At 49.1% G+C, this 461,373-nt stretch carries 425 protein-coding genes, 4 pseudogenes, 4 riboswitches and 1 other annotated feature (2 of these 434 cut by a window edge); of the genes and pseudogenes, 108 read left to right on the forward strand and 321 right to left on the reverse strand.

Annotated features, from left to right (window positions below):
* The 8 genes and pseudogenes from pdhA to rpoN form a co-directional block, all read right to left on the reverse strand.
* Positions 1–135: the beginning of a pyruvate dehydrogenase (acetyl-transferring) E1 component subunit alpha gene (gene pdhA / locus GIW82_RS06585; RefSeq protein WP_154749058.1), read on the reverse strand. The gene continues 927 nt to the left of window position 1, outside the view; 135 of the gene's 1,062 nt are visible here — the first part of the coding sequence; it begins with the start codon at positions 133–135; its stop codon lies off the left edge, out of view.
* A gap of 128 nt (positions 136–263) precedes the next feature.
* Positions 264–881, reverse strand: coding sequence for a TetR/AcrR family transcriptional regulator (locus tag GIW82_RS06590; RefSeq protein WP_154749059.1), 618 nt, complete (start codon positions 879–881; stop codon positions 264–266).
* Between the two features lie 318 nt (positions 882–1,199).
* Positions 1,200–2,549: pseudogene (locus GIW82_RS14850) on the reverse strand (NCS1 family transporter).
* Between the two features lie 18 nt (positions 2,550–2,567).
* Entirely contained in the window at positions 2,568–3,824 is a 1,257-nt protein-coding gene (locus GIW82_RS06605; protein ID WP_154749062.1) for a Zn-dependent hydrolase, read from the reverse strand.
* A 23-nt stretch (positions 3,825–3,847) separates the two neighbouring features.
* Entirely contained in the window at positions 3,848–5,623 is a 1,776-nt protein-coding gene (locus tag GIW82_RS06610) for a hydantoinase B/oxoprolinase family protein (RefSeq protein WP_230309207.1), read from the reverse strand.
* Positions 5,620–7,698: a hydantoinase/oxoprolinase family protein gene (locus tag GIW82_RS06615; protein WP_154749063.1), complete on the reverse strand. Its 2,079-nt coding sequence runs from the start codon at positions 7,696–7,698 to the stop codon at positions 5,620–5,622. Before GIW82_RS06615 ends, GIW82_RS06610 begins: the two co-directional genes overlap by 4 nt.
* 194 nt (positions 7,699–7,892) lie before the next feature.
* Positions 7,893–9,497, reverse strand: a complete 1,605-nt coding sequence (locus GIW82_RS06620) for a sigma-54 interaction domain-containing protein (protein WP_154749064.1) — start codon at positions 9,495–9,497, stop codon at positions 7,893–7,895.
* Positions 9,498–9,518: 21 nt separating this feature from the next.
* A complete protein-coding gene (gene rpoN / locus GIW82_RS06625) occupies positions 9,519–10,763 on the reverse strand; it encodes an RNA polymerase factor sigma-54 (protein WP_154749065.1) in 1,245 nt (414 codons plus the stop codon).
* A gap of 593 nt (positions 10,764–11,356) precedes the next feature.
* Here rpoN and GIW82_RS06630 point away from each other — a divergent pair.
* A pseudogene (locus tag GIW82_RS06630) lies at positions 11,357–11,862 on the forward strand (IS30 family transposase); the annotation flags it as partial.
* A gap of 42 nt (positions 11,863–11,904) precedes the next feature.
* Here GIW82_RS06630 and GIW82_RS06635 read toward each other — a convergent pair.
* The 12 genes and pseudogenes from GIW82_RS06635 to GIW82_RS06680 all read right to left on the reverse strand — a co-directional run bounded on the left by GIW82_RS06635 (position 11,905) and on the right by GIW82_RS06680 (position 26,458).
* Complete coding sequence (locus GIW82_RS06635) at positions 11,905–12,324, reverse strand: sporulation protein (protein WP_154749066.1); 420 nt, start codon at positions 12,322–12,324, stop codon at positions 11,905–11,907.
* Between the two features lie 199 nt (positions 12,325–12,523).
* Complete coding sequence (locus GIW82_RS06640; protein WP_230309209.1) at positions 12,524–14,515, reverse strand: putative bifunctional diguanylate cyclase/phosphodiesterase; 1,992 nt, start codon at positions 14,513–14,515, stop codon at positions 12,524–12,526.
* A gap of 855 nt (positions 14,516–15,370) precedes the next feature.
* Positions 15,371–15,832 carry a hypothetical protein gene (locus GIW82_RS06645; RefSeq protein WP_154749067.1) on the reverse strand — a complete coding sequence of 154 codons (462 nt, stop codon included), beginning with the start codon at positions 15,830–15,832 and terminating at the stop codon, positions 15,371–15,373.
* 242 nt (positions 15,833–16,074) lie between these two features.
* Positions 16,075–16,484 (reverse strand): annotated as a pseudogene (locus GIW82_RS15040) (thiamine biosynthesis protein MoeB); the annotation flags it as partial.
* A 112-nt stretch (positions 16,485–16,596) separates the two neighbouring features.
* Positions 16,597–16,863: an IS66 family insertion sequence element accessory protein TnpA gene (gene tnpA / locus GIW82_RS15070; RefSeq protein WP_483313239.1), complete on the reverse strand. Its 267-nt coding sequence runs from the start codon at positions 16,861–16,863 to the stop codon at positions 16,597–16,599.
* A gap of 219 nt (positions 16,864–17,082) precedes the next feature.
* Positions 17,083–19,134: a CocE/NonD family hydrolase gene (locus tag GIW82_RS06650; protein ID WP_154749068.1), complete on the reverse strand. Its 2,052-nt coding sequence runs from the start codon at positions 19,132–19,134 to the stop codon at positions 17,083–17,085.
* A gap of 44 nt (positions 19,135–19,178) precedes the next feature.
* Positions 19,179–20,675 carry a carboxypeptidase M32 gene (locus tag GIW82_RS06655; protein ID WP_154749069.1) on the reverse strand — a complete coding sequence of 499 codons (1,497 nt, stop codon included), beginning with the start codon at positions 20,673–20,675 and terminating at the stop codon, positions 19,179–19,181.
* A 27-nt stretch (positions 20,676–20,702) separates the two neighbouring features.
* Positions 20,703–21,599, reverse strand: coding sequence for an oligopeptide ABC transporter permease (opp4C, locus tag GIW82_RS06660; RefSeq protein ID WP_154749070.1), 897 nt, complete (start codon positions 21,597–21,599; stop codon positions 20,703–20,705).
* Positions 21,600–21,611: 12 nt separating this feature from the next.
* Positions 21,612–22,577, reverse strand: a complete 966-nt coding sequence (locus tag GIW82_RS06665; protein ID WP_154749071.1) for an ABC transporter permease — start codon at positions 22,575–22,577, stop codon at positions 21,612–21,614.
* 66 nt (positions 22,578–22,643) lie between these two features.
* Entirely contained in the window at positions 22,644–24,410 is a 1,767-nt protein-coding gene (locus GIW82_RS06670) for an ABC transporter substrate-binding protein (RefSeq protein ID WP_154749638.1), read from the reverse strand.
* Positions 24,411–24,474: 64 nt separating this feature from the next.
* Positions 24,475–25,467 (reverse strand): ABC transporter ATP-binding protein, encoded by a 993-nt coding sequence (locus tag GIW82_RS06675; protein ID WP_154749072.1) that lies wholly within the window; start codon positions 25,465–25,467, stop codon positions 24,475–24,477.
* Positions 25,439–26,458 (reverse strand): ABC transporter ATP-binding protein, encoded by a 1,020-nt coding sequence (locus GIW82_RS06680; protein WP_154749073.1) that lies wholly within the window; start codon positions 26,456–26,458, stop codon positions 25,439–25,441. The genes GIW82_RS06675 and GIW82_RS06680 overlap by 29 nt, the downstream gene beginning before the upstream one ends.
* A gap of 464 nt (positions 26,459–26,922) precedes the next feature.
* On the opposite strand from GIW82_RS06680, the gene GIW82_RS06685 reads away from it, so the two are divergent.
* A complete protein-coding gene (locus GIW82_RS06685; RefSeq protein WP_154749074.1) occupies positions 26,923–28,296 on the forward strand; it encodes a transposase in 1,374 nt (457 codons plus the stop codon).
* Positions 28,297–28,488: 192 nt separating this feature from the next.
* Here the strand turns inward: GIW82_RS06685 and nadA are convergent, their stop codons facing one another.
* From nadA to nadB, 3 genes are read right to left on the reverse strand one after another with little or no spacing between them, the layout of a single operon-like run.
* Positions 28,489–29,589, reverse strand: a complete 1,101-nt coding sequence (gene nadA, locus GIW82_RS06690) for a quinolinate synthase NadA (RefSeq protein ID WP_154749075.1) — start codon at positions 29,587–29,589, stop codon at positions 28,489–28,491.
* On the reverse strand, positions 29,586–30,437 hold the full coding sequence (gene nadC / locus GIW82_RS06695; protein ID WP_154749076.1) for a carboxylating nicotinate-nucleotide diphosphorylase: 852 nt from the start codon (positions 30,435–30,437) through the stop codon (positions 29,586–29,588). Before nadC ends, nadA begins: the two co-directional genes overlap by 4 nt.
* The gene (nadB, locus tag GIW82_RS06700) at positions 30,434–31,993 is read right to left on the reverse strand and encodes an L-aspartate oxidase (protein WP_154749077.1); all 1,560 of its coding nucleotides are present in this window, start codon (positions 31,991–31,993) and stop codon (positions 30,434–30,436) included. The genes nadC and nadB overlap by 4 nt, the downstream gene beginning before the upstream one ends.
* Positions 31,994–32,091: 98 nt before the next feature.
* Between nadB and GIW82_RS06705 the strand changes: the two genes are divergently transcribed.
* Positions 32,092–33,228, forward strand: coding sequence for an IscS subfamily cysteine desulfurase (locus tag GIW82_RS06705; protein WP_154749078.1), 1,137 nt, complete (start codon positions 32,092–32,094; stop codon positions 33,226–33,228).
* 63 nt (positions 33,229–33,291) lie between these two features.
* Here GIW82_RS06705 and GIW82_RS06710 read toward each other — a convergent pair whose 3' ends face one another.
* From GIW82_RS06710 to GIW82_RS06730, 5 genes are all read right to left on the reverse strand, one after another.
* The gene (locus GIW82_RS06710; protein ID WP_154749079.1) at positions 33,292–34,809 is read right to left on the reverse strand and encodes a sodium:solute symporter family protein; all 1,518 of its coding nucleotides are present in this window, start codon (positions 34,807–34,809) and stop codon (positions 33,292–33,294) included.
* Between the two features lie 113 nt (positions 34,810–34,922).
* A complete protein-coding gene (locus GIW82_RS06715) occupies positions 34,923–36,314 on the reverse strand; it encodes an LLM class flavin-dependent oxidoreductase (RefSeq protein ID WP_154749080.1) in 1,392 nt (463 codons plus the stop codon).
* A 120-nt stretch (positions 36,315–36,434) separates the two neighbouring features.
* Positions 36,435–36,541: riboswitch (SAM riboswitch) on the reverse strand.
* Between the two features lie 220 nt (positions 36,542–36,761).
* Positions 36,762–37,277 (reverse strand): spermidine/spermine N(1)-acetyltransferase, encoded by a 516-nt coding sequence (paiA, locus tag GIW82_RS06720; RefSeq protein ID WP_154749081.1) that lies wholly within the window; start codon positions 37,275–37,277, stop codon positions 36,762–36,764.
* A 310-nt stretch (positions 37,278–37,587) separates the two neighbouring features.
* Complete coding sequence (locus tag GIW82_RS06725) at positions 37,588–39,108, reverse strand: Na+/H+ antiporter NhaC family protein (protein ID WP_230309211.1); 1,521 nt, start codon at positions 39,106–39,108, stop codon at positions 37,588–37,590.
* Between the two features lie 243 nt (positions 39,109–39,351).
* Entirely contained in the window at positions 39,352–40,218 is an 867-nt protein-coding gene (locus tag GIW82_RS06730) for a PRA1 family protein (RefSeq protein ID WP_154749083.1), read from the reverse strand.
* Between the two features lie 278 nt (positions 40,219–40,496).
* Between GIW82_RS06730 and GIW82_RS06735 the strand changes: the two genes are divergently transcribed.
* The 3 genes from GIW82_RS06735 (at position 40,497) to GIW82_RS06745 (ending at position 44,835) form a co-directional block, all read left to right on the forward strand.
* On the forward strand, positions 40,497–41,552 hold the full coding sequence (locus GIW82_RS06735; protein ID WP_154749084.1) for an S-layer homology domain-containing protein: 1,056 nt from the start codon (positions 40,497–40,499) through the stop codon (positions 41,550–41,552).
* A gap of 378 nt (positions 41,553–41,930) precedes the next feature.
* Positions 41,931–43,178, forward strand: a complete 1,248-nt coding sequence (ystJ, locus tag GIW82_RS06740; RefSeq protein WP_154749085.1) for an NADP-dependent malic enzyme — start codon at positions 41,931–41,933, stop codon at positions 43,176–43,178.
* Positions 43,179–43,695: 517 nt separating this feature from the next.
* Entirely contained in the window at positions 43,696–44,835 is a 1,140-nt protein-coding gene (locus tag GIW82_RS06745; RefSeq protein WP_154749086.1) for a M20/M25/M40 family metallo-hydrolase, read from the forward strand.
* A gap of 339 nt (positions 44,836–45,174) precedes the next feature.
* On the opposite strand, the gene GIW82_RS06750 is transcribed toward GIW82_RS06745, so the two are convergent.
* The 4 genes from GIW82_RS06750 to GIW82_RS06765 form a co-directional block, all read right to left on the reverse strand.
* A complete protein-coding gene (locus GIW82_RS06750) occupies positions 45,175–45,792 on the reverse strand; it encodes an HAD family hydrolase (protein WP_154749087.1) in 618 nt (205 codons plus the stop codon).
* Positions 45,793–46,036: 244 nt separating this feature from the next.
* The gene (locus GIW82_RS06755; RefSeq protein ID WP_154749088.1) at positions 46,037–46,993 is read right to left on the reverse strand and encodes a hypothetical protein; all 957 of its coding nucleotides are present in this window, start codon (positions 46,991–46,993) and stop codon (positions 46,037–46,039) included.
* A gap of 15 nt (positions 46,994–47,008) precedes the next feature.
* Complete coding sequence (locus tag GIW82_RS06760; protein ID WP_154749089.1) at positions 47,009–47,998, reverse strand: GNAT family N-acetyltransferase; 990 nt, start codon at positions 47,996–47,998, stop codon at positions 47,009–47,011.
* A gap of 38 nt (positions 47,999–48,036) precedes the next feature.
* Positions 48,037–49,011, reverse strand: coding sequence for a GNAT family N-acetyltransferase (locus GIW82_RS06765; RefSeq protein ID WP_154749090.1), 975 nt, complete (start codon positions 49,009–49,011; stop codon positions 48,037–48,039).
* A 360-nt stretch (positions 49,012–49,371) separates the two neighbouring features.
* On the opposite strand from GIW82_RS06765, the gene GIW82_RS06770 reads away from it, so the two are divergent.
* Positions 49,372–50,064 (forward strand): alpha/beta family hydrolase, encoded by a 693-nt coding sequence (locus GIW82_RS06770; RefSeq protein WP_154749091.1) that lies wholly within the window; start codon positions 49,372–49,374, stop codon positions 50,062–50,064.
* Between the two features lie 402 nt (positions 50,065–50,466).
* On the opposite strand, the gene GIW82_RS06775 is transcribed toward GIW82_RS06770, so the two are convergent.
* The 5 genes from GIW82_RS06775 to GIW82_RS06795 form a co-directional block, all read right to left on the reverse strand.
* The gene (locus GIW82_RS06775; protein WP_154749639.1) at positions 50,467–51,492 is read right to left on the reverse strand and encodes an ornithine cyclodeaminase family protein; all 1,026 of its coding nucleotides are present in this window, start codon (positions 51,490–51,492) and stop codon (positions 50,467–50,469) included.
* Positions 51,493–51,520: 28 nt separating this feature from the next.
* Positions 51,521–52,858, reverse strand: a complete 1,338-nt coding sequence (locus GIW82_RS06780; RefSeq protein ID WP_230309213.1) for a TRAP transporter large permease — start codon at positions 52,856–52,858, stop codon at positions 51,521–51,523.
* Positions 52,858–53,388: a TRAP transporter small permease gene (locus tag GIW82_RS06785; RefSeq protein ID WP_154749093.1), complete on the reverse strand. Its 531-nt coding sequence runs from the start codon at positions 53,386–53,388 to the stop codon at positions 52,858–52,860. The genes GIW82_RS06780 and GIW82_RS06785 overlap by 1 nt, the downstream gene beginning before the upstream one ends.
* Before the next feature lie 35 nt (positions 53,389–53,423).
* Positions 53,424–54,455, reverse strand: coding sequence for a TRAP transporter substrate-binding protein DctP (gene dctP / locus GIW82_RS06790; protein ID WP_154749094.1), 1,032 nt, complete (start codon positions 54,453–54,455; stop codon positions 53,424–53,426).
* Between the two features lie 223 nt (positions 54,456–54,678).
* Positions 54,679–55,380 carry a FadR/GntR family transcriptional regulator gene (locus GIW82_RS06795; RefSeq protein WP_154749095.1) on the reverse strand — a complete coding sequence of 234 codons (702 nt, stop codon included), beginning with the start codon at positions 55,378–55,380 and terminating at the stop codon, positions 54,679–54,681.
* A 407-nt stretch (positions 55,381–55,787) separates the two neighbouring features.
* On the opposite strand from GIW82_RS06795, the gene GIW82_RS14855 reads away from it, so the two are divergent.
* Positions 55,788–56,306: a hypothetical protein gene (locus GIW82_RS14855; protein ID WP_230309215.1), complete on the forward strand. Its 519-nt coding sequence runs from the start codon at positions 55,788–55,790 to the stop codon at positions 56,304–56,306.
* A gap of 298 nt (positions 56,307–56,604) precedes the next feature.
* On the opposite strand, the gene galE is transcribed toward GIW82_RS14855, so the two are convergent.
* The 21 genes and pseudogenes from galE to GIW82_RS06905 all read right to left on the reverse strand — a co-directional run bounded on the left by galE (position 56,605) and on the right by GIW82_RS06905 (position 81,594).
* Entirely contained in the window at positions 56,605–57,603 is a 999-nt protein-coding gene (gene galE, locus GIW82_RS06805; protein ID WP_154749096.1) for a UDP-glucose 4-epimerase GalE, read from the reverse strand.
* A 210-nt stretch (positions 57,604–57,813) separates the two neighbouring features.
* A pseudogene (wecB, locus tag GIW82_RS06810) lies at positions 57,814–58,977 on the reverse strand (non-hydrolyzing UDP-N-acetylglucosamine 2-epimerase).
* A complete protein-coding gene (locus tag GIW82_RS06815; protein ID WP_154749097.1) occupies positions 58,967–60,193 on the reverse strand; it encodes a nucleotide sugar dehydrogenase in 1,227 nt (408 codons plus the stop codon). The pseudogene wecB (GIW82_RS06810) and the gene GIW82_RS06815 overlap by 11 nt, the downstream one beginning before the upstream one ends.
* Positions 60,194–60,385: 192 nt before the next feature.
* Positions 60,386–61,333, reverse strand: coding sequence for an ATP-grasp fold amidoligase family protein (locus GIW82_RS06820; protein ID WP_154749098.1), 948 nt, complete (start codon positions 61,331–61,333; stop codon positions 60,386–60,388).
* Positions 61,334–61,391: 58 nt separating this feature from the next.
* Positions 61,392–62,732, reverse strand: a complete 1,341-nt coding sequence (locus GIW82_RS06825) for a lipopolysaccharide biosynthesis protein (RefSeq protein ID WP_154749099.1) — start codon at positions 62,730–62,732, stop codon at positions 61,392–61,394.
* Between the two features lie 243 nt (positions 62,733–62,975).
* Entirely contained in the window at positions 62,976–64,274 is a 1,299-nt protein-coding gene (locus tag GIW82_RS06830) for a glycosyltransferase family protein (protein ID WP_154749100.1), read from the reverse strand.
* A 19-nt stretch (positions 64,275–64,293) separates the two neighbouring features.
* Positions 64,294–65,466, reverse strand: a complete 1,173-nt coding sequence (locus GIW82_RS06835; protein ID WP_154749101.1) for an O-antigen ligase family protein — start codon at positions 65,464–65,466, stop codon at positions 64,294–64,296.
* Between the two features lie 304 nt (positions 65,467–65,770).
* Entirely contained in the window at positions 65,771–67,054 is a 1,284-nt protein-coding gene (locus GIW82_RS06840) for a glycosyltransferase (RefSeq protein ID WP_154749102.1), read from the reverse strand.
* Positions 67,055–67,060: 6 nt separating this feature from the next.
* Entirely contained in the window at positions 67,061–68,260 is a 1,200-nt protein-coding gene (locus GIW82_RS06845) for a glycosyltransferase family 4 protein (protein WP_154749103.1), read from the reverse strand.
* On the reverse strand, positions 68,257–69,456 hold the full coding sequence (locus tag GIW82_RS06850) for a glycosyltransferase (RefSeq protein WP_154749104.1): 1,200 nt from the start codon (positions 69,454–69,456) through the stop codon (positions 68,257–68,259). Before GIW82_RS06850 ends, GIW82_RS06845 begins: the two co-directional genes overlap by 4 nt.
* Positions 69,453–70,580, reverse strand: a complete 1,128-nt coding sequence (wecB, locus tag GIW82_RS06855; protein ID WP_154749105.1) for a non-hydrolyzing UDP-N-acetylglucosamine 2-epimerase — start codon at positions 70,578–70,580, stop codon at positions 69,453–69,455. The genes GIW82_RS06850 and wecB (GIW82_RS06855) overlap by 4 nt, the downstream gene beginning before the upstream one ends.
* 1 nt (position 70,581) lies before the next feature.
* Positions 70,582–71,691 (reverse strand): polysaccharide biosynthesis C-terminal domain-containing protein, encoded by a 1,110-nt coding sequence (locus GIW82_RS06860; RefSeq protein WP_154749106.1) that lies wholly within the window; start codon positions 71,689–71,691, stop codon positions 70,582–70,584.
* On the reverse strand, positions 71,688–72,710 hold the full coding sequence (locus GIW82_RS06865) for a polysaccharide biosynthesis protein (RefSeq protein ID WP_154749107.1): 1,023 nt from the start codon (positions 72,708–72,710) through the stop codon (positions 71,688–71,690). Before GIW82_RS06865 ends, GIW82_RS06860 begins: the two co-directional genes overlap by 4 nt.
* Position 72,711: 1 nt before the next feature.
* Complete coding sequence (locus GIW82_RS06870; RefSeq protein ID WP_154749108.1) at positions 72,712–73,935, reverse strand: glycosyltransferase family 4 protein; 1,224 nt, start codon at positions 73,933–73,935, stop codon at positions 72,712–72,714.
* Positions 73,936–73,938: 3 nt separating this feature from the next.
* The gene (locus GIW82_RS06875) at positions 73,939–75,099 is read right to left on the reverse strand and encodes a DegT/DnrJ/EryC1/StrS family aminotransferase (RefSeq protein WP_154749109.1); all 1,161 of its coding nucleotides are present in this window, start codon (positions 75,097–75,099) and stop codon (positions 73,939–73,941) included.
* Entirely contained in the window at positions 75,092–75,823 is a 732-nt protein-coding gene (locus tag GIW82_RS06880; protein WP_195913971.1) for a GNAT family N-acetyltransferase, read from the reverse strand. The genes GIW82_RS06875 and GIW82_RS06880 overlap by 8 nt, the downstream gene beginning before the upstream one ends.
* A gap of 1 nt (position 75,824) precedes the next feature.
* The gene (locus tag GIW82_RS06885) at positions 75,825–76,424 is read right to left on the reverse strand and encodes a sugar transferase (RefSeq protein WP_370456116.1); all 600 of its coding nucleotides are present in this window, start codon (positions 76,422–76,424) and stop codon (positions 75,825–75,827) included.
* Positions 76,425–76,454: 30 nt separating this feature from the next.
* Positions 76,455–78,287, reverse strand: a complete 1,833-nt coding sequence (locus GIW82_RS06890; RefSeq protein ID WP_154749112.1) for a polysaccharide biosynthesis protein — start codon at positions 78,285–78,287, stop codon at positions 76,455–76,457.
* A gap of 407 nt (positions 78,288–78,694) precedes the next feature.
* On the reverse strand, positions 78,695–79,393 hold the full coding sequence (locus tag GIW82_RS06895) for a CpsD/CapB family tyrosine-protein kinase (protein ID WP_154749113.1): 699 nt from the start codon (positions 79,391–79,393) through the stop codon (positions 78,695–78,697).
* Between the two features lie 5 nt (positions 79,394–79,398).
* Positions 79,399–80,154 (reverse strand): YveK family protein, encoded by a 756-nt coding sequence (locus GIW82_RS06900; protein ID WP_154749114.1) that lies wholly within the window; start codon positions 80,152–80,154, stop codon positions 79,399–79,401.
* Between the two features lie 183 nt (positions 80,155–80,337).
* On the reverse strand, positions 80,338–81,594 hold the full coding sequence (locus GIW82_RS06905; RefSeq protein WP_154749115.1) for a glycosyltransferase family 39 protein: 1,257 nt from the start codon (positions 81,592–81,594) through the stop codon (positions 80,338–80,340).
* A 1,130-nt stretch (positions 81,595–82,724) separates the two neighbouring features.
* On the opposite strand from GIW82_RS06905, the gene GIW82_RS06910 reads away from it, so the two are divergent.
* Together GIW82_RS06910 and GIW82_RS06915 are read left to right on the forward strand one after the other, a co-directional pair.
* Complete coding sequence (locus tag GIW82_RS06910) at positions 82,725–84,170, forward strand: MBOAT family O-acyltransferase (RefSeq protein WP_370456176.1); 1,446 nt, start codon at positions 82,725–82,727, stop codon at positions 84,168–84,170.
* Positions 84,171–84,185: 15 nt separating this feature from the next.
* Complete coding sequence (locus GIW82_RS06915) at positions 84,186–85,235, forward strand: hypothetical protein (protein WP_154749117.1); 1,050 nt, start codon at positions 84,186–84,188, stop codon at positions 85,233–85,235.
* 709 nt (positions 85,236–85,944) lie between these two features.
* Here the strand turns inward: GIW82_RS06915 and GIW82_RS06920 are convergent.
* Both GIW82_RS06920 and GIW82_RS06925 read right to left on the reverse strand, forming a co-directional pair.
* Complete coding sequence (locus GIW82_RS06920) at positions 85,945–86,712, reverse strand: tyrosine-protein phosphatase (RefSeq protein ID WP_154749118.1); 768 nt, start codon at positions 86,710–86,712, stop codon at positions 85,945–85,947.
* Between the two features lie 392 nt (positions 86,713–87,104).
* The gene (locus GIW82_RS06925; RefSeq protein WP_154749119.1) at positions 87,105–88,904 is read right to left on the reverse strand and encodes an S-layer homology domain-containing protein; all 1,800 of its coding nucleotides are present in this window, start codon (positions 88,902–88,904) and stop codon (positions 87,105–87,107) included.
* Between the two features lie 166 nt (positions 88,905–89,070).
* Between GIW82_RS06925 and GIW82_RS06930 the strand changes: the two genes are divergently transcribed.
* Positions 89,071–90,066 (forward strand): hypothetical protein, encoded by a 996-nt coding sequence (locus GIW82_RS06930; protein ID WP_154749120.1) that lies wholly within the window; start codon positions 89,071–89,073, stop codon positions 90,064–90,066.
* A gap of 382 nt (positions 90,067–90,448) precedes the next feature.
* Here the strand turns inward: GIW82_RS06930 and GIW82_RS06935 are convergent, their stop codons facing one another.
* From GIW82_RS06935 to GIW82_RS06950, 3 genes are all read right to left on the reverse strand, one after another.
* Positions 90,449–90,634 (reverse strand): hypothetical protein, encoded by a 186-nt coding sequence (locus GIW82_RS06935; protein ID WP_154749121.1) that lies wholly within the window; start codon positions 90,632–90,634, stop codon positions 90,449–90,451.
* Between the two features lie 103 nt (positions 90,635–90,737).
* Entirely contained in the window at positions 90,738–92,390 is a 1,653-nt protein-coding gene (locus GIW82_RS06940) for a sensor domain-containing protein (protein WP_154749122.1), read from the reverse strand.
* Positions 92,391–93,748: 1,358 nt separating this feature from the next.
* Positions 93,749–96,106, reverse strand: a complete 2,358-nt coding sequence (locus GIW82_RS06950; RefSeq protein WP_154749124.1) for a bifunctional 2',3'-cyclic-nucleotide 2'-phosphodiesterase/3'-nucleotidase — start codon at positions 96,104–96,106, stop codon at positions 93,749–93,751.
* A 282-nt stretch (positions 96,107–96,388) separates the two neighbouring features.
* Between GIW82_RS06950 and GIW82_RS06955 the strand changes: the two genes are divergently transcribed.
* On the forward strand, positions 96,389–97,474 hold the full coding sequence (locus GIW82_RS06955; protein WP_154749125.1) for an S-layer homology domain-containing protein: 1,086 nt from the start codon (positions 96,389–96,391) through the stop codon (positions 97,472–97,474).
* Positions 97,475–98,003: 529 nt separating this feature from the next.
* Here the strand turns inward: GIW82_RS06955 and GIW82_RS06960 are convergent.
* The 4 genes from GIW82_RS06960 to GIW82_RS06975 all read right to left on the reverse strand — a co-directional run bounded on the left by GIW82_RS06960 (position 98,004) and on the right by GIW82_RS06975 (position 104,671).
* On the reverse strand, positions 98,004–101,612 hold the full coding sequence (locus GIW82_RS06960) for a S8 family serine peptidase (RefSeq protein WP_370456117.1): 3,609 nt from the start codon (positions 101,610–101,612) through the stop codon (positions 98,004–98,006).
* A gap of 346 nt (positions 101,613–101,958) precedes the next feature.
* Positions 101,959–102,957 (reverse strand): acyltransferase, encoded by a 999-nt coding sequence (locus GIW82_RS06965; protein WP_154749641.1) that lies wholly within the window; start codon positions 102,955–102,957, stop codon positions 101,959–101,961.
* Positions 102,958–103,242: 285 nt separating this feature from the next.
* Positions 103,243–104,220 carry a carbon-nitrogen hydrolase family protein gene (locus GIW82_RS06970; protein WP_154749126.1) on the reverse strand — a complete coding sequence of 326 codons (978 nt, stop codon included), beginning with the start codon at positions 104,218–104,220 and terminating at the stop codon, positions 103,243–103,245.
* A gap of 103 nt (positions 104,221–104,323) precedes the next feature.
* Positions 104,324–104,671 (reverse strand): hypothetical protein, encoded by a 348-nt coding sequence (locus GIW82_RS06975; protein ID WP_154749127.1) that lies wholly within the window; start codon positions 104,669–104,671, stop codon positions 104,324–104,326.
* Positions 104,672–104,973: 302 nt separating this feature from the next.
* Between GIW82_RS06975 and GIW82_RS06980 the strand changes: the two genes are divergently transcribed.
* Complete coding sequence (locus tag GIW82_RS06980; RefSeq protein ID WP_195913972.1) at positions 104,974–105,915, forward strand: nuclease-related domain-containing protein; 942 nt, start codon at positions 104,974–104,976, stop codon at positions 105,913–105,915.
* Positions 105,916–106,434: 519 nt separating this feature from the next.
* On the opposite strand, the gene GIW82_RS06985 is transcribed toward GIW82_RS06980, so the two are convergent.
* The 9 genes from GIW82_RS06985 to GIW82_RS07020 form a co-directional block, all read right to left on the reverse strand.
* Positions 106,435–110,973: an endonuclease gene (locus GIW82_RS06985; RefSeq protein ID WP_154749129.1), complete on the reverse strand. Its 4,539-nt coding sequence runs from the start codon at positions 110,971–110,973 to the stop codon at positions 106,435–106,437.
* A gap of 114 nt (positions 110,974–111,087) precedes the next feature.
* On the reverse strand, positions 111,088–111,255 hold the full coding sequence (locus tag GIW82_RS06990; protein WP_154749130.1) for a hypothetical protein: 168 nt from the start codon (positions 111,253–111,255) through the stop codon (positions 111,088–111,090).
* Positions 111,234–111,365: a hypothetical protein gene (locus tag GIW82_RS14975; protein WP_255475133.1), complete on the reverse strand. Its 132-nt coding sequence runs from the start codon at positions 111,363–111,365 to the stop codon at positions 111,234–111,236. The genes GIW82_RS06990 and GIW82_RS14975 overlap by 22 nt, the downstream gene beginning before the upstream one ends.
* A 1,025-nt stretch (positions 111,366–112,390) precedes the next feature.
* On the reverse strand, positions 112,391–115,381 hold the full coding sequence (locus GIW82_RS06995) for an S-layer homology domain-containing protein (RefSeq protein ID WP_195913973.1): 2,991 nt from the start codon (positions 115,379–115,381) through the stop codon (positions 112,391–112,393).
* A gap of 542 nt (positions 115,382–115,923) precedes the next feature.
* Complete coding sequence (locus GIW82_RS07000; protein ID WP_230309222.1) at positions 115,924–117,303, reverse strand: O-antigen ligase family protein; 1,380 nt, start codon at positions 117,301–117,303, stop codon at positions 115,924–115,926.
* A 2-nt stretch (positions 117,304–117,305) separates the two neighbouring features.
* A complete protein-coding gene (locus GIW82_RS07005) occupies positions 117,306–118,439 on the reverse strand; it encodes a glycosyltransferase (protein WP_154749133.1) in 1,134 nt (377 codons plus the stop codon).
* Between the two features lie 20 nt (positions 118,440–118,459).
* Complete coding sequence (galU, locus tag GIW82_RS07010; protein ID WP_154749134.1) at positions 118,460–119,335, reverse strand: UTP--glucose-1-phosphate uridylyltransferase GalU; 876 nt, start codon at positions 119,333–119,335, stop codon at positions 118,460–118,462.
* Between the two features lie 472 nt (positions 119,336–119,807).
* The gene (locus tag GIW82_RS07015) at positions 119,808–121,100 is read right to left on the reverse strand and encodes a nucleotide sugar dehydrogenase (RefSeq protein WP_154749135.1); all 1,293 of its coding nucleotides are present in this window, start codon (positions 121,098–121,100) and stop codon (positions 119,808–119,810) included.
* Between the two features lie 15 nt (positions 121,101–121,115).
* On the reverse strand, positions 121,116–121,832 hold the full coding sequence (locus GIW82_RS07020; RefSeq protein ID WP_154749136.1) for a WecB/TagA/CpsF family glycosyltransferase: 717 nt from the start codon (positions 121,830–121,832) through the stop codon (positions 121,116–121,118).
* A 250-nt stretch (positions 121,833–122,082) separates the two neighbouring features.
* Here GIW82_RS07020 and csaB point away from each other — a divergent pair, with 250 nt between their 5' ends.
* Genes csaB through murJ form a run of 3 tightly spaced genes read left to right on the forward strand, consistent with a single transcriptional unit; the run spans position 122,083 to position 125,944 of the window.
* Positions 122,083–123,192: a polysaccharide pyruvyl transferase CsaB gene (gene csaB / locus GIW82_RS07025; RefSeq protein WP_370456118.1), complete on the forward strand. Its 1,110-nt coding sequence runs from the start codon at positions 122,083–122,085 to the stop codon at positions 123,190–123,192.
* A 28-nt stretch (positions 123,193–123,220) separates the two neighbouring features.
* Positions 123,221–124,396: a glycosyltransferase family 4 protein gene (locus GIW82_RS07030; RefSeq protein WP_154749137.1), complete on the forward strand. Its 1,176-nt coding sequence runs from the start codon at positions 123,221–123,223 to the stop codon at positions 124,394–124,396.
* A gap of 27 nt (positions 124,397–124,423) precedes the next feature.
* The gene (murJ, locus tag GIW82_RS07035) at positions 124,424–125,944 is read left to right on the forward strand and encodes a murein biosynthesis integral membrane protein MurJ (RefSeq protein ID WP_154749138.1); all 1,521 of its coding nucleotides are present in this window, start codon (positions 124,424–124,426) and stop codon (positions 125,942–125,944) included.
* A 488-nt stretch (positions 125,945–126,432) separates the two neighbouring features.
* Here the strand turns inward: murJ and GIW82_RS07040 are convergent, their stop codons facing one another.
* The 7 genes from GIW82_RS07040 to GIW82_RS07070 form a co-directional block, all read right to left on the reverse strand.
* The gene (locus GIW82_RS07040; RefSeq protein WP_154749139.1) at positions 126,433–128,424 is read right to left on the reverse strand and encodes an S-layer homology domain-containing protein; all 1,992 of its coding nucleotides are present in this window, start codon (positions 128,422–128,424) and stop codon (positions 126,433–126,435) included.
* A gap of 215 nt (positions 128,425–128,639) precedes the next feature.
* Entirely contained in the window at positions 128,640–129,689 is a 1,050-nt protein-coding gene (locus tag GIW82_RS15005) for a C40 family peptidase (protein ID WP_304608892.1), read from the reverse strand.
* 421 nt (positions 129,690–130,110) lie between these two features.
* Positions 130,111–132,012 (reverse strand): S8 family peptidase, encoded by a 1,902-nt coding sequence (locus GIW82_RS07050; protein ID WP_195913974.1) that lies wholly within the window; start codon positions 132,010–132,012, stop codon positions 130,111–130,113.
* Between the two features lie 144 nt (positions 132,013–132,156).
* Complete coding sequence (locus tag GIW82_RS07055) at positions 132,157–133,620, reverse strand: N-acetylmuramoyl-L-alanine amidase (RefSeq protein WP_370456119.1); 1,464 nt, start codon at positions 133,618–133,620, stop codon at positions 132,157–132,159.
* 277 nt (positions 133,621–133,897) lie between these two features.
* Positions 133,898–136,129: a 5'-nucleotidase C-terminal domain-containing protein gene (locus GIW82_RS07060; RefSeq protein WP_195913975.1), complete on the reverse strand. Its 2,232-nt coding sequence runs from the start codon at positions 136,127–136,129 to the stop codon at positions 133,898–133,900.
* 178 nt (positions 136,130–136,307) lie between these two features.
* Positions 136,308–137,345 (reverse strand): CAP and S-layer homology domain-containing protein, encoded by a 1,038-nt coding sequence (locus GIW82_RS07065; RefSeq protein WP_154749141.1) that lies wholly within the window; start codon positions 137,343–137,345, stop codon positions 136,308–136,310.
* A gap of 98 nt (positions 137,346–137,443) precedes the next feature.
* The gene (locus GIW82_RS07070) at positions 137,444–138,535 is read right to left on the reverse strand and encodes an amidohydrolase (protein WP_154749142.1); all 1,092 of its coding nucleotides are present in this window, start codon (positions 138,533–138,535) and stop codon (positions 137,444–137,446) included.
* Between GIW82_RS07070 and GIW82_RS14685 the strand changes: the two genes are divergently transcribed.
* The 3 genes from GIW82_RS14685 (at position 138,509) to GIW82_RS14690 (ending at position 140,045) form a co-directional block, all read left to right on the forward strand.
* The gene (locus tag GIW82_RS14685; protein ID WP_195913976.1) at positions 138,509–138,739 is read left to right on the forward strand and encodes a hypothetical protein; all 231 of its coding nucleotides are present in this window, start codon (positions 138,509–138,511) and stop codon (positions 138,737–138,739) included. The genes GIW82_RS07070 and GIW82_RS14685 overlap by 27 nt on opposite strands.
* Positions 138,740–138,940: 201 nt before the next feature.
* Positions 138,941–139,798 (forward strand): nuclease-related domain-containing protein, encoded by an 858-nt coding sequence (locus GIW82_RS07075; RefSeq protein WP_154749143.1) that lies wholly within the window; start codon positions 138,941–138,943, stop codon positions 139,796–139,798.
* Between the two features lie 88 nt (positions 139,799–139,886).
* The gene (locus GIW82_RS14690) at positions 139,887–140,045 is read left to right on the forward strand and encodes a hypothetical protein (protein WP_195913977.1); all 159 of its coding nucleotides are present in this window, start codon (positions 139,887–139,889) and stop codon (positions 140,043–140,045) included.
* A 194-nt stretch (positions 140,046–140,239) separates the two neighbouring features.
* Here the strand turns inward: GIW82_RS14690 and GIW82_RS07080 are convergent, their stop codons facing one another.
* Together GIW82_RS07080 and GIW82_RS07085 are read right to left on the reverse strand one after the other, a co-directional pair.
* The gene (locus GIW82_RS07080; protein WP_370456120.1) at positions 140,240–141,877 is read right to left on the reverse strand and encodes a M20/M25/M40 family metallo-hydrolase; all 1,638 of its coding nucleotides are present in this window, start codon (positions 141,875–141,877) and stop codon (positions 140,240–140,242) included.
* Positions 141,878–141,930: 53 nt separating this feature from the next.
* Positions 141,931–142,839: a DMT family transporter gene (locus tag GIW82_RS07085; protein ID WP_370456121.1), complete on the reverse strand. Its 909-nt coding sequence runs from the start codon at positions 142,837–142,839 to the stop codon at positions 141,931–141,933.
* A 166-nt stretch (positions 142,840–143,005) separates the two neighbouring features.
* On the opposite strand from GIW82_RS07085, the gene GIW82_RS07090 reads away from it, so the two are divergent.
* Positions 143,006–143,923 carry a C40 family peptidase gene (locus tag GIW82_RS07090; protein WP_154749146.1) on the forward strand — a complete coding sequence of 306 codons (918 nt, stop codon included), beginning with the start codon at positions 143,006–143,008 and terminating at the stop codon, positions 143,921–143,923.
* A 62-nt stretch (positions 143,924–143,985) separates the two neighbouring features.
* On the opposite strand, the gene GIW82_RS07095 is transcribed toward GIW82_RS07090, so the two are convergent.
* From GIW82_RS07095 to GIW82_RS07115, 5 genes are all read right to left on the reverse strand, one after another.
* Positions 143,986–145,284 (reverse strand): efflux RND transporter periplasmic adaptor subunit, encoded by a 1,299-nt coding sequence (locus GIW82_RS07095; protein WP_154749147.1) that lies wholly within the window; start codon positions 145,282–145,284, stop codon positions 143,986–143,988.
* Complete coding sequence (locus GIW82_RS07100) at positions 145,277–145,996, reverse strand: hypothetical protein (RefSeq protein WP_230309235.1); 720 nt, start codon at positions 145,994–145,996, stop codon at positions 145,277–145,279. Before GIW82_RS07100 ends, GIW82_RS07095 begins: the two co-directional genes overlap by 8 nt.
* A gap of 162 nt (positions 145,997–146,158) precedes the next feature.
* Positions 146,159–146,383: a DUF2187 family protein gene (locus GIW82_RS07105; RefSeq protein WP_154749148.1), complete on the reverse strand. Its 225-nt coding sequence runs from the start codon at positions 146,381–146,383 to the stop codon at positions 146,159–146,161.
* Between the two features lie 76 nt (positions 146,384–146,459).
* Positions 146,460–147,383 carry a S66 peptidase family protein gene (locus GIW82_RS07110; RefSeq protein ID WP_370456122.1) on the reverse strand — a complete coding sequence of 308 codons (924 nt, stop codon included), beginning with the start codon at positions 147,381–147,383 and terminating at the stop codon, positions 146,460–146,462.
* Positions 147,384–147,943: 560 nt separating this feature from the next.
* Positions 147,944–148,399, reverse strand: coding sequence for a transcriptional regulator (locus tag GIW82_RS07115; RefSeq protein ID WP_154749149.1), 456 nt, complete (start codon positions 148,397–148,399; stop codon positions 147,944–147,946).
* Between the two features lie 184 nt (positions 148,400–148,583).
* On the opposite strand from GIW82_RS07115, the gene GIW82_RS07120 reads away from it, so the two are divergent.
* Together GIW82_RS07120 and GIW82_RS07125 are read left to right on the forward strand one after the other, a co-directional pair.
* Positions 148,584–150,113: a hypothetical protein gene (locus GIW82_RS07120; RefSeq protein WP_154749150.1), complete on the forward strand. Its 1,530-nt coding sequence runs from the start codon at positions 148,584–148,586 to the stop codon at positions 150,111–150,113.
* Positions 150,110–152,836 carry a DEAD/DEAH box helicase gene (locus GIW82_RS07125; RefSeq protein WP_154749151.1) on the forward strand — a complete coding sequence of 909 codons (2,727 nt, stop codon included), beginning with the start codon at positions 150,110–150,112 and terminating at the stop codon, positions 152,834–152,836. The genes GIW82_RS07120 and GIW82_RS07125 overlap by 4 nt, the downstream gene beginning before the upstream one ends.
* Positions 152,837–152,873: 37 nt before the next feature.
* Here GIW82_RS07125 and GIW82_RS14695 read toward each other — a convergent pair whose 3' ends face one another.
* Positions 152,874–153,038 (reverse strand): hypothetical protein, encoded by a 165-nt coding sequence (locus tag GIW82_RS14695; RefSeq protein WP_195913978.1) that lies wholly within the window; start codon positions 153,036–153,038, stop codon positions 152,874–152,876.
* Positions 153,039–153,062: 24 nt separating this feature from the next.
* Positions 153,063–153,479, reverse strand: a complete 417-nt coding sequence (locus tag GIW82_RS07130) for a single-stranded DNA-binding protein (protein WP_154749152.1) — start codon at positions 153,477–153,479, stop codon at positions 153,063–153,065.
* Positions 153,480–153,748: 269 nt separating this feature from the next.
* On the opposite strand from GIW82_RS07130, the gene GIW82_RS07135 reads away from it, so the two are divergent.
* Positions 153,749–154,180, forward strand: coding sequence for a YwpF family protein (locus tag GIW82_RS07135; protein ID WP_370456123.1), 432 nt, complete (start codon positions 153,749–153,751; stop codon positions 154,178–154,180).
* 71 nt (positions 154,181–154,251) lie between these two features.
* Here GIW82_RS07135 and GIW82_RS07140 read toward each other — a convergent pair whose 3' ends face one another.
* The 62 genes from GIW82_RS07140 to GIW82_RS07440 all read right to left on the reverse strand — a co-directional run bounded on the left by GIW82_RS07140 (position 154,252) and on the right by GIW82_RS07440 (position 214,737).
* A complete protein-coding gene (locus GIW82_RS07140; protein WP_154749154.1) occupies positions 154,252–154,632 on the reverse strand; it encodes a hypothetical protein in 381 nt (126 codons plus the stop codon).
* Positions 154,633–154,728: 96 nt separating this feature from the next.
* Positions 154,729–155,166, reverse strand: a complete 438-nt coding sequence (gene fabZ / locus GIW82_RS07145) for a 3-hydroxyacyl-ACP dehydratase FabZ (protein ID WP_154749155.1) — start codon at positions 155,164–155,166, stop codon at positions 154,729–154,731.
* 30 nt (positions 155,167–155,196) lie between these two features.
* On the reverse strand, positions 155,197–155,481 hold the full coding sequence (locus tag GIW82_RS07150; protein ID WP_154749156.1) for a DNA-directed RNA polymerase subunit beta: 285 nt from the start codon (positions 155,479–155,481) through the stop codon (positions 155,197–155,199).
* A 153-nt stretch (positions 155,482–155,634) separates the two neighbouring features.
* Positions 155,635–156,624 (reverse strand): rod shape-determining protein MreB, encoded by a 990-nt coding sequence (gene mreB, locus GIW82_RS07155; RefSeq protein WP_154749157.1) that lies wholly within the window; start codon positions 156,622–156,624, stop codon positions 155,635–155,637.
* A gap of 194 nt (positions 156,625–156,818) precedes the next feature.
* Positions 156,819–158,117, reverse strand: coding sequence for a UDP-N-acetylglucosamine 1-carboxyvinyltransferase (gene murA, locus GIW82_RS07160; protein WP_370456124.1), 1,299 nt, complete (start codon positions 158,115–158,117; stop codon positions 156,819–156,821).
* Positions 158,118–158,456: 339 nt separating this feature from the next.
* Positions 158,457–158,690 (reverse strand): DUF1146 family protein, encoded by a 234-nt coding sequence (locus tag GIW82_RS07165; RefSeq protein WP_154749159.1) that lies wholly within the window; start codon positions 158,688–158,690, stop codon positions 158,457–158,459.
* A 433-nt stretch (positions 158,691–159,123) separates the two neighbouring features.
* Positions 159,124–159,528 (reverse strand): F0F1 ATP synthase subunit epsilon, encoded by a 405-nt coding sequence (locus GIW82_RS07170; protein ID WP_154749160.1) that lies wholly within the window; start codon positions 159,526–159,528, stop codon positions 159,124–159,126.
* 24 nt (positions 159,529–159,552) lie between these two features.
* Positions 159,553–160,968, reverse strand: coding sequence for a F0F1 ATP synthase subunit beta (gene atpD, locus GIW82_RS07175; RefSeq protein WP_154749161.1), 1,416 nt, complete (start codon positions 160,966–160,968; stop codon positions 159,553–159,555).
* 234 nt (positions 160,969–161,202) lie between these two features.
* Positions 161,203–162,060 carry an ATP synthase F1 subunit gamma gene (gene atpG, locus GIW82_RS07180; protein ID WP_370456125.1) on the reverse strand — a complete coding sequence of 286 codons (858 nt, stop codon included), beginning with the start codon at positions 162,058–162,060 and terminating at the stop codon, positions 161,203–161,205.
* 43 nt (positions 162,061–162,103) lie between these two features.
* Positions 162,104–163,615 carry a F0F1 ATP synthase subunit alpha gene (atpA, locus tag GIW82_RS07185; RefSeq protein WP_154749162.1) on the reverse strand — a complete coding sequence of 504 codons (1,512 nt, stop codon included), beginning with the start codon at positions 163,613–163,615 and terminating at the stop codon, positions 162,104–162,106.
* A gap of 27 nt (positions 163,616–163,642) precedes the next feature.
* Positions 163,643–164,173, reverse strand: a complete 531-nt coding sequence (locus GIW82_RS07190) for a F0F1 ATP synthase subunit delta (protein WP_154749163.1) — start codon at positions 164,171–164,173, stop codon at positions 163,643–163,645.
* Positions 164,170–164,691 carry a F0F1 ATP synthase subunit B gene (atpF, locus tag GIW82_RS07195; protein ID WP_370456126.1) on the reverse strand — a complete coding sequence of 174 codons (522 nt, stop codon included), beginning with the start codon at positions 164,689–164,691 and terminating at the stop codon, positions 164,170–164,172. Before atpF ends, GIW82_RS07190 begins: the two co-directional genes overlap by 4 nt.
* A gap of 377 nt (positions 164,692–165,068) precedes the next feature.
* Positions 165,069–165,293: a F0F1 ATP synthase subunit C gene (gene atpE, locus GIW82_RS07200; protein WP_154749164.1), complete on the reverse strand. Its 225-nt coding sequence runs from the start codon at positions 165,291–165,293 to the stop codon at positions 165,069–165,071.
* Between the two features lie 59 nt (positions 165,294–165,352).
* Positions 165,353–166,063, reverse strand: a complete 711-nt coding sequence (atpB, locus tag GIW82_RS07205; protein ID WP_370456127.1) for a F0F1 ATP synthase subunit A — start codon at positions 166,061–166,063, stop codon at positions 165,353–165,355.
* A gap of 26 nt (positions 166,064–166,089) precedes the next feature.
* Positions 166,090–166,461 (reverse strand): ATP synthase subunit I, encoded by a 372-nt coding sequence (locus tag GIW82_RS07210; RefSeq protein WP_154749165.1) that lies wholly within the window; start codon positions 166,459–166,461, stop codon positions 166,090–166,092.
* Positions 166,462–166,465: 4 nt separating this feature from the next.
* Positions 166,466–166,687, reverse strand: coding sequence for an AtpZ/AtpI family protein (locus tag GIW82_RS07215; RefSeq protein WP_154749166.1), 222 nt, complete (start codon positions 166,685–166,687; stop codon positions 166,466–166,468).
* Between the two features lie 308 nt (positions 166,688–166,995).
* Positions 166,996–168,108 (reverse strand): non-hydrolyzing UDP-N-acetylglucosamine 2-epimerase, encoded by a 1,113-nt coding sequence (gene wecB / locus GIW82_RS07220; RefSeq protein ID WP_370456177.1) that lies wholly within the window; start codon positions 168,106–168,108, stop codon positions 166,996–166,998.
* Between the two features lie 292 nt (positions 168,109–168,400).
* Positions 168,401–169,030 carry a uracil phosphoribosyltransferase gene (gene upp, locus GIW82_RS07225; protein ID WP_154749168.1) on the reverse strand — a complete coding sequence of 210 codons (630 nt, stop codon included), beginning with the start codon at positions 169,028–169,030 and terminating at the stop codon, positions 168,401–168,403.
* A gap of 158 nt (positions 169,031–169,188) precedes the next feature.
* Complete coding sequence (locus GIW82_RS07230; protein WP_154749169.1) at positions 169,189–171,378, reverse strand: EAL domain-containing protein; 2,190 nt, start codon at positions 171,376–171,378, stop codon at positions 169,189–169,191.
* Positions 171,379–171,456: 78 nt separating this feature from the next.
* Entirely contained in the window at positions 171,457–172,692 is a 1,236-nt protein-coding gene (gene glyA, locus GIW82_RS07235; protein ID WP_154749170.1) for a serine hydroxymethyltransferase, read from the reverse strand.
* Complete coding sequence (locus GIW82_RS07240; RefSeq protein ID WP_154749171.1) at positions 172,679–173,263, reverse strand: TIGR01440 family protein; 585 nt, start codon at positions 173,261–173,263, stop codon at positions 172,679–172,681. The genes glyA and GIW82_RS07240 overlap by 14 nt, the downstream gene beginning before the upstream one ends.
* A gap of 12 nt (positions 173,264–173,275) precedes the next feature.
* Positions 173,276–173,713 (reverse strand): ribose 5-phosphate isomerase B, encoded by a 438-nt coding sequence (rpiB, locus tag GIW82_RS07245; protein ID WP_154749172.1) that lies wholly within the window; start codon positions 173,711–173,713, stop codon positions 173,276–173,278.
* A gap of 113 nt (positions 173,714–173,826) precedes the next feature.
* Positions 173,827–174,252 carry a low molecular weight protein arginine phosphatase gene (locus GIW82_RS07250; protein WP_154749173.1) on the reverse strand — a complete coding sequence of 142 codons (426 nt, stop codon included), beginning with the start codon at positions 174,250–174,252 and terminating at the stop codon, positions 173,827–173,829.
* A 12-nt stretch (positions 174,253–174,264) separates the two neighbouring features.
* Positions 174,265–175,248 (reverse strand): L-threonylcarbamoyladenylate synthase, encoded by a 984-nt coding sequence (locus GIW82_RS07255; RefSeq protein ID WP_154749174.1) that lies wholly within the window; start codon positions 175,246–175,248, stop codon positions 174,265–174,267.
* Positions 175,249–175,336: 88 nt separating this feature from the next.
* Positions 175,337–176,191 (reverse strand): peptide chain release factor N(5)-glutamine methyltransferase, encoded by an 855-nt coding sequence (gene prmC / locus GIW82_RS07260; protein ID WP_154749175.1) that lies wholly within the window; start codon positions 176,189–176,191, stop codon positions 175,337–175,339.
* Positions 176,184–177,257 (reverse strand): peptide chain release factor 1, encoded by a 1,074-nt coding sequence (gene prfA / locus GIW82_RS07265; RefSeq protein ID WP_154749176.1) that lies wholly within the window; start codon positions 177,255–177,257, stop codon positions 176,184–176,186. Before prfA ends, prmC begins: the two co-directional genes overlap by 8 nt.
* A gap of 251 nt (positions 177,258–177,508) precedes the next feature.
* Positions 177,509–178,108, reverse strand: coding sequence for a thymidine kinase (locus tag GIW82_RS07270; protein WP_154749177.1), 600 nt, complete (start codon positions 178,106–178,108; stop codon positions 177,509–177,511).
* Between the two features lie 203 nt (positions 178,109–178,311).
* Complete coding sequence (gene rpmE, locus GIW82_RS07275) at positions 178,312–178,527, reverse strand: 50S ribosomal protein L31 (protein WP_154749178.1); 216 nt, start codon at positions 178,525–178,527, stop codon at positions 178,312–178,314.
* A gap of 153 nt (positions 178,528–178,680) precedes the next feature.
* Entirely contained in the window at positions 178,681–179,964 is a 1,284-nt protein-coding gene (gene rho, locus GIW82_RS07280) for a transcription termination factor Rho (RefSeq protein ID WP_154749179.1), read from the reverse strand.
* Positions 179,965–180,506: 542 nt separating this feature from the next.
* Entirely contained in the window at positions 180,507–181,472 is a 966-nt protein-coding gene (gene glpX / locus GIW82_RS07285) for a class II fructose-bisphosphatase (RefSeq protein WP_154749180.1), read from the reverse strand.
* Positions 181,473–181,662: 190 nt separating this feature from the next.
* On the reverse strand, positions 181,663–182,961 hold the full coding sequence (locus GIW82_RS07290) for a UDP-N-acetylglucosamine 1-carboxyvinyltransferase (protein ID WP_154749181.1): 1,299 nt from the start codon (positions 182,959–182,961) through the stop codon (positions 181,663–181,665).
* A 16-nt stretch (positions 182,962–182,977) separates the two neighbouring features.
* Positions 182,978–183,631, reverse strand: coding sequence for a fructose-6-phosphate aldolase (gene fsa / locus GIW82_RS07295; RefSeq protein WP_154749182.1), 654 nt, complete (start codon positions 183,629–183,631; stop codon positions 182,978–182,980).
* A gap of 138 nt (positions 183,632–183,769) precedes the next feature.
* Positions 183,770–184,123, reverse strand: a complete 354-nt coding sequence (locus GIW82_RS07300) for a response regulator (RefSeq protein ID WP_154749183.1) — start codon at positions 184,121–184,123, stop codon at positions 183,770–183,772.
* Positions 184,124–185,338: 1,215 nt separating this feature from the next.
* Entirely contained in the window at positions 185,339–186,934 is a 1,596-nt protein-coding gene (locus tag GIW82_RS07305) for a CTP synthase (RefSeq protein ID WP_154749184.1), read from the reverse strand.
* Between the two features lie 157 nt (positions 186,935–187,091).
* Entirely contained in the window at positions 187,092–187,652 is a 561-nt protein-coding gene (gene rpoE / locus GIW82_RS07310) for a DNA-directed RNA polymerase subunit delta (protein WP_154749185.1), read from the reverse strand.
* A gap of 63 nt (positions 187,653–187,715) precedes the next feature.
* Complete coding sequence (locus GIW82_RS14700) at positions 187,716–187,877, reverse strand: hypothetical protein (protein ID WP_195913980.1); 162 nt, start codon at positions 187,875–187,877, stop codon at positions 187,716–187,718.
* Between the two features lie 183 nt (positions 187,878–188,060).
* A complete protein-coding gene (gene icmF, locus GIW82_RS07315; protein WP_154749186.1) occupies positions 188,061–191,312 on the reverse strand; it encodes a fused isobutyryl-CoA mutase/GTPase IcmF in 3,252 nt (1,083 codons plus the stop codon).
* 3 nt (positions 191,313–191,315) lie between these two features.
* A complete protein-coding gene (locus tag GIW82_RS07320) occupies positions 191,316–191,960 on the reverse strand; it encodes a TetR/AcrR family transcriptional regulator (RefSeq protein ID WP_154749187.1) in 645 nt (214 codons plus the stop codon).
* 15 nt (positions 191,961–191,975) lie between these two features.
* Positions 191,976–193,115 carry an acyl-CoA dehydrogenase gene (locus GIW82_RS07325; protein ID WP_154749188.1) on the reverse strand — a complete coding sequence of 380 codons (1,140 nt, stop codon included), beginning with the start codon at positions 193,113–193,115 and terminating at the stop codon, positions 191,976–191,978.
* Positions 193,116–193,130: 15 nt separating this feature from the next.
* A complete protein-coding gene (locus GIW82_RS07330; RefSeq protein ID WP_154749189.1) occupies positions 193,131–194,267 on the reverse strand; it encodes an acyl-CoA dehydrogenase in 1,137 nt (378 codons plus the stop codon).
* Positions 194,268–194,283: 16 nt separating this feature from the next.
* Positions 194,284–195,135 carry a 3-hydroxybutyryl-CoA dehydrogenase gene (locus tag GIW82_RS07335; RefSeq protein WP_154749190.1) on the reverse strand — a complete coding sequence of 284 codons (852 nt, stop codon included), beginning with the start codon at positions 195,133–195,135 and terminating at the stop codon, positions 194,284–194,286.
* Positions 195,136–195,137: 2 nt separating this feature from the next.
* Entirely contained in the window at positions 195,138–196,331 is a 1,194-nt protein-coding gene (locus GIW82_RS07340) for an acetyl-CoA C-acetyltransferase (protein ID WP_154749191.1), read from the reverse strand.
* A gap of 41 nt (positions 196,332–196,372) precedes the next feature.
* Positions 196,373–196,603 (reverse strand): hypothetical protein, encoded by a 231-nt coding sequence (locus tag GIW82_RS07345; RefSeq protein WP_154749192.1) that lies wholly within the window; start codon positions 196,601–196,603, stop codon positions 196,373–196,375.
* Between the two features lie 26 nt (positions 196,604–196,629).
* A complete protein-coding gene (locus tag GIW82_RS07350; protein ID WP_154749193.1) occupies positions 196,630–198,780 on the reverse strand; it encodes a (Fe-S)-binding protein in 2,151 nt (716 codons plus the stop codon).
* 275 nt (positions 198,781–199,055) lie between these two features.
* On the reverse strand, positions 199,056–199,736 hold the full coding sequence (locus GIW82_RS07355; protein ID WP_154749194.1) for an alpha-ribazole-5-phosphate synthase: 681 nt from the start codon (positions 199,734–199,736) through the stop codon (positions 199,056–199,058).
* Positions 199,733–200,206: an ECF transporter S component gene (locus GIW82_RS07360; protein ID WP_154749195.1), complete on the reverse strand. Its 474-nt coding sequence runs from the start codon at positions 200,204–200,206 to the stop codon at positions 199,733–199,735. The genes GIW82_RS07355 and GIW82_RS07360 overlap by 4 nt, the downstream gene beginning before the upstream one ends.
* Complete coding sequence (locus tag GIW82_RS07365) at positions 200,203–200,793, reverse strand: cob(I)yrinic acid a,c-diamide adenosyltransferase (protein ID WP_154749196.1); 591 nt, start codon at positions 200,791–200,793, stop codon at positions 200,203–200,205. Before GIW82_RS07365 ends, GIW82_RS07360 begins: the two co-directional genes overlap by 4 nt.
* Positions 200,790–201,191: a bifunctional adenosylcobinamide kinase/adenosylcobinamide-phosphate guanylyltransferase gene (locus GIW82_RS07370; RefSeq protein ID WP_154749197.1), complete on the reverse strand. Its 402-nt coding sequence runs from the start codon at positions 201,189–201,191 to the stop codon at positions 200,790–200,792. The genes GIW82_RS07365 and GIW82_RS07370 overlap by 4 nt, the downstream gene beginning before the upstream one ends.
* A complete protein-coding gene (locus GIW82_RS07375) occupies positions 201,131–201,727 on the reverse strand; it encodes a histidine phosphatase family protein (protein WP_154749198.1) in 597 nt (198 codons plus the stop codon). The genes GIW82_RS07370 and GIW82_RS07375 overlap by 61 nt, the downstream gene beginning before the upstream one ends.
* Positions 201,700–202,470: an adenosylcobinamide-GDP ribazoletransferase gene (gene cobS / locus GIW82_RS07380; protein ID WP_154749199.1), complete on the reverse strand. Its 771-nt coding sequence runs from the start codon at positions 202,468–202,470 to the stop codon at positions 201,700–201,702. The genes GIW82_RS07375 and cobS overlap by 28 nt, the downstream gene beginning before the upstream one ends.
* Before the next feature lie 21 nt (positions 202,471–202,491).
* The gene (locus GIW82_RS07385; protein WP_154749200.1) at positions 202,492–203,040 is read right to left on the reverse strand and encodes a bifunctional adenosylcobinamide kinase/adenosylcobinamide-phosphate guanylyltransferase; all 549 of its coding nucleotides are present in this window, start codon (positions 203,038–203,040) and stop codon (positions 202,492–202,494) included.
* Positions 203,022–204,101 (reverse strand): threonine-phosphate decarboxylase CobD, encoded by a 1,080-nt coding sequence (gene cobD, locus GIW82_RS07390; RefSeq protein ID WP_154749201.1) that lies wholly within the window; start codon positions 204,099–204,101, stop codon positions 203,022–203,024. Before cobD ends, GIW82_RS07385 begins: the two co-directional genes overlap by 19 nt.
* Positions 204,088–205,041, reverse strand: a complete 954-nt coding sequence (gene cbiB / locus GIW82_RS07395; RefSeq protein ID WP_154749202.1) for an adenosylcobinamide-phosphate synthase CbiB — start codon at positions 205,039–205,041, stop codon at positions 204,088–204,090. Before cbiB ends, cobD begins: the two co-directional genes overlap by 14 nt.
* A complete protein-coding gene (locus GIW82_RS07400) occupies positions 205,035–206,498 on the reverse strand; it encodes an adenosylcobinamide amidohydrolase (RefSeq protein ID WP_154749203.1) in 1,464 nt (487 codons plus the stop codon). The genes cbiB and GIW82_RS07400 overlap by 7 nt, the downstream gene beginning before the upstream one ends.
* Position 206,499: 1 nt before the next feature.
* Positions 206,500–207,492: a FecCD family ABC transporter permease gene (locus tag GIW82_RS07405; protein WP_370456128.1), complete on the reverse strand. Its 993-nt coding sequence runs from the start codon at positions 207,490–207,492 to the stop codon at positions 206,500–206,502.
* Positions 207,485–208,471 carry an ABC transporter substrate-binding protein gene (locus tag GIW82_RS07410; RefSeq protein ID WP_154749204.1) on the reverse strand — a complete coding sequence of 329 codons (987 nt, stop codon included), beginning with the start codon at positions 208,469–208,471 and terminating at the stop codon, positions 207,485–207,487. Before GIW82_RS07410 ends, GIW82_RS07405 begins: the two co-directional genes overlap by 8 nt.
* Positions 208,472–208,611: 140 nt before the next feature.
* Positions 208,612–208,793, reverse strand: a riboswitch (cobalamin riboswitch).
* Positions 208,794–208,874: 81 nt separating this feature from the next.
* Entirely contained in the window at positions 208,875–210,536 is a 1,662-nt protein-coding gene (gene argS, locus GIW82_RS07415; protein WP_154749205.1) for an arginine--tRNA ligase, read from the reverse strand.
* On the reverse strand, positions 210,533–210,940 hold the full coding sequence (locus GIW82_RS07420; RefSeq protein ID WP_154749206.1) for a YwiB family protein: 408 nt from the start codon (positions 210,938–210,940) through the stop codon (positions 210,533–210,535). The genes argS and GIW82_RS07420 overlap by 4 nt, the downstream gene beginning before the upstream one ends.
* 675 nt (positions 210,941–211,615) lie before the next feature.
* The gene (locus GIW82_RS07425; protein ID WP_154749207.1) at positions 211,616–212,116 is read right to left on the reverse strand and encodes an antibiotic biosynthesis monooxygenase family protein; all 501 of its coding nucleotides are present in this window, start codon (positions 212,114–212,116) and stop codon (positions 211,616–211,618) included.
* Positions 212,117–212,141: 25 nt separating this feature from the next.
* Complete coding sequence (gene speB / locus GIW82_RS07430; protein ID WP_154749208.1) at positions 212,142–213,014, reverse strand: agmatinase; 873 nt, start codon at positions 213,012–213,014, stop codon at positions 212,142–212,144.
* Between the two features lie 2 nt (positions 213,015–213,016).
* A complete protein-coding gene (gene speE / locus GIW82_RS07435) occupies positions 213,017–213,850 on the reverse strand; it encodes a spermidine synthase (protein WP_154749209.1) in 834 nt (277 codons plus the stop codon).
* A gap of 365 nt (positions 213,851–214,215) precedes the next feature.
* Entirely contained in the window at positions 214,216–214,737 is a 522-nt protein-coding gene (locus tag GIW82_RS07440; protein ID WP_154749210.1) for a YwhD family protein, read from the reverse strand.
* A gap of 62 nt (positions 214,738–214,799) precedes the next feature.
* On the opposite strand from GIW82_RS07440, the gene GIW82_RS07445 reads away from it, so the two are divergent.
* Entirely contained in the window at positions 214,800–214,985 is a 186-nt protein-coding gene (locus GIW82_RS07445; protein ID WP_154749211.1) for a 2-hydroxymuconate tautomerase, read from the forward strand.
* Between the two features lie 66 nt (positions 214,986–215,051).
* On the opposite strand, the gene GIW82_RS07450 is transcribed toward GIW82_RS07445, so the two are convergent.
* From GIW82_RS07450 to GIW82_RS07460, 3 genes are all read right to left on the reverse strand, one after another.
* Positions 215,052–215,555 (reverse strand): YwgA family protein, encoded by a 504-nt coding sequence (locus GIW82_RS07450; protein ID WP_154749212.1) that lies wholly within the window; start codon positions 215,553–215,555, stop codon positions 215,052–215,054.
* Positions 215,556–216,860 carry an HD domain-containing protein gene (locus GIW82_RS07455; RefSeq protein ID WP_154749213.1) on the reverse strand — a complete coding sequence of 435 codons (1,305 nt, stop codon included), beginning with the start codon at positions 216,858–216,860 and terminating at the stop codon, positions 215,556–215,558.
* Positions 216,861–216,931: 71 nt separating this feature from the next.
* The gene (locus GIW82_RS07460) at positions 216,932–217,750 is read right to left on the reverse strand and encodes a lipoate--protein ligase family protein (protein WP_154749214.1); all 819 of its coding nucleotides are present in this window, start codon (positions 217,748–217,750) and stop codon (positions 216,932–216,934) included.
* Between the two features lie 173 nt (positions 217,751–217,923).
* Between GIW82_RS07460 and hemQ the strand changes: the two genes are divergently transcribed.
* On the forward strand, positions 217,924–218,673 hold the full coding sequence (gene hemQ, locus GIW82_RS07465) for a hydrogen peroxide-dependent heme synthase (RefSeq protein WP_154749215.1): 750 nt from the start codon (positions 217,924–217,926) through the stop codon (positions 218,671–218,673).
* A gap of 337 nt (positions 218,674–219,010) precedes the next feature.
* On the opposite strand, the gene GIW82_RS07470 is transcribed toward hemQ, so the two are convergent.
* Genes GIW82_RS07470 through GIW82_RS07485 form a run of 4 tightly spaced genes read right to left on the reverse strand, consistent with a single transcriptional unit; the run spans position 219,011 to position 221,187 of the window.
* On the reverse strand, positions 219,011–219,388 hold the full coding sequence (locus tag GIW82_RS07470; RefSeq protein ID WP_154749216.1) for a DUF423 domain-containing protein: 378 nt from the start codon (positions 219,386–219,388) through the stop codon (positions 219,011–219,013).
* An 18-nt stretch (positions 219,389–219,406) separates the two neighbouring features.
* Positions 219,407–219,661 carry a YwdI family protein gene (locus GIW82_RS07475; RefSeq protein WP_154749217.1) on the reverse strand — a complete coding sequence of 85 codons (255 nt, stop codon included), beginning with the start codon at positions 219,659–219,661 and terminating at the stop codon, positions 219,407–219,409.
* A gap of 56 nt (positions 219,662–219,717) precedes the next feature.
* On the reverse strand, positions 219,718–220,392 hold the full coding sequence (locus tag GIW82_RS07480) for a uracil-DNA glycosylase (RefSeq protein WP_154749218.1): 675 nt from the start codon (positions 220,390–220,392) through the stop codon (positions 219,718–219,720).
* Positions 220,393–220,404: 12 nt separating this feature from the next.
* Positions 220,405–221,187, reverse strand: coding sequence for a DUF4230 domain-containing protein (locus GIW82_RS07485; protein ID WP_230309238.1), 783 nt, complete (start codon positions 221,185–221,187; stop codon positions 220,405–220,407).
* Positions 221,188–221,304: 117 nt separating this feature from the next.
* Here GIW82_RS07485 and thiD point away from each other — a divergent pair, with 117 nt between their 5' ends.
* The 4 genes from thiD (at position 221,305) to GIW82_RS07505 (ending at position 224,833) form a co-directional block, all read left to right on the forward strand.
* Positions 221,305–222,135, forward strand: a complete 831-nt coding sequence (gene thiD, locus GIW82_RS07490) for a bifunctional hydroxymethylpyrimidine kinase/phosphomethylpyrimidine kinase (RefSeq protein WP_154749220.1) — start codon at positions 221,305–221,307, stop codon at positions 222,133–222,135.
* Between the two features lie 127 nt (positions 222,136–222,262).
* Complete coding sequence (locus GIW82_RS07495) at positions 222,263–222,613, forward strand: YojF family protein (protein WP_154749221.1); 351 nt, start codon at positions 222,263–222,265, stop codon at positions 222,611–222,613.
* A gap of 17 nt (positions 222,614–222,630) precedes the next feature.
* Entirely contained in the window at positions 222,631–223,314 is a 684-nt protein-coding gene (gene bshB2 / locus GIW82_RS07500) for a bacillithiol biosynthesis deacetylase BshB2 (RefSeq protein WP_154749222.1), read from the forward strand.
* Between the two features lie 157 nt (positions 223,315–223,471).
* Positions 223,472–224,833, forward strand: a complete 1,362-nt coding sequence (locus GIW82_RS07505) for a YjiH family protein (protein WP_154749223.1) — start codon at positions 223,472–223,474, stop codon at positions 224,831–224,833.
* A 49-nt stretch (positions 224,834–224,882) separates the two neighbouring features.
* Here GIW82_RS07505 and GIW82_RS07510 read toward each other — a convergent pair whose 3' ends face one another.
* Positions 224,883–225,827 (reverse strand): L-threonine 3-dehydrogenase, encoded by a 945-nt coding sequence (locus tag GIW82_RS07510; RefSeq protein WP_154749224.1) that lies wholly within the window; start codon positions 225,825–225,827, stop codon positions 224,883–224,885.
* Positions 225,828–226,007: 180 nt separating this feature from the next.
* Here GIW82_RS07510 and GIW82_RS07515 point away from each other — a divergent pair, with 180 nt between their 5' ends.
* Positions 226,008–226,649 (forward strand): hypothetical protein, encoded by a 642-nt coding sequence (locus tag GIW82_RS07515; protein WP_154749225.1) that lies wholly within the window; start codon positions 226,008–226,010, stop codon positions 226,647–226,649.
* 82 nt (positions 226,650–226,731) lie between these two features.
* Here GIW82_RS07515 and GIW82_RS07520 read toward each other — a convergent pair whose 3' ends face one another.
* The 9 genes from GIW82_RS07520 to GIW82_RS07560 all read right to left on the reverse strand — a co-directional run bounded on the left by GIW82_RS07520 (position 226,732) and on the right by GIW82_RS07560 (position 235,974).
* On the reverse strand, positions 226,732–227,856 hold the full coding sequence (locus GIW82_RS07520; protein WP_154749226.1) for a mandelate racemase/muconate lactonizing enzyme family protein: 1,125 nt from the start codon (positions 227,854–227,856) through the stop codon (positions 226,732–226,734).
* A gap of 97 nt (positions 227,857–227,953) precedes the next feature.
* Entirely contained in the window at positions 227,954–229,144 is a 1,191-nt protein-coding gene (locus GIW82_RS07525; protein WP_154749227.1) for a glycine C-acetyltransferase, read from the reverse strand.
* 102 nt (positions 229,145–229,246) lie between these two features.
* On the reverse strand, positions 229,247–230,380 hold the full coding sequence (locus GIW82_RS07530; protein WP_370456129.1) for a bifunctional cystathionine gamma-lyase/homocysteine desulfhydrase: 1,134 nt from the start codon (positions 230,378–230,380) through the stop codon (positions 229,247–229,249).
* A complete protein-coding gene (locus tag GIW82_RS07535; RefSeq protein ID WP_154749228.1) occupies positions 230,377–231,312 on the reverse strand; it encodes a PLP-dependent cysteine synthase family protein in 936 nt (311 codons plus the stop codon). Before GIW82_RS07535 ends, GIW82_RS07530 begins: the two co-directional genes overlap by 4 nt.
* 12 nt (positions 231,313–231,324) lie before the next feature.
* Positions 231,325–231,798, reverse strand: a complete 474-nt coding sequence (locus GIW82_RS07540) for an S-ribosylhomocysteine lyase (RefSeq protein WP_154749229.1) — start codon at positions 231,796–231,798, stop codon at positions 231,325–231,327.
* 15 nt (positions 231,799–231,813) lie between these two features.
* Positions 231,814–232,449 carry a class I SAM-dependent methyltransferase gene (locus GIW82_RS07545; protein WP_154749230.1) on the reverse strand — a complete coding sequence of 212 codons (636 nt, stop codon included), beginning with the start codon at positions 232,447–232,449 and terminating at the stop codon, positions 231,814–231,816.
* Between the two features lie 109 nt (positions 232,450–232,558).
* Positions 232,559–233,200 (reverse strand): YczE/YyaS/YitT family protein, encoded by a 642-nt coding sequence (locus GIW82_RS07550; RefSeq protein WP_154749231.1) that lies wholly within the window; start codon positions 233,198–233,200, stop codon positions 232,559–232,561.
* 34 nt (positions 233,201–233,234) lie between these two features.
* Positions 233,235–233,723, reverse strand: a complete 489-nt coding sequence (gene ybaK / locus GIW82_RS07555) for a Cys-tRNA(Pro) deacylase (protein WP_370456130.1) — start codon at positions 233,721–233,723, stop codon at positions 233,235–233,237.
* A 94-nt stretch (positions 233,724–233,817) separates the two neighbouring features.
* A complete protein-coding gene (locus GIW82_RS07560) occupies positions 233,818–235,974 on the reverse strand; it encodes a DNA topoisomerase III (RefSeq protein ID WP_154749233.1) in 2,157 nt (718 codons plus the stop codon).
* Positions 235,975–236,222: 248 nt separating this feature from the next.
* On the opposite strand from GIW82_RS07560, the gene GIW82_RS07565 reads away from it, so the two are divergent.
* A complete protein-coding gene (locus GIW82_RS07565) occupies positions 236,223–237,251 on the forward strand; it encodes a nuclease-related domain-containing protein (RefSeq protein ID WP_154749234.1) in 1,029 nt (342 codons plus the stop codon).
* Positions 237,252–237,432: 181 nt separating this feature from the next.
* On the opposite strand, the gene GIW82_RS07570 is transcribed toward GIW82_RS07565, so the two are convergent.
* The gene (locus GIW82_RS07570) at positions 237,433–237,996 is read right to left on the reverse strand and encodes an NADPH-dependent FMN reductase (RefSeq protein ID WP_154749235.1); all 564 of its coding nucleotides are present in this window, start codon (positions 237,994–237,996) and stop codon (positions 237,433–237,435) included.
* Between the two features lie 222 nt (positions 237,997–238,218).
* Here GIW82_RS07570 and GIW82_RS07575 point away from each other — a divergent pair, with 222 nt between their 5' ends.
* Together GIW82_RS07575 and GIW82_RS07580 are read left to right on the forward strand one after the other, a co-directional pair.
* The gene (locus GIW82_RS07575; protein WP_154749236.1) at positions 238,219–238,401 is read left to right on the forward strand and encodes an SE1832 family protein; all 183 of its coding nucleotides are present in this window, start codon (positions 238,219–238,221) and stop codon (positions 238,399–238,401) included.
* A gap of 67 nt (positions 238,402–238,468) precedes the next feature.
* Complete coding sequence (locus GIW82_RS07580) at positions 238,469–240,034, forward strand: ABC-F family ATP-binding cassette domain-containing protein (RefSeq protein WP_154749237.1); 1,566 nt, start codon at positions 238,469–238,471, stop codon at positions 240,032–240,034.
* A 47-nt stretch (positions 240,035–240,081) separates the two neighbouring features.
* Here the strand turns inward: GIW82_RS07580 and GIW82_RS07585 are convergent, their stop codons facing one another.
* From GIW82_RS07585 to GIW82_RS07595, 3 genes are all read right to left on the reverse strand, one after another.
* Positions 240,082–241,533, reverse strand: a complete 1,452-nt coding sequence (locus GIW82_RS07585; protein WP_370456131.1) for a phospholipase D-like domain-containing protein — start codon at positions 241,531–241,533, stop codon at positions 240,082–240,084.
* Positions 241,534–241,652: 119 nt separating this feature from the next.
* The gene (locus GIW82_RS07590; protein ID WP_154749238.1) at positions 241,653–242,189 is read right to left on the reverse strand and encodes an RNA polymerase sigma factor; all 537 of its coding nucleotides are present in this window, start codon (positions 242,187–242,189) and stop codon (positions 241,653–241,655) included.
* 135 nt (positions 242,190–242,324) lie between these two features.
* The gene (locus GIW82_RS07595) at positions 242,325–243,578 is read right to left on the reverse strand and encodes a hemolysin family protein (protein ID WP_154749239.1); all 1,254 of its coding nucleotides are present in this window, start codon (positions 243,576–243,578) and stop codon (positions 242,325–242,327) included.
* Positions 243,579–243,721: 143 nt separating this feature from the next.
* Between GIW82_RS07595 and GIW82_RS07600 the strand changes: the two genes are divergently transcribed.
* The 3 genes from GIW82_RS07600 to GIW82_RS07610 all read left to right on the forward strand — a co-directional run bounded on the left by GIW82_RS07600 (position 243,722) and on the right by GIW82_RS07610 (position 246,964).
* Complete coding sequence (locus GIW82_RS07600; RefSeq protein ID WP_370456132.1) at positions 243,722–245,104, forward strand: dipeptidase; 1,383 nt, start codon at positions 243,722–243,724, stop codon at positions 245,102–245,104.
* Between the two features lie 155 nt (positions 245,105–245,259).
* Positions 245,260–245,832, forward strand: coding sequence for a glycerol-3-phosphate acyltransferase (locus tag GIW82_RS07605; RefSeq protein WP_154749241.1), 573 nt, complete (start codon positions 245,260–245,262; stop codon positions 245,830–245,832).
* Positions 245,833–245,938: 106 nt separating this feature from the next.
* Positions 245,939–246,964, forward strand: a complete 1,026-nt coding sequence (locus GIW82_RS07610) for a DUF2804 domain-containing protein (protein WP_154749242.1) — start codon at positions 245,939–245,941, stop codon at positions 246,962–246,964.
* A 63-nt stretch (positions 246,965–247,027) separates the two neighbouring features.
* Here the strand turns inward: GIW82_RS07610 and GIW82_RS07615 are convergent, their stop codons facing one another.
* Both GIW82_RS07615 and kynA read right to left on the reverse strand, forming a co-directional pair.
* Complete coding sequence (locus tag GIW82_RS07615) at positions 247,028–247,753, reverse strand: glycerophosphodiester phosphodiesterase (protein ID WP_154749243.1); 726 nt, start codon at positions 247,751–247,753, stop codon at positions 247,028–247,030.
* An 11-nt stretch (positions 247,754–247,764) separates the two neighbouring features.
* Positions 247,765–248,619 carry a tryptophan 2,3-dioxygenase gene (gene kynA, locus GIW82_RS07620; RefSeq protein ID WP_154749244.1) on the reverse strand — a complete coding sequence of 285 codons (855 nt, stop codon included), beginning with the start codon at positions 248,617–248,619 and terminating at the stop codon, positions 247,765–247,767.
* A gap of 139 nt (positions 248,620–248,758) precedes the next feature.
* Between kynA and GIW82_RS07625 the strand changes: the two genes are divergently transcribed.
* Positions 248,759–249,265: a YusW family protein gene (locus GIW82_RS07625; protein WP_195913981.1), complete on the forward strand. Its 507-nt coding sequence runs from the start codon at positions 248,759–248,761 to the stop codon at positions 249,263–249,265.
* A 40-nt stretch (positions 249,266–249,305) separates the two neighbouring features.
* On the opposite strand, the gene GIW82_RS07630 is transcribed toward GIW82_RS07625, so the two are convergent.
* The 3 genes from GIW82_RS07630 to GIW82_RS07640 all read right to left on the reverse strand — a co-directional run bounded on the left by GIW82_RS07630 (position 249,306) and on the right by GIW82_RS07640 (position 253,719).
* Positions 249,306–250,046, reverse strand: coding sequence for a GNAT family N-acetyltransferase (locus GIW82_RS07630; RefSeq protein ID WP_154749246.1), 741 nt, complete (start codon positions 250,044–250,046; stop codon positions 249,306–249,308).
* 129 nt (positions 250,047–250,175) lie between these two features.
* Complete coding sequence (locus GIW82_RS07635; RefSeq protein WP_154749653.1) at positions 250,176–251,999, reverse strand: ABC transporter ATP-binding protein; 1,824 nt, start codon at positions 251,997–251,999, stop codon at positions 250,176–250,178.
* On the reverse strand, positions 251,992–253,719 hold the full coding sequence (locus GIW82_RS07640; RefSeq protein ID WP_154749247.1) for an ABC transporter ATP-binding protein: 1,728 nt from the start codon (positions 253,717–253,719) through the stop codon (positions 251,992–251,994). Before GIW82_RS07640 ends, GIW82_RS07635 begins: the two co-directional genes overlap by 8 nt.
* A 208-nt stretch (positions 253,720–253,927) precedes the next feature.
* On the opposite strand from GIW82_RS07640, the gene GIW82_RS07645 reads away from it, so the two are divergent.
* On the forward strand, positions 253,928–255,934 hold the full coding sequence (locus GIW82_RS07645) for a bifunctional diguanylate cyclase/phosphodiesterase (RefSeq protein ID WP_154749248.1): 2,007 nt from the start codon (positions 253,928–253,930) through the stop codon (positions 255,932–255,934).
* A 22-nt stretch (positions 255,935–255,956) separates the two neighbouring features.
* Here the strand turns inward: GIW82_RS07645 and GIW82_RS07650 are convergent, their stop codons facing one another.
* The 6 genes from GIW82_RS07650 to GIW82_RS07675 all read right to left on the reverse strand — a co-directional run bounded on the left by GIW82_RS07650 (position 255,957) and on the right by GIW82_RS07675 (position 263,936).
* Positions 255,957–256,424, reverse strand: a complete 468-nt coding sequence (locus GIW82_RS07650; RefSeq protein ID WP_154749249.1) for a threonine/serine exporter family protein — start codon at positions 256,422–256,424, stop codon at positions 255,957–255,959.
* 12 nt (positions 256,425–256,436) lie between these two features.
* The gene (locus tag GIW82_RS07655; protein WP_154749250.1) at positions 256,437–257,192 is read right to left on the reverse strand and encodes a threonine/serine exporter family protein; all 756 of its coding nucleotides are present in this window, start codon (positions 257,190–257,192) and stop codon (positions 256,437–256,439) included.
* 352 nt (positions 257,193–257,544) lie between these two features.
* Positions 257,545–257,691 (reverse strand): hypothetical protein, encoded by a 147-nt coding sequence (locus GIW82_RS07660; protein WP_195913982.1) that lies wholly within the window; start codon positions 257,689–257,691, stop codon positions 257,545–257,547.
* A 414-nt stretch (positions 257,692–258,105) separates the two neighbouring features.
* Positions 258,106–259,245: a zinc-dependent alcohol dehydrogenase gene (locus GIW82_RS07665; protein ID WP_154749252.1), complete on the reverse strand. Its 1,140-nt coding sequence runs from the start codon at positions 259,243–259,245 to the stop codon at positions 258,106–258,108.
* 1,309 nt (positions 259,246–260,554) lie between these two features.
* Positions 260,555–262,690 (reverse strand): beta-propeller domain-containing protein, encoded by a 2,136-nt coding sequence (locus GIW82_RS07670; RefSeq protein WP_370456133.1) that lies wholly within the window; start codon positions 262,688–262,690, stop codon positions 260,555–260,557.
* A 61-nt stretch (positions 262,691–262,751) separates the two neighbouring features.
* Complete coding sequence (locus GIW82_RS07675; RefSeq protein ID WP_154749253.1) at positions 262,752–263,936, reverse strand: alanyl-tRNA editing protein; 1,185 nt, start codon at positions 263,934–263,936, stop codon at positions 262,752–262,754.
* A 169-nt stretch (positions 263,937–264,105) separates the two neighbouring features.
* Here GIW82_RS07675 and GIW82_RS07680 point away from each other — a divergent pair, with 169 nt between their 5' ends.
* Both GIW82_RS07680 and GIW82_RS14705 read left to right on the forward strand, forming a co-directional pair.
* On the forward strand, positions 264,106–264,903 hold the full coding sequence (locus GIW82_RS07680; protein ID WP_230309240.1) for a MerR family transcriptional regulator: 798 nt from the start codon (positions 264,106–264,108) through the stop codon (positions 264,901–264,903).
* Positions 264,896–265,042: a hypothetical protein gene (locus tag GIW82_RS14705; RefSeq protein ID WP_230309241.1), complete on the forward strand. Its 147-nt coding sequence runs from the start codon at positions 264,896–264,898 to the stop codon at positions 265,040–265,042. The genes GIW82_RS07680 and GIW82_RS14705 overlap by 8 nt, the downstream gene beginning before the upstream one ends.
* Before the next feature lie 343 nt (positions 265,043–265,385).
* On the opposite strand, the gene trhO is transcribed toward GIW82_RS14705, so the two are convergent.
* The 3 genes from trhO to GIW82_RS07695 all read right to left on the reverse strand — a co-directional run bounded on the left by trhO (position 265,386) and on the right by GIW82_RS07695 (position 268,034).
* On the reverse strand, positions 265,386–266,348 hold the full coding sequence (trhO, locus tag GIW82_RS07685) for an oxygen-dependent tRNA uridine(34) hydroxylase TrhO (RefSeq protein WP_154749254.1): 963 nt from the start codon (positions 266,346–266,348) through the stop codon (positions 265,386–265,388).
* A 97-nt stretch (positions 266,349–266,445) separates the two neighbouring features.
* Positions 266,446–267,396, reverse strand: a complete 951-nt coding sequence (locus GIW82_RS07690; protein WP_154749255.1) for a 2-hydroxyacid dehydrogenase — start codon at positions 267,394–267,396, stop codon at positions 266,446–266,448.
* A 23-nt stretch (positions 267,397–267,419) separates the two neighbouring features.
* Positions 267,420–268,034 (reverse strand): DedA family protein, encoded by a 615-nt coding sequence (locus GIW82_RS07695; RefSeq protein ID WP_154749256.1) that lies wholly within the window; start codon positions 268,032–268,034, stop codon positions 267,420–267,422.
* A 187-nt stretch (positions 268,035–268,221) separates the two neighbouring features.
* On the opposite strand from GIW82_RS07695, the gene GIW82_RS07700 reads away from it, so the two are divergent.
* The 5 genes from GIW82_RS07700 (at position 268,222) to GIW82_RS07720 (ending at position 271,642) form a co-directional block, all read left to right on the forward strand.
* Positions 268,222–268,575, forward strand: coding sequence for a lmo0954 family membrane protein (locus GIW82_RS07700; protein ID WP_154749257.1), 354 nt, complete (start codon positions 268,222–268,224; stop codon positions 268,573–268,575).
* Between the two features lie 12 nt (positions 268,576–268,587).
* Positions 268,588–269,226: a PspA/IM30 family protein gene (locus GIW82_RS07705; RefSeq protein WP_154749258.1), complete on the forward strand. Its 639-nt coding sequence runs from the start codon at positions 268,588–268,590 to the stop codon at positions 269,224–269,226.
* Positions 269,227–269,290: 64 nt separating this feature from the next.
* Positions 269,291–269,989: a cell wall-active antibiotics response protein LiaF gene (liaF, locus tag GIW82_RS07710; RefSeq protein WP_370456134.1), complete on the forward strand. Its 699-nt coding sequence runs from the start codon at positions 269,291–269,293 to the stop codon at positions 269,987–269,989.
* Positions 269,986–271,032, forward strand: coding sequence for a sensor histidine kinase (locus GIW82_RS07715; RefSeq protein WP_154749259.1), 1,047 nt, complete (start codon positions 269,986–269,988; stop codon positions 271,030–271,032). The genes liaF and GIW82_RS07715 overlap by 4 nt, the downstream gene beginning before the upstream one ends.
* Entirely contained in the window at positions 271,010–271,642 is a 633-nt protein-coding gene (locus tag GIW82_RS07720; RefSeq protein ID WP_154749260.1) for a response regulator transcription factor, read from the forward strand. Before GIW82_RS07715 ends, GIW82_RS07720 begins: the two co-directional genes overlap by 23 nt.
* A gap of 54 nt (positions 271,643–271,696) precedes the next feature.
* Here GIW82_RS07720 and GIW82_RS07725 read toward each other — a convergent pair whose 3' ends face one another.
* The 4 genes from GIW82_RS07725 to GIW82_RS07740 all read right to left on the reverse strand — a co-directional run bounded on the left by GIW82_RS07725 (position 271,697) and on the right by GIW82_RS07740 (position 276,501).
* Positions 271,697–273,340, reverse strand: a complete 1,644-nt coding sequence (locus tag GIW82_RS07725) for a mechanosensitive ion channel (RefSeq protein ID WP_154749261.1) — start codon at positions 273,338–273,340, stop codon at positions 271,697–271,699.
* Between the two features lie 189 nt (positions 273,341–273,529).
* Entirely contained in the window at positions 273,530–275,671 is a 2,142-nt protein-coding gene (locus GIW82_RS07730) for a sensor histidine kinase (RefSeq protein WP_154749262.1), read from the reverse strand.
* Positions 275,672–275,675: 4 nt separating this feature from the next.
* Positions 275,676–275,831 (reverse strand): hypothetical protein, encoded by a 156-nt coding sequence (locus GIW82_RS07735; RefSeq protein WP_154749263.1) that lies wholly within the window; start codon positions 275,829–275,831, stop codon positions 275,676–275,678.
* The gene (locus GIW82_RS07740; protein WP_154749264.1) at positions 275,809–276,501 is read right to left on the reverse strand and encodes a response regulator transcription factor; all 693 of its coding nucleotides are present in this window, start codon (positions 276,499–276,501) and stop codon (positions 275,809–275,811) included. The genes GIW82_RS07735 and GIW82_RS07740 overlap by 23 nt, the downstream gene beginning before the upstream one ends.
* 176 nt (positions 276,502–276,677) lie before the next feature.
* Between GIW82_RS07740 and GIW82_RS07745 the strand changes: the two genes are divergently transcribed.
* A complete protein-coding gene (locus GIW82_RS07745; RefSeq protein WP_154749265.1) occupies positions 276,678–276,908 on the forward strand; it encodes a helix-turn-helix domain-containing protein in 231 nt (76 codons plus the stop codon).
* A gap of 84 nt (positions 276,909–276,992) precedes the next feature.
* Here the strand turns inward: GIW82_RS07745 and GIW82_RS07750 are convergent, their stop codons facing one another.
* Together GIW82_RS07750 and GIW82_RS07755 are read right to left on the reverse strand one after the other, a co-directional pair.
* Positions 276,993–278,015 carry a homoserine O-acetyltransferase family protein gene (locus GIW82_RS07750; protein ID WP_154749266.1) on the reverse strand — a complete coding sequence of 341 codons (1,023 nt, stop codon included), beginning with the start codon at positions 278,013–278,015 and terminating at the stop codon, positions 276,993–276,995.
* A 12-nt stretch (positions 278,016–278,027) separates the two neighbouring features.
* On the reverse strand, positions 278,028–279,320 hold the full coding sequence (locus tag GIW82_RS07755; protein ID WP_154749267.1) for an O-acetylhomoserine aminocarboxypropyltransferase/cysteine synthase family protein: 1,293 nt from the start codon (positions 279,318–279,320) through the stop codon (positions 278,028–278,030).
* A 106-nt stretch (positions 279,321–279,426) separates the two neighbouring features.
* A riboswitch (SAM riboswitch) is annotated at positions 279,427–279,544 on the reverse strand.
* Between the two features lie 144 nt (positions 279,545–279,688).
* Here GIW82_RS07755 and GIW82_RS07760 point away from each other — a divergent pair.
* The 4 genes from GIW82_RS07760 (at position 279,689) to GIW82_RS07775 (ending at position 283,213) form a co-directional block, all read left to right on the forward strand.
* Positions 279,689–280,324, forward strand: coding sequence for a glycerol-3-phosphate acyltransferase (locus GIW82_RS07760; RefSeq protein ID WP_154749268.1), 636 nt, complete (start codon positions 279,689–279,691; stop codon positions 280,322–280,324).
* A gap of 125 nt (positions 280,325–280,449) precedes the next feature.
* The gene (pepT, locus tag GIW82_RS07765) at positions 280,450–281,673 is read left to right on the forward strand and encodes a peptidase T (RefSeq protein ID WP_154749269.1); all 1,224 of its coding nucleotides are present in this window, start codon (positions 280,450–280,452) and stop codon (positions 281,671–281,673) included.
* Between the two features lie 261 nt (positions 281,674–281,934).
* Entirely contained in the window at positions 281,935–282,165 is a 231-nt protein-coding gene (locus GIW82_RS07770; RefSeq protein ID WP_154749270.1) for a hypothetical protein, read from the forward strand.
* Positions 282,166–282,298: 133 nt separating this feature from the next.
* Positions 282,299–283,213: an EamA family transporter gene (locus GIW82_RS07775; protein ID WP_154749271.1), complete on the forward strand. Its 915-nt coding sequence runs from the start codon at positions 282,299–282,301 to the stop codon at positions 283,211–283,213.
* 53 nt (positions 283,214–283,266) lie between these two features.
* Here the strand turns inward: GIW82_RS07775 and GIW82_RS07780 are convergent, their stop codons facing one another.
* A complete protein-coding gene (locus GIW82_RS07780; RefSeq protein WP_154749272.1) occupies positions 283,267–283,749 on the reverse strand; it encodes an RrF2 family transcriptional regulator in 483 nt (160 codons plus the stop codon).
* Between the two features lie 216 nt (positions 283,750–283,965).
* Between GIW82_RS07780 and hmpA the strand changes: the two genes are divergently transcribed.
* Together hmpA and GIW82_RS07790 are read left to right on the forward strand one after the other, a co-directional pair.
* Positions 283,966–285,138 carry an NO-inducible flavohemoprotein gene (gene hmpA / locus GIW82_RS07785; protein WP_154749273.1) on the forward strand — a complete coding sequence of 391 codons (1,173 nt, stop codon included), beginning with the start codon at positions 283,966–283,968 and terminating at the stop codon, positions 285,136–285,138.
* Positions 285,139–285,266: 128 nt separating this feature from the next.
* Positions 285,267–285,956, forward strand: coding sequence for a hypothetical protein (locus GIW82_RS07790; protein WP_370456135.1), 690 nt, complete (start codon positions 285,267–285,269; stop codon positions 285,954–285,956).
* 57 nt (positions 285,957–286,013) lie between these two features.
* Here the strand turns inward: GIW82_RS07790 and GIW82_RS07795 are convergent, their stop codons facing one another.
* On the reverse strand, positions 286,014–286,808 hold the full coding sequence (locus GIW82_RS07795; RefSeq protein WP_154749275.1) for a VLRF1 family aeRF1-type release factor: 795 nt from the start codon (positions 286,806–286,808) through the stop codon (positions 286,014–286,016).
* Between the two features lie 157 nt (positions 286,809–286,965).
* Here GIW82_RS07795 and GIW82_RS07800 point away from each other — a divergent pair, with 157 nt between their 5' ends.
* Positions 286,966–287,277: a DUF3243 domain-containing protein gene (locus GIW82_RS07800; protein WP_154749276.1), complete on the forward strand. Its 312-nt coding sequence runs from the start codon at positions 286,966–286,968 to the stop codon at positions 287,275–287,277.
* Positions 287,278–287,325: 48 nt separating this feature from the next.
* Here the strand turns inward: GIW82_RS07800 and GIW82_RS07805 are convergent, their stop codons facing one another.
* From GIW82_RS07805 to GIW82_RS07825, 5 genes are all read right to left on the reverse strand, one after another.
* On the reverse strand, positions 287,326–289,476 hold the full coding sequence (locus GIW82_RS07805; RefSeq protein ID WP_154749277.1) for an ATP-dependent helicase: 2,151 nt from the start codon (positions 289,474–289,476) through the stop codon (positions 287,326–287,328).
* A gap of 132 nt (positions 289,477–289,608) precedes the next feature.
* Positions 289,609–290,145, reverse strand: coding sequence for a YflT domain-containing protein (locus GIW82_RS07810; RefSeq protein ID WP_154749278.1), 537 nt, complete (start codon positions 290,143–290,145; stop codon positions 289,609–289,611).
* 62 nt (positions 290,146–290,207) lie between these two features.
* On the reverse strand, positions 290,208–290,405 hold the full coding sequence (locus tag GIW82_RS07815) for a YwbE family protein (protein WP_154749279.1): 198 nt from the start codon (positions 290,403–290,405) through the stop codon (positions 290,208–290,210).
* 60 nt (positions 290,406–290,465) lie between these two features.
* Complete coding sequence (locus GIW82_RS07820; protein WP_154749280.1) at positions 290,466–291,608, reverse strand: YsnF/AvaK domain-containing protein; 1,143 nt, start codon at positions 291,606–291,608, stop codon at positions 290,466–290,468.
* A 136-nt stretch (positions 291,609–291,744) separates the two neighbouring features.
* On the reverse strand, positions 291,745–293,805 hold the full coding sequence (locus tag GIW82_RS07825; RefSeq protein WP_154749281.1) for a catalase: 2,061 nt from the start codon (positions 293,803–293,805) through the stop codon (positions 291,745–291,747).
* 172 nt (positions 293,806–293,977) lie between these two features.
* Between GIW82_RS07825 and GIW82_RS07830 the strand changes: the two genes are divergently transcribed.
* Positions 293,978–294,493, forward strand: a complete 516-nt coding sequence (locus GIW82_RS07830; RefSeq protein WP_154749282.1) for a hypothetical protein — start codon at positions 293,978–293,980, stop codon at positions 294,491–294,493.
* Between the two features lie 36 nt (positions 294,494–294,529).
* On the opposite strand, the gene GIW82_RS07835 is transcribed toward GIW82_RS07830, so the two are convergent.
* The 6 genes from GIW82_RS07835 to GIW82_RS07860 all read right to left on the reverse strand — a co-directional run bounded on the left by GIW82_RS07835 (position 294,530) and on the right by GIW82_RS07860 (position 298,697).
* Positions 294,530–295,495, reverse strand: a complete 966-nt coding sequence (locus tag GIW82_RS07835; protein ID WP_154749283.1) for a glutaminase — start codon at positions 295,493–295,495, stop codon at positions 294,530–294,532.
* Between the two features lie 55 nt (positions 295,496–295,550).
* Positions 295,551–296,153: an alpha/beta hydrolase gene (locus GIW82_RS07840; protein WP_154749284.1), complete on the reverse strand. Its 603-nt coding sequence runs from the start codon at positions 296,151–296,153 to the stop codon at positions 295,551–295,553.
* A gap of 289 nt (positions 296,154–296,442) precedes the next feature.
* On the reverse strand, positions 296,443–297,321 hold the full coding sequence (hslO, locus tag GIW82_RS07845; RefSeq protein ID WP_154749285.1) for an Hsp33 family molecular chaperone HslO: 879 nt from the start codon (positions 297,319–297,321) through the stop codon (positions 296,443–296,445).
* 17 nt (positions 297,322–297,338) lie between these two features.
* Entirely contained in the window at positions 297,339–297,560 is a 222-nt protein-coding gene (locus tag GIW82_RS07850) for a DUF896 domain-containing protein (protein ID WP_154749286.1), read from the reverse strand.
* 14 nt (positions 297,561–297,574) lie between these two features.
* The gene (locus tag GIW82_RS07855) at positions 297,575–298,057 is read right to left on the reverse strand and encodes an RrF2 family transcriptional regulator (RefSeq protein ID WP_154749657.1); all 483 of its coding nucleotides are present in this window, start codon (positions 298,055–298,057) and stop codon (positions 297,575–297,577) included.
* A gap of 166 nt (positions 298,058–298,223) precedes the next feature.
* Complete coding sequence (locus GIW82_RS07860) at positions 298,224–298,697, reverse strand: metal-dependent hydrolase (RefSeq protein WP_154749287.1); 474 nt, start codon at positions 298,695–298,697, stop codon at positions 298,224–298,226.
* Between the two features lie 86 nt (positions 298,698–298,783).
* On the opposite strand from GIW82_RS07860, the gene GIW82_RS07865 reads away from it, so the two are divergent.
* The 4 genes from GIW82_RS07865 (at position 298,784) to GIW82_RS07880 (ending at position 302,221) form a co-directional block, all read left to right on the forward strand.
* Positions 298,784–299,410, forward strand: coding sequence for a YfbR-like 5'-deoxynucleotidase (locus tag GIW82_RS07865; protein WP_154749288.1), 627 nt, complete (start codon positions 298,784–298,786; stop codon positions 299,408–299,410).
* A 107-nt stretch (positions 299,411–299,517) separates the two neighbouring features.
* Positions 299,518–300,801 (forward strand): hemolysin family protein, encoded by a 1,284-nt coding sequence (locus tag GIW82_RS07870; RefSeq protein WP_370456136.1) that lies wholly within the window; start codon positions 299,518–299,520, stop codon positions 300,799–300,801.
* A gap of 133 nt (positions 300,802–300,934) precedes the next feature.
* A complete protein-coding gene (locus GIW82_RS07875; RefSeq protein ID WP_195913983.1) occupies positions 300,935–301,297 on the forward strand; it encodes a YolD-like family protein in 363 nt (120 codons plus the stop codon).
* A 75-nt stretch (positions 301,298–301,372) separates the two neighbouring features.
* Positions 301,373–302,221, forward strand: a complete 849-nt coding sequence (locus GIW82_RS07880) for a YihY/virulence factor BrkB family protein (RefSeq protein WP_154749291.1) — start codon at positions 301,373–301,375, stop codon at positions 302,219–302,221.
* A 52-nt stretch (positions 302,222–302,273) separates the two neighbouring features.
* Here the strand turns inward: GIW82_RS07880 and GIW82_RS07885 are convergent, their stop codons facing one another.
* The 18 genes from GIW82_RS07885 to GIW82_RS07975 form a co-directional block, all read right to left on the reverse strand.
* Positions 302,274–302,534 carry a hypothetical protein gene (locus GIW82_RS07885; protein ID WP_154749658.1) on the reverse strand — a complete coding sequence of 87 codons (261 nt, stop codon included), beginning with the start codon at positions 302,532–302,534 and terminating at the stop codon, positions 302,274–302,276.
* A gap of 33 nt (positions 302,535–302,567) precedes the next feature.
* Positions 302,568–304,184, reverse strand: a complete 1,617-nt coding sequence (locus tag GIW82_RS14870; RefSeq protein ID WP_230309243.1) for an HAD family hydrolase — start codon at positions 304,182–304,184, stop codon at positions 302,568–302,570.
* 160 nt (positions 304,185–304,344) lie between these two features.
* Positions 304,345–304,761 (reverse strand): PaaI family thioesterase, encoded by a 417-nt coding sequence (locus tag GIW82_RS07900; protein WP_154749292.1) that lies wholly within the window; start codon positions 304,759–304,761, stop codon positions 304,345–304,347.
* Between the two features lie 152 nt (positions 304,762–304,913).
* Complete coding sequence (locus tag GIW82_RS07905) at positions 304,914–305,723, reverse strand: enoyl-CoA hydratase-related protein (protein ID WP_154749293.1); 810 nt, start codon at positions 305,721–305,723, stop codon at positions 304,914–304,916.
* A complete protein-coding gene (locus GIW82_RS07910; protein ID WP_154749294.1) occupies positions 305,707–306,609 on the reverse strand; it encodes an NAD(P)H-dependent flavin oxidoreductase in 903 nt (300 codons plus the stop codon). The genes GIW82_RS07905 and GIW82_RS07910 overlap by 17 nt, the downstream gene beginning before the upstream one ends.
* Positions 306,602–307,783, reverse strand: coding sequence for an acetyl-CoA C-acetyltransferase (locus GIW82_RS07915; RefSeq protein WP_154749295.1), 1,182 nt, complete (start codon positions 307,781–307,783; stop codon positions 306,602–306,604). The genes GIW82_RS07910 and GIW82_RS07915 overlap by 8 nt, the downstream gene beginning before the upstream one ends.
* Before the next feature lie 34 nt (positions 307,784–307,817).
* Positions 307,818–308,324: a TRAP transporter small permease gene (locus tag GIW82_RS07920; protein WP_154749296.1), complete on the reverse strand. Its 507-nt coding sequence runs from the start codon at positions 308,322–308,324 to the stop codon at positions 307,818–307,820.
* A gap of 12 nt (positions 308,325–308,336) precedes the next feature.
* A complete protein-coding gene (locus GIW82_RS07925; protein WP_154749297.1) occupies positions 308,337–309,644 on the reverse strand; it encodes a TRAP transporter large permease in 1,308 nt (435 codons plus the stop codon).
* A 57-nt stretch (positions 309,645–309,701) separates the two neighbouring features.
* The gene (locus GIW82_RS07930; RefSeq protein ID WP_154749298.1) at positions 309,702–310,829 is read right to left on the reverse strand and encodes a TRAP transporter substrate-binding protein; all 1,128 of its coding nucleotides are present in this window, start codon (positions 310,827–310,829) and stop codon (positions 309,702–309,704) included.
* A 32-nt stretch (positions 310,830–310,861) separates the two neighbouring features.
* On the reverse strand, positions 310,862–312,364 hold the full coding sequence (locus tag GIW82_RS07935; protein WP_154749299.1) for a class I adenylate-forming enzyme family protein: 1,503 nt from the start codon (positions 312,362–312,364) through the stop codon (positions 310,862–310,864).
* 13 nt (positions 312,365–312,377) lie between these two features.
* Positions 312,378–312,962 carry a TetR/AcrR family transcriptional regulator gene (locus GIW82_RS07940; RefSeq protein ID WP_154749300.1) on the reverse strand — a complete coding sequence of 195 codons (585 nt, stop codon included), beginning with the start codon at positions 312,960–312,962 and terminating at the stop codon, positions 312,378–312,380.
* Between the two features lie 10 nt (positions 312,963–312,972).
* Positions 312,973–314,121, reverse strand: coding sequence for an acyl-CoA dehydrogenase family protein (locus tag GIW82_RS07945; protein ID WP_154749301.1), 1,149 nt, complete (start codon positions 314,119–314,121; stop codon positions 312,973–312,975).
* A gap of 139 nt (positions 314,122–314,260) precedes the next feature.
* Positions 314,261–315,295: a phosphotransferase family protein gene (locus tag GIW82_RS07950; RefSeq protein WP_154749660.1), complete on the reverse strand. Its 1,035-nt coding sequence runs from the start codon at positions 315,293–315,295 to the stop codon at positions 314,261–314,263.
* 30 nt (positions 315,296–315,325) lie between these two features.
* Positions 315,326–316,177 carry a 3-hydroxyacyl-CoA dehydrogenase NAD-binding domain-containing protein gene (locus tag GIW82_RS07955; protein ID WP_230309251.1) on the reverse strand — a complete coding sequence of 284 codons (852 nt, stop codon included), beginning with the start codon at positions 316,175–316,177 and terminating at the stop codon, positions 315,326–315,328.
* 29 nt (positions 316,178–316,206) lie between these two features.
* Positions 316,207–317,199 carry an NADPH:quinone oxidoreductase family protein gene (locus GIW82_RS07960; protein ID WP_154749661.1) on the reverse strand — a complete coding sequence of 331 codons (993 nt, stop codon included), beginning with the start codon at positions 317,197–317,199 and terminating at the stop codon, positions 316,207–316,209.
* Positions 317,200–317,211: 12 nt separating this feature from the next.
* Positions 317,212–318,441, reverse strand: a complete 1,230-nt coding sequence (locus GIW82_RS07965) for an acyl-CoA dehydrogenase family protein (RefSeq protein ID WP_154749303.1) — start codon at positions 318,439–318,441, stop codon at positions 317,212–317,214.
* A gap of 179 nt (positions 318,442–318,620) precedes the next feature.
* Complete coding sequence (locus GIW82_RS07970) at positions 318,621–319,340, reverse strand: YebC/PmpR family DNA-binding transcriptional regulator (RefSeq protein WP_154749304.1); 720 nt, start codon at positions 319,338–319,340, stop codon at positions 318,621–318,623.
* A 115-nt stretch (positions 319,341–319,455) separates the two neighbouring features.
* The gene (locus GIW82_RS07975; RefSeq protein ID WP_154749305.1) at positions 319,456–320,553 is read right to left on the reverse strand and encodes a nitric oxide synthase oxygenase; all 1,098 of its coding nucleotides are present in this window, start codon (positions 320,551–320,553) and stop codon (positions 319,456–319,458) included.
* 116 nt (positions 320,554–320,669) lie between these two features.
* Here GIW82_RS07975 and GIW82_RS07980 point away from each other — a divergent pair, with 116 nt between their 5' ends.
* Complete coding sequence (locus GIW82_RS07980; protein WP_154749306.1) at positions 320,670–321,473, forward strand: HAD family hydrolase; 804 nt, start codon at positions 320,670–320,672, stop codon at positions 321,471–321,473.
* A gap of 43 nt (positions 321,474–321,516) precedes the next feature.
* On the opposite strand, the gene serA is transcribed toward GIW82_RS07980, so the two are convergent.
* The 11 genes from serA to GIW82_RS08035 all read right to left on the reverse strand — a co-directional run bounded on the left by serA (position 321,517) and on the right by GIW82_RS08035 (position 333,916).
* Positions 321,517–323,106 (reverse strand): phosphoglycerate dehydrogenase, encoded by a 1,590-nt coding sequence (gene serA / locus GIW82_RS07985; protein ID WP_154749307.1) that lies wholly within the window; start codon positions 323,104–323,106, stop codon positions 321,517–321,519.
* Between the two features lies 1 nt (position 323,107).
* Positions 323,108–324,265 (reverse strand): pyridoxal-phosphate-dependent aminotransferase family protein, encoded by a 1,158-nt coding sequence (locus GIW82_RS07990; protein WP_154749308.1) that lies wholly within the window; start codon positions 324,263–324,265, stop codon positions 323,108–323,110.
* 60 nt (positions 324,266–324,325) lie between these two features.
* Positions 324,326–324,547: a binding site (T-box leader), on the reverse strand.
* Positions 324,548–324,777: 230 nt separating this feature from the next.
* Entirely contained in the window at positions 324,778–325,356 is a 579-nt protein-coding gene (locus tag GIW82_RS07995) for a TerD family protein (protein WP_154749309.1), read from the reverse strand.
* A gap of 25 nt (positions 325,357–325,381) precedes the next feature.
* Positions 325,382–326,461, reverse strand: a complete 1,080-nt coding sequence (locus GIW82_RS08000; protein ID WP_154749310.1) for a toxic anion resistance protein — start codon at positions 326,459–326,461, stop codon at positions 325,382–325,384.
* 19 nt (positions 326,462–326,480) lie between these two features.
* On the reverse strand, positions 326,481–328,094 hold the full coding sequence (locus tag GIW82_RS08005; RefSeq protein WP_154749311.1) for a YceG family protein: 1,614 nt from the start codon (positions 328,092–328,094) through the stop codon (positions 326,481–326,483).
* Positions 328,095–328,114: 20 nt separating this feature from the next.
* Positions 328,115–328,930 carry an HAD family hydrolase gene (locus GIW82_RS08010; protein ID WP_154749312.1) on the reverse strand — a complete coding sequence of 272 codons (816 nt, stop codon included), beginning with the start codon at positions 328,928–328,930 and terminating at the stop codon, positions 328,115–328,117.
* Positions 328,927–330,036 carry a cysteine protease StiP family protein gene (locus GIW82_RS08015; RefSeq protein ID WP_154749313.1) on the reverse strand — a complete coding sequence of 370 codons (1,110 nt, stop codon included), beginning with the start codon at positions 330,034–330,036 and terminating at the stop codon, positions 328,927–328,929. The genes GIW82_RS08010 and GIW82_RS08015 overlap by 4 nt, the downstream gene beginning before the upstream one ends.
* A gap of 17 nt (positions 330,037–330,053) precedes the next feature.
* Entirely contained in the window at positions 330,054–331,403 is a 1,350-nt protein-coding gene (locus GIW82_RS08020) for a phosphoribosyltransferase family protein (RefSeq protein WP_154749314.1), read from the reverse strand.
* Positions 331,336–332,481, reverse strand: coding sequence for an HpcH/HpaI aldolase/citrate lyase family protein (locus GIW82_RS08025; protein ID WP_154749315.1), 1,146 nt, complete (start codon positions 332,479–332,481; stop codon positions 331,336–331,338). The genes GIW82_RS08020 and GIW82_RS08025 overlap by 68 nt, the downstream gene beginning before the upstream one ends.
* 222 nt (positions 332,482–332,703) lie before the next feature.
* Positions 332,704–333,282, reverse strand: a complete 579-nt coding sequence (locus GIW82_RS08030) for a TerD family protein (protein WP_154749316.1) — start codon at positions 333,280–333,282, stop codon at positions 332,704–332,706.
* Positions 333,283–333,295: 13 nt separating this feature from the next.
* Positions 333,296–333,916, reverse strand: a complete 621-nt coding sequence (locus tag GIW82_RS08035; RefSeq protein WP_154749317.1) for a TerD family protein — start codon at positions 333,914–333,916, stop codon at positions 333,296–333,298.
* Positions 333,917–334,214: 298 nt separating this feature from the next.
* Here GIW82_RS08035 and GIW82_RS08040 point away from each other — a divergent pair, with 298 nt between their 5' ends.
* From GIW82_RS08040 to GIW82_RS08055, 4 genes are all read left to right on the forward strand, one after another.
* Positions 334,215–335,150: a glycosyltransferase family 2 protein gene (locus GIW82_RS08040; RefSeq protein ID WP_154749318.1), complete on the forward strand. Its 936-nt coding sequence runs from the start codon at positions 334,215–334,217 to the stop codon at positions 335,148–335,150.
* Positions 335,143–335,538 (forward strand): GtrA family protein, encoded by a 396-nt coding sequence (locus GIW82_RS08045; RefSeq protein ID WP_154749319.1) that lies wholly within the window; start codon positions 335,143–335,145, stop codon positions 335,536–335,538. The genes GIW82_RS08040 and GIW82_RS08045 overlap by 8 nt, the downstream gene beginning before the upstream one ends.
* A 16-nt stretch (positions 335,539–335,554) precedes the next feature.
* The gene (locus GIW82_RS08050) at positions 335,555–338,128 is read left to right on the forward strand and encodes a YfhO family protein (RefSeq protein WP_370456138.1); all 2,574 of its coding nucleotides are present in this window, start codon (positions 335,555–335,557) and stop codon (positions 338,126–338,128) included.
* Between the two features lie 85 nt (positions 338,129–338,213).
* A complete protein-coding gene (locus GIW82_RS08055; RefSeq protein WP_154749320.1) occupies positions 338,214–339,089 on the forward strand; it encodes an SDR family oxidoreductase in 876 nt (291 codons plus the stop codon).
* 61 nt (positions 339,090–339,150) lie between these two features.
* On the opposite strand, the gene GIW82_RS08060 is transcribed toward GIW82_RS08055, so the two are convergent.
* The 3 genes from GIW82_RS08060 to GIW82_RS08070 form a co-directional block, all read right to left on the reverse strand.
* The gene (locus GIW82_RS08060) at positions 339,151–339,849 is read right to left on the reverse strand and encodes a YqjF family protein (RefSeq protein ID WP_154749321.1); all 699 of its coding nucleotides are present in this window, start codon (positions 339,847–339,849) and stop codon (positions 339,151–339,153) included.
* A 69-nt stretch (positions 339,850–339,918) separates the two neighbouring features.
* A complete protein-coding gene (locus GIW82_RS08065; protein WP_154749322.1) occupies positions 339,919–340,746 on the reverse strand; it encodes a manganese catalase in 828 nt (275 codons plus the stop codon).
* Between the two features lie 27 nt (positions 340,747–340,773).
* A complete protein-coding gene (locus tag GIW82_RS08070) occupies positions 340,774–341,082 on the reverse strand; it encodes a hypothetical protein (RefSeq protein WP_154749323.1) in 309 nt (102 codons plus the stop codon).
* Positions 341,083–341,243: 161 nt separating this feature from the next.
* Here GIW82_RS08070 and GIW82_RS08075 point away from each other — a divergent pair, with 161 nt between their 5' ends.
* On the forward strand, positions 341,244–341,948 hold the full coding sequence (locus GIW82_RS08075) for a type 1 glutamine amidotransferase domain-containing protein (RefSeq protein ID WP_154749324.1): 705 nt from the start codon (positions 341,244–341,246) through the stop codon (positions 341,946–341,948).
* 54 nt (positions 341,949–342,002) lie between these two features.
* Entirely contained in the window at positions 342,003–342,239 is a 237-nt protein-coding gene (locus GIW82_RS08080) for a hypothetical protein (protein WP_154749325.1), read from the forward strand.
* Between the two features lie 45 nt (positions 342,240–342,284).
* Here the strand turns inward: GIW82_RS08080 and GIW82_RS08085 are convergent, their stop codons facing one another.
* Positions 342,285–343,472: a S1C family serine protease gene (locus GIW82_RS08085; protein WP_154749326.1), complete on the reverse strand. Its 1,188-nt coding sequence runs from the start codon at positions 343,470–343,472 to the stop codon at positions 342,285–342,287.
* 172 nt (positions 343,473–343,644) lie between these two features.
* Positions 343,645–344,694 (reverse strand): NAD(P)/FAD-dependent oxidoreductase, encoded by a 1,050-nt coding sequence (locus GIW82_RS08090; RefSeq protein ID WP_154749327.1) that lies wholly within the window; start codon positions 344,692–344,694, stop codon positions 343,645–343,647.
* 131 nt (positions 344,695–344,825) lie between these two features.
* On the opposite strand from GIW82_RS08090, the gene GIW82_RS08095 reads away from it, so the two are divergent.
* The 5 genes from GIW82_RS08095 (at position 344,826) to GIW82_RS08115 (ending at position 349,097) form a co-directional block, all read left to right on the forward strand.
* The gene (locus GIW82_RS08095; protein ID WP_154749328.1) at positions 344,826–345,617 is read left to right on the forward strand and encodes an ABC transporter ATP-binding protein; all 792 of its coding nucleotides are present in this window, start codon (positions 344,826–344,828) and stop codon (positions 345,615–345,617) included.
* Positions 345,618–345,623: 6 nt separating this feature from the next.
* Positions 345,624–346,544, forward strand: a complete 921-nt coding sequence (locus GIW82_RS08100; RefSeq protein ID WP_154749329.1) for an iron-hydroxamate ABC transporter substrate-binding protein — start codon at positions 345,624–345,626, stop codon at positions 346,542–346,544.
* 70 nt (positions 346,545–346,614) lie between these two features.
* The gene (locus tag GIW82_RS08105) at positions 346,615–347,613 is read left to right on the forward strand and encodes a FecCD family ABC transporter permease (RefSeq protein ID WP_154749330.1); all 999 of its coding nucleotides are present in this window, start codon (positions 346,615–346,617) and stop codon (positions 347,611–347,613) included.
* On the forward strand, positions 347,610–348,617 hold the full coding sequence (locus tag GIW82_RS08110; protein ID WP_154749331.1) for a FecCD family ABC transporter permease: 1,008 nt from the start codon (positions 347,610–347,612) through the stop codon (positions 348,615–348,617). Before GIW82_RS08105 ends, GIW82_RS08110 begins: the two co-directional genes overlap by 4 nt.
* Before the next feature lie 105 nt (positions 348,618–348,722).
* Positions 348,723–349,097, forward strand: coding sequence for a hypothetical protein (locus GIW82_RS08115; protein ID WP_154749332.1), 375 nt, complete (start codon positions 348,723–348,725; stop codon positions 349,095–349,097).
* Positions 349,098–349,202: 105 nt separating this feature from the next.
* Here GIW82_RS08115 and GIW82_RS08120 read toward each other — a convergent pair whose 3' ends face one another.
* From GIW82_RS08120 to GIW82_RS08170, 11 genes are all read right to left on the reverse strand, one after another.
* The gene (locus tag GIW82_RS08120) at positions 349,203–350,990 is read right to left on the reverse strand and encodes a putative bifunctional diguanylate cyclase/phosphodiesterase (RefSeq protein WP_154749333.1); all 1,788 of its coding nucleotides are present in this window, start codon (positions 350,988–350,990) and stop codon (positions 349,203–349,205) included.
* Positions 350,972–351,250 carry a hypothetical protein gene (locus GIW82_RS08125; protein WP_195913984.1) on the reverse strand — a complete coding sequence of 93 codons (279 nt, stop codon included), beginning with the start codon at positions 351,248–351,250 and terminating at the stop codon, positions 350,972–350,974. Before GIW82_RS08125 ends, GIW82_RS08120 begins: the two co-directional genes overlap by 19 nt.
* A 264-nt stretch (positions 351,251–351,514) precedes the next feature.
* Positions 351,515–352,915: a sensor histidine kinase gene (locus tag GIW82_RS08130; protein ID WP_154749335.1), complete on the reverse strand. Its 1,401-nt coding sequence runs from the start codon at positions 352,913–352,915 to the stop codon at positions 351,515–351,517.
* Positions 352,896–353,576 carry a response regulator transcription factor gene (locus GIW82_RS08135; RefSeq protein ID WP_154749336.1) on the reverse strand — a complete coding sequence of 227 codons (681 nt, stop codon included), beginning with the start codon at positions 353,574–353,576 and terminating at the stop codon, positions 352,896–352,898. Before GIW82_RS08135 ends, GIW82_RS08130 begins: the two co-directional genes overlap by 20 nt.
* 52 nt (positions 353,577–353,628) lie before the next feature.
* Positions 353,629–354,651, reverse strand: coding sequence for a GTPase (locus GIW82_RS08140; protein ID WP_154749337.1), 1,023 nt, complete (start codon positions 354,649–354,651; stop codon positions 353,629–353,631).
* 77 nt (positions 354,652–354,728) lie between these two features.
* Positions 354,729–355,436: a DUF421 domain-containing protein gene (locus GIW82_RS08145; RefSeq protein ID WP_230309254.1), complete on the reverse strand. Its 708-nt coding sequence runs from the start codon at positions 355,434–355,436 to the stop codon at positions 354,729–354,731.
* Positions 355,437–355,567: 131 nt separating this feature from the next.
* Positions 355,568–356,044, reverse strand: a complete 477-nt coding sequence (locus tag GIW82_RS08150) for a GNAT family N-acetyltransferase (protein WP_154749338.1) — start codon at positions 356,042–356,044, stop codon at positions 355,568–355,570.
* A gap of 6 nt (positions 356,045–356,050) precedes the next feature.
* A complete protein-coding gene (locus tag GIW82_RS08155) occupies positions 356,051–356,875 on the reverse strand; it encodes a metallophosphoesterase (RefSeq protein ID WP_154749339.1) in 825 nt (274 codons plus the stop codon).
* A gap of 112 nt (positions 356,876–356,987) precedes the next feature.
* On the reverse strand, positions 356,988–357,773 hold the full coding sequence (locus tag GIW82_RS08160; protein ID WP_154749340.1) for an ABC transporter permease: 786 nt from the start codon (positions 357,771–357,773) through the stop codon (positions 356,988–356,990).
* Positions 357,770–358,651, reverse strand: a complete 882-nt coding sequence (locus GIW82_RS08165; protein ID WP_154749341.1) for an ABC transporter ATP-binding protein — start codon at positions 358,649–358,651, stop codon at positions 357,770–357,772. Before GIW82_RS08165 ends, GIW82_RS08160 begins: the two co-directional genes overlap by 4 nt.
* Positions 358,648–358,842, reverse strand: a complete 195-nt coding sequence (locus GIW82_RS08170) for a PLD nuclease N-terminal domain-containing protein (protein WP_154749342.1) — start codon at positions 358,840–358,842, stop codon at positions 358,648–358,650. The genes GIW82_RS08165 and GIW82_RS08170 overlap by 4 nt, the downstream gene beginning before the upstream one ends.
* 152 nt (positions 358,843–358,994) lie before the next feature.
* On the opposite strand from GIW82_RS08170, the gene GIW82_RS08175 reads away from it, so the two are divergent.
* Complete coding sequence (locus tag GIW82_RS08175; RefSeq protein ID WP_154749343.1) at positions 358,995–359,948, forward strand: ABC transporter permease subunit; 954 nt, start codon at positions 358,995–358,997, stop codon at positions 359,946–359,948.
* On the forward strand, positions 359,941–360,837 hold the full coding sequence (locus GIW82_RS08180) for an ABC transporter permease (protein ID WP_154749344.1): 897 nt from the start codon (positions 359,941–359,943) through the stop codon (positions 360,835–360,837). Before GIW82_RS08175 ends, GIW82_RS08180 begins: the two co-directional genes overlap by 8 nt.
* 219 nt (positions 360,838–361,056) lie before the next feature.
* On the opposite strand, the gene GIW82_RS08185 is transcribed toward GIW82_RS08180, so the two are convergent.
* From GIW82_RS08185 to GIW82_RS08195, 3 genes are read right to left on the reverse strand one after another with little or no spacing between them, the layout of a single operon-like run.
* The gene (locus GIW82_RS08185; RefSeq protein WP_154749345.1) at positions 361,057–361,731 is read right to left on the reverse strand and encodes a peptide-methionine (S)-S-oxide reductase MsrA; all 675 of its coding nucleotides are present in this window, start codon (positions 361,729–361,731) and stop codon (positions 361,057–361,059) included.
* Between the two features lie 15 nt (positions 361,732–361,746).
* Positions 361,747–362,556, reverse strand: coding sequence for a cytochrome c oxidase assembly protein (locus tag GIW82_RS08190; RefSeq protein ID WP_154749346.1), 810 nt, complete (start codon positions 362,554–362,556; stop codon positions 361,747–361,749).
* Positions 362,549–363,013: a DUF2243 domain-containing protein gene (locus GIW82_RS08195; protein WP_370456139.1), complete on the reverse strand. Its 465-nt coding sequence runs from the start codon at positions 363,011–363,013 to the stop codon at positions 362,549–362,551. The genes GIW82_RS08190 and GIW82_RS08195 overlap by 8 nt, the downstream gene beginning before the upstream one ends.
* An 88-nt stretch (positions 363,014–363,101) precedes the next feature.
* Here GIW82_RS08195 and GIW82_RS08200 point away from each other — a divergent pair, with 88 nt between their 5' ends.
* Positions 363,102–363,803 (forward strand): Na-translocating system protein MpsC family protein, encoded by a 702-nt coding sequence (locus GIW82_RS08200; RefSeq protein WP_154749347.1) that lies wholly within the window; start codon positions 363,102–363,104, stop codon positions 363,801–363,803.
* Between the two features lie 52 nt (positions 363,804–363,855).
* Here the strand turns inward: GIW82_RS08200 and GIW82_RS14710 are convergent, their stop codons facing one another.
* The 5 genes from GIW82_RS14710 to GIW82_RS08220 form a co-directional block, all read right to left on the reverse strand.
* Positions 363,856–364,032 (reverse strand): hypothetical protein, encoded by a 177-nt coding sequence (locus GIW82_RS14710; protein WP_195913986.1) that lies wholly within the window; start codon positions 364,030–364,032, stop codon positions 363,856–363,858.
* 196 nt (positions 364,033–364,228) lie between these two features.
* Complete coding sequence (locus tag GIW82_RS08205; protein ID WP_154749348.1) at positions 364,229–366,322, reverse strand: type IA DNA topoisomerase; 2,094 nt, start codon at positions 366,320–366,322, stop codon at positions 364,229–364,231.
* A 369-nt stretch (positions 366,323–366,691) separates the two neighbouring features.
* The gene (locus GIW82_RS08210; protein WP_154749665.1) at positions 366,692–367,138 is read right to left on the reverse strand and encodes a GNAT family N-acetyltransferase; all 447 of its coding nucleotides are present in this window, start codon (positions 367,136–367,138) and stop codon (positions 366,692–366,694) included.
* A gap of 1 nt (position 367,139) precedes the next feature.
* Positions 367,140–367,592 carry an OsmC family protein gene (locus GIW82_RS08215; RefSeq protein WP_154749349.1) on the reverse strand — a complete coding sequence of 151 codons (453 nt, stop codon included), beginning with the start codon at positions 367,590–367,592 and terminating at the stop codon, positions 367,140–367,142.
* Positions 367,593–367,613: 21 nt separating this feature from the next.
* Positions 367,614–368,423 (reverse strand): carbon-nitrogen family hydrolase, encoded by an 810-nt coding sequence (locus GIW82_RS08220; RefSeq protein ID WP_154749350.1) that lies wholly within the window; start codon positions 368,421–368,423, stop codon positions 367,614–367,616.
* A gap of 85 nt (positions 368,424–368,508) precedes the next feature.
* Between GIW82_RS08220 and GIW82_RS08225 the strand changes: the two genes are divergently transcribed.
* Entirely contained in the window at positions 368,509–369,672 is a 1,164-nt protein-coding gene (locus tag GIW82_RS08225) for a pyridoxal phosphate-dependent aminotransferase (protein WP_154749351.1), read from the forward strand.
* Positions 369,673–369,714: 42 nt separating this feature from the next.
* Here GIW82_RS08225 and hutH read toward each other — a convergent pair whose 3' ends face one another.
* On the reverse strand, positions 369,715–371,235 hold the full coding sequence (gene hutH, locus GIW82_RS08230; RefSeq protein WP_154749352.1) for a histidine ammonia-lyase: 1,521 nt from the start codon (positions 371,233–371,235) through the stop codon (positions 369,715–369,717).
* Between the two features lie 238 nt (positions 371,236–371,473).
* Between hutH and GIW82_RS14985 the strand changes: the two genes are divergently transcribed.
* Positions 371,474–371,806 carry a type II toxin-antitoxin system PemK/MazF family toxin gene (locus tag GIW82_RS14985; protein ID WP_154749353.1) on the forward strand — a complete coding sequence of 111 codons (333 nt, stop codon included), beginning with the start codon at positions 371,474–371,476 and terminating at the stop codon, positions 371,804–371,806.
* Positions 371,807–371,933: 127 nt separating this feature from the next.
* Here GIW82_RS14985 and GIW82_RS08240 read toward each other — a convergent pair whose 3' ends face one another.
* The 4 genes from GIW82_RS08240 to GIW82_RS08255 all read right to left on the reverse strand — a co-directional run bounded on the left by GIW82_RS08240 (position 371,934) and on the right by GIW82_RS08255 (position 376,487).
* The gene (locus GIW82_RS08240; protein WP_154749354.1) at positions 371,934–372,875 is read right to left on the reverse strand and encodes an agmatinase family protein; all 942 of its coding nucleotides are present in this window, start codon (positions 372,873–372,875) and stop codon (positions 371,934–371,936) included.
* The gene (hutI, locus tag GIW82_RS08245) at positions 372,872–374,119 is read right to left on the reverse strand and encodes an imidazolonepropionase (RefSeq protein ID WP_154749355.1); all 1,248 of its coding nucleotides are present in this window, start codon (positions 374,117–374,119) and stop codon (positions 372,872–372,874) included. The genes GIW82_RS08240 and hutI overlap by 4 nt, the downstream gene beginning before the upstream one ends.
* The gene (gene hutU, locus GIW82_RS08250; RefSeq protein WP_154749356.1) at positions 374,112–375,794 is read right to left on the reverse strand and encodes a urocanate hydratase; all 1,683 of its coding nucleotides are present in this window, start codon (positions 375,792–375,794) and stop codon (positions 374,112–374,114) included. Before hutU ends, hutI begins: the two co-directional genes overlap by 8 nt.
* 174 nt (positions 375,795–375,968) lie before the next feature.
* Entirely contained in the window at positions 375,969–376,487 is a 519-nt protein-coding gene (locus GIW82_RS08255) for a helix-turn-helix domain-containing protein (protein ID WP_154749357.1), read from the reverse strand.
* 212 nt (positions 376,488–376,699) lie between these two features.
* Here GIW82_RS08255 and GIW82_RS08260 point away from each other — a divergent pair, with 212 nt between their 5' ends.
* From GIW82_RS08260 to GIW82_RS08280, 5 genes are read left to right on the forward strand one after another with little or no spacing between them, the layout of a single operon-like run.
* Positions 376,700–376,951: a PLDc N-terminal domain-containing protein gene (locus GIW82_RS08260; RefSeq protein ID WP_154749358.1), complete on the forward strand. Its 252-nt coding sequence runs from the start codon at positions 376,700–376,702 to the stop codon at positions 376,949–376,951.
* Positions 376,926–377,816: an ABC transporter ATP-binding protein gene (locus GIW82_RS08265; RefSeq protein WP_154749359.1), complete on the forward strand. Its 891-nt coding sequence runs from the start codon at positions 376,926–376,928 to the stop codon at positions 377,814–377,816. Before GIW82_RS08260 ends, GIW82_RS08265 begins: the two co-directional genes overlap by 26 nt.
* Positions 377,813–378,580 (forward strand): ABC transporter permease, encoded by a 768-nt coding sequence (locus tag GIW82_RS08270; protein ID WP_154749360.1) that lies wholly within the window; start codon positions 377,813–377,815, stop codon positions 378,578–378,580. The genes GIW82_RS08265 and GIW82_RS08270 overlap by 4 nt, the downstream gene beginning before the upstream one ends.
* Positions 378,581–378,599: 19 nt before the next feature.
* Positions 378,600–379,313: an ABC transporter ATP-binding protein gene (locus tag GIW82_RS08275; protein WP_154749361.1), complete on the forward strand. Its 714-nt coding sequence runs from the start codon at positions 378,600–378,602 to the stop codon at positions 379,311–379,313.
* Positions 379,306–380,859, forward strand: a complete 1,554-nt coding sequence (locus GIW82_RS08280) for a hypothetical protein (RefSeq protein ID WP_154749362.1) — start codon at positions 379,306–379,308, stop codon at positions 380,857–380,859. The genes GIW82_RS08275 and GIW82_RS08280 overlap by 8 nt, the downstream gene beginning before the upstream one ends.
* Positions 380,860–381,141: 282 nt before the next feature.
* Here GIW82_RS08280 and GIW82_RS08285 read toward each other — a convergent pair whose 3' ends face one another.
* On the reverse strand, positions 381,142–381,591 hold the full coding sequence (locus GIW82_RS08285) for a hypothetical protein (RefSeq protein ID WP_154749363.1): 450 nt from the start codon (positions 381,589–381,591) through the stop codon (positions 381,142–381,144).
* A 350-nt stretch (positions 381,592–381,941) separates the two neighbouring features.
* Positions 381,942–382,475 carry a signal peptidase I gene (lepB, locus tag GIW82_RS08290; protein ID WP_154749364.1) on the reverse strand — a complete coding sequence of 178 codons (534 nt, stop codon included), beginning with the start codon at positions 382,473–382,475 and terminating at the stop codon, positions 381,942–381,944.
* 128 nt (positions 382,476–382,603) lie between these two features.
* Here lepB and GIW82_RS08295 point away from each other — a divergent pair, with 128 nt between their 5' ends.
* Together GIW82_RS08295 and GIW82_RS08300 are read left to right on the forward strand one after the other, a co-directional pair.
* Positions 382,604–383,506: an acetamidase/formamidase family protein gene (locus tag GIW82_RS08295; protein ID WP_370456140.1), complete on the forward strand. Its 903-nt coding sequence runs from the start codon at positions 382,604–382,606 to the stop codon at positions 383,504–383,506.
* A 103-nt stretch (positions 383,507–383,609) separates the two neighbouring features.
* Positions 383,610–384,626, forward strand: a complete 1,017-nt coding sequence (locus GIW82_RS08300) for an SEC-C metal-binding domain-containing protein (RefSeq protein WP_154749366.1) — start codon at positions 383,610–383,612, stop codon at positions 384,624–384,626.
* A 107-nt stretch (positions 384,627–384,733) separates the two neighbouring features.
* Here the strand turns inward: GIW82_RS08300 and GIW82_RS08305 are convergent, their stop codons facing one another.
* Positions 384,734–384,919, reverse strand: a complete 186-nt coding sequence (locus GIW82_RS08305) for a hypothetical protein (protein WP_154749367.1) — start codon at positions 384,917–384,919, stop codon at positions 384,734–384,736.
* A 288-nt stretch (positions 384,920–385,207) separates the two neighbouring features.
* On the reverse strand, positions 385,208–385,690 hold the full coding sequence (locus tag GIW82_RS08310; protein WP_154749368.1) for an acyl-CoA thioesterase: 483 nt from the start codon (positions 385,688–385,690) through the stop codon (positions 385,208–385,210).
* A 92-nt stretch (positions 385,691–385,782) separates the two neighbouring features.
* On the opposite strand from GIW82_RS08310, the gene GIW82_RS08315 reads away from it, so the two are divergent.
* Positions 385,783–386,589 (forward strand): AAC(3) family N-acetyltransferase, encoded by an 807-nt coding sequence (locus tag GIW82_RS08315; protein ID WP_154749369.1) that lies wholly within the window; start codon positions 385,783–385,785, stop codon positions 386,587–386,589.
* A 36-nt stretch (positions 386,590–386,625) separates the two neighbouring features.
* Here GIW82_RS08315 and GIW82_RS08320 read toward each other — a convergent pair whose 3' ends face one another.
* The 4 genes from GIW82_RS08320 to adh all read right to left on the reverse strand — a co-directional run bounded on the left by GIW82_RS08320 (position 386,626) and on the right by adh (position 389,445).
* Positions 386,626–387,231, reverse strand: coding sequence for a Fic/DOC family protein (locus GIW82_RS08320; RefSeq protein ID WP_154749370.1), 606 nt, complete (start codon positions 387,229–387,231; stop codon positions 386,626–386,628).
* Positions 387,224–387,412 (reverse strand): hypothetical protein, encoded by a 189-nt coding sequence (locus tag GIW82_RS08325; protein WP_154749371.1) that lies wholly within the window; start codon positions 387,410–387,412, stop codon positions 387,224–387,226. Before GIW82_RS08325 ends, GIW82_RS08320 begins: the two co-directional genes overlap by 8 nt.
* A 130-nt stretch (positions 387,413–387,542) precedes the next feature.
* A complete protein-coding gene (locus tag GIW82_RS08330) occupies positions 387,543–387,905 on the reverse strand; it encodes a DUF779 domain-containing protein (RefSeq protein ID WP_154749372.1) in 363 nt (120 codons plus the stop codon).
* Between the two features lie 19 nt (positions 387,906–387,924).
* Positions 387,925–389,445, reverse strand: coding sequence for an aldehyde dehydrogenase (gene adh, locus GIW82_RS08335; RefSeq protein WP_154749373.1), 1,521 nt, complete (start codon positions 389,443–389,445; stop codon positions 387,925–387,927).
* A 204-nt stretch (positions 389,446–389,649) separates the two neighbouring features.
* On the opposite strand from adh, the gene rluF reads away from it, so the two are divergent.
* The gene (gene rluF, locus GIW82_RS08340) at positions 389,650–390,357 is read left to right on the forward strand and encodes a 23S rRNA pseudouridine(2604) synthase RluF (protein WP_154749374.1); all 708 of its coding nucleotides are present in this window, start codon (positions 389,650–389,652) and stop codon (positions 390,355–390,357) included.
* A gap of 12 nt (positions 390,358–390,369) precedes the next feature.
* Positions 390,370–391,086, forward strand: coding sequence for a DUF6904 family protein (locus tag GIW82_RS08345; protein WP_154749375.1), 717 nt, complete (start codon positions 390,370–390,372; stop codon positions 391,084–391,086).
* Positions 391,087–391,132: 46 nt separating this feature from the next.
* On the opposite strand, the gene GIW82_RS08350 is transcribed toward GIW82_RS08345, so the two are convergent.
* From GIW82_RS08350 to GIW82_RS08370, 5 genes are all read right to left on the reverse strand, one after another.
* Positions 391,133–391,432, reverse strand: a complete 300-nt coding sequence (locus GIW82_RS08350) for a cupin domain-containing protein (RefSeq protein ID WP_154749376.1) — start codon at positions 391,430–391,432, stop codon at positions 391,133–391,135.
* A 109-nt stretch (positions 391,433–391,541) separates the two neighbouring features.
* Positions 391,542–392,264, reverse strand: a complete 723-nt coding sequence (locus GIW82_RS08355) for an amino acid ABC transporter ATP-binding protein (protein WP_154749377.1) — start codon at positions 392,262–392,264, stop codon at positions 391,542–391,544.
* Between the two features lie 12 nt (positions 392,265–392,276).
* Positions 392,277–392,942: an amino acid ABC transporter permease gene (locus GIW82_RS08360; protein WP_154749378.1), complete on the reverse strand. Its 666-nt coding sequence runs from the start codon at positions 392,940–392,942 to the stop codon at positions 392,277–392,279.
* 18 nt (positions 392,943–392,960) lie between these two features.
* Complete coding sequence (locus GIW82_RS08365) at positions 392,961–393,794, reverse strand: transporter substrate-binding domain-containing protein (protein WP_154749379.1); 834 nt, start codon at positions 393,792–393,794, stop codon at positions 392,961–392,963.
* Between the two features lie 77 nt (positions 393,795–393,871).
* Positions 393,872–394,711, reverse strand: a complete 840-nt coding sequence (locus GIW82_RS08370) for a MurR/RpiR family transcriptional regulator (protein WP_154749380.1) — start codon at positions 394,709–394,711, stop codon at positions 393,872–393,874.
* A 218-nt stretch (positions 394,712–394,929) separates the two neighbouring features.
* Here GIW82_RS08370 and GIW82_RS08375 point away from each other — a divergent pair, with 218 nt between their 5' ends.
* From GIW82_RS08375 to GIW82_RS08390, 4 genes are all read left to right on the forward strand, one after another.
* Complete coding sequence (locus GIW82_RS08375) at positions 394,930–395,682, forward strand: carotenoid biosynthesis protein (RefSeq protein WP_154749381.1); 753 nt, start codon at positions 394,930–394,932, stop codon at positions 395,680–395,682.
* Positions 395,679–396,356, forward strand: coding sequence for a lysophospholipid acyltransferase family protein (locus tag GIW82_RS08380; RefSeq protein WP_154749382.1), 678 nt, complete (start codon positions 395,679–395,681; stop codon positions 396,354–396,356). The genes GIW82_RS08375 and GIW82_RS08380 overlap by 4 nt, the downstream gene beginning before the upstream one ends.
* Entirely contained in the window at positions 396,344–397,456 is a 1,113-nt protein-coding gene (locus tag GIW82_RS08385; protein WP_230309256.1) for a glycosyltransferase family 2 protein, read from the forward strand. Before GIW82_RS08380 ends, GIW82_RS08385 begins: the two co-directional genes overlap by 13 nt.
* Positions 397,457–397,523: 67 nt before the next feature.
* A complete protein-coding gene (locus GIW82_RS08390; RefSeq protein WP_154749383.1) occupies positions 397,524–398,999 on the forward strand; it encodes a phytoene desaturase family protein in 1,476 nt (491 codons plus the stop codon).
* A gap of 62 nt (positions 399,000–399,061) precedes the next feature.
* Here GIW82_RS08390 and GIW82_RS08395 read toward each other — a convergent pair whose 3' ends face one another.
* The 7 genes from GIW82_RS08395 to GIW82_RS08425 form a co-directional block, all read right to left on the reverse strand.
* Positions 399,062–399,895: a phytoene/squalene synthase family protein gene (locus GIW82_RS08395; protein WP_154749384.1), complete on the reverse strand. Its 834-nt coding sequence runs from the start codon at positions 399,893–399,895 to the stop codon at positions 399,062–399,064.
* Positions 399,873–401,351 carry a phytoene desaturase family protein gene (locus GIW82_RS08400; RefSeq protein WP_154749385.1) on the reverse strand — a complete coding sequence of 493 codons (1,479 nt, stop codon included), beginning with the start codon at positions 401,349–401,351 and terminating at the stop codon, positions 399,873–399,875. Before GIW82_RS08400 ends, GIW82_RS08395 begins: the two co-directional genes overlap by 23 nt.
* On the reverse strand, positions 401,348–402,874 hold the full coding sequence (locus GIW82_RS08405) for a phytoene desaturase family protein (protein ID WP_154749386.1): 1,527 nt from the start codon (positions 402,872–402,874) through the stop codon (positions 401,348–401,350). The genes GIW82_RS08400 and GIW82_RS08405 overlap by 4 nt, the downstream gene beginning before the upstream one ends.
* A 159-nt stretch (positions 402,875–403,033) precedes the next feature.
* Entirely contained in the window at positions 403,034–403,534 is a 501-nt protein-coding gene (locus GIW82_RS08410) for a hypothetical protein (RefSeq protein ID WP_154749387.1), read from the reverse strand.
* Between the two features lie 148 nt (positions 403,535–403,682).
* A complete protein-coding gene (recQ, locus tag GIW82_RS08415; protein ID WP_154749667.1) occupies positions 403,683–405,467 on the reverse strand; it encodes a DNA helicase RecQ in 1,785 nt (594 codons plus the stop codon).
* 186 nt (positions 405,468–405,653) lie between these two features.
* Positions 405,654–406,439, reverse strand: coding sequence for an SDR family oxidoreductase (locus GIW82_RS08420; protein WP_154749388.1), 786 nt, complete (start codon positions 406,437–406,439; stop codon positions 405,654–405,656).
* Between the two features lie 121 nt (positions 406,440–406,560).
* Positions 406,561–406,917, reverse strand: coding sequence for a helix-turn-helix domain-containing protein (locus tag GIW82_RS08425; protein WP_154749389.1), 357 nt, complete (start codon positions 406,915–406,917; stop codon positions 406,561–406,563).
* A 243-nt stretch (positions 406,918–407,160) separates the two neighbouring features.
* On the opposite strand from GIW82_RS08425, the gene pxpB reads away from it, so the two are divergent.
* From pxpB to GIW82_RS08440, 3 genes are read left to right on the forward strand one after another with little or no spacing between them, the layout of a single operon-like run.
* Entirely contained in the window at positions 407,161–407,868 is a 708-nt protein-coding gene (gene pxpB, locus GIW82_RS08430) for a 5-oxoprolinase subunit PxpB (protein WP_154749390.1), read from the forward strand.
* Positions 407,852–408,817 carry a 5-oxoprolinase subunit C family protein gene (locus tag GIW82_RS08435; RefSeq protein ID WP_154749391.1) on the forward strand — a complete coding sequence of 322 codons (966 nt, stop codon included), beginning with the start codon at positions 407,852–407,854 and terminating at the stop codon, positions 408,815–408,817. Before pxpB ends, GIW82_RS08435 begins: the two co-directional genes overlap by 17 nt.
* Positions 408,817–409,581 (forward strand): 5-oxoprolinase subunit PxpA, encoded by a 765-nt coding sequence (locus GIW82_RS08440; RefSeq protein ID WP_154749392.1) that lies wholly within the window; start codon positions 408,817–408,819, stop codon positions 409,579–409,581. The genes GIW82_RS08435 and GIW82_RS08440 overlap by 1 nt, the downstream gene beginning before the upstream one ends.
* Before the next feature lie 67 nt (positions 409,582–409,648).
* Here the strand turns inward: GIW82_RS08440 and GIW82_RS08445 are convergent, their stop codons facing one another.
* Positions 409,649–410,338 carry a universal stress protein gene (locus tag GIW82_RS08445; RefSeq protein WP_154749393.1) on the reverse strand — a complete coding sequence of 230 codons (690 nt, stop codon included), beginning with the start codon at positions 410,336–410,338 and terminating at the stop codon, positions 409,649–409,651.
* A gap of 301 nt (positions 410,339–410,639) precedes the next feature.
* On the opposite strand from GIW82_RS08445, the gene GIW82_RS08450 reads away from it, so the two are divergent.
* The 7 genes from GIW82_RS08450 to GIW82_RS08480 are packed head-to-tail and all read left to right on the forward strand — an operon-like array spanning position 410,640 to position 416,464.
* Complete coding sequence (locus GIW82_RS08450) at positions 410,640–413,039, forward strand: Na+/H+ antiporter subunit A (protein WP_370456141.1); 2,400 nt, start codon at positions 410,640–410,642, stop codon at positions 413,037–413,039.
* Positions 413,026–413,463: a Na(+)/H(+) antiporter subunit B gene (locus GIW82_RS08455; RefSeq protein WP_154749394.1), complete on the forward strand. Its 438-nt coding sequence runs from the start codon at positions 413,026–413,028 to the stop codon at positions 413,461–413,463. The genes GIW82_RS08450 and GIW82_RS08455 overlap by 14 nt, the downstream gene beginning before the upstream one ends.
* Positions 413,451–413,789, forward strand: coding sequence for a Na(+)/H(+) antiporter subunit C (locus GIW82_RS08460; RefSeq protein ID WP_154749395.1), 339 nt, complete (start codon positions 413,451–413,453; stop codon positions 413,787–413,789). Before GIW82_RS08455 ends, GIW82_RS08460 begins: the two co-directional genes overlap by 13 nt.
* Positions 413,782–415,266, forward strand: a complete 1,485-nt coding sequence (locus GIW82_RS08465) for a Na+/H+ antiporter subunit D (RefSeq protein ID WP_154749396.1) — start codon at positions 413,782–413,784, stop codon at positions 415,264–415,266. The genes GIW82_RS08460 and GIW82_RS08465 overlap by 8 nt, the downstream gene beginning before the upstream one ends.
* Before the next feature lie 52 nt (positions 415,267–415,318).
* Positions 415,319–415,804, forward strand: coding sequence for a Na+/H+ antiporter subunit E (locus GIW82_RS08470; RefSeq protein ID WP_154749397.1), 486 nt, complete (start codon positions 415,319–415,321; stop codon positions 415,802–415,804).
* On the forward strand, positions 415,801–416,085 hold the full coding sequence (locus tag GIW82_RS08475; RefSeq protein ID WP_154749398.1) for a Na(+)/H(+) antiporter subunit F1: 285 nt from the start codon (positions 415,801–415,803) through the stop codon (positions 416,083–416,085). Before GIW82_RS08470 ends, GIW82_RS08475 begins: the two co-directional genes overlap by 4 nt.
* The gene (locus GIW82_RS08480; RefSeq protein WP_154749399.1) at positions 416,069–416,464 is read left to right on the forward strand and encodes a Na+/H+ antiporter subunit G; all 396 of its coding nucleotides are present in this window, start codon (positions 416,069–416,071) and stop codon (positions 416,462–416,464) included. Before GIW82_RS08475 ends, GIW82_RS08480 begins: the two co-directional genes overlap by 17 nt.
* 101 nt (positions 416,465–416,565) lie before the next feature.
* On the opposite strand, the gene GIW82_RS08485 is transcribed toward GIW82_RS08480, so the two are convergent.
* Positions 416,566–418,185, reverse strand: coding sequence for a catalase (locus GIW82_RS08485; RefSeq protein WP_195913987.1), 1,620 nt, complete (start codon positions 418,183–418,185; stop codon positions 416,566–416,568).
* Positions 418,186–418,342: 157 nt separating this feature from the next.
* Between GIW82_RS08485 and GIW82_RS08490 the strand changes: the two genes are divergently transcribed.
* On the forward strand, positions 418,343–419,533 hold the full coding sequence (locus GIW82_RS08490) for a CDP-glycerol glycerophosphotransferase family protein (RefSeq protein WP_154749400.1): 1,191 nt from the start codon (positions 418,343–418,345) through the stop codon (positions 419,531–419,533).
* A 108-nt stretch (positions 419,534–419,641) separates the two neighbouring features.
* Complete coding sequence (locus tag GIW82_RS08495; protein WP_370456178.1) at positions 419,642–420,922, forward strand: MFS transporter; 1,281 nt, start codon at positions 419,642–419,644, stop codon at positions 420,920–420,922.
* Positions 420,923–421,001: 79 nt separating this feature from the next.
* On the opposite strand, the gene GIW82_RS08500 is transcribed toward GIW82_RS08495, so the two are convergent.
* The 5 genes from GIW82_RS08500 to GIW82_RS08520 all read right to left on the reverse strand — a co-directional run bounded on the left by GIW82_RS08500 (position 421,002) and on the right by GIW82_RS08520 (position 426,901).
* Positions 421,002–421,853, reverse strand: a complete 852-nt coding sequence (locus tag GIW82_RS08500; protein WP_154749401.1) for a YkuS family protein — start codon at positions 421,851–421,853, stop codon at positions 421,002–421,004.
* A gap of 125 nt (positions 421,854–421,978) precedes the next feature.
* Positions 421,979–423,106, reverse strand: coding sequence for an ABC transporter ATP-binding protein (locus tag GIW82_RS08505; protein WP_154749402.1), 1,128 nt, complete (start codon positions 423,104–423,106; stop codon positions 421,979–421,981).
* A 134-nt stretch (positions 423,107–423,240) separates the two neighbouring features.
* Complete coding sequence (gene rlmN, locus GIW82_RS08510) at positions 423,241–424,314, reverse strand: dual-specificity RNA methyltransferase RlmN (protein ID WP_154749403.1); 1,074 nt, start codon at positions 424,312–424,314, stop codon at positions 423,241–423,243.
* Between the two features lie 204 nt (positions 424,315–424,518).
* A complete protein-coding gene (locus GIW82_RS08515; RefSeq protein ID WP_154749404.1) occupies positions 424,519–426,033 on the reverse strand; it encodes a succinyl-CoA:acetate CoA-transferase ScpC in 1,515 nt (504 codons plus the stop codon).
* Between the two features lie 223 nt (positions 426,034–426,256).
* Complete coding sequence (locus tag GIW82_RS08520; RefSeq protein WP_154749405.1) at positions 426,257–426,901, reverse strand: LytTR family DNA-binding domain-containing protein; 645 nt, start codon at positions 426,899–426,901, stop codon at positions 426,257–426,259.
* Positions 426,902–427,120: 219 nt separating this feature from the next.
* Between GIW82_RS08520 and GIW82_RS08525 the strand changes: the two genes are divergently transcribed.
* Together GIW82_RS08525 and GIW82_RS08530 are read left to right on the forward strand one after the other, a co-directional pair.
* The gene (locus tag GIW82_RS08525) at positions 427,121–428,320 is read left to right on the forward strand and encodes an MFS transporter (protein WP_154749406.1); all 1,200 of its coding nucleotides are present in this window, start codon (positions 427,121–427,123) and stop codon (positions 428,318–428,320) included.
* Between the two features lie 167 nt (positions 428,321–428,487).
* Positions 428,488–429,375: a MerR family transcriptional regulator gene (locus GIW82_RS08530; protein WP_154749407.1), complete on the forward strand. Its 888-nt coding sequence runs from the start codon at positions 428,488–428,490 to the stop codon at positions 429,373–429,375.
* A 100-nt stretch (positions 429,376–429,475) separates the two neighbouring features.
* Here GIW82_RS08530 and GIW82_RS08535 read toward each other — a convergent pair whose 3' ends face one another.
* The 6 genes from GIW82_RS08535 to GIW82_RS08560 all read right to left on the reverse strand — a co-directional run bounded on the left by GIW82_RS08535 (position 429,476) and on the right by GIW82_RS08560 (position 437,949).
* On the reverse strand, positions 429,476–430,777 hold the full coding sequence (locus GIW82_RS08535; protein ID WP_154749408.1) for an NCS2 family permease: 1,302 nt from the start codon (positions 430,775–430,777) through the stop codon (positions 429,476–429,478).
* Between the two features lie 205 nt (positions 430,778–430,982).
* Positions 430,983–432,194, reverse strand: a complete 1,212-nt coding sequence (locus GIW82_RS08540; RefSeq protein ID WP_370456142.1) for a NupC/NupG family nucleoside CNT transporter — start codon at positions 432,192–432,194, stop codon at positions 430,983–430,985.
* A 291-nt stretch (positions 432,195–432,485) separates the two neighbouring features.
* On the reverse strand, positions 432,486–435,569 hold the full coding sequence (locus GIW82_RS08545) for an efflux RND transporter permease subunit (RefSeq protein ID WP_154749410.1): 3,084 nt from the start codon (positions 435,567–435,569) through the stop codon (positions 432,486–432,488).
* 134 nt (positions 435,570–435,703) lie between these two features.
* Entirely contained in the window at positions 435,704–435,943 is a 240-nt protein-coding gene (locus GIW82_RS08550) for a hypothetical protein (protein WP_195913988.1), read from the reverse strand.
* A 136-nt stretch (positions 435,944–436,079) separates the two neighbouring features.
* A complete protein-coding gene (locus tag GIW82_RS08555) occupies positions 436,080–437,246 on the reverse strand; it encodes a TraB/GumN family protein (RefSeq protein ID WP_154749412.1) in 1,167 nt (388 codons plus the stop codon).
* Between the two features lie 100 nt (positions 437,247–437,346).
* Positions 437,347–437,949: a class I SAM-dependent methyltransferase gene (locus GIW82_RS08560; RefSeq protein ID WP_154749413.1), complete on the reverse strand. Its 603-nt coding sequence runs from the start codon at positions 437,947–437,949 to the stop codon at positions 437,347–437,349.
* Between the two features lie 85 nt (positions 437,950–438,034).
* A riboswitch (Lysine riboswitch) is annotated at positions 438,035–438,215 on the forward strand.
* Between the two features lie 129 nt (positions 438,216–438,344).
* On the opposite strand from GIW82_RS08560, the gene dapA reads away from it, so the two are divergent.
* A complete protein-coding gene (gene dapA / locus GIW82_RS08570; protein WP_154749415.1) occupies positions 438,345–439,232 on the forward strand; it encodes a 4-hydroxy-tetrahydrodipicolinate synthase in 888 nt (295 codons plus the stop codon).
* A 113-nt stretch (positions 439,233–439,345) separates the two neighbouring features.
* Here the strand turns inward: dapA and GIW82_RS15045 are convergent, their stop codons facing one another.
* The 9 genes from GIW82_RS15045 to GIW82_RS08620 form a co-directional block, all read right to left on the reverse strand.
* Positions 439,346–440,194 carry an STAS domain-containing protein gene (locus GIW82_RS15045; protein WP_154749416.1) on the reverse strand — a complete coding sequence of 283 codons (849 nt, stop codon included), beginning with the start codon at positions 440,192–440,194 and terminating at the stop codon, positions 439,346–439,348.
* Between the two features lie 155 nt (positions 440,195–440,349).
* On the reverse strand, positions 440,350–440,748 hold the full coding sequence (locus GIW82_RS08580) for an RDD family protein (protein ID WP_154749417.1): 399 nt from the start codon (positions 440,746–440,748) through the stop codon (positions 440,350–440,352).
* A gap of 44 nt (positions 440,749–440,792) precedes the next feature.
* The gene (locus GIW82_RS08585) at positions 440,793–441,128 is read right to left on the reverse strand and encodes a zinc ribbon domain-containing protein YjdM (protein WP_154749418.1); all 336 of its coding nucleotides are present in this window, start codon (positions 441,126–441,128) and stop codon (positions 440,793–440,795) included.
* 124 nt (positions 441,129–441,252) lie between these two features.
* The gene (locus tag GIW82_RS08590; protein WP_154749419.1) at positions 441,253–441,759 is read right to left on the reverse strand and encodes a hypothetical protein; all 507 of its coding nucleotides are present in this window, start codon (positions 441,757–441,759) and stop codon (positions 441,253–441,255) included.
* A gap of 153 nt (positions 441,760–441,912) precedes the next feature.
* Entirely contained in the window at positions 441,913–442,845 is a 933-nt protein-coding gene (locus tag GIW82_RS08595; RefSeq protein ID WP_154749420.1) for an aldo/keto reductase, read from the reverse strand.
* Between the two features lie 466 nt (positions 442,846–443,311).
* Positions 443,312–443,842, reverse strand: coding sequence for a chromate transporter (locus GIW82_RS08605; RefSeq protein ID WP_154749422.1), 531 nt, complete (start codon positions 443,840–443,842; stop codon positions 443,312–443,314).
* Entirely contained in the window at positions 443,839–444,366 is a 528-nt protein-coding gene (locus tag GIW82_RS08610; RefSeq protein ID WP_370456143.1) for a chromate transporter, read from the reverse strand. The genes GIW82_RS08605 and GIW82_RS08610 overlap by 4 nt, the downstream gene beginning before the upstream one ends.
* A 32-nt stretch (positions 444,367–444,398) precedes the next feature.
* Positions 444,399–446,003 (reverse strand): gamma-glutamyltransferase family protein, encoded by a 1,605-nt coding sequence (locus GIW82_RS08615; protein WP_154749423.1) that lies wholly within the window; start codon positions 446,001–446,003, stop codon positions 444,399–444,401.
* Between the two features lie 43 nt (positions 446,004–446,046).
* Positions 446,047–447,465 carry a YfcC family protein gene (locus tag GIW82_RS08620; protein ID WP_230309266.1) on the reverse strand — a complete coding sequence of 473 codons (1,419 nt, stop codon included), beginning with the start codon at positions 447,463–447,465 and terminating at the stop codon, positions 446,047–446,049.
* A gap of 121 nt (positions 447,466–447,586) precedes the next feature.
* Between GIW82_RS08620 and GIW82_RS08625 the strand changes: the two genes are divergently transcribed.
* Entirely contained in the window at positions 447,587–448,525 is a 939-nt protein-coding gene (locus tag GIW82_RS08625; protein WP_154749425.1) for a LysR family transcriptional regulator, read from the forward strand.
* Between the two features lie 66 nt (positions 448,526–448,591).
* Here GIW82_RS08625 and pabB read toward each other — a convergent pair whose 3' ends face one another.
* The 4 genes from pabB to GIW82_RS08645 all read right to left on the reverse strand — a co-directional run bounded on the left by pabB (position 448,592) and on the right by GIW82_RS08645 (position 452,493).
* A complete protein-coding gene (pabB, locus tag GIW82_RS08630; RefSeq protein WP_154749426.1) occupies positions 448,592–450,328 on the reverse strand; it encodes an aminodeoxychorismate synthase component I in 1,737 nt (578 codons plus the stop codon).
* The gene (locus GIW82_RS08635) at positions 450,303–450,917 is read right to left on the reverse strand and encodes an anthranilate synthase component II (RefSeq protein ID WP_154749427.1); all 615 of its coding nucleotides are present in this window, start codon (positions 450,915–450,917) and stop codon (positions 450,303–450,305) included. The genes pabB and GIW82_RS08635 overlap by 26 nt, the downstream gene beginning before the upstream one ends.
* Positions 450,918–451,036: 119 nt before the next feature.
* A complete protein-coding gene (locus GIW82_RS08640) occupies positions 451,037–452,167 on the reverse strand; it encodes a DUF2812 domain-containing protein (protein WP_154749428.1) in 1,131 nt (376 codons plus the stop codon).
* Complete coding sequence (locus GIW82_RS08645; protein WP_154749429.1) at positions 452,164–452,493, reverse strand: PadR family transcriptional regulator; 330 nt, start codon at positions 452,491–452,493, stop codon at positions 452,164–452,166. Before GIW82_RS08645 ends, GIW82_RS08640 begins: the two co-directional genes overlap by 4 nt.
* A gap of 165 nt (positions 452,494–452,658) precedes the next feature.
* Here GIW82_RS08645 and GIW82_RS08650 point away from each other — a divergent pair, with 165 nt between their 5' ends.
* A complete protein-coding gene (locus tag GIW82_RS08650) occupies positions 452,659–453,111 on the forward strand; it encodes a universal stress protein (protein WP_154749430.1) in 453 nt (150 codons plus the stop codon).
* A 59-nt stretch (positions 453,112–453,170) separates the two neighbouring features.
* On the opposite strand, the gene panB is transcribed toward GIW82_RS08650, so the two are convergent.
* On the reverse strand, positions 453,171–454,004 hold the full coding sequence (gene panB / locus GIW82_RS08655) for a 3-methyl-2-oxobutanoate hydroxymethyltransferase (RefSeq protein WP_154749431.1): 834 nt from the start codon (positions 454,002–454,004) through the stop codon (positions 453,171–453,173).
* A gap of 352 nt (positions 454,005–454,356) precedes the next feature.
* On the opposite strand from panB, the gene GIW82_RS08660 reads away from it, so the two are divergent.
* A complete protein-coding gene (locus tag GIW82_RS08660) occupies positions 454,357–454,881 on the forward strand; it encodes a redoxin domain-containing protein (protein ID WP_154749432.1) in 525 nt (174 codons plus the stop codon).
* 47 nt (positions 454,882–454,928) lie between these two features.
* Here GIW82_RS08660 and GIW82_RS15050 read toward each other — a convergent pair whose 3' ends face one another.
* The 3 genes from GIW82_RS15050 to GIW82_RS08675 form a co-directional block, all read right to left on the reverse strand.
* Entirely contained in the window at positions 454,929–455,561 is a 633-nt protein-coding gene (locus GIW82_RS15050; protein ID WP_154749433.1) for a DUF3885 domain-containing protein, read from the reverse strand.
* Positions 455,562–455,743: 182 nt separating this feature from the next.
* Positions 455,744–456,676, reverse strand: a complete 933-nt coding sequence (locus tag GIW82_RS08670; RefSeq protein ID WP_154749434.1) for a hypothetical protein — start codon at positions 456,674–456,676, stop codon at positions 455,744–455,746.
* Positions 456,663–457,226: a GNAT family N-acetyltransferase gene (locus GIW82_RS08675; RefSeq protein WP_370456144.1), complete on the reverse strand. Its 564-nt coding sequence runs from the start codon at positions 457,224–457,226 to the stop codon at positions 456,663–456,665. The genes GIW82_RS08670 and GIW82_RS08675 overlap by 14 nt, the downstream gene beginning before the upstream one ends.
* Positions 457,227–457,451: 225 nt before the next feature.
* Here GIW82_RS08675 and GIW82_RS08680 point away from each other — a divergent pair, with 225 nt between their 5' ends.
* Complete coding sequence (locus GIW82_RS08680) at positions 457,452–457,793, forward strand: heme oxygenase (RefSeq protein WP_154749436.1); 342 nt, start codon at positions 457,452–457,454, stop codon at positions 457,791–457,793.
* A 57-nt stretch (positions 457,794–457,850) separates the two neighbouring features.
* Here the strand turns inward: GIW82_RS08680 and GIW82_RS08685 are convergent, their stop codons facing one another.
* The 5 genes from GIW82_RS08685 to proB all read right to left on the reverse strand — a co-directional run.
* On the reverse strand, positions 457,851–458,561 hold the full coding sequence (locus GIW82_RS08685; protein ID WP_370456179.1) for an EAL domain-containing protein: 711 nt from the start codon (positions 458,559–458,561) through the stop codon (positions 457,851–457,853).
* Positions 458,562–458,571: 10 nt separating this feature from the next.
* Complete coding sequence (locus GIW82_RS14715; RefSeq protein WP_195913989.1) at positions 458,572–458,820, reverse strand: hypothetical protein; 249 nt, start codon at positions 458,818–458,820, stop codon at positions 458,572–458,574.
* An 86-nt stretch (positions 458,821–458,906) separates the two neighbouring features.
* On the reverse strand, positions 458,907–459,167 hold the full coding sequence (locus GIW82_RS14720) for a hypothetical protein (RefSeq protein ID WP_195913990.1): 261 nt from the start codon (positions 459,165–459,167) through the stop codon (positions 458,907–458,909).
* A 394-nt stretch (positions 459,168–459,561) separates the two neighbouring features.
* The gene (locus tag GIW82_RS08690) at positions 459,562–460,818 is read right to left on the reverse strand and encodes a glutamate-5-semialdehyde dehydrogenase (RefSeq protein WP_195914012.1); all 1,257 of its coding nucleotides are present in this window, start codon (positions 460,816–460,818) and stop codon (positions 459,562–459,564) included.
* Positions 460,815–461,373, reverse strand: the 3' portion of a protein-coding gene (proB, locus tag GIW82_RS08695; protein ID WP_154749438.1) for a glutamate 5-kinase. The gene runs 569 nt beyond the window's last position; the window shows 559 of its 1,128 coding nt (coding positions 570–1,128); the start codon falls outside the window, past its right edge — the gene reads right to left on this strand; its stop codon occupies positions 460,815–460,817. Before proB ends, GIW82_RS08690 begins: the two co-directional genes overlap by 4 nt.

Below are 461,373 nucleotides of genomic sequence, written 5' to 3' on the forward strand. Positions count from 1 at the left end.
CCGCGCTCTCACCATCCATTCGTACATGCTAACCAATTCCGCTTCCTCGACAGGCATTTCCTCTTTCAGCGCCTTGCCTTGTTCATCAATGTAGGTGACTTTCTGAAAATCTAATTGGCTTTGATCCATCCACATTTCGAAACCTCCAATAATTTATCAAAACATATTTTATATTCTGTTAATTCATTTTATAAATAAGTTGACATGATGTCAACTTATAATTTTTTGAAAATCCCTTCTCTGCAGAAGAGATGCCGTTAATTTTATTGAAAAAGCCCGTACGTATAAACCTCAGCTATATCCGAAGCAATTTCTTTGTAATCCTTTGTGACTCTGCCAAGAGCGATTTCCCATAAATAATGCTGGCCCGGATAATAAAGCGCACCAGCTACCACACGGGAATCGTAGTCCGGATTGCGGATCAGCCCCATCTCCCTGACTATATCAACGTTTTTTGAGATACGGACGATGAACCGCTCCGTAATCTCCTCCCAGCGCGTACGAAGCAAATCCGACTGGCCGAATGCCTCATAAAATAGCGCCAGCCATTGCTGGTGCACCGTGGCCAAGTGTAAAAAGTTCACGACGTTCTGATACGTGAACGCAAACGCCTCTTCTTTGTTCTTCGGCGTATAAGTTACCGAAGCCACTCCGTAAAAATCTCCCATGATGTCTTCCATTATATTCAGCAGCACTTCTTCTTTTCCCGCAGGAAAATGCGAATAGACTGTTCCGTACCCCGTATTCGCGCGCTCTGCAATCAACGTCACCGTCGCTTCCTTGAACCCTTTTTCCAGGAACACTTCCTTTGCCCCGTCTAAAATCTTCTTGCGTGACCGCTCTCCACGCAGCACGTAACCATTTTTTTTCTCTGTTGCCACTGACCCAGCCTCCTTCGTAAAACGATAAAGTTTTTTACTAGCTTACCATATTGTGGCGGGCCAAGGAGGGGGATTTCTTATTGGAGCTACCTTATTTTGATATAAATAAGTGAAGAAGCTGGGTTTTTAGTTCGCTATATCTGCTCAATGACTTAATGCAGTCTCCACCTTTATGGGAATTTTTTCTTCCAATAAAAAAGCCATAACCAGGTATATTCACCCCAATTATGGCTGATAACTAAAATACTTAATAAGCTATCGAAGTTTTGTTTTCCAGCTACCCTTTTAATTTCCATAAATTATTAATACTCTCATTTTTCAATTCACAGGTGGCTGATTGATGTCTATAGGTTGCTGGCTTTTTTTATAAAATGGAAGTACTTGGTGACCTCCCCAATAGAGGAGAACACTAAGCGGTAAACTGACCATCCAAGACACCGGCAGGAAAACAATGCCGATCAGGCCGCTTCCCAACAATACGCCAAGGCCAAGCCAATTATAACTGACAGTCGTGCTATAAAGCTCTTCTAAATTAACTTTCTGTTTCCGTACCAGATAGTAATCTGCAAGTAAGATCCCCAACAATGGACCAAGGAAGGCTGAATAGAACGCAATAAATTGATTAAACGCGGAACTTGTGAGAAGCAGCCACGGGAAAGTAATGATACTTAAAAACCCGACTACAATGACTGCAACGCCCCATTTCATGTCAAACATTTCTACTAGGACAAGCGCTGGCGGTTTAATGTTGATTGTTAGGTTTGTTGTAAACTGAGCTACTACGATAAAGAACATCATGGCCACAGCTACAATAGGACTCGGGATAACAGATACCAGGGCTTGTATTGGATCCCAAATACCAGTGGCTGCAGCGGATAAGATTCCAATGATCAGCATGAGAATGAACATTGGAACAATACCAAAGAAATGACCAATCCAATTATTTTTCGGCTTATTTTCCAAATATCTGCCGAGATCCCCATTGTTAATTGATGCAGTGATTAGCACTCCTACAGATGCTGTGATTGCTACAAAAAATGGCATTCCCCAACTTCCTTCAGCCTACCAGTTCGCTGAGAGGTTCAATCCCCCAAGTTGAATAAGTTGATAAACAATATAAATTAAAAAACCAAGAACGACTACTGACAATATAGAATCGAACCATTTAATCGATTTGATTCCAAAATAAGCGATTGTTGTTTGAGCGATTTGAAAGAGAATAAAGAAGAGCCAAATGTTCCCCCATCCCCAGATTGTTTCAGTGATAAATACCATAGCACTTGCACCAATCCAAGAACCGATTCCATACCAAAAAACAGCAGGTATAACACGAATGAGCGAGGCAATACGAGCTCCTTTATAGCCAAATGCAGCTCGTGCCTGAACGATGAACGGGATGCCATGCCTGATGCCTGGTTTAGAATTCAGAACAAACATAACCCATAGGATCATCCCGGAAATAACCGCAACGCTTAATGCTTGGAATACATTTAATGAACCAACCGGCGGAAGAAACGATTGACCAACTATGAAAATTTGTATAACAACCATAGAGGAAATCCACATAGCAATGTAAGATGGTAAACCGAATATTCTTTCATTATCCGGAATTGGATTCATTGAATCTCTTTTTGAGTTTTGTGTAAGTTCCGAAGTTGGCGAGCCCATATTGTCCACACTCCTTCTTTATTTTTCATTTAGCAATTCCTTCACCGTGTCCAGTAACACTTTAGTTCCTTGTGCGATATCATCTTGGTCAGCCCATTCTTCCCGTTGGTGGCTAATACCTTTCCTGCATCGCACGAAAAGCATACCCATTTCAGCAATCTCAGCAACCAGCATTGCATCATGACCTGCGCCACTGATCATTGTATGGGGCTGCAGACCAAGCGCTTCCATACTGTTTTGGAGTTTCTTTGTGAGTCTCGGTGTGCAGGAGACTGGAGGCACACGCATTCCCTCATTTATTTCCCATTTTAATCCCCTCTCTTTACTTACCTCTTCAATTTTCAACTGTATCTCTTCGAAAAGCTTTTCTCTTCTGGACAAATCGATATCTCTTAAATCCAATGAAAAAGTAACCTTTTCCGGAATAATATTGCTTCCTCCCGGATACGTTTCGACAATACCAACGGTTCCAACTGTTTCAGCATGGAGAGGGTCAGTACATAGATTTTCAATGTAGAGAATAATCTCTGCAACCGCTGGTATTGGATCTTTTCTTAAATTCATTGGTACTGTACCAGCATGCCCTGCTTCTCCAGATACGGTAACCGTCATCCAATGGGGACCGGCAATGTGGGTAACTACCCCCACTGCCAGTTCCTCTTTTTCTAAAGAAGGCCCTTGTTCGATATGCATTTCCAAATAAGCATGAATATCGTTAACCCCGAGAACTGATTCATTGATTTTTTCCGGATCTATCTCATCTGAAAAATCACGGAGCGCTTCATAACGACTAATAGATTGTTCGTCTTGCCGATTTAAATCCAAAGCTGTGATCTTCCCGATGATTCCTCTACTTCCGAACAGACCATCGTTAAAGCGTGATCCTTCCTCTTCACAAAATGCGATGACTTCGAAAGGCCGGTCATGGTCAAATTCCTCTTCCTGCAAAACTTGTGCAATCTCCAATCCGCCCAAAACACCGATGACTCCATCGAAACGGCCTCCATCTCTCACTGAGTCAATGTGAGAACCTACCACTACTGGCGATAAATCGGCTTGCTTTCCTTCCTTCCTGCCGATTAAATTTCCAAAGTGGTCGTAACGGACTGCCATACCAATTTCCTTCATCCATCCAATGACAAGATCATGCCCTTTTTTATCTTCCGCGCTCAAGGCTCTGCGGGTCACTCCCCCTTCTTCACTCCTTCCGATTTCTCCTAACTCTAAAATTCGATTGAATAAGCGCGTTGAATTAATTGTTTCTGATATTTGCATAGCTTCCTCTCCTATCAATTCTCTTACGAATTTCTGAGATGTTCTGTTGCTTGCATATCTAGTTTCCCGTCTCTAGTTATAACCACTCCGTATTCTGTTTCAGCTTGCTCTTTTGAAATATAGTCATCCAAAAAGTCTTCAAACACCGCTTGAGGCGCCCGCTCAAAAGGATTACCGTATCCGCCACCGCAAGGACCTGTCATTTTTAACGAACTTCCTTTTACAACTACTGTATTGGGAATTTTTGACGGTAAGCTCATCTCTTCTTCTTCAGGCTTACGTATTGAAAGAGCTCCTACTTTTCCATCATTACCGCCCGCAAACCCCCATGGCTCGTATTTATGACCATCTCCTTCAACGGAGAAACTCCCGTCTTCAAGGAATGTCATTTCTCTAATTGACCCGATCCCGCCACGCCATTTACCAGGAGCACTGGAGTGGTTACGGAGTTCATAACGAGTTACTCTCAATGGATAATGAGACTCGATATCCTCAATTGGATTATTTCTAGTATTTGCATATAGCGTATCGACAGAATCCATACCATCCTTGCCATAACGCCCTCCATAGCTGCCCTCCATAATATCCATATATACCCAGTAATCTTTCCCACGTTTTCCGCTCATTGCGAGAACCTTTAAATTCCCCACGCCTGCGCTCACTTGTTTTGGCACAACTTCCGCTAGTGCTTTCATCAAAGTGTCTGCTACGACATTTCCTGGAGCAAAACGGGCAATTGTTGGGGCCGGGAAAATCGGATTACATAGAGTCCCACTTGGCGCAATGATTTTAATTGGACGTGTTAAACCCGTGTTCTGCGGGAAGTTCCCGTATTCAGTCGAATCTAGTAAAATCGAACGCAATGTCAAATAAATCGCAATATTAACTGTTCCTTCGAGCGGCATATTAATTGGCCGATCATCCACTTGTTTAGATGTACCTGTCAGGTCTACCTCTAGCTCATCGCCTTTCACTTTCAAAGTCACTGTGATTTTCAAATCTTTCTTAGCGGGATCATCGCTGTCCAAGTAGCCATCCATTAAACCTTCAGCCTGATATTCTCCATCCGGCAGTTTACTGATTGCATTCCGCATCATTTTTTCCGAGTAATCCGTTAATGCTTCTGCTGTTGCTTCAACAATATCAAGCCCATATTTTTCGACAATCTCTAGATAACGCTCGGCTCCAATTCGTGCTGCAGCAATTTGTGCTTCAATGTCTCCGACTACCATGTCTGAACTCCGAATATTATCTCTTAATACATTCCAGATAAATGTGTTTTTCTTTCCTTGCTCATATACTTTTATCGCTTTAAATTGCAGTCCTTCAGCATAAGCATCTACAGCATCTACAATCCCACAACTTCCTGGAGTCGACGCTCCTACATCTAAATGATGAGCAGTTGTAACAGAAAACCCGATCAGTTCTTCTTGGTAGAAAACCGGCACACAAATTCCAAAGTCTGGACCATGAGAAGCTCCATGATAAGTGGAGTTGTGTAAAATAATATCTCCCGGCTCATACTGCTCGTTTCTCTCCATCATAATGGTATTGATTCCTTTTACATATCCTGGAATCGGCCCTGATTGCAGTGGAGTGCTATGCGAAGATTCACACAGCTGGTGACCCGCAAGATTAACAAGAGCACACCCGAAATCCTCTGACTCGCGAATAATACTCGAATAGGACATCCTTGCAAGTTTGTGTCCCATCTCGATAGCAGCATTTTCCAAAGCACCTAAAACTACCTGCATAGTTATTGGATCAAGAACTGTTTTTGCTTTTGTTTCAAGCGTCATGATTGGTCACCAACCTTAATAATAAGATTTCCAAATTCCTCAAGGGAAAATGAATTGTCCGGTGGAATTACAGTTGTTGTGTCTTTTTGGAAAATAATCGCTGGCCCTTCAATTTGTATCCCAACCGGCAATAGTTCTCTCTGATAATGAATTGTTTCTATTTTTCTAAGTTCACCTTTATGTCGGAATGTCACATTTTCCGTTTTAACGATTGCTTCTTCCAAAGTGCTCCGTTCATTCATTTTCTCTTTGTTCAACTTCGGCATTTTACCCAAACCTGTAACACGGATATTCACAATTTCAATAGGTGATTCTTTGAAAGCATGTCCATATTCGTTACGATGCATTTCATGGAACAGATCAAAATACTTTTCAATATTTTGTCCAATCAACTCCTCATTTGGAAGTGGTACGCGAAGTTCGTAACCCTGTCCAACATAGCGGCATTCAGCAAAGCGCAGCATAGAAACATCTTCATCATTTACATGATCGTCAATTAGCTGCTGTCTCAGACCTTCTTCGAGTGCTTGGAAATCTTCATTCAATATGCCAAGCTCTAATTCGCTGCTCAGCATGAATTCCGTTTTAATCACATCATATTTTAAATCAGTTGTTAGGAGTCCTGTTGCTGAGTTGATTCCTGGATAAGGCGGGATAACGATTTCCGGAATTTTGAGTTCACGAGCGACATCGACCGCATGGAGCGGTCCAGCACCACCGAACGCTACCAGTGAAAATTCTCGAGGGTCCGCACCCTTTTGAATGGTTTTCTCTCGAATTGCATTGGCCATATTATTATTAAGGATTCTCAAAACCCCTTCAGCCGTCTCTTCCTTCGTCATCCCCAGCTTGTCGGCCAATTCGCCAATCACTTGATGTGCTGCTTCGGTATGCAGCTTCATTTCACCGCCAAGGAAATTCTCCTGATCCAACCTTCCTAATACAACGTTTGCATCACTGACAGTTGGGAACGTTCCGCCATGACCGTAACATGCTGGACCTGGTACTGAACCTGCGCTTTTTGGTCCTACTTTGAAGAGACCGCCTTCATCGATATAGGCTATGCTTCCTCCTCCTGCCCCTATTGTGTGAATATCAATCATTGGCACCATGACTGGATATCCAGCAATCCATGTATCTCTCGCAGAAGCTTCACCAAATCCGTCCTCTGTCACAATACCGATATCAGCACTTGTTCCACCAATGTCAAACGTTATAAGTTTTTTCCGATCAGACAATGCACCCGCATAGGCACCACCAAGAACTCCTGCTGCCGGTCCTGAGAGTAACGTATTGACAGGTTTTGCTGCAATATTTTCGGGAGTTGCAACTCCACCGTTTGAACACATAATATGGAGATCTGCAGAAATATTCGCTGACTTAAGGCCCTCTGATAAATTTCCTACATAGTTTTTCACTTTTGGTCCAATAAATCCATTCAAACCAGCCGTTGTGAACCTCTCAAATTCTCTGAATTGAGGAGACACATCAGATGACGAGGTAATGAAGGCTTCGGGATATTCTTCTTTGATAATCTCCACAACCCGTTGTTCATGCTCAGGGTTAATATACGAGAACAGAAACCCAACAATAATCGACTCAACCCCAAGTTCTTTCAATTCATTGACTGCTGCACGTACTTCGTCTTCATTTAATGATTTGATGACTTCCCCTTTTTTAGGACCCATCCTTTCGCTGACAGTCTTCCTATTTCGTCTTTGAATGAGTGGCTGGTTTTGCCATGGAATATCCTGCATAATAGAATAGTTCTCCGGCCGCTGATGCCGTCCAATGTGCATAATGTCTTTATAGCCCTCCGTAGTAATCATTCCAGTATGGGCACCATCAAATTCAAGGATTGCATTAGTACCAATTGTCGTCCCGTGAAAAATATGATTGATTTCCTCAATCACTACATTATGAAGCTTAGACAATTCTAAAATTCCATTAATTACACCCACAGACGGATCCTCTAACGTTGTGGGAAGTTTATGAATAAACGTCTTATGCTTCTCCGTGTCGTTAAAAAATACATCAGTAAATGTTCCGCCTACGTCTACTCCAAAAAGTTTCATAATTCTCCTCCTTTAGATGTTCTTATAAATATACTTAGCAAAAAGTATGCCAACTCTAAAACCTTGTTATATCAAGCTTTTAAAAACTGTACTAAAAAAACCCTTTGCTAATATGCAAAGGATTTAGAATTGAGCGACTATACAGACTATTCCTATACGATTGTTACTTCTTGCAATAATGCATTTAAATTGCGTTATTGCAAATTGACGTCGTATTTTTTCATTTTCCGGCTGACGGTAGAGACATCTACTTTCAATTGCTGAGATATTTCACTTAAATTGTCGCAATTTTTTGCTGCTTCAACTAGAATCTCCTTCTCAAAGCGCTCCATTTTTTCTTTCAATGTCCCTCCTATATCATTGGGGTGTCGCTGAGATTGGTGTTTTTCATTCATCTGTTCCGGTAAATCTTCGCGTTCTATTTTACTTTTTGCAGATGTAATCACTAATCTTTCAATTATATTTTCAAGTTCTCGAACATTTCCAGGCCATTCGTAATTCGTAAACCGATCAATTGTATCTGTTGAAAAATTACAAGAACGTTTGTATTTTTTATTGAATACGGTTAAAAAATGCTGTAATAGAAAAGGAATATCTTCCTCCCTCTCACGTAAAGGTGGAATTGAAACAGGCACAACATTTAGCCGGTAAAATAAATCACTTCGGAATGTTCCTTTCTCCACCATTGATTCTAAGTTCTGATTCGTTGCTGCGATAATACGGACATCTACCTTAACCGGAACCGTCCTGCCAATTGGCATAAAAGATTTTTCCTGTAATACTTGCAAAAGCTTAGCCTGTGTTTGTAGAGGCAACTCGCCGATTTCATCTAGAAATAAAGTACCTTTGTCAGCAGCTTCGATTAATCCTTTTTTGCCTTGCACATTTGCTCCTGTAAAAGAACCTTTAACATACCCGAAAAGCTCAGATTCAATCAAATGTTCGGGCAGCACACTGCAATTAATATGAATAAAAGGCTGCTTTTTCCGATCACTTATTTCATGTAAATGACGGGCAAATACACCTTTTCCGACACCGGTTTCCCCGAGAAAAAGTACTGTTGCATCAGTTTTAGCCACTCGGTTCAGTAAATAATATACCTTTTCAATCTTTAGCGATTTGATGATGAGTTTCTTGTCTTCATATCGTTTATTTACCTCATTTACTAAGAGTTCAACTTCTTTCTCAGCTTTCTTTAATTTCTCTCTAAGGATTGATTCTTCTGTTACGTCTTTAGAAATGTTGAGAATCTTCTCAAGTGATCCGTTTTGATTAAAAATCGGAATTCCCTGAACATATAACCGTTTATTTCCTTTTGTATATTGCGTCAAGTTCACTTCTTTTAAAGTCTCCAATACTTTTTTTGTAGAAGATAGGCTGACAATACCAGCCCCTTCCAACTCAAAAATCGATTTGCCTACAAAGTCCTTCATCTCGATGCCCATTATTTTCTTGCAGTTTGAGCTGACCCGCTCGACTACGCCTTGACTATTGACGATAGTAACAAGCTCTCCACTGGAATTCAAAATTGATTTCAACTCTTCTTCAATATCTTTATACCGCTTACTATTTAAAATCATCTCATCAAATTGCTCCGGATCAATGGGTAATACGAGCACCCTCTGCTTATCCAACTCTTTTATATGATAAGCCTCTTTTCCGCTGCCGCTCAAAATGATAGATTCACCTTTGTGTTTTTTAATGGAGAGTACTTTGCACAATTCCTTCTCCACCGGCTCCCCTTCTTCAATCACCGATTGGTAGCTTTGACCTTTTTGATCTATTATGAAAATACTCAAGTTTCCGCCCCCTTTACTGATTCACCATATCTTCCTATTGTATGAAGCAGGCAAATTCATTTGATCGCGATATTTCGCAATCACCCGCCGCGATACATCTATTCCTTTCTCATGAAGTCTTTCAACAATTTTCTGATCTGAAACAGGTTTCTTTTTGTCTTCGTTTTTAATGGCGATATAAATGAAATTTTTCAATTGATTCTTCGTCATCTTTGACTCATCAAGAAAATTATTGGAATTTGCAAAGAAATGTCTCATCGAAAAAAGCCCGTGCGGCGTCTCCACATATTTACTTTGTACAGCTCGGCTCACTGTTGAGACACTCAAATTCAATTCATTTGCCAAGTCCGTCATTGTCAAAGACTTTAATTGATTTGGTTCCTCCATAAAGAACCTTTCTTGCCTATCAACAATTTTTTCAATAATCCGATGTGCTGTTTCTCTTCGAAGTTGCAACTGCTCTGCCAACATCTTTGCCTCTAGCATTTGGCTTCTCAAAAAACGCGTTGCTTTCTTATCAGCATTCCAAGCATTTACGAAACCAAAATCGTAAGCCGTCTGTGGAAAAGCATGGGGATGAAGTGTGATTTCCAGTTCTCCATGACAAATTTCCACAGTAATATCTGCTGCTACATTTATTGGCCCGCTTCCTTCTCGAGAAAGTGGACGCGTTTTCATCTTTGAAATATATCCTGCGGTTTCCTTAATTTTTTCAAGCGAGTAGCCTGATTCCTTTGATAAATGCCCCCATTTCTGATGTAGAAATAGATTATAATAATTCGATAAAATATCTTTTACGAAAATAGGCATTTTATCTGCCTGCAGAACTAGAAATTCCTGAAGGTTTTTACACGCCATTCCTTTCGGTTCGCATGATTGAATTAGTGCAATCGCTTCATTAACTTCCTTAATTGTTGAACGGAAGCAAGCCGACATTTCTTCTCTTGACTGAGTCAAGAAACCTGTATCCGATAAATCTGCTAGTATGAGTTTCACTAGCTCCAAAGTCCGCTTTGAGATATTCGAACCCAGCAATTGCTCCATAACCTCTTGAATAAAATTATCTTCATTCCCTCTAATGTCTTTATCAAGAGTAATTACATCTCTTCTGTAATTCTCAAATTTTAGGCAAGGGTTTTTCTCTTCCTGCTCTTTAAGCCATGATTGTATCTCTTCAGCGGAATACGACAAAATATCTAATGACTGGACCATCGTCTGTGAAATAATCATTTTCTGTTTTAATGTCGTTTCTAATTTCAGAGACATTTTTGATGCACCCTTCTAATTTTATTTATTCTGACTATTATACATCTAACGTAAGCTAAATTAAAGAGGTGCTCTATTGAAACATTGCAGCAGCAGAACTTACGGATGTTTTCTTTCTTCTCCTTAGAGTATAAATTCTCTTGCAAAACGTGCTGTATTGGAAATAGATTATTCATGTGAATTTTACTTCCTACAAAAACGTTAAACCATCTTACTTAAAACTTTTTGTTCGAGGGAAATAGGGCTTCTTAAGTGAGGCATTAGCTTCTATGTGAATGGCTGCCTTCTATCGATATAATTAATTTTTTTCTAACATGTTGTCTGTACAGGCGAAGAGGTTTTGTCTTAGATACTATAAGGTACCTATATTCATTAAAGAAGTTTGTTAAAGAATACAATGACACATGAAAGCTAAAGTCTTAATAAAGCCACACGTTCTTAATAAGTAGCCTTTATAAAATTCACAATGCAGAGTTATTCAACTCTTTCATACCGCCGATTGTAAAATTAAGCTAGACAACTAAAAAAGCCATTCGTGGTGCACTCTAAATGTATTTTCCGACCATAGAAAAACAGAGGGGTGATGAGAAGCCGATTCCCCTTCTTTCAAGAACGAATTCGGACACATCGAAGGCGACACCATCGTGGGCGTGCGTCACAAAAGTGCGGTGATCACGCTGGTCGAACGGCTGACGAAAGTCATCATCGCCTTGAAACCCGCTGGACGCAAGGCTGGCGATATTGAAGCCACGCTGAATCAGTGGTTTCAGGGATGCCGAGAAATTTCTTCAAATCCATCACGTTTGATTGCGGAAAGGAATTTTCCAATTGGAAACCACTGTGTAACCAACACGACGTCTCGATTTATTTTGCGGGCCCGGGAACGCCTTCTCAGCGTGCCTTGAATGAGAATTCCAATGGGCTCCTTCGAAAAGATGGCCTGCCAAAGGACATGGACTTCAACGCGGTGGATCAATCGTTCATTTCTTCGGTGGCTGACAAGCGGAATAACATTCCGAGGAAGTCACTGAATTACCGCACACCCTTGGAGGCATTTTTGAGTCACCTGAATGGAGTCGATCTGTCTAGCTTAAATTGACAAACGTGATACTGTAATAAAACGTAAAAAAGAGCTGAAATATCAGCCCTCACTCTTCCCGTAAGTAATCTCGTCTTCATCTCTTGCATCCACTCCATTATCGATATGGACAATAGTCCGTAAAAGAAGTTTTCCTTTCGGATTTTCCACGATCCAATGCTCATCCGGCACAATATCAAACGGCTGCATGGTCTTTTCTTTCGATTTCACCGCACTCGCAAATTCCATCGTCTGTTTACCGACCACCGTTTCAATCACGGAGAAATCACTGTCTGACCGGTATTCATCAACTTGCTTAATGACCTGCAATTCTACAAATTCGATTTCCTGATCAGAGTCTCCCCCTTCGAAATAGACAGTGCCTCTCAAGGTTTCGCCTTCTTTCAAATTCGGCCTCTCTACAACTGTGTCAACTTTCATCGAACCAAATCCGATTGATGATAAAAAATCTCTGAATGCCATAATTGGGAAACCTCCAATTTTTGTAATAGACTTTACCACCAAAGCGCGTCTGTTAAACGTTATTGCAATTCCGGTTGCGTTCCCAAGGAGAGATACAATTCATGGCAATCCCACTGCTTGCATAAAAAAACAAGACGCCTTGCTCCTAAAGATAGAATCCTTAGGCTTGGCGTCTTCCCTCTATTTAACGTTCTTTTTTTCAGAATCCTGTAGAACCCTTTCCTTCCCACGGACGTGATTGAATGAACGCCTCAAATTCAGCTGGCGCGATCGGTTTCGAGAAAAAGTAGCCTTGACCGATGGTGCATCCCTGTTCGACCAGTAACTTCCTCTGATTTTCATATTCGACCCCTTCCGCGACAATCGTTAAATTCAAATTCAGCCCTAGGTCAATGATCGTTTTCACCATCGGATCCATTACATCAGCATCCAGCTCATCCACGAATACTTTGTCGATTTTCAATGTATCGATTGGTAACTTCTGCAGCATATGCAATGAAGAGTAGCCTGTGCCAAAATCGTCAATGGAAATTTTTATTCCCATTTCGCGCAGAGCGCCAAGAATCTCTTGGCTTTCCTTGATGTTCTGCAGGATGCTTTCGGTAATTTCCAGCTCCAGGTACTCGGTATCGAGCGTGGTTTCATCCACGATTTTCCGGACTGAATCTAGGAACTTGTGGTTTTTGAATTGCAGCACCGATACGTTCACCGACACGGTTAATGAAGGCAAGCCCATCTGCTGCCATTGCTTGTTCTGCCTGCAGGCTTCCCGCAGCGCCCATTCCCCGATGGAAACAATTTGTCCTGTCTCTTCGGCAACCGGTATGAATTCAGCCGGAGAAACCGAGCCAAGCTCAGGGTGGTTCCATCGTAACAAAGCTTCCATCCCGATCACTTCGTTATTGTAGAGATTGACTTTTGGCTGGTAATGGAGCTGGAGTTGATTCTTCTGGATCGCTTTTTTCAATTCTGTTTCAATGGTCATCTTCCGGGCTTTTATCCGGCTTAGTTCGGCATTGAAAAATTTATAGTCATTTTTGCCATTTTCTTTCGACAGATACATTGCGGCATCCGCATTTTTCATCAATTCTTCCAATGTCCGGCCATGCGCAGGGGATGTGCTTATACCGATGCTCGGCGTTACATTCACTTCATATTCACCAATACTCAAAGATTCCTGGAAAAGATCCAGTAACTTCTCAGCAACTTCAACACATTTTTCATTTGTTGCATTCGTAATCACTATGGTGAACTCATCTCCACTCAAACGAAAGAGGAGCATCTTCTTATCAATCACTGATTCCAGCCGTCTGGCAGTCCCGATAAGCACTTGATCCCCGGAATGATGACCAAGTGTATCGTTCACTACTTTGAATTGATCCAAATCAATCAATAGGAGTGCCGTCTTACTGGAAGGGTAGTCATTCAGGAGACGTCTAACTTCTTTAACGAAACTGCCCCGGTTACGTAACCCAGTCAGCGGGTCATGGTAAGCCAAGTGCCTGTATTGCCCCACCAATTGCTGGTTTTTGCGGAGAACCTGCAGCTGGTTGCCAAGCACCAGCAGAAACGCTGCTGACAATCCTGCAGTGAGCGCATTAAGCTCCCACTGATTGCTGTAAATAACCAATACAAAGAGCGTCAGAATACTTACGTAAGGGAAAAGCGCCACTTTATCCCTGACTGAATCTTTGACCAGCCATCCAGGAGAACCCATTCCCGGTTTTGCATAATACGCTGCAAAACCGATGAACAACGTGGCCAGCATCCAGATAAGATCAACAGAATGGCCGACGCGGTAGGTTTCCTCGAAAGAGAGATAGGCAAATATGAAATCGGCTGCTATCTGGAGGGAAAAACCGGTGAGGCACAACAAAAGGATTTCCTGCTGTTTATGTTTCTGGATCAAATAATACAAAATGGTAAGGACGAATAAAATCGTCAAATCCACCACCGGATAAATTAAAGTAGTCAAAGTCACCAGCCATGATTCCCCGGACAATTCCAGAACCGGCTGAATCAAATAATGGAAACTGATTGCTCCCACCGTAATCATAAATACAGTGATATTGAAAATAAAGGATTGGCCGGAAAACCCACTGCTCAACTCCCGGATTTTCGAAATCAAGGCTGCCAGGAAAAAGAAGTAGGCAACCAGCCAGATCACATATGATACATTTGTTGAATCCATCGCTCCTTGGCTGATTTGGAAGGAAAGCCACAGCCAACTGGAACTCAGGTGGACCGCCACCCCAACAAATAGTAACCGCCAGAAGTTCTTCTGCCTGCGCCCAGCATTTCGGTAAGCCAAGAAAAGCCACGTCAAGCTTACCGATCCGACAAGAATTTGAAGCACATTCATACCGATGTAAATCAGCCCAGGACTTTCCTGGAACGTAATCGTCCAAATGTAAAACAAAGAAATTAGCGATACCATAAGCGAAATGGGAAAACTGTTATTTTTAAACATGGCTGTTCCTCCTGTGCGTCAAAAACCGGCATGTCCAATCCACTTGCTGATAAACAATCTCTCAAAAAAATAGCCTTTCCATCATTTTACTAATACGAGATTAGAAATTCAAATTATTTCAATGAAGTTAAACTCGATTTGCAATCCCGTGCTCGGCACAATTCCGTAAGTCGCATAAACGTGAAAACACCAAACCCAGGAGGATTCCCTTCCTAAGCTTGGTGTGTTGCAAATTATACAATTGTCATGTGTTTTCTGAGGCTCCCTCCCCACTCCCTGTGTACGGTACAATTGATAACAATTCCGCTCGGCGGATAAAAATACAACCCAGGCGCGGGAAAGTTAATTCTACGGACTTCTCAAATTCTTCCTTAATAAAATGTATTGTATTTTCTGAATTCTGTAGAATTGTTTCTTACACTGAGACGAAAAAATTATTCATGACAATTCCACTTCTTCCATAAAAAAACAAGACGCCTTGCTCCAGAATATAGAATCCTTAAGCTCGGCGCCTTCTCTTCATTCAATTGTTATGTACTTTCAGAATTCTGTAGAATTTTTTATTTCCCTAGGTCGTCATTTTAACGCGTGCACACCCGTAATTTCTTCCATCAGTTGCTTCCAGTCGTCCCGGCTGAAATCATACATCTCCAGCTCGATCTTCCGCAACACCATGTGAATACTGTCGAACTTCTCATCTGAGCGGAACCGCCACCAACTTTTTACCGTCGGAGCCCGCTCACCTGGCGGGTAATAATACAGCGTCTCTTCCGGGTTCATGACCTCCTCGACCCGGTCCATATCCAGATATCCGTGCGGAAAATCAATGTACAGCCCAAGCGACGCTTTATGCGGCGTGATGTAGCCGATCTTATAAGTCGACTCGCCGTACCGCGCTTCCAGCGACTCGCTCCACGGGACCGGCTTGTTGCTAGCGATCAGCAAGCGATCACCCTTGTCCGGTTCGATCCGGCAGTTCGGCAGACTCTCGAAAACCTCGAGCATCTCGCTCATTTTTTTGCTGACTAATCTGTTCATAGTAGGCTCCTTTTTTAAAAGCATGCATGCGCTTGGAATGGCGCACTAACGTCCATTGCTTGTTTTCACCATTTTACCACCTCTCCGCTCTTCCCGCTCCCTTAAGCTTTCCTTTACAACTTCGCTGGACGCGAAAAAGACGCCTTGAGCTTGGCGTCTTCTCTCGATTTAATTGTCGTGTAGTTTCAGCACTCTGCAGAATCCCTTCCTTGCGATCCAGCCACCTGAACCTCCATTCAATATCACCCTAAATAACGGTGATACAAAGTTTTCGCTTCAGGAATGCTTTTTGTTCCATGAATCAAAACACGGCCGTCCTTAAAAATGACGAGGCGATGGTGTGTGGTCGAGAAAGACAGCAAATATAGATTGCGCGAAACCGTTCCTTGCTGCGCGGACAGCGCTTTTTCTAAGCTTTCCAAGTCCCTTTCTAGCGGTTCGGGAGGATGGATCTGCACCGTGTCCCTTCCGCACAAAACCGCAGTTTCGTTTGGTTGGAGAAAGAAAGGTAAGGATACGTGCGCCCCGCCCCGCAAGAAGGGCTATCTTCTTTTTTAACCTGATCGACATTCATAGAAGAATGATGGTTTTTGCAAAGGTCGAACGAGACCAGCTTATTTCTCAACTGAACTCTGTCTTCAACCAAAATTTTTCATCACTCTCCACTCCCTGTGTACGGTACAATTCATGACAATTCTGCTCAGTGGATAAAAATACAACCCAGATGCGGAAAAGGTAATTCCACTGGCTTCTCGAATTCTTCCTTATACAAATGTATTGTATTTTCTGAATTCTGTAGATTTTTTTCTAACACAGGGACGAAAAAATTCTCTCACAGGCTCCTCCACCCTACAGGCGACCCAAGCGGTCTCAGGTTTTTGTTTGGAGATGGGCGACTGTTTGCGCAACCAGTATTTCATCGTATGGATTTTGACGTCATTTTTCTCGCACCATTTGGCCAATGGTTCTCCACTTTTTCGATATTCGCTGATTTGACCTGACCAATACAGGACTTTCTCTTTTCTTATCAAAGAAACTCCTCCCAGAAATTCAATTCTGGAAAGAGTATCTCACGAAGAATCTTCTATTAAAACGTGTTCGCTATTTGACGCTTACTTATTAAGACAATTCCTTTTTCTGAATTACCTTGAAAAAAATGTCCCCAAAAACCAGTATGGTTTTCAGAGACATCATTATTGGCATTCAATTCGTTTATAAATACTGAATTGCGTTTGATACAAGCGGACTTTTTACTGAAAATCCCTAGGAACTTCTTTCTCCCACATCTTCCGGAAGACTTCCTCCCCATTCTCAAAAGCCACCAACGTATTGATCAAATAAAAATTTTTCTCGTCACTGGACATTTCGCTATGGCTTTCCACTTTCGTTTGCCAGTCATCACGCTTCACTTCGAGTTCCCACTCGCATTGCACGTGAGCAGATAAAGGATCTTTTTCCTTGATGGTGAAGGTGTTTTTGTTTTTGCTTCCGTATTGGATGCCGTTGGAAGGCAATTTTCGTTCGCCTTCATCCGAAAAGTCCTCGAGTCTCCAGACGCCTGTTGTGACGTCGTTGATAACGTTTCGTGTGCGGTTTTCTGTCCGGATGATTTCTCTTTCCATGACTTCCGCTGTTTCGGGACGTTCGAATTGGATGGAATCATCCTGTTCCTGCGGTGTCCGGACCGGCAGCTCAAGACTTGTCTTTTCGCCCGTATGAATTGTTAATATCACGGGTTTCGGTGACGGCCATGCCTGTGGCCACGACGTTGGCGATACAGCCAGCTCCAGCTGATGACCTTTCGGGATTTCCTGACCCAATGCATCCAGTTGGATGGACACTTGATATTTTTTACCTGGTTCCAGATGTTCAGGGAATTCATGTGAATCCCGGTGCGTCAGGTTGAGCATTCCCCAGCTGATTAACGTGGATTCTCCTGTTGGCGCTTTATCGCATAAACGCACAGCCATCGACGCCTGGGGCTGATCGCTGGAGACTTCCACGTGAAATACAGGGTGTCCGAGCATTTCAATGGTTTCTTCGAGCGGGCTTGAGGTGAACACCACAGATTTGCCGTTGTCCAGACGCTGGTCACCGGGTGCGTCGCCTGGTTGTCCAAATGGACAGTACAACCCTGTGTACATTCCTTGTTCCTGAACACTGGGGACAAAGACGTTTCCTGTTTCATCTGCTGTCTCGCCCAACTCATTTTCTTTCAAGTACAGCTTTTTCTTCGAAACGTTTGGAGATGGCCAGGCTTCATCCGCCACCCATTTACCCGGGCGCTGATCGTATGTAACAGCAGGCAATTCACTTTCCTGAATCCAGGAGATCAGTTTTGGATCTTCTTTCACTCCGGTATCCGTTCCTTTTAGCCATTGATCCCACCAGCGCAGGCATTCCTGCAGGAAGCCGATTGCCGGTTCCGGCGTGGCAACTTCCGGGTACTCATGTGCCCACGGGCCGATTAATCCTTTGCTGTTTTCGTTTGGAAGGTTCTCCATCATCCGGAAGATGGCATCTGTATAGCCATCCTGCCAGCCGCCGACGGCAAACACAGGAATCGTTATTTTCGAATAATCCTCGCACACGGAACCGTGCTTCCAGTAATCATCACGGCGCTGGTGCACCATCCATTCTTCGACGAATGGCGGCGTGTTTTCCAGTCGATCGAACCAATTCTTCCGCCAGCTTTCCCCAACTATTGCAGGGTCTTGAGGTCTTGCATTATAGACAAACATCGTCGAAGCCCACCACAGCATATCAGACGCTAAAACATTTCCGCCCCGGTAATGGACGTCGTCTGCATATCGGTCGTCAGTGGAGCAAAGGGTGATAATGGTCTTTAAATGTGGATTCTCGCGAGCTGCAATCTGCAGTCCATTGAATCCGCCCCATGATTTCCCGATCATTCCGACCGAATCTGTCGCCCACGGCTGGCTGACGATCCAATCGATTACTTCCAGCGCATCGTCCTGTTCCTGCTTCGTGTATTCATCGAGCAGGATGCCGTCTGAATCACCCGCTCCCCTGATATCAACACGAATGCTTGCATAGCCATTGCCTGCGAAATACGGGTGTCTGATGGAATCGCGAATCGCCGTAAAATCATTCTTTCGGTAAGGAAGGTATTCCAACACAGCAGGAACCGGGTTTTCCCATGCATCCTCCGGCAGCCATATGTCGGCTGCTAAACGCGATCCGTCCGACATCGGGATAAAAACATGTTCCAGTTTCTTAATCTGTTTCGGAAATTCTTTTACCGTTTTACGATTTCCTGAGTCTTTTACGTTAAAAACCATACTTTCTTATCCAACCTTTCTTGCTGCTTGCCCAGCAATTTTTATTAAACCTCATACAAATCACTGTATTTTCCAGTCAAGTACGTGATCAAATAATCTGGGTTAAGCGGCTCATTTGTGGCATTCATTAAGATATCGAGCGGCTTTTTGCTTTTTCCGTATTGGTACACATGATCCGTCAGCCATCCCTTAATCTGTTCCAATTCATTGTTCCGGACCCGCTGCTTCACATGCAGTTCTTTATCCATCGTGTGATGAAGCTGCGCAGCGTACATCATGCCTATTGTATATAAAGGAAAATAACCAAAATCTCCGCTGGACCAATGGATGTCCTGCAAGATCCCTTCCCGGTCAGAAGGTGGAGCGACGCCAAGATAGTCTTTCATTTTTTCATTCCAGATTCCCGGGAGGTCGCTCATTTTGACCTCTCCGTCCAATAACGCCTTCTCCAGTTCATAACGGATCATGATGTGGAGTGGATAGGTGACTTCGTCTGCTTCGACTCTGATCAGAGAAGGCTTCACGACATGGCTCGATTGGTACAAGTCGCTCGCCGTCAAATCATGAAATTCCTTCGGCGCATGAGTTTTGAATACATCCAGGTTCGCTTCCCAAAATTCTTTGCTGCCATGAATGAAACTCTCCCAATAAAGGGCCTGGGACTCGTGCATCCCCATCGAACTCACTTCTGCCAGAGGGGTGTTTCGCAATTTGTCTGCAAAATTCTGTTCGTATAAGGCATGTCCGCCTTCATGAAGGGCGCTCGATACAGATTCCCGGAAATCATTCGGGTTATACCGTGTCGTAATCCGGACGTCGTTCTTATGAAATGCGAATGTATAAGGATGGACGGAAGTATCCAACCGGCCAGCCTGACCGTCAAATCCAATCTTGCTCAGCAAAGCCAAACTCAATTCTTTTTGGTTTGCCTCCGGGAAATATTTCGTCAGTTTACTTTCGTTTATTTCCTTGTCGCTTCCATTGATTCTGCCCAGCAAATCAATAATCGCCGTTCTCAATTTCGGAAACACACCATCCAAAAGTTCCACTGTCATGCCCGGTTCATATTGATTTAATAATGCATCGTACCGGTGGGCATCATAGCCCCAATAATCGGTGAATTGCTGATTATACGCAACCATCTTCTCCAAATAAGGCTGAAAAAGCTGAAAATCCGATTGTTTTCTTGCCTCCTGCCAGACCGCTTCTGACTTGGCTTTGAGCATGACGAATTCTTTATGTAATTGCTGCGGAATCTTCCGGTTCTTATCGTAAAGCGCTTCGCATTCCAGGGCAATTTGCCGGAGGAGTTCATCATCCGGATCCTCTTTAAACAGGTCAATATAATATTTCATTTTGTCAGATGTATTAAGTTGGTGGAGTTTCTCCGAGATGTAACCGACTGACTCGAGCCGGTCATCCAACCCTTTTGGGGGGATATTTGCGTGCGTGTCCCATTGCATCATGAACGTGATGTTCTTTAATACACTTTGCTCTTTGAGCAGTGCCAAAAACGCGTCTTTCTCCTTCTGTATTACCAATTAAATGCCTCCTCACTTACTTTCCTGTTATCTGCGGTTGCTCTTCGGATCGAAGGCATCCCGCAATCCGTCTCCGATAAAGTTAATGGAGAGAACCGTCAATAAAATGCCTAAGCCTGGAGGAATCCAGGCTTCCGGATGGTCCCGCAAAACCCGGATATTCTGTGCTTCAGACAGCATATTCCCCCACGTTGGTGTTGGCTGTGGAATCCCCATGCCGATGAAACTCATTCCTGATTCCACAATGATCATGGTTGCCATCATCAAAGTAGCGTTTACAATGATTGGCCCAATCGCATTCGGGAGGAAATGCTTTGTAATGATGCGGAAATCGCTTGCTCCCAACGACTTGGCACTTAAAATGAATTCCTGCTCTCTCAAAGACAGGAACGATCCCCGGATGATCCGGGTCAGACTCGGCCAGGTCGTAATCGCAATGATGGTGACGAATACACTGATTGTCACTTCATCAAGAATGGCAATGATTGTCAGCGCAAGTACGAAAAACGGCAGAGCCAGGAATAAATCCGCCACTCTCATAATCAGACTGTCGATTCGGCCGCCATAGTAACCGGCTATCGAACCTGTCACAAGACCAATCGCCAAAGAGAACAGCGTGGCTGCGAAGCCTACAATCAACGAGATCCGGCCGCCATATAACAGACGTGCAAAATTATCTCTTCCAGAGCCGTCTGTCCCCAGAATATGCTCACTCGAAGGGCCTTGCTCAATCAGCATTAGGTCGCCCTTTGTCGGATCGTGCTCCGTCAGCAACGGAGCCAGTATCACCGCTAAAATGATAAGTGAAAGTGTAATGACGCCGGCCACAGCCAGTTTATTTTTCATGAACCGTTTCAAAGTTAATTGAAACGGCGTTTTATTTACTGTTTTCAGATCACTTTTTTCTGTATTGTTTACAACCATCTGCTGTCCACCTCAATCATATCGAATTCTTGGATCGGCCACGCTGTACAGAATATCTGCGAGCAGATTTCCGAACAATACAGTAACCCCCAAGAGCAGATTAATAGCCATAATGACAGGATAATCACGATTCGTGATGGAATCGATGAACAAAGTCCCGAGTCCCGGGTAATTGAAAACCTGCTCAGTAATGACGGCGCCTCCAAGCAGCACGCCAAATTCATAACCCGTCAATGTTATGATCGGGATAAGGGCATTTCGCAATGTGTGCTTAAAGACGATACTTCTCTCCGACATTCCTTTTGCTTTTGCAGTGCGGATATAATCGCTGCCTAAAACATCAAGGGCTTCAGATCTCATATAACGCATGTAAGTTGCTGTCCCGGCAAGCGCAAGTGTGAGACCAGGCAATACCATATGATGCAGCCGGTCCAGCAAAGCTGCCGCTCCCGTCAAGTTGGGGTCAGAGGTTGTCCCCTGTGCAGGAAACCAGCCGAAGGTGATTGAGAACACATAAATCGCAATCAATCCGAAGAAAAAGTTCGGAATAGCCAAGCCTATAAAACCAAATGCTGTTCCTCCGTAATCCAGTAAGGAATAAGGTTTTTTCGCAGAGTATATTCCTAAGGGAATAGCAACCAGCAAGGTGATCGCAAAAGCAAAGAGCCCTAAATAGACTGTATTCAGAAGCCGTGCTCCGATCAGTGATTCTACAGAGCGGCCATTATAAAACATCGATTCGCCAAAGTCTCCCTGGGCAAAAGAACTTATCCAATTGAAGTATTGGACAGGGAGTGGATCATTCAGTCCCAGTTCTTCCCGCTGCTGCTCGTATACTTCCGGAGAAATGCTCGGGTCAACTTTCTTACCGGTCAACGGATCACCCGGAGCCGCCGTGGCCAAAGCGAAAATGATGATAGTCAGGAGAAATATCATCGGGATAAAAACCAATAATCTTCTTATTATATATTTATACATATTGAAACCCCCGTTATGTAGAGAAGGGAGTGTGCTATGGCACACTCCCTCTCATTACTTCCACAATTACTGTGCGTTATTTACCCACCATAAATGCGAATTATCGAGCAAGGTATGCGGCAATACTTCGACTCCGTTTATGCGGCTGTTGTAAGTCCATAATGCCGGTTCGACATATAGAAGCAAAGCGGGCAGATCTTCGGAGTACACCCGTTGCCATTCTGCATATACTTCCTTACGGTATGCCTGATCCAATGCATCCGGTGCAGTTCTGGCTGCTGTGATCAGAGCTTCCGACTCTTCATTGTTCCAGCGGGAATAATTCCATGGGCTATGGATCGACCATAGCTCAGTCGGGTCAGGGTCTGCAGTTTCCAGGCCCCAGCCAATCAGGTACAGATCGGTATCATCATTATCCTGGTCCATTTCATTCAGGAAAGCTGTCATTTCTTTCGGCTGTTTCAGATCAACACCAATGCCGACTTCCTCAAGCTGCTGCGCAATCAGCGGTGCAGAGCGTTCCCGCAATTGGTTCCCAGTCGGGTATTTCAAGTTAAGCACCCACTCATCACCATTCGGGGTTTCACGAAGGCCGTCCCCGTCCTGATCGACATAGCCCGCTTCATCGAGCATTTCCATCGCTTTCCCTGGATCGTAGGAATAATCGGCAGTTGCAGACTCATCGGATGCCCAGTGCTGCTGTGCAATCGGCGAGTTGATCACATCTCCCTTGCCGTATAAAAGACCCTGTACGAACCCTTCACGGTTGATTGCATAGGCAATCGCCTGTCTGATATTCTGGTCGGCCAACTTCTCGTTCTCAATCCAGTTATCAGGGTTGATTACCTGATCATTTACATCATCAGCTGTACGGTGATTCATTTTAAAGCCCAATACTTGGTAACTGAAATCCGTCTGTTCAACTAATTCCATGTGATTATAGGTACTTACCGTGTCAAAATCAGCAGGCGGAATTCCGTTTGGACGCGCGGTGAAATCAATATCACCATTTTCCAGCAGCCCGATCATAACTGAGCTTTCAACGATTCTCCAGACAACCTGATCCAAGTAAGGTTTTCCTTGCCAATACGCTTCGTGCCGCTCAAGTGTGTATTGTTCGCGATCGGAAATATTGGCGAATTTAAATGGACCCGTTCCGATAATGGACCCCGCTTCCAGTGATTCCGGTGAACCGGGCATATCCGAAACTGCAATGTTTTCAAAGACATGCTGTGGAATTATCGGGTAACTCGCCATATAAAGCGGCGTTATTTCAGGCTCTGCAAAGTGGAATGTGACGGTGTATTCGTCATCTGCGACAACGCCCTGGAACTCATCGGTTTCACCGGAATTATACGCTTCATATCCAAGCAGAGGTTCCACGTAAAGCGTTCTGAAACCGCCGGCAGAAATATAATCCGGATCGGACATCGTCTGGTATGTAAATACAACGTCATCGGCTGTGAATTCCTCACCATCATGCCATGTCACACCTTCTTCCAAATGGAACGTGACCTGCGTCTGATCTTCGTTCATTTCCCATTCTTTCGCCAGGCTTGGAATAAATTCAAGGCTCTCATTTTGCTTCACAAGACTTTCATGAGTGAACTCCAGAATTGTCTCTTCGTAAAGGTCCACTGCGAAAATCGGGTTGAATTGGCCCCCGGGCGCTGTGTTTAATGCTCCTGTCACTGTGCCGCCTTCTTGCGGATCACCAACTGGCTCATTTTTTTCCTGGTTCGAATTTTCATCCCCTGCTGAATCACTGCATGCTGCCAAAATCAAGACAATCGCTAACAATAATACTGATAACGCTTTCTTCCTATTTTTCATGAACATAATTTTTCTCCTCTTTTTTAAGATTAGATTTTCAGTTCCTGACGAGCAAAACGTTTACTCATGCATCATATAAATGGCATGCCACATACTGCCCATCATTTCTTTCTTTCAATTGTGGCCGCTCTTCGCTGCAGCGCTCGTGGACAAAAGGACATCTCGTTCGGAACGGACAGCCTGATGGCGGATTGGCCGGGCTCGGCAAATCTCCCGTAAGCTTAATTTTCTCAACCTTGTCTTCCTCATCCATCACTGGTACGGAAGACAATAATGCCTTCGTATAAGGATGCAGCGCTTGCTCATACAAATCTTCTGTCCTGGCAATTTCCATGATTTGTCCCAGATACATGACCGCTACACGGTCACTCATGTGATTCACGACACTCAAGTCATGCGAGATAAACATATAAGTCAGACCCAGCTCTTCCTGAAGGTTTTTCATGATATTCAATACCTGTGCTTGAATGGAAACATCCAGCGCGGAGACCGCCTCATCACACACGACGAACTCCGGCTCCATCACCAATGCTCTCGCAATGCTGATCCGCTGACGCTGGCCACCCGAAAACTCATGCGGATACTTCTGCAGATCTTCGTAGCGCAGTCCGACCTTTTGAACAATATCGCGCACTTTTTCTTTCCTTTCAGCTTTCGAAAAATTCGTTTGAATGAGCAATGGCTCTTCCACCAGTTCAAGTACACTCATCTTCATATTTAAAGAACTGAACGGATCCTGAAAGATCATTTGCATATCTTTTCGATGCGCCTTGATCTGACGCTGCTTCAAATCGGTAATATGCTTGCCTTTAAAAATCAGCTGACCCGAAGTCGGCGCCAATAAGCGGAGCATGGCCCTGCCGAGCGTTGACTTTCCTGAGCCGGATTCGCCAACAATCCCAAGCGTCTCTCCTTTAAAAATCTCCAAGGAAATATCGTCCACCGCTTTTACATGTCCGACCGTTTTTTTCAAGACACCTTTTTTAATCGGGAAATAGACTTTGATGTTTTTTACGTTGAAGAGAGGTTCATTTTGCGGCTGGACTTGCTGTTTCATGAATATCAGCCCCTCCTTCCTCATATAAGAAGCAGCGCACATGATGATCGGATGCAGCCTCTATTAACTCTGGGTTGGATTGAGTGCAAATATCCATGACGAAAGGACACCGCGCGGAAAATCGGCAGCCATGGGGGAAATCATAAGCGGGCGGGATTGTGCCAGGGATGGCATCCAAGCGGGATTGCGTTTTCTTAAAACTTGGGAGGCTTTGAATCAGGCCCTTAGAGTAAGGATGCTTCATCTCTTTTATGAGTTGCTTCGCAGAGGTTTGCTCGACAATCTGTCCCCCGTACATCACTGCTACACGATCTGCGTATTCCGCGACCACTCCTAAATCGTGCGTGATGAGCAGGACAGCCATATTGAATTTTTCCTGCATTTCTTTTAATAAATCCAAGATTTGCGACTGAATCGTTACGTCCAGCGCCGTCGTAGGTTCATCTGCAATTAGCAATTTCGGTTCACATGAAATGGCCATGGCAATCATGACTCTTTGTCTCATTCCGCCGGATAATTGGTGCGGGTATTCATGAATGATTTCGTTTGCCCGCGGAATGCCCACAATGTCCAAGAGCTCGACTGCTCTGTTATGAGCTTCCTTCTTCTTTAAGCCTTTGTGCTTTCTTAATATTTCAGTGATCTGATCGCCGATCGTAAATACTGGGTTCAACGCAGTCATCGGCTCCTGAAAAATCATGGAAATATCATTTCCCCGGATTTTCGACATCTCTTTGTCTGTTTTTGAGATCAGTTCCATGCCATCCAGAGACACTGAACCATCAATGATTTTTCCAGGTTTATTAATGAGCTGCAGAATGGATAAAGCAGTCATACTCTTCCCGCTTCCCGACTCTCCAACCAAAGCAAAAGTCTCTCCGGGTTTGATTGAAAGAGAAACCCCATCGACTGCTTTTGCTACTCTATTTTCATCTAAATAGAAATAAGTTTTCAATTGTTCGATCATCAATAGGTTTCGTTCATCACCCATCCGTGTACCTCGTTTCTGCAGAAATTGCATAAGACTTTTTTATCTCGAAAGATAAAAAGTTATATTAATAACATTCTTATGAGTATAAATAAGTTAAGATTATTAGTCAAATCGAATTTGCGCGAAAAATTGTATTAATCCGTATATTATTGTTGATATAAGGATGAAAAAGGAATTTTATGGTTATTGAGAATTAGCTTATAAAATATGATTGGTGAGAAATGTACTATAAATATATACATAAACTCGACATCGTTCTTGAACTTATACCTCTCTTTCTGGAGTTGGCAGCAAAAATAATTAAAATTTCTTTTTTCCTTTTCGGCTTATTCTTATATGAGTTAATTTCATAATTCGGAGCCCTTGCGGCTCTAAGTGTAAAATCAGAAGAAAATAGAGCACCTCCCCAAATCCTGTATAATGGTAGTCACCACAACATACACAAACAGGAGGGAAAGCGCTCTATGCCTATTATAAGACAAGATAACCTATTTGACATGCATGAATTATTTGAGATGCATGAATTATTTGAGATGGAACCTATCCACCGATTCAATGCCATTTTCTCGACGTTGGAACTGGGTCCGCTGCTTCGCGTCTTCGACAAGAAGACGCACCGCGGCGCGCCGAGAGAACTCAATTACGGTGCCATGATTTACTCGTTGATCGCTCGTGTGGTGGAGCGAATCCCAACGATTAAGCACTTGGTGAAGCGCCTGAAACAAGATCCCTTTTTCCGGTTCGACTGTGGCTTTTTACTGTCGGATGATGTGCCGTCAGAATCTTCCTATTCCCGCATGATCACAGCGATCAGTGAAACCGATGCGCTGGCAAAAATACACGATGTACTCGTAGCTCAAGCCATTCAAGAAGGGTACATCACCGAAGAATCCCTGGCGATTGACGCCACTCATTTTGAAGCACGCGACAAACCGACAGCGTCTGAGAAAAAGGAAAAGCCAGCGCCGAAGAAACCTGGTCGGAAGCCGAAAGACGAGCAAGCCGCCTGGCAAGCAGCGAAACAAAAGCTGGAAGACGAAAAGACTCTCTATGAAAAAGAGATTGTCCACCAATTGGATGCCTCCGTCGAGGCACTGGTAAACGAGATGTCAATCGCCCCGAAATGGGGCATTAAGAAAAACAGTGACGGAAAAAACATGTACTGGTTCGGCCACAAAGCCCATTTGGCCGTGAGTACGAACAGCCAATACATCATCAGGGGGCTCATGAGTTCTGGCAGCTTGAATGATGGGAAAGCCGTGATTCCTCTCCTGAAGCAAATCCAGCAAACGATGCCGGGTCTTTTTCAAGCGGGCATCATGGACAAGGGCTACGATTACAAACCCATTTATCGCCAACTGCAGGAGATGAACCTTCACGCCGTTATTGGGTACAACCCGCGCAGAGAAGTCGAAGTCGTTGGGTTTGATAAGCATTTCACGCCGACTTGTGTGCTGGAACAATCGTATCGCTACGACAGTTATAATGACAAATATGAAACCTTGAAATATTCCCGTTCAAAAGAATGTGCGACGTGTCCGTTGAAGGATGATTCCTTGTGCCAAAAAATGTTTAAAATCAAGAGGTCAGTAGACCTCGGGAAATATACATCCCCCGCCAGAGACTCCGTGAAATGGTCCCTGTACTACAAACAACGCGGCGCAGTAGAACGCGTCAATGCCTATTTGAAGGAGTATTTTGATCTGAACAATGTCCGGCATCGGACAGGCAAGAAAGTAAAAATCCATTTTCAATTCGTTACCTTAGTTTATAACGCGACCCGATTGGCGAGTGATCGATTGAAAGCCGCTAAGAATGTCGCTTTAGCAGCCGCCTAAATTTAAAAACCGAAAAAATGGTCCGAAAAGCCGTCTGCATTTTTTTAAAAGGACGATTTATGAAATTGATTCGATTTTAGGCGCATAAGCGAAATTATTTCTCTTATTTCAGCGCACACCAGACTATTTCCATGAATAAGCGAAAATTCTTCGCTTATTTCAACCTCCACAGCTCACATAACAAATACGATTTCACTTGTCCAACATCTTTTGAAGCGCCATGACAGCTTCATCGGCTGTCTGCGGATCGACGGTGATTCGGTTGATGACTCTTCCTTCAACTAGTTCTTCGAGCGCCCAAGTCAAATGGGGCAGGTCGATCCGGTTCATGGTCAGGCACGGGCACATGTAGGGATTCAGCGAGACGATATCGCGGTCGGGGTAGTCCTGGATCAGCCGATTGACGAGGTTCATTTCTGTGCCGATCGCCCATTTCGATCCCGGTTCTGATGCTGCGATGGTGTCGATGATGTATTTCGTGGAACCGGCGTAATCGGATATGCTGACCACTTCGTGGGTACATTCCGGGTGGACCAGGATGTTGCGGTCCGGTTCGTTCGCACGCAAATTCTGCACGTGCTTCGGCAAGAAGTTCATATGGACCGAACAATGGCCTTTCCACAAAATGACGCGGACGTCTTCCACCGCGCATTCGGCTTCCAGCTTCTGCTTGATCGGATCCCAAACGGCCATCTGTTCGAGCGGAATGCCGAGTTTCACGGCAGTATTTCTGCCGAGGTGCTGATCGGGCAAGAACAGCATCCGCTCTTTCCGCCCAAGCGCCCACTCGACCATTTCGACGGCATTCGACGAAGTGACCGTCGCACCGCCGTTTCTGCCGACAAACGCTTTGATGGCGGCGGTCGAATTGACGTAGGTCAACGGCGTGATCGTATCGCCGAACAATTCCTGCAGCTCGCGCCAGGCGCGTTCTGTCTGGTCGATGTTCGCCATGTCCGCCATCGAACAGCCTGCGCGCATGTCCGGCAAAATCACCGCCTGTTCCGGCGTGGTCAACATATCCGCGGTCTCCGCCATGAAATGGACGCCGCAAAACAGGATGAAATCCGCTGTTTGCTGCGCAGCAATTTGCGATAGCTGCAGCGAATCACCGGTCGCATCGGCGTACCGGATCACTTCGTCTTTTTGGTAATGGTGCCCGAGTATGTACAGGCGGTCGCCCAACAGTTCACGCGCACGCTTGGCACGTGCATGCAGTTCGTCGGCCGGCGCAGTAAGGTAATGGGCCGGCATAGCATCCGCCAGCTGTAATTCTTCCAGTAATGAAGTCATCTTCCTTCCTCCTTCGGTGAAACGGTTAAATTCATGCTCATATCGAGGTTGGAGACGCTATGAGTCAGCGCTCCGATCGAGATCACATCGACGCCGGTGTCACGATATGCAGGCAGTTTCTCGAGATCGATGCCGCCTGAAGCTTCTGTCCGGATGCCTGCAGGAACCATTGCTGCCCAACGCGTCATCCCTTCCGGTGTTTGGTTGTCGAACATGATGACGTCCGGCGCCGCGGCGATGGCTTCTTTCAGTTGTTCTTCCGTTTCCACTTCCACTTCGACCGGCATGATGTGTCCGTGGGCTGCGCGCACTTTCCGGACGGCTTCCGCAATTGAACCTGCAGCGGCAATGTGGTTGTCTTTCAGCATGACCGCATCGTACAGGCCATTCCGGTGATTGAAGCCGCCGCCGACCCGCACTGCGTATTTCTCGAACATCCGGAGCCCCGGTGTCGTCTTTCGCGTATCGACAATGCGTGTATGCTTCGAATCGAGCGCTGCCACACACTGCTGCGTCAACGTCGCAATCGCGCTCATCCGCTGCACAAGGTTTAGGAAAACGCGCTCGCCCGCCAAAATCCCAGCCACGCTGCCGCTGATTTTCACGAGCGCATCCCCCGCGACGACATGCTCTCCGTCACTTTTCAGTTTCTCTACACGAAGTGCAGGATCGAGCAGTGCGTACCCCCATTCGAAAACGGAAAGGCCCGCTACGACACCGTCCGCTTTTGCCCGGACGATCGCTTCGCCTCCTTCATCATGTTCAAAAATGACCGAAGAAGCATCTCCGTCCCCAAGATCTTCCATCAAGAATCGTTTCAATGCTGCTTCTGCTTTTAATCTGTTCATTGGACTGTCTCCTTGCTGTGAATTTCACGTGTATTGAAGAGGACTCCTTCGTGCGAAAGGTCAATCGTTTTTCCGCGCCATGCTGGCGACGGGAACGGGACATCTCCTCTGAAATGGGCGCCGCGGCTTTCGTTACGCAACAGTGCTGCCGTGGCCATCAAGCTGCTCGCGGCCGTCCGGTGAAATGCGTGGATCTCCTCATCGCTCAAACAGAGTAAATCATCCACTTGGGGAACGGGAACATCCGCAACAAACGCTGCGAGTGCATCCTTGTCTCTAAGAATGCCGACAGACTGGATCATGCGGTGCTGCAGTTCCTCTTGCGCAGGCAAAGAAACCGGACTGCCCGTAGCCTTTAAAGTCTGCAGTGTAAAGCCACTGTCCGGATTCCCTACACATCCTTGCTCCGCCAAGAATTCCCCCAACCGCTCCGCGAACACGAGCGCTTCAAGAAGCGAATTGCTCGCCAGCCGGTTCGCCCCGTGAACCCCTGTGGACGCGACTTCTCCGATCGCATACAGATTGGCCACGTTCGTGGCACCCCGGTCGTCCGTCTTCACCCCGCCCATATGAAAATGAGCGCCGGGACGCACCGGCAACGGATCGACCGCAGGATCCAGTCCGTGCTCGCGGCAATTTTTCAGGATGGAAGGGAATTTCATACCGAAATTCGCAATCCCGCGCGCATCCAAAAAGACCGGACCGCGCTCTTGCCAGTACCGCTCGATGGCACGGGCGACAACGTCCCGCGGTGCTAGTTCCCCGTCCGGATGAATGCTTTCCATGATAAACGTGCCGTTCCCGTCGATCAGCCGCGCCCCTTCCCCGCGCACCGCTTCCGAGATCAACCCGCGTGACGCACCGTCCACCATCAAAATGGTCGGGTGGAACTGAACAAACTCCAAATCCTCCAGCACCGCTCCCGCGCGGTAAGCAAGAGACAGACCGGTTCCTTCCGCCACACTCGAATTGGACGTATGGCTGTATAACGCACCGATGCCACCAGTCGCAAGTACGGTATGACGTGCAGTGATTGTTTTCCGGTGGCCATTTTCATCACTGACGACCGCGCCATAACAGCGGCCTTCCCGCACGAGAAGCTCCAGCGCCTGGTGATGCGCGAAACGGATGACACGGCCCCTCGTCTTCTTCATTAAATATGCCATCAAGCCCCGGCCGGTCTGGTCACCGCCTGCATGCAGGATGCGGCGTGTGCTGTGCGCACCTTCCATCCCAAGCAGCGGACATCCTGCATGATCTGTGTCATGCGGCAACCCATCCGCCAACAAGCGGCGCATGATCGCTTCCCCATTACGCGTCAGCAAATCAACGCGGTCGAACGCGGCATGATCAGCCGCTACGTTCATGGTGTCATTCGTATGAGCTGCCGGCGTATCGGATGGATCGAGACTCGCGGCGATCCCGCCTTGTGCCATGCGCGAATTCCCCACATCAGGCGCATCTTTTGTCACTACGGCAATCGTATATTCAGGCGGCAAGGAATGGGCAAGCATCAAGCCCGCCACACCGCCACCTATAATGCAGACGTCGAACAAACTTTACACCTTCTTTACATGTGTCTTGACACTATTAATGCCACAAAGATACAGTGATTACAAGTGGAAATATAAAGAGGAAGGATTTTGATGAAGATATGAGCAGTTATTTGGATGCAGCGGCGACAGTACCGATGAGGGAAGAAGCGTTGGCAGCTTATGTGGAGGCCGCGCGCAGCGGCTTCGGCAATACACAAAGCTTGCACGACGCCGGCACAGAGGCGGTGAATTTCCTGGACTCGTGCCGGGGCATGCTGGGGCAACTTTTAAATGGAAGAAGTGACGGCTTTTATTTCACGGGGAATGCCTCGGAAGGAAATGCGCTGGCGATCCGTTCACTTGTGAAAGCACGTCCCGCGCGGTGCAAATCAATCGTCACGAGCGAACTCGAACATGCGTCGGTGCTGACCGTTTTAAACCAATTGGAAAACGAAGGATATCAAATCCAATACGTTCCCGTGGACACAACGGGAACGCTGGACATGGGCGCATACGAAGAGATGGTCACGGAAGACACGGCACTCGTCATCATGCAGGCCGTCAATTCCGAAATGGGCGCGGTCCAGGACGTCGCACGGTGTGCACGGTTCGCGCAGCAGTTCGGCGTGCCGCTCCATTCCGATATGGTCCAGGCGCTCGGTAAACTGCCCGTCGACCTGGCAGCGAGCGATGTCGCATCCGCCGTCTTTTCCGCGCACAAAATTGGCGGGCCGAAAAGCGTCGGCATCGTCTATCTGAATCCGGCTGTTCACTGGCAGCCGGTAATTGACGGAACGGTGCATCAAAACGGCTTCCGCGCCGGAACGGTTGATGTGCCGGGGATCGTTTCCGCAACAATCGCGGCAAAACTCGCCGTTGCGGAACAGGCAGAAAGTTGGCGAAATGCGGTGGCGCTTCAAACGTATTTGCTCCAATATCTGCCTGCCGGTGTCGTGGCTGCCGGCGACCCGACAGCGAAATCCCCGTTCATCCAAGGGCTTCTTTTACCGCACGTCGAAGGGCAGTGGATGATGCTTGAATGCAACCGGCGCCAAATCTCGATATCCACCGGCACTGCTTGTAAAATCGGCGCGGGCGAAGCAATGTCAGCGATGCTTGCGATGGGTGTGGAAAGCGATGCAGCGAGAAAATTCATCCGGATTTCCTTTTCCGGAAACACTACGGTGGAAGAGTTGAAGAGATTCATTGCGGTAGTAGAGACTTCGCTTCAGGAGGCCCATGCCAAAAAGGAATAATAAAACATCCCCACACTCGCTGCATGTTCTGCAACACTTGTGGGGACGTTTTATTTTATGAGACTATTGTGAAGTAATAGTCGCTTCCCGTGCCACTTTCGCTTTCTTAAACACCAACTCTCCCACCAGACTCCCTGTAATCATGAAGAAGAAGCCGACGATCGAGCTTAGGAACATCGCCTGGAATAGATTCTCGAATACTTCAAAACCAGTCAGGAAAATATATGTACCGGATCCGAAGATAACCGACAGAATTGCGCCGGTCTTGTTGGACTGCTTCCAAAAGTAGCCCAGGCTGATCGGTGCAACAATGCCGCTGATGATGGCCGAAGTACCGAAGTTGGTCAGGATCGCCAGCGAGTCCGGACGGTTGAACGACATATACAGTGACAGCAGTCCGATGAAAATCAACGAGATCTTAGAAGCTTTCAACACTTTCAAATCAAGCTGATTCACGGTCAACTGTTTGTTCTTATAAAGAATCGGGGCAATCAGCACTTTGAACAAGTCATTTCCGATACTGTTAGTGATGCCCAGATACAGCGAATCGGTCGTCGAGAGAATCGCTGAGATGATGCCAATCACCAAGATGGCGATGATGATCGTCGGAAATGCCTCCATGATGTAAACTGGGACAGCGCTGTCCGCTGACGCAAGGCCTGGTGTCATGACACGTGCAGCAAGCCCGGCAAAGACAGAGAACACCGACAGCGTGAACAGGGAAACACCAGCTGATAACGTAAACGTACGGAGATCCTTCTCCTTCTCGATGGTCAAAACTTTGTTCATCAAGTGCGGCAGCAGCACGAATGAAAACAGCAGCCACTGGATGCTCAAAATCGCGAAGCCGCTGGAAAATGGACCGCCGTTTGACGTGACGGACACAAGATTCGGGTCGATGGCAGCCAAATTCCCATGAAGCGTGCCAAGGACATTCCAGCCACCTCCGATGGTCCAAAGAAGCGACACAAACAACAGGATCGCCACAATGGACATCGAGATGCCTTGGATGCTGTCGCTGACAATCTGGGCGAACGCACCACCGAGGCTGACATAGGTGATGGTGATAACGACGCCGAGCACAATGCCCCACATATACGGGACACCGATGACCGTCTCGAACATCGTCGCGAGTCCGACATTCTGCCCGACGATGTAATAAATATTGAATAAAACCAACAGCGCCACGAAAACTTGCAGTACTTTACTGTTGTAGCGGTTGCCAAGCCATTGCGGCAATGTCAAGCTTTCGCCGTTCTTCTGTCCTTGCCGCCAAAACCGCTTCGTGAACAGCAGCAAGCCGATCCACGTAATCCCGAAGCAGCCGATCGTATACCACAAAGTCGAAATGCCATACGTATATGCCCATCCAGGCACGCCAAGAAATAAGTTCGCACTGGCGTAGGAAGTCCCGAAACTGACGCCGACGATCCACGGCTTCACTTTGCCTTTTGCAATCGCAAAGCCTTTCATCGTTCCGCTGTGCTCAGCGCCTTTCTTTCCGAGCCAAATGGTCAAGAGGAAATAACCGACGAGCATTACACCGATGATCCATGGAAGAGCGTTTGATCCGTCAGCCATCGTTCGTCTCCCCCTTTTGTTTCGGATAAATTTTATTCCAAAGCGTCAAGCCCGCAATCCAGAATAGTGCGATGCCGATCCAATAAACAGTAAACATAGCCATTCCTCCAAGTCTAGTTGCCGACAGGCTCCTGTAGTTTTTTATAAGCCGCGCCTGGATGATCCGTTTTCAAGTGGTTATGCCCTTTGCCGTAAATCTTCTCGCGGTACGTGCCTTCTGCATAATCTGTTTGCACAAGCCCGCGCCGCTGCAACACCGGAATGACCAGCTCCACAAAGTCAGCGAAACTTTCCAGCGACTGCGTGTACGCCAAGTTGAAGCCGTCCACGCCTGTCTCTTCCACCCATTCTGCGATTTCATCTGCAATCTGTTCAGGCGAACCGACTGCGACGGGTCCTCTTCCCCCGATTCCGACAAATTCAGCCAGTTCACGGACCGTCCATTTACGGTCGGGGTCAGCGCGTGTGAACACTTCGACCGCTGATTGCATCGAATTGCTGTCGATGTATTCGAGTGTCTGGTCCGGGTCATAAACGGAAAAATCGATTCCCGTCCAGCCGCTCAGCAATGTCAATGCCCCTTCATAACTGATGGAAGCTTTCAAGTTGCGGTATTTCTCCTGTGCCTCTTCTTCCGTTTTTCCAACAATGGCGGTGAATGTTGTATAAACGAGGACATCTTCAGGGTTGCGGCCGACAGCACTAATACTTTCCCGTAGATTCGCAACACCTTTTTTCACGACTTTCTTCGTCGGTCCCGCCATGAATACGGACTCCGCATGTTCAGCTGCAAACGCTGTGCCACGCGGCGAAGCTCCTGCCTGGAACAGGACCGGCGTGCGCTGCGGCGAAGGCTCGGACAAATGAGCACCCGGCACACTGAAATATTCACCTTTATGGTTGATGTCATGCACTTTCGACGGATCCGTATAAACTTTTGCACGCTTATCGCGGATAACCGCGCCGTCTTCCCAACTGCCTTCCCACAGCTTATAACACACTTCCAAGTACTCGGCAGCGTAATCATAGCGCTGGTCGTGACTCATCTGCTCCTCTTTCCCGATGTTGCGCGCTGCACTCTTCAAATACGAAGTCACGATATTCCAGCCGATTCGTCCCCCCGTCAAATGATCCAGCGTCGACATGCGGCGCGCGAATGTATAGGGATGTTCGTGACTGACAGAAGACGTCACTCCGAAACTTAAATGCTCGGTCACAGAACTCATCAACGGCACCAGCAACAGCGGATCATTGACCGGAGTCTGCACGGCATTGCGAAGCGCCGCATCACGTGAGCCTCCGTAAACATCGTACGTCCCCAACACATCGGCTAAAAACACCGCATCAAACTTCCCTTTCTCCAACAACTTCGCCAACTGGATCCAGTACTTGCTGTCCTTATAAGTCGGTGACCCTTCGTCTTCGCTCACCCACAACCCCGGTGATTGGTGCCCTCCTGCGCTCGCCATTTCAAATGCATTCAAGTAAATCCGTTTCTTCGCCATTTTCTTCTTCCTCCTTTGGAATCACTTATCCAGCACGCCAAGCAAATCCTCAAGGAAAACAAAAAGCCTTCTTTTCCCGGATAAGAGAAAAGAAGGCTCCAAAATTTTATGGATGCGGTTCTCTTATCTTCCAAGATAAAATCTTGCTGGAGTTAGCACCTTCCTGACAATTGTCAGAGGTTGCTGAAGCGTCAACGGGCCAGTCCCTCGGCTTCTCTGGATAAGATGTATGAAATTAATCCCTAGCATAATGGTAAGTTTAATGACTGTCAACACTGATTTTCGAAGATTCCGACTTTCATTCATGTTCAAAAATTGAAGAAATGTTGGTTTTAAAAGGATGAAAGCGCTTTATTTTCTGGAAAATATTATAAAATTAATTTTCTGAACTGCCATGCAAGGTGCCAGACACTTTGGTGTCTGGCACCAAAGTGTCTGGCACCTTCCTCAAAGCTCCTTCACCATAATCAAATCCGTCTGCTCGTCATCCCCCATATAAAACGAATGTGCGCCTGTTTGGACAAATCCCTTTTTCTTATAGAAAGAAAGGGCATTTTCGTTATGCTCCCACACGCCGAGCCACACCTTGCTTTTGCCCAGCTCCCCGGCCATTTCCAGCGCACGGTTCAGTAGGAGTCTCCCGAGCCCGTGCTTCTGGAACGCCGACTTCACATAAATCCGTTCAATCTCGAGCGCATCGCTCCCCATTTCCTCTGACTGCGCGCCGTCCGTGTTCAGTTTCAGATAGGCAGCCACTTCATCTTCTGCCAAAGCGAAAAAGAAATGCGAATCCGGATTCGCCAGCTCCCGCTCCAATTGTTCCACGTTGAACGCCTTTTCCAAATAAGCTTCCATGTGTTCGGGCGAGTTCTGCTCGCCGAAAGTTTCCTTGAATGTCGTTGTGCTGATTTCCTGGAGTTGCATTACTTCTTCAAGCGTGCATTTTTTGATGTTGAATCCCATAAACTGTTCCCCTTTCTTCGAAATCATTAAAGTGTCTCTCTGAACCTCCTTCTGAAAGCTACCCATAAAATGAATCTCTTGAAAATTATTTTATAATAAACCCTGTATGACAAGATTGAATTGGATGCAGGCAATACCGCATTTTTTTGCCATAAGAGGTCGACTGCCAAGCCAGCTATTGATTGGTGGAAACTAATCGAATGAAAAAAGCTGCTTCCAAGTCCTTTCGGTTTCCGGAGACAGCTTTTCCCATTCATCATTCAACGCATAAACTGACGTTTGTTGATTGCTGTGACGCGACTATTCGGTCTCACACCCTAGCTTCCCGAAGCGTTTTCACACCATATACTTTCGACAGGATGAAGACGGCAAGAACAAGCAGGACAATCGTCAATAACAGCGTCAAAGCACTGCCGGTCACACCCGCCACGAGGAAGCCGATCAAGGCAATTGTTCCATTCGTGACAGCATAAGGAAACTGAGTTTTCACGTGGTCGAGGTGATCGGCGCCAGCCCCCGTCGATGACAAAATGGTCGTATCGGAAATCGGCGAACAATGGTCACCGAAAATTCCGCCCGACAGCACCGCTCCGATGCAGACGAGCATATGCGCATCAAGTGCGAGCGCCATCGGAATCGCGATCGGCAGCATGATTGCATAAGTCCCCCACGATGAACCGGACGCCAGCGACATTGCAGCGCCGACTAAAAACAGGATTGCCGGAATGATGAACGCCGGCACATTCCCCTGGATGGCTTCAACGATATAAGCCGCCGTCCCCATATCCCCAATCACTTTGCCGAGCGACCAAGCCAGCACAAGCGTGACGGCGACATACACCATCTTCTGCATGCCTTTTGTATAAATATCGAATATCTCGCTGAATTTCTTCACTTTGTAGACGATCATCAGGATAACAATCGATACGGCAGCCAAGAGATATGCAGTCGTCAGGGAGACGCGGAAATCGTTGCCGGCCACCGGTTCGAACGGGAAGCCGAAAGACATCAGCAAGCCGAACAATGTGACGAATAAAACGAGAAGCGGCAGCCAGATCAGGATGGCGCGCCCTTTCTCAGCCGAAACTGCTTTTCCATCTGTTTCGGGTCTCCTCAGCGGCTTCGACTCCGGCCAGTACAATTCGCCTGTCTCGCGTACTCTTCTTTCCGCTTTGGCCATCGGTCCGAAATCCAGTTTCGTGACCGCTACAAGCGGGATCATCAGGACGGTCAGAATAGCGTAGAACTGAAAGGGGATGACCTGTACCAGCGTATCGAACTCGGACAGCGCGAGACCAGCTGCATCAAACTCATTTTTCATGAGCCCCATGATATAGACGCCCCATCCGATGAACGGAATGAGCACAGCGACGGGCGACGATGTGGAGTCGATGATCCATGCCAGCTTTTCTCTGGAGATTTTTGCTTTGTCAAAAATCTTATCAAATACAGGCCCCACGATTAACGGCGTTCCAAGATCAGAGAAGAAAATAATGATTCCACCGAACCACGCCGACAATTGCGCCTTCGCTTTCGTATTAATGTGTTTCACAGCACTGAGTGCGAGCGCCGCACCTCCGCCTGATTTCTCCATCAATGCCACAAAGCCCCCGATGAAAAACAGCAGAACGAGTATTGCCGCATTATAACTATCCGCCACTTGCGGAAACAGAAAATTGCCGATGGTCTCCGTTGTCGCTTCCAACGGTCGTCCGCCCACCAGGATGAGCACTCCAATATACACGCCCGAAAACAAAGACACAATCACGTTTTTCGTGATGACTGCCAAAATAACCGCCACTAACGGCGGCACCAGCGATATCCAACCCATATGTTCCATACAGAAAGCCCCTCTTCTCACTCAGAGTGAATAATTATTCTAGAATAAGTATATTTAATTAACAACCAGAATGCAATCTCTTTTTTGACGGTAGGATAAAGTTTACTTAAAATGCTTTCCATTATATTTAAACATCTCCATTTATATCCTCTCTTACTGAACATATAAAAGCCGCACCCGGCAACCATGGCGGTCGCGGATACGGCTTGCTTTGCATTCTATTTTCTTTTCGCTCTATTCCCGCACGAACACTGCACTCTCCGTCTTTTCCAAACTCACCGGCGCAATCGTAATCGTCCCGTCCTTTTTGATGATGCCGTCCTCATCAAATTCGGTCCCCGGATTCATAATGATCGTTAGGACCGGACTTCCTTCCGCATCTTCCACCACGAGCGAATAGATGCCAAATTGTTCCGTATCGAAAATATCGAAGACAGTCGTCTCGCCGTCCCGCCTGTAGACGAACTCTTTATTATCCGAAGAGAATGTATGTTGTGGGTCGTCTTGTTGGACCCAGTCACCGAGCAGGCCGACCGCGACATACTTGTAGCTGATATAATCACTGCTCCGGAAATGGACGAGCTGCTGTGCGAGGCTTTCGTCCCCGTCGGTCTGGTAAGTCAGCGCAGCCGTATCCGCTACCGGCCATTCCAGTTTGTATTGCCCTTCTTCCAGCGCCTTATAGGACGCACTTCCTTCAAGAACCGCAACCTCTCTCCCGAAGATTCCGCCTCGGCGCTTGAGCCTTACCGTCTCTCTGTCGATCCGCTTGAACTCCTTGAAAATCACTTCATGCTCGCCATTGTCGGAGCGCGCAACGAGCACATTCACATCGCCTTCCATATAGAAATACAGCGAATTGACAGCAAGCAGCCCGAGAACTGCCACGCCGGCAATCCACTTTACCAAAGCCCCCTGGAAAAGGAGCACAATACCGGTAAAAACACTAAAAATAATTGCGTAATTGATGGCGTAAAAAATCCATTCGTAAATCAGTGAATAGCCGCGTGGAGCGGCAAATCCGATGAACGCGGCCTGGAAAAGCAGCAGAAAGACACCAAGCAGTAACAGGGAAATGCCGAATCCTTTTCTGCCGGTCATGGAGCACCTCCTGTGGAATTGAATTTTGTCTGTGAGTCAATCAATGTGAAAGAATCGGAAAGTATGAATGCACTATCCAGTTTTTTTAAAGCGCTTAATTACTGGATTGATTTCGATAAGGACTATTTTACTTTACTGGCTGATTATAAAGTAGCTTTATGAAAATCCATTTCCTGTAATCCTTCTTGTATCTCCAGACGCCGAAAGAGTATAATTGGAAAGAACAGGATACACACAATTTCAACAACTCAACCAATACAATCATAGGAGGAAAAAGCGTGAAGAAAACAGCCCTGTCTGCAATGCTCATTTCATTCATCACAACCTTGCTATTCATCTCCACCGCGGCTGCAGCTGCCCCGTTCAAAGACGTTCCGTCGAATCACTGGGCATACAGCGACATTCAAATTCTCGCCGGCAAAGGTATACTGAACGGCTATTCCGATGGCTCGTTCAAGCCGGGACAAAACGTCACACGTGAGCAGGCTGCGAAAATCATTTCCCTCGCAGCGGACATCGAGCCGGTTTATCCGAAAACGGCCACACACCCCGATGTGCCGACATCCCACTGGGCGTTCGGTTATATTGAAGGATTGTCTGCAGCCGGTGTCATCGACGGGAAGGCAAACGGATCCTTTGCACCGAAAGAGCCGCTGACGCGTGCACAGATGGCAAAAATCCTGACAGAAAGTTTCAACTTAGAAGCAAATTCCGATAAGCATTTCCGTGACGTGCCTGAAACTGCATGGATGTTCGAGTATGTCATGGCACTTCGCGACAGCGGCATCACACTTGGCTATCCAGAAGACAATTCATTCCGTCCGTACGGCAACGTGACGCGCGCCCAGATGGCCGCATTTGCGAACCGGGCAATGACATGGGAGTTGGAAAGCGAAGTTGAGCCGATACCTGAAGAGATGAAGCAGGAAATCATGGAAGAGCTTCACAAATTGGTCAGCGAGGCGCGCCTTGCTGCTGGCCACTACGAATTGAACGGCTTATTCGGCACATCCGGTTACGCTCATGCCAAAGCGAAAGAGATGTTTTTCCACGGAGAACCGGATGACTTTTATCCTGAACAGCAATTGACTACCGAAAATATGAATCGTTATGGATATCCGGTCCGCATGGGCGGCGAGAGCATCGCGACCGGCACCATCGGCAGCCACACCTTAGAAGATGTCGTTGACGGCTGGATCAATCCCCCCGTCGGACATTCCAGCTACCTTTTTGGCAGCTGGGACGATGTTGAATACGGTATCTACGGAGACATGAAAACCGGAAGAATCGTTTATACTGCCGCTTTCATGGTATACAAGAACGAAGGGGAATAATCTTCAAAGCTGCATCCGACACATACGTTGGATGCAGCTTTTTCGTATCGGCGCTCCCCCGCAATAAATAAGCGTAAAAATTACCGTTATTTTTGAATTCAAGCCCGAAACAGTTCAAATAGGGGTAAAAATTACCGTTATTTCATGAAAAGAGACTCTTTTCAAGCCATTTACGATGCATAAGGGGAATTTCTACCGCTATTTCACGGCTTAACACCCCCACACGCACGTATAAGGGTAAATTCTACCTTTATTTGCGATAGCGCGAGCGCACCCTCCTGCCCGCCCTCAGCCTAAAGTCTGAACATTACGAAAATATCTTCCCTTTTCATAAAATCTCGCTATAATGAGTAATTATGAATCGAAGGAGATGAAGCAATGACAAACCTGAGGAATGATTCGTTGCAGTTGCATCAGGAACACAGAGGGAAATTGGAAGTCCGTTCGAAAGTGGCGCTCTCAAATGAACGGGATCTGAGTCTTGCTTATTCTCCCGGCGTAGCGGAACCGTGCAAAGAAATCGCGGAGAATCCGGAAAGAGTGTATGACTATACGATGAAAGCCAACACGGTTGCAATCGTCACGGACGGCACGGCAGTCCTCGGACTCGGCAATATCGGCCCGGAAGCGTCTCTGCCCGTGATGGAAGGAAAAGCCTTGCTGCTGAAGGAGTTTGCCGGGGTCGATGCGTTTCCGATCTGCCTCGCCACAACCGAAGCAGAAACGATCATCCAGACGGTGAAATTGCTGGAGCCTGGGTTTGGAGGCGTCAACCTGGAAGACATCGCGGCGCCGACTTGCTTTGTGGTAGAAGAGCGCCTCAAGGCAGAGATGAACATTCCAGTCTTCCACGACGACCAGCACGGCACGGCGATCGTAACACTGGCCGGTCTGCTGAATGCGCTGAAACTGGTCGGCAAAAACATTGCCGATGTGAAAGTCATCGTGAACGGCGCAGGAGCGGCAGGGATTGCCGTCGTGAAATTACTGAATAATTTCGGGGTTGCGGATTTGATCATGTGCGATACGAAAGGCGCCATTTTCAAAGGCCGGACGAACGGAATGAACCCATACAAAGAAGAAGTCGCCGAGCTGACGAATACCGACCGGCAGGAAGGTTCGCTTGCAGACGTCATCCAAGGCGCCGATGTCTTCATCGGAGTTTCGGCGGAAGGCGCGCTGACGCAGGACATGGTCCGTTCGATGAATAAGGACCCGATCATTTTCGCCATGGCGAACCCAAACCCGGAAATCCTGCCGCATCTCGCGAAAGCAGCGGGTGCGCGTGTCGTCGGAACCGGGCGCTCCGATTTTCCGAACCAGGCCAATAATGTACTCGCTTTCCCGGGAATCTTTAGAGGGGCACTCGATGTGCGGGCCACCCAGATCAATGATGAAATGAAGATTGCCGCTGTTGTCGCCATTTCCGAGCTGCTGGAAGAGCATGAGATTCACGAAGATTACGTCATTCCGCGTCCGTTCGATTCGCGGGTCGCGAAAGCGGTCGCAGCGGCGGTGGCGAAGGCGGCTATTGATACAGGCGTTGCGCGGTACTTTGGCCAGGCGGATAATGGGCAGGAAGATGCTGTCGATTTAGTGGGTGCGGGGAAGGACTCGGCTAGATAATATATTAATAGAAGAAAGCATTCCGAATTTTTGTCGGAATGCTTTCTTCTGCTTTTGTGCAAAATTAGTGTTTCGTCCCTTTGAGCAGAACAATTATGAGAACTTATCTTCCGCAATAAATATTCGAGAATGGAATCTCAAAACAACCGGTGCTGCTGGTCAAGGATATTTCCCCATGCAATCGTTGCGTATAAAATGAATTGTCTCTTTCACAGTGGGCGACACTCGAATTCAATAGATTATTTGGAAAAAAACACATCCATTTATCAAATTATTATCTGAACCATCAAAAAAGATAAGCCAAAACTAATATTGTCTAAAAATTCCCTCTATTATAAGATGTAATTAGGGAAATAAGGAAGAGATTGCCTACTGGCGGATCGCCGTATGCGATGAAAGTCGCCCGTGCGGTGAAGGCTCGGATCGAAAGCCATTCATGATGGTATAAGACGAGAACGGTGTAGATGAAGAAGCGTTACTGAGAGATTTTGTCGAGCAGTTCGAAGTGGACCGCGCGATGGCGGACCTGCAGACACTAGTGGATTTCGGTCCGCGGGTAGCGGGATCTGCTGCTGAACAAGCGACGATTGCGATGATTAAAGAGAGAATGGAAAGTTATGGATATGACGTCGTGGAACAAGAATTCGAATTACCGGCAGTGATGGAAGGCACGGTTACGATCGCCGGCGTAACATATGACAATACGCGTATTGCTGGAGGTCCAGGGGGAGCTATAACGGGCACACTCGTTGAAGCCGGCCTCGGCAAGCAAGGCGACTTTGCGAATGCGGAGGGGAACATCGCTCTGATTCAGCGCGGCGACATCCCGTTCCAGGAAAAAGTGGATAACGCAGTAGCTGCAGGAGCAGCAGGCGTCATCATTTACAACAATGCACCAGGCGGCGTGAACTTCTCCGTACAATCCGACGTGCCGGTTGTCGGCGTATCGAACGAAGATGGACTTGGAATGCTTGCGAATGCCGGACAAGAAGCACAACTGGATATCGAAGTACTTGCAACACAATCTTCGTCCAATGTGATTGCAACGAAATTGCCTGCAGATGGCTCGACTGATGCAGACATCATCCACGTTTCTGCACACATTGACAGCGTACCGGGGTCACCAGGCGCGAACGATAACGGCTCAGGCACAGCTGCGGCAATTGAAATTGCACGTGTCCTGCAAGATGCTGACCTGGACAAAGAAATCCGCTTCTCCTTCGTGGGCGCGGAAGAAATTGGCCTGCTTGGTTCGAAATTCTTCGTGGACTCATTGACAGACGAAGAAGTGGCACGCAGCATCGCCAACTTCAACATGGACATGGTCGCGACGGCATGGGAACCTGCAACAGCCATGTACACGAATACGTTGGATGGCCAGCATAACCTAGTTACTACAACAGCAAACACCGTTGCCGAAATGCTTGGCACACCATCACAACTCGTACTGCTTGAGCGCGGTGCTTCAGACCACGTGAACTTCCACGATGCGGGCATCGATGCGGCCAACTTTATCCGTCGCGAGCCCGGCACAGCGAACTTGGAACCATACTACCACACCCCTGACGACACGATGGAACACATCAGCCAAGAGCGCCTTGGAGAAGCGATTGACTTGATTGGTGGATCTGTTTATTATTTGGCGCGTCAGCAGTAAAAGAACGGCGAAAAGCTCCTGGGAGATCTCAATCTTCCGGGAGCTTTTTCTTTTCCCTGCATTCTTTCGGACTTTAGCGGTTTCCGGATGGCAGCTGTTCTCAAGTGGAAGCAGCCATTAGATGGAAGCAGTTCCCAGATGGCCCCTGTGAACAGGTCAATTATGAAAACTTAGCACAATTTATGAATATACGAAGATAATCCTCCTGTCGCTCATAAAACTGTTTGCGAAATACAATTGTAGTGTATAAACTGAATCGTCTTTGGCACAGGGACGCGAAACTAAGACTCAAAAAACACCGTACTCAGGCATCCCTGAATACGGTGTTTTGCTGTTCTCTTAAAAGATCTTCATCAATTCCTCAATCTTCTCAATCTTATGCGCGTAGTCGCTCACTTCCCCGAATCCATATGCCGCATAGACGAACGGGATGCCGGCAAAGCGTGCGGCTTCCATGTCGCCCATCGTGTCGCCCACATAGACAGGTGTCTCGAGTTTGTTCCGCTCCATGAGAAGCTTGATGTTCTCGCCTTTTGAGAGGCCTGTGCGCCCAGGGTTCTCGAAGTCCTCGAAGTACTTTTCCGTCCCGTGGTACGCATAGAACGATTCGATATAGCCTTCCTGGCAATTGCTGACGATGAACAGGCGGTAGTGCTTCTTGAGTTCGCTCAACGTCTCCTCCAGCTTGTCGTAAAGCACGCCGCCGCTTTCCAGGATTTCCGCATGCTCGCGCTCGCAGCACACCCGCATGAGTTCCGTTCTCTCCGCACTGTCCAGGTCCTCGAACAGAATGTCTGCGATCTGCTGAATCTGCAGTCCCATCATCCCGCTGAGATCTTCTTCCGTCACTCGCTTGCGCGCACATTGTGCATCCGCCACGACAGCCGTCCAGGCGCCCGCCACACTCTTACGCGAATCCCACAACGTTCCGTCCAAATCAAATATGATTGCGTCCATCCGTTTCCCCCCAACTCTGCTAAACCTTGCTCACCTCCAGTTTAACACAGCAGGATCTCGCCGGGGAGTTGCCGAAGAGGCGACTTCCTTTCCACCCGTACCTCAAAAAATAAGCGAACTTTTTTCGCTTATTTGACCACAAAACGTCTCTCCTGACCAAATAGGCGAACTTTTTTTGCTTATTTCCAACCACCGACGCACCACGCAAAAAGAGCACCCCGCCTCCCAGGATGCTTTCTCTTGTTCACCGAGCAATCAACGCCAGCAATACCCCAACCATCCGTCGCATCTCCTCCACCCCGTACCGCTGATCACAAGGCAATGGCAAAATATTCGCCGCATACCGGAATTCCAAGCTCCCTCCCGCCGCATCCTCCAGCACATTCGGCCAGAGCGTCGGAACGTAGATGCCTTGCGCTGCCAACAGTTTACGGAGCGCCACGCCGTTCTCCGCATAGAACGGATAAGCAAACGGCCCGTCCGGAACGACCGGCTGCAGCCCGTTGGCCCCGCCCAGTTCGCCTGCGAGATATACATAGTTCTCATTCCGCCGGCGGCACACTTCCGCGTAGTCCACCGCCTGCAGCAAGTTCTGCGTGAGCTTGGACATCCTCTTCAATGGCTCGTCTGCAAGCGCGTTGCCGGTCTCCACATAATTCCCGTAATAAGCAGAAGCACCTTCTTCGAATCGCCCGAGCAGATAGCCCATCCGCGCACCCGACTTGTCCTGCTGGAGCGGCTCACCGAGTTCCGTATCGGTCGCAAGATACGCCCCGTCCGGCACGCCGAAAAACTTCCGGCACGAATAGATCGTATCGATGCCCGCAAGCGACTGCTGGAAAAATGCATGCGTATTGTCCAAAATGACTCTTCCGTACCGCGCCTTCAGCGCAACCACATCCTGGTCGCTCAGCTGGCCGTAATAATTGACCACATACAAGAACTCACCTTCCCCGAGCGTCCCTTCGAACCGCGGCGTAAAGTCCGCATGCACTCCGTAGTATTCAAACGCATGCCCATACTTCACCAGCATGTCCAGCACCACATCGCAAATATAAGCAGGAATGTACAGCTTGCGGATCCGTTTCGCCTGCATCAAATAGTGCAACGCGTTCCGCCCGGTATTGAGCCGGATCAAGTCACCGTGGTATTCTTTCCCATCAAACGTTTCCATGCCAAAATAGCCACCGATTTCTTTCATCACGCACCTCCTCGCTCACCCTCTATACAACGGAAAGAAATCCTTGTTCAGCGGGGCAGCCGTGCGTTCCCGGATTGCCACCAGCTCGGCGTAACCCGCCTCGTCCCGGATCCGTTTCCCCATCAGCAACTTCAACGGCTCCGTTTTGGTGAAGCCCCTCTTGAACCGGATCACGACTTCATTCCCGCCGCCGAGATGGACTTCCTTCTTGCCTTGTTCCACGCCCCAGCGGCACGCCTCGTGCAGGATCAGGCTATTGGCCGCCAAGTGGTAGTACGCCGGATCGTTGCCGGTCAGATGGTAGTGCATGTAATCGCCGTGATGGACCACGAGCGAAGACGAGATATAGTTGCCTTCGAATTTCGCATTGATGAAAAACTGCTTGCCGCCGAACACATCGAACGAATCACGCAGAAATGCCTCCGAGAACAAGTAGTACGCATTGTCCACACCGTTTTTCCGCGCCATCAACTCATACAAGCGGTGAAATTCCTTGGCGGTGGCACCGGTGTAATCGAATTCGATTTCGACGTTTTGTTTTCTCGCTTTCCTCACTTGCGTCCGGGCTTTCGGTGAGAATTCGTCCATGAACACATCCCCGACGGTCAAGTCGATCCAGAGCGTATGCCCGTTGTCCCGCAGTTCGTACAACTCTTCGAAATCAGCCAAGTTCCGGATCCACGGATTGAACCGGACATATTCCGTCACGATGCGGTGCTCCGTGCAATATTCCCCGAACGACGCGTCGAACCGCGCCACGAGTTCCGCCCGCCGTCCTTCCGCACAGCGCAGAATCACCGGCCCACTGAAGCCGTACGGCGTGATCGTGTCGAAGAAAGCCGTCTTCTCTCCCTTCACTGAAATCTCCCGAAGGATGAACGGATAATACACATGGCCGAGCGCCTCGTTCAGTTCAAAAATCCGCAGCACACCGTCTTTTTCTTTCGACTCGAAAAACTTCCCCCACTCAGGCAGGAAATAAATATCCGGAACGACCGTCACCATCTGGCTCCCCCTCTTCACTGTTGTGTTGGTTCACATGGTCAGCGCTGGACTGGTGCAACGAGCGACGCGCTTGCCGCTTGTGCAGCTGGATACAACAACTCGTGCATCTCCTCATCCCACACTTTGTGGCTGACGAAATAATCGAAATCGGTATGTTTGCCGAACTGCTTCTTGAACACATAAAGCGGATCGTCGGGGCTGCCGCTCGTCCCGCCGCCTTCATGGATCAGCTCCATGCCGCGCGTTTTCCCCCATTCCACAAGCGCATAGCGCAGCATCGCACTCGGTGCCAGCGCGTGATGCTGTGCATCCGTCCCCGACAAATGGATGTGAATCAACTTCCCGTAAAAGAAGTTCAACCCCATCCCGATGACGTTCCCTTCGTATTCGACTTCCACTAACAGCACGTACTTCCCCAAGTAATGCAGCAGGTTCCGGAAATACGCCGCATCAAAAAAATAGACGTCATCCGCCGCCTTCCGCTTCATCGTCTCGTGATACATCTCCTGGAACGCATCCAAGCTGTCCGGATTCGCGGTCACCCGGCACACCACCCCGGCCTCCAGCGCTTTTCGGATGCTCTTTTGCTTGGACTTGGAGAACTCTTCCTTGACTGGATCGCCAAAATCCTTCAAGTTCGTCCCCGTCGTCTTTCGCCGCAACGTCAGCGCGTAACAGACGCTGAAATCCGCGGCATTCCCAAGCACCGGATGAAACCGGACGAATTCACTGACAATGCGCTGCTCCTTGCAATACACCCTGAACGCCGCTTCGAACGCACGCACCAATTCCTTCTTCCCTCCGGTACACTGAGTGATCACCGGTCCCCCGTAGCCATATGGCGTGACCAGTTCGTAATACTCGTCCTCGCCCGTGCGCACAGGCACCGGCCGCTTGATGAACAAATGCCGGACCACTCCAAAATCGCTTCGGTGTTCAAAAACTGCACAGGCACCTTTCTCAATTCCTTCATACAGCAAGCCGTACTTTTCCTCGAAATATAAATCTAGCATGGTTTCCCTTCTTTCCCAAGACAGCCTTGCATCATTGCCTGTCGGTTCTCATACAAGACACGGAATTAATTCTTTATACCTAAATAAACGTTTGAAATCCTCTTTAAAAGTGATAATTTCCTTCATTATAGGCTGTTAGACCTTAATTGTCTATTAGTTTTTTAATAATTCTAACTTTTAAAGAATCTTCGCTTCTCGTTTCAATAATCTTGATAAAGCGTAAGAAGCACTGGCAGCGCATGATTCCAGCTCCCCAGTGTTAAGATATGTGTATGACATTTGGCACTTTCAAAAAACAGAAAAGACCACGAGGTGACGACATGAAAAGATTCTTAACCAAAAAGACGTTGGTGATCGCGCTTGCTTCACTCGCCATCTTATTGCTTCTGCTTCGGCGGATTTTATCTCTGGTCGCAGGACACGCTCGAGGCGATCGGTGCGGAGGGAATCGAGATAGAGGAAGTGGCACCCGAAGACGGCTGGTATGTGTATGAAGCAGCGGATGCAGCACAAGGGTTGGTTATTTACCCTGGCACAAAAGTTGAGCCGCAGGCATATGCCTATTTGGCACAGGGAATCGCAAAGCAAGGCATCACCGTGGCGATTCCTTCAGTAAGACTGAACTTGGCGATCTTTGATGTGTCGAAAGCGGATGAGATCATCGAGGCGCGCGATGAGCTCGACTGGTTCATTTCCGGCCATTCCATGGGTGGAGCGGCAGCGGCGATGTATGCGGATAAAAATCTGGACAGTGTCAGCGGACTCATCCTCCTCGGCGCCTACGCAGCAGGCAATGAAGGGTTAAGCGCATCTGACTTGCCGACCTTATCCATCGCCGGCTCAGAAGACGGACTCAGCACCCCTGCAAAAATCGAAGACAGCAGCGCCAACTTACCGGCGAACACCGAATTCATCGAAATCCCAGGCGGCAACCACGCCTACTTCGGCATCTATGGCAGCCAGTCCGGGGATAACGAAGCAGAGATGAGCGTGCGGGAGCAGCAGGAGATGATTGTGGGATTGATTGTTGAGTGGATGGAGAATGTGCGCTAAGGAATGATAAAAAGACCTCGCACCGCGGAATGTGGAGTTCCTGTGGGGTGAGGTCTTTTGGTTTTCTATTACTTTCAATAATTATTCCTAAAATTTTTTCATTCTATTTTCCAGAGATTCCCCATTTGGTCCCTGTGTTCACTTCAATTATGAATAGTTATCTTTCCAACTATTTATACGATCAAAAAGCTTCTAACTCCTTCATAATACTTACATCATTTTTCTTTCTATACAATTGTAGTGAATTGACTGAATCGTTTTTGGCACAGGGGCGCGATTCCATGGAAGCCAAAAAAAGCTGCCTCCGAAACCTTTGCGGTTTTTGGAGACAGCTTTTTGGGGGATGTTTTTATATGGAATAAGCTGTGTTAAGTTTGAAATATGGTCTACTTATCCTGATTCTTATAGCGAAGAAACTTCACCCGTCCCTAAAAAATCGAACGCTTTCCCCATATTTCTCTTCTTCGCTTCATCCAGGGCAAATTTCGCTACACTGATGTCCATTGCACCGGTGCCGATCGGAATGCAGATGACCCGCTTATTCTGGAAGTCTTCAATTCTCTTTTTCCCGATTGCCAGTTCCCCGATCGTCGCGTCAATATGTTCTTCAGTAATTTTGCCTTGTTCGTTCAAGTCTTTCAGTACGCCGCGGTGCAAACATTGCTCAATGTGATCGACGACAATGTGATCTGCATTCAGAATGAATTCGTTCTCGACTTCCTGATAGGACCCCATCGGGAAGACGACCGTTCCCGGCTGCACCCATTCATCCTTGAGGAAGCTGTCCTTCGATTGCGTTACACAAATGATCGTATCTACGTTTTGAGCAGCTTGCTGCGGATTTTCGGCAACTGTAATATTCCCTTTGACATAGGATTTCATCGATTCCTTGAAGTTTTCGGCTGCTTCATTGTAGATGTCATAGACGACCAATTCTTCGATTTCGAATACTTCGGCCAGCGCCATCGTCTGCGTTCTCCCCTGCATCCCGGCTCCGTACAGCCCGACTTTGATGCTCTTTTGGCCTTCTTTGATGTATTTCAATGCATTCGCTGTTTGGGCGCCTGTCCGGAAGTTCGTAATGAAGGCGCCGTCCATGACGCTGACGAAATTGCCAATTTGCGGATTGATCAATAGGATCATTGAAGTGATATACGGCAGTCCCAGCTCTTTCCGCTTCCCGAGCAGACCTCCAGCCCATTTGATTCCGGCAATATCCTGCCACCCGATGTACGCGGGCATCGCATTCATGAAGCCTTCGTACGGAGGGTATGCCGCTGTCTCACCTAAATCGAGCAATACCTTTGTCGGGTTTACGGTTTTTTCACGGCCCATATCCTGGAATGTTTTATCGACCAGATTCACGACATCTTTCATTGTGACAAGCTCTTTGATTTCTTCCTGGTTTAATAATATCGTCTGTTCCAAATCCATCGTCCCCTTCTAGTAATGCTTTTTAATATCCAAACCATCTCGGTATCGCCATTGACAACGGTTCAAAGAAGACAGTAAGTAAAATAACCGGGATAAACCCGAAAATAATGAACATCATCGTCGGTCTCACCACTTCACTGAACTTCGCATTCCCGACTCTCATACCGAAATAAAGTACGCTTGCATAAGGTGGCGTAATACCGCCCATTGCGAGGTTCACCGCCATAATTGCAGCAAAGTGAATCGGATCCACTCCATAACTGACTACCAGCGGCAATAATAAAGGCGCCGTCAAAATGATGGCAGTAGTATCGTTTACGATCATCCCCACGAATAATAAGAAAACCGTTACGATGATCAGAACAATAATCTTACTCTCAGTGATGTCTACGAACACTTCAACGAGTGTTTGAGGAATTCTCATATGAACGTAAGTCTGAGCAAGCAACAACGAGAAGAAAATCATTGTCATAATCGACCCGACAGAAGATGTCGAATCTTTGAAGAGCCCTACCAGGTTCTTGAATTTCAATTCACGGTAAAGCGCAATTCCGATGAATATCCCCAAAACACTCGCCACTGCAGCTGCTTCTGTCGGCGTGAAATAGCCGCCGTAAATACCGCCTAAAATGATGACCGGCAACAGTAAAGAAGGCAATGCAGCGAAAAAGATTCTGGATTTGCTGTTGGCTTCCCCCAGGAATTTGTAGTTCGCCTGCTTGGAAGCGTCAATATCATCAATGTTCTCATTGTATACATGACCTTTTGAAAAGTACTTTTTGGTATAAATCATATGTATCGCTATGAAAAGTACGATCAATAATAGACCCGGTCCGATAGTTGCTAAAAAAGAGCCCAACACAGAAGTTCCTGTCGCCCAACCATAAATAATGATCATGACACTCGGTGGTATGAGCGCTCCCAGGACTGAAGAAACACTCACCAATGCCGTCGAGTACCCACGAGAATATCCTTGACGGAGCATTCTCGGAATCATGATTTGGCCCACCGACGCTATTCCCGTAAATGAACTTCCAGAGATGGCACCGAGGAAACCGGATGTGAGTACAACAACTGCACCGATTGCCCCTTTAATTCTGCCAATAAACAAATTAGCAAACTTCAACAACCGGTCCGCTATTCCGCTGACACTGACAATGGAACCGAACAAAATGAATAATGGAACCGCTAATAAAGAGGGGCTGATGATCTGGTTGAAGCCCCATAAAGTGATGGTAATAAGCGGCAGGTCCCCAAAAATAATCATGAATATGACCGCTCCACCGAATGCGAACGGAAGGGGTGTCCCCAGAATCAACAGAACCAGTAACAATAGGATGTTCAATATGAACAGAAGCATCAGATCCCCCCTTCCTTACGAGATTTCCCAAAGTAGTTTCCTGCAGTTTTGATGCTGATGATCAAGTCGGCCAAAGTATAGATCGTCATCAGCAATAATCCGACGAACAGTGCTGATTCGATAAAGAACATCGGTATTGACAGAAGCGGACTGAGCTTCCACAAGTCAAATGAATACATGAGGAAGTTGAACATCCAATACGTCAATACAACTCCAATGGCCAGACTTACGATATTTTTCACGACATGGATAACAGTCAGTACGGCTTCGTTCTTCATAAAAACATCCAGGATATCTACAGAAATCTGGGATCTTTCCTGCGACGCGTTTGCCGAGCCAAGCATATACAGCCAAATCGTAGGGATAATGAGCAATTCTTCAATGCCCATCAGCGGAGCATTGAACGCTCTTAATAACACTTGGACAAAGACCAGGAGCAAAAGCATGATCATCATGAAGACGCCCAGGCTTTGCTGAATAAAAACCAGCTTAGAAGTCAGTCCTTTATAAGTTGAAATTCCTCTATCCAAAACTCCACTCCCTTACCTAAACTTTATTTCAGCCCTTAGTTTTCAATGCCTAATTCCGTTTTGATGTCCTGGAAAATTGAGCCGTATTCATCTTCGATCAGCGGCCAGACATCTTTGCGGACTTTGTCAGCAAACACTTTCACTTCTTCATCTGTCAATTCGATGACTTCTACTCCTTCTTCTTCAATTAACTCGTTGTACTTGTTTTGTTCTTCCTCTGCTTGCGCAAAAGCTTTCGTTTCAAATTCTTTTGCAACGTTCAGGATCGCTTCCTGATCTTTTTCACTCAGGCTTTCAAATTTGTCTTTGTTCACAGTCAGATAATGCGCTTCAAAATGTGTATTGATCGGCAGAACGTACTCCCCTAATTCGCTTAGTTGGTTGTAATACAATTCGGTTCCTCCGCCCAGAACGCCATCCACAACGCCCGTTTGCAGCGAAGTGAACATTTCTGAAGCCGGAAGCGGTGTTACGATGAATCCGATCCCTTTACCGAATTCTTCGAAAGACTTCATTGCGGGAACGCGGATTTTCAGGTCTTTACTGACTTCCGGATTTTTCGGATCAACCGCATCTTTAGCCAAGAATACAGAACCAAAATATTGCGGGTAAACAGCGAGTAATTTAATATTTTGTTTCTCCAATTGTTCAGACAGGTACTTATTCATCATTCCGTCTTCAGAGTTATATAATTGTTTTGCTTCTTCCCAGTTTGTTACGAGGTAAGGAGCAATTGCTACTTGAAGGGTCGGATCCACGCTTGTTCCGAGCGTCGCTAATTGCATTTCGATTTCTCCAGTGGAAACACTTTCCTGGACAAGCTGGTAGTCACCCAATTGAGAGTTGTCGTAGATTTCGATGTTCACTCTTCCTTCAGTGCTGTCCATTACGTTATCTACGAACTCATTCGCACTTACGTCCGTCCGTGTATCCGCTGGCCGGATGTGATTCAACTTCCATGTAACTTCCCCATCCCCATCAGCACTGCCAGAATCTCCTGAACCACATGCTGCCAAAACTGCCAAAGCCAAAATCAGAACCAAACTCAGAACCCATTTCTTTTGCATATCATTTCTCCTCCCTTTTCCTCTTGATTAAAACGCTTACATTTAATTGTTCAATTGTCCTACAATTGAACAATTAACATATTTTCATTATAATGCTTAAGGTTTAGAATGCAATGATTTTTTAGAAATTTTATTCTATTCGACCAAATAGACAAGATCACTAAAGATTCTCCAAATAAAAAAGTCCTATGATTAAGTCATAGAACTCTTAGCTGCATAAATTTTATTTTTTTGATTCTGTTAAATGGCTTTGAGCATTTTTCAAGTGATGGTACATCGCCTTTTTCGCTTCCTCTGCGCTGGCTGATTTAATAAAGCCAAAAATAGTTTTATGTTCTTCTATCTCTCCTAATAGATCTTGCAGATCATGGTTATCCATTATTACTTTTCTGAGCCCTAGAAGTTCTAACGTAATTGACTCCAGAAACTTCCACAGAATTTCGTTATTCGCAATTTTAGCGAGTTCCATATGAAAAGAAAAGCCTACTGTTGGAGTGTAATATGTACCGTTTTTAATTTGATCGATACTCGTTTCAATAATAATTTCCAAATTCTTAATATCTTTTTCAGTAGCATTTAAGGCAGCTCGATAAGTGAGTTCCGGTTCAATAATCAATCGAGTATCCATTAAAGACTCGTAAGTGCTATTTTGTCTCAGTATATTAATGAATTCCATTTTTTGTATATTTTGATGAGACTCTTCTAACACATGAGTTCCACTGCCAGCCTTTGAAGATATGATATTCAAATGTTCTAAAATCTTCAAGGCTTCTCTTATACTGTTTCTGCTTACTTGAAAGACTTTAGCCAGTTCGGTTTCAGTAGGTATTCGATCCCCCGCCACCCATTCTCCATTTTTAATCAGCGTTATAATTTGGTTCAAGACATCTTGGTAAATTAAGTTACGTGATGGTAGTTTATACATTTTATCCCCCTAAGAATTGAAATTCAGCAAAGTTCATTGAGTTTCTCTCAATTACGCTGCGTCCATATTCTTCAATTAATCATAACTAACAGATAAGCAGTTCGCAAGATTAATAAAAAAGAGGAGTATATTATAAAATTATGTTTCTTTCAGGACACTTCCTCATCCGCTGGACAGACCGTCAGACAGCGGAAAAAGCATTGAAAAGAAAAAAGATTGGTTCTCCCGGCGCTCAGTTGTCTGGCATATTATTAATTCCTTTGATAAAATCCGCTAATTTTTCGTTCCATTAATCAGCATAACCTTTTTTGCATATCTGCAGAAGTGAAGAATTTCTGGTGCTGATCTGGCGTTAAATAATATGCCGGCAGCTCCTTGACACCCATGCGCCCGGCTTTTGCCACACGATGATTGGCACGACAGACAGCTCAACTTGTTCAAGATTCTCCCCGATCCATTCCCTCGTCCGGGTGATGTTCCAGTTGAACGGAAAGCCTCCAAGTGTTTCCTCCCCTACGACCGGCGTGCACGGGACGAAATCAGGATCCAGTATCAGTTTCTTCACAGCTCCACCTGTTTCCTTCTTTATAGATCGAGAATACAATAATTCGATTTCAGAAAGAAACAACGCCAAGCGCTATCGGCACATTGGCCGCATTTACCAGAAGCGCTACTTCGCCAAAGCGGTCGACACGCGTCTTGGCCTGCTCACTGTCAGCAGTTACATCCACCGCAACCCGATCCAGACGAAAGTGCCCATGGTCGAGCGTCTCGAGCTGTATCCCTACAGCTCCTTTCCGCTCTACTGGGAGGAGACGCTCCCTGCGCCGGCATTCCTGGACCGGGAAGTTTTACGGGTTTTGCTGCCGGAGCCGTTCGCCAAGACCAACACCGCCTACTGCATGTACTGTCTGACGTACGATTAGAACGCGGAAGAAGATCCACACGAAGAAGACCTCGAGCCGCCGGACATGTAGTTCCGGTGGTTCGGGGTCTTTTCGGCTTCCTTTGGTTTTCAACATGAGTTTCCAGCAATTTCCCATTCGGTCCCTGTGAACACTTCAATTATGAATATTTACCTTTTTAGCTAATTATGCGAGATTAAGACTCTAAACACTTGGTAATAAAGGAATATTTTTTCTTTACATACAATTGTATTGAATAAACTGAATCGTCTTTAACACAGGGGCGCGATTTTTTCAATTTATTTATACCCAGACAGTATTAATCTTCAAAATTCTTCTCAAATCTCCAAGCATCCTGACACATATCAATAACATCTCGTTTAGCTTTCCATCCCAGTTCTCTTTCTGCTTTTGAAACATCTGCATAACAAGAAGCAATATCACCAGAGCGGCGTTCTGTAATTTCATAAGGAATATTAATTCCATTGGCTTTTTCAAAAGCTTTCACTAGCTCTAAAACACTAGCTCCTTTACCAGTCCCAAGATTAAAAATATTTACACCTTGCGTAAGATTATTTAATGCAGCCAGGTGGCCATCTGCTAAATCTGCAACATGAACATAATCTCGAACTCCTGTACCATCGGAAGTTGGATAGTCGTCTCCGAATATTTTTAATCCCTTCAATTTACCTTTAGCTACTTGAGTCACGTATGGCATCAAGTTATTCGGAATACCGTTTGGTGCTTCACCGATCAATCCACTCTCATGAGCACCGACAGGATTGAAATATCTCAGAATTGATACAGAGAACTCAGGATTTGCTTTAACAATATCTGTTAAAATACGTTCACTCATTGCTTTCGTTTCACCATATGGATTCGTAGTTGGCAAAAGATTCATCATCTCTGTAAATGGGACGTCAGGATTGTCTCCATATACTGTCGCTGAAGAGCTGAATACAAATTTGTGCACACCGTATTTAAGACAAGCATTGGCAAGAACCATTGTACTGACCAAGTTGTTGTAATAATAAGCTTGTGGCTTCTCTACAGATTCACCTACTGCTTTAAGTCCAGCAAAATGAATAACAGCATCTATCTTATAATTTTTAAAAATGACTTCAACAGCTTGAGTATCTGTTACATCAATTTCTCGGAAGTCTACTTCTTTATCTGTGATCCGTGAGATGTTTTCAATTGCCTCAAACTTACTGTTCGAAAGGTTATCAGCAATCATTACTTTGTGACCTGCTTCCAGCAAGGCAATGGATGTATGAGAACCTATATAGCCAGCTCCGCCAGTTACTAATATATTCATTAATTCAATCCTTTCTTTTAAAGTGATCATCTATACACCATTGTTACATCATTTCCAAGATATTCCTCAGCATCACCTTTCTTCTTTTATACAAAATGAACACATTACATCCAATAAACGGATATAAGCACACAAATTCACAAATTTCATCGAGTCGAATTTATGTGTTTAAATTTTTCGATCAACTAGGGTTTAGATAGAATAATTCCCCTATTTTTCTCTATTTCCATTTTTTCTAATAGATTTCATGTTCTTACCTTCTAAAATATCTGCAATTCTCTTACTAGCAAATCCATCACCGTAAGGATTGCTTGCTTTACTCATCGTTTCGTACTTCTCTTCATTTTCTAGCAACAATTTAAACGCGTCATAAATTGTTTCTTCTTCTGTTCCAACTAGCTCTAATATACCCGCTGCAATGCCCTCTAGGCGTTCAGTAGTATCACGCATAACTAATACAGGTTTCCTTAGACTTGGTGCTTCCTCTTGAATTCCACCGCTGTCAGTTAAGATAATATGCGATTTAGAAAGGAAGTTATGGAAATCGACTACTTCTAGTGGCTCGATAATTCGCACTTAATCCAAGTCGCCCAAGATTTCATTAGCAGCTTCTCTCACTAGTGGATTCATGTGGATTGGGTAAATTGCTTTAATGTCTGGAAACTCTTCAATTATTCTCTTGATGGCTCTGAACATATTTCTCATTGGCTCACCAAGTTTCTCTCTTCTATGAGCCGTAATCATGATGAGTCTGTTATATGCAACCCACTCAAATTGTTCATGAGTATATTCTTCAGTTACCGTCGTATTTAGAGCGTCAATTGCTGTGTTACCTGTAACAAAGATAGAAGCTTTATTCTTCCCTTCTCTGATCAAGTTCTCTTTAAAGATTTCGGTCGGTGCAAAGTTGTTATCTGCAACAATTCCCACTACCTGACGGTTAAACTCCTCAGGGTATGGAGAATGGATATCATAAGTTCTGAGACCGGCTTAGACATGCCCGACTGGAATCTGGAAGTAGAAACAAGCAAGAGCCGCAACAAATGTTGTTGAAGTATCGCCATGTACCAATACGATATCTGGCTTAACTTCCTCCAATACTTCTTTCATTTTCTCTAGAATAATGATTGTTACATTAAACAGCGTTTGCTTATCTTTGGTAATAGAAAGGTCGTAATCCAGAACAACTTCAAAAGCATCAAGCACTTGTTTGAGCATCTCTCTATGCTATCCAGTAACACGAACAATGGTTTCTAGACTATCTCTCATTTTTAGCTCTTGAACCAGTGGGCATATCTTAATCGCTTCTAGAAGCGTGATAAAACAACAATTCCTTTTTTGTAAATTTGAAAACCACGTTTCTTTATAGTTTATAGACTCCTTCAAGTTCACTTATATTCTTCATATCAAGAACCAATTTATCTTTCAACAAATCCATATTTTCTTTAATGTGATCATGACCAACCATAAGAACAACTATCTCAACTTCATTAATGAACTTTTTGAAATCCATTACTTGATCGTCAACCATTTGCTCTTTTACAAATGGATCAAATACTTTAACCCCAAATGCTAAATGCTCGTCCATTCTTTCGAGCAGCTGAAGCGTCGGGCTCTCTCTAGTATCATCCACATTTTCTTTATACGCTAAACCGTACAAGCCTACTTTAGTGATATCTTTGATATTATGTTCACGCATGATATCTCTAATACGGCCAAGTACATGTTCCGGCATAGAGTCATTAATCTTACGTGCAGATAGAATCAAGTTTGTTAAGTCAGGATAATCTCCAACTAAGAACCATGGATCAACTGAAATACAATGACCACCAACCCCAGGCCCTGGTTGAAGAATATTTACTCGTGGATGCTTGTTCGCAATTCTAATAATCTCATAGACATCCATACCATCATTGCGACAGATTTTAGCAAGTTCATTTGCAAAAGCAATATTTACATCCCGAAAAGTGTTTTCAACAACCTTAGACATCTCCGCAGAGCGAATATCTGTAAGCACGATATCCGACTTACAGAAGCTTGCATACAACTCTTTAATCATTGCAGCTACCTCTAAGTTATCTGCACCGATTGTTCTTGAGTTATGCTCAAGTTCGTAGACCATATTTCCAGGTATGATTCGTTCAGGAGCGTGTAGAAGGTGAACATCTTTACCAATCACAAAACCTCTCTCTTCAATTACCGGGCGAATGTGGCGGTCAATCGTCCCTGGAGAAATTGTCGATTCGATTATGATAGCTGCACCTTTTTCGCATACATCTAATACGCTTTTTACTGCCGAAATCACATATACTGGATCTAATTTCTTACTCTCTTCAATATAAGGCGTTGGTACTGCCAGAATATAAGTATCCGTTTTAAAATATTCTGTTGAGAATTCTATTCCATTAGCTTGGGCTGCTTCAAAGAGCTCCTTCAGCCCCTCTTCCTCAAAGAAAAGCTTCCCCTGACTCAAGGAATCAACTATTTCTTTTTTGTAATCTGTACCAACCACTTTTAACCCACTCTTAGCAAACATTAAAGCTGTTGGTAGTCCAATATATCCTAAACCAACAATATTAATTGATGACATAAAATTCTCCTTTGAAAATAATATAAAAAATATAGGCTAATAGTCTAAATTACTTTTTAAACTCATTGCTCTCATATTTTCTTGAATTTCTAATTCAGCCCCCTTCTTTCTAGAGTAATGAAATAATAAATCATTTGGATTAACTCTACTTATCGAGAAAAATATTTGTCAATTTCGATTAGTATAAATCAATTACTTCTCCAGAACATTTTTATATTTTTTCTTAGTCTTTTCGTTGACTACGATTTTATCACTTTTCAAATTTATTAAATCTCCCCATTCTTCTTGGTATCTATAAGGTGTAATATCGTGGGCTCCTCCTTGATGAAATGTGATTTCCCCGAAAATAATTTCTCCATCAATATTATAAAAATCAACTCGACAGGCAACAAATGGATTCGACAATTTTTCAGCATATTCAATCATACTCTTAAAATTCTTTGGCTTTTCCACCAAAGCCTCGTCAAAGTTCGGTCTCTTTAATTTAATTTTCATATTATTAAATCCTAAATCATATATGTTTCTTTTCGCGCCAGCATAATGTGTTCCATCGGCGGAAGTAGTCTCAATATCGACAGCCAAAAACTTTACTTTACCCTCAAAACAAAAAAATCTATAATCAACTAACCCAATTTTTGATTGTTCATCTATTAAAACTTTTTCACACATTATCTTTGGTACTATATTCTTATAATTCCACTCTCTAGAATTCCAGTAGTAATTTTTTTTCATAAACAAACTTAATTTATCCTTGACTTCCTTTATTGGAAATTCCTCTTTATTTTTACACCATATATTCCCATTTGAAAGGTGATTGCATTTCAAGAAAAATTCATTTGGCAATTCTTCTAAGGTGATATCTTTTGGATGATTATAAACAGCGTAAACCTCATTCAAAATATGCTCCAATCCACAGCTTTTCACATATTCTCTTGCTAAAACTTTGTCGGTGCAAATCGTAGTAAGAGGATCTCTATTGAATATATGAAGCCACCATAATTTTTCATTAAATGTTTTCGGGTTTTTTTCATCAAAATTATAACCATAATTCTTGCGAAAGTACCTTTTAGCAAAAGTTAAACTTGGCATAAGCTTAACTACTGTATTCTTCGACTCATGTAAAGAAACTTGAAACTTCATTTTAAATACTTCCTTTCATGTCTCAAATCAATTCTATAAGATTTTATATAAATTAATCTCAAATTCTACTTATCTTATAATCATACTTTTTCGTTTTTCTCATCACTGAAATTATTAAGTAAATATTTAATAGCGCACCTGAAACACTATATAAAATAATCGATAAAATATCGTTGCCAAAATAGTGTATTCCTATTAATAACATCCCTAACCTTATTACCAAACCCACATTCGTAAAGCTTAATAAAAATTTTTGTTCAAATATTACTGGTAAAGTTCTAACACTTGGATTATTTATAAAGACAAAAAATGACCAAAGTGACAACCATCTAGCGTATTCTCCTGCTACTCTCCATTCTTCTCCAAATATCCATCCGAAAATAAATGGACCAAGAATAAATATTAATCCGAATGGCATTATACCTACAACAACTAGCGCAGCAGTCGCTTTAGAAATTAACCTAGTGATATTTTCCTTATTATTTACTGCCTCTGCAACTCTAGGATAAAACACATCTCCAATTGCTTTCCCTAATAATTGTGAAGGCAACGATAGCATTCTTTGTCCTAATAAGTAAAATCCTGCACTTGCAGGACCAAAAGCAGAAGTTAACAACAAAAGCGGGAAGTTTTGAGTGATTCCGTTGATAAACATTTCAGGAGCTCTGTATTTTGGAAAATCCAAATATAATTTCGCGGTTTTCTTGAGTAAAGCTGCATTGGTTTTTTTTTTCAAATTTGAAATTAATTTTTTTGATGTTCCTTTCAGTAATAGCAGTATACTCAATAATTGGCCTACGGTAGTCAATAATACTAATGAAAAAGAAGTGGGACTTAATAACCCGATGCCAATTTTACTAAAATTCAACAAAACTGATTGTTGAAGGGTTGCTTTAGAATAAATACGAAAAAGTTTTTCTCTAATAATCCACTGATTTGTAACTTGAAGTGCTGCAGACAAGAATAAAAATATAGGGATAAATATTAAATAGTTTAATAGTACATTCATATTAAAGTGATTTAAAATTGGCTCTCCAAAAATCCATAGACCAATACCAATTATAATCGAAAAAACTCCTCCAATATATAAAGATATTTTAGCCACAGCTACTGCTACAGTTTCTTCTTTAGGCAGAATTATAGCCATAGGATAGGTAAAGCTAATAATAGATGACAGGAGGGCAGTAAACGCTATAAAAACTCCTAGAGTTCCAAATGCCTCTGGCCCATATAATCTAGTTATAAATGGAGAAAATATAACAGTAACTATTTGCGCAAGAATTGTTCCAGAAGCAACTGTCATAACATTTTTGGCGAATTTACCTTTCAAGATTTTACTGCTAATATAATTTTTAATATTGAAGATTCTAAACTTTCTATTCCAATAATCTTCATTCACATTTTATCCCCTCTAATCACACTATAATATGACAAAACCTTTTCTTAGGATTTCTAATATTTGTTTAAAGTCAAATTCACTGAATACTCGGTTTTTTTTAGCAGACTCCATCTATGATTACCTATTAATTAAAACAGTTATAAATTCAGATGAGCAAAAAAAAGAAATATAGTCATCTAAGTTGAATTTTGTTTGATTAAAATTATTTCAATTTAGTTAGTATAATTTTTTCGCTTAGTATAGTTATAATATCCTTTCGAATTCTCTAGTTATATTTCTATAATCATACTTTCTAACAAATTCTCTATTGGGTTGAAAAGATGTTGGTTTTTTATTTTTGTATAAATCATATTCTAAAGAAATATAATCTTTCAATTGTATTTGATCTTTATCATAATTAGCTTCTTCAAAAAAAACCCCAATTTTTGATTTTTCTATCACCTTAGCGACTTCACTATTTGCTAAATCTCCATTAATAATTGCGATAATAGGTTTTTTCAATAACATATACTCTAAAAACTTCCCAGGAAATACACCAATTTCTTTTTTACTATTCCAAGTAGAAAGGACTAGAAATCTAGATATTTGCTGTAAATTAATACTTTCCTCTCTAGTTACATAACCATGATCTATTAGTATATCTTGTAAATTATGTTTAAGTGCTTGTAACTTTAAAGCATTAAAATCATTTCCAGCATAATTAAACTCCACTTCATTTTTATCTAATTTTCCTTCATCTATTAGTTCTCGAATTACTAAGAAAAGTGACGAAAGATCTCTTTTTCCATTGTATAAATATCCGGTATATGCAAACGAGAACTTTCTAGGATTAACGAAGTTTGCTGGATAGTCATCTTTGTCATATCCGTTTGTGATAACTTCAGCTTTAAACCTATGCTTTTCTTTAATAATTCTTTTTAAATACCCCTCCGAAACAGAAATAATTTTATCAGCCTCTTTGCAAGCCTTACTTTGTATAAATTTATGAATAAAATTAATTAATTTCGGAAAAGTGTCAACTACCATCGGATCTCTAAAATCACAAATCCATTTAGTACTCTTTAACCTCTTTTTATAATATAACCCGCAAAGGACTGAAGATAGAGGGCCATACGTTGTTAGGACTACATCATATTTTTCATCATTTTTTTTTACATGTTTTCTAAATTTCAACAAAAAGTCAAGTGCAACAAAAATATTTAGTAATAGAAAAATCAAGTGCTTAATTTTTTTCTTCGCTTCTCTTCCCCCGAAATATACCTTTCCTTCTTTTGAAATAGTAGGAACCCCATTGTTTTTTTCGGTTATTCCTCTTCCCCTATTTAAATATTTCTCGATTATACTAGAATGTTTTAATTCATATATTTTTATTCCTTTAAGGTCATCTAAACTCCTCTTATCTATATTTTTCTTATTAGAAGTTGTGATTACATCTATTTTATGACCTTCCTTTAAAAAATATTTAGCTAATTTAGTTGGCCTGACAGCTCCAATTGCATTCTCAGGTGCAAACAAATAACTAACGATTAATACTTTCTTCATAATATCCACCTTGTAATATCTATTTTTTTTGCTTTATTACGCCACTACTGTTGACTAAAATAAACGCTAAAATTATAGCATTCCAAAAGAATCTTTTATTTATTGCATCAATGAAGAAACTCGGGGCTGTTCCAGCAATTAGAATAAGCAGTGCTAAATATGATTTTGTTCTAAATATTTTTAGAAGTAATAAAATAAAAATGAATAAAAATAATGAAACTCCAACTAATCCTACATCATTTAACATATTCAAAAATGTATTATGTACAACAACAGGAGAATTTCCCCAACCATTTCCAAAAAATAAGTTTTCTTTAATCCTTTCCCAAGTTACCTTCCATATTATTGAACGATGTGAACCATCTTCATAAGAGTTGAAATTAAAAAGTCTTTCCCTAATACTTATTGATAAAAATTTCATAGTTAAGAAGAATCCACTAAAAATTATTATTATTACTGCAGTATACTGTTTTAATAAGACTTTAATATTTCCTAAAAAAAATGAAATTATCATACTGGTCAAAAATACTAAGGTTAGCGAGAGAAGTCCTCCACGAGATCCTGTCATTAAAATTGCTAAAAAATTTATTGATAGTATGATTAAATAAAATAACTTATACTTTTTCTCGAATATTAAATAATAAACTGCAATAGTGAACCCAACCAAGTGAAAAGCAGCTAAATTATTTGGATCAATCTGTACACCAAATAGAGTTAGTACTTGTCTTTGTTCAACACCTGCATAGGCTTCTGAAAAAAAAATGCTGAGCGTTGCTAGTGAAAAGCTTGATATCAAAGAAACTTTAACTAATAAAAGCGTAAACTGTTTATTGAAATTAACGGCTGTAAATGCAATAAATAAACCTATCATACCTATATATGCAAATATATGATTTTTGACTGTACTACTTAGTCCCAGAGGAGACCATAATATTGAAGCAACCATTATAGTAAACCAGGCTAATATTAATATATGATATTTTCTTATATACACTGATTTATAAGAAATTAGCAGCATTAAGATTAATGCGAATATATAGTATTTCAATAATGAGGATCCTAAAATTCCATTGAGATATCCTTCATAAAAACTAAGGAAAAAGTAGCCGCCAATAATGATACTTAGTAGAAAACTAGGAGTATACAAACTATTTGTTTCTTTTATCGAATAATTATGGGTATTATTTTTCAATTTATTTCACCCTTCAAAAGGAAGTTCTTTTAAGAAGACTGTACTATCCTTTAAAAATACTAAAACATTCGAAACAACAAATCACTTTCATTTTGCAGCTTTTATGTTTTAAATAAATATGTTGAAGATACTATTGCAATTTAGAAATTTAGAACTCCATTCACCATTTTAAATAGTTAATAATAAGTTCCCTCCAAATTAAAAACATTTAAAGACTCTAAACATGATTTTGATAGCTTTTCAATTAAAATTCTCTATTATATTTGCAGGTAGTTGTCTTACCCTCTAATCAAAAGTATTTCTGTCAATTTCCAAGAACCTTCTTAAAAAAATTTTCGTAATTAACCTCAGAATTGTAGTAAGTTTTACAATGAATAAATGCACTTTCTCTCATCTTTGCCATTTTATTTTCATTATCATTATCTTTAACGAATTGAATTAAAGAATCCGCAATTTCCTTAGGAGTGGGATTAGATTTTAATAGAATTCCATTTTCATTATTCTTAATTATTTCTGATATACCACCCACGTCTCTTGCCATACTCGGAATTCCATTAATTGCAGCTTCCATTATCGATACTGGAACCCCCTCTATATCACTGAGATTTATAAATAAATTCACAAAATTTTCATTATAATATTTCAAGACATCTTTATTTTGGACGTGTCCTTTAAATTCATATTTAATATTCTTTTTATTATTCAGCATTTCAAATGCAAAATTTTTAGTAGCGTCTAATAATTCTCCATCACCAAAGTGAACCCATTGTATGATAATATTTTCAGGCAAATAACTTAATGCAAGAATTAACAAATCGAGTCGCTTTAAAGACACTACGTTTGAACAACTTACTAGTGTAAAATTTTTTGTGGATTTCAACCATAATTTCTCGTAATGTTTTTTGTTAAAATTTTCTTCCTCGACTTTTATCCCCAACCTTGAAATTAATTGCTTTGAACTTATACTTATATTTAATTTTTCCAACATTTTATTATATTCAGCTTGTGTATACTCAGAAATGAAATAAGTTTCATCGATATACATTTCTAGTTCGCTTCTAAAAGGAATATAAAGAGTCTCATCTCTTACTTCAAAAGCATGACATCTTGCTATTACTTTCCCTTTGAATCCTGAAGATTTATATTTTGCAATTGCTGTTGCCATATCTGACATCCAATAAGAGTAAAGAATCAAATGTTGATTTTCTTTTGGCACAGTATTTTTTAGAAATAGTTCTACTCTTTTAGTAATCATTAACGATCTAAACAAACTCGTTAAAACTCCCTTAAAGGAATATTTTTTCACCAACTTATTTCGTTTAATAAATCGTAATTCATTGAAATTTTTTTGTTTGAATAGGCTAGCAAGTGCAAAGAAAAAGCATGTCAAATATCGATATTTTCGATCTAGCTTGACTACGTTAATTCCCTCTGGAATTCTTCTCGTTAAGCTCTTATTCTGTCCCATTGAAACTATTGTAATTTCACTAAAGTACTTCGAAATCTCTAATAACTCGCTCTCCAAAAAAGTTTCAATTTTTCCGAACGGAAAATCTTGTGTGAAAATAAAGATTTTATTGATAGTCATTCTCCCCTATCTCATTGCCCTAAAAAATTTTTCGTGTTCTTTATCTAAAAGTTCTGTGTATTCTCGAACTATATCTTTGTAGTCGAAATTTTCTTTCACAAAACTAGTTGCATTGTTTTTATAAACTTCTATTTCCGTTTTACTCATTACAGCAAATTCCATTATCTTTTCCCTTATATCTTGTTCTGAATTTTTTTTAAATACTTTGCCATTCATATGTGATAGTCTATCTTTGTTGATATTGTTGTCTTCAGCCACTACTGGTAAACCACAGGCTTGTGCGTCAAAGAAGCTTAAACTGCATTGACGAGGAAATATACACAAATCTGCACTTTGATAATACTTAGCAAGATCAATATACTTTTGTGTCGGAAATCTTAGAATTTTATTCTTAGAGTTCATGAATATTTCCTCAACTTCACGTCCATAATCTCCTTGCGAGTTTCCTACAACAATTAGAACAATTTTTCGCTTTATTTCTTTAAATCTTTCTGAAAAAGCAGTTGCTAAAAGTTTCCCTCCCTTTGTCTCGTCTAATTTACCTGTATATATAATCACGAAATCTTCATTGGATAAACCGTTTCCTTCTCTAAAAGCAGTTCGCTCCTTGTCATTCGGATGAAATAATAAGGTGTCTGATCCTACTGAGATCCATGGGCTTAGACTAAGAGGAATGCCTAAATATCTTTCAACATAATTGTCATCTTGCGTTCTTATCACTTTTACTTCATTTTCAACAATAATCGGCGTAACAAATAGCTTGTATAGATTTTTAAAAACTTTACTAAATCTATTTTTTGAAGCCATTTCGAGCATATGACTATCTAAGACTAAAGGATATTTTAGTTTCTTAAGCCTTAAAATATATTGGATCCCAATTAGGGTGTCGTTCCCATGAACATAAAGTATATCAGGTTTTAATTCTTCTACTTTTGTGAAAATAACTTTCTTAAATACTGCTCTTCCACTTAAAAACCTTTTTATCGGAAGTCGTATTATTTTTACTCCGGTCTCTTTTTCATATCTTTTATCCGCTTTTTCAATATTTTCTTTGCCAAAAAAACTTGTTAATCCATCTGGAACTTTTTCCATTTCAGAAGTAATAACAATAACTTCATGGCCTAGTTTTACCATATATTTGGGTAATATATTTATTTGATACCCTGCCTCTGGGTGAAAGAAATCTTCTATATGAATGATTTTCAATTTTTTTCATCACCTTTATAACATTTGATATACTCTTTAAATTTGCTGTTTTTGTCGAATTGTAATGAATAGTCTCGGTACTCTTTTCTATTGAACTCGGATTTTTGAATAGATTTTATTACTTTGTACAATTCTTCGACATTTTCTTTTTCAATTACAAAGTTCTTGTCTCTTACACTTTCTGGACTACCTCCTGTATCGAATGTAATTACAGGAGTTCCACAAGCTAATGCTTCAATGTTAGTTGTAGGGAAGTTATCTTCAAGAGTTGGATTTACAAAGACATTAGCGCTAGAGTATATTTCTGCTAACTCTTTGACACTATTCGTTCGCTCAATTGCAATTATATTATCGGGAAGCACTTTTTTTTGTTCATTTGATATACCAACTAAAACAATAGATTTATCAGAACTAATTTTCTTTGATAGTTCTAAGAAGAATTCCAAGCCTTTTCTTTTCTCCCATACACTTGCTACCCCTAAAATAATAAACTTATCATTTATTTGATTTTTCACTTTAAAATTCCCTATTGTTGGTTTGAAGTTTTCTAAATTTATTCCGTTATTAATTACTTTCACTGGATATTCACTTAAGAAAGATTCTTTTACCAATTCTGCAAGCCATATTGAAGGTGTAACAATGGTCAAGTCTTTAACCCCAGTGAAGGCAATTTTCTTTCTTCTGAAATTATTTTTTGAGTTATTAATTCCCCAACTGGCTGGATAGCTACCCGGCTGAATACATTTATTGTCTCCATCTAATTTCCAACAATCACACCCTACATAATCAAAATAAGCACAATGTCCTGTAAAAGCCCAACAATCATGTAAAGTCCAAACTACTTTTTTATCTGCGATTTTCAAGTACTTGAAAAGTATCTCTACATTAATATAGTATCCGTGAATATTATGTAAATGAATAACATCTGGATTAATTTTTTCTATTTTCCTAATTAATTCTTTTGTTGCTCGTGTAGATGAAAAACCATGCTGATCTAACATCCTGGTTTTAGCGACGTGAATATAGTTATCTATTTTATTCCCTATTTTAATTGTTTTTTCGCAATTTATTGCATCTCCTCGACCAAATGCAATCCAGCTTTCATATCCTTGCTGCTTTAGGAGTGAATGTATATCCGTAGCAATTCTACCTGTACTTCCCGTGCCACAGACTGAATTAATTTGCAATACCTTCATGATTTCCTCCATACAACTCTATTCACATAATGCGTATAAGACAGAATAATTCTAACCACTTTATCCGATACATTTGGCATCGAATAGTCCGCAACTTGTCTCAATGTTCTTTCTTTTTGCGTCTCTAAAACAGTCAACCCTTGAAGGATTCTCTCTTTATCAAGTCCAATCATCATTACTGAACCTTCTTCCATTGCTTCTGGTCTTTCATGAGCTTCACGGATGTTAAGTGCTTTGAATCCAAGAATCGAAGATTCCTCGCTGATTGTTCCACTGTCGCTTAGAACTGCCTTGGCTTTCGCTTGCAGCTTTACATAATCATTAAACCCGAGTGGCTTCATCATTTTTATAAATGAATTAAACTTGATTCTTTTAGAATCAATCATCTTTTGTGTTCTTGGATGCGTGCTCATAATAATCGGCATCCTATACTTCTCCGCAATTGCGTTTAAGCTATCACATAGATTCATGAAATTCCTTTCGGAGTTGATATTTTCTTCTCGATGAGCTGACACTACGAAGTATGTATCTTCTTTAAGATTCAACCTTTGAACTATATCTGATTTTTCAATGTCTTCTTTTCTTGATTTCAGCACTTCAAACATTGGACTACCTGTCTTAATAATACGATCTGCTGGCAAGCCTTCTTTGAGTAGATACTCTCTTGCGATATCACTGTATGTTAGATTGATATCTGCAGTATGATCCACGATCTTTCTGTTGGTTTCTTCTGGAACACGCTGATCGAAGCAACGGTTGCCTGCTTCCATATGGAAAATTGGAATTTGTCTTCTCTTCGCTGCAATTGCACTTAGACAACTGTTCGTGTCTCCTAGTACTAACATTGCTTCTGGTTGTGCCTCTTCAAGAATTGGATCGATCTTTACGAGGATGTTGCCAATCGTCTCCACTGCTGTACCGTTTGCTGCATTCAAGAAATAGTCTGGCTTTCTAAGCTTGAAGTCTTCGAAAAATACTTCATTCAGCTCATAATCATAGTTTTGGCCAGTGTGGACCAGAATATGCTCGATTGCATTCGATTCTTCCAATTTATTAATAACAGCGGACAAGCGGATAATCTCTGGCCGCGTTCCCACAACTGTCATGACTTTTAGTTTTTTCATTTCAAACCTCCACAAAATAAGTATCAGGATTGTCGGGGTCGAAGCTTTCGTTTGCCCACATGACAGTTACCATATCGGACTCCCCGAGATTCTCAATATTATGCGTATAACCTACCGGGATATCCACAATCTCTAAGCTCTCCCCATCGACAAAGTACTCGATTACCTCATTTGAATCTACTTTACGGAAACGGATAACCCCTTTGCCACACACAACTAAAAACTTCTCATTCTTCGTATGGTGCCAATGATTCCCTTTTGTAATACCAGGCTTCGAAATGTTCACAGAAACTTGCCCGCGATCTGGAGTGCGGAGAAACTCAGTAAAGGATCCTCTGTTGTCTTTATTCATCTTCAATTTATAAGAAAACTCATCTTCAGGGAGGAAGCTTAAGTATGTGCTGTATAGTTTTTTCGTAAGCGGATCTCCCAAGTTTGAAACTTCTAGATTTGTTCTGCTTTCTTTAAAACTATTGATTGTTTGTGCGAGCTCGCCTAGCTTAATCTTATGCGTCACAGGCACTTCGCAATACTCGCCAGATCGAGTCGGTGTTCCTGCAAGTGCATTTAAGAACTCTTTTAACACATCATCGATATAAGACAGCGTCAATTCTGCATCAGGATTGTTCACCTGGATCTCTAAGCCTCTTGCAATGTTATGGCAGTATGTCGCTACTACCGTATTGTAGTTCGGCTTGCTCCATTTGCCGAAAAGGTTTGGTAGGCGATAAACATAGACTGCTGCACCTGTCTCTTGGCCATGAGCAAAAACTGAATCTTCTCCAGATTTTTTACTCGCGCCGTAAGGATTTTCATTCTGTGCTTGAATGGAAGAAGTTACGAGTACATGAGCCTTATTCTTATGCTTCTTTAAGAATGACAGAAGCTGCGCAGTCAGTTCGTAATTGCCTTCCATGAATTCACTTTCATTTTGCGGGCGGTTAGTTCCCGCCAAATGAAATACGAAATCGCTATTCGCTGCGAACCGCTCCAAGTCCTCTAAAGAATGTTCTCGCGTGAAAAGCTGAAGATCTGAAAATCCTTTGTTATGAAGTTCAGCGACAAGGTTCTTACCTACAAATCCATTTGCTCCCGTTACGAGAATTTTCATGATAGCGGCCATCCTTTAAGTTCATTTTGGATATACGGAAGCGCGAGAAGCTTCTCTTTAATCTGTGCAACAGTAAGACGCTCTGTATTATGTGAGTTGTACTCTTTTTCTTCAGTAATCTCTTGATCACCTTCATCGAAATACTTCTCATAGTTAAGGTCGCGGTTATCTGCTGGCACGCGGTAAAAGCCGGTCATATCTTCTGCAACAACGTGCTCTTCACGTGTGAGTAAAGTTTCAAATGCTTTTTCTCCGTGACGGGTACCAATGATTTTCACTTCAGCGTCACTATTGAATAGCTCTTTAATAGCTTGCGCCAAGTCAGCAATTGTCGAAGCTGGCGATTTTTGGACCATGATGTCCCCTGCATCCGCATTCTCAAATGCGAATACAACCAATTCAACTGCTTCTTCCAAGCTCATCAAGAATCTTGTCATGTTCGGATCAGTTACAGTAAGTGGCTTTCCTGCTTTCAGTTGCTCGACAAATAATGGGATGACCGATCCACGAGATGCCATGACGTTGCCATAGCGGGTTCCACAAATCAATGTTTTTTCAGGTTTCACAGTTTTGGCTTTTGCAACGAAAACCTTCTCCATCATTGCTTTTGAAATGCCCATCGCATTGATTGGATAAGCAGCTTTGTCAGTGGATAGGCAGATGACCTTTTTCACGCCGAAATTAATAGAAGCATTCAACACATTCTCAGTACCAATTACGTTCGTTTTTACCGCTTCCATCGGGAAGAACTCACAAGAAGGTACTTGTTTTAGTGCCGCAGCGTGGAACACGTAATCTACATCGTTCATTGCATACTGCACACTTGCAAGGTCTCTTACATCCCCTATGTAGAATTTCAATTTTTCATTGTTATAGAGTTTGCGCATGTCGTCTTGTTTCTTTTCGTCTCTGGAAAAAATCCGAATTTCTTTAATATCTGTTTCTAAAAATCGTTCCATTACAGCGTGGCCAAAAGAGCCAGTGCCCCCTGTAATCAGTAAAGTTTTTCCTGAAAACATATTAAACCTCCATGTCTTGATTAAGAGCGACCATATGCTCCTGAATTAATTTAACTGAATCTTTTACATCAAAATTCTCACATAAGTAGTTAAAACCATTCTGCCCCATTGCTTTTCTAAGCTCAGCATTATGGATTAGGTTATTTAATTTCCCATTGAAACTTTTAATATTCCCTGCAATCGCATAATCCCCAGCTTTTGAATCTATAAGCATTTCTCCAAAATCTGTGCTTTCGTCAATAGCTGCTAACACAGGGAGCCTTTTTTCAAAATACGATAGAACCCTTGAAGGATAGTTCGGAATAGTGAATCTCTGGTCTAAGAAGACCAATCCTATGTCAGCTTCGTTCAACATTTTTTCGTAATCTGATCTTGGCAATGAATTTAATAACAGCGCATTATCAATTTTATTTTCTTTAATTGCTTCTGCTACCAATTCTCTCTCGGTACCCCGTCCTACTAGTAAAAAGAATATGTCTTTATTAGATTTATTATCTTTCAATATTTCACAAACAAATTCCATTCCTTGCGGCTTGCCCATATTCCCTCCATACACTGCTAGAACTGCTGAATCAGGAATATTATATTTCTTTCTAAATTCATTAGAACTATCATATTTAGCTTCAGCTATTTTTTTAGCGTTCGGGAAGATTCTCACCTTCCCCCTATTAATTGACGGATTATGTTCCAGCACATATTGTCGGTTACCTTCTGACATTGCACCAATAATTGAAGCAGTTTCATAAAGCTTTTTTTCTTTGTTTTTGAAGTAATAGTAAGCTGGATGTTTTTTCGTTAAAATTCCGATATCCAATGCGTTTTGCGGAAAGATATCTTTTAACATCAAATAAGAAGGGCAATCAAAGTATTTCATCGCCCACTCCACTACCGATGCTGTAGTAACTGGAGGCGATTCAAATAAAATTAAATCAAATTCCCTATCTTTCAAATGGCCCTTAATGGCACTCTTGAACTGGTATTGCATCAATAATATTGTAGTTCCTTTTTCAACTATATTTACGTCGTACAAGTTTCCTGTAGTTACACGGAGCACTTCCATATTACGTTCTTTAAGTGATACCGTCTTAGAAGATTTCTTCTTTTCCTCAGAAACTACTACAGTAACTTGATGATTTTCTTTTACCAGCTCTTCCGCTAAGTCCGTGTATATTGTCGAGCTTTCTTCAGGCTTAGGAAAAGAAGTTGAGATGTATAGTATCTTCATTGCTTACACCAACTTCTTAGTCGTCGGAACTGATTTAATCTTCTCGATAATCGTTTTAACATCAGCTTCTTCTAATGTAGAGTACAAGGGTAGAGACAGAATTTGATTGAACCACATCTCTGTGTTCACCAATTCACTCTGCTCTTTGTATTCCTTATAAGCACTCATTAAATGGACCGGAATAAAGTGCACACTGGTCCCAATGTTATTTTCCGCCAAATACTCGATTAGTTCATCTCTCTTAAGCGGGAACTCTTCTGTAACTCGAATGATAAATAAATGCCATGCATTTTTTGATGTGTAATCATTTACTTTTTGAACTTCTATTCCTTTAATACCTGCTAAACCTTCCAAATACAATTTGACTAGATTTTCTCTAGCTTCTTGCATTTCTTCTAAACGATCTAATTGTGTAATCCCCAACGCCGCCTGTATGTCGAACATATTATATTTGTAGCCTGGCTCTTCGATATCATACATCCAAGATCCACCCTTACCATAGCGGTTCCAAGCATTTTTGCTCATCCCATGAGTAATTAAAACACGTGCTCTGTCCGCGATTTCTTTGCTATCTGTTACAAGCATTCCGCCTTCTCCAGTAGCTAGATTCTTCGTTGCATAGAAGCTGTATGAGACGGCACCTTGGGGATTGTAACCAATTCGTTTCCCTTTATACTCTGTATAAATTGCATGGGCTGCGTCTTCTGATACAAAAAGATTATGCTTATTCGCAATTTCATATAGCCTGTCTAAATCGCAAGCTTGCCCAGCATAATGCACTGGTACAATCGCTTTTGTTTTTTCTGTAATCTTCTCTTCTATTTTGTCTATATCAATTAATCCTGTTTCTGGATCTATATCCACGAAAACCGGAGTTGCTCCTACATGCAAAATCGTATTGACTGATGCTGCAAATGTCATGGAAGTTGTTATTACTTCATCTCCAGGCTTTACTCCTCCAGCAATTAATGCTATATGCAACGCTGCGGTGCACGAGTTCATGGCAACTGCATATTTCGCTCCTACATATTTCGCGAATTTCTCTTCGAATTCGATAGTTTTCGGTCCTTTTGCTAACCAACCAGACTCTAGTGTTTCGATAACCTCTTTAATTTCTCTTTCAGTTATATCGGGTAAACAATATGGAATGAATTTATCAGTCATTTGAAAGTTCCTTTCTCGGCCAATAGTGATAAATAGAAGCTTTAGAACAGAAATCAAAACCCTTTTTCGCATAGAAATTCATAGCTTGAAGATTGTCTATTTGGGTTCCAACTTTGATTTTATGTAAGCTGTTATTTTCCGCATAATGCTTTACAGTAGAGATCAGCTTCGTTCCTATTCCTTTTCCTTGTGAAGCTGGAGCAAGTGAGATTAATTCAATCACTAATTCCTTACTGTTTTTTATTGAGAATAAAATGAAGCCAAAAATCTGGCCTCCCTCTTCCGCAACAATAAAAAATTTCTCTGCTTTCTCAAAAGAATTATTAACCCAATTAAAATAGATATCCCGGCTCAAATTCCCATCTAAAAATGGATCATTATAAAACCGAGAATAATTGAATGCATTCTTTGCGATCTCCAAAATCTCTTCGTTCTTCTCGTATTGATTTTTCACTTTATAAAATGAGGGAGAATGTGCGGGTTTCATTTCCATTTCAAACTGCACATTCATATCCACAAGAAAAGCATTTGAATAAAGACCAATCAAATGATTATTTTCCACCGCGTTATCCATATTATTTATAACTACAAATTCGAAATCTCGAACCTGGCTTTTAATCTCCTGAAAATCTTTTTCTCTTAACTCTTCATTTATAATCACTTTTGCAGCGGAAACTCCAAAGTAATTACTATCCCAATCCAAAGGCTGTATTTCATACTTCATATTATTTAGCCTCGCCTTCATTAAAGATATTCTTCCTAAAGAGTACCGTCTGAACCGTTTTAAAAAATATTTTCAAATCTAACAAAAGGCTAAGATTTCTAGCATAATAAACGTCGTTCTTTTTTCTTTCCGTCCAATCAATCGAGTTCCTAAAATATGCTTGATTGTAGCCTGTAACGCCAGGCAATACAGTTAACTTTTCTTTTTCTTCTTCTGTGTATTGCAAAATATGCTCAGGCAAGTCTGGTCTTGGTCCAATGATGCTCATATTCCCTAAAAGTATATTGATGAATTGAGGCAGCTCATCAATACTTGTTTTCCTAAAGACTTTTCCGGATTTGAGCAACCTAGGATCTTCCTCCGAGTTAAAAGTAGAACCATCTTCATTTCGTAAATCCGGCGCATTCACTTTCATTGATCTAAATTTATACATTCTATAAGTGCTTCCATCTTTCCCTAAACGATCAGCCAAATAAAAAACTGGTCCGCTATCCTCCAGTTTGATAATTGTTCCTACAATAAAAATTACTATCAATAAAAAAGGCATAAATAAAAGAGCAATGATAAAGTCAAATAATCTTTTTATATATTTTTTATACACCTTTTCACATTCCATTCTCTTTGAAGTAATTCATACACTGTTTGCTTGCATGTTACGAGATTCAACATTCTTCCGATTAGCCAACCCCACCAAAACTTCCTTAACTTCTTCATTCCCCATCTTCGGAATCTTCTCAAGCAGCATATTCAGCTCCCCCTCACTAGCAGGATTCGCCTTCCCAATATGGATCTTCGGAAATACTTGCTCGCTCTGAATCTCCTCCGCATTCAAAAGCTCCTCATACAGCTTCTCCCCAGGACGCATGCCGGAAAATTCGATGCCGATCTCGTCTTTCTCATACCCGGATAACCGGATCAAGTTCTCTGCGAGGTCGACAATTTTCACCGGTTCGCCCATGTCGAGGACGAAAACTTCTCCGCCGCGTGCGAGTGAGCCTGCCTGGATGACGAGACGGGATGCTTCTGGAATCGTCATGAAGTAGCGGGTCATGCGCTCGTCGGTGACTGTGATGGGGCCGCCTGCTGCGATTTGGCGCTTGAAGAGTGGAATGACACTGCCACGGGATCCTAGTACGTTCCCAAATCGGACTGCGACAAATTTCGTTTCGCTCCGTTTCGCCAGATTCTGGACAATCATCTCCGCAAAACGCTTCGTTGCCCCCATGACGTTCGGCGGGTTGACCGCTTTGTCAGTGGAGACCATGACGAAGCTCTTGACGCCCGCAGCGTCCGCTGCGTCGGCGACGTTTTTCGTGCCGAAGATGTTGTTCTTGACTGCTTCCATCGGATTGTACTCCATGAGCGGCACGTGCTTATGCGCTGCTGCGTGATAGACGACGTCCGGCTGGAATTCTTCCATGACGCCGAACATGCGCTCACGGTCCTGGACATCCGCGATGATCGGGATGAGTTCGGTGTTCGGGTCGATTTTTGTTTTCAATTCCATGTCGATCAGATAGATCGAGTTTTCGCCGTGGCCGAGAAGCAAAAGTTTTGCCGGGCCGAAGCGTATGATCTGCCGGCAGATTTCGGAGCCGATCGATCCACCCGCTCCCGTGACGAGTACCGTCTTCCCTGTCAGCTGGCCTTTGATCTTGTCCATGTCGAGTTTCACCTCGTCACGTCCAAGCAGTTCTTCGATCTTGACGTCCTGGATATCCGTGACGGATACTTTCCCCGTCAAGATGTCTTCGATTACCGGGATCGTCTGTGTGCGGATACCGGTGTCAAGGCACCGTCTCATGAGGACTGCCGCGTCGTGCTTCCCGAGTGAAGGGATGGCGACGATGATGTGTTCGATGTTGTTGTCACGCACAATGTCTTCTACCGCGTCGGTCGCCCCTGCTACGCGGATGCCATAAATTTCAAGTCCTTGTTTCTGCGCGTCGTCATCGACGAAAACGACCGGTTTCAAGCCTTTGTCCCGGTTCTGGAGCAGTTGGCGTGCGACGAGTGTACCTGCCGCTCCTGCCCCGACGATGAGTGTGCGTTTTTGCACTTCGTTAGTGCGACTGAGGAGCATATCGCGGAACAGCCGCCAAGACAGTCGCGATCCTCCGATCAACAATAAGTGGAGCATCCACGTAATGCCAAGTGCGCGTAACAGTACATCGCCCCGTACAAGGAATTGCACGAGGCCGACGGCGATAATGGAGAACGTCACGGCCTTGAAGATGGAGACCAATTCGTTGATAGATGCGTATTCCCAGACTTTGCGATACAAGCCGTAATACCAGGCAAGCGAATGATGGGAGATGAAAATGGCAGTGGCGCTTGCGAGCAGGAAATGGCTTCCGAACGGATTCAAGACTGGGTGCAGGAGAAAATAGCCGATGAAGATCGAGAAGAAGACGATCAGTGAGTCGACAACCATCAAGAGTCCAATCCGTTTCTGTAAGTTCATCCGCATTCGATCCTTTCCTAATATTTTCCTATTTAGGGGTATGTTGACATGTTCAGTCATTTTTTGCATTCAATTTATAATACCACTTTTGTATAACTTTATATACTTAATTTACATCTTTTTAATAATATTTTGTCTCGAATAAAATATAAATTCTGAAAAAAAGCCCTTCCTACCAGCTCTACGAAGTTCGAGGCACTTTTGACCTAGTACCGCGCTGTAGTGGAAAGTACATATGACCATATGTACTTTCCGCTAAAGCGCGGGAAAGTTCTGTGGCTGAGCGGCCCGTTAGGATTTGACTGGTTGGTGCTTCCTTGTGTATGCCACAATTTAGGGAGCAATCGAGTCCTACACAGGGAAGCGCGGGCGAACACAATTCGAGGAGCAATTGTGTTCTGCCCCCTTCAGTTTTCTCCGTAATACTGATAATAGTAGCTGTCTTTCGATAATTTGAAGTTGTTGAGCACAGCACCGACCAAGCGGCTGTTTGTGCTTTCGATCGCTTCTTTCGCTTTCAGTGCCATGTCTTTCTCCGTCTCTCCTGAGTTGACTACGAGCACAGTGCCTTCGCACTTGCTTGCGATAATCTGGCTATCCGTCACGGACAGGACAGGTGGTGCATCAAAGATGATCAAATCGTACAAGCCTTTCAAGTGTCCGATCAACGCGTCCATCGATTTCGAACCGAGCAGCTCTGCCGGGTTCGGCGGGATCGGACCACACGTCAGAAGATCCAAGTTCTCGATCCCTGTCGGCCGGATCGTTTCCTCGACGGTCGCCTGGCGCGTCAAGACACTTGAAAGTCCTTTCGTGTTCCCTAAGTGGAATGTGTAATGCGTCGTCGGCTTTCTCATATCACCGTCGATGAGCAACACTTTCTTGCCGTCCTGTGCGAATACCACGGCGAGGTTGGCAGAAGCAGTCGACTTCCCTTCTCCCGGAGCCGCTGACGTGATGACGAGTGAGCGGATGTCCGCATCTGGTGATGAGAAGTTGATGTTGGTCCGGAGCGTCCGGAACTGTTCGGATACATAGGAACGCGGGTTTGTGTGCGTGACCACTTTACGCGCCGTCTCTTGCAGTTTCTTTTTCTTACGTGCCATCGTTGTCAGCCCCGCTTTCTTCTTAATGTTGTCGTTTCGGCAGATTCAGGATCTCCCGCGCTTTTGCTTGCGGTGGTGCGTCCTTCGTCCGGAATCGGCGAGACGACGCCGAGCACCGGGATGCCGAGGATGTCTTCAATGTCCTGTTCGGACTTGATCGTCGTATCCAAATACTCAAGCAGGAAGGCAATCCCTACACCAAGCATCATGCCGATTACTGCTGCGATCGCCATATTGAGCATCGGGTTCGGTTCGACCGGCTGCGGATTGTCTTTCAACACAGCGGGTGACAGCACCGATACGTTATCGACATTCATTAAGGTCGCAATCTTCTCCTCAAACACACGCGCTGTCGTATTGGCGATATCGACTGCAATCGCCGGGTCTTCATCACGCACCGTGAGATTCACGACTTGTGAGTTTTCGGCATTATTGACGGTGATTTTGCTGATGAGTGCTTCGACGGACAAGCCGAGGTCCAGCTGCTCGACCACTTCGTCCAAGATTGCCGGACTCTTGATGATGACCGAATATGTATTGATCAACTGCAGATCGGTCTGGATGTTCTGGTTCGTCAGCGGAGTCGCTTCCGGCTGGTCCTGGTTGACGAGGATCTGTGCGGAGCTCTGATAGATCGGCGTCAAGAACGTGTACGAGATGACGCCCGCGACGATGACTGCGAAGGCTGTCAGGAAAATAATGAGCCATAACCGCTTCTTAAGTGTTGCGAATAATTCCTGAAGAGAGATCGTTTCTTCCATAATTTCAGTAACCCCTTTACCAAGTAAGTCAAATTTTTACCTAAGTATACCATGTTTTGCAAACCATCGGATGCCTATCTTTCATGACATATTTGTAAAAGAAATTGAGCCGATAGTTTCATTTTTTATAAAGAATGATTCCAAATAAAAAACGGAGAAGGAAGGGATTCTTTCTCCGTCTTTTTATTTAATATGCCGTCGGTCTTTCACTTGCTGAAAGAGAAGTGCCCCCGCTCCGCCGATTGCTGTGAACAAAAATGGCAGAAGCGGCTGGTTATAACGCGGGTACGCGAAGTTCAAGTTATTGATGATGGTGAAGTAGCCGATGAATGAAGCAAGCAAGACCCATTCCGCCCGGCGCTTCTTATGGAACGCGATCAGTGCTGCGAGTGACAGCCCCCCGGCGAGTGCAAGGACGCGGAAGACGGCCGTAATGGTTTCTTTCGTCACCCCGTAAATCTCGATCCAATAGAATGGTGCACTCCACTGGATCTTCAATTTGATGATGGTGTAAGTCTCGATGAACCAGCGCTTGTTCGAATTCCACATCGTGGAGACGCGGTCGAGTGCATGGTCCATCTGGTATTGGTTCTGGACGTAACGTGTCGCTTCCGGATATTCCTGCTCGAGCGACAAAACGACGTCATTGAACGGTTCGCCGTACTTGTAGCCGTGCCCTTGGTAAGTGCCGAGCAGCATCGGGTTGCCCGCACCGCCGGAGAACGGGATAAAGTCACCGAACGCCACGTAATTGCGTACCCACCACGGCGACATGATCAGCAAAAACAGCAGCGCCGCGATTGCGAGGTGCTTCCGTAGCGGCTTGAGCGGATATTTCCGCGCCAGTAAATACAGCAGGAAAAATACCGGCAGCAACACGACGGTCGGACGGAACAAGATCATGAAGATATAGCTCGCTACCGTTAAGTAGAAGTACTTCGTCTTGTGCGTGTCGCCGAGCTTCACGGCGAAGAATGCAAAGCCGATGAAGGCTGCAGTGAACGGCGCTTCCGTCATGATCAAGTTGTCGGTGAGAATCTGCGGAATATAGAGCGCAAGCAATAATGCCGCCACACTTCCCGCTGCCGGGCTGACGAGCCGCTCCCCGAGCTTATACGCCGCGAAGACGCCGAGCATGCCGAACGCGATCATGACGAGCTTCGCCGATAGCATCCCCCACCAGCCCGTGCCGAACACGAGGAACGAAGCCGCGAGAAGAAACGGCAAGCCGGGCATGATGTGGACGGTCGGCTCTTCGGTGTTAACATAGATCAGCTCACCGTACTCGACGAGGTGTTTCGCCGAGTCGATGTAGCCTTTGTCGTCACTGTCGAGATTGAGCATCGGGCCGAACATGATGAGCACGCCGAGCCGGAGCGCAAGGCCGACCACAAGTGGAATGGCGAGCCAGAGATGGTGCTTATTCATGATCCGTTTCATAAGAATGGCCTCCGTAATTACAATGAACCTATTATAATCTATTTGAAGGCATTTGTGGAGGATGTTTTGGTTTTATTTGGAATCACTTCGGGTTGCGGAATGTTCTGCCAATGTTTAGGATGGGGATTTTGTAATGGGAGTGATGGTGTCGCGTGGAATGTCGCTTGTGGCTTCGGACATGGCTCCTGTGATAAGCCGAGCTGAAGAACGCTCGTCTTATCACTCAGCCAAGTCCAAACCAGCCACTTCGCTGGGGTGTGGGTGTAGTGGTGGTGTAGTGGCAGCTGGCGTTCCCTTCTAATTTCGTTGTTTCATATTTGATTGGCGGCTGACTGCGTAGGCCGCCGGGATTCTAATTTCGTGAGTGAAAAAGGATAATCGGGTGTCGCGTGAAAATCTGCTTCGCGGCTTCGGACATGGCTCCCGTGATAAGCCGAGCTGAGGGTCGCCCGCCTTATCACTCCGCCAAGTCCAAACCAGCCACTTCGCTTTGGGTGTGGGAGAAGTGGTGGTGAGATACAATTTTCATTTCATTCTAATGCTTGTGTTGGGTTAAATACTTGGGCGGCTGACTTCGTAGGCCGCTGGGGTTCTAATTTGGTGTGTGGAAAAGTGATGGAGAGTGTTTCATTGGTTACGAGCTCCTGCTTCGCAACACGTGGAAGCTCGAAATCGGTGTGACATTGTTTGATAATGACAAGATATGACTCTCCCAGCAGGGGTTGTAACTAAATCCAGAATGAACACTTCATCTGAACCTGCCAACTAATACCCGACACCTTCTGATAGAAAGCGACGAAGGCACCTTACGCAGGGATCATCCCACTCGCCAACATTCTACCAATTTTCCGTTCTCGAGCGAGCTGAGCCGGAATGGAAGAGTGAGCGCGCCGGAGTAATAGAGTGGTGACGAGACCCCGCAGGTCGCACGAGCGACCGAGGAGGCTCGGCGCTACTCCTCCAGCGCGCGAAACTCTGGAATGCAGGTCAGCCTTTTCCCCATAAGAACAGAATTCCGCACTTCTATACCTCTGCAGGTCAGCCGACTCACTCATATCCACCCTATCCCCCTCCCCCCTTTTTTGGTAAACTAGCGAAGTGAATGAAATTCGGGATTGAAGGTGTCGACCGTGATTTTTAATAGCTTTGAATTTATCTTTTTGTTCCTGCCGATTGTGTGGGTTCTTTATTATTTGCTCGGGCGCCTGCATATTCCATTTGCGAAGGCTTGGTTACTCGCGGCTTCCTTGTTCTTCTATGCATTTTGGAATCCGGCGTACTTGCCGCTGATCCTCATTTCCATGGTCGTCAACTATGCGCTCGGGCATTTCCTCGGGCGCGGCGTGGGTGGCGATGTGCTGCGACGCTTCATTGTTACCGTTGGGATCATGTTCAACGTCGGGCTCCTTGGCTACTATAAATATTATGATTTCTTCATCGAGAATGTGAATGCGATTTTCGGGATGGATCTGGTTGTCGTGGGGATTTTGCTGCCGCTCGCGATTTCGTTTTACACGTTCCAGCAAATTGCGTATCTTGTCGATTCGTTCCGGCTTGAGACGAAGGAATACAATTTCCTGAACTACGGCTTGTTCGTGTCGTTTTTCCCACAGTTGATCGCAGGGCCGATCGTCCATCACGGGGAGATGATGCCGCAGTTCAGCGAGAAGAAAAATTACCGGCTGAATTACGCGAACTTGTCGCGCGGCTTGTTGATCTTTTCCATCGGGATTTTCAAGAAAGTGGCCATCGCGGATCAGTTCGCGGTGTGGGCCAATCAAGGGTATGGACAGATCGAGTCGCTGACGTTCGTCGATTCGTGGTTCACGACGCTCGCGTATACGCTGCAGCTGTACTACGACTTCAGCGGGTATTCGGACATGGCGATTGGGCTTGCGCTGCTGTTCAACATCCGTCTGCCGATCAACTTCTACTCACCTTATAAGGCGCGGGATATCCAGGACTTCTGGCGGCGCTGGCATAAGACGCTGTCGATGTTCTTGACGACGTATATTTACATTCCGCTCGGCGGCAACCGGAAAGGGCCTGTCCGTACATATATCAACATTTTCATCATTTTCCTGATCAGCGGGATTTGGCACGGAGCCGGCTGGACGTTCCTCGTCTGGGGAGTCATGCACGGAGTGGCGAGCATCATCTGCCGCTACTGGAAGCTTGCCGGCTTCAAGATGTCCGACGGCTGGGCTTGGTTCACGACATTCCTGTTCGTCCATCTTGCTTGGGTCTTCTTCCGGGCGCCGACGATCGGTGAGGCATTCACGGTACTGAAGGCGATGTTCGGCTTGAACGGCATGTACATTCCGAGTGGTGCCATCAAGATCTTCCCGAACATCAACGAAGAGTGGCTCGTGACGCTCGTGTTCTCCACGCAGACCATCTACATCTACTTCGGCTTGCTCATCGGGCTGTTGCTCGCGTGGTACGCGAAGAACTCGATCGAGATCATGACCGACAACAAACGTACCGCTGCACTCGCCGTGTTCGCGGCGCTCCTGCTGTTCTACAGCGTCATGCAGCTGCAGCAAGTGAGTGAATTCCTGTACTTCAACTTTTAGGAGGGACCGTAGCTTATGAACGATAAACATTTCACCTGGCTTGCCTTAAGTGTCTTTGCCGTCCTGACCGCTGCGGTCGTCTCCTTCAACTATTGGATCGATCCGCTCTGGCATTACAGCCAGTCGCATGCATTCAACGACGTGCAAGTCGTTGCCGATGAACGCGAGCAGAAAACCGCCAATCAGCGCTTCCAGCCGAAAGATGCCGATACGCTCTTGATCGGTTCGAGCCGGAGCACATACATCAATTCGACCGCCTTCAGCAACTGGGACGTCTACAACTATTCCGTCGCCAACTTGTCGATGCGTGAATATCATACGATGCTGATGTATGCGTTCGAGCACAATCCGGATTACCGGCGCGTCATCCTTGGATTGGATTTCTTCAAGATCAATACGGCAGAAGCTTCGGCGCCAAAAAACATCTTGAGTTACGACACGAAAGTGCAGCAATCATTTTACCGCACGAAAAACTTACTGTCGCTCGACGTGCTGGACTATTCCCTCCAGAATTTCCGGCTATCCGCCACCGACTCGATTCAAGGTGACCGGCTGTATAACCGTGAGGGCGATGCAACTGCCGAACGGCTGAAAGGACGCGACGCGGCGTACGAGCTCGCGATGAAGATCCACCGTTTCGAGAAGATCTTCTACGCGGAAGGCTTCGAATATTTCCCGCAATATAAAGAAATCATGGCGAAAGTGCGTGACACCGAGCCGCAAGCAGAGAAAATCGTTTATACGACGCCGATTTCGACCGAGCTGTTCACGTCGCTTGTCGGAAACGACCTGCTCGATGAGTACGAAGTGTGGATCCGCGACATGGTCGACGTCTACGGCGGCGTCTGGAACTTCATGTATCCGAACGAGATCACCAATGACCTGTCCAATTACTACGACGGCCACCACTTCTATCCATTCGTCGGCGATCTAATCGGCCAGCGCATCGAATTCGGCCAGGACGCAGCGAACGTGCCGGCTGACTTCGGGGTGCTGGTGACACCGGAGAATGTCGATGCGCATCTGGCGGAAGTGCGGGAGATGGCGGAGGAACTTAAGGAATAAGAGTACATTCTACCGTTATTTTGAGATGGGACGGCTAGAACGTGGAAATAGCGAGAGTTTTTACCGCTATTCAATTGAAATTCACCTGTATCCCCTCGTATCGGCCAAATAGGCATACTTTCTACCGTTATTCTTGTGGAATCGCCTTCCATTTTTAAAATAGCGGGAATTTCTCCCGTTATTCATTTGAACACAAAAAAGGGCTGTCTCTGAAAGTCATGTACGATGACTTTTCAGGACAGCCTTTTTTTGTAATAAGTATAATCGCGGTGGAACAACCACTTGTTCCCTCCACCACTTTAAATGAGTACTGCTGGCCGGAATAGAAGGGGCGACTCCTGCGGAATCAGCGTAGCGCTGAGATCCACTTGGGCGAGGCGACGAGCACAAGTTAGCTCAGCGCTGCGCCCGCGGAAAGCGCCCCTGGAATGCAGGCCAGTCTCTCCTCTGCTTTTCGTCATTGTCCAGACTCCAGCTGCCACCCCCTCGAGACGCTTCGCCTTTACGCCTGATGGCTGAGAAGCGCCATCATTCGCAAAGGCTCCAGCGCTTGTCGGGGCTAAACGGCAGCTTCCGCTTTTCTTCTTTGTCCAGACTCCAGCTGCCACCCCCTCGAGTCGCTTCGCCTTTGCTCCCGATGGCTGAGAAGCGCCATCATTCGCAAAGGCTCCAGCGCTTGTCGGGGCTAAGCGGCAGCCTCCGCTTTTCTTTACGCAAAAACATTCCACCATTTCGGCTTCGGGATTTCTTGCGGCTCCAACACTAGGATATCTTTATCGAGCACAATGCGGTCGTTGTTCTCCAGGAAAATATCGACCATCTGGTGCATGTTCTTCTTCTCCATCAAATCGAGTCCTTTGTTGAACAGGAACGGCCGCTTGTCGACACTATGGACGTCGGATGCGTACAAATGCACATAGTTCGCTTCGATCAGCGTAAGTGCCGTGCGTTGGATCGCTTTGCCGAAGTGACCCGCGACCGATCCGGCTGTCACTTGTGACACGGCACCATGCAGCAGAAGCTTGCGCAGCCGCTCCGGCTTTTCGATGATGGCTTGGTTGCGCTCGGGATGTGCGATGATTGGAACGTAATTCGCCATGATCAATTGCTGGATGATCGGCACCGTATACGCTGGAATGCCAGTGGATGGCAGTTCGAGCAAGACGTATTTCGATCCGGCGAGCGTCAATGCTTCACCGCTCTCCAGCCGCTCCGGCAGTTTTTCGGACAGCCTGCATTCCATTCCGCTGTGCAGAGTGACCGGAATGGATCGACGCTGGATCTCTTGTTGCACCACACCAAGACGCTCTTGAATAAGGGCGACATCCGTGAGGAAATTCGGATGATGGCCATGAGGTGTCGCAATGATGTCTGTGATCTGCTCTTTGGCAGCCAGTTCCAGTAGTTGGATCGTGTCGTCCATTCCGGCGGCACCGTCGTCGATGGCGGGCAGGATATGTGTGTGGATGTCGATCATACGGTCGTTACCCCTTTGCTGCTTGAATTCTTTGTTGGTTTTGGGAGAGAAGTAAGTTTAGTTAGCGTGGACCAGATACTGCGCAAAACAGCTCCGCGTCTAGTGGGCTTGCGCCGAACTAGATCGTTCTCGCTTCCCGAGCCCGATCGGATTTCGACACTTCGCTTATTCCACTAGAGTCTCCGCTGTTTTGCTCCGTATCTATTTTCCAATGAGAGAGTTGAAGCCAACACTCTTCACTTTTTTGTGGAGAAGAGTGGAAGGAATTACAACCAACCACTTTTCATCCCACGCCAAAAGTGACTATTTTCCAAATTTACAATCATCTAACGGTATAAAGAAAGACACTCTGCTAGAGAGTGCCTTTGACATGTGAAATTTAAGGCCTCGAATTAGTTAATAAATTCGATTGATTCAAGGAAATTATACAGGATTCGGGACATTTCCGCACGTGTCGCGTTGTTTTGCGGGCGGAACGTGTTGTCTTTGAATCCAGATAGGTAGCCTGCTTTGTAGACAGTGTCTACGTACGGACGCGCTTGTTTGGAGATGTAGCGGTAGTCAGCGAATTGTGAAACGTTCTTGCTGCCGTCCATGTCTACGTCTTCCCCGATGAAGTCCATCGCACGGCTGATCATGATTGCCGCTTCGTTACGTGTGATCGCGTCGTATGGACCGAATTTGCCGTCGCCATAACCCGAGATGATGCCCGCTTCGAATGCTGCGTAGATTTCGCCGTCACGGTTGACTGCCTGGTCAAGGGAAACGTCGGTGAATGCTGCTGCAGTTTCGCCGTGGAAATCAGCTGGACGCAGACCGAGTCCACGTGACAGGATCGCCGCGAATTCACCGCGCGTGATTGTTGTCGATGGCGAGAAGCTGTCTTCTGTCTTACCGGAAACGATCATGCGTGATGCCAATTTGTCGATGTATTCTTTGCCCCAATACTTGCCAGCGTCGATTTTGTTGACGTCAGCGAACGTTTTGGAGTAGCTGATCAATGTGTGTGCTTCGAGTTCAGAGAAGTTCATCTTCACTGTGTCGTTATCCACTACATATGTCGGAACAGCTTTCGTTGTGCCGTCCGGGAATACGTGAAGGCCAACCGTTGTCGCTGCATCAAGTGCTTTTGGTGTTTGGATCGTGCGTTCGATCGGGTAACCGAAGTTCGCGAATGGAACCATTTTGCTCTCGGTGCCGACTTCTACACCGTACGTAGCTGCGATATCAAGTGCGCCTGATACTTGGTTCTTGATGCGCGCAATCGAGAACGTCATTTGCAATTCCGGAGACGTTACTTCCAGCTCTTCCGCGATGCTTTCGCCGTCAACTGTGAAGAGCGGCACTGTGATCGTTCCGACTGTTGATTGGACCGTGATCACTGCATCTTCATTTTTTTCTGCCAGTGCATTGAAGATGACAAATGGAACTGTCACTTCTGCAGGTTCTGAAGTTGTCGTGATCAAGAGTTCATTGATAGAAGAAGCTCCTTGGATCGCTTTCAGAACAGCCGGTGCCGATTTCTCTACTTGGTCTTCCGTTACCGTCAAGACGCCATTTTGTACGCCAGGTGCAGTTCCGCCACCTCCGCCAAGTGCTGCGTCGATGTCAGCTTGGATCGCATCGATCAGTTCTGCTGCATCTTGTGTAGAAGGCATGACAACGATTGCTTTCACCGATTCAGGTGCATTTTCACGGAAGCTCGCGAGCGCTTTTTGGATCAGTGGTGCCAAATCGTTCGGATTGACATTTTTGACTTCATCATAGAGGTCTGCACGCAATGCATTAGCGAAATCGACCATGTCAGCCAGTTCGCCTTCTTTTGCCAAGTATGGCTGCGCGTTCTCCAGGAATTCATTCGCACGTGCGATCGCTTCCGCTTTCACGCCTGCTTCAGTCGTCGCGTCCGTCGGCTGGAGCAATGCACCAAGGTCTTTTACGAGTGCTGCTTTGTGTTCGTACTCTTCATCGATGAACAGGGATAGTTCGCCAGCAATGTTCTTTTGGACGATGGCTAACATTGTACGTTGTTCGTCTGTCAGCGCCATGTACTGCTTCGCTAACTGCTCAGCCGCCTGCTCGACTTCAGGAAGTGTCGTCTCTGTCTCAGCAAATGCCGGAGCTGCAACAAGTACCGAAGAAACCGCCATTGTGCCGGCTAGGAATAATTTCGTGTTTTTGTTTTTACTCATCCTTGTGTCACCTCTTCTAATAAATTTATGGTATTCTCTATATTGTAGCGTATGGAGTCGAATACAACAACCGCAATCAGTGTAAATATTAGACAAATTCGACTTTTTCCATTATACTGCCAAGAATATGATTGTTCAAAATCATCATACACGAGGAGGTCCGAACGTGAAAAAACATTGGAAGAAAATTATTCTAATCCTTGGTGTACTACTGCTTGCAGTCGTTGGATACTTGGTTTATCTATTCGAGTTCAAGGAGTACGACGTAGCGGACGAAGAAGTTGACGAGATCACGAAAGAACGATATGAAATCGAATTGCCGGATGGCTCGAAGATCATTCTCGATGAAGACGGCAATCTGGTGGAAGATGGAAGTGTCATCAATGGCTCCGGCTCAGGCGGGGACGATGCGAATACAGATGCTGACGCGGCCGGTTCGGAAGATGGAGATGCCTCTACTGACGGGAACGCAGGAAGCGGCGTGGCTGGGTCCACGAACAGTTCCGGCGGTTCATCCGGTACTAGCGGCGGAAGCGATTCCGACAATGGCAGCGGCACGAACAACTCCAGTACGACCGGGAATACGAATAGTGGTTCTGGATCAGCGTCAGGATCTGGGTCCGGATCAGGTAGTTCAGGTTCTGGCGGGTCCGCCAGTTCTGGATCATCAGGTGGGTCTGGGTCTGGGTCTGGGTCTGGGTCTGGGTCTGGGTCTGGGTCTGGGTCTGGGTCTGGGTCTGGGTCTGGCTCAGGTGGATCGGGCTCCGGCTCATCTGGCGGTTCGGGTGGTTCCGGGTCTAGCGAAGGCACAGTGACCGTCGCACAGATCAAACAGAAATATCAGCCGGCGATGAACGAGTTGGAAGCGCAGGCGAACGCGCGCATCAACGGATTGGTCGGCCGCGCGAAAAACGAGTACAGCACGAAAAAAGCGAACGGCGAATCGATCAGCTACTCTTACTTCTACAGTAAGTACACTTCTGCAGCAGCAGAAGCCGAGTCCCGCACAGATGCGGTCTTCTACGGCGTCTTGAATGCCATGAAGAGTGAACTGAAAGCGAACGGCTTAGCGGAATCGCACGCAGATTCTTTCATCGCTGATTACGAAGCACGAAAAGATGCACGCAAGAGCGAATTGATCAGCAAGGCGACAGGATTTTAAAAAAGTGCCAGGCACTCGGGTGTCTGGCACTTTTTTGAGGGTTAACCGGGGATTTGGGGCATTTAACCAGGGATTGTTCCAAATCAAATGCCCTTCACAAAAATTTAGCACGGCGATTGGGTTCTAAGATTGAAACGCGCGGTACGCGCATTGCGTCCTGCACTTTTTTCATAATGTTTTTTAACTGTTGTTCGTTGGTATTTAACTTGGATTCGCTGGCGGTTAACTGTTGTTCGTCGGCGTTTAACTTGGATTCGCTGGCGGTTAACTGTTGTTCTCCGGCAGTTAACTTGGATGCGCCTCAAATTCGGTTCATTTCGCAAAAAAAGGGTTGTCCCCGATAGTCATTTTCCATGACTTTTGAGGACACCCCTTTTCGTTTTCATTGATATTTGACCTGCTTCAAGCCGAACTGATTGCGGAAATGCAAAAATACTTGGCGCGGGATTCCGAGCCGCTGGGCGCTGCAGGATGGACCGAGTTGTTGTGTGATGTACAAGTCGGTCAGGATCTCTCTCATGCCTTTTTGATGTTCCGATTCCAACCGTTCCTGGATTTCTTGGTACATTTCTATCCTCCCCTTCTAAAGGACTAACAAACTAATGACTTAATAATCATATTATACTACACCAGAAGGGCAGAAACTAGTATTTCCAAAAATATTCAAGTTCTTAAGTACCTGCTATTTTCTTATTTTTCGAATCATACATCGCCATGTCCGCCTGCTTCAAAAGGGACGAGACTGTTTCATCTGCAGGCACTGCGAGGACAAGTCCGATGCTGATATTGACATTGACCTCGAAGTCTTTGATGACGATCGGTTCTGCGACGATGGCGTGAAGACGGCGGATCATCGCGTCTTTCTCCATTGCATTCGTGACGTCGTGCAAGACCATGGCAAATTCATCTCCGCCGAGACGCGCAGCCAAGTTATCGCCTTCCATGACATCTGCAAGCCGCTTGCCGAATTCTTCGATGACCGCATCCCCCGCCTCGTGGCCAAGATAGTCGTTGATCAGTTTGAAGTCATCGATGTCGATGATGCCGATCGCAAGCGTTTGGTTATTCAGCATCGGGTCATCGATGTAGTGCTGCAGGTGATCTTTCAGCTGGCGGCGGTTCGGCAGCCCGGTCAGGGAGTCATGGAACGCATAGAAGACCAGCTCCTGCTCCCGTTCGCGCTGGATCGAGACATCTCGCGCTATCGTCACCATGTGGACGAGCTCACCGAAATCGTCGAACACTGGTGTGCCGCGAATTTCCGACACGCGCCACCCTTCTGTCTTATGGTAAATACGCGCTTCCGACACGAAGCTCCGTTTCAACTTCACCGAGTCCTTATATGCAGTCTCGAGCGCTTCGACATCTTCGGGATGAATCTTCTCGTACTGCAAACTGCCGATGTAATCTTCGCGCGAATAGCCGTATACTTCTTTGCACGCAGGCGAGACGTAGACGATCATCCCCCGTTTATCGAGCAGGAACACGACATCGTGCGAATTCTCGGCGATGATGCGGAACCGGCTTTCGCTCTCGATGTACTGACTCGCCATCTGATCGAGCTCGGTCATGTCCTTGAGGATGACGTACCAACCGACGTTCGCGCCTTTCACTTCGACCGGTGCGACAGAAACGAGCACGCCGATCTCGTGGTCGCGGCTCTTGATGCTGACGCGGAAGTCTTCCGCTTTGTAGCAGTGTCCTCCGTGGAAACAGCTCCGGGCTTTTTCCTTGCCGTCTATAACCAGCTCTTCGAAAAATTCGACGCCAAGCAACTCGTCTATTTTGTAGCCAAGCATCTGTGTGACGGTCTTGTTGATCGAGACGATCTTGCCATCGAGGTCGAGCGAGAAGATGGCGTCTTTGTTGTTGTCAAATAGCGAACGGTAACGTGAACGACTTTCTTTCAGCCGCTCCGACGCATCTTTATACGCGCGCTGGGCAATGCGCGCTTCCGTCATGTCCTTGACGACTTCGACGATGTGCGTGCAGTTGCCGGAGGCGTCGAAAAACGGGATCAGCCGTGCTTTGGCGAAACGCTTTTCACCCGATACTCCGTAGTATTCGTCTTCGAGCACGATGGATTCTTTCCGTTCGATCGCCTGTTCATAGTTTTGCTGCAGTTTTTCGGCGAATGGTGCTTCGTGCACGTCTTGAAGGGTCTTGCCAAGATGCTCTTCCTTGATCGGCATCTGTGCGAGCGCCGCTTCGTTGAAAAAGGCATAGCGAAGAACCGACTCATCCGTATATTCCATGATGAATACGATGTCGTCCAAGGCATGCAGCAAGATAGCGTCTAGTGGAAGTGGCTTGATTACATTCATAGCAAAAAATCCTTTCCTGGTTGCTCGGCTTTTCAGATCCACGAAAGAGTACCACCCATCAAAAAACACTAAAGCATGTTGCGGTTGTATAACGAGGGGGAGGCTTGGGGGATCTAAAGTGTGCTATTCTTCTTATATTCTCTTCCATTATAATGCATTTTCTTAATTAATATAGGTTAAAGTCGAAATTTTCTTCAATTGGTCATAGGTTATGGGAGAGATTATGGCAAGTTGGAAAAATGCGTTTGAGAAAGTGAGATTGGGTGTTGCTTTAATATTTGCTGCGGTGATTCGAGTGTCGAATGGAAATTCGCTTGCGGCTTCGGACAGGGCTCCCGTGATAAGCCAAGCTGAGAATCGCTCCTCTTATCACTCCGCCCAGTCCACACCAGCCACTTCGCTGGTGTGTGGGTGCAGTGGTGGTGTTGTGGCAGCTAGCGTTTCATTTTAATTCGGGCGTTTCATATTTGTTTGGCGGCTGACTGCGTAGGCCACTGGGGTTCTAGTGCCGATGTGTGGAAAAGTGATTCGGGTGTCGCGTAGAAATTCGCTTGCGGCTTCGGACAGGGCTCCCGTGATAAGCCGAGCTGAGAATCGCTCGTCTTATCACTCCGCCCAGTCCAAACCAGCCACTTCGCTGGTGTGTGGGAGAAGTGGTGGTGTCGCGGCAGCTAACGTTTCATTCTAATTCGGGCGTTTCATATTTGTTTGGCGGCTGACTGCGTAGGCCGCTGGGGTTCTGATTTGGCGAGTGAAATTTATTGAAAAACAGCGAAATGCGATATGGAATGCGTGAAGTGCGATATGAACTGGCTGAAATGCGATATGAAGCACGTGAAGTGCGATATGAACCGGGTGAAATGCGATATGACATGCGAATCGCGAGTTCGAGCCCATGAAGCGCGAGTTGGATCACCAAATCCACTAGTAATTTTCCTCCTGAACTCCTTCCCTACCATTCGTCACCTTCTGATAGAACGAAAAGAAGGTGACTTATGCGCGGATCATCCCACTCGCCAACATTCTACACCTCTCTCCTTCTTGAACAAGCTGAGCCGGAATGGAGGAGTAAGCACGTCGGAGGAGAAAAGCTAAGGCGAGACCCCGCAGGTTGCGCGAGCAGCCGAGGAGGCTCGAGGGCAAAGATGTGCTCCTGCATCGCTGCGCTAGCTTCGTCGCAAAGACATTGACCGAATTTCATTCGGCCAACATCTTCTCAGCGCCTCCAACGTGCGAAACTCCGCAATGCAGGTCAGCCCTCGCCCCTTCATCACTAATCCCACGAGAAGGTGCTCTCTTTTTGAAAACAGTAAAAAACCGGAAAGGCAGCCGCCTTCCCGGTTCATTCGTTGCTATTTTTACTCGATGACGAGGCCGTATTTCGCAAAGCCGCTCTCGAGGTCGCTTAGCCATTCGATTGTGCCGTTTTCTGGCATGAATGGTTTCGCGCGTCCAGATGTTTCGAAGACCAGTTCCGGCGTGCCGTCAACCTTCGCGAATGTCCAGTTGCCGTCCGCTGTCGGGTTCACTGTGCCTTCTGCGACCATGTAGTCTTGTACGGCTTGACGGTTCTCGTATGCGAAGTCGATGGCTTCAAGTGCGTCGACTACGCCCGGGAAGTTGCCCGTCGCACGGTGGTTGTTCGTGACGACCAGGAATTCCTGCTCGTCCGTCACTGCTTCCCCGTCGTACATCAAGTTCTTGATGCGGTTCGCGTCTGCGTTGACAAGTTCGCCGTCCGCATTGTATTTCGCTGGTTCCGTTACATCAATTTCGTAAGTGACGCCGTCAATGACGTCGAAGTTGTATGTGCGGAAGTCCGGGTTGATCAAGTTCTGTTCGCCTGTCGCTGCCGAATCGATTTGGTTGAACTGGCCTGCCGCCATTTCCAACCAGTCTTTCAGGCTTGCACCCGTTACGCGCAGGACATACATTGTGTTGTCGTAGACGTAGAGGTCTGCAACGTTCTTGATGGCGATTTCGCCTGTGTTGATTTCCGTGTAGTAATCCGCTCCGTTACGTCCGCCTGCTTTGAACGGTGCGCCTGCAGATAGCAATGGCAAGTCCGCATTTTCCGTGCCTGCCAGTTGCTGCTCGGCGTACCAAAGCTGTGCGTTCGTGACGAGCTGGATGGATGGATCATCTTTCACAAGTGAGAAGTAGCTCGTGATCGGTGCAGTCGTCTCGCCTACTGGTGAGTTGACGTATTCGATCGTTGCCTCGTGTGCTTCTTTCACTGCATCGATGACAGTTTGGTCGACTTCATCCGTTTCAGAATCGATTTTGCGAAGCTGAGCTTGTTGTGAAACGACTTCCCATTCATCGCCTTCTTGAGATAGTTTCAAGTCGATGACACCAAGGTGTGAACCGAATTTACCTGGCATGACGACTGGCGTGCCGTTGATTGTGCCTTGTTCCGTGTCAACTCCGGCAAGGTCGCCGTATGAGCCTGGGAACAGGTCGTGGTTGTGGCCAGTGATGACTGCATCCACGCCTTCAAGTTCTGTCAGTTGGTACGTGATGTTCTCTTCGCCGACTTCGTGGTTCTCGTCACCCATCCCTGAGTGGGAAAGAACGACGACGACGTCTGCCCCGGCCGCTTCCACTTCAGGAAGGAACTTCTCGACTGTTTGGACTGCATCTTCTGCAGTCACGTGGCCTTCAAGTTTCGCACGGTCCCATTTCAGGATTTGCGGAGCAACGATGCCGATGACACCGACTTGGATCGTGTGTGTCTCGCCTTGGCCGTCCGTTACTTCTTTATCGATGATTGTGTAAGGCTCGAAGCGGTTCTCGCCTGTCGCTTCGTCGTAGACGTTCGCGTTCAAGAATGGGAATGGTGAATCGTCGATGACTTCGTCCAAATACTCAAGGCCGAAGTTGAATTCGTGGTTCCCTAGAGTTGTTGCATCAAAGTCCAGTGCGCTAAGTGCTGCGACTGCCGGGTGGATTTCGCCTGGCTGCAGCGGATCGACGACGACTTTGTACGAGCCGAACGGCGTCCCTTGGATCAAGTCCCCGTTATCAAACAGAAGGTTGTTCGGGTTTTCTGCACGTGCTTGTTCGATCAATACCGCTGTCTTCGCCAGTCCAAGTGAGTTGGACACGCGGTCTTGGTAGTAATCGTAGTTCACGAAGTTCGTGTGCAGATCCGATGTTCCGAGAATGCGCAGTGCTACGTCAGCCGAATCGACTGGTGTGTACTCGCGAAGTGTACGCGCGATGATCGCTGCCATCTCGCGCGCGGAAATGCCTTTCGACGGTTTCACTGTGCCATCGCTGTAGCCGAGCAGCAGGCCGATGCCTGTTGCTTCCGCCAAGTTCTCGCTTAGGCTCATGCTCAAGTAACGTCCGTCTTTGAATTTCGACAAGATCGAAGTCGGGTAGACTTCTTCTGTCTCGACTGCACGGGCGGCAATCGCGAAACCTTGTTCGCGCGTCAGCATTTCATCCGGCGCGAACTTGTCCTCGCTCTTCCCGCTTGTCAGTTTCAATTGGAATGCAGCTTCGACATATGGTGCCAAGTCTGCATCCACGTCCGTGAAGGCGATGCTCGATCCGTCTTTCAACGGCAAGTCCATCGCTTCCACTAACGACTGGATAAATTCTCCGCGGCTTACTTCATCCGCTGCGCTTGCTGGTGCCGCTGTGAACAGGCCGCTCATGACAAGCACTAGTGCAGCCAAAATCATGGCCGCTTTACGATATCCTTGCATTTCTCCAGCTCCTTTACGAAATGTTTGTTCAATTCCATTATATCGAACCCTTTTCCCTATTGATTGTGACAGAAGTTGTGTCTTTAGACGGGACTAATAGCGTTCTAAAATGTGAAAATTTGGTGATATATTGCGTGCCAGACACCAAAGTGCCAGACACTTTGGTGTCTGGCACTTTGGTGTCTGGCACTTTTTTGGATTCCCGCAGGTTTTTTGATCCGTTTGGCGAATTAATATTAGGAAGAAGCAGTATAGACAGATGGAACGGAGGAGATTGGAAAGATGAAGAAGTTTTCTTTCTTGATGAGCGGGCTGCTCGCAGTGAGTTTGTTCGCGCCGCAAATGCAGGCCGCCAATGATTTGCCATCATCGCACCGTTTTTACGAGGAAATCGGTTACTTGATGGACCAACGCATTATTTCGGGGTATGACGACGGCACGGTGCGGCCGGATCAGACCGTGACACGCGCGGAAGCCGCCATCATGATCGGCCAGCTGAAAGGGCTCGACGGGACGCAGCGCGGGACGAAATTCACAGATGTGACTGCCGGACAGCGCGCGAGCGGATTCATCGCATCTGCGGAGCAAGCCGGATTCATGAATGGCCGCACGGACGGCACGTTCCAGCCATATGCGCCGATCACGCGCGGCGACATGGCGATCGTCACGGATAATGTGTTCGACTTAGCGTTTATAGCGACGAGCTACTTCACGGATGTGTCGCCGAATATGCGTGCATACGACGCGATCAGTAGAATCATCGGCGGAAATATCGCAACCGGTTATCCGGATGACACGTTCAAGCCGAACCAAGCGATTACGCGCGGACAGTTTTCTGCATTCCTCGCGCGTGCTTTGGAACCTCGCTTTAAAAACGACACACACCGCGCAGGCACATTCTTGCGTGACAAGACGAAAACATATCGCTACGCCGAAACGAGCGGCACTTCCGTCCACACTTACGAAGACGTGCCGCGAGTTCAAGGCCTCGAGATGGGCTTCATGTGGGTGACGCGGAATCCGGCGACGGGTGACACGACCTATTACGGCGATGCGGAAAATCGGAGCGGCTTGTACCTCTTGTATCCATATTCCGAAGCTGACACGGACTTGATCTTCCCAGCCGAAGTCGGCAAGAAATTCAACGTCGGCTCCGAGTTCCAGCCTATGCACCAAATCACTGCGGTCAACGTATCCATCACTACGCCGTACAAAACGTTCACGAACGCTATCGAAGTAACGGTCCCATACGATCCGGTATTTCACGAAAGCGGCGGTTTCAAATACTATGTCGCCCCGGGGCATCATATCGTGAAAGTGTTCGATTCGAATGGGAATGTCGTGCAGGAATTGATCGGGGTTGAGTGAATTAGAGAGAATGGAAGCACCTGCCTGGGGCGGGTGCTTTTTCATTTTAAGGGTTTTCGGGTTTGATCCTAGCGATTGGATTGGATTGGAGCGGTACGGTGCAGGCATATCGCATTTCACCCCGTCGATATCGCACCTCACACCTCTCATATCGCACTTCGCTCACGCCATATCGCATTTCGTCCGCTCAATATCGCATTTCACCATTTCCCCCTGAAAATGAGAGCGAAAGCGCGACACCGGGCGGCGATTTTGACATAGGGAAGCATCTGCTAGCGCAGATGCTTATTTCATTTTAGAGCTCCCGGGTTTGATCTGGAAGTCGGCTTTGCTAATTGTTGTGCTGCGCAGCAGTGATATCGCACTCCACAAGCAGGATATCGCATCTTACCCCGTTCATATCGCTTTTCGTGTCCCAGATATCGCACTTCGCACCATTCATATCGCATTTTGCGGTTTTCCAGTTTGATTCGAACACAAAAAGCCCGCCCCCCGGATCACTCCGGAGGGCGGGCTTTCAAGCTTTCGCTTATCGAACTGTTACTTCAATCGTAGTTTCGTATCCTTCGTAAGAGATTGTGACAGTTGTCGTGCCACGTTTCTTACCGATGAATGTACCGTTCATGATTGAAACGATACGTGGATCAGCAGAAGAATATTTCACTTTGCTTGTAACATTAGACTCTACAACAGTTCCGTCTTCGGCAACTTCACGAAGTGTTACTGTTACTTTGTCGCGTTTCAATAGGCGCAATTCCAATTCTTCTTTGTCTACGAACAAGCCTTCCTCAATAACCGGAGCAGCTTCGACTGTTACGCTGACTGTTGTTTCGTTACCGCCATAAGCGATCGTGATTGTTGTCGTACCTTCTGCGATTGCAGTGACAACACCGTTTTCAACAGTGGTTACAGAAGAATCTGCGACTGTGTACGTTGCGTCAGCTGTAACGTCTTGCTCGACTGTTTCGCCGTCTGGGAATACAGTCGTTTCAGTAACTGTCAAATCAGCTGTTTCACCAGCAGTCAATGCCAAGTCACCTGGTGCTGCCGTCAACGTTACTTCCGGCTGCGCCACTTCTCTTTCGAATACAACCTGTTCTGCAGAGTTGCCTGCAGCGTCAACTACTGTAACTGTTACAGAAGTTGTTTCAGCCGTTACGTCAAACTCGAATGATCCATCCTGGTTCAAGTCGAATTCTACCGCTTCGCCTGCTGTTTCGCCTTCAGTTGCAACGTATGAAGCTGACAATTTGTCGTTCAAGTCATAGTCAAGGCCGTACAAGTACAATTCTTCGTTGTACTCGATATACTTGTCTGTTACTTGTCCGGAAACTGTGTCACCTTCAACTGCTCCGTCGATGACAGGGTCCGTTGTTTTCACAACAACCGGTCCGACGTAGTCACCGATATAACCAGAGTCCGTCGATCCTGTGAAGTCAATTGTGTATAGACCATCAGGAATCGTCGATGCAGCACCGCCGCCCCATGGCTGGTATTGACCAGTCAGGTTCAGTGAGTAGCTGCCTGCAGCCAAGCTTTGACCAAAATGCACATAACCGATATAACCGTCTCCGAACTCGCCGCCTTCAGGATTCATGATATCCCACAACTCGATGTAGTTTGTTCCTACATCACCAGTCAAAGTGAATGTAAGTCTTGCCGAGTCGTTGAAGCCGTCTCCATCGAATGATAGATCTGTTTTGTCAATCGCCATGTCTGTAATTTCAGCTGTTGCTGCACCACCGAAATCAGCTGCGAATGGAAGAGAAATTTCAGTGTCGCCATCAGCGATGACTACATAACCTAAGATTTCATCTCCAGTTTTAGCTGCTGCATTTTGATCAGCGTTCAACGTGACAGTCAATACGACTTCACCGTTTGCATCAAGTGCAACAGATGATTGATCGACTACGACTTCTGCGCCTTCATAAGCAGAAGTTGTCAGTACTTCTACGCTGTAGTCACCGCCGTTGCCAGCCATGTCTGTAACGATTACTTCTTTAGAGACAGAAACGTCTCCAGTAGTGATGTCTTGTGGTCCGAAAGTGATTGTCCCTTTGACGTTGTCGACGATTTCGCCGCTTTGGTCAAGGATTGCAGTGTCCTGTGCGTAAGCAAGAACTTCTGGGAATGCTGCTGCGTAAGCGTTCACGCGTCCAGCACCTTGTGCAAATACGTCATACTTCTCAGTGTCCAAGATTTCCGCTGTGTTGGAAAGCGCGACTTTCACGTCAAATGCATCCCACTCAGGGTTTGCCTGAATTACGAGTGCTGCAACACCAGCAATGTGTGGAGTTGCCATTGATGTACCTGTTTTACGAGAATAAGCTTCGTCGTAAACCGCATCAGGGAAGTCCGCTTTGTACATCGGGATTGTTGACATGATGTTCGTACCAGGTGCAGATACATCTGGTTTGATATCGAAGTTCGGTGTAGATGGTCCGCGTGAGCTTGAATCGTTCACGTCGTCACCAGTAGTCATTGAAGATGTAACGTTTTCGAATGATACTGTTCCTGCTGCATCTGCAAGAGCTGCGCGGACTGCTGCGCCGTCTTCAGTTGCCATGTCAAACGTCGGAAGGAATTCGAATGCATCGCCTAGAGATACTACAGCCGGGCCAGTTCCCACGTTGTTGTGGACCAATAGACCAACAGCGCCAGCATCTTTAGCCGCTGCAATTTTGTCGACGAATGCAATTTCGCCACGTGATACAAGAACGAATTTGCCTTCAACATCAAGGCCGTTGTAGTCAGCAGGTGTTCCGACTCCCGGAACTGCAACTAGATCGAAGTCGCCTTCAAGTTGTGTTTCAAGGTTTGCACCGAAAGTTGTACCCATCAATGCAACGTTTTTAGAAAATTCGTAGTCGCCTGCTGCAACGTTGACAATTGCAGAGTACATCGCTTCAGGGTTTGTCGTGTTCCCTACAGCGATGCCAAGGCGTGCTGTAGCTGGTGTACCCATTGTGCCACGGTTCGGGCCTGAGTTACCTGTTGCAAGTGCTGCAACAACTCCAGCCATCGCTGCGTTGTTGATCGCGAATGAACCTGCATCAGTTTCAGAGTTCGCTCCGCCACCTAGTGACAAGTTGATAACATCCATTTCTTGAGTTACTGCTTCTTCAATTGCAGCGATGATGCCTGCAGTTGAACCACTTCCGTATGCACCAAGCACGCGGTAAGCGTAAAGATCGACTTTAGGAGCGATCCCTTTGATTCCGAATTCGTTCGCACCGATTGCAGCAATCGTACCCGCTACGTGCGTACCGTGGGAAGTATAGAACGAGCTTCCGTTCGCGTTGAATTCAGGAGTTCCTGCAGCGCGTTCTGATGGCAATGTTTCAGAAGCATCGTCTTCATCGCGGTCTCTGCTGTATTTTGAATCGTGCGGTACGAAGTTCTTCCCGCCTTTGTAGATGCCTTCAAATTCCGGGTGGTCAGCATCGATTCCTGTGTCAAGAACCGCCACTTTCACGCCTTGGCCTTCAAGGCCAGCGTTCCAAAGCTGATCGATTCCAAGGAAGTCATTGCTTGTGTTCATCGCCGGAGAATATGTAACTTCTTCTTTCACCGGAGTAAGCGTTTTGTTTTTCAAAGATTTCTTCGGTACTTCAGCTGCATGAACTTCTGTGTTCGGCTCAACTAAAGTAACGCCTTCGACTTCAAGAAGTTTCTCAACGTCTTTTGCTTTCAACGTACCAGCGAAGCCGTTTAAGACTGTGTTGTAAGCGAAAGTTTCGTTGAATTTGATTCCTTTTTTCGTAAGTTCTTTCTTAACAAAGTTTTGCTGAGTGTTGATCGCTTTCAAAGCTTTCGTTTCTTGTGCTTTGTTGAATGCTTTGCCGTGCGATTCAGCAAGACCTTTCAATAGACTTGGTGAGTATTCAGAAAGGTGGACGATTACGTCTACTTCTTTCTCGCCTTTAAGATTTTTCAGCTCTTCGTGAAGCTTAGGCTGACCTTCTGCAAGGTTCATTTGTTCCGCAACAGCTGTTTTCAGCTCCACATTTGCAGCGTCTTGTGCTGCCTTGAATGTGTTTTCCGCTCCGTTAGCCGCTACTTGGAAAGGCGACAATAGAGAGAGAACCATGATGAGCGCTGCTATGCTGCTTAAGAACTTGATTGACTTGTTCTTCAATGCTCATTTCCCCTTTAACAATTTTGTTCGTGCAAATCAGAATTGCCCGACAAATGAATCATATCACAAACGTTACGAATCGCGAAAGAATATTTTTACTTTTGAATCATTTATTAAAATAACATATCCTACATTAAAATTAATTTACAAATGAATCTGCATACTTAATCATAAATTTTGGAGGTTCTTTTACATTTTCGCTTATCTTTCAGGAAAACTTATAGGTCATGAGTTGTTCATTTTACTAATTAATTCCAATCTAAGGGAGTATTAGCTCATTTTTGAACTGAATCAGTTTGAATAATTATTCAACACGAAAAGAAAAGCAATCGCGCGCTCCGATTGCTCACGGTATTACTTTATTAGCATAAGGAATTCGCTGAAGCCCTGTCACAATGCCTAAACTTAGGATAAATATCAAGATCCAGACGATCGGGACCGCAAGCAGTGGATTGAACATGGTTTCATTAATTCCGAACCATTTATTCAAGTAGGTTTGGACGAGCGGATGCAGAACGTATATGCCAAGTGTCGCCATGCTGATCCGCGTGATGATCGGGTTCGGCCGAAGCTTCGGTTCGAGTGCCTGAAAGCCCGCAAACAGAAATAAAGTGATTAAGACATTATTCGGACGATAATGTTCATAAAAGAACTCATCCAGCTCACCACGCGCTTCCGTGAGGGCCGCTGTGCCCCAGACGGTTGTGATATATCCCGCCACCGCAAGGATTCCGAGAGCCGGTAGCCATTTTTTCGGGATTGGATAAAGAACGAGATACGCACCAAGCAGGAAATAGCCGATATACGGTTCGAATAGGCCTGCTGAGAACGCCGGCTCGAACTCCAGGAACTTCGGAACGAGCGGCATCAGGACCGAGAACACGACCCAAAATCCGAGAAAGATCTGGAACGTCGCCTTCGACATGTGATCGACCAGGATTTTCAGGAACGGTGCCATCAAGTACAGGCCGAGAATGACGTACAGGAACCACAAATGGTAGTAAATATCGTCAGTCAAGAACAGGATGAACATTTCTTTGATGGTATATGATTCTTCAAGCTCCCACTTGTTGTAGCCTAAGTAGATTGCGCTCCAAAAGAGGAGCGGAATCAGCACTTTCGACACGCGTTTCTTCAGGAACAGCGGCGTCGATTCCCCTTTCCGCCTTGTCAAAAGCAGCGCCCCGCTCAACATGAAAAAGACCGGCACGCACCAGCGCAGCGCCGAGTCGATGGCATTCGCATAATGCCACACCCATTCATCAGGTGTTGAGTTGTTCAGTATTTTGGACGCCGTATGTACTCCCACGACGACGATGATGGCTAGCGCCCTTAGCCAGTCCATGTAAACGTGTCGTTCCTTCACGCTCTTCCCCTTCTTTCCATAAACCTTCTGTGTTCTTCCTTTCCCTTTGACGGGCAGTGTGAAACCGATGATTCGCGCTGGGGTGGTGTCTGGCACCGAAGTATTGACTTCCCCTCCATTTTGCTTTATTATAAAGAACGCGATGAGCCCGTTTGCATAAGTCGCCAGGCATTCCTTTCGGGGAGCACGACCGTGAATCGTGGCCTGGGCGCCGCAAACTTTCGAAGACCCGCTGCCGTTTCGGCAGCGGGTCGTTTTGTTTTTTTATCCCCACTCCACCACACGCTGCTTCTCTTCATTCACCGTGAGCTTGAATACGTCCGGCCGCGCGTAGTGACCGACGGGATCGAAGTCGAAATGGCTTTCGGCGATACGATCCAGGTCGAGGTCGGCGTATAGGATCGTTTCTTCGCCGAAGACCGGTTCCACGATGTAGTTTCCGAGAGGGTCGACGATGCAGCTGCCTCCGCGCGTCATTTCTTCCGGAAAGTCAGCGAATTCTGGTCGCTCTGCAATTTCTTTCGGGTACATGCTTTTCGTCGAGTATTGATTGCATGACAGGACGAAGCAGCGGCCTTCTGCTGCGACGTGGCGCACAGTCGCATGCCAGGTGTCGCGGTGATCGGCAGTCGGCATGACATAAATCTGCACACCTTTTGCGTAGAGCGCGGCGCGGGCAAGCGGCATGTAGTTTTCCCAGCAGATGAGTGCGCCGATTTTGCCGTAAGGCGTGTCGAATACCGGAAGCGTGCTGCCGTCTCCTTCTCCCCAAATCAGACGTTCGGAACCGGTCGGCTTGAGCTTCCGGTGTTTGCCGAGCAGTTCGCCGTCTGGACCGAAGAATAATGCCGTGCAATACAATGTGCCGCCCGAGTATTCCTGATCCTTTTCGATGACGCCGATGATTGTGTACGCACCTGCGCGTTTAGCTGCTTTCCCGAGCTGCTCGGTTTCCGGTCCTGGCACGGTGATGGAATTTTTCCAGTATTTGAGGAAATCTTTACGCCCCGCGTCGCTTCGGCTGCCTACGACGGCGCCGAACGACATGCCGCGCGGATACGCAGGGATGAATGCTTCCGGGAACACGACAATTTTTGCGCCGCCCACTCCTGCTTGCTCCAGTAGATCGATTGCTTTCTCGACTCCTTTTTCTTTGTCCATGACGACGGATCCTGCCTGGACGACCGCTACTTTTACTTGTCTCTTGTTCTCCACGATGGGTTCCCCCTTTTGAAATTTCATGCATCTTTAGTAAAAGATTCTACATACTTAGTAGGAAGCCTGCTTTTTGCGCAAAGAAAAACCCGCATGCAGCGAGTGCACGCGGGTTTCCCTGTTTTCAATTTCACACTACGTGGTTGAACGTGTACGTGACTGGTGCAGTTGTGCCGTCTGCGAGTGGCAGGTCGACTGTGATATCAACTGTTTGGTTCGCCATCAGTGAAATGAACATTGCTTCTGCTGCTGCTGCAGCACCTGCAGCGACATTTCCTTCTCCGTCAGAAATCGTGTACGCCGTTCCGTTGACAGATAATTTCTCAATGCCTTGCTCAGCCAATGTTACGAAGAACCCTGTGCCTCCCACATCTTCCGGGTCAGGAAGTGGACCTTCTAATGTGAACGTGTTGTCTTCAGCTGGATCTGCCACTACGTCAACGCCGAATGCTTCAGCGAGACCTGCAAATCCATCCATCTCTTCTTCGAACCGTTCTTCAGCTTCTTCTGGTGTCTCTGGTAATCCATCGCCATTCCCGTCTTATACCGCTCGTCTCTTTATGTCGCAGCTTTCGTTCCGGGCCTACACCGTACAGGCGACTTTCATCGCATACGGCGTGCCGTCTGTTTCTCTCTGTTTTCCCTATAATCAGAATATTAACATAAATAAGGAGTGACTACAACAGATATGGTTGTTACATTTTTGTAAATCCCGTTATGAAGAAAATTGAGTTGCTTTTTACTGGTGAAAATCTATACTGAGGAAAAGGAGGTATGTTGATGTTCATAAAGGAACGTGTGCGACCGGTGCAACTCGATTTGTTGCCCAGTTTATTGAATCGGCTCCCAAGCTCCCATCCTGGATACGAAAAGGTGCAGCATCATCTAAGATCGATCAATGCCGGCTTTGGCGGTGAGCAGTATGTCGATGAGCGGCTCCGCCACATGAACTGGGACGTCCCCCATTTCATCGTCTGTGATTTGAATGTGGCATCGGGTCGGACGTTTTGCCAGATCGATACGCTCGTCTTCACGCCACATTATGTGCTGGTGCTCGAGGTGAAGAATTTTTCCGGGACGCTGCAGTTTCAGGGGAACCGCTACCAGATGACGCGCATTACACGCGAGGGCGACGAGGAAGGTTTCGATTCGCCCGTTTCGCAGGTGCTGCGTGCGGTCAAGGAAGTCCGCATCCTGCTTCGCAAAGCTGGCCTGTCCTTACCTATTTTCAGCGCGGTTGTCCTTCCGTACGCACGGACGATCGTGAAAGGCACCACCGACGACGTACCGATTGTTTTTTCTAAAGCACTTCCACTTTTCATCTCTAATCTCCCCACTACCAATCCCCTAGTGGCTACGGAAGATCTTCAGTTCGCTGCTGAAAAAATCGCATCATTTCATCAACCATTCATTCCAAAGAACTTTTCTTCCCGTTATGAATTTACACTGTCAGATTTGCGCACCGGTGTGATTTGCGCTGACTGCGGTCGGTCAGCAGCGAAGCAATCCATCCGGGCGCACTATTGTCACGCTTGCCAAATGCCGATACTTGATGGTTACGTCAGCGCGCTCCGGGACTGGCGCGACTTTATTTCGCCGCTGATTAGAAGTTCTGAGTGTCAAACTTTTCTCCAATTACCCAATAAAAATGCCACTTATTATGTCTTGAAGAATTTGGCCGAGCGAATCGAATATGGACTCTGGCGAATAAAAGAGTTGTGAATGAAAAAAGCACCTGCTGCGGCAGGTGCTTTCCTTATGGAAAACCGATGTCTGGTGGCTGCTTGATGCCTCTGAGCGGGGGTGGAAATGGCGAGTTATTACTTTGAGGACGTGAGTTATTACTTGAGTGGTGCGAGTTATTACTTCGCGTGCTCGAGTTATTACTTCGTCGCCTCGAGTTATTACTCCACCCTTTCGCAGGGCACTATACTTTGATCAGCCCACAAGCCCTTATGATGAAAAAAGCACCTGCGACGGCAGGTGCTTCCCTTATGTCAAAATCGACGCCCGGTGTCACGCATTCGCTTTCGTTTTCTCGGAAAAAGGGTGAAATGCGATATCGAGCGGGCGAAGTGCGATATGAAGTGAATGAGATGCGATATCCGAGGCGTGAGATGCGATATCGATGAGGTGAAATGCGATATGCCCACTCCACGCCACTCATTAAGATCAAAAGCCACCCAAAAAAGCGGAAAAAGCACCTGCCGCGGCAGGTGCTTTCCTTACTTCCTAAAAAAATCAGTTCGCGTCAAAGATCGATGCTGCCCATTCCGGGTGGTCAACGAATGGGTTACGGTTGCCTTGGAAGTCTTGGATCTTGTCGTTACGGCTGCGTTCCCATTCATCGACAGGATCTTGCTCGTGCCACTCAAGAAGCACAGAAAGTTTGCCATGGTATGGGTTCTTGCCGTTGTTCAAGCGATCGTTCAATTCCAGGTCAACTTTGTCGCCTTGTTCGTAGCGGACTGCCATGTAGAAGAGCATGCGTGCTACGTCGCCTTTGACAGCGTTCGGTGGCTCCCATGACTGGCCGTTGACGCGTTTACACTCGTCACAGCGTGGAACGGATGAACCGCCGTTATCAAAGTCGAGGTTGCCGCGTGAGCTGTTCACTTGTACGTCAGTTGGACGCAGGTGGTGAATGTCTGTACCTGGGCCTTTGCTTGTGCCGAAGTCACCATGGGATTTCGCCCACGTGTGCTCGCGGTTCCACTGGCCGACGTTCCCGCCGAACATTGATTTCGCACGTGATTCGCCTGAGTAAAGAAGGAGAACGTTGTTCGGGTTGTTCGGGTCTTCATCTGTTACTTTCAATGCATCACGTGCTTCGCTGTATGAAAGCTGTCTGTGGTCGTCGATGATTTCGTGTAGAGCGTCTTTCAATGCTTGGCCTTCTTTGCCGTATGCGTCAGCGTAGTATGGGTTGTCGCCGGGTTCAGAAGCTTCCGGTGTAACTGTTACTGAGAATGAAGATGTGACGGACTCTTCGCCGTCAGTTGCTGTAACGCCGACGATGTGCGTGCCGACTTCAAGGTTCAAGGATAGCTTCGAACCAACGATGCTTCCTTTCGTTGCAGTGAATGTCAAAGCATCGCCGTCCGCATCGTTGAAGTAATCCTTCAATTCATATGTAAGCGTTTCGCCTTGTTTCGCAGTTACATTCAAGAACGGTTTTGTTGCAGTTGGTGCGGTGTTATCAGAAGGGATTGATGGAGAGCCGATTGGCTCTCCATCAATCGTGTAAAATTTGATTTTGTCTGGGTCTGCGCCGTTGATGTATTCGATTGTCTCAACATTTTCAGCACCGCGGATTTCAGAAACATTCGGTCCGTCGATAACGACGTGTCCTACTTCAGTTCCTTTGAAATCGATGATCGCGCCAGCTTCTTTCGGGTTGATCGTCACTTTCGTGTCAACTAATCCTGCTCCGTGGAACTCAGCGTATTTCCCAGTGAAGAAGACGCCTTCTGTGATTTCAGAAGCTGCATCCAATGTGATGGAAACGCTTGGACGACTGATTGAAAGTTTCTTCGTCGTCAAGTTCGTGTATGAGTACGAACGTTCCGGCTCGATCGGTGTTACTGTGTCGTCTCCGTCATCTCCACCAGCAGTCAAGTCTACTTGTACCATCACTGGATCGTGGTCACTTGCGCGTCCCGCCATATCCGTGAAGTCTGCGTTGATGTGAAGAACGTCAACTTCTGTGCCTGCTACCATGTTGTTGGATACAAGGATGTGATCCAATACTTGTGAGTTCCCTTGGTAAAGATACGTGTAGCGGTCCGCTTTTTCCACGTGATTGATCATGTTCGTCATCAATTCACCTTCGTGGATTTTCAGTGGGTTCGCAAATTGGAAATCGTTGAAATCCCCTACAGAAACGATGTTCGCTTCCGGATTGTCCTGCTTGATGTCTTCTACAAAGTCGTAAACGATCTTCGCGATTTCGTTACGTTGTTTCTCACTGCCTAGTACTGGTGGCTGTTGTGAACCGAATGTCGGTGTGTCGCCACCTTTAGAGTTCCAGTGGTTCGCGATTACAACTACGCTCTCCCCTTGGAAATCGAACTGTGCTGCAAGTGGCTTACGGCTTGAATTGAATGCTGAGTTGTTCGGGTCGATGCGTCCTGGGTTGTGCGTCAACTGTCCGTCAACATAGTCGACAGCTGTTGTAGCAGAACCTGGGTTCTCGCCGCCTGTTACTGACACGCGATCAGGGTTGTAAAGGAATCCGACGCGGATGTTCGAGTTCGGCGCGCCGCCGTCTTCGTTATTGACCGGGTCAACGTTCAAGTATTTATACTCGACGCCACCAGCATCTTTGATCGCTTTGATCAAACGCTCGTAGCTTTGTGCTGCTTCCGGGCCGCCTGCATCCTGGCCGTTGTTATCTTGTACTTCCGTCACGCCGATGATGTCCGGATTTTCCATGTCTTGAGCAAATGCACGAGCAAGTTTCCGTGCTTTGTCATTCGATGTGGAAGATGTGTTGTTCGAGAAGTTCTCCAAGTTATAAGAAGCGATTGTCAATTTGTCGTCTTCTTTAACGATTGAAGTCGTTTCAGGCGTTGTGTCGCCTTTCACTTTCTTCGCTTTCATTTCGTTAAGAGATGTGAAGATCTTGTAGTTCTGGAATGAGTATCCGACGACACCGACGATCGGGCCTTCGAACTTATCACCAGTCGCTACTTCAAAGTCGCGTGCTGCACCGTTCGGCTCAAGGCGGAACTGGATGCGCTCTGGGTTTTGGTCGTTTTCTTCAAGAAGCAGACCGCCGTGGATTGTGTCTGTTTCCATCCCTTCAAGAACTGTGACAAGGTCACCGTGCTCTTGTGGTGCAACTGCTTTCACTGTGCCTACTTCAACGCGCATTGCTTCAAGGCTTTCCCAGAAATCGATTGCGTCCGTCTCAGGGTTGAAGACTTCAAGGTAGTCGCTGTCGATCGCTGTCGGCATGTTGCTTTCAGTAAGTACAAACGGCTCAGGAAGTGTTACGCCGCGCTCAACAATTTCGACGTTTCCGCCGCGGTCGTCACGCACGTTGATCTGAGTCGTTTTCAAGTCTGTTTCTTGACGATCGCTATAACCATCGATCGCATACTCGCTCACTTGTCCGGTTACGGATACAAGATCGCCCACAGAGACAGGCCATGCTTTGTTGCCGCTGTAAAGTGTGATCGCTTCAGATGTTTTTGGATCGTTGTCTGCTAGCGCATCCGGTGTTTGGATGTGGTAGTAGTTCGCGCCGTTCAATACGTAATGGTATGTCACGACTCCTTCGATGCCTTCCACTGTCTGGCCATCGAATGAAGAAGTGTGGCTTGCGCCTTGGATGTCATGGATCTGAAGGCTATCCGTCAGTTTGTAGTCATATGATCTTTCATCGCTGAACGTACCATCTGCTGCTTTCGCAACTGTTTTCAGCGTTGTGTCAGCTGAGATTGTGAATGGTGCAGTATAAACTGTTCCGTTCGTTTTAGGATCGCTGCCGTCCGTTGTGTAAAGGATATCCGCTCCGCTTGTCGATGTCGACAATGTCACTTCTACGCTTCCAACGAATGTGCCGCTGCCTGGTGTTGCAATAACCGGCTGAAGAATCGAAGCATCGGCTACGATATCTGCTTCAGTACGTGGGATTACTTGATATTCAGACTCGAACTGCTGCACGATTCCTGTGATCGAGTCGTAGTTCATGCCGACTTCAAGGCCAAGGGAGTTGTTCTCGTCACGAACTAGGAATTCAACTGTTCCATCGTTCGCTGTGAAGTTCGCCCAGCCGCCACCGTCATTCACGCTGACCAATTCAAGGTTCTCTACTTTAACAAGCTCTGATTCAGTTTCTTCGCCAACTTCTGCTCCAGTCACAACTTGTGCTGCAGGTTCGCCGACGTTTCCACCTTTTTCGACAACAGTCGCGCCATCAAGCTGAAGCAAGCCGCGGAAATCCGCAAGCGTCCCAGTCAATGTCACTTCTTCGCCGACAGTCAAGCCAAGGCTTGTCGGACGTACTGCAATCCCGCCAGTCGCATCTTGTACGGAAATCGTGTTTTTCAAGTTCGCTGCAACGACACCTTTGATCGTGACGACTTCACCAAGAGCAGAGTTGCGTGCATCTTCGATCGAGATGATGTCACCTGGCTCGTCCGGATCGCCTGGGTCTCCTGGATCAGGATCGCCTGGGTCAGAACCGTCCATTGTGTGGGAACCGAGATGGTCGAATGTGTTACGTGGGTACGTAGTCCATTCTGTAGCCGGATCGAATGCATCATCGATCACCGTGTCACCAGCTGTAACGTTGGCGTTACGTACAAGCGTTACGTCTTTTTTGTTCTCAACGCGTGCGCCTACTTGTCCAATCGAGTCAATCACTTCGCCATTTTTACGCAAGACAACCGGATCGTCTCCGTTGAAGTTGATAACCGTTGAGTCGGCCAAATCCCCTACAGCTTTAATCGCATCGTCAGCATCGTTATGGTAAGCGACGAATGTTTCCCCTGGAGCTAGTGTGCCAGATAGTGAAAGCTTTTGGTTCGCAGCATCTGCACCGTTGCTATGTAGTTCCAGCGTATATGCGCTCAGATCAACCGCGCTGCCAGTCCCATTGTAAAGCTCAATCGCTTTATTAAAACTGCTTCCTTCAATATACTCAGAAATCAGCAAATCTGACGCTGCTGTTGCAGCTTGAACAGGTGATGGCATCGCAGGCAACACAAGACTCGCTGCCAAGCCTACCGATAATAAGGCATTAAATGGTTTCTTGAATTTATTTTTTGCCATTGCTTGTTCGTTCCTCCTCATATTGGACAGAATAATAACCGGCAATGCATAGCTGTTCTTCCAGCGGAGAACTGCATTGCCGATTCTTTCGTTCACTGGAGAGAATGATGGTTCTTAGAAAATAATTTCGCCATCAACAATCACATCGACCAAGTCTGCATCGCCATCAAAGCCTGAAAGGTCAAGATCGCCTTCGACTGTGATGTTGTTCAATTCCAGCGGGACACCAAGCGTGCCGCCAGTGATTGTCAACGTACCTCTTACTGTTGCATTTTCCAGCAACGCAATATCTTCGATGTCGATTGTGACATCCCCGTCAAAAATATTACCGGAGAAATCATCTTCACCGATCGGTCCACCTGGTAGTTCCGGATCTGGATCTGGTTCGCCATTCCCAACTTATGCCGCTCTTCTCTTTTTGTCGCGGGTTTCGGCCTGGGCCTACACCGTACGAGCGACTTTCATCGCATACGGCGTGCCGTCAATAGCATGTCTTTTTACTTATTCCCTACTACAACTGTACGTAATAAATCTGTCACAGTCAATGAATTTTAAATATACTTACAACGAATTTACACAAAATTCATAATCGCCTAGTACCGTCGTTTTACTTTTTTGAAATTGGTTACATTTATAGGTAAATTGGAGTTGAAAGTAGTCTCTCTCGTTAAGATGAACCTCCTCAACAAAACCACCCACGAGAAAACATTCATGAGAATCGCCGCAAGAGAGCACAAAAAAAGCCCATCACACGAATGTGATGGGCTCAAAGGGTCTTGCATTCGAAACAAATTTTAGGGAAATAAGTTTCAGAGAGTGCTACAGACTGGGTTTCTTCGCTCCTGCCGGTTTTCTCCTCTCTGCCCATTACTGGACAGATCCAAACGGCCGGCGATCGACACTACTACAAACCCGCTGCCATCCTGCAAACATCATAAGCGCTAACACGCCTCCGCCAGCAGAACTTCAAACGTTCCATTTGATTGATCCCTTCGTTTAATGACCTTAGGCTTCCACTATCCAGGAACAAGAACGCCGGGTTTAACAGTTCGAATTATGCCCAGCGCCACTGATCATTCCAAATCAGTAGATCAAAAGTGAGCCCCTGGCTTACTTCGCACAATTGACTACCTTGTCCTGCCTACATGGATTCGTCAACCTAGCCATAATCATTTTTTAAAGAGCCCCGCCTCACCTTGTGAGTACGACTTTACCTGACTTCGCCCTTTTGGACTGTTAGATCCGCACCGGACGCAGGAGGATTAGGCTGATGATGGTTGAACTGTTCTCAACGACCGGAACTTCCCCGGCCAATTCAATCAAATAGTTAGAATGAAAGCCCCTGACGAGCAGGGGCTTCTATTCCATTCTTTTCACTTCCGAAGAAGCTTATAGAATAACGTTTCGTTTAGTTTTATTAAGGAGCTACTGTTCCAGCTTCATCTTGAGTAACCTCAAGTTTACCAGAGATTTCAACTCCGTTACGGGAAACCAATTCTTCAGAGATGTTGATGACGTTGTTGCCGTCTTCATTCAAGTAGCCCTCTGGAAGTGAGATTGTCACGATGCTTAGGTCATCATTTACTTCATCTTCAGACAAAGCAATTGAAGTACCTTCTGGAAGTTCTTCGCCGTTTACTGTGTAGTTTGAAAGGTTCAATGCGTTAGCAGTACCACCTGTGAAACTTACAGCAGCAGTGAAATCAAGGATGATTTCATCGTTTGGCACATCGAAGTCTACACCATCATATCCAGCACTGAATACCTGGAACACTTCTGGAGCAGCTGGAGTTGGGTTGATTGTGAATTCATCAGAAAGAACTGTTGTAGCAGCGTTACCGACATCATCAGTTACATTGCGGACAACCAATTCCCACTCAGTGCCATAGCCTGAGTCAACTAAAGCTTGAAGTGCTGTTTCGCCTGCAGCTACATCTACGATAAATGCATTGTCTTCAGATGTGTCAGGAAGTACGAAGTCTGGGAAGTATCCAAGGATATCTCCATCAATCACAACAGGGTTTCCTGCTGCATTAGTACCGCGGAATTCAACAACTACTTCAGGAATTCCTGCGTCTCCTTCTTCACCTTCGCCTTGTTGAAGAACTGAAGGAGTATCAAACACATCTAGACCAGGAGCTTTAACAGGCTCGTTGAATTCAACTACATATCCAACATAGTTGCCGGCTGCATCATCGTAACGGTATACATCGTTAGAAATTACTGGGCTAGCAGTATCGAATGTGTTCAATGGCGAGTTACCTGCGTTCAAGTCAAGGACTTGACGTGTATTGCCAAGCAGAGCATTCAATGGGTTTGTTACCGCATCAGTTGCAATCACTGCGCGAACTTGGAAGTTTGTGTAGTCGAAGTCTTCAGCAGATACTTCTACTCCATCTTCGTCTACTTCTGCAACCATTTCATCTACAAATTGAGTCCAGTCCTGGTTCAATTCGTAAACATATTCGCGATCGTTGATAGTAGTCGCTACAAAATCGACACCTGCAGGGAAAGCTACCCATTCTCCTTCAGAATCTACATCCGGATTGTTGTTAGGCACATAGTACTGGAAAGCCACTTCTTCAGTATCAAAGCCGTTAACAGGGATGTTCCAATTCAAACGAACTTGTTCAGGAGATTCCACTTCAACAGTAGCTGCCGGAGCAGTGTTGAATGCAGGAACTTCAAAGTTTTGAGATTCGCTAGTCATAACGTTTCCTGCATAATCCTCTAAACCAGATACTTGGATAGAGCTGTTAGCTGCAAGCAAGTTACCAACAGTTACTGTAATTTGATGGCGGAAATCGCCTTCGTTTTGGTCAAACTCTCCAACTTCAATTTCTTCAACTGAAACTTCTTGACCATTTACAGTGATTTGTGGATTTGCCGCATACTCATAAGTAATCGGCTCTGAGAAAGTCAAAGTTAATTCATCGAACGCCGTCGGTGAAACTTCCACCTTAGTCAGTTCTGGGTTGCGGCTGTCAGTGAATGTGAAGTATTTACCAGAAAAGTCTAGTGCTTCTCCAAATCCATCCATGAAGGCAGAATCAACAGTAACGCGTGAGTTAGGAGTCAATGCTGGGTTAACGCCATCATTATCCATTACATCAAGGATCGCAATCAAAGAGTTTGGATTTTCAGGGTTCGGAATCAATCCGCGAATTTCACGAATACCATCATTTTGATAAATATCTAGTGAAGCGATCCCATCAGTAATGTCTCCATCTTCTCCACGGAATACTACGTTATCATCAGCATCCAGAACGTATCGACCATTTTCCATCTCAAGATACATAGCTGGATTTACAGCTTTATCGAAGTATAGAGTAACGCGGTCAGCTTCGTTCGACTCAGCAGTCAATAGTGAAGGAACAGTTGTTTCGTCCACTACTGAAGATACTGGAGTGAAGTCGATTGTGCCAGATGCAACAAGGTTACCAATTTCGTCGTGCCACTCAGAATCAGCAGCTGCTTCGATCAATTTACCTTGAACAGTTGCAGTAAGCTCTGCCATTGTGTACTCAGAAGTCAATGTCACGTTAGCAACACCGTCTTGTACTGTTACGCGGTCTTGGCCAAGTGTACCGTGTGAAGTTGTTACTTCAAGAACGATATCGTCAGCGTCAGTTGCAACTGCGCCATTTTCATCGCGTACAGTCAAAGTTACTTGCGTGTTGTCTGCACCGTTACCGACTAGTGAAGATTTACCAAAAGTCACTTCAAGAGTGTGTCCAAGAACCGGTTCTGGATCTGGTTTCGGTTCTGGATCTACTTCTGGTGGGGCAATAACATCTTTAAGAGCATGCAACCAGCGAGCGAATTCACCGCGAGTGATGTTGTCGCCAGTGCCGAAACGAGTTTCAGACTTACCGCTTGTTACGCCGTTAGCAACGAGTTTCTCAACTGCGTCCATGTAACGATCGCTAACATCAGTGAATCCTACTGTCGTATCTTCATCAGCTTTAAGTTTGAAAGCGTTAGCGAAGAAGATTGCTGCTTCACCACGAGTGATGTTGTCGTTGAAACCGAATTGAGTTGGAGTTTTACCGTTAGTAACGCCAGCATCTTTCAACGAGTTAATCGCCAAAGCACCACGTGTAGGTACATCAGAGAAACCTGAAGCTGGAGCTGTTTCGTCGTTCAATTTAGCAGCGTTCGCTACCATGATTGCAGCATCTCCACGGATGATTGCATCAGAGATACCGAAACGAGTTTCAGTTTTACCTTTAGCGATGTTCTGTGAAACGACGAATTCAACAGCGTCTTTGTATTGTGGAGCTACGTCCGTAAATGCTGCAGTTGATACATCGTCAGCAAATGCTGCCGGTACTACTGCAGTTGCTACTAGTGTAGCCGTTGCTGCAGTTGCAACAAACTTCTTGTAAGACTTTGGTTGGTAAGCCATGTGTGTAATTCCTCCCTGTTTTGGTGTTGATTTAAAGAGATGATAATACATAATTTAATACCCTGGTCTCTGCGTTTCTCCGCTTGTTCAGATTCGCTCATAATAAAATAACGATTTGCGCGATAATTTAGGATGATTGAATGCGGACAAAACAGTCAAAACGGCAGAACTAATCAGAATATTAAACTCCTTTACAGTTTAACAAACAAATACAAAATTTCAACTCTTAATTGTATTTTGTGTCCGATTAATTACACTAAACACCAAAATTGATACGATAGTATGACAGAAAATACCGCTGACACAATTTTTACAACATTTTTTTGCGGGATATCTGTCGGGTCTGAAGAATCTGTTTTGCATACATTTTAAATAAAAAGCCATTTTTTTAGCTATTTTCATGCTGAAACTGAGATGTTCTGACAATTCAGCCGGCATTTCGCGCCTGCTCCATTAGGATTTTATCCCCTCCCAGGTGGTGGATAACTGCAAAAAAAATAGCCTGTCCGATAAGCATTTGATGCTTGCCGGACAGGCCTGTTTCATTGTTTTTCTTTCACGAGATTCTCTTTCACGACGAGCAGCGCCAAAATCGCGGCTAAATAGATTGAAACCGCTGGTGCTGTGAGGACGTGCCCTGCTGTATAGGCGATTCCGATCCCGAGCAGGAACGCGACGCCGTAAAGAATGTAAAAGTAGTTGAAGTGCGTTTTCAGGTTCTTGGCAAAGTGGATGACGTATCTACCTGCGAACCACACGAGCGGTGCCATCAAATAGATGAACCCGATCCAACCGAAGGAATAGAACCAATCATGAAAATCCATCTCGATCATCTTCAGTGTCTTGCCTGGCTCAGGCTCTACGTAGTTCCCGGCGAAGCCCATCCCGAACAATTGCTGGCTGATCGGCGAGGAGAAGAAATCTTCGCGCATCGCCACTTCGTATTTTTCACGCGAACTGAAGACAAGGTTCTGGACTTGCTCGGAAGTGAACGTCGGTTCTTCTTCCGGCAGTTCTTCCCCTTCAAGCGGTTCCCCTTCTCCCGGACGGTCGACCGGCTGGCCGAGATTGATTCCGAGTGAAGAGATGTGCGCGAACATATTTCCGAAGACCGGCGTGAATGGTGTCGCGACGAGGAGCAATGCCGTCAGAATCGCAGACACGAACAGATTTGCTTTGACGCGCTTCGTCCGGTTCTTCATCAGTAACATAATCAAGCTACCACAAAGAACGGACAACAAGACGATGACGATCCCGCCGTAGCCGACTTTCGTTCCGAGTGCGAGCATGCCTAGTGACAGGAGCACGAACGGAATCCAAGCCCACGGCCGTTTCAATGATTCCGTACGCTCAGTTCCGTATAAGGCGACGATCGGGAGCAGAATCGCCATGATCGCACCGATTTCATTCCCTGCATAGAACCAACCCGTGAAGCCGACTTTCGTGTGCGAATAGTTGGCAAGGCTCGTGCCGGTGATCTGTGCAACGATGAAGACCGCCGCGATGATGATACCCGACAGGAAGAAGTACTGTGTCGTTTTTTGTGCGATGTCGAATTTCATCGCTTTCAATTCCCGGTAAACGATGATCAGTCCGAGGAATGTAATGTGGAAATAAATCACTTTATTGAAGAACTTCAATTCCTGGAACAAGTAATAAGGATCTTTCACTTGCATATTCAACACGACATTGACGACGAGAATGACGGCAAGGCCGATCAAATAGGCGACGAAGAGCCTGCTGAGCCCGCTCTTCCTGGCAAGCCATAACATGAGCAGCAAAATCGCCACCATGTACGCAGCCCGGACAAAAACACCGACCGTTACGCTCGGGCCGGCCATGAACAGGGATGCAGTCGTCAAAATATCGATGATTGGCTGCAGCACTAGGAAAGCTACAAAAAGCATAAGTATCTTTTTCATATTCATGAGCTGGAATCCTCTTTCGTTAGTAGACTAAGTTGGTTGAAAATGGCCGACAGTTTCGGGCGCACATTGGATAATTCATACTCTCCGGATGTCTGCAAAGCTGCCGCACTGACTGCAGCTTGTTGTTCCGGCATCAAGTTGTTGAAGTGTGCAAGTCCTGTCGCCAACGCTTCCGGATTGCCCGGCTCGAACAGCCAGCTATTCTTGCCATCTTCGACATAATCAAGGATGCCACCGATCCGGCTCGCCAGAATCGGAGTACCGCAAGCCATCGCTTCAAGCCCCACAAGACCGAGGCTTTCGCCTTTGCGGGTCGTCGGGAAGATGAATAGCTCAATGACATTATACACTTTCGCGAGATCCGCGTGTTTCATGAGTGGAAAATGGATGACCAGTTCTTCCAGCCCGAGTTGTTTGCGCAGCGCGAAGAACGACGCGTCATCTTTCCCGGAACCGACCATGATGAGACGGGTCCGCTGCTGCTCCTGTGGATGGGCATCGACGTAACGTTTGAAGCCGTTCAACAGATGGTCCCATCCTTTGCCGACATCCATCCGTCCGACGTAGCCGAAATAACGATAAGCGGGATCGAGTCCGAGTTCATTCAGCTGTGCGTTCTTCCGATCAGGCTGCGGGCGGAAAATTTCCGCATTGACACCGCCTGACGGGAAAATGTGGATCGGATTGGTGATGCCGTACTTCTCTTTGACGAGCCCTTCATAATAACGGGACGGCGTGATGACAGCAGTCGATTGCTGGAGCAGCCGTTTGACGTTCGGCTGGAACTTCTCCTGCGAAGCGACTTCCGGCACGACGTCGCTGCCATGGACATTCGTCACAATCCGAACAGAAGGCTTCAGCTTTTTCAGCTGAAGCAACGGAAAGGCATTATGCGCGGCATAGTGGACGTAGATGAAATCGTAGCCGCCCGTCAATCCTTTCCGGATGATGTTCGCATAATGGGCAGCGTAAGCTTTTGCCTTGGCCGCTTTCGATGTCTGTTTGGTCATGACAGCACGGTCCACTTCGAAGCCTTCTGCTTGCAGGATCGCTTCCGTATTCTGGACAAATACGCCATAGCTCGGGAATTGTTCAGAAGGATACATATTGGACACGAGCAAAATCTTCAAATTTGTTCCTTCCTTTCCGTTCACTTGTTCGCTTCATCCAACTTCTGCTGCATGAACTTGAGCAGCCCCGACCGGAGTTCCGGACGTTGCAGGGCGAATTCGAGAGTCGTCTCGACGAAGCCGTGTGTTTCCCCGACATCGTAACGTTTGCCGTCGAATGCATAGCCGTAGACGTTCTGGATGGCATTCAATTGTTCGATCGCGTCCGTCAATTGGATTTCCCCGCCTGCCCCGACTTTCATTTCGTCGAGGAATTGGAAGATTTCCGGATTGAACACGTAGCGTCCGATGATTGCCAAGTTTGACGGCGCTGTGCCGGCACGCGGTTTCTCGACGAATTTCTTCGCTTTGTACAGCTGGCCGTCCTTCTCTGCAGGATCAAGAATGCCGTAACGGTATGTTTCTTCGTCAGGCACTTCCATGACGCCAATGATGGACGATTGTGTTTCTTCGTATTGCTGCATGAGTTGCTTCAGACCAGGCGTTTCCGACTGGATGATGTCATCGCCAAGCAAGACGGCGAACGGCTCATCGCCGATGAATTTGCGTGCTGTCCATACCGCGTGGCCGAGACCGAGCGGGGATTTCTGCCGGATATAGTGGATGTCCACTTTGCTCGACAACTGGACGGCATTGAGCAATTCGAATTTCTCCGATTCCGCAAGGCGGGATTCCAGGAGATGCGCGGAGTCGAAATGGTCTTCGATCGCGCGCTTGTCTTTCCCTGTCACGATGATGATGTCTTCGATCCCTGATTCGATCGCTTCTTCTACAATATATTGGATGGTCGGCTTGTCGACGATCGGCAGCATTTCTTTCGGCATCGCTTTCGTTGCCGGCAAGAAGCGCGTTCCGAGTCCTGCAGCCGGGATAATCGCTTTTTTGACTTTTTTCATGAGAGAGGCCTCCTTTAGTTGAAGTAAGGTCGTTTATATCATTATATGTTGCATAATAGAATGCTGTTTAGAAAGGCAGAAGAAAACACTCCATGCGGACGCTTTCCGCGGGCATGGCTTGAGCCTCCTCATTCACTTCGCTCTCTGCGGGGTCTCAAGCTCATGCTATTTCCGCAGGAAAGCGTTGGCCGAGGGAAGTTCGGACAATGCTTTGCGAGGAAGCAGCGAAGCGATGCAGGAGCACATCTTTGCCCTTCGCCGCATTCCGTGCTTTCTTCTTAAGATAGCATCAGATGCTCCAATTATCACAATTCAAAGATGAGTGCGTGAAGATATGGAGCAAAAACGGCGGAGACTCTAGTGGAATTAGTGAAGTCTCGAAATCCACCCGGACTCGGGAAGCGAGGACGGGTTAGTTCGAGGCGAGCCCACTAGACGCGGAGCCTTTTTGCGGAATATCGTTCTAACTAGATTAGATCGTTTGCTCAGCCTTGTGGTTCTTGGAGTCTCCTAGTAAGTAGACGTCGAAGCCTGCTTGTTCCCACTTGTCGCGGCTGATGCAGTTTTTCGTGTCGATGACAATCTTGTTTTTGAGCGTCGTAAATCGTGCTGGGTCAAGCTCCTTGAACACCGTGTGGTCCGTCAAGATGACAAGTGCCGATGCGTCTTGGACGGCTTCTTCCATCGATTGCGTCTGGACCGGCAATTGGTTTTCTTTGATATGAGGGTCATGCGCCATGATGTTCATGTTGCGCTGGCGGAATTGCTCCACCACTTCGACGGACGGGCTTTCGCGCATGTCGTCGATGTTGCCTTTGAATGCAAGGCCAAGTGCCGCGATTTTCGGATCGTTGATGCCTTTCGCATTCAAGATATCGGCTGTCAGCTGTGCTGTATAAGAAGGCATGCCGTCGTTCGTGCGGCGGGCCAAGTGAATCATTTGCGCTTTTTCCGGGTCCAATTCCACGAGGAACCATGGATCGACTGCGATACAGTGTCCGCCGACGCCAGGGCCTGGCTTGTGAATGTTGACACGCGGGTGGAAGTTGGCAAGGTCGATCGCTTCCCAGATGTTGACACCGATCCCTTGTGCAATCATCGCAAGTTCGTTCGCGAAAGCGATGTTGACATCACGGTATGTATTCTCCATGACTTTGACAAGCTCAGCAGTTGTGGCATCCGTTTCGTGCATTTCCCCTTGGACGAAGGATTCGTACAGTTCCGTCGTCATGCGTGCGGATGCTTCGTTGATGCCGCCGATGATGCGGTCGTTCGTGACCAGCTCCGTGAAGACTTTACCCGGGATGACGCGCTCAGGTGAATGCGAAACGAAGAGTTCCGTGCCGATTTCCATGCCTGACTTGATCAATTCCGGCATCATGACGTTTTCCACCGTTTTCGGTGGGACCGTCGATTCCAGGATCACCAAGTTGCCCTTTTCAAGGAATGGTACGACTGATGCTGTCGCTTTGCGCACGTAGTCCATCTCGGCCGTTTTGTCCGCTTTGATCGGAGACGGCACGGCGATGATGAAGACGTCCGCTCGTTGCGGCGTTGTGCCTGCTGTCAGCATGCCATTATCGACTGCAAGGTCCAAACGTTCCTGCAAGCCGTCTTCTTCTATATGAAGTTGTTTGTTCTGGATCATCTTTACCGCACGTTCATTGACATCCACACCGTGGACTTGGTGGCCATGATTGGCGAACATGACTGCTGTCGGTAAACCGATGTAGCCGAGTCCGACAACACAAATCGATTTTTTCATGATTGGTAAACTCCTTTATTTTTGGGATCTCAATACTTTCACAAGAAATACAGGCAGCTGTAATTGGCGTTTGATGCGGCTCGGGTTCGACGCGAGGCGGTACAGCCATTCGATGCCGAGCTTACGGAACGGAGCGGGTGCGCGTTTGACTGTTCCGGAGAAGACGTCGAAGCTGCCTCCCACACCTTGGAATACAAGGACGTTCTGAAGTGCCCGCATGTTCCGCTTCATCCACAGTTCCTGCTTCGGACTGCCGAGTGCGACGAAGAGGATGCGTGCGCCGCTTTCGCGAATGCGCTCGACTAGTGCCGCTTCATCCTTTTCATAGCCGTTCGAGTAGCCGGCGACTGGAATGTTCGGATGCGTCTTCTTGATTTCTTCGATCGCTTTTGTCACAACTTCCTCTTTCGCGCCGTAGAAAAATACCGGATGCTGGTCTTCTTCCGCGAAAGCGAGAAGACGCGCCATCATGTCTACGCCCGTGACACGTGATGTGACGGTGCCGCCTTTCACTTTCGACGCCAGTAAGATGCCGACGCCGTCCGCAATCTGGTAAGTGGATGCGTTGATCAGTTGTTTCACTTGCGGGTCTTTTTGTGCCGCCATCACTTTTTCGGGATTGACCGCGATGATGGTCGACTGTTCACTGCGTGCAACGCGACCGCGCAGATCCTCGATAATGCCTTCATATGTCAGCGGGGATACATCGACCCCGAGATAACTGTCTTTCATCTATTCAAACCTCGATTCCCTGGTCTTCAATTTTACTAGTATATCAGATTCAGCAGGGAGTTGCATAGGCTGAATGACAAGTGTTAGAATTTAGCAAGGACAAGGCTTCAAGGGTCTTAGTCCGCTCCGGTGAAGCAGTGAAAAGTGGTTAGAAAATTATCTATTTTCTGGCGCTGTTCGTCAGCCTCCCTTTTCGAACCTCTGACAAGTTCGTCAGCCCTCACCGGGACCAGTTTAGGAGGAAATGTAAGTGAAAATTGTATTATCAGGGTTTTATGGTTTGGGAAATACGGGCGATGAAGCGATTCTGAAGTCCATTATCGATAATTTACGCGCAGAGCTCGACAGTCCCGACATCACGGTGTTCTCCCTGTCCCCTGAAGAGACAGCGAAGGAATACAACGTGAAATCGGTGTATCGTGCATGGCGCCGTGAGAACAAGGAAAAAGTGAAAGCGCTGCGTGGCGCAGACTTGCTCGTATCCGGAGGCGGCGGTCTCTTGCAGGATACGTATCCGACGAAGTTCTTGTTCGGTCCGCTTCCTTATTACTTGCTGATCGTGCTGCTCGCGAAGCTTTGCGGAACGAAAGTGATGTTCTTCTCGCAAGGCATCGGGCCGGTCACATCGAAGTGGGGCAAGTTCTTGATGCGCCTGCTTGCGAACCGCGCAGACTTCGTGACGGTGCGTGACCAGTATTCGAAGGATTACTTGCACAGCCTCGGCGTGACGCGTCCGGAGACGGTCGTTACGGCAGACATCGTCTTCGCATTCAAAGCGGACGAGGAAGACCGTGCATACAACTCCTTGCCATTGACTGGCGAAGAGAAGATCGTTGCCGTGACGATACGCCCGTGGTTCGACCATCCGGATTACATCGAGAAGACGGCGCACTTGTTGGATGAGTTGATCGAACAGCGCGGTGTGACACCGGTCTTCGTGCCGATGGAAGGTAAGTATGACGTCCCTGCTTCCAAGGAAGTCATGGCGAAAATGAAGCACGCGGACAAAGCAATGCTACTCGGATCGGATTTCACACCGAACGAGTTCTTGAACTTCATCCGCCACGCGGAATTGACAGTCGGCCTCCGTTTGCACGCTTTGATCTTCTCAGCGCTTTCGAACGTCCCGCACCTCGGATTCTCTTACGACAAGAAAGTCGAGAGCTTCCTGAAACGTTCGGGCATGTGGGATTATTCGTTCCGCCTCGGCGAGATCGATGAAACTAAACTGCTAGAGAACGCGTTATATTTACTGGATAATAAAGAACAAGCGCAAGCGATCATTGCGCCGAATGTACAGACACTGCACGATGAGGCAATGCGTAACGTCGAGTTGCTGAAGGAAAAGTTCGAGAAATAACGGTTCGATGATAGAAAGGGAATGACTTATGAAAATCTTGCTTGCAACATCTTATGACTACCCCCACCTCGGCGGGCTGTCGACCCATATGACGACATTAAAAACAGGCCTCGAGAACCTTGGCCACACGGTAGAAACGCTATCGTTCACAGACGTTGAGAAATGGCGCCGCGACTTCGTTGCTCGCGGTCCTTCGTTTGTCCTGAACAAAGTTTCACTCGGCGCAGGCTACGTCTGGACGTTGAACCGCCGCCAGGACTTCCTGGAGAAAATGCTGAAGCAGCCGAAGTACCAGTCATTCGACTTGGTCAACGCACAGGATGTCTTCGCAACACGCGCTTCGCTGAAAGCAGGCCTTCCGACAGTGACGACGGCGCACGGCTATTTGACGTACGAAGGCATTTCGAAAGGCTCGGTCGCTGAAAACAGCAAACACTCTGCTGAATTGTTGTCGGTCGAATTCGACATGTTCAAGAAAACGCGCGAAGTCGTCACAGTCGATACACGCATCAAAGAATACATCAAGCGCGAAGCGGACGTTGACGCGACGATGATCAAGAACTTCATCGACGTGGAAGACTTCAAGCCGGAATTGGACCGCCGCGCGGAGTTCCGCAAGAAATACGGCTTCTCGGACGATGAGAAGATTTTCTTCATCCCGCGCCGCCTGACGAAAAAGAACGGCGTCATCTACCCGATCCTTTCATTCCCTCCTGTCTTGGAGAAATTCCCGAACGCGCGTCTTGTGTTCGCAGGAACGGGTGAAATGATGGACGAGATGAAAGCGAAAGCGAAAGAGCTCGGTATCGAGAAACAAGTCACAATGCTTGGCGCAGTCGACCATAAAGACATGATCCAATATTACGCGCTCAGCGATATCGCGCTTGTTCCGTCGATTTACTCGGCGGGTGTCGAAGAAGCGACTTCGATCTCGGCACTTGAAGCGATGGGCTCTGGTATTCCACTAATCGCCTGTGCAGTCGGCGGCTTGAAAGAGATCGTCGACCACGAAACGGACGGCTTGCTCGTAGAAGAGCGGAACGTGCCAGCATTGACTGACGCGATGATCCGACTCCTGGAAGATCCGGAATACGGCAGCGGCCTTGCTGATGCAGCACGCCAAAAAATCGTCGCAAACTATTCGCATTTCGCAGCAGCGGAAAAATACGAAGCCATCTACAAACGTGCGCTTCAACAATCTTGACCGGGCTTTAAGAAAGAAGGTACTGATATGTCGAGTTTGAAAAAAGCGGCGATATGGACGACCGGCCTCGCCCTGCTGCTGAAATTATCCGGATTTTTACGCGAATCGGTCGTTGCCCGGGAGTTCGGGGCATCGGACGCGACGGACGGCTACTTCCTCGCCTTTTCTTTCATTACGCTCGTCGTCGCAATGATCGCTACCGGCTTCAACAATGTCTTCTTGCCGATGTACATCAAGCGGCGACAAAGCGGCGAAGATCCGACAGACGGCAATGCCAATGCGCTGCTGAACTGGACGATGCTGCTGTTCATCGCGATCTCAGTGATCGGGTGGGCATTCGCCGAGAAGTTCGTGCCGTTCATCTACCGCAACATGAGTCCAGGTGCTGAGCAAGTCGCGGTCGAAATGACCGAAGTGTTCTTCATCTTCATGGTGTTCATCGCGCTTGCCGGCTTGCTGGAATCGTACTTGCAGTCACGCCGTATCTTTGTCCCGACACTCGTGTCGAAGCTGTCTGCGACATTAATGGCTGCCTTGTTCGCCTTGCTGTTCAGTGATGTCTGGGGCATTTACGCAGTCGCGTACGGCTTTATTTTCGGAACGATCGTCGGAGCATTGATTCAAGTCGTCTATCTTGTCCGGTCGGATTACAAGTGGACGCCGGCACTCAAAATGGAAGCGGACTTCCGCAAGGCCTTCTTGATTTTGATCGTGCCGTCCTTGTTGAACTCGGTCGTCGGCCAAGTGAACTTGTTCGTCAACAAATCGTTCGCGTCCGGCGTCGGCTTCGAAGGGGCTGTCACGTACTTGAACAACTCGCAGCTGATCGTGTCGATTCCGAACGCAATCTATGCGGCGACACTCGCAGCAATCATCTTCACCTTGATGTCCGAACAGACTGAGAACGTCGCGAAATTCCGCGACACAGTCTTTCGCGGTATGGAGCTGTCGTTCATCACGCTTGTCCCGATCACGGCAGGCTTGCTCGTCGTCGGGGACGCAGTGATCGCGTTCATCTATGAGCGCGGGAAGTTTACCGCAGTCGATTCAGCGAACACTCACATTGCGTTACTGTTCTATTTGCCGATCATCATCTTCCAAGGCATGCAGCTGATCCTTTCCAAATCAATGTATGCACGTGGGAAAACTGCGATCGTCTTCCGTATTTCTGTGACGACGATCGCGATCAACTTCTTGCTGAACTGGTTATTGGTCGAACGTTACGGTTACGTCGCACTTGCTTTCGCCGCGTCAATCGTCTCGATCTACTATTTCACAGTCTCGCTCATCGTTGTCTACAAAGACCTCGGCTGGGGCGAATTGCGTCGTTTCGGCGATTCAGCTGTCCGGACAATTTTGCCGGCCGCGGTCATGGCATTGACCGTATGGGGTGCGAAACGCTTGCTTGGTACAGAACAGTGGTACTCGCTCCTGCAGCTGGCGGTGCTGATTCCGATCGGCGTCATCGTCTACGCAGTTGCCCTGCGTATCATCCATCCGGCTGGCTTCGGCCGTGTACTCGGACTTGTGAAACGCGGGAAGAAATAATAGAAGCACGAGCTGCATGCGGCTCGTGCTTTTTTTGCGGGGTTTTTGGCTGAAGTGCGATATGGGGGACGTGAAATGCGATATGCCGGGAACGAAGTGCGATATCAGCGGCGTGAAATGCGATATGCGTGCGGTGAAATGCGATATCTCCCCTCGCCCCCAACAGAGCCGCAGCCCCTAAGCTATCCTACAAGCCCTTATCATGAAAAAAGCACCTGCCGCGGCATGTGCTTTCCTTACTTCAAAATCGACGCCCGGAATCCGGCTAGATCTCTTGAATACGTCCGAAAATGATGAAGTGCGATATGAGAGACGTGAAATGCGATATGCCGGGAACGAAGTGCGATATCAGCGGCGCGAAATGCGATATGCGTGCGGTGAAATGCGATATCTCCCCTCGCCCCGAGGAGAGCAGGAAGATTAGTTCAAAACCGGAAGCCCCTATATTGAAAAAAGCACCTGCCGCGGCAGGTGCTTTCCTTCTTGCATTAGTTGATGCGGTCGATCAAGTCCGAGCGGATGTAGCTGTAGCCGCCCGTATTGAGGTCGGAATGGACTTTGTACCAGATGTAGCCGTCGTTGCCTTTGACTTCGCCTGCGATGACGACTGGATAGCCAAGATCACCATCGACGCCGAGGTTCGTGCGTTTGTACGTGTACTGGATTTCTCCTTGCGGTGCTTTGCGGACGTTGACGCTCGGTGTGTTCGTGATGCCGAGGTCGTAGCGTCCGATGTCGCGTTGGCCGAGGTACAAGTCAGCGCGGAACATGTGTCCAGCGATTTTCGAGCCCCATTTCGGATCGGATGCGTAGCTGACATTGAAGCCGGCTGTCTTGTTCCCTGGCACTGCCCCGTTTGCGTAAGCGCCGTGCGGGTTGGCATAGTTCTTGTTCATGTAATCTTTGGCGAATGCTTCGATGCTCGCTTGTGGATTCGGATACTTCGCCCCTGCTTCCGGAGAGCTGTCATAAACCTTGATGCCGAACAGGTTGTTCTTCGTCAAGGCATTCTCACTCATGCCACTTGCACTTTCATGCATCGCTGCTGCCAGCATGAACAGTGCATTGACGTTGTGTTGGTTTTGAAGCTTGATGAAGTGCTCGCCCATGCCGATCAGCTTCGAGCGCTTGAGCGCGTCTTTGTAATAACCGCTATCGCTGTTCACTTCGCTGAGACGGTGCATGATGAAACGGTCCAGGTCAGCTGCTGAATAGCTTGTTTTCGTGCGGATCAATTGGAACTGGAAGTATGGATAGTGCTCGAACAGTGTACGTCCAGCTGAATTGGCGAAGTTCACACCGTCATGGCTGTAATAGCGGACGCCTGCTTGCATCGCTGCTGGAGCTGGTCCGATCGAGTGCGTACCCCCGCGCTGGGTTACGTGGTTGTATTCGTAATGCTCCAGTGTTCCCCACTGGTTCTTCACGAAGTAATCACGGTTCGTGATCAGTTCGTACGGAATGAAATTGACTTCGCTATGTTTCGCATAGCCGATCGTTCCGCCGATTTGGACTTTGACGAATTCTGCGTTGGCGTCGATGTAGCGGATTTCACGTCCATGCTCGACATATGTTGCTTGGTTACGGAAGTCTTTGTCGTAATAGACCGTCGTCACTTGACGGACGTTCCCTGCTGTCCGGTCGCCGTAAGCGATGCCCGACTTGATGCGGACGATTTCATCGCCGCGGATGATTGCTTTGGCAGTCGGTGTGGCCTTGAATGCTTCAGCTGTTTCCAAATAACTTTCACGACCCAGAGATTGCTTCACAAGCTTGCCGCCTTCTACGTAACCAAGGTAGTAATCCGAATCAACGGAAGGCTCGTCGGGTGTCACAGGCGGTACTGGTGCATCTTCAAGTGCATCCAAGAAACGCGAGATGAATGCTGCTGCTTGCTCGCGTGTTGCAGGATTTTCCGGTCTGAAGGAATACGTCACCGGATTGGTGTTCGTATTCGGATAGCCGCTGATGATGCCGTAATGGGCGTTGACGTAGACTGCACGCAAGACGCCTGAGTTGATGCTTGCTGCATCGGTGAAGGTCATGGTCTTTTGCGTCAAGTCCATGCCGCTGTATTTGATCATGTTCTGGATCGTAAGTGCCATTTGTGCGCGTGTGATCAGGGCTTCCGGTCTGAAGCTTGATGACGAAACTCCTTGCATGATGCCGGCTTTATAGACCGCGCCGATGTCATCGCCAAGTGCTGCATTCGATGAGACGTCGGTGAAGGTGTGTGTACCCGCTGGAAGCTCGAGTGCACGGTTGATGAATGCTGCGAATTGCGCGCGTGTCACGTCTGCTGTCGGGCGGTATGTACCATCCGTGTAGCCGGAGATGACGCCGCGGTCGATCATGGCACGGAACTCTTTTTCCAGTGCGCTTCCTGGTACAATATCACTGGCCGACGCCGGTGATGTGAATGTGGCGATGCCAGAAATCAATAGGATCAATGCTGCGAAAAGTTTTGTGATGGATTTCATAGGAGCCTCCCTAGATGTGTTTGACTTCAGTGTAAAGCATTACACCGATGATAAAAAGAGGAATTCGGTATTTTTTGAAAGATAGTTCGCAATGCGTATGGAATATTCTGCGTTGAAAGTGCGGTTCCTCTGATTTCGATTAAGAAAAAAATCCACCCGATAACCAGGTGGATTTTTGAGTTTCTACTATATTAATAGTCGTTCTATTGATAATCTTATTTCGTGTTCATTGCACTGAATAATGCTGCTGCGAATTCAGAACGGTTCGCCTCACGCTGTGCATAGAAGCTTGACGTTTGGAAGACGGATGTCTGATCGATCGCTTTCAGTGTGATGATTTCTTTGTGGCCGCCAGTTGATGCGCTCACGTCGTTGTATTTGTATGATGCTGTTTGTGCTTGGATCTCGCTTGATTGTGAAAGTTTGAATGCACGCTCAAGGATGATTGCAAGCTGTGCTTTCGTCAAGGAATCGTACATGCCGAATGCCCCGTTCGAATAGCCTTTCAGGATGCCTGCTTCTTGCATTGCTGCAATGTCGCCTGCAAAGTTATGGTTCTTCGCTACGTCTCTGAATTGGACGTTCGTGCTTGCTTTAAGACCAAGCACACGGTTGACCATTGCTGCTGCTTGTCCACGTGTTACGCCTTCGTTCGGACGGAAGTCCTGTTTCTTGAAGCCGTTGATCACGCCGGATACGTTCAATGTTTTGATTGCTTCGTATGCTGGATGTGAAGATGCAACATCCACGAAGTTACCGTCTGTTACCGGTGGTAGTACTGGTTCTGGAGCTGGAGCGCTCTGTACGCTGCTTAGGCGTTTTGCCCCTGCATATTTAGGAGCCCAATATGGGTTGGTGTTGATATTTGAAATTTCGACTCCGCCGCTTTCTGCAGAGATCACGTTGCCGTTGCCGACATAAATACCTGTATGGGAGATGCCTTTTTTATATGTATTTGCGAAAAATACAAGGTCACCTTTTTGAAGATTGCTTTTCGATACTGCTGTTCCTACGCTGTACTGTTCTGCTGAAGTTCTTGGAAGTGAAATTCCGAAGTTGTTGAATACATAACGGATATAGCCGGAACAATCAAAACCTGATGGTGTTGTTCCACCGAATTTATAAGGTGTACCTTTGAACTTCATCGCGTAATCTACTATGGCTTCCGGTGTAGCTTTTGCACTGGCTTCGGCTTCGGTTGTCATCATTGGTAGTGCTGAGATCATCAAAATGGCGATCATCATGCCTATTATACGTTTTTTCAAATTGTCACCTCGTAAGTTAGTGTGATTCAAGTGTTGATCAGACACTGAATCAAGATTTGCTTCTGTGATGTACTTTATCTGTTTGTTGCTTGTTTATTAAAACTTGTTTTCTGAACCTGATTAGAATCATAACAGATTCAAGTACACCTTTTGGTTACGAGAATATTACATTTATGTAACATTGCCTAGAAATACGTTTAAACCCAGGAAGGACGGGCAATAGACGGTATATTTTCTGAATATTCATACCTACTTTCTGTCTGCATAGGCTTGATTTTTCTTTAAATTCACTTGTTTTGTTACAGTACAGGGTCGAAATGTCCATGGAATTTACGAATCCGTTTAACGAGAATCGCCGTTTGTTACAGGAGTTTCGACGTAAAAAAAGAACCACTCCAAATTTCTGGAGTGGTTCTTCCATTCATTTTCCGATCAACATCGGGTTTTCCGACCGTGCCAGGAACACGCTGAATGTGTAGCGGTTCATGAAATCATACGGCCCGAACGTCTCTGCCGTCGTTCCTTGGGTGATGCCCGCTTGTGTGAGGCCACGGATCGCCTCGTAGCTCGCCATGTTGCTATGGACGTCCGTGAATGGATTCGGCGCCTCTTCGTCCACGTTGAATCGATACGTGCTGTGGATCAGCAAGGCCATCTCTGCACGTGTCACCGATTGGTATGGCTTGAATGTGCCATCCGGGAAACCGGCGATGAGCCCTTGTTCGCGTGCCGACTGAATATAGCCGGACGCTTTGTTGTTCGCACCGACATCCGAGAATGCCGTGTCGCGCTGCGTGCCATCCAGGCCTTGCGCTCTGCCGAGAATGATCATCGCTTCAGCACGTGTGATCGACTGGCGCGGCTTGAACGTCCCGTCCGTATAACCGCCGATCATATTGTTGCTGTAAAGGTAACTGATATGAGGCGCAAACCACGATGACATCGTAAGGTCCGGGAAGGCCGGTTCTTCAACTGTCAATGTCACAGCGTCACGAACGGTCTTGCCGGCTGCATCGAGGTAGTTCACTTCGAACTTGTAAGTACCTTTCGTCTTGTAGACGTCCCATTTTCCAGGAGCCGTCTCTTGCAAGGCCGTGCCGTTTTCCGTCATCGTCCACCCGGAAGCATTGTTCTTGTTGTGCAAGTCGATCTGGATGTGCCCTTTGTTGACGGTCGCTTTCGGGAACACGAAGTTCTTGATGTTCTTTTCGTACTGGACGATGCCTTGACCGGTTTCGTCATCCCGTCCGGTCTTGCCGATATCCAGTGCCGTCTGCTTGATCATTTCCCGGTATTTCGTATTCGCGAGTCCAGGATACTGCTCCTTGTAGATCGCCATGATCGCTGAGACGTGCGGTGCCGCCATGGAGGTCCCCGTCAATCTGCGGTAGCCGTCCTGCTTGTCGTCCCAGATATCGAGCCCTGTCGGATACGTGCTGTAGACGAGCTGCCCCGGTGCGGAAATTTCCACTTCCGGTCCGTAAGAGGAGTTCGCTTCACGCTTCCATTCGCCGTCCAGTCCACCCACCGCAATGACCGTGCTGTACTTCCCTGGATAAGTGACTGTGCTCGGCTTGACTTCCCATCCTTCGTTACCGGCAGCCGAGACGATGATCATGCCTTCGTCGTAAGCGCGTTTTAGCATCATCTCAAGCGGCCGGTCATCGATCTTGATCGAGATGCTCATGTTGAGGATGTCGATGTCGTTCTGGATGGCCCATTCCACGCCTTTCGCGACTTGTGTCGTGGATCCGGCACCGCGGTTGTTCATCGTTTTGATGGCATATAGCTCCACACCCGGAGCGATGCCGATGATGCCTTTGTTGTTTTTCTGTGCGGCAATGATGCCTGCGACGTGCGTTCCGTGGCCTTCATTGTCGTCATATGGGATGCCATCTGCACAAACCGCTGCCGTACAGACACCGCCTGCAAGCTTCAAGTCCGGGTGGTCCGTCGCGATGCCCGTATCAAGTACGGCTACACGGACGCCTTTCCCTGTGTAAGGCGCAGTGTGCTGCGGTGTCGCTTTCACGGATTGATACGTGCTGGGAACCACATCGCTCGTTACTGTATATTCTCTGTTCGGGTAGATTTCAGCTGTCCGGAATTCGGCCTGCAACGCGTTCTTCTCATCGTCCGTCAGTGCCAGCTCCACGATGGGCAGCTCTTCGAATTCTTCTGTGACGGATGGATACGCAGCTTTGATCGCGCCGATCTCCGCTTCAGATGCATAAATTAAATAACTTTCCGATCCCTCGGCTGAAACCTGCGCCGGCAGCAGGACGATAATGGATAAAAGAATGAAAAAAGCGAGCTGTTTCATGTCAAGTCCCCCCTGATGTGTAAACTTCTCTCCCATCATACCTTATTTGCACTGGAAATAGCATGCTTGATACCCAAAATCCGGACGAGCCGGAAAAATAAAAAACCCGCAGCCAAATCGTGATGGCTGCGGGTTTCGGATCGATCAATGATGTTTTTTGCTGACTGTCGCACCGACTGTTTTGTAGTAAGGCAAGACATCGGTACGGCCTTCGTAGTGATAGAAATAGTCAAGCGTTCCGAGGAACAATGCTTTCCCCATCGCTTTACGGTGTGCTTCGTTGTTGATGTACTTGATGTCGATCGAGCTGTCGATAAAGCCCATCTCGACAAGAGCAGCCGGTACTGTATTTTCACGGAGGACGGCAAAGTTCCCGTAACCGAATGGATTGACGCCGCGGTCACGGAGCGGCCACGTTTCCTGCATGCGTTCTTGCAAATAGATTGCAAGCGCACGTGATTGCTGGACGTTCGTGTTGTTGGCTGCCGTTTTTGCGTAATAGAATGTCTCCTGGCCATTTGCTGCGCCGTTCAATGCATTCGTATGAAGCGAGACGAAAATATCACCGTCGTTACGTGAAGCGAATTTCGCACGGTCTTGCAATGTGACGAAGACATCGCTGTTACGTGTCATCTTCGCATTGATCGGTACCATATCGAAATAGGATTTCATATGACGGCCAATGTTCAAGACGACGTTTTTCTCCTGGTGTCCATAGCCCACCCCGCCTGGATCGTGCGCACCATGCCCCGGGTCGATGATGACCGTCAAGTCACTCGCTGCTGATGGCGGAGGGCTTGGCAGGACCGAACCTGGCTTGGATGTCGTCAAATACGAATAGCTGACGTATCCGATGACGTTATTGACTTTGACGTGCGCCCAGCCGTTTGACACTGTGCCGACGCCGACCACTGTTGCATGTTTCAAACTGCTGATGACTCTATGGGAAGTCCCTGGACCCGAACGCATATTCAGCGTATCCGAGCCGGTATTCACATACATCGTCGTTCCGAACGAGACTTCACCAGGTTTGACCCGGAAGTCTGCGTTCAATGTTCTTGCCAGGAAAACCGAGAAGTCGGCACGGATGATCTGCAATTCCGTTCCGAATGAGCCACCCGGAAGTCCTTGCGCGATTCCTTTATCCATCAAACTCTTTGAAGCGGCTGAAACAGTCGTACCCATATTGAATGCACGGCCGATCAATAACGCCATTTCGCCACGCTTCAATACTTTATTCGGTTGGAATGAACCATCCGGGTAACCGGAAATGATGCCTTTTTTGCTCATTTCGACGATATAGCCTGATGCCATATTCCCTTTCCCAACATCTGTGAATGGCGTATTTCTTTGTGAGCCATTCAAATTCAACGCTCTTCCAAGCATCGCTGCAGCTTCTGCACGTGTCACTTGTCTAGCGGGATTAAAGCGGTTATCGGAATAGCCGTTCGCGATTCCCTTATTGACGAGATAGGAGATTTCCGCATGAGCACGGTGAGTATTTCCTACGTCTGTGAAGTGTGAGCTGGCTTTAGCAGGGCTGAAAGGAACGAATACGGAAGCGATCAACATGAAACACAACAATACTATCCATTTTTTCAAGACCACATTTCCTCCTATACTTAATTAAAATCAATTCATCCCATACTTTAACTTAATTATCATGAAAATTCTATGTATCATTTGTGCTAATTTGCTTTTTTAAGCGCTTTTTGAAACCATATTTAGTAAAAAAACGCTCCATACCAGGCTTTTTGTCCCGCTCAATCTTCTCTCATTAAATTTAATTATTTTGAAAATATCGCATAATCGGAGGAATGTCCACCTTTTTTTCAAAAGAAAAACCCCGGACATGAACGCCCGGGGTTCGTTTTGAGAGAAAGAATTATGCTGCTCCCTCTTCGCCTTCTTCATCTTCTGCAGGCGCATCATTCACATCAATGATACGGCCTTCGATTTCATTGGATACTTCACCGCGACGCTCAAGTTCTTCAAGCAAGTTGCCCCAGTCAGAAATCCCAAGGTCCAATACGCGGCCTTCAGCGTAAGCTGTTGCGAACATGTCGTAGCCGTCTCCGCCTTTAGCAGTGAATGCGTTTGTTGCAATTGTGTAAGTTTCTTCAAGTTCGATTTCTACAAATTCGCCATCTGCAGCTTCATAAGCGATGCTTACTACGCGCTCACCAGCAGGTTGAGACGAATCGTAAGTCACTTTCGCACCCGCAACATGAAGGAATCCGCCGCTCTCATTCGGTGCTTGGCTGACACTGTGCTCGAACGCTGCGAACAAATCAGCACCAGTCAGATCCATCGTCGCTAACGTGTTACCGAAAGGAAGAACCGTGATCACTTCACCGACTGTGATCGGGCCAGCATCGATCGGCGCACGGATGCCGCCGCCGTTCTGGAATGCCATGACGACAGAATCATTGTATTCTTTCGCTTTTGCAAGCATGCCGTCTGTGATGATGTTCCCAAGCGCTGTTTCGTTTGCACGGACGGATGAACCATCGCCGCCTTCATCGCTAGCACGTGGGTTTGTCAATGCTTCCGTTGCTGTTGCTTCAATTTCTTCAGTTTGGATTGCATCCACTTTTTCTTTGAAAGGAGCAAGAACTTCAAGTGCTTCTGCATCTGCTTCTAAATCACCAGTTCCGATCAATTCACCGAAATAGCTTGTCAAGACACCATTTTCATCGAATGTCACGTCAAGTGTTCCAAGATTTTTTGCATATTCCCCTGTTTGAACGATGATTGTCGGCTCTTCGCCTTCTTCACCGATTACTACTGGTTCTTTCAACTCTGTATGGCTATGTCCACCAACGATGATATCGATGCCTGATACATTCGCAGCAAGCTCAAGATCATTATCGACTGCAGGGTTATCATCGTAACCGATGTGCGTCAAAGCGATGACTTTGTTGACTCCCATTTTTTCGAATTCAGCAACCATTTCAGCTGCATCTTCCAAGTAATCGTCAGAGAAGGAAACAAGTCCTGGGCTCGCGATGTTTTCTGTATCTTTCGTCGTCAACCCGAAGATCCCGACTTTCTCGCCGTTCACTTCTTTGACGATCCCGCTGTAGATGTTGCCGTCTTCCGCATCGTCTGTTACTACCTTAGACTGGAACAAGCCAGTGAACAGCTCATCTTTCGAGAAGTCGACGTTCGCTGCTACGAACGGGAAGTTCGCTGCAGTTACGAAGTCTGCCAATGCCTCGTGTCCTTCTGGTGAAGAACCAAGATCAAATTCGTGGTTTCCGAAGACCATTGCATCAAAGTTCATCAATTTCATCAATGCCAAGTCTGCTTCCCCTTGGAACTCGTTGAAATACAATGTTCCGGAGAATGCATCTCCAGCGTGAAGAAGAAGTGCATCCGGGTTTTCAGCACGATAATCGTTTACCGCTGTGACCATTTTCGGCAATACATCCACGCGTGCATGCGTATCATTCATGTGCATCACTTGAAGTGAGAATTCTTCCGGCACTTCCGGCTCTGGAGGAGCTTCCAGCAATTCCGCTGCACGGTGGAGGAACAATGCCATCTCTCCGCGTGTTACAGCGCTGTCCGCGCCGAATTGCGTCGCTGTTTTGCCGTACGCGATTTCGTAGTCAGCAAGAGCTTCCACGTATTTCGCAAATCGTTCGTTGACATCCGTAAATTCAGTTTCCGTTACACTGTCATCGACTTCCAGACCAAGTGCATCTGCAAGCACTTTCGCAGTTTCATTACGTGTCAGTGAATCGTTCGCGCCGAAACGGCCTTCTTTTCCGTCAAAGATTTCTGCTTCCACGAGTGCGTCTACTGCCCATTTGTGTGAAGCCGGAACATCCGTGAAACCGGAATCAGCGTATTCCTCTTCCGGATCGAATCCAAGTGCATTTGCGAGTAGCAATGCAGCATCTTGACGTTTGATGCTGTTGTCTGTACCGAATGATGTCTCGCTGATACCTTGCGTAATTTGTTGATCCACTAGAAATTGTACTGCGTCGACATAGCGGTCTGCCACATCTGTAAATTTCATATCCGCAGATGCTGGAGATACTGCTGCAGCGACTGCTGCCACTGTCACTGCCGAAGCGATGAATTTCTTGTTTTTCAGGACGTAAGCCATGAATGATTTCCTCCTCAGGAATAGGTTTTTTCTACTACCTTTTCATTTTAACAAATCCCCCTTCAGACATCTACATAATTAATAAACTCTTAACAATTCAATGAATCTTTCCACATTTTGACGTTCAACGTCTAATGACATGAAAAAGCCGGCTGAATTCCTTCAGTCGGCTTCTATGTTATGGCAAGATAGCGAATTGATGGACCCAATACGGGAATCCGTCCGAGTCTTCCGCATACCCGATCCCGATGACCGTGTACGGGGCGTGCAGCATGTTCTCGTAATGCAGTTTCGAATCAAACCAACCTTGCATGACATCCTCTACTGTAAAGAAGCCCCTCGCAATATTCTCCCCGACTTGGTTCGTCGGGTAGCCGAGCTTCACAGCCATTTCATAAGGCTTACCATACGTCGGGGATTCATGGGCGAAGTAATTGTTCTTCACCATATCCTCGGCTTTTTTCTGCGCGATGGCACTTAATGCGGGATCTTCTTTCAAGATAGACAATCCTTTCGATTTCCGCTCTGCATTCACTGCAGCGATTGTCCCGTAAGCTTTTTCTTTCTTGCCAGCGTAAATTTTCCGATCACCGTCATACGTAACTGTCCCTGTCCTTACTTGTTCTTGGAAAAGCAGTGTACGGTCCGTGAACGCTGCCAATTGCGCACGCGTCACTTTTCCGTATGGATCGAAACGGGTCTGGTCGACACCGTGCGTGATTCCCACCTCGGACATCGTAATGATGTAATCGTGTGCCCACTGGCTTGCCGGCACATCCAAATAACTTTTCAGGTGATTGTCATCGACCGTGATCTCGAATCCCTCGATGATGACCTTCGCCATTTGGGCGCGTGACAGCAGCGCATCCGGATTGAAGTGATTGGCATCAGCGAAGACTTCCCGCTCCGTCAGTACCGCGATTTCGTCATAGGCATAATGGCGCGGACCCACATCCCCGAATTTAGGTTTGAACTCCGTACGGGCAGGCAGTTCGAGCGCACGGGCTAAAATCAAGGCTGCTTGTGCACGGGTGATGAATTCATTCGGGCGAAACGTCCCATTCGAATAGCCGTTCAAGATTCCTTGTTCGGCCATCGATGTGATGGAGTCATGTGCCCAATGTTTCGGTGAGAGATCCTTAAAAACGGCAGCGTTAGCAGAATGAGGGAAGATAAGTGCAAATGTTAAAGCAATGACTAAGATGATTTTCTTCATAGACCAACACCCCTTTATTTCCCGGGGAATCTATGTCTCGTCCCCTTTTCTCCCTATACCCGTTTTGTAGTTAGTTCAGCCCATGAAATTGAAATAAGTTACGATTTTTTCGCGGTTGCCGCCAAGATTTTCGCCCCGATCTCCAGCGCATCGTGGTTGAAGTGCATGTCCGGATGATGAAGGCCAGGCGTCAAGCCAGCGCCAAGTCCGATCATCGTCGCTTTCAGTTCAGGCTTCTTGATCGTGTAGAAATGGAAGTCGTCCGCACCCGGCGTATGGATCGGCTGCGCGGTATTCTCCGCACCAAGAATTTCCGTTATTGCCGCCTCAGCGATGGCACGTGCTTCCTCCGACACTTCCGCACCAGGCGTGTAGTCGTCCCATTCCCATTCGATCGTCACACTGTGCAGTGATTCGATCGCTGCAATGCCATCCGTGATGCGCAGTTTCAGCGCGTCCATAAGACTATTCGATTGCGCGCGGACGTCCAGCGCGAATGTCGCGCGTCCCGGGATGATGTTCAGGCTGTCGCCTCCTGCGCGGATGTTCGTCATTTTTGCAGAATAAGATTCAAATGGTGAAAAGTAGATGGATTTGAGCATTTGCTGGATGCTCATCAAGACGTCGATGGCATTCTTCCCTTGATGTGGCCTGGCACCGTGCGCGTCTTCGCCGATGATCCGCCCTTTCAAAAAGTTGCTCGAGCCGTGATGAAGCGCGGAAGTCGCCAGTCCAAACGGTAATTCATCTTGCGCACGCAAGTGAATTCCGTACAGATGCGTGACGTCTTCAAGTGCTCCGTGGCGGACCATATCGAGCGAGCCGTTGCCGGTTTCTTCCGCTGGCTGGAATATAAAGCGGATACGCTTATCGAGCGGCTCATCCTTCAGATGCATGATCGCACCGAGTACCATTGCCATGTGCGCATCGTGCCCGCATGAGTGGTTCGCTTGTTCGACGCCGTTCACTTCCTGCCAAAGCGCATCGATATCTGCACGCATCGCGACGACGCGCTCGCCTTGCCCGATTTCGGCAATGAGGCCGGTGACATCGTCGAACGTCCGGTAGCTGACACCTAGCTCGTCCATGATTTCCGCCAACTTCTTCGTCGTCTCGACTTCCTTGAAGCTCACCTCCGGATGTGTATGGAAATGGTCGAAATTATGCTGGATATTTTGTTTGATGTTCATGTTCATCCCCCGCTTCTCTTTTTTACAAATTGTACCCTGTGCCGGGACGGCGGGGCAATGGACGTTTCTCCTATGTTGAATGGAAAAGCTGTTCGCGTTTGCGAACGGCTTTCCTTATTTTCGGAGCGGCTGGCCGCTCCAAGTGCAATTACTGGTTTGATTGGATCGGCCGTGGCCGATCCAAAGGAATTCAAGATCTTTTAAAAATTTATAAATGAAATTTTATCTAAAAATGAAATTTGGAAACAGACAAGTTTCTTATCCCAACAATGATTCCTCAAGTGATAGATATTATATTGCAATTCAAATTCAATTTTTGATGGCTTTATATGCATCAAATTTGAAATTTACATTATATGGAATTATGAGAAAAAGCGCGTTACAATAAAGATAGAGGTGATTCTAATGATCATAAAGTTTCGGGAACAGCCGGCAAGTTTCGCTGGTTATGAATCTTTACTGAGACGCTTACCATCAGGGCATCCCAAAATTCCATTCGTGCTAGAAAGTTTGACTCAAACACGTGCAGGGTTTGGAGGTGAGTGCCGACTTGATGAATTGCTGGAATTCTTTTGTCCTCCGTATCCGTATGTGATGCTGCAAGGCGTGTCCCTGCCTGAAAAATGCCAGATTGATACGATGATTGTGACGCAAAGCTGTGTGATCCTTTTGGAAGTGAAGAATATTTCCGGCCTGACGCGCTATACGCAGCAGCCGAGCGGTTTTCACAAAGTATTGCCGAGTGGCGAGGTGCGCGGCATGAAGAGCCCGCTCGTGCAGGTGGAGAATGCGAAGTTTAAAGTGGAGCGGCTGCTCAAGCGGCTGGATGCCCCTCTGCCCATTTTCACCGCCATCGTCGTGGCATACCCGAGCCAGTTGGTCGAAGGTGCCCCGGCTGGCGCAAATATTTGGCGGGCTGAGGAGGCGTTGGTCAGGCTCACAACGATGCCGCTGCCGCCCGTGAAAATTTCTGCAGATGAAATGGTTCGTTTGAGTGAGCGGCTGGCCGCGCTCGATAGCGAATTCGTTCCGTTCCCCCTTGCGCCACGCTTCCAGGTTTCCACAAAAGAACTCCTCACGGGCGTTTTCTGCCCCTATTGTGAGATGCACAAAATGAAGCGGCTTGCGCGGTCGTGGATTTGTAGGATGTGTGAGCGTTCTATCAAGGGGTTGGATGAGAGGATTTTAGATGAATGGTTCATGCTGGTGGGTCCAACAATCACAACGAAAGAGTGCCTGGATTTTTTGAACTCTCGAATTTAGAGTCTGCGTACCGATTATTGAAACGGAAAAATTATGAACTTCACGGAAGCAAAAAGAATCGCTTCTATAGACGTCCTGCTAATAAAGAATGGCGATGAAAGGGGCGGTTCTCAGTTGGGATAGCGAGGAAGAGTTTCCGGTACTTCAAAAAATGTCCGGTCAACACCCGCTTCAGAAGGCCGATACTTATTTGATCGGATCGACTGCGGCCGCTCCTTGGAAATTGGCTTGGGATTTAAATTTTTGAGTACGAAATTTGGCTAGTGCGGATGAAATGGATCCTAGTGCGGAACAAACTTCGGTTAGTGCGGATGAAGTGTCCGCCACACAACACCGGTTGAACACAAAAACCCCGCCTAGGCGAGGTTTTGTCGGAGCGGCTGGCCGCTCCAAAGCCAATTAATGGTTTGATTGGATCGGCCGCGGCCGATCCGTGTGTAATTATTGGCCGTGCGGTGTGCGCTCGGCTGGTATTTCTTCTTTTTCCAATCCACGAATGAGCTGCTCCAGCAGTACCGGCATTTCCTCGAAGGCATTGCGCATGTGGAGGCGTTCGGTGCGCTTGTGGGCGTCTTTGCCGAAGGGGCCGACGTTGAAGACGGGCGCTTTCAGCTGCTTCATCGTCTGGAATGGGATGCTGTATGTTTCGCCGTAAATCGGCGTGTTGCGTTCGTATGTGATCCAGCCGTCTTCCTGGTCGTGGTAGTTGACGTAGCTCAAGTCCGAGATGCCATTGAAGTAGTGGACTTGCTGGATGTTGATGTCGAACAGTTCGCTCGCGCTGGCAATCACCGACTCTACGCATTGCTGGATCAGCGGGTCGTCGGTTGAGTTGACGGCCGGGTAATACGGCGGGGCGAACAGCAACGTGATCGCTGGCGTCAGCTCTTGGCAGTTGATGAGCAGGATGTCTGCCATGTGGATGGATTTTTCGCGGACGTCCCATTCCGCGTGCAGCATCGTCTCTGCCAGCAATTCGTCCACGTAATCATAACCGAATTTGTCGATGGCGTATTGGCGCAGTTCCTCATAGCGCATGACCCGGATGTCGCCGACTGGCGAGATGCCTTCGCGCGCGCACATCGCCCGGTAGTCTTCCATGCAATGTGCTGCTGCATCGCGTGCCACTTTCTCGAAACGGGCAAACACTTCTTCCTCACTCTGTTTGAATGTGAAGACGTTATACATCGCGCTCGTCCGGTAAGGTGTTTGCGCTGAATAGGAATTTTTCAAGTCTCTTTGCATCGCCGTGACGGGCAGCGGCGTCGTTTCACCGTAAGAGGTTTCGCGGAAAGTGTCGTTCCATTCCATCCGGTGCGTCAAATACGTCGACATGTAACTCGATGTGATGCCGGACAGCGGTTCACCGACATGCGTTTCTTTGCCGTAAAACAAAGCGGCCGGCATGATCTTCCCAATCGATCCTGTATAAATGTAATGGGCTTGGTCTTGCGGCGCCATCGCGAATACCGGTTCACTATTCAGGAAAAGCGTGTATGTAAGGTCGAATTCCTTCTCCAGCTCCAGCAGTTCGTTAACGCCGTAGCGCATGCCTGCCGAGTTGACTTCTTCGTCAGCGACACTCATGAGCAACAAGTTAATCGGCCACTGCTCGGTCGATGCTTTCTCGATCAATCCCATATGCAAGGCAAGTCCCGCCTTCATATCCATCGTGCCGCGTCCGAACAGGTAGTCACCCGACTCCAAGTCTTCCCTTGCAGCATCGTCCAGCTCGTCTTTCACCGAATGCATCGCTTCCGTCAGTTCGACAGGCTTGCAGGCAAGCGGTTCGAGGTCGCCGTATTCTTCCGTCGGGACCGTATCGTAATGGCTGATGAGGACGACTGTTTCTGTGACGCCCGGATGCTTGTAGAGCGCGAGGACGTTTGAACGGCCGCGGTCGACATCCTTTAGCATCAGTTGTTCGGGGTGCTCATGGAAATAAGGCAATTTCCCAAGTTCCTCCGCGAGATGCTGCGCGAACTCAACCTCACCTTTCGTCAAAGTCCCGCTTTTCCAATTCACAAGCTTGCATAATAATTGTTTCCGCTTCTCTGCCGTGTTCCATAAAGTCGACACGTTCAAACCCCCTCTACCCGGATCATACGCGGGCTTTCTTTTTAATCCTTACGTTATAGTCGTTTGCGCCGTTTGGCAAGCAGATCTTCCACCGCGCCGGATCCGAAAAGCACACCGATGACAATCAGTACAAGGCCGAATAAATGGCCCAATGTAATCTTTTCCCCCAGGACAAGCGCTGCTGCGACAAGTGAAAACAAGGTATTCAAATTCATGAAAATCGCTGCTTTTGTCGGTCCTGCTTGGCCGATCGAGTAATTATAAAGCATATGCCCGATGGCGGTTCCGAAGATGCCCGAGAAAAAGAATGCCAGCCAGAAAGCCGGCGGGACTGCCATGAATGCCTGCATGCCGCCCGGTTCCTGGACGAGTGAAATAATAAACAGCACAATCGAGCCGATCAGCATCATATAGGCAGTCATTACACGCGGATCCAGATTTTTCACAGCGTTGGCGATGACGATATAGCTAAGCACTTGTGCAAGAATCGAAATGAAAACGAAGACATCGCCCAGGTTCATCTCACTTGCACCATCTCCTCCGATGAGGACCGTCGAGAATACGCCGGCCATTCCGACCACTACACCAAGCCACTGCAGCCTCGACGGGAAATTGCGCATGATCAGCGATACGAAAACCGCTGTCAACATAGGACCGGTCCCGAGAATCAAGCCGGCATTCGTTCCGGTCGTCATGGTCAAACCGGAAGATAGGAAATAATGGTGGGACACCACATTCAATAACGCACCGAGGAAAATATACAGCCAGTCTTTCCGTCCCGGCGTCTGATGGAGTTTGAACATGAATAAGATGATGAACACGGTCACCGCGGCAAGGAGGATGCGGAATGCGGTGAGCGTTACGGGTTCCACATGCCCGACAAGATATTTCACGACCGCTAAATTAAAGCCCCACACGACCATAATCGACGTTAAAAGGAGATAGATTTTCCATTGCTTCACAGCGTCAAGCCTTCTTTCGCAAATCATATTATGTGCAATGTTACTCCGCTCCCCATGAAATGTAAATCCGAGGTGCACGATTCATTTTTGTAGAATCATATTGACTGAATTTTCAAGATAAATTATAGTGGGTTTATGTTGAGAAAATTGGAGGGTGACTTTTTTCATGAAAAAAATCGTACTGACGGGCATGATGACTGCCTTGATTTTCTCTGCCACGGCCATGACCCCATCTGCAGCTTCGGTGTATGAAGTGAAGCCTGGAGACAACTTGTACCGGATCGCACTTGCGCAAGGAGTGACGATCGATGATTTGAAGAAGTGGAACAGCTTATCGACCGATGCGCTGCAAGTAAGCCAGCAGCTCCAGATCGGTAGCGCCACAGCCGAATCCACAGCTCCAGCCCAGGCCGTCTCCCAGACGCCCGCGACTGCACCAGCAGCGGCTGCTTCGACGGCAAGCACGGGAGATGTATACCGTGTCCAGAGCGGCGACTCACTGTACAAAATCGGCAAGAAATTCAACATGAGCATCAATGAATTGAAATCGCTCAACCAGTTGACGAGTGACCGCCTGTTCGTTAATCAGTCATTGAAAGTGAAGGGCGGCGCAGCAACTGTCTCTGCACCGGCAAGCACTGCTTCGGCAACGAAATCACCAGGCATGGCTGTTTCGAACAAACCACTTGCAGTGAATGCGAATCAGTTTTATGCAGATGCTGTCGCGGTTGCCATGCAGCAACTCGGGACACCATACGTCTTCGGTGGATCTACACCCGCAGGATTCGATTGCAGCGGCTTCATCCATTACGTCTATTCAAAAGCCGGGCTCAACTTTGGACGCACGAGCAGTGCTGGCATGTACCAAGCTTCCACGGAAGTGACCAATCCCGCATTCGGTGATCTCGTCTTCTTTGCGAATACATACACGTCGGGAATTTCACACACAGGCATTTTCATCGGGAATAATTCCTTCATCCACGCTGGATCGAAGGGCATTGAAATCACCCGACTCGACAACCCATATTGGAAAAATCATTTCGTCTCCTTCAACCGCCTGCATGCAGTCGGTTCGATGCAGTGAACGGTGAGGTGAATAGGAAAAAACGGCCGGAGAAAGAACTTTTCTCCGGCCGTTTCATTTGGTCATCGAGCGAATAAATACTCGACGTAGTAACGCCAGTTCACTGATTTCGCATATTCGTAATCCGGCCTTTCACTCGGGAATGGCAAGAAAACCGCTGGTGGAGAAGCGAAATCCTTCAGCTTGTCTTCATGTAAGACAAGTTCCCCCGCTGCTACCCCATCCGTCAAGACAGCTTTCCCGCCCGTGTCGAAGGCGATCGTCAGCGGTGTGTCCAGTCCGTAGCCTTCCGGTGTCAGGACATGTGCTGCACCTTGGTCTTCAAGACGGTTGAATACCCATTTCTCCGACAGTCCGACTGCTTCTTCCGCTTCGTTCACCGTAATGGAGACGTTTGCTGATTTGCCGTATGGCAGGACATCCGCAATGGCCTCGTCGGTCACGATGCGCACTTCATAAAAGGCGATCGGGTTCACTTGTTCTTTCGGATCCAAAGCGCGGTATGCCTTGAACCATTCCGTCTCCTGTGCCGGCAGCTGGCTGACGAAGGAAACAGTGCCAGTGATTGCTGTCCCCAGCCCTTCCGCCTGTACCGTGACAAGGTCTTGCTGCTCGACTTTCAGCCACTGGTCTTCCATCAAATACGTCACAAGCATTCTTTCGTGCGAGTAGACGTCGACGCTAAGTGGCTCCGTGTCTTTGTTGACCCGTGCAACGATGCCGTCAACCGGGCTGATGAGCGCAGGCTGAGACGTGCTGCGGTCAAGTTGTGCGTCAAGTACCGCAAGTCTTGAATCGATAGCTGCCAGTTGCTGCTCCGCTTGCGCGATCGCAGCGGCATACGGCCCGTCCTGCGGCACTTCCACACCGACCGAGACGTTGATATCAAGTTCGACCGTATTGCCATCGTCATTCGTCGTCGTTTGGCGATCCGTTGCATTGCGCGTCGTCGGTGACGTTCCACGCGGACGGCTCGACTCCAGGCTGCGAAGCGCGCTTTGCACTTCCCGGCGCTCCGTCTGTAATGCCGTGCGCTCGGATTCCCAGATTGAACGCTGGTCCTCGGATTCCGCTTCGTTCAAAATCGCAAGCTCTGATCCCGCTGTAACCGTATCCCCTTCAGCGACCAGCCATTGTTCGATAGCTTCCCGGTCCTGAATGTAGATACGATTCGTGCCGAGCGGTGCCATGACCGCTTCTTTCGGTAAGTCTTCCGTATACGTATGGCTGAAAGCACGTTCGTATTCGCTGACGTAGACGTCTTTCGTCAAGATGCTCTTGTCTCCGAACATCAGCAGTGCGTTTGTCGCAAGAAATGCGGCGATGCCGATCGATAACGCGATATAGAAAAATTTATTCAACCGGAACGCCTCCTTCCGTAAAGCGCACAAGCCATTCTTCCACTGGCATCAAGCTGAAGGAAGCGACAAATAGTGCGATCGCCACATGGATAAGCAATAGGACGAACAATAATTTTTTGGGTGGAATGGTCGTGAACGCCCGCACGAACCGGTATTGCAGCGCGATGATGAGCGCTGTCACGACTGTCAATTGGTTAAAGAAGAACGTCAAGAATGATGCATCCAGGAATGTTGCCGCGAGCGGACCAAACGACAAGATCGACACCGGCATCGTGAAGCCTGCCAGTGAGAAGATGATGAAGTTTAATGCTTTCTCGATGATCAACAGCGCCACGACATATAGCTGCATGACGATTGCTGCGCGCCAAGGCATGTCTGTGATGCGGTGAAAAGCGAATGCTGCGCCGTATAGATGGAACGACAAGTAGATTCCTGCCCAGATCAGCACGCCGAAGAGCGAGACGTAACGTGCCAGCAAGTATGTATCATCCATTCCTGCGGCCATATAAGGCGTCAAGGAAGCGGTGTTCATGCCCCAAATCTCCGGAAGCGCGAATGTCAGCACCCCGAACAGCAGGACCAGGAAGACGCGCGGACCGAATCCCCGCATTTCCGTTTCGTTCAGATTATGTATGAGTTCCCCTTGTCTTGTGAAGTAACGCCAAAATTTAAAGTCGAATATCATGCGCCTGTTCCTTTCCTCAATCTGCATAACTAACTGTACCAAAATTTCAGCCTTTTTGAAATGCTGAGCAAGCCGCTTTTTCACGGATTAAATGACAATGATGCAAAAGGCATAGAGAATTATCCATACCCCCTATTTCCAAATAGTAAAACTCCCGTCCCCTTTTACCTGGGACGGGAGTTTTGTCGATTATTCGACGACTGTGTATTTCTTATGGGAAATGACGGTCATATTAGATGGTGCGCCGATCTCTTTAGCGTCTTCCGGAGAGATTTCGACGATAACGGAATTATCCATGATCTTGAAGATTGTTCCGCTCACTTCCACTCCGTTGCGCGTGAACGTGATCCATTCACCGATTCTGCGTGCTGCCACGAATTCCGAAACTTCTTTTTCATGCGGTTGGAAAGCCATCGTTACCACTGCCTCTCTTTTAAGCGATATCGTCCTATTATAACACATTTTTGCGGGAAAAGCTCCCGTGAAGAAGTCACTCTACGCCCGGCAGTATCGTCAATGTGCGTGCATCCGCATCCAGTCGCGCCTTGGCGCCGAGCGGCACGGAGAAATGTGGTTCGCAGTGACCAATTTTGAAGCCTTTGACGACCGGAATCCCAAGCGGTTTGAAATAATAATCGAGCACTTCATCAAGCGTCAATGTTGGTTCGCCCGGCTCCGGCTCGGCATTCTTGAAGTCGCCGATGATGACTCCTGCCACTTCCTTGAACTTGTCGGCCATCTTGAATTGGTTCAGAATCGCATCGACTTGCTGGGGACTGTTGCCGATTGATTCGATCAGCAAGATCTTCCCTTTAGCATCGAATTCGAAACGTGTGCCGAGACTGCTCCGGAGCAGCGTGATGTTGCCGCCGACCAGTTCGCCGATCGCCTCGCCGCCGTTGATCGTTTCGAGCGGAGATATTTCATCCGTATAGTGAAGTTCGAACGGTGCGAATAGTTGGCCGAACATGCGCCCGCTCCGCTCATGGAATTCCGGCTTGCCCACATCCGACGCGAGCATCGGTCCGTGGAACGTCACGAGATCCGCAAGCTGGCCGATCGCCGTATGCAGGAACGTGATATCGGAATAGCCCCAGAACACTTTCGGATTTTCCGCGATGAGCGGGTAGTCGATCTGGCCCGCGATGCGCGCAGCTCCGTATCCCCCGCCGGCACAGATGATGCCTTTCACTTCCGGGTCCTCGAACATCTCATGCAAGTCCGCAAGACGCTCCTCGTCCGTCCCCGCCAAGTAGCCATTCTTCTCTTCGACGGATTTCCCCATCTTGATCCGCAGACCCATTTCTTCCAAAAACGGCAGCGCCTTTTTCAAATTGTCCAAATCGGGCGGGCTCGAAGGTGCAATCACTCCGACCAGATCCCCTTTTTCCAAACGTTTCGGCATCGTTCGCACATGCGCCAGCTCCTTCTCAACTATTATTTATATTTGTACCTTCCACTTTACCAATGGATTGGCCATTTCTCAAATTTCGGCTGGCCGCTCTGCGAATGAAAGAGGGTGGGGAGCATATCGCATTTTGTTTCGTCGATATCGCATTTCGACTCGTTCATATCGCATTTCGCCAATTTCCTCGCATACATAAATTTTAGAATTTTTAGTCATTTTGATTCATGTAATTTTATGCACAGCTCTCTATACTTAATACAACTTCAGATTACGTCACTGAAGCGCAGCGATTTTCAAGGACCAAACGGAGGGAGCGGGAATGATGATGAACTTTGACGAATGGTTGAAGCTGGACTGGGAAGATCTTGTGATAGGAGCGGCGGGTTCACTAATTCTCCTGCTTTTCATGTTAGTCACTTTCCTGTAAAGCGAGGTGCACCATGCAGAAAACGATCGGCTAGAAAACCTTTTCCTGTTCCGTACAGCGAAAAGGTTTTTTGCATGCAAAAACGCCTATCGCCACGTGCTCCGATAGACGTTTTTATTCTGGATTCTGCTTCAAGATCCTAACCTCCATGATATTGCTGTTCCCACAAATCCCGGAACAGGTCTTCGTTTCTGTCGCTCAGTGCGGCATCCATCATCCGATTGAAGTTTTCCTGTTCCAAAAAAGCGATCACTTCCTGCGCCTCCTGCTTTGCCTCTTCTGCGACTTCCACTCCGCCGACGACCTGTTCGTCTTTCAGAATCGACTGCAAATGAACATGAATGTCCGAGACCAGCAGCAACTGGTATAGGGGCAGCCTGATGAACCGGTTGCCTTTTTGGAAAACAAACACTTCGGATAAGTTCTCGACTTGGTAAGTTTCAGTGTTGACGATAATTTCTTTCCCTTCCACCGGCACGAAGTGGAACAGTTCCTTTTCCTTCATGATCGAGAAGTATTGGTATGCGAAAACGAATTTGATGAGATGATTCTCCCGCTTCGTGTAAAACGGCTTCATAAGTTTAATGTGCAACATGGCATTCCCCTCCCTTTTGTTTAGAATATTCTGACTTACATCCAGTTTACCATACTTTTCCCGTTTTCGCTCAGAAAAAAACCCATTCTTTCCTACTGTTCTTGCCACAATGGGCACAGTCCATTTACGGAGTGCCTGAAAGGACGTATAATAGAGAGAAAGTCATTTTTTAGGGCGGTGCATTATGGCTACTGTTCAATCTTTAGCAGAACGATTCGATGAAACCATTCAGGATTATATGGCTGCTGTCGACGATACGCTTCACCCAACGCGTGCGCTGGATGAAGAATTGGTCCGAAAAGCGGTCTTTTTAGTGCGCCGTGGCGCTGTACAGATTTTGTCCTTCCAGGAAGACCGATTGCTTCTCGAAGCCGTGGTCAGCGATGCCCACGCAGCGAAAGTCGTCCTCAACTTCCAGGCCAAAACTGCTGTTTGTGCATGTCCGCAAGACGCGCAATGCCGACACAGGCTTGCTGTGATCTTCTACCTTTATCAAAAAGTCGGCTCGCTATCGGAGTGGGTCGCTGCTTGGCGTTCAAAAGAACAGCAGACGGTGGCGTTATCAGACAAGCCGTCCCCCCAACAATGGGAAGCATTAATCAAATATATATGGCGGGATCCGATTCCTTCCTACACAGCACGCAACTATTTTTACTTTGAACAACTGACTGATGGGCGGATCAAAAACGCGCTGGCGCATATGCCGCTCGAGCGCGAATGGAAAAACCTTTTCAGGACGTATGTCCATTTCCTTTCGCTGTCGGAAGCATGGGATACATTTTACGAAGGGACCGAAGATGTCCACCATTCCTTCTTCCAAAAATGGTTCGATGAAGAATGGCACGAACTTGCCGATCTGCTCAGCCAATTGCGCGTGCAGCACCGGACATTCGAGTCGGATGCCTTTTTCGAATTCCTGCGGGACCGTGTGCATTCGTTCATCTTAGCGGATGATAAGTCCTTTTCGCTGCGTTTCTCTGTGTACCGGCTGTTCTGGACGACGTTGTTCACGAACGACGCACTCCGCAGAGCCGAACGTGCGACGTTCCACGACATCGACCAGCGCATCGAAGTGTTCTTCAGCATCCTGCTCGGTGAAGACGTCACTATCGAGCCGATCGCGGTACACGAAGTCGCTGATTACATCGAGCTGGCGACGCTCGCAGACCGCGAGCAGTTCAACCAGCCGCTACAGGCCAGTTTGCATGCCATCAAACCGCATGTGAAGACGTTCCTGTTCGACAAGCTGCAATTACAGCAACGTCACGGCTACGTCAAGGACTTGAGCTACTTGTTCTCGCTTATCGACCTGGACGAAGAGAGCTGGGAAGATCTGTTCCACCAGTTCGGCCACTTTGGCTTGCCTGCGTATTCGATGTACTTGATCGAAAAGAAATTATACAAACAATGGGCGGAGCTGCATCACCTGTACCACTCCCCTCTTTACTTCGCGGAGGAATGCGGACTGAGTCAAGTCCAGACAGACGCTCCGGAATACGTGTTGCCGCTCTATCACCGTTATGCGATGGAGCACTTGAAAGAGCGCAACCGCGCCAGCTACAAACAAGCCGTCCGCATCTGGAAAAAAATGAAGGCCGTCTGCAAACGAAGCGGACAAATGGCATTTTGGCAATCATATTTGACCGAAATCCGCACGCAGAACAAACGACTGCGCGCATTGCATGAAGAGATGGAGAAAGGAAAGATTTTATGAATCACTTCCTACCCGAAGGAAATCGTTCGTTCTACTTGAAAATCAACCGGACCGGCCAATTCCGGGTCCAGGCGTTCAATGAAGCCGGAAACCGGATCCCGCCGGAAGTTTGGTCGCCATACCTGTATTTCCTCGATCAGGAAAGTTTTTTCGGTCTGACCAAGACGATCGATGGACTCGATCTCGTCTTGACCCCTGCTGAATTCGTCCGTCTGTTCCAGCGTGAGCCGAACCATTTCGTGAAATTCCAAGGCGCTTCCAAAGAAGATAGCGCATGGATCGAGATGGCCGGTCAAGTGGCTGAAAACTTGAACGATCCGGATCTGTGGAATCACATCCATACCGACAACGACGGGATCACGCTCGATGCCGGCTATGCGACAGAGGAAGTGCGGTCGTTCCTGAAAGAGACGATCCTCTTCCAGTTGCAGCGTAAAGGGCTTACGGTCCAGGACTTGCCCGCTGTCAGCCGATTCGTCAGCGAAGCCGGATGGGATGGACTCGAGCCTGCGGCAGATTATGTCGTCGCCTTACAGCTGAGCGAACCCGACCTTGACAACTTCTGGACGTTCAAGACGGTGATCCGCTCCAAGCGTGGCAGTGTTTACTGGTCCCCGCCTGTACGGAAAAAGCACGGGCCAATCGAAGACGCCTTGCCGGAAAAATGGAAACAAGCTGCAGGTGACATCAAACAGCGGCAAGCACTCTTGCTGTCGCTGTGTCCGACCATCACGGCTCCCGAAACGGAAGACCGTTTTTACGAAACGCAGTGGACCGATGCAGAAGTGCTCGCCTTCATCCAGCGCGATGCAGAAATCCTGCAAAGTTTCGGAATCGAAGTATCGATCCCGGCTTGGCTGCAGACGGTACAAGAGTCGAAAGTGCGCGCGAAAGCGACCATCAATTCTTCAGCGCGAAAAGCTTCCGTCGTCGGACTTGGAGAAATTGTCAACTTCGATTGGAAGTTCTCGTTGAATGGCCACGACTTGAGCATGCAGGACTTCCAGCAGTTGGTTTCGGAAAACCGCGAATTCATCCGTGTTGGCAACGAATGGGTACGCGTCGATGCCGGGCTTTTGAAAAAGCTGCGGGAAATGATCGAGCAAGCGGACGAAGCCGACTGGACCATCAAAGACATGCTGTTCCAAAACGTGCCGGATGAACTATTGGAGTCGCCGGATGATGACCATGACCCACTCATCGACTTCCGCATGAACGACACATTGCGCGGGTTCCTTGACCGAGTACTCGATAAGCGTGAGCTTCCGGAGACCGAAGTTCCTGCTAATCTGAAGGCGGAACTACGCCCATATCAGAAGGTCGGCTATGATTACTTGACCTTCATGCGCCGCGAAGGCTTCGGTCTTTGCCTCGCGGATGATATGGGACTCGGCAAGACCGTCCAGCTGATCGCTTACCTGCTCCACGTGCACGATGGCCAGCCACGACAGCCGTCCCTCATCGTCTGCCCGACTTCCGTACTCGGCAACTGGCAGAAGGAACTGGAACGGTTCGGACCGGACTTGAAAGTCGCCACGCACTACGGCGGCAATCGTCCGCGCGGAGAAGCCTTCACGAAATTCCTGGAATCGGAGCAGCCGGATGTCCTCTTGACGACTTACGGCATCGCTTCTTCCGATTCCGAGGAATTCGGCGGAATCATCTGGACGAGCATCGCACTCGATGAAGCTCAGAACATCAAGAACATGTACACAAAACAATCGCGGACCATCCGCAAATTCAAAGGTGAGCATCACTTGGCACTGACCGGCACACCGATCGAAAACCGGCTGTCCGAGCTTTGGTCGATCTTCGACTTCATCAATAAAGGATATCTGTTCCGCATCAAGCAATTCCAGGAGCAGTTCATGATCCCGATCGAGCGGGATGATTCGGATCAGCATAAGGAGCGCTTGCGGAAACGCATCCAGCCATTCCTGCTGCGCCGGACGAAGAAAGACCCGGACTTGCAGTTGAACTTGCCGGAAAAACAGGAACAGTTGGAATACTGTCCATTGACTCCGGAACAAGCAGCGCTGTACGAAGGGCTTGTCCAAGATACGGTGGAGAAAATGGAGACGCTCACAGGATTCGAGAAGAAAGGGCTTGTGCTGAAGATGCTCAGCAAACTGAAGCAACTATGTAACCACCCTGCTCTTTATCTGAAAGAGCCGTATACATCAGCAGCGGAAATTTTGCCGCGTTCTCAAAAGCTGGAGCGTATCGTGTCTCTGGCGGGGGAAATCGCAGAGCGCGGGGAACAATGCCTGATCTTCACACAATATATCGGCATGGGGCATCTTGTGCAGCAAGCCCTGGATGAATTGTATGGACTCGAAGTGCCGTTCCTGACCGGCAGCATGCCGAAACAGCAACGGGATTCTTACGTCCAACGCTTTCAGAATGGAGAGTTCCCAGTCTTCGTCCTGTCCTTGAAGGCAGGCGGTACCGGTTTGAACTTGACCGCAGCCACACATGTACTCCATGCAGACAGATGGTGGAATCCAGCAGTTGAGAACCAGGCGACCGACCGCGCTTACCGCATCGGTCAGACCGAATTCGTGCATGTGCATAAATTCGTGACGATCGGGACCATCGAAGAGAAAATCGATTCTTTGCTCGTACAGAAACAAGCAATCTCCGACCAGTTCATCCAATCGAGCAATTGGATGACCGAACTGTCGGACACTGAATTGAAAGACCTGCTCACTTATTCCGTATAAAGAATCCGGCCGACAATCCCCTATCGGCCGGATTCTTTTATTTCGTATAGGTGATTTGCTCCTTCACATCTGCGGAACGGAAGATTGCTTTCAGCTCACTTAGCTCCCGCTCCGCTTCTGCCAGGCGCTGATGTAGCAATGCGGTCAACTTGATCAATTGCTCCATATGAAACTCCAGTTGCAGTTGCGATTCTTTAGGCATTCTAAGGGCTCCTCCATTCAAAGATTAAGTATAGACGTTGACACCTGTCGTGCCAGGCGGTTGAAAATTGAAATCCGATTCGGACTGCGGGACCGACTGACCCTGTCCTTCCTCTTCTTTCGCTTTCCGGTTATCAAGAAAACGGACGTGTTCCCCGATCACTTCCGTCACATATGCACGGGTTCCGTCTTCCCGGTCATAATGACGTGACTGCAGCCTTCCAGATAAGGCGATCAGCGATCCTTTGACACAATACTTCGCGACATTTTGCGCTTGTTTCCCCCAGATAGAACACAAGACAAAATCCGCTTCGATCTCTCCTTGCACGTTCTTGAAATTCCGCGAAACTGCGAGAATGAAGCTTGTCCTCGTGCGCCCTTCACTCATTTCACGCATGCTCGGGTCTTTCGTCAACCTGCCGACCATTCCTACTTGATTCATCGATTCACCTCCTTCCGGTTAAGATGAGTCTATTAAAAGACTGCATGTCCGGCAACTCGCGAAATTCGATAAACCCGCACTTTTCTTCGATTAAATTTCACTTTTGGACTGTTGTGCAAAAAAGTTAATTCACGGAAATTCCGTCGGCTATGCCACGCTCCATTTCGACACTCAAATTCAAAAATGATTTTTGGCATTTCCGTAAATAATCGAAGAAGCTTTGGCTGCTATGCTATACTGAAAAAAAGACCTTACCGGAGGGGAATTGTGTGAAAACCTTTAAATTGCTGTCTTTCAGCCTTGTCGAGAATGAAGAGGTCGAGTACCCATTGATCGACGGAATCATCATCAACCAGGAAAATAGCCACCGTTCGTGGGTGTTGGAGATGTTGATGGAGCATCAGCATAAAGACGTCTTCAACCGCCTGCAGGAAATCGGGGATGTCGTCGACGTGAATGTCGTCATTTCGTATCCTGGGAACGAACCTGCACCGTTCGAAGTAGCGGTTTACGGAGTCAAACCAATCGGCGAACACATTTCGGTCCTCATGAAAGGGACGTTGAAACGCGCACGCCGGAAGTACGCGGAGACCTTACTTTCGGAACTGCTCGAAGATGGACTTTCCGGCGATGAACTGCTGGAGCAATTCGAATCGGATATGCGTACACGCCCTGTATTGCGTACAGACGAAGCGAAGTAAACAATAGCGCCCATTACGCAAAAAGCCACAGAAACCGCTAGGCGGCCTCTGTGGCTTTTTCTACATCTAATTCAGTTCAATTGCTTCAGGCGGTTCTCTACGTATGCCGCTTCCGCTTTGCACGAGTATTCGAAGAAGGTGTTCAGCTCTTCTTGCTTCACTTCAATGCGTGCAATCTGTTCCTCGGAAGGCGGCTCGGATAGAATGCGCTCGATTGTCTCATTCATCTTCTTCGCTACCTCTTCATGGAACACCGGATTCGCGCGTACTTCCAATGGTACTTTCTTGTACCATCCTGCATTTTCTTCAATGTATGATTTCCATGTTTTGATGAAATCCGTCAGCTCGAAACGTTCTTCGCTCCATTCGATATTCGCCATATAATCTTCGAATACTTTGGAGATCGAGCGCGTAATGCTGCTTTTGATTCCGGTGGGCAATGTGCTATACATGATGTTTACCTCCTACTATCGGAAAAAGAATAACAGCTCTCAGTGCGTGTTGTTCTTTTCTATGTATTTCATCTATGCGGCGGCGACAGGTACGATTTATTTTTCTGCTACAGGACCCAGTGCGAACAAGATGTCGCATTCACAGGCAAGTTCTCCGTTGACTGTCGCAATGGCATGTCCACGTCCCATAGGTCCACGCATCTTCGTCAGTTCCACTTCGAGTTTCAGTTGATCTCCAGGAACAACTTGACGCTTGAAGCGGCAATTGTCGATGCCAGTGAAGAAGGCGAGACGTCCTTTGTTCTCTTCCATCTGCAGTACAGCTGCTGCTCCTACTTGTGCGAGTGCTTCTACGATCAAAACACCTGGCATCACTTTGTATGAAGGAAAATGGCCGTTGAAGAAGTCTTCATTGGCCGAAACGTTCTTCAGTCCGACTGCACTCTTCCCTGGTACGATCTCCAGCATCCGATCCACCATCAGCATCGGGTAACGATGCGGCAAGATCGCTTCGATTTGTTCATTTGTCAGCAAGTCCATCTCTCCCTCTCTGTAGGCGAACGGTCAATCACTCGTTCCACCCATGATATCAAAAATGTGCTGCCATGTTTCCACTTTCAATGCGTCACTTGGTTCCCCGTCACCGATTACGCCATAACCGACCATCACACCGAGCACAATCGCACCAGCCAAGAGGGCGAGGACGAGAATGATGCGCAGCCAGATCGGGAACATGCGAATCTGTACCCACCATGTTTTCTTCGCTTTTTTCTGTTCTTCTTTTGCTTCGGTCTTCGGCGAGGATTTCGCTTCTTTACGGAGCGAAACTTTTTTATTTTCTTCAGCCATTCCTTTAGACAACCTTTCCAAAGATGCATGCCGGCATATGATTTTGAGCCGGTCAATCTATCATTGAGCTTCCAGCGTTTTCGCTTACATCCAGTATACTAAATATCTGCTTAGCTGGCATCTGTCAATTTTCACATGCACTCCTGCTCATTGCTACTTAAGGCGTTTGTTCAAGGATTCCAGCATGATTCCTGTGCCATGAGCTACGCAATCAAGCGGATTTTCCGCGATAAAGACCGGTACTTTCAGTTGTTCCGTGAATAGTTGCTCCATGCCGTGCAGCTGTGCACCGCCACCCGTCAGGAAAATCCCGCAATCGATGATGTCCGCTGATAGTTCCGGTGGTGTCTTCTCAAGCACATTCTTAGCGGAAGCGACGATCATATGGACCGACTCCCGAAGCGCCCGCTCGATCTCACCCGAGTTCAATTTGATCATGCGCGGCAATCCCGTCACCATGTCACGGCCACGGATTTCCATTTCGTCCTTCCGGCTGTCCGGATAGACGGTACCGATCGTCACTTTGATCTGTTCGGCCGTCTGCTCACCGATCAATAAGTTGTACTGCTTCTTGACGTATTGGAGAATATCCCGGTCGAACGTGTCGCCTGCGACTTTCAGCGACTCACTCGTCACGATGCCTCCCATGGAAAGTACAGCGACGTCGGAAGTGCCTCCGCCAAGGTCGATCACCATGTTGCCGGATGGTTCGTAAATCTCCATCCCCGCTCCGATCGCAGCGACTTTCGGCTCTTCTTCAATGTAGACTTTCTTGCCGCCCGCTTTCTCTGCCGCTTCCCGGATGGCTTTTTGTTCGACGCTCGTCACGTTCGTCGGACAGCAAATCAAAATCCGCGGCTTCGACATGAAGCCACGTAATTTCAAGCGGTTGATGAAATGCTTGAGCATCGCTTCCGTGATCCCGAAATCTGCGATGACGCCATCCTTCAATGGACGGATCACCTGGATGTGTCGCGGCGTACGCCCGATCATCTTGCGCGCTTCTTCCCCGACTGCCACGATCTGGCTGGTCTTGCTGTCCACTGCCACTACAGACGGTTCATTGAGGACGATTCCTTTGCCTTTCACAAAAACAAGCACGTTCGCCGTTCCTAAATCGATTCCTATATCTTTTGAAAACATTCTCCGTTTCCCCTTCCAGCATGGTACCCATTCTCATTCAAATTAATGATGCTCCTAACTGAATATTCTATCACAGTTTTCACGTAATGGACAAAATTTGAAGGTGGAAAGACCCGCTCAATAGAAAAAATGCCTAGTCTTTCGGAAAGAAAGATCCAGGCATTCATGATAAGAATATTTTATGAGAAATGAGATCAGTTTACTTGGAGTACTTCTGTCTCTGCTTCTTCAAGTGATACACGTTCGATGTTTGCACCGAGTGATGCAAGTTTCAAGTGGAACCCGACATAGCCGCGATCCAAATGCTGAAGTTCGTTGACGCGTGTGATGCCTTCTGCTGCAAGTCCTGCAAGAATCAATGCCGCTGCTGCACGGAGATCCGTTGCTGCAACTTCTGCGCCTTGCAATTGCGAAGGTCCTTCCATGATGACCGAACGTCCTTCGATCTTCACCGAAGCGTTCATCCGGCGGAACTCTTCCACGTGCATGAAGCGGTTCTCGAAGACCGTTTCCGTCAAAATCCCGTTGCCTTGTGCTGTCAGCATCAGTGACATCATCTGTGACTGCATGTCTGTCGGGAATCCTGGGTGTGGCATCGTCTTGATGTCGATGGAACGAAGTGGGCGGTTCGAGCGGATCCGCAAGCCTTCTCCCGTTTCCGTAATGTCGACACCCATCTCTTCCATTTTGGAGATCAATGCTGCCATATGTTCAGGAACAGCGTTCTCGATGATGACATCGCCTTCCGTGATCGCTGCTGCAACCATGAACGTTCCAGCTTCTACGCGGTCGGGGATGATGTAATGCTCTGCACCATGCAATCCTTCGACGCCTTCGATACGGATCGTGTCCGTACCAGCACCGACAACACGTCCGCCCATTTCATTGATGTAGTTCGCAAGGTCGACGATTTCCGGCTCTCTTGCAGCGTTTTCAATCGTTGTCACGCCATCTGCCAAAGCTGCTGCCGACATGATGTTCTCCGTCGCACCCACGCTCGGGAAGTCCAAGTAGATTTTCGCCCCGCGTAGACGACCATCAGTCTTCGCTTCTACATAGCCATTGCCGAGTGTAATCTGTGCGCCCATCGCTTCGAAGCCTTTCAAGTGCTGGTCGATCGGACGTGAGCCGATTGCACAGCCGCCTGGTAGAGCGACGCGAGCAAAGCCGTTGCGTGCGAGAATCGGGCCCATAACCAGGATGGAAGCGCGCATTTTGCGCACGTACTCGAACTGCGCTTCACTCGCGAGTTCAGGAGTCGCATCGATAATCATCATTTTTTCTTCCGCAGAATAATGAGCTGTCGCCCCTAAACTTTTCAATACGGCTTGGATCGTATAGACATCCGCCAAGTTCGGGACTTCCTTGATCACGCTTTTCTTATCAGTCGCTAGCAACGCTGCTGCCAGGACCGGCAATACCGCATTCTTCGCTCCTTCCACTCGTACTTTCCCCTTTAGCTTTTGGCCACCCGTTACAATAATCTGTTCCACTAAAAAACCCTCCATGTATAAAATAATCATCTATATGTACGTAAAGTCCAATGTCATTTTTTTGCAAGCAAATCTTCTTTATCGTACATGTTTTTCGTCTCAACGACAAGTATCAAGTGTCCCATTCATCTGCTTTTTTCCCAGAAATCCGACTTTTTTCGACATTCAGCCATATTTGCTTCATCTCAATAGAATGTTACAAAACGATTACAGAACTTTTCCCTCTCAACATAGTCTCAAACGTAATTCACCAATAATTTCCCGGGAAATAAGAAACATCCTTTGTTATTCGCTGTTCTGCCACATTCACGAAGTTCATGCCCACGGCATAACAGCGACTTAGAATAAATAAGGTAGCTGTCGCGACCATGAAGCGATATTCAGGAAAAATGTCGATACGGCCATGCCGATCATGATACTTAAGAAAATGTAGAGAATCTGTGCTTGCAGGACATGATGTTTGCGGATCCACTTTTCGAACATGACTGCCCGAAGTGCATAAAATGAGACGCCTACAAAGAAGATGTGGCTGATGATGGAGATGAGTGCTGTTTGACCAATCATGATTTCCATTTCCGCTGCCTCCTAATAGAAAAAGAGCGGGCAAAAGTCGGATGACCTGTGCCCGCCCCAATCATTTATTTTAGCTCCAGCGCTCAGGCCTTCGGGTCGTAAGCCAGCCCGGCGAAGCGGCAAAAACACGCCACTACGCCGGTCCGTCTTATGCCTGTCAGGCCTTAACGAGCGCTTACGCTTTTCTTTGTCCAGACTCCAGCTGCCAGACCCTCCAGACGCTTCGCCTTTACACCTGATGGCTGAAATACGCCATCATTCGCAAAGGCTCCAGCGCTTGTCGGGTCTAAACGGCAGCCTTCGCTTTTCTTTGTCCAGACTCCAGCTGCCAGACCCTCCAGACGCTTCGCCTTTACACCTGATGGCTGAAATACGCCATCATTCGCAAAGGCTCCAGCGCTTGTCGGGTCTAAACGGCAGCTTACGCTTTTCTTTATACATTACCCTCATACACGTTGATACGGTTCATCGCCCGTTTGAGCGATAGCTCTGCGCGCTTGAAGTCGACGCCGTCTTTCTTCGCCTGCAACAGACCTTCTGCACGTTTAGCAGATTCCTGTGCACGTGCGATGTCGATGTCCGCCGCCAGCTCAGCTGACTGCGCTAAGATTGTTGCTTTGTCAGGACGGATTTCTAGGAACCCGCCGTTGACAGCGACCAATTCCGTTGAGTTCTCTTTCTTGAGTCGGACTGCGCCGATTCCAAGAGGAGCAACTGTCGGGATGTGACCGGGCAAAACACCCATTTCACCGGTAGCTGTTACCGCAATAATCATGGAAACTTCAGAATCGTATACTGGGCCGTCGGGAGTGACAATATTGACTGTAATGGTCTTCATTTTTTCCCCTCCTGGTCCCCTGTATTAGACTTCTACGCCCATGCTTTTAGCTTTTTCGATCACGTCTTCGATGCGGCCGACTAGGCGGAATGCATCTTCCGGCAGGTGATCGTATTTGCCATCAAGGATTTCACGGAACCCTTTGATTGTTTCTTGCACAGGTACGTAAGAACCTTTTTGTCCAGTAAACTGTTCAGCTACGTGGAAGTTTTGAGATAGGAAGTTTTGGACGCGACGTGCACGGTTAACCGTCAGCTTGTCCTCATCGCCTAGCTCATCCATCCCCAGGATTGCAATGATGTCTTGCAATTCACGGTAGCGCTGCAATGTTTCTTGAACTTCACGGGATACTGCGTAGTGCTCTTCGCCAACGATTTCAGGTGACAATGCACGTGAAGTCGAAGCTAGAGGATCTACCGCAGGATAAATACCCATCTCGGAAAGTTTACGCTCAAGGTTAGTTGTTGCATCCAAGTGAGCGAAAGTTGTTGCTGGAGCTGGATCCGTATAGTCATCGGCTGGTACGTAGATCGCTTGGATCGATGTAACCGAACCTGTGCTAGTCGTTGTGATACGCTCCTGCAATTGACCCATCTCTGTCGCAAGTGTCGGCTGGTAACCAACCGCTGAAGGCATACGTCCAAGAAGGGCGGATACTTCAGAACCTGCTTGTGTGAAACGGAAGATGTTATCGATGAAGAGAAGAACGTCAGCGTTCTGCTCATCACGGAAGTATTCAGCCATTGTCAAACCAGTCAAAGCAACACGCATACGTGCGCCAGGTGGCTCGTTCATCTGACCGAAGACCATTGCCGTTTTCTTGATTACGCCGGAATCGCTCATCTCGAAGAACAAGTCATTTCCTTCACGCGTACGCTCACCAACACCAGCGAATACGGATAGACCACCGTGTTCTTGTGCGATGTTGTTGATCAGTTCCTGGATTAGAACTGTTTTACCTACACCGGCACCACCGAAGAGACCGATCTTACCACCTTTGATGTAAGGAGCAAGCAAGTCTACAACTTTGATTCCTGTTTCAAGGATTTCCACTTCAGTGGAAAGATTCTCGAACGTAGGAGCTGCACGGTGAATCGGGTTGCGGCTTTCAGTTGCCGGAATCTCATCACCTAAGTCGATCACTTCACCAAGTACGTTAAATACTCGGCCCAATGTAACGTCTCCGACTGGAACAGAAATCGGTCCGCCCAAGTCTGTTACTTCGGAACCGCGCTGCAATCCATCAGTAGATTCCATCGCGATTGTGCGTACTGAATCGTCACCAAGGTGAAGTGCAACTTCAAGTGTCAAAGTGACTTCCGCTTGGCCAGGACGATTGATATTTACTGTTAGGGCGTTGTAGATGTTTGGAAGTTGGCCGTTCGCGAACTTGATATCTACAACAGGACCCATAACTTGAAGAACATGTCCTTTGTTCATGCTGTTCCCTCCTGTCTTGCTATTTCTTTGTCGCATATCAGAGCGAGCCGCCACGACCTGCTGCTAGGAGCAGGTGCGTGCGCTTCCGCTTTTTTCTTTCGCTTTTCTTCACTGTCTAGACTCCGGCTGCCAGACCCTCGAGTCGCTTCGCCTTTACGCCTAATGGCTGAAAAACGCCATTATTCGCAAAGTCTCCAGCGCTTGTCGGGTCTAAACGGCAGCCTTCGCTTCTCGTTATTCCAGTGCTGCTGCACCGCCGACAATCTCAGTGATTTCCTGAGTGATGGCAGCCTGGCGCGCACGGTTGTAAGAAAGAGTCAAACCGTTGATTAGATCGCTCGCATTATCCGTTGCACTCTTCATTGCTGTCATGGACGCAGCGTGTTCACTTGCCTTGCCGTCGAGGACTGCTCCAAAGATCAAGCTTTCTGCGTATTGTGGAAGAAGGACTTCCAAGATCGCTTCGGCGGATGGATCAAATTCGTAAGAAGCTGTCGATCCGGTCGATTCGATGTTAGACAATGGCAAAAGCTTTTTCTCTGTAACTTCCTGCGAGATAGCGGAGACAAAGTGATTGTAGTACATATAAACTTCGTCATACGTACCGTCTGAGAACATACCAACAGCCTTGCGCGCAATTTCTTTGATTTCTGCAAACGTCGGATGATCGGAAAGACCGATTGAGCTTTCCAAAATCGTCATCTCTTGCTTTTGAAAGAATTCCGTACCTTTACGGCCAACGCTCAAGATCACATACTCATCCTTCGATGTATGGCGCTCGCGGATGCGGTTCATGACTTTACGGAGAATGTTGGCGTTGTATCCACCTACAAGTCCGCGGTCAGACGTAATCACGAGATACGCTGTTTTCGCAACCGGACGTGCAACCATCATCGGATGGCTTGTGTTATCAGAGCCTGCAGCGATGGATGCTACGACGTCCTGAACTTTCTCCATGTAAGGAACGAATGCTTTCGCATTGATTTCTGCACGGCTAAGTTTCGAAGCCGAAACCATCTGCATCGCGTTTGTGATCTGACTTGTCTTTTTCGTTGACGTAATACGGTTTTTTATATCGCGTAAAGATGCCACTGGTAATTCACCACCTTGTTAGTTTTCTCGTATTCGAAACGGTTTATGCTTCTGATTTCACGAACGTGCGCTTGAACTCATCGATCGCTGCGCCGAATGCTTCATCTGAAGGTAAACCTTGTGTTTTGCGAATCGTATCCAAAACGTCTGTGTGGTTTGAATCAAGCCAGCTTGTCAATTCCGCTTCGAAACGTGTGATGTCAGCCAACGGAATATCGTCAAGGTATCCGCGAGTAAGCGCGTAGAAGATCGCTACTTGCTTTTCAACTTTGATCGGGTTGTTCAAGTCTTGTTTCAAGACTTCAACTGTGCGTTTCCCACGCTCAAGTTTAGCTGCAGTTGCTGCATCCAAAGATGAACCGAATTGAGAGAAGGACTCCAATTCACGGAATGCCGCCAAGTCAAGACGCAACGTACCAGCAACTTTCTTCATCGCTTTGATCTGTGCTGAACCACCTACACGTGATACAGAAAGACCTGCGTTGATCGCTGGACGAACGCCCGAGTGGAAAAGGTCAGACTGAAGGAAGATTTGTCCATCAGTGATCGAGATTACGTTTGTTGGAATGTAAGCTGAGATATCCCCTGCTTGTGTTTCAACGAACGGAAGTGCTGTGATCGATCCTGCTCCAAGTGTTTCGTTCAACTTCGCTGCACGCTCAAGTAGGCGTGAGTGCAAGTAGAAGACATCCCCTGGGTAAGCTTCACGGCCTGGCGGACGACGAAGCAAAAGTGAAAGTTCGCGGTAAGCCGAAGCTTGTTTCGTCAAGTCATCATAAACGATGAGGACGTGTTTGCCGTCGAACATGAATTCTTCAGCCATTGAAATACCTGCGTATGGAGCCAAGTATAGAAGTGGCGCTGGTTGTGAAGCGGATGCAGTTACGACGATCGTGTAATCAAGTGCTCCGTTTTTACGGAACGTTTCAACTACGTTACGAACAGTCGATTCTTTTTGTCCGATTGCGACATAGATACAGATCATGTCTTGGTCAGCTTGGTTCAAGATTGTATCGATCGCTACAGACGTTTTACCTGTCTGGCGGTCACCGATGATCAACTCACGCTGTCCACGGCCGATCGGTACAAGTGCATCGATCGCTTTGATCCCTGTTTGCAGTGGCTCATGAACCGATTTACGTGCCATAACGCCTTGCGCTGGGCTTTCGATCGGACGAGATTTTGTCGTATTGATCGGGCCAAGGCCATCGACAGGTTGCCCAAGTGGGTTTACAACGCGTCCGATCAATTCTTCACCGACTGGTACTTCCATAATACGGCCAGTTCGACGTACTTCATCGCCTTCTTTAATGTCTGTGTATGGACCAAGGATGATGATACCAACGTTGTTGGCTTCCAAGTTTTGTGCCATTCCAAGTACACCAGTAGAGAACTCAACAAGTTCTCCAGCCATGATGTTGTCGAGGCCATGAGCGCGTGCGATACCGTCACCAATTGTGATGACTGTACCTACGTCGTCAACTTTCATCTCAGATTGATAGTTTTCAATCTGCTGCTTAATCAGCGTACTGATTTCTTCAGCTTTGATGCTCATGTATGTCACCCTCTCCTAATTGAATGTTTATCCGATCAATTGACGCTGCAGACGTTCGAGCTTCGAACTGACAGAGCTGTCAAAGATGCGGTTGCCGATTTGAAGACGCAATCCTCCGATAAGGGACGGATCGATGATGTTTTCAATTCGCAAAGATTGTTTACCGATTTTTTTCGCAAAAGCTGTCGAGATGGATGCTGTCTCTTCTTCCGTCAAAAGACGGATCGAGTAAACTTTCGCATCTTCGATTCCTTTTGCATCATTCGAGCGTTTGATGAACTCATCCGCGATGCTGCCGACTTCTTTCAGGCGTTTACGCTCCCCTACCAGCTGCAGTGTATTCAAAAGATACGGCTGCGCGCCACCGAATAGCTCGGTAACCAGGTTCTTCGTACGTTCCTGTGTCAGTTTTGGCGATGCAAGCAATTTGTGCAGTTCCGGGTTGTCCTGGAACACTTGCTTGATCTCACGAAGGTCCTGCTCCACTTGTTCTGTTACGCCATGCTTTTGGGAAACTTCGAACAATGCTAGTGCATAACGTTCTGCAGCTTGACTCATTGCAATTCGCCTGCCTTCGCAATCGTTTCATTAATCAATTGGCGGTTTTCCTCTTCTGAAATCTCTTTGTCCAAGACTTTAGAAGCGGCAAGAAGTGACAATGCCACAACTTCGTCGCGTACTGCAGCGATCGCTTTTTCACGTTCGTTTGCAATTTCTTGAACAGCTGCGTCTTTCATGCGTCCAGCTTCAGCACGAGCCGTCGTGATAATGTCCTCACGCGAAACTTCGCCTTGCTTTTTCGCATTTTCGACGATCTGCTGTGCTTGCGTACTTGCATCTTTCAAGATAGCACGCTGTTCTTCCAAAAGTTTATGTGATTCTTGGCGGCTGTTTTCAGCTGCTTCGATCTCGCTAGCGATCAATTCCTCACGCTGCTGCATAACTCCCATCAATGGGCCCCATGCGAATTTCTTCAAGAGCAACATAAGTAGTGAGAAGATCACTAATGTGACAATGATGTCACCGATATTCAAAAACTCCCCGGCCGCGCCGAGTACGAGGTGATCAAAAAACACGATTGTTTCACTCCCTTCAAGAGCATAAAATAAAATTTCTTCTATTTATATATGATTCTTCTGCAAGATGTTTTTCGAAGGTAAAATGTGCCTTACAAACATAAATGGCGAAAAACATGCCGAAGCACTCTCGCCATTTAGCTTCTTACTATGGGTGGAAGATGCACCAGCCAGCCCGGCTGTGCGGCACAATTCGCCGCTTCGCCGGTCCGTCTTATGCCTGTCGGAGCTGAACGGGCGCTTCCGCTTTTCGTTGTCCAGACTCCAGCGCCCAACTCCTCGGGTCATAAGTCAGCCCGGCTGTGCGGCACAATTCGCCGCTTCGCCGGTCCGTCTTATGCCTGTCGGAGCTGAACGGGCGCTTCCGCTTTTCGTTATTACTGGTTCATCGTGATGAACGCGATAACTACAGCGATGATTGGAACAGCCTCAACCAAAGCTACCCCGATGAACATTGTTGTTTGAAGTACGCCGCGAGCTTCTGGCTGACGAGCGATACCTTCTACTGTTTTTGAAACGATAAGACCGTTACCGATACCTGCGCCTAGTGCTGCTAGACCAACTGCGATTGCTGCTGCTAATAAACCTAATGAACCTGTCATTGTGATTTGTCCTCCTCAGGATGATTGTTTTTTTATGCGCCCATTACAGGCAATTTATCTCAATGGTCGTCCGCAACTTTGTGGGATATATAAACCATTGTTAACATAACGAAAATAAATGCTTGGATGGTCCCGATAAAGATCGAGAATCCTTGCCATGCCATCATTGGCACGATTGATGCTGCAAAGCCTAGAATACCTGTCGAAGCGGAAGCCGCTAAGAGTGTTAGCAGGATTTCCCCTGCATAGATGTTTCCGTAAAGACGCAGACCAAGTGTCAGCGTATTCGCGAATTCTTCAATGATGTTCAGTGGCAGAAGAAATGGCATCGGTTTCAAATAACTTGCCCCGTACCCTTTCAGCCCCTTCATTTTAATACCGTAATAATGGCTTAAGGCAATGACCAGAACAGCCAATGTCATTGTCACGGTCGGATCTGCAGTCGGTGATTTCCACCAGAGATCGCCGTTGACCACCACAGCAAACGGAAGTCCGAGCAAGTTCGATACGAATATGAACATGATTAACGTAATTCCAAGAACGTGGAATCGTCCGCCGTCTTTCCAGTCCATATTACTCTTGATCAGGCCTTTCACGAAGTCCATGATCCATTCCATGAAGTTCTGCATGCCGGTCGGCTTCAGCTTTAAATTCCGAGTGGAAATGAAAGCGATTAAGAAGACGATGGTTGCAGCCACGATGAGCATCATGACGTTTGATAAGTTGAACCAAATTCCAAATATCTCCTTCATTGGAGCGCCATGATCCACGATAGTTTCACCTCTCTTTCACGTTCTTATTGGTGTTTCAGATGATAGACGATGCGCTCTACAAGAAGTAGAACATACGGTATCATCAACCCGATTACTGCGCTGACCAGGTGAATATGTTCTGCGAAGATTATTGCCAACGCAGCGACGGCAGCACCTGATGCAAACCGTAATGCCGTTCCAAGCGAACGAACTTTCGAGCCTTCTGTCACCGCCCGGTCGAATTTCTCCATCCGGCGAACCAAAATCCACATATTATACAGTCCGAACAAAGTGCCGATCGTCAAACCCGCGAATACTGACTGATATGGGGTGAAACCCCAGCCAAGCACAAATGCGGCAAGGAGAAAATAAATCACTCTTTTTTGTTTGGTATAGATCTGCCTAAGTCCATCCATATATTTAAACGTCTCCTGATTCGAATTTTCGGACGGTTTGAAGCATCGCCCAGACACCGACAGCAAGGCCGACGAATAGACAGATGATCAGAAATAGTGGGGCGGTCCCGATTTCATCATCGAGCCACATTCCTGTGAATACCCCGATAAGCACGGACCCGACAAGTTGTGAGAGGATGGCTGAATAAATCGCCATCGCTTGTAAGGGACTTTTTGATGGGCGCATGATAACCCCCTCGAAATCCGTTTTGAATTGACAATGGACCTCTTAAAGAAGTATTGTCGCATCAGGCTTTTAGAACAACATCTAATATGTACAAAAGCCTTTCATGCGTACCCTTGAATAGCATACAATAGGGTCAAAATCATGTCAATTGGTAGAAGTGAAAAACATCACAAGCGATTCTTCCCCGACAAATTGTGGACAAATTTCAACACAAATTCGGAAAAAGTTTTTTCACCTGCTATTTTCTCATTCCCCCACTCCCCTATCGCACCTCAAACGTCCGTTGTCTTATTCACATTCTGAAAAGCTTACTTAGCTTGCGCCTCGAAGTAACTGTGAAGCGCTTCAACGATCCGGCCGGAAGCTTTTCCGTCGCCGTATGGGTTGGATGCTTTCGACATCGCTTCATATGCCTCTTCGTTCGTCAACAATTCTTTCGCCAGCCCGTAAATCGTTTCTTCATCCGTCCCCGCAAGTTTCAATGTCCCTGCTTCGATTCCTTCCGGACGTTCTGTCGTATCGCGAAGCACAAGAACCGGCTTGCCGAGTGATGGCGCCTCTTCTTGAATACCGCCCGAGTCCGTCAAGATGATGAATGCGCGTGCTGCGAAGTTGTGGAAATCAAGCACTTCAAGCGGTTCGATCAAGTGAATGCGTGGATCGTTGCCAAGCACTTCCGCTGCCAATTCACGAACGACTGGATTCATATGCACTGGGTAGACCACTTGCACGTCTTCATGTTCTTCCGTCAAGCGCTTGATTGCGCGGAACATGTTGCGCATCGGCTCGCCGAGATTCTCACGGCGGTGTGCTGTCAGAAGAATCATACGGTCCGTCCCGATCTTGTCAAGAATCGGATGGTCGTATGTTTCACGCACTGTCGTTTTGAGTGCATCGATCGCTGTGTTGCCGGTGATGTAGATCGTACTTTCGTCTTTGTTTTCATCCAACAAGTTTTGAGCCGATTTTTCGGTCGGTGAGAAATGAAGGTCTGCCATGACGCCTGTCAACTGACGGTTCATCTCTTCCGGATACGGCGAATATTTATTGAATGTGCGCAGACCTGCTTCTACGTGCCCGATTGCGATCTGGTTATAGAAAGCAGCCAAGCTTGCAGCGAATGTTGTCGAAGTGTCACCGTGTACCAACACGATATCCGGCTTCGCTTCTTTCATCACTTCATCCAAGCCTTGCAGAGCACGTGTCGTCACATCGCTTAATGTCTGACGATCTTTCATGATATTCAAATCGAAGTCCGGGCTGATCTTGAACGTTTCAAGCACTTGATCCAGCATTTCACGGTGCTGTGCTGTTACGGTGACAAGCGGCTCGATCGTTTCTGGATGTTTCTTCAGTTCCAGCACGAGCGGTGCCATCTTGATCGCTTCAGGACGTGTACCGAAAATCGTCATGACTTTCATTTTCTTTGCCAACTTGATCTACTCCGTTTCATTTTCTATTTCGCGTGCGGGCACCCGAATTGTTTTATCTTTATAAGTTGGAATAACAGCTCCGACACTCCGCAAAAAGGCTCCGCGTCTAGTGGGCTCGCCTCGAACTAAATCGTTCCCGCTTCCCGGGTCCGATTGGATTTCGAGACTTCGCTAAGTCCACTAGAGTCTCCGCCGTTTTTGCTCCGTATCTTCACGCTATTGTTGGTGAACAGTGTTACTCACTAACAACCTTCTTCCCCATCTTATACAGAATAAAGTTTTACTTCGTGCCGAACAACCGGTCGCCTGCATCCCCTAGTCCTGGGACGATGTATCCTTTTTCGTTCAGTTTTTCGTCCAAAGCCGCAATGTAGATATCGACATCCGGGTGCGCTTGTTGCAATGCTTCCACGCCTTCCGGAGCTGCGATGATACACATGAAGCGGATTTTCACTGCGCCACGTTTTTTCAACGAGTTGACTGCTTCAACAGCAGATCCGCCCGTTGCAAGCATCGGATCGACGACGATGAATTCCCGCTCCTGGACGTCAGACGGCAACTTCAAGTAGTACTCGACCGGCTGCAATGTTTCGGGATCGCGGTACAACCCGATGTGTCCTACTTTCGCAGCTGGAATCAACTTCAGGATGCCGTCGACCATGCCGACGCCTGCACGCAAAATCGGTACGACGCCCAGTTTTTTGCCCGCCAGTACTTTCGATGTCGCTTTCTGTACCGGTGTTTCCACTTCGATATCAGTCAATGGCAAGTCGCGTGTGATTTCAAAAGCCATCAACGTTGCGACTTCGTCCACCAATTCTCGGAACTCTTTCGTACCTGTTTGCTTGTCTCGGATGTAAGTCAATTTATGCTGAATCAATGGATGATCAAAGACATACACTTTTCCCATAGTCATCTCTCCTTTTAGACATTATTATCCCATCAAGTATAACAGAAATTTGCCTCTTGAAGGGAGCGCGAAAAGCATTGGCGCAATTCTGAAATATCGTTGAAATCGGTTTTTCCCCACAAAAAAACTGAGACAGAAAGCAACAAGCGCTTTTTGTCTCAGCTGAGTGGAAGCAAGTTGGCTTCTGCAGACGGCATCGGCTTGTAGAACAGGAAGCCTTGTCCGACCCTGCAGCCCAGCGCTTCAAGGACTTTCCGCTGTTCTTCCGTCTCGATTCCTTCCGCCACTGCATCCATATTCAAGTTTTCCGCCAACTGGATGATCGTCCGGACAATCGCTAGTGAACCCGCATCTTCGAGTTGGGTGATGAACGAACGGTCGATCTTGATTTCTGTGACCGGCAGCTTCTGCAAATAGCTGAGCGACGAATAGCCGGTCCCGAAATCATCGACAGAGCTTGTGAAGCCGTATGAATTCAGCTGGGTGAAAATGTTACGGGCTTTCTCGATATCGACGAAGCCGATCCGCTCTGTGATCTCCAACCGGATCCATTTCGGCTCGATGCCGAAGCTCATCGTCGCGTTGATCAAATTCGGTACAAATGTCGGATGGAAGAAGTGGTCTGCCGAAATGTTGACGGCGACTTGCCGCAACTCCATTCCTTCATCTTGCCGCTTCTTCAGCCATTCGAGTACGAGACGCAACACGCTTTGCTCCAGCACACGAATCTTGCCGTTCTTCTCCGCCAGTGGAATGAAGGTGTTCGGCGGTACGTAACCGAGTTCCGGCGAGTACCAACGGGCCAGCGCTTCGAACGAGAGGATCTTACCAGTCTTCAAGTCGACTTTCGGTTGAAGGTGGATACTGATCTCTTCATTCCGGATGGCGAGCGTCAATTTATTGGCGATCCGCAAGTCGCGCATCATGTTTTCATCGTATTCCGATTCGTAATAGCAGAACACCTCGCCCGCTGTCGACTTCGCATTCGATAACGCGCTGTCGGCATGACGGACGATTTCTTCTGAATCGCTCTGATGCGGTGTGATCAGCGCGACGCCTCCTTTCAAGGAAAGGAATAGCTCCATATCGGCGAGCTGGATCGGCTCGTTGAAGCGTCGTGCCAAATCGTCCAAGTAACGCGGCACTTTGTCGAGCGCAGTGATTCCCACGATGCCAATCGTCGAATCGGAGAACCGTGCAAAGAAAGCATCTTTCATCAACTTCGCTTCTTCAATCCTTTTCGCAATTTCCGTAATCAACAAATCACCGACGCGGTGACCATATTGATCGACGACTTGTGCAAACTCATCGACCGTCAGGAAAATGACGACGCCTTCCCGCTGCTTGTCCAAATGATCCTGCAATTCCGTAATGAAGAAGTTGCGGTTCGGCAGACCGGTTTCCCGGTCGTTATAAGCGAGGACCAACCGTTCTTGCAGCTGCTTGTAATAGTCGACCGTCAAGGACAGCATCGGCGAGATCTTCTGGATGAATTCCACTTCATCTTCCGTCGGGACGGTCGGGACGTTGAAGTAGACCGCGAACGTCCCGATCACTTCATTCTCCTTATCGAAAATCGGCACCGACCAACTCGATGCAAGATCAAAGTCCTTGACTACCTTCGCAGTGCGCGGCGACGCCCATAGCGGATCGGTCTTCATATCTTCGACGATGATCGGCTTCTTCAAGATAGCGGATGCGCCGCAACTTCCTTCGTCCTGACTAACAGGGCCCCCGTCGATCTGCCGCCAAAATTCCGCTCCGAACGCTCGACCCGATGCTTTCCGGAATTTCCCTTCTTTATCGATGAAAAGTACGGTACATTTCGCATCGCTCGGTAAGAAGGATTCCACCACGGAACAAATAGCATCGAGCAAGATGCTGATCATATGGCCTTTATGAATATCCACATAAATATCACTTTGCAGCTTGACCAACGCTTCCGCACGCTTCCGGTCGGTGATGTCCCGCTGCAGCAAAAGGACGAACCGTTTCTCTCCAGTATCTTCCTTCATCCACTGGATGGTGATTTCATTCCAGAACGGGCGGCCTTCCTTGTGGTAATTGAGGATCTCAAAAACCCCCGGCTCCCGCTTCGCCATGCATGCACGGATCGCTGTCGCGACTTTTTGGTCGGTGCGTTCCCCGTGCATGAAGCGGCCATTCTTCCCAATCACTTCTTCCAGCGAATACCCGCTCATCCGGTAAAATGCCTCATTCGCGTAAACGATCGGCATGTCATCCCTTGCCGTGTCCAGAATGAGGAAACCAATCTGGAGTTCTACTCCAAGACCTCGAAGCCGTTCCCCAATTATTCTATTTTCTTCCATCAGGTCATAATCCGGCATTTCCATTCCCTCATTTCTTGTCCACGGAATCAAAAATACAGCTGCCGGGACATTCCGTTCAACGGCAGCTGCAACCTTTTACTTGTACAATGGCAATTTCGCCGTCAATGCAGCGACACGTTCTGTCGCTTCTTTTTTCACTGCTTCGTCTTCCGGATTCTTCAAAATGGAAGCGATGATCGAAGCTGTCTCTTTCATGCTTTCTTCCGTAAAGCCGCGTGATGTGACTGCTGGTGTACCAAGACGCAGGCCAGAAGTGACGAACGGGCTTTCCGGATCGAATGGAATCGTATTTTTGTTCGTCGTAATCCCGACTTCATCCAGCAAGTGCTCCGCAACTTTCCCCGTCAAGTTCAAAGAACGCAGATCTAGTAGCATCAAGTGGTTGTCCGTCCCTCCGGATACAACATCGACGCCTTCTGCCATCAATGTATCCGCAAGAACTTTCGCATTCTTGACTACTTGTTCAGTATACGTTTTGAATTCAGGCTGTTGTGCTTCACCGAATGCAACCGCTTTGGCGGCGATGACGTGCATCAGTGGACCACCTTGGATGCCTGGGAAAATCGTCTTGTCGATCTTCTTCGCGAATTCTTCCGTGCACAAGATCAAGCCGCCACGTGGGCCGCGCAATGTCTTATGCGTCGTCGAAGTGACGAAGTGTGCGTGTGGCACTGGATTCGGGTGAAGTCCTGTCGCAACAAGTCCTGCAATGTGTGCCATATCCACCATGAAGTACGCACCAATCTCATCAGCGATTTCGCGGAACTTCGCGAAGTCGAGCGTACGGGAATACGCGCTTGCCCCTGCAACGATCATTTTCGGCTTATGCTCAAGTGCCGCTTCGCGGACCAAATCATAGTCGACGAGTTGTGTTTTTTCATCTACACCATATTCTACGAAATTATATTGTTTGCCGGAGAAGTTCACTTTACTGCCGTGCGTCAAGTGCCCGCCGTGGTTCAAGTTCATCCCCAGCACAGTATCTCCCTGTTCAAGGACTGTCGTGTAAACGGCCATATTCGCTTGAGAGCCCGAATGCGGCTGGACGTTCGCATGGTCCGCTCCGAAGATCTCTTTCAGACGATCGCGCGCAATATTTTCTACTACATCCACAAATTCGCATCCGCCGTAATAGCGTTTGCCTGGATACCCTTCAGCATATTTGTTCGTCAACACAGAGCCTTGAGCTTCCATAACTGCCGGTGATACGAAGTTCTCTGAAGCAATCAGTTCAATATTGCTTTCCTGGCGTTGCTTCTCGGCTTCCATCGCTTTAAATACCGCTTGATCTTGTACTTCAATCAGTGTCATCTGTGAATCCCTCCTGTAGTTGAATAGCTACACGATCATATGCTGCGCGGACACCGCCGATCAGTTTCGGTCGGGTCGTGGCGGCTGAGACGATCGCATCTCCTACTAGTGTAACAGAAGTTCGGAGCGGAACGGCTACTCTTTTTAAATGCATGCCGATCATCGTCTGACCGATATCGATTCCAGCGTGGGCGGACACTTCTTCGACGACTGTCGGGTCTTTCAGGCGGGTGTATGCACAAGCACTCATCGATCCGCCGGCTTTCGGTACCGGAATGACGGATACTTCCTCAAGTCCGTACCGTTCCGCCGCTTCCCGCTCGAGTGTCAGTGCCCTGTTGATATGTTCACAGCCTTGGAAAACAAGATAAAGACCATGACGCTCTGCGAACCGTTCAAGCGGTCCGTACAGCGACTCCGCGATATCCAGTCCGCCTGCCGTACCGATCCGCTTGCCTGCAACTTCTGAAGTGGAACAGCCGACAACAAACAGTTGGCCTTCCTTGAATATGATTTGCTGTTCGAGTTGTTCCAGCATTTCTTCAAGCTGTGACTGCCATAATTGCTGCATGCTGCTCCCTCCTCAGTTTTCCAGGTCGGAAATTTTTTGGATGCGCGTTTCGTGGCGTCCGCCTTCGAATTCCTCCGTCAGCCAAGTACGCGCGATTTCTGTCGCAAGTCCTGGTCCGATGACACGTTCGCCCATCGCGAGGACGTTCGAGTTGTTGTGGCCGCGCGTCGCTTTTGCACTGAACAGATCGTGGACAAGCGCACAGCGGATGCCCTTCACTTTGTTCGCTGCGATCGACATGCCGATTCCCGTTCCGCAGATCAGGATTCCGCGGTCATACTCGCCTGCTGCGACGCCTTGCGCAACCGGGCTTGCGTAATCCGGATAGTCGACGGAATCATCCGTCTGTGGCCCGAAGTCTTTGTATTCGATGCCCATCTCGTCAAGGAGACGAACGATTTCTTTTCTCAAGTTATTGCCACCATGGTCTGAAGATATTGCGATTTTCATTAAAAACCCTCATTTCTCTAAAATTCTTATGACTCCATTTTACCACTTGCGATACAAAAAGACATGCAACCGCCATCGGATTGCATGTCTTTACGTATATTTTCTTATGGACTTTACAACTTGTCGATTACTTTCGCGATCAGCTCGTCCAATTCTCTATACGTCTGTTGGTATGTGGGTAAGTCGCCGCCATAAGGGTCTTGGACGTCTCCGTCTTCCTCTTCCGCAAACTCCTTCAGCGTGAAAATCTTCTCAGCAGCTTCCGGATAGTCGACCACGAGCCGCTCTTTATGCGCGTCCGTCATCGTCAGCACAAGGCTCGACCAGCTGATGAAGTCGTCTTCAAGTGGTCTCGAAGTATGCTCGCTCGAAATCCCTTCAGACGTCAGGACGGCTGCTGCGTGTTCCGACATCGGAGCTTCCCCCGCAAAAATACCTGTCGATTGCACTTCAACGCCGGGAATGTTTTTAGCTTTCAAAATCGCCTCTGCCATCGGACTTCTACATGTGTTGCCCGTACATACAAAAAGAATCTTCATCGATTTCCCTCCTCAACTAAACCATTTGTGGTCGGCCGCTTTTTCCAGCCGGTTCATCAATGCCGCTTCTCCCGAAGGAACTGCCGCAAGAATCAAGTCTACCTCCGTATCATCACACTGACGGAGCGAACGGTAAAGGGTTTCTGCCGATAATGGGAACGAATAGTCCGCTTCCGTCACTTCGCGGTCGCTGAGAAGTGCGACTTCTTTCCCTTGTGAGTGGATATAAGCGATCGCCTTATCGATCAGCGCCGGATTGTTCTCAATCATATAAACCGGAGCGTCCGGTGCGTAATGCATGTACTTCATTCCCGGTGATTTCGGTGCACCGGAGCCTGCTTCCGCTGGCAGATGGACTGTTCCGAGCACCGCTTCCAGCTGCTCCTTCGTCACGTTGCCCGGACGAAGAATGACCGGGACATCGGTCGTCAAATCAAGCACCGTCGATTCCAAGCCGATTTCCGTCGCTCCGCCGTCTAAGATCAATCGGATTCTTTCATCCATGTCCCGATAAACGTGTTCTGCAAGTGTCGGACTTGGCTTTCCGCTCGTATTGGCACTTGGCGCAGCAAGCGGGAATCCACAGCGCTTCAACAAGTTCAGTGCAACAGGATGGTTCGGTACGCGGACGCCGACTGTCTCCAACCCTGCTGTTACAGATGGTGCAAATGCGCCAGGGACCGCGTCGAGTACGAGTGTCAGGGCACCCGGCCAGAACTTATCCATGCACAGCAAGGCTTTCGATGAAACATTCTGGACATACTTGAGCGCCGATTCCTTCGAATCGACGTGGACGATCAGCGGATTATCCGACGGACGGCCTTTCGCTTCGAAGATTTTGGCGACGGCTTCACTGTTCGAAGCATCGGCTCCGAGCCCGTAAACCGTCTCGGTCGGAAAGGCGACAACTTCGCCATTCCGCAACAAATCCACAGCCTGTGCATAAGTTTCTTCTTTATTCACATTTCTATCCACAAAAATAATACCTGTTTCCAATTCGAAAAACCTCATTTCTTTGGATTTTCAGTCAATTATCCACAGTTTGTGGATGACCTTATCTGTTTTGTGAGTAAATTGTGCAAAATTACTGCAAAATGCAAAAAACCATTCGGTTCCGCTTGTTGATATCTTGTCTGATAAAAACGCGATCGTCCGGAAAAGCGTTCTTCAATAAGTTCTCCACAGCTTCTCCCTGCAAATGACCAATTTCCAGACCGATGAGCCCAGGTCTGTTCATAACTTCCGGCAATCCCTCCGCCAACCGTTCATATAGCGCAAGCCCTTCCCGTTCTGCGAACAACGCCATATGTGGTTCGTGATCACGGACGGTATCTGCCAGTTCCGGCGATTCGTGCAGCCCGATGTAAGGCGGATTGGACAATACCATATCCCATTTCTCGTCCTTGATCGGCGTGAGCAAGTCCCCTTGACGGAATTTAATCGCTGCTCCAAGACGTTTTGCATTGGTCTCCGCTGTCATAAGCGCGCGTTCCGATAAATCGGTCGCCGTGACTTGTGCATCCGGCCATTCGCATTTCATCGAGACGGCGATCGCGCCGCTCCCGGTTCCGATATCGACAATCGCTGGATCCTTCTTCAATAGTGCCTTGCCCATCAACAATGCCTGCTCCACCAGTTCTTCCGTTTCAGGACGTGGAATGAGGACATCGGGATTGATGGTGAATGTGCGTCCGTAAAACTCTTCCTGGCCAGTCAAATGCTGGACCGGGACACCTTTTGCAAGCTGCTCGACATTTTCTTCGAACTGTTGCAGCTGCTCCGGACTGAGTGGGGCACGCATCGATGCGAGAAGACTTGCGTGCGACAGTCCAAGCTGTGCCTGCAGAAGCATCCGCGCAGTCGCTTCTTCTCGTCCATTCTCCGCTAAAAAAGAAGAAGCCCCGCGCAGGGCCTCAAATATTTTTTTGCTGTCAGCCATTATTGAGCTGCTCCATCCGTTCCGATTGTTCTTCCACGATCAACGCTTCGACAACTTCTCCCATTTTCCCTTGGAGAATCTGGTCGAGCTTCTGAATCGTCAAACCGATGCGGTGGTCGGTGACGCGGTTTTGGGGGAAGTTGTACGTACGGATCCGTTCAGAACGGTCGCCCGTGCCGACAGCAGATTTGCGGACTGCATCGTATTCTGCACGTGCTTCTTGCTGGAATTTATCATAAACGCGGGCACGTAATACTTTCATCGCGCTTTCCTTGTTCTTGATCTGTGATTTTTCATCCTGACATGTAACGACTGTATTCGTCGGCAAGTGCGTCAGTCGGACTGCGGACATCGTCGTGTTGACCGATTGCCCTCCAGCACCTGAAGACGCGTACGTATCGACACGGATTTCGTGGTCATAGATCTCGACTTCGACTTCTTCCGCCTCCGCCAAACAAGCGACCGTCGCTGTCGACGTATGGATGCGTCCGCCCGATTCCGTTTCCGGTACGCGCTGCACGCGATGTGCGCCGTTCTCGTACTTCAGTTTGGAATAGGCGCCTTTACCGGTAATCATGAAGACAATTTCTTTGAAGCCACCAAGCTCGGTCGGTGAGGAATCCATAATCTTCACTTTCCAGCCATTGGACTCGGCGAAACGGCTGTACATCCGGAATAGGTCTCCAGCGAATAGTGCCGCTTCGTCTCCTCCAGCTGCCCCGCGCACTTCCATGATGACGTTCTTGTCGTCGTTCGGGTCTTTCGGAATGAGCAAGATGTGCAGATGCTCTTCGATTGCAGCGAGCGCATTTTCAAGTTCTGCCACTTCCTCTTTGACCATCTCGCGCATATCGGCATCCAATTTGTCATCGAACATCAGTTTTGCGTCAGCGAGTTGTGAGTTGACGTCCTTGTATTCACGGTAGGCATCCACCGTTTCCTGGATGTCGGATTGTTCTTTGGAGTATTCGCGGAGCTTGTTCGAATCTTGGACGATTTCGGGATCGCTCAGGAGTTCGTTCAGCCGCTCGTAGCGGTCTTCCACCGCCTGTAATCGATCGAACATTTGGTTCACCTCTATTTTGTTTGTTATGGATTGATGTTTTGCCAGATATTCCGCAAAACATTTCCGTACCGCGGTGCTCATGCCGAACTAACCCGCCCTCACTGCCTGAGGCCGGGTGGATTTCGTCAAATCGCTCATTACCACAGGCACTCGAATGTTTTGCTCCATATCTTCATTTGCATCAAAAATAGTCGGCAGTATTTAGATTGATTCTCTCGAGGAGTGATTCACCTAAGTATGATCTTTCAGTTTTAGATTTGTTCTGTCACGGTGGCGCCTGCTGGTACTTCGTGGTGGTGGCGGCAGCGTGGTTCGTATGCTTCCGATGCACCGACGAGGATGGTCGGGTCTTCTTCGCCAGCCGGCTTGCCGTCGATGAGACGTTGCGTGCGACTTGCCGGTGATCCACAGACGGTGCAGACGGCCTGCAGTTTCGTGATTTGTTCAGCGATGGATAAGAGATCCGGCATTGGACCGAATGGACGGCCACGGAAGTCTTGGTCAAGTCCTGCGACGATGACACGGAATCCGTGATTCGCTAATTTCTGGACATTGTCGATGATGGCGCCGTCGAAAAATTGTGCTTCGTCGATCGCGATGACATCGAAATCGTCATTGATGAATTCCCATAGTTGGTCGGAATGACCGATCGGTAAGGCAATGACTGTGGTGCCATTATGTGAGACGACCGCTTCTTTACTGTAGCGATCATCGATTTTCGGTTTGAATACGGCAATTTTCTGTTTGGCGAATTGTGAGCGGCGGACGCGACGGATCAATTCTTCGGACTTGCCGGAGAACATACTGCCACAGATGACTTCCACCCATCCGGTTTGTTTCATTACGTACATGGTCGAGACCCCTTTCAAACACTTTCTACTATGTTATCATACCCAAAAACCGGAGACATTACTTCCTTCAAGAAAAAAAGGATTCGTTGCAACTTCGATAGTGCGAAGCGCGTTTCCTCCATCCGATTTCTCAAAAAAAGCATGATTCAGGCAATAAAAAACCTGCCTTGGCGTTTGTGCGCAAGGCAGGCATAAAAGTCTGCTTATTCGTTGATTTCTTCTTTGAGGCCATATTTCTTGTTGAAACGGTCTACGCGGCCATCTGCTGAAGCGAACTTCTGACGTCCTGTGTAGAATGGGTGGCACTCTGAGCAAAGCTCAACGCTGATGTTTTCTTTTACAGAACCTGTTTCGAAAGTGTTCCCGCATGAGCAAGTAACTGTCGCAACTTTGTATTCTGGGTGAATTCCTGTTTTCATGTTATTTTCTCCTCCCGCCCTGAACCATCTGGAACAGAGTTATATAATCTATTTTGTCTATTGCCTTACATGGCGTCTGGTGGCCATATATGCAATAGATCTTAGTAATCTCACTCAACTATCATAACAAAAATCATAGGGCATTTCAAGCATTTAGATCATCTTTTTGTTGCTGCGGTGTGCCTGCATTTCAGCGTTCAACTTCTCAAAAAACTCTTCGTTCGATTTGCTCTGCTTGATTTTCTTCAAGAAGCGCTCGCCGAAGTCATGGGAATCTGAGAACGTCTTACGCAACATCCACAATTTCTCCAGCTGATCCGGAGAGACGAGCAATTCTTCTTTCCGCGTGCCCGAGCGGCGGATATCAAGCGCCGGGAAGATCCGGCGTTCTGCCAGGCTGCGGTCGAGGTGAAGCTCCATGTTCCCGGTCCCTTTGAACTCTTCGTAAATGACTTCGTCCATCCGTGAGCCCGTATCGACAAGTGCAGTCGCAAGAATCGTCAAGCTTCCACCTTCCTCGATGTTACGCGCTGCCCCGAAGAACCGTTTCGGTCTGTGGAAAGCCGCCGGGTCGATCCCGCCGGACAATGTACGGCCGCTTGGCGGAATGACCAAGTTGTACGCCCGTGCCAGACGCGTGATCGAGTCCATCAAAATAACGACGTCCCGCTTATGTTCGACGAGACGCATGGCGCGCTCGAGTACTAGCTCCGCTACTTTCACGTGGTTCTCCGGCACTTCGTCGAACGTAGAAGAAACAACGTCCGCGTTCACTGAGCGCTCGATATCAGTCACTTCTTCCGGACGTTCGTCGATCAAAAGCACAATCAATTCCGCTTCCGGGTGGTTCGTCGTGATCGAGTTCGCAATTTCCTTCAACAGCATCGTCTTCCCTGCTTTCGGCGGAGCGACGATCATGCCTCGCTGGCCGAAGCCGACTGGCGCAACCAAATCCATGATGCGTGCTGACAACTGATCTGGTCCGTTCTCAAGGCGGATGTGGCGATCGGGATACAATGGCGTGAGTGCCGGGAAATGCACTCGCTCTTTTGCCACTTCCGGGTCTTCGCCGTTCACTGCGTCCACTTGCAGCAAGCCGAAGTAACGCTCGTTCTCTTTCGGTGGACGTACTTTCCCGGAAACTTTATCACCGTTTCTCAAGTCGAAGCGGCGGATTTGTGACGCGGAAATATAGATGTCCTGTGAGCTCGGCGAGTAGTTGATCGGACGCAAGAAGCCGAAGCCTTCCGACTGGATGATTTCAAGGACGCCTTCCATGAAGAAGAAGCCTTCCTGTTCTGCGCGTGTTTTCAAGATCGCGAAGATCAGTTCTTTTTTCGACAGTTTGCTGTAATTGGCCAGCTTGTATTCCTTGGCCAGGTTGTATAGGTCTTTCAGCGTCATGTTTTCAAGTGCTGAAATTGTGATTGTTGTCATTCGTTGGACACCACTCTTATCTTATTATTTGGGAAAAATTTTGTTGGGTGGGATTGTGATGATAAGGTATTTGAGATACTCCGTAAAAAAAGCTTCGTTACAGCGTCCCGGTGCTCCTGCATCGCTCACTGCTTCGCTTAGTCCCGCATGTAACTTCGCTTTTTTACTCCATATCTCTACTTCGTTGTTGGTGATCCATACTATTAAGTACCACCATCCTACTCAGAAAAGCGACGGAAGACAACACTAACTACCATTATTCACATTCAATAGTCATAAGATATGGAGTAAAATGGCGAAGACTCTAGTGGCTTTAGCGAAGTGTCGAAATCCAATCGGACCAGGGAAGCGGGGACGATTTAGTTCGGCGCGAGCCCGCTAGACGCGGAGCCATTTTACGGAGTATCTGTCTGTACTATTCAATCCATACCACTCCAACTTATCTTCAAAGTATTTTCACGGGGATCATTTCTTGCATGATATTGGAAAGATCGGGTAAGAAGGAGCCCGACAAAGTTGCCGGACTCGTTATAGAGAAGAGATTATTCGTTCATGACCAGGTTCGGCTTTTTCTGGAGACTGTGACGCCCTTCGATAAAGCGGACTGTGCCGGATTTCGCACGCATAACCAAAGAATGGCTTTCTGCAAATGCGCCTTTCAGTTGGACACCGCGTAGCAATTCGCCGTCTGTCACGCCCGTTGCAGCGAAGATTGCGTCGTCTCCTTTGACGAGGTCGTCCATTTTCAAGACTTTGTCGACGTCGATGCCCATGTCAAGGCAGCGTTTTCGTTCTTCGTCGTTTTGTGGAACGAGTCTGCCTTGGATTTCGCCTCCGAGGCATTTCAAACCGACTGCAGCGATGACGCCTTCTGGTGCGCCGCCTCTGCCGAAGAGGATGTCGACGCCAGTTTCGTCGAATGCTGTGTTGATCGCTCCGGCAACGTCGCCGTCTGTGATCAGCTTGATGCGTGCGCCTGCTTCGCGGATTTGGCGAATGATGTCGTGGTGACGCTCGCGGTCCAGCAATGTCGCAACGACGTCTTCAATGTTTTTGTTTTTCGCTTTTGCGACAGCGCGTAAGTTGTCGATGACCGGTGCGTCGATGTCGATTTTACCGACAGATTCCGGCCCGACCGCGATTTTGTCCATGAACATATCCGGTGCGTGCAGCAAGTTGCCACGGTCAGCAATCGCCAGGACCGCCAGTGCATTCCAGCCGCCCGCAGCGACGATGTTCGTGCCTTCGAGCGGGTCGACTGCGACGTCCACTTCCGGACCGATACCTGTTCCGAGCTCCTCCCCGATGTATAACATCGGTGCTTCGTCCAGCTCGCCTTCACCGATCACGACGACACCTCGCATTGGAATCGTGTCAAATACCGTTCTCATTGCAGTTGTTGCTGCATCATCGGCTTCATTCTTCAGTCCGCGGCCCATCCATTTGGATGAAGCGATCGCAGCAGCCTCTGTAATCCGCACCAATTCCATTGATAAACTTCGTTCCATGATCCAGTTCCTCCTGCTCGTCATTCGTTTCTACAAACTTTATTGTAGCACAACTGAATCGCTAACTTTTCTACTAAAATAAACCCTCTTATTATACAAAGCAGCTTCGACTTCCGCAAGCCAGCACTGAGCCGACCTGCAGAAATTTCCGCTGCCTTAAGGTTCTTCTATAAATCTATTGTTATTCTTTTTACTTTGCGTTGTTGTCTGCCGCTTCTTGGATGCTCGCGACGGGATCAATCGTCTCTCTGCGGATGTCCGCGCCGAGTCCGTTCAATTTATCGATCAACTGGGAGTAACCTCGTTCGATGTGATAAATTTCACGTACTTCCGTTTCGCCTTCCGCAAGCAGTCCAGCGATGACAAGTGCAGCGCCGGCACGCAAGTCAGAAGCAACGACAGTCGCTGCTGTGAGCGGTGTCGGTCCTGTTACGATTGCTGCACGTCCTTCGACACGGCCACTCGCGTTCATGCGGCGGAGTTCGTCGATGTGCTTGAATCGTGCAGAATAAATCGTGTCCGTGATCATTGACGAGCCTTTCGCCTGTGTCATAAGCACAGAGAATGGTTGCTGCAGATCGGTCGGGAAACCTGGGTAAACCAAGGTTTTCACATCAATTGCCGTCAAGTTTTCGGCGCGTGGAATGTAGATTGATTCCTCGCCTTCCTCAACTTTGACGCCCATTTCGCGGAGTTTCGCTGTTAAAGCTTCCATGTGGAAAGGAATGACGTTATCGACTGTGACACCATCGCCGATAGCAGCTGCCATGATCATGAATGTCCCCGCTTCGATGCGGTCCGGAATGATAGTATGCTTCGTCCCGCTAAGTTCCTCTACACCGTCGATACGGATAACATTCGTACCCGCACCTTTAATTTTCGCACCCATGTTCGTAAGCAACGTTGCGACATCGATGATTTCCGGCTCTTTCGCCGCGTTCTCGATGACAGTCTGTCCTTTTGCAAGAACCGCTGCAAGCATGATGTTAATCGTAGCCCCGACACTGACGACATCCAAATAAATCTTCGCGCCGCGCAGTTCATCGGCACGCAAATAAATCGCGCCGTGTTCGTTCGTCACTTTCGCACCAAGTGCTTCGAATCCTTTGATGTGCTGGTCGATCGGACGTGGCCCTAGGAAACAGCCCCCCGGCAAGCCGATTGCTGCATGCTTAAAACGGCCGAGCATCGCCCCCATCATATAGTAGGACGCGCGCAGCTTTTTCACGTTGCCGTTCGGCAGTGGCATGTCTGTCATGTTCGTCGGGTCGATGTGCATCGTCCCGTCTTCGATCGACACTGTGCCACCGATTTCTTCCAAAATGCTCTTCAGTGTATTGACGTCAGAAATGTTCGGCAGGCCTTCGATTGCCACTGGTGAATTCGCCAAGATGGATGCCGGGATCAGTGCAACTGCACTGTTCTTCGCACCGTTTACCTTGATTGTACCGGAGAGTCGTTTGCCGCCTTTAATTTTGTATACGTCCATAGCGTTTACTCCTTTTTCAGCCTTCAACCGAGCGTTTTTCCCAGTCAGCAAGGAAGGCTTCGATTCCTTTGTCAGTCAGCGGGTGCTTGAACATTTGCTCCATTACTTTCATCGGCATTGTCCCGATGTGTGCGCCCGCAAGTGCAGAATCCGTTACGTGTTGCGGGTGACGGATCGATGCTGCAATGATTTCCGTTTCGATTCCATGGATGTCGAAGATTGCTGAAATCGATGCGATCAATTCAATTCCGTTGTGGCCAATGTCATCAAGACGACCAAGGAATGGAGATACGTAAGATGCGCCTGCACGTGCTGCAAGAAGCGCCTGGTTCGCACTGAAGATCAATGTGACGTTGACTTTCTTGCCTTCGCTCGCCAAAACCGAACAAGCTTTCAAGCCGTCCGGTGTCATCGGCAATTTCACCGTGATGTTCGGTGCAAGTGCTGCCAATTCGCGTCCTTCTTTGATCATGCCTTCTGCATCCAGTGCGATAACTTCTCCACTGATGGATCCGTCAACAAGCGCCGCGATTTCTTTCAGGCGGTCGTGGAACGAGACGTTCTTTTCTTTAGCTACGAGTGATGGGTTCGTTGTCACTCCTGATAGGATGCCCCATGCGTGTGCTTCTTTAATTTCTTCGAAGTTCGCTGTATCGATGAAAAATTTCATTTTCTATTTTCCTCCTAGGTTAAAAAGAAGTGTTGGCAGACGGTTTGTTATCCGCAGCCAGCTCTTTCAATATCTCGTTGAGAATTTCCTTTACATCATATCAAAATCTGTCCTTCCCCGCCACTTTCGCAGTTAAGGTCACAAAAGACCCTTGACTGCTTCGAGTAATTCGAAGGCATCGAACGGCTTGATGAAATAGAGCGAAGCGCCATTCGCCATGGCTTCTTCGATGAGAGCGGGCTCGCCGAATGCGGTCATCATGATGACTGCGGCTTTCTGATCATTGGCTTTCAATTGCTTGAGGATCCCGATGCCGTCCATTCCGGGAATTTTCATATCCAATAATATGACATCGGGATTCGCGGCCGCGGCTTTGTCCAGCGCTTCGGGGCCGTTCGCTGCAAGGACTGTTTCCATACCTTCTGCCGAGAACAGTTCCTGCAAAAGAAGGCGGATGCTTTTGCGGTCGTCGACGATTAAAATGGTTTTCATGTAAAACGCCTCCTGTCTCCACTGTAGACGGTGGATGGGTTTAAGCCAAGTAAAATGAAAGGGAGTGAGGGTGTCGCATGGGGAAAACGCTTGTGGCTTAAGGACATGGTTCCCGGGTGTTTCTTAAGTATCCACTGCGTCGCTTCGAACAGGGCTCCCGGAAGAAGCCAAGCTGAGGAACGCTCGTCTTCTTCCTCCGCCCAGTCCAAACCATCTCCTCCGCTTTGGGTGTGGGTTAATTGTTGGAGAATAATCACCAGTGTTTCATTCTAACGATATTGTTGAGGTAAATATTCGGGCGGCTGACTGCGTAGACCGCTGGAGTTCTTAGTTGGCGTGTTGAAGAGTGAACTCGGGTGCCGCATGGGGAAAACGCTTGTGGCTTAAGGACATGGTTCCCGGGATAAGCTGAGCTAAGAACCGCTCATCTTATCCCTCCACCATGTCCAGGCCAGCCACTTCGCTGGGTGTAGGTGAAGTGGAAGTGAGTTGTCGTCGGTGTTTCTTTCTAATTTCAATGTTTCATAGTTGCTTGGCGGCTGACTGCGTAGGCCGCTGAGTTCTAATTTGGTGAGTGAAAGTGAGTAAAGGGCGTCTCATAGTATTTCGCTTCGTCGCTTCGGACAGGGCTCCCGGAAGAAGCCAAGCTGAGGAACGCTCGTCTTCTTCCTCCGCCCAGTCCAAACTATCTCCTACGCATTGAGTGTGGGTTAATTGTTGGAGAATAATCACCAGTGTTTCATTCTAACGATATTGTTGAGGTAAATATTCGGGCGGCTGACTGCGTAGACCGCTGGAGTTCTAATTTCAGGTGTAGAAAAGTGAGTGGGAGAGATTCATTTTTGTCGAGTTACTACTTGAGCTGCGTGAGTTACTACTTGGCGTCAAATCGAGCATGAAAACTGAACTCAACTCCTACTATACGATGCCTTCTGATCGAAAGCGACGATGGCTGATACGCCTAGATTACCCAGATTCCCAACATTCTATCCCTCTACCGTTATAGAAGAAGCTGAGCCGCAATGGAAGAGTGAGCACGTTGGAGGGGTAAAGCTAAGACGAGACCCCGCAGGTTGCGCAGCAGCCGAGGTGGCTCGGCTCAGCGCCTCTAACGTGGGAAACTCTGAAATGGAGGTCGGCCGGACTCTGATTTAGTCAATCCCCTAATCAAAAAACCGTCCCCTACCATTTCTGGTGTGAGGGCGGTTCGGTTGGTTAGTTTTCGAGTGATGCTTTGATGAACTCGCGGAATAGTGGCTGCGGGCGTGTCGGACGCGAGATGAATTCCGGGTGGAACTGGCAAGCCAGGAACCATGGGTGGTCTTCGATCTCGATGATTTCGACAAGACGGCCGTCCGGGCTCGTGCCAGAGAACTTGAAGCCTGCCGCTTCAAATTGCTCGCGGAATTCGTTGTTGAACTCGTAGCGGTGACGGTGGCGTTCGTATACCAATTCTTCTCCATATGCTTGGTCCGCTTTTGAATCTTTTTGCAGTTTTGCCGGGTACAGGCCAAGGCGCAGTGTGCCACCGAGGTCTTCGACGTCTTTTTGTTCCGGCAACAGATCGATGACCGGGAACGGTGTCAGGGCGTTCAGCTCTGAAGAGTGTGCGCCTTCGAGACCAAGTACGTTGCGTGCAAATTCGACGGAAGCCAGCTGCATGCCAAGGCAAATCCCGAAGAATGGCAGGTTGTTTTCACGCGCATAGCGGATCGCGGAAATTTTCCCTTCGACGCCGCGGTCTCCGAAGCCACCTGGAACGATGACGCCGTCACAGCCTTGCAGTTTTTCAGCGATGTTGGCATCGTTGACGTGTTCTGCATTGATCCATTCGACTTTCACTTCTGCGTCGTGTGCGAAAGCAGCATGTTTCAACGATTCGACAACCGAGATGTAGGCATCTTGCAGTTCGACATATTTACCGACAAGGCCGATGCGGACTGTTTTCGACAAGGATTTCACGCGATCAACCAGTGCGTTCCATTCCGTCATGTCCGCTTCCGGTGCTTCGATGCCGAAGTGGTCTAGGACGATCTGGTCCATATGCTGTTCTTGGAGACGAAGCGGCATTTCATAAATGACATCGACGTCACGCGATTCGATGACTTCTTCCGGTTTGATGTCGCAGAACAAAGCGATTTTGTCTTTCATGTCTTGTGGGACTGGCTGCTCTGTGCGCACGACGATCAAGTTTGGCTGAATCCCGAGGCTGCGCAGTTCTTTTACACTGTGCTGTGTCGGTTTTGTTTTCATTTCACCGGCTGCGCCAAGGAATGGGATGAGTGTACAATGGATGTACATGACATCTTCGCGACCTAGGTCCGAACGCATTTGGCGGATGGCTTCAAGGAATGGCAAGGATTCGATATCCCCGACTGTACCGCCGATCTCCGTGATGACAACGTCAGCTTTTGCTGTTTTCGCAGCGCGCAGCAGACGGTCTTTGATTTCGTTCGTGATGTGCGGGATAACTTGGACTGTGCCGCCAAGATAGTCGCCGCGGCGCTCTTTCTTGATGACTGTCGAGTAGACTTTCCCTGTTGTTACGTTCGAGTATTTGTTCAAGTTGATATCGATGAAACGTTCGTAGTGGCCAAGGTCCAGATCCGCTTCCGCGCCGTCATCTGTAACGAATACTTCCCCGTGCTGGTACGGGCTCATTGTGCCCGGGTCAATGTTGATATATGGGTCGAACTTCTGGATGGTTACGCTTAAGCCCCGGTTTTTTAGAATGCGGCCGAGTGATGCAGCAGTGATGCCTTTGCCAAGTGATGAAACGACGCCACCTGTTACGAAAATATACTTCGTCATGATTGTTTTCCCTCCTAAATATGAAAAAATAAAAGCGCCCCCGCCTGCTATTGCAGGGGGAGCGCGTAAACTGTGAGTTTCGTCTCTCCGATTTTTCGGAGCCCAGTAAAATCCTACCCGAGTACAGCCACGGAAGTCAAGGGAAAAAAGATTCAGTTTACTTAAGGTCGTCTTCCTCTTCTTCGTCTTCTTCATCGATAATGTTGCCGTCCATGTCTTCTACAAGCACATCAACGTCCACTTCATCTTCGTCATCGTCTTCGTCGAAGTTCAATGGCTCAGCTTTTACAGCTGGTGCAAGATCATCTTCGTCGTCTTCCTCTTCATCATCTTCTTCGACAAAATCGTCTTCGAGCAGTTCGTCTTCAAGTTCCAGCTCTTCCACGTCATCGAAGTCGTCTTCCACCACTTTTTTCTTCTTCTTGCGGACTTTCACTGTTGGTGCAGACTCTTCTTCGATCTGTTCAACCGGGTACCATTCGCGCAAGCCCCAGCGGTTCTCGCCAAGGATGAGGAAACGGCCATCGATGTTCATATCTGTATAAAATTGTCCAAGTTTCGGCTTCGAATCTTCTCGTGTCCAACCGAGCAATTTCTCCACTTCTTCGACGATTTCTAGAAATAATTTCGTTTCGTGTGTTTCTTCCAATAGTGAAAAAGCAAGGTCGACGAACGACTCTTCCTTCAACTCTTCTTGTGACAATTCCCGAATGTTCAAATTGTGCACATCCCTTCTACAGTCATTAACTCTATCCATTATATACAAAGTCCATGCGCTCCGCTAGCGCGAGTTCTTTTTTCTGCTCCGTATTTGTGTCCAACCGAAATAAAATAGGTAAAAAGACAAAATCAAGAAAGGCACGGCGCCGAATGCTTGGTTGTACAGGAAAACCGTCAGGATGATGCAAAGAATGATGATGATGTAATGGGCTGATTTCGGCATTCTGCACATCCTTCGTCTTTGTAGTCACTATTAGTTTATTATACCGGACAGTCACCGTTAAATCGACCGGCTCCTGACCCTGATCAGCGAATAAGCAAAAAAATGATGGAGGAAACAGCTTCCCCTCCATCATTTTCCGCTCCGCACCGAGCCTACCCTTTTAAGAGCACAGCTTGATCCGTCTTACATATTGCGGCGATACTGCCCGCCCACTTCGTAAAGTGCTTGTGTGATTTGGCCAAGACTCGCCACTTTCACTGTTTCCATCAATTCCGCGAAAATATTGCCGCCTGTTTTTGCAACTTCTTTCAGGCGTGTAAGTGCTTCGTCCGAATCATGGCGCTCCTGGAATGCGCGGAGATTGCGGATTTGTGTTTCTTTCTCTTCTTTCGTTGCACGCGCGATTTCCATCGCGTTGATGTCGTCATCCGACTGCGGATTCGGGTTCAAGTATGTGTTGACCCCGATGATCGGCAATTCGCCGGTATGCTTCTTCATCTCGTAGAACATCGACTCTTCTTGGATCTTGCCGCGCTGGTATTGCGTTTCCATCGCACCAAGTACGCCGCCACGGTCGTTGATTGCATCGAATTCCTTCAATACAGCCTGCTCGACCAGTTCTGTCAGCTCTTCGATGATGAATGCGCCCTGCAGCGGGTTTTCGTTCTTCGAAAGTCCGTGCTCTTTCGTGATGATCATCTGGATCGCCATCGCACGGCGGACGGATTCTTCCGTCGGTGTCGTGATCGCTTCGTCGTATGCGTTCGTGTGCAGCGAGTTCGTGTTGTCCTGCAACGCCATCAATGCTTGCAGCGTTGTCCGGATGTCATTGAAGTCGATTTCCTGTGCATGCAGGCTGCGGCCTGATGTCTGGATATGGTACTTCAGCTTTTGGCTGCGTTCGTTCGCGCCGTATTTATCGCGCATGACAATCGCCCAGATGCGGCGCGCCACTCGACCGATGACCGTGTATTCCGGATCGAGACCATTCGAGAAGAAGAACGACAAGTTCGGAGCGAAGTCATCGATGTTCATGCCACGGCTCAAGTAGTATTCCACGTAGGTGAAACCGTTCGCGAGCGTGAACGCCAATTGTGAAATCGGGTTTGAACCAGCTTCCGCGATGTGATAGCCGGAAATGGAGACCGAATAGTAGTTTCGTACTTTTTGGTCGATGAAGTACTGCTGGATATCGCCCATCATGCGCAGCGCGAATTCCGTCGAGAAGATACAGGTGTTTTGTCCTTGGTCTTCTTTCAGGATGTCCGCTTGCACAGTACCACGGACGACTTGCAGCGTCGCTTCACGGACTTCCGTGAATTCTTCCATCGTTAATGTGCGGCCCAGCTCTTCTTCTTTGACTTTGACTTGCTGATCGACAGCCGTGTTCATGAACATCGCAAGGATGATCGGAGCCGGTCCGTTGATCGTCATCGAAACGGATGTCGATGGTGCACATAGATCGAAGCCGTCATACAGCTTCTTCATGTCTTCCAGTGTACAGATCGACACACCGGACTCGCCGACTTTCCCGTAAATGTCCGGGCGCTCGTCCGGGTCTTCCCCGTAAAGCGTCACCGAGTCGAATGCAGTGGACAGACGTTTCGCATCATCGTCTTTCGACAAGTAGTGGAAACGGCGGTTCGTGCGCTCAGGAGTTCCTTCACCCGCAAACTGGCGCTTCGGATCTTCTCCAGTCCGTTTGAACGGGAAGACGCCTGCTGTGTAAGGGAAAGAACCTGGTACGTTCTCTGCGAAAACCCAGCGAAGGATTTCGCCGTAGTCTTCGAATTTCGGCAATGCAACACGTGGAATTTTCAGTCCTGACAAGCTTTCCGTACGTAGCACTGTACGAATTTCCTTGTCGCGGATTTTCGTCACAAGCTCATCGCCAGAGTACGACTCCTGCAATGCTTTCCAGTTGCCAAGAATGCGCTTGGATTCTGCTGTCAGCTCTTCACGGACCACTTCCGCAAGAGATTCAAGCGACTGGATCAATGCGTCTTCCGGAGAAGTTTCCTTAACTGCAGCCAGTGCCCCTTCCAATTGGAACAGGCGGCGCGCAAACTTCACTTGCTCAGCGGATTTCGCATGGTAGCCACGGATCATTTCCGCGATTTCGCGCAAGTAGAAACGGCGGTCGTTCGGAATGATCATGTTTTCTTTTTGTGTTTTCGCAAATTGCTCATAGTCCGTAGACCAGTCCGTGTCGCACTTTTCGTTGACTGTAGAAACGAGCGCTGCGAATAGTGAGTTCGTTCCTTTGTCGTTGAACTGGCTGGCAATCGTGCCGTACACCGGCATGACGTCCAAGTCTTTGTCCCATAGCAAGTGACTGCGCTGATACTGCTTCTGCACTTGGCGAAGCGCATCTTCTGAGCCTTTTCGTTCGAATTTATTAATGACAATCAAGTCAGCGAAGTCGATCATATCGATTTTCTCAAGCTGTGATGGTGCACCGAATTCACTCGTCATCACGTACATCGAAACGTCCGAGAACTTCGTGATAGCCGCGTCCCCTTGGCCGATCCCGCTCGTCTCGACGATGATCAAGTCATAGCCTGCAGCTTTGACGACATCAAGGACATCGCTAAGCGCTGCCGAAACTTCCGAGTGCGAACCACGTGTCGCCAAGCTCCGCATGAAGACTCGTTTGTTGAAGATCGCGTTCATCCGGATCCGGTCGCCAAGCAGTGCTCCACCCGTCTTCTGTTTCGTCGGGTCGATGGACAGGATCGCAATGTTCTTGTCCGGCAGCTCCGATAGGAAACGACGGATCAATTCGTCCGTCAATGAACTCTTACCAGCTCCACCCGTACCTGTAATCCCGAGTACCGGCGTGTTTTTCGAACGTGCACGTACTGTTTGGAGCAACTGCGCTGTATCGACATCGCGTGTGTGCGCTTCTTCAGCCGTCGTGATCAAGTTCGCAAGAATTTCCGGACGGTCGACTGATAGTTCGTCGATCTCCACGTCTTTGGAAGCCGTCGAGAAGTCACTCTCCTCCACGATTTCTTGGATCATTCCTTCCAGGCCTTTCTGGCGACCGTCTTCTGGTGAGAAGAGGCCCGTGATGCCGTACTCGTGCAATTCCTTGATTTCACGTGGCAAGATCACCCCGCCGCCACCGCCGAAAATCTTGATGTGCGGTGCGCCGCGTTCCTGCAAGAGATCGTACATGTACTTGAAGTATTCCACGTGACCGCCTTGGTATGAGGAGATCGCAATTCCTTGCACATCTTCCTGGATCGCAGCGTTGACCACTTCTTCCACCGAACGGTTATGTCCGAGGTGAATCACTTCTACGCCTTTTGACTGCAAAATGCGGCGCATGATGTTGATGGATGCGTCGTGTCCGTCGAACAAGCTTGATGCGGTTACGAAACGGACGTGGTTTGTCGGTTTATAAACTTGAGTTTCTTTCGCTACTGCCATTTATTATTCAACCTCCTGTTTAAACTGTGATTTCCCTGCCATCCCCTGCAAAAGAAATTTTGTTTGTAGCTCGATATATTCTCCGATCGTGAAATCGCGCAATGCCCATCTGCGGAACGCCCACATTTGCCCTTGGACGAACAAGTGATGGGACATCAGCTCGACTTCCCTCTCTGTCATGGTGAGATCTCCGTTGACAACACATTCTTTCAAGAGTCGGGAGAAAATCGCCATCATTTCGAGCTCTTTCGTCAATACGTAACGAAGTGCATCTTTCGGCAATGATTTGGATTCCTGGTACATGACGACAAATTCATCCTGCATTTCGTCGACCAGCATGAAATAATGACCAACCGCCGTCGCCAACACTGAAAGCGAACCGCTCTCACTGTCCAGCCGGTTCAGACGGGCATGCACTTCGTCGTAGATCGAGTCACAGACCAGATAGAGCACATCCTCTTTCGTCCGGATGTATTCATACAATGTCCCGATCGAAAAACCGGCTGCTTTCGCGATTTCGCGTGTAGTCGTACGGTGAAACCCTTTTTCCTTGAACAGCATGACCGCGCCGCGGATCATTTGAGCACGGCGCTTCTCGATCAAGCTTTCATCTTTGACGGAGGATTGTATTTCACGTTTCCGAGTCATCGGCTTCCCCTCCGTTTACTTTGTAACCATCCGGGAAATGACGAGACGCTGGATTTCCTGCGTGCCTTCATAGATTTGCGTGATTTTCGCATCGCGCATGTAACGTTCCACCGGATAGTCTTTCGTGTAGCCGTAACCGCCGAATACTTGAACCGCTTCGACTGTCACTTTCATTGCTGTGTCGCCGGCCATCAATTTCGCCATTGCGGACTCTTTGCTGTAAGACAATTTGTTCGTTTCAAGCCATGCTGCTTGGTACGTCAATAGACGTGAAGCTTCGATCTGTGTCGCCATGTCCGCCAACTTGAACGATACGCCTTGGTTCGCAGCGATCGGCTTACCGAATTGCTCACGCTCTTTCGCGTAGCCTACTGCAGCGTCCATTGCGCCTTGTGCGATTCCGACAGCTTGTGCTGCGATGCCGTTACGGCCGCCGTCAAGTGTCTGCATTGCAATCTTGAACCCTTGTCCTAGCTCGCCAAGCATGTTTTCTTTTGGTACGCGGCAGTTATCGAAGATGATTTCTGTTGTCGGGCTTGAGCGGATGCCGAGTTTTTTCTCTTTCTTCCCGACCGAGAAGCCTTCGAAGTCTTTCTCGACGATGAACGCTGTCGTTCCTTTATGCTTCGATTCCGGATCTGTTACTGCGAAAACGACATATGTGTCTGCGATGCCGCCGTTCGTGATGAAGATCTTCGAACCGTTCAATACGTAGTGATCGCCGTCTTCTTTCGCTGTTGTCTTCATCGAGCCAGCGTCAGAACCTGCTGCGGGCTCAGTCAAGCCGTAAGCACCGATTTTCTTGCCTTCCGCCATCGGACGAAGGTACTTCTTCTTCTGCTCTTCTGTTCCGAAAGTGTATACAGGCCAACCTGCAAGTGAAGTGTGGGCAGATAGGACAACGCCGACAGATGCATCAACGCGTGACAATTCTTCTACTGCGATACAGTATGCCAAGTAGTCTGAACCGATGCCGCCGTACTCTTCCGGCCAAGGGATTCCTGTTAGGCCAAGCTCAGCCATCTTGTCGAAAATTGCCATGTCGAATGTTTCGTTTTCGTCACGCTCTTCAGCTGTTGGGGCTACTTCTTTCGTCGCGAAGTCTCGCACCATTTTACGGATCATTTCATGTTCTTCAGATAGTTGAAAGTTCATTGTTCATTCCTCCGATTATTTAAGTAGTTGTTTGCTGATAACGATTCGTTGAATTTCACTCGTGCCTTCGTAGATTTCCGTCACTTTCGCGTCACGGAACAGGCGCTCGACCGGATAGTCTTTCGTGTAGCCGTAACCGCCATATACTTGGACCGCTTCGATCGAAATATCTGTCGCTGCTTTGGAAGCGAACAGCTTCGCCATCGATGCTTCTTTGTTACAGTCTTTGCCGTTCGCGTAAAGATCCGCTGCGCGGTAAACAAGCAATTTCGCTGCTTCGACTTGCGTCGCCATATCTGCGAGCTTGAAGCCGATGCCTTGCTGCTGTGCGATCGGTTTGCCGAACTGCTCACGCTCTTTCGCGTAAGCGACTGCGTATTCGTATGCCGCTTCCGCAATGCCGAGTGCTTGCGCTGCGATGCCGATACGTCCTGTGTTCAAGTTCGCCATGGCGATCGAGAACCCTTTGTTTTCTTCGCCGAGCATGTTTTCCGCCGGCACTTTCATATTATCGAACGTCAGTTGCACCGTGCGTGAGCCGTGTAGCCCCATCTTCTTCTCGTCTTTCCCGATTACAAGGCCCGGGTAGTCTTTCTCGACGATGAATGCTGAGATGCCACGTGATCCCGCTTCCGGCTTCGTCGATGCGAAGACGATGTACGTGTCCGCTTCTCCGCCGTTCGTGATGAATACTTTCGAGCCGTTCAAGACGTAGTGGTCGCCGTCGCGGACCGCCTTCGTCTTCAAGCTACCTGCATCCGAGCCTGCTGCCGGTTCTGTCAGACAGAACGCGCCGAGGTACTCGCCGCTCGCAAGCTTCGGTACATACTTCTGGATCTGCTGTTCGTTGCCGAAGTTCAAGATCGGGTTCGTCCCGACTGAAGTGTGCACCGACAAAATGACGCCGACTACTGCACTCGCCTTCGACAATTCATGAATCGCCGTGATGTATGAAGTGAAATCCATTCCGGAACCGCCGTGCTCTTCAGGGACTGTGATGCCCATCAAGCCGAGTTCGCCCATCTTCTTCAAAATGTCAGTCGGGAAAATCCCTTCTTCCATCTTCTCGACAAATGGTGTGATTTCTTCCCGCGCAAAGTCGCGCACCATATTCCGCATCATCTGCTGTTCTTCTGTCCATCGTAATTCCATAATTGTCCTCCTTGTTTCAGCTATATTCGTAGAAGCCTCGTCCAGTTTTCTTGCCTAGCCATCCTGCTTTCACGTATTGGCGTAGTAACGGGCTCGGACGGTATTTGCTGTCGCCGAATCCTTCATGGAGCACTTCCATGATGTATAGGCACGTGTCCAGTCCGATGAAGTCCGCAAGCTGAAGCGGTCCCATTGGGTGGTTCATACCGAGTTTCATAATATCGTCGATCGCTTCTTTCGTCGCAACCCCTTCTTGCAAAGTGAAGATCGCTTCGTTGATCATTGGCATCAAGACGCGGTTCGCAACGAATCCTGGGAAATCGTTTACTTCAACCGGTACTTTCGAAAGCTTCTTCGTCATTTCTTCGATCTGCTCGTATACTTCGTCGGAAGTTGCCAGTCCGCGAATGATTTCGACAAGCTTCATAACCGGTACCGGGTTCATGAAGTGCATCCCGATGACTTGTTCCGGACGGTTCGTCGCTGCTGCGATTTCCGTGATCGGTAGTGAAGATGTGTTCGAAGCAAGAATCGTATGCTTCGGCGTCACTTCGTCCAATGTTTTGAAAATGCTTTGTTTGATTTCCATATTTTCGACAGCTGCTTCGATGACAAGGTCCACGTCGCTCGCGTCTTTCAAGTCAAGTGAAGAAGTGATGCGGCCAAGAACTGCTGTTTTCTCTTCTTCAGTCATACGGCCTTTCTCAACGTTCCGGCTAAGGTTCTTCGTGATGACGCCGATGCCGCGGTCGTAAGCTTCTTGTTTCATATCGTTCAATTTCACCGTATAGCCTGCTTGCGCACAAACTTGTGCGATGCCTGAGCCCATTTGGCCGGCACCGATCACCATTATGGTTTGAATCGTCATATTCATTTTTCCTCCTTTGGCACTTCGATCATGATGGCATCCCCTTGGCCTCCGCCTGAGCAGATGGCTGCGATGCCGATGCCCCCGCCGCGGCGTTTCAATTCGTATGCGAGTGTCAGAATGATACGCGAGCCGCTCGCCCCGATCGGATGGCCAAGTGCGACCGATCCGCCGTTGACGTTGACTTTGTCTTGATCAAGCGATGCGATTTGAGCTGATGCAAGTGCGACTGCCGCAAACGCTTCGTTGATCTCGAACAAGTCGATTTCATCCAATGACTTGTTTGTTTTCTTCAATAGTTCATTGATGACGATGCCCGGTGTTTCCGGGAAACGATGTGGTTCGATCGCGATTTCCGTATGACCAAGGATGGTTGCAAGCGGTTGCTTGCCTTCCTTCGCCGCACGTTCATCGCTCATCAAGACCAGCGCTGCTGCTCCGTCATTGATGCCCGGTGCGTTCCCAGCTGTGATCGTGCCGTCTTTGCCGAAAGCTGGCTTCAGTTTCGCCAGTGATTCGATTGTCGAGTTCGCACGGACCGATTCGTCAGTGTCGACTTTTACCGGATCCCCTTTGCGCTGTGGAATCTCGATTGCGACGATCTCTTCTGCAAAACGGTCTTTCGCTTCCGTCGCCAGTTTATGCGAGCGAACTGACCACTCGTCTTGCGCTTCACGCGTCAGATTGAAATCTTCGGCTGTGGAATTTCCGTACGTGCCCATGTGGACTTTGTCGGGATGGAATGAGCAGGACAAGCCGTCGTGGACCATGCCGTCGATGACAGTTGCATCGCCCATGCGAAGCCCCCACCGTGCTTTCGGCAAATAGTACGGTGCATTCGACATGGATTCCATGCCGCCCGCTACGATGACTTCCTCGTCGCCGAGGCGGATGATCTGGTCCGCAAGTGTGACACTGCGTAGACCGGATGCGCATACTTTGTTGATCGTTTCGGATTTCACGTTGTACGGGATGCCCGCTTTATAAGCAGCTTGGCGTGATGGAATCTGGCCTTGGCCTGCTTGCAGGACGTTCCCCATGATGACTTCCTGCACTTGTCCAGGTTCTACTCCGGCACGATTAAGTGCTTCTTTGATCGCTTGTGCTCCAAGGTCGCTTGCTGAAAGTGTACTGAGCGCGCCTCCGAATTTTCCGAATGCGGTTCTTGCTCCGTCCAGAATGACTGTTTTAGGCATAGCATTTCTCCTCCTTGTTTTGAAAACGTTTGCACATGACGCTAAAAAATATAAATATTGGGCGGATTCCTGAGAATCGCTGATAAACGGTGAAAAATCGCCGAAAAACTCCAGAAAACCGCTGATAAATCAAGATCGAGGATCCGCTTCGCTAGCTTCGTCGCAAACGCATCGGCCGAACTCCCTTCGGCTAATGCGTTGACTGAACGCTCGCTCGGCGACTGGGCAAGAGAAAAGGGAGCATGCACTCCCTTTCCCTTTTTTTCTATCATATCTGAATTTTCCGGCCCTTGCAATGTTATTGAACAGGCTGTAATTCTTTTTCTTGCATTGGAGCAGCTGATCCGTAGATCGACATTTCCAGAAGTTCGGCAACGTCGTACGTTCCGACTGTCTCGTCGACTTCTTTCGCTTTCGTCCCATCCGAAAGCATCGTCAAGCAGTACGGGCACCCGGACGAGATGATCGTCGGGCTTACTTCGAGTGCTTGCTCAGTACGGGCAACGTTGACACGGTGGCCAGCGTCTTCTTCCATCCACATCATCCCGCCGCCTGCGCCACAGCACATGCCGTCCTGGCGGTTACGGACCATCTCGACCAGCTCGACGCCTTCGATCGCTTTCAGGATTTCACGCGGTGCATCGTATACGTCGTTGTAACGACCGAGGTAACACGAGTCATGGAACGTAATTTTTTCGTGTACCGGGAATTGTGGTTTTAAGCGGCCGTCCTGGACGAGCTCGAATAGCATTTCCGTATGGTGGTAAACTTCGGCTTCGAATCCGAAGTCCGGATATTCGTTTTTAAAGATGTTGTAAGCGTGCGGGTCAATTGTAACGATTTTCTTGACGTCCGCTTTTTCAAACTCGCTGATGTTCGCTGTCGCCAACTCCTGGAACAGGAACTCATTTCCGAGACGACGCGGTGTATCACCAGAGTTTTTCTCTTTGTTTCCGAGAATCGCGAATTTCACTCCCGCTTCGTTCATCAGGCGGGCAAAGCTCATCGCGATCTTTTGCGAACGGCTGTCGAATGCACCCATCGAACCGACCCAGAAGAGGAATTCGAATTCTTCACCGGCTTTTTTCATTTCTTTCACTGTCGGGATGTGAACGTCCGGGTTCGCATCTCTCCAGTTTTCTTTCTCTTTGCGGTTCAGCCCCCAAGGGTTCCCCTGCTTCTCGATGTTTGTCATCGCGCGCTGTGCGTCTTTGTCCATTTTTCCTTCCGTCATGACAAGGTAACGGCGTAGGTCGATGATTTTATCAACGTGCTCGTTCATAACCGGACATTGGTCTTCACAGTTACGGCAAGTTGTACATGCCCAGATTTCTTCTTCTGTGATGATGTCGCCGATCAAGCTCGGGCTGTAGATGTCTTCAATGATTGCACCTTCAGCGCCAGCTGCCATCGCCAGTTGGTTCCCTTGCGTGTTGCCGAAAGCCATTGCTGGAACCCATGGCTTCTTCTGTGTCATGACGGCACCAGTGTTCGTCAAGTTGTCACGAAGCTTCGTGATCAAGTCCATCGGAGACAGCATCTTACCTGTTCCGGTTGCCGGACACATATTCGTGCATCGCCCACACTCTACACATGCGTAGAAGTCGAGCATTTGCGTTTGCTTGAAATCAGTGATTTTCCCTACACCAAATGTCGGCATCGCGTCCGGATCGTCTTCATCCGCATCTTCCAATGCTTCAAAATCGATCGGCTGCAAGCGGCCAACGTGGTCCGTACGGTGGAACCAAGTGTTCACCGGACCGAACAGCAAGTGCGCGTGCTTCGATTGCGGCACGTAAACCAGGAACGTCAAGAGGATCAATAAGTGAATCCACCACATGACGTAGAAGATCGATGCTGCAGCTACTTCAGGCAGCCATTGGAATGCCATCGCGATAACAGATGCGACCGGTTCACTCCAAGTTCCTTCGTGACCGTGCCAGATCAACGCCATTCCGTTACCTGCAAGCACTGTCACCATCAAGCCACCGATGAAAATCAAGACGAGACCGGACTTGAATCCGCGCTTCAGACGGACAAGCTTCTCGACGTAACGGCGGTAGAACGCCCAAACAACCGCTACAAGAATCGTCAATGTAACAATTTCCTGGAAGAACGTGAATGCCGGGTAGAGCGGGCCAAGCGGCAAATGCGCTTCCGGCGAAAGCCCTTTGATGATGAAGTCCAAGGCACTCAGCTGCACCAACAGGAATCCGTAGAAGAACATGACGTGGATCGTTCCACTCTTCTTATCCTTCATCAATTTCTTCTGGCCGAATACGTTGACCATGACTTTTCTGATTCGTTCGTTGAAGTTATCTTCAACTTCCACTTTCTGCCCAAGCTTTATGTAATCGTATCTGCTCTTTAAAAGGTAAATGAACAAATAGACCCCATATACTACTACAGCCAGGAACAGAATCCAATTCGCAATGAGCAATGGCTCCATCGTGCAGTCCCCCTTGTGAATATATTCTAATAATTCCTTATGACAAAGTGTACGGAATATTTCTCCGCTTGTCGATGCTAATTTCTATCATAATAATGAATGAGCATTCAGTCAACAAGGAATTTGAAAAGGCTTTCTATTTTTTGAAAATAGATTCTTCTCCAGTTTAGCACACACTAACCAACGCTCCATAAGAAATTTTTCCCAATCGCAAAACTGGAATCCTTCCTCGCAAAAAAGCCCGGCAGCCTAATCGACGGCTGCCGGGCTCTTCCCTATGATTCAAACTGGAGTGCAACGAATTCAGCACCGAAATGCTGCATCGCCGCTCCAACTTTCTCAACCGCAACACCAATTAAAACAGATGTACCCGGTCCACCAGATGTGGACGAGTCGATACGTTCAATCGATGTAGGCTTCTTCCCAATCATGCGCTCCGCTTCCGACGCGACGCCTTGCGAACCGACCGGCCAAACGCGTTCAGCAAGACCGCCTTCAATCGCTTCTTGAATCACCTTCAAGTCCGCCACTCGGTCCTTCTCGAGAAGGACACGTTGTCCGACGAGCGGGACGCCATAAAGGAACCAATGCAGTCCTTCCGTTGTCACCGCGCGCTTCCTTTTCCCAAGCAACGTAACGGAAACTGCGGATTGCATCGTCTCCATATTTGTTTCGGAGCTGCCGGAAATCGGCGGGCACGGAATTCCTGCTTGGCTGAATAATTGTTCGATCCCTTCGACGTAACGATGCCAATGAGCATCACCACTGAAGTTTTGAAGAAGTACGGCTTCCGGCTCACTGCCTGCCGCCCATTGTTCGAGCAGGGCGACGCGGGCTGCGAAGTTAGCCGTCACCTCGTCCGGTGCTGCAACAACATCTGCAGGCTTCTCCCCGATGGCCGCAGAATTGTCCGTCGTGATGATCCAATCGCCGAGTGCCAAAGCGTTGCGCGTCATTGGGTTGCCATCCTCGCTTTCAGGACGAACGGCATGACAAGTGCCGCCACGACAGCATTAATCATTGCCGCAAGGAGAAGTCCAGGCACTGCTGCGTAGAAAAATGCCGGTGACAGGATGAAGTAAAACGGAATCGCTGCGATGATGCCGTTGCCGATAATGAAGACTGGCCAGATCAAGAACTTCGCCCCTTTTTGGTGCATCAAGGCGAAAATGAAGATGATGGCCGCCATCTCGATTCCGATCACCGCATGCATTGGTCCGAGTGGGAATCCACCCGACAGCGCTGACAATAAATGACCAAGGCCGCCGACCGCTGCAGCGAGCGCAGGAGATAGGATGAATGCGGCGACGAGCGCCGGCATCGCATCCATTGCGATCGAAGCAGGACCGAGCGGAATTTTCACCATGCCACCAACAGCCGAAAGTGCGATGAACAAAGCCGTCAGCGTCAATGTGCGCGTATTCATTCCTTCTTATCCTTGCCGCGTCCGCCATTTTTGAAGACGACTTCGCCGCGGATATACTCCGTATCCGGGATACCGCTCCGTGAGTTCACGACGCGTGACGCTGCGAATAAATAATCCGACAGGCGGTTCAAGTATTGACGCACGACCGGTGGATAATCACCGCCCGCTTTCGCGAGTGTTACCGTCTGACGCTCTGCACGGCGCGCGATAGTGCGGGCAATATGCAACGTTGCTGCAGCCGGTGAACCTCCTGGCAAAATGAAACGTTCAAGCGGCGCTGGTTCTTGCACCAACACGTCGATGCGCTCCTCGAGCACTTCGACCGCTTGTTCCGTCAATTTGTAGTTCGGTTCTTTCCTCACGTCCGACAAGTCGCCGCCGCAGTCGAACAATTCGTTTTGAATCGCCGTCAAGTCTTCGCGTAAGTCTTTGAAAAGCTCGGGATCCAATTCCGTGATTGCTTTGCCGATGAACGAATTCAGCTCATCCGTCGTGCCGTATGCTTCTACGCGTGGGTCGTCCTTATCCGTTCGCGCACCGATCAAGCTGGTCTTTCCGCCATCCCCTGTTTTCGTGTAAAGTTTCATGTCCATCCGTCCCCTTTCAAATTTTCAGGCAGGCCGTACCAAATCCTTGTAATGCTCTGTGCTTCTTTGAACAACAATTGATAAATCCGTCCCGTGGCATCGCGCCATTGCCGGTCCAATGGGTCGAGTGGAACGATGCCCCGGCTGATGTCCGTCAAGATCCATATATGTATGTTTACTTGCTGCTTATCGAGCGCGCCTTGCACTTGTTTCACGATGTGCGCTTCTGACGCGCCTTGTTCCAGCTGGCCGTAAATCCACTCCTCCAAACCAGTGGTCACTGTTGTGTGATTCGATGCTTCCGGCAAAATCTCCTCGTACCAGTCGACTTGGCCAGTCAGTCGGTCTTGGACGAATTGCCGTTTGCCGTTAAATGCACCTCCGAAAACGATATGCATGGCTGTCCCTCCTCGAATGCATGCCGGCTCGTCCACGTGAGACGGTACCGGTAGCCGTGGCGCACGATTTGTTGTGCGAATTCTTCTTTCAAAGCCTTGGCGATCAAGTAGCGGATCGGTCCGCCGTGCGCGACGACGATGCAAGAAGAAGTGTCCGGCAATTTTAAAACAGCGCGGTCGACCCGCTCCGCCATCTCCGTCAAGCTTTCGCCGCCAGGAGGACGGTGAAGCTCCGGGTCATCAATCCACTGCCGGTAATGCAGATCCGCCTTCAGCTGGTCGTACGTCTTCAGCTCCCAGTCACCGAAATGGCATTCCCGGAAATCCGGGTCCGCGGTGTATTCGGCATTCGGGAACAAAACCGCTGCAGTTTCCCGGCAGCGTACTAAGTCGCTTCCCCACACACGGGTGGCCTTCTCATCCTGAGCGCCAATGAATGGGAGGACCGATTCGTCCGTCCAGCCGAGATAGCGCTTCTCGCGGTTACTCTCGGTCGGTGCGTGGCGAATCAGATCAAGAGTAAAAGAACGATCCATAGCACCAATTCAGCTCCTTCCACACCCGCTCCGAACAAATCGCCGGTCATCCCGCCAAAATGCTTCTTGCACCAGCTGCCGTAAAGAAAAGCGAACAGTGCCATCGCTGCAAATACGGCGATGGCGAGCAGCCATTGTGTCGTCAGCACGAGAATGATTGCACCAATGATCGTATAAACGACCGTTGCAGCCACTAGCTTCCCCCGGTTCGCATGCTGCTGGAAATAAGCCGCAAGTCCGGTCGTCTTGGCGCTTTTCACCGAAGCGAAAAGAATCAGTAAGACGATCCGCGCTGCGAACGGAATCGCGATGACGGCCGCGAGCGGAACAGCTTCCACGATTTCTGCCACTAGGATGATTTTCCCGACGACAAAGAACAACAGGACCATGACGCCGAATGCACCGATGCGCGGATCTTCCATGATCGCAAACCGTTTTTCCCGGTCACGGTAAGAGAAGAACGCATCACCCGCATCCGCCAGGCCGTCGAGGTGAAGACCGCCCGTCAGGACAACCGCCCCTAAGACAATGACAAATGCCGTTAGCAGTGAGCTGATGTCAGTGAACTCCTTCATTCCGAACAGCGCGAGCGCAACGATGCCACCGAGCCCTATGCCCACTGCTGGCAGCGCCATATACATCGCGGTAATATCGGAGCGCTCCATCCGGACTTCACGCCGAATGGGCAGCACCGTAAAAAACTGGAGCGCCAGCAACATGCCGTTTTTCAGTGAGGCGAGCATTTGCCCCGCCTCCTCCCTCTATCATTTCCTGTGAAACGCCAGTCCGCTTTCCATTTCAATCGCTTGCACCGCTTCACTCGCGAGCCAAATGTGAATGCGGCCGAGCCATCTTTGGTAGGACGGATCCTTGATTGGCTCATCCAGTACTTCGTTCGAGACGATGACGAACAGCGAGGCGCGAACGCGGATGCGAGCGATGGTCATTTGCAACTCCTGCCACTTCCGTTCCATGCAACCTTCCGTTTCCACGCACGGCGTCCCGTGCTCCCAGCCTGCGTACAATTCGTTCGCAAGCCACGTCGTCACGCAGTCCCATAAAACGGCTGCGCCTTCTGGAATATCTTCGACCACTCTTTCAAACTTCACCTGCGCTTCGATTGTCGTCCAACCGTCAAACTGGCGGTCACGCCGGTGCTTGTGTATGCGTTCGTCCATTTCAGCGTCGCCTTTTTGGCCGCTCGCAAGGTATAAGCGCTCACTGCTGCCGTGTTCCCGGATCAGTTTCTCAGCATAAGCACTTTTCCCGCTTCGGACGCCGCCGCTGATGAAGATCAATTCGCTTCCAGCCATGCATTGATCGCTCCCCTCAGTTCCGCCATCCCTTCCGGTGTTTTCATGCCGACGCGGAACCACTCCCCGTCCATGCCCGCGAAGTTCCGCGTATGGCGAAGGACGATGCCCGTCTGAAGCATGTCCGTGAAGAACTTCTCAGCGTCACAGTCTCCCGGCAAACGGAAAACAAGGAAGTTGACGGCTGAGTCTGTGACGATGCAGCCGTGGCTACGGAGAAATGCGGTCATTTCTTCCCGTTCCACTTTCGCACTGCGCTGTACTTCTTGACGGTACGCTTCTTCCTTGAAGCAATTCGTCCCGATTTCGGCAGCTAACGCATTGACGTTCCAATGGGCCGCTGCGGCAGTCAGTTCGTCGAGGAGCTTCGGTTCGGCCAGTACATAGCCGAGACGTAGACCTGCGATGGCGTACATTTTCGTCATCGAACGGACGAGGATGACGTGCAGGAAGTCCGGTAAGTGCGGAGAAAACGAAAATTCCTCCCCGGCAAAATCGATGAACGCCTCATCGATGACCAACTCACAGTCGGCTCCCCCGCAAGCTTTTGCAAGTGTCGTCATTTCTTCCACCGTCAACAGTCGGCCAGTCGGATTGTGCGGATTGCAGATGTAGAGCGCGCTGCAGCCTTGTAAAGCCGCGCACACTTCCACTACATCCAGCTTCCAATCGGTGTCGGCCATCAATTGCACCGCCCGGATTTCCACACCTTCTGCTTCTAACGTCTTCCGATATTCCGAAAATGCCGGTTCGATCAACAAGACGCGCTTGTTCCGGTAACGTCTCGCAAGCCATGTAAAGATTTCCGCAGCACCATTCCCTGCCGCCGCCCATTCCTTCGAAAAGCCGTGATAGCTGGCAGCGGCGCTCCGAAACGGTTCCGCTTCTGCATCTGGGTAGCGATTGATTAAATCTTTCAACGCATCCCATCCACTGTCGACGAACGACGGCGGACCGAGCGGATGAACGTTCTCACTGAAGTCGATGATGCGCTTCGGCACTGCCATCCCGAGCCGCTCGTAAAGCCGGTTCGGGTTGGCGCCGTGGTCAGGCAAGTTCAATGCAGATTCCCCCTATCACAAGTAAAATGAAAAATCCGAGCGCTGCGATGTTCAAATGGCGGACCGATTCTTTAATGTGACGGGCTTCAAGCGCGTGGAGCGGTTCGCCCATCCGCGCCCGTTCTGAAGTGGTGCCGCCGTATGAATTGACGCCGCCAAGTTGCACGCCAAGCTGGACAGCAGTCGCCGCTTCCAGCCAGCCACTGTTCGGGCTCGGATGCTTGCGTGCATCACGGAGCCAGATGTAGAGCCGCTCTTTGAAAGGTCGGCTCGTGCTGTTTTTCGTCAGCAACAAAATCAGCAATCCCGTCATCCGGCTCGGGATGAAATTCAGGACGTCATCGAAACGGGCGGAGGCAAAGCCGAAACGTTCGAAACGTTCATTTTTGTACCCCACCATCGAATCGCACGTATTGACCGTCTTGTAAAGCCACAGCCCCGGCGCTCCGAGCAGAAACGCCCAGAACAGCGGAGCCGTCACGCCGTCGCCCGTATTCTCGGAAACGGTCTCGACCGTGCCGCGGACGATTTCGCTTTCGCTGAGATGTTCGGTATCACGCCCGACGATCCACGACAGCTTATTGCGTGCTTCCGGCAAATCGCCTGCAAGGAGCGGGCGGTGCACAAGAAGTCCAGCGTCTGCCAAGCTCTTCTGTGCCAGTCCGGATGCGATGAGCAGTGCTTCCACGATTAGTCCGATGCTCCAGTGAACGGCATAAGCTGCAGTGACGATTGCATAAACGATGGCAAACACGAGCACCACAGCAACTGCCACCATCGCAAATCCATTTCGGCATGCATGTGGGGGGTGGTTCCACTTTTTCGTCAGTCCGCTAATCAGTTTCCCGATGAAACGGACCGGATGCGGCCAGTTCGGCGGGTCCCCGATGATGCGGTCGAGCAACATGCCAAGCGCGATCGCCGCGAGATGGATCACCATTCAGCTTTCGCCTTTCGGCTGCGCCGTATCGCTTCCACCGTGCATGCAAATACGCCGGAGCCGACCAATTTTCCGAGGTCTGTGATCGGTCCGCCGTAAGGTAGTTCTTCACCTTGCTGTGTAGCCGCGACGAGACAGCTGTCAGTCGAAGTCCCCGTTGCAAGTGTCCCAGTCAGCGGATCACGGACATCTTCCTCGAAAAGCGCTTTCGTTTTCGCTTCGGTTGCTGTGATCATCGTCTGGATGAACGCTTCGTCGGTCAGGCAACCATTGACGAGCACCCACGTGTTTATGGTGCCGACATATCCCGGACGAGTCATCGCCTGCGAGACGTCGACCGCATTTCCGACACCTGCTGTCACCATGACGATGATGCTGCCGAACGCGCCTTCGAATTCTTTCACTACAGCATCTTCTGTATGGACTGCAGTCATCATGGCAACCGTGTTCGTCGTTTTGTAGCCGTGCTCACTGATGAACGTTTCCATTTCTTTCACACTGTCTTCGATGTTGTAATCGTAGCGGACGTGCCGGTTCATGAATGTACTGAACCAACCGGACCCTGCATTGACGACAGCGGAGGAAACCGTTTTCAACGGTACCGGACTTTCGTACAAAACGTAATCACTTGAAATCCGCATGTCCTCTGCGCTGATCCAAGCAGACGCAGCATTCCGTTTCACACCTGGCAATAGTGTAATCTGCGGCTTCGGCAATTCCGGATGCGGATGGTTGCTGACGCGCGTTCGGTAAACTTGCTCGATGGTCCCTTCTTTCACCACTTCATGGGGCTCCCCGATGCGGGCGATTTCCCCGTCTTCGAGCAGCAGCAATTCGTCGCAATACATGGCAGCCAAGTTGATGTCGTGGAAAATCGAGACGACCGTCAGCTCTTTTTCGATGGCCTGCTTTTTGATCGTATCGAGCAATTCCTTTTGGTGATTGATGTCGAGATGGTTCGTCGGTTCGTCAAGCAACAGAATCGGTGCGTCTTGGGCAAGTGCCTGCGCGACGAAGACCCGTTGCTGTTCGCCGCCCGACAATTGGTCGATGAACGTGTCTTTATAGGCAGTGATGTCCATCAGTTCCATGGCTGTGGTGACGGTTTGTTCATCTTCTTTCGACCACGATGAAAACCATCCCCTTTGGTGAGGGTAGCGGCCGAGCGCCACAGTTTCCTTGACTGTATGCGAAAAAGCGTGCGCATGAAGCTGCGGCAAGACGGCCATTTCACGCGCAATCTCTTTTGCCGAATAAGCGGAAATCAGTTGGCCACCGACTTTCACTTTTCCATTTTCGAACGGCAATGCACCACTGATCAACTTCATCAATGTTGATTTGCCGCTGCCATTCGGGCCGAGTATGCCGAGCATGCGCCCTTTTTCTACACGGAATGAGACATTCTTAACGATGGGTTCATCGCCATAGCCGCCTGATACATCTATGATTTCCAGCATGTCATGACCTCCTCTGGCGCTGGCGGAAGAAAATCCAGGCGAATACCGGCGCACCGATGAAGGCGGTGATGACGCCGATCGGCAATTCAGCCGGTGAAATGATGGTCCGCGACACAAGGTCACAGACGATCAATAGGGATGCCCCGTTCAAAAATGATAGCGGCAGCACATGGCGGTGATCCGCTCCCCATAAGAGCCGCGTCATATGTGGCACGACGAGACCAACGAAGCCGATCGTTCCGGAAACAGCGACGGCTGCACCAGTCAAAATTGAACCAGCGACCAGCACGAGCATTTTCCATTTGCGAACGTCGACACCGAGGTGCTGTGCGCGTTCTTCGCCGAACAGCATGGCATTCAGTTCGCGGCGGCATAGCCACAGTACGAATGAGCCGATCAAGATGAATGGTGCTGCCATCTGGACGTACGGCCACCCTCTCATCGAGACGCTGCCGAGCAACCAGCCGATGATTTGGCGCAGCTCCTCGCCTGTCAATGCGATCATCAGGGAAATGACCGAGCCGAGAAACGAGCTGAAGATGATCCCTGTTAAAATGACCGTTTCCATTTTCATCGAACGGTCGACAAGTCGTGCGAACGTGATGACACCGAGCATTGTCAGCAATGCGAAAACCATTGAGATGACCGGCAAGGTATACATGCCGAGGAACGGGATCGAGATACCGAAAAACAGCGTCATAACCGCTCCGACCGATGCACCGGAAGACACGCCAAGTGTATAGGGATCCGCCAGCGGGTTTTTCAGCAAGCCTTGGAACGCAGCACCGGCAATGGCAAGCGCCGCTCCGATCAGACCCGCGAGGACGACACGGGGCATCCGGATGTTCCATAAAATAGTGGCCGCCGTTTTGTCATACTCCGGGTTCCACAACACGCGCGGGGAAATGGCTGCTGTCCCGACTGTCACGCCGAGCACAATCACGCCCCCAAGTATGAGCAAGGAGACGAGATAGGCGGCAACGGTTTTACTCACTGAAGAGCTCCGGGTAGATAGCTTGTGCGATTTCCAGCAAGCCTTCTGTCAAACGTGGTCCTGGACGTGTCGTTCTGTCCGAATCCACTGCGTAAACGGCGTCGTCCTTCACAGCCTGTACATCAGCGAACCCGCCGCGCGTCTTGATCAATTCAATCGCGTCCGGTACGTAAGCCGCTTCCGTCGTCAAAATTACATCCGGATCTTTCGCAACGATCGCTTCCGGATCTAAGCTGATCCATCCTTCTTGATCGCCTGCCAAGTTTTCTGCACCAAGAAGGTTCAAGATTTCATCGATGAACGTGCCGCTTCCTGTCGTATAAATTTCAGGCGTGCTGCCGACTTCGACATAGACAAGCTTCGGCTCTCCCACTCCTGCAACCAGTTCTTCCACTTCTGCGACTTCCGCTCGCATCTCTTCGATGACTGCGTCTGCCTCTTCTGTAGCGCCCGCCACTTGACCGATGACCGAAATCGTTTCGTACGTCTCTTCGAAGTTGTTCGCTTCATCGACGATGTAAACCGTCAGACCTGCATCGCGGAGCTGCTGGTAGCCTTCCCCGCCTAAGCCAAGGCCACCTTCATGCCCTAACACTAAGTCCGGCTGCAAGCTGATGATTTTCTCCACGTTGAATTCCTGACCACCGATTTTTTCAATATCAGCGACTTCCGGTGGATAATTATCGAAATCAGAGACGCCGACTACTTTGTCATCCAGCTCCAGCTCGAACAGGATTTCCGTATTCGATGGTACCATCGAGACGATAACGGTCGGCTCTTCTTCGATGACCACTTCTTCAGCTGCTGCATCGGTCAACGTCAGCGGGTAGACGGAATCCTCCGCTTGTTGCGTTTGTGCTGAATCGGACGTTCCGCTTTCTTCAACTGGCGTCGCTTCCTCCATGCAACCTGCAAGAAAGAGCAGTGAAAGCCCCATCGCCCAACCGAATTTCTTTGTTTTCCCCCAAGTATGTCTCATGTTGTTCTCTCCCATTCCTGATAGTCTTACTGCTGCACAGCTGTTTTTTTCCATGCTAAAAAACCTCCGCATCACTGCGGAGGTTCAGAAAGGTCGTCCTGAAAAAGACGTGCACTTTCCGCTTGTCCTCGCAAGCATCGGGCTGTTTCTTCACAAAGGCAGGTCTCCTGGCTCGTGGTCATCGCTCGCTGCTCCTTCCCGGAAATTTCCAGTGGTGCTGCAGTTCGCTCTCACTTACAGTGGCGGGACCGCGCCGTAATTGCACCGGCTTCCCTTTTAACTCATGTGGTGACACATGAAGACCTTTGTGTGATATGGAATTTTACTGAAAACGGACGAACGTCCATTTCCGCTCCAAGTCGTGTTCTGCTGTTCATTATACCGTTTATTCCTGAAAAGTCTCTCACATTTTTTCCGGAGCAGATACACCGACGACGCGCAGTGCGTTCGCAAGTGTCGTTTTCACTGCTGTGATCAATGCAAGACGAGCGCCTGTCATTTCCTGTTCTGATGCGTCCAATACTTTGTGCGCGTTGTAGAAGCTGTGGAAATGTGAAGCCAATTCATGGATATATGTCGGGATGCGGTGTGGTGCGCGCAATCTCGCTGCGTCGCTGATCACTTTCGGGAAGTCCCCGATCCGCTTCAAGACATCAATTTCTTTTTCAGAAGTCAGCAAGTCCAAGTGTTCCACGGATGCTGCCAGGCCTTGCTCTTCTGCTTGGCGAAGAATCGAACTGATCCGCGCATGTGCATACTGCGCATAGTAAACCGGGTTTTCATTGGATTCCGAAACGGCAAGATCCAAGTCGAAGTCCATGTGTGAATCACCCGAACGCATCGCGAAGAAGTAACGCACTGCATCGAGTCCAACCAAGTCTACGAGCTCACGCATCGTGACTGCTTTTCCTGTCCGTTTGCTCATCTTCATTTTCTCGCCGTCTTTGTAAAGCTGTACCATCTGCGTGACGTTGACTTCGAGCGTGTCACGATCGTAGCCAAGTGCTTCGATCGCCGCTTTCATCCGCGGAATGTAGCCGTGGTGATCTGCTCCCCAAATGTTGATCAGCTTATCGAAGCCGCGCTGCAATTTGTCTTCGTGGTATGCAATGTCCGGCGTCAAGTACGTGTAGGTGCCGTCATTCTTGATCAAGACACGGTCCTTGTCGTCGCCGAATGTTGTCGATCGGAACCAAGTCGCGCCTTCTTCTTCGTAGACGTGGCCATTCGCTCTCAGCTTATCGAGCGCTTTGTCGATCTTGCCGTTTTCGTAAAGGGATGTTTCCGAATACCAGACATCGAATTCGACGCGGAAATCTGCTAGGTCTTGCTGCAACTTCGCCAGTTCCACTTTCAAGCCATGCTTACGGAACGCATCGAAGCGCTCTTCCTTGGAAAGCTTCGTGAACGAATCGCCGTGCTCTGCAACAAGTGCAGCCGCGATGTCTTTGATGTCCTGTCCGAAATAACCGTCTTCCGGCATGCTGTCTTCATGGCCGAGTGCTTCCATGTAACGGCCTTCGATCGAGTACGCTAAGTTGTTGATTTGGTTTCCTGCATCGTTGATGTAATACTCTCTCGATACGTCATAGCCTGCAATGTCCAAGACGTTGCATAGCGAATCGCCTACGGATGCACCGCGTGCGTGTCCGAGATGCAAGTCGCCTGTCGGGTTCGCTGAAACGAACTCGACTTGAACGCGCTCGTTGTTGCCTGAGTTCGTACGTCCGTATTCTGCTTGTTGTTCAAGAACTGTTTTGACAACTGCTTGCAAGTAATCTTTTTTGATTGTGATGTTGATAAAGCCCGGACCTGCAATTTCGACTTTCTCGATGTTCGCTGCTTGCGTATCCAAGTTCGCAATGATTTCTTCCGCGATGGCACGTGGCGCTTTTTTCGCGATGCGCGTCAGTTGCATGGCGACGTTCGTCGCGTAGTCTCCATTCGCTTTGTCTTTCGGAGCTTCCAATTGGACTTCCATTTTTTCTTCGGTCATGCCTGCTTTTACCACGGCATCCGCCAGGACGTTTTTGATTGCTTGTTGCACTTGTTCTACTGCGTTCATGCTGATCCCTCCGTAAACTGAATTTCCATTTCGTATTCGCCGATATAATCCGCACCGATCACCAAGTCGTAGCGCACATGCAGTCGTGTGTTGCTGACGTGGAGTTCGTGCGTCTTCGTCGTCAGCATGAAACTGTGCTCGTTGGTGTAGTTTCCTGTTTGTTCTTTATTCAAGATGAAGGGCAAGCGCATTTGTAAGCCACCGCTCCTGACGATGACCACTTCCTGTTCGCGGAACTTGACCATTGTCCGGATGTCGAGGCCGTCTTGGCTTTCCGCGTAGCGTAAATAACGTCGGCCGTTCTTTTCCGTCAATGTCCCTCTCGCCTGAAATTCGGTTTTTTGCTCTTGTTCACCCGGCTGGCGGATGATTGTCGTCAACCGTACATGCACTTGCTTTTCCATCCATTCCGCCCCCTGTCGTAATAACTTATCTATTATAGCCCGAGCTGGAGGCTTTTTTCAATGTCGAGTGTTTGAAAAGGTGATGGTTTGGGAACGGAGGGTGTCGCTTAGAAAAACGCTCGGGGCTTAAGGACATGGCTCCCGTAATAAGCCGAGCTGGGAATCGCTCGTCTTATCACTCCGCCATGTCCGGGCCAGCCCCTTCGCTGGGGTGTGGGTGAAGTAGTAGTTTCACGGCAGTTAGTGTTTCGTTTAAATGTTAGTGTTTCATAGTTGTTGGGCGGCTGACTGCGTAGGCCGCTGGATTTTGAGTTTAGGAAGTAAAAAGTAAGGTCGGGTGTCGCTTAGAAAAACGCTCGGGGCTTAAGGACATGGCTCCCGTAATAAGCCGAGCTGAGGAACGCTCGTCTCATCACTCCGCCATGTCCGGGCCAGCCCCTTCGCTGGGGTGTGGGTGAAGTAGTAGTTTCACGGCAGTTAGTGTTTCGTTTTAATGTTAGTGTTTCATAGTTGTTGGGCGGCTGACTGCGTAGGCCGCTGGGGAATTTAGAAAGAGATTAAGCATGGCAAAATAAGCGAAATTTTTCCCTCTATTTGTACCGCATAGTATTCAGAAAGAGGTGGCCCTGAACGTCGATACACGACGTTCAGGGCCACCTCTTTTCTTGCACGTGCTTACCGTTTGTAAGTTGTGACGAAGGATGGGCGTGGAAAGATATTCGGGCGGCTGTCGATGCCTTCCGGTGTTCTCCGTTTCCCATGTGCCTTGCTGTAGGCTTGCGATTCCTGCCAGTTTTTGAATGCTTCTTCGTTGTCCCAGATGGTGAGAATGACGTATGTGTCGGTTTCCAACGGGCGCAACACACGGATGGCTGCGAAGCCTGGCTCTTGTTCGACCATGCCGGCGCGGTTCTGGAACCGCTGCTCGAACGTTTCGCGCCCTTCTTCAGAGACCGGAATGTTGTTAAAGACCGCATAGAACCCGTTGTTGATGTCGCCGACCGCGTTCAGAATATGATACGCTTCTGCACCCGGAAGTGCCGGTCCGCTTTCCGCTTCGTAAAGTACAACCGCTTCATCTTTATCGTTCGTCAAATACGCAAGCCGTGCAGTAGGCTGGCTTGCGAGAAGTGCCATTGCCCCGTCACGTGTTCCTGACCATTTGTACAATTCCATTGCTTTCCTCTCCAATCTCTGCCGCTTATTTCACCCAGCCCAGAATCATTTCCCGGATTAATTTGCTTGCTGTGTTGGCCGTCTGATCGGAATGATCATAGACCGGCGCCACTTCGACGAGGTCGAAACCGGCAACGTTGACACCTGATGAAGCGATGGCGTGAATCGCCTCGAGCAATTCGCGTGACGTGATTCCGCCTGCATCGACTGTGCCCGTGCCCGGTGCGTGCGCCGGATCGAGTACGTCAATATCGATTGTAACGTAGACCGGACGTCCCGCGAGTGTCGACAGGATTTCTTTCAGCGGCTTGAGCACTTCGAATTTCGAGATGTGCATGCCGTTCGCTTTTGCCCAGTCGAACTCTTCTTTCATGCCGGAACGGATGCCGAACGAGTAGACGTTGTGCGGTCCGATGTATTCCGCGATTTTGCGGATCGGCGTGGAGTGGGAGTATTCTTCCCCTTCGTAATGCTCGCGGAGATCCGTGTGCGCATCGAAATGGATGATGGCGAGATCTTCGTGGTGATCCGCGACCGCTTTCATGACCGGCAGTGAGACGAGGTGTTCGCCGCCCATGCCGACCGGTATCTTGCCGTCCGCCAGTACTTTGCGGACGAATGTCGCGATTTCGAGCAAGCTCTTTTCCGGATTGCCGAATGGCAGTGGGATGTCGCCGGCGTCGAAAAACTTCACGTCGTCGAGCTCGCGGTCGAGATACGGGCTGTATTCTTCCAGACCGATCGACACTTCGCGGATTTTGTTCGGGCCGAAGCGTGAGCCTGGACGGTAACTGACGGTCCAGTCCATCGGCATGCCGTAAAGGACCGCTTTGGATTCTTCATAGTTCGGATGGCTTTTGATGAACACTTTGCCTGAATAAGTTTCGTCGAATCGCATCTTCATTCCCCCGCCAGGTCTTTGACGAATTTCGGCAGGACGAATGCCGCGTGATGCAATTCTTTCGTGTAGTATTTCGTGTCGATGTCGTGGAAACGTTCTTCCGTCACCGCGAGCGGGTCGTATTTTTTCGAACCGATCGTGAACGCCCATAGGCCGCTCGGATAGGTCGGGATGTTCGCCAAGTACAATTTCGTAATCGGGAAGATTTCTTTGACGTCCTGTTGCACTTGTTGGATCAAGTCCGCTTTGAACCACGGGTTGTCCGATTGTGCGACGAAGATGCCGTCTTCTTTCAATGCACGCGAAATGCCTGCGTAGAAGCCTTTCGTGAACAGGTTCACGGCCGGCCCGACCGGTTCCGTCGAGTCGACCATGATGACGTCGTAGCGGTTTTCGGATTCAGCGATGTGCATGAAGCCGTCTCCGACAATGACTTCCACGCGCGCGTCTTCCAGGCCGGATGCGATCGTCGGCAAGAATTTCTTCGAGTACTCGATCACTTTGCCGTCGATATCGACGAGCGTCGCTTGTTTCACTGACGGGTGCTTGAGCACTTCACGGATGACGCCGCCGTCACCACCGCCAACTACAAGCACGTGTTCCGGGTTCGGATGCGTGAAGAGCGGCACATGCGCCACCATCTCGTGATAGACGAATTCGTCCTTTTCCGAAGTCATGACCATGCCGTCCAAGAACAGCATGTTGCCCCATTCTTCCGTTTCTGCCATCTCCAAGTATTGGAACTCCGTCTGTTCTTCGTGAAGTGTTTTCTTTATTTTCATTGTAATGCCGAATGCGTCGGTCTGTTTTTCTGTATACCAATGTCCTGCCATGCGTCCATACCCCTTTTCATTAAAAAATAAAATACCCTAGAAAAGTATAAGTCTTTTTGTGGAAAGCGCAATAGTTTCCATCGGTACTTTTTTTACCCTAAATCCATTCAGTTACACGCAAAAAAAGGTTTTCTGCAGAGGGAAATTGTTCCCTGCACAGAAAACCTTTTTATAATCCCGAATATGCGAAGGAAGAAACATGAGCCATTGGGCTTGGGTTTGTCGCAGTGGATCATGTCACTTGCCCGCAATTCAGGTGTCCTAGCTTATATTTGTAAGCTATATCTCTAGTTTACTGCCTTTCATCCCGAACTTCAATATCGGAATGGCCTATTCTCCAACCGACACAGTTTCGTCATACATAGTCAATCTTCCATCAGGAGGTCTTGACGAAGCTGCGGAAGACTGCGCTGCCACATTTCCTCGTTGTGCGTTTTCAAGTACTCGCCGAGGACACGCTTGGACTCGTCGTCCATCTGGCTGACGATGATGTTGCGCTTCATGGACTTGTCCATCAAGTTGACATGGTCTGCCAGCACTTTGTAGCCGCGACGCTTTTCTTTATTGACGACCATTTCACAAGCTGTGACGCCGGCGTAGTAAGGCCCTTGCGGATTGAAGTCGATCGTCACCCAGATCAGCCAGTACGCTTTCCCACCTTCCGAGTCCTCCCGGTTGGTTGTGAATTTCACCCGTTTCTCGACTTCGCTTCGTGCGTGCATCGCGCCGATGTCCAGGAAGGCCATCTTTTCCTCGACGTCGACGAAGACAGGCGAAACGTTTTCCAGCGACAGCGAGCCGACACCATATCCTTTATGGCCGTCGATCGGGTCGTCTTTTATAATCGTAAATCCTAATTTCTGTTTCGGTTTCTCTTCATTTGCCATTCTGCTCATTCCTCCGTTCTGCTATGATTGACTTAATCTTTAGAAAAGGAGCTGTTTTTATTATGCCATACGTAACCGTCAAAATGCTCGAAGGACGTACAGAAGATCAAAAACGCGCACTTGTCGAAAAAGTGACAGAAGCCGTTTCTGAAACGACCGGCGCACCGGTCGAAAATGTCGTCGTCTTCATCGAAGACATGAAAAAAAGCGACTACGGCGTCAAAGGCAAGTTGTTCTCGGATCAGTGAAGCATTGCACGAAAAGACGGTTCTCCTCCAATGGGAACCGTCTTTTTTGATTGGCTGCCTCTCGGCTCATTGAAGTCGCGCATCACGGAGTTGTCCGATAAAGTCGAATGCTTCACTTATTTCCGCTTCCGTGAAGTTCAATTTCCCTTTCACGATATGCACTTTCTCCACTTGTTCTTCCCGTGGCAATTGTTCGAAATACAGAAGTGTTGCCGTCAGTTCCAGGAAGCGGCTCGACCGGCTATTCAGCTCTGCCACTTGCGCCGGATCGAATCCTTGCTGGCCGAGCGCCGCACGGAACTCGAGCCCTTCGGCCGTCACCGCATATTTATATTGCATGTATGAACCTTTGTCTTCCTTCGCTTCCGTCATGAAGCCCATGTCGCACAATTCCTCGATGCGGGCCGTCAGCTCTTCGGAATAAGGTCCATAAATATGGAATTCGTATTTTTCCTGGAACGGTTCGCCCAGTTTCTTCAATATGTAAACCATCTTCTGCAACTTCTTGCGGCCTGTGACCCCTTCTGCTGCTGCGATGAAATCCACAATCTTCGCATGCTCCTGAAGCAATTAAACCCCTCCTTCTCTCAACATTTCTATAATTTGCTGCTTGATGGCTTTTTTCTTCCCGTCGATTAAAAGTTCGGCAGGGAAATACAATTTGTAATCGGTCCGGCGTTTGCCTGAAATCGCATCGACGATCTGGGACTGTCTCGACAGTTCCTTGATTTCACCTGATGGCATGAGTAAATGGATCGGCAGACGCTCTTCCTCTTCGCCCGGCCGGTAAAAATCATACGGCAGATCCGATGTCGAATCGTCGATCAAATAATAGTCCGGGTCAATACCTGCTTTGCGGAATAGGTCCGCGAGATCTCCGAGCTTCCGGTAATCACGGCCCGGATCGAAATCGATGTATTGGAACAGGCGGCGATTGACGAACCGGTCACTCAAATCGGACAGGACCGGGTCGCGTTCCGTCGTCCACAGCTGGAAGTATGTCATAAGGACTCCTTCATCGAGCGCCAAATAGTCACGCAACGTAAAAGTTCGGTCGAAAAAGCGCGTAAAATGGGTCGGTGGTTGTGCGAATTCATAGCCGGTATCGCTCAATTCCTTCGCACGCTGGAGAATTTTCCGCAAAATGACTTCAGCACTTCTCGCCACCGGGTGGAAATACACTTGCCAGTACATTTGGTAACGGCTCATGATATAGTCTTCCACCGCATGCATCCCACTCGACTTGATGACGACTTGGTCGCCGAGCGGACGCATGACGCGCAAAATCCGCTCCATGTCGAAATGGCCGTAAGAGACACCTGTATAGTAAGCATCCCGCTGCAAATAATCCATCCGGTCCGCGTCGATCTGGCTCGAAATGAGGCTGACCACTTGCTTGTTCGGATACGATTTCGCGATGACATCCGCCACTTTTTGGGGGAAGTCCGGTGCGACTTTCGTGAGGATGCCGTTCACTTCGGTGTCCCCCATCAAAATCTGGCGCGTGAAGTCCTCGTGATCCACGTCGAACACCTTTTCGAAGGAATGCGAGAATGGACCGTGGCCAAGGTCATGAAGAAGCGCAGCACAAAGGACGACGAGCCGCTCGCTTTCATCCCATTCCGGCCGGCCGTGGAAAATATCATCCGAAATGCGCCGGATGATTTCGTAGACGCCGAGCGAGTGGTTGAAGCGGCTATGCTCCGCACCATGGAACACTAAATAGGAAGTGCCCAGTTGCTTGATGCGCCGAAGCCGCTGGAATTCGCGTGAATTCACGAGATCCCAGATCACTTGGTCGCGTACGTGGATATAGCGGTGAACCGGATCTTTGAACACCTTTTCTTCCACTAATTTCTGTAAACCGTATTCCATGGCTACACCTCCAAATTCTTGTCATTTCCGTATCGGGTACCCGTCATTTTACACGAGGGGTGCAGTCCTTTTCAATGCCCCGAAGGCAGCATTTTCGCGTTGCGCTCCACGACCCGTTTTAAATAAAATTCATACAATTCCGTTTCGTCATGCTTTAACCCGATTGGTTGCGGCGAGCCGAATAGTTCGTGCAGCTCTAGCACCGTCTCCTCCACCGTGATCGTGCGTCCGAGCAATTCCGACAGCGATGCCATCACTTCGGGCCGGATCAGTGGATAGGTGAATTTCGTTTCTTCCCCTTGAATCCCCGTTTCGTAAAAGCGGCGGATCAATTCCCCCCGCTCAGCGCCGGAGCCTTCAATGCACAAGTACACTTGCACGGCGATTCCTTTACGGATCCGTCGTTGTGAAATGCCTGCGAATTTCTGCCCGCCGATGCTCAAGTCGTAAGAGCCTGGGCAGTAGGAACCGACAATTTCGTAAGCTTCGATGGCACCTTCCGGGAACAATTCCCGGACAAGGTCGACCATCATTTCATAACCTGCCGGGATATCGATCGGATGCTCGCGTTCAGACAGCACCATCGAGATGTTCAAGACGCCCGGATCGAGCACAACAGCAAGGCCGCCGGAGTTCCGGACAATCGGGTCATACCCTTCCGCTTTCAGAAGCTCGACCGCTTCCGCCACATGCGGCAGCCGGTGATCCTGGATGCCGAGCACGACGGTTTGGTCGTGGACCCACGTACGGATCGTCGCCGGGCTATCCCCTTTGCCGACTTGTTCACACAGCAGATCGTCCGCGGCGAACGACTCTAGCGCCGAGCGGGACAAACCGCTCACGGACCCGTCCCAAAAGCGCCATTCATTTATTCCGGATTTTGACGGCATTCGATTCCCCTCTTTCGTTCGTTTCGCTTCCTTCAGTCTACCCGAAACCAGCCCGCCTGAAAAGATGCCGTGCTCATGGCGAATTGGTGACAAGTACCGCTTCCACAGGAAGTTCGCGCGTCCTTATGCTAAACTGGGGGTGAGAAAGTTAACCATTAAAGGAGTGTTTATAAATGAACGAAGCAGCAATTACGTTGGATGGTTGGTACGTATTACATGATTTCCGCTCGATGGACTGGGTTTCCTGGAAAATGCTGACGGACGAAGAACGCCAATTCGCAATCGACGAGTATCAGACATTCATGAATAAAGTGAACGAAGCTGACGAAAACAAGACAGGTGCACACGCACTTTACTCGATTGTCGGACAAAAAGCAGACTTGATGCTCATGCTTCTTCGAGAAACGATGGACGAACTGAACGAGCTTGAAACGGAATACAACAAATTGACATTGATCGCTTACACAGTGCCAACGTATTCTTACGTTTCTGTCGTCGAGCTTTCCAACTACCTGGCTGGGGAATCGAATGAAGATCCTTACCAAAACCCGCACGTTCGTGCACGCCTATACCCTGAGCTTCAGCGCTCGCAGTACATCTGCTTCTACCCGATGGACAAACGCCGCGACGGTGACGACAACTGGTATATGCTGCCGATGGACGAGCGCAAAGATTTGATGCGTTCACACGGCTTGATCGGCCGCAGCTACGCCGGCAAAGTGAAACAGATTATTTCCGGTTCAGTTGGTTTCGACGATTACGAGTGGGGTGTGACATTGTTCTCTGATGACGTCCTCCAGTTCAAGAAACTGATCTACGAAATGCGTTTTGACGAAGTCAGCGCACGCTATGCGGAGTTCGGTTCGTTCTACGTCGGGACACGTCTTGACGCCGAGCGCACAGCGAAATTCTTGGAAGTTTAATCATGATGTTGTGAAAAGCCGCCCGCGGGCGGCTTTTTATCGTTTTTGAAGGGATTTTGGAAGTGTTTTGGATAGAAGTGGCTGAAATTTTGGTGCTTTCTTTCCTTTTCGGGACGAAAAAGGCGTCTGTTCCGGCACTTTTATGCCGGTGACTTCCAGTTATTTGGACATACTGTCCGATTTGAAGGGAATACTGTCCGATTCATCCAACTTACTGTCCGGAACCTTATTTACCCAAAACCGCGACCGCAGCCACAACAAAACCTCCAAACCCCATCAATAAAAACCTCATCAAAAAAACGCCCCGCTCCCGCGAGACGTCCTTTCCCACTATTTCTTACAACGCTTTCATCGCCGCAACGACGACCATGATCCACGCTGCGATGAACGCCACGCCGCCGATCGGTGTGATGGCGCCGAGTACGCCGATGCCAGTCAGGCTCAACACATACAAGCTGCCGGAGAAAATGACGATGCCAGCAATCATCAAGTAGCCTGCCCAGCTAAGCTGCGTGAGCGGGCCGAGCAGTGATGAGCTCATGAGAATCGCGATGACGATCAAGCCGACCGAGTGGAACATTTGGTACTGGACGGCTGTTTGCCACGTGTCCAAATATTTGTCTTCGATGCGGCCTTCCAACAAGTGTGCACCGAATGCGCCGAACGCCACGGATAGCATGGAGCTGATGGCTCCGACGATTAAGAATAATTTCATGGTTTCTCCTCTTTCCAATCAGAATTCGAAGATCGAGTCTTTGTTTGCGTCGTCTTCTTCGAGTTTATTCAATGATGTGACAGGTGCGGGCGCTGGTGCCGAGAGTGGCAATGTGCGCGGCGCGGATGCAACCGTCCCGGAATCATCCAGTACAAGTTCGCATAACGCCCGGATCGCTGCGATCGATTCGCGCTGTTTGGCGGGATCCGCCGTTTTCGCCTGGGATAGGTGTTTTTCGATTTGCTGCATCACATGGGCTGTTTCAATCGCCATGTCGCATCCCCCTTTTCTGTTGACCGCATCCATTTTAACACGTCCGATCCGTTCCGTCAGTCCAAGCAGAAATCGATCGGCGCTTCCCCGCGTGCTTTCAAGGCGTCGTTGATTTGCGAGAATGGGCGACTGCCGAAGAAGCCTCGGCTCGCGCTAAGCGGACTCGGATGTACCGATTCGATGATGGTGTGCCGCGTCGTGTCGATCAATGCTTTCTTCTGCTGCGCCGGTCTGCCCCATAGGACAAAAATGACCGGTTCTTGCCGCTCCGAAAGCTTGCGGATCGCAGCATCGGTGAACTGCTCCCAACCGTGTCCTTTATGAGAATGAGCAGCGCCTTGCCGTACGGTGAGCACTGTGTTGAGCAAAAGAACGCCTTGCTCCGCCCATTTCGTCAAGCTGCCGTCTACTGGTTTCGCGCAACCGATATCGGTATCCAGTTCTTTGAAAATATTTCGCAGACTCGGTGGGTGCTTGACGCCCGGTTGGACGGAAAAGCTGAGTCCGTGCGCCTGCCCTTCGCCGTGGTACGGATCCTGGCCGAGAATGACGACCTTGACGTTACGGTAAGGCGTCTCTTCAAACGCCGACCACATCAATTCTTTCGGCGGGAATATCACTTGTTCTGCATACTCTTTTTTCAAAAAGGCACGGAGCTCCTTATAATACGGTTTCTCGAACTCTTCCCCGAGCACGTCCTGCCAATCATTCCGAAAAATTTGTTTCGTCATGCCATCCACTCCTCAATCTTCGAATTCGACTGTCACATCGTAATTCACCAGCTGGAACATTTCTTCGACGGAGCGACTCGCATTCGTTTCGGCGAGATCCAGTACGCCTTGCCCTGTCGTTTCCTCCAACATCAACGTTTGTGCTTCTTCAGCCAGTTCATAGGCTTCCGAGATGTCCGCGCCTTGACGGAACAACCCTTCATAAGAATATACTTCTACTTGGTCCATGAAAATCTCCGGGCCTCCGACAAAATCCGCACGCGGCAACGTCAATGTCGCCGTCTGCGCTTCTTCATCGATGTCGATATCGTCCTCCGTCAATTCCGAGAAGTCCACGCCCGCTCTCACTACTCCTGGAATGACGACGAGCAGTTGCCGCCTCGTCCCAGGCAGGTCGAGCCCGATTTCCTTGCCGAACAGCGAGTTATCTTCCCGTTCAATAATGACTTTCGAGTACGCTTCCGCCGTCACGAGCTGGTTCATATCTTGTAGCCGTTCCAAAAACGCACCCTTGCTTTCAGTCGCCGTGCTTCCTTGCAGCATCCAAAACGTCCCGAGCGGCAGCGCCACAAGCAGGAGCAACAAGACCGCAATCACCACGAGGAAAGAGTTGCGCCACACCGACGACATCACTTTCATCGTTTTCCAAAAGCCGGACTCCTTCGTCTCTTCTTTCCCCTTCACTTCTTTCAACAAGCGTTCGATTTCATCCAATTTCGGATCGCGGCCCATCCCCATCCCTCTTCCCTTTGCCAGCAGGCAGTTTCCTGCCGCCCGCTGATTCTTTGAATTCATTTTAGCATGATTGCAGTTGGTTGGCTTCTAAGAGCGGTGAGCACTATCCATTGTAAATACGCAGTAGTTTGTTAAAATAAAACCAAGAACGAATTTACCCAAAAAGGAGACCACACCATGAGTTTGAAAAAGACGTTAACGATCGCAGGCTCTGACACATCAGGCGGCGCTGGTATCCAGGCTGACTTGAAGACTTTTCAGGAACACGGCACGTACGGCATGAACGCCTTGACGGTCATCGTCACGATGAATCCGGACGGCTGGAGCCACGGCATCCACCCGATCCCGGTTGAAACTTTGCACTCCCAGCTTGAGACCGCTTTCTCCACAGGCGTCGATGCGCTGAAAACCGGCATGCTGCCGACGGTCGAAATCATCGAAATGGCCGGCAAAGCGATTGCGGATTCCGGCTTGAAAGATGTCGTCATCGACCCGGTCATGGCATGTAAAGGCGAAGACGAAGTACTGTTCCCCGAAAATGTCGAGGCAATGATCAAGCACTTGTTGCCGAACGCAAAAGTGGTGACGCCGAACTTGGTCGAAGCAGGACAGCTTTCGGGCATGGGCACGTTGCAGACGGTCGAAGATCTACAGGCAGCAGCTGAAAAGATTCATGCGCACGGTGCGCAATTCGTCGTCATCAAAGGCGGCAAGCAATTGAAGCATGAGAAAGCGGCAGACTTGTTGTTCGACGGTGAGAAGCATTACTTGCTGACTGCCGAAAAGACGGAAACATCTTATAACCACGGCGCAGGCTGTACATTTGCCGCGGCGATCACAGCAAATATCGCAAACGGCCAGTCCGTGAAAGACGCGGTACTCAATGCGAAGATTTTCGTCTCCGCAGCAATCGAGCACGGCTGGAAACTGAATGAATACGTCGGGCCGGTCATGCACGGCGCAGCGAACAAGTTTCCGAAACCTGCTGTCGACGTCGTCGAGCTATAAGCAATTCCCGTTAAAAGGTCTCGATCCGGGGCCTTTTTTTCGTCACGGGAAGTGCCGGGACAGAAACCTCGCACTGCACTCCGATTTTCCTTATACTGAATGAACACGATCTCTGAGGAGGAACAGCATGGAACTTGTCGATGTCAACAAATTACAGGCACAGCTTGATGCCTTTGCAAACAAAGATCTCTATCTTCATCTCGAAACGACGAACGGCTCGTACGCCAGCCATTTCAATGAAGGCTTCTTCAACGCCGGAGCATTCATCCGCAACGTTGTCATTCACTATGAACTCGGGAAAGTCGTCGGCGAAAGTCCGCACCGCGTCGGCTTGAAGCTGCCGCACGGCTGGGTTTATGCACAAGGCATCACCCACTTCGAAGTCGATGCGCAAGGACGTCTGCTGCTTGCCGGCCACGACGGCTCCGGCAAACTCGCAGTCGCTCTCCAATTGAGCGCAACACCATTCGCCTACTAAGAAAGGAGGAACCTCTGATGACCATTCCAAAAGAACGCCACGTACTCGTGGTTTTTCCACATCCGGACGATGAAGCTTTCGGGGTATCCGGTACGATGTCGATGCATATCGAGCAAGGAACACCTGTTACATACGCTTGTCTGACGCTCGGTGAGATGGGCCGGAACCTCGGGAATCCACCTTTTGCAACGCGCGAATCCCTGCCGGAGATCCGCCGCGCTGAACTCCTTGCCTCGGCAGAAGCGATCGGCGTCACGGACCTCCGCATGATGGGGCTCCGCGACAAGACGGTTGAATTCGAAGACGATGAAAAAATGACGAAAATGATGGAAGATTTGATCGCTGAGACCAATCCGTCACTTGTCATCACATTTTATCCGGAATATGCGGTGCACCCGGACCACGAAGCGACAGCTCGCGCAGTCGTCCGTGCAGTCGGACGCATGGAAAATCGCCCGAAACTGCACTGTGTGGCATTTGCCAACAACACGCTGGAAATGCTCGGGGAGCCGGATATCATCCACAACATTGTCACCGTCCGCGACAAAAAAATCGCGTCGATGCGTGCACATATTTCTCAAACAGCATGGATGCTTCAGGAAATGGAGCACAAGTTGGAGCAAGGCGAGCCGGAAGCTGAGAATTGGCTGACGCTCGAACGCTTCTACTCCTATCGCTGGGGTAATGAGTTTTCTTCATAATCGCTGAAAAAGCACTTCTTTCTCAAAAAAGAAGTGCTTTTTTCTTACTTTTCGGATAATATAAACATTACGTATTGGGTATTTATATACAGCGCACTCATGTATAATAAGTTCAAAATGCGTTTATTTATGCATTCTTAGAAATGAGGGAATCTTGATGAAAAAGCACTCACCAGCCACTTGGCTCTTATTCTTAATTCCATCTTTACTCGGGATCATTCTGTTCCTAGTGCCGATTCCAGTCACGAACGATGAAGGGACCACTGAATGGATGGTCACTATCGCCGTCTTGGCGAACTGGATGGCTGCGAAGATCGAAGGGGTCGTTCCGTGGATCATGACGGGAATCTTGATCGTCGCTGCGGTCGGTTCCTTCTTCTTCATCGCGAAGAAAGAAACGAACGATGATTCGTTCGTGGAAAGATTATTCAACGTCAATCTGTTCTGGACGATCATCCGGATCCTCGGTGCAGTATTCGCCGTCATGGTCATGTTCCAAATCGGACCAGAAGCGGTATGGAGTGACGTCACAGGCGGCATGCTTCTTGCAGGCGATGGCTTGCTATCATTCCTGTTCACGATCTTCCTGTTCGCAGGTCTTCTATTGCCGCTCCTGATGAACTTCGGCTTGCTCGAGTTTTTCGGATCGATCATGGTGAAGATCATGCGTCCGCTTTTCCGCCTGCCGGGCCGCTCGTCCATCGATGCACTCGCTTCATGGGTCGGTGACGGAACGATCGGTGTCCTCTTGACGAACAAGCAATACATCGACAATAAATATACAGCGCGGGAAGCGGCTGTCATCGGCACCACTTTCTCAGTCGTTTCGATTACGTTTTCCATTGTTGTCATTCAAGAAATCGGTTTAGGAAGTTACTTCCTTCCGTATTACGGAACGGTCATTTTGACAGGCGTGATCCTTGCGCTGATCATGCCGCGCATTTATCCGCTTGCTCAGAAAAAAACGGATTACATCGATGGCTCACCGGAAGAGTCCCAGACGGAAGAAGTTCCTGAAGGCTATACAGTCGCGAGCATTGGGCTTGAAAAAGCGCTTGAAAAAGCAGACAATAACCGCTCTGTTTCGTTCTTCTTCAAAGACGGTTTCAAGAACGTACTCGACATGTGGATCGGTGTTGCACCGGTCGTCATGGCATTCGGTACAGTCGCATTGATTCTTGCAGAGTTCACGTCCGTGTTCACGGTACTCGGAACACCATTCGTCCCTTACCTGGAATTGCTCGGCCTCCCGGAAGCGGCAGAAGCTGCACAGCTCATGGTTGTCGGCTTCGCGGATATGTTCCTGCCGGCGATCTTAGGAGCCGGACTTGAATCCGAAATGACGCGTTTTGTCGTCGCGACGGTCTCTGTCGTGCAATTGATCTACATGTCCGAAGTCGGCGGACTCTTGCTCGGATCGAAAATTCCGGTAAACTTCTTCGACTTGGTCGTCATCTTCCTATTGCGTACAGTCATCGCACTGCCGATCGTTGCAGGCATTGCACACTTATTATTCTAATGTTCTCCAAAAAAGCGCCATCCCCGACTTTTCGGGGATGGCGCTTTTCTTATGCGTTCTGTAGTTTGTTCTTCAGTTTCTCGAGCATGTCTGCTGTCATCGCATCGAGATCGTAAGCAGTCTTGAAGCCCCACTCGTCCCGCGCAGCGGTCACATCGATGTTATCCGGCCAACTGTCCGCGATGCCTTGGCGGACAGGGTCCACCGCGTAATCCAGCTGGAAGTCCGGCAAGTGCTTGCGGATCGAAGCAGCGATCTGTTCCGGATCGAAGCTCATCGCTGTGACGTTGAAGGCGTTGCGGTGGATCAGCTGATCGGCATCCGTCTCCATCAAGTCGATGATCGCCTGCAGCGCATCTGGCATATACATCATGTCCATGTAAGTGCCTGCCGCAATATACGAAGTGTAGCTATTCTGTTCGATCGCCTGATAATAAATATCCACTGCGTAATCCGTCGTTCCCCCGCCTGGAGGCGTGACGTTCGAGATCAGTCCTGGGAAACGGACGCCGCGCGTATCGACGCCGAAGCGCTCGAAATAATAATCGCAAAGCAGTTCCCCTGCCACTTTATTGACGCCGTACATCGTCGTCGGTCGTTGCAACGTGTCTTGCGGCGTATTGTTCTTCGGTGTCGAAGGACCGAACGCACCGATCGAGCTCGGTGTGAAGAACTGAAGGCCAAGTTCACGTGACGTCTCAAGCGCGTTCACGAGTCCACCCATATTCAAGTTCCAAGCAAGTAGCGGCTTTTCTTCCGCTGTCGCTGATAATAACGCCGCCATATGCATGAGCGTATCCGCTCCGAAGTCTTTTGCCAAGTCGTGCATTTTTTGAGCATCTGTCACATCCAGTACCGCGGATGGGCCAGTGCTTCCTGATGCCGGTCGGATATCTGTAGCAAGAACATTGTCTGCTCCATAGATTTCACGTAATTTTGTTGTAAGTTCTGAGCCGATTTGCCCAAGCGCTCCTGTAATCATGATCCGTTTCATGTGTGACATTCCTCCTGTTTACAACTGTCCTTCTGAAAAGAACAATCTGATCATCATAAACCCTTTCAATAAAAGGTTTCGGTTAACCCATTATAAAACGTTCTCTCTGTAAATACAATATTTTTATTGATGCCGCCAACCTTGGATGTTGTTATAATTAAAAGAAAAAAGAGGTGCACCATGCATTTGCTCCGTCTCGTCATCATTTTCTTGTTTGCTATTCTCATGTCGTCCATCCTTATTGCGACCGGCATGCCACGCTTGATGGTGTTCTTCATCGTCATCACATTCTATGTGCTTGCCGGAGTGGCACCGCCGATCTACATCACTTACTTCTCCAAATCGCTCAAGCGGATCGACCGGTTCGTCAAGAGCAACCGACGCAAACCGCTATTCGGCTATCCTTATCAGATCGCGTATGGCAGTGACGAACAAATCCAGCAAGCACTCCAAAGAATCCTTGCCCGCCATCGTCAGCCGGAATTGCAGCAGACATACAAGGCGCTTCTTGCGATCACGCAGGACCAGCCTGGAGTCGCCCTCCAATATGCCGAACAAATCCAGCGGGAGTCGCTGCGCACATATTACTTGGCACATGCAGCAGTCAATTCAGGTGACTACGATTACGCCACGGAACTGATGGAGCAGCTGAAGGAACCGTGGATGCGGTCCGCGATCCGTGCACTCATTGCATTCGAAACGAACGATCCGCAGTTCGACCGGCTCGCTGAAGACAGCATCGCCGCAGCACGTGGCGTCCAGAAATATACACTCTTTCATGCATTCCGTCGCTTGAAAAAATCCGGATCAAAACAAACCTAAATAACCACCAGCCCCCTGCTTATGAAAAGCAGGGGGCTGGTGGTTCGTTTTTATGCCTGGATGCTCCAATCGAATTCATCCATCAAACGGTCGTGCCGCCGATGATGTGCGTTTTAACGGTAAGTTTCGCCAATTGCGCCCGGTCGATTGTCACACCGAGCCCCGGCTTGTCCGCGAGCAAGACGTTCGGATGGATGTATTGCAAGTCGCCGATTTCCTCACTGAACAACAGCGGGCCGGTCAACTCTGTCGTTTCGATATTGTTTCGTGCCATCGCCGTATGGTAGCCTGCTGCGGAGCCGACAGAAGACTCGACCATCGACCCCACTTGGCAAGCCAGACCTGCTGCCTCTGCCGTCTTCGCGAGCTGTGCTGCTGGGTAAATGCCGCCGCACTTCATCAGCTTGATATTGATGACGTCCGCCGCTCCGAGCCGAATAATCTCCAGTAAATCTTCCATTGTCTGCAAGCTCTCATCCGCCATGATCGGCACAGCCGTCTTCGTACGGATCTCGGCTAAGCCGTGTAAGTCGCTCATCCGAATCGGCTGCTCGATCCAAGACAAATCTAACCCTTCCAGTTGCCTTACCGCCGCTGAAGCGATGCCAGGCGTCTTCCATCCTTGGTTGACATCGACGCGGATCGGTACAGCCGGACCGACCGCTTCGCGCACTGCCTTGATGCGGTCGACATCGTCCTGCGCTTTGTCGGCTCCGACTTTCAGCTTCAATGAAGTATAGCCGTCTTCGATTGCCTGCACAGCTTTTGTCGCCATGATCTCCGGGCTCTCGATGCTCAAGACTTTCGGATACGTCAGCCGTTCGTTCGTCTTGCCGCCGATCAGCTGGTACACCGGCAGACCCGTTGCTTTCCCCATCAAGTCGAAGCAGGCGATGTCGACTGCCGCTTTGGCTGCGGGATTGCGGACCAGTGCGCTGTCCATCTTCGCGTGAATCGCCTCGATATCGAATGGGTTCATCCCAAGGATCGCAGGCACCAGCACTTCCTTCAAGTTTTCGAACGCACCGAGAAAGAACTCTCCAGTAACGTGCTCATCCGCTACCGATTCCCCGAAGCCGATCAGGCCAGTGTCCGTTTCCAGTTCCAAAATGACTGCCGGCATATCCGGATACGTTGCATATGAAATAATGAATGGCTCTTTCAACGGGAACCTTACCGCATACAATGTTGCTTTTGTAATCTTCATTATGCATTCCTCCTCTGTATATATACGTATAATCATACACTCGTTTAGGGAAAATAAAAACCAAGCGCAGCCCGGCAGCTTCGCTTGGTAAGATAATTTATTGAATGACGCCAAGTTCTTTCCCGACTCGTTCGTAAGTCGCGATAGCTTCATCAAGCATTTCTTTCGTATGGTCGGCTGTTGGCATGTTGCGGACACGGCCAGTGCCTTTCGGGACCGTCGGGAAGACGATTGACTTGGCATAGACGCCTTCTTCAAACAAGCGCTTAGAAAATTGCTGTGTCAGCTTCTCTTCACCGATGATGCAAGGTGTGATCGGTGTCTCGGAGTCTCCGATGTTGAAGCCGAGCTCTTTCAAGCCTTTCTTCAAGTAGTCGCCGTTGTCCCATAGCTTGTCGTGCAGTTCCGTCGAGTCCATGATCATCTGGATGGCGGAAGTGATCGCCGCGACGTCACCTGGTGTAACTGCTGTCGAGAACAAGAATGGACGTGAACGCACTTTAAGCCAGTCGATCAAGCTTTGTTTGCCGGCAACGTATCCCCCGACAACGCCGACTGCTTTCGACAGTGTGCCCATCTGCATGTCGACTTCTTTTTCAAGGCCGAAATGCTTCACCGTGCCTTTCCCTTTGCCTGTGACGCCTGATCCGTGTGCATCGTCCACATACGTGATCAAGTCGAATTCTTTCGCGATCTCCACGATTTCCGGAAGCTTCGCGATATCACCGTCCATCGAGAAGACGCCGTCCGTAATGACCATCACTTTGTTATACAAGCCCGACTCTGTCGCTTCTTTCGCTTTTGCACGCAAGTCTTCCATGTCCGAGTGTTTATAAGCGATGATTTTCGCTTTCGACAAACGGCAGCCGTCGATGATCGACGCGTGGTTCAATTGGTCGGACAGGATCGCATCGTTCTTGTCCATGACCGCAGAAATTGCCGCCATGTTGCAGTTGAAGCCTGACTGATACGAAAGTGCCGCTTCTGTGCCTTTAAATTCTGCAAGCTTCTCTTCCAATTTCACGTGAAGGTCGAGCGTGCCGTTGATTGTGCGTACTGCCCCTGCGCCGACGCCGTACTTGTCGATTGCTTGTTTCGCGACTTTCTTCAAGTCTTCGTTCGTCGCGAGTCCGAGGTAGTTGTTGGAAGACAAGTTGATCAAGTCTTTCCCGCCCACTTTGATGATCGGTCCGTTCGGTCCCTCCACCGGGTCGATTTCGTTATAAAGGCCTTGCTCTTTCAATTCGTTCAAGTTCTCTTCTAAAAATGCATCCAGTTTTTTTGACAATGTCCTCTTCCTTTCGAGACGAGATTCTGCTTTCATCTTACCATATGGGCTTTCGTTCCAAAAGAAAAAGGGCAGTCCGGTCGCCCGTCTGCCCTGTTTCGTTTACTTCAATGCGTTTTCCAAGTCTTCGATCAAGTCTTCGACGTCTTCGATGCCGACCGAGATGCGGACGAGCCCTTCGACGATGCCAAGTTCGCCGCGGCGTTCGACTGGAATCGATGCGTGCGTCATTTGCGCTGGAACCGAGATCAAGCTTTCCACCGCACCAAGGCTTTCCGCCAACGTGAAGTATTTCAGTTTCGCCAGCAACTCGCCGGCTTTGTCTTTGCTGCCGACGTCAAACGAGATCATGCCTCCGAAGCCGCGTGCTTGTTTGCTCATCAAGTCGTGGCCTGCGTGTGCTGGCAGTCCTGGATAGATAACCGTACCGACCGCGTCATGTGCATCAAGGAATTCCGCGATTTGCTGTGCGTTCGCCATCGTCTCTTCCATGCGGATGCCGAGTGTTTTCAGACCGCGCATCAGAAGCCACGAATCCTGTGGCCCAAGGATCGCACCGACCGAGTTCTGGATGAAGTGCAACTCTTCCGCAAGCTCTGCAGAGTTAACAACGACAAGGCCTGCTACGACGTCACTGTGTCCGCCGATGTATTTCGTCGCGCTATGCAAGACGATGTCTGCACCGAGTGGAATCGGGTTTTGCAAGTAAGGCGTCATGAACGTGTTGTCGACGATGGTCAGTAAATCTTTCGTTTTCGCAAACGCTGAAACTGCTTCGATATCCGTCACTTTCAACAGCGGGTTCGTCGGCGTTTCGATGAAGATCGCCTTCGTGTTGTCTTTGACTGCCGCTTTCACTTCGTCCAAGTTCCCTGTATCGACAAGCGTGAATTCAAGGCCGAAGCGGTTGAGCACTTTGTTGACGACGCGGTACGAACCGCCGTATACGTCATCAGTCATGATGATGTGGTCGCCTGCCGAGAACATCATCATGACTGATGTGATCGCCGCCATGCCGCTGCCGAATGCGAAGCCGGCGTGGCCGTGTTCCACGTCCGCAATCAATTCTTCGAGTGCGTGGCGCGTCGGGTTACCCGTGCGCGAGTATTCATAGCCTTTGAACTTCCCTACTGCTTCTTGCTTGTATGTGCTGACTTGGTAGATCGGCGTCGAGACAGCTCCTGTCGCCTCGTCTCCGAAAATACCGCCGTGAATCAATCTCGTTTTTGGTTTCACTTGTCTTCCTCCTCAAAAATTCTTCCGTAAATATCCTGGCTCATGTACCGCTCGCTCGAATCCGCAAAGACCGTGACGATGTGGCTTCCTTGCTTCGCCGCTGCCGCTTCCTTCAGCGCCGCCTGGAATGCAGCACCAGACGAACTACCGACGAGCAAACCTTCTTTTGCTGCAAGCTCTTTTAGCGCAGCGAATGCGTCCCGGTCGGAAATCGTGTGGATGGCGTCAAACAGCTGCTTATCCATATAGCCCGGCAGGAATTCCATGCCGATGCCTTCCGTCAAATGCGGACCGGGCGTGCCTCCGTTCAGGATTGATCCTTCTGGCTCCACGATGACGGTTTTGATCGCCTGATTCTTATCTTTTAAAAAGCGTGCCGTTCCCATGAAAGTCCCGCCTGAGCCGGCACCGGCAATAAATGTGTCGATGCGGCCGTCCAGCGCTTCCCATAGCTCTGGTCCGAGCGTCCGGACGTATGTCTCCGGGTTCGCCGGGTTCGAAAACTGGGAAGGCGAAAATGCGTCCAGCTCTTCCACTAACGCTTCCGCCTTGGCAATCGCACCTTTGATGCCTTCAGCAGTCGGCGTATTGATTACTTCTGCACCAAGTGCGCGCATCAGTGCTTGCTTCTCCTGGCTGAACTTCTCAGGTACGACGAATTTCACTTTGTAGCCTTTGCCGATCGCTGCAACTGCCAGACCAATGCCTGTGTTGCCCGCAGTCGGTTCAACGATTGTGCCGCCTGAATGCAGAACGCCGCGTTGCTCAGCGTCTTCGATCAACGAGACGCCGAGACGGTCCTTGACACTGCCGCCGGGATTGAACATCTCCAGCTTCGCAAAAATGCGGCAGCCGTTCGGGATGTCGACGCGCGTCAATTCCATAAGCGGAGTATTGCCGATCAGCTGTTGGATCGATGTGACGAATTTCATATGGACATCTCCTTACGCTTGTTCGTCAGCGAACACTTGGCGCCACTCGTCTTTTCTCGCCAACATTTCACGTGCCAGTTCCTGTGCACCTTCTAGGCTGTGGCTTGCTGCCCAGCCGCATTGCACTTCGTTGCATGCCGGCACTTCGTCTGCAGCGATGACGTCTGTCAATGTGTTCTCGAGGATGCGCAAGACATCGTCAAAGTCGTCGTGGTTGATGAGTGACAAGTAGTAGCCTGTCTGACAGCCCATCGGCCCGATGTCGATGATCTGGTCCGAATGATTGCGGCTATGCTCTGCCATCATATGCTCAAGTGAATGAAGCGCGGGCATTTCCATGAATTCTTTGTTCGGCTGCTTGAAACGGATGTCGTACTTGCGGATCGTGTCCCCGTTCGCTCCTGTTTTCTCGCCAGCAAGTCTGACGTATGGTGCAACCACTTTCGTGTGATCCAAGTTGAATGATTCAACGTTCATTTTCTTCATTAAAATCTTCCCCCTTCAATTTTTTGTTGCATCGATTAGCCACGCATACCGGTTGAGCTGCGTGAATTCGACTGTGAAGCCAGCCGCTTCGATCAGCTCTTTCATGACCGGGATGGTCGTATAATATTCACGCTGTAAATCTTCTACAAGGTTATCATGCCCGCGCGTTTTTTCAAAGGCGATCACTTCCTGCTTCGCTTCTTCTGTCACGAAGATCGTGTCGGCGAAGACCACTTTTCCGCCCGTTGTAAGCATCTGTCCGTATTGTTTGAACGCTTCGCCTTTTTCCGCGTCCGTCAAATGGTGAAATGCGTAGGAGCTGACGAACGCTCTCGGTGCGAACGGCACTTCAAACTTGAGGAAATCCCCGTCTGTCACTGTTGCTTGTTCCAGCTTTTCCGCAGTCGCTTCGCGCATCGCCTTGTTCGGTTCGATGCCTGCCACTTGGAGGCCGCGCGCAAGCAGTTTGCGCGTCAAGTTCCCCGTGCCGACGCCGAATTCGACGACAGGACCGATTGCACGATCTGCCACTGTTTGGAGAATTTCATCATATTTATCGAAAACATCCGCGTACTCGGCATCTTTGCCGCTTACCGAATCATCGTATGTGTGTACCCATTCATCAAAAATCTCTACGAATTCACGTCCCATTGTGATTCTCCTTTTTAAAACATAATTATTCCTATCAAGTTACTAGGTTTAATAGACGTGTTTAGTTATATCACAGGATCCGTGCAGTATCAAGCAAAAAAGCCCGCCCTCACAGCTTGAGGACAGGCGGTAATTCACTTTTCTTTTCGATGAGTTTCTTCAGCCATCTCTCGGACATCGGAAGCGTGTATTGCACGATGCGGCCGGTCAATAACGCCACTGCAATCGTTCCGACACCGACCGGTCCGCCGAGCAGCCAGCCAGCAATTGCAGCTAACGTCTCGATTCCCGCACGGACGATGGAAATGCTCAATCCAGTCTTCTCGACCAGAATCAGCATGATGCTGTCCCGCGGACCGGCGCCGATCTTCGGTGCCACGTAAATGCCGATGCCAAGTCCCGAGATGAAGATCCCAAGCACAAGCGTCACCGACTGTGCCGTAAGCGTCTCGAAGTTCGGCAAAATGAAGTTATAGAAGTCGATCATCGCTCCCGTGAACAGCATGTTCAGGAACGTGCCGACCTGCGGCAAACTGTGTGTCGCAATGGACGACACTGCGATCAACACGAGCCCCGCCAAAATGACCCATGTCCCGATCGTCAAGCCGAAGTTCAGGAACAGCCCGACATGCAAGACATCCCACGGGCTGATGCCGAGCCGGTCCGCCTTGATGACCAATGTAAAACCGAATGCCATGACCGCCAGGCCGCCAAGGAAAAACAGCCAGCGATACATAAGTGAATGTTTCATTCCATACCTTCTCTCGTCTGTTCTTTTCTCAGCTTCAGGACTTTTCTGCGATCAACTTTGCATACGCTGCTCCGGCGACTTGTATGAGATCCGCTGGTACCAATTTCAACTGCATCCCGATTTTGCCGGCAGAGACGATCATGAAGTCCCGCTTCTCTGCTTCTTCCGATAAAAATGTCGAAAATTCCTTTTTCATGCCGAGCGGCGAGCAGCCACCGCGGATGTAGCCCGTCAACGCCTGGATTTCCTTGACTGCGACGAGTTCCACTTTCTTCTCGCCTGCCGCTTTCGCAGCGCGTTTCAGGTCGAGTTCCTCGACGACCGGGATGACAAAGACACAGATGTCCCCGGAAGTGCCGCGTGCGACAAGCGTCTTGTAGACCGCTTCTGGCGGGTAGCCGATCTGTGCGGCAACGGATGCACCATCGACCGCTCCATCTTTGTCATACGCAATGATTTCGTAAGCCATCTTATGTTTGTCGAGCAGCCGCGCTGCATTAGTTTTCGCCAATTTCTTCGCCACCAGCCACCCTCCTCTTTTTCTTTGTTGAGTTGAAAGAATGAATAGGGATTTCCGATATTCCGTAAAACGGCTCCGCAGTTCTTTCATTCAACTTTTAGTCTTTTTGTTCGAGCAGTTTTTTCAATGCATCGGCCATTGCTGTGTTTTTCGGTTCGTCTTGCTGTTTCAAGTATTTTGTGACGTCTTTTTTCGCTGCTTTCGATTTGTTGCTGCCGCGGCGCTTTTCGAAAGCTGATAGCTTCTCGCGGTGTCCACATTTGCACGTGAACATTTTCCCTTCGCCTTCGCCGCGCATTTCCATGCGTTTGTGGCAATTCGGACAGCGGGCATTCGTCTGGACCATCACTTGCTTGCGGTAGCCACATTCGCGGTCCTGGCAGACATGCATCTTTCCGCGTTTGCCGTTCACTTCAAGCAGCGCCTTACCGCAGTCCGGGCACACTTTTCCTGTAATGTTGTCGTGCTTGAACTTCTCTTTGCTCTTCTTGATATCCGAAACCGATTTTTGCGCGAAGGCGATCATCTCTTTCATGAACTGCTCTTTTTTCAGTTCGCCTTTCGCGATTTTCGTCAGCTGCTGTTCCCAGTCGGCTGTCAGTTTCGGTGATTTCAAATCTTCCGGCGCAAGGTTGAGCAGCTGGCGCCCTTTCGATGTGACGACGAGGTTGCTCCCCTGCTTTTCGATGACGAAGGATTTGAATAATTTTTCGATGATGTCGGCGCGTGTTGCGACCGTTCCGAGCCCACCCGTTTCACCGAGTGTCCGGATCAGTTCCTTCGATTCGCCTGCCATGAACTGTGCCGGATTTTCCATCGCGCCGAGCAGCGTTCCTTCATTGAAATACGCCGGCGGCTTTGTTTTTCCTTCAGTGAGGGCGATGCCTTTCAGCTTGATTGTCTGTCCTTTTTCAAAAGCAGGCAATGTCGATTCGCCTTCCTCGCCGTCATGGCGGTACACGCGCTTCCAGCCTTCCGTGCGGATTGTCTGGCCTTTCGCCTGGAACGTTTCGCCGCCCGCTTCGAGTTTCACTGCGGTTTGGTCGTACTCGTGGAGCGGCATGAACACCGCCAGGAAGCGGCGGACGATCATGTCGTACAGCTTGATTTCCTTGTCCGACAGCTTGTGCAGCTGCGGCATTTCCTCGGTCGGAATGATGGCGTGGTGATCGGACACACGCGCGTCATCGATGACCCCTTTTTGAGGGGCGGCCGGGTGCTTCAGAATCGTGTTGGCAAACGCCCGGTACTCCCCGACGCCCGACGCACGGATGCGGTCTTTCAATGTGTCTTTCATATCGGACGTCAAATGCTTCGAATCCGTCCGTGGGTAAGTGACGATCTTGTGCTGCTCGTACAGGTTCTGCAGCGTGTTGAGCGTGTCTTTCGCAGACCAGCCGAAGCGCTTGTACGCTTCTTTTTGCAGCTCCGTCAAATCGAACAGCGGCGGTGCCGGCTGTTTTTTCGGTGTGACGTTGACCGAGACGATCTTGCCTTCGTGTGTTGCTTCGAGTTTTTGGAACAGGCGGTCGATCTTGTCTTTATCGAACGATTGCGTCGAATTGCCGTCGGTCCATGTGAATGCTGCGGTCTCGCCGATTGCCTGGAGCCCGTAATACGGTTTCGGCTGGAATTCCTTGATCTGCTTCTCGCGTGCGGCGATCATCGCGAGCGTCGGCGTCTGGACGCGTCCGGTCGACAGCTGGGCATTGTGCTTGACGGTGAGCGCACGCGTCGCGTTGATGCCGACGACCCAGTCCGCTTCTGCGCGGGCCACTGCCGCTTCGTACAAATTGTCGTACTGGCGGCCGTCTTTCAGATTGTTGAAGCCGTCTTTGATCGCTTTGTCGGTCACCGACGAAATCCATAAGCGCTTGATCGGCTTGCGCGTTTTCGTCTTCTCCAGGATCCAGCGTGCGACGAGCTCCCCTTCACGCCCTGCATCGGTCGCGATGATGATTTCGTTGACATCACCGCGCTGCAGCTGCGCTTTCACGGCATTGTATTGTTTCATCGTTTGCTTGATCGGCACAAGCTTGAACGGCTCCGGAATGATCGGCAACGTCTCCATCTTCCATTCCTTGAAGTCCTCGTTGTATTGCTCCGGCTGCGCCTGCGTTACGAGGTGCCCGAGCGCCCACGTGACGATGTATTGTTTTCCTTCCAAATAGCCATTCCCTTTTTGTGAACATCCGAGCACACGCGCAATATCGCGCGCCACGGAAGGTTTTTCTGCGAGTACAACTGATTTCATTGAAAAGCTCCTTCTTGATTGTAGTTGGGTTTATTATAACATCTTCGCGGGGAGGTGTTGGGAGAGGGTGATTTTTTGGGAGCAGATCGGGATTGGACAGTATTTCTCTCGAATTGGACAGTAAATCCTTTTACTGGAAGTGGTCGATTTTCAATTATCTTTTCCCGAAAAATGAAATTCATTTCCATTCAATATGTTCTTGCATCACCACCTCTGTTCAGCTATATTTTTCTAAAGGAGATGATCATTTGCTTTTGAAAAAACGCAGCGAGCCGCCCGAGGTTTTCCAGCTGGAAAGTTTGATCCGGCGAATCCCCGACAACCATCCCACAACGCCACATCTTCGAGAAAAGCTCCGCCGCATCACCGCCGGCTTCCACGGTGAACATCGTGTAGACTCCCTTTGGCAGGAGATATCGCTTAGCTTCCCCCACTTCCTTCTTCACGATTTATTCATTCAGAAATCCCAATCCAGCCATCAGTTTGATACCATCCTCTTGACGAGCCATTTTGTTCTCGTCCTGGAAATCAAGAGCATCGTCGGACAATTGAATTTCGATCCGGAGCTGCGCCAATTTACCCGGACGAACAAAGATGGCAGTGTCGACGGCATGCGCAATCCCGACGATCAATTGCGCCGTCACGAAAGATGGATCGAGCAATTTTTATCGCAGCAGCGGGTCAAACTTCCCGTCATCGGAGCAATTGTCTTCACGTATCCATCTTCGATTATCCAGTCGCGTCCGGACAAGCGCCTCATGATCCAGTCGTCGGGTCTTCCTTATTTGCTGGAGCAACTCGTTTTAACGTATCCTGAGAATGTATTGTCGAGCAAGAGAACCCAGAATCTTGCCCGCGAACTGGTTGATCTCCATACTGATAAGCCGTTGAAGATGCCTGTGCTGCCTGCCGGTTTTGTGAAAGGGGTGCTTTGTGATACGTGTGTTGGGGTGAGGATGTGTTATCGGTATAAAAAATGGTCGTGTCCAACTTGTGCTTGCATCGATCCTTACGCACATTTGAAGGCACTGCAGCAGTATCGTGTTTTAAGTGGAGCCCAAATTAGAAGCCGCGATTTCCGGGAATTTACCGGTATCGAATCCACATCAATCGCCTCCAAACTTCTAATGTCATCCGGCATGAGTTTTGATGGCAGTTTTAAAGACCGAATTTATACTATTCCCGAGTCATTTAACCTTGCGGACAGTATTTGGGTGATTCCGGACAGTATTTTTGAAATCCGGACAGTAAGCTCTTTTAATGGAAATCCGTTGTGATTTATTTCAAAATTTTCCCACCGATTCTATACTCAAACCGTCCAAATCAACACAGTTCCACCTAAAATCCCAAACACATAAGAAAATCACACACAAAATCAGCTAACCCACTAAAATGCCCGCCGCTCTGCGGTACACAAACCAAAAAAAACCTCCCGCGGGAGGTTTTTCAACAAGTCAATCAGTGCTTGTCGATCGTTTCTTTCGACAGGTGTTGGCTCATGTTGGCATATTCGATGAAGACGCGTGCAAGTTCGCGAAGGCGATCGTGGACGTCTTCGTTGACGATGGCATTCGTTTCGTCAAAATGGCTCGTGTGCGTATAGACGTAGTTCGGCGTCACGAGGCAGCGGAAGTAGTCGAGGATCGGCTTCAGCTGGTTTTCGATGACGAGGTGGTGCTGGTACGTGCCACCGTTTGCGACGATCGATACCGGCTTGTAGCGCATCGTGCGCGGGTGCAGCAAGTCGAACGCATTTTTCAGGACGCCAGGGATCGAGCCTTGAAAAATCGGCGTGGCGATGATGTAGCCGTCCGCATTTTCAAAACGACGAACGAGTTCGCCCATGTCTTCATTATATTCACCAAGTGGGCGGCCATCGACGAATTGGTGGTCGAAATCAGCCAGGTGAAGAATCTTCAATTCCAGATCAGGTGCGATTTCTTTCAAGTACATTTCGACCTGCTCCAATATGGCGCCAGTTTTTCTCCCAATAATCGTGCCGTCTACTAATAATATCTTCATAAGAATTGGTCCTCCTTGATTCCCTATCTTCCTTTTTAAGTTGTTCTCATCTTTCATCCTATCAAAAGTTGCCACGTTTGGCGCACTCGGAAGCTCGTTTGTCAGAGATTTCATTCTTTAGACTGAGGTGCGCCTTTTTTAATTCTCGAAAACGCATGGAGGCCTATCGATTTTATTCTTGCGGAAATATGCTATACTAGTGAAAAAATGCAGGTGATTCTTTTGGACAAACAGCAGATTGAACGGGAAATTGCAGAGTTGAAGATGGATTACATCCGCCAGCAAGGCGATATCGAGAAATTAGAATCGACCGGCCACCCACAAATGGTGGAAAAAGCGGAGCAACGTCTTGAGAAAATGGAACAGCAACTTTCGGAATTAAACAAAAAACTCGCGGATCTATAAGCCGCGGTTTTTTATTTCCCACTTTCATGGATCTACGGAAGTTTTACTATATGGAGGAATACATGTTATGAGTTTATTAACAGTTGAGAACTTGAGCCACACATTCGGTGACCGCGTGTTGTTCAAAGAAGTTTCATTCCGTCTTGTCGAAGGCGAACGCGTCGGCTTGGTCGGCGCAAACGGTGTCGGGAAATCCACACTGATGAACATATTGACAGGCAAGATCATCCACGACGGCGGCCGTGTCGAATGGCAACCGCGTACACATTACGGCTACTTGGACCAGCATACGGTCCTGACGCCTGGACGGACAATCCGCGAGACGCTGCAGGATGCTTTCCTCCCGCTTTACGAGAAGGAAGAACAACTGAATGCGATCGCGATGAAAATGGGCGAAGCGGATCCGGATGAACTGGAGACTTTGCTTGAGCAGATGGCAGAAGTGCAAGACGCGCTGGATGCCGGCGATTTCTACACACTCGACATCAAAGTCGACGACATCGCACGCGGCCTAGGCCTGGATGCGATTGGTCTCGAGCGTCCGGTCGAAGCGTTATCAGGCGGTCAGCGGACAAAGTTGCTGCTGGCAAAATTACTGTTGGAAAAGCCCAAAGTCTTGCTGCTGGATGAGCCGACCAACTATTTGGACGAAGAGCACATTACGTGGCTCGTCAACTATTTGAAAAACTATCCGTATGCGTTCTTGTTGATCTCGCACGATACGGAATTCATGAGCGCAGTGACGGGTGTCATCTTCCATTTGGAATTCTCCAAGCTTTCCCGTTACACGGCAACGTACGAGAAGTTCCTCGAGCTTGCAGAGCTGGCGAAGCAGCAGCACTTGGACGCTTACGAAAAACAAGCGGATATGATCAAGAAAACAGAGACGTTCATCGCGAAGAACAAAGCGCGCGCGTCTACAACCGGCCGTGCGAAATCACGTCAGAAGCAGCTTGACCGGATGGACCGGATCGAAAAACCGGAAGTGGCCGCGAAGCCGCAGTTCGACTTTAAAGAGTCTCGCAGTCCGAGCCGTTACGTCGTCGAAGCGGAAGCACTGGAAATTGGTTACGACAAGCCGCTTCTTCCGCCACTGTCCTTCATGATCGAACGCGGGGAAAAAATCGCACTTGTCGGCATGAACGGTGTCGGGAAATCGACGTTGCTGAAGACGATGCTTGGGAAAATCCCGCCGCTCGACGGCAAAATCATCCGCGGGGAATACTTGTCCCCAAGTTACTTCGAGCAGGAAGTGAAAGGTGATAGCATGACGCCGATCGATGTCATTTGGAACGCCTTCCCTTCGATGGAACAAGGCCAAGTGCGTGGCGCCCTCGCCCGGACCGGCCTAAAAGCGGACCACATCTCTCGCCCGATGAAGTCTTTGAGTGGCGGCGAGCAGGCGAAAGTGCGCTTGTGCAAGCTGATGCTCGAAGAAAGCAATTGGCTCGTCTTCGATGAGCCGACGAACCACTTGGACGTCGATGCGAAAGCCGAGCTCAAGCGCGCGATGCAAGCGTTCAAAGGCACGATTGTCCTCGTCAGCCACGAACCTGATTTTTATGAAGGCTTGGCGACGAAGGTCTGGAACGTCGAAGAATGGATAGAAGCAGGAAAAAAAGTACAAGTTTAACGAGCAAAACCCGGAACCGCCAACAGGCGGATCCGGGTTTTTTCATTTTAATAGGTCGTCAGTTTGAACAATTCCTGGAAGCCATAGATGACGCGCTGCCAAGGTGTGAAGTCGTCCTGGTATTCTTCCACATCGAGCGTGTAAAGCGCATCTTCGTTATCCCACAACCGGTTGAAGTATTCGGCCATCTCTTCTGCCAGTTCACTATCATCCGGTGCGGTGATGCGCAAGTTGTTCTCTAAGTTGTAGTTCTTGAGTGCACGTTGCGTCAAGTTGGCCGCTCCGGCTGAGATCATGATTTCGCCGTCCTGCTGGATCATGACCGTCTTCGTATGGAACTGGAAGTCGATGGCGTTGTACCAGCGGACTTCAAGTGTTTCACCTGCTTCTTCCACGAGCTCATGCACGACAGGCCGGTTCGGCAAGCCGCTCTTTTCGTTGCCGAACGAGTTTTCATTCGGGTCGAGGATAAGACGGATGTCCGCTCCCCGCTCTCCCGCGGCACCAAGCTCTTCGACGATGTCGCGGTGCGCCAAATAAAACATGGCCATCCAAATTGTATCGCCTTCCCCAGTCGCCTTAATATCTTCCGAGAGTGCGTCCAGGATTTCCGACTCCGTGATGTACTGTGCAGTGTAAGGGCCGTCCTGCTCCGCCACGTCCACGCGTGGAAGATCCGGTCCGCCCGAGAAGTGCGAGACGGCTTCTTCCGCTTCCAGCAAGTCATTGAGGATCGGGCCGCTCACTTTGAACGCCTGGTTTCCGTGGAAGCCGCTCGCTGTGTGTGGATTACCGGATGAAACCATCGCTTCTTTGTCCGTAATGACCGCTTTCCGATGGTTCGCTTTGACGTTCATCAATTCCATGTAAGAAGACAACTTCATTTCCGGTGCTTGGCTCGCAATGCCGTTCGGGAGCCAGCCCTCGCCCCAGTCGAACCATTGGAAAAAGATGCGGTACAGGCCGGAGTAGACCGGCGTGGAATCACGAAGCGGGTCGAGATCCGTGTAGATGACTTCGACATCCGCTTCTTTCAGCTGTTGGATCAGTTCCGATTCGTAGGAGCCGTAGCCGCTATTGACCGGGTCGGTGATGAAATAGATCGGCACTTCCGGCTCGGCGTCCCGCTTCGCAATCAGCTGCTCCGCCAGCTCCAGACCGATTTCTGGAAAGTCGATGTCCTGGTCGTTGTAATTATCGAACAGGAAGAAGTCGAGGACGATGAATTCTTCCGCTTGTTCAATCATTTCATGCACTTCATCGAAGATCCTCAGCTCATGCTCGAGCCCGGTCCCTTCCTTGTCCTGTGCATAAGTCAGGTCGTAAATCATTTCGATGTTATCCACATTGTGGACATCCCCGGCGTAGGATACTCCATCCGGCAATGGTTTATATGTATGCCAAACAATCACGAGCAAATACAGCAATAAAAAAAAGCCTGCTGCTCCGGCAAGGATACGTCTCCTTTTGCTGTAGTTCCGCTTTTCCTTATTTTTCACGATGACTCCCCCCCCGATTACTGAACTATACCCTGAATCAGCCTTTTTGATTCACACGATATAAAAAAACCGCATTCCCTCATGGAATACGGTTTCCTTATTCGAAAAGCACGCAAATCTTAAGCGGTTAAGACATACTCACGTGTTTTGTCATCTGCCAATAGCATGTCTTTCAGGCGCTGCTTACCGCGGAATAGGCGCGATTTCACCGTTCCGATCGAGACTTTCATCATCTCGGCAATTTCGATCAATGATAGCTGATGTACGTAGAAGTAGACAATCGTCGTACGGTAAATCGTATCCAGCTCCCCGATTTTCATACGGAGCAATTGGGAAACATCTTGCTGCTCCAATAGTTCTTCCGTTCCGATCTCATCCGCCGGGATCAAATCCAACAACGAAATGTCCAATTCTTTCGGCTGCTGCGCCATATGTTTGCTGCGTCGCACGTTCTTGCGGTAACGATCGCGGAACGTGTTCATGCAGATCGTTGTCAGCCAAGCTTTTGCGTGGTCGACTTCACCAAGTGATGATTCGTAGCGTACGACTTTCAGCCATACTTCCTGCATTAGATCTTCTGCCTCCGACTTGTTCCGTGTCAGCTTCAAGCACAGATGGTAGATGTATCGATTGTATTCGTTGTATAAGTTTTCCATGTTTATTGCCCCCGTCCGTTTTTCTCTTGTCTTCATTATGCCAAGGGGCAACATTCCGCTCCATCGTATTCGCTTTCATTTAAATTACAATTGTGTAATGAAGGCGAAATAAAAATGACCTGCTATGAAAGCAGATCATTCCACAGAAAATTCCTCTGTTTTTTCGCGCATGATTGTAATGGTCAGGCGCGCGATGCGGTTGCGGTCCATTTCATTCACTTGGACATGGAGATCTTCGTACGTGAATTCCTCCCCTTCATCCGGCACATGTCCGAGCTGCTGCATGACGAAGCCGGCGACTGTGTCCTGGTCGTTCGGCAATTCGATGCCGAACAGCTCGTTCGCATCTTCGATTTCCAGACGGCCTTGGCATGATAACTGGGTATCCGTCATGCTATAGACGAATTCTTCCTCGTCTTCATCCGTTTCGTCTTCGATGTCCTGCCCGATCATTTCCTCGATGATGTCTTCATGTGTCACGATGCCGAGCGTTCCACCATATTCATCCAAAATGATGGCCATGTGCTTCTTCTTCGCCATCATCATCTTGAACACTTTCTCGACACTGACCGACTGGACGATGAACAACGGGTTATCGTCCATCAGTTCACGAAGCGTCAAGTTCGGGTTCATCGACCATTCAATCAATTTTTTCGAATAGAAAAGACCGAGGATGTTATCCATGCTTTCTTCAAAAACCGGGTAGCGTGTGTAAGAGGAATCCAGGATCAGATCCCTCACTTCCTCATAAGTGCTTCCAATCTCGATGCCCACCGTTTCTGTCCGATGGGTCGACATCACATCGGAGACATCCTTATGCGGGAAGTCGAGCACGCCTTTGATCCGCTCCGACTCGTCTTCTGCGAAAGTCCCTTCGGTCGACGCGATGTCGACCATCGTCCGCAGCTCTTCCTTCGTCAGCGAAGCTTCTTTGACCGCCCCTCTTGAAATGATGCGGATGAAAATATTCGTGAATTGGGTCAAGAGCCAAACAAGCGGCTTCAGTAAAATGACCAATACCGAAATGATCGGCGCCACCAAATACGCGATGCGTCCCGAGAAAGTTGCTGAGATGGTTTTCGGCAGCACTTCACCGAAAATGATGAGCACAACCGTCAAAACAGCAGTGGCAAGACCGATTTCCCATCCTTGTGTGATGGCGATCGTCGTGACAAGTGTCGGCAACATGATATTTGCGATATTATTAACGATCAGGATCGTCGTGATCATCCGGTCCGGCTTTGCGATCAACTTCTGCAGGCGCTGTGCTTTCACATCCCCTTGCTCAGCGCGCAGCTGGACCTTCATCCTATTGACGGCAGTCAATGCCGTCTCGCTTCCGGACATGAAGAACGACATGAATAAAAAGAATGCCAATGCGATATACAAATCGATTTCCTCCAATATATGAACTACGAATTTTCGAATATTTTACTGAATAGTATACCATAGCGTTTTTTCGCCTGTCGAAAAGAATCCACTGTATGATATAATTTTCACGCCTAAACAAATAAAAATCGAAAAGAGGGAATTTGATGGACTTACAAAAAATTGACCAATATTTCAAAGACTATCGGCAAGATCATCTGGAAGAACTGAAAGCATTCTTGCGCATCCCTTCCATTAGCTCTCTATCCGAACACGAACCGGATATCCGCAAAGGAGCCGAGTGGCTGAAGCGATCCATGGAAGGAGCAGGCCTCGAGAATGTCAGCATCGAAGAAACGGAAGGTCACCCTGTCGTCTACGGAGACTGGCTCCACGCTGAAGGAAAACCGACTGTCCTTGTCTACGGACATTACGACGTCCAGCCGGTCGACCCGCTCAACTTGTGGGAGACACCGCCATTCGACCCGCACGTCCGTGACAACAAGCTGTTTGCACGCGGTGCGAGTGACGACAAAGGACAAACATTCATGCACATCAAAGCGGTCGAGGCATTGCTTCGTCTTGATGGCACGCTGCCGGTCAATGTGAAGTTCATCATTGAAGGGGAAGAAGAAATCGGCAGTCCGAACCTTCCACTTTACGTCGAGCAGCAAAAGGAACGATTGGCAGCGGATGTCATCGTGATCTCAGATACGGGCATGCAAGGTCCGGGACGTCCCGCAGTTTGTTATGGACTACGTGGTCTTGCAGGCATCCAAATCGATGTGAAAGGTCCAAAAGGCGATCTGCATTCCGGACTTTACGGCGGAGCGGTTCAAAACCCACTTCACGCGATTACGGAAATCCTTGCAAGCTTCCGCGATAAGGAAGGCACGATCCAAGTGGAAGGTTTCTATGAAGATGTGGAAGAAGTGACTGCTGATGAACGTGCAGAACTGGCAGCACACGCATTCGACCTCGAACAGGAGAAAAAAGACTTGGGCATCACAGAAGACTTCGGGGAAACAGGCTATTCGTTCCTTGAACGCACGTGGATCCGCCCGACACTTGAAGTGAACGGCATCACAGGCGGCTTCTCCGGCGAAGGCATCAAGACGGTCCTTCCGGCAGAAGCGAGCGCGAAAATTACGTGCCGCCTCGTGCCACACCAAGATCCGGATGATATCGTTCGTAAATTGCGCGCACACGTCGAAGCGCACAAGCCGGCTGGTGTATCTGTCGAGATTTCCGAATTCGACAAAGGCAAACCGTTCTTGACGCCATTCGATCATCCGGCGATCCAAGCTGCCGGCCGTTCTTACGAGAAAATCTACAACGTGCCAACTGCATACACGCGCATGGGCGGCTCGATTCCGATCGTCGCTGCGTTCGATGAATTGCTTGGATTGCCAGTCGTGTTGATGGGCTTCGGTCTATCTTCCGAGAACTTCCACGCGCCGAACGAGCACTTCCATCTTGAGAACTTCGACAAAGGGTTGCGCGTCATCGCAGACTACTTATTCGAAGCAGCTGAACTGGTAAAATAATATCCAAATTGAATAGCATCACCTGAAAACAGGGGAAGAAAATATATTTTTCTTCCCCTGTTTTCTTTTTACGCATATGATGGAGACAATCAGAAGATTCGGCTGCGATGCCGGACTTCTTTTTCCACCAAGTCATATCCCACCAGGAGATTGAAATGATTGCTTACTTATTCTTTTGTTATGCTCTCGGAAATATTTTGACCGCGTGGTTCGTCGGGAAGCTGTATGAAGTCGACTTACGACAAGAACGCAGCGGCAACCTCGGTGCACGTAACGCCGGCGCAACGCTCGGCAAACGGGCATTCTTCCTGACATTCATCGGCGACGCCGGAAAAGCGGCAATCGCTGTGATGCTTGGCTTCTACTTCGGATTCGGCGCGCAAGGTGCGGCACTCGGTGCATTGATGGTCGTCATCGGCCACATCTTCCCCGTCATCCTGAAAGGGCGCGGCGGCAAAGGCGTCGCGACTTTGATCGGAGCGACCTTCATGCTCAACTTGCCGCTCTTTGGCGTCATGGCCGGCACGTTCCTCATCGCCATCGGTTTGATCAAAAGTGCGACGCTCTCGATGCCAATCGCCTTTCTTGTATACATCTTGGCCGTCGCACTGACGGGTTCCTTACCCGTATTGTGGCCGGTTTGTGCAGCTATGGCAATCGTCTTGATTCGTCATAAAGCGGACCTACAGGAAGTGTTCCAGCTGCGTTTTTCAGGGCTTCGGAAATAAATTTTTGAAGTTATTCCAACGTCTTGCAGCAAGGAGGAGCTTAGATTCAGTTTTTTCCAAATCCTTTTGATACAATAGGAGCATCAGATAAAGACGGGGTGAGTCCATGCAGCATGCTGAGAAAGAATTAGTGAACCATGTAAAGCTTTGTGACGGCAAGGGGCAATTGAACCCTGAGTCGATCGGTTATGCTCGGCAGCCATTGATCGAAAGCAATCTGGAGGGCCGATTCTTGCGCAAGAAAAAATGGAACTACTGGTGCGTTTATGGCGAAGAGATCGTCTTCTCGGCGACCATCAGCCATCTCGATTACGCAGCTGTCTGCTTTGTTTATTTCCTTCATTATGAAACGCAGCGTTTCTTCGAGAAGACCGTGACAATCCCGCTGTCCCGTCAGACGAAGATGGGCAGCCACGTGCTCGAGTCATGTGTATTCGAAGATGACAAGATGAGCATCCACTTGGTTTACGATAAATTGCTCGACAAGACGAAGATGAAAGTACGTGTCCGTGATTTCGACGGCGATTCACTGGAAGCCGACCTCGAGATTCTGCACCTTGAAGGGAACGAGTCATTGAACGTCGTCATCCCGTGGAACCGCAGAACGTTCCAATTCACCGCCAAGCACCACTTGCTGCCGACGAGCGGGACCGTCCGCGTCGGTGAGCAGGAGTATCATTTCAAACCGGAAGACAACTTCTCCATCCTCGACTACGGCCGCGGCGTCTGGCCACGCGAAGCGGTATGGAACTGGGGCATGGCCTCCCAGCGCTCAAATGGTCAATTGATCGGCTTGAACTTCGGGGGGCAATGGACGGACGGCACCGGCATGACGGAGAACGCCTTCTTCCTGAACGGCAAAATGACGAAGATCCATGAAGACGTCCTGTTCGAATACGACCGCAGCGATTACGAAGCGCAGTGGACGGTCCGGACGAAATTCTCCGATGATGTCCACTTGACCTTCACACCGTTCTTCGAGCGTATCGCCAAGACCGACGCCAAATTGATCCGCTCTGAAGTCCATCAATTGTTCGGCTACTATAACGGCTATGTCCGGCAGCCGGACGGCAAGAAAATTCGAATCAAACAACTGCTCGGCGCCATCGAAGAGCATGACGCGAAGTGGTAAACAACTAACAAGAGGGCAAGCACTGACGGGTTCATCCCCGCCGTGCTTGCCCTCTTTCCTTTTTCACTCCGCTTGTTCCGCGAGCAGTGCCTGCATCTTCTCCGGATAGTCCGTGAAGATCCCGTGGACGCCTACCTGCTTCAATCCATCAAGATACTGCCCATCGTTGACCGTATAGACGTAGACGACCGAACCTTTCCGCATCGCTTCGGAAGTCATGCTCCGGAATGCGGCCGGCAAGGATACATGCAAACGTGTCGTACCGACGCCTCTCCCGTAATCATACGCATTCACCAATACTTGCGACGTCAGGAGCGCTGACGTCAAACTCGTGTTGCGCGTCGCCCAGGCGATGTCTTCATGGTTGAACGACGACAAGATGACGCGTTCCGACAGCTCCGCCTGTGCCACCAGCCGGATGACTTCCTCAAGCAGCCCATCGTATGGAAAGACATCCGTTTTCAGCTCGATGTTCAAGGTGTGGTGCGTGTCACGGAATACGTCCAGCACTTCCGCGAGCGTCGGGATTTCCGTCCCTGCCCATTCCTCGGAAAACCAAGAACCTGCATCAAGCGTTTTCAGCTCCGCAAGCGTGTGGTCTTTGACAAAGCCTTTTCCGGTCGTCGTGCGGTGCAGCTTTTCATCGTGGATGACCACGGCTTCCCCGTCTTTCGTCAAATGGACATCGAACTCGACTCCGTCCACAGCCAGTTCAGCAGCTGCGCGGAAAGCCGGCAATGTATTCTCTGGATATTTCCCCGAATAGCCACGGTGCGCAAATAATTTCATCGCGATTCCTCCTATAATTCCGTCCGGAGCTGCCACAGTTCCGGGAAGAATGAATGTTCAAGCACTTTCCTCAAATAATGGACGCCGGAAGAACCGCCTGTCCCTTGCTTGAAGCCAATGATGCGCTCCACCGTTTTCATATGGCGAAAACGCCATTGCTGGAAAGAGTCTTCGATGTCGACAAGCTTCTCCGCCAGCTGATACAGCTCCCAGTGCGTATCGACGTCGCGGTAGACCGTTTTCCACGCTTCCTTCACACTGTCTTCCACATCGTAAGGTTCTGTCACATCCCTCGCAAGAACCTCTTCGTCGATCGCCAAGCCGCTTCTTGCTAGCTTACGGATCGCAGCGTCGTACAAGCCAGGCTGCCGGAATTGTTGCTCAAGTTCGGCGTGGAGCACCTGATCTTTTTCGTAAATCTTCAGGACGTGCTTCGTTTTGTAGCCAAGTGCGAATTCGATCATCCGGTATTGGTACGACTGGAAGCCGCTCGCGTTGCCGAGGTCTTCGCGGAATTCACTGTACTCTGCAGGCGTCATCGTCGCAAGGACGTCCCACGCCTGGATGATCTGGCTTTGGATGCGGGAAACCCGCGCCAGCTGTTTGAATGCTGGCTGCAAGTCATCTCCGTCGATGTTGCGGATGGCCGCACGGAGTTCGTGCAGAATCAGCTTCATCCATAGCTCCGAAACTTGGTGGATGATGATGAACAATGTTTCATCGTGATGGGTGCTGACGCCTTCCTGTGCATCGAGAAGACGATCCAGATGCAAATACTCTCCATACGTCATACTTTCTTTGAAGTTCGTGCGGATACCGGTTTCCCCGTCTGCCGCCAATTGTCGTTTGCTCGTTGAATGATCCATGTCGTTGCTCCTATCACTCTCTGCTTGCGCTCTGCTCAACTCGATTTCCAATACATGCGTTCGATGTGGATTAAAAAAATGAGATAAGGGAATAACGTTATTAAATAGCATCAATATTTTCGAAAGGATGATTTTCATAATGGCTAATAAAAAATTGACCTTATTCAGTTCGCTCGTACTTTCCTCTTCACTCGTTCTGGCTGCTTGCGGTGATGACGAGCAAGTGACGCAACCTGTGACGGATTCCCCGGAAACGACTGAGACATCACCCGACAGCAGTCCTGGCGGCGGTACGACCGATGAATTCGATGATGGTGAACTATACGGCTTCAAGGAATTGAGCATCGATGTCGATTATCCCGACCAAGACGACGCGTATGACATTTCCTATGAAGAAGAACGCGGTGCAGTCGAAGCCGAGTATGAAAACAAATACACCGGCGACAACTTGACAGGCGATGACGCCTATGACCAAATGCAAGAAGCGCTTGGGAACTTGGAATTGTCCGCTGGCATGAACAGTGACGAAGCGATCACACAAGTGACCGAAGCATTCGGCATGGAAGAAGGCTTCTCCTCGATCGAAGTCGACGTGACGTATGCCGACGGTACAGAAGAAGAATACAAACAAAGCGGTTCGAACTGATCAGCCGCTCCCCCGACCACTTGCCTGAAGCAAGTGGTTTTTACGTTCGGTCCCAATAAGTCAAAGACGACACCGGGGAGAATCCGACTTTCTCGAAAAGCGCTGTCCCTTCCTCGTCCGAGTCACTGTCCAGCAACACACGTTCTTTCCCGCGCCGTCCCGCTTCGTTCCGGCTCCAGCCGAGGATCAATGCGGTGGCGTCATCAGTTGAAGCCTCGATACCGGAAACCCACAGCTCGCCCCGCTCTTCTTCCATGAACAACGAACCGAGCAAGGCGCCGTCCATGCGGAGTTCCCACAGCCCTTCTTCCCCGCCTTCGTTCCACTCAGAACCTTTCGGCAAGGCGCCTGCCTCGGATGCTGGTGCACAATAGACAATTTCGGTGAAGCCCGGCTCGTATCCCAGCCCTTCCAAGAACGATGCAGCTGCTTTATCTTCTTTCTTGAAGGCAGCCATGGCATCGTCTGCGCCTCGCTGCTCGAAGCCGTGATGGATACCGTCCGCGAGTGCGCTGCCGATTGCGAGCCTGCGGTAATCAGGATGTACGAATACTGTCCACTCGAACGTCCCGATTCCTGAGATATCCATCGCCGATGCCACCCCAAGCAGTTCCCCTTCTTCAGTCTGTGCGAGCACTGCGAAGCCGTTCGTCTCAGCGCTTGTCCACGCCTCTGTCCGTAGCAACTCACTGAAGCCGTCCTGTTGTCCCACCAGCTGAGAGAGTTTCTCCGCCAGTCCTGCTTCCACCGGGAATGAATCGATCGATAACGAAATGTTCATCTGTCATTCTCCTTTTTTCTTTTATCGTAACATACCCCGTTTCTGCATGGTGTCGTGTTCCGTGCAGCTCCATGAAAAAAAACTGTGGGAAATGATGTCATTTCCCACAGCTTTCGAAGTTCAACGTTCTTATAGTTTAGCGTCTTTCAGCATATTCGCGTACAGTCCGCCTCGTTCGATTAACTCTTTTTGTGTACCGGACTCGATGATTTCGCCCATTTCCATGACAAAGACCATGTCCGCTTTCTTCACCGTATTGAGTCGGTGCGCGATGACGAAGCTTGTTCGTCCGACCATCAGACGATCGAGCGCTTCTTGGATCTTCAATTCCGTCACGGTATCGATCGAGCTCGTCGCTTCATCGAGCAGAAGAATCGCTGGATCCGCGATGAGTGCGCGGGCGATAGACAGCAGCTGTTTCTGGCCTTGGCTGATCATCGAACCATCGCCTTCAAGGACGGTATCGTACCCATAAGGCAGTTTCTCGATAAAGGCGTGGGCGTTCGCTTTCTTCGCCGCTTCCATAATTTCTTCATCCGTCGCATCAAGCTTTCCGTACCGAATGTTTTCTTTGACCGATGTCTCAAATAAGAACGGATCTTGCAATACGAATGCAATCTGACTGCGCAGCGTCTTCCGCGGCATTTCATGAATCGGTGTGCCGTCGATCAAGATGACTCCTTCATTGGCATCATAAAAACGTGCGAGCAATTGCATGACCGTCGTCTTCCCGGCGCCAGTCGCACCAAGCAGCGCGACCGTCTGTCCGATTTCGACATCGAAGGAGACGTTGCGGATCGTCCAGCCTTCTTCAGCCGTCTCATACTTGAATGATACGTCATCGAACTGGACACGACCTTCGATGACTTTGTCCGCATTTTGCTCGACAAAGTCTTTTTCGACCGGTTCGTCCATGATGCTGAAGACGCGCTCCGCACCTGCAATGGCCGATAGGACCGTGTTGAACTGGTTCGCCAAGTCATTGAGTGGACGCGTGAACTGACGGGAGTACTCGGTGAAGATGACGATGACACCGATCGACACTTGGCCGTTCAGCGCCAGGACGCCCCCGACACCTGCGACGATGGCGAAGCTTCCGTTGTTCAGGAAGTTCATCACTTTCGGAATGAAGCCGGAATATGTCTGCGCCCAAAAACCAGTGTGCCGCAGCCGTTCACTTTTTTCAAGGAAGTCTTCCATGACTCGTGGCTCTTGCGAGAATGCTTTGACAATCCGCTGGCCGGAGATGGTTTCTTCGATGAGACCGTTCAAGTCGCCGACCGCTGCTTGCTGCTCCTTGAACAGCTTGCCTGTGCGGCGGGTGATCCATGTCATCGCGACGTACATTGCCGGAATGATGATGAGTGTAAGCAGCGTCAAGATCGGACTGAGCGTCACCATGACGATGGCCGTCCCGATCAAGATGAGCAGACTCGAGAACACTTGGATGAACGAACTGTTGAGCGTCGCCGAGACGTTCTCGATATCGTTCGTCATGCGGCTCATCAATTCACCGTGCTGTCGTTTATCGAAAAACGTGACGGGCAAGCTCTGGAATTGCTGGAACAGCCCTGTGCGCATACGGTAAATGACTTGCTGCGAGATGCCGATCATCCAGTAGTGCTGTAAGTAAAGCGATATGGAATATAGGATGTAGACGCCGACCAGTGCAAAGATGATCGTCCCCATCCCGTCGAATGTGCCGGGCACGAGGAATTCATCAACGATATAACCAATCAAATACGGCCCGAGTAGCGCCATTGCTGATGATACAAGGACCAAGAGTAGTACGGTGATCAACAGGAAGCGATGCTCATCGACCAGCTTCCAAATACGGGCGAGCGTCGATTTCCAATTGCGGGCACGATCGCTCTTTTTCTTATCTGTCTTCTTTAAATCCTCTTTCCGGATGACCGGTTCATAGCCGAAAGGTCGGCGGATCGCATTAAACATATTCATCCACTTCCTCTTCTTGCTGCGATTCGGCAATTTTTCGGTAGAGAACGGATGTCTCCAACAATTCTTCATGCGTTCCGTACGCAGACACTTCCCCATCTTCCAATAGCAAGATGGCATCGGCTTTCATCGCCGTACGGATTTTCTGTGTGACCATTAGCATCGTTGTCTGCTCACGGTCCAACTCATCCCACAGCTTCGCTTCCGTTCGGACATCAAGCGCACTTGTGCTGTCGTCTAAGATCAGGATCGATGGCTTGCGGACAAGCGCACGCGCAATCGATAGGCGCTGTTTCTGCCCGCCTGATAAGTTGACGCCTTTTTGGCCGACCCGTGTAAAATAGCCTTTCGGGAAATGTTCGACGGTTGTATGGATCTGGGCTTTTTCGGCGGCGGCAGTCAACTCCTGCTGATGCGCTTCCTCCTTGCCCCACGACAAATTATCCGAAATGGTCCCGGTGAACAGCAATGATTGCTGCGGAACGATTCCGATCGTCTTGCGCAGGACAGGCAGCGACCAGTCGCGCACATCACGGCCGTGGATCGATACCGTGCCTCCCGTCGCATCGTAAAAGCGCGGGATCAGCTGCAGCATGGATGACTTCCCTGCCCCGGTCGCTCCCATGATGGCGAGCTTCTTCTGCGGGTCGACGCGGAATGACACCCCGTCGAGAACCGTACGCGTCGTGCCTGGATAGACGAACGAAACGTTGTCGAAGACGACTTCCCCGCGACGCACTTCTGTCGTAGCACCTGCCGTCTGCTTCTCCCGGTCGTCTTCCGCAAGCAGGACTTCCTCGATCCGTTCCGAAGAAGCTTTCGCACGTGCGAAGACCATGATGATGAAGGAGAACATCGAGAACGAGCCCGTCATCCGCATCGCGTAGTTGATGATCGCCACCAACTCCCCGATCTGCGCGTCACCGTTCTGGATGCCGAAAGCCCCGAACCAAAGCACTGCCAGGAGCGATGCGTTCATCCCGAACAACAGGACCGGCAAGACGATTTCCATGATGCGGTATGCTTTGACCGTGTCGCTGCGAAGCGAACCCGCCACGTCTTCGAAACGGTTCGCTTCATATTTGCCGCGCATATACGCTTTGATCAAGCGTACCGCCTGCAAGTTTTCCTGGATCTTCCGGTTCACGACATCGAGGCGCCGCTGAACGTGTGCGAAGTGCTTCACACCCTTCAGCACCATGAAATAGAGGAAAGCCAGAAGGAACGGGAAGACGATGACGAGGTAGATCGCCAGTTCCGCATTGACGACGAACGCCATGATGATGCTTCCGATGACCGCGAGCGGTGCACGCAGCATAATCCGTAAACTCATGAACAATACGTTCTGGACAAGCGTGACATCGCTCGTCAGACGCGTGATTAGTGCCGACGCCGGAAACTTATTGAATGTCGCAAGCGAGAAGGACTGGATGCGGCCGTACAGCTTCGAGCGCAGATCAAACGAGAAGCTCTGCGCGATATGCGAAGCAAAATAGGAATTCCCGATTCCTCCGATGAATGCGACAAGCGATAGCCCAAGTAAAATCAAGCCGAGACGCACGATGGCATCCATGTCTCCTGCAATAATTCCATCATCGATGATCTGTGCGATGATAAGAGGCTGTATCAGTTCTACTGCTAATTCCATCAGCATTAACGTCAAAGCGATAACAATTAAAAATTTATAAGGTTTTGCATAGGAAAAAACAGTTTTCAATTTGAAAATCCTCCTGAACATTTCGATACTCGAATCTTTTCTTTGTTGATTATTATGCCATATCTTCGACAAGACGGATAGGGATATTCTGAAAAAGCCCAAAATTGAAGCAAAACAACACTTCATCTATAAGAAAATTTGGGAAAAGGATGACTGCTGATACTTTTATCATTATAATATGATTAAAATCTGATAAGGGGAGTCATCAATGAGCGGACTAGTTAAACATCTTTCTGACCACCTTATTTTTCACCAGACACCTTTCCCCATCCTCGCACTGGATGAACACGGAGTGGTTGTATGGTGCAATGAGCAAGCGAACCGTTACTTAACGAGAAGAACTGAATCGTTGATTGACTCGATTTACGGTGGATTCAATCCTGAACAGCTGAAGGCTTCCGATTATTCATGGGAAGCGATTTTCGCTAATGACAAACTTCACCGTTTTGAAGAAATGGAAATCGATCTGAAGGATGGTATCCGGTTGCCGGTCACCGTCGTCGCGAAATCGTTCGAATTCGAAGGCACGCGCTATGCGCTATGCATCTTCGAAATCGACAGCAACGGCGAACCTGAAGCGGCGAGCATCGAGCTGGAGCAATTGCGCAGCGGGCTTGACGCGACGTTCATGCTGTCTTATTACGACGAGAACTTCACTATTACATATGCGAATTCCTTATTCCTATCCCGCAGCCAATGGACGCCGAAACGCGTACTCGGCAAGGCGTTCCATCAAATGTTCGGAAGTACGAGTGCCGACGTCGATCAAGTCAACCGGATCGTCAACGTATTGAAAGAAGGCACGGTCTGGAGCGGCGACATCGAGAAGTCGACGAAAAACGGCGAGAGCTACTGGGTCGAACTCGTCGCCATCCCGATGCAGCTGCCGGGCAATGAAAAATATTACATCTGTATCGAAAAAGATGTGACCGATCGCAAAGAAGCACAGCGCTCACTCGAAGAAATCGCCTTCATCGATCCCGCGACCGGACTCGCCAATCGCCATAGCCTTGAGCAGTCCGTGAAGGAAACGATCGCCAGCGGCCAGCATTTTTCATTCGTCTACATCGACATCGACCGCTTTTACACGTTGCGTGACGTCTCGAACAGTGAGACGGAGCAGAAGTTGCTCCAAGAATTGACGGTCAGGTTGAAAACGTATTTCCCCGATACCGTCATCACCCGTGCCGGCTTGCACGAGTTCGCCTTAATCACGCCGCTTAGTAGTTGGTTCATCGAAGGCTTCAGCGATTACTTGAAGCAGCATCCGATCTACATTGAAGGGTCCGCCATCCCGCTCACCGTCAGTGGAGCGATTACGCGTTTCCCTGAAGACCAGCAAACATTCACGCACTTGATGAAAGCGTCCGTTGCCACGATCAAACAGATCCGTGAGCGCGGCGGCAATGCCATCTCCGGCCTCTCCGCTGAAGCACATGAAGAACTGAACCGCAAAACATTGATCGAAGAACGGCTAACCGGTGCGCTGGAACGTAACGATTTGAACGTCCTGTATCAGCCGATCGTCAACTTGAAATCCGGAGATCTCGAGCGGGTGGAAGCACTCGTTCGCTGGGAGGATGAAGTCGCCGGGAGTATTATGCCGGCCGAGCTGATTCCGATTGCGGAAGAAACCGGATTGATCCATGAAATCGGTCAATTCGTGCTAAAGACCGTCTGTAAGCAACTAGCGGATTGGAACAGCCGCGGCCTTGACATCGACATCAGCATCAATACGTCGATCCGGGAATTCCGTGGCAAGAACATGGTCGACCTCCTGATGCAGCAATGTAAGGCTGCAGGATGCAACCCAAGCTCACTGACCATCGAAATCAATGAAAAGTTCGCGTTCGAAGCGGAAGCGGAACAAGATATCGTCCATCAGATGAAGCTGCTGCAGCAGCAAGGCGTCCGGTTCGCGCTCGATGATTTCGGCACAGGCTATGCCTCGTTCCGTTATTTGCTGTTGCTGCCGATCACATCGATCAAAATCGACGCGTCGATCATCCAGCCGCTCGCTCACCAGGAAAAAATGCAGAAAATGGTCAACGGTCTCATCCATTTCGGCAAGTCTCTCGATTTCCAAGTGACCGCTGAAGGAGTAGAGACCGACGAACAGTTACAGTTATTGACCGCAATGGATTGCAATACGATCCAAGGCTTCTTGTCCGGCCGCCCGATGAAGGCTGCGGACTTGGAAAATTGGATCCAATAAAAAAATCGGTTTGTCACGGAATTCATTCCTGTGACAGACCGATTTTTTTCTGCAGTCGTTTTGCTTGCTGCTTAAAGAACAATTGCATCAATACTTCCGCAAACACGAGACCCATCGCGATTGCACCGGAGATCATCAACGCCTCGGATGCGAACGCAATCGCCTCGAGAAAGTCGCTCTCGACGATGTTGCGCATCGCATTGTACGCTTTACTTCCCGGAACGAGCGGGATGATACCGGCGACACTGAAGACGATCATCGGCATCTTAAAGCGTTTCGCCAACAAGTGTGCCAGTAGCGCCACGATGAAGGCACCGACGAATGTCGCCTGGATCGAATCTCCGACGAACATAAAATACAGACGGTACGTCAGCCATCCGCTCATGCCGACAAACCCACAGCTGGCTAAGGTTTTCGTCGGAATATTGAACATGATGCCGAATGCACCAGCTGCCACGAAACTAAGAATTGCCTCGACCGGCCAATTCATACGAACCCCTCCTTAAAATGCCAATACAACGGCGATGCCGGCGCCGATCGCAAACGCGGTCAGAAATGCTTCTGCACCATTCGACAGCCCACTCATGAAATGCCCTGCCATCAGGTCCCGGACTGCATTCGTGATCAATAGCCCTGGGACGAGCGGAATGACGGAACCGATGATGATCGTATCGAGTTCAGTCCCCCACGCAAAATGGACTGCTGCCATTGAGAGTGCACCGATGACGACCGAAGCCGCAAATTCCGAGAAGAATTTGACGCGTGTCTTTTCGATGAAAATCTCGACGAGGTAAAAGCCGATGCCACCGATCAAGAGCGCGAATAGCACATCCGCCCATCTCCCGCCGAGCAACAGGAAAAACGAGCCACTCGCTGCAGATGCCGCCAGCACTTGCGCCCACATCGGGAACAAATAGTCATTCTGGTCAATTTCCGTCATCATGTCATAAGCCTCACGTAACGTGAATTCCCCCGAGACGAGCTTCCGTGATACGGCATTGACCTTGGCGACACGTGCCAAGTTGGTTCTGCGGTCTTTGACACGGACAAATCGTGTAGGCAATTCATTACTCGGTGAAAACATGATGCCGCTTGGTGTGACGAAGCAGTGCGAGTCCGTCATGTTCTGCGAAGCGGCCATGCGGATCATCGTATCTTCCACCCGATAGGTTTCCGCGCCGCTTTCCATCATTACTTTTCCTGCCAACAAAAAACAATCGAGAGCAAGCTCTCGCCGTGGTTCTGTAATCTCGGCCATTGCCGCTCCCTCCTTTTGCTCCCATCTTAACGCATTTTGGTACTCAGGGACAATTGTGTGCTAGAGAAGTAGCTTTATTGAAATCTGCTGAACTGCTAATTTCTTGCTGGGATTGACTACTTTGGAGACCAGCTGACCTGCATTCCAGAGTTTCGCACGCTGGAGGAGCAGTGAAGACGTTGATCGAATTAAATTCGGTCAATGTCTTTGCGACGAAGCTAGCGTAGCAATGCAGGAGCATCTCTTTATCCTCGAGCCTCTTCCATTCCGGATCAGCTCGTTCAAGAGTAGGAGAGACATAGGATTTAGGAGATTTGGATGAACCGAGCATGGCCGCCTTCGTCACTCTCGATTAGAAAGCGTCGGATAATTCGGGGGGAGTTGAAGTGGCATTCCGATTCTTGATTTTGTCGCGACCGATATCGCGTTTCGTCAGGTCGATATCGCCTTTTGCGCGATTGATATCGCGTTTCGCTTGATTCTTATCGTGTTTCGTCATTTTCACGATGAACTAGATCCTAAATACGAACCTCTTCAATAATGGACAATTCATTTCACCTTTTCACTCACCACCATGAGAATTACAAGGGGCCTACGCAGTCAGCCCCACCACCATATATGTGACTTCGAAAGGAGAAAGAAGCACTGCTGGTCAATCACTCCCACTTCACCAACTACACGCAGCGGAGGGGCTGGCTTGGACTGGGCGCAGGGTATGACAAGCGTTCCTCAGCTTGGCTTCTTCCGAAAGCCCTGTCCGAAGCCCCGAAGCGAATTCCGATGCGACACCCTGTCCGAATCCCTGCAGCGAATACTCATGAAACACCCGTCTTGCCCTTGTACCACCAACACAAAAAGAGAGCAAGCGATGCCAGCTCTCCTCCATTCGAAAAGTCAAAATGAATGGACCCTTTTACGGCTTCAAAATGACTTTCGTGCAATCGTCTGTATGGTCGTTGAAGATTTGATACGCTTCGCTTGCTTTTTCCATCGGCATGATGTGGGAAATGATATCACGCGGATCGTACAGTCCGTCTTCCACTTGCTTGAACAACTTCGGCATGAGGTGATGCACCGGTGCCTGACCCATTTTCAAAGTGACGTTCCGTTCGAACAGGTTGCCGAGCGGGAACATATTATATGTCATTCCGTACACGCCGGTCAGCTGGATATGGCCGAACTTCGATACAGCGTCTTTGGCAATCTTGATAGCGCTAAGCGTCCCGCCTTGCAGGAACATCTTTTGCTGTGCCGCTTCAGCCACTGATTTCTTTCCGTCCATTCCGACACAATCGATGACGACGCGCGCACCGCCTTGCGTCAAGTCATGAATAAAGGCTCCTGTATCGTCATGCATAGAGAAGTCGATGATCTCCACGCCATTCATCTTCTTCGCCAATTCCATCCGGTATGGAATTTCATCGACCGCAATAACCCGCTCTGCTCCGGCAAGCCACGCATATTTCATCGTCATCAGGCCGATCGGACCGCAGCCGAGTACGACGACGGTATCGCCCGGCTTAACGCCTGCATTTTCGACACTCCAATATGCTGTCGGCAAAACATCCGACAGGAACAGTACTTGCTCATCTTCCAATCCGGACGACTCCGGAATGATGAAAGGACTGAAGTTCCCATAAGGCACACGCAGATACTCCGCCTGTCCCCCCATATAATTCCCGTAGCGTTCCGTATAGCCGAAATAACTGCCTGTGTCGAAGTGCGGGTTGCCGTTCGAATTGTCGCACTGACTTTCCATGTCATGCGTGCAATAGAAACAATCACCGCAGCTGACATTGAATGGCAAGACGATGCGGTCCCCTTTCTTCACTTTCGTTACATCCGGTCCCACTTCTTCGACAATTCCCATCGGCTCGTGCCCGATGACATAGTCCTTCGTTGTCGGCATGGCCCCTTTGTAAATATGCAAATCTGAACCGCAAATAGCGGTCGAAGTGATTTTCACGATGATATCATCCCGTTTTTCGATTTCCGGATCCTTGACATTCTTCACCTGGATATCCTTCGCCCCTTGAAACGTAACTGCTTTCATCAATTCATCCCTCCGAATAGTTAGAATATTCTTGTCGTTCCCTTTTTTTGTCTAAAGGAAACGTATTGGAGGATTTGAGTTATGAGAAAAAATCGGGCTGGCCTATATTTCAGAGATCGCGAGTTGGAGGAGTGTCTTTCATTGGGGATTTGCTGACCTGCATTCCAGAGTTTCGCACGCTAGAGGAGCAGCGCCGAGCCTCCTCGGTTGCTGGCGCAACCTGCGGGGTCTCGTCACTACTCTGATTCTCCAGCGTGCTCACTCTTCCATTCCGGCTCAGCTCGTTTGATAACGGTGGAAGGGGGAGTTTAGGTAAGTGGGACGATTCTCGCGTAATTTGCCTTCTTCGCACTGTATTAGAAGGTGTCAGGTATTTGTGAGTGATTTCAGATTTCATGCTGATTCTGGATTTAGTCGCGACTCAGATTTTCACTCTTGAAAATACGCGAGCAGAAGAATAAATGTCGTACCTCAAGTTGGCATGAGTGGTGCGTTCCCATTTGTCCGATTCCGTCACTTAACGGTAAAAATTCCTCTTATCTGAAAGCAATGAGCAAAATGAGCGCTGATAAGGGTAAAAAATACCTTTATTGGCTCCGCAGATGGAAAATCGAACGACTTTCCATTGTATAAAGGTAAAAATTCCTGTTATTGAAGCTGGAAATGCCACACTTTGCGGAATAGGGGTAAAAACTACTCCTATTTTTGTACCCCTGGCGAAAAAGAGATCTCTCATGCGTCGCCTGACCGCACCATTCCATTCGCCAAATCAGAACCACGGCGACCTACGCAGTGAGCCGCCCAGATATTTACCTCGACATCAACAGTAGAAAGAAATGAAAATTGCATCTTACCACCATTTCTCCCACACCCCCAGCGAAGAAGATGGTTTGGACTGGGCGGAGGGTATGACAAGCTTCCTGTGCTCCCATAGCGCTTTACGCTACGGTCGCAGAGACGCATTCCAAATTACATTTGGTCTGCGTCTAGCTTGGCTTCTTCCGGGAGCCCTGTCCGAAGCGACGGAGCGGGAACATTGGCCGGAGGAAATCCGGTCGATGTTTCTGCGACGAAGCAGCGAAGCGATGCAGGAGCACTGTTTGTCCACGCGACACCCGCTCTTTCTTTTCCACTCTACAAGTCAGAACCCAGGCAGCCTACACAGTCAGCTGCCAAACAAGTATGAAACACCATAATTAGAATGTAACGCTCGCAATCACTACACCACCATTTCTCCAACAACACCAAGCGAAGTAGCTGGCTTGGACATGGCGAAGCGACGCAGCGGATTTCTACACGACACCCTATCTCACCTCTCCCCCAACCGCACTCGCTCGACTGGCTCAAAATCGCCCAGCGTGTAGCTGCTGATTTCGCCATTGGCCACTGCATACAAATAGTCGCCGCTGTACACAAGCCGTTGAATGGTCATCTCCCAATCCTCATACTGACCTCCCGAATCCTCCACTAAATTCGCTGCAAGTTCGATGCCGTCCCTTGTAATGGAATACAACATCGCCCCTTGCCCGCCGAAGTCGACGTAGTTACTGCTCGCTTCTTCATACAGGATGACCGGGAAGCCGAACAGATTCTTTTCCTGATGCACAAGCAGTGCACGGTGATCATCGTGAAGCGGTGAGTATGTGCCTCTGCCGCCGATAATTTCGATGTCTTTTTCACGCGGGTTGTGGAAATCGCTGACATCGAATAAGGAAATCTTCATCCCACCCGTCAAGACACGCGGTGCACCGCCGTCTTTATTCGGCTCGAGCTTCGTATCAAAGCCAAAACCGATCAAATGATCCTTATCAAGCGGATGCAAGTAGTTGGAGAAGCCCGGGATCTTCAATTCGCCCAGGACAACTGGTTCCGTCGGTTTAGACACATCGATGACAAACAGTGGATCCGTTTCACGGAACGTCACCATGTATGCCATGCCTTCCATGAAACGAGCAGAATAGATGCGCTCTCCCGGTGCCAAGTCCTCGACTGAACCGACTTGTGCCATCAAGTCGTCCAAGACAAACAAGTGGTTTTTGGATGGTTTTTCATCCCAGACAGAACCTTCTGTCGTCACGACGCGGAAATATCCGCCGTATTCGTCCATCGAGAATTGGTTAAGTAAGTGTCCTTCCACCCGGCCGGAAGCGATAAAGTCGACAGCCGCTCCGTTCAAGCCAAACTTGAAGATTTCGGTATCGACTTGCTGGGGCATCCACATTTCCATTTCTGCTGCTCCGTCTCCCTGTTCCGCTGACTCATAGATAGGCGCCGTCAAATAGAGATTTTGTTTGTTCATATAGAGTTGCTCGCTGCTGCCGAGAAATCCTTCCGTGACGACTTCATTCGCATCCGGATCGGAAAGATCGAGAGCCGTGATGAGCGTGTAGCTGCTTTCAAGCGCTCCAGGCAAAATCGTAATTCGGTCATAGGACAAGCGCTCTTCTTGCTCTTCACGGTTCGAGTCATAATTGCTCGGACGCAATTCGGCATCTTCAAATTCTTCGAAGCGCCACATCTCCGCATAGACGTTCGTCACCATATAGAGGACATTGCCCGTCAGCCGTGCACTGTTCATGTAGCCGTCCGTCCCGATTTCGCGCTGAAGTATAGGCGCCGCCGGATCGCTGATATCATAGAGGAACGCTGACGATACGTCAGTGGTGAAGACATCATCCTTTGCGATTGCCATCTTGTAGCGACTGCCGAGGACGATCAGCGTATCTCCCGATAAAAACAGCCGTGACGGGTAAAACTCGCTGTCGAATGACAGCTCCGCAGCGTTCTTCATTTTCGCAGGCTCACTGATATCCGTGATCATCACTTCCTCATCACTGATGGAGTAAATGAAGTTGCCATCTGTTTTGACGAGGTCCGCTTCATCTACGCCTTCCACTTGCTGGTTGGTCATTGAATGATCGCTTCCCCCGCCAATACTTGCCCCGTCGCTCGAACTCTCGCTTGCCGCCTCATCCGTTGCGTTGTCGGTTGCACCATAGCCGCTTTCTTCACTTTCATAGAAAGCCGCTACTTGACCGAAGTAAGTACGCAGATTCTTTTCCGAGCCGACTGCCGTCAATTCCTCCTGGACCGAAAATGGGAACCGATTCGATTCGAGCGTTTTCCAGCGGACGCCTTTGAATGCATCTTTTTGAATGTGCAAGACGTACTCGCCGATTGCGAGCTTCTCCACCTCGATCGTCCGGCCATTCGGATAAAGTTCGATTTCTGCATCGACCTTGTTTCCTTCCCGATCGGCGATATACACTTGCTCCTTCTCGATGGCCCCTTCATGCAGCCCCGTCGAAAAACTCGCGCGCCATCCTTGCTCCGCCAGTACAACTGACGATGCATGGACGGAAACACGGTCGATCATCGCACCGAATGCCAATGCAATCCCAATCATGAAAATTGCTGCGCCGAACCAAACTCTTTTCTTCTTCACTTATCTTCACACCCTTCTCTCTCAGCCATTTAAAGAGTAGACCGGGCATTCCTGAAATTAGTTACACTTGTTCCGCTGTTTTTCTGAAAATTTCTTCCGCTTCTTTGAAAAATGCTTCTACATCGACCATTTCTCCAGCACCTTGTGCGAATTCAGCGCTGCCGCCCCCTTTTCCGTTTGTCGCTTCCAACAGGGCGTTCAGTACTTTTCGCATATCACCCGCCGCTTCCGTTCCTTTTCCTACTGCAAACCGGACACGCCCATTTTCGGTAGTGAGGAACAGCAAGTAGTTCCCGGGCATTCTCGCAGCTGCCAGCTTCGCCAACTGTTGCACTTCCTTGAAGGGACGTTCGCTGAATTGCTTGAAGACGAATGGTCCGTCCGACTGGAACGACGAGGCTTCCAGTTCGAGCATGATTTTGCGTAGCTGCACCATCTCTTTCGCCGTCTCCGTCTTATCTTCGAGTAACGTTGCCGCAGCTTCCGCCAGTTGAGGGACCGGTGCATTCAGCAGACGCGTCAACTCTGAAGAGACTTGCTGCAGAAGCTCGAACTGCCGCTCCGCCCGTTCACCGCACAGAAAATAAAGCCGGGTCCCGCCTTTTGCCGATTCGGTCCCGACGATTTTCAAGACACCAATGCCGGCAGTCGTCGAAGGGTGCGTTCCACCACACGGATTGACGTCCACCCCTTCGATTGTTACGAGACGGATGTCGCCCGTCACTTGCGGAGCTTTTCGTAAGTTTCGTATCGCCGCCTCTTCTTCCTTCACCCATTCGATGGTGATCGGCAGCGCTTGGCGGATCAAGTCATTGGCTTTTTGCTCAGCAGCCAAAAGTGTGGCTTCCGAAATCTTGGCGACGTCGAGGTCGATCGACGCACGCGCTTCGCCTAAATGAAAACTGACCGTCTTCGCACCGAACCCATCTTCCAGCACCGCACTCAATAAATGCTGGCCGGCATGCTGCTGCATATGGTCGCGTCTTCTCGCCCAGTCGATGGCGGCAAGCGCTTCTTCTGCCACCTCTGCCGTAACGTAATGGCGGATTTCCCCGTCGACTGTCTGGACATCCGTGACCGCCACTTCTCCGATCGTCCCTGTATCCGCAGGCTGTCCGCCCCCTTCCGGATAAAAGTTGGTCCGGTCGAGTACGACGTATTGTCCTCTATCGTCTTTGCCTTGTTCTATTACGCGCACGCGTGCTTCCGTTAATTCCGCTTGTCCATCATATAATTTCTCTGTCATGTCCTGCCTTCTTTCCATTGGTTGATTTTTCCTCATTGTACCGGCATTTCCTACAGGAATCCAACACATCTTCCCTCATCGTCACTCTCTCCGATCGCTTTTTTTCATCAAAAGCAGCTTCCGCTCTTGACACTCCCGCTTCGTCATGGTGTATTAGGAGAAAGAGGTGATGTTTATGTACAAAGTACAGGAAGTAGCAAAGATCGCAGGCGTCAGTGTTCGTACGTTACACCATTACGACAGCATCGGCTTGTTGAAACCATCCTCCATCGGCAGTAATCGGTATCGCTATTATAATGATGAGGATTTAAAGTCGCTGCAGCAGATCCTATTCTTGAAAGAGCTTGGCTTCTCGCTGAAGAAAATCCAGGAAGCCATGACCGGCGGCTGGGACGCGGTCAAAGCACTTGATATCAACGCAGCGTTGTTGAAAGAGAAGAAAGAGCGCATCGAGCAATTAATCCAGCATACGCAATTGACGAAGCAAGAGCTGAACGGCGAAATTGAATTGTCGAATGAACAGAGATTCTCAGCGTTTATCGGCAACAAGGAATTACCGGATGTCTCCATTTACGAAACAGGTCTGCCAGCTGAAGCAGCTGCAGAAGTCGCTCCAGAGCCAGCAGTTACCCCTGAACTGGAAGTGGAAACAGCGCCCGCTCCTGCCCCGGTGAAAGAAGAAGAGGACTTGGAAGAAATTAACCGTGAAGCAGACAGGATCTATAATGCTGTCGCTTCGTTGATGCACTTGCCACCAGATGCAGCAGAAGTTCAAAGTGAAATGAAGGCGTATTACACGCTGCTCGACCGTTTTTACGCATGTTCACCGGCGATGTTCAAAGGCCTTGCCGACTTGTACGCAGGCGACCCGCGCCATGGCAGCAACATCGAGCGCTACCGGACGGGACTCGCAGCTTACTTGAAGAAAGCGATGTACGTCTATGCCGAAAGCCGCCAACATGCGTGAGCTGATCGGTACATGCAAGGATTGCGGCAAGGAAGTCTATTGTGAAAACGGCTTTTTGAACGGCACGCATGAAGATGGAGAGCTGCTTTGCTTTTCATGCGCTGAAGAGCGGAACACCGACAACACCAATCAAAAATAAGAGGCGGCTGTCTCACAAGGTCAACACACACGACCTTCAGGAACAGCCTTCCTTTGCTCGAGCCTTGAAAAATAGAGGAAGAAATTTCGCTTATTGCGACTCGAGCTTCAAATTCCATGAAAATAAGCGAAGAACTTTCTCCTATTTGGTCAGAAAACGAGAAAAGGGACGAGTTTCTATAGAATAAGCGAAAAAAATTCGCCTATTCCAACGCGATCGCTATTCTTTTCGAAAATAAGGGAACATTCTTCGCTTATTTTGGAAGCCATGTCTTTTAGGAGAGCCCTTCTTTTCTCGTTCCATAAAAAAATGGTGAAGAGCACATTCGCTCTTCACCACTCTTTTATGCTTCTGTCGTTTGCTTCAAAGCGTCCAGGCGCGCTTGCACTTCTTCACCAGTCAATTGGTGTTCGAATGCGTAGCGGTTACGCGGGTGCTCACGGCACTCGTCCGAGCATGAACGCATGTATTTGTGTTCGTTCTCTTCGGAAGATAAAATCTTTGCGTTACACTCCGGATTCGCACAGTTGACGTAGCGTTCACACGGTTCGCCCGTGAAGTGATCGCGGCCGACGATGACGTGTTCCGTCTGGTTGACCGGTACAGCGATGCGCTCATCGAACACGTACAATTGGCCGTCCCATAGCTTGCCTTGTACTTCTTCGTCTTTTCCGTACATGACGATTCCGCCGTGCAGCTGGGAAACGTCTTCGAATCCTTCGCGCTTCAACCAGCCCGAGAATTTCTCACAGCGGATGCCGCCTGTGCAGTACGTCAAGATTTTCTTTCCTTCAAGCTCTTCTTTATTATCACGGACCCATTCCGGCAAATCACGGAAGTTCTCGATATCCGGACGGATCGCTCCGCGGAAATGGCCGAGGTCAAATTCGTAATCGTTGCGTGCATCAAGCAATACCGTGTTTTCATCCTGCATTTGCTCAAAGAAGTCTTTCGGTTCCAAGTATGTTCCAGTCAGCTCGTTCGGATTGATGTCCTCTTCAAGTCCAAGGTGAACGATTTCGTTGCGCGCACGTACATGCATCTTCTTAAATGCATGACGGTCCGCTGCATCGATCTTCCAGGCGATGTCTGAGAAGCGCTCGTCTTGTTCCATCATCTTCATGTAAGCTTCCGTCTGTTCGATCGTTCCGGAACACGTTCCGTTGATTCCTTCGTGAGAGACGAGGATACGGCCAAGCAGTCCCAGTTCCTTACAAGCAGCCAAATGCTCTGCAGCGAACGTTTCCGGGTCTTCGATCGGCACATATTTGTAGTACAGTAATACGTTGTGTGTATGATTTTGCATGAATCCTACCACCTTATTTATTTTTGGTTCGACATCTACTGAAGTTCAATGGAAAACCTCAATTATTTTACGATAAATCGGACCAAAATACAACCGCTTAGCAAACCCGGTTTTTCACCTGGTTGCCTTTCAAGCCTTCGTCGATCGCTTCCGCGTTCATCGCCATCATTTTGTGGCGCGTCTTCTCACCGGCGCTGCCGATATGCGGAAGTGCAGTGAAGTTCGGCAATGTCAGAAGAGGATTATCGAGTGGCAGTGGCTCCGTTTCGAATACGTCCATGCCTGCAGCCCAGATGCCGCCTTCTTTCAATGCACGGTAAAGCGCATCCTCATCCACCGTTCCGCCTCGTCCGACGTTGATCAAACAAGCCGTTTCCTTCATCAAGCCAAGTTCGCGCTCACCGATCATGCCGCGCGTCTCGTCCGTCAGTGGAGCCAGCATCAAGACGAAATCGGACTTCTCCAGCAGTTCGTCCAGCTCTGCGTACGTTGCACCTTCAAGGTTCCGACGCGTCCGGTTGTGATACAGCACGTCCATGCTGAACCCGACTGCACGTCGACAAACCGCTTCACCGATCCGGCCCATGCCGATGATGCCGAGTGTCGCGCCGTATACATCCTGCCCCGTCAAGCCGAGCGGTGTCCATGACTTCCATTCTCCTGAATGCACCGTCCGTTCCGCTTCGACCAATCTTCTCGCTGTCGCAAGAAGCAGTGCAAACGACAGATCTGCTGTCGTTTCCGTCAACACTTCCGGTGTGTTCGTAACCATGACGCCGTGCTCACGCGCTGCGTCCAAGTCGATGTTGTTAAAGCCGACTGCCAAATTCGAGACGATTTTCAAGTTCGGCGCCGCCTCGAACATTTCGCGGTCGACCTTCACCGATAGCATCGTCCAAAGCGCTGCCGCTTCCCCGATGTGCTTCATGATCTCTTCTCGCGGTGCCGCTTCCATCTCGTCTTCCCACATCCGGATTTCGTACGATTCACGCAAGCTTGCGATCGCCTCTTCAGGCAATCTCTGTGTAATATAAATCATCGGTTTCATCTGACATACCCCCATTTTTTTGATTATGAATTGCGTTTTCGGATTTTCTTGAAGTAGTAAACGACCGCCGCAATCCCGATAAGTGCAATGATGACATAAACGATATTCGAATACAGATCAAGCGTCTGAAGAATCTCTTCGCTGTTCTCTCCGACCGCTTCTCCTATCAGGACCAGAATCGTGTTCCAGATGATCGTTCCGAGCGTGGTGAAGAGAATGAACAGGGTGAACTTCATATTGGACATCCCTGCAGGTAAGGAAATCAAACTTCGAATCAATGGCACAAGACGTCCGAAGAACACAGTCCAGACTCCGTAACGGTCGAACCAGGCATCCGCCTTATACAGATCCGCACGCTTCAGCCTCAACCAGTTCCCGTATTTATCGATGACTTTCTCAAGGCGTCCGACGTCCATGAGCCGTCCGACCCCATAAAGCACAACCGCTCCTGTAAGAGAGCCTGCAGTCGAAACCGCAATGACACCGAAAATCGTCATATCGGTTGTCGTCGTCAAAAATCCGCCGAGCGTCAAGATCACCTCTGAAGGAATCGGAGGAAAGACGTTCTCCAGCATGATCAGCAGGAAAATCCCCCAATATCCGTAGTCAGACATGACATCTGTTATCCATTGCTCCATCACATTACTCCTTTAGCATTTGCCTCTAATTTCCCTAACTCTCCCTATTATAGCTGTATTTCCTCAAACCGTCTTATCCCAAACGCTTCTACGCCTCAGGTCCTAGATGAAAACGCAGCTCCAGCCCGTATGAGCGGATCCGGATGCTTGATAAGATGTAATTACAAACAAGGAGGAGGAAAACAACATGAACAAATTTTGGATGGTAACACTCGGGATTATCGCAGGCTTCATCGCCATCTCATCGCTCCCCAGCTTGATCAGCTTAGCTATCACAGCATTGGTCATCTATGCGAGCTTCCATTTCTACACAAGAACCGATTCGACGTTCCTGAAAGTCGTCTGGGCGATTGTCGGAATTGGCGGCGCAATCTCAGCAGTCTCGAACATTCCAGCGCTCTTCGGTCTAGCGGCGGTGTACTTGCTCTGGATCATCTATCGCGACTGGAATAAAGATAGCTCGAAGAAAGTCGATTTGGTGAAAAAAACGGACGATCCATTCGCGAACTTCGAGAATGAATGGGATTCAATTACAAAATAAGGAGGAATTCAAATGAATTCAGTATGGGAACGATTCAAATTGGCAGTAGCAGCAGACATGGACCATTTCACGGCAAAGAAAGAAGCGAAAAATCCGTTGGAAGCACTCAACCGGTATTTGAAGCAAGCGGAAAAGCAGACGGAAACGACTGGCAAATGGCTTGAGCGTCAAGCGAGCTTGAACCGTCAGCTGGAGAAGGAATTGGCACAAGCGATGGAGCTCGGCGACAAACGCACAGCGCAATTGGAGCTGGCACAAGCATCCGGTGAAGAAGATTTGATCCACTTTGCGCAAGCAGAAGCTGACGCGTACGCAGCACGCACCGCGGAGCTGGAAGAAGCTTTGGCAGAAAACTTATCCGAGCTGAATACACTTGAACAGCGCTACGAAGAAATGAAGCATCGCTTGGCAGACATGAAGATCCGCCAACTCCGCCTCATGGGCAAAGAAAACATCACGCGGGCACATTATGAGATTGACCGTGTCCTCGATCCGAAAGAAGCGGCGAACGCGGTCGGGGAACTCGACGAGCTGACAGACTACGTCAAATCACTCGCGAACCAAGTCGAAGAAGCATACGAAGAATCCGCTTTGAAAAGACGTCTCGAATCTTTGCAGAAAAAAGACCCGATGGACAAAAAAATCGTGTAAGCTAGAACAAGGAGGAGATTATCTTCTCCTTGTTTTCTAAGGTTTAAAAGGAGGCGAAGGAAACGTGCAAACATTGACTACTAATAAACAGGCGTTCATCGTCTTGGGCATTTTATTCCTGATTTTCGCCGAAGCCCTGTTTTTGGGGAACGGCAATGCATTTTTCGTCATCCTTGGCTTGCTCCTGCTGTATTACGGAGCGAAAGATCAAAGCAGTTATCGTAAATACTATATCGGTCTCGGGATTTTCTTCCTTGCGATTTCCATATTGTCGATGTTCACGTTGCGTCTTCTCGTCTTCGCAGCGCTCGCTTACTTGCTTTATAGACTGTGGAAGGGCGAATCATGGGAGCAGATCGTCGATTTCAACAATCCTCTCGACAAAGATTTGATCCAAAATAAATTTTTCGGTGTCCAAAGCACACCATTCGAAGCTTACGAATGGAAAGATATCCACGTCCAAGGCATCGCAGGCGACATTTTGATCGACGCGACGCAAACGGTCTTGCCGAAACGCACATCCCTTCTGTCCATCAGGCAAGGATTCGGCAAAGTCCGCGTCATCTTGCCTTACGAAGTGCCTGTCCGCATCCATTACACGACCCTTTACGGCAACGGCACATTCTTCTCGAAGCCGACCGGATCGATCTGGAACGGCAAAGTCGAGCTGTCCGATGGCTACGAGATGGACACAGCACCGAAAACCGAAATGATCATCACAATCGCCACTTGGGTCGGTGATGTGGAGGTGATCCGCCGATGAAAGCGATCGTCAGACGAAGCTTCTTCTTCATCGCGCTTTTCACCGTGCTGGTCGTCAGCATCCTGTTCACCTTGCTCGGCTTCCCTACTACAGACGCTTGGGGCTTCTTGTGGGAAGATGTCATCGCCGGCTTTCCATATGGACTCTGGCTGATCGTCTTGATTCTCTTTCTTTCCTGTGGCATCGCCTTGTGGTCGGAATCGATCGGGCGCTCCCGCATTTCCGAAATCGAGGCGATGCTCCAGGCCTTGCTACGGAATGAAGATGAATCCGTGATAAAGACAGCTCAAATGAAGACATTGCCTGAAAACGTCTCGAACTCGTTTCTGAAAGTGCAAAAACTGCTTGAATCCCAGCGCAAGAGCCTCGCCCGTATTTCCAACGAAAAAGCGGAAACGGAAGAACAACGCATCCAGGAGCAATTGGTCATCGAGCGCCAGCGCCTTGCGCGTGAGCTGCACGACTCGGTGTCCCAGCAATTATTCGCCGCTTCGATGATGCTGTCAGCAATGACGGAACAGGAAGACGCACCACCTACTTTGCTTCAGACGGAAAAAGTCGTCCAACAAGCACAGCTTGAAATGCGCGCCCTGCTGCTCCACCTACGTCCTGTTGCGCTGCACGACAAGAGTTTGTGCGACGGTCTAACAGAACTCCTGAACGAACTGAAGGAAAAAGTGTCGTTCACCATCGAGCACCGACTCGAAGATGTCCCGCTTCCAAAAGGCGCGGAAGATCACCTGTTCCGCATCGCGCAGGAAACGCTATCCAATACGTTGCGCCACTCAAAAGCGACCGAAGTGCACATCCTATTCGTCGAACGCGATCACTTCGCCATTCTCCGCATCCAGGATAACGGGGTCGGCTTCACGAACAGCCAAGGCGCCACTTCCTCTTACGGACTGAAGCATATCGAAGAACGCGCCATCGAAATTGGCGCTACGAGCAAAATCGTCTCCGTGCCATCCGAAGGCACGATTGTTGAAGTGAAAGTTCCAATTGAAAGGGTGGATTCAGTTAATGAAAATCTTATTAGTCGATGATCACGAAATGGTCCGCATCGGCGTCTCCGCCTATTTACAGGCACAGCCTGATATGGAAGTCATCGGAGAAGCTTCGAACGGCGAAGAAGCCGTGAAGATGGCACTCGAGTTGCGTCCGGATGTCATCTTAATGGACATGGTCATGCCTGTCATGGACGGTGCTGAGGCGACGGCTGCAATCATCAAGGAATGGCCGGAAGCGAAGATCATGATCGTCACGAGCTTCCTTGACGATGACAAAGTATATCCCGCCCTGAAGGCAGGTGCGGTCAGCTACATCTTGAAGACATCGAAAGCTTCGCGTATCGCGGACTCGATCCGCCAAACCATGGGCGGCACACCGGCTTTAGAGCCTGAAGTCATGAGCAAGATGATGAAGCAGATGCGGCACGACCGCCATCCGCACGAAGAACTGACCGATCGCGAAATGGAGATTCTCCTTTTACTCGCGAACGGCTACACGAACCAGGAAATCGCGGATGAATTGTTCATCGCTTTGAAGACGGTTAAAACACATGTCAGTAACCTACTCAGCAAACTGGAAGTGCATGACCGGACACAAGCGGTCATTTACGCATTCCAGCACAAGCTCGTCTCTCCACCAAAATAAAGCCGCAAGACTTCCCGTTTTCTCTGGGTTGTCTCGCGGCTTTTCACCTGTTAGTTATTCATTTTTGAACGGATCTTCATCGCGGAACGGGAATTCCTCATCCGGTGATCGTTTTTCAACGACTGGATCGATTGCTGCCCGGTCCTCTTTTTTCAATCCGACATCTTTTGCTTCTTCTTCCATCTTCTTCTCTTTCCAAGCTTCTTGATCTACTTCAGCTTTCTCAAGGCTCTTCTCTGCACGGTCAAGATAGCGGGAGGCATGTTCTTTACCCCCAAGACCAAACGCTAGACCGAATGCCAACGCAACGCCGCCAAGGATCAAGATGAACGCAGACTGGATAATCGACGCTGCAATTCCCAGCATATCGAGCGCCATGAAGAAGGCAAAGGCAAGAATCGCATATTTCGCAACGTAGCGAAGTATATGCGGTGAACCGGAAGAATCTTTAAAGACATTCCCGACGAAACTTTCCGCCATGTTAGCCAACCAGAAGCCGACTGCCAGGATCACGAGTGCTGCAAGGACTGCAGGCAAGTAAGCGAAGATCCCGCTGACGAGACCGACCATGAATGCCAGACCGACGACTTGTAGTGCTTCAGCTACGAACAACAGGACGATGACGACTTGCGCGATCGTACCGATGATGCCGGATACGGATTGCTCTGCGTCTGCTGTTGCTGATTTCTTATCGAAGCCCATTTTCCCGAACAATGAATCTGCGCCGAGGTTTTGTGCAATCTTACTGACGACACTTTTCACCCAGCGACCAACGATGAGACCTACTAGTACAAGCAAGATCGCAATCGCGATGTTCGGAAGCATGACGAGGATCGAATTCAGCATGGCGATTGCTGGACCCGAAATTCCATCAAGGTCGAGTACTTCGAGCGCCGTGATCGAAACCGGCAGTAAGATCAAGACGAACGCGATCAATCCGATTACTTTCGACAAGCTCGTCCCTTCAAAGAATGAAGAGAGGTGGAACCTTTCTGCCAGACGGTCTACACCGGCTGATGCCAGGAAGGAAGAAAGGATCTTCCGGACGATTGTTGCAGCGAGCCAGCCGATCGCGAAGATCAATGCCGCTCCGATCAATTTCGGAATGAAATTCAAGAAGCTTGCGAGCATGTTTGAGATCGGCTCACTCAAGCCCTCGATGTTCAATGCGCTCAGCACTGCTGGCAAGAAAAGAAGCAGTACAAGGTAGAAAGCGATATTCGCAGCTGTTTCCAGCCATTTCGTCGTATTCGCTTCCGGAGCTTTCGCTTTGTTGGCAATTTTTTTCAAGTCGGCTTTCCGGCCGACCATCAGGATGAGGCGTTTTGCGACGGATGCAAGAACCCATGCCACAAGCAAGATCAATCCTGCTTTCAGCAAACTGATGAAAGCACCAGATAACTGATCGAACATGCCTGCAAACGGAGTTGCGATCGCTCCAAGGTTCAAGACATTGAAGAACAGCATCAGTGTGAAGATGATGATTAAAATGAAAACGACTTTACTGATGATTTTCGATACGCTGTACTTCTCTTGCTTGCTGCCTACCTTTTCGTCCAATTTGAATTTCTGGAGCATCTTGTAGACGACCCGTTCCAATACTTTTGCGACGATGAAGCCGACGATCAGGATGACGATGGCCAACAAGATCTCGGGAAGTGCGTCCCAGAAACGGTTGAGATAAAGTTGATTATCCAATGAAACTCCTCCTTTTATTTTATTTAGGTAACTTGTCCTATTTTGACCATGCCCTCTTTCGATTTTCCTTAAACACACTTTTCAGGATTTATGATAGAAGAATGACGCAGAATTGACCGCATTTGTCGGCTTGGGCCCCCACAAAAAAGACCGGAAACCGCACCTGATGGCGATCTCCGGTCTTCCTATTCACTTCATGCAATCCACTTTCACTGTTACTTTAAATAAATCACCGTCCACTTCGATCTTGAGCGTTCCTTCATGCAGTTCGACGATCGATTGGGCGATCGCAAGGCCGAGTCCGGAGCCTTCCGTTTGCCGCGCAGTGTCACCGCGCTTGAACCGTTCGAACAACTCGTCGGTGTTTTCCCCGAGCTCATACTTGGTGACATTTTTGATGACGAAGACGGCTTGTCCGTCCACTTCGTTCAAGTTTGCATAAACACGCGTTCCCGGCAATGCATACTTCACGGCATTGACGATCAAGTTATCCAGCACGCGCCACCACTTCTGGCCATCTACCAAAATAAACAATGGATGGTCCGGTGCATTGACCCGGAAGTCCAGCCCTGAACTTTCCATCACTTCTGCGTGTTCCGCAAAAGCCTGCACCATCAACTGTGTATAGTCGACGCGGCGCCGTTCAAGCTCCAAGTTGCCACTCGCCATTTTAGAAACTTCGAACAGATCCTCGATCAGATTTTTCAATCGATCCGCTTTCCGTTCCAGCACTTCCGCATACGCCAGCCGCTCTTCTGTCGTCAAATCCGGTGCTTTCATCAAGTCGGTATACGTGATGATCGATGTCAGCGGCGTCCGCAGATCGTGGCTGACGTTCGTGATGAGCTCTGTCTTGAGCCGTTCACTTTTCGCCTGCTCGGAAAGTGATTGGCGCACGCCTTCCTTCAATTTGCTCAAGTGGCGGGCATGATCCGCTAGTGGAGATCTTCCTTGTACCGGTATTTCCTGTTCAAGTCTTCCCTCTGCCATCGCTTCCGTCCGTTTCATCAGTAAGTTCAAGTAGCCGAAACGCTGCAGGAACAGAAGTAGCGCAGGCAAGCCGATGAACAAACTTGCAGGAATCCAAAGGATGATGCCGGGCGGGATGTTGACGAGCAGCATCGTACCGAATCCCCAGAAAAAGACGATGACCAGCAAGCAGAGCATCTGGATGCCGATCGATTTTTTGAGGAACGCAAAACGGGCGATCTTGATTAAGTTCCATGTATAGCTGTTTTGCAGATCTTCGGCCAATTTGCCTTCTGTTCTGTAAAGCTCTGCAAGCCAAAGCATTTGCAGTAAAGCGATGGCTGTTACAGCAAGGGCGAAGACGAGCAGCCAGACACCCGATAGGAAATTGATCCAGAGCTCCCCGTACATCATATAGCGGAACACATTGAAGAATTTTGCCATCACAGCAACCTGCAATAGATAAACCGTAAGCAGCAAAGCAGCGAGGCGGATTTCAATCGGCCAGTTTTGCCACGTAACGTAAAATTTATTCCCTGTGAACCAGTTCCATTTGAACGGAAGCTTCATAAGGAGAACCACGACTCCGATGACGGACAGGACGATGAATGCGTAAAGGAGACTCTTTGTCAGATTGAATGCCTGGAAATCGTTCGCGTACAACGAATCTGCCAACTCTGTGGAAGTGATTTGGATCTGACCTTCAAACTCTGCTTCCGACTGGATGTAATCTTCCTCTTCATAGGATTCATAAACCTGTCCGTTGCTCCGAAGTGGTCGATCTGCCGTGAATGTTTCCTCATAGACTGGCCTGTCATCCAGTTCACCACGCGTGAACACTTCGCCGGTCTCGATATTCGTCAGCTGGTAAGCATAATACGGATAGTTCTCGAAAAATACCGGACGCTCCGCTTTCACTTGCTGCATGATATCAGCAACTTTCGCTTCCCGCTCCGCTTGGATCTGCTCACGCACAAGTTCGTCATCCTGGAAAAACGCTTTCGCCGCAGTAATTTCAGATTCCCGCTGCTCTGTCAGTGTGGTTTCCAGATCTTCGTTCCCTGTATCCGCAGCTTCCTGTATGTCTCCTTCATAATTCTCCTGGATCATGCGGATCCTTTCCGCTAACGACGCTTCGCGGTCACGGAACTGCTTAATGTCCGCAGCTGTGATCGGTGTCTCCGCGAGTTCCGGAGGCGCCAGCTCCAAATGCACTAATTGCGACTTGAAATTTTCGTGCTCCGAGGAGAAATTCCCGGTCTCCAAAAATGATTTCCCGATATATTGCGGCCCGAGTTGCAGCACGCTCCAAAGCATGACGATGACAAGAGATGCCGTAGTCAGCCAAATCCACTTTTTCATTTCCTTACCCCTTCCCCTTGTCCCGCAACTCTGCCAGCCATTCTGCGGACGGCCCTTCGAAAATGAAATCCAAAAGGAACGAAGAACAGTAGACCAGTGACACCAATGCGATCATGACGGCGATGACCGACCACAGATCACTTTTCGATTTTATAGCCAATGCCCCATACCACCTTTACGTAGCGCGGATTTTTTGGGTCCGCTTCGATTTTTTCCCGGATTTTCCGGATATGGACCGCCACGATGTTCTCTGCGTTGTAGGCCGGTTCGTTCCAGACGCGTTCGTAAATGTCCTGGATTGAGAATACTCGCCCCGCATTCGTCATCAGCAGTTCCGTAATCTTGAATTCGATCGGCGTCAGCTTGACCGTCTCGCCGTGTAAACTTACATCTTTCGTTTCCGAGTCAAGGACCAGTCCGTCAATTTCCACGCGTTGCGCTTTTGTTTCGTACGTTCCAAGACTTACATAACGTCTCAGTTGTGATTTGACACGCGCAACCAGCTCCATTGGATGGAACGGCTTCGTCACATAATCATCCGCTCCCACCGAGAGGCCGTGGATCTTGTCCGAGTCTTCCGCCTTCGCACTCAGCATGATGATCGGGATATTGCGGGCTTCCCGGATCTTGAACGTCGCCCGGATGCCATCCATGTGCGGCATCATGAGATCGAGAATGATGCAATGCACTTCATTGTGCTCAAGTAGTTCCAATGCTTGCAGGCCATTCTCCGCTTTCAGTACGCGGTAGCCTTCATTCTTCAAATAGATTTCAATTCCGTCACGGATATCCGCATCGTCATCCGTCACCAATACCGTGAATGCTCCCATATCCCGCACCTCTTTTCCTCTTAATCAATATACTACTGCACAATTCTTAAGGACTTCCCACGAAGAATATGAAGAAATTCTTAAGAAAATTTCTGAAGGGATTCATTTGTCGGCCCAAACATTTGAGCCAATTGTTTTCTTTCATTATAATGGAAATAAAATGAGGAGGCGATTCGATGTATAAAACAGTCGCGGAAACTGCCGCTCTCTTATCCATGCCGGAAGAACAGATCAAGCGCTACGTAGCGGAAGGCCGGATCAAAGCAGTGTATGACGGTGAACAATACATGATCAACACCTCCCAGTTCGATTCGCATTTCCAGCAGCTCGAGCAAGCGAAACAGGAGCTGGAAGAGTGGAAAAACACGCCGATCCCAGAAGATTTCGATATTAAAGACGAGGACTGACGTTTTGCCGAAGAAAAGCAGAAGAACAAAAAAGCGGTCGTCGAAGTGAAACTCACTTCAACGATCGCTTTTTGCAGTTCAAATTCATCTACTTGCAGGAATCGCTTGATCCGCTAGCACCTGTTCGAGCTTTTGTCCGATCAAATAACCCCATTTGTCGAACTCGACTAAGAAGCCGTCATGTCCATAAACCGTCTCGATGACGGTCCAGTCCGCTTGCGGCTGTCCCTCAAGCCAATCGATCATCGGCTCTTTCGGGTACAGGAGATCTTGCGTGAAGAGCAGCGAGAAGATCGGCACATCGAGCTTCTTATCCCCGAGATCATGGGTGTTCATCGCCTTCAGTAGCGTAATGTAGCTGTTCGGATCAAAACGGGAAGCGAGCTTTTTCCCTTGGTAATCCAAATATGACTGGATATCGAACCCCTGCTCGCCCTCTTCCCGCCCGAAACGGCTGTGGAACAGCTCCCCGCTCCGGTACGTGACGAGCCCCGCCATGCGCGCGATTTCAAACCCGCGCAAGACAGCGCCCGGCGCGTAAAAGCCATTACGGTAATCGGGATCGTTGCGGATCGCTTCGATGCCGATGTGATTGAAGGCAACGCCGTACGCGCTATACGACGGTGTGACCGCGAGTGGCATTACAACATCCACCACTTCCGGAAAGAGCCGGCCCCACTCGAGCGCCTGCATGCCGCCAAGCGAACCGCCGATCACCGCCGTGATGCGGCCGATGCCGAGAAGCTGCAACGCTTTTTTCTGTGCGTTCACCATGTCGCGGATCGTCAATTCCGGGAACGATGTGCGGTAAGGCGCTTGCGTCCGCGGGTCGATCGATGCCGGCCCCGTCGAACCATCCGAACCTCCCAGCACATTGAACGTGATTGCCTGGAACCGATCCGTATCCACCGCTTTCCTTGGACCGACCAGCCCTCCCCACCAGCCGGGCGCGTCCGCGCTGCCGACAGCACGAGCGTCTCCTGTTAAGGCGTGGCAAAGAAGAATGACCGGACCGAAGAGCTTACCGGCGCGCTCGAATGAGAGCTGCACTTCCGGCAAGACGATCCCCGATTCCAATTCAAAAGAGCCGATACTGATCTGTTCCATTGCATTCACCTCCTACGCGTTTTGTAAAACTGCTGCCTGGATCGCCTGTTTCAAGTCTGCAATCAAGTCTTCCGGATCTTCCAATCCGACTGATAGACGGATCAACTCTTCCGTGACACCTGATTTCTCAAGGTCTTCCGGCTGAAGCTGCTGGTGCGTCGTCGAAGCTGGATGGATGATCAGCGATTTCGCATCCCCGACGTTGGCGACGTGCGACCATAGCTGAACGCTGTCGATCACTTTGCGGCCAGATTCCCGTCCGCCTTTGATGCCGAAGTTGACGATCGATCCGAATGTGCCATTCTTCAAGTATTTCTTCGCCCGTTCATGTGATGGGTGATCTTCGAAGCCGATGTAGTTGACCCACTCGACATCCGGATGCTTGTTCAAGTATTCAGCGACTTTCTGTGCGTTTTCCTGATGCTTCGGCAAACGCAGATGTAACGTTTCCAGTCCTTGCAGGAAGGCATGTGCCGATTCCGGACTTAACGTCGGTCCGAAGTCACGCAGCAGCTGGACGCGCAGCTTCGTCGCGAACGCTGCACCTGCTGCATCGATGCCGTAACGGATTCCGTGGTAGCTATGATCCGGCTCCGTATAACCCGGGAAGCGCGGATTGTTGTAATCGAACTTGCCGCCATCTACAACAACGCCTCCGATTGTCGTACCATGCCCGCCGATCCATTTCGTCGCGGAATGGACGACGACATCTGCGCCGAATGCAATCGGATTACTGCCATAAGGCGAAGCAAATGTGTTATCGATGACCAGTGGCACGCCGTGTGCGTGTCCAATTTCTGCCACCCGTTCGATATCTAGCACATGAAGGCTCGGGTTTCCGATGATTTCCCCGAAGATCGCTTTCGTTTTCTCCGTCACTGCCGCCCCGAAGTTCTCAGGGTCCGTGCCATCAACGAACTTGACCCTGATGCCGTAGCGTGGCAGCGTATTGGCGAACAAGCTGAACGTTCCACCGTACAGATTGCTGTCCGCAATGATTTCATCTCCCGCCTCCGCCAAGTTCAAGATTGCAAAGGCGATTGCAGCCATTCCGGATGACACGGCTACCGCTGCCGTCCCGCCTTCCAGCAGCGCGACGCGTTGTTCGAACACATCGACTGTCGGGTTCATGATGCGTGAATAGATGTTCCCTGGTTCTTTCAAGCCGAACAGGTTTTGTGCGTGTTCCGTATTTTTGAATACATAGGAAGTCGTCTTATAGACCGGTACCCCTCTTGAGCCGGTGACCGGATCCACTTCTTGTCCTCCGTGCAATAGTAATGTTTCTGGTTTGAAATTCGTCATTGTGCATTCCTCCTGAGTATTGGTTTTAGATGGTCTGATTGGCGAGGAGAGCACAAAAAAGCCCTCTTCGATTAAGAAGAGGGCCGTCAAATAATAACATTGCCTCCTCTCATCTGCCAGCGCCGTCGTACACGGGCTGTAGGATTTAGCACCTTTGCAAATTGAGTGATTTGCCGGTTGCCGGGCATCGCAGGGCCTATTCCCTCCGCCGCTCTTGATAAGAGTATTCAGATTCAGTTTTCCATCTTGTTGAGAAGTATAAGAAAGTTCACGACTATTTGTCAAGCGAATTCGCAAAATATTTCTGAAACTTCTTTTCCCTTCAAACGTTTAACTTAATAAGAAGTTTGAAAAAAGGAGTGGGAATCATGCTTTATTGGGTGCTCGCCGCCTTGCTCGGTGGCTATTTGATCGGTTCCCTGCACGGATCCGTTGTCGCACGCCTTTTGACCGGAGTCAATTTGAAAAAAGAAGGCGTAAAAAATTCCGGCGCCTCCAACGCTGCGATCGTGCTCGGTCCGAAATTCGGAGCGCTCGTCGCTTTCCTTGATATCTCGAAAGGAGCTGTCGCGGTCATTGCCCTCCGCTTGGTGCTCGACGGAACCGCTCTATCGCCCGAACAATCATGGACGGTACTGTTCGTCGTCGGCGCAGGGACCGTGCTCGGCCATAACTATCCGTTCTACATGAACTTCGACGGCGGCAAAGGCACGGCGACGTTGATCGGCATGATGCTCGCGCTCGACTGGAAGCTCGGCATTGCCGGCGGACTGCTGTTGATCGCGGTTTCCTTGCTCACAGATTACTTGATTATCGGGGTGCTTGCGCTGTACGGCACCTTGCTCGTCATCGCCTTTTGGCCGGCTGTCGGGCTCTGGCCACTTGTCACTGCGTTCGGTCTGTTTGGCCTTGCGCTCTGGAAGCATACCGAGAACATTAATCGCCTCATGAAAGGGACCGAAAGCAAAGTGTCTTCCGTGTTCCGTAAGAAAACAGCTGGTTGAAACGAATCGATCGGAGCGCATCGCCTAAACAGAGGTGGATGCGCTCTTTTTCTGTCCAATATTAAGTATTCTGGCGCTTCATGGTAAACTGAACTTATTACAACCTTTAGGAGGCTTTCCACACAATGAAAGAAACATTGATTGAACGTTTGATCCGCTATGCAAAAATCGATACACAATCCGATTTCAACCTCACGGAGACACCGTCTACACCGGGGCAATGGGATCTGATCCGGGAACTTGAAAAGGAAATGAATGAAATCGGCCTGACCGATGTGGAGACAGACAGCCACGGCTATTTGTTCGGCACATTGCCAGCCAACAGCGAAAAGGATTTCCCAGTCATCGGCTTTCTGGCACACGTCGATACGGCGACGGATTTCACTGGGAAAAACGTCAATCCGCAGCGCATCGACGCCTATGATGGCAATGACATCGCCTTGAACGAAAAAGTCACGATGAAAGTGTCGGACTTCCCTGCGCTTAAAAACTATGCCGGACATACGTTGCTGACGACGGACGGCACGACTCTGCTTGGTGCTGACAACAAAGCGGGCATCGCAGAAATCATGACAGCGGTCGAATACTTGATCCAAAACCCGGAAATCGAACACGGCAAAATTCGCGTCGCATTCACGCCGGACGAAGAAATCGGGCGCGGTCCGCATAAGTTCGACGTGGCACGCTTCGGCGCAGATTACGCCTACACGATCGACGGCGGTCCGATCGGTGAGCTGCAATACGAAAGCTTCAACGCAGCTGCCGGAAAATTGACTGTCCAAGGGAAAAGCGTCCATCCCGGGTCTGCCAAAGACAAAATGATCAACGCCCAGACGGTCGCGATCCGCTTCCAGGAAGAGATGCCGAAGGAAGAAGTTCCGGAACGGACGGAAAACTACGAAGGCTTCATTCACTTGAACCAATTCAAAGGTGATGTCGAAGCAGCGGAATTGTCTTATATCATCCGTGACTTCGACCGTGAATCTTTTGAAGCGAAAAAAGAGCATATGAGACGGACTGTCCGCAAATTGCAGGAAGAGTTCGGAGAAGAAACGATTCAATTGGAGCTCGAAGACCAGTATTACAATATGCGTGAAAAAATCGAGCCGGTCATGGAAATAGTTGATACGGTCGAACAGGCAATGAACAAGCTTGGCATTGAACCGTTGATCATTCCGGTACGCGGCGGAACGGACGGCTCGCAGCTTTCTTACATGGGCTTGCCGACGCCGAACATCTTTACCGGCGGTGAAAACTTCCACGGGAAATACGAATTCATTTCCGTCGAAAACATGGAAAAAGCCGTCCAAGTCATCGTCGAAGTCGCCCGTACAGCCGAAAGATCTTAAATCAAAGCAAAAATGCCCTTGAAGTCATCCAGACGACTTCAAGGGCTAGTTTTTTACTTCTGAAATATCAAGAAATCTCATTCACTTTTCTTCATGTGAATCGATGATTATCCGGCCATTTTGCCTATGTCTTTCTTCTTGCTTCTTGTGTATCTTCATCGTCATATTTTATCTTCCAATCATCTTAAGGTTGTTCCATGTTTGAGACGGGGCGGATAAAGGAATACTTTATTAACACATATTATGAGAGAGGTGCTTCCGATGGCAGACAAAAAACGCTTTACTGAAGAAGACCGGAAAGAAAACCGTGGTGCTCCGTTGGATAATCCGGAGCAGTTCAAAACGGATAAAGAAAGCATAAATGAAATGCACGAAGAACAGATGAATGTGGACTCGATTCCGCTCGAAGATTTGAAACAGGAGCAGGAAGAGGAAAAGAATCCGCGCCAGACGAAAAAAAATTCTTCCAGTGAAGAGAAGTTCCCAGAATGACCGATTTTCATCCAATGGTTTCATTGCACACCTACATGCCGAACGGCTGCTGACCAAGCAGTCGTTTTTTTCTGTCTACATCGCACTCCAGTATTTCTGTGATATGATGTCTTAATGGAAATGGAGTGATCGTATGAAAAACTGGATTTATCCACTGATGGTCGTCGTTGCGGCCTCCTGTTACGGGATCCTCTCGACAAACATCAAAGTGGCTATGAGCTATGGCTTCACGACAGCTCAAGCTGTCACCAGCCAATACTTTATCGGGTTCTTCCTTGCGGCCCTTTTATATGCACTAACGAAAAGACGTCTTCCAAAATTGCACGGAACGAAAATCCTGTTTCTCTCAGGAGCATTCACGGCAGTGACCGGCATGGTATACAGCCATTCCCTCAATTTCCTCCCCGCTTCGCTGGCAGTCGTACTGCTCTTCCAGTTCACTTGGATCGGCATGTTCCTCGACTGCATCGTCCGGCGTCGCCGGCTGAAACGGCTCGAAGCGATGTCCTTGATCCTTTTATTCGGAGGAACCATCCTGGCAGCAGGAATCCTCGATGTCGACTTGAGCGGAATCCCGTGGCAAGGCTGGGCTTGGGGGCTGGGCGCAGCGTTCTGCTTCTCCGCCTTCATGTTCATCAACGGCAAACCGGTCGAAGGCATGGATACGACAACGCGTCTCGTATTCGTCTCCTTCTTCGCTGCCATTGTCGTCGGGATCTTCCAGACGCCTGAAATCTTGTGGGACGGCACGTTGTTCGGGGAAGGGCTATGGGTATTTGGCGTGCTGCTCGGCCTGTTCGGCATCATCGCACCGATCTGGCTGTTCTCCATCGCCGTGCCGCGCGTCGGCTCCGGCCTATCTTCCATCTTGAGCGCCATGGAACTCCCTGTAGCGATTCTCGCTTCGGTCCTGGTGCTCGGCGAACAACTGACCTGGGTGCAAGTGGCGGGCATCGGCATCGTCCTGTTCGGCATCATCTTGCCGAACCTATACCGGCGGGTGCCTAAACCGATCGAAACCGACCCCGCACCACCGGAAGTTCTTTAAGCAAAAAAAAAAGTTGAGGAGAAATGGATCTATTTCTCCTCAACTTTTTTCATCTAAATTTCCGGTTCCAAGGGAGTAGGAACGCGGACAACTTTTTCCGGCTGCTCGAAGAACATTTGCTGAAGCCCTTCCTTGTTCACAAGCAAATCTGCCAGCGTATACTCTTCCAGCACCATCAAATACGCGTGGAGCGCTTTCCCGAGCACTCCTTTTAATCCACACACCGGCGCAATCGGGCACCGGTTATTCTCTCTATCAAAACATTCCACAAGATGAAAGTCATCTTCCATCTTCCGGACAACCGTACCGATATTGATCTTTTCCGGATCCTGCGCCAGGCGGATTCCCCCGCCTCTACCACGTACCGTCTCAATGAAACCGGCTTTGCCGAGTTCAAATGTGACTTTCGTCAAATGGTTCTTTGAAATCCGGTAAGCATCCGATATTTCTTGAATGGTCGTCAATGTCTGCCGATCATTCGTCCCTAGATAAATCAAAACCCGCAGCGAGAAATCTGTATACATCGTTAATCTCATTCATCTCACCTTCCATCTTCCTTATTATAGCCAGCCATCCTCCCACAAGAAAGAAACTAGCTTGCAGTTTCGTGCATTCAGACCTCTTGTATCGATTATTTGTCTTTTCTGTGAAGACAAATGTGTCTAAATTTTAAAGATGTATTATAAATATATCTTTAAGAATGAAAGCGGTTTATAGTGAAGATAGAAACAAACAACAAGGAGAGATGAACCATGTTATCAGAACAGACAAAAGACATCATTAAATCAACTGTGCCGGTATTGGAAGTCCATGGAACTGCAATTACAACAACGTTTTACCGCAACATGTTCGAAGCCCATCCCGAATTATTGAATATCTTCAACCACGCAAACCAAGCAAAAGGACGTCAACAAACTGCTCTTGCAAACACAGTTTACGCAGCTGCAGCGAATATCGACCGTCTGGAAGCGATCCTTCCGGCAGTTGTCCAAATCGCGCATAAGCACGTCAGTCTTGGCATTAAGCCTGAGCATTATCCGATTGTCGGAGAATATTTATTGAAAGCAATTAAAGAAGTACTTGGTGATGCAGCAACTGACGATATCATCAATGCGTGGGCAGAAGCATACGGTGTCATCGCCGACGTCTTCATCAGTGTCGAAAAAGATATGTACGAGAAAAACGAAGCGAAAGAAAACGGCTGGTCGTTCTTCAAAGACTTCGTAGTCGCTCGCAAAGAAAAAGAAAGCGACATCATCACTTCATTCTACTTGAAGCCGGCTGACGGATCCTCTGTCCCGACTTACGAACCAGGTCAATATATTTCCGTTCGCATGTCCATCCCAGGTGAACAATATTTAGTAAACCGTCAATACAGTTTGTCACAAGCAGCAAACAACGAAGAATTCCGTATTTCTGTCAAACGTGAAGCGGACAATGACCCGAACGGCCGCGGTTCTGTCCACTTGCACGAAAACGTCAACGTTGGTGATATCATCGAAGTGAGTGCACCAGCCGGTGAATTCGTCCTTGAGCCGACACCTGGACCAGTAGCGTTCATCAGCGGCGGCGTCGGCATCACACCAATGATGAGTATGCTTGAGACAGTCGCTGGTGTAACACCTGAACGTCCGACAGCCTTCCTGCACGCTGCACGTAACCAGACGCTTCACGCGTTCGATGATGAAATCAAGGAAATGATCGGCTCAATGGAAAACGCAGTTTACAAAGCTGTCTACTCCGACCAGCCGGAAGGTTATTTGACTCGCAGCATCCTGGAAGAGTTCGTCGATCCAGCTGGAGACGTCTACGTTTGTGGACCGGTGCCATTCATGGAAGCGATGATCCGCGAATTGCGCGCGATGGGCATCGAAGAAAGCAAGATCCACTTCGAGTTCTTCGGACCTGCTGTGGCAATCAACTAAACGGCCGATAGCCTAAAATTATCGATGGAAATCCGGGAACTGCTTCATGGCCCCGGATTTTTTTGTGTACTTTTCTTTTTCCCTTTTGCAGCGCGTCCATTCTTGCGGTAGCATTAAGAAAAAAAGGAGTGAGCGCATTGACATTTCCTCCACACTTAAAGCTTGTCCTTGCAACACATTCCGTCATCGTCGACCGCTCCCCCGCTTCTCTGTTGGAAGGAGCGCCCCGCGACTGGATCGACCCGCTAAAAAATTGGATCGACGCAGACAATGACGGCGTCGCTGTCGCTTATTTTTTCCGGCAGTACGCATTGTTCCTATCAGCGCAATTCGACTTGCTGGTAAATCACGGCGGCTACTTCCACTGCCCGGCAGACGAGCTGCAGTTTACACGTTCTGCGAATTACGGATATCCGATGCTGGAGACGGTCGTCTCTTCTGATTGTTTCCGCACTGTGTCCGATTCCGAACGTTACGAAGCGATGCACTTCATCCTCCACGAACAGACGAGTACGCTCATGGCAACATTCCGTGAATACGCCAAAGTTTCTCCGATCACGCTTTGGGAAAACGCCTTGAGTTCACTGATCTGGCTGTATGCCAACGTGGAAAAACGCAATCCACGCCGGGCCGCTGAAGATGTGGAGTGGCTGATGGACGCTGCGAACTGGCAGCCGATGCGGAAGTCGTACATGCTGCTCCTTTTAGGCGATACATCGCTTCAACAAGCGGTGACCGAGCCAATCCGGAAAACGTGCTGTCTGTACAAAGAGTTGCCTGCTTTCGAGACGTGCACATTTTGTCCGTCTCCGAACTGATTTACGACAACAAAAAAAAGTCTCGGAGCGCATGGTGCGTCCCGAGGCTTTTTTGATTTATTTCTCGAACACTTCGTGGATGACTTGTCCAGGTGCAATATTGATCATGTTTTTATAAATACAGCTTGTCGGCTTATTCGGTAATGCTTTAGCGAAAGTCTTCGCGTGGTCCGTCTCGCCGACGATGTGCACTTCATCCCAGTGCCGGTCTTTTTTCAATTTAACGACTTTCGACGCCATTTCCTTGTAGAAGCGGTCCAAGTTCTCTTGCACACGCTCATCCACTTGTTCCGCAGGACTTCTGCCACCGCTGCTGCTTCCTACCGATCCGCCGCCTTGCTGTTCTGCTTCGACGTGCAGATTGGCGTCGAACTCTTCATAAATCTCTTCATTGACGATGCCCATTGATGTATCGATGATGCGGACGCCTTTGGAGCTCGGTAAGACGATTCCCGTGTACGGATACGCTTTATACATATAACGCAATTCATCCAGGACAGGCGCAGTCTCCCAGTGGAAGCTCGTCTTCACCGCGACTTGTACATGATGAACCGACCAAAGATCGTCATGTGTGGATGCAAAAATAACGACTCCCTTTTGGAGGTCGTTTTGGTTATCTGCTATCTCCTTCTCGACTTTTTTCCGCAAGGCTTTGTAGTTCTTGATTTCGTTACTATCATTCGAAGCCGTCAAATACTCTTCAAGACGTTTAAGGCCGTTCTTCAAATGAATTTTCCAGGCACCGTTCTGTGCATTCAAATCTGCCGGATTCGTGTTCAAATAAACACTCAACACACAGCGCTCATTGCATTCAAAAGTCTTCAGTTTCTGAATTTCATCGTATAATGTCATTCATCCATCATCCTCCCTTAATGCATCGTTCTTATTAGATTACCCGAAGCCCCTTAACATAAACAACCGTTTTTCAATCTTTCAGTTATTCGAACGTTTGTCTGAATGGTAGTCGGGTATCCATGGAATAGGAGAAAATTAAAGGAGAGTGCTGAATATGGAAGAAATCAACAAAAAAGTAGAAGACAAACTGAAAAATTTTGATGACGACAAAAAAGAACAAATCCTTTCTGATTTCGGTCGCTTCAAAGAGTATCTGGGCAGTAAAGTCGAGCTTGGCGAAAAAATGGGATTGAGCGAGGAGCGTATCGCTCAATTGACCGAGAAAGTTGCAGGCTACTTGGCGAAGAAAGAAGAACCCAAAAACAGCGAAGAGCATTTATTGCAGGAATTATGGAAAGTCGGGAATAAGGAAGAGCAGCATATGCTCGCTCACCTTCTTGTCAAATTAGTGAAAAAGGATTCTTGATTTCGAATTGAAAAAGCTGCGCGGAAAGTTCCCCCTTCCGCGCAGCTTTTATTTTTGTGGAGCCGGTTCGATCAGCTCAAGAAGCTTATGGCTGATGCAAATATCCGCCAGCAATTCTTTCCGCTGCTTTTCGAACTGAATGGTCAGACGCTCACCGTCCCGCTCGACGATCTCCCCTGCACCGAATACGCGGTGGCGGATTTTCGCCCCTTTGGTGAGCAGCTCATTTTCACGCAGTGCATTTTCGTTTTCCGGCACTGTGTTTTTCGGTGGCGGCGGCGCTACTTTGATGGTCGGCTTGACGGATGTATTGCTGCTTCCGGACGACAGTGCCAATTGCCGCACTTCCTGGACAAACAGCGATTCCGTATCGTAGCTGATCAGCTCTAAATGCTTCTTCGCACGTGTCATCCCGACGTAGAATAGCCGGCGGGCCTCTTCCAGCAAGTCCGGCTGCTCCGTATCATCCGTCGTTGGAATGATGCCGTCCACGAGATCGATCATATAGACCCGTTCGAACTCCAAGCCTTTGGCGCTGTGGAATGTCGACAACGTCAGCATCTCGTCCGTTTTAGTCGCTTTAGCCTGCCGCGTCACGCCTTCCATCTTTTTCAGGTGAAGAGCGAAGTCCGTAATGGTGGCGTGCTGTTCGGCCATTTGCTCCAGCGTCACAAGGATCTTCTCCAAGTACTGGATCTTCATGCCGAACTTCTCCGCACGTCTCGCTAGCATCTGGTCGTAGCCGAGATCCGAGCGGATTTTCCGGATGGCTGCAAGTGGTGCTAGACGGGCAACCGTCTCGAAGCTCTTGCGCTGCTGAATTAACAGTTTCTGCTGATAGTCTTTCACTTCGACGTGGCGCATGATTTCATCGAATGCATGCCGCGTGCCTGGCTGGATTTTCGTCAGTGCACGCAATTGACTGCCGGACCAGTAGGCACTCGTCTTTGAAGCGAATTTCGCATAAATGTCGACTCGTTCCGGCTTCAAACTGAAACGCATGAAGTTCAACAGATCTTCCACGATCCAATGAGAGAAGAAGCGGTTATCCGCATCTTTCATATAAAACGGGATGCCGAGACGCTCCAGTTCTGTCATCAATAACGTCGACGACGTGTTGTTCCGATACAGGATCGCCGTGTCGCCGTAATGATCGAGCGCTTTCAGCTCCTTAATCAAGTACTTCCACTGGGCATCCTCGGAAGCGAGCCGCTTGATGACGATCGGTTCGCCTTGCGCTTGTTTCGTATACATATTCTTGTCATGGCGCTGTTGGTTCATCTTGATGAACCGGTTCGACAAGTCGACGATCGTGCCGGACGAACGGTAATTCCGCTCCATTTTCATCACGTACGCCTCCGGATACACGCTCCGGAACTTCAACAAGTATGTCGGCTCTGCCGCGCGCCACGTGTAGATCGATTGATCATCGTCCGCTACGACGCACAAGTTCTGGTGCTTCGCGACAAGCTTCTCGACGATGGCATGCTGGACGAGCGACGTGTCCTGGCTCTCATCGGTCATGATGTAATCCCAGCGGTCTTGGTACGTTGCACGCAAGATCGGATTCTCCTCAAGCGCTCGATTCGCCAGCGTCAGCATGTCATCAAAGTCGACTAACCTAACGTTATAGTTCTCTTTGAACGCTTCATACGTCTTAAAGATTTCTTTCGCTCCTGGGAACGGCTCCTTCAACCCCTTCCACTTGTCGCGCGGGATCATCTTGTTTTTCACATAACTAATAAAAGACACCAGCTCTTCCAACTGGTCGTCCGTAATCGCTTCCTGATTCTCCGTCTCGTACATCTCGCGCAATAAGCGCTTCTTATTCAGCCCTTGTGATTCGTTCCCTTCGATCATAACGTAACGTGAGCCTGCAAAATGGTCGCGTGTGATCTGGAACGCCAAGCTGTGGATCGTCGAGAAATCCACTGGCGCAAGCTCTGGGAAAAACTTGTGGTAACGCTCCAGCATGTCGGTGGCAGAAGCCTTGCTGAAGGTGATTGCCTTGATGCGCGAAGGGCTGACCTTCTTCTCTTCGATCAAATAACCGATGCGCATGATCATTGTCGTCGTCTTGCCGGATCCTGGGCACGCCAGGAGCAGTAACGGGCCTTCAGTCCGTTCTACTGCCTTGCGCTGCACCCGGTTCAACCGGACTCCTAGCTGCTGTTCCTTCTGTCCGAAAAAGTCTTTCATCGCTTACTCCTTTTCCTTGTATTCCTCGTACGCCCATCCGCATGAATCCCGCCAAGCTTGGGATGAGTCGTATCGTTTGCTCCTTCTATCGTAACACAAAAAGGACTCATCTCCATGAGTCCTCCTGCTGCTTTAGATGAAATTTTTCTCGTCAGGTTTGGAGATTGGATCGGCACGCCTTTTATCGCGGCGCATCTCTGGATCTTCATAGTGCCGTTCGTCCAAAACGATTGATTTCTCCGAATGCTCAGGAACCACCGTCTCTCCCTGCTGCACCTGTTCGTTCTGAAGTTCCGTTTTTTCTTTTTCCCCCAGCATAAAACGATCGCCGGAGGACCGTTCCGCATAATTGCGGTTGGCATACAGGAAAAAATGACCTCCTTCCACTTTCTCCCGTATGTGTTCGGCCTGGTCATCTGAAATCTCCATTTTCCGCATCGTTTCACGGAGACTTTCGTTTCCTGACAAGGCAGTCGAAAAGCGCTGCTTCCAATCGTCTTCCACAAACACATCTTCCACTTCGCTGTTTCGTCTGACAAAGGTCAACCGCTCATCCTGTTTCGCCAATACGAACATATCGGTTTCCACGTAGCCTTCCGCCTTCATCCTGTTGATTTGTTTCACTAAAGCGTGTTCGTCTTCAAATGTTTCTGCGAAGAACTGGACCATGTCATCCCTCCTTTTCGCCTTTCTGTAAAAATACCCTTAGGCGAAAGGGATAAACGCATTTCCTATTCCTGAATGATTTCACAGACGCGGCCCACTTGGTCATCTTCCAGCCGCACCTTGATGCCGTGTGGATGGGTCGGCGAGTTGGTCAACAAATCTTTAACGACCCCTCTCGTCTTCTGTCCGCTCCGCTGGTCCTTCTTCAAAATCACGTACACATCCAAGCCAGGATGGATATCTTTTCTATTCTTGCCGTTCATCGCTTCTCCTCCTGTTCCCGAAAAATAAAAAAAGGCGGGAACCCTCCCGCCTCTTTCATTTTATAGCTTACGGCCGCCACGGTCAAAGTCGTCATCGAGCCCTTTACGATCCAGGTTTGTCGTATCCTCGATGTCCGCTTCTTCACGTCGGACCGTTTCACTTACGGTTTCCGTATCTTGGACTTTGCGTTTCCCGACAACGAGTTCTTCGCTGACGACATCTTTCTTGGAGACGTCCACATGCTCCTCGCTGACAGGTACGTGAATACTGTCGTTGTCATCGCGGAAGTCATGCGTGCCGGTCACCGTTTCTTCATTAACCGGGCGCCGTTCGATATACACTTCCTCGCGCTCTACAGGCACATCCACCGTCTGCTGTTCTTCGACGACGTGCTTGCCGACATTCACTTCACCCGTTTTGACGCGCTCCTTGTCCACACGGAGCTTCTCTTCGTGCAGGCGCAAACGCTCCTCTTCCGCCTCATCCCCAGTAAAGTCACGGTCTTCTGTGAAGCCAGTATTTTTATCGGCGAATAGACCTTGATTTTCCGTACTCGCCAACAGATCTTTATCGCGGTTCGTCGCTAAAAAGTCACGGTCGTTCGTCGTTTCCCTCGGCTCATCGCCCAGTGGAGCTGCTGAACCCAGCCCGAAGCCGGTTCCAGTGTCTTCCCCGACACCCGCTGTTTCCCGGCGATCAAAACGGGAACCGGCCGTTTCATCCCTCTCTACCGGATGGTGACTATCTGTATTGTACGAGATGTCATGGACATCGCTCGTATTCACAGTTTGTCCGTCGCGGCCGACACCGCTCGTCGTATCCGCCACACCGCCAACCATTCCGCCGGTTTGCATGCGCCGGTTGTAGTTTTCCTCGAATGTGTTATCAACGAACAACAGAATCTTCCCGTCTTGGACCTCTTGATAATAACGATCCGCTTCTCCTTCATCCACTCCCATATCCGTGAATGCCCCGCGTGTCGAATCGTCCCCTGACAGGAAGTTCATGAATTTGTCCATCCAATTGCCTTCCACTGACTTGTAATCAACATCCGTGCGGCCCCTCACCATCGAGATTTGCTCTTTATCTCGAGCCATCACATACATATCCGATTCGGAAGAACCTTGTGCTTTCAACTCTTCGATCTTGCGTAATACATCTGTTTCTGTGTCAAACGTCTGCATGAATTTGTTTTCAGCCATTATTTTTTCCTCCTCTGTTCGCTTGTGAATCTCTTGCATGGTAGTGATTGTGTCTAGTTAGAGAAATACCCGGCTGGCCGATTTTAAAACATCAGCCGATTGAAAATGAATCCACTGCTCTGCCGTTGATCCGCTGTTATTCCACTTGCCGTTCCCAGAATCGATGCTGTGCGACAGCGTCGATGAACGCTCCGGAAAACGCCGGCATTTCACTTCCTGTAATGATACCCGGCTGCTCCATCATCTGTGCCGCTTCCAGCCATTTCATGCCTTCATGCGTCGCACCGATCGGCTTGAAATGATCGAAGGCCTCCCCCAGGAATTTCGAAGCCTTCTTAGCGAATTTCGGACTGATCGACGGACCACCGACTGCATATAATGCGTCGTAGATGACGGGATCCGTCGTGGAGAAATGATGGTCCACTGCCAGCTCTTTCCCATCGGTTCCAGCCACTTTGCCCTGGGTTTCACTGATGACTTCATAATGTGCACCTGCTGCTTCGATGGCATCGAGCACCACTTGGACATCCGCCGATTCGAAACCTTCCCCGATCAGCACACCGATTTTACGTGTTTTCGCTGATTTGATGGTTTTTTCCTGACTCAATGCAGCGGAGGACTTCGTAACGTTCACTTGCTCGATTGCTGCATCCGGCTGCTGTGCACCGACATGTCCCGCGATTTCTTCTGCCATGACGCGGTCCACACGGGCAAACATATCGACAGCATTTTGACGCACGACCATCTCCTTACACTTCCCGAGTTCAAAACTGAACGCTTCGATGATGTGCTGTTTTTCAGGAGGCGACATGCTGTTCCAGAACATACGGGCTTGCGAGAAGTGATCTTCGAAGCTGCCGCTGCGCGCACGGACTTTCCGCCCCTCCATCTTTTCCTGATAATGCGCATAGCCGCCTTCCTCTTCCGGTACGGGTGACGGCGATCCATTCGCCAAGCCGTTCCGGTGGTAAGCCACTTGCCCTTTATTGATGGTCTGGCGGTGATAGCCATCGCGCTGGTTATTATGGAATGGACACACCGGCCGGTTGATTGGCAGCTCATGGAAGTTCGGACCGCCGAGCCTGATCAGCTGGGTATCCGTATAGGAGAACAGACGTCCCTGCAGGAGCGGATCGTTCGAGAAATCGATGCCCGGGACGACATGTCCAGGGTGGAACGCTACTTGTTCGGTCTCTGCGAAGACATTGTCCACATTGCGGTCCAACGTCATTTTGCCGACGATTTCCATCGGCACGTCCTCCTGCGGCCACAGTTTGGTCGCATCCAGCAGATCGAAATCGAATTTATGCTCATCTTCTTCGGGAATCACCTGGATGCCGAGTTCGTACTCCGGATAGTCCCCACGGTCGATCGCTTCATATAGATCCCTTCTGTTGTAATCGGGATCTTTCCCCGCGATTTTCTGCGTCTCGTCCCAGACAAGAGAATGAACACCGAGTACCGCTTTCCAAGTGAATTTCACAAAATGCGATTTCCCTTCCGCGTTGACGAAACGGAATGCATGGACACTGAAGCCATCCATCATCCGGTAGCTGCGCGGGAGCGCCCGGTCGGACATCGCCCACATGATCTTATGGGCCGTCTCTTGATTATGGGCGACAAAATCCCAGAACGTATCGTGTGCGGCAGATGCTTGGGGCATTTCATTATGCGGTTCCGGCTTGATGGCATGGACCAAATCCGGAAATTTGATGGCGTCTTGGATGAAGAAAATCGGCATGTTGTTGCCGACGAGATCATAGTTTCCTTCTTCCGTGTAAAACTTCGTCGCGAACCCGCGTACGTCCCGGACGGTATCAGCCGAACCACGGAAGCCGACGACGGTTGAGAAACGGACGAACACCGGCGTCTTCTTTCCTTTTTCCGATAGAAATTTCGCTTTCGTCAAATGCTCCAGTGACTGATACGCTTCGAAATATCCATGTGCTGCATAGCCACGTGCGTGGACGACACGCTCCGGAATGCGCTCATGATCGAAGTGGGTCATCTTCTCACGGAACTGGAAATCCTCCATCAACGTCGGCCCCCGGTCTCCGGCCTTCAATGAAAATTCGTCTTCGGAAACCTTCAATCCTTGGTTCGTCGTCATTCCCTTGCCTGAATCATCCGTCCGGAATGTTTCCAACTGCTCGTTCTTGCTATGCTCGTCAATGTGGTTTGCGCGCTTGTTCTTCATCGATCTGCTCCCTTCGTTCCCTTCTTCACTCTTCTCCTTCCCTGTCATCCATCTGGGAAAACCCAGAAAAGAGAGAATATTAGAGGAAACCGCAAATTTTTATGACGGAAGATTGGTAACCTTTTGGCAGATGATTCGTACTATATAGAGAAGACAGAAAGGAGGGGGCAATGTGGCCGATTGGATCAAACGAGCAACAGTCTTACTTTTTTTCGCTGGCCTATTCGGCTGCAGCGAAAATCTCGCTTCATCGTCGCCACCGCCTTCTCCTAAAGCAACGGCATATCATGACTTGTCCATCATCCAGCAAGCGAACGACAATGCAGTGCTCGTAGATGGACGCACGCTTGGCCTGACCGATCTTTCTTCACTTTCGAGTATTTCCGGCACCCCCCAACAAGCCGGAAAACTCGAACAAGGCATGCTCGTCGATGTCAAAGCCAATGAGGAAGAACAATGCATCGAATCCCTCATCGTCTATGATGACGAGAAAAGCCGCGAAATCAGCCGGGCTGTCAGCCATGTGCTTGATCATCAGAAAATCAGCTCTGACCTTTCACCGACCATCGTCTCGGTCGCCCATCAACTCGTCACGTTACGGCTGGAAGACCGTGCGACCGGACTTACATACGAATGTATCATCCATCTGACTAGCATGGATTACCGCATCAAACAAATTCAAGCCTAAAAAACCGCTCGCCACATTCGGCAAGCGGTTCCTTTTTTAGAAAATGCTTAAATCCCATTCTTTCGAAATCTGCTTCAGCATCATCGTTCCTGCTGCACTGTTTCCTTGCACATCAATCGCAGGTCCGTACACACCGATGCCCGCTCCCGCCCGGAACGCATACGTCTGGGAGTGGAGCTTCGGCGGGACCGCCGCCAAAATCCCGCCTGACACGCCGGACTTTGCCGGGATTCCGACATGTGCAGCGAAATTGCCGGATGAATTGTACATTCCGCATGTCACCATCAACACTTTCACTACTTGTGCGATGTCGTCCGAAAAATGGCGTTCTTTCGTAATCGGGTTGTAGCCATCGTAACCGATGATCAAGCCGATCAAGGCCAAATCTTTCACGTTTATTTTAATGGCGCACTGGCTGATGTAAATATCAAGCGCTTCTTCCACTTCGATATCCAGGAAATTGGCTTCCTTCAAATAATATGCCAGCGCCCGGTTCCGGTGGGACGTTTGCCACTCCGAATCATACACTTCCTGATCCATCTCAAGCGGATGGCCGACGAGCTTCTCCAGAAACTCGAGCAAGAACTGGAATTTCTTCTGCGGCGTCTGTCCGGGAAGCAGCGCCGATACCGTGATTGCGCCGGCATTGATAAATGGATTGAACGGCTTGTTCGGGCGATGGATCTCGAACGGGATGATGGAATTGAACGCTTCACCGGTCGGTTCGACATCCACCCGCTCCAGCACATAGTCCAATCCGTAATGGCAGCAAACCGCGATGAACGACAACGCCTTGGAGACGCTTTGAAGCGTGAATTCCTTCTCCGTGTCACCCGCTGCGTAGTAGTTCCCTTCTTCATCGATCATGCAAATACCGAGTTGTGCCGGATCTTCGTTGCCGAGTGCCGGGATATACTGCGCTGTCGTCCCCAGCACCACGTGCCCTCTATTTTCTTCCACCCATTTCTCTAACTGCTCTTGGATGTGTGGATTGTTCTGCATCCCTTTTCCCCCTTTGATTAAATCCCCTTTCAACTGATGTTGAAGGGGATCCGTATTAGTTGTTACTATACCATTTCTTCGCCGCTTCCACTTCACTCATCGTCAATTGGTGTCCGCGGCTTTCCCAGTGCAGCTCCACGGAAGCTCCGGCAGCCGACAACATCCCTTCCAGCTCCTCGGATTCTTCCGGCGGACAGATCGGGTCGTTCGAACCCGCCGCGATGAACACGCGCTTTCCTTGCAAGTCCGGTAGCTGCGCTTCTTTATTCGGAACCATCGGGTGATGCAGAATGGCGCCTTTCAATGCATCACGGTCCGTGTACAGCAAGTTCGCCGCGATGTTCGCGCCGTTGGAATAGCCGATCGCGATGACGTTCGAACGATCGAACCCGTAATCTCCTGCCGCTTTCGTGACGAAGTCGTTCAGTTCAGCTGTGCGGAACTTCAAGTCTTCCATATCGAAAATGCCTTCAGCCAACCGCTTGAAAAAGCGCGGCATGCCGTTTTCCGAAATGTTCCCCCGCACACTCAAGACCGATGCTTCCGGATCGATGATATCCGCGAGCTGGATCAAGTCCTGCTCCGTTCCACCCGTCCCGTGCAGCATCAAAAACGTCGGCTTCTCGCTGTTGCTTCCTTGTCTGAAAATGTGTTTCATGTTGTTGTCCTCCCCTTAATGGCTTGTTTTTTTGTTTTTCCCTATCTCAAGATGTTGCAAACTTATCTTGATTTCGAGATAAATATACCATAGATTGTTGTGGAAGGAAACTGAATTGTCTTCGGGCGTGGGAGCGGAAACCGGTGTTGTTTTGGATTTAACCGGCGCTGGTCGGATGATAACTTGCATTGACCGACCGATAACCGGCGTTCATCAGAAGATAACTTGCATTCGCTCCTTTTCTCCGCATAAAAAAACCGTCCCGGCTATCGGAACGGCTTTTCTTCCATCAAATTGCATTCGCCTGTAAATCTTGCAAGTCTTCTTTTGTGAACGCATAGTTTTCATTACAGAAATGACATTGCGCTTCCGCTTTTCCGTCCGTCATGATCATGTCGGCAATTTCATCGGCGCCCAGGCTCGTGATGGCATTCGAAATGCGTTCGCGGGAACATTGGCACTGGAAGTGGATCGGCATCGTATCGAGCATCTTGACATTGTCTTCGCCGAGTACTTCATGCAAGATCTCTTCCGGCGTCATGCCATTATGGACCATTTTGGAGATGGTCTGGATTTCTGATAAGCGCTGTTCGATTTGGTGAATCACCGCTTCGTCCGTCCCCGGCAGCAATTGTACGATGAATCCGCCGGAAGCTAAAATCGTATTGTCCGGATTGACGATGACACCGACGCCCACTGATGACGGGGTCTGCTCGGAGCTGACGATGTAATTGGTGAAGTCTTCCCCGAGTTCTCCCGAAATGAGCGGCACTTGGCCGATATACGGTTGCTGCATGCCGATGTCTTTTGTGACGGACAGCGTGCCTTCCGTTCCGACTGCGCGGCGGACATCAAGTTTGCCTTGGCCATTCAGCTCGAAATGGGTCTGTGGATTGGATACGTAGCCGCGCACTTCCCCTTTTGCATTGGCATCGACGAGAATATTGCCGAGCGGTCCGCCGCCATTGATCGAAATCGTCAACTTCTCCTCGCCTTTCATCATCGCACCCATCATGACGCTCGCTGTCATCGAACGTCCGAGTGCTGCAGAAGCGGTCGGCCATGTGTAATGGCGGCGCTGCGCTTCTGCGATCGTATCAGTCGTCCGTGCTGCGTATGCACGCACTTGTCCATCATATGCTAAAGCTTTCACTAAATAATCTCTCATCTGACTTCCTCTTCCCTCTATTGGATATCTGCGCGTTTGATGCGCAGTTTCACTGGCGTGACGTCTTCTCCGACCGGATCGATCACGGTCAAGTTCGTCACGGTGTTTTCAATCTGCCCGCGGATTTCCCGCAAGTAATCTTCGCGTAGTACTTGCTGCTCGACTTGCTCCGCCTGCGTAAGTCCTGCAGTACGGGATTTATAGGCTAATTCATTGATGCGCGGCAATATGTTGATCATGTGTCTCCACCTTTCTAATTCGTTATTTGTTCATTGATCCAGTCCTTCAAGTTTGCTGTGTGCGGCTGAAAGCGCTGCTCTTCAAGCTTCTCGGCAAGCGACGCTATGGTTTCCTGTTGCATGATGCCGATCCATGCCTCTTCCGCTTGCTTCATCAAGTCTTCCACGATGCAGCAAGGAGCGTCTTCGTCCAGTTCGAGCATATCTCCGAACACACCGTTCGGTTCATATAAGGAGCGGACTCCTTCGATTGCGGTATAAATATCATAGACGGTGATTTCTTCCGCCTTTTTCTTCAGCTTGAAACCGCCCTTCACTCCTGGCACCGAGACGATGACGCCAGCGTTGACGAGCTTGCGGAGCAGCTTCTGGAAGTAAGTCGGCGAGACGCCTAACTGACGGCTGATGGCTTCTCCAGGCAACACAGCCCGGTCCGGCAACAGATGAAGCAATACCGTCGCATATACCGATTGTTCGACTCCGGTCTTCATATGCAAGACCATCACCCCTTTCCAAGATAACAAGGACAATGTTTATCCTCTTTTAAGATAATAATACTTTTTCGATAAAATGTAAACAACTTTGCTTGGGGCATAATCATACGCCCTTTAATCGAAAAAACTGTCCAGAAAACCGGCGAGCGGCTTTCAGGACAGTCTTCTCTTATTGGAACCAAATCCCGTATCCAAAGTAGACAGCAAACAAAGATAAGGCCGCAAACGCGACATACTCTCCGAACCCGCCGGTCTTCACGGTAAAAGGAAAACGGAACTTCACCTTCCACGGAAACAGCAGCTTAACACCGTGCTTCGTCATCATATCGAGGATGATATGACTGATCATGCCGGCAAGCAACCCGTGTGCGAGACCGTCAATCGGCAGAATGAAGTGGAACAGCAACGCCGATAAAGCAAGGAACAACAGACTGTGCGTGAACGTCCGGTGTCCGAACAGTGAATTGATGAGCTTCGATAATAATGGAAAGGTCTTGCCGATCTTGCTTCCTCCGTGGCAAATGTCCGGAATGAGTGATCCGATGACGCCACCGATGAGGATGAGGACCGGTTCTTCCGGTGACAGCTGGGCAAATGCAAGACTTGCTGTGATGCCGCCTAAGATGTGTGTCTGTCCTGTCATTTCGTACTTCCTCCTTCTTCCATTTTGAGTATAGCAAAAATCGGGTATGCTGAGTATAGACATCATTGCTAAAGGAGCTGGAACACATGGGAATTCATACATTTTTCACTTCATTGAACGATTTGGAACGGATCATCCGCGCACCCGGCAGGTTCAAGTTCGAGGAACATAACGTCGCGGCGCACTCATGGAAAGTGAGCCAATACGCGATGTTTTTCGCCACCATCGAAGAACGCGCCGGCAAAGAGGTCAATTGGAAATCACTTTATGAAAAAACGATCAACCATGACTTTGCGGAAGTGTTCATCGGGGACATCAAAACGCCTGTCAAGCACTCCTCCCCCGAACTGAAGGAAATGATCGCGAAAGTGGAAGAAGGCATGATGGAGAAGTTCATCTTGCGTGAAATCCCAGATGACTTCCAGGGCGTCTTTTTCGATCGGATGAAGGAAGGGAAAGACGGAACAATCGAAGGAAACCTGCTCGAGATGGCCGATAAGCTCGATCAGTTCTACGAGTCGTTCGCAGAATTGAAGCGCGGGAACGCCGATCCGGAATTCGCCAAAATGTACCGCATCGCTTTGAAGAAGCTCCTGAGCATGCCGCTCCAAGCGAGTGTCGCCTATTTCCGCGATACGATGCTCGAAGACGTCATGGCGGAAGAGACCGTCATCGATATTAAAGACATCACGCGGCAAGTCCTCCAGCAGTGAATTGCGTGCCCTATATTTTTTGCTGAAAATATGGTAAATTAAGCGTATTACACATTTTCGGAGGTGAATCCCTTTTTAAAGGGAACCTATTGGACCCCATACTTTTAGTGAATCTTTTTTTGCTCGTCTTATTAATCGCTTTGACCGCCTTTTTTGTCGGAGCGGAATTTGCAGTCGTGCGCGTGCGCATGTCCCGTGTTGAACAGTTAATCGAAGAAGGGAACAAGACCGCCGTACTCGTCAAGAAAATCGTCGGCGATCTGGACTATTACTTGTCCGCCTGCCAGCTCGGCATCACGGTCACGGCTCTTGGACTCGGTTGGCTCGGTGAACAGACCGTCGGCAAGCTCCTGCACCCGCTCCTTGAAGTGATTGGCGTGCCTGCTGCTGTATCGACAGTCATTTCATTCGGTCTTGCATTCGCCATCATCACATACTTACATGTCGTGATCGGAGAAATGGCACCGAAAACGCTGGCGCTTCAATTTGCGGAACGCATGACGTTACTGCTTGCGTTGCCGCTCTACTGGTTCGGACGCGTGATGGCCCCTTTCATTTTCATATTGAACGGCTCTGCCCGCGTCTTGCTTCGCATATTCGGTGTGCAGCCCGGGAAAGAACAGCAGGCGCACTCGGAAGATGAATTGAAGATCATCATGGCGCAAAGCTTCCAAGGCGGCGAAATCAATCAGACCGAGCTTTCGTATATGCAGAACATCTTCGCTTTCGATGAGCGCAGCGCCAAAGATGTCATGGTGCCCCGCACACAGATCGTCGCGTTCCCTGCCGATATCACGACAGAGGAGCTGCTCGAGGAAATCCGCGAGCACCGATATACGCGTTACCCGATCACGAAAGACGGGGACAAAGATGACCTCATCGGCTATCTGAACGCACGTGAAGCATTGACGTTCTATGCAAAAAACGATTATTTGGACATCAGCTCGCTGCTGCATGAACTGCCGCATTTCAATGAAATGACGCCGCTTCAGACAGCACTCATCCGCATGCAGAAAGACCGTACGCACATTGCGTTGGTCATCGATGAGTACGGCGGAACTTCCGGGATCATCACGATGGAGGATATCCTGGAAGAAATCGTCGGCGAGATCCGCGATGAATTCGATGAGGAAGAAGAAGCGGAAATCATCAAGGAGAGCGATAAGCGCTACTTGTTGAATGGCCGTGTATTACTAAAGGATCTTGAGGAACGTTTTGCCCTCGAATTTGAAGACAGTGAAGAGATCGACACCATCGCCGGCTGGATCCAGCATCAATTAACGGAACCCGAGATCGGTGCGAGCTTCGAAAAAGGTGATTGCCGCTGGTCGATCATCGAGATGGATAATCGGTATATTTTAAAAGTATCACTCGATATGCTAGGCGATTGATCCGACCACTCGAGCTGTACGAGAGAAGTCTGTGTGACTTCTTCTTGTGCAGCTTTTTTTGTCCTCGGAACTTGACTTTTCATCTGAATACCGCCAAAATGGGAACAAACGTTCTTTTTTAGGAGGGAACATGATGAAACCCAATAAGCATCTCACCGTCCGCGGCCAACTGAAAGATCGCGGACGGACCAAGTGGACAGCCATGATGCTGACCGAGCACGTCCAGCTATTGAAGGAGTGGCAGGAAGAACCGTACCTTACAAAAGAACCCGCGCTCGAAGAATCGGACATGGACGCCATCCTTGAGGAAATCCAGGCGGCGTACCAGCGTGCAAGCTTGATCCACCTTGACATTTGGCGTGACGGCATCACTTCGACATTGAGCGGCATCATCGAAGATATTTCTGCGGAACACGTTTGCCTGACGCTCCGTACCGATGAGCGGCAGCACATCATCCATTTCCATGAAATCAGCAGCGCCACCGCAATCGGCTAAACTTTCTGCGGTATGGTTAAAATACTCCGAAACAGGGCATACAACACATAGACAAACTTGTAAGGAGTGGGACGGATGAGCAAAGTCATATCAATCGGAAAAGAGCTGGCAGGTGAATTCAAAAAAGACCGCGCCACTACACTTGCCGCTGCGCAAGCCTACTATTACCTTTTGGCGATCGTGCCATTATTGATTCTTCTTTTAGCAATACTTCCTTATCTCCAAATTGACCCGCAACGGGCCGTCGATTTCATCGGAACGATCTTGCCCGGGGAAGTCGCATCGACTTTTGAGGAAACGATCGTCAGCGTTGTGACGACCCCTTCCGGCGGCTTATTGACGTTCGGTATTTTGGGTACGTTATGGTCCGCTTCAAACGCACTTTCCGCTTTTATCGAAGCGACAAACCAGGCGTATGATGTCGAAGAGACGCGCTCGTTTATCAAAGTTAAAGCAACAGCTATCATTTTGACATTGTTCATGCTCGTCGCCGTCATCGTCGCATTGGTCTTGCCGATTTTCGGCGGAGCGATCATCGATACCATCAATTCGTTCCTGAACTTGCCTTCCCAAATGGAATTCCTATTCCAGATCTTACGTTGGGTCATTTCGATCGCCGTCATGAGCATCGTACTGGCTTGCCTGTACAAATTCGCACCAAATAAGAGCTTCCCGTTCAAGGAAGTCATCATCGGCGCCGTCATCGCCACGATCCTGTGGCAGCTCGTGTCATTCGGCTTCTCGATCTATATCGCGAACTTCGGGAACTATAACGCTACGTATGGCAGTCTCGGGGGCTTGATCGTCCTCATGCTTTGGTTCTTCCTGACAGGCTTGATTCTCGTCATCGGTGCCGAAATCAATGCGATTCTGCACAAGCGGAAGCATACGAAAAATGCACCTGCAAAAGTTTACGAAGAATAGGAAGAAGGCTGGCAGACGTTTTTCATCTGCCAGCCTTCTTTTCTCATTCAGTTTATTCCATTTCAGTCGAATAGATTAATTGATCCGCAACGAAAATCCTGCATTGCATTTTCAGGAAAGTTGAGCCGATGGATACTTTGATGTTCTCCATCTCTCCCTTTTCGTTTTTCAAGTTCCCGTACAAACGCGAACTGAGGCGCAAGCCGACCTGCTCATCCTGCAAAACACCATCGACAAAAAGCTGTTCGCCTCCCCACGTGTTTTCCACGCGGATCGTATGTCCTTTATATTTCACTTCCCAAACGTCTCTCATCGCATTCATTCCTTTCTTCCTGCCAAAAGCTTTCTAGATGCTCGTCAACGACTCCTGCAAATCCAGCAGGTCTTCGATCACGCAGTCCGCTTCGGCCAATTCCGCTTCCTGGGCGAAATGGAAACGGCAACCGACAGCGGTCAGGCCGTTCGCTTTGGCCGCGCGGATATCGGACAGCCGATCCCCGATGACAGCACCATCTGTAATGCCATATTTCTTCACGATTTCTCCGATCAATACGCCTTTATCCAATGAATCGATCTGTTCGATGCTGAACGTCTCGGTTACCCATCGGTCAAGGTCGTACTGCTCGACAATCGCCGACAAATAAGCGGCCATTCCATTGCTTGCGATATAAATCGTGTGCCCTTCCGCTTTCAAGGAGGCGAACAGCTCCTCCACGTTCGGATAAAGCGCACCCGTTCCACTTTGGATGTTGTGGATCAGCCGTTCATGGAATATTGCATTCACCTGCTCGCGCAAGTCCAGCGTGTGCTCCGGTAACAACGTTTCCCACACTGTCGGCAGCGGCACGCCCATGATCTCACGATAACGGTCGATCGGCGTCCTGCCCGTCCATTGCCCTTGTTCACGCAGCCAGTCGAATGTATTTTCAAGCGACCGTTCCAAAATCAAGTCAGTCCGGAACAGTGTTCCGTCCATATCAAAGATGAACGAAGTCGCTCTGTCTTCCTTCTCTTGCGCATCGAACAGCCCAGCCTCTGCCGGCTTCGCCAGCTTCACTTTGCGCGGTTCGACGAAGATATTCCGCTTATGCCAACGGAAATAAGACGCATGTTCAGGCGCCACAGCAACTTTCGCATATTTACCTAATCCGTACTTCGCATAATCCGTTTCCGGAATACGGCTCGCGACGCGCAGACTTCCTGCACCCGTGAATGCGATCAAGCCGGACTGGAACAACGCTGCATGGTTCGCACACAGCAAGATGCCATTATACGGATCTAGTCGTTCCGCATCCGTGCTGTCTTTCCAAGGTTTCGCATAAGTCGTCGTCAACGCTTCTTCAAGCGCAAATCCACATAACGCACACTCATCTGCCCAAAGCGGCTGAAGGCTTTTCTCGAACTGCTCTCTTCCAAGGCGCATCTTCGTCTTGATTTCCAGTTCCATCTCAGCAATCAGCGTCAACAATGGATTGTGCTTCGTTCTTTTGACGACTTCGATCGCCAGCTCTAATTGTTCGTCTTCCACCATAAAGACGTTCAAGCTGCTGATGAGTTCCAACAACCGAATGGCCAACTCTTCATTACACGGATACAAATAGCCCGAGTTGCCGTTCGCATCTTCCTGAAACGCCGAATATTTGACCGGCAAATAAGGCTGGATCGCCTTGAAATGATCCTTCACGAGCACAGGGAATTCCAATTCACGATAAGCCGTCTCCGCAACAAAGGCCGCATCTGGATGCCCTGGCACACGTCCTGTCCGGCACGCCTCCCGTAAGAGACTGACCGCCACGATGTATCCTCTGCTGTAATGGAAGACTAGATCGCCTCGTTCCAGCTCCTGCATGCGTCTCCATGAATGCGGCACCATCCCGGATTTATCGATCTGCGGTGTCCAAAGAATGCCAGCTTCCCGTTCTTCATGATACGTTTCTCCCTGCATAACGATAAAACTGTTCATGATTGCCTCCTAATTAGTCGTTACTTTGATTTCTTATCTTCTTTCAGTTTAACGCAAATCGGTCATTTGCGCCTGTTCTCCATCCAAACAAAAAAGCGGTGTCAGAGACGTTCTTTTCGTCTGCGACATCGCCCAGTTTATTCCTTTGATTGATTGCCTATCAGCTCCGAAACACCTTAAACGTCCCCGTCCCATGTGCCAGCTTCTTTCCGCCTTCTTCGAACAGCTCACCTTCAAGTATGACGGTACGGTATCCTTGCTGGAGGATGCGCGCGGTTGCGAAAACATCTCCGGTTCCGCTCGAAGCCAGATAATTGATATTCAAATTTATCGTTGCACATGTTGACTTCGTCGCAGCTTGTACCGCCATGCCGAATACTTGGTCGAGCATCGATGCGTGAATTCCGCCGTGCAGCGTCCCGTTGACGTTCATGAACTCCTCTTTGACAGATAGTTTCAGCAAGACCTTTTCCTCGCTGAACTCAAGCATTTTAAATCCCATATTCTTGAAGAACGGACTGTCCGTAAAACGCTTTTTAACCTCATCTAATGATGTTTCCAGATTTTTGACTTCCATATCATCCACCGCCAATTCTTAATTTGTTCCTGCCAACTAGAACGCTGGAACATGATTACTGAACAGTATACCACTTCAAAATCAGCAATTGTCCATAAAAATAAGGCTTCACCACTCGTCTTCCTCGAGCAGCAAAGCCTTCCGTTACGTCATCATTTAAAGAAATCCGGCATTTCACTGGCTTTCAGCGGAAACTTCGCCGGACGCTTCTCGATAAAGGACTGTATGCCCTCCTCTGCATCTTTGTTGCTTCCTGCCCAGTGGTAAAACTTCGATTCGATCAAGTGCGATGCTTCCGGATGATTTTCCCCGAGCATACGCCACATCAATTGACGCGCATAACGGCTGGAAGTCGCAGCTGTATTGTCCGCAATTTCCCGGGCAATTTCATACGCCTTCGCAAGTGGATCGTCCTCCACGTATTGTACAAGGCCGTTCGCAAGCGCTTCATCAGTCGGTATGTATCTGCCCGTCAGCGTCCACTCCAATGCTTTCCCGATGCCGACAAGACGCGGCAAGAACCAACCAGAGCCTGCTTCAGGACCAACACCACGGCGGTTAAACACGAAGCCGATCTTCACATCTTTCTTGATGATGCGGATATCCATCGGCAACGTCATCGTCAAACCAATTCCTACCGCTGGCCCGTTGATCGCCGCGATGATCGGCTTTTCAAGCTCATACGTCCGAAGACTCGCCACACCACCGATGTCCCGGAAGTCCTCAGCCGACTTCTCGGTCGCAAAGGCATCTCCGCCCGTGGACAGGTCCATCCCTGCACAGAATGCACGGCCGCTCCCTGTTACGACAATAACGCGCACTTCATCATCAGCATTCACTTTCTTATAAAAGTCGATCAATTCCTCGTTCATCTTATACGTATAGGCGTTCATCTGCTCCGGACGGTCAAGCGCCAACGTCAAAATGCCGTCCTTCAGATCGGTTTTAATCGTTTCGTACAAGCTCCTGCACCCCTTCCTCGTACTCCTTGTTCAGGGCCTCGATGATCTCCTTCATCGTCTCTCGTTTCGTAATCGTCGTCACGCCTTGACCTGCCGACCATATATCACGCCAGGCCTTCACATCAACGAGGTGGGACAAATCGATTTCATCCTTTGGCTTCAATTCCTTCGGATCGATTCCTTGCTTGATGAGACTCGGAATGAGGATGTTGGCGTGTACACCACTGAACGAATCCGTGTAAAGGACGTCTTCGATTGTCGATTCGATGACCATGTCCTTGTATTCTTCCGGCGCATTGCTTTCTTCCGCTGCCAAGAAACGCGTTCCCATATAAGCATAATCAGCGCCCATCAAGCGCGCAGCCGCGATGTCTTGTCCTGTCGACAGCGAACCCGACAAAATGATCGTGCCATCGTAGAACTCCTTAACGCCCGCGATGAATGCGAACGGATTCAACGTACCGCCGTGTCCGCCCGCTCCCGCACAAACAAGAATCAAGCCATCGACTCCACCTGCTGCCGCTTTTTTCGCATGGCGAACATTTGCCACGTCAGAATAGACGAGTCCACCGTACCCGTGAACGATTTCAATGACATCTGCCGGCGAACCGAGCGATGTGATGACAATCGGCGGCTGATGCTTACGGATCAGCTCCAAGTCGTCATCGTAACGCTTGTTCGATCCACGGTGGGAAATCAAGTTGACCGCCCACGGCTTTTCGCCGAGCGCTTCCTTGATCTCCAGCAGCCACTCTGCACATTTCTCAACAGGACGTGCATTCAATAATGGAAAAGAACCGATTGCGCCTGCGTTACTTGCTTCAATGACCATCTGAGGCGTCGAGACGAGAAACATCGGTGCAACAATCACTGGCAATTTAAACATGCTCAATCACCACCGCGATCCCTTGGCCTCCGCCGATACAAAGGCTGGCGACCGCATACTTACCGCCGCGACGCTTCAGCTCATACGCAGCGGATAACAGAATACGTGCCCCACTCGCACCGACTGGATGCCCAAGCGCAATCGCACCACCGTTGACGTTCACTTTGTCACGATCGAGTCCAAGCTCTTTTTCCACCGCCAAATACTGCGCGGCAAAGGCTTCGTTGATTTCGAACAGGTCGATATCATTGAGTGACAATTCCGCTTTTTGGAGCGCTTGCTTGATTGCTGGAACCGGACCGATCCCCATGATTGTCGGATCCACACCTGCGACACCCCACGAAACGATGCGTGCGACTGGCTTCAGGCCGTGCTTCTCTACTGCCTGTTCACCTGCAACGACGACCGAAGCCGCCCCGTCGTTAATACCAGACGCGTTCCCTGCTGTCACTGTGCCATCCTTCTTGAACGACGGACGCAGCTTCGCCAAGCTTTCTTCACTCGCTTCGGGCTTGATGTGCTCATCTTTATCGATGAGCTTCGAGCCTTTTCGCCCCTTCACTTCCACAGCGACAATCTCTTCAGCGAAAATACCGCTCTCCACCGCTTTCGCCGCACGCTGATTCGATTGCACAGCGAACGCGTCCTGCTCTTCACGCGAAATATCATGTTGCTCACTCAACTTCTCCGCCGTCATTCCCATGCCGCTTCCTGTATACTGATCCGTCAGCGTGGCAAGCAACATATCATCGAACTTCATATCGCCCATCTTCGAACCGCCAAAGCGTTGCTTGAAGTTCGCGTATGGCGCCATCGACATGTTCTCTGCCCCACCAGCAAGGACGATATCTGCCTCACCGAGTAAAATGTGCTGTGCCGCTGAGACGACCGACTGCGCACCTGAGCCGCAAAGGCGGTTCAATGTCAGCGCCGGCACTTCTTTCGGCACACCCACGTGAAGCCCTATGTGGCGCGCTAAATAAGCCCCATTCACGCTCGATTGAATAACATTCCCGTAAATGACATGGTCCACGTCTTCCGGCTTCACCCCGGAACGATTCAACGCCTCCACCGCTGTCGCCGTCCCCAGTTCCGTTGCATCCGTTCCTGCAAACGCCCCTCCGAATCCGCCAAAGGCTGTCCGTGCACCATCGATCAAGTAAACATTTTGCATTTTATGATTCTCCTTTTCTTTTAAGAACTTCCGATTAAATCCCCACTTCTTCTTGATGTTCTTCAGGTTTGTTAAAGAATCTTAGAAGTACTTCCAATACTACAAAGAAGAACCCTAGAGGAACAAAGAAATAAATCGGCCAAACACTGATTAGCTCTCCGGCTACTGGAATCGCCATCTTATTTTGAAAGCCAGAAACCGCGAAGAGTACACTGTAATACGTCAGCATTACAAAGACGATTAAATCGATGACAAGAATCATCAGTCTATTCACATTCCGGAACCCTTTTGGTGCTTTCGCTACAATTTCCGATAATCTTGGTAAAACTCCAACCCAGTAAACATAGCCAAGTGCCGGGAAAACCGCGATAGGCATCAGGAAAAATTGAACGATTTCGTAAGTACCCGAAATCGGATTCCCGAAAATATTCCTCATGAACACATCAGCTACGATCACGAGCATCATGAGAAGGATCGCAATTCCACTTATATACTTTCCAACATTTCTAAATATGCTGCTAATCTTTTCTATCGTTTTCATTATCCACCTCTATCATCTCATCTGACTTGGTAACCATGTGACTATTTCAGGGAAAACAATCAATAGACCGATGACAACAATCGTTGCCACGACAGCAAACACCGTCGATGTCTTGAACAATCGTTCAATCGGGATTCCCGTAACGCCTCCCACCGCATAAACACTGATTCCGACCGGTGGTGTAAGCATTCCGACTGTACATACGATCGTTAACATAATCCCGAACCAAACCGGATCCGCATCGATTGCTGTAACGATCGGCATAATGATCGGTACCGTCATCAAAATAACGGCAACACTCTCAATTAACATGAACAGGAAGAAGTAAAAGACCATGATTATGATAATCACGAGTACCGGAGAATCCATGATTGGCCCAAGCAAATCGATGATTTTTCGAGGAACAAGTGAAAGTGAAATGAACTTCCCGAACAATGATGCACCGACAACGATGAACATTGCCATAACCGTGATCTTCGTTGTCTCGACCATCGAAGTCTTGAAGAAATTCAAGTTAATTTTCCCTAAAATTGTCGCCATGATCAATGCGATGAACGCACCGACTGCCCCAGCTTCTGTAGGAGAGAAAACCCCTAAGTAAATCCCACCGAAGATGGAGATTCCCATTGCTCCACCAAGAATCGTCACGATGAAATAGCGTGAGATTGGTACATTGTCACTTACGTACTCTTGTGAAGCAGCTTTTAATTCTTTACTGTTGAATCTCAAATAAATGATCACGAGAACAGAGAAAACAAGCATTAGGAGAATTCCTGGAATAAGTGCAGCTGTAAATAACTCGCCAATCGAAATCTGAGCTACCACTCCGTAAAGAATTAAGATAACACTAGGCGGGATAATTGCTGAAAGTGATCCTGCCGCAGCTGCAATTGTGCCAGCCAAATGATCCGGATATCCTCTCTTTTGTAGCTCAGGAACTGCAATTTGTCCGAGGGCTGCAGAAGTCGCTGTTCCAGAACCGGATACACCACCAAGTAAACCACCGAGCAAGATTGTCATTACGCCGAGTGGACCTGGACGTCCTCTGGAGAGGGTGTACATTAAACTGTATAAATCCTTGACGATTCCGGCTTGCATAATGAATTGTGCCATTAAGATATACAAAGGAATTGTCGTCAATGCGTAGCTAGCTGTTCGAGCAAAAGGTTCATTCTGTAAGAACCCGCTCAATAGATCCATTCCACCAATGAGGAAGATACCTATCATCCCGATGGAAAACATTAATGAACTGATGTACTGGCCTACAATCAAGAAGTATAAAAATAGAACTAATGAAACAATGATGATTATATTTTCCATTATCGGTCCCCCCTCTAACTTATAAAAAAATGGGAGCTCTAGAGCTCCCATTATAAATTACTCAATATCCATAACCGCTTGAGGAAGGACCGCACCTGATTCAACAAGCATATCTCTCCAAAGCAACGCCATTTCCTTACCACCTAGATCTTGAGAATCCAGGTTCTCAATCCAATCAATCCATGAAGAAACAACTGCATCTTCCAATTTCTCATGAACCTCTGGTGATACATCATCAAAGTGAATGATTTGACCACCTTTTTCTTCGTTTGCTGCGATGTTTTCTTCCGTTTCGCCCATTGTCAATTCAGCACCGTCAGCAGCAATTTCGATTGATCTTGTTTTGAATGCTTCCTGTGCTTCAGGAGATAGAGAATCCCAAGTTTCTTGCGTCATCGCCGTGTGACCGATGAAGTGTCCTAAGTTGACGCCAGTGATCGTGTGCTTGATTAATTCATCAAGTCCGAAAGCGATCCAGTCCGGAGCGTTGTAAATAATGCCGTCTAGAGCATTTCGGCTTAATGCATCGTATGCGTCAGAGATTGGCATAGACTGAGCAGTGATGCCAAGCTCGTCAGCTAGAATTTCGTGTACGCGTGAAGCAGTACGTACGCGAATTGCAGCTGAGAAGTCATCTACACTATCGAATTCTTGCTTAGTTGTTGAAAGAACATATGGCTCTGTCGCTGGATTTGCGAATGCGACTAGCCCTTTATCAGCGAATTCCAATTCATAGTACGTTTTTCCATCTTTGATTTCGCGATCGCTTTCCATCATTTTTCTCATCGCTTCCGTTGCAATTCCTGCATCGGACTCAAGAGTCGGGAGCATAACCACTTCTGTGTAAGGGAAACGCTGTGGGTCATAGGGTGGCATCAATGTTAAGGCAATATCCATCTGACCAGAGTTGAGTGCATCCAATTCTCCACCGAGTGTGACAAGCTCGCCTGCAGTGAAAATATCGAACGTGGTTTGACCGTCTGAATCTTCTTCTACAGCTTTCGTTAATGGATCAAAGAATCCACGATGCCAGAAGTGCTTATCCGGGACTCCGGAAGACGCTCTTAAATTCATTGTCTCTCCAGCTTTTGCTGTCGGTTCATCTGAAGAACCCGTTTCTCCCCCACAAGCCCCAAGTACCAGTGCACTTGCCAACAATACAGACATCCATTTACCTTTTTTCATATAAACCCTCCTTAGATTTTATTTTAGTTTTTTCAATTTACAGTCTCTTTAGAGCGCAGTGCATGCTTTAATACTTTTCCTGATGCGTTTCTCGGCAGTTCGTCCATGAATTCCACTTCGAAAGGAACTTTGTATTTCGCCAGCTGTGTTCCACAGTATGTTTTGATTTCTCCTTCTGTAATCGCTTGCCCTTTTTTGACTACTGCATAAGCTTTCGGCACTTCTCCATAAATTTCGTGCGGAACTCCTACGACTGCTGCTTCCAAGATTTGTGGGATCTGGTAGAGGACTTCTTCGATCTCGACCGGATAAACGTTCTCCCCGCCTCTGATGATCATGTCTTTCTTCCGGTCAACGATGTATAGGAGACCATCTTCATCAAACTTCCCTAAATCTCCACTGTAAAGCCATCCATTCTGAATCGCTTTTCCAGTCGCTTCCGGATTGCGCAAATATCCTTTCATGACTTGTGGGCCTTTGACAACGATTTCTCCCACTTGTCCGACAGGCAATGATTCGCCGAATTCATCTACTACTCTCACATCCGTTTGCGGCAAAATCTCTCCGACTGAACCGATTTTCTCAAGTGCTAAATGATCTTTCAAAGAAGATGCAGCTGGTGCGTTTTCAGTTTGTCCATAAAGATTTTGCAACGCGACGTTCGGGAACGTTTCCTTCAATTTCTTCACAAGCTCGTATGGCATCGGAGCCGCTCCGTAACCGAATAACCGTAATTTCTTCAAATCAAGCTTTCCGATATCCGGCAAGTTCAAAATGATACTGAACATAGCTGGGACACCGAAGAAAATCGTTGGCTCTAAGGTCTCCAAGTTCTTGATCGTTTTTTCAGGAGAGAAAGCTTCTTCTATTAAAATAGTTCCTCCCATATAACTGACTGGTACGACAAACACGTGGCTTGCCGCACAGTGGAAGAGTGGTGTCGAGACCAGCATCCGGTCGTCTTCCGTAATGCTCATCGCTTCCGCCCAGATTTCGCCGGCAGCTTTGATGTTCGTATGCGTCAGCATGACTCCTTTAGGTTTTCCCGTCGTGCCGGACGTGTACATGATGACTGCTGTATCATCGCCTTCCAGTTTCGTTTCCTTGTATTCTAGCTGATCGTTCGAGACGATTCCTGCTAATGTATTTTCACCCTCACCGATGACGACCGTGTCTTCGAATTTAAACGATGTTTTATCGATCACTTCGACGATTATCTCGTCGTAGATCAACGCTTTCGCCTGTGAGTTTTCAAAGATGAATTGAACTTCCGGAGCTGCCAGCTTCGTATTCACCGGCATGACTGTAAAGCCGCCTAGCTGAATCCCGTAATAGCAAACGAGGAAGTCATCCGAGTTCAAGGAATACAGCGCGATGATATCGTCTTTCTTGTAGCCCTTGTCTTGATAGTAAGCAGCCACTTTCTTCGCTTTCTCGAAGAACTCCTCATAAGTCATCTCTCTACCATTGAAAGATGTGTAAAGTTTATTCGGATGTTTTGTTACTTTCTCCTGAAATTTCTCTGTGACGAACATGCTGACCAGCTCCTTACTTTAATAATTTCAAAATGTACTTGGCAAAAATTCGTTGCAGCTCCTCTTTCGAAATCCGGCCATCCCCCCGGTACCACTGTTGAATCCAGTTCATCGAACCCAGAATGATCATGCGGGCGATCAAGGGGTCTTCCAAAGAAAATCGGCCTTCTTCATTTCCTTTATTGATAATTTGATCGAACAAACCAGCGTAAGTTCTCCGTAATTTCAATGCTGCTTCCAATTGTTTTTCTGTAAATACTTGGTCAGGCTTCGTGATAAGGTTGAAAACTTCTTTCTCTTCGATTGCGTAGTCCAAGTGAACAGCAATCATGGTAATCAACGTTTCCTCGATATCCCCGCCTTTTTCAAGGACTTCTTTCTGGTCTTCGATTGCCGCGGAGAGCACCAGGTTGTGGCACTCATACAACAACTCGCTCTTGTTCTTGTAGTAGTAATATAGTGCTCCTTTGGTCATCAGAAGGTCGGCAGCGATTTCTTCCATGGTCGTTCCAGCGTATCCTTCTCGATTGATGATCGCTGCGGCTGCCCTTAAAATTTCCTCCTTCTTCTTGAGTGCTCTTTTTTCTGCTAGCTTCAAACCCTCACCCCTAACTCAAAATTTTCTTAGCGATGATGTTTTTCATGATTTCTGTCGTCCCAGCATAAATGCTCGTTACTGGAATATCACGGTAACGTCGGGCGATTTCGTATTCTTCCATATAGCCGTAGCCTCCGTGCAACTGCAGGCATTCCGCAGCCACCCGTTTCGCCATCTCACTGATCCACCATTTCGCCATGGACACTTCTTTCACAATGTCTTCGCCCGCGATGTGTTTTTCAGTCAGCGTATTGATGTAGTTACGGCCAAGGTCGATTTCTGTCGCCATCTCCGCAATTTTGAACTGTGTATTCTGGAAGTCTGCGATGCGGCTACCGAATGCTTTCCGCTCCTTCACGTATTCGAGTGTCAGGCGCAGCATCTCTTCCGCTTCGATTTGCACTTGTAACGCTACGACAAGACGTTCTTGCTGCAGCTTCTCCATCAAGTAGTAGAAACCTTTCCCTTCTTCTCCCAACAAGTTTTCCACAGGTACTTTTGCATCTTCGAATACAAGTTCCGCTGTGTCTCCGGAGTGCATCCCCATTTTATGAAGTGTCTTTCCTTGCTTGAATCCAGGAGTGCCTTTCTCGACAACGAGTAAGCTGATGCCGCGGTATGCCGGCTCCGCTTTCGGATCGGTCTTGCAGACAACGACGACGTAATCCGCATTTCCACCATTCGTGATGAAAGTCTTCTCCCCGTTCAGGATATAGTAATTTCCTTCACGTTTCGCTGTCGCCTGTACGCCCGCGAGATCCGACCCAGCACCTGGCTCAGTCATCGCAATTGCAGAGATTAGCTCGCCTGTTACACTTCCAGGCAGCCACTTCTGCTTCTGCTCTTCCGTTCCATAAGACTGTATGTAAGGGCTTACAATATCCGAATGAAGACAGACTCCGCTCGCTAAGCCGACACCTACACGCTCAAGCTCTTCCACCAAAATGAATGAATAAGAGAAGTCGAGTCCAAGTCCGCCGTACTCTTCTTCCACCCAAGGAAGCAGGAATCCATTTTCGCCGAGCTTCGTCCAAAGCTCACGTGGAATAGCTTTGTCGTCCTCCCATTGCTGGTAATGTGGATATGCTTCTTTGTCCAACATTCTCCGCAGTGATTTTCGAAACAGCTCGTGTTCCTCCGTTAAAAAAGACGCTTTCATAAAACTTCTCCCCCTAAATTGTCAGAAAATTAATTCTTATCATTATCTTACAAGCCACCATTCTTAATTGCAATAGATTTTTCGCTCTGAGTTTATATTTTAACTATAAGTTTAAATTCGAGACCTTTACGCCTATTCTTTATAACATTTTTCCTAGTCGTACTTCTTCAGCCATTTCGAATAAATTCGCGATCGCTACGTTCAGTTGTGCAAAACGCTCATCTTTCTGCTCACCGATTTTCCAGCGATGGTGGATCTGTTGCAGGATCACCGCGAGTTTATAGAAGCCGAATGATACGTAATAGTTAATATCGGTTAAATCTCTTCCACTTTCCTTTGCATACGCCTCTGCAAATTCACGTCTGCTGAAAAATCCAGGCTGGTTTGTCACGACGTTGATTCCCATATCCGGGTCTTCCGCTTCTCCCCAATACACGATGGAAGAGCCGACATCTAAGAGTGGATCTCCGATTGTCGAGAGCTCCCAATCAAGCACTCCATGAATTAAACCTGGAACGTGTGTATCCAAAACCATGTTGTTCAGCTTGAAATCGTTATGGACAATGGTGGTTTCCGTCGTTACCGGAAGATTCCTCCGAAGCCATTCTTCAAGGTCACCAAGGTGACTATACTCGTGCGTCTTTGCATGTTCATAGCGACGAATCCAGCCGCTCACTTGTCTTTCAAGAAATCTGGCCGGCTTCCCCATAGATACCATTCCAGCTTTTTCATAATCGACAGACTGCAAGCGGATCAACGTCGCGATGACACCTGCTGAAATCAAGGGACCCGAATTTCGCGAACCGCCATAACCTTCAGGCAGTTCATGATCAACAACGATCCCTTCTTTCTTCTCCATGACATAGAAGTGCTTGTCCATCACTGCCAGATCTTCGCAATACACATATGGTTTTGGCGCCAGTGAAAAAATTGGATGGACTTTCTCCAAAATTTGAAACTCCCGTTTCATATCATGTGCTTTCGGAGGCACTTCACCAAACGGCGGCCTCCGCAGAACACCTTTCCAACCGCCGATTTCCAGTAAATAAGTCAGATTGGAATAGCCTTCCGAAAATTGTTTGACCACCATTTCATCGGCTGGCAGATGGGGGATGGATTGATGCAAATAACGTTCTACACCAAGCCAATCAATTGCTTCAGAAGCTTTATCCATATGCTCGGTCATAGACGTCTCCCTGTCCCTTCAATCATATTTAAAGAAGCCTAGCCCGCTCTTTCTTCCAAGTCTTCCAGCACGTACATATTTCTTCAGCAATGGCGCCGGCCGGTATTTCGAGTCGTTTGTCTCTTCATACAACGTCTCGACGACAAACAGCATCGTATCCAAGCCGATCAGATCCGCCAAGGCAAGCGGTCCGATCGGATGGTTCGCACCGAGCTTCATCGCCTTGTCGATATCCTCTGCAGAAGCGATTCCTTCATCGAGGACAAAGATTGCTTCGTTGATCATCGGTGTCAAAATACGGTTGACTGCGAAAAGTGGTGCTTCTTTCACAGCAATTGCCGTCTTATTGAATTTCTCCGCCATTCTGAAAGCTGTTGTGAATGTATCATCGTCCGTTTGTTCCGCACGGATGACTTCAATAAGTGGCATGACAGGCACTGGATTGAAGAAGTGCATGCCGATTACTTGGCTGCTTCGTTTCACTGCCGCTGCCATTTCCGTAATACTCAATCCAGACGTATTCGTCGCGAAAATCGTCGAAGGTTTACACACCACATCTAGTTCAGCCAACAACGCTTTCTTCGGCTCGATTTGCTCGATGATCGCTTCAATCACCAAATCTGCATCTTTCAATTCGTTGATGTCGCCAGTTGGATGCATTCTTCCTCTGATGTCATCCGCTGTTTGCTGGTCTTGCTTTCCTTTTTCCACATTGCGCGCTAGCGTCTTCTCGATCCGTTTGATGCCGCGCTCAAGTCCTGCTGCATCTTTATCGTATAATACAACATCAAATCCACCTTCAGCCGCGATTTGCGCGATGCCATTCCCCATTGTTCCTGCCCCAACTACTGCAACTTGTTTCAAATTCATTTCCCCCTTTGTCAATTGTCCGTTCCGCCTTACATTGTCTCTTCAGTTATCAGTACTAATTTCCCGTATGTTTTACGGCTCCCAAGCTCCTGTAATGCTTCAGGCAACCTGTCGAATGTATTGCGACTATAAAGAAGTGGACGAATTGCTCCTTCTTTGAATAGCGCCACCAACTTCTCGTGCGCTTTCACCGTCTCTTTCGGATACAGCTTTCGGAAAAGTCCGTAGTGGATGCCCACAATCGAATAGTTTTTGACTAACGCATGATTCGTTGGTGCTTGAGCAATTTCCCCTCCCGCAAAGCCGATCACCAACAACCTTCCTTCAAAAGCGACGCAGCGGCGTGATTGGTCAAAAGTCTCTCCTCCTACCGGATCGAAGATGACGTCGGCTCCTTTGCCGTTCGTCCATTCCTTTACAACCGGAATAAAGCCTTCTGTGCGGTAGTTGATTGCCAAATCCGCTCCGAGCTGTCTACATACTTCCGCCTTTTCATCACTTCCTGCAGTCGCGATTACTTTCGCCCCGGCTGCTTTTCCGAGTTGGATTGCAGCAGAACCGACACCGCCTGATCCTGCATGGACGAGCAATACTTCTCCTTTTTTCAACCGACCACTTCGGTTCAATGCGAAGTAGGCTGTTTGATATGTGATGAAGAATGCCGCTGCTTCCTCGTAAGACATTTCTTCAGGAATTGGGAAAGCTTCGGATTCCTTTACGATAATCCATTCACTGAATCCACCTGCTGGCAGTGAAGGAGTTGCTAGTACCCGTGTGCCCGGTTGAAGTGTCACGCCACTTCCTACCACAGTGATTTCTCCTGCAATTTCTGCACCAGGTGTAAAAGGGAGCTCCGGCTTTTCTTGGTACTCTCCTTTACATTGAAGGATGTCGAAGAAATTAAGTGCTGCAGCTTTTACGCGGATCAACACTTCGCCTTCTCCAGGTTCAGGCTTCTGCATATCTGTTAGTCGTAATGCCTCATCTGGCTCTCCTAAAGTAACGACTTGCCAAGATTTCATCAGCTCACTCATCTATTTTTTCACCTTCGCTGATTTCTTGCCTTGTTCGCGGAACTCCAAATTCCCGATATCACGCAAGTGGACTTGGTCCGGTCCATCGACTAAGCGAAGTGTGCGGGCATTTGCGTAATGCGCAGCAAGTGGGAAATCCTCCGACAAACCTGCACCACCGAATACTTGCATCGCCCGATCAATGACATTGATCGAAACGCGTGGGGCAGCAATTTTAATCATCGCAATTTCTTTCCGTGCTGCTTTGGTACCTCCTTGATCGATTTTATGTGCCGCGTGCAACGTCAAAAGGCGAGCTTGTTCGATTTCAATCCGGCTTTCTGCAACAATTTCACGGATGACATCCTTGTCAGCTAAAGCAGATCCGAACGCTTCTCTACTCTCCGCCCGTTGGCACAATAGTTCCAGCGCTCTCTCCGCTGCACCGACTGCACGCATGCAGTGATGGATCCGACCAGACCCAAGACGTCCCTGTGCAATTTCAAATCCTCGTCCCTCACCAAGCAACATATTCTCTGATGGCACGCGGACACCCTTGTAGTGAACTTCCGCATGTCCCTGCGGCGCATCATCGTAGCCGAATACCGTAAGCGGACGAATGATTTCAACTCCCGGCGTATCGAACGGTACGAGAATCATCGATTGCTGCTTATGCTTTTCAGCATTCGGGTCTGTCTTGCCCATGACAATTGCGATTTTACACCTCGGATCCATCGCGCCAGTCGTCCACCACTTCTTCGCGTTGATTATGTACTCATCCCCGTCACGAACGATGCTGCTTTGAATATTCGTTGCATCCGATGAAGCGACATCAGGCTCTGTCATGGAGAAACAAGAACGGATTTTCCCTTCGAGCAACGGCTCCAGCCACTGCTTCTTCTGTTGTACCGTACCGTATTTCACGAAAACTTCCATGTTCCCGGTGTCCGGGGCATTGCAATTGAAAATTTCTGGTGCAATCAGTGAACGACCCATGATTTCACAGAGGTGGGCATAATCATAATTCGAGAGGCCGGCTCCGTATTCCGGGTGATCCAGAAAAAGATTCCACAACCCTTGTTTCTTTGCTTTCGCCTTCAATTCCTCGATGATTGGAGGGATTGTCCAGCGGCTCTCTGCAGTCCTCATATATTCTTCAACGGCTTTTTCTGCCGGGTAAACATGTGTATCCATGAATGCTAGTAATTCTCGTTGGAGTTTTGCAGCTTTTGGTGACAATTCCTTGAGCATTTGTTCTCCTCCGTCCACTTTTGAAAGCCTTTACATTTTTTAATCTCAGTTTCAAAAATAGTATAAGTGTTATGTTTTTGAATTACAAGTCAATTTTCGAACTATTTATAAAATTCTTTTTATAACAAAAAAGCAACCGCCAGATTGAGCTCTGGCGGTTACTAAATGTTAGTGGAGGTTTATTCTCCCAAATCCACATTATGATAAACTTGCTGCACGTCCTCGAGGTCTTCGAGTGCGTCGATCATTTTCTCGAATTGTTCTTGTGCATCTGCCGGCAATTCCAGCTCGTTTTGCGGAAGCATCGTCAGTTCAGCAACGGTGAATTCCGTGATGCCGTTTGCTTTCAGTGCTTCTTGAACTGCGTGGAATTGGTCCGCTTCCGCGTAGATGATGACGGTTTCTTCTTCTTCCATGATGTCGCGGACATCCAAGTCGGCTTCCATCAAGAGTTCAAGCATGTCATCAGCGGTCTTGCCTTCAATGCCGAAGACTGCCGTGAAGTCGAACATGTAAGCGACTGAGCCGCTGACGCCCATGTTGCCGCCGTTTTTGCCGAATGCCGCGCGGACGTCGGATGCAGTCCGGTTGACGTTGTTCGTCAATGTGTCGACGATGACCATCGAACCGTTCGGGCCGAAGCCTTCGTAACGCAATTCGTCGTAGCTTTCTTCGGAACCGCCTTTCGCTTTTTCGATTGCCCGGTCAATAATGGCTTTTGGTACACTATATGTTTTTGCACGTTCAAGAACGACTTTCAGTGCCTGGTTCGATTCCGGATCGGGCTCGCCCTGCTTGGCAGCCACGTAGATTTCCCGGCCGAATTTCGCATAGATGCGGCTTGTGCTGGCGTCTTTCGATGCTTTTTTCTCTTTGATATTATTCCATTTGCGTCCCATGCTGTTTCCCACTTTCTTTCAACTTTGAATGTGAAGAACGTTCACTCGTTCTATTATAATACAAAATCATCCGAATGAAAAAGCATGGCACGATAACACAGGCAAACAAGCACGATCAATAAGGCGCTTTCTGGTAAAAATAATTCGGCTTCACAATCGTATTCAGAATCCGTTTATGAAAAACATGAGTCGTTGCCGGAGACAGCGGCGGAATGAGCCAAGCCCAGTTTCCTGTCACCGGACGCTCCGCTGCCGCTTCTTTTTTCTCGAAGCTTTGGAATTGCTTTGCCGCTGTGTGATGGTCGACAATGGTCACACCGGCGCGCTGGAATGAATCAAGTACGGCAACGTTCAATTCGACGAGCGCTTTGTCTTTCCAAAGCGAGCGGTTGGAAGTGGCTGGGATGTCCATCACTTCCGCCACGTTCGGCAATTGGTCATACCGGTCTTCATCGGCCAAGTTGCGTGCGCCGATCTCTGTCCCCATGTACCAGCCATTGAACGGAGCCGTCTCGTACTTAATGCCGCCGACTTCAAGCTTCATGTCTGAAATCAACGGGATGGCGTACCACTTCAGTCCGAGAGAGGAAAAGCCTTCGATGTCCGGATGGCCGATTTCCACTTCGTTCACCAGGTGAGAAGGAATCTCCCGCCAGATCGGCTGCTCCCCTTCATATCCTACAACAAGCGGCAAGAGGTCAAAGTGCGTACCTTCCCCCCTCCAGCCGAGCTCCTCACAAATGCGGGTGAAGGCAACGGAAGTCGAATCGCCGACGACTATCCCGTCCCGCTCATAACCTGCGTAACGATACAATTGGTGATTCCAGATGCGCATTGTTGGACCGTCCGCCCGCTTAGCTGGAAAAATTGAAATCGCCGGACGGATTTTCCCGCCGTTCCAGGCATATTCCATATGTTCATGAAGCGCATCGAACGCTTGGGTCGGATCAGTCACTTCCCTGCGATCAAAAACCGTCATCGAATCCCAGAACAGCCGCCCGATGCAGCGGTTGCTGTTGCGCCATGCCAGTTTCGCTCCGTACGCCAGTTCTTCATATGTGTGCGTATAGGTTCCGGTCTTTCTGATCTCCTCGGCAACTTCCGCCAGGCGGGCTCTCGCTTCGTCCTCGCTCTTCCCCCATTCGTGGTAGCATGTAAAGACGAATTCGGCTGCTTCTTCCCATAATCCTGTTTGCGTCTCAAAAGTTGTCATCGCTATCACTCCTTCCCTCCATCTTATCATCTGAAAATCGCCGATTGCGCCGAGATTGTGACAGCTCTTTGATTTTCGCGTGCAGTACAGTACACTTTAAGAAAGGAGTGGGACAATTGATCAAAGTAATTTTTTTCGACTTGGATGATACATTGCTCTGGGATAAGAAGAGTGTCCAAACAGCATTCGATGAAACTTGCCGTTATGCAGCCGAACAAACGGGGACGCCTTGTGCTGGGTTGGAGCAAGCAGTGCGGGAAGAGGCGACGGACCTTTACGCCGGGTACGATACATACGAGTTCACCCGCATGATCGGCATCAATCCGTTCGAAGGGCTTTGGGGAAGTTTCGACGATGAAGGAACTGAATTTCAGCAGATGAAAAAGATTGTTCCCGCATACCGGCGTGAAGCCTGGACACGCGGACTTGCGCGCATCGGCATTGACCGGCCGGAACTTGGCGTACAACTGGCCGACCATTTCATTGAAGCACGGCAGCGGAATCCATTCGTCTATGAAGAAAGTTTCGAAGTGCTCGATGCTTTGAAAGAGCGTTATTCGCTATTGCTACTGACGAACGGCTCGCCTGGTCTCCAGCAGCAGAAACTCACCATTACACCGGAGATCTCTCCGTATTTCGACCACATCATCATTTCCGGTGGGTTCGGGAAAGGAAAACCTGATCCTGCCATTTTCCGCCATGCGCTCGATATAGCAGGTGTTTCAGCGGACGAAGTGTTGATGGTCGGGGATAATTTGATGACGGACATTCTCGGCGCTGGACGTGCAGGCATCCGCTCGGTGTGGATCAACCGGGAAGAGAAAACCGTCACGGGCCCAGCTGAACCGACATTCGAAATCCAGCATCTCAGCCAATTGCTTCCCCTTCTCGATGAGCTGAATGCGACGAACAAGAAATAAAACAATCGCCTTTCCATCATTGGAAAGGCGATTGTTTTATTGTTCATTCCAGATCGATTGCCTGTACCGTGACGATTTCATCCAGTTTGCGCAGACGTTCCAAGCTTTCTTCGCCTGCCCCTTTGTCGATTGACAGCATCATGATGGCATCTCCGCCTTCGTTCGAGCGGCCAACCTGCATCGTTGCAATGTTGACATCTTCAGTGCCGAGCAGCGTTCCGACGCGTCCGATGACACCCGGGCGGTCATTGTGCCGGATGAATAGGAGATGTCCTTTTGGCACGACATCCACTAAGTAATCATCAACTTTGACGATACGTGGTCCTTGTCCATTCAACAAGGTCGCCGACACTTTGCACGTGCCTGCCCTCGTCTTCACTTCTGCTGTGATCAAATTCGTGTAAGCTTTCATTTCAGTTGACTTGCTTTCTTGGACACGGATTTCTCGGTGCTCCGCCAAGTACAAGGCGTTGACGACGTTGACGTTACGTCCGAGATGGCGTTTCAGCAATCCCTTGATCAAGTTGCGCGTCAGTGGTCCCACTTCGGAATTGGCAAGTTCACCCGTATAGCGGATCTGGACTTCCTGTGCCGTATGCCCTGTCAAATCGGTCAAGAACACCCCGATGCGTTCCGCCAAATCGAAGAATGGTTCGATCTTCGCCATCGCTTCTTTCGGAACAGACGGCAAGTTGACTGAGTTGCGAACGATGCCTTCTGTCAAGAAGCTGATGACGTCACGGCTGACGTCAATTGCAACGCTCTCCTGTGCTTCCACAGTCGATGCTCCGAGATGCGGCGTCGCGATGATTTCTGGTAAATCCAGCAAGCGGAAGTCGACCATCGGCTCCTGCTCGAACACGTCGAGCGCAGCGCCTGCGACTTTTTTATTCACCACTGCGTCATACAATGCTTGTTCATCGATGATGCCTCCGCGTGCACAGTTGATGATCTGCACACCATCTTTCATCAGTTCGAATGCCTCTTTGTCCAACAAATGGCGCGTCTCTGGAAGAAGCGGTGTGTGGACAGTGATGAAGTCTGCAGCGCGCAGCACGTCTTCCACCGTTCCGAATGCGACGCCCATCTTGTCGGCTTTTTCTTCCGTCAAGAACGGGTCGTACGCGATGACTTCCATTCGCTGTCCTTTCGCACGCGCTGTTACTTCCGCTCCGATCCGGCCAAGGCCGATGACACCGAGCGTCTTGCCTTTCAGCTCGACGCCGACGTACGACTTGCGGTCCCAGTTGCCGTTCCGTAGTGAATGGAACGCTTGCGGGATCTTACGCGCCATTGACATGAGCATCGCCATCGTGTGCTCTGCCGCTGAGTTCGTGTTGCCGTCCGGTGCGTTGACGACGATGATTCCTTGTTCGGTCGCTGCTTCCAGGTCGATGTTGTCGACGCCGACACCTGCACGGCCGATGATTTTCAGCTTGTCTGCCGCTTCGATCACTTCACGCGTCACTTGCGTCTGGCTGCGGACAATCAACGCGTCCATCCCTTTGATGCGTTCCAGCAGCTGTGCCGGTTCCAGTCCCGTATCGACGATGACTTCCAGGTCCGCCGCTTCACGCAGCGGAAAAATTCCTTCTTCACTTAATGGATCACTGATCAGTACCCGATATGTCATCTCACACTTCCCCTTCCTGAAGATACATTTGCTGCGCTGCACGGACACCTGCACCGAGCTCGATGTTCTTTCCTACTTTTATCATAGCGAGCTCTGCGGCTGCGAGTGCTTGCAATACTTCGACCGGCGAACAGAAGCCCATGTGACCGATACGGAAAATTGAATCTGCCAAGTGTTGCTGGCCGCCTGCGAATTCCACTGCGAACTGCTCTTTCAAAACCTTACGGAATGCCACAGCGTCGAAGTCATCCGGCTTCACTGCCGTAACAGTCGGTGATGCGTGCTCGTCGGGTGCCAACAGTGGGATATCGAGTGCGCGGAATGCTGCGCGTGTCATGTTCTTCATCAATTCATGTCGTGCATATACTTGCTCCAACCCTTCCTCTTCCAATAGAGCGAGTGCTTGCTCTAAGCCAAACAAGAGAGAAACAGCCGGCGTAAATGGTGTTGTATTATTAACGATGCTATCGCGATGTTTTTTCAAGTCCAAGTAAAAGCGCGGCTGCTTGTTCGCTTCGATTTTCTCCCAAGCGCGTGCGCTCGCTGCGATGAACGCGAGACCTGGTGGCAGCATAAAGGCTTTCTGTGAGCCTGTGACGACGACGTCGATGCCCCACGCGTCCATGTTCGTTTCCGCGCCTGCAGCAGCTGATACGCTGTCGACGACTAACAGTGCATCCGATACTTCCCGCATCGCTCCTGCGAGCTCGCGGATCGGGTTGAGCACACCCGTCGATGTTTCACAATATGTAGACAAGACGACCTTCACTGCCGGATGCTCTTTCAGGAAATCTGCGACTTGCACTGGATCGAGTGCATTGCCCCATTCGATTTCCATGACGTGTGTGTTGATGTCGTATGCTTTACAGATTTTTGCGAAGCGGTCGCCGAATGCACCGGTTACGATGACAAGTACTTCTTCGCCGGGAGCAACTGTATTGACGACAGCACTTTCCAATGCCGCCGTTCCGCTGCTCGCAAGAATCATCACTTCCTGTTCTGTGCCGAAAACACGTTTCAAGCCTGGACGGATCCGTGCAATCAGTTCGGATGTCTTCTTCCCTCTATGGCCCATCATTGGTTGCATCATCGCCCGCTCGACGCTCGGCGGAATTGGTGTAGGTCCCGGAATTCTCAAAATCTGTTGATCGATCAGCATATTCAACATCTCCTCTTTTGGTTTCGGGCAAGAAAAAAAGACTTTCCACCCCTTCTAGCTACAAGGGGCGAAAAGTCTTTTTTTTCGCGGTACCACCCTAATTCACTGCAATTCAAGCAGTCTCATTGGTCACATGCGTAACGGGCACGAAGCGGATGGATCTACTGAAGTTCAATCCATCTATTCCGGAGTGCTGCAACTTGTCAGGACCGCTGATTCCCACCACCCATCAGCTCTCTGAAGATCCCGGATCAAGTTACCTGTCTCCTTCGCAATAGTTCACGTATTCTCGAATTGTTTCCATGATAGCCAGACGAAAAAATATTGTCAATATAGAATAATTATTCAGGTTTTTTTGAAAACGTTTACAGCTCCGGCAACTTCACTGCCTGCACGCCGCCTATGTCTTTCGGCTTATTTTTCAATTCGCTGAAAATCGAACCGCTTTTTCACTCCGGCAAAAAGAAAACTCCCACCGGAGAAGTTTCCAGGGGAGTTCCGTAACGTGTGAGTTAAGCCAATCCGAAGTCATTGACAAGAGCAGCTAGGCCGCCTTGGTAGCCACTGCCTATTGCGTTGAATTTCCATTCACCGCCGTGACGGTAGATTTCACCGACAACAAGCGCTGTTTCGATCGAGAAGTCCTCGCCAAGGTCATAGCGCAAGACTTCTTCTCCGTTGCTTTCGTTCAAGACGCGGATGAACGCGTTCGACACTTGTCCGAAGTTCTGGCCACGGCTCTCAGCGTCATGGATCGTCACCGTGAAAACCACTTTATGGATGTCTGCAGGGATGTTCGGCAAGTCGACGATCACTTGCTCATCATCGCCGTCCCCTTCACCCGTCAAGTTGTCGCCCGTGTGCGTAACCGCACCATTCGCGCCGACTAAGTTGTTGTAGAAAATGAAGTCTTCCGCGCCACGGGATTTGCCGTTTTCAGCTGTCAGGAAAACCGATGCATCCAAATCAAAATCATCGCCGCCACTGTATTTGTTCGTATCCCATCCAAGACCGACCGTCACTTTCGTCAATCCCGGGTTCGTTTTCGTCAAATCAATTTTCTGTCCTTTGGATAAGTTGATCGTTGTCATGTACTTCTCCTCCGTTTACACTGGTTTATTTGCGTTGCGTGTCTTCATACTTCTTCTGCAATTCTTCGATGCGTAAGCGTCCTTCTTCACGCATCTTGCGGTTCTCTTCTTCGATCGCTTTCGTATCGTTCATGCCTTGCATGATCGTCTCCCATGTCTGTTCGATCGTTTCGATTTTGATGCTCGGCTGACCGGACATGCGTGCGATATCGACCGACTGGCGAGAAATATCGTTGGCATTGTTCAACAGCATTTCATTCGTCCGGCGATCGAGCTCATTCATCGACTCTGCTACGAGACTTTGACGCTTCGCAGCGATTGCGTTAATCAAGCCCGTCTTGAAGATCGGAATCGTCGTAACGAATGCCGAGTTGATCTTCCCGATCAGCTTCGTGTTCCCGCGCTGGAGCATGCGGATCTGCGGAGCCGACTGGTACGACACTTGCTTCGCCATTTCCAAGTCATAGACGCGCTGCTCAAGAAGCTCGATGGCGTTCTGCAAGGAGTTCAACTCCATCAATGCCATCTGGTCGCCGGTTTCGGCACGCTTGCGCACTTCCGGTTCTTTCGCTTTCAGCTCTTCGACTTTGACGTCTCCCGCTGCGATGTACTTCTCCAACTCCATGAAGTAGTTGAAGTTTTGATCGTACAATTGCTCGAGTGTCGTCGTGGAATCTTTCATCTGCGCTTCATACTTCGTGATTTCCACGTACACTTTGTCGATTTCCGTGCCCATCGTCTGATATTTATTGAACAATTGCTCGATCATCTTGTTGCCTTTGTTGAAGATCTTGTTCAAGAACCCTTTCTTCTCGACGAAATCCTTCTTGTCGAACTTGTCCATGATTTTCCCGAGCTGCTTCAGCAATTCACTTGATTCTTCCATGCTGTTGGCCTGGACGGAATTCAAGACTTTTCCTGTGAACGCCGATATTTCATTCGCGGGTTCGCGTCCGAACTCCAATAATTGAATCTGATTTTTCGGATCAATGTTCGCTGCAAGCTGCAGCACTTCCGGATCGTTCTTCAACTTCGCTTTCAATTGGTTCTCGTCTTTCATCACCAATTCCTGCTGTTCGATCTGATCTGGCATCATATTCGTCATCGGTCTCACTCCTTCGCTATTATAGCCATTTTCTAAAAATTTTCTTCACGACGGATGGTTCGCGGAAAGGCTCATTGAAGCTCCGCTCATCCAGCCAATGCGTGTCCATCATCTCCGGATCGATCCACCGCTCTACGTCCTGGTGTCCTTGCGGATTGATGACGATGACGTCAAGTCCGAACGCATGGATCAGTGCAATCGCATTGGCATCCGGCCGGCTCAATTCCCCGTCCTTCTCCTCGTTATAGAACAAGAAGGTCGGGACGAATTGTGGGTAATCGAACAGTTGGATGCTTTGGATGACTGTGTCAGGCAAAGACATCGACTGCGAAAACGCGTATAGATTCACATCTTCAAGCGACTCGCCTGCTTGCGGCAGGAGAATCGGCTTCTCGACATGGCGCGCAATCGCTGCACCGATTGCGGTCTGGACCCCGTCCGGCAGCTTGCCGTAACGCCACCAATTCGATTCCTTCATCTTTTCCGGATCCAGCTTGCCGTCGCGCCCAAGCGCTGCACGGTAATGGAACTGCTGATTGCCTTTCCGCTCTTCGATGACCGGGAAACTACGGATCAGCTTCGTATCCTCACGTTCCGTCAGACTATGGATATTGTCCCAAAACCGTTTCCGGTCCTTCTCGATGCCCATAATCTTGGCGAAGACGACCGGAATGTTGACGCTTCCACTTTCCACTTTGAAGCCCGGACGAACCATCGCACGTTCTCTCGCAAGCATGAAGGCTTCATCGATGGTCGTCTTCAACCGGATCGATTTCGTCAAATAGGATTTGAACTGGAACGGTTTATATAAACCTGAATCATCGTGGTGCAAAAGACGATCGACTTCCTGCGTCGCACGGTATGCGACCGTGCCGACCCTCTCCGGCTTTTCTTCCGGGAACGGCAGGACGGTCGTCGCCATTACTTGGAAGCTATGCGTATGTGGAGCTTCACCGGACACTGCGCTTTCGAACCAGCGGCTGCCTTCAGGGTCGAAGACGACGACATGGAACCCGAACGCGGCAGCGAATGTCAAGAACCACTTTTCGCTTTCGGATGGCGGGCCATACCAAAGAAATGCCGGTAGCCCTTTTTGGAGTGTTAAGTTCTCCAGTTCTTTCTCGATATGATTGAAGATCCATTTCACGAGGTCGGTCGCGACACGGCGGAAAGTCGGATGCGTTGTTCCGCTCCCCGATTGCGCCTCGAACGCTTTCAGCACATCGATCAAGACGATGCGGATCCTGCGGTTGAGGCCAGCATCCTTCAGTCTGGGCAGAAGCCCTTTGCCGTCCAGGAAGGCGACAATGCGGTTCGGCGTCAAGCCTCGCTCTTTCTTATTCATCTCGAATAGGTCCTGCAGTGCACGCAGACGCTCCTGGTCGATCTGCTTATCCAAACGGTCGAACAACCGGATGAGCTGCCCGCCGGATGCTTCTAGCGCTTCGTGCATCGAAGCGAAATAATCATCCGGATCGAGCGGTGTGCCCAGGAACTGTGCAAGCAGCTGCGGATAAGTGAGCGAGTCCTCTTCGACTTTCGTTTCTGGATGCTCGACGACGGGCTTGTTCAGCCAGGCGCCGAATGTTTCCGGATCCCACGTTCGTGCGCGGACCGGATGCAATTGAACCATGGGACTCCCCTCCTTCGTGCTTATCTATATTGTATCGAAAGTCCGGCCACTTGCGCCATGATTTCCTCCCCAGCTTTGATTCCTTTCAAGTCCGTCACAGTAATATGTGACGAAATCTGCGCATTGCTCCTCACGGCTTCACCGTGAGCGGCTAGAATCCCTTTATCCGCGCTCTCCAAAAGATCCAGATCCAACAGTGAATCTCCTGCAGCGACGACGAAATCCGCACCGACTTCCTCTTTCACATATTCCATCGCGCCGGCTTTCGTGATGCTCTCAGGCATGAAGTACAACTTCCGTCCTTGCAAGGACATATTCCAGCCGATTTCCCTGAAGGCCGTCGTATATTCCAGCAAACGCTCCACCGGGAACCGTTCCCGGTCGACGATCAAATAAACGAACCAGCCATCTGCCTCGCGCACCCGCAAGACCCAGTCTTCCGAGAAGTAGCGGCGGATCTCCGGCATCAGCTCTTCGATGATGGTCTTCCGGCTGACACATTGCTGGCGGATATGGTCCGACCATTCTTCGACAGGTTCGCCGTCCTTCAAAATGACCGCACCATTCGAGATGACCGCAAACGATGGCGGCTCTTCCCCTTCGTAAATCCCCGTCACGCGTTCGTACTGCTCCTGCGTGCGGGTCGTCACCGGCAAAAACACCATTTCATTGCCGAGCTCCCAAAGGGCACGCTGCGATTTCCTGGTCATGAACGATTGCGGCCTTCCTTCGTATCGTTCGACTTCGCGCAGTTCCTGTTCAGTCGCATCCATCCCCATCGATCTCCGTGAGTAAATCAGTGTCTGATCCAAGTCGCTCGCAAATAAAATCGTCATAGTTCTTTCCCCGAACGGATCAGCCCGATTGAACGGTAGAACAAGTCCGGCTCGACTTCCACCGGAATCCCTTTTTCTTCCGCAAGCATCAAAATGTGCTGGACGTCCGGATGTGTCGCGTCGTTCACGAGCACTTTCCATGGATCGCGGCGGAGTAAGACGCGAGTCGTTTCACCGACGCCGGGCTTGATCAAGTGGTAATCCGTTTCCGCGTACAGCTTGTCGCCGATCGCCTCGACTTCAAGCATCCCTGCCCAAGTCCGTTCGACCGTGAGTGGAACGGTTGCAGCTTCCTGAGCGGCAGCTTCTGCCGTCTCTTCGAAGCAACCCGTCACTTGATCGATGAAATCGTTGGACAAGTCTTCTTCTGCAAGTTCGCCGTAAAACTTCGCTCCGTGATAGTCCTCCGGTCCGATGAAGCGGCCGTTCAAGATCGTCCGGCTGACAAGTCCTGAGACGGTGGCATTCAAACAAGCGCTCGGTATAAGAAAATCATCCCGCGTTCCGAAAAGCACAGCGCATGCCCCGGGGTCAGCGAGTACAGCCATATCATCCACAAGCTGCATGTCTTCTTCCTGGTTCAGTTGCTCTACCGCTTTCGTCAATTCTTTCTGGATCGCGCCTTTCCCTGTCCAGCCGTCGATGAACTGGATACGGCCCGTCGGATGATTTTCCCTGATCGTGCGCATCGCATTCACGTCGATCCCTTTGTCCCGCATGATCGAGACGCTGTAATGCACCCAGTCGAGACCCAAAATCATGTGCGCATAGCGGCGGATCAAAATGCCGACCGGACTGCCCGCTCTTGCAAGGGATACAAGGACAACTTCTTCTGTCTCTGCATTCTTCAGGATTTTGTGCGTCACGACGCCGACAAGATGGCTCAGCCGCTGCTTCGATGTTTCGACCGAAGCGTGGTAGAGCGCTGTATATTCTTCCGATGGCCGGTATTCGATCGGCAAACGTTCAGCGTAGTGCCCGCCTGCCTGGACAGCCCGCTCCCGTTCTTCGAGCGAGCTTTCTTCGAACTGGTCCGTCAAATCTTTCAAGAGAAATGTCACATCGTCTTTTGCATAGCTGGTCTTCACTAAGTTTGTCGTAATCATCGGTCAACATCTCTCCTTCAATTCGTTAGTGAAATCCATTCGAGTGGTGCTTTTTCTTCAAGATATGAAACAAGCGGCAGCCATTCCTCGCGCTGGATCACAGATTCAGCGATGAGGTAAATGCGGTCCGCCTTGACTTGCCCCAGATTGTAAATGTATTGATCGACCGAACCCATGTCAGGCAGCTGGAAAGCCGCCTTTTCCTGGATCGGATAGCCCGGTGTCTGAGCGGCATGGATCGGACTGCGTGTCGTCGTCTGGACTTTCACATCGCCTCCGAGTGCCAGTGCAAAACGGAGCGGCACATACATGTTCTCCCCGATGCCGATGACGAGTGCTTTTTCACCAGCTAGAAGCGGCGCAATTTTCGCAGCGGCGTCTTCAATCCACTGCTCGAGCTCTTTTTGCTTCGCGCTCGATAGCCCGAAACGTCCGGTATATGGGATGTAGCGCTGATTGGTTGCAGAACTGCGCGCCACTGTTTCTGTCATTATTTCTTTAAGTGTTGCACCTGTGTCGCCAGCAAGCTTCTCAGCTGCTACGTCTTCCGGAGACTGACCGTGGTGCAACGTGAATTCGCCTGACATGAGCGCCAGGACATCCGCCTGGATTCCGCGACGCGCAGTGAATTCATCCATTTTGGCGCGCTGCGTACTGTTGCGCCAATCAAGAATCGATAAACATTTGTAACATTTCCCGGGAAATTGATCATCGAGTGCTTCCACAAGGTTGATCAGCGTGTTACCCGTCGAAATCTCGTCGTCGACCAAGACGATCGTCTCGGCCTCTTCCAGCATGCCTTCAGGTGCGTATACTTTATGCGAAGTCGCATGGGAGTGCTCTTCCTCAAAGACGAAGCTTGGTTCGCTTCCTGTAATCGCTTCGCGCGTCGTATGGATATAGTCCGCTCCGAGGAAATGCTGGAATGTGGCATGTCCTAGCCCGGTCGCCGTCTCCGCCATGCCGATGAAGACTGTCTTGCCTGGCAGTTCCTTCTTGTACTGCAAAGCTTTTTGCATCAAGGCCGTGTCCGGTTCCCCGCTGTCGATCATCACGGCGATGCGTTCAGCGTCCGGGTGTGGAGCAAGCCCTGTATTCTCCATCAACAGCGACGACAGCAAGCTGCCTGTACCGAGCGCAATCGCCGGATGGACGGCCAAATGCTTCGCGATCAGTTTACTGATGAAGAGGAACTGGCGCTTCTTGTTGACGCGCAGCCCCATCTCGAACAGCGCTTCAGGCTTCAGGCCGTAGTAGCTGCGATCCGCGCTGACAGAGAGCTCCAGATACTCCCATAATTTATAGTTGTTTTGAAAATTGATATTCTCGAATGTGGTTGAGGACGTCGATCGGTTGATAGTTTTCATTCAGCACCCCGTATACTCTCGCTTGAGCGACTGTTTTGCGAGCCCAGTTCAAATGCGGCTTCACTTCGTTCATCTTGTTGCGGTTCGCGCTTTGCAGCACACCGTTATGGACCGTGCTCTCGCGTAAAATCTGCTCGGCATCGCCGAACGCTTCCTTCGTGATGATATGACCGGCATTGACGATGGCGATCTGGGAAGGATGGATGCATGTCTTCCCTGTGAATCCGTTCAGCAAGTCCAGCTGTACTTCTTCCCATAACACCTTCTCGGAGTCCGCAAGAAATGGCAGAACTTGCGGCCCGCTGAAATATTCGTAGACCGGACCGGAGACCGTCAATCCTTTCTCTGCTCTGCCGAAGCGATTCAAAATGTCGGTTAGGCAATCGCGGACGACGTGAAGGTCATAAATATGGCGCGTTGCCGGACGGCGCAGCCCGAACAAGCTCGAGAAGTCGGTCGCGCCGACACGGACATTCAAAATCCGGTGCGCTTCTTTACTAATCACTTCATCGATCGCCTGCAAGGTTGCGGTGCGGCTCTCCGCATAAAGGATTTCCTTTGTTTCAAGGAGCGGCAATGCATACAAGTCCCGGCAAGCGCGCTCGGATGCCCGGTCGAGCGCGGCAAAAAATCCAGGAAGATTCTCAGCGAGTGCCTTCGGAAAGACGATGCCTGCTAATACACTAAGTGCCGTACCAGCATGCTCCGCCAAATAATCCAGCTGTGCCGCACTGCGGACACGCAGAAATAAAATCGGACACTCTTCTGGCAAGCCTTGCCCACCTTTTTCCAGCTGCTTCAACTGCTGGATCATGTTCTGCTCGGCTTCCGGCAGGGCCGCGTCAGAAACGGCATCTTCCAGACATATGATGAGTGTCGCAAGACCTGAGAACGTTCCCCGGCCATAGCTGCCGGATAGGATCTTCTCTGCAATGTCCGTCCGTGAGCCCGGTGTATAAAGTGCTGCACCAAGTGCGATGCCCAACGTTTCACGATCCGTGTCACGGTTGAACTTCATCGGTGATTCTGCGAAGAATGTAGTTAAATCAGTTCTGGACAATCCATTAAAATGTTTCATTGTTATTCCCCTCCCGCCGGCTGTTGTTAAATAGAGATAAGTTTCAGCTGCTGATATTCCGCTGGCTGCATAGGCGGGAACAGAATTCCTTAATTCTGTTCGCTGTCCTGCGGGAGCTTACGCTGTAAAATTTCTTCGTCCAGTCCGGATCAATTTAAACGACCCACTTGCTCTAAATTCAGAAAAAAGCAAGGGAACGAGCCCCTTGCTTTCTTCAGTTGATCAGCTATCCAGGCCAAAGTCTTTCACGAGTGAACCTAAGCCGCCTTGATAACCGCTGCCGATGGCGTTGAACTTCCATTCTCCCCCGTGGCGGTACAATTCACCGACTACGACTGCTGTCTCGATGGAAAAGTCTTCTCCGAGGTCATAACGGATCAACTCTTCATTTGTCTCTGCATTCAAAATCCGGACGTAGGAGTTGCTCACTTGCCCGAAGTTCTGTCCGCGCGCTTCTGCATCGTGGATCGTGATTGCAAATGTCACACGTTCCATCGCCGAAGGAATTGCCGACAGGTTGATTTTGACTTGCTCATCATCGCCTTCACCTTCGCCAGTGCGGTTGTCGCCCGTGTGCTCAACTGCTCCGCCTGCACCGATTGTGTTGTTGTAAAAAACAAAATCCGCTTCAGATCCCGCTTTTCCGTTCGCATCCAAGAGGAAGACCGACGAATCAAGATCGAAGTCGTCGCCTCCGTCATATTTATTCGTATCCCAACCAAGTCCGACAATTACATTCGACAAGCCCGGATTACCTTTCGTCAAATCCACTTTTTGTCCTTTTGATAGATTGATTGCCATCTTTAATCGCCCCTTATTTTGCGTATTTGTTTGCAATAGACCCGATATCCGGATCAGTTGTTCCTTCGCCGACTGCCGCAAATTTCCACTCTGTGCCTTGACGGTAAATTTCGCCCGTGATCAACGCTGTTTTCCCAGAATAGTTTTCTGTCAGGTTGTAATGGACCAGCTCTTCTCTTGACTGATTATCGACCAGGCGGATGAACGCGTTCTCGATCATGCCGAAATCCTGGTTCTTCTTCTTCGCATTGTAAATGTTCACGACAAATACAAGGCGGTGAATCGATGGAGAGATTTTCGATAGATCCACGTTGATCGTCTCGTCATCGCCATCCCCTTCACCGGTCAAGTTATCGCCGGAGTGTGCGACGCTTCCATCTTTGCTGCGTTTGTTGCCAAAATAGATCAAGTTCTCTTTTGCAGCAAGTTTGCCGTTTTCGTTCAACATGATGACAGACGCGTCACAGTCGATATCCGGTCCGCCTGCTCCACCGCCGCCGAGTAAAGAACTCAGGAATCCACCACTCTTCTTCGTCTGAACAGGGTCCCACCCGAGGCCTACCATAATGCTTGAAAGGGATGACCTTCCTTTCGTCAAATCGATCTTCTGACCTTTTACTAGATTAATCGCCATTTTCAGCACGCTCCATTTCTTTTTTGGACTCTTTTTTCATAGTATGGCTATTTACAAAAAAATTCAATTATTACGGCGAGGTCGCCACTTTTTTCTCCTCCTTATATACGTCCAGAACGAGCGAAAGTTTCATCCGTTCCATAAAGAAGAGCAATTCACCTGTCTTCCTCCATTCTGTTCCTCGGTTTCTTGAATTGCCCGCACGATTCCGAAAACTCTTTGCTGAGCATACTTTCCGCGAAAGGCGGGTAAACAGTGATGACAGACTGTCCATACATAATTGAAAGGGGAAAGTTATATGAAACTGCTTTCCATCATCATCCCCGCCTATAACGAAGAGGCGAATATCGTGAATATCCATAACCGGCTCATAGCTGAGCTGGAAGAATTGCCGTGCCATTATGAAATCATGTTCGTCAACGATGGCAGTCGAGATCAGACGCTCGGTGAGATCTTGAAGCTCGCCCGTGAACATGACTACGTGAAATACATCTCGCTGACACGGAACTTCGGCAAGGAGTCAGCCATCCTCGCTGGACTCAACCGCGTGCACGGTGATGCAGCCATCTTGATGGACAGCGACTTGCAACACCCGCCAGAGATGATCTGCGAGATGGTCCAAGGGTTCGAGGAAGGATTCCACCAAGTCGTCGCGAAACGGTCGCGTACAGGCGAATCGAAAATGCGCAGCGTCTTAAGCTCCCTTTATTATAAAATCGTCAATGCCGTTACGGATGTCGACTTTGTAGACGGTGAGGGCGATTTTCGTTTGCTCAGCCGCAAAGCCATCAATTCCATCTTGAGGCTGAGTGAAAGTAACCGCTTCTCCAAAGGGTTGTTCTCGTGGATCGGCCTCAGTAAAAAGATCCTCACGTACGAGAACGTCGTGCGTGTGGATGGCGAATCGAAATGGTCGTTCGCGAGCCTCGTCAACTATGGCATCGACGGCATCATCTCCTTCAACATGAAGCCGCTCCGCATTTGTTTTTACACCGGCTTCATCGTGCTGTTCCTGTCGCTTCTATATGTAGCAATCACGTTTTACCATATCTTGCGCGATGGTGTCGGCGCACCAGGATACTTCACCACCATCACTGCCGTCCTGATGCTCGGCGGCATCCAATTGATCAGTCTCGGCGTCATCGGCGAATACGTCGGCCGAATCTACAACGAGTCGAAGAAACGGCCGAACTTCCTCGTCGACATCAGCAATGCGGATGAATTCGATGAGTAAATTACTGAACACGGAATTCGTCCGCTTCGTCATCGTAGGTGTCATCAATACGTTGACTTATTACAGCATTTACCTTGTGCTGCACAATATTTTCGACTTGCCTTACCTTGCAGCGCATCTCGCCGGCTTCTTCATCAGCTTGAACATTTCATTCTTCTTGAATACGTACGTTACATACCGAGTGCGGCCGACGTGGAAGAAATACTTGGCGTTCCCGCTGACACAAGTCGTCAATATTTCGGTATCGACGGCACTCATTTTCATTTTCGTGGAATTCCTCAGTCTCAGCAGCAACATTGCGCCGTTCGCTGCGGTCTTGTTCACTGTGCCGATTACATTCATCATTTCCAGCAAGATCTTAAAAGACAAGCCGGAACAAACTTCTTGAAAAGACGGTGAGATTCGTGAAATACGTAAAACTTTTCTTTGTTTCCTTGCTGCTTGCCATCGTCGGACATGCCGTCTTCTTGGTGCAGCGGGCAAACGAACACTATATGGTCGGCATCAATGATGGCTTGTCGCAAATGACCGTGTTCAAGCAATTGCTTTATGAACACTACACGGCAGGCGAATTTTTCTACTCGTTTTCATTCGGCTTCGGAGCGGACATTTATAGCGGGTTGTCTTATTATTTCTCCACTTCGTTCGTCTTCGCTGCGACGGTGGCATTGTTCTTCCTATTGGAAAGCATCGGGCTCTTAAGCACGCCGGATGCTTTGCTGTGGGCACAGGCAGCAGTCTTCATCAGCACGGTGCGGCTTACAGCTGTACTGTTTTTGACGACGCTCGTGTTCCGTTACTTGAAACTTTCCTGGCCGGCCGCATTCATCGGCGCTGCCATCTACGGACTGTCCGGCATGTTTTTCCGGCATACGGTTTATTGGGAGTTTTTCGCGGATGCGTATTTATGGCTGCCGCTTCTCATTCTCGGTGTCGAAAAGATTTTCCGGGAACGGGCGCCTGGCTGGTTCCTTGCAGCCGCAGCCATCTCGCTCATTGATAATTTCTATTTCGCCTATATCAACTTCTTGCTGACGGCCATTTATATTCTGGTCCGCCTGTTCATCCCGCTCGCGCACGATGAGATCGAGCGGAAACGAGCACTGCTGTTGTTTTTGGTGACCGGGCTCATCAGTTTTGGCATCAGCGCCGTGTCCTTCATTCCAGCGGTTTACGCCTACTTGAACAATCACCGGCCGTCTTTCGAGCAGGACATCGCGTCGTTCGACTTTGCCGATAACATCTTGTTCACGAGCCGCTACATTGTGCTGCCAGCCATTTTCGTCCTATTCCTTTTCGTAGCAGGCTTTTATAAAAACCGGGCGTTCCGGCTATTTTCGATCCTCGGCTTCATCGGCATCGTCCTGCATTACAGCCCGCTCGCTGCCAGTGCGTTCAACGGCTTTTCCGCGCCGCAATACCGCTGGGAATATTTCCTCGCGCTTGTCGCGGGTGGTGCGGTCGCCGCTGCATTCGACCAGCTGCATAAGCTGACGATGCGGCATGTACTCCTTGCCGTCTTTTCAAGTGCGTGCTTTTATTTCGCTTTCCTGACGGCCGACCCGGATCGCGATTGGAGCGAACCGGCATTTTATGTTCCACTAATCGTTTGGGCGCTGACCGCGACGGTGCTCGTCCTGGTCACGCGATACCGGAAGTCCGGCTTCAAATGGATACTGCTCACCGGCACGATTGCCTCCCTCCTCCTTTCCGTCAACCTGTATCAGAAGGATTGGTTGCTTGAACGTGGCAACATCGAAGAAGTGAACGAAGAAATGATGACAAGCTCCGGTTTCGACGATCCGGAAGTCCGCAGGCTGATCGAAGAAATCCATGCACAGGCGGACGGGCAAACGTACCGCATCGACTGGATGGAAGGCGTCCGCAACAATACGCCGATCGTCCAAGATTTCAGGGGCTTGAGCGCCTATTCAAGCATCTTGAATAAAAACTTGCTGTACTTCTATTTATACGATCTGCGAATCGACATGGGACGCGAAAGTGTCAGCCGTTATGCGACACTCGGCAACCGCGCGAACTTGCATAGTATGATGCAAGGCACATATGTCATCCGTGAAAACGACGACACACAGAACGTCCCGTACGGATTCACGGAAGTGCTCGCCTCAGACCATTACAAAGTGTATGAAAACCAAATGGAATTGCCGTTCGTCCGAAGTTCGTCCGCGGTCCATACCGAAGAGCAGCTGGAAGATCGATCTGTTCTTGTCCGCGAACACGCCATGCTTTCCGGCATCGTCCTGGACATTCCGGCAACGGGCGCGCCAATTCCTGAGTCAGACGGCACCGACTTACCTTTCGTACTGTCGGAAGTCGGTGCACGCTTCGATGGGAAGACACTCCAAGTGACTGCTGCGGATGGCGGCATTGACTTGAGCGTCCAAGAACTGCAGCGCTTCGAAGGCGATTTCTATGTGTCGTTCCATCTGGAAAGCGAAGCCGCGGACAAAGGGTTCAATCTTGCGGTCAATGACTACGTCACAAGCCGGAAATCCAATGCTTCTGTCTACAAGACGCACGTCGACGACTTGACCGTGCGCATTCCGGCAGCTGGGACAGTTGAAATCCGCCTGCCGGAAGGCGACTACCGATTGACGGACATCCGAATCGATTACGAGGATTACAGTACGCTGCAGGAAGCTGTACAGGCGGAAGACGGCTTGCGTGCGCTCGAATTGGACGGCAGCAGCATCCAGCTCACGTATGACAATCCGGAAGCGCATGACTTTGCGAAAATCGCCATTCCGTACGAAAAAGGCTGGGAAGCTTCCGTCAACGGGGAGAAAGTCGAGGTGTTAAAAGCCGATTACGCCATGATCGGCCTGCCGATTGAAGCTGGCGAAAACGCCATCACGCTCACTTACCGGCCACCGTTCTTTGCGGTCCTGCTTCTGATCACGGTGTTGTCCTTGCTTGGCAGCTTCTTCTTCCTCCGCCATTTCCGAAGATCGAAGTGAGCCGCTATTATTTGGTGCTGGCTGTTTAGCTGTTTTTCGCAGGGGAATAGATAGGTGGAAGATACTTACTGAAGGAGTGATTGAGTTGAGTAAAGATCCATACGAAAAAATCGATGAACAGGTGGAACCACAAGTGCAAGATCGTCAGCCAGGGCTTGAGACAGAAATGACACCGGAGCCGATCTATGACGATGAATCTTACAAAGGCTCGGGCAAATTGGACGGCAAAGTCGCGCTCATTACGGGCGGCGACTCAGGCATCGGCCGTGCTGTCGCAGTCGCCTATGCAAAAGAAGGCGCGAACGTGGCCATAGCCTACTTGGATGAGCACCAAGATGCGGAAGATACCGTGAAGGCGGTCGAAGCTTACGGCGTCCAGGCGATGAAGATCGCTGCGGATGTATCGGATGTGCAAGCTTGTAACCAGCTTGTGGCAGATGTCATCGGTGAGTTCGGCAAGCTGAATATCGTCGTCAACAACGCTGGTAAGCAATTCCCGGTGGACGATTTCCTCGACATCACACCCGAGCAATTGAAAGTGACGTTCGAAACGAATATTTACAGCATGTTCTACATCACACAAGCCGCACTGCCGCATCTCGAAAAAGGCGACAGCATCATCAATACTTCTTCCGTGACGGCATACCGCGGCTCGGAAGAATTGATCGATTATTCAGCGACGAAAGGGGCCATCACTGCATTCACCCGCTCGCTTGCCCAAAGTTTGAGCGAAAAAGGCATCCGGGTCAATTCTGTGGCACCAGGGCCAATCTGGACACCGCTCATTCCGGCTTCGTTCGGTGCGGAAAAAGTCGCCAGCCACGGCAGCGATACGTTGAAGGAACGACGCGGTCAGCCTGCGGAAGTCGCACCGGCATATGTCTACCTCGCTTCGCGTGACGGTTCGTATGTGACTGGGCAGGCGATTCATGTGAATGGTGGAGATTACATCTCTTCCTGAGAAAGAAAAAGAGCTGCACGAGAAACCGATTTTCCGGCCTTCTGTGCAGCTCTTGTTTATTTTATGGAATTTTCTTTTCGATCACCGGCATATAGAAACGGACGTCCTGAAACGGGGAAAAGTGTGCAATCGGCTTTGTTCTGTGCAAATCTAGCGGGTGGAACGCAGCCATCGTGTTCGTCCTGATTTCCCCTTCCATCCGGTGAAGATCCCACGGAATATGGTCAATATCCACACAGATCAAGGACTTGCCAGGTTTTGTCCACAAACAATAACGTTCCGTCAGCCATTGTCCGAAAGCATCCGATAGGAGCGGCTCCGTGAAAGTCCGGAACGACATATCCAGCTCTTCCCGCTTGTGTCCTTTTTCCGTCAAGACACTTCGGAAATGATGGACGCCGCGCGCTTTTTTCTTTGTGATTTTCGCATGGCGGTATGGCAAGAATCCAGCCATAGACGCAGCTTCCACAGCGAGTGGACTATTTGCATCTAAACTGAAGAAATAGACTCCACTCCTACCCCCGTGCTTCACATACGTGCGGACATTCAATTCCAGAAAAGTGCGAGTGCCTGGAACCGATGGCAAAAAACGCGGCCGGGTCCCGGACACGTTGAATCCGACGACACCAAGCCATGCACTCCCTTCCGCAAGGTCCAGCTCTAACTCTTCCGGTACATGTAGGCGTAGCGATTCAGCCGGCACCGCCCAGTGCAAAAAAAAGACATCGTGCCATTTCTGTTTCATGATCCATCGGTCCATCGGTCTGCTCCCCTCCAAAAAAATGGTGAAAGAAATCAATTGATTTCCTCACCACTTCTTCCTGTTTGTTTATTCATCTTCGTCCGGCAAAGTATCATGTGATTCCGGCGGACCCGGCTTCAGTACAGGGCGATTGGAAAATGCCTGGGCTTGTTCAAATTTGAAATCATGCCCATCCGGCGCTTTTTCTTTCATCCACGGGAGGTCACCGCTGCTTTCGCCACCTTCAGAGAAATCATACAGTGTATGAGAGTACTGGCTTGCTTCCCATTCCGGCGGGACAGTCGATGGCACAATGACCCCACCTTCTTTTGCCTGAAGATCTTCGATTGCTGCGAGCCATTGATTTTGGTGCATCGTGTCACGGGCCATCAGGAATGACAGCAAGTCTTTCACGCCTTTGTCTTCTGTCATGCTGTATAGACGTGCCACTTGCAGCCTTCCCTGCGACTCGGCATTGACGTTGGCGCGGAAATCAGCAAGCAGGTTGCCACTTGATACCATATAGCCTGCACTCCACGGAATTCCCTGTGCATTCTCGGGAACTGCGCCGAGTCCTGAGACAATGGCATGGTGTGGGTTCATGCCACCCATAATCGCTCCGACCACTGGATCGCTTGTCGCTTTTTCCTGCGCATACAACGGGGCCCCTTCAAGAAGACGCGCCACCATAGTCGCCAGCATCTCGATATGCCCAATTTCTTCCGTTGCCGTATCCAGCAGCAAGTCTTTGTATTTTTCATTTCCTCTTGTATTCCATCCTTGAAATAAATATTGCATGGCGACTGTCATCTCGCCGTATTGACCGCCAATCAATTCCTGCAGCAATTTGGCATAAGCTGCATCCGGCGCGTCTGGTTTTGCATGATATTGAAGTTCTTTTCTATGAAGAAACATCTCGATCATCCTCCTCGAATTTTAACTTCATTCGCCATCTTCTGAATGGATACGTCCCACACTGTTTTTCTTCACATCTTTTGGATGGCCGCCGTCGTAATCGGAATCGCCGCCTCCCGCATTGAATTCCTTCTCACTCGAACTGCCCTTATCTCTGGAATGTCCATCTCCGTCTGAATGGAGGCTTCCCGGATTACCGGTTTTCGTATCTGCCGGCTGTCCGCCATCGTAATCGGATGCATTCCCGCCTGCATTGAAATTATTTTTTTCCGCATTTTCCTTTTGCCTTGTAAGGTCGCTCAATTGTTCATTACGCTGGCTTTTTTCGCTGCTCACCTTTTGCCCCTCCCTTCCTTGCTGAGATTGCATTCATTGATTACCCCCAGTGCATTCCATAAAAACCCTTTTCCCCTTAATTCGTTCTTTGTCTTCACGTTTCACGAAAGCCTGGCGGGGTAAATGAATAACTAAGTGTATGAACGCAAGGAGGAGATTGCATGGGGAAGGTATTGGCGGTCGTATCAAACGGCTACGTAGATGATTCGAACGATTACATGACAGGATGGTGGGCCGAGGAACTGTTCGAGCCGATCCTGGAACTGGAAAAAGAAGGGCATGTGGTGGGCATCGCTTCCCCGGACGGAGGCAAGCCGGTCGTCGATCCGAAAAGCCTGGAAAAGGAAAACGACCCGGAAGGAACATACAAAACGCTTTACGAGTCCGGCATCGTTGACAAAACGCTGCCGATCGTCGACGTGAAGGCGAGTGAATTCGATGCAGTATACATCGTCGGCGGGCATGGGCCGATGTTCGACTTGGCGCATCACCACGATTTGCATGCCGTCTTGAACATCATCCATCTGCACGGCGGAATCATCGCTGCCATTTCGCACGGCGTCGCGCCACTGCTCTTCACGAAAATGACCGACGGCAGCGGCTTATTGGACGGTCTGAAAGTGACAGGCTATCCGACCAGCAAGGAACCGGAAGAAGTGAAACAATTGCTTCCTTTCGATCTTGAGCAGGAGCTGTCACGAATTGCGGACTATTCAGCGGAGGAAGACGCGGAGACACACGTAGTCTGGGGGAGTCCACAGATTTTGACCGCCCGCAGCCCGAACTCCTCCAAACGCTTTGGGGAAGAGCTGGCACAAGCGCTGAACCGGAAAGAAGAGCAAGAGGAAGCGAAATTTTTCGATTAAACTACTTGACGTAAGGGTATGGTGAAACAAGAGCAAAATAAGGGGAGGATTTTTATGACGAATAAAAACAACGAACCTAATGACACGGACAATCTTGAACATAAAGATACCGACAAGTATATGGAAGCGAACAAAGAGACGATGGAACGTCCACCAAGCGAGCCGGAAGGTCTTTCAGAGCCACGAACGAAAGGCTATCCGCCACTCCAAAAAGGATTCATCGTGTTCATCGTCGTCGTGCTGATCATCTTAGTCATCGGCATCAGTACAAACATGTTCGGACTCATGTAAATTCAAAGAAGCGCACCCGCAATCGCGGAAGCGCTTCTCTTTCGTTTACAGGCTTTCTGCCAAGGTCACTTGCAGCGTCTGCTGTTCACCGTCTCGGTACACGGTAATGGAGATAGTCTCACCGATTTCAACTTCGTTATACAAATATTGGCGAAGCTGAAGCACCGATTCGATTGCCTCGTCTCCCATTTTCACAATGACGTCTCCTGACTCCAGTCCACCTTCTGCCGCTCCCGAACCTGGTGAGACGGAATCCACAACTACGCCGCCTTCAACAGTCGCAGGCAGTTCAAGCTGTGCTTCTCTGTACTGCGCCGGTACTCTTCCCAGGTCGATGATTGTGACACCAAGTGCCGGCCGCTCGACTTCCCCTTTTTGTTCTAGATCCTCAATGATCGGAACTGCTGAATTAATCGGAATCGCAAGACCGATGCCTTCGACAGAAGCTTGGGCAATTTTCATCGAGTTGATGCCGATGACCTGTCCTTCGCTATTGATCAGCGCACCGCCACTGTTCCCTGGATTAATCGCTGCGTCCGTCTGCAGGACTTCTGCCTGCCAGTCCACCGCTCCGTCCCCGTCGATATCAACCGGTACTGAACGCTCCGTTCCTGAGATCACACCTGTCGTTACTGATCCTGAGAATTGCAGGCCAAGCGGATTCCCGATCGCAATGACCGGCTCCCCAGCTTTCAAGACTGATGAATCTCCGAAATTCGCAACTGTATCGATTGCTTTCCCTTCCACTTTCAGCACAGCCAAGTCGGTCCAAACATCTGCACCGAGCACTTCTGCCGGCAGTTCCGTTCCGTCAGCCATCGTTACGACGACATCCTCTGCTCCTTCAACGACGTGATTGTTTGTGACGATATAAGCAAAGTCGCCTTCTTTCTTATAGATGACACCCGATCCGACGCCCGCTTCCTGCGATTCCGCTTCACTTGATTGCATGAACGGATTTTGACGCGCTGTCTGCATATTCGTCACGCCGACAACTGCCGCTGATGTTGCGTCCACTGTTTCCGTCACGTCAGTCGTCACTACTTTCGAGACGCTCTCCAGTCCGCTAACCGTTTCGACCGGCGCATTCGCTGTGTCAAAAACGCCGTCACCATCCGATATCCCTGGCAAAATTGTCCCGGCAAGTACGACCCCTGCAAGCACTCCGCCAAATCCTGACAAAAAGTGACCTTTTCTTCCTTTGTTCGGCTCAGCCGATTTATAATAACCCATTCGTGATTCCTCCTCGTTTCGCTTTCGCTCTGTTCGAGCTATTGAAACTAGCTTAACAAGGAGTTATGAACAAACTATGACCGAAGTTTTAACAGATGTGAAACGTTTCAATCCAGCATGTATTTCTGCAAAAAAACAGGGACCGCACATTCGGCGGCCCCTGCTCCGTCATTCACGAAAACATTTCCTGGATCAATTCTTTGTTGCGCTTCTTGAAGACGTCGTTGTGGGACGACACCATCGCGACGCCTGTCGCATCCGGCTGGATATAAAGCTTCGCTTGGTTGACCGCGTTCGCTGCATCGACGAATGTACCGGCGATCAAGTTCAATTTCCCTTCATGCTGCAGGATGTCTCCCGCTCCGTACAATCCACCGACCGACGACTCACTCTTCGGATTGCCCGCAATGTAATAGTCATCCGCAATGGCGATGCTAAGCGGGCTGTTGTCAAGCAGGCTCGCATCACGCTCATAACCGTGGTTGATGATCACTTCATCAACCGGAAGCAAGGTCTTTTCATCTGTCAATTGATCCGTCAGCTCCACCAGTTCGATCGCATCGCGACTGTCTGATGCGATCAACCGGCTGATCGATGTATTCAACAAGCATGTTGCCGCTCCTCCGAGCAACTGCTCGACTTGCGCTTCGTGCCCGGTGAATTCAGCTTTCCGGTACGTCACATAAATTTCCTCTGCGATCGGTGACAGTTCGTTCGCCCAATCGATGGCAGAATTTCCACCGCCTGAGATCAGCACTTTCTTGCCTTTGAAACGTTCCAGCGACTTGACCGTGTAATTCAAATTGGAAACCTCGAAGCGCTCCGCCCCTTCGATATCCAGCTTCTGCGGGTTCAGGATGCCCCCGCCGACTGCAACGATCACCGTCTTCGAAAGATGCATCTCACCTGAAGCGCCTTCGATAACGAAGTGCCCTTCCGCATTTTTGGCGATGGTCTCCACTCTTTCATTCAATACGATTGCCGGATCGAATGTCTGGCCTTGCTCGACCAACTGCTTGATCAGCTCAGCACATTGAATCGGTGGCTGGCCCCCAACGTCCCAAATCATCTTTTCCGGATACACATGCAACTTTCCGCCGAGCTGTGGCTGAAATTCGATAATTTTCGTCTTCATTCCCCGCAGACCCGCATAAAAAGCTGAATACAGTCCAGCAGGCCCTCCGCCGATGATCGTCACGTCAAACAATTCCCCGGTTTTCATTTATTGATTCACTCCGTCCCCAAAATTTCTATTGACTCCGAAAACATTTCAACTTATAGTTTGTATTGTACTGAAAATGAGAATCATTATCAACCATCAACACGATATTTTTTAAAAAGGAGGATGGCGCCATGGTTCGCCTGCTCACGAAGGATTTATCCATCAGCTATGGGGAACGGCTGATCGTCAAAGATTTGAGCATCGAAATTCCCGATAAGAAAATCACGACGATCATCGGCTCGAACGGCTGTGGGAAATCGACGCTCTTGAAAGCAATCACCCGTGTCATCGCCCACCAGTCCGGCTCTGTCATGCTGGACGGCGGGGAAATCGCGAAAGAAAATACGAAGGCGCTTGCCAAGAAGATGGCTATCTTGCCGCAATCGCCTGAGAATACACCCGGCCTAACTGTCGGGGAGCTCGTTTCGTACGGCCGCTTCCCTTATCAGAAAGGGCTTGGACGCCTGACGAAAAAAGATTACGACATGATCAACTGGGCGCTCGATGTGACCGGTACCCAGTTCTTCAAATATCATCCCGTCGATGCCTTGTCCGGCGGTCAGCGCCAGCGCGTCTGGATCGCGATGGCACTTGCACAGGAGACGGAAATGATCTTCCTCGACGAGCCGACCACCTACTTGGATATGGCCCATCAGCTAGAAATTCTCGAACTGCTCGAGAAGCTCAACAAAGAACAAGGCCGCACGATCATCATGGTGCTGCATGACCTCAACCAGGCTGCGCGTTTTGCCGATTACATCATCGCCATGAAGAACGGCGAAGTCGTCAAAGCCGGCGACTGCCATGAAGTAATCACCAAGCCTGTGCTCGAGAAAGTATTCCGGATCGATGCAGACATCGGCATCGACCCACGCACACAAAAACCGCTTTGCCTAACATACAATTTAATCAAAGGAGCTTGACCTATTATGAAAAAATTCTTATTGCCCCTATTCCTTCTCGCATTTGCGCTTGTCCTTGCAGCGTGCGGAAGCGACGAAGCTGATACAACGTCCGAGAAATCGGCGGATTCACCGGAAACCATCACTTACGAATCTGAGAACGGCCCAATCGAAGTACCTGCAAACCCGCAGCGCGTCATCATCCTGTCCACTTATGGCGGTGATGCGGTAGCGCTTGGTGCACCACTTGTCGGAATCGACAGCTGGTCGAAAAGTAACCCGAACTTCCAAGATGCTCTTGAAGGCGTCGAAGAAGTCTCGGAAAACGACTTGGAAAAAATCCTTGAGCTTGATCCGGACTTGATCATCGGCAGTTCAACGATGAATAACATCGACAAATTGAATGAAATCGCACCGACTGTCACTTACACATACGGAAAAATCGGCTACCTCAAGCAGCACCTTGAAATCGGGAAAGCGTTGAACAAAGAAAAAGAAGCACAAGCATGGATCGATGACTTCCAAAAACGTGCGAAAGAAGCCGGGGAAGAAATCCATGCGAAAATCGGGGAAGATGCGACGGTTTCCGTCATTGAGAACTTCGACAAACAGATCTACGTCTTCGGCGACAACTGGGGACGCGGAACAGAGATCCTGTATCAGGAAATGGGCTTGAACATGCCCGAAAAAGTAAAAGAAATGACAGAGAATGACGGCTACTACATGCTGTCACAGGAAGTCTTGCCGGAATATGCTGGCGACTACTTGATCTTCAGCAAAGATGGCACACAGGACAATTCATTCCAGGAAACCGAATTGTACAAGAATATGCCAGCTGTGAAGAACGGCAACGTATTCGAAGCGGAAGCACAAGCATTCTACTTTAACGATGCACGTACACTTGATTTTCAATTGGACTTCTTCATCGAGCACTTCCTAAATAAATAAGCAGCAAAAAAAGAGGGATTCTTCGGAACAGAATCCCTCTTTCAATTCCTTATAGAAATGATGATTAAAGATGAAACGAACCCTTCCTTTCACAACTAAATTGATTGCCGGCCTTCTCGTCCTGGCCGCGATGTTCGTCGCTTCACTCGTCTTCGGCGCAGCGGATACGTCATTCCGTGAAGTGTGGAATGCACTGTTCGCCGAAACAGCGGATGACACGACTTCAATTATCCGCGAGATCCGCTTGCCGCGTGAAATCGCGGCCATCTTTGTCGGGGCGGCACTAGCGGTATCGGGTGCGATGATGCAAGGTATGACGCGTAACCCGCTTGCCGATCCTGGACTGCTAGGCTTAACTGCCGGTGCGAACGCAGCGCTTGCCTTCACCTTAGCGTTCATTCCATCAGCGAACTATTTCATGATTATGATCGCCTGTTTTATCGGAGCAGCGATCGGGGCGGGCATCGTCTTCGGCATCGGCGCTATGAAACGCGGCGGGTTTTCCCCGTTCCGAATCGTGCTGGCAGGTGCCGCGATCACTGCTTTGTTGAATGCAGTCGCTGAAGGCATCGGCCTGTATTTCCACATTTCCAAAGACATTTCACAATGGACGGCCGGCGGATTGATCGGCACGACGTGGGGACAGCTCCAGGTTATCGTGCCGTTCATCATCGTTTCCTTGCTCATCGCGATTTTCACTGCCCGCCAGCTGACGATCCTCAGCTTGAACGAGGAAGCGGCGATCGGTCTCGGGCAAGACACGAGACGCATCAAAGTGCTGCTGTTCTTCATCATCACGTTGCTTGCCGGCGCAGCCGTTGCCCTCGCCGGCAATATGGCGTTCATCGGCTTAATGATCCCGCATATCGTCCGCGCAATCGTCGGGACAGATTACCGGTTCGTCATTCCAATGTCAGCGGTTGCGGGTGCTGTGTTCATGCTATTTGCTGACCTGCTCGGCAGAATCATCAATGCACCGTTCGAGACACCAGTTGCGGCCATCGTCGCGATTCTCGGCTTGCCGTTCTTCCTGCTGATTGTCCGTAAAGGAGGAAGAGCATTCACATGATCCATCCATCTATTATCCGGAAGCAGCGGATTACATTTGCGGTCCTGTTGCTGTTGATTGTTTCGACGATCGTCATCAGCCTTGGACTCGGCTACTCTTCCCTGTCCTATGACCGGCTCTTTCCGGTCTTGTTCGGGCAAGGGACGTTCAAGGAAGAATTCATCTTATTCTCGATCCGGCTGCCGCGCATTTTGATCACGTTACTCGCTGGGATGGCACTCGCACTATCAGGCGCCATCTTGCAAGGCATTACACGGAACGACCTCGCTGATCCCGGCATTGTCGGAATCAACTCCGGTGCTGGCGCTGCGATTGCCCTCTTCTTCTTATTCGTCCCGGTCCAAGCCGGCGCATTCGTCTATTTGCTGCCAGCTGTCGCATTCGGCGGTGCTGTCGTGACCGCTTTGCTGATTTACTTGTTTTCTTACAGCCGCAACACTGGCCTCCAGCCTGTCCGCCTCGTCTTAGTCGGAATCGGCTTCTCGATGGCGCTGTCCGGTCTCATGATCATCTTGATTTCCTCAGCTGAGCGGGAGAAAGTCGATTTCATCGCCCGCTGGCTTGCCGGCAACATTTGGGGCACGGATTGGCCGTTCATTTTGGCACTGCTCCCGTGGCTCCTGCTCCTCATCCCATTCGTCTTGTTCAAAGCCAACCGGCTGAACATGCTCGGACTGGATGAGCCAGCTGCCATAGGTCTCGGCATGTCCATCGAAAGGGAGCGCATCATTCTACTGCTTGCAGCGGTTGCGCTTGCCGCATCCGCCGTGTCGGTCACGGGCGGCATCGCTTTCATCGGCTTGATGGCCCCTCACTTGGCACGAGCGCTCGTCGGACCGCGCCACCAATTGATGCTACCGACCACGATTCTGATCGGCGGCTGGCTGCTTCTGCTGGCGGATACGGTCGGCAGAAACCTTCTGCAGCCGGACGGCATCCCGGCAGGCATCGTCGCCGCATTGATCGGCGCACCGTATTTCATTTATTTGCTGTTGAAAAAATAAGAAAACCTTGGAGATCCCGTGTTGATGGGAGCTCCAAGGTTTTTTGTAACTTCTTTCTCGTTTAAACGTCTGCTCAGCAGGAAGTAAATTTTAAGGAGGAGAATTATGAAACCGATTTTTTCTTTTCTATTGTCCGTTCTATTATTGAGTGCTTGTTCCGCTCCCGATGAACCGGCCTCTTCTGAAAAAGAGACCGCCTCACTTCCTTCCACGTGGGAAGAAGTGCAAGGCTTTGTGATTGAGATGGAAGAAGATGAAATTTCTGAACGGATTCTTATAGCTGAGGGCATTACGGAAGCTGAAGCACTGGAAGAGAATCCCTCTTATGATCAAGCTATCTGGCTTACGAATGGGGAAATCGATTTTCCGGCTCTCCAAATAGGAGACGGAGTGACCGCCTGGTGGGATACTGCCAGACCTCACGAAGAACCCGGAACCTTAACTGTTCCCGCCGAGAAATTGATAACAGACCAAAACTGATTTGTCCGCCGTTTTAAAACGGCGGACATGCCAATACTCTTCGTTCAAACAGGAAGACATTCCTTGTTCGGACAGGAACACTCCAGACGGTTCGGGGCTTTTCTATTATTCCTCTTTCGATTCCTGGAAAAATTTACGGTCCAGCTTCACATACTTCGCTTCAAAATCTCTGATCTGCAAAGGCCTGTCATATAGATACCCTTGATGGATGGTACAGCTGCTTGTTTCGAGGAATTCAACTTCTTCTTGCCGTTCGACGCCTTCTGCAACAAGTTCGCATTCGATGCTTTTCGCTAATTGGATCAGCGACTTGAGCACAGCCTCAGATTTCCTGTCCTTTCCGATTTTCTGAATGAACGACCGATCGATTTTGATTTTATTGATCGGAAAATGGGTCAAGTACGAAATCATGGAAAAGCCGGTCCCAAAATCATCGATTGCAATAGAAATGCCTCTTGATTTGCACAGCAGCAAGTTTTCCAGCGTTTCTGCGGAATAAGTCAGTTCTGCCTGTTCGGTAATTTCGATTTCAACCATTTCGGGCTGAATCTCATATCGCCCGATGAGTTCAAAGAAGCTGTCAAAAAATCGCGGATTGGCGAGAAGGGAAGGAGTCATATTAATGGCAGTCTGCACACTCCAGCCGAAAAGCAAGTTCCACTCCTTCATCTGAATAAATACCTTTTCTACGAGATGAAGCGTTAAAGGAACGACCGTACCGGTCGCTTCCGCCACTTCAATGAATTCCAGCGGCGAGATTTCACCAAGCTCTGGATGCGCCCAGCGAGCCAACACTTCAGCTCCGACAATCTCCCGTGTTGATCCATCAATCTGAGGCTGAAGTGTATAGTAAATCCCTGCATCATCCAAGTTTCCAGCCAGACCTTCCTCAATGGCGGACTTCCGCTTGCGCAACGCATCCATTGCCGGCCGGAAAAACAAGTAAGAGGAGCCACGGATCTTCTTCGCTTCATACATCGCGGTTTCTGCATTAGAGATAACTTCGCTGAACAGCAGGGCGTCATTCGGATAACAGGAAATCCCGATGCTGACATGGATAGAGAGATCTTGGAAATTATGAACAATAAGCGTTTGTTCGAAGATGTCTGTAATCGCTTTCGCAAAATTCTCCAGCTTTTCTTTCGGTTCCGGTGCATAGAGAACAGCGAATTCATCACCATCCAAACGGAAAACTTCGCAATTTTCGTTTGTAAATCCCTTCAACTTTCCAGCAACATGTTTCAGCACAGCATCGCCGGCATCATGCCCGTATACTGCATTAATTAATCTGAGATTATCCAGATTTAAGTAATAAATCGTGAACTTCTTTCCCAAAGAAATCAAAGCATTGCTTTTCATTGTCAGAAGGCAGCGATTCGGCATTCCGGTCAAATAATCATAGTTGACGGATTCCAGCAACTGCTCTTCCACTCTCTTCTGGTCGCTGACGTCTTGGAAGTAAAGTGCAAACCCGCCTTTTTTCAGCGGGGCGACTTTGATGTGGAACCATACACCCAGCGGCTGGTAATAATCTACGAACTCTATGATCCGCTGTTCTGCCATCGCTTTTTTATAGGTATGATGAAAAGATGAATCAACCGCTTCGGGAAAAACATCGAACAAGCTCGTCCCGACGACCTTCTCCCGTGTAGTACGGAACATCGATTCTGCGATTTCATTGATATAGTGAAACTGGAATTGATTGTTCAGCAAGGCAAAGCCATCTGTCATACTCTCCAATACACTTTCTGCCGTGATCGGTTCAATGTCATGAAGACTTGCCTTTTTACGATAGATGACAACTCCGTGCGAACCGTCGGATGATAAACGGATTCCCCGTACTTTGACTGAAAGCCATTGTATTTCTCCATTCTTCAGAAGAAAAGGGTACATTTGCTTGTGTTCAGTGAGCTCTTTGCTGATGACGCGCCGGATAGCCTTGATTTCACTATTTTTTCCCGAGCCTTCAATTGTGCAAAGTAGTCGGCGCCGATTGTGTAGAGCGATTCATGGACATCTTTTTTCAAGCAAAATTCGATCCATGCCTGATTGACGCGTACGATAGTTCCGCAGCTATCAATCGCAATCACGAACTCTTCTACTGTATTTATCCACTCTTGAATCTGGCCATTTTCCTGTCTCAAATTTTCCACGCCCTCACTGTCTATAATACGGTTCTCACGTTTAATGGATTCATGCATTGTACTTACTGACAATTTTTCTGAGCTGTGCTGAAAGTAAATGACAGGACAACCAACATGCTTTTTTCTTCATTACATTTGTTTCAAGATAAATAATGTTTAACTAAAGATTATAGACCTGTAGCGTTTATAAGAAAATGAACTGTAAGTCTCATTTACAGAAGGATTTTTCTATTTTTATTTTTAAAAGCAGCTCTGGGAGGGGTTCTTTCTGTCTTACGAACGATACGGCAAGCGAATCGTAAATGTCGTTCCTTTCCCTTTTTCGCTTATAACATCCACTTCGCCGCCGTGCAAAGTGACCAGCGACTTAACAATGGAAAGACCGAGTCCGAATTGTCTGCTGCCACGGGATTCATCGGCTTTGTAGAAGCGGCGCCAAATCAAGTCGACTTCTGCTGCATCGATGCCTGCACCGTCGTCGGTCACTTCGATAATTGCTGCTTCCGGTGTTCCGTAAGCCCGCAGCCGAATCGTCCCATTCTCTGTAAATTGGATGCTGTTTTTCGTGATATTGATGAACACTTGAATGAGCCGGTCCATGTCACCATAGATCACTTGCCCCGGTTCACTCTCCACGAGGATAGAGTTCCCTTTTTCAGCGGCCTGTACTGCGAGTTGTTCCTGAATGATCTCGAGCAACTCCTCCGCTTCGATCTCTTCTTTCTCCAGCACGACTTGATTGGAACGGATCTTTTCGTAGTCGAGGTTTTCATTGACCAATCGGATGAGCCGCTTCGTCTCTTCGCTGACGAGCCGGATTCCCCGTTCTTGCTGGTCTTCGTCGATCGCACCGGTCCGCAAGCCTTCCACCACACCTGCAATGGTCGTGAGTGGCGTCCGCATTTCGTGGGAGACGTCAGCCATGAACTGCCTGCGGCGATTTTCGAGCGCTTCGATCTCGTCATTGGAGACTTTCAGCTTCTCGGCCATGTCATTGAACCCTCCCGCAACGTCATCGAATTCGTCGAAGCCTGCATTCGGAAGTCGGACGTCGTAATCGCCTTCACTAATTAACACCGCTGCTTTCTGGATGCTTTGCAGTCGGTTCAAATGAAGCCGGCCGAGCAGCAAACTCAATAACAATGCAATGAAGAAGGCAATCAACATCGTCGTGATGAGCGAACCGTTCAGTTCGGCGATCATTTCACTCGTTCCGCTGACCGGAGACGCTAGTAACACACCGCCGACCAACATCCCTAACGATACGTAAGGCATGGCGACGAAGGTCATCGTGAATTGGAACCGTTCATCGTCCCGTTTGACGACGAGCGTCTCTCCGCGCTCGATCACATTCCATTCCTCTTGGCTCAATTCCACCGGCGGAAAATTATTATTCGCCGGGTACAAAATCCGGCTTTGCTGGTCGAAGACGATGAAATGGATATTTTGTGCCTGCAGAATCGACACATACGCCTGCAAGTCCCCGCCGCCCGGACGTTCCAGCTGACGGAGCACTTCCACGCCATAGCGTTCGAGTTCATCCGCTTTGTCTTCGTAAGCGAAATCTTCGACGTACCGGACAAACAACAGGCTCAGAACGATGAAAGCGACGACCAGAATGCTCAAGTGACTTGTGATCAACTGATAGAAGTACTTAATCCGTATGTTCTTCAAATTTATACCCTACTCCCCATACCGTATGGATGAAAAGGTCGCCTTGATCAATCTTCTTACGGAGTCGCTTGATGTGGACGTCCACGGTCCGCTCATCTCCGTAAAACTGATAGCCCCATACTTGCTCGAGCAGCTGCTCTCGGCTGAACACTTGCTTCGGATGCCGCAGCAAGAACAACAGAAGGTCGAATTCCTTCGGCGTCAATCCCGTCACTGGTGCGCCGTCTTTCTGCACTTCCCTTGTCTCTTTGTTGGCCTTGAAATGGGTGGTTCTGATGATGTGTGCATCCGATTCCGCATTCCGTGTACGCCGTGCGACCGCCTTGATCCGTGCCATCAAAGCAAGCGGACTGAATGGCTTCGTGACGTAATCGTCTGCTCCCATCTCGAAGCCGATGACCTGGTCCGATTCACTGTCTTTCGCAGTCAGCATGATAATCGGAATGTCATCCCCCTCATCGCGGATTTTCCGGCACAGCGTCATACCGTCCATCCCCGGCAGCATCCAGTCGAGAACCAGCAAATCGTAATGGCCATCCCGGTATTTCTGGTAGCCTTCCAGCCCGTCCGCTGCAAAATCTCCTTGCATCCCTTCTTTCGAAAAGAACATCTCCAGCATCGTACGGACTCCTTCGTTATCTTCCACTACAAGTAAGCGCATTTCATCCCTCCTCGGCAAAAAGCCACCTTTTCGTCCAAGGCGGCTTTAAGAATCATTCTTCCAGTTGTTTCTTATCTTTCTTCTTCAGCTTTTCGAACAGTGCACCGATCATGTCATAATCGATGGCGATATCATTCTCGTAAGCGTACTTCACTCCGTAGCCTAGTGCCAGTGTCATCGAGGATGCGACTGTTCCGCCGAGCACAGAGCCCGCTCCCGGAATGAATTTCAGTGCCTGCCGGTAAATCGTCTGACCGATCGTCTGCGTAGCGGTGATGACAATCATATCTTTCGCCGCTTTTTTCGTTAACGGCTTGTCGTACAGCTTCGATAATTTGATGATGAGCCCGACCTGCAGCGAAGTGAGCGGCACGACATCCGAGCCGGGAATCGGCGACGCTCCGATCACTCCAGCTGATACGCCGGCACCGATGATCCAGCGGTTAGCCGCCGAAGCTTTCTCCTTCATGCTTTTGGCGAAGAGCAAGTCTTTGCCCTTCTTTTCGAGCAAAAAAAGGATTTCCTTCTTCAACGTTTCCAGATTTTCTCCGGTCTTCGAAGAAATCGGGATCACTTTGTATTTCGCTTGCGTATGATCATTGATAAAACGGACGATGGAAGGGATATCCTCCGCTGCATCGATTTTATTGAGCACGATCAAAATGTCTTTATTGTGCTTTTCGATTGCGTTGAATTTCTCCTTCTCGCTTTCGGAAAACACTGTGCCTGCAGCGTTCAGGAAAAACAGAACGACATCCGACTTCTGGACGAACTCCAATGTCTTCTTCGGGTTCTCATCGTTCGGGTCATTCAAGCCTGGTGTATCCATGAACTTGATGTTTTCTAAGCCTTGCAGGTTGTAGGGATCGACGCTCACCGTCTCACCTGGACGCGGGTTCGTCGAAGCGATCTCTTCCCCGATGATCTTGTTGATCGTCGATGATTTCCCGGCATTCACCTCACCGATCAGGGAAATCAGCAGTTCTTGATCGAGCATATCATTCACTTTGCGCATTTCGTCTTCGAACATCTTGTCCATGACGCGCTGCACTTCATCTTCGAATTCCTTCACCATACAACAAGTGCCTCCTCTATCGTTCTTTCCTCCATTATAGACAATTTCATCCGCTACGCCTATTGTTCCGGCCCTGCTCAATTCCCTTCTGATTTTCCTGCGGAAGCATCTTCATATGTGTGCACGTACAAGCCGTTCTTCTCGGACCACTCGCCGTACAAGATATCACTGACGCTACTGTAGCCTTCTTTCTGAAGCCTTTCATGCAGCCATTCCTTAGACATCCGGACTTGCTTCATGATCTCTTCGTTCATCTCCCCCTCATCAATGACCAAATAATTCACCGGGTCATCTTCCGGGTCAAGATTCAGCATTTCCGGCGTGACCTGGTCGTATTTCGCAAACTTCTTCACACTGATCGAGCCGCCCGGATCCAAATAAACATCTTTCACTTCACTGAGCGAAAAGACGCCTTGCTGCCGGAGCATCAGACGCAATTGCTCCATTTCCAAATGATTTTTGTTCAGCTCATCAAGGTTGAGTTTCCCTTCCTGGACAAGAATCGATGAGTTGCCTTTGAACAACAGTCGCACTTTATCGTATTTCTTGGACAGCTTCTCAATGAGATACAACGTACTCCCCCATATTGCCAGCGCAAATAATAAGTGCAGCAAGTTAACCTTGTCGTCATAGATGCTCTCTTCCAAAATTCCCGCCAGCACGACGGCATAGACGAAGTCGAACGGCGTCAGCTGCGACATTTCCTTCTTCCCAAGCAAACGGGTCATTACAATCAATGCAATCAGACCAAAAAGCAATTTGACCGCGATTCCCATATACATCATTTCTTCCGCCTCCTACGTACTTCCTTATCTCCCTTCTTCCCTTTTCCCCCTTTTTTAAGCGGAGACGGTCTGCCGCACGTAAAAATGGACAAAAAAATACACGGTGAGCTTTCTCTAAGCTCGCCGTGCATTCAAACATTCAAGCACATGACCAATTGCTCGCCGCTTCTTCCTACTACACGGCGGCCCGTATCGACAAACCCTGCCCGCTCGAACATCTTCTGTGCAGGCTTGTTTCGCACATTCACTCCGAGCACCACTTCTTCAAAGGAAGGGAATTCCTTCCGCACGAATACCGGCAGCGCCGCGAGTGAACCGGATCCGACACCGCGCCCTTGCAGCTTCGGATTGACCGAATAGCCTCGCATCAACAACGCTTTCGGCTTGTCCGTATATTTGTCCCGATCTGCCGACTCGTCCAACTCGAAGAATCCTCCCACTTCGCCGCCGACTTTGATGACGACGAGATGCTTTAGTGGATTTGCTGCATCCCGCTTGATGATTTCCTGCGGAAGGCCCGTGAATTCCAGTTGGTCGGATGGCAAATCATACGTGACCGCCACTTTCGAAGTGTAGCTGTGCAACGTCACTTCATGCGCACGAATCATTTCTCTTCACTCCTTCTTTAATGTCACTGCCACAATCTCAGGCACGTTAAAAATCCTAAGTGGGAAGACGCTGTTTCCGAGCCCACTGCTCAGCACCAATTGCGTCCCGCCTTCTTCGTATATGCCTTTTGTCATTTCAGGCAACCAACCTTGTCCCGGTGCGATCAAGCCGCCGACTCCCGGAATGCGGATCTGTCCACCGTGTGCATGACCCGAGAAGACCACATCGATCCCCGCCTCTGCGTAGACCGACAACACTTCAGGCCGGTGTGCCAAAAGCAATGTGAACCGGTCCGCCAATGCCGCTTCCGCAAGCGCATGTTCCGTAAACGTCTCCGAGGAAATCGTGTTGCCCATCAGCGGATCGTCGATGCCAGCTAGCTGGACCGTCTCGCCGCCGCGTTCCCATTCGGCGGTCTCATTCCGCAGCACATGGACACCGCGTAACGTCAGCGCTTCTGTGATTTCCCCGATCCGGTTAGTTGCGACTTCGTGATTGCCGAGGACATAGTACACATCCGCCACTTCCACGATCGCATCGACGAACACAAGGCTCGCCTCCAAGTCGTACCGGTTGCTGTCGATCAAATCCCCTGTCAGGAAAATAACATCAGGCTCCGCCTTCCGGACAGCCTTGATCAGCCGCTCCTGCCCTTCACCGAACGTCGCATCGTGCAAGTCCGTCACTTGGACGATCTTCGCACCGTCAAAAGCTGCCGGAACCTCTTCAGACGCAATCTCATATTCAGTCGTCTTCACCCATTCATTATTTATGACGATAAATCCCCAGATGAACCCGATCACCAGCAGGAGAATCAGTAATTTCTTCATAAAATCCCTTCTATCCGAACCGCCGATTGAAATGCGGCACTAATACTCATATGTAGCTCCGTTCCATTTTAGCAGATGATCAGGCAAATGCGTGAAAAAACGGATGCTCCATCTACACTTTCACTTTCGCAGCGTTCTTCTTCGACATCCAAATGCCGAACGCTGCGATTGCCACAATAAGGAACACAGTGATTGCGACGCTCCACCAATAAGCGCCCGTCTCAGGTCCTGCCCACAGCCACTGCGCTGCATAGGAAGGCACTTTGAACGGCGACACCGTCCAATAAGCACCGAGCAGGCCGTCCACCAGCTGCATGAACAACAGCAGCACAAATGACACCGCTGCCGCTAATCCGCCGTTCGGCATCCACGCACTTGCTGTGAGGATAACCGTCACGACAAGAATAATCCAGAGGCAATACGTGCCAGCAAATTGCAAGAAACTGCCGATTTCTACTTGGCCGAAAAACAGAGCCGTGTAATAATAGCCGGCAAGTAAGCCGAACAAGACACTTCCGACAGCGATGAGATTCGCCGCCACCCATTTGCTCATATAATAAGCGCCGTATGATAACGGCCGAACATACAGCAATGTCGCCGTCCCGCTCCGGCGTTCACCCGCGACCGCGCCCATGTAGGCCAAAATCAAGACGAGCAAACCGATGAACTGATACTGCCCGATGATATTCGCAAGGATTTCTCCTGGACTCGGCTCCGGGAATTCAATGACAGCCCCATCAGGCAAATTGCCGAGCGAGTCGAGCAGCTGCGGCAGGAAATATTGCGTGACCGGCTCGAGAATCGCGAATAGGATGAAGACGAGCGGAATCCAAAGAATTTTGTAATTCCGGACGTTCTCCCGCCATTCCTTCTGAAACAACACACGAAATTGAGTCATTCCTTCCCCGCCACCTTCAAGAAAATTTCTTCAAGCGTCGCCGATTTCCGCTCCACACCGCTGACAGCGAGCCCTTCAGCCGCAAGTCGTTCAAGCACCATCTGCATCGTGGGACCTTGTGTGGTCACCGGCAAAATCACTTCCGTCCGGTCCACCGTTCCTTGCCAAGCGTTTAGCGCACTGAACCGAAGCGCTTCCTGACTCGTCTCAAAACGGATCTGGATGCGCGGCTCCGAATAACGATCACGCACTTCTTTAAGCGAGCCTTGCTCGACAAGCTTCCCTTGTTGCAAAAACAGGAGCTGATCCGTCATTTCTTCCGCGTCATTCAAAATGTGCGTCGAGTATAGGATCGTCGTATCTTGCTGAAGCGATTTGAGCAAGTTCAAAATTTCGCGTCGTCCCGTCGGATCAAGCGCTGACACCGGTTCGTCCAGCAATAGGAGCTTCGGCTGATGGACGATGGCCTGTGCCAGTCCGAGCCGCTGCTTCATTCCCCCCGAAAACGTTCCGCACTTTTTCTTCATCGCCGGTCCGAGCCCGACGAATTCGAGCGTCCGGACAGACTGCTGCCGTACATTTGCCGCTTCGACTCCGCTGATCTTCGCGGCCATCTCGACAAATTCCAGCGCCGTCAGCCACGGGAAGAACTGCGGGTACTGCGGCAAAAATCCGATTCCGCCTTGCCCGGATTGATTAATCGTTCCTTCCGATTGCTTCAACAGTCCGGTAAGCATCGATAAGATCGTCGTCTTACCAGCTCCGTTCGGCCCGATCAATGCCGTCGCCGTATTCTCTTCCAGCCGGAACGAGACGTCCTCAACTGCCACTTCCGCGCCAAACTGTTTCGTGAGTCCTTTCGCTTCCAATACGTTCAATAATTCCGCCTCCCTATGACAAAATACAAAATCGGTCCGATAATATTGATGACGACGATGATGACACCCCAAAGCCATTTCGGTCCGTTCGGCTTTGGATTCTTGATCAAATCAACCAAAGCAAAAATCATCAGCACCAACTGAATGAGGATTACGGGTAATAAAGCCAATACCACTGTTGTATCCGACATTTGTTCTCCACCTGCCATTCTTCCTGGTCTCTATCTCTCATTATACCGTGCTCTCCTGAACTTTCCTTCACCTAATTTCCTAAGCTTAAAGACTATGGTATAATTTTTTCATGAAATATTTGGAATAATCTGTAGTCAGTAGGAGGATTTACGTGAAAATCTGGAGACATCTTCTGTATTCTTTCATCATTTGGGCGGCCGCCTTCTTCTTGATTCTCATCCTGCTCTTAATGCCGAACGACACTTCGTTTGAATCTGGAGCTGGCGGATCGTTCGTCGGAGCGGAGTACGAATACAGTCTGGAAAGCCATAAAGACAATTTCGTCCTGTTCTTCGATTATCTCGCTACACAAGGCGGCTTAGGGGAAGACCGTTACGGCCAGCCGCTCTTGCCGATCGTCCTCGAAATGTTCGGCAGAAGCTTGAAAATCATCGTGCCCGCACTTATTTTAAGTTTTTTCATCGGCATCGCCAAAGGCATTTTCGATTACCGTTACCGCAGGTCGAAGACGAATGTGCTCGGAAGGACTGCCACATGGGGCGTCTTGTCCGTTCCCGACTTGGCGTTGATCATCGGCATCCAAATCGCCTTGTTGACGCTCACGTCGAAAGGATGGCTGTTCCACATCGATCTGTTCGGACATGATTCCATCGACAACGTCATCATGAATGTCGTATTCCTGTCCATTTATCCGGCGGCCTACATCGCCAATGTCACGTTCCAATCGCTCCAAAAAGAGCAAGGACTCGATTACATACGCACCGCCAAGTCGAAAGGCACGCCCGCTTTCGCCATTCTCTACAAACATATGCTGAGGAACGGGATGGCACGCATTTTCGCACATACGAATACGATGATCCTGTACGTCCTATCAAACCTCTTCATCATCGAAGTGTTCACCGAATACAGGGGCGCCGCCTATTATTTCTATGAATCCCTCGGTTCACCGAGCCAGTTCTACGTCGATCAATTGATGACGGGACGCGTGATCGAGACAATCGCTTATGCCTTTTTCTTCACCTTATTGATCCTTGCAGCAAGCATCGTCGCGAATCTCGCAAAAGCTGTCGCAGTGCCGGTGAAAGGAGGGATTCCAGGTGAATAAAACGTTATTCGCTGGTCTCATCATCCTTGCTATCACGGTGTTTGTCCTGATTTTCGGCCCTTATTTGCCGATGGTCGACGAAGACCTGAAAGCAGAACTGCCATATCGTGATAGTTCGGGGAAATTACTTCCGCCTCCTTATCCGCCGTCCGATGATTTCCCGCTCGGCTCGAACCGAAAGGGAGAAGATTTGCTGTCGATTTTGGTGATCGGCGCACGCGAGACGTTGCTGATCGTTTCCGCGATTGCGGTGTTGCGCATCATGCTCGCCTTCGTCTTGGCGGTCGCCGCTTTTTACAGTCGGACCGCAAAAGTATTCATGCAAATCTGGAATTCGATCTTTTCCTTTTTGCCGTCAATTTTCTTCGTGCTGATCATCTTGGCGGTACCAGCGATCATGTTCGCCACACACCGCGAATTTTGGGTCGTCGTCGTGCTCGCCATCATCGAGGTCGGGCGCGTCGCTTCCATTTTCAACACGTCGATGCATGACTTACGGGCAAGGACTTTCATGGAAGCCGCCATCACGAACGGCGGAACGCCTTTCACGATGTTCCGCCGCTATTATTGGCCGATGCTGCGCGGCGATTTGCTCGCTTCGTTGTCCGCCGAAATCAGCCGGACGATGTTCTTAATTGCCCAGCTCGGTGTCATCGGCGTCTTCATCACGCAGCAATTTATGAGCCAGCTCGACCGCAGCTATTTGGCGATCGACCGCTCCAATTCGTGGCCGACCCTTTTCGCGACGCTGCGCCAGGACGTTTACTCCGCTCCGTGGGTCCCGCTTGCAGCGCTTGTGACGATCACTTTCGTCATGCTCGGCTTTTATTTACTCGCAGAAGGGCTGCGGGAGCGGAAAGACTTGCGGATGAGACGATTGCAAGAGTGAGTCGGCTGGCGGAAGCGTTTGTTGCAGTATTTTTGATTTGGTTGCAGGAGCAGCGAAGCGATGCAGAAGCAGAAGCAGGAGCACATGGTTTCGGATTTCCAATTTGGTTGCAGAATTTTTGATTTGGTTGCAGAATATCGGATTTGGTTGCAGTATCCCCAAAAAGGAGCTCTCCCCCAGCTGACTACAGCAGCTTCGGGGAGAGCTCCTTTTCAATTTTCACCATTTCATTTCCGATAATTTATTCTTCAGCAATTGCCGGTCCTCATCCGGCAACGACCACCCGTCAATCTCCGCAAGCAATGCTTCCCGGTTGCCGAAGCCTTTGACAAAACCATTAAGACGGGCTGCAAAAATGGAGTCGTGGAGAAGTTCCGCTGAAGGAAACAAGTCGCCCAATTGCTCCAACGCTGTCGGATAGCGCTTCAAATAGTATTTCTGATGGCGTCCTTCCGCCGGTGTGAACGAACGGAACGGGACAATCTCAGTTTCGATCGGTTCGCCGCGTTCCTGTTCCATCTGCGCTTTCACTTCCCGGATCACCGCTTCCTGCTCCGCAGTATAAAAATGGAGCATAGAAATATACTGCCTGCCTTTGTATTCATCGCGGTTCGGATAATGGTTGCGCCAGAAATGCTTGAGCACTTCTGCGTAGCTCAGTATTTCCGGGTCAAATTCGATGTGCACCGTCTCGGTATGGTCGCCCATTTTCCGGTAAGTCGGTGAAGAAGTCGTACCACCTGCAAATCCGACTTCCGTGCGCAACACGCCTGGCAAACTGCCGAAGCGTGATTCCGGTCCCCAGAAACAGCCCATCCCGAAAGCAGCTTGTTCAGCAGCCTGCAAGTTTTCGGATAAGGGCTCCTCTATCTCCACAATCGTTTTTTCTGTCATGAAAATCCCTCCTATTCAGCCTTTTGGTAAAGCCGCCAATTCCGCCCTTCCCGGACGCGCCGCTCGGTACCACTGCCAGCAAAGAAGCGCGATCAATGCGGCATCGATCACATCGCCGCCGTAATACATGAGCATCGCGCCGCTCTCCGCTTCTGCACGCGCTACGCCAGCGGGTGGATGTGCATAAATCCATTTCGACAAGACTTTATGGCCGCCGAGCGCCAGGATCAGGACGATTGCCCGTTTCTTAAAAGGTACACGATGTGCGACCGGGTCGATATAGATGAGTGAGATGGTGAACAAATAACCTGCTGCGAAAACATGCACGTGAACGAGAACGTAAAGCCAGAAATATTCGTGCATCCATGTGAAAAGCGGCGTCGTATAAAGAACAGCCAAACCGCCGATGTTCAGAGTGGAAGCGGTCAGTGGATGACTGTAGAAACGCGCGACACGGCTTTTCAGCAAATGGGACAGCTTCCGCGCATGCCGGACATTCAGCGTACGGAGCAGGAGCCTCATGGGAGCAGCAAGCGCGAGTAAGAGCGGCGCGAGCATCCCGAGCAGCAAATGCCCGAGCATGTGTGCAGTGAAATCGCTGTGCGCCCGTTCGGCAAGCGGCCCAGCAAAAACGGCTGCTGCGCAAGCCGCGCCGAGCAGCCAAAAGACAATCCGGTACGGCGGCCACGGTTTGGATCGTCTGCCGGAGCGGACCGCTGCGCATACGTATAGAATAGCAACAGTGGCGGCCAGCACAAGAATGAACGCTTCGAATACCGCCATTCCGGACATCATCGCCTCGTGCTGATGATAGTGATCATGCATCACTCTGCCCTCCCCGCTTCGCGGTCCTGCGCCATAACATAAATCCAGCGATCAGAAACACTGCCGCTCCGATATTCCAGGCCAAATCATAAGGCAACAAATCCACACCGTAACGGATCTGATGGACGCGCAATAACTTGTGGTTGATGAGGCCGTCGAACAATTGGAAGCCGCCTGCCCCCATCAGCACACCGCTCCCCCATTTCATCATCCAAAGCGCATGACGCCTCCTTAGGTCGGCGAAAATGAACAGCGATCCGATTGCTGCAAACCAGGCGAAAGCATTCAATAAGCCATCCGAAAACACCCCCACCGTTGTCGTCGACAAATCGTAAAAATGATGCCACTGCAACAATTGGTGAAAAACCACTTCATCGACAAATGCCATAAGGCCGATTCCGAACAAAACCCCTGACCAAAGATTACGGGAAGCATATTTCTTCCGGTTTCCGTTCACTCCATCACCCCTGCTGGATTTTCTATCTATTATTCCCCTCCTCCGCTATAATTAAAACGAAATCTAGATTCAACAGGGGGGATTTTATATGGTCAATTCAACTGAAGTACAATCCGCAGTCAGCCGTTACATTTCCGCATCTTTACGCGATCATTTCGGCAAAGGGCCGACTTCCGCGTTCGTGACTCTCTCTTCCGGGTTCATCACCATCCATTTGCGCGGCTTTTTGTCTCCTTCCGAAAAAATTCTACTAAAACAGGAACGCCATAACTTGATCCTCGAAATGCGGGATCTGCTTTTGGAAGAATTAAAGCCGGACATCCGGTTTCAATTGCTGAAAAGCGCCGGTTTCGAAGCTTCCTATATTTTCGCCGACTCGGACCTCGAGAAGCAGACCTGTCTCATTCTCGCTGAAGCGAAGCAGCTGCCTGCAGGCGAAGTTGCCTTGCCCTCATCCTGGCCTGATTCAGTCGACAAAGGTGCGTTCCGTAAAGTGATCGACGAAATGAGCGAAAAAGCGCAAAAGATGCCGGAGCAAACTGAACTATACTGGCTCAGCGACCGTACGATTCTTGTAAAACGCGTGGGTATTTTAGTCGAAATCGAAAAAGCGCTGATTGCCAATGGATATTCAGAAGAACTGAAAATTTCCAAAAGGCCCCTTGAATCTGAACTGCTGGATAAACCACGGCTCGAGCTTATTCTCGACCGAAAAATCGACGAAACTTTCCTGGACTGGGATTTCGAAGAAGATGTCGGCTACATCGTCTTCACATTAATGAAAGAATGAAAAAAACGGACCATCCGGCATAAAGTGCCGGATGGTCCGTTTGTATTTTCCATCACGAACGGCAATGTGCGCAAATCGTGTAGGATTCTTCCACAACCAATTGTGTGAAGTAATCTTCCTCATCGGAAAACTCCCGCTTTTCAATCGGCGTGTCGATGAAACCGCAAGCATCTCCTGCAAATTGCCTCAGATGAATCCTCTTCTCTAAATGATCGATAAAGTATTTCAATTCTCTCTCCCTCTCCAAAAGCAAAATAAAAAAGCCGAAAAAACCCCACGGAAATGAGAATTTTTTCGGCTTTGTACTCAGCTCTATTGTCTGAAACATGGAACCGGCTATTTGATTTATTTGCAGCCGGAACGATGGCTGCACTGCTCTATCAGTCTACTCCACCGGACCGCTTTCGTAAAGGGGGGGACGGGCTTCAAAACCCCATCTTCAGTTTCCCATCCTCCAGCACGAGACGCGCGCTGAACTTCTTGCCGTTCTTCGAAACGAACCCTTTGATGACGGGCGTCTTCCCTTTCGTACACAAATACTCGATTTGCTTGGCCGTCAGCCGTTTTTTCAGGAAGACCGATGGGAACGACTGCTTGCATTCCGTACAGGCATAGTAGCTTTTTGTCGAAACGATCGCGCCTTTCCTACAAGTCGGACAAGCGGCGATCGCCTGTTTCGCCGGCGCCTCGATTGTTTCCGGCAGACCGTTCTGCTGCAATTGCGCCGGCACTTCCGAAAGCAACTTCTGGATGAACTGGCCGATCGTCTGCAGGAATACATCCGACGACCCTTCGCCGTTGCCGATCTTCTTCAAATACGTTTCCCATTTCGCAGTCATGGACGGGCTTGATAATAAATTCCCTTCCACTGCCTGGCACAGGATGCGCCCTTTGTCTGTCAGCGAGACGATGTTTTTTGTGACTTTGATGTATTCATGGCGCTTGATTGTTTCGATGATGCCGCTCCGCGTCGCTTCCGTTCCGAGACCTTCCACTTCTTTCAGGATATTCGTATCTTCCGCATCTTCCACGAACTTTCCGCACGTCTTCATCATAGCGATCAATTGCCCTTCCGTATACGGCTTCGGCGGTGTCGTCATCCCTTCTGCAATGGCAATTTTACTCTTCACCTGCTCGCCTTGCGTGAGCGGTGGAAGCGGCGGCTCCTGCTTCGCTTCTTTCGTTGCCGGGAATAGTTCTTTCCAGCCTTTATCGATCTCGGTTTTTCCTGTCGTGAAAAATGGCAGACCTTTCACATCGGTCGTCACTTTCGTTTCCGCGTAGCGGTAGTCCCGGTGGAACATGGCAAGCGCCGACCGCAAAACTTCATCATACAGACGGCGTTCGTCCGGCGGCAGCCCTTCCACTTTCCGCGCAGTCGGAACGGTTTTCGTCGGGATGATGGCATAATGTTCCTGGACTTTCGCCGAATCGACGAAGCGTTTCTTCGGCGCTTTCGAGGCGACTTCAAATTCGATGCCAGCCACACGCTGATACGCCTCGACCTGCCCCGCCAAGTACTGGAACTCGGCAGGCGTAATGTGTTGGGCGTCAGTTCTCGGGTAGGAGACGAGCTTTTTCTCGTATAATTTCTGCATCGTGCTCAGCACTTTCGCCGGACTGTATTTCCATTTGCGGTTGGCCGCTGCCTGCAAAGTGGAGAGGGAATGAAGCATCGGCGGCGGCATTCGTTTGTCCGCCGTTTTCACTTCGGTTACTGTGCCGTCTTCCTGCGGATTGATTCCGTGCTTCGTTAATAATTCCAACGCTTCTTCCCGCTTCTTCGTTTTCAGCTTCGCCATTCCTTTGTAACGGCCGTTCGCCGCCTGGAACACCCCTTCGATTTCATAAAACGGCTCCGGCTTGAATGCCGCGATTTCCTTTTCACGCTGGTAAATCAAATAAACCGTCGGCGTCTGGACACGGCCGATGGCAAACACTTCACTGATGCCTTTTTGCTGGAGCAAAAGCGAATACAGGCGCGAACCGTTCATCCCGACGAGCCAGTCGCTGATCTGCCGGGCCCGCGCTTCTTCATAAAGAAGTAGATCCTGTCGGTTATCCCGCAAATTCTGGAACCCTTTGCGCACTTCATCGGTTTCAAGTGAATTGATCCACAGGCGCCGGATCGTCTTGCCACGCACGCCGGTCTGCCGGTAAATGCTGTAGAAAATATTGGAGCCTTCACGGTCGACGTCACACGCATTGATCACCGTATCCGTCTCTTTGATCAGGCGCTTGATGATGTTGAACTGCTGGGACTTGCCGCGCGCCACTTGGAATTGGTATTCGGTCGGCAAAATGGGAAGTGCCGCGAGCGACCACCTTCCCCATTTCGGATCATACGCTTTCGGCTCCTTCAACTCCACGAGATGGCCGATGCCCCATGTGATATATGCACCCTCCGGAAAAATCGGGTCCGGCGCGACTTCCAGATAACCGTCCCGCTTCACCGTTTTGAACGCCTCGCCGTAAGCCTTCGCCTGGCTCGGCTTCTCGGCTAATATAACTGGTTTCATCCGCTTCTTCCTTTCCTTTGCTGTTGCTTTCATTGTACTCTTTTTCGGGGTTTGGTTCAGGGGAAATGGTTTTTGACGGGGATTTTGAAATTGGAAAGTATTTACGCGGAATTGGAAAGTATTTTGGGCAATGCGAAAAGTATTTCAATACTTTTGGACAGTAAGCTCTTTTAATGGAAATCCAAGAATTTTAATTTCAATTTTTCATTGTATAAGATGGCCCGACGACGCTTTTTCATGATCGGACAGTATGCTTTTTAAATGGAAATGGAAAAATTATATCTTTAAATATTTCCCACTAAATCGCGCGCAAAAAACAAAACAACCCTCAAAAGAAGGTTGCTTCGCTTCATCTATCCATTTCCGCACTCAACTGCACTTTTTCTGAAGAATAATCTCTCCGTTCGGATCCCGCTCGTCCATCTCTTCGAAGCCCATGCTTTCATACAGCCGGCGCGCCAAGTTGTTTTCTTCGATGATGCTCACGTACACCGTATCGACACCATACTTCTCACAGACCCGTACAATCAGCCCTTCCATCGCGGTTCTGCCGTAGCCTTTCCCTTGATGCTTTTCATCGATCATGATCCGGTCGATCCAAGTGTCTTTATTCGACCCGAATGAACCATACATCGCAAAGCCAACCACTTCGTCCCCGGCGTAAATTGCGACCGGTTGCCATTCTGGGTGTTCGTTCGCCTCTTGCAGACATTCATCAACCGTTTCAATGAACGACTCCTGGCCGCTCTTCAGCTTCACGCTGCGGACAGCCGCCTCGTTCGATTCGTCAATCCTCTTAAAATGAAGCGCGGCCAAGTTATTCTCCCGCAACGCTGACATCTGCTTCCAGCTCCAACTCGACGTTCCCTTGGATCGCGCGGCTGATCATACAGGACGTCTCTGCTTTTTCCGCGAGGCGCTGTGCCAGCTTCCGGTCGCGGTCGGTTGCACCTGCGACGAGCACGATCCGCGGCTGGTGGATGATTTTTTTATACGTGAACACGCCATTCGTGACGTCCACGATGCCTTTCGACTCCATCGTGAGCGATTCTTTATCCAGTCCATTGCGCTCCATCATGGCAGCAAGTGTGATGATGTAGCACGTCGCCGCTGCCCCAAGCAGCATTTCGTCCGGATTCGTGCCGACGCCCGGCCCATCCATTTCCGGCGGGATCGAGATTTGCGTGTTCAAATTGCCTGCGTGGATTTCCCCTACGCCGTTGCGAAGGCCCGGCCAGTCCGCTTTCAAATGAAATGTATGAGTTGCCATCGTTGTTTCCTCCATTCGACGTTAGACTTCCTTAACGTCATCCTTTGTAAACTGATCATAAAGCGCGACGCGGCGGTCGTCAAACACCGGGATGCGCATGCGCACTTCGTCCACTTCGGCGATGTCAATGTCCGCATAGCCGATGCCTTCCTGCATGCCCATATCGAGACGCACTTCGCCCCATGGTGCGATGACCATGGAGCTGCCGCCGAATGCATTTTTCGGGTCCGCTCCGATGCGGTTCGATGCCACGATAAAGCACTGGTTTTCGATCGCGCGCGCCTGCAGCAACACACGCCAATGATCGATACGCGCAGCCGGCCATTCAGCTGGGACGAATATAACTTTCGCACCGTTCAGCGCCTGCGCCCGCAGCCATTCTGGAAAGCGGATGTCATAGCAGATCACGCCTCCGCACTTCGCGCCATCCAGTTCGAACACGCCGAGCCCGCTGCCTTCCTCCAAATGGATATGCTCGTCCATCAAGCTGAAACGGTGCGCTTTGTCGTATTCACTGACTACTTCGCCGTTCCGGTCCACCACATACATCGTATTGTAAAAGCCGCCCGCTTTTTTCGTGGAGACCGAACCCCCGACGATATGTACACGGTGCTCACGCGCAAAAGCCTTCAAGAAATCCATTGTCCGCTGTCCATCAACATCTGCCAGCTCTTCCAGCCGGTCCAGTGCATATCCCGTATTCCACATTTCCGGAAGGGTGATCACATCCGCACCACTATCAGCCGCTTGTTTCACATAGTCCGCGACTGCCGCAAAATTCTTGTCCGGCTCCCCGAAAACAATATCCATTTGTACACATGCAATTTTCATTTGCTTGCCCCCTGTAGACATTTTACTCATAACTCTATAAGATTTAGGGAAGATGTGCAATTATTTTGAAATAAGGACTGATGAAATGGAATACTCGAAACGCATGAACAATTTACCGACCCAATTCTTCGCAGTACTTGCGGGCAAAACTGCTGCTGCGCTCGCACAGGGGCGCGATATCATCAACCTCGGCCAAGGCAATCCCGACCAGCCGACACCTCCCCATATCGTCAAAGCGTTACAGGAAGCGGTCGCTGATCCGGCGACCCATAAATATTCACCATTCCGCGGCGTCAAAGCGATTCGGCAGGCTGCGGCAGACTTTTATATGCGGGAATACGGCGTGAAAATCGATCCGGACCTGGAAGTCGCGATCCTTCCCGGCACGAAGACTGGTCTCGTGGAATTGCCGCTTGCCCTTCTCGATGAAGGCGATGCCATCCTCTTGCCGGACCCAGGCTATCCGGATTACTTGTCAGGTGCGCCACTCGCCGGTGTCTCCGTCGAGCTGATGAAGCTTGAGGAGAAGAACGCTTATTTGCCCGATTACGAAGCGCTCTCGCCGGCCGTTGTCGAGCAGGCGAAGCTCATGTATTTGAACTACCCGAACAACCCGACCGGAGCGACTGCAGACGAGGCGTTCTTTGAAGAAACTGTCCGTTTCGCCAAGGAAAACGATATTGCGGTCGTCCATGATTTTGCATACGGTGCTTTCGGTTTTGACGGCGTGAAGCCACCAAGCTTCCTCCAGACGGAAGGGGCGAAAGAAGTCGGCATCGAGATGTATACGTTCTCCAAAACGTATAACATGGCGGGCTGGCGCGTCGGCTTTGCGGTCGGCAACGCCAAAATAATCGAAGCGCTCAATTTGATTCAGGACCATCTGTTCGCTGGCCAGTTCACTGCGCTGCAGCTCGCTGCTGCTGAAGCTTTAACAGCTGGCCAGCAATGCGTCACAGACCTTGCCGCACTGTACGAGCGCCGTCGCAATGTGCTTGTTCGTGAAGCGAACCGCATCGGCTGGCAAGTGACGGCGCCAAAAGGCTCGTTCTTCGCCTGGCTGCCGGTTCCTGAAGGCTTCACAAGCATCACATTTGCAGATCATCTGATGGAAAATGCGGACATTTCGGTGGCTGCCGGGAGCGGCTTCGGTGAAACCGGTGAAGGCTTCGTCCGCGTCGGCCTATTAGTCGATGAAGACCGGATCGTTGAAGCGATTACCCGGATTGAAAAATTGAACCTTTTTTAACGCAAAAGGCCACGAACCCATCCCGGTTCGTGGCCTTTTTCTTTATTTATTGCTTCCAGCTGCTTTCTTCATTCCCTGCTGCGCTTCTTCAAGGAGAAATGCAGCGATGCGCTCGATGTCCGGATTGAAGACACGGTCTTCATCGATCGGACCGGCTACGCTGCGGATGGCATCCCACCGCTCGCGTGTCCGTTCCCCCATTTTGCCGATGCCCCGGTATTCGACTGCTTGTGCTGCACAGAATGCTTCGATTGCCAGCACACGGCGCGCATTTTCGATGATATCCCGCGCATGGCGCGAACCGATCGTCCCCATACTGACATGGTCTTCCTGATTGGCGGACGAGGGAATCGAATCGACTGAAGCCGGATGTGCCAGCGTTTTATTTTCCGACACGAGACTGGCCGCCGCATATTGCAGAATCATCGCACCCGACTGCAATCCCGGTTCAGGGCTGAGGAAAGCCGGCAAGCCTTCGCTGAGTGCGGGATTGACGAGCCGCTCGATGCGCCGCTCGGATATATTGGACAGCTCCGCAATCGCCACTTTCAGGAAATCCATCGCGAAGGCAATCGGCTGCCCGTGGAAATTCCCGCCGGAGATGATGGTGCGCCCATCTTCGAAAACGAGTGGATTATCGGTCGCTGCGTTCATTTCGATCTCCAGTTTCTCTTTCACATACCCGAGCGTCTGCCACGTGGCACCATGTACTTGGGGAATGCAGCGGAGTGAGTAGGCGTCCTGCACCCGCACTTCGCCCTGTGCAGTCGTAAGCCTGCTTCCTTCGAGCCACCAGCGCATGCGTTGAGCGACCGCAATCTGTTCCTGATAACCGCGTGCTTCGTGGATCGCGGGATGAAATGCGTCCATGATGCCGAATTGCGCTTCGAACGTCATCGCGGCAATCCACTCGCTCTGCAAAGCAAGCGTCTCCGCTTCGATAAATGCCACTGCGCCTTGTGCGGTCATGGCCTGCGTACCGTTAATCAGCGCCAACCCTTCCTTGGCAGCGAGCTTCACCGGTTCCATTCCGGCATCCTGCCAAACCCTTGTAGCACTCACTCTGTGTCCGTCTTTCCACATCTCGCCTTCCCCGATGAGAACGAGCGCCAAATGCGAGAGCGGCGCAAGGTCTCCCGAAGCACCGAGCGATCCTTGCTGCGGAATGACCGGATGAATGTGTCTGTTGACCATCTCGGCCAGTCGCTCCGCCACAAGCGGCCGGATGCCCGAGAAGCCTTTCAATAAAGCATTCAGCCGTAGCACGACCATCGCACGGGAGACCATTTCTGAAAAAGGCGCACCGATTCCGCATGCGTGTGAGCGGATGAGATGCAATTGCAATGCATCCGTATCACATTCTGCAATCGCCACGTCGCTGAATTTCCCGAATCCTGTATTGATGCCGTATACCGTCCGTCCGTTCTCGACGACTCGCTCCACCGCTTCCCGGCTTTTCTTCACAAGCTGCATTGCCGCCGGGTCCAATCGAACTTCTTCCCCTTCAAATAGGATCCGCCGCAATTGCTCGAGCGTCAAATCCTTTCCTGTCAACGTAATCATAAACTCCACCCCTTCGAAAAAGATACAACAGCCACGACTACTGCATCTTCATTTACCACCAGTATAAATTTTCTGAAATTACTTCACAAGAGATAACTGTAAAATTTTAACAAGATACAGCGGTAGTGTATTAGTGGATTGAAGAATTGATTTGTCCTATAAAATCTTTGAATTATTAACGGAGAGAAGTTATACAAATTATATCTCCTTATATTTCAGTGATGAAGGGGTGCTCCGCGTGACTTACACGACGAAAATCAAGGCCATCGGAAATTCCCATGGTGTCATCATTCCACAGGAATATATCTCAGAAGCAGGGACCGAATATACTATCCGAAAAATGCATCCCGGAATCGTCGTCAGCAAAGACCAGTTCAATAAAGTAACTGGCTTTGCAGTCGTTTGCTCGATCACCTCTTCTCAGAAAAATTTCCCTTCCAACGTCGATTTGGACGAACAGACCACTACACAACGACAGATTCTTATGAGCCAAGTGCGCTCGATGGATTTCAAAGTTCGGAATGTCTGGTTTTCGGAAGAAACCTCTTTGGACATTCTCGAGGAAGTATAAGACAAGGTGAAGATGATTTTCGAATAACAAAACCGATTCTCAATCCGAGGCAGGACTCGGAATTGGTTTTTTTGTGGAATGAAAAATCCCCAAGATTGCCTCGGGGATTTTTCACAAATCTCGTGCCTTATTCAGATTTCCTCAGTGCTAAACCCGTCATAAACTGCAGCCACGCGTAGACACCCGTTTTCACAGTAGCGTCGACGTGGTTGTCCCGCTGCGGATCCAGGCAGACGAAATCGATGTGCTTCACCCGCTCCGACTTGCCGATCTCAAGCAGGGCTTCGAACAGCTCTTCCGTCATCATGCCGCCCGGTGTGGATGCCGGGACGCCGGGTGCCACGCTGATATCAAGTACATCCATGTCGATCGTCGCATAGATGCGGTCCACCTTCTGAAGCGAGTCGATGGCACTGCGCACCGTTTCCGTCATACCGGCCTTACGCGCCTGGCTCATCGTCACCATCCGGATGCCTTTTTCATCCGCATAGTTGACCAGGTCTTTCGTGTTGAAGTAGCCGTGCAGCCCGATGTTGACGACGTCTTCTCCGCGGACCGTTCCGCCGTCGATGAGCTGGCGGATCGGCGTGCCGTTTGCCGGTCCTAGTTCCTTCGGGTCGCGGACGTCGAGGTGCGTATCCAGTTGCAAGATGCCGACGCGCTCATACGGGTATGCCTTCTTGATCCCCCGTACCGCACAGGCTGTCACCGAATGATCGCCGCCGATCATGCAGGTGATATTGGCACTAGCGAGGCTTTCCGCCGTTTCTTCAATACGCCGGTGCGATTCTTTGATATTCGTTGTATGCATGGCGACGTCTCCCGCGTCCCGCACGGATACCTCCCGCAAATCGACCCGTTCATCCAGATTGTACACCGCAAAGCTCTTCCACATTTTCCGGAACGCTTCGGGATAGTCGGAAGCCGCTGAAGCGGAAATGGAGGAACGGGACAGCGGCGCACCGAACAGGATGACGTCCGCTTCCCCTTCTTGCTGGACCCATTGATGCACGTGAGTAACACGGTCCGATGGCTGCCATCCCCATTCCGGATTACGCAAATAATTCATCCAACCACCCTCTCGCCGTTTTTCCAAACGGTTTTCACATGATTGACGCCAAATAAATACTGTAATTCCTGGTAAGAGTGCACGTCCCACAGTACGACATCCGCCTGCTTGCCGACTTCGAGTGAGCCGGCACGGTCCTGGCGGTTGATTGCACATGCTGCATTGTAGGTTGCTGCAGTGAGTGCTTCCGCTGGTGTCAAGCGCATGGAAATACATGCTAGATTCATGACAAGCGGCATGGAAACGGTCGGAGACGAGCCAGGGTTACAGTCTGTGGAAATAGCGACTGGCACACCAGCATCGATCATCTTGCGCCCTTGTGCCGCTTCTTCCCGCAAATACAGCGCCGTCGCCGGCAAGAGACAGGCGATCGTGCCTGCTTCGGCCATTGCCCGAATGCCTTCATCGGATGCTTTCAGCAAGTGCTCAGCAGAAATGGCGCCGACTTCCGCTGCCAGTTCCGCTCCGCCATACGACACGATTTCGTCGGCATGGATTTTCGGTGTGAGCCCATACGCTTTGCCCGCTTCCAAAATGCGTTCCGATTGTTTGGGTGTGTAGACGTTCTTTTCACAAAACACATCATTGAATTCGGCAAGCGGCGCAACCGCCGGCAGCATTTCTTCAATTAAAAGATCGACGAACTCATCTTCCCGTCCTTTGAACTCCGCTGGCACGGCATGCGCGCCCATAAACGTTGGGACAAGATCGATCGGATGCGTCTCGTTCAATCGCTTCATCACTTGCAGTTGCTTGAGTTCCGTTTCCAAGTTCATGCCGTAGCCGCTTTTCCCTTCGACTGTCGTCACACCATGTGCGAGGAATGCATCCAGACGCTTCCACGTTTGTTCGAACAATTCCTCTTCGGTCGCTTCACGCGTCATACGCATCGTCGCGTGGATGCCGCCTCCTGCGTTCATGATGTCCATATAGGAAACGCCTTGCAGACGCTTCTCAAATTCACCTTCCCGGCTGCCGCCGTATGCCACGTGTGTATGCGGGTCCACAAGCCCGGGCGTGACGAGACGGCCTTCCGCGTCGATGATTTCCGCTTCCGCGATTCGCTGCGAAAAGTCCCGCTCCAGTTGTTCCGTCGTGCCGACCGCTTTGACAACGCCGTCTTCAAGCCACATACTGCCGCCCTCGATCAAGCCAAGCTCGCTCATCGCCTCTTTCGACCGAGGTCCTTGCTGTCCTCTTAATGTGACAAGAGAAGCATTCTTGATCCAGACCGCTTTACTCATGAATGCTTTCTCCTCCTTTCATCATCGGGATGTTGACGCCCTTTTCAAGTGCCGTCTTTTCGGCCAGTTCATACCCGGCATCAACGTGACGGACGACGCCCATGCCAGGGTCCGTCGTCAGCACCCGTTCGAGCCGCGCTTCCGCCTCTTTCGTGCCGTCTGCAACTATGACCATACCGGAGTGTATGGAATACCCCATGCCGACACCGCCGCCGTGGTGCAGAGACACCCACGTCGCACCGCCGACTGCATTGACGAGCGCATTCAAAATCGGCCAGTCCGCCACTGCATCCGAGCCATCTTTCATCGCTTCCGTTTCGCGGTTCGGCGAAGCGACTGAACCTGAATCCAAGTGGTCACGGCCGATGACGATCGGTGCGCTGAGTTCGCCGCTTGCGACCATGTCGTTAATGATTTTCCCGAAACGCGCACGCTCCCCGTACCCGAGCCAGCAGATACGCGACGGCAGTCCTTGGAACTGGATCTTCTCCTGCGCCATCCGGATCCAGTTGCATAAATGCGTATTGTCGCTGAACTCACGCAGGATCACTTCATCCGTTTTGCGGATGTCTTCCGGATCCCCGGAAAGTGCCACCCAGCGGAACGGTCCTTTCCCTTCGCAAAACTGCGGGCGGATATAGGCCGGGACGAATCCCGGGAAGTTGAATGCATTCTCCACGCCTTCATCTTTTGCCACTTGGCGGATGTTATTGCCGTAATCGAACGTCACAGCGCCTTCCTTCTGCATGTCGAGCATTGCCTGAACATGGACAGCCATCGATGCTTTCGACTGTTTCACGTAGGCACCGGGATCCGACTCCCGCAGTGCTGCCGCTTCTTCCATTGTGAAGCCTGACGGAACGTAACCGTTTAACGGATCATGTGCACTCGTCTGGTCAGTCAGTACATCAGGCGTAAAGCCGCGTGCGATCATCTCCGGCAAAATTTCAGAAGCATTCCCGAGCAAGCCGATCGACAGCGCCTTCCCTTCTTGCTTCGCCTCTTCCGCCAAACGGATCGCTTCATCCAGCGAATCGGTTTTCACATCGGTATAGCGCGTCGCGATGCGGCGGTCGATGCGCGTTTCGTCCACATCGATGCCGATGCACACGCCGCCTGCCATCGTCACAGCAAGCGGCTGCGCGCCTCCCATACCGCCGAGTCCTGCCGTCAGTGTGATAGTGCTTTTCAGCGAACCGTCGAAGTGCTGCTTCGCCAATTCCGCGAACGTTTCATATGTACCTTGGACGATTCCTTGGGAGCCGATATAGATCCAGCTTCCTGCAGTCATTTGGCCGTACATCATCAAGCCTTTTCGGTCTAATTCGTGGAACGTCTCCCAATTGGCATACGCCGGGACGAGATTGGAATTCGCGATCAAGACACGCGGCGCATCTCCGTGGGTCTTGAAAATCGCGACCGGCTTTCCGGATTGGACAAGAAGCGTCTCATCGTTCTCCAGTTCTTTCAACGAACGGACGATGGCGTCGAAGCTTTCCCAGTTTCTTGCGGCCTTGCCGATGCCACCGTACACGACCAATTCATCCGGATGCTCCGCCACTTCTGGATCCAAGTTGTTCATAAGCATGCGCAAAGCCGCTTCCTGCTGCCACCCCTTCGTCTGCAGTTCCGTTCCTCTATAACGGATCACTTTTTCACTTGATAACGCTTTCATTTATTCAACCTCCTCTTTCTTATATCCAGTTTAGCGGAATGATTCCGATAATTCATCCTGAATCTTGATTCTTTTTTGGATTGGGAGTTTTGAAAGTATGTTTGAGAGCTGCCGACAATATCTCATATGTAAACAAAATTAATTAAAGCACATTTTCTTCTCAAAGAAGAGAAATTACGGAATAATCACCATCGAAATCGTACGATCTGTTCCATCTTTATCTTCTTTTCTATTATAGTATTTTTCCATTAACGTACTTAACTCCGACTGAAAATCTTCGAATGAGTTATCTGTTAAGTTCAATTTCACTAAGGAAAATGTCGCTTGATCTTGAGTACCTTCGCCAACTCTGTTCTCATGATAGTCTTTGTAGTTCTGAAGAATATACATAAAAAAGTAAGTTACAAATTTTATTTTATCGCTGTATGTTGCAGACTGCCAATCTTCTTCACTGATCTTATAGGCTTGGGTATTCAGCGCATACAGCTTTTCTTCAACTTTTCCAATTCGATTTATGCCAACGACTTTCAATAAATCGTCATCAACCATTGAGTTCACATGTCTGTATAATGTTGCTTGCGATACTTCTTTCAATAGTTTATTCAGTTGCATAATCGAGTATCCTTCATCGACATCTATTAATTCCAAAGCGATTTTAAACCTGACCTGGTTTTTAAATAAATCAAATTCCATCTATTTCAATCCCCTTTTTATTCATGATAGTGAGCTGTTATATAGACTTTCTTCGGGATTACCAACTTCTTGTCACCATTTATATCAGGATTTTCTTACAATAAAAAATGATATTACTCTTTAATGTATTTTGAGTCTGTATCTAAAATACAATAATATGGTTGACTTTTCAATTATCATTATTGATAATGATAATTGAAGGAGTGATTCAGATGAATACAGATATGTCTGCTCTACTGGAAATTGACTGGCCACAGATTTTGCCTTTTGCCTTGCCAATTATTTTCTTCAACTTATTACTGATTGGAGTTGCACTCTATGATTGGTACAAAAGAAAAGTGCTGATTGTCTCCCCCTATATTTGGCTGGTCATCATTCTATTGCTCCAATTGCTCGGACCGATACTGTATTTAGTGATTGGAAGGAGAATGATCCGAAATGATTACAGTCGAGAAGCTTCATAAGACCATCAAAAAAAGAAAAATTTTAAGCGATGTCACCTTCTCAATTGCCGAAGGCGAGTGTGTGGGCTTGTTGGGACCGAACGGAGCCGGAAAAACGACGCTCATTAAATGCATGACCGGCATTCTGCAACATGAACAAGGAGCCATCACGTTCAATTCCACACCCATCGTGCAGCACAAGAAAAGCATTGGCTATTTGTCCCAGCAGACGGACTTCAAGCCGTGGATGACCTGTGAAGAATCGCTCTTTTTCTTCGGAAAATTGTCGGGCTTGGATAAGGAGTTTTTACAGGGGAATATTTCAGCGGTTTTAAAAGAAGTCGGGCTCAAGGATAAGGGAAATTACAAAGTGGAACAATTATCCGGCGGCATGAAGCAGCGGCTAGGGATCGCCCAGGCCATTTTGCACCAGCCGCTGCTGCTGATTTTGGATGAACCGGTTTCTGCGTTGGATCCGATCGGCCGGAATGAAGTAAAAAAATTGATTGCTCGCTTAAAGAAGCGGACGACTATCATCATTTCGACCCATATATTGGATGACGCCAGCGAATTTTGCGACCGGTTTATCATCATTAAAAATGGAAGGATTGTCGGAAACATAAATGACGATTTTCAGAAAACAGAGCGTAAACAAATCCTTGTGAAGATGGGGAATGTCCCAAAAACAAGTGAAGCTTTGAAAAGCTCTGAGGTTGAAGGCGTTGAATGCCTATCACCGAACACCTTTCTTTTAACAGGAGCTAAAGAATTGCATTTAAATAAAGTCGTAAACGACTTCGCTGCAAAAGAAATGGATATTACGTCCATTGAGTTTTATGAAAGAGGGATAGAAGAAATTTTCCTGGAGATGGTGTCGGACACATGACAAACTTTTATACATTAACGCGCACTGAACTAGTAGAAGCCGCAAAAGAATTTAAGTTCATCTGGTTAACGCTGTTTTTCGTGATTTTGGGCCTTACTCAACCGCTGATCACTAAATACATGGACGTTATACTTGAAAATGTTGGCGGCGCAGATGGCATCACCATCGATCCGAACCGGCCGGTACCAAGTTCTGCTGAAGTTCTACTGTCCACCATTTCCGGCCAATTCAATCAAATCGGACTCATCATCCTGATTATTAGCTTAATGGGGCTGATTGCAGCCGACCGCAATAGCGGTATGCAAGATTTCATATTGACCCGCCCTGTTTCACTGCGCTCCTACCTAGTGTCAAAGCTGGCTGGCCATTGGATAATCAGCATGTTCAGCATCTCCATAGGGGCAGTCGTTTCCTATGTTTACACCATCTTCTTATTCGGTTCTTTCTCTTTTTCAAACTTTGTGCTGTTTCTGCTGTTGTACAGTTTGTGGATCCTTTTCGTCGTGAGTCTTGCCATCTTGATCAGTACCTTTGTGAAGAGCCCCATCCTGATCGCCGTCACAACAATCGCTGCTTCTATTTTCTTTATTCTGATCAAGGGGTTCAACCACCTCTTGTTCCAGCTATCCCCAGGCGGCATCTTAAATCTGGCGGAGAACCAGTTGCTGTCGGTCCACGACTTGAATTACTTCAGTATTGCAACTTGTTTGGCATTCATTTCACTGAATCTCTCATGGGCCAGTAGGAATCTGAAAAAGGCATAATTGAAGGAGGCTGGTTCAAATGTTATCGATTAACAACTTGACCAAGTTATACAAAGGATCTGAAAAAGGCATTAAGAACTTAACCTTAGATTTGGTTAAAGGCGATATTTGCGCTTTCATCGGCATGAACGGGGCAGGAAAAACGACTTCCATCAAATCCATCGTGGGCATTCATGGCTTCGATCAAGGAGATATTGAATTAGATGGCGTGAGTATAAAGAAAAACCCACAAGAATTTAAACAGATGGTCGGATATTCGCCCGACACTCCTGTACTCTACGGAAACATGACGGGGTATTCGTACTTGGAACTCATTGGAAGCATTTATCAAATTGATAACGCGACGATAAACGAGCAATTGAACACTTTGCTGAAAAAGCTCAATTTCGGCAGTGCTATCCATGAGTTGATTTCTACCTATTCGCATGGCATGAAACAAAGACTGGTGCTCATTTCCATCCTTATGCACAATCCAAAACTGATCATATTGGATGAACCCTTTGTCGGATTGGATCCGAACGCCACTTATTTTTTACAGGAAGAAATGAAGAAACGGGCAGCTGAAGGATCCATTGTGTTGTATTCGACTCATGTTTTAGAAGTAGCGGAAAAGCTCTGCAACAAAGTGGTCATGATCCACAACGGCGAAGTGGTCGTCAATGATACGATGATCAATCTATTGTCCGAAAGTAGCTTAAGTGAAAAATTCAGGAGCATCACAACACATGAGTAAGCTCATCCAATTGCAAAAGTATAGCTTAGCAAATGATTTTCAGTTTTACAGATTGGGATCATCCACTAATCAGGACGACCTAAAGCATGCTGTTCTTACGTTGGCGGGCTATTGTGCCGCTGTTGTCATGGCCATTGGCTATATTGTCTATATCGCCTTTGATTTGTACATCCGCGAAGAATCCATGTTGTTTTTTCCGATTCTTTCGTCCATTTTGTTTTGGGTCTTGGGGTTCTGGACCATCTTAAGCGGCCTTAAAAAATTGATTTTTTCTTCAGATACTGAACTTATTTTCAGCCTACCCATGCCATTGTGGCAAGCCAAGCTATTTAATGTAATCAAACTCCTGATCCTTTATTTACTCATTGCTGCAATAGCCGTTTTTGCTGGCATCTTGTTGCATATGTTCATTCTTCCCGACTTCTGGTTCGTACTATTATCCAGTCTTCTTCTTGTTGTGATCCTCCCTTTACTAGTTATCGCAACAACATTCATCATTTCATTAGCAGTAAAAGTTCTCCTTAATTTTTTAAGAATCCATAGTAATGTGATCGAAGCTTTGCTTACATTCTTTTTATTCCTTTCACCTCTTTTATACAACACGTACAACTCTGCTTCATTAAATTACAAAGACATTTTTTCCAATAGTTCTCCACTCTACTTATTCGGCATCATTAGCAATTCTACATCAGAAGTTGGCTTCTTCAATTTAGTGTGCTTACTAGGAATAACTCTCGCTCTTGTTCTCATAACCGGCTACGTATTTACTAAAAGATATGCTTTCTTAGTTGCAAGCTACTCTACTTCGTCAAAAAGGAAAGCTCGTGATTCTAGCACACTTTCTTCCAATAGTTTATTTAAAAATCTATTCTCAAAAGAGCTGAAACTTTATCTATCATCTATCACCTATGTCAGCAATACGGTACTAACACCTGCGCTATTACTAATTGGCAGCCTGGCTTACTTGTTCAATATTTCCCCTCTGTTGTATGACTATACCTTGGAACTGTCAATTATCACGTTATCAAGCAAGTATATCTTCATACTATTTACTACTGTATGCATTCTTTTGACCACAACAACTTCATCAAGCCTATCTTTTGAAGGCCAAAGCATCTGGATTTTGTTGACGTCTCCGCTCTCTTTGATGGACCTTGCAAAAGCCAAGATCGCATTAAACGTGCTGCTATTTGTGCCGGGATTAGCTTGTGCTATTTTGGTCTATACTCAAAATTTCAGTTCATCGTTATTGGATTCACTGCTCTTCATTTCTTTTACCATCACTAGTTTACTTCTTGTCAGCATTGTGGGCTTCTTTGTCAATTTGAAATTCCCTAATTATAACTGGTCCAGTGAGATGGAAGTAATCAAGCAGGGTAAATCCACTATAATCACCGCTATTCTCAGTACATGTCTCCTCTCTATTACCGGGATTTTAATCATACTGGATTTCAGTTTCACATTTCATCTTCTTTTATTGGTCAATGTCTCCATAATTACATTCCTAATTTATAAACTAAGGGAAAGCTCGTTAATTATGGATTAAAGCAATGAGCTCCGCCAAGTATGAATTAAACAACATCTCTTGAACAGTTGGCACCAGAAGCTTTGGCGTCGTTTTCCTGTTAATGCAGCTCTTGGAAGATGGATTTTGAATTTGTTGTTTCTTCTTTCTTCCCATTAATCGAATGGTTACAGGCATTGGTTACACTCATTGTTGGTGTGTACTAAATAGAAGGGAGACATTCAGAAATCACCAAATGTCTCCCTTCTATTTTGCAGCTTCCGATAACCTCATGATATGTAAACTCGTATTTACTCAGAATTGTTACTCTTCTACAAATTCAACAATTTCTTTTATATACTCAGCATCACTTTCATCAGTTCTATAAAAATCAATCTGATCCCAACTCTCACCTGCTCGTTTCCCAATAATTGCACCATCATCGACAAACCATACTTTTGAATCAATTAAACCGACAGAAGCATTTGGATTATTTAACTCAATATACATATCTGGATTTTCCAAGTCTATATTTGGATTCTCAATCTCCTTGGCGTTCAAGTAAATCATGATGAAATTATCGATAGTAGTTGAATTTTCTATATCAGTAAAAACTTTTTCGTAAATTACTTTGCTTGAATTCTCAACGTCCTCATAACCAATTTTTATTTCTTTCATAATTTCTGCCTTACTTATATTTCCTACGAAAAAACCTCCCAAAAATATAAGTCCTACAATTACCAAGCTAATAATTAATTTTACTGTTTTACTCACATATATCCCTCCCTCATATTTATTATCAAAAACTTTAATCCAAAACTATTAGTTAACTTAACTATACCAATTTCATCCATTTTAAACTATATAAAAATCAAAACTTTCAGTTATTTATTCTTATTTTTCACTCTGTTAAACCGTTCGTAAAAGTACACATTTACGAACGCTTCAAAAACACCAAGAAACGGCAAAAATAACGTTCGTAAACATCCCACAACACTTTACGAACGTTCGCATATTCATAGGCACCTTTCCGAACGGTTTTCAGCTCTCCTGCTACAAAAACAGCCCACTTCCTCCTTGGAAAGCGGGCTTTCAATATGTTTTTATTTTCCAGTCACTGGTTCTCAGCGTACAACTCCGATTTCCTTCACCGGAGACAGCCGCAGCTTCACTTCCCCGATGACATCTTTTTCGGAAATAAAGCCGATTTTGCGCGAGTCCAGGCTGTGGGCGCGGTTATCGCCAAGGACAAAATAACAGCCGGAAGGTACCGTCAATGCGGCAACGTCCGCCATCAGTCCGCGATAGCCCATCGCGTGTGCCTTGGCACGGTTCGATTGCAGATAGGGTTCTTCCACTACTTGTCCGTTCAAATAGAGTTCGTCATCCTTCACTTCCACACGGTCCCCCGGAATTCCGATGACCCGTTTGATGTAATTATCGCCGTTCGGTACTTTGAAGACGATCAAATCGAAATTCTCGATGCTGGTCAATTTGGAAATCATGACGAGATCCGCTTCTTCGAACGTCGGCTGCATGGATTGGCCATGCACTTCCACAGGTTCTACGATGAATTCCCGCATGACAACGATCAACAATGTCGAGAGGAAGATCACCTTAAGCCAGGCAATCATGTCCGTGCTCTGATTTTCGTACATGGTTCTCCTCCTTTTCCTCTTCACTTCCTCCATTTTACTATAGAGCGGCTTCCGTTTCATCCGATGTTTTGCGAACTGTAGTTGGTCTTGCTACAATAGATGAAACAATCAAAAAAAGGAGCGATAGCGTGAAATCATTAGCGAAGGACCAAGCAATCTATGCATTTTCTTCCCATCATGAACCGGTGCTGTATGTGCAAGTCGGAGACACTGTCGAAATCGAGACTTACGACTGCTTCACAGACCAGATCCAGTCGGCCGAGCAGGAAGTGACAGCCATCGACTGGGATGCCATCAATCCGGCGACCGGGCCGATTTACGTGGAAGGTGTCGAAGCGGGTGATTTGCTCAAAGTGCGGATCGACAAACTTGAAATCGGCACGCAAGGTGTCATGGTGACTGGTCCTGAACTCGGCGTCATGGGCCATCGCTTAGAGGAAATGACATCTAAAATCATTCCGATCCGTGACGGCAAGGCTTGGTTTTCCGAGAAAATCGGGCTGCCGCTCAATCCGATGATCGGCGTCATCGGTGTCGCTCCTGAAGGGGAGCCGGTATCGTGTGGAACGCCTGGATCTCACGGCGGCAATATGGATACGAAATGGATCACAGAAGGTGCGACGCTCTACTTCCCGGTCCATATAGACGGTGCTTTGTTCGGTCTTGGCGATTTCCATGCCGCGATGGGAGACGGCGAAGTGAGCGTGTCAGGCATTGAAGTTCCAGGGAAAGCGACGGTCACGTTCGATGTCGTCAAAGGCCACCGATCCGACTGGCCGCTTCTGGAAAATGAGCATGGCATTTACTTGCTTGTTTCTGCGCTTACATTAGATGAAGCAATCAAGATTGCGACCGAGGAAATGATCGACTTGCTGCTGCCGCATACCGAGCTGTCGGTTTCTGATCTGACGATGCTCATGAGCGCAGTCGGGGAAACACAAATCAGTCAAGTGGTCGACCCGCTTGTCACCGCTCGCTTCTTCGTGCCGCGGCATTTGCTTGAATCGCTCGGTGTCGTGTTATTCGACTAACCGAAATCCCTTTTGGTCACAATGCGTTTTCTGTCTGAATCATCGGACTTTTGAGCCTGAGCGCATTCTGTGATACACTCAAGAAAAATGTAGGTGAAGAAGAATGGTAGGAAGAAATGATCCTTGCCCATGTGGCAGTGGTAAGAAATACAAGAAATGTCACGGCAAAGCACAAACCGTTTCTGTAACGGATTTGGTCAATGACGAGCTATTCAAAGTCCGTCAATTGTTCTTCTCGGAGAACCCGGACCAGCAAGAACTGCAAGCATTCCGTACACATCAGCAGGAGTGGCAGCCACGCCTGATGCAATCCATGGCTGAGCAGGATGCACAAGCATTCGTCATCGAAAACTACTTGTTCATGAAGCGTCCAGAGCTCTGGCAGGAATTTTTGGTGAAACAGATTGAACAAGCACAGCGTCCGACGACGAAGAACGTCTTGGAAAGCTGGAAGGATGTCACTGTTTTCCTTGGGGAATACGTAGAAGGAGATGTCGAAACGGCTCAGTTCAAAGATGTCTTCAGTGATAAGACGTATACGATGAACGACCAGCCTCCGACGGATATGGAAGATGGCCAAGGCCTTCTTGCCATTCTGTTGCCGGATCCACGCGCTGGCGAAAACGGCGCGTTGTTCTTGAACGGCTATTTGACAGTCGTCGGTGAATTCGGACCATTCATGGAACGTCTGAATGCTGCGATGGGCGATGTAACTGATAAAGAAGCATACTTGCACGATCATTACTTGGAAGTTGTCGAAATGATCGTCAAGTACTCTGCAGGCACTGTGGAAGATTCGATCGAATTCGCGCCTGAGCACGAAGCGGTCATGAACGAATTGCAGAAACATATCGAACAAGCGGATTTCGACGAAGAGACCGTCGGGAACATCACAAGCATCATGAGCAGCTACTTGACGAGCCAGCAACCATCCGTCCAGAAGCCGGAAGCACTTGTTGCAGGATACTGGCGCTTCTTGCAGGACCACGAACTGATCAACGGTCCGATGCTTTCTGCGAAAGATTTGAGTGAGAAGTTCGCAGTTTCTTCAAGCACGATTTTGAAACGCTCGAAAGAATTCGCAGCATATTTCGAAGAGCTACTTGGGAAAAACGCTTAATATAAGCCGAACAAAATGAAACACCTCCAAAACAACGCTTGCATAAGCTGAAGTTTCGGAGGTGTTTTTTGTATTGGTCAAACGTTTAAGATCAAAAAACTGCTCTTTTAGAGCAAGTCGAGGTCTTGATAGGCAGATTGGTAAGGTCCGTTGTCTGTCACTTCTGAATGGTAAAGTGCTTTTAAGGCGAAATTCTTTTCCAGGTCCATGTCCTTCATCAGTGTTTTCAGACGCGTTTTCAGCTCCGGATTTTCACTGACGAGACGTTCCATCTTCGATTTCGTATATTTCATGATGCGGTCGCTCCTTTCTATTGCTGTTGCTATTGTATCATCTCTCTTGCTTTTGTTATTCCTTTTCCGCAAAAGCCGAAACACTTCGGCCTGCCTGTTGCCACAGCCGTAAGGAACGGAATTATCCACAGTTCTTGCTCCCGAAACTTATCCACATGTTGTTTTTTTCCCCATACCCCCTTATCCACAGCCTCTTCGTCATTTCAAGTGAACCGAAAAGTTCATTGGAAAATATAAATTCCCTTGAAAACAAAAAAGAGTTCCGGTGACTCCCGGAACTCTTTTTTTTCACGATAATCTCGGTGCTTTGACGCGGTTCTTCCGATATTCCCGGCGCGCAGGGGCTGTTTCGAAAAACTGTTTTTCCCCAGCGGATTCCGGTTTGACCGGCGGCACTTCAACAGGTTTCCCGTCGTCGCCCATCGCAACAAGTGTCAGGAACGATTCGGTTGTTAGCCGCTCCTCGCCCGTCTGCAAATTCTGAGATTTCACCCGCACGTATACTTCCATTGAAGTACGCCCGGTCGAAGTGACATTCGCTTCAAGCTCGAGTACATCCCCGACATGCGCAGGTGACAGGAAATCAACCGAGTCGATGGATGCAGTGACGACAACTCTTCTGCCTGAATGCTTCATTGCAGAAATACCGGCGATTTCGTCAATATATGCGAGCACTTTGCCCCCGAAAATCGTATCCATGTGATTCGTGTCAGGCGGCAAGACCAAACGCATTTGAATGGCTTGGGACTCTTTCATCGGCTTCGCTTTCATTTTCACCAGCTCCTTTCTTTCCATGCTAGCCTGCCAAAGGCGAATCTGCAATAAAAACATCTATGCTATACTCGAAAAAAGGGGGCTTTCCAATGTCTGAATTATTATCCATTTTGAACACACCTGCATTCCAATCAAAAGAAACGTTGAAGCAGCAAATGAAGGAACTCGGCTTCGGTGCGGGTGATCACCTCATCGTCCATTCCTCCTTGAAGGCGATGGGCTGGATTGCCGGCGGGGCGCAAGCGGTAGTCGAAGCACTTCTTGAAACCGTGTCAGCTGAAGGTACTGTCGTCATGCCTGCTCAGTCGTCCGACAATTCCGATCCGCGCTATTGGATGGAACCGCCCGTCCCGGAAAATTGGCACGACCCTATCCGTCGCGAGTGGCCGGCCTATGATCCCCATCTCACTGCGCTTCGCGGCATGGGGAAAGTCGCTGAATGCTTCCACCGCCATCCGGCGACAATCCGCAGTACGCATCCAGCCCATTCCTTTATTGCGCAAGGGAAATATGCGGCGGAATGGATGAGCGAACAGCCGCTTGAAGATTCGTTCGGGGAAGGCTCTCCGCTCGCCAAAATGATGCAGCATGACGTAAAAATCCTGCTCATCGGGGTCGGGTTCGATAGCTGTACGGCACTCCATTATGCCGAGTATGCACAGGAGAAAAAGACATACTCTCCGCAAGGCGCAGCGATGACAATCGCCGGCCAGCGCCAGTGGGTCGAGTTCGACTGCTTAGATATGGATGCTGACCGCTTCCCGGAGCTCGTGAAAGACTATACCGGACACATCCGGACAGGGGCGCTCGGCCAAGCCGACGTGAAGATTGCCGACATGCGGTCGCTTGTCGAATTCGGCATCGGCTGGCTGGATCAGCATCCGGTTGTTTCCTGAAACTAAAAAGACGTTCACGCCAGGTCCACACGCCTGTCAGTGATCGTCTTTTTGTTTCGATATGATTTCGTCCAATAATTGTTCCAGTCGATCATTATTCGAATTGAATGAATCCACAAATGCATTGATGATTTCAGCCGTGCCGGGAATTTTCTCCCAATCCAGACGGTAGCCAGCATTTGCCGCCAATTGTCTCGCAAATTCCCGCACGGTCCGTCCATTTCCTTCCCGAAATGGATGCAGCGCATTCAGTTCAGAGAGAAAATACGCGAGCCGCTCGATGAAAAGAGGCCGCGGCAAGTTTTTCAAGTACTGCTCCGAAGCCAGCTCCTCAAACACTTTCGTCAATTGCGCATCAAGATGAGTCGGGTGTGCAAACGTGGAAGAGCCCTTTGAAATCATCTCTTCACGGAGCTTTCCGGCAAATGGATAAATATCCTGGAGGATCCACCGGTGAATTTCGAGGAACGCTTCCCGGTCAACCGGATCGTACAGCGGACTCACCGCCAGTTCAGAGAGTCGATAGACGGAATAGACTGCTTCGATTTCTTTCAGCTTGTCCTCATCATACAGCTCAAAGTGATTGATCAAGACGTCCGTTCCAGGATAACAATACATCGAGGTGTGCTGATATTTAGACATTGAACTTCCGCTTTACAGCTAAATGAAATTGGTGTTCGGACGTTTCGCCGGTCAATACGGAATGAACGATTCTTTTTGTCTCTGCCGTCACATGAAACCCTTCGGTAACGAGGGAGTGTGAGGCATAGGAAATCGCCTGTGAAGCGGATTTTCCGGATACGCGCAAGCTTATTTTCGCCAACGGAATGACCACCTTTCCTTCATCTATTATACCATTTTCAGCCCTCTTCTTCCATTTCCGGACGCCTTTCCCCTCTCTTTTTTCAAATAAAAAAATCGGCAAATCGAAGCGATTTGCCGACCTTCCTCATTCAACTTTTCACCTGCAACCCTTCCAGCTCTTCCGCTGTGAATGCACGCGAACGTGTAAGGAAACGCTTGCCTTCCACGCCTTCGAGCGAGAACATCCCACCCCTTCCTTCGACGACATCGATGATCAATTGCGTATGGCTCCAATAGTCAAATTGGTTCTTGTGCATGTAGAATGGTGTATCTCCGATTTCCCCAAGCTTAACATCCTGACCCCCGAGGAATAGATCTCCTTCCGGATAGCACATCGGCGAACTACCGTCACAGCAGCCGCCAGATTGGTGGAACATGATCGGCCCATGCTTCGCTTTCAGGAATTCGATCAATTCGAGTGCTGCATCTGTTGCAATGACTCGTTCGACCATTTCCATCACTTCTTTCTTTTTAGAAGAATCCTTGCTTGTCTTCGCTGTAGCTGACGAGCATGTTCTTCGTCTGCTGGTAATGATTGAGCATCATCAAATGATTCTCACGTCCGAAGCCTGACATTTTGTAGCCGCCGAATGCTGCGTGCGCCGGGTATTGGTGGTAACAGTTCGTCCAGACACGGCCTGCCTGGATGCCCCGGCCGAAACGGTACGCTGTATTCGTATCGCGCGTCCAGATCCCTGCACCAAGTCCGTAAAGCGTATCATTGGCAAGCTCCAATGCTTCTTCCTTCGTCTTGAACGTCGTGACCGACACGACCGGTCCGAAGATCTCTTCCTGGAAAATACGCATTTTGTTGTTCCCTTTGAAGACGGTCGGTTGAATGTAGTAGCCTTCTGCCAAGTCCCCTTCAAGCATGTTTCGTTCTCCGCCTGCCAGCAGTTCCGCGCCTTCCTGCTTCCCGATATCCAAGTAGGACTGGATCTTCTCCATCTGCTCCTTCGATGCTTGTGCCCCCATCATCGTTTCCGGGTCAAGCGGGTTTCCTGTCTTGATCGCTGCGACACGCTTCAAGACACGCTCCATGAAGGCATCGTAAATATCTTCCTGGATCAATACACGGGATGGACATGTACATACTTCTCCTTGGTTCAAGGCGAACATAACGAATCCTTCAATTGCTTTGTCGAAGAAGGCATCATCCTGATCCATGATGTCCTTGAAGAAGATGTTCGGCGATTTCCCGCCCAGTTCGAGCGTTACCGGAATCAAGTTTTGTGAAGCGTACTGCATGATCATGCGGCCTGTCGTCGTCTCTCCTGTAAATGCGATTTTGGAAATCCGCGGACTTGAAGCGAGCGGCTTGCCTGTTTCCAGCCCGAAGCCGTTGACGATATTGAGGACACCTGGCGGCAGCAGATCACCGACGAGTTCAGCCCACACAAGAATACTGACTGGTGTCTGCTCAGCTGGCTTCAAGACGACACAGTTACCCGCTGCAAGTGCCGGCGCGAGCTTCCACACTGCCATCAGTAACGGGAAGTTCCACGGAATGATCTGTCCGACTACGCCGAGCGGCTCATGGAAATGGTAGGCGACCGTGTCATTGTCGATCTGGCTCGTCGTCCCTTCCTGTGCACGGATAGCCCCTGCAAAATAGCGGAAGTGGTCGATCGCAAGCGGCAAATCGGCGTTCAATGTCTCACGCACCGCCTTGCCGTTGTCCCAAGTTTCTGCAACTGCCAGCATTTCCAGGTTCTCTTCCATCCGGTCCGCAATCTTCAGCAGGATGTTCGCCCGTTCTGTCGTCGATGTTTTGCCCCATGCGTCTTTCGCTGCGTGTGCAGCATCAAGTGCCGACTCTACGTCTTCAGCTGATGAACGCGCAACTTTCGTGAACACTTTTCCATTGACCGGTGAAACGTTCTCGAAATATTCTCCGCCAGCCGGTGCTTGCCAACCGCCGTTGATGAAGTTATCGTATTGCTCCTTGAAGCTTACTTTTGAACCATCTGTGTTCGGCATTGCATAAACCATTCTCTCATCTCCCTTTCCATTATCTGTTCGACCGGAATGAATACGCTTACATAATACCCACTCTTAAGCGCTCTTTTCAGTCGTCTTATTTCTATATTGTCAAATTCATCGGAAAATTGCAACTATTAGAAACCAATTATTTCTCTTTCTTCCCTTTGGGGTATAATAGGGACAGAAGCATCTTTAGCAGAAAGGGTTTTTTCTATGAGAATCAATAAATTTTTAAGTGAAACAGGAATTACTTCACGGCGCGGAGCCGATAAGTTCATCGAAGACGGACGTGTAACAATCAACGGCAAGCCTGCCGAGCTCGGCAGCAAAATCGAAGAGGGCGATCAAGTTCACGTCGATGGCAAGCTTGTCAAACAACCGAAGCGGCAATACGTCTATTTGAAATTGAACAAGCCGGTCGGCATCACAAGTACGACAGAGCGCCACATCAAAGGGAACATTGTAGATTTCGTCAACCATTCGGAACGGGTCTTCCATATCGGGAGGCTCGACAAGAATTCGGAAGGCCTCATCTTGATGACGAATGATGGAGACATTGTCAATGAAATTTTGCGTGCCGAAAACGAGCATGAAAAGGAGTATATCGTGACGGTCGACAAGCCGGTCACTGATGAATTCCTTCGTAAAATGGAGGCTGGCGTAGAGATTTTGGATACGATCACTTTGCCGGCGAAAGCGACCAAAATTTCGCGCTTCACGTTCAAGCTGATCATCCGGCAAGGATTGAACCGGCAGATCCGCCGCATGTGCACAGCTCTCGGCTATGAAGTGCGAAAACTCAAGCGCATCCGCATCATGAGTATCCACCTCGGTGATCTGGCAAACGGCGAATGGCGTGATTTGACGAAAGAAGAACTAGCAGAACTGTTCAAAGAACTCGATTATCAACCAAAACGATAAGGAGGTGGTCGCATGCTGACCATTACGGCAACCCCAAACCAGACAGGTGTAAAAGTAAGCGGGGATTACTTTGATCTCGACGAACTGAACCAAGCACTCTACAAAGTGCTCGGACCAGAAGGGAAATACATGGGTTACGAAGGAAGTCGGATGCGCATCCTCGGCGTCTCTTATGAAATCCGCCATGCTGCACAAGGCGACCGCAATATCGAATTCATCTTCAACGGCTTGAATGAGCATGCGAAAAAGAAAAAGGGCATGATCGTGCCGGATAAGAACATTTACTATTCCGCTGAAGTGCTGTGGCCTGAGATCATCTACACTGCCATCGCGCTGAAGGATTTCACTCAGCTCCACCTGAAAGAAGCTGGTGGTACGCAGTGGGATCCGCTGCTTCATGTCATCACACGCTTCCAGGCAATCGTTCTTGATTGTCTGCAAGGGCATGTGCCTGAAGAGGAATATAAAAAAGTGCTGGAAGCATTCCAAGCCGCTCCGACCGTGCATGACTACGCCATCCAGTACGTGGACTTCCTGAACTTGCGCTACTTGGACATGACGAAAGGACAGCGCGAAAAGAGCCTTGGTGCGATTGCCTTTAAACTCGCAGTGCATGATCAGGACTACACAGCATTCCGCAAGCAGGTCCTGGCTGCCGCGGAGCCTACGAAAAAGCCGATCCATGAAATCGCGATCAATCTGGAATACCCGGAAGGGATTGAATGGTAAAAAAATAGCGCAGGAATGGGTGTCCATTCCTGCGCTATTTCTTTTATCAGCGGCCGGTCTGAATCAGCAGGAATTCGCTGTCCTCTTCCGCGTGCACGCTATGTAACTGTTCCGGTTCAATGTAAAGGACGTTGTCTGGCGCCGCATTCACCCGTTCCCCATCATGCTCGAAGGAGACGATGCCTTGCCGGACGACGATCATGACGTCTTTCTTCGATGAATGCTCTTCCATTCCTTCACCTTTTTGCAACTGTACTGTTGTTACAAGCGTCTTCTCGAATTTCAGTACTTTGCCGAAGTGACGCTTTTTCTCACCCAGCAATAGAGGGGTTTCAATCAACTTCATAGCTATCCCGCCTTTTCAATAGGATATCCGTGCTTTACCCGTGCTGCTCCCCGGAGAAACTTCACAGTCGGCAAAAAGAAAAGGAGCCGGCGCAGACGCCAGCTCCCTCTTATTCCACCAATTGAATGAATTGGCGCGTCCGTTCATTTTGCGGATTTTCAAAAAATGTCTTCGGATCCGCAGACTCGATGATCCGTCCTTCATCGATCATGATGATGCGGTCCGCAACTTCCTTCGCGAATTTCATTTCGTGAGTGACGACGACCATCGTCATCCCTTCCTTCGCCAATTGCTTCATGACCTGCAGCACTTCCCCGACAAGTTCCGGGTCGAGCGCCGAAGTCGGTTCGTCGAACAGCATCACTTTCGGCTCCATCGCAAGCGCCCGCGCGATGGCGACACGCTGCTTCTGTCCTCCGGAAAGCTTGCTTGGATAGACGTCAGCTTTATCAGCAAGCCCGACTTTCTCCAAAAGCTCGTGTGCTTTTTTCACAGCTTCCTCTTTTTTCTGTTTCTTCACGATGACCGGTGCTTCGATGATATTTTCCAGCACGGTCTTGTGTGGGAACAGGTTGAAATGCTGGAACACCATTCCGACTTCCGCACGGATATTCGCAAGCTTATTTTTCTTCGGATCGATCTTCAGACCGTCGATCGTAATCGACCCCGAATTGATCATCTCCAGAAAGTTGAAACATCTGAGAAGAGTACTTTTCCCTGATCCACTGACGCCGACGAGAACAACCACTTCTTGAGGTTTCACATGCAAATCAACACCTTTAAGCACTTCCAGGTCGCCGAAGGATTTGTGTATTTTTTCTCCGATTATCATGTTTACTCCTCCTTAGGCTTTGTCCACATCGAGTTTATTTTCATACCATCTGACAATGTACGTGAAGATCATTACGAGAACCAAGTAATAGAAACCAACAACAATGAAGGTCTCAAATTGCTTGAACGAAGCGGCAGCTGAACGGTTTGCCACCGAAAACAGCTCCGCTACCCCGATCATCCAGACGAGCGACGAGTCTTTCAGAGCGATGATGAATTGGTTGCCGAGCGGCGGGATCGAACGCTTCAGCGCTTGCGGGAAGACAATTCTCCGCATCGTCTGGTTGTTCGTCATGCCAAGTGCCCGGCTTGCTTCTGATTGGCCGACATCGACGCCTTGGATGGCACCACGGAAAATTTCGGCGATGTAGGCACCGTTATGGATTCCGAGTGCAATGGCCCCTGCCCAGAAGTTATCAAGAATGATAATTTGCGTAATCCCGAAGTACAGGAACATAATTTGTACCAGTAGCGGTGTCCCGCGGATGATGGTGATGTACAGATTCGCGATACCCTGTAGGATTTTGGATTTCGATATTTTCATCAATGCGAAGAATAGACCCAGCACTGTACCGAGAACAATCGAAATCGCTGTTAGTTCGAGCGTGATGACAACGGCTTCCAGAAAGCCGGGATACGTCGTCGCAAAAATATCAAAAATCGTTTTTAACGTCTCCATGGCGATTCTCCTCTCAGCTTAGCGCAGAATTTCAATTCCTTCTGTCTCCACTTCGAGAAGGTTAGTGCCGAACCATTTTTCGGAAATTTCCGCATACGTTCCGTTTTCAATGATGGCATCAAGTGCTCTGTTCACTTCTTCCAATAGCGCTGTATCTTCCTGACGCACTGCTACTGCAGCTTCTTCAATCCATAGGTTGTCGCCGATGTCCTTGATGGCAAGCCCTGCGTTCTGTGCTTCGAATCCGACAACGTCAGCTGTGATGACCGCATCTACACGCCCTGGCACCAAGTCCTGCAAAGCAACGACGTCACTGTTGTAGTACTGGATATCATCCGTATATTCTTTTGCTGCTGGTTCGTATGTTGTCTGAGCGACGATCCCGATTTTCTTGCCTTCGAGGTCTGCAGCTTCCGTGATGTCCGTATTGTCTTCAGAAACCCAGATCTTCCCGCCGGACAGGTAATAAGGATCTGAAAATGCAACTGTTTCTGCACGCTCGTCCGTAATCGCCATCGATCCGAGGATGACATCGAACTTATCGCCGATCAATCCTTGGATGATCGTTTCGAATGGGTTCGTCACCGGGTTATGCTCTAGCCCCATCTCTTCCGCCAAAGCAGCACCGATTTCGATATCGAAACCAGTCAGTTCGCCGCCTTCTTCATAGTTGAAAGGTTTATACAGTCCACTTGCAGCTGTTGTGAACTTCCCTTCCTCCAGCAGGTTCAATTCGTTTTCGCCCTCTGTGCCTGATCCGTTCGAATTATCGGTTGAGTCATCGTCCCCACAGGCTGCCATAAGCATTCCTGCTGTTAGAATTACACCTAGAAATTGTAGCTTCTTCTTCATGTCTCTCTCCCCTTTTTTCGTTTTATTGACCAAAGCGCCGTGGCGTTTCGGATGTTCCAGTAGTTTGGGCATTTCTTCTAGAGAAAAACGTTCCGTTCCTTAAAAAGCACTTCCGCCTTTTCCAGATTCGCTTTTACTTCAGCATGTTGTTTGACGTAAATGAATCGCATAAGTGAGGTCAGCAATGCGTGGACTGCTGTATAGGAGCCGATATTCAAGTTCGAATCGACTGCCACACGCAATGCGATGTCCGCGTAGGCAGCTGCCGGAGAATCGTCGGGATCGGTCAGGATGATGATGTACGCACCCTTTTCCTTCGCCATGGCGAGTGTCTCGAGGACAGCTCTCGTGTAGCGCGGAAAGACAAGGGCGACCATGACGTCACCTTGTTCGAGGCGTGACAAGGATTGATAGTATGTAGATTGATCCGGCATCAAGACATCTGTATGATTCAATGCCCCGTTTAACCAAGTTGAAAACCAACTTGCCAGGCCCTCATCAAAAAAATTACTTGTCACATATACTTTGTGCGCTTCGCTGATCCGATCCACGGCATGCAGGAGGGTTTCCTCATCGATCACTTGCTTCAACTTATGGATGTTCGCAATGTCCGAATCCAGCAGCTTGCCAAGAAAAGACTGGCCATCTGAATCTGCTGAAACTTCCTGGACTTGCTCGATCCGTTCTTCTGCCAGCTTCCGTTGTAGCACATGCTGGAATTCCGCGTAGCCCCGGTAGCCGAGTTTCTGCGTCCACCGGATGACGGTGGACTCGCTCACTTCCACTTGTCTGCCGACTTCAAGCGCAGACGAGAAGGCGAGCACGATAGGTTTGTCGAAGAACAACTCGGCCACTTTTTTCTGGCCAGAACTGAAATGTTTATAAGAATCCGAAATGATTCGCAGTAATTCCTGCATTTCTCACGTCTCTCCTGTCGTTTTGTGCCCAAATACTTTTGGCAAGTATAACAAAGCGCAGGAAATCCTGCAAACTCAATTCTGAACATTCCATTTTAATTGACTTGATTTATAATTCCCTTTCTTCCCTCTTCTTTTGATTTCAAAATCCCTTAAATCATTGGTGAGACTTCTTTTCGTGTATAATATTTATATAAGGGAAACGGAGGGAATAGACTATGCGTTTCGAAAATGGTGTCTTTAAATTATTTATTTTTTGGTACATAATCGGTGTTTTACTTCTAAGTTTCGACTTGCTTCCATCATGGCTTGAATGGGCGAACGCCGTTTTCCTCATTCTCGCAGGAGCATTGGGCGCTTTGTACTTCATGCGCCGGTTCGGAATAGGCATCGGCCTGTCGTTGAGCGCCTTCATCTTCATCTCGACTTTCATCGTCGAAGGCGCCGGTGCCAAAGCCGATTTCCTATTCGGTTCTTATGATTATACGGAACGTTTTGCACCGAACTTGTTCGGTGTGCCAATCGCCATCGGCTTCGCCTGGATCATGGTCGTAGCAACAAGCCATGTGGCAGCACGCTGGATCTTTCCAAAAGGCGGCATCCTGTATGCTGCTGCGGGAGGAATCGGTGCTGTCATCATGGATCTCATCATCGATCCAGTCGCGTATGAAGTGAAAGGATATTGGATTTGGGAAGATACAGGCTGGTATTACGGCATCCCTTGGACCAACTTCTTCGGCTGGTTCGTCGTGTCGTTCGTCCTCCACTTCCTCATCGATTTGCTGATGAAGCGAAAAGGTTGGGACATCAGCGGGGGCGTTCCTGAAAAACGGATGCTGCTCTTGTATGGACTGATGATCGCCATGTTCATCCTGCTCGGCTTGATCAACGGCCTGTACTTAGCAGCAATCGGCACGACCGTCCTGACAACAGGTTATTTGGCCTTAGCCTGGAAGAAGAGGCCGGTATGATCACGGCGAAGAAATCGAAGCCCTTCAAGTACGGCTTCTCTCTCGTGCTCTTGCCTCTTTTCAAACGATCGTTCCACCGCCTGCTTGGACAGAAACTGTCGGAACCTCCAGACAAGCCGGTCCTCTTCATCGCGAACCATAGTTCCTGGTGGGACGGACTGCTTTTCTTCCTGTTGAATGAACGGATCTGGCGGCAGGATATCCATATCATGATGGACGAAGCAGGGCTGCAGCGCTTTCCATTCTTCCGCTGGCTCGGTGCATTTTCAGTCGATCGGACGCGACCGAAAGATATCATGGAGTCGCTCCGTTATGCGAAAGCGTTATTGGATGACGGGAAATCCGTCATCCTGTTTCCGCAAGGTGCGGAGCAGCACTTGGAGACGCGCCCGCTCACGTTCCAGAGCGGCGTCACATATTTAATGGAAAAATGTCCGGATGTCCCGGTCGTGCCGATCAGTTTCTATTATTCATTCGGACGCGAGCGCAAACCGGATGTCTGGGTCCACCAGCATCCACCGCTCAGCCTTGCCGATTTGGAAGGGACGACGCGCACCGACAGGACAGCAGCTTTGCAAACGCATTTCACCGCTTTGCTCGATGCGCAACGAGAAGATGTGATCGTCGGGAATGATCAGGCGTATAAGGAACTGGCGGTGAAATGGAAATGGTGATAGCCATCTATTCACTCGTCCTTGCTGCGTTCATCTTGTGGACGGTGGGCAACCGTGCGTTCATGCCTTCACTTCCTGCACCTTCATTCGCCGGACAACCGCCGAAGATTTCCGTCCTTGTTCCGCTGCGGAATGAAGAAGAAAATGTCGAGACACTGGTCGCCGCCTTGAAAGGGGCGGATTATCCGCAGCTGGAGTTTCTGCTGCTGAATGATGGATCGGAAGACCGGACGAACGAACTGCTGCATGCGGCGACGGATGGAGACGGACGCTTCACTATTTTACAAGGCACTCCGCTTCCGGATGATTGGATCGGGAAAGTCCATGCATGCCACCAGTTGCAGCAAGCCGCGACCGGTGACCACCTGCTGTTCATCGATGCCGATATTTCCTTCACGCCTGAAGCCATCAGCCAGTCTTTGACATTGGCGGATAAGACCGGTGCAGCTCTCGTCACCGGCTTTCCGGCTTTTCAAGTGCCGCCATTCCTGAGCAAGCTGCTCGTGCCGATGCTGCATTTCGTCATCCACTTTCATTTACCGCTCGTATTCGCCAACTATTCCCGGTACCCGCTCGCTTCGGCAGCTAATGGCATGTGGATGTTCTTCGAACGGGAAGCTTATATGGAAATCGGCGGTCACGCGTCCGTGAAAGACTCGCTCGTCGAGGACGTCCACTTGGCTCGCCGCCTGAAGCAACACGGGAAACGCGTCATCCTTGCCAATATCACCCGGTCCGTAACTTGCCGTATGTACACGAACAACCCCGACGTATGGGAAGGGTTCTTGAAGAACAGCTTCACCGGCATTGGCCGATCGTCTTTTCTGGCACTTTTCCTGACACTTTTTTATACAACTTTTTATTTTGCACCACTTCCGCTCGCTATCGCTGGAATTTTCACCTTCCGATGGCTTTGGTGCGTGCCTTACCTCTTGATCGTCCTTCAGCAGGCATTCGTTATGTATGTGACGCGGCAACAACTTCGTCTCGCATGGTTGATGCCGCTTCAGGCAGGCGCCATGATTGCCGTTTTGCTCACGGCGATGTGGAAGCACATAAGAAAGCAGCCTTACAGCTGGAAAGGAAGAAAGTACTCCTAGACCTTAAAGGAAAGGATGTGAACGCGCGTTTCACCGCTTCTGATGAGCTGGTGAAACGAGCAATTCCATGAAGAAAGTTGTCATCATCGGTGGCGGGCTTGGCGGACTCGCTGCGGCAATTCCGCTTGCACATGCCGGGTTCGACGTCACGCTGTTCGAACAGAACGACCATTTCGGCGGCAAGCTCATGCCGGTGAAGCTTGGGGATCATCATTTTGATTTCGGGCCGAATACGATTACGATGCCCCAAGTGTTCAAAGGGGTTTTCGAAGGGGTCGGAGAACGTGCGGAAGATTACATCCGGCTGATCAAGCTCGATACGCATACGCGCAACCATTTCCCCGACGGAACGGCAATCGATTTCCTGTCAGACCCCGAGGCCATGAGAAAGCAGCTTCAAACGCATGCGCCGGCAGATGCGGAACGCTACGATGCATTCATCAAAGAAATCACACGGCTTTATGGGCTATCGGAAACATATTTCTTTCCGACGGTCTTCCAGTCCTGGCGCGATTATGTCTCGCCGTCACTCGGACGTGCGATGCTGCAAGTCCGGCCGCTCCAGACGATGCACAGCTTTTTCGGCAAGTATTTCCGCGATCCACATATGCGCCAGGCACTCGATCGTTACGCCACTTACGTCGGCTCGTCCCCGTACAAAGCACCGGCGACATTCGCCATGATCGCCTACTTGGAGCTTGTGCAAGGCGTTTATTACGCAGAAAAGGGCAACATTACCATTGCGGAAGGGTTTGCGGCAGTCGCACGTAAGAAAGGGGCAGTACTGAGACATTCCACAGCAGTCAAACGGATCACCGTCAACGAAGGCAAAACGGAAGGCGTCGAGCTCGCAGACGGGACGACCGTGGAAGCGGACATCGTCATCTTGAACGGCGATTTACTGAGCACTTTCCCCGCCCTCGTCGATGCCCGGCATCGCCCTTCTTTCACCGATGCGAAGGCATCAAGTTACGAACCGTCCATTTCGGCGTTCGTCGTGACTGCCGGGCTCAATACCCGTCTCGATGCGTTACGGCATCATAACGTCTTTTTCTCCGGCGACTATGCCCAAGAGTTCGAGGATCTGTTTCAGCACCGCCGTTATAGCGAGGAGCCGACCATCTACATCAGCAACTCTTCTTATACCGATCCCAACGTCTCGCCTACCGGGGACAACCTGTTCATCTTGGCAAATGCACCCGCGCTCACGCCGGAAGGGAAGTTGCAGCTTGAGCCGGAAGCTTATAAAGAGCGGCTGTATGATCTGCTCGAAACTTACGGCATCGATATCCGCAGCCACCTTGTGGAAGAAGCGATTTTCACACCGGCGTTCATCAAAGATCATTTCCACGCATATCGCGGCGCTTTGTACGGCCCTTCTTCCCACCGGAAGAAAGATGCCTTCCTGCGCCCCGGCAATGCCGCAAAAGATATCCGGGACCTGTATTTCACCGGCGGCAGCACACATCCGGGCGGCGGTTCCCCGATGGTCGTCATGAGCGGCCAGAACCTGGCTCGACGGATTATCGCAGAAACGAAATGAAGACAGAAAAAAGCGTCCCGAGCGAATCGGGACGCTTTTTTCTGGGTAAGTTATTTTTTGTATCAGATCAATGCGGAGAGGATCGCTTGCTTCGAAGCGTCCGGAACGAAATGCTTCCGCTCGAATACGTCGTAATGCTTCTTGCGGATCGCTGATAGGATTTCGCGGTACACAAGTCCGGAGCCCTCGACCGGCATCCGCGAAGACAGTGGATACTGATTGATCGTCTTGAATGATTCCTTGTAATAGCTTTCTGCCATTCCTGCCAGCTCTTCCCAGAGCGCAATGAATGAATCGTCCACTACACGGCACCTAAGGCTCGCTTCCGTGACTCCGTGCTTCGCCATCAAGTCCGCCGGGAGATAAATGCGGCCGATGCTCAAGTCGTGGCCGATGTCACGCAGGATATTCGTCAATTGCATACCATAGCCAAGCGCGACCGCTCCGTCCACCAAAACTTCTTTCTTTCCTGGAGCAAGAATCGGCAATAACATCAAGCCCACCGTACTGGCGACATGGAAGCAATATCCCAGCAAGTCGTCCATCGTTTCATAGCGATGCTTCACCAAGTCCATTTCCTGTCCTTCAAGCTGCAAGAGGAATGGTTCTTCATCCATGTCGTACCGCTGGAACGCATCATCGAGCGCGACCCACATCGCGTTCGTGCGATCGAAGTCTCCAGCAAGAAATGCACGGAATTCCTGTCTGAAGCGTGGCAGCTCCTCGTGCGGGGCATGCCCCTCATCCACGATGTCGTCCGCCGTACGGCAGAACGTGTAGACAGCCCAGACCGCTTTCCGTTTGTCGGATGGCAACAAAGCGAAAGTCTTATGGAAACTTCTCGAATTCTTGGCGATCACTCGTTCGCATGCGTCATATGCTTGCTTGACGTTCATAACGGTTGCTCCCTTCTTTTTTGAAATCCTTGGCCATTTGCTCCGCCGCCAGCTTGGCGCCTTGCATGACGATCGGAATCCCGCCGCCCGGGTGGATGGATGCTCCGGCCGCATACAGGCCATCAATCGGGAAAGGCTTGACTTGCGGGCGGAATACACCCGATTGGAACAAGGTCGGTCCGATGCCGAAACTCCCGCCTTTGAAGAGGCCGAATGCTTCCGCTTCTGTCGGCGTACGCACTTCCATCCATTCCGTCGCTTCCTTGAGTCCTGGGAATGACAACGCTTCTGCACGCTCCAAGATCGCATCTAGCCACTCTCGTTCATCGCCCCATTTCACGTCCGATCCCGATGGCACCGGGATCAGCATATATAAGACGCCTTTCCCTGGAGGTGCCAGTGAGTCGTCGATGATCGATGGGTGGAATGTATAGAAAGCCGGGTCGTCCGGTTTTTCTTTCGTCTGGAAGACTTGCTTCATATGTTTTTCATAATCACTGCCGATGAAGAACTGGTGGACATTGACGTCATGATAAATACGGTCGAGTCCTAAGTACACGAGCACACAGCCCGACGATGCTTCGAAATCCTTGATTTTCCGGGACGGTAAAATGGAGCCGATCGACGGGAACTCGCCGTTGAAGAGAACTGCATCGAATGATTCCGTGCCTGCTGCAGTTTTGACACCTGTCGCGCGGCCTTCTTCGATGACCAACTGTTCAACTGGTGTATTCAAGCGGATCTCAGTTCCAGGCCGTGCCTGCAATTCCTCTGCGAGCAGCGGAATGAGGCTCCCATACCCGCCCCTCAAATAATGCACGCCATGCTCATGTTCACTGAACGGAACGAGCGAATACATCGCCGGTGCGTTGAATGGATCCCCACCGATGTACAGCGCCTGCAGCGTATACGCCAGCCGCAACCGCTCATCGCGGAAATACTGTGCCATCAATTTCTTCACGGTCCACTGCGGCTTCAGCTCCAGTAAATTGCGGATATTCTGGAACGTCCAGAAGTCCGCTTTCCGGACGAACGCATTTTCCAGAAACGCCGACTTGCCGATCGCAAAGCGGGACTTGCCCTCTTCCATGAACTTCAGGAATCCTTCCCGTTCTCCCGGAAAGACCCGCTCCACCTCATCCGCCTGACGCGCTGCATCCGGATACTTCGTATAGACGGTGCCATCCGGATAACGGATCGTGTAAAGTGGGTCACAAAGCAGCAGTTCATAGCGATCAGGCGAGATGCCTGCCTGTGACAGCAGATCCTGGAACATACGCGGGAGCAATACGATCGTCGGGCCTTCGTCGATCCGGTACTCACCATATTCGACAAAGGTCAGTCTTCCTCCTACCTTATGCTCTTTTTCGTAAAGAACTATTTCGTGTCCTTGCTTCGTTAAGTATAGGGCGCTCATCAATCCGCCGACGCCGCCTCCGATAATGGCGATCTTCATGCAAATCCCTCCAATTCCGGAAGCGGTGAAACCGGGATCGTCTGCTTCCCTTCTCGTTTCAAGATCGTATTGACCGTGATGCGCGCCGATTCCAGGATGGTCGGCAATCCGCTGCCAGGATGCGTCCCGCCTCCGACGAGCCAGCAGTTGTCAAGCTCCTCGAATTGGTTATGCGGCCGGAACATCATCATCTGCGTCAGTTGGTGGCCAAGGTTGAAAGTCGCTCCTTTGTAGACGGCGTAATCCTCCTGCCATCCAATCGGCGTCAACATCTTCTCGATCTCGATATGATTACGCAATCCTTTGAACTCCGTTTTCTCTTCGATGATGTCGAGGACGAGTTCACGGAATGCTTCCTGCTCGTTGTCCCAGCCGATTTCACTGAAGTTGTTCGGGACCGGGGCTAAAATATAAAGCGTCGACTTCCCTTCCGGCGCGAGCGTCGGATCTGTAACGCTCGCATTCTGGATATAGATCGACGGATCCGCCGACAAAACACGGCCATTCGTTATTTCCTCTACGTTCCGCTTGTAGTCTTTCGAGAATACGACGGAATGGTGAGGCAAATCATATTTCTTGTCGAGGCCGAGATAAAGCATGAAGGTCGAGCAGGAATATTTCTTCTTCTCCAGTTTTTCGGTTGAATATTTCTTAAGGATGCCAGGTTCGACAAGACGCGTCATGACGTGCGCAAAATCGCCATTGACGACGACTTCATCTGCCGCGACTTGTTCACCATCTTCCAATATGATGCCTTTGACCGCTTTGTTTTCGATCCACAGTTTCTCGACTCCCGAATTCAGATGGATGCGGCCGCCAAGCTCCTTGACCACTTTCGCCATCGATTCGGACAATTGATTGACTCCGCCGACCGGGTGGTAGATGCCATAAGCATGTTCCATATAAGAAAGAATCGAGAACGCTCCCGGACACTCCCACGGTGACATGCCCAAATACTTCGACTGGAAGGCGAATGCCATCTTCAATCGCTCGTCTTTGAAATAGCGGGACAGGACATCATATAATGTCTTGCCGAGTTCCAACTCCGGCAATGCCTTGATGACTTTCGGCTGAAGCAAGTCTTTGAAGCTGCTCATATTCGATTGCAGGATCGGCGCGAGCGCATTCATCTTCTTGTCTGATTCGACCATGAACCGCTCATACCCTTCTCCGTCCCCTTCGAACTGCTCATCGATCTGTGCCTTCATCCGTTTCGGATCGCCCGTCATCATCAACTTCTGCTCATCGAAAATCAATTCATACAATGGATCCACTCTGATCGGCTGCATGTAATCCTCCAGCTTGCGTCCCGCCGCTTCGAACAGCTCCTCCACAATATGGATCATGCTGAGGAACGTCGGGCCTGTGTCAAAGCTGAACTCTCCCAGTTGCAGCTTTGCATTGCGCCCGCCAACATTGCTGTTCTTTTCGTAGACATCTACTGTATATCCTTCTGCAGCCAGCAACATCGCTGCCGCTAGCCCACCAGGACCGGCTCCTATTACAATCATCCGCTTTTCCATTGCTTCCACCTCTATCTTCAATAGTTATACAATAACTATACATGCATCTCTTTCAAATGCCTAATCATCTAGCTCCAAAATGTTAAATTCGATTTCCAAAGCTTTTAGGCAATAAAAAACGACTTCCCGGGCCAAGGGCGTCGTTTTTATTCTTCACTTCTATTTGTCGAATGTCTTATCGGAAGATGCATCATCCGATAGGTTCTTCTTCAATGACTCAGTGTACTCCGTGCTTCCACCGTATATTCCTGCACTCGGCTTATCCGTATCAGGCGCGACTTCCGAGGAATTGGAGCCTGCACTTCCAGTGCTCCCGGATTTCGAATTTGAGCTTGAACTACCGGAACCACTGTCTGTTTTGTTCATGGCATCCTGTGCATCGTCGATCATGTCCCTCTCCTTGCTCATCATCTTCTGCTGGTTATCGATGACGTCTTTTACTTTATCCATCGCCTTCGTGACGCCCGGCTTCACTTTGTCGACCATGCCGCCCGTCTGTTCATTCAAGGAATCCAGCCCTTTCGTCAAATTCTCTTTAAAGTTGCTTCCTTGCGCTTGGCCATTCGAGTCCACTTTCTTCTGTGACATGGCCGTGCCGATTGCAACACCGATGCCGAGCAACGCCAATTTTCCGATCATTCCACCTGAATTTCTAGCCATTTTCTACCACTCCTTCTTAATAATCACCGTGTCTTTATTATTGACTTAATTGCCTTCTTTTAAACTTCCTTGGCTGAAAACACCAAAAAATAAAAAATCCCGCGCAGCAATGAGAATTCTCACAGCCGTGCGGGATTCTTGGTTTTGTTCAGTTCTGTGGCGCTTCTTCCTGTCTTTCGAATGCTTCTAATGCTTCCAGGAAAGATCCTCCGTACTTCTCGAGCTTGCTGACACCGACACCAGTAACTTCCAGCAGCTCTTCTTCATTTTTTGGCCGGCGCGCGCACATATCAAGCAACGTCTTGTCGGAAAAAATGACGAATGGCGGGACACCAGCAGCATCTGCCAAGCTTTTACGGACTTTGCGCAGTGCTTCGAACAGTGGATCACCTTCTGAAATCTGTTTCGTGATGACCGCACCTTTCCGTTTCACTTGCCGTTTTCCGAGCAGGACTTCCTTGCCGCCTTCTGCGACGAAGATCGTCGGGAACTGGCCTTGTGCGACCGCCAACAAATCTTGGGAAATCATGAACTCGATGAGATTCGAGACTTCCTTGGCACTATGATGCTTCAGGATGCCATATGTCGAAAGCCGGTCAAATCCGAATTCGATGACTTTTTTGTTCCGTGAACCTGTCAGGACTTGTGCAGTGAGCGCTTTGCCGAACTTTTGCCCCATCCGGACCACACAAGAAAGAATCATTTGCGCTTCTTTCGTGACATCCTGGCTTTCACGCTCATCAAGGCAGTTGCCACAACGTCCGCATGGCTCTGCCTCCATGTCACCGAAATAGTGGATGATGAATTGCTGCAAGCAGTTTTCGGTATGGCAATAGTCGACCATCCCCTGCAATTTCTTCAGCTCTTCCGGAATGCGTCCGGGGTCTTGGGATTGGTCGATGAGAAAACGCTGCGTCTGCACGTCTTGCGAGGCATACAGTACAACACATTCACTAGGGAGTCCATCCCGCCCTGCACGGCCCGCTTCCTGGTAATAGCTCTCCATATTCTTCGGCAATTGGTAGTGGATGACGTAGCGGATGTTCGACTTGTCGATGCCCATGCCGAATGCGTTCGTCGCGACCATCACGGAAGCTTCATCCGTCAGGAAACGGTCCTGTTCTTTCTTCCGTTCCCAATCCGGCATCCCCGCGTGGTATTTCGCAGCGCTGACACCTTTTTTGATCAGTGCATCGTAAATCGCGTCTACCGTCTTACGCGTCGCCGCGTAAATGATTCCCGCTTCCTTGTCATTCTTCTGGACGTACTCCCGGACAAAGCGCGCCCGGTCCTGTCCCTGGACGACCGAAAACTTCAAGTTGCTGCGCTCGAATCCGGTCATGACCGTGTGTTCTTCGGAAATATCAAGAATCCGGCAAATGTCATCCCGCACTTGCGGTGTCGCAGTCGCTGTCAGTGCAAGCACCGCCGGACGGTCCGGAAACCACTCCAGCATCCGGCTGATCAAGCGGTAGCTCGGCCGGAAGTCATGTCCCCAATGCGATATACAGTGCGCTTCATCCACTGCAATCAGCGGTACATGGACTCCTTTTAGACCATCGAGGAATATCTCGGAATCCAACCGCTCCGGCGCGATATACAGCAATTTGATCACGCCTTGCTGGACGTCATGCAACACTTCCCGCATTTCATCGAAGCCGAGCGAACTGTTGATATACGCCGCCGGGACACCCGCTTGCAGCAAGCTGTCCACTTGGTCTTTCATCAACGAAATGAGCGGCGACACGACGATGGTCGTTCCTTCCATCGCAAGAGCCGGAATCTGATAGCACAGCGACTTCCCTCCGCCGGTCGGCATGACACAAATCGCATTATTCCCCGCGAAAACATGTGACATCGCCTGCTCCTGTCCCATGCGAAACTGCTCGTAACCAAAATACTTCTGCAAAATCCCTTGCGCTTTTTCGAGCAAACCCACACACTCCCTCTTTCTTTTCGTACCGATTAGCTTACCATATCTCCGGGTTCTTTTCTTCGAATTCGATCGCTTCCGGTGCGGTTGTTCCAGCATTATTCCATACCTAAAAAACCGACGGTCCACAAACGTGGTCCGTCGGCTTTTCAGACTGTATAGGAAACATTCCTCCAACTGCCATATTCAAATATCCAGTTCCCATTGTTTCGCTTCTTCCTCTTTCATTTGCTGCTCCGTTTCTGGAGGATGAGCGGTGCGGAACGGATGTGAATCCATCGGGATGACCTCGACCATCTTATCGATCATGTCCTGTGGATCGAATTGATCTTCGAGCGCGGCGTCCGCCTGTTCCATCTCCTTCTTGTCGGTGAAATGGATCTTGTCATCGAACCATTTCCATTTAGCCTCTGCACTGCGGTCATTGAAGCCGGTTGCATAAGCACCTGGATTGATGGTTGCGACTTGCACACCGAAACTCTCCATCTCCTTGCGCATCGTTTTTGCGATCGCTTCGATTGTGTGCTTGGTCGCTGTATAAGGGCCAACGTAAGGAGTGGACATGATCCCGGCCATAGAAGATAGGAAGATGATCTTGCCGCTCCCTTTTTCCACAAATTTACGTGCAGCGATCTGCGCCGTTTCCAACGTGCTGAAGACGTTCACTTCGAACAATTTGCGGAAATTCGCCATCGGCACTTCCGCAAGTGGTCCGCCTTCGTTGATCGCTGCGTTCGCGACAAAGATATCGAAATCATACTCGAGCATCTGCGCCACATCCTGCGGGTTCGTAATGTCCATCTTGAATACTTCTAGCTCGACTCCGGCCGACTCCGCTTCTTCGCGGAGTGATGTCACTTGCGGCGCGCTTTCCACCGCCGCCAAAACGTGATGCCCTTTTTTCGCCAACCCGATTGCTGCTCCTTTCCCGAGTCCGCTTCCTGCACCTGTAATGAAAATTGTTTTGCTCATAGATTATGCTCCTCCTCAATTTTCTTATTGCAGTTCTTTTCCCTCAGCAGTTTTGTCTAAACGAAAACAGAAATAAAAAAGGACAAACTCGGCGCGAACCCGAATTAGTCCTTTAAGTCTTTCATGTTGTTGCCGCTCCAAAGTTTCCCATACGACGCTTCACTTGAATATACGATGCAGCTTCTTCAAGCTCTTTTCGATTCATCGGCTGATCACCGATCCATAATTTATATTCGCTTGTTTCAACTAAATTTTGAAGATTAAGGTCGACCGTCCGGTTTGTGCGATCCAGTAAAAAATCGGTCGAGGTATCAAAAAAGTCGGCGAGGCGGGACAAATGGTCTACTGACACTTGTTTCTTTCCACCTTCATAAGCCCAAACGGTACTTTTGGCAAGCCCTAACTCTGCAGCCAACTGCTCCGGTGAAAGGCCTTTCTGCTCCCGCAACTCTTTTAATTTTTTCGATAAATCATTCATAATGCGCGTACTCCTTTAAGATTATATTTTCTAACTATTTAAAATATACAGTGATATAAGGAAATATGCAACGATAATGTTTTGGTAGAATTATTTTATTATCTCATTTGTGTACAAAAAGTGAAAAAAATATTAAAACGATATTTTCAGTTCCCTTCTCTTTCCTTTTTCTTCCGTTTACCAGTGAACGGTTTATCTCATTTATATAGTAGAAAGAAATTATCGCAAAAAAGGAGTTTTAATATGAGACATTCTTATCATCCATTTGGGGAGCATGCAATACTCGTCGAATTGACAGGGGAACAAAACCTCTCCTCTGTCATCCGTCGATATTGCGCCTTGCTCGAACAGCAGGCACCGTCCTGGTTCCTTGAGTGCGTCCCGGCCTATGCGACAATCGCTGTTTTCTATCAGCCATTTGCCTTCGCGGAGCAAGAACATTCTCCATACAAAGCCATCAAAGCCGAACTGGAAGCCCTTTTTTCCCGCATCGACTCGGCACTGGAAGCTCCTCCACGCACCATCGAGATTCCAGTCTGCTATGGCGGCAGCTTCGGGCCGGACCTGGCCTTTGTCGCCCGGCATAACCGCTTGACGGAGAAGCAAGTCATTGCCTATCACACGAAGGCCCTTTACACGGTCGCCATGATCGGCTTCTCCCCCGGCTTCCCTTTTCTCGAAGGGATGGCTGGAGAAATTGCCGCTCCGCGCAGGACGACGCCGCGCCTCACGATTCCGGAGCGCTCGGTCGGCATCGCTGGCGGACAGACCGGCGTGTATCCGATCGCGACACCCGGCGGTTGGCAATTGATCGGTCGTACGCCGAAACGCCTTTTCATGCCGCACGAAGAAGAACCGATTTTATTGCGTGCCGGGGACCGGATCCGATTTACCGAGGTAAGTCTCGAAGCTTACAAAGAACTGGAGGTGCGCCATGCTGATCATTCGTAAAGCTGGATTGTTCACGACCATCCAAGATCTCGGACGGCCAGGTCTGCGGCGTTTCGGCATCAGCAGTGGTGGTGCGATGGACACGTCTGCATTCCGGATCGCCAATTTGCTTGTCGGGAATCCCGAGAACAGTGCAGCCATCGAAGTGACCATGAACGGACCCGAAATCTTGTTCGCACAATCGGCAGAGATCGCACTATGCGGCGCAGATCTTTCCCCTGCCATCAACGGTACCGACGCACCTATGTGGCGTCCCGTCCAGATCGAAGCAGGCGATGTTCTTAGCTTTGGGATGCCGAAGTCCGGTTGTCGCACATATCTCGCGATAGCTGGCGGCATCCAAGTCCCCAGCGTAATGAATAGCGCGTCTACGTTGACGCGCGCCGGCATCGGTGGATTTTGCGGCCGGGCGTTACGAAAAGGCGACCAGCTGTCGATTGGCGAATCCCGGAGCACAAAAACTACGAAGGCGGTAAATTGGTACGTCTCTCCCTGCTTTAGAACGGACAGTCCAGAGGATCCCATCATCCGTTTGCTGAAAGGGAGACATCATGCACTTTTTGGAGCAGGTAGCCATGAACGTCTCACGACCGAGCCGTTTGTCGTTACGAATGAAGCGGACCGGATGGGCTATCGTCTCGACGGGCCCCCGCTCACGCTCGAGAAGCCACAGGAACTCTTGTCCGAAGCCGTCATCCCAGGGACCATCCAAGTGCCTGCAAGCGGCAATCCGATCGTCTTGATGGCGGATTGCCAGACGACGGGCGGTTACCCGAAGATCGGTCAAATCGCAGCAGTCGACTTGCCCGTGGCCGCCCAGCTCCGCCCCGGCCAGCAAGTGCGCTTCGAACTGATCAGTACGGAGCAGGCACAGGAGGAATGGTTTGTCCAAGAACGACTGCTCCGGCATTTGAAAGCCGGAATTCTCACGAAAAGGAGGAACGCGTGATGCACAAGAAAATCGATTTGAATTGCGATCTGGGAGAATGGCAAGATATCAGCCAGATGGACAGCGACGCGGCGATCCTCGACTACGTCTCTTCCTGCAACATCGCTTGCGGCTTCCATGCAGGGAATGCCGCAGTTATGCGGAAGACCGTGGAACTGGCGCTGCAAAAAGGTGTCGCGATCGGAGCACATCCCGGCTTCCAGGACTTAGAAGGGTTCGGCAGACGCCCGATGCCCGTCACCCCACAAGAAGCGTACGAATTGACGCTGTACCAGATTGGCGCATTGCACGGTTTCGTCCGAGTCGCTGGCGGAAAATTGAACCACGTCAAACCGCACGGCGCACTCTACAACCAAGCAGCAAAAAACCGTCTACTTGCTGATGCCATCGCCCGAGCTGTGAAAGACTTCGATCCCGCGCTGATTTTGTATGGCCTCGCGGGAAGTGAATCGATTCGAGCTGCCGATTCCATCGGCCTCACAACAGCAGCTGAGGCGTTCTGTGACCGCTCCTACCAGGTGGACGGTTCATTAACCCCGAGAGACCAGCCAGGCGCTTTGCTCGCGCTTCCCGAGGACTCCATCGCACAAGTCCTCAGCATTGTCCGTGATGGGACGGTCCGGACGCTGACACAGGACGATGTCACTCTCGCAGCAGAAACTATCTGCCTGCACGGTGATGGGGAGCATGCCCTCCAGTTTGCGGAAGTGCTGACCCGCGCACTGCGGGAAGATGACATCCTGATTTCCCCGCTCCGCGCCTAGACATAGGAAAAGCTCTGTTTCGCACGGATGAGTATCCGGCAAAACAGAGCTTTTTATATATGACGCTTTATTTCTTGATTGCTTCTTGTTTCACACAAGTCGACAGCCATTCCGGACTTTGGATCGTCCCGTCTTCGACCTCTGATTGATACAGCTTATTGCTGTGCATGAATTTGAAGATCCCATTATTGAAGTCCGTTCCGATTTCCTTGAAGAAAATCCCTTCATATTGGCAATCTTTGGACTGCGTGAAGCTGATTTTAAATTGCTCATCCTCTTTCACGACGTAGCATCTTACCCCTTTTTCGTACTCCTCTTCTTCAGCGGCTTTAATAGACCGCGCAACAGAGACGACGTGGAAATCCACGAATGGAATTTCACGCAGGAGCAGGTTCATGAATGAACCTTTCGTAATTTCCTCCCAACGGCTACGTGCAGTCTGGCCGATGACGATTTGAGTAATATTGAATTGATGCGCAGCTTCTGCGATTACCTTCGGAGCAGGGCGCTTTTCGTTGTCACGGAGAAGGAACTCTTCCGCACCATGCTCTTCTGCCAGCTCTTTCCAACGTTCCACATAGGATGATTTTTCTGCGTCAAATTCATCAAAAGGAAGAGGATCGACTGTCAGAATGTAAAGCGGACAATCCAACATGGACGCCAACTTGCTTCCTCGGTTAATCAGACGTTCCCCATTGGGGCCGTAAAACACACAAACTAGTATGCTTTCATCCATACGTCCTCTTGTTTTTTTCATTTCTTTTACCCCTCCTGGGCTTGTTTTTGCATGGGTTATCTATATAAACCATGAAATTATACTGCTGACTCCCAAAAATAGCAAGCGTTTTATTAAAAAACGACAAGAATCTATGCAGCGTCAGCTTTCTTTTAACATTTTAAAAACTTGAGAAGTGATAGAAGCTATCGTTTCCTGTATAATTTAGTGTATCTGTATTTATATAAGAAGCAAGTCTTTAGGTTTTTCTTTTCATTTCAATCCTTTAGGCCTATGTTTTACAGCCATTTTTCTCATTCTTTTTTGTATAGGAGGTCTTCACGTGCATTTACTCATTGTTGCCATTCTTATCCCATTTTTAGCGGCGGCCCTGATTCCGCTTTTATATAGGCGATTGGGTAACTTAAACCTCGGTTGGTTCGTCTTGACAGTCCCGATTATTCTTTTCACGTACTTTGCATCGCAAATCCCGATGATTGCAGGAAATGAAACGATTACAGCCTCACTTGACTGGATCCCGTCTCTCGGCATCAATTTCGTCGCCTATTTGGATGGGCTTAGCTTAATCCTCGCCTTATTGATTACTGGCATGGGCTCGCTCGTCACATTGTATTCCATCTATTATTTATCCCCTACTGATTCGTTGCCTCATTTTTATGCTTATTTGCTTTTGTTCATGGGTGCGATGCTTGGCGTAGTGTTATCTGATAACCTGCTCGTCCTGTATGTATTCTGGGAACTGACCAGCATCTCTTCATTCTTGCTGATCGCCTTCTGGTACCACCGGAAGAATTCACGTTCCGGCGCACAAAAGTCCTTATTAATCACTGTCGCTGGCGGCTTCGCCATGCTTGCGGGCTTCTTGATGCTGCACTCAATGACAGGAACATTCAGCGTAAGGGAAATCGCCGTCTATATCATGCAATATACGGATCATGCACTTTTCTACCCGGCCTTGTTCCTTGTGCTGCTCGGTGCATTCACGAAGTCCGCGCAATTCCCGTTCCACATCTGGTTGCCGGACGCGATGGAAGCGCCGACACCGGTCAGTGCTTACTTGCACTCAGCAACGATGGTGAAAGCTGGAATCTACCTTGTGGCCCGCTTCACACCGATCTTCGGTGGGACCGCTGCCTGGTTCTGGACCATCACAATCGTCGGACTGATCACCTTGTTCTGGGGGTCATTCAATGCCATCCGCCAAACTGACTTGAAGGCACTTCTCGCCTACTCCACGATCAGCCAGCTCGGTTTGATCATGAGCTTGTTCGGCATGGGTTCGGCAGCACTTTATTTCGATATCGCCGATGCGGCGGCAATCTACGGATTCGCTACATTCGCTGCATTGTTCCATCTGATCAACCACTCGACGTTCAAAGGCCTGCTGTTCATGGTCGTCGGCATCGTCGACCACCAAGTCGGGACACGTGATGTGCGCCGCCTCGGCGGCCTTGCGAAGTTCCTGCCGGTGACGATGGTCTTCGCCGTGGTGGGAAGCTTCTCGATGGCTGGGTTGCCACTATTCAACGGCTTCCTCAGTAAAGAAATGTTCTTGACTGCTACGGTCAATGTCATGTCCATGCCGGCATTCGGTGCAGATATCATCGGCTGGCTCATCCCGGTCGTCGCCTGGACAGCAAGCGTCTTGACGTTCGTCTACAGCATGATCATCGTCTTCCAGACCTTCTTCGGGAAATTCGATTCGAAACGACTGGACCGCGCGCCGGTTGAACCAAATATCGGCATGCTCATTTCACCAGCGATCCTGTCGATCATGATCCTTGGGTTATTCTTCTTCCCGAACGTGCTGGCGGACAATCTGCTGGCGCCTGCAGCGGCTGGCATCGTGCCTGGTGTGGATGCAGCCGTCACGATCGGCCCATGGCACGGGTTCAATCCGGAATTCTTCATGACCGTCGGAATCATTGTCCTGGGCGCGGCCCTTTATCTCCTATTGCCGAGATGGGGGAAAGTGTACAACTTGCTGCCATCCAATTGGTCATTCAATAACTTGTACACGAAGACGTTGTCATTCACTGAAGGAACGTCCAACCGGCTGACATCCACTTATATGACTGGACATCTGCCGCATTACTTCTCTTATATTTTCGGGTTCTTCGTATTGCTGGCGGGAGCTACACTCGTCTTCACCGGGGCGCTAAACCTTGACAGTTCCAACGATCAACCAGCGAGCATCTATGAAATCATGCTCATCCTGGTCATGGCCGGTGCTGCCATCGCCATCCTATTCGCCAAATCCCGCTTGAGTGCGATTTTACTGAACGGGGTCCTTGGATTTTCCATCGCAATTTTCTTTGTCCTGTTCCGCGCACCTGACTTGGCGTTGACGCAGCTTGTCATCGAAACGGTCACGACTGTCCTGTTCCTTGTTTGTTTCAACTACCTGCCGGAGTGGCGAAAAGAATACACGCCGCGCAGGACGAAAGTGCTCAATGCCATCATTGCGATTGCAGGCGGCCTGACGGTGACGCTGATCGCGTTGTCCGTCAACAGTGTGGACTTGTTCGATTCGGTTTCAAGCTACTTCGAGGATTCCTATGAACTCGCTGGAGGAAACAATATCGTCAACGCGATTCTTGGTGACTTCCGTGCATTCGATACCATGCTTGAAGTGCTCGTCCTGTTTATTGCAGGGATCGGCGTATTCTCTTTGATCCGCCACCGTGTCGGAAAGGAGGCGGATTCTGATGAAAATCAATGACGTCATCTTAAAGACCATCACAAAAGCCGTGGTCTTGATCATCATCACCTTTGGCATCTACTTGTTCTTCTCGGGGCATAATAGCCCGGGCGGCGGATTCATCGGCGGTCTTGTACTCGCTTCCGCCTTCGTCCTCCTGTTCTTGACGTATGATGTCGAAACCGTCAGTGAAGGGGTACCAATCTCATTCAAGAAATTATCCGCTTTCGGCGTGCTCCTTGCTATGGTCAGTGGCCTCGTTCCCGTCTTTTTCGGGCAGCCTTTTTTAAGCCAGAGCTTCGGCTACTTCGACTTGCCGATCTTCGGAAAAACCGAGCTGGCCACTGTCACGATTTTCGAAGCGGGCGTCGCGCTTACCGTCGTAGGTGTGGTGGTCAACATTATTCTCAGCATAAGTGAGGGATCAAATAAATGGAAACCTTAATCATCTTGTTGGTGGGCGTGCTGACTGCCGTCGCCATCTACTTAATCTTATCCAGGAATGTGATCCGCCTTATCTTGGGGACTGCCATCTTGTCGCACGCTGTCCACTTGCTGATCTTGACGATGGGCCACTTGAAAACCGGTGATGTCCCATTGCTCGGCGAAGAAGCAGAGACATACGTCGATGCGCTTCCGCAAGCATTGATCCTGACGGCGATCGTCATTTCCTTTGCGGTCACGGCCTTCATCCTGGTCCTTGCCTACCGCGCTTACCAAGATCTCGGGACAGACGACCTGAACGAGATGCGGGGGGTGCAAGATGAATAACCTGCTGATCTTGCCGATGCTACTTCCTGTCCTTGCCGGTGTCACGCTTATTTTCTTCCGCAGCTACGGAAGATTCCAGGCGTTGATCAGCTTAGCTGTCATGATCGTTGTTGCGGGGCTGTCGATCTACTTACTGATCGATGTCCAAAATAATGGCATCATGCGGCTCGACTTCGGCGGATGGGAACCACCATTCGGCATCTTGTTCGTTGCGGATACATTCTCCATGCTGCTCGTCGTCACCACTTCCATCGTGACGATCATCTGCCTGCTTTATGCAGCAGTTGCAGCTGGACGTAAAATGGTCACGCTCTACTTTTATCCATCCGTCCTGTTCTTGAACGCCGGTGTAATCGGCTCCTTCATGACAGGCGATATGTTCAACTTGTTCGTCTGCTTCGAAGTCATGCTCTTGTCTTCCTATGCATTGCTGACGCTGGGCGGTTCGAAGCGCCAGCTGCGGGAAGCGATCAAATACGTTTCCATCAATATCGTATCGTCATGGTTCTTCCTCGTCGCACTGGCATTCCTATACGGATCCATCGGGAGCTTGAACATGGCGCATATCGCAGCGCGTGTCGCAGAGAACGGCCAGGAGCCGATCTTGACGACCGTCAGCATCGTCTTCCTGATCGTCTTCTCGCTGAAAGCCGGATTGTTGCTGTACTTCTGGCTACCAGGCTCGTACAGCGCGCCGCCTGCGGTCACTTCCGCATTGTTCGGTGCACTGCTGACGAAAGTCGGGATCTATGCCTTGTTCCGCGTCTTCACACTGATCTTCCCCCATCAGCCGGACATCACGTCGGCAATCATCGGCGTCATGGCGGCGTTGACGCTCATCGGTGGAAGTCTCGGAGCTGTCGCCTTCAACGACATCCGGAAGATCGCAGCATACAACGTCATCATCTCGGTCGGCTTCATCCTTGTCGGACTGTCCATCGCGACACCGAACGCAATGGAAGGTGCCATCTATTACTTGGTGCACGACATGATCGCCAAGGCACTCCTGTTTCTGGTCGTCGGAACGATGGTATTGTTGACCGGCACGGCCCAAATCGAAAAAATGAGTGGGATGATGAAAAACTACCCCGTGCTCGGCTGGACATTCTTCATTTCCATGCTGACGCTTGCCGGGGTGCCTCCGCTTAGCGGGTTCATCGGTAAAGTCTTCATCACGGAAGGCGCGATCGACAACGGTTCATATGTCTTGCTTGCGCTCAGCTTGATCTCCAGCCTGTTCGTGCTCTATTCACTGTTACGCATCTTCAAGGACTGCTTCTGGGGCGAGACGATCGTCAGCCGGGATGAACAGCCCGTTCTGAGAAAAGGCATCTTGTGGCCGTCGCTCATTCTTGTCGGTCTCACACTCGCACTCGGGCTGGGTGTCGAATTGTGGGCGCCTTTCGTGGAAAATGCCGCATACACGTTGCTCCACCCGGAAGTCTACATCGATGCCATCTTAGGTGATGGCCGATGAAGCTACCTCTTCCAGTCACAGCCGAAAATAATGTTGAAAGGATGGGATGCCCATGCCGGCACAGTTTCTCCTGAATATTACAATCGCGATTCTTTGGACATTGCTGATGGACGAAGAAACGTTCCGTTTGTCGACATTGATCGCCGGTTACTTGCTCGGAATCGGCGTCCTGTTCTTGATGCAGCGCTTTTTCGGCTCTAAGTTCTACTTGATCCGCGTCTACTCGGCAATCAAGCTTTTGCTGATTTTCATTTCCGAGCTGTTCCAATCGAGCTTGTTGATCATCACCCAAATTTTAAGCCCGAAATTGAAAATCAAGCCGGGAATCTTCAGTTATGAACACAACCTCGAAGGAGATTACGAATTGACGGCACTCGCACTCTTACTAACGCTTACGCCAGGCTCGGTCGTCATGGAAGTCTCACCTGATGGAAAAGTATTTTATATCCACGCAATGGATGTCGAAGAGTCGCGTGATGCGGTTCTTCGGTCGATCAAAGTATTCGAGAAAGCGATCATGGAGGTGACGAGAGATTGATGGAAATCGTATTGACTATTGCACTATCACTGTACATTTTGGCAATTTTGCTCGCGCTCTACCGGATCATCCGAGGACCGTCGATGCCGGACCGGGTCGTGGCGCTTGATATGATCGGTGTCAACTTGATTTCAGCTGTCGCAGTCTTCTCAGTCGCACTCAGCACCCATGCGTTTTTGGAAGTCATCCTGATCGTCGGGATTCTCGCATTCATCAGTACCATTGCGCTGGCCCGTTTCGTAGAGAGAGGAGAGATTGTCGAACATGATTCAGATCGTTGAAGGCTTCGGCGTTTTCCTCATCCTTACCGGCGGCATCATGGCCGTGATCAGCGCGATCGGCATTTTGCGCCTGCCGGATGTGTATACGCGTTCACACGCAGCGACGAAAAGCTCGACGCTTGCTGTACTGCTTTCCCTGCTCGGGACGTTCATCTACTTCTGGGCAGCCGAGCAATTCATCAGCGTCCGGCTACTGCTCGGGATCACGTTCGTCTTCCTGACAGCTCCTGTCTCTGGGCACTTGATTACGCGTGCGGCCTACCGCTCCAAAGTGAAACTGGCCGAGTCGTCGACAGAGGATGCCTTGGCTGAAGTGCTGGGCAATCCCGGACGCCAGGAAAAGAAGAAACCCTCTTCTTCCGACAATGAAGAGAAGTGATGTATTCCCAATGAGAAAAAGGAGTCCCTGCAATCAATTGATTGCAGGGACTCCTTTGCTATTGCCGGTCGGACTTACCAGACCGGTTCAAATTCATTTTTTCAATATGGATCCGCTTCGTGCCCTTTACTGGATGCTCCTTGTGCTACCTTGTTTGCAGCAGGCTTACCGTAAAGTTTCGGCTCCGCATCGCTTTCTTTCATCGCCTTGATTTTCTCTTCCATGTTTTCACGGACACGGCGGCCATAATCTGCGTCTGCTTGCGTGAAGTGCTCGATCATCGCTTCTTGAATGCGCGGGTCACAAACGGACAGTGCGTCTCCAAGGTTGTTGATCAGCTCATCGCGCTCCCAATCATCGAAGCTGCGGTACGTCTCACCCGCCTGCCCGTAATTGTTCGTGCGGTCGATCGGAGCCGACACGGCTTTGGCATCATAATGCGGCTCATGTGGCGGTGTGCCTTCCTTGCTTGCTTCCTGGAATCCACCGATCATCGACGGCTCATAGTTGATGCTCGGGTTCGAACCGTTTTCGCCAGGACGGTCATAATCCATCGCCCCGCGCTGCTGATTCGTCGCGACACGTTTTTTCGGTGCATTGACCGGAAGCTTCAGATAGTTCGAGCCGATGCGGTAGCGCTGTGTATCGGAATAAGAGAACGTTCGGCCGACCAGCATCTTGTCATCAGAAAAGTCCAAGCCGTCCACCAACACGCCTGTACCAAATGCAGCTTGCTCGATTTCCGAATGGAAGTTCTCCGGGTTGCGGTTCAAGACCATCTTGCCGACTGGCAGGAACGGGAATTTATCTTGCGGCCATAATTTCGTATCATCCAATGGATCAAAGTCAAGCTCAGGGTGCTCATCGTCGCTCATGATTTGCACGAACAACTCCCATTCCGGGTAATCGCCACGCTCAATCGCTTCGAACAGATCCTGAGTCGCATGCCCGACGTTTTTCGCCTGAATCGCGTCCGCTTCTGCCTGTGTCAAGTTGCGGATGCCTTGTTTCGGTTCCCAATGGTATTTCACGAGAACGGCTTCACCTTTTTCGTTCACCCATTTGTATGTGTTAACGCCAGACCCCTGCATATGGCGGTACGTCGCCGGAATTCCCCAAGGTGAGAACAGGAAGGTAATCATATGGATCGCTTCCGGAGAACGCGAAACAAAATCGAACATCCGCTCCGGATTCGCAACGTTGGAAGCCGGATCCGTTTTGAAGGCATGGATCATGTCAGGGAATTTCATCGCGTCACGGATAAAGAAAATCTTCAAGTTGTTTCCGACAAGATCCCAGTTGCCGTCTTCCGTATACATCTTGACGGCGAAGCCGCGCGGATCGCGATCCGTCTCCGGCGAGTGGCGGGAACCTGCCACAGTAGAAAAGCGGACCATAAGCGGCGTCTGCTTGCCAGCTCCAGAAAACACTTTTGCACGTGTATATTTTTCAACCGGCTCATCGCCTACTTTGCCATACGTTTCGAAATAACCGAACGCACCAGAACCACGTGCGTGGACAACACGTTCCGGCACTTCTTCCCGGTCGAAATGTGACATTTTCTCGAGGAAGTGATAGTTCTCCATCGTTGCCGGACCACGGCTGCCGATGGTGCGCATGTTCTGGTTATCTCTGATCGGATGACCTTGACGATTCGTCAATGTTTCTTCCGTTTCATTCGTGCCCATTTTCTTCTGCAACTCTTCACTATTTTCCTTCATTTGAATCCTCCTATTCTTTATTTAGGTATCACCTCTCTAATTTCCCTTTCGGCTTGTTATTAAACATGACTTTTTCTGAATTTTGTTGGATAGACAAAATTGTTTGAATATGGAAGACTAAAGAGACAGACATTTTTTTTAGAAAGCAGGTTGCTTCATGAGTATTGAATTAAAAGAACAACGCAAATTCGAATTTGTACAAGTCTATGTAAAGGTCTTTTTTGCTTTTCTCTTATCTTTGTTCTTCCGAAAAGAAAAAGGCACCAAAACTGTTCTAGTGGGAGGAAACTTAGGAGAGAAATACGAAGATAACGCTTCTATTTTCCACAAACATTTAACAATCCATCATGCTGACGAAGTGATTGCTTATTGGATGTATGACCCCGCAACGGATTACGCGCGGGACAAGCCGATTCCGAATGCCGTAGCGCTTGGAAGCTTCCGCAATTACCTATTATTTTTCCAGGCCGACTATACGTTCCATGGTCATTCCCTGCTTTATGACATCGTTCCGGGAGCCGATAAGTTCCTGTTCCTCAACCGGAAAACAGTCATCACCCATATAAGCCACGGCATTGAAGGGTTTAAGAAAATCCTCATCCAAAAAGAAGATATACCTTTGTTGAAACGCACAGACTTCTTTAATTGCGCTTCCCGTTTTGAGTACGAACTGAAGCTGAACGAATGGAAAATCCCGGAACATAAGCTGATCATCACCGGCTTTCCGCGCTTCGACCGCTATCCGGCAAATACGCCGGCACCCGAAGTGAAAAACATTTTAATGATGATGACTTGGCGGGAGTGGCTTTTTGACATGGACGAAGAAGCATTTAAAGCCAGCGCTTACTTCCGGAACATGGTTGGAGTTCTTACCGATTCACGTATTCGTCAAGTGATGAAAACCCATGGCCTTCAAATACAGGTAGCCCTTCATCCGTTCATGAAAAAGTTCGAACACTATTTCAAGGATTTCAAGAAATTCGGCAACGGCGTGCAATTTCTGGACTTTAATGAAGCATCCATCGAGCAGGCCATCTCCGCCAACGATATGCTGCTTACCGACATTACGAGCGTTTCGTGGGACTTCCTTTATTTGAACAAACCGATTGTTTTCTTCATGTTCGACCAGGAAGATTTCGTCTCACAGCGAGGCACTTACCTCGATCTGGACACGGATCTGTACGGCTATAAAGCAAAAACCATTGATGATGTGTATTCGTTGTTGAAAAAAATTGCTGAGGAAGGCATCCATACGAACGACTGGTATGCGGAAGCTCCGACTTACATCGATTTCTTCGACCAAAACAACTGTAAGCGGCTTGCCAACCGTGTGATGGGCCTGCAGTGAATTTACAAATGGATGACGTAAATTTTCGGTAAATTTACACGTTTTCCTCCTTTTTCTTAGTTCTTCTTGTACAATGAATTTATCTCTCGAAGAGGAGAATGCATGATGATCAAAAAGTTCACGAAAGAAGAGAAAAGCTGGGCATTTTACGATTGGGGAAACTCTGCTTATTCGATTATCATCACGACCGCCGTCTTTCCACTGTTCTACAAAGCCGCAGCGACGGAAGCAGGCGTCAGCAACGCTGATTCCACCGCGTATCTCGGCTATACGATCGCCATCTTCACTTTTATCTTAGCGATGCTCGGCCCGATTCTCGGAACGCTTGCGGACTACCAAGGAATGAAGAAGAAGTTCTTCACGGTCTTTTTCCTGCTCGGGACAGTGTCTACTGCGATGCTCGCCTTTATCCCGGCCGATAATTGGCTGATGCTCCTCGTCTGTTATACATTCGCCGCACTTGGGGCGACAGGGGCCAACCTTTTTTACGATGCCTTTATCGTTGATGTAACAACCGAAAAACGCATGAACCGCGTTTCTGCATTCGGCTACGGTCTCGGTTATATCGGTTCAACCATTCCGTTTATCCTTGCACTTGCCATTATTCTGCTTTCACAAAACGGCGTCTTGCCGATTACAGTCACGAATGCGAGCCGGATTGCATTCCTGATCACCGCGGTTTGGTGGATCGTGTTTACGATTCCATTGTTCCGTCACGTCCGGCAAAAACATTTCATCGAACGCGAAGCGAATCCGGTCGCACAAAGTTTCAAACGCCTTAGTAAGACCATTCGGGATATCAAGCAATACCGTAATCTTGTGCTTTTCCTTTTTGCTTATTTCTTCTACATCGATGGCGTCGGGACAATTATTTCGATGTCGACAGCATACGGCACGGACCTTGGCTTAACAGCTACAAGCCTGCTGATCGTTCTGTTTGCCACACAAGTTGTTGCGGCACCGTTTGCACTGCTTTACGGGCGTCTGGCAGACCGTTTCACAGGGAAACGGATGCTGTACGCCGGAATCATCGTCTATATCATCGTCTGCATCTACGCGATGTTCATGGAAACACTTGTCGACTTCTGGATTCTTGCGATGCTTGTCGCATCCAGCCAAGGCGGCATCCAGGCACTGAGCCGATCATTCTTCGGGAAGCTCGTGCCGAAAGAGAATTCCAACGAATTTTTCGGGTTCTATAATATTTTCGGCAAATTCGCCGCGATTATGGGCCCCTTGCTCGTTGCAGTCACTTCCCAGTTGACTGGTAATTCCAGTTATGGTGTTGCAAGCCTTGTTGTCCTGTTCATTATCGGTCTCGTTATCTTGACTCGGGTGCCCGAACCTACGGAACACAAAGCTGTGGATGAAGTGGTCGCGGAGTCTTAAGAAATTTATTCACTCCTTAAAAAAGGCTGTTCGCGAAGTCATAGTTTATGACCTTGCGAACAGCCTGTTTGGTTTCCGACTATTTATCTTTATCTTTGTCTGTAGAAGTGACCGTGACGTTTCCTTGATTGTCCATCTCGGCTTTCACTTCGCCCATTTCGACAACTTCCGGCTTGCCCGCTCCTTCTTCTTTCTTCGCTTTTTTGATTTCTTTTTCGACTTTCTTCTCCGCTTTTTCATGCGCTTTTTGCGCTTTTTCTTCTTCTTTCACTTCGTTTTCAACGGCTTTCTGCTGCTTCTTTAGTTCTTTTTCCTCTTTTTTCTCTTCGCGCTTCGCTTTCATCTTGTCGACCGGCGCTTTTGCCTTCGTCTTCAATTCAGCCGATTTCTCTTTCGCTGTATCGGCTTTGTCTTTCACTTGGTCCAAGGCTCCGCTTGCCTTTTCTTTCACTTGGCCCACTGCATCACTTGCCTTTTCCTTCAAGCCGCCGCCTTCGCTACCATCTTCACCACCGGATTTCATGTCAGCTGCTTTCTCTTTGACGACTTGCTGTACTTCTTTGCCGCTTTTCGGCGTCAATAATAAACTGGCGGCTGCTCCAACGACCGCTCCTGTTGCAGCGCCGGCGATAAAGGCACCACCTGTCATGCCGGATTTTTTCTTTTCCATCTGAGGAGCGGGGGCGGATATTTTATTGGCGCGGACAAGACGCTCTTCCACTTCTTCGACAATCTCGAACAATGTCCGTCCAGTCGCTTCAACAAGTGACACATTCATATGGAAGTCCGCAAGATCCGCCTGATTCCGGACGACGATGCAATCATAGTCCACTGCATCGTATTTGTCATCGAGCATTTCAGCTTGATACCCTTTTTTCTCCAATGCTTTTTGAACTGATGTAAACGGATGTTCCACTGCAATCTTCACCATTTCAACACGCTCCTTTTCTTAAAAGCTACTTAATTCTCATGTTTTTTTGTTTTTCCCTATTTCAGAATCAGCTAAACAAAGAAATTGCAGATTTCAAGTATGCGTCGCGCACGGTGAAACAGCTGTCAGGAAACCGGCGCTTCCGAATACTCCAGCGCCCGGATGCGTTCGCCGCTTTTATTGTCAAAAAAGTGGACGCGCGACATGTCAAAGGCAAGCCTTGCCCGCTCTCCTGTCCGCACCGATGCCTCAGGATCAACGCGGGCGATAAATTCATGATCCCCGTATACAGCATGGAGTATGGTTTCTGCCCCGGTCAATTCCGAGACAGTGATGACCGCATCGAATTCGCTTGTCGGAATGTCGGATAAATCTTCTGTCGATACATGGATATGCTCCGGACGGATGCCAAGCGTGATTCGCTCGCTGCTGTAGCCGGCTTCGTCCATGAGCTGCTGCTGCTTCGGATCAAGTGCGATGCGCTTGTCCCCGATGACGAACATCCCGTTCTCGATCGCTCCATCAAAAAAGTTCATGGCAGGAGCACCGATAAAGCCACCGACAAAACGGTTTGCCGGCAAGTCATACACTTCTTTCGGCGAACCGACCTGCTGGATCAGGCCGTCTTTCATGACAACGATCCGGCTTGCCATCGTCATCGCTTCAGTCTGGTCATGAGTAACATAAATGGTCGTCGTTTTCAGCCGGCTGTGGAGCTTGGCAATTTCCGCACGCATCTGAACGCGGAGTTTCGCATCCAAATTAGAAAGCGGCTCATCCATAAGGAACACTTTTGCATCCCGGACGATTGCACGTCCAAGTGCCACACGCTGTCTCTGCCCGCCCGACAGCGCTTTTGGCTTCCGGTCCAAATACTCTTCCAATCCGAGGATTGCTGCTGCTTCTTCCACCCGTTTCCGGATTTCCGCTTTCTTGAATTTACGCAGTTTCAAGCCGAATGCCATATTTTCATAAACTGTCATATGCGGATAAAGCGCATAGTTTTGGAAAACCATCGCAATATCGCGTTCTTTCGGCTGTACTTCATTCATCCGTTTGCCGTCGATGAAGAATTCACCTTCCGTAATTTCTTCCAGTCCCGCGATCATGCGGAGTGTCGTCGATTTCCCGCAGCCGGAAGGCCCGACAAAAACGATGAATTCCTCATCCTTGATATGTAGATTGAAATCAGCTACCGCGATTGCGCCATTATCATATGTTTTCCCGAGATTTCGAATGTCGATTTCAGCCATCAGCTCTCCTCCTCCGTTTCTTTCATTATAATTCGTTTTCTGTTTATTACAAATATACATAGGGGGGGAAATTCCACTCTTCACAAAAAAAGCAGCGGAAGAAATCAAATGATTTCTTCCGCTGCTTTTTATCATTAAGCTTTTACAGTTTTCTTCTCTTTTTTGATCTGCTTGCTCCGCAATTGACCACAAGCTGCGTCGATGTCCGCACCTTGCTCGCGGCGTACGCCACAGTTGATGCCTTGCTTTTTCAATGTATCGAAGAACGCCGTAATCGCTTCAGGCTTACTTTGTTTGTACTGGTCATGCTCATCCACCGAGTTGTATGGAATCAAGTTCACGTAAGACAGGTGACGCTTGTCTTTTAGAAGTCGCGCCAATTCCAGTGCCTCTTCCACATGATCGTTTACATCATCAAGCAAGATGTATTCGAACGTGATGCGGCGGTTGGATTTCTCGAGGTAGTAATCGATGGCAGCCATCAATTTCTCGATCGGGTAAGCTTTGTTGATCTTCATGATGCGTGAACGCAATTCGTTGTTCGGCGCATGGATGGAGATTGCCAAGTTCACTTGCAAGCCTTCATCCGCATAGTCGTAAATTTTTGGCACGATACCACTTGTTGAAACAGTGATGTGACGTGCGCCGATTGCCAAGCCTTTTGGCGAGTTGACGACGTGCAGGAAGTTCATCAGATGCGTATAGTTATCGAACGGTTCGCCGATTCCCATGACGACGATGTGGCTGACGCGCTCGCCTTCTTCATACGTATCGAAGTGCTCTTGGACCGTCATGATCTGCTCGACGATTTCGCCGGCAGTCAAGTCACGGCTTTTGCGGAGAAGACCCGATGCACAGAAACTGCAGCCGATGTTACAGCCGACTTGTGTCGTAACACAAACAGAGTTCCCGTATTTGAAGCGCATCAAGACCGTTTCGATCAAGTTGCCATCCTGCAATTGAAAAAGGAATTTGATTGTGCCGTCAGAAGACTGCTGTTTCACCGTTTCTTTCAACGTACGGATGATAAAGTTCTCTTCGAGCAATACGATACATTCCTTCGAAAGGTTGTTCATGTCCGCGAAATCTTTGACGCGTTTTATATATAACCAATCCCATACTTGTTCAGCACGGTATTTTTTTTGTCCTTGTTCTAAAAACCATTCTTTCAATTGATCAAGCGTCAATCCATAGATGGAATTTTTCATTTTATCATACCCTCATTTCGAATTTCACAATTGCTAATTATAATACTAAAAATCTATCTTGACAACAACTATTTCACTTTACGCAGAAAAATCTGTCAATCCAGGGCACCGGGACGGCACTTTCCGCTCACCTTCAACGCGTGAAAAAAAGAAGCGGCAAAGAAAATCATCCGATTTCCTTCGCCGCTTCTGTTGCCGTTCTTTTTACACAAGCTGTTCGCTCTTCTCAAGCATTGAACCGGTCTCAGCCAGTCTTGTATGCCATGCGAAGGCTTTCTCAAGCACGTGTGGTGTTTGGCCTCCACGTGTCTTCGCTTCTTCGTAATAAGCGCGTAGCTGTGGACGGTATTCCGGGTGTACACAGTTGTCGATGATTTTCTCGACGCGCTCACGTGGCGCAAGACCACGCAGATCGGCATAGCCTTGTTCCGTCACGACAACGTCGACGTCATGCTCTGTGTGGTCCACGTGTGAAACGAATGGCACGACACTCGAGATGTTGCCGCCTTTCGCCACGGACTTCGTTACGAAAATCGCAAGGCGTGCGTTCCGGGCGAAGTCGCCTGAGCCGCCGATGCCGTTCATCATTTTACTGCCAGAGACGTGCGTCGAGTTGACGTTTCCGTACATATCGAATTCCAGCGCAGTGTTGATCGAAATCAATCCCATGCGGCGGACAAGTTCCGGGTGGTTCGAGATTTCTTGCGGGCGCATGATGATCTTGTCACGGTATTTTTCGAAGTTGCCGAAGACCGTTTTCATTTTTTCATCCGATAGAGTGATTGAACAGCACGAGGCGAAATCGACCTTTCCAGCGTCCATCAGATCGAATACTGCATCCTGCAATACTTCCGAGTACACTTCCAGGTTCTTGAATTCCGATTTGACCATGCCATGAAGCACAGCGTTCGCGACAGAACCGATGCCGGACTGCAGCGGCGCCAATGTTTCATCCAATCTGCCGGCACGGATCTCCGAGCGGAAGAATTCCAGGAGATGGTTCGCCATGATTTCTGTTTCTTCATCTGGCTGAACGATTGTCGATGCCGAATCTGCTTGATGTGTGAAGACAATGCCACGGACTTTATCGAGGTCCACCGGAATACCAGGTGTGCCGATGCGATCGTCAACTTTCGTCAACGGAATCGGACCGCGCTCCCCTTGGATGCCTGTGTCATAAATGTCATGGATGCCTTCGAACAGTTCCGGCTGGGAGGTGTTGATTTCCACGATGATGTTACGTGCATGCTTCGCGAATACAGATGAGTTACCGACCGATGTCGTCGGGATAATCATGCCGTCTTCAGTGATCGCTAATGCCTCAATGATTGCGAAATCGATCGGCTCGATGACGTTCGTACGGATCCATTCGGCCGTATGCGATAAATGGTGATCGACGAATAGCATTTCGCCTTCGTTGATTTTCTTGCGCATCAACGGCTCTGCCTGGAACGGCAAGCGCTTGCCGACAATACCTGCCTCTGCGAATAATTTATCGATATCCGAGCCGAGAGAAGCTCCTGTGAAGACGTTCACTTTGAATGTTTCCGTTTTTGCACGTTCGACCAAAGCGAAAGGAACCGCTTTCACATCTCCTGCACGTGTAAAGCCGCTCAAGCCTAGTGTCATTCCGTCGCCGATCCATGAAGCCGCCTGCTCCGGCGTCACGACTCGGTCATGCAATTCAGTGGTTCTGATGCGTTTTAATTGTGTTTCCATTGATTCCACGCTCTCTTTCTCTTTATATTGGAAGGTTCTATTTTTCAAATAAAGCGTTTTCAATCGCTTTCAATATGAAGAAAACAATTTCCATATAGCGGATGCTATTAATTTGATAATTATTAGATAATTTTAACTTGCTATCGCTTGAAAGAGAGAATCCATGCCTGAATAAGTGAATTGTTGAGTGAAACACAAAAAAACGCTACCTAAAGCAGCAGTTTCAAAATGACAGCAATTTACGGAAGTAGCTTGAATACGATTGGCTGACCGGAATTCGTGCCCCGTTATCCATTGCAAGGACGAATGTGGAATGCGTATCCGGGAATATTTCCGTTATGTGATGGACATTGACGATAAAGGAGCGATGGCAGCGGATGAATTGGTCGCGTGGCAGGGAATATTCGAATTCCTGCAGTGGGTTTTTGTTGGTACCTGAAAAACCATCTCCATATACATGCGTCTTGCGGTCTTTCACTTCCAGATATTTCACTTCCGAGAACGGAATCGGCTTCCAGCCATCCGGACTCTTCACGGTCACCACTGATTTCCCTTCCGTATAAGTCGGATAAATCGCCATGACGCACCCTTCCAACTCGCCGTCATTCTCGAATGGAACGGCCATTCCGTGATACGGTACACCGAAGACGTCACGGTTGATGAACTCGGAAGCCTTCTGGTTCGTCTGCAGCGCTTTATGTGCAATGGTTCCTGGCTTGACTGGATCTCCCGGTTTAATTTTCAAATCCACCCGTTTACTCGGCCGATAATACAGATAATGTTCGCGGTCGGAAACAGCGATGGAAATTTCGTCTGAAAACAATTCCCCGACTACATCCAGCAGTGAGCCGAGCGTAAATTTTTCCATGGATGGACCTCCTGTAATTAATCTCTTCTTCCATTATAACGCACCTTTCCCTTAAGCCCGATTCAACCTGTGACAAGTTTATGGAAGCGCCGAAATGGACGGTTGTCCAAAGGGGAATCCAAAACGAGTCTATTCGATTGACAGCAGAAAAGCAGCTCGCATAAGATAATGAAGCTAAATGTTTTTCAGGAACGAACTTGAAGAAAGAAGGTATCTTCCATGACAGCCGATCAACGTAAGAAAATTATCATATTAATGATCAATATGTTCATTGCCATCGCCAGTTTCGGAATCGTCATCCCAATCCTTCCTTCCTACCTCGAATCGATCAACCAAGGAGGAAAAGCAGCTGGTATGATGATCGCAATTTTTGCTGCTGCACAGTTCCTCTTCTCACCGATTTCGGGGAAATGGACGGATCAATATGGACGTCGGATCATGATCATTTACGGCCTACTCGGCTTGACGATTTCCATGTTCGTCTTCTATGCGACCGACTCCTTGCCGATCCTATACTTATCACGGATCATCGGAGGTATAGGCGCCGCAATGCTCGTGCCGGCCATCTTCGCCTACATCGCAGACATCACGACACTTGAGCAGCGAGCGAAAGGAACAAGTCTTGTTTCCGCGGCCATGTCACTCGGCATCGTCGTCGGGCCTGGCATCGGTGGATTCCTCGCTGACTATGGCTTGAAGCTACCGTTTCTCGTCTCTGCCCTTGTTTCGCTTGCGGCCGTCCTGTTCTCTGCAGCCTTACTGAAGGAAAACGACGCGGCGATTCAACTGCGCGCTGCAAATGTGAAGCAGGAAAAAGAAGAATCGATGGCCAAAAAGATTGTCCGTTCAACGAAAATGCCTTACTTCATTCCGCTCATCTTGACGCTTGTCATGAGCTTAGGATTGCTCGCCTATGAATCTATCGTCGGTCTGTACCTCGACAACCAATTCGACTCGACGGCAAGAGACATCGCCTTCATGATCACAGCGACTGGGGTCGTCAGTGTCATCGTGCAGCTGTTCGTCGTCGACCGATTAGTGACACGCTTTGGTGAAGTCCCAGTGTTGATCTCCTTCCTAGGGGTCACTGCTATAGGTTTCCTTCTGTCTTTATTCGCAGGAAGCTATGCCATGTTCTTCATGGTGTCGCTCATTATCTTTATGGCGACTTCTATTTTGCGTCCGGTGCTCAATACGCTCATTTCCAAAATGGCTGAAGGCGAAGTCGGATTCGCTATGGGAATGAATAATGCCTACATGAGCATCGGGAATATCATAGGACCGCTTGTAGCCGGTGCGTTATACGATATCAACATCCTTTCTCCGTTCGTACTCGGGTTCGTCATGTTGCTAGTGACGATGGTGATCGCCATCAATTGGCACCAACGCCAATCGACGAATAAAACAATTGCCCTTTAATTTCTTTTAGAATAGCTGAAAAAACGGCCTCTTCCGGCCGTTTTTTCATTGTATTCGCTCTTATCGAAAAAAATTTCCCCCTCTTTCACTCAAGCATGTTGCTTTACGGGACCATCCATAAAGTTGTATAATAGTTATACATAATAAGCAGAAAAGTAGGTCATCCAATGTACAACATTAAAGCAGTCTCCAAGCTTTTGGATATGCCGAAAGTGACCATCCGTTCTTGGGAAACCCGCTATAACGCCATTACCCCGGCCCGGACTGAGGCTGGACATCGACTGTATTCCGAACAGAATATAGAAGATTTGCAATGGCTGAAAATTCAAGTCCAACAAAATGGCATGAAGATCAGCGAAGCTGTGCGCTTATTGCATGCTTCGAAACAAACAGCACAACAGATCCAGGAGGAGAGCAAAGTCGTTTTCGATTCCGAGCCATATAGCAGACAGTTACGGGAATTAATGGCTGCTGCTGCTGAGATGGACACTGAGCGCTTTAATTATTTGCTCGACTTGAATTTCTCCTTGTTCCATCATCAATCTGTCTTCTTCAATATTCTTGCACCATTCATGGTACAGGTCGGAGAAGAATGGGAGAACGGCAATTTCACGGTTGCTCATGAACACTTGGTCACTTCGATCATTCATCAGCGTTTCATGCAGTTTTTCCGACTCTTCCCGGTAAAAGAGGACTTACCGAAAGTGATGGCTTTCTGCCCGAGTGGTGAGCACCACGAACTCGGTCTGCTGATGTTTACACTGTTCCTGCGCGAGAACGGCTATGGCGTCTTGTATTTCGGGGTTGACACACCACTCGACGGATTGCCGCAAGTCATCGGATCTCAAGAAATCGAGGTCGTCGCGATGTCCTACTCATCGAAAGAACGGAGAAAAGTCACGGAAGAGTATATGAAGACACTCGCTTCCCAGTGCCCAGATCTTCAATTCATCATCGGTGGCAACGGGGCTGACAGTTTTTCCAATCCTGGACCCGATCCGCAAAGATGGGGAGAATGGCTCGTGAAGTGGCAACAAGCCGTGAAAAAGGTTTAACCACTCGCCCCCAAATAATCGTCAAACGAAAAAGCTCGTCCGAAACTCCGTTCAACCGGCTTTCGGACGAGCTTTTTTTATTTTTCTGCTTGGCGAACCATCAGCCCACTGCATGGAACACGAAGTTCACGAAGAACAACGCTGAGATTACATACAGCACAGGTGTCACTTCACGCCATTTGCCGATGGCGATCTTCAAAATCGGATACAAGATGAATCCGACAGCGATGCCGTCTGCAATGCTGTAAGTGAATGGAATCAGTGCAATGATCAGGAGTGCCGGGAAGCTTTCGCTCATATCTTTCATATCGAGGTTCTTGATGTTCTGTACCATCAAGCCACCGATGATGATCAAGATCGGCGCAATCGCACTATCCGGAATGATTTTGATTGCCGGAATGAAGAACGCTGCTCCCAAGAACAACAGTCCTGTCGTCACTGCAGTCAGGCCGGTTCTACCTCCTGCTGCCATTCCCGCGGCACTTTCGACCGTCGCAACGGTCGGGCTCGTGCCGAACACACCGGACGTCATCGATGAAATCGACGTTGCCTGAAAAGCCCGTTTGAACTTTTCCGGATGTCCGATGAACCCCACTTGACCGTGTACGAGACCGATGTTTTCAAACACCAGGACCATCGTCAGCGAGAAGACCGCCACCCAGAAGCCCATCGTCAACAAGCCGCTGAAAGACAGTGCATTGAACACTGCGAATGCCTCTTCCAGCTTCATGCCTGCCCCCCTGTTCATGCCACTCGTGTCAATCAAGCCGAACAAGAACGCGACGCCGGTACCCGCAATGATTGTGATCAAGAAGTTCCCCGGAACGTTCCGGATGAACAGGATGATCGCGATGACGAACGTGATGACAGTCGCCAGAACAGTCGCTTCGCCGAGTGATCCGAGTGCCAGGATGGAGCTCGTTCCACGTTCGACGAGCCCGCCTTTTTCCAGCCCGATCAGCATAAGGAACAAGCCGAGTCCGACAGAGATTGCTTCTTTCAGCGAATGCGGGACAGCTGCGCTCAAGATCTTCGCAAGCCGCGTAAATGCGACGATGGCAAAGATCAGGCCAGAGACGAAGACCACGGCAAGCGCTTCCTGCCATGACAAGCCCATCGATTGGACCATCGTGTAAGAGAACAATGCGTTGATGCCCATCCCCGGAACGAGCAGAATAGGTGCATTCCCCCAGAATCCCATGAGGAGACAACCGAACACAGAAGCCCCGATGGTCGCGACGATTGCGGCTTCTACAGGCATTCCTGCTTCAGACAAAATAAGTGAGTTGACGGCAACGATGTAGACGATCGTGAAAAAACCGATCACTCCTGCCATCATTTCACGTTTAACGGTTGTTTCATGTTGTTTTAGACCGAAAATCCGGTCCATCCAAATCATCATTTACTCTACCTTCTATTTTAATTTGCCCTCTCCCTACCCGCTTTTCCCACTTTGCCAGTGGACAAGCCATTAGGAATATTAGCCGAAAATAGGTCAGATGTCAAGAAACGGAATCTGCTGCATCCCATTCCTTCAACATGCGTTTTCCTTCAAAAAAAATGACCCGTCCGCCATTGTCATGACGAACGGGTCAAGCATCTTTCGATTAAATGAACATCCCTGCGATTGCCGCACTCAGTAATGACGCAAGCATCCCTCCGGCTACTGCGCGAATACCAAGACGGGCAATATCCGGACGGCGTTTCGGTGCCATTGCACCAAGTCCACCAAGCAGGATTGCAAGTGAGCTTAAGTTTGCGAAACCACAAAGCGCAAAACTGACGATGATGACAGTTTTCGGTGACAAATTCGGGATTTCAGGAGCGAAAGCTGTGTAAGCGACAAACTCATTCAAGACAAGCTTCTGTCCGATGAAGCTGCCAGCTTGTACCGCTTCAGCCCACGGTACACCAATCGCCCAAGCGAGTGGTGCAAAAATGAATCCGAGGATTCCTTGGATCGTCACGCCTTCGAAACCGAACCAGCCGCTGATTCCGCCAAGAGCGCCGTTCAACAGCGCGATAAGCGCGATAAAGGCAAGAAGCATTGCCCCGACGTTCAATGCAAGCTGCAAGCCATCAGAAGCGCCTCGAGCTGCTGCATCGACAACGTTGACCGCCTGATCGTCTTTTTCCATGACGAATTCGCGTTCTACCACTTCTTCCGTCTCCGGCATCATGATTTTCGCCATGATCAAACCTGCTGGTGCGGCCATGAAGCTTGCTGCAATCAAGTACTCAAGCGGTACGCCAAGAAGCGCATATCCAGCAAGTGTCGAACCTGCGACTGAAGCAAGCCCTCCCGTCATGACTGCAAACAGCTCAGAGCGCGTCATGCCGTTGATGAACGGACGGATGACAAGCGGTGCTTCCGTCTGGCCGACGAAAATGTTCGCAGCAGCAGAAACGGACTCCGCTTTACTCGTTCCGAGAAGTTTCGAAAGAGCGCCCCCCAGTAATTTGATGAACCATTGCATAATTCCAAGATAGTAAAGAACTGCGATTAAAGATGAGAAGAAAATGATGATCGTCAATACTTGGAATGCAAAGACGAAACCGAATCCTTCCGTATCAGCTGCAGGACCGAATACGAATGCGATCCCCTCGCCAGCGAAATCGATTACATTTTGAACCTTTCCCGAAACCCAAAGCAATACTTCGCGCCCCGTCTCCCATTTCAGTACAATAAACGCAAAACTCACTTGAATAGCCAAGCCTACGAAAATCGTCCGTGGATTGATGGATTTTTTAGCTCCGGAGAGTAAGAAAGCGATTCCAAGAACGACTGTGATTCCTAACAAGCCCCATAAAAAGTTCACTACTTCACCTCGTCGAATGTTTTTAAAATTCCGCCAAAATACTATATCAACATAAATTAAAGTCATCTGTCGTCAGACATCTTATCAAATTCAAGAGTTGCTGTAAATGATAAATACTCAAATTATTACACAAAACCATAAGTTGTAAAACTCTTAATTTTCATTTTCCTGAAATAACTCCACTTCTTCCGTTTCCTCTATAGCCCTCGAAAGTCTCCTGCTCCACTCTCTACGACAATACCCCGCTGGAAGAGAAGAAAACGCACCGCGTTAAGACGCGGTGCGTTTTACTTATGCTTTCAGTTCCTTACGATGACGGATCCGGTAAAAGACCAAGTACAGTGCCGGTACCATCAGAAGCGTAAAGAAGCTCGAGAATGCAAGACCCGCGATGATTGTGATGGCAAGTGCTTCGAAAAGCGGATCGCCCGTCACCGCTACTGGGATCAATGCCACGATCGTCGTGATCGATGTCAAGATGATTGGCTTCAACCGTGCGTAGCCCGATTCGATGATTGCTTCTTTAATATCGAAGCCACCACTGATACGGCGTGCCTCGACAAAGTCGATCAAGACCACTGCGTTCCGCACAACAATCCCTGTCAGCGATACGATTCCCATGACGCCGAGGAAGCTGAGAGGTGTCTGTGTCAGGAACAGTCCGAGAATGGCTCCTGAAATTCCGAGATACACCGCAAGCAATACCAAGAATGGCAAGCTGAACGAGCGGAACTGGAAGGCGATGACTAAATACACAAGCAAGATGACGATGGCAAACAAAATACCGATTTCCGTGAAGAATTCTTGCTGATCAGAGTTCTCGCCCCCGACCGACAGCTCCGTTCCTTCCGGTAGATCTTTGCGCTCTTCTTCTACAACCTCAAGCACCTTCGCTTCGAAGTCTTCAATTTCTCCGAATGCTCTGAGTGTGATGGCCCGATCGCCTTCCAAGTGAGGCATTTGTGCGATCGTTGTCGTTTCTTCCGCCGTCAGCAATTCATCAAGTCCGATGAATTGTGGCATTTGAGGGCCGGCTTCCGCTGGTGGTCCGTCCGCAGCTCCTTGTTCTGCAGCTGCCGGCAACTGGAAGTCGGACAAATCGATGTCCTGCCCTTGTTCGATGCCAGATTGCTTCAAGACGACCTGGTAAGGGTCCTGTCCTTCATATAGGCGGTAAAGCGGCAAGCCTTGCGTCAGCAACTGCAGCTGGCCCGTCACTGTACTCAATGCGATGCCATTGTCCTCCAGCGCTTCCCTATCCGGTACATACTCAAGTGTCGGAATCGGTTCGCCGAGGTTATCGGTGACGACATCCGCTTCTACATCAAGCAGACGTTCCTGCAGACGGTCGCGCATCGCAGTCAAATCTTCGATGCTGTCACCTGTGATCGTCACCGTAACAGGTGCTCCGGTCGGTGGTCCTTGGACGATCGTTTCAAGGAAAATCTCTGCTTCCGGATAGCGTTCTCGGAGCTCCGGCTGCCATTTGGCGATAAAGTCTGCAGCGCTGATTTTTTCTTGATCGATTCGGAATACCGCTTGTGCCGTATTGGCACCGGTATTATCCATCGAGGAAGCGAATAATCCAGGCAGTCCATCTCCTGTAAAGCCGGCTGTTTCATAAACTCTTGGTTCTTCAGCAACGAGTTCTGCCGTCAGTTCTTCCAAGAAAAAAGTCGTTTCTTCGATGGTCGTCCCTTCTGCCAAGCGGACGTTCATCGTCACTTCTTCCCGCTCAGCCGCAGGGAAGAATTCAAACGGTGTAAAGAAAGCAAGAGCAAGCAGTGCAGTCGAAAGAAACAAACCGCCGATTCCGACGACAAGCGGCCGTTTCAACACTTTCGGCAATAGCTTCTTCGAATAGAACAACGCCAATTTCTCAAGCGGCTTCCCTAAGAAGCCTGGTGTGTCCGAGATTTTCTTGTTCGGGTTTCGGTTTGTTTTCAGGAATTGCATCATCGGCACCAGTATCAATGACAGTACGGTCGATGCGATGATCGTCGTGATCAAAATGCTCGGCAATGCTTTGATGAACGCTCCGTTCCCCCCTGATAGGAATAACAGCGGCGAGAATGTCACAACAATCGCAAGCGTCGACGAAATGATTGACGGGTACACTTCACGTACACCGTTGATGGCACCGAGCTTTGCTGAATCCCCTAATTTATAGCGGCGCTGAATGTTGTCGTTGACGACGATGCTGTCATCGACAAGAATCCCGATTGCGATGATTAGGCCGATGACGGAAATCTGGTTCAAGTCCACTCCCATGAACGGAATCGGAATCAACCCGATGAAGATGGAAGCAATGACTGTCAATGCGACTGCAAGTGCTCCGTATAGCGTCAAACCAGCTGTCGTGACGACGAGTACCACAATGATCGCAATCAATAACGATACGTAAAGGCTTGTGAAAATTTCATTTACGTTCGCTGCTTGTGATTCGTACAGTTTTGATTCGATACCGGAAGGCAAGCCGTCATTGAAACGATCCATCACAGCCATGACGTCTTCATCGACTCCTGGCACGTCTTCCCCTGTTTTCAAGAAGACCGTATAGGAGATGGCCTGCTGTCCTTCATATGTAACGATGTCTACTGTTTCTTCATCCACTTTTTCAATCGTGGCGACCTCTTCCAAAGGAATTGCTGCAGTTCCTACTTGCAGCTGGCGCAATTTCTCGATGCCCTCTTCCTGCTGTACCGTGAGGGTTATCAATTCATTGCCATTGTCATGTGTGCCAAGAGACAACGGCTGGTTTGCCTGCTGAAGGGATTCGATCACTTCAAAAGGCTGCATGCGGTTCTCAGCTAGCGCTTCACTGTCGAGCTCGACAAGAATCTGCTGCGTACTGAGTCCTTTGATCTCCGTACCGGCTACACCTGATACACCTTCCACTTCCTTAGACAGCTCAGTGAAAGCATCTTCCATATTCGCCAGCTCTTCTTCATCTCCGTAATACATGAAAGAAACAAGAGGCGAAGTCAAATTGATTTTCTCGATGGATGTTCCTTGTGTCTGGTCCGGGAAATTCCTTGCAGCTTGTTGGACAGGCTGCTGCATGGAACTGACGGCTTCATCCAGGTCGACTCCATCTTCGATTTCCAATGTGATGATCGACGCGGAATTCGCGGAAACCGACTGCATAGAAACAATGCCGTCGACGCTGCCTAGCGCTTGTTCGATCGGTGTGGTAATGGATGTTTCAACTTCTTCAGGCCCTGCACCCGGGACGATGGTAGAAACCAGCACCAAGTTCGGTGGTGTTTCCGGAATCTCCCGCTGTGGCAATGTCAAAAATACGAATACACCTACTAATGATAGTACTATGAATAGAAATAAAAATAATTTGCTTCGATCCAATATATAACTCATGGCTCATTCTCCCCTACGTTTTGTATAAGTATTGTATAACTTATATTTTTATTTAGCCAGCTTTACGTCTTTCTAAACAAAATTTTTTTGAAAAACATGAAAAAACCGCTTCAGGATAGACTGAAGCAGTACATTCAAAGCTTGATCGTATTCCGATGTTTCATGATGAAGGCACTGGCAAAGATGAGAAGCGGCACGGCAATGCAGAGCCGAAACCAAAGATTGCTGCCGCCTAAATAGATTGCCAACATCGGTGGGATCATCGCTGCACCGCTCCAGAAGAGCAGCTTCCATGCCTGTGTTAAAAGGCCCGTCACGAAAAGGACGAGAGAAATGCCTCCAAGGAAAACCAATATCGTTCCAAACATATCCATGCGCCTCCCTAATCATTCACAGCATTCTCTTCTCCCTACATTTTAACGTGTATACGTTGTATACCCGTTATACAGCGGAAGCAACACATGAAAGTAAAAAAAGAATGCCCGCTAAGACATTCTTTCATTCGATCGATTATAAGTTCTGGAAGAAGGTCCTTACGACGTCCGCCCCTCCGATGAGCGTGCCGATCGAGCTGCCGATATTCGTCAGCACGATGACTAAGAGAACACGCGTCACTTTGTTATCCCAAAAGCCTTTGACTGTAAAGACATCCTTTGACAGCGTCTCGAAGTCTCCAACATTCGGCCGGCGAATCCAAGCTTGCACAAGACCTGAGAACCAGCCAGCAGCGATGAGTGGATTCAATGACGTGAAAGGTGCGACGACAAAGGCGGTGATGATGGCAAGCGGATGACCGAACGCCAGGGCAGCACCAACAGCCGACAATCCACTGTTCCAAATGATCCAGCTGAAAGTCTGATCCCAGCCGGCAGACGGGTTGTTGATGAAGGTGTATGCAATGATCCCGAGAATAAGGAGTGGAATCGCCCAGCCGATGATTTTCGGCCATGGTGATTTCGGTGGAACTTCCGATAGCGCTTCCAGGTCATGGTTGCGGTGAATCTCTTCTGTAATGCCAGGCACGTGCGCCGCTCCAAGAACGGCAACAACTTTATTGCCGGGAGCCTCTTTGATTTTTTGGGACAAATATTGGTCCCGTTCATCAATCAGCGGCTTCTTCAGACGCGGGAATGATTCGGTGAAGTCGTTCAAGACAGCATTCAGCGTATCTTTCGACTTCATTTTCTCCAACTCTTCTTCTGTTACGGTCTCTTTGCTGAAAATACTATAGAAGACAGACGTCAGCAATTGCGCCTTGCCCATCAGCCCGAGGTTGCCCCAGATCCGGGAAAACGTCGTCTGGATGTTGCGGTCAGCAAGGACAAGCTCAGCGCCGGCTTCTTTCGCAGATTCGATTCCTTGGATCATTTCCTGACCCGGCTTGATATCGAACTGGTCTGCCAGACGGTTCTGGAAGGACGAAATCGCCAAGTTCATCAAAAGCAGGCTCGCTTTTTTCTCTTTGATCAATTTGAAAATGTCCATCTCTTTCCACTTGGATTTCTCCATGATGGACTGATAGCGCTGTGCGTCAAGCTCGATACAGACGGAGTCCGGCTGTTCCGCTTCGATCACTTCTTTTACTTGTTCCGCACTTTGGCGGGAGACATGCGCTGTGCCGATGAGGATGATTTCCCGCTCACCAAGCTGCAGGCGTGTGATATTTTCTTCTTGCATAATGGTCTTCCTTCGCGAATTAAATTTCTTTCCACCAAATCATGAAAAGACTGTCTACTCATAATAATGAATCACATCACTTAAAATAGCAATCATCAAGTCAGCCGAATGTATAGATGACAAAGCGCTCATGCGGATTTTGCCGAATGCCTGGCGATACGACTTCCTGCTCCAATTCGAAGACCGTCCGATTTTCTAGAAAATCGATGTAATGGACGGACGGATAAAACAAGATCACGTGCATCCGCCGGGGTTCCTTCTCATAGGAAGCAAGGATGTTCCCGACCACTTTCATGAACAGCTCCGCAGAAAACGGATTAAAGAAGTAGAAGCAATCATCGCTCGGCTGGATGGTGTAATTTTCCGCGAGACAATGCTCGAAATGGATCATATGTCCGGCCTTCCGATGCTTTTGCTGGAATCTTTCCAAGTTGGTCAGTGCTTCCGCATAATATGTCTCGTTCATCTCGACACCTGTCGCCCGGCAGCCGAAACGGTCGAACGCAGCGAAGTTCAAACGGCCTTTGCCACAGCCGAAATCGACAATCCCTGTGTCTTTCGAAAATGGATGTGCTTCGAATAGTAGATCGAGCAGTGCATAAGGTGTTGCTTCATAGCGGTGGTGATGGAACGACTTCGGGAATCCGACCTGCTCTTTCGCCGTCTCGATTCCGAGTTCTCCATCGCGCTTCTGGTCTTCCATCATGCCACGTCCTTTCTTTAGTTGTCCTATTGTGGGAAGTCTGCTACAATACAGTTAATTCAATAATTTCCTGCTCCCTCAGTGGAGTGTGGATAGAGGTGCGAAGTTCATGAGTAAGCAAATCGAGGGAAATGAGTCCCGTAGACATTTGCTGAAAGGGGAATTCGCCGAAGTGTCCGGAAGCTCATCTTTCCGGATGCTGGGCCTGTTCTTGAACAAAGACAGGACTGTCATACAGGAGAACTGTATGGAGGGCTATCTGATTGCGCAAAAACGAACGGTCTATTAGTTTTTGCTGCAGCGACGAATCCCTTCGTCGCTGCTTTTTTTATTGCTCTCGCCCGGAGCATGTCCCTAGTTTGGTGAAACATATCATTAGGAAAAGGGTGGTAAAGATGAATTTCGGACAAGTGATCACAGCAATGGTAACACCATTTGGAGCCAACGGAGACATCGATTGGCCTGCCACGGAACGATTGATCAATCATTTATTGGAGAACGGCACAGAGGCGCTAGTCATTGCTGGAACAACCGGCGAATCCCCGACATTGTCTGCAGAAGAAAAGAAAGAACTATTCACGTTTACGGTCAATGTTGTCGCAGGCCGCGCTCCTGTCATCGCCGGAACAGGCTCCAACGATACGCGCGATTCGGTCGCCATGACACACATCGCTGAACAAGCAGGCGTCGACGGCATCATGCTTGTCACTCCTTATTATAATAAACCATCACAGGAAGGCATGTATCAGCATTTCAGAACGATTGCCGAAACGACGCACTTGCCGGTCATGCTCTACAACATCCCTGGCAGAAGCGCTGTCGGCATGACGCCGGAAACGATCATCCGTCTCGCACAAGTAGAAAATATCACGAGTGTCAAAGAAGCGAGCGGCGATTTGGACGCAATGGCACAAATCATCTACGCGACGCCCGATTCCTTCCAATTGTATAGCGGAGACGATGCACTCGCGTTGCCGGTATTGTCCATCGGCGGCGCGGGAGTCGTATCAGTCGCAGCGCATATCGCTGGCAATGAATTACAGGATATGATTCGCTCGTTCCGTCTCGGCGACCTTGCCCGCGCTGCATCGCTTCATCAGCGCTTGTTGCCACTATTCAAAGGTTTGTTCGCTGCGCCGAACCCTGTGCCGGTGAAAACCGCCTTGAACTTGAACGGCATCGATACGGGAAGTGTACGCTTACCGATGATTCCACTGGATGCCACTGAACTGGATACATTACAAAAACTCCTGGCTGTCACGGAAAGAAGTTTAATCAGCTAATGGAGAAGAAATGGTTAGCCTGTCCGGCTCACTTCAAGTGAACCGGACAGGCTTTTTACATAAAAAAACAGCGCATTCGCTTCCCTGCGCTGCGTCCTAATTCCCCTCTGATTTCAAGCGAAGTGACCCTTTGAAATCCTTTGGAACACTTGCTTCAACGTACCTCCGACTAACAGTTCTTCCTTGTTGATGCCGATTGCCACCATCATCTTAGCGATTTCCGGACGGATACCTGTCAAAACGGGCTTAATTCCGACGATCTTAAGGGAGCGTGTGATTTTCGTCATCTGTTCCACGACATTTTCATCCACTTGGACAACGCCAGACAGATCCAAAATGAGGGTATCGACATCAAGACGTGTCGCTTCCTGCAGTACTCTCTCCAGGATAAACCGGCCTCGGTCCAGGTCGATATCGCCGACGAGCGGCAAGATCGCGATTTTTTCAGTGACGGGAACAACCGGGGCAGACAATTCCAGGAATTGGCGGCGTGAAGCGGCAAGCCGTCTTCGATAAGTTTCCAAATAGGCAGTGCTATATGAGTAGGTCGCATAATCCATATAGGAATGGAACAGCTCCATCACGTTGAATAACGTTTCGACTGAAATCCGTTGGCGAATCGCTTCACTTTTCACAAGCTTCGAGAGATGTTTGCGGTATAGATTGGTCTCCAAAAGCGCATAGTCAAGCCCGACCCCGAGCGCGAGAAAATAATTTCCAGTCTCCGCTCCCCATTTCGAAAGCCCGGCAAGCACTTCGTCTTCGTCCAGATGACGGATCAGTGACCAGCCCAGCAGCTCGATGAAGTCTGCGCGCACTTCCTGGATGTTCTGCCTCATTTCTTCGCTGATCCGTTCCGTCTGAGGATTCACTTCCCCTTCCGTCTCTTCTTGAATCAGCTCTGCGATCAAATACTTCTGTGCTATGATTTCCTCTCCTAGTGAAATGATTCCTTTCTCCACTGCAACCCCTCCCTGCCATATTTCTTACAGTCTATTATACAGAGATAAAATTGAATTGTGGGTATTTTTAGAAAATTATTAACAGTCACTGAAAATTACAGTAAAAAACTGCCCGGAAGAAGAACGATGTCCTCCTGCAGGCAGTTCATTATGGATTATTGTTCTTTGAGGACCGTACCTGCATAGAGGTCATGAGGAAGCCGGGACCCGTCAAATGACGTTCTGTCTTTCAAGTAAGCGAAAGTACTCACCGAGTCTCGGTGTATCAGCCGTTTGACGATTTGTTCGTCCGTCAATGCCGTGCCGTCTTCGCTCTCGATCATGATCCCTTGCAGTTTGTGGCCGATTGTCTGGCCGCTTCGACGCAGCTGGATGTATTCCAACCCCCAGAATGTCACGGTCGGCAAGACGACGTTATAACAGAATTCCGTCCCCACATTCTTCTTATTCTTCGTCGCTGCCCGGAACACGCCTTCCACCGTAAGACTTGCCGCACTGGAGACAAGTGAATCGATCAGTAATGCTTTTATCCGTTTCTTCATCAATGGTTCCATTTTTCTTCCTCCTTTTTCTGTGTGTTCAAGGGAATCAGTCGACATCAGTTTTTCTTCACGAACTCCGACTTTAATTTCATCGGACCGAAGCCGTCGATTTTGCAGTCGATGTCATGATCGCCATCGACCAGGCGGATGCTTTTCACTTTCGTGCCTTGCTTCAGGACATTCGAGCTGCCTTTCACTTTCAAATCCTTGATGACTGTGACCGAATCTCCATCGCTCAGGACATTGCCATTGGCGTCTTTGACGACTTTCTCTTCTTCAGATGGTTCCGCTCCCGGCGTCCATTCATGCGCACACTCAGGGCACACGAGCATGTTTCCATCTTCGTAAGTATACTCTGAACCGCAGTTCGGGCAATTCGGCAATTCGTTCATGTAAATCTCCTGCTTTCTTAAATTTTTTTTGGAACAGCATCCTGTCCCAGCCTCTAAGACTAGATTAGCCGAAGCGGTAACGATTTGCCATAGCGGACGAGTGATTGAGCATCCGGATCGCTCCTTACTTCATATAATCCGGTACATACATCATGCTTGGATCTGCAGCGAGCCACGTCAGGACATCCTGCTCCGAAGTCCCGTCCGTCTCCTTCCAGGCTACAGCAAACGGCAGCATGAACGGCTTGCCTCCTGTAAAGCCGCTGATGGTAATCGAGACGCTGTGTTCGAGATATTCCGCATGATTTGCGTTTACCTTCCTTACAGCCAGCAGCCATTCGTCGTCGACCGTGCCAATGCTCCACTTGAACAATCCGCTGTACCAACTCTTCAGTTCGAGCCATTCCCCTGTCTCTACTCCTTCGTCCGTTATGTCGAGTGAAGGCATGAACGAACAAGTGAAGATGTATTCTTCATCCGTTTCCGGCACAAGGAGCGTTTCGATCAAGAAACGGCCATCGACCGGAATTTTCTCCTCGCTTCCCATCTTGACGATCCACATGTCTGTTTCAACTTCGCTGCCATCTTTCCTCTTCACATTTACCGTCACATCACCAAAAGGCGTCTTCATCCCGCCTCACCTCTTTCTTTTCCTTTTCTTTCAACAAAACCACCTATGATTCCTTCCAATCCTAAAATCACTTCCAACTCTCCGGAATTGCATGAAAAAAACCGCTCCGGAAAGTCATCTTCCTTGACTCCCCTGACCGGCCCGTTTCTTTCTTCAATTGAAAATCCGATCGATTTCCCGGATTTCTTCATCCGTCAATTGCACATTCACCGTCTCCAAATTATCGAGCACTTGCTCCGAAGTTTTCGCACCAGGAATGATGACGTCGATTATGTCGTACGTTAAATACCACGCAAGGACGAGATGAGCGATATCGACGCCTTTCGCCTCAGCGATCGGACGCAGCTGGTGGACTTTCGCTGCATTCTTCTTGAACGTATCCCCTTTGAACAGCGGATTGCCTGCACGCAAGTCCTCAAACGTCTCATGCCCCTTGTACTTGCCCGTCAACAAGCCCGACGCCAGCGGGAAGTATGGGATAAAGGAGATCCCTTGATCTGCAACGTAAGGGAAGAGTTCACTCTCCGCTCCACGATCGAACAAATTATATTTCCCTTGGAACACGTCCACATGTCCATCCGCATTCGCTTCTTTTAACTGCGGCAAGGAAAAGTTCGACACGCCGATTGCGCGGATTTTCCCTTCCTCCTTCAGGCGGTACAGCTCCCCGATCGCTTCTGCTTTCGGCGTCGCTTCGTCCGGATAGTGGATATACATCAAATCGATGTAATCCGTTTGCAGCCGCAACAAGCTTCTTTCCGTTTCTTCTCGCAAAAAAGCAGGTGTATTATTGTGCCTGACACCCTCTTCCGTAATGATCGGGGAGATTTTCGTCGCAATAACTACTTCTTGGCGCAAATCATACTGCTTCAACACTTCGCCAATCAACTCTTCGGATCTTCCGACACCATACATATAGGCGGTGTCAATCATCGTGATGCCGTGGTCGACCGCTGTTTTCACGAGCATTTTCCCTTCCTCTTCGTCAAGGTTCGGATAAAGGTTATGACCGCCGACCGCATTCGTCCCAAGTCCGATCGGATGTACATACAAATCCGAATTTCCAAGCCGCACTTTTTCTGTCATTTCGCATCCCTCTTCTCTAAAAAAATCGTTTGCCTGCTGTCCCGCCGCTCCCATACGTGTCTATTCTTCTTTACCCTTTCGCACAAAATCAAATCCCGTCAAAAAGACATGCGCTATTCTATTCGAATGCCGCATGCCTTTCCGTTCAATTATTCGAAGAGCTCCTCAACTGGTTTTACTTCTCGACCAGCTGGTCCAATAAGCATCTCCATTCCCATCATCATGAATAGCCAAATACTCGTCCCAACTCATCTTATGTGACAAGCATGCCTTGCTGCAATAGCCAGTGGCATCCGTCTCGAAATAATAGCCTTCTTCCAATGGTTTTTTGCAGGAGCTGCACAACCACTTTCCGCTCTTCATTTCCATTACCTTCCCTACTTTCTATCATAGCCTGCCATTTCGTCAGGCTTCAATTGCAAGACCGGGACATGGAGTTTTAACGAAGATGGTCGATAAACTGTCCCTATAACCCTGTGATTGCACCATAAAGAAGGGCTAGCCCGATCACTAGTGCCGGATGCAGCTTCCATTTCTCGAGCATCAGGAAGCTGACAACCATGAGAATGATGGTCTCGATGGAGCCAAGTGATGCTTGCGACTCCAATACGAACTGCAGTGTCATGAAGCCGATCAGGACCGCGATGACAGGTTTTACGATTTTCGAAATGTTTTTTACTTCCGGTGAATCTTTATAGCGGTACAAGATTGCCATAAGACCAAGCATCAACATCAGTGATGGTGCAACGGCCCCGAACAGTGCGACCACTGAACCGAGGATACCGCCTTCTGAATAGCCGATATAGCCTGCCATTTTCGTTGCAATCGGCCCGGGCAATGAATTCCCGATTGCCAGTACTTCACCGAACTCTTGGGTCGACATCCACCCATAACGCTCTACGACTTCCTCCTCGACGAGCGGAATGGAAGCAGGTCCGCCTCCGTAGCCGAGAACGCCAGGGATAAGGAAGGCCAAGAACAGCTGCCAGTAAATCATTTCTTCACCGTCCTTAAGATGAACGGCACTAAGACGAACAAGATTAGTGCACCGATCAAGATTGCTGGATGGAGCTCGATAAACTCAAGCAGGAAGGCGGAAGCGACGATGAACAAGATTGCGCGCCCCCAGCCTAGTGCGTCTTTTGACTGCTTCACGAAACTCCATGTGAGCACCGCGAGCATGACTGCCACAACCGGAACGACCGTTTGCGACATATTATGGACCCATGGCACATCTTTGTACGACTGCAGCAATCCGAGCATCAAGATCATCAAGATGACCGTCGGGATGACGGAAGCTGCAAGAGCAGTCAGACAGCCTGCCAGTCCGCCGATGCGGTATCCGATATAACCAGCCAGCTTCGTCGCAATCGGGCCAGGCATCGTGTTCGCAAGAGCGATCGTATCTCCGAAGTCTTCATCAGTCATCCATTTGAAGCGGGCGACCACTTCCCGCTGAAGAAGCGGAATGGCGGAAGGTCCGCCACCGAAGCCCAGCATTCCTACACGGAAAAAAGCCATGAATATATCCGTGTAACGCAGCTGTTCCTTTGTCACCAGACCGCGACCGCGCCGTCTGTACGGGATTCCGTACCACCTGCCAGCACCCCTGTCTCAGGATTTCTCCAGATAATTTGTCCGCGACCGAAGCTTCCACCATCCGGCATCACTTCAATCTCATGGCCTTTTCGTTGAAGCGCCTGTACAAGATAGCTCGGGAACCCTGGCTCCACGTGCACTTTCTTGCCGCCGATCCATTGCCAACGTGGCATGTTGAGTGCTGCTTGCGGATTCAATAAATAATCGAGCGTGTTCGTCATCACTTGGAAATGCCCTTGTGGCTGCATATAACCACCCATGACGCCGAATGGGCCGACCGCTTTCCCGTCCTTCGTCAAAAATCCAGGAATAATCGTGTGATACGTGCGCTTCCCTGGTTTCAAGACGTTCGGGTGTGCAGAATCAAGCGAAAAGTCTGCCCCTCGGTTTTGCAGACCGATGCCCGTTCCTGGAATGACAATTCCTGAACCGAAGCCCATGTAGTTACTTTGGATGAAGGAAATCATATTGCCTTCTTCATCAGCTGCAGCAAGATACACCGTGCCGCCTTTCGGCAACTCATAAGGTACGGGGTCACTCGCCTGGACATCGATTGTCGCAGCGCGTACCTTCGCGTATTCGTCCGACAGAAGATGCTCTACAGAAACTGGCATATCCTCAGATTCTGTAATGAATGCTTGGCCATCCGTGAACGCCAGTTTCATCGATTCGATTTGCTGGTGGAGCGTCTCCGCGGATTGCCACTGCGGCGCATCCAGTTTATCGAATACATTCAATGCCATCAGTGCGACCATCCCCTGGCCGTTCGGTGGGATTTCCCACACATCATGTCCGCGGTACTTCGTCGATACCGGTTCCACCCACTCAGGCTTATAAGCGGCAAGATCTGCTTTGCGCAAAAAGCCGCCATGCTGTTCCATGAATGCATCGATTTTCGAAGCGATTTCTCCTTCGTAAAAGTCGCGTGCATCCGACTCCCCGATTGCTCTAAGCGTTGCAGCGTGACCCGGTGACTTCCACATCTCTCCGATTTCCGGCGCACGTCCGTCCGGAGCGAATGTCTCGAACCAGCTGTCGAATTCAGCAGACTTGAAGGAATCTTTGAATTTATCGTATGCCTTCTTCCAATAATGGCCGAGGATCGGCGTCAGTGGATAGCCTTCCTCTGCATAACGGATCGCCGGCTGCAATGTTTCTAGTAAGGACAGCTTCCCGAACTTCTTAGACAGCTCGGCCCATGCTGCAGGTACTCCTGGAACCGTGATCGGCACAAGTCCGTGTACAGGCATCTTTTCGTGTCCTTTCGCTTTGACTGCATCGACCGTCAAAGCTTGAGGTGACGGACCGGAAGCGTTCAAGCCGTGCAACTTTCCTTTCGTCCAAACAAGTGCAAAGGCGTCGCCGCCGATTCCGTTTGATGTCGGTTCAACGACGGTCAATGTCGCTGCAGTCGCGATGGCTGCATCGATGGCGTTCCCGCCTTTTTTCAAGATTTCAAGGCCTGCTTCTGAAGCAAGCGGCTGTGATGTCGCCACCATACCTTTTTTAGCGAACACTGTGTGACGTTCGGATGCAAACGGGTTATGCAAATAATCCATGAAAAATTCCTCCTTCATTATTGGAAAGTTCTCTTTGTTCTACTTATTGATATTGAATGATATCTGCGAAAATGACAAATGCTGCACCAATGACAAACCAGATTAAGATAAGCGGCCAGATGAACTTCAGCCATTTTTCGTACGGTACACCGGCTGCAGCCAAGTACGCCATCAACGTAGTGCCTGTCGGGAAAATAAGATTCGTGAAGCCATCACCTAATTGGAATGCAAGGACGCCCGTTTGCCGGGTGATGCCCAATAAATCTCCAAGTGGCACAATCAAAGGCATCGTCGCAGCTGCTTGTCCCGATCCGGAGTTGATAAAGAAGTTGATGATGGTCTGTACGGTATACATACCTACCACTTGAATCGAGCCCGGCAGATTCGTGATTACGGAAGCAAGTCCATGAATCACCGTGTCGATGATCAAGCCATTCTCTAAAGCGACAGGAATCGCGCGTGCAATCCCCACAATCAATGCCCCAAGCGTAAATGCCTTGGCACCATTGACAAATTCTTCGGCGATCCGACTCGGACCCATTTTGGCACATAGCCCGGCAACCACACCCATCGCTAGGAATAAGGCCGCAATGTCATTGATATACCATTCATGTTCTACGACTCCCCAGACCAACACCCCAAGTCCGCCGACAATTGTCAACATCACAAAATACTGGTGCAACTGGAATTTGGATGATTGCTTTAGCAACCCATCTGGCTGATGTGCTTTTTCCATATCTGCCACGACGCTTTTCGATGGATCCCTCTTGACCCGCCCTGCATAGCGGATAAGGAAAATGCTCGCTGCCACAAGCAGGACGACAAGGACGATGGCACGTAGCCACATGCCTGAGTAGATTGGAAGTCCCGCAATGCCTTGTGCAACACCGACATTGAACGGGTTCATCAGTCCAGCGATAAAGCCGCTGTAGACGCCGAGCAGCACCATCGATAAGCCGGTGATCGCGTCATAACCAAGTGACCGCGCAAGTGCGATTGCAAGAGGTACGAGCGCCATTCCTTCCACCGTCATTCCGATTGTAAAGCCCCCGATGGAAAACAGCGTCAGGAAAATCGGGATGATGAGGATTTCCCGGTTTCCGAGCAATGCCGTCACTTTGCGGATCACTGCGTCAAACACGCCCGTAGCGGTGATGATCTGAAATGCTCCGCCGACAACAAAGATGAATAAAATAATATCCGCCGCTTCGTTCAGCCCAGTGATGAATAGGCCCGGTATTTCAAACAGGCCGATCGGATCCGCTTCGACAGTTTGATACGTCCCTTCCTGTACAAGCACGCGGCCCGTTTCAGGATCTTCCGCACGGTCGAATTCCCCTGCTGGAATCACGTATGTCATGACGACTGCTGCTAGTACGATGATGAATAGCAGAACAAACACATGTGGAATCTTGAAGAAGCGTGCCAACGTGCTCTTTTTCGTTTTCTCTGGTTTTTGCAATGGCATTCCTCTTCCCTTTCTCTTTATATGAGTGATTTAAATTTTACAAAATTCTTTAAGTTAAGTAAAATTAATTATATTAAATGATACGATTAATAAAACTCATAAAGGTGGGAATGACATGGATCATAAATTAGAAATTTTTGTAACGACTGCCGAACAGAAAAGCTTCACCCGGGCCGCTGAACTCATGCACTTGACCCCGTCCGCTGTCAGTCTCAGCATCAAAGCGCTCGAGAAGAAGCTGGAAGTCAAACTGTTTGAACGGACGAATAAATTCGTTCAACTGACGACTGCGGGTCAAGCTGTTTTTTCTCATGCCAAAGAAATCCTCTTGAAATATGACTCGATGAAAACTGCTATCGCCGAGCTCGAACCAGCTACCAACATGCCTGTGTCCATCGGTGCTGCCTATACGTTTGGCGAATATTTCCTACCTGGCATCATCTACGCCTTCAGTAAGCGCTATCCCGGGATCACCCCGGATATTGTCATCCAAAACTCCAAATCGATTGCAGAAGGCGTGCATAAGCAAGAACTCGATATCGGCTTCATCGTCGAAGGCGAAGTCGGCGATTTGGACGTCGATATCCACCTTTACACTGAAGAGGAAATGGTCCTTGTCGCACCGCCGAATCACCCGCTCGTGAAAAATTCACAAGTCGACCGACAATTACTGGAGGCGGAAACGTGGATCATCCGGGAAGAAGGCTCCGGCACACGCGAGGTGACGGACAAATTATTCGCCCAGCTCGGCATCCGGCCGAAACGGATCATGAGCTTCGGAAGTTCACAGACCATCAAATCTTCCGTCGCGCTCGGCCTTGGCGTCTCCTACTTATCGGAATCCACGGTGCGGGCCGAAACACTCGATGGGACGTTAAGTGCTATCCGACTGGAGGATTATCCGAATAAGAGCCGATTCCACGCTGTCACGCACCAGTCCAAGTTCCACTCGCCTTCCGCACAGCTTTTCAAGGAATTCCTCGACTCTTATGCATTGTCCGGAAGAGCTTCCGTGCAGGCGAAAAAGACCGTGAAGAACATCACCGGCAATTGATTGCAGCAAAGTTTTTCATATAAAAAGAATCCTGCCGAAGGCGAAAGCCCGGCAGGATTCTTTCATTCACTCTAATTGAACTTTCACCCAACCACGGACCCCGTTGATGAGCCAAAAAGCATCGAAGTCTGAAAGCTCGGCTTTTAGGATGACCCGTTCACGCAGCCTTCCCTCGCTTAGCAATTGCTCGCGCATCACGCCAGCTAAAACACCGCAGTCGATCGGCGGCGTATAAAATTCCCCGTCTTTTTCTGCGACGAAATTCCCGATTGTAAACTCGGTCGCTTCCCCTTTTTCGTTCCAGAGGAGCGGTGAGAAATTCCCAGCAGGCTGCCGTGCTTCTTCCCGCTCGTACATTCCTCGGTGTGTCGTTTTGTGGAACAGGAATGGATTCCGGCTATCGACCGGTTCCAAAGCTAGCGAACAATGGACCGGTCCAGTAATTGGTACTATTTCGTCCGCTTGCACTTCGATGTCTCCGGAACGACTCAACAAAAGACGCACTTTGAACGTTCCAGAAGGATGTTTTTTTGCAACTTTCTCCAGTTCCTTCATGATTCCCTCGTTATTTCCCGGGAAATGAACGTATTCCGCAGAACGTTTGAGCCGCTCCAAATGCCGGTGTATCAAAGGATACGTCCCATCTTTCAGTTTCAACGACTCCAGCAACCGAAATTCCGGTCGTTTCGCCTTCAATATTTCCGCTTTCGTCATCAGCTCTTCAAATTCACCTTCCGAAGTCGAATCCCATGTCACACCACCACCGACACCGTATTGCGCCGTCCCTTTCTCCTGGTCGATGATGACTGTCCGGATCGGCACATTGAACACCGCGTCTTTTTCGGGTGTAATAAAGCCGATTGCCCCACAATATACTTCCCGCGGCGACCGCTCCAGCTCATGGATGAACTTCATCGTGCTGATTTTCGGCGCCCCTGTAATGGAACCACACGGGAAAAGTGCCTGAAACCAATCGAAAATTGTCTTGTCTTTTGCAACTTCCGCTTCCACAGTCGACGTCAGTTGGTGTACGGTCGGATATTTTTCCGTTTCGAACAATTTGGGCACGCGCACTGTTCCATCTTCAGCCAGCCGGCTCATGTCATTGCGCAGCAAATCGACGATCATCAAGTTCTCCGCCCGTTCTTTTGGTGACGTGACCAGCTTGCGAATCTGCTCGAGGTCTTCTTCCAGCGTCCGTCCCCGCGCTGCAGTCCCTTTCATCGGCTTCGCCGTCAATACGCCTCCGTCCAGCCGGAAAAATAATTCCGGAGAAGCAGAGAGAATCTGCGTATCTCCTAGATCCAGATAAGCACTGAAGTCTGCCTGCTGATTCCGCGCGAGCTGCTGCCAGAACGAGCGGGCACTCCCTTTGAACTCGGTATGCATGCGCTCCGTGTAGTTCACTTGGTACGTCTCGCCTTCTTCGATTGCCTGCTTGATGCGCCGAATTCCATTGGCATAATGGCCGGGCGGCGAATCAAGTTGCCATTCCGATGTTTCATACGCTTCCTCGGTGAACGCATCCGGCGTTTCCGGCGCATTGAAAATACCGAACCAAGCGAGGGGGAGCGATGGATTCTCATGGACAGCCATCACAGAGTGAAATGCCGGTGCCGCTTCGTAGGAAAGAAAACCGGCTGCGTAATAGCCTTCATTTACAGCTTTCTCGACTTCTTCGAGGAGAGGTCTGACCTCTCCCGTTTCATGCGCTTCCAAGATGCGGACCGGACGTCGAAACAGCTTCGGTTCGATGTTCCCGTCTTTTGACGCAAATTCAAAGATCAACTGCGGTGCTGTCATGTCGTTCCCTCCTCTTCCACGCTTTCGCTTGTTCATATGCATTTTGCAGCATTGCAAATCCTTCTTCTGTGGCGATCGATTCCGGGTGGAACTGGATGCCATTGACCGGAAGCTCTTTGTGACGGACTCCCATCACTTCTCCTTCATTTGTTTGCGCAGTAACGAGGAGAACCTCCGGCAGTGAAGCACGTTCCGCGACGAGCGAATGGTAGCGTGCGACAGGCGTCGTTGTCGAAATGCCTGCGAACAGCCCGTTCCCTTCATGTGTGATCTCGAATACTTTCCCGTGCACCGGCTGATCGCCCTTGATCACACGCCCCCCGAAATGCTCGACGATCACTTGGTGCCCGAGACAGACGCCGAGCACTGGAAATTCATCACTCAGCTCGCGTAATACTGCCCGTGCTGTGCCGTCTGCCGGCGGATGACCAGGTCCCGGCGACAAGACGATCAGCTCGGGATCGAGTTTTCGGATCTGTTCGGTTGTGATGGCACCGGATTGGTAAACAGCCATCTGTTCATCGAAACGCCGGAAATAATGCACTAAATTATAGGTGAATGAATCTTCGTGATCGATGACGATGATCATAGCGGTCCTACTTTCTATGTTTTGCTGCTTTCATTATACAGTGCAATGCCGCTCCGATTAAAGCAGCAAAAAAGCCCACCCGATGTGGGAAGGCTTTCGATTTGGGCAATACTGCTTCATCACAGCAGCACTGCACGTTTCACGCGGAAATAATAGAACCATATTCTCAAAACGAATGAAAGGAAGACCAAGAATGCAAAGGCTTGGATTCCAGCGGACCAGCTCACTCCTCCATACCTCATTACGGAATTAAGATTGAACAAATAAATCAAGACCATTGGAGCAAACAATACACTATACATAAGCGCAAGCCGTTTTGCCTGCCGTTTTTTCGTCGCCAGATCACTGAAAAATACCGGCCGCTCTTCCCCTTCTATCCACTCCTTGCGCCAAAGCACCCACTTGTCCAAACCCGATAAAGAATTGAAAACTGGCTCCCAGCCCGCTTCGCGGTGAAGGGAGAAGTAACTTTCAGGTGGATTGCTCTGGTGATCCGCGTGGTAGCAATATTTCCGGGGTGAGCTTTCCACGAAAGAGAACATGGATCCGATTTTATTGACATACGTCAAATGAAGGCCTTTTTGCTCCTGTGATTCGAGCCACTCTTCGAGACGATCCGGCGCATACATCCAGCCCACTTTCAGCCGCTTCACCATTTTTCTTGGCGGATGCCCTTGTTGCAGTGGTACATCGAGTGGCGGTTTCTCCATCGCGGCATTCGCCTTTTTAATCTTGACGATGGAGTAGATGCCGAGGATGAGCGTCAGGATCACTACGCCTAAAAGGGTATACGTAACAGCCCACAATGGACTCGGTTCGACATTCAAGGAGCCGTCTTGCATGAATGAAGACAACACCATGGAGGCGTTCGCCAGCAGCATGCCGCCAAAATAGAAGACGAGACTGAAAAAGACCAGCATGACGAAACGGTTGTGGCGGATGAGTCCTTCGCGTGATGGCTTCAGATGGATTGTCTCCACTTCTCGCCTGTTTACCGCGATTTGCCAAGGACCCGTTGTCACTCCTTCTTCCCACCCTTCTTCCTTTAAAGAAGAAGGCAGTTGTTTGCCTTTGTTCTTATTGAAAGCGATGCGGTACACCAGCTCCTCCGCTCCGCCTTCTTCAAAGCGGAACTGCCGTGTCCAGCGGTTCAGCCCGCTCAGCTTCCATCCTTGCTGCGCATTTTCTGTCAGCCATTGCTCCGTTTTCTCTGCATCATAACTCCAGAACAGCCGGCGCTTTTTCATCATCGGAATTCCCCTCCGTATTTCAGCATGTTCGCATGCAATTCCTCGAGTCTTTCCATCTCTGCACGCATCAAGTATTTCCCGGCATCCGTGATTTCATAGACGGTTTTTCGCTCGACATCAGCAAACACCGTAATCATGTCATCTTTCTGCATTTTCCCCAATGTGCCGTAAATCGTGCCGGACCCCAACCGCAAGCGCCCGCCCGAAATCTCTTCAACGTGCTTGATGATGCCGTAACCGTGCCGCGGCTCAGCTAGCGCCAATAAAATATAGAAGGCGGTTTCCGTCATCGGTATGTATTTTTTTAACAGTTTCTTGTTATCCATCGTCACGTTCACCTCTTCTATGTCACACCTCGACTATATCACGATGCGACATACAGGGCAATCCATTTTCACCTTTTCGTCATATTTAATCTTGTCGGAAAGAAGGAATCGGCCGGACCAAGGACGAATTAATACATCAGGAGCAAGAAGAGGAGGTACAAATTAATGATGAATTACACAACAATCATGGCTGCAGTGGATGGTTCGTCCCAAGCGGAATTTGCTTTCCAGAAAGCGGCACACATCGCAGCACGCAACGACGCAGCATTGTACTTAGTGAATATTATTGATAACCGCTCATTCGGATCGATTGAAGCATACGGGAAACAATTTGCTGATGATTCCAGACGGAAGTCGGAAGAGCTGATGGGCCGTTATGAAGGCGAAGCGAAAGCAATTGGCGTAAAAGATGTACACATCTTGATTGAATTCGGCGCTGCCAAAAGCATGATTCCTGGCGAGCTCGCTGACCGACTGGGTGCCGACTTGATCATTTGCGGTGCGACTGGCACGAATGCAGCTGAACGATTTGTTCTCGGGAGCGTTTCCGAACGGATTGTCCGCAATGCAAAATGTGATGTGCTCGTTGTCCGTCCTTCCGAAGAGATGAAAGCGTGATTTAACGCATAAAAAAGCGGAGAAATCGATTTGATTTCTCCGCTTTTTCATTTCCACGCTTAGTTCCCGCCATACAATTGCTTCAATTCTTCTTCCTTCATCGTAAAACGATGTTCTTCCGCCGGGAAAGCACCCGATTTCACTTCTTCCACATAAGCCTTCAGCCCCTTTTCCATCGCTTCGCCCGTCTCTGTATAAGAACGGACAAATTTCGGCAAATGATGTGAGCCATATTTCAACAAGTCGTGGTAGACAAGCACTTGGCCATCTGTCTCCGCTCCTGCACCGATGCCGATGACCGGAATCGTGACCGCCTCCGTCACACGCTTCGCCAGCTGGTACGGGATGCATTCCAGCACCACCATGCAGGCACCTGCCGCTTCGCACGCCTTTGCATCTTCAATCAACTTCTGGGCAGCGTCTGCCGTCTTCCCTTGTACTTTATAGCCTCCGAGCACACCCGAAACTTGCGGTAAGAGCCCGAGATGACCGACGACCGGAATGCCGGTCCGTGTCAGTAAGCGGGTTACGTGCTCCACCTCATCCGCTCCTTCCAGCTTCAACGCGTTAGCGCCGGTCTCTTGAAAAATCCGTAAAGCATTCCCGAGAACACGATCGTCGCTTCCTTGGAAAGAACCGAACGGCATGTCGACGACCAGGAAGGTATTCTGTGCCCCGCGGCGTGCCGCTTTTCCGTGATGGATCATGTCTTCCACCGTGACGTGCACAGTCGAGTCATAGCCGAGCACGACCATGCCGAGTGAATCCCCGACAAGCAGGACGTCCATACCTGCCTGCTCTGCGAGTTTCGCAGACGGATAGTCGTACGCTGTCACCATGGCGATTTTTTCTCCTTGTTCTTTCATCTTGCGGAATGTTGCGGTTGTCTTCATTTTTTCCCTCTCCTTTTCAAGGAGTCCACCTTATGCGAAAAGCCTTTCTAGTCCGTTACAGGACAGAAAGGCAGGATTTTGAATGCACGGTTTCCTCCGTCCCTGTCTTCGTTGATCAAGGCAGACTTTTCTTTTTTCAATGGATGATTAAGCAGGTGCAGCTCCAGATCAGATACCGCCCGTATCCACTATAGCAAATCCGCTAATAGTCTGACAACTAGCCGACATGCTTTCGTCATATTGCTGCCCCGATTCCGCTTAAATCGAAGCAATTCCTCACAAAGCGAAGTTTGTCCTAGTATAATGAAAACAGATGATCCACACAGAAAAAATTGATGCAGGAGGCTTTTTCATGAAAAAAATTCTCATTCCAGCACTTCTTCTTTTGATGATTGGTTGGGCTGGTTATACTTTCCTTTTCACAGCTGATGAAGAGCACGTCGCTCAGGAAGGCACTGGGTTAAAAGTTGGTGACGTCGCACCGGACTTCGAATTAACTACGCTTTCCGGTGAAGCTGTGAAGCTAGAGGATTACCGCGGCAAGCGCGTATTCGTTAACTTCTGGGCGACTTGGTGTCCCCCTTGCCGCGAAGAAATGCCAGATATGCAAAAGCTATATGATGGAACGGATGTTGAAATTCTCGCAGTTAATATGACTGCTTCCGAAAACAGCGAAGCTGGCGTTTCGAAATTTATCGACGACAATAGCTTCTCCTTTCCGGTTCCTGTCGATCCGGAAGGCCATGTGACAGATTTGTATGAAGTGCGTGCCTATCCGACATCTTACTTAATTGATTCCGAAGGCCGCATCGCCCATATTGCACTCGGTGCTATGGATTATGAGCGAATGCTGGACGAAACGGAAAAAATGCAGTGAACATGAAAAGTCCCCGATGCCTTTTGAGCATCGGGGACTTTTTTCCTCTAGTTAAAAACTTCGTTGATGGCTTCCCGGTCATAATCCAGAATCCATTCATTGAAGCTCTCATAAAGAGGCCGGATTGTTTCACGGGAAGTTGCCACAAGATCGCAACCACGGTCGTCATAGACGTGAAAAATCGTCTCATTTTTCGGGTGGACAAAATAGAGCGATTGGAAATTTGCTTTTGAGAAACCCATGTCCTGCTCAATCAACAAAGTGAGTATTCGGTGGTAATGGATCTCGGAAGGCTTGCATGGCAATACCCAGCGATGTGTGCGCCAATTTCCAGACTCATCATCTTCCGGAATATAATAAGGCAATTCGGTATGCTTGAGCCGGTACAATAACTTGTGATCCTTCACGAGTGTCTTCCACATTCGTACGTTCCCTGTTTTCACCCGTCTACTGTAGCGGTGAATATCCATGACGATCCACAATTCCTCATCAAGTGGATAGATTTCCTCGAACAAGGTGAGCGCGCGCCTGTATGCTCCCTTCAAGTATGGACTGCCCGAATAGTATTGTTCCTTCTTCGCGCCTAGCCCAAGCTCGAACCGCAATCCAATCGGCCATTCATAAAAGAGACCGGGTTCGAGCCGCATATGCTTGAAATGCTTCTCCAAAAAATCATTCACGTGTCTATCTCTCCTTTATATCCCTCAACTCAGCATGCGCATATTCATGCACATTAATATTCATGCTTATTCTTGTTAGTGCCAGGAATTGTTATCCTCAAGCAGCACCCATAGCGCTTCGAACTACTTATCCACATGGGGATAAGTAGTTTACTTGCTACTTTTACGTTATCCACAACCCTTTACATTCTATTTTGCCGAATCCAGTCCGCAAGATCGAACACATAACTTTCTTTTTCTGACTGCAGCAATAATTTCGCTCCACGTGCGTAAGTGAGCAGGATGTCGATTTTTCTGCCTTTCGCGTCCGACAAGATCAACTCCTGCACGGTTCGATACCGATTACCATTTCGTTTGCAGAGGAAGTAACGCCCATGATTTGCATAGCCTCCCGAAAATAAAATCCAATCTTCATGAACAGCAAAAACCGTAGCTCCTTCGATATCCGGTATCCGGTAAACCGTCTCCCCATTTTTCCAGATGCCGATGTGAAAATCATCGTAAAAATAAAACCACACTTCTCCGTCTGCCACGACGTTCATCGCATAGCAATCAGAAATGAAATGATCTCGTGGTTGGTCGTGCCATTCCACCATATTCCCTTCTGTATCCCAACCGATCAGCCCTTTTTCTCCGATCGGCTGTTCCCAATGATTATTTCCATAAACACCTTCGTCAAAATAACCAGTCCAAATTCTTCCGTCTCCGGTTGCAGATAAATGGTTGATGCCGTCACCAAGGCAAAACGACCGAGTAATTTTCCCAGTCAGATCGAATACTCTGCCATTCCGTTCTTCTTTTCCACCCTCATGAAAAACAGAGCGAGAACTCGCCAATAACAGCTCGTAATCACTTAAATACTCAATGAAATGATAACTCCACTTTTGATTTTTCAATGGTACCTTTATGTACTGTCCATCTTTGAAAATAACTGCTTCATGATCCATTGGTTGTTCCACCATGCCTCCAGGAACCCCTTCAGCCAATATCTCACTTTCACAAATCGTCCAGAGCACGCAAATCTCACCATTCGGCCCCAGCGAAGCGGCTCGCACAAAGGAGTTCCCTTCCCACAAGGCCACTGGCTGCATTTTCACCTTCTCAGCTTTCTTCAAGTTCTTCCTCCTTATTCTTCATCAGCGCCCAGTCCGTCCGCAGCAAAGAAAAGACCAATGCATCATGTGACTTCTCTCCTTGAAACAAGTAGCCTCTAAGCGTTCCTTCTAGTTCAAACCCCATCTTCAGCAAAAGTCCATTCGATTTTTCATTTTGAGGAAAAGTGATCGCGGCCATCCGAAATATCCCAAGCTCCTCGAATGCATAACTGAGCACGCCCGCCATCGCCTCTGAAATGTAGCCGCGCTTCCAATGATCCGGATGAAGCTCGTAGCCAATCTCCGAACGCTTGAGACGCAGCTTCATATTGTTGAGACCGATACTACCGATAAATTCTCCGGTCTCCTTCAGGACGATGCCCCAACGGATTCCTTGGCGAATCTGGTAATACGTATGGAATGAGGAAATCAATTCTTCTGCTTCCAATCGACCCGCCAGCTTATCCATTCCATAATAGCGAATCACTTCATTCTCCGTCAAAATCTCGAAGATGCGGTCGGCATGCTGTTGCGTCAATTCGACTAACTGAAGACGCTTTGTTTCAATCAATGGGAATACCATAAGATCATCCTTTCCCCAAATATTTCTTATGCGAATGAATGTTTCACGTGAAACATTCATCGCTTTTCATCTTCTTTAGATGAACCAATCATACCAAAAATTCTGTAAACAAAGGAAGTAGCCATCGTTTTTTATTGGTAGGAGCGGGTATAGAAAAGAAGCATGGCTGCATGAATCCGAGAAGGAGCCCATCATCTAAAGGAGTGGAAATAAATGATCGTTGTAACGAACCATATTCGCTTGAGAAAAGGAGCCGGCGATGTCATGGCTCCGAACTTCACACAACCCGGTAAGCTGCAGGCACTCGAAGGCTTCGTGAAAGTCGAAGTGACGAAGACGCTGAAACTGCCCGACTATGACCAATTGAACGTCCACACCTATTGGCAGGACATGGACAGCTTCGATGCATGGAAAAACAGCGAAGCGTTCCGCGAAGCACATCAGCGCCCAGAGTCCGGAACCAACGATAATCCAAAAGAATCACCGATTCTCCACAGTGAGCTGGTGATTTCTGAAGTCGTCTCCGTTCTGGAAGCAAAAAAAGATCAGCACTAAACAGAAAAACGGAACAGGTACGTCTTCCAGAGACGCCTGTTCCGTTTTTTTTATCTATCATGCAGATAGCGGTTCCGCAGCCGGCTTGCCGAAATAATAACCTTGGAAAAGCTCATAGCCTTCTTCCTCGAGCCACTCGAAATCGTGCTGTTCTTCTATGCCTTCAGCGAGCGGCACAGCTCCTACTTCTTTCGCTTTCGCTAGAAACTTCAACGCAATACGCTGTTTTTCCTTATCCTCCGCTATTCCTTGCACATATTGCATATCGAGCTTCATATAATCCGGCATAAGTTCAGCAAGCGCCTGCATTGTGCTGTACCCTTCCCCCACATCATCCAGCGCATAATTGAAGCCGCGCTCTTTGTAGTAAACCAAAATCCGCTTCAAATGATCCAAATCTTCCACTTTCTCGGTCTCGACTACTTCGAATATTAGCTGTGCAGGATTCACATCCAAACTTATAGACAGTTCAATCGTTGACCGTAGACAATGTTCCGGAGAATAAATGGATGTCGGAATAAAATTGATGAATGCCTTTACGTTTTCGAGCCGGGCAGCATGCCTAACAGCTGTCATCCGGCAGGCGCGGGCCAGCGCATATAGGTGGCTACGGCTTCTTGCTGCGGAAAAGATTTCATTGGGGTAAATGAGTGTTCCTTCTTCCCCAGTGAAACGGGCCAGTAATTCATAGCCATAGATGGACCTGTCCGCCGAAAGAATCGGCTGGTAATGGCAGAAGATCCGCTCATTACGGATGACGTCATCAATTCACTGTGCTTCAAAATTTTCTTCGATCTCCGCAAGCGGTCTCCACGCGGCTCCATCCACTTTGAAGAAAACTGCCGAAGCGTCCATATGATGCAGACAGAAATCCCAGAATTCCCGTGCGCCCCCATTCTTCTGTTGTAAAGCCTGCTTCTTTGCTCTCCGCTTCCCAGACGCCACGCTTCAAATGTCCCGTTACTTCTTCAAGCACCGATTCATTCTCGCTCCCTTCGAAACGGAACTCGAATAGCAAATTATTCACTGCACAATTAGAACAATTCATCGCTCTCCTTCTTTCCTGTAAAAGTACTGAATATAGCATATCCTACTTTTTACAAAATGTCTTTTTTAACTATTTCGTAAGGTGGAATTTTTCAAAAAAATAGGGCTGACTGCGTAGGCCTCTGTTCTTTCGGGATTGAATGAAAAAGTGATGGGGTGTCGGATGAGCAGCCGCTTGTCGCTCCGGACAGGGCTCCCGGAAGAAGCCAGGCTGAAGGGATGCCCGTCTTCTTCCTCCGCCCAGTCCATAGCCGCTCCTGCGCTGGTGGAGTGGATGAATTGGGAGAGAGAGGAATTTTTGTTTGTTCTATTATTTTCATCGGCCATGTTTTTGGGGGCTAACTGCGTAGGCCCCGACTCTTTTATGATTGAGTGGAAAAGTGATAAACCGTGAGGACAATGCTGTGCTACGTCAATTGGATTATATTGGGGTATCTTATATATAAAGGCATCTTATGAATAGGAATGGATTCCAAAATAAGCGTAAAATTTCCCTTTATGTCATGAAAATTCGCCCGTTTTCCCTCTTTTGGGGCAAATAGAGGGTATTTCTCCTGTTATTCTTGCGGAATTCCCTTTTATTTTCTCGATAAGGGGAATTTCTCCCTTTATTTATCTTCATCGATAGCCCGGAGTACCGTAAGAGGCTAAGAAAGCAGAAAAAAGACCGTCCCTGAAAGTCATGTGTTATGACCTTCAGGGACAGCCCCGGTTTCTCACTTCATTTCACTTGCCCTTGCCCTTGAATCAAGTATTTGGACGAGGTCAAGGCATGCAGCCCCATTGGTCCACGGGCGTGCAGCTTTTGTGTGCTAATGCCAATCTCCGCTCCAAAACCGAATTCAAAGCCATCTGTGAAGCGGGTCGACGCATTGTGGTAAAGAGCCGATGCATCCACACCGCTCATGAATTGGCTGACACTCTGTGCATCTTCCGAGATGATCGCCTCCGAGTGTTTCGTGCTGAACTCGTTAATATGGTCGACCGCTTCGTTCACAGATGCCACCACCTTCACTGCCACTGCCAAGTCAAGATATTCAGTCGCCCAATCAGCCGCTTCCGCAGGTACAATCGACTCTCCACACGCGTATACGGTTTCGTCTCCGTGGATCACAACTTCTTTTTCCTGCAAAGCAGTAACCAATTCGTTCAAATGCTTCGCTGCCCACTGCTCATGAACGAGGATCGTCTCACAAGCATTGCAGACAGATGGCCGCTGCGTTTTTGCATTGATGGCGATGGATAGCGCCATTTCGAGATCCGCCGTTTCATCGATATACAAGTGGCAATTGCCCGCTCCTGTCTCGATGACCGGCACCGTCGCATTCGCCAATACGGTCTGAATCAGCTTCGCTGAGCCACGAGGAATCAGTACATCCAAATAACGGTTCATCTTGAACATGTGCCCTGCCGCCTCGTGGCTCGTATCTTCGATCAATTGCACCGCTTCTTCCGGGAAATCTGCTGCCGCAAGCGCTTGGCGGATCACTGCAACCAGTGCCTTGTTCGAATGGAAGGAGGAGGAACTGCCTCTCAAGACGACCGCGTTGCCCGTCTTCAAACAAAGACTTGCCGCATCCACTGTCACATTCGGGCGGGCTTCATAAATCATGCCGACGACGCCGAGCGGCACACGGATTTTCTTCAGCTGCAAGCCGTTCGGACGCTCCCACTCTTCCAGGATCTCGCCGATCGGATCTTCCAATTCCGTCAGCTGAATCAACGCTTCTGCTATCGCCTCGATCCGGCCATCCGCTAAACTGATGCGGTCAAGCACCGATGCCGACATCCCTTTTGCATTTCCCGCTTCCAGATCCTTCGCATTTTCCAGCAGTAATTCCTCTTCCGCTTTCACGAGATGTTCTGCAATCGAGCGAAGCGCTTCATTTTTCTGCTTGCCTGTTTTCTGTGCGATGTCTTTCGCAGCAGCTGCCGCTTTGGCTGCTTTACGTTCAATTTCATTTTCTGTCAAAATCATTTGCTCACCCCCATCTCCGTCAAGCTGAACCATTGATTGCGGTGGATCACCACTTGGCGACGCCCTGTTTTCGTAATGACCCGCGCTTCCTTGCTGCACAGCCCTTTGATTTCCATCAGTTCTTCGGAAGAAAAATTCACTTGGCCACGCCCGATCACTTCCCCGCGTGGATTGATTACTTCCACCACATCCTCAGCCGAAAAATGGCCATGGATATCAGTCACGCCGACTGGCAGTAAGCTTTTCCCTTGTTCGAGAATCGCTCTTGCCGCCCCTTGGTCGACCGTGATTTTGCCACGTGCAATCGAGTGGAGTGCAAGCCATTGTTTGGAATTTTTCACACCGCCTCCCTGCGCCCCGCCGATGTATGTGCCATCGCCTTTTCCTTCCAGGATTTCAAGCAATTTATTTTTTCCACTACCAGAACCGATGAACACTTGAGCCCCTAGGCTTTTCGCCGTCCGGGCCGCTTCGACTTTCGAACGCATCCCGCCTGTCCCCATTTTCGAGCTGCTGCTGGATGTCGCTTTGATCAAGTCGTCGCTAATATCGGAC

The organism is Planomicrobium sp. YIM 101495 (genome assembly GCF_009707665.1).
Taxonomy (GTDB): domain Bacteria; phylum Bacillota; class Bacilli; order Bacillales_A; family Planococcaceae; genus Planococcus.

Excerpts from the sequence above, each read along its gene's own strand:
- GIW82_RS07350 (WP_154749193.1), bottom strand. The coding sequence starts at position 198,780 with ATGGAGCCATTGCTCATTGCGAATTGGATTCTGTTCCTGGCTGTAGTA.
- GIW82_RS06915 (WP_154749117.1), top strand. The coding sequence starts at position 84,186 with ATGAACGATAAACATTTCACCTGGCTTGCCTTAAGTGTCTTTGCCGTC.
- GIW82_RS07945 (WP_154749301.1), bottom strand. The coding sequence starts at position 314,121 with ATGAAAGCGTCTTTTTTAACGGAGGAACACGAGCTGTTTCGAAAATCA.
- GIW82_RS07335 (WP_154749190.1), bottom strand. The coding sequence starts at position 195,135 with ATGACGATTCAAACCATAATGGTGATCGGTGCCGGCCAAATGGGCTCA.
- GIW82_RS06980 (WP_195913972.1), top strand. The coding sequence starts at position 104,974 with ATGTTCATAAAGGAACGTGTGCGACCGGTGCAACTCGATTTGTTGCCC.
- GIW82_RS14720 (WP_195913990.1), bottom strand. The coding sequence starts at position 459,167 with ATGGCCGATGAAAATAATAGAACAAACAAAAATTCCTCTCTCTCCCAA.
- GIW82_RS08625 (WP_154749425.1), top strand. The coding sequence starts at position 447,587 with ATGGATCATAAATTAGAAATTTTTGTAACGACTGCCGAACAGAAAAGC.
- GIW82_RS08200 (WP_154749347.1), top strand. The coding sequence starts at position 363,102 with ATGGTCAATTCAACTGAAGTACAATCCGCAGTCAGCCGTTACATTTCC.
- serA (WP_154749307.1), bottom strand. The coding sequence starts at position 323,106 with ATGACATATCGGGTACTGATCAGTGATCCATTAAGTGAAGAAGGAATT.
- GIW82_RS07775 (WP_154749271.1), top strand. The coding sequence starts at position 282,299 with ATGAAAAACTGGATTTATCCACTGATGGTCGTCGTTGCGGCCTCCTGT.
- GIW82_RS08440 (WP_154749392.1), top strand. The coding sequence starts at position 408,817 with ATGCACAAGAAAATCGATTTGAATTGCGATCTGGGAGAATGGCAAGAT.
- GIW82_RS06955 (WP_154749125.1), top strand. The coding sequence starts at position 96,389 with ATGAAGAAGTTTTCTTTCTTGATGAGCGGGCTGCTCGCAGTGAGTTTG.
- GIW82_RS07070 (WP_154749142.1), bottom strand. The coding sequence starts at position 138,535 with ATGAACATCAAACAAAATATCCAGCATAATTTCGACCATTTCCATACA.
- nadC (WP_154749076.1), bottom strand. The coding sequence starts at position 30,437 with ATGAACAGATTAAAAGCAGAAGCAGCATTGAAACGATTCTTGATGGAA.
- GIW82_RS07715 (WP_154749259.1), top strand. The coding sequence starts at position 269,986 with ATGAAAGCGATCGTCAGACGAAGCTTCTTCTTCATCGCGCTTTTCACC.
- GIW82_RS07770 (WP_154749270.1), top strand. The coding sequence starts at position 281,935 with ATGGCAGACAAAAAACGCTTTACTGAAGAAGACCGGAAAGAAAACCGT.
- GIW82_RS08400 (WP_154749385.1), bottom strand. The coding sequence starts at position 401,351 with ATGAAGATCGCCATTATCGGAGGCGGCGTCGGCGGATTGATGAGCGCC.
- GIW82_RS08545 (WP_154749410.1), bottom strand. The coding sequence starts at position 435,569 with ATGAGTTATATATTGGATCGAAGCAAATTATTTTTATTTCTATTCATA.
- GIW82_RS08420 (WP_154749388.1), bottom strand. The coding sequence starts at position 406,439 with ATGAGCAAAACAATTTTCATTACAGGTGCAGGAAGCGGACTCGGGAAA.
- GIW82_RS08375 (WP_154749381.1), top strand. The coding sequence starts at position 394,930 with ATGCGTTTCGAAAATGGTGTCTTTAAATTATTTATTTTTTGGTACATA.
- GIW82_RS08080 (WP_154749325.1), top strand. The coding sequence starts at position 342,003 with ATGACGAATAAAAACAACGAACCTAATGACACGGACAATCTTGAACAT.
- GIW82_RS06665 (WP_154749071.1), bottom strand. The coding sequence starts at position 22,577 with ATGTATAAATATATAATAAGAAGATTATTGGTTTTTATCCCGATGATA.
- GIW82_RS08485 (WP_195913987.1), bottom strand. The coding sequence starts at position 418,185 with ATGAAGGAAAATAGTGAAGAGTTGCAGAAGAAAATGGGCACGAATGAA.
- GIW82_RS07975 (WP_154749305.1), bottom strand. The coding sequence starts at position 320,553 with ATGACAACTTTTGAGACGCAAACAGGATTATGGGAAGAAGCAGCCGAA.
- GIW82_RS08370 (WP_154749380.1), bottom strand. The coding sequence starts at position 394,711 with ATGCAGGAATTACTGCGAATCATTTCGGATTCTTATAAACATTTCAGT.
- rpoN (WP_154749065.1), bottom strand. The coding sequence starts at position 10,763 with ATGTCTCTGAAATTAGAAACGACATTAAAACAGAAAATGATTATTTCA.
- GIW82_RS07675 (WP_154749253.1), bottom strand. The coding sequence starts at position 263,936 with ATGACAGAGAAATTATATGATGGACAAGCGGAATTAACGGAAGCACGC.
- GIW82_RS08505 (WP_154749402.1), bottom strand. The coding sequence starts at position 423,106 with ATGGCTGAAATCGACATTCGAAATCTCGGGAAAACATATGATAATGGC.
- GIW82_RS07545 (WP_154749230.1), bottom strand. The coding sequence starts at position 232,449 with ATGGGACGTGAATTCGTAGAGATTTTTGATGAATGGGTACACACATAC.
- GIW82_RS08040 (WP_154749318.1), top strand. The coding sequence starts at position 334,215 with ATGAAACTGCTTTCCATCATCATCCCCGCCTATAACGAAGAGGCGAAT.
- GIW82_RS08075 (WP_154749324.1), top strand. The coding sequence starts at position 341,244 with ATGGGGAAGGTATTGGCGGTCGTATCAAACGGCTACGTAGATGATTCG.
- GIW82_RS08280 (WP_154749362.1), top strand. The coding sequence starts at position 379,306 with ATGAGTAAGCTCATCCAATTGCAAAAGTATAGCTTAGCAAATGATTTT.
- GIW82_RS08330 (WP_154749372.1), bottom strand. The coding sequence starts at position 387,905 with ATGGTCGAACGAGTCATTGCAACAGATGCAGCACTCGAATTGATCGAA.
- GIW82_RS07385 (WP_154749200.1), bottom strand. The coding sequence starts at position 203,040 with ATGGCTGGAAGCGAATTGATCTTCATCAGCGGCGGCGTCCGAAGCGGG.
- GIW82_RS06970 (WP_154749126.1), bottom strand. The coding sequence starts at position 104,220 with ATGAAATTTCAAAAGGGGGAACCCATCGTGGAGAACAAGAGACAAGTA.
- murJ (WP_154749138.1), top strand. The coding sequence starts at position 124,424 with ATGTCGAGTTTGAAAAAAGCGGCGATATGGACGACCGGCCTCGCCCTG.
- GIW82_RS07270 (WP_154749177.1), bottom strand. The coding sequence starts at position 178,108 with ATGTACGTAATGAAACAAACCGGATGGGTGGAAGTCATCTGTGGCAGT.
- GIW82_RS07885 (WP_154749658.1), bottom strand. The coding sequence starts at position 302,534 with ATGAGAGACGTTTGGGAAGTGAAATATAAAGGACATACGATCCGCGTG.
- GIW82_RS07345 (WP_154749192.1), bottom strand. The coding sequence starts at position 196,603 with ATGATAGAAAAAAAGGGAAAGGGAGTGCATGCTCCCTTTTCTCTTGCC.
- GIW82_RS08460 (WP_154749395.1), top strand. The coding sequence starts at position 413,451 with ATGGAAACCTTAATCATCTTGTTGGTGGGCGTGCTGACTGCCGTCGCC.
- GIW82_RS06830 (WP_154749100.1), bottom strand. The coding sequence starts at position 64,274 with ATGAAGAAAGTATTAATCGTTAGTTATTTGTTTGCACCTGAGAATGCA.
- GIW82_RS07570 (WP_154749235.1), bottom strand. The coding sequence starts at position 237,996 with ATGAAGATATTATTAGTAGACGGCACGATTATTGGGAGAAAAACTGGC.
- rlmN (WP_154749403.1), bottom strand. The coding sequence starts at position 424,314 with ATGAAAAATTCCATCTATGGATTGACGCTTGATCAATTGAAAGAATGG.
- GIW82_RS07140 (WP_154749154.1), bottom strand. The coding sequence starts at position 154,632 with ATGTATAGCACATTGCCCACCGGAATCAAAAGCAGCATTACGCGCTCG.
- GIW82_RS06875 (WP_154749109.1), bottom strand. The coding sequence starts at position 75,099 with ATGACTGATAAATTCATTCCATATTGTTTACCCGATATAACTGAAAGA.
- GIW82_RS06920 (WP_154749118.1), bottom strand. The coding sequence starts at position 86,712 with ATGATCGACATCCACACACATATCCTGCCCGCCATCGACGACGGTGCC.
- GIW82_RS07050 (WP_195913974.1), bottom strand. The coding sequence starts at position 132,012 with ATGAAACAGCTCGCTTTTTTCATTCTTTTATCCATTATCGTCCTGCTG.
- GIW82_RS14695 (WP_195913978.1), bottom strand. The coding sequence starts at position 153,038 with ATGCCTAAAGAATCGCAACTGCAACTGGAGTTTCATATGGAGCAATTG.
- GIW82_RS07455 (WP_154749213.1), bottom strand. The coding sequence starts at position 216,860 with ATGGAATACGGTTTACAGAAATTAGTGGAAGAAAAGGTGTTCAAAGAT.
- GIW82_RS08410 (WP_154749387.1), bottom strand. The coding sequence starts at position 403,534 with ATGGCTAGAAATTCAGGTGGAATGATCGGAAAATTGGCGTTGCTCGGC.
- GIW82_RS06940 (WP_154749122.1), bottom strand. The coding sequence starts at position 92,390 with ATGAATGTAATCAAGCCACTTCCACTAGACGCTATCTTGCTGCATGCC.
- GIW82_RS07150 (WP_154749156.1), bottom strand. The coding sequence starts at position 155,481 with ATGGCTGAAGAAAATAAAAAAGTTTCGCTCCGTAAAGAAGCGAAATCC.
- GIW82_RS07695 (WP_154749256.1), bottom strand. The coding sequence starts at position 268,034 with ATGGAGCAATGGATAACAGATGTCATGTCTGACTACGGATATTGGGGG.
- GIW82_RS06745 (WP_154749086.1), top strand. The coding sequence starts at position 43,696 with ATGGCGGACCTGCAGACACTAGTGGATTTCGGTCCGCGGGTAGCGGGA.
- GIW82_RS07355 (WP_154749194.1), bottom strand. The coding sequence starts at position 199,736 with ATGACGCGCAACGCTTTGGCACTCGGCGATTGGATCATCACGACGGAC.
- GIW82_RS07480 (WP_154749218.1), bottom strand. The coding sequence starts at position 220,392 with ATGACGAAACAAATTTTTCGGAATGATTGGCAGGACGTGCTCGGGGAA.
- GIW82_RS07880 (WP_154749291.1), top strand. The coding sequence starts at position 301,373 with ATGAGCAAAGTCATATCAATCGGAAAAGAGCTGGCAGGTGAATTCAAA.
- GIW82_RS08350 (WP_154749376.1), bottom strand. The coding sequence starts at position 391,432 with ATGAAGTTGATTGAAACCCCTCTATTGCTGGGTGAGAAAAAGCGTCAC.
- GIW82_RS07040 (WP_154749139.1), bottom strand. The coding sequence starts at position 128,424 with ATGAAATCCATCACAAAACTTTTCGCAGCATTGATCCTATTGATTTCT.
- GIW82_RS08205 (WP_154749348.1), bottom strand. The coding sequence starts at position 366,322 with ATGAAACCAGTTATATTAGCCGAGAAGCCGAGCCAGGCGAAGGCTTAC.
- GIW82_RS07705 (WP_154749258.1), top strand. The coding sequence starts at position 268,588 with ATGAATTCAGTATGGGAACGATTCAAATTGGCAGTAGCAGCAGACATG.
- paiA (WP_154749081.1), bottom strand. The coding sequence starts at position 37,277 with ATGGGATTCAACATCAAAAAATGCACGCTTGAAGAAGTAATGCAACTC.
- GIW82_RS08405 (WP_154749386.1), bottom strand. The coding sequence starts at position 402,874 with ATGGAAAAGCGGATGATTGTAATAGGAGCCGGTCCTGGTGGGCTAGCG.
- GIW82_RS07215 (WP_154749166.1), bottom strand. The coding sequence starts at position 166,687 with ATGCGCCCATCAAAAAGTCCCTTACAAGCGATGGCGATTTATTCAGCC.
- GIW82_RS08520 (WP_154749405.1), bottom strand. The coding sequence starts at position 426,901 with ATGGAAAAATTTACGCTCGGCTCACTGCTGGATGTAGTCGGGGAATTG.
- GIW82_RS08305 (WP_154749367.1), bottom strand. The coding sequence starts at position 384,919 with ATGAAATATACGAAATCGAAGATGGAACGTCTCGTCAGTGAAAATCCG.
- GIW82_RS06860 (WP_154749106.1), bottom strand. The coding sequence starts at position 71,691 with ATGAAAATTCTCGTAACGGGAGCAAATGGATTTGTAGGTAAGAACCTT.
- GIW82_RS07840 (WP_154749284.1), bottom strand. The coding sequence starts at position 296,153 with ATGAAACACATTTTCAGACAAGGAAGCAACAGCGAGAAGCCGACGTTT.
- GIW82_RS07835 (WP_154749283.1), bottom strand. The coding sequence starts at position 295,495 with ATGCAGAACAATCCACACATCCAAGAGCAGTTAGAGAAATGGGTGGAA.
- GIW82_RS07400 (WP_154749203.1), bottom strand. The coding sequence starts at position 206,498 with ATGCTGGAAATCATAGATGTATCAGGCGGCTATGGCGATGAACCCATC.
- rpiB (WP_154749172.1), bottom strand. The coding sequence starts at position 173,713 with ATGAAAATCGCAATATCTTCAGACCATGGTGGCAATAACTTGAGAAAA.
- GIW82_RS07550 (WP_154749231.1), bottom strand. The coding sequence starts at position 233,200 with ATGAAACATTCACTTATGTATCGCTGGCTGTTTTTCCTTGGCGGCCTG.
- GIW82_RS07970 (WP_154749304.1), bottom strand. The coding sequence starts at position 319,340 with ATGGGACGCAAATGGAATAATATCAAAGAGAAAAAAGCATCGAAAGAC.
- GIW82_RS08585 (WP_154749418.1), bottom strand. The coding sequence starts at position 441,128 with ATGAACGAATTGCCGAATTGCCCGAACTGCGGTTCAGAGTATACTTAC.
- GIW82_RS06850 (WP_154749104.1), bottom strand. The coding sequence starts at position 69,456 with ATGAAGGTATTGCAAATTAATTCAGTCTGTGGCACGGGAAGTACAGGT.
- GIW82_RS08170 (WP_154749342.1), bottom strand. The coding sequence starts at position 358,842 with ATGTCGGATACAACAGTGGTATTGGCTTTATTACCCGTAATCCTCATT.
- GIW82_RS07475 (WP_154749217.1), bottom strand. The coding sequence starts at position 219,661 with ATGGCGATTGAAACAGCCCATGTGATGCAGCAAATCGAAAAACACCTA.
- GIW82_RS07105 (WP_154749148.1), bottom strand. The coding sequence starts at position 146,383 with ATGGCTTTCCAACCGCATGAAAAAGAAGTTTCGGAATTCGTGGCAGCA.
- hemQ (WP_154749215.1), top strand. The coding sequence starts at position 217,924 with ATGAACGAAGCAGCAATTACGTTGGATGGTTGGTACGTATTACATGAT.
- GIW82_RS08650 (WP_154749430.1), top strand. The coding sequence starts at position 452,659 with ATGATGAATTACACAACAATCATGGCTGCAGTGGATGGTTCGTCCCAA.
- GIW82_RS06840 (WP_154749102.1), bottom strand. The coding sequence starts at position 67,054 with ATGACTATCAATAAAATCTTTATTTTCACACAAGATTTTCCGTTCGGA.
- GIW82_RS08315 (WP_154749369.1), top strand. The coding sequence starts at position 385,783 with ATGTCTGAATTATTATCCATTTTGAACACACCTGCATTCCAATCAAAA.
- GIW82_RS07505 (WP_154749223.1), top strand. The coding sequence starts at position 223,472 with ATGAAAAAGCACTCACCAGCCACTTGGCTCTTATTCTTAATTCCATCT.
- GIW82_RS07655 (WP_154749250.1), bottom strand. The coding sequence starts at position 257,192 with ATGGCCGAGATTACAGAACCACGGCGAGAGCTTGCTCTCGATTGTTTT.
- GIW82_RS06750 (WP_154749087.1), bottom strand. The coding sequence starts at position 45,792 with ATGGACGCAATCATATTTGATTTGGACGGAACGTTGTGGGATTCGCGT.
- GIW82_RS06725 (WP_230309211.1), bottom strand. The coding sequence starts at position 39,108 with ATGGGTTGGATATCGCTGGTGCCGCCGTTAGTGGCGGTTATTTTGGCA.
- GIW82_RS07680 (WP_230309240.1), top strand. The coding sequence starts at position 264,106 with ATGTTTATGTACAAAGTACAGGAAGTAGCAAAGATCGCAGGCGTCAGT.
- GIW82_RS07340 (WP_154749191.1), bottom strand. The coding sequence starts at position 196,331 with ATGCCTAAAACAGTCATTCTGGACGGAGCAAGAACCGCATTCGGAAAA.
- GIW82_RS06715 (WP_154749080.1), bottom strand. The coding sequence starts at position 36,314 with ATGGCGAAGAAACGGATTTACTTGAATGCATTTGAAATGGCGAGCGCA.
- GIW82_RS07015 (WP_154749135.1), bottom strand. The coding sequence starts at position 121,100 with ATGAAAAAATCGATTTGTGTTGTCGGACTCGGCTACATCGGTTTACCG.
- GIW82_RS06615 (WP_154749063.1), bottom strand. The coding sequence starts at position 7,698 with ATGAAACTTTTTGGAGTAGACGTAGGCGGAACATTTACTGATGTATTT.
- GIW82_RS08535 (WP_154749408.1), bottom strand. The coding sequence starts at position 430,777 with ATGATGATTTGGATGGACCGGATTTTCGGTCTAAAACAACATGAAACA.
- GIW82_RS07420 (WP_154749206.1), bottom strand. The coding sequence starts at position 210,940 with ATGGAAAAGCAAGTGCATGTACGGTTGACGACAATCATCCGCCAGCCG.
- GIW82_RS08065 (WP_154749322.1), bottom strand. The coding sequence starts at position 340,746 with ATGTTTCTTCATAGAAAAGAACTTCAATATCATGCAAAACCAGACGCG.
- GIW82_RS07290 (WP_154749181.1), bottom strand. The coding sequence starts at position 182,961 with ATGGACGTATACAAAATTAAAGGCGGCAAACGACTCTCCGGTACAATC.
- argS (WP_154749205.1), bottom strand. The coding sequence starts at position 210,536 with ATGAACGCAGTAGAACAAGTGCAACAAGCAATCAAAAACGTCCTGGCG.
- GIW82_RS08060 (WP_154749321.1), bottom strand. The coding sequence starts at position 339,849 with ATGGACCGATGGATCATGAAACAGAAATGGCACGATGTCTTTTTTTTG.
- pabB (WP_154749426.1), bottom strand. The coding sequence starts at position 450,328 with ATGACAGCACCGCAGTTGATCTTTGAATTTGCGTCAAAAGACGGGAAC.
- GIW82_RS07590 (WP_154749238.1), bottom strand. The coding sequence starts at position 242,189 with ATGGAAAACTTATACAACGAATACAATCGATACATCTACCATCTGTGC.
- hutU (WP_154749356.1), bottom strand. The coding sequence starts at position 375,794 with ATGAAAGCGTTATCAAGTGAAAAAGTGATCCGTTATAGAGGAACGGAA.
- dapA (WP_154749415.1), top strand. The coding sequence starts at position 438,345 with ATGAATTTCGGACAAGTGATCACAGCAATGGTAACACCATTTGGAGCC.
- GIW82_RS07460 (WP_154749214.1), bottom strand. The coding sequence starts at position 217,750 with ATGCCGTCAAAATCCGGAATAAATGAATGGCGCTTTTGGGACGGGTCC.
- GIW82_RS06675 (WP_154749072.1), bottom strand. The coding sequence starts at position 25,467 with ATGAAACAGCAAGTCCAGCCGCAAAATGAACCTCTCTTCAACGTAAAA.
- GIW82_RS07700 (WP_154749257.1), top strand. The coding sequence starts at position 268,222 with ATGAACAAATTTTGGATGGTAACACTCGGGATTATCGCAGGCTTCATC.
- nadA (WP_154749075.1), bottom strand. The coding sequence starts at position 29,589 with ATGACTTCATTACTGGAAGAATTACAGCTGGCGGATGCTATGCCGGCC.
- GIW82_RS08115 (WP_154749332.1), top strand. The coding sequence starts at position 348,723 with ATGAAACCGATTTTTTCTTTTCTATTGTCCGTTCTATTATTGAGTGCT.
- rho (WP_154749179.1), bottom strand. The coding sequence starts at position 179,964 with ATGACAACAATCACAATTTCAGCACTTGAAAACATGACGCTGAAAGAC.
- GIW82_RS06995 (WP_195913973.1), bottom strand. The coding sequence starts at position 115,381 with ATGGCTTACCAACCAAAGTCTTACAAGAAGTTTGTTGCAACTGCAGCA.
- GIW82_RS08265 (WP_154749359.1), top strand. The coding sequence starts at position 376,926 with ATGATTACAGTCGAGAAGCTTCATAAGACCATCAAAAAAAGAAAAATT.
- GIW82_RS08530 (WP_154749407.1), top strand. The coding sequence starts at position 428,488 with ATGTACAACATTAAAGCAGTCTCCAAGCTTTTGGATATGCCGAAAGTG.
- galE (WP_154749096.1), bottom strand. The coding sequence starts at position 57,603 with ATGAATATATTAGTAACTGGCGGAGCTGGCTATATAGGTTCTCATACA.
- GIW82_RS07660 (WP_195913982.1), bottom strand. The coding sequence starts at position 257,691 with ATGACGAAACACGATAAGAATCAAGCGAAACGCGATATCAATCGCGCA.
- GIW82_RS06820 (WP_154749098.1), bottom strand. The coding sequence starts at position 61,333 with ATGAAGTTTCAAGTTTCTTTACATGAGTCGAAGAATACAGTAGTTAAG.
- GIW82_RS08555 (WP_154749412.1), bottom strand. The coding sequence starts at position 437,246 with ATGCAAGAAGAAAATATCACACGCCTGCAGCTTGGTGAGCGGGAAATC.
- GIW82_RS08035 (WP_154749317.1), bottom strand. The coding sequence starts at position 333,916 with ATGGCGATTAATCTAGTAAAAGGTCAGAAGATCGATTTGACGAAAGGA.
- GIW82_RS07230 (WP_154749169.1), bottom strand. The coding sequence starts at position 171,378 with ATGCCGGATTATGACCTGATGGAAGAAAATAGAATAATTGGGGAACGG.
- GIW82_RS07520 (WP_154749226.1), bottom strand. The coding sequence starts at position 227,856 with ATGAAGATTACAAAAGCAACATTGTATGCGGTAAGGTTCCCGTTGAAA.
- GIW82_RS07470 (WP_154749216.1), bottom strand. The coding sequence starts at position 219,388 with ATGAAATTATTCTTAATCGTCGGAGCCATCAGCTCCATGCTATCCGTG.
- GIW82_RS08135 (WP_154749336.1), bottom strand. The coding sequence starts at position 353,576 with ATGCGCTTACTTGTAGTGGAAGATAACGAAGGAGTCCGTACGATGCTG.
- GIW82_RS08045 (WP_154749319.1), top strand. The coding sequence starts at position 335,143 with ATGAGTAAATTACTGAACACGGAATTCGTCCGCTTCGTCATCGTAGGT.
- GIW82_RS08240 (WP_154749354.1), bottom strand. The coding sequence starts at position 372,875 with ATGAATTATTTGCGTAATCCGGAATGGGGATGGCAGCCATCGGACCGT.
- GIW82_RS08120 (WP_154749333.1), bottom strand. The coding sequence starts at position 350,990 with ATGTACCCTTTTCTTCTGAAGAATGGAGAAATACAATGGCTTTCAGTC.
- GIW82_RS07580 (WP_154749237.1), top strand. The coding sequence starts at position 238,469 with ATGAGTTTATTAACAGTTGAGAACTTGAGCCACACATTCGGTGACCGC.
- GIW82_RS07190 (WP_154749163.1), bottom strand. The coding sequence starts at position 164,173 with ATGAGTCAAGCTGCAGAACGTTATGCACTAGCATTGTTCGAAGTTTCC.
- hutI (WP_154749355.1), bottom strand. The coding sequence starts at position 374,119 with ATGAGTAAAGCGGTCTGGATCAAGAATGCTTCTCTTGTCACATTAAGA.
- GIW82_RS07650 (WP_154749249.1), bottom strand. The coding sequence starts at position 256,424 with ATGAATTGGCCGGTCGAGGCAATTCTTAGTTTCGTGGCAGCTGGTGCA.
- GIW82_RS07510 (WP_154749224.1), bottom strand. The coding sequence starts at position 225,827 with ATGAAACGGATCATGATTACAGGAGCGCTTGGGCAAATCGGCTCAGAA.
- galU (WP_154749134.1), bottom strand. The coding sequence starts at position 119,335 with ATGAAAAAAGTCAAAAAAGCGATTATCCCGGCTGCAGGACTCGGAACG.
- pepT (WP_154749269.1), top strand. The coding sequence starts at position 280,450 with ATGAAAGAAACATTGATTGAACGTTTGATCCGCTATGCAAAAATCGAT.
- GIW82_RS07630 (WP_154749246.1), bottom strand. The coding sequence starts at position 250,046 with ATGAACATTTCGTTATCGATCGATTCATTCCCGGTGGAAGCAGGACTG.
- GIW82_RS07810 (WP_154749278.1), bottom strand. The coding sequence starts at position 290,145 with ATGGTCCAGTTCTTCGCAGAAACATTTGAAGACGAACACGCTTTAGTG.
- GIW82_RS07645 (WP_154749248.1), top strand. The coding sequence starts at position 253,928 with ATGAGCGGACTAGTTAAACATCTTTCTGACCACCTTATTTTTCACCAG.
- GIW82_RS07075 (WP_154749143.1), top strand. The coding sequence starts at position 138,941 with ATGATCATAAAGTTTCGGGAACAGCCGGCAAGTTTCGCTGGTTATGAA.
- GIW82_RS08680 (WP_154749436.1), top strand. The coding sequence starts at position 457,452 with ATGATCGTTGTAACGAACCATATTCGCTTGAGAAAAGGAGCCGGCGAT.
- GIW82_RS08390 (WP_154749383.1), top strand. The coding sequence starts at position 397,524 with ATGAAGAAAGTTGTCATCATCGGTGGCGGGCTTGGCGGACTCGCTGCG.
- GIW82_RS07320 (WP_154749187.1), bottom strand. The coding sequence starts at position 191,960 with ATGACTCGGAAACGTGAAATACAATCCTCCGTCAAAGATGAAAGCTTG.
- GIW82_RS07925 (WP_154749297.1), bottom strand. The coding sequence starts at position 309,644 with ATGGAAAATATAATCATCATTGTTTCATTAGTTCTATTTTTATACTTC.
- GIW82_RS08615 (WP_154749423.1), bottom strand. The coding sequence starts at position 446,003 with ATGGATTATTTGCATAACCCGTTTGCATCCGAACGTCACACAGTGTTC.
- GIW82_RS07020 (WP_154749136.1), bottom strand. The coding sequence starts at position 121,832 with ATGAAAGACAGTTATCTCGGGGTCGATGTATCCCCGCTGACATATGAA.
- prmC (WP_154749175.1), bottom strand. The coding sequence starts at position 176,191 with ATGGCTGACAGCAAAAAAATATTTGAGGCCCTGCGCGGGGCTTCTTCT.
- kynA (WP_154749244.1), bottom strand. The coding sequence starts at position 248,619 with ATGGATCATTCAACGAGCAAACGACAATTGGCGGCAGACGGGGAAACC.
- GIW82_RS07060 (WP_195913975.1), bottom strand. The coding sequence starts at position 136,129 with ATGGCTTACGTCCTGAAAAACAAGAAATTCATCGCTTCGGCAGTGACA.
- GIW82_RS06605 (WP_154749062.1), bottom strand. The coding sequence starts at position 3,824 with ATGCAAATATCAGAAACAATTAATTCAACGCGCTTATTCAATCGAATT.
- GIW82_RS08190 (WP_154749346.1), bottom strand. The coding sequence starts at position 362,556 with ATGCATGATCACTATCATCAGCACGAGGCGATGATGTCCGGAATGGCG.
- GIW82_RS06925 (WP_154749119.1), bottom strand. The coding sequence starts at position 88,904 with ATGAGTAAAAACAAAAACACGAAATTATTCCTAGCCGGCACAATGGCG.
- cbiB (WP_154749202.1), bottom strand. The coding sequence starts at position 205,041 with ATGGTGATCCATCTCGCGGCGATCGCGCTTGGCATGTTGCTCGACCGC.
- GIW82_RS08455 (WP_154749394.1), top strand. The coding sequence starts at position 413,026 with ATGAAAATCAATGACGTCATCTTAAAGACCATCACAAAAGCCGTGGTC.
- GIW82_RS07610 (WP_154749242.1), top strand. The coding sequence starts at position 245,939 with ATGCAGCATGCTGAGAAAGAATTAGTGAACCATGTAAAGCTTTGTGAC.
- GIW82_RS08355 (WP_154749377.1), bottom strand. The coding sequence starts at position 392,264 with ATGATAATCGGAGAAAAAATACACAAATCCTTCGGCGACCTGGAAGTG.
- GIW82_RS14870 (WP_230309243.1), bottom strand. The coding sequence starts at position 304,184 with ATGAACAGTTTTATCGTTATGCAGGGAGAAACGTATCATGAAGAACGG.
- GIW82_RS07535 (WP_154749228.1), bottom strand. The coding sequence starts at position 231,312 with ATGAAATTCGTCACATCGATCCAACAGCTGATCGGCAATACTCCGCTT.
- GIW82_RS08155 (WP_154749339.1), bottom strand. The coding sequence starts at position 356,875 with ATGAAGAAATTACTGATTCTCCTGCTGGTGATCGGGTTCATCTGGGGA.
- opp4C (WP_154749070.1), bottom strand. The coding sequence starts at position 21,599 with ATGGTTGTAAACAATACAGAAAAAAGTGATCTGAAAACAGTAAATAAA.
- glyA (WP_154749170.1), bottom strand. The coding sequence starts at position 172,692 with ATGACACTGATTGAAGTACAAGATCAAGCGGTATTTAAAGCGATGGAA.
- GIW82_RS07065 (WP_154749141.1), bottom strand. The coding sequence starts at position 137,345 with ATGAAGAAAATCATCTTAGTCATTGCTTTAACATTTGCACTTATCTTC.
- mreB (WP_154749157.1), bottom strand. The coding sequence starts at position 156,624 with ATGTTTTCAAAAGATATAGGAATCGATTTAGGAACGGCGAACGTGCTT.
- GIW82_RS07605 (WP_154749241.1), top strand. The coding sequence starts at position 245,260 with ATGATTGCTTACTTATTCTTTTGTTATGCTCTCGGAAATATTTTGACC.
- hslO (WP_154749285.1), bottom strand. The coding sequence starts at position 297,321 with ATGAGAGATTATTTAGTGAAAGCTTTAGCATATGATGGACAAGTGCGT.
- GIW82_RS07865 (WP_154749288.1), top strand. The coding sequence starts at position 298,784 with ATGGGAATTCATACATTTTTCACTTCATTGAACGATTTGGAACGGATC.
- GIW82_RS06650 (WP_154749068.1), bottom strand. The coding sequence starts at position 19,134 with ATGGTTTTTAACGTAAAAGACTCAGGAAATCGTAAAACGGTAAAAGAA.
- GIW82_RS06880 (WP_195913971.1), bottom strand. The coding sequence starts at position 75,823 with ATGAAGTATGAAATACAGCCTTTGGATTGGGATAGTAATTACTTTGGA.
- GIW82_RS07115 (WP_154749149.1), bottom strand. The coding sequence starts at position 148,399 with ATGTTGCACATTAAACTTATGAAGCCGTTTTACACGAAGCGGGAGAAT.
- cobS (WP_154749199.1), bottom strand. The coding sequence starts at position 202,470 with ATGCTCGCCTCACTGAAAAACGGCATGTTGCTGGCGCTCCAGTTTTTT.
- GIW82_RS07805 (WP_154749277.1), bottom strand. The coding sequence starts at position 289,476 with ATGAAAGACTTTTTCGGACAGAAGGAACAGCAGCTAGGAGTCCGGTTG.
- rpmE (WP_154749178.1), bottom strand. The coding sequence starts at position 178,527 with ATGAAAACAGGAATTCACCCAGAATACAAAGTTGCGACAGTTACTTGC.
- GIW82_RS07920 (WP_154749296.1), bottom strand. The coding sequence starts at position 308,324 with ATGAAAACGATAGAAAAGATTAGCAGCATATTTAGAAATGTTGGAAAG.
- GIW82_RS08605 (WP_154749422.1), bottom strand. The coding sequence starts at position 443,842 with ATGATTTACTGGCAGCTGTTCTTGGCCTTCCTTATCCCTGGCGTTCTC.
- hutH (WP_154749352.1), bottom strand. The coding sequence starts at position 371,235 with ATGATTACGTTGACAGGAAAGGATTTGACGCTCGAGCAATTGCGGCGG.
- GIW82_RS07170 (WP_154749160.1), bottom strand. The coding sequence starts at position 159,528 with ATGAAGACCATTACAGTCAATATTGTCACTCCCGACGGCCCAGTATAC.
- GIW82_RS07625 (WP_195913981.1), top strand. The coding sequence starts at position 248,759 with ATGGCTAATAAAAAATTGACCTTATTCAGTTCGCTCGTACTTTCCTCT.
- GIW82_RS08645 (WP_154749429.1), bottom strand. The coding sequence starts at position 452,493 with ATGGATAACAAGAAACTGTTAAAAAAATACATACCGATGACGGAAACC.
- GIW82_RS07825 (WP_154749281.1), bottom strand. The coding sequence starts at position 293,805 with ATGAAGAACAAGCGCGCAAACCACATTGACGAGCATAGCAAGAACGAG.
- GIW82_RS07955 (WP_230309251.1), bottom strand. The coding sequence starts at position 316,177 with ATGAATTTGAAACAAGTTGCAGTAGTTGGGGCAGGAACAATGGGGAAT.
- GIW82_RS06705 (WP_154749078.1), top strand. The coding sequence starts at position 32,092 with ATGAGCAGTTATTTGGATGCAGCGGCGACAGTACCGATGAGGGAAGAA.
- GIW82_RS08140 (WP_154749337.1), bottom strand. The coding sequence starts at position 354,651 with ATGGTGAAGGAATTCGAAGATGAAGTGCAGCGCGTCATGGACAAGATG.
- pxpB (WP_154749390.1), top strand. The coding sequence starts at position 407,161 with ATGAGACATTCTTATCATCCATTTGGGGAGCATGCAATACTCGTCGAA.
- GIW82_RS06865 (WP_154749107.1), bottom strand. The coding sequence starts at position 72,710 with ATGTTTTCAGGAAAAACTTTACTGATTACAGGGGGCACTGGCTCTTTT.
- GIW82_RS08345 (WP_154749375.1), top strand. The coding sequence starts at position 390,370 with ATGCTGACCATTACGGCAACCCCAAACCAGACAGGTGTAAAAGTAAGC.
- GIW82_RS08085 (WP_154749326.1), bottom strand. The coding sequence starts at position 343,472 with ATGGGTTATTATAAATCGGCTGAGCCGAACAAAGGAAGAAAAGGTCAC.
- GIW82_RS08435 (WP_154749391.1), top strand. The coding sequence starts at position 407,852 with ATGCTGATCATTCGTAAAGCTGGATTGTTCACGACCATCCAAGATCTC.
- GIW82_RS07300 (WP_154749183.1), bottom strand. The coding sequence starts at position 184,123 with ATGAAAACCATTTTAATCGTCGACGACCGCAAAAGCATCCGCCTTCTT.
- GIW82_RS07370 (WP_154749197.1), bottom strand. The coding sequence starts at position 201,191 with ATGCATATCGTTTTCGGAGGTGCATTTAACGGCAAACGGCAATTCGTC.
- GIW82_RS07730 (WP_154749262.1), bottom strand. The coding sequence starts at position 275,671 with ATGAAAAAGTGGATTTGGCTGACTACGGCATCTCTTGTCATCGTCATG.
- GIW82_RS07330 (WP_154749189.1), bottom strand. The coding sequence starts at position 194,267 with ATGGAATTACGATGGACAGAAGAACAGCAGATGATGCGGAATATGGTG.
- GIW82_RS06985 (WP_154749129.1), bottom strand. The coding sequence starts at position 110,973 with ATGGCAAAAAATAAATTCAAGAAACCATTTAATGCCTTATTATCGGTA.
- GIW82_RS07360 (WP_154749195.1), bottom strand. The coding sequence starts at position 200,206 with ATGAATACGCGCACATTGACGCTGACGGCTTTGTTCATCGCACTTTCG.
- GIW82_RS06640 (WP_230309209.1), bottom strand. The coding sequence starts at position 14,515 with ATGGATTCAACAAATGTATCATATGTGATCTGGCTGGTTGCCTACTTC.
- GIW82_RS08525 (WP_154749406.1), top strand. The coding sequence starts at position 427,121 with ATGACAGCCGATCAACGTAAGAAAATTATCATATTAATGATCAATATG.
- GIW82_RS08100 (WP_154749329.1), top strand. The coding sequence starts at position 345,624 with ATGAAAAAATTCTTATTGCCCCTATTCCTTCTCGCATTTGCGCTTGTC.
- GIW82_RS07325 (WP_154749188.1), bottom strand. The coding sequence starts at position 193,115 with ATGAACTTTCAACTATCTGAAGAACATGAAATGATCCGTAAAATGGTG.
- GIW82_RS08490 (WP_154749400.1), top strand. The coding sequence starts at position 418,343 with ATGAGTATTGAATTAAAAGAACAACGCAAATTCGAATTTGTACAAGTC.
- GIW82_RS08640 (WP_154749428.1), bottom strand. The coding sequence starts at position 452,167 with ATGATGAAAAAGCGCCGGCTGTTCTGGAGTTATGATGCAGAGAAAACG.
- GIW82_RS06795 (WP_154749095.1), bottom strand. The coding sequence starts at position 55,380 with ATGTATAAACTACCATCACGTAACTTAATTTACCAAGATGTCTTGAAC.
- GIW82_RS06900 (WP_154749114.1), bottom strand. The coding sequence starts at position 80,154 with ATGGAAGAAACGATCTCTCTTCAGGAATTATTCGCAACACTTAAGAAG.
- GIW82_RS07935 (WP_154749299.1), bottom strand. The coding sequence starts at position 312,364 with ATGTTCGTCACAGAGAAATTTCAGGAGAAAGTAACAAAACATCCGAAT.
- GIW82_RS07860 (WP_154749287.1), bottom strand. The coding sequence starts at position 298,697 with ATGACAGGACAGACACACATCTTAGGCGGCATCACAGCAAGTCTTGCA.
- GIW82_RS07965 (WP_154749303.1), bottom strand. The coding sequence starts at position 318,441 with ATGCTCAAGGAATTGTCACCAAAAGCTGCAAAACTCCAACGAGAATTA.
- GIW82_RS08395 (WP_154749384.1), bottom strand. The coding sequence starts at position 399,895 with ATGAACGTCAAGCAAGCATATGACGCATGCGAACGAGTGATCGCCAAG.
- GIW82_RS08005 (WP_154749311.1), bottom strand. The coding sequence starts at position 328,094 with ATGGTTCAATTGCATCCGGTCCGCGCACGAACGTGGGATCCGGAAACA.
- GIW82_RS06645 (WP_154749067.1), bottom strand. The coding sequence starts at position 15,832 with ATGAACAGATTAGTCAGCAAAAAAATGAGCGAGATGCTCGAGGTTTTC.
- GIW82_RS06755 (WP_154749088.1), bottom strand. The coding sequence starts at position 46,993 with ATGAAAGAAATCGGTGGCTATTTTGGCATGGAAACGTTTGATGGGAAA.
- GIW82_RS06685 (WP_154749074.1), top strand. The coding sequence starts at position 26,923 with ATGCCTATTATAAGACAAGATAACCTATTTGACATGCATGAATTATTT.
- GIW82_RS08215 (WP_154749349.1), bottom strand. The coding sequence starts at position 367,592 with ATGGCAACTCATACATTTCATTTGAAAGCGGACTGGCCGGGCCTTCGC.
- hmpA (WP_154749273.1), top strand. The coding sequence starts at position 283,966 with ATGTTATCAGAACAGACAAAAGACATCATTAAATCAACTGTGCCGGTA.
- trhO (WP_154749254.1), bottom strand. The coding sequence starts at position 266,348 with ATGCAAAATCATACACACAACGTATTACTGTACTACAAATATGTGCCG.
- GIW82_RS08560 (WP_154749413.1), bottom strand. The coding sequence starts at position 437,949 with ATGGAAGACCAGAAGCGCGATGGAGAACTCGGAATCGAGACGGCGAAA.
- GIW82_RS14685 (WP_195913976.1), top strand. The coding sequence starts at position 138,509 with ATGCTGGATATTTTGTTTGATGTTCATGTTCATCCCCCGCTTCTCTTT.
- GIW82_RS06975 (WP_154749127.1), bottom strand. The coding sequence starts at position 104,671 with ATGGATGGATTTGCAGGTCTCGCTGAAGCATTCGGCGTTGACGTAGTG.
- GIW82_RS06635 (WP_154749066.1), bottom strand. The coding sequence starts at position 12,324 with ATGGCATTCAGAGATTTTTTATCATCAATCGGATTTGGTTCGATGAAA.
- GIW82_RS07665 (WP_154749252.1), bottom strand. The coding sequence starts at position 259,245 with ATGAAAGCAGTTACGTTTCAAGGGGCGAAGGATATCCAGGTGAAGAAT.
- lepB (WP_154749364.1), bottom strand. The coding sequence starts at position 382,475 with ATGTACGAAAATCAGAGCACGGACATGATTGCCTGGCTTAAGGTGATC.
- GIW82_RS06950 (WP_154749124.1), bottom strand. The coding sequence starts at position 96,106 with ATGCAAGGATATCGTAAAGCGGCCATGATTTTGGCTGCACTAGTGCTT.
- GIW82_RS07000 (WP_230309222.1), bottom strand. The coding sequence starts at position 117,303 with ATGAAAAAGATACTTATGCTTTTTGTAGCTTTCCTAGTGCTGCAGCCA.
- GIW82_RS08025 (WP_154749315.1), bottom strand. The coding sequence starts at position 332,481 with ATGAAACATTTTAATGGATTGTCCAGAACTGATTTAACTACATTCTTC.
- ystJ (WP_154749085.1), top strand. The coding sequence starts at position 41,931 with ATGACAAACCTGAGGAATGATTCGTTGCAGTTGCATCAGGAACACAGA.
- GIW82_RS07910 (WP_154749294.1), bottom strand. The coding sequence starts at position 306,609 with ATGTTTAAATTGCCAGTGATTGTTGCACCGATGTTTCTCGTCTCGACG.
- GIW82_RS07795 (WP_154749275.1), bottom strand. The coding sequence starts at position 286,808 with ATGACATTATACGATGAAATTCAGAAACTGAAGACTTTTGAATGCAAT.
- GIW82_RS08000 (WP_154749310.1), bottom strand. The coding sequence starts at position 326,461 with ATGACGAATATGATGCCAGATCAGATCGAACAGCAGGAATTGGTGATG.
- GIW82_RS07780 (WP_154749272.1), bottom strand. The coding sequence starts at position 283,749 with ATGAGATTAACGATGTATACAGATTTCTCGCTGCGGGTTTTGATTTAT.
- GIW82_RS08550 (WP_195913988.1), bottom strand. The coding sequence starts at position 435,943 with ATGGATATGTTTGGAACGATATTGGTTTTCCTTGGAGGCATTTCTCTC.
- GIW82_RS06710 (WP_154749079.1), bottom strand. The coding sequence starts at position 34,809 with ATGGCTGACGGATCAAACGCTCTTCCATGGATCATCGGTGTAATGCTC.
- GIW82_RS07930 (WP_154749298.1), bottom strand. The coding sequence starts at position 310,829 with ATGAAAAAAGGTAAATGGATGTCTGTATTGTTGGCAAGTGCACTGGTA.
- GIW82_RS07425 (WP_154749207.1), bottom strand. The coding sequence starts at position 212,116 with ATGGAATTGTACAAATGGTCAGGAACACGTGACGGGGCAATGGCACTT.
- GIW82_RS07960 (WP_154749661.1), bottom strand. The coding sequence starts at position 317,199 with ATGAAATCTTGGCAAGTCGTTACTTTAGGAGAGCCAGATGAGGCATTA.
- GIW82_RS07755 (WP_154749267.1), bottom strand. The coding sequence starts at position 279,320 with ATGACGAATTTCAAACCAGAAACATTACTATTGCACGGAGGACAAGAA.
- GIW82_RS07165 (WP_154749159.1), bottom strand. The coding sequence starts at position 158,690 with ATGGAAATCATGATTGGTCAAACAGCACTCATCTCCATCATCAGCCAC.
- GIW82_RS08445 (WP_154749393.1), bottom strand. The coding sequence starts at position 410,338 with ATGAAAAAAACAAGAGGACGTATGGATGAAAGCATACTAGTTTGTGTG.
- GIW82_RS08465 (WP_154749396.1), top strand. The coding sequence starts at position 413,782 with ATGAATAACCTGCTGATCTTGCCGATGCTACTTCCTGTCCTTGCCGGT.
- GIW82_RS08095 (WP_154749328.1), top strand. The coding sequence starts at position 344,826 with ATGGTTCGCCTGCTCACGAAGGATTTATCCATCAGCTATGGGGAACGG.
- GIW82_RS07720 (WP_154749260.1), top strand. The coding sequence starts at position 271,010 with ATGAAAATCTTATTAGTCGATGATCACGAAATGGTCCGCATCGGCGTC.
- GIW82_RS07635 (WP_154749653.1), bottom strand. The coding sequence starts at position 251,999 with ATGTTTAATGCGATCCGCCGACCTTTCGGCTATGAACCGGTCATCCGG.
- fsa (WP_154749182.1), bottom strand. The coding sequence starts at position 183,631 with ATGAAATTTTTCATCGATACAGCGAACTTCGAAGAAATTAAAGAAGCA.
- GIW82_RS08590 (WP_154749419.1), bottom strand. The coding sequence starts at position 441,759 with ATGAAGACGCCTTTTGGTGATGTGACGGTAAATGTGAAGAGGAAAGAT.
- GIW82_RS06895 (WP_154749113.1), bottom strand. The coding sequence starts at position 79,393 with ATGGCACGTAAGAAAAAGAAACTGCAAGAGACGGCGCGTAAAGTGGTC.
- GIW82_RS07540 (WP_154749229.1), bottom strand. The coding sequence starts at position 231,798 with ATGAAGAAAATGAACGTTGAATCATTCAACTTGGATCACACGAAAGTG.
- GIW82_RS06935 (WP_154749121.1), bottom strand. The coding sequence starts at position 90,634 with ATGTACCAAGAAATCCAGGAACGGTTGGAATCGGAACATCAAAAAGGC.
- GIW82_RS07030 (WP_154749137.1), top strand. The coding sequence starts at position 123,221 with ATGAAAATCTTGCTTGCAACATCTTATGACTACCCCCACCTCGGCGGG.
- GIW82_RS08380 (WP_154749382.1), top strand. The coding sequence starts at position 395,679 with ATGATCACGGCGAAGAAATCGAAGCCCTTCAAGTACGGCTTCTCTCTC.
- GIW82_RS08360 (WP_154749378.1), bottom strand. The coding sequence starts at position 392,942 with ATGGAGACGTTAAAAACGATTTTTGATATTTTTGCGACGACGTATCCC.
- GIW82_RS07760 (WP_154749268.1), top strand. The coding sequence starts at position 279,689 with ATGCTTTATTGGGTGCTCGCCGCCTTGCTCGGTGGCTATTTGATCGGT.
- GIW82_RS08635 (WP_154749427.1), bottom strand. The coding sequence starts at position 450,917 with ATGATCATCGTCATCGATCACGAAGATTCATTCACCTATAATTTAGTG.
- GIW82_RS07615 (WP_154749243.1), bottom strand. The coding sequence starts at position 247,753 with ATGAAATTATTTGCGCACCGTGGCTATTCGGGGAAATATCCAGAGAAT.
- GIW82_RS07090 (WP_154749146.1), top strand. The coding sequence starts at position 143,006 with ATGAAAAAAATCGTACTGACGGGCATGATGACTGCCTTGATTTTCTCT.
- adh (WP_154749373.1), bottom strand. The coding sequence starts at position 389,445 with ATGGTTTATGCAATGCCGAACACAGATGGTTCAAAAGTAAGCTTCAAG.
- GIW82_RS08220 (WP_154749350.1), bottom strand. The coding sequence starts at position 368,423 with ATGAAAATTGCATGTGTACAAATGGATATTGTTTTCGGGGAGCCGGAC.
- GIW82_RS07210 (WP_154749165.1), bottom strand. The coding sequence starts at position 166,461 with ATGGATGGACTTAGGCAGATCTATACCAAACAAAAAAGAGTGATTTAT.
- GIW82_RS07950 (WP_154749660.1), bottom strand. The coding sequence starts at position 315,295 with ATGGATAAAGCTTCTGAAGCAATTGATTGGCTTGGTGTAGAACGTTAT.
- GIW82_RS07495 (WP_154749221.1), top strand. The coding sequence starts at position 222,263 with ATGGAACTTGTCGATGTCAACAAATTACAGGCACAGCTTGATGCCTTT.
- GIW82_RS06765 (WP_154749090.1), bottom strand. The coding sequence starts at position 49,011 with ATGCTAGATTTATATTTCGAGGAAAAGTACGGCTTGCTGTATGAAGGA.
- wecB (WP_154749105.1), bottom strand. The coding sequence starts at position 70,580 with ATGAAAAAACTAAAAGTCATGACAGTTGTGGGAACGCGGCCAGAGATT.
- GIW82_RS08310 (WP_154749368.1), bottom strand. The coding sequence starts at position 385,690 with ATGAAAGCGAAGCCGATGAAAGAGTCCCAAGCCATTCAAATGCGTTTG.
- GIW82_RS08470 (WP_154749397.1), top strand. The coding sequence starts at position 415,319 with ATGCCGGCACAGTTTCTCCTGAATATTACAATCGCGATTCTTTGGACA.
- GIW82_RS14705 (WP_230309241.1), top strand. The coding sequence starts at position 264,896 with ATGCGTGAGCTGATCGGTACATGCAAGGATTGCGGCAAGGAAGTCTAT.
- GIW82_RS07125 (WP_154749151.1), top strand. The coding sequence starts at position 150,110 with ATGAATCACTTCCTACCCGAAGGAAATCGTTCGTTCTACTTGAAAATC.
- GIW82_RS07900 (WP_154749292.1), bottom strand. The coding sequence starts at position 304,761 with ATGGAAGTCAAAAATCTGGAAACATCATTAGATGAGGTTAAAAAGCGT.
- GIW82_RS07305 (WP_154749184.1), bottom strand. The coding sequence starts at position 186,934 with ATGACGAAGTATATTTTCGTAACAGGTGGCGTCGTTTCATCACTTGGC.
- GIW82_RS07445 (WP_154749211.1), top strand. The coding sequence starts at position 214,800 with ATGCCATACGTAACCGTCAAAATGCTCGAAGGACGTACAGAAGATCAA.
- GIW82_RS07240 (WP_154749171.1), bottom strand. The coding sequence starts at position 173,263 with ATGCAGCAATTATGGCAGTCACAGCTTGAAGAAATGCTGGAACAACTC.
- GIW82_RS08365 (WP_154749379.1), bottom strand. The coding sequence starts at position 393,794 with ATGAAGAAGAAGCTACAATTTCTAGGTGTAATTCTAACAGCAGGAATG.
- atpA (WP_154749162.1), bottom strand. The coding sequence starts at position 163,615 with ATGAGCATCAAAGCTGAAGAAATCAGTACGCTGATTAAGCAGCAGATT.
- GIW82_RS08385 (WP_230309256.1), top strand. The coding sequence starts at position 396,344 with ATGGAAATGGTGATAGCCATCTATTCACTCGTCCTTGCTGCGTTCATC.
- GIW82_RS08160 (WP_154749340.1), bottom strand. The coding sequence starts at position 357,773 with ATGACTCAATTTCGTGTGTTGTTTCAGAAGGAATGGCGGGAGAACGTC.
- GIW82_RS08580 (WP_154749417.1), bottom strand. The coding sequence starts at position 440,748 with ATGGAACCATTGATGAAGAAACGGATAAAAGCATTACTGATCGATTCA.
- GIW82_RS06815 (WP_154749097.1), bottom strand. The coding sequence starts at position 60,193 with ATGTCATCAATTAATATTGTTGGTTTAGGATATATTGGACTACCAACA.
- GIW82_RS07130 (WP_154749152.1), bottom strand. The coding sequence starts at position 153,479 with ATGAATCAAGTAGGAATGGTCGGCAGGTTGACGAAAGACCCGAGCATG.
- GIW82_RS14975 (WP_255475133.1), bottom strand. The coding sequence starts at position 111,365 with ATGGCGAACCAGATCCAGATCCGGAACTACCAGGTGGACCGATCGGTG.
- GIW82_RS07995 (WP_154749309.1), bottom strand. The coding sequence starts at position 325,356 with ATGACAACGATCAACTTATCCAAAGGACAGAAAATTGATTTGACGAAA.
- GIW82_RS08030 (WP_154749316.1), bottom strand. The coding sequence starts at position 333,282 with ATGGCAATCAATCTATCAAAAGGACAAAAAGTGGATTTGACGAAAGGT.
- GIW82_RS08010 (WP_154749312.1), bottom strand. The coding sequence starts at position 328,930 with ATGACGATTTTATTTGCGAGCGACTTGGATCAGACACTGATTTACTCA.
- GIW82_RS06680 (WP_154749073.1), bottom strand. The coding sequence starts at position 26,458 with ATGGGTGATGAACGAAACCTATTGATGATCGAACAATTGAAAACTTAT.
- bshB2 (WP_154749222.1), top strand. The coding sequence starts at position 222,631 with ATGACCATTCCAAAAGAACGCCACGTACTCGTGGTTTTTCCACATCCG.
- GIW82_RS07515 (WP_154749225.1), top strand. The coding sequence starts at position 226,008 with ATGCATTTGCTCCGTCTCGTCATCATTTTCTTGTTTGCTATTCTCATG.
- icmF (WP_154749186.1), bottom strand. The coding sequence starts at position 191,312 with ATGGCAGTAGCGAAAGAAACTCAAGTTTATAAACCGACAAACCACGTC.
- GIW82_RS08660 (WP_154749432.1), top strand. The coding sequence starts at position 454,357 with ATGAAAAAAATTCTCATTCCAGCACTTCTTCTTTTGATGATTGGTTGG.
- GIW82_RS07850 (WP_154749286.1), bottom strand. The coding sequence starts at position 297,560 with ATGATCAACATATTGCCGCGCATCAATGAATTAGCCTATAAATCCCGT.
- GIW82_RS06890 (WP_154749112.1), bottom strand. The coding sequence starts at position 78,287 with ATGAACTTACAGAAACGGATTGGACTCTTGATGGTTGTCGACTCACTG.
- GIW82_RS07560 (WP_154749233.1), bottom strand. The coding sequence starts at position 235,974 with ATGAAATCAGTTGTACTCGCAGAAAAACCTTCCGTGGCGCGCGATATT.
- glpX (WP_154749180.1), bottom strand. The coding sequence starts at position 181,472 with ATGGAACGAAGTTTATCAATGGAATTGGTGCGGATTACAGAGGCTGCT.
- GIW82_RS07100 (WP_230309235.1), bottom strand. The coding sequence starts at position 145,996 with ATGCAGATTGAGGAAAGGAACAGGCGCATGATATTCGACTTTAAATTT.
- GIW82_RS08260 (WP_154749358.1), top strand. The coding sequence starts at position 376,700 with ATGAATACAGATATGTCTGCTCTACTGGAAATTGACTGGCCACAGATT.
- GIW82_RS08225 (WP_154749351.1), top strand. The coding sequence starts at position 368,509 with ATGGAATACTCGAAACGCATGAACAATTTACCGACCCAATTCTTCGCA.
- GIW82_RS08150 (WP_154749338.1), bottom strand. The coding sequence starts at position 356,044 with ATGATTCGTGCGCATGAAGTGACGTTGCACAGCTACACTTCGAAAGTG.
- GIW82_RS14700 (WP_195913980.1), bottom strand. The coding sequence starts at position 187,877 with ATGCCGAAATCAGCCCATTACATCATCATCATTCTTTGCATCATCCTG.
- GIW82_RS08015 (WP_154749313.1), bottom strand. The coding sequence starts at position 330,036 with ATGATTACGACAAACTTAGTGAAGACCAGCTATGCAAAAGACGATGTG.
- GIW82_RS07750 (WP_154749266.1), bottom strand. The coding sequence starts at position 278,015 with ATGGAACAGATCAGTATCGGCTCTTTTGAATTGGAATCGGGGATCGTC.
- dctP (WP_154749094.1), bottom strand. The coding sequence starts at position 54,455 with ATGCAAAAGAAATGGGTTCTGAGTTTGGTTCTGATTTTGGCTTTGGCA.
- speE (WP_154749209.1), bottom strand. The coding sequence starts at position 213,850 with ATGGCAGGACATTGGTATACAGAAAAACAGACCGACGCATTCGGCATT.
- GIW82_RS07375 (WP_154749198.1), bottom strand. The coding sequence starts at position 201,727 with ATGGATCGTTCTTTTACTCTTGATCTGATTCGCCACGCACCGACCGAG.
- GIW82_RS07365 (WP_154749196.1), bottom strand. The coding sequence starts at position 200,793 with ATGAAACTTTACACGAAAACAGGGGATGGCGGAAAGACCAGCTTGATC.
- GIW82_RS06760 (WP_154749089.1), bottom strand. The coding sequence starts at position 47,998 with ATGGTGACGGTCGTTCCGGATATTTATTTCCTGCCTGAGTGGGGGAAG.
- GIW82_RS08270 (WP_154749360.1), top strand. The coding sequence starts at position 377,813 with ATGACAAACTTTTATACATTAACGCGCACTGAACTAGTAGAAGCCGCA.
- GIW82_RS07485 (WP_230309238.1), bottom strand. The coding sequence starts at position 221,187 with ATGAATTCAAAGAATCAGCGGGCGGCAGGAAACTGCCTGCTGGCAAAG.
- GIW82_RS08145 (WP_230309254.1), bottom strand. The coding sequence starts at position 355,436 with ATGATGTATATGGGAATCGCGGTCAAATTGCTTTTTGGTCTGATTGCA.
- speB (WP_154749208.1), bottom strand. The coding sequence starts at position 213,014 with ATGCGATTCGACGAAACTTATTCAGGCAAAGTGTTCATCAAAAGCCAT.
- GIW82_RS08610 (WP_370456143.1), bottom strand. The coding sequence starts at position 444,366 with ATGGCTTTTTTCCGTGTAGGAATGCTGGGCTTCGGTGGCGGACCTTCC.
- GIW82_RS08690 (WP_195914012.1), bottom strand. The coding sequence starts at position 460,818 with ATGATTTTGACAGAAAATGAAATTGAACGTAAAGCAGCCAAAGCGGCA.
- GIW82_RS06870 (WP_154749108.1), bottom strand. The coding sequence starts at position 73,935 with ATGAAGATACTATACATCTCAACTTCTTTTCCTAAGCCTGAAGAAAGC.
- GIW82_RS08185 (WP_154749345.1), bottom strand. The coding sequence starts at position 361,731 with ATGACAGAAAAAACGATTGTGGAGATAGAGGAGCCCTTATCCGAAAAC.
- GIW82_RS06780 (WP_230309213.1), bottom strand. The coding sequence starts at position 52,858 with ATGCTTCTGTTCATATTGAACATCCTATTGTTACTGGTTCTGTTGATT.
- GIW82_RS07410 (WP_154749204.1), bottom strand. The coding sequence starts at position 208,471 with ATGAGACATACTTGGGGGAAAACAAAGAAATTCGGTTGGGCGATGGGG.
- GIW82_RS08105 (WP_154749330.1), top strand. The coding sequence starts at position 346,615 with ATGAAACGAACCCTTCCTTTCACAACTAAATTGATTGCCGGCCTTCTC.
- panB (WP_154749431.1), bottom strand. The coding sequence starts at position 454,004 with ATGAAGACAACCGCAACATTCCGCAAGATGAAAGAACAAGGAGAAAAA.
- GIW82_RS08425 (WP_154749389.1), bottom strand. The coding sequence starts at position 406,917 with ATGAATGATTTATCGAAAAAATTAAAAGAGTTGCGGGAGCAGAAAGGC.
- GIW82_RS08500 (WP_154749401.1), bottom strand. The coding sequence starts at position 421,853 with ATGGTGAAGATTGCAGTGGAACATCCGTTTACATCAGTTCAAAAAGCA.
- GIW82_RS06905 (WP_154749115.1), bottom strand. The coding sequence starts at position 81,594 with ATGAAACGGATCATGAATAAGCACCATCTCTGGCTCGCCATTCCACTT.
- GIW82_RS08275 (WP_154749361.1), top strand. The coding sequence starts at position 378,600 with ATGTTATCGATTAACAACTTGACCAAGTTATACAAAGGATCTGAAAAA.
- atpD (WP_154749161.1), bottom strand. The coding sequence starts at position 160,968 with ATGAACAAAGGACATGTTCTTCAAGTTATGGGTCCTGTTGTAGATATC.
- GIW82_RS07440 (WP_154749210.1), bottom strand. The coding sequence starts at position 214,737 with ATGGCAAATGAAGAGAAACCGAAACAGAAATTAGGATTTACGATTATA.
- GIW82_RS08110 (WP_154749331.1), top strand. The coding sequence starts at position 347,610 with ATGATCCATCCATCTATTATCCGGAAGCAGCGGATTACATTTGCGGTC.
- GIW82_RS06730 (WP_154749083.1), bottom strand. The coding sequence starts at position 40,218 with ATGACCGGCAGAAAAGGATTCGGCATTTCCCTGTTACTGCTTGGTGTC.
- GIW82_RS07875 (WP_195913983.1), top strand. The coding sequence starts at position 300,935 with ATGAAACCCAATAAGCATCTCACCGTCCGCGGCCAACTGAAAGATCGC.
- GIW82_RS06965 (WP_154749641.1), bottom strand. The coding sequence starts at position 102,957 with ATGGACTGGCTAAGGGCGCTAGCCATCATCGTCGTCGTGGGAGTACAT.
- GIW82_RS06610 (WP_230309207.1), bottom strand. The coding sequence starts at position 5,623 with ATGACGCTTGAAACAAAAGCAAAAACAGTTCTTGATCCAATAACTATG.
- GIW82_RS08090 (WP_154749327.1), bottom strand. The coding sequence starts at position 344,694 with ATGAAAACCGGGGAATTGTTTGACGTGACGATCATCGGCGGAGGGCCT.
- GIW82_RS07120 (WP_154749150.1), top strand. The coding sequence starts at position 148,584 with ATGGCTACTGTTCAATCTTTAGCAGAACGATTCGATGAAACCATTCAG.
- GIW82_RS07690 (WP_154749255.1), bottom strand. The coding sequence starts at position 267,396 with ATGAAACCGATGATTTATATTACACAGAGATTGCCTGAAGAGGCGATC.
- GIW82_RS08595 (WP_154749420.1), bottom strand. The coding sequence starts at position 442,845 with ATGACAGAAAAAGTGCGGCTTGGAAATTCGGATTTGTATGTACATCCG.
- prfA (WP_154749176.1), bottom strand. The coding sequence starts at position 177,257 with ATGTTCGATCGATTACAGGCGGTGGAAGACCGCTACGAGCGGCTGAAC.
- GIW82_RS14690 (WP_195913977.1), top strand. The coding sequence starts at position 139,887 with ATGGCGATGAAAGGGGCGGTTCTCAGTTGGGATAGCGAGGAAGAGTTT.
- GIW82_RS07990 (WP_154749308.1), bottom strand. The coding sequence starts at position 324,265 with ATGCTGATCGATCAACAGATTTTGAGAATTCCGGGACCTACACCAATT.
- GIW82_RS06670 (WP_154749638.1), bottom strand. The coding sequence starts at position 24,410 with ATGAAAAATAGGAAGAAAGCGTTATCAGTATTATTGTTAGCGATTGTC.
- GIW82_RS08020 (WP_154749314.1), bottom strand. The coding sequence starts at position 331,403 with ATGAAAACTATCAACCGATCGACGTCCTCAACCACATTCGAGAATATC.
- atpE (WP_154749164.1), bottom strand. The coding sequence starts at position 165,293 with ATGACAGGTTCATTAGGTTTATTAGCAGCAGCAATCGCAGTTGGTCTA.
- GIW82_RS07745 (WP_154749265.1), top strand. The coding sequence starts at position 276,678 with ATGTATAAAACAGTCGCGGAAACTGCCGCTCTCTTATCCATGCCGGAA.
- GIW82_RS08320 (WP_154749370.1), bottom strand. The coding sequence starts at position 387,231 with ATGTCTAAATATCAGCACACCTCGATGTATTGTTATCCTGGAACGGAC.
- GIW82_RS07250 (WP_154749173.1), bottom strand. The coding sequence starts at position 174,252 with ATGAAGATTCTTTTTGTATGTACGGGCAACACATGTAGAAGTCCGATG.
- thiD (WP_154749220.1), top strand. The coding sequence starts at position 221,305 with ATGAGTTTGAAAAAGACGTTAACGATCGCAGGCTCTGACACATCAGGC.
- GIW82_RS08255 (WP_154749357.1), bottom strand. The coding sequence starts at position 376,487 with ATGGAATTTGATTTATTTAAAAACCAGGTCAGGTTTAAAATCGCTTTG.
- GIW82_RS08515 (WP_154749404.1), bottom strand. The coding sequence starts at position 426,033 with ATGGAAACACAATTAAAACGCATCAGAACCACTGAATTGCATGACCGA.
- GIW82_RS07800 (WP_154749276.1), top strand. The coding sequence starts at position 286,966 with ATGGAAGAAATCAACAAAAAAGTAGAAGACAAACTGAAAAATTTTGAT.
- GIW82_RS08480 (WP_154749399.1), top strand. The coding sequence starts at position 416,069 with ATGATTCAGATCGTTGAAGGCTTCGGCGTTTTCCTCATCCTTACCGGC.
- upp (WP_154749168.1), bottom strand. The coding sequence starts at position 169,030 with ATGGGAAAAGTGTATGTCTTTGATCATCCATTGATTCAGCATAAATTG.
- GIW82_RS07915 (WP_154749295.1), bottom strand. The coding sequence starts at position 307,783 with ATGCAAAATGTTTACTTGATCGATGGTGCACGGACAGCCTTTGGCGGA.
- GIW82_RS07820 (WP_154749280.1), bottom strand. The coding sequence starts at position 291,608 with ATGGCTGAAAACAAATTCATGCAGACGTTTGACACAGAAACAGATGTA.
- GIW82_RS07815 (WP_154749279.1), bottom strand. The coding sequence starts at position 290,405 with ATGAACGGCAAGAATAGAAAAGATATCCATCCTGGCTTGGATGTGTAC.
- GIW82_RS14855 (WP_230309215.1), top strand. The coding sequence starts at position 55,788 with ATGATTGGCACGACAGACAGCTCAACTTGTTCAAGATTCTCCCCGATC.
- rluF (WP_154749374.1), top strand. The coding sequence starts at position 389,650 with ATGAGAATCAATAAATTTTTAAGTGAAACAGGAATTACTTCACGGCGC.
- wecB (WP_370456177.1), bottom strand. The coding sequence starts at position 168,108 with ATGAAAGTCATGACGATTTTCGGTACACGTCCTGAAGCGATCAAGATG.
- GIW82_RS08300 (WP_154749366.1), top strand. The coding sequence starts at position 383,610 with ATGGTAGGAAGAAATGATCCTTGCCCATGTGGCAGTGGTAAGAAATAC.
- GIW82_RS07740 (WP_154749264.1), bottom strand. The coding sequence starts at position 276,501 with ATGGGAGCATTCACGGTATTGGTGACGGATGACGATGCGGATATCCGT.